The organism is Pseudomonas sp. KT_2_4 (genome assembly GCF_041410225.1).
Classification (GTDB): domain Bacteria; phylum Pseudomonadota; class Gammaproteobacteria; order Pseudomonadales; family Pseudomonadaceae; genus Aquipseudomonas; species Aquipseudomonas paracarnis.
The window spans coordinates 2455841-2915896 of record NZ_CP166962.1; the positions used below are offsets into that span (position 1 = coordinate 2455841).

At 59.8% G+C, this 460056-nt stretch carries 408 protein-coding genes, 8 tRNA genes, 3 rRNA genes, 1 other RNA gene and 8 pseudogenes (2 of these 428 only partly in view); 181 read left to right on the forward strand and 247 right to left on the reverse strand.

Annotated elements, in window-relative coordinates:
* A protein-coding gene (locus AB9N64_RS11335) for an NAD(P)-dependent oxidoreductase (RefSeq protein ID WP_106110980.1) crosses the window boundary here: on the reverse strand, nucleotides 1-161 show its 5' portion. It extends 838 nt beyond the left edge of the window; the window shows 161 of its 999 coding nt (coding positions 1-161); the start codon lies at nucleotides 159-161; its stop codon lies off the left edge, out of view.
* Between the two features lie 52 nt (nucleotides 162-213).
* Nucleotides 214-1107: a LysR family transcriptional regulator ArgP gene (locus tag AB9N64_RS11340; RefSeq protein WP_003193773.1), complete on the reverse strand. Its 894-nt coding sequence runs from the start codon at nucleotides 1105-1107 to the stop codon at nucleotides 214-216.
* Between the two features lie 97 nt (nucleotides 1108-1204).
* Between AB9N64_RS11340 and AB9N64_RS11345 the strand changes: the two genes are divergently transcribed.
* The 7 genes from AB9N64_RS11345 (at nucleotide 1205) to AB9N64_RS11375 (ending at nucleotide 8783) form a co-directional block, all read left to right on the forward strand.
* Nucleotides 1205-1606 (forward strand): ACT domain-containing protein, encoded by a 402-nt coding sequence (locus tag AB9N64_RS11345; protein ID WP_014719670.1) that lies wholly within the window; start codon nucleotides 1205-1207, stop codon nucleotides 1604-1606.
* 5 nt (nucleotides 1607-1611) lie between these two features.
* Nucleotides 1612-2211: a LysE/ArgO family amino acid transporter gene (locus AB9N64_RS11350; RefSeq protein WP_014719671.1), complete on the forward strand. Its 600-nt coding sequence runs from the start codon at nucleotides 1612-1614 to the stop codon at nucleotides 2209-2211.
* 178 nt (nucleotides 2212-2389) lie between these two features.
* On the forward strand, nucleotides 2390-2986 hold the full coding sequence (locus AB9N64_RS11355) for a superoxide dismutase (RefSeq protein WP_014719672.1): 597 nt from the start codon (nucleotides 2390-2392) through the stop codon (nucleotides 2984-2986).
* Between the two features lie 152 nt (nucleotides 2987-3138).
* A complete protein-coding gene (locus AB9N64_RS11360) occupies nucleotides 3139-3327 on the forward strand; it encodes a hypothetical protein (RefSeq protein WP_019819367.1) in 189 nt (62 codons plus the stop codon).
* Nucleotides 3328-3510: 183 nt separating this feature from the next.
* Nucleotides 3511-5562 carry a bifunctional diguanylate cyclase/phosphodiesterase gene (locus AB9N64_RS11365; RefSeq protein ID WP_014719673.1) on the forward strand — a complete coding sequence of 684 codons (2052 nt, stop codon included), beginning with the start codon at nucleotides 3511-3513 and terminating at the stop codon, nucleotides 5560-5562.
* Between the two features lie 126 nt (nucleotides 5563-5688).
* A complete protein-coding gene (locus tag AB9N64_RS11370) occupies nucleotides 5689-7026 on the forward strand; it encodes an imelysin family protein (protein WP_014719674.1) in 1338 nt (445 codons plus the stop codon).
* 302 nt (nucleotides 7027-7328) lie between these two features.
* Nucleotides 7329-8783, forward strand: coding sequence for a TrkH family potassium uptake protein (locus AB9N64_RS11375; RefSeq protein WP_003193780.1), 1455 nt, complete (start codon nucleotides 7329-7331; stop codon nucleotides 8781-8783).
* Here AB9N64_RS11375 and AB9N64_RS11380 read toward each other — a convergent pair.
* A complete protein-coding gene (locus AB9N64_RS11380; protein WP_014719675.1) occupies nucleotides 8740-9798 on the reverse strand; it encodes an AraC family transcriptional regulator in 1059 nt (352 codons plus the stop codon). The genes AB9N64_RS11375 and AB9N64_RS11380 overlap by 44 nt on opposite strands.
* 160 nt (nucleotides 9799-9958) lie before the next feature.
* Between AB9N64_RS11380 and AB9N64_RS11385 the strand changes: the two genes are divergently transcribed.
* Nucleotides 9959-10270 (forward strand): DUF962 domain-containing protein, encoded by a 312-nt coding sequence (locus AB9N64_RS11385; RefSeq protein WP_014719676.1) that lies wholly within the window; start codon nucleotides 9959-9961, stop codon nucleotides 10268-10270.
* A 10-nt stretch (nucleotides 10271-10280) separates the two neighbouring features.
* Here AB9N64_RS11385 and AB9N64_RS11390 read toward each other — a convergent pair whose 3' ends face one another.
* Nucleotides 10281-10619, reverse strand: a complete 339-nt coding sequence (locus AB9N64_RS11390) for a hypothetical protein (RefSeq protein WP_019819373.1) — start codon at nucleotides 10617-10619, stop codon at nucleotides 10281-10283.
* 14 nt (nucleotides 10620-10633) lie between these two features.
* Here AB9N64_RS11390 and AB9N64_RS11395 point away from each other — a divergent pair, with 14 nt between their 5' ends.
* Nucleotides 10634-10816: a hypothetical protein gene (locus AB9N64_RS11395; RefSeq protein WP_014719677.1), complete on the forward strand. Its 183-nt coding sequence runs from the start codon at nucleotides 10634-10636 to the stop codon at nucleotides 10814-10816.
* Between the two features lie 103 nt (nucleotides 10817-10919).
* Nucleotides 10920-12116 (forward strand): MFS transporter, encoded by a 1197-nt coding sequence (locus AB9N64_RS11400; RefSeq protein ID WP_014719678.1) that lies wholly within the window; start codon nucleotides 10920-10922, stop codon nucleotides 12114-12116.
* Here the strand turns inward: AB9N64_RS11400 and arfB are convergent.
* Together arfB and AB9N64_RS11410 are read right to left on the reverse strand one after the other, a co-directional pair.
* The gene (gene arfB, locus AB9N64_RS11405; protein WP_003193787.1) at nucleotides 12113-12526 is read right to left on the reverse strand and encodes an alternative ribosome rescue aminoacyl-tRNA hydrolase ArfB; all 414 of its coding nucleotides are present in this window, start codon (nucleotides 12524-12526) and stop codon (nucleotides 12113-12115) included. The two genes, AB9N64_RS11400 and arfB, sit on opposite strands and share 4 nt — an antisense overlap.
* Nucleotides 12527-12633: 107 nt before the next feature.
* A complete protein-coding gene (locus AB9N64_RS11410) occupies nucleotides 12634-14052 on the reverse strand; it encodes an amino acid permease (protein WP_014719679.1) in 1419 nt (472 codons plus the stop codon).
* Nucleotides 14053-14699: 647 nt separating this feature from the next.
* Between AB9N64_RS11410 and AB9N64_RS11415 the strand changes: the two genes are divergently transcribed.
* Both AB9N64_RS11415 and AB9N64_RS11420 read left to right on the forward strand, forming a co-directional pair.
* On the forward strand, nucleotides 14700-14837 hold the full coding sequence (locus AB9N64_RS11415) for a hypothetical protein (RefSeq protein WP_003175756.1): 138 nt from the start codon (nucleotides 14700-14702) through the stop codon (nucleotides 14835-14837).
* 73 nt (nucleotides 14838-14910) lie between these two features.
* Entirely contained in the window at nucleotides 14911-15870 is a 960-nt protein-coding gene (locus AB9N64_RS11420) for a hypothetical protein (RefSeq protein WP_014719680.1), read from the forward strand.
* A gap of 193 nt (nucleotides 15871-16063) precedes the next feature.
* Here the strand turns inward: AB9N64_RS11420 and rluB are convergent, their stop codons facing one another.
* The 6 genes from rluB to AB9N64_RS11450 all read right to left on the reverse strand — a co-directional run bounded on the left by rluB (nucleotide 16064) and on the right by AB9N64_RS11450 (nucleotide 20993).
* A complete protein-coding gene (gene rluB, locus AB9N64_RS11425; protein ID WP_014719681.1) occupies nucleotides 16064-17272 on the reverse strand; it encodes a 23S rRNA pseudouridine(2605) synthase RluB in 1209 nt (402 codons plus the stop codon).
* Nucleotides 17273-17416: 144 nt separating this feature from the next.
* Nucleotides 17417-17608: a DUF1289 domain-containing protein gene (locus tag AB9N64_RS11430; protein WP_014719682.1), complete on the reverse strand. Its 192-nt coding sequence runs from the start codon at nucleotides 17606-17608 to the stop codon at nucleotides 17417-17419.
* 126 nt (nucleotides 17609-17734) lie between these two features.
* Complete coding sequence (scpB, locus tag AB9N64_RS11435; RefSeq protein WP_014719683.1) at nucleotides 17735-18655, reverse strand: SMC-Scp complex subunit ScpB; 921 nt, start codon at nucleotides 18653-18655, stop codon at nucleotides 17735-17737.
* A 12-nt stretch (nucleotides 18656-18667) separates the two neighbouring features.
* Nucleotides 18668-19366, reverse strand: coding sequence for a ScpA family protein (locus AB9N64_RS11440; RefSeq protein WP_164365898.1), 699 nt, complete (start codon nucleotides 19364-19366; stop codon nucleotides 18668-18670).
* Between the two features lie 120 nt (nucleotides 19367-19486).
* Nucleotides 19487-20116, reverse strand: a complete 630-nt coding sequence (locus AB9N64_RS11445) for an L-threonylcarbamoyladenylate synthase (RefSeq protein WP_003193796.1) — start codon at nucleotides 20114-20116, stop codon at nucleotides 19487-19489.
* A gap of 13 nt (nucleotides 20117-20129) precedes the next feature.
* Nucleotides 20130-20993, reverse strand: a complete 864-nt coding sequence (locus AB9N64_RS11450) for a PHP domain-containing protein (RefSeq protein ID WP_003193798.1) — start codon at nucleotides 20991-20993, stop codon at nucleotides 20130-20132.
* An 87-nt stretch (nucleotides 20994-21080) separates the two neighbouring features.
* On the opposite strand from AB9N64_RS11450, the gene AB9N64_RS11455 reads away from it, so the two are divergent.
* The 6 genes from AB9N64_RS11455 (at nucleotide 21081) to AB9N64_RS11480 (ending at nucleotide 26264) form a co-directional block, all read left to right on the forward strand.
* Nucleotides 21081-21677 (forward strand): septation protein A, encoded by a 597-nt coding sequence (locus AB9N64_RS11455; protein ID WP_014719685.1) that lies wholly within the window; start codon nucleotides 21081-21083, stop codon nucleotides 21675-21677.
* 1 nt (nucleotide 21678) lies between these two features.
* The gene (locus AB9N64_RS11460) at nucleotides 21679-21978 is read left to right on the forward strand and encodes a YciI family protein (protein WP_014719686.1); all 300 of its coding nucleotides are present in this window, start codon (nucleotides 21679-21681) and stop codon (nucleotides 21976-21978) included.
* Nucleotides 21979-22078: 100 nt separating this feature from the next.
* Complete coding sequence (locus AB9N64_RS11465; protein ID WP_014719687.1) at nucleotides 22079-22756, forward strand: response regulator transcription factor; 678 nt, start codon at nucleotides 22079-22081, stop codon at nucleotides 22754-22756.
* A gap of 251 nt (nucleotides 22757-23007) precedes the next feature.
* A complete protein-coding gene (locus AB9N64_RS11470) occupies nucleotides 23008-23466 on the forward strand; it encodes an LTXXQ domain protein (RefSeq protein ID WP_014719688.1) in 459 nt (152 codons plus the stop codon).
* Between the two features lie 64 nt (nucleotides 23467-23530).
* Nucleotides 23531-24877: a HAMP domain-containing sensor histidine kinase gene (locus tag AB9N64_RS11475; protein ID WP_122301454.1), complete on the forward strand. Its 1347-nt coding sequence runs from the start codon at nucleotides 23531-23533 to the stop codon at nucleotides 24875-24877.
* A gap of 37 nt (nucleotides 24878-24914) precedes the next feature.
* Nucleotides 24915-26264, forward strand: a complete 1350-nt coding sequence (locus tag AB9N64_RS11480; RefSeq protein WP_371360264.1) for a CoA transferase — start codon at nucleotides 24915-24917, stop codon at nucleotides 26262-26264.
* Between the two features lie 88 nt (nucleotides 26265-26352).
* Here AB9N64_RS11480 and AB9N64_RS11485 read toward each other — a convergent pair whose 3' ends face one another.
* Both AB9N64_RS11485 and arcD (AB9N64_RS11490) read right to left on the reverse strand, forming a co-directional pair.
* A complete protein-coding gene (locus tag AB9N64_RS11485; RefSeq protein ID WP_032902759.1) occupies nucleotides 26353-27216 on the reverse strand; it encodes a DNA-3-methyladenine glycosylase in 864 nt (287 codons plus the stop codon).
* Nucleotides 27213-28640, reverse strand: coding sequence for an arginine-ornithine antiporter (gene arcD / locus AB9N64_RS11490; protein WP_019819391.1), 1428 nt, complete (start codon nucleotides 28638-28640; stop codon nucleotides 27213-27215). The genes AB9N64_RS11485 and arcD (AB9N64_RS11490) overlap by 4 nt, the downstream gene beginning before the upstream one ends.
* A gap of 397 nt (nucleotides 28641-29037) precedes the next feature.
* On the opposite strand from arcD (AB9N64_RS11490), the gene arcD (AB9N64_RS11495) reads away from it, so the two are divergent.
* The 12 genes from arcD (AB9N64_RS11495) (at nucleotide 29038) to AB9N64_RS11550 (ending at nucleotide 43434) form a co-directional block, all read left to right on the forward strand.
* Nucleotides 29038-30465 carry an arginine-ornithine antiporter gene (arcD, locus tag AB9N64_RS11495; protein WP_014719693.1) on the forward strand — a complete coding sequence of 476 codons (1428 nt, stop codon included), beginning with the start codon at nucleotides 29038-29040 and terminating at the stop codon, nucleotides 30463-30465.
* 24 nt (nucleotides 30466-30489) lie between these two features.
* Complete coding sequence (gene arcA / locus AB9N64_RS11500; protein WP_014719694.1) at nucleotides 30490-31746, forward strand: arginine deiminase; 1257 nt, start codon at nucleotides 30490-30492, stop codon at nucleotides 31744-31746.
* A 12-nt stretch (nucleotides 31747-31758) separates the two neighbouring features.
* Entirely contained in the window at nucleotides 31759-32769 is a 1011-nt protein-coding gene (locus tag AB9N64_RS11505) for an ornithine carbamoyltransferase (protein WP_014719695.1), read from the forward strand.
* A 136-nt stretch (nucleotides 32770-32905) separates the two neighbouring features.
* Complete coding sequence (gene arcC, locus AB9N64_RS11510; protein WP_014719696.1) at nucleotides 32906-33835, forward strand: carbamate kinase; 930 nt, start codon at nucleotides 32906-32908, stop codon at nucleotides 33833-33835.
* Nucleotides 33836-33853: 18 nt separating this feature from the next.
* Nucleotides 33854-34216: a DUF5064 family protein gene (locus AB9N64_RS11515; RefSeq protein ID WP_060766532.1), complete on the forward strand. Its 363-nt coding sequence runs from the start codon at nucleotides 33854-33856 to the stop codon at nucleotides 34214-34216.
* Nucleotides 34217-34389: 173 nt separating this feature from the next.
* Nucleotides 34390-35898, forward strand: coding sequence for a sigma-54-dependent transcriptional regulator (locus AB9N64_RS11520; protein ID WP_003193823.1), 1509 nt, complete (start codon nucleotides 34390-34392; stop codon nucleotides 35896-35898).
* 406 nt (nucleotides 35899-36304) lie between these two features.
* The gene (gcvH, locus tag AB9N64_RS11525) at nucleotides 36305-36688 is read left to right on the forward strand and encodes a glycine cleavage system protein GcvH (RefSeq protein ID WP_014719698.1); all 384 of its coding nucleotides are present in this window, start codon (nucleotides 36305-36307) and stop codon (nucleotides 36686-36688) included.
* Nucleotides 36689-36698: 10 nt separating this feature from the next.
* Nucleotides 36699-39536: an aminomethyl-transferring glycine dehydrogenase gene (gene gcvP / locus AB9N64_RS11530; RefSeq protein ID WP_020303146.1), complete on the forward strand. Its 2838-nt coding sequence runs from the start codon at nucleotides 36699-36701 to the stop codon at nucleotides 39534-39536.
* Nucleotides 39537-39696: 160 nt separating this feature from the next.
* Entirely contained in the window at nucleotides 39697-41073 is a 1377-nt protein-coding gene (locus tag AB9N64_RS11535) for an L-serine ammonia-lyase (protein ID WP_014719700.1), read from the forward strand.
* A 39-nt stretch (nucleotides 41074-41112) separates the two neighbouring features.
* Nucleotides 41113-42237, forward strand: a complete 1125-nt coding sequence (gene gcvT, locus AB9N64_RS11540) for a glycine cleavage system aminomethyltransferase GcvT (RefSeq protein ID WP_038451322.1) — start codon at nucleotides 41113-41115, stop codon at nucleotides 42235-42237.
* A gap of 392 nt (nucleotides 42238-42629) precedes the next feature.
* Complete coding sequence (locus tag AB9N64_RS11545; protein ID WP_014719702.1) at nucleotides 42630-42851, forward strand: cold-shock protein; 222 nt, start codon at nucleotides 42630-42632, stop codon at nucleotides 42849-42851.
* 94 nt (nucleotides 42852-42945) lie between these two features.
* Nucleotides 42946-43434 carry an RDD family protein gene (locus tag AB9N64_RS11550; RefSeq protein WP_014719703.1) on the forward strand — a complete coding sequence of 163 codons (489 nt, stop codon included), beginning with the start codon at nucleotides 42946-42948 and terminating at the stop codon, nucleotides 43432-43434.
* A gap of 66 nt (nucleotides 43435-43500) precedes the next feature.
* On the opposite strand, the gene nadA is transcribed toward AB9N64_RS11550, so the two are convergent.
* A complete protein-coding gene (nadA, locus tag AB9N64_RS11555) occupies nucleotides 43501-44559 on the reverse strand; it encodes a quinolinate synthase NadA (protein ID WP_003193840.1) in 1059 nt (352 codons plus the stop codon).
* Nucleotides 44560-45076: 517 nt separating this feature from the next.
* Here nadA and AB9N64_RS11560 point away from each other — a divergent pair.
* The 4 genes and pseudogenes from AB9N64_RS11560 to AB9N64_RS11575 form a co-directional block, all read left to right on the forward strand.
* Nucleotides 45077-46747: a ShlB/FhaC/HecB family hemolysin secretion/activation protein gene (locus tag AB9N64_RS11560; protein ID WP_256671311.1), complete on the forward strand. Its 1671-nt coding sequence runs from the start codon at nucleotides 45077-45079 to the stop codon at nucleotides 46745-46747.
* Between the two features lie 106 nt (nucleotides 46748-46853).
* Nucleotides 46854-51809 (forward strand): hemagglutinin repeat-containing protein, encoded by a 4956-nt coding sequence (locus tag AB9N64_RS11565; protein WP_371360269.1) that lies wholly within the window; start codon nucleotides 46854-46856, stop codon nucleotides 51807-51809.
* A gap of 482 nt (nucleotides 51810-52291) precedes the next feature.
* Nucleotides 52292-54715: a hypothetical protein gene (locus tag AB9N64_RS11570; protein WP_060766529.1), complete on the forward strand. Its 2424-nt coding sequence runs from the start codon at nucleotides 52292-52294 to the stop codon at nucleotides 54713-54715.
* Nucleotides 54716-54761: 46 nt separating this feature from the next.
* Nucleotides 54762-54848: pseudogene (locus tag AB9N64_RS11575) on the forward strand (outer membrane lipoprotein carrier protein LolA); the annotation flags it as partial.
* 36 nt (nucleotides 54849-54884) lie between these two features.
* Here AB9N64_RS11575 and AB9N64_RS11580 read toward each other — a convergent pair.
* The 23 genes from AB9N64_RS11580 to AB9N64_RS11690 all read right to left on the reverse strand — a co-directional run bounded on the left by AB9N64_RS11580 (nucleotide 54885) and on the right by AB9N64_RS11690 (nucleotide 76013).
* Complete coding sequence (locus AB9N64_RS11580; RefSeq protein ID WP_102666483.1) at nucleotides 54885-55346, reverse strand: SRPBCC family protein; 462 nt, start codon at nucleotides 55344-55346, stop codon at nucleotides 54885-54887.
* Nucleotides 55347-55432: 86 nt separating this feature from the next.
* On the reverse strand, nucleotides 55433-56980 hold the full coding sequence (locus AB9N64_RS11585; protein WP_339231590.1) for an MDR family MFS transporter: 1548 nt from the start codon (nucleotides 56978-56980) through the stop codon (nucleotides 55433-55435).
* Nucleotides 56973-58145 (reverse strand): HlyD family secretion protein, encoded by a 1173-nt coding sequence (locus AB9N64_RS11590; protein WP_073845694.1) that lies wholly within the window; start codon nucleotides 58143-58145, stop codon nucleotides 56973-56975. The genes AB9N64_RS11585 and AB9N64_RS11590 overlap by 8 nt, the downstream gene beginning before the upstream one ends.
* Complete coding sequence (locus tag AB9N64_RS11595; protein WP_371360272.1) at nucleotides 58142-59644, reverse strand: efflux transporter outer membrane subunit; 1503 nt, start codon at nucleotides 59642-59644, stop codon at nucleotides 58142-58144. Before AB9N64_RS11595 ends, AB9N64_RS11590 begins: the two co-directional genes overlap by 4 nt.
* A 210-nt stretch (nucleotides 59645-59854) precedes the next feature.
* Nucleotides 59855-60595: a helix-turn-helix domain-containing protein gene (locus AB9N64_RS11600; protein ID WP_014719710.1), complete on the reverse strand. Its 741-nt coding sequence runs from the start codon at nucleotides 60593-60595 to the stop codon at nucleotides 59855-59857.
* Nucleotide 60596: 1 nt separating this feature from the next.
* Nucleotides 60597-62291: a 2-isopropylmalate synthase gene (gene leuA, locus AB9N64_RS11605; protein WP_371360274.1), complete on the reverse strand. Its 1695-nt coding sequence runs from the start codon at nucleotides 62289-62291 to the stop codon at nucleotides 60597-60599.
* A gap of 583 nt (nucleotides 62292-62874) precedes the next feature.
* Nucleotides 62875-62950 (reverse strand) — tRNA-Lys (locus AB9N64_RS11610).
* Between the two features lie 123 nt (nucleotides 62951-63073).
* The gene (queE, locus tag AB9N64_RS11615) at nucleotides 63074-63721 is read right to left on the reverse strand and encodes a 7-carboxy-7-deazaguanine synthase QueE (RefSeq protein ID WP_020302705.1); all 648 of its coding nucleotides are present in this window, start codon (nucleotides 63719-63721) and stop codon (nucleotides 63074-63076) included.
* A 164-nt stretch (nucleotides 63722-63885) separates the two neighbouring features.
* Nucleotides 63886-64716 carry a tol-pal system protein YbgF gene (ybgF, locus tag AB9N64_RS11620; RefSeq protein ID WP_014719713.1) on the reverse strand — a complete coding sequence of 277 codons (831 nt, stop codon included), beginning with the start codon at nucleotides 64714-64716 and terminating at the stop codon, nucleotides 63886-63888.
* Nucleotides 64717-64722: 6 nt separating this feature from the next.
* Nucleotides 64723-65223, reverse strand: a complete 501-nt coding sequence (pal, locus tag AB9N64_RS11625) for a peptidoglycan-associated lipoprotein Pal (protein WP_003193861.1) — start codon at nucleotides 65221-65223, stop codon at nucleotides 64723-64725.
* A gap of 55 nt (nucleotides 65224-65278) precedes the next feature.
* Nucleotides 65279-66559: a Tol-Pal system beta propeller repeat protein TolB gene (gene tolB / locus AB9N64_RS11630; protein ID WP_032874245.1), complete on the reverse strand. Its 1281-nt coding sequence runs from the start codon at nucleotides 66557-66559 to the stop codon at nucleotides 65279-65281.
* 17 nt (nucleotides 66560-66576) lie between these two features.
* Nucleotides 66577-67650: a cell envelope integrity protein TolA gene (gene tolA / locus AB9N64_RS11635; protein ID WP_003193863.1), complete on the reverse strand. Its 1074-nt coding sequence runs from the start codon at nucleotides 67648-67650 to the stop codon at nucleotides 66577-66579.
* Nucleotides 67650-68102 carry a protein TolR gene (gene tolR / locus AB9N64_RS11640; RefSeq protein WP_161793227.1) on the reverse strand — a complete coding sequence of 151 codons (453 nt, stop codon included), beginning with the start codon at nucleotides 68100-68102 and terminating at the stop codon, nucleotides 67650-67652. Before tolR ends, tolA begins: the two co-directional genes overlap by 1 nt.
* Nucleotides 68103-68125: 23 nt before the next feature.
* Complete coding sequence (tolQ, locus tag AB9N64_RS11645) at nucleotides 68126-68821, reverse strand: protein TolQ (RefSeq protein WP_003193865.1); 696 nt, start codon at nucleotides 68819-68821, stop codon at nucleotides 68126-68128.
* A 1-nt stretch (nucleotide 68822) separates the two neighbouring features.
* Nucleotides 68823-69278 carry a tol-pal system-associated acyl-CoA thioesterase gene (ybgC, locus tag AB9N64_RS11650; RefSeq protein ID WP_014719714.1) on the reverse strand — a complete coding sequence of 152 codons (456 nt, stop codon included), beginning with the start codon at nucleotides 69276-69278 and terminating at the stop codon, nucleotides 68823-68825.
* A gap of 139 nt (nucleotides 69279-69417) precedes the next feature.
* Entirely contained in the window at nucleotides 69418-70476 is a 1059-nt protein-coding gene (gene ruvB / locus AB9N64_RS11655; RefSeq protein ID WP_003193867.1) for a Holliday junction branch migration DNA helicase RuvB, read from the reverse strand.
* Nucleotides 70477-71088 carry a Holliday junction branch migration protein RuvA gene (gene ruvA / locus AB9N64_RS11660; protein WP_003193868.1) on the reverse strand — a complete coding sequence of 204 codons (612 nt, stop codon included), beginning with the start codon at nucleotides 71086-71088 and terminating at the stop codon, nucleotides 70477-70479.
* A 70-nt stretch (nucleotides 71089-71158) separates the two neighbouring features.
* Nucleotides 71159-71683: a crossover junction endodeoxyribonuclease RuvC gene (gene ruvC / locus AB9N64_RS11665; protein ID WP_019821257.1), complete on the reverse strand. Its 525-nt coding sequence runs from the start codon at nucleotides 71681-71683 to the stop codon at nucleotides 71159-71161.
* Between the two features lie 171 nt (nucleotides 71684-71854).
* Nucleotides 71855-72601 (reverse strand): YebC/PmpR family DNA-binding transcriptional regulator, encoded by a 747-nt coding sequence (locus tag AB9N64_RS11670; RefSeq protein ID WP_003193870.1) that lies wholly within the window; start codon nucleotides 72599-72601, stop codon nucleotides 71855-71857.
* A gap of 135 nt (nucleotides 72602-72736) precedes the next feature.
* Nucleotides 72737-74512 (reverse strand): aspartate--tRNA ligase, encoded by a 1776-nt coding sequence (gene aspS / locus AB9N64_RS11675; RefSeq protein WP_014719716.1) that lies wholly within the window; start codon nucleotides 74510-74512, stop codon nucleotides 72737-72739.
* Between the two features lie 108 nt (nucleotides 74513-74620).
* A complete protein-coding gene (locus AB9N64_RS11680) occupies nucleotides 74621-74842 on the reverse strand; it encodes an FmdB family zinc ribbon protein (protein WP_003193872.1) in 222 nt (73 codons plus the stop codon).
* Between the two features lie 162 nt (nucleotides 74843-75004).
* The gene (locus AB9N64_RS11685) at nucleotides 75005-75358 is read right to left on the reverse strand and encodes a ribbon-helix-helix domain-containing protein (protein ID WP_019821251.1); all 354 of its coding nucleotides are present in this window, start codon (nucleotides 75356-75358) and stop codon (nucleotides 75005-75007) included.
* A 181-nt stretch (nucleotides 75359-75539) separates the two neighbouring features.
* Entirely contained in the window at nucleotides 75540-76013 is a 474-nt protein-coding gene (locus AB9N64_RS11690; RefSeq protein ID WP_003193874.1) for a Dps family protein, read from the reverse strand.
* Between the two features lie 427 nt (nucleotides 76014-76440).
* Between AB9N64_RS11690 and AB9N64_RS11695 the strand changes: the two genes are divergently transcribed.
* Complete coding sequence (locus tag AB9N64_RS11695; RefSeq protein WP_003193875.1) at nucleotides 76441-77043, forward strand: cold-shock protein; 603 nt, start codon at nucleotides 76441-76443, stop codon at nucleotides 77041-77043.
* A 73-nt stretch (nucleotides 77044-77116) separates the two neighbouring features.
* On the opposite strand, the gene AB9N64_RS11700 is transcribed toward AB9N64_RS11695, so the two are convergent.
* Nucleotides 77117-77323, reverse strand: coding sequence for a SlyX family protein (locus tag AB9N64_RS11700; RefSeq protein ID WP_005790924.1), 207 nt, complete (start codon nucleotides 77321-77323; stop codon nucleotides 77117-77119).
* 3 nt (nucleotides 77324-77326) lie between these two features.
* A complete protein-coding gene (locus AB9N64_RS11705; RefSeq protein WP_020302709.1) occupies nucleotides 77327-77752 on the reverse strand; it encodes an HIT domain-containing protein in 426 nt (141 codons plus the stop codon).
* 740 nt (nucleotides 77753-78492) lie between these two features.
* Here AB9N64_RS11705 and AB9N64_RS11710 point away from each other — a divergent pair.
* The gene (locus tag AB9N64_RS11710) at nucleotides 78493-79791 is read left to right on the forward strand and encodes an OprD family porin (RefSeq protein WP_014719719.1); all 1299 of its coding nucleotides are present in this window, start codon (nucleotides 78493-78495) and stop codon (nucleotides 79789-79791) included.
* Nucleotides 79792-79974: 183 nt separating this feature from the next.
* Here the strand turns inward: AB9N64_RS11710 and AB9N64_RS11715 are convergent, their stop codons facing one another.
* Both AB9N64_RS11715 and AB9N64_RS11720 read right to left on the reverse strand, forming a co-directional pair.
* A complete protein-coding gene (locus AB9N64_RS11715) occupies nucleotides 79975-80817 on the reverse strand; it encodes a mechanosensitive ion channel family protein (RefSeq protein ID WP_014719720.1) in 843 nt (280 codons plus the stop codon).
* A 136-nt stretch (nucleotides 80818-80953) separates the two neighbouring features.
* Nucleotides 80954-81439 (reverse strand): YajQ family cyclic di-GMP-binding protein, encoded by a 486-nt coding sequence (locus tag AB9N64_RS11720; RefSeq protein ID WP_003193880.1) that lies wholly within the window; start codon nucleotides 81437-81439, stop codon nucleotides 80954-80956.
* 123 nt (nucleotides 81440-81562) lie between these two features.
* On the opposite strand from AB9N64_RS11720, the gene AB9N64_RS11725 reads away from it, so the two are divergent.
* Genes AB9N64_RS11725 through AB9N64_RS11735 form a run of 3 tightly spaced genes read left to right on the forward strand, consistent with a single transcriptional unit; the run spans nucleotide 81563 to nucleotide 85144 of the window.
* Nucleotides 81563-82480, forward strand: coding sequence for a putative 2-dehydropantoate 2-reductase (locus AB9N64_RS11725; RefSeq protein WP_003193881.1), 918 nt, complete (start codon nucleotides 81563-81565; stop codon nucleotides 82478-82480).
* A 46-nt stretch (nucleotides 82481-82526) separates the two neighbouring features.
* Nucleotides 82527-84563, forward strand: coding sequence for an ATP-binding protein (locus tag AB9N64_RS11730; RefSeq protein WP_003193882.1), 2037 nt, complete (start codon nucleotides 82527-82529; stop codon nucleotides 84561-84563).
* A 2-nt stretch (nucleotides 84564-84565) separates the two neighbouring features.
* Complete coding sequence (locus AB9N64_RS11735; RefSeq protein WP_032895497.1) at nucleotides 84566-85144, forward strand: cob(I)yrinic acid a,c-diamide adenosyltransferase; 579 nt, start codon at nucleotides 84566-84568, stop codon at nucleotides 85142-85144.
* Nucleotides 85145-85284: 140 nt separating this feature from the next.
* Here the strand turns inward: AB9N64_RS11735 and AB9N64_RS11740 are convergent, their stop codons facing one another.
* The 3 genes from AB9N64_RS11740 to secA form a co-directional block, all read right to left on the reverse strand.
* Nucleotides 85285-86229, reverse strand: a complete 945-nt coding sequence (locus AB9N64_RS11740; protein WP_371360282.1) for a Nudix family hydrolase — start codon at nucleotides 86227-86229, stop codon at nucleotides 85285-85287.
* Nucleotides 86230-86248: 19 nt separating this feature from the next.
* Nucleotides 86249-87466, reverse strand: a complete 1218-nt coding sequence (gene argJ / locus AB9N64_RS11745; RefSeq protein ID WP_014719725.1) for a bifunctional glutamate N-acetyltransferase/amino-acid acetyltransferase ArgJ — start codon at nucleotides 87464-87466, stop codon at nucleotides 86249-86251.
* A 124-nt stretch (nucleotides 87467-87590) separates the two neighbouring features.
* The gene (gene secA, locus AB9N64_RS11750; protein ID WP_014719726.1) at nucleotides 87591-90326 is read right to left on the reverse strand and encodes a preprotein translocase subunit SecA; all 2736 of its coding nucleotides are present in this window, start codon (nucleotides 90324-90326) and stop codon (nucleotides 87591-87593) included.
* Nucleotides 90327-90632: 306 nt separating this feature from the next.
* Between secA and AB9N64_RS11755 the strand changes: the two genes are divergently transcribed.
* Nucleotides 90633-91088 carry a DUF721 domain-containing protein gene (locus AB9N64_RS11755; RefSeq protein WP_014719727.1) on the forward strand — a complete coding sequence of 152 codons (456 nt, stop codon included), beginning with the start codon at nucleotides 90633-90635 and terminating at the stop codon, nucleotides 91086-91088.
* A 4-nt stretch (nucleotides 91089-91092) separates the two neighbouring features.
* Here AB9N64_RS11755 and AB9N64_RS11760 read toward each other — a convergent pair whose 3' ends face one another.
* Entirely contained in the window at nucleotides 91093-92571 is a 1479-nt protein-coding gene (locus AB9N64_RS11760; RefSeq protein ID WP_014719728.1) for a helicase HerA-like domain-containing protein, read from the reverse strand.
* A 349-nt stretch (nucleotides 92572-92920) separates the two neighbouring features.
* Between AB9N64_RS11760 and AB9N64_RS11765 the strand changes: the two are divergent.
* The 5 genes and pseudogenes from AB9N64_RS11765 to AB9N64_RS11785 all read left to right on the forward strand — a co-directional run.
* Nucleotides 92921-93760: pseudogene (locus tag AB9N64_RS11765) on the forward strand (cache and HAMP domain-containing protein); the annotation flags it as partial.
* Nucleotides 93761-93901: 141 nt separating this feature from the next.
* Complete coding sequence (locus AB9N64_RS11770) at nucleotides 93902-94666, forward strand: methyl-accepting chemotaxis protein (RefSeq protein WP_370694806.1); 765 nt, start codon at nucleotides 93902-93904, stop codon at nucleotides 94664-94666.
* A 227-nt stretch (nucleotides 94667-94893) separates the two neighbouring features.
* A complete protein-coding gene (locus AB9N64_RS11775) occupies nucleotides 94894-96015 on the forward strand; it encodes a glycosyltransferase family 1 protein (RefSeq protein ID WP_014719730.1) in 1122 nt (373 codons plus the stop codon).
* A complete protein-coding gene (locus AB9N64_RS11780; protein ID WP_289328968.1) occupies nucleotides 96008-96760 on the forward strand; it encodes a polysaccharide deacetylase family protein in 753 nt (250 codons plus the stop codon). The genes AB9N64_RS11775 and AB9N64_RS11780 overlap by 8 nt, the downstream gene beginning before the upstream one ends.
* Nucleotides 96748-97857: a lysylphosphatidylglycerol synthase transmembrane domain-containing protein gene (locus AB9N64_RS11785; protein ID WP_019821239.1), complete on the forward strand. Its 1110-nt coding sequence runs from the start codon at nucleotides 96748-96750 to the stop codon at nucleotides 97855-97857. The genes AB9N64_RS11780 and AB9N64_RS11785 overlap by 13 nt, the downstream gene beginning before the upstream one ends.
* A gap of 123 nt (nucleotides 97858-97980) precedes the next feature.
* Here the strand turns inward: AB9N64_RS11785 and purU are convergent, their stop codons facing one another.
* A complete protein-coding gene (gene purU / locus AB9N64_RS11790; RefSeq protein WP_019821236.1) occupies nucleotides 97981-98829 on the reverse strand; it encodes a formyltetrahydrofolate deformylase in 849 nt (282 codons plus the stop codon).
* A 351-nt stretch (nucleotides 98830-99180) separates the two neighbouring features.
* On the opposite strand from purU, the gene mvaT reads away from it, so the two are divergent.
* Nucleotides 99181-99555 (forward strand): histone-like nucleoid-structuring protein MvaT, encoded by a 375-nt coding sequence (gene mvaT, locus AB9N64_RS11795; RefSeq protein ID WP_019821235.1) that lies wholly within the window; start codon nucleotides 99181-99183, stop codon nucleotides 99553-99555.
* A 90-nt stretch (nucleotides 99556-99645) separates the two neighbouring features.
* Here mvaT and sbcB read toward each other — a convergent pair whose 3' ends face one another.
* On the reverse strand, nucleotides 99646-101073 hold the full coding sequence (gene sbcB / locus AB9N64_RS11800; RefSeq protein ID WP_019821233.1) for an exodeoxyribonuclease I: 1428 nt from the start codon (nucleotides 101071-101073) through the stop codon (nucleotides 99646-99648).
* Nucleotides 101074-101240: 167 nt separating this feature from the next.
* On the opposite strand from sbcB, the gene AB9N64_RS11805 reads away from it, so the two are divergent.
* Genes AB9N64_RS11805 through AB9N64_RS11830 form a run of 6 tightly spaced genes read left to right on the forward strand, consistent with a single transcriptional unit; the run spans nucleotide 101241 to nucleotide 107911 of the window.
* On the forward strand, nucleotides 101241-101933 hold the full coding sequence (locus AB9N64_RS11805) for an RDD family protein (RefSeq protein ID WP_014719736.1): 693 nt from the start codon (nucleotides 101241-101243) through the stop codon (nucleotides 101931-101933).
* Nucleotides 101930-102910 carry a stage II sporulation protein M gene (locus tag AB9N64_RS11810; RefSeq protein WP_371360287.1) on the forward strand — a complete coding sequence of 327 codons (981 nt, stop codon included), beginning with the start codon at nucleotides 101930-101932 and terminating at the stop codon, nucleotides 102908-102910. The genes AB9N64_RS11805 and AB9N64_RS11810 overlap by 4 nt, the downstream gene beginning before the upstream one ends.
* Nucleotides 102897-104426 carry a DUF4129 domain-containing protein gene (locus AB9N64_RS11815; RefSeq protein WP_019821229.1) on the forward strand — a complete coding sequence of 510 codons (1530 nt, stop codon included), beginning with the start codon at nucleotides 102897-102899 and terminating at the stop codon, nucleotides 104424-104426. The genes AB9N64_RS11810 and AB9N64_RS11815 overlap by 14 nt, the downstream gene beginning before the upstream one ends.
* Nucleotides 104423-105580: a DUF4350 domain-containing protein gene (locus AB9N64_RS11820; RefSeq protein ID WP_371360289.1), complete on the forward strand. Its 1158-nt coding sequence runs from the start codon at nucleotides 104423-104425 to the stop codon at nucleotides 105578-105580. The genes AB9N64_RS11815 and AB9N64_RS11820 overlap by 4 nt, the downstream gene beginning before the upstream one ends.
* Nucleotides 105577-106572: a MoxR family ATPase gene (locus AB9N64_RS11825; protein ID WP_019821227.1), complete on the forward strand. Its 996-nt coding sequence runs from the start codon at nucleotides 105577-105579 to the stop codon at nucleotides 106570-106572. The genes AB9N64_RS11820 and AB9N64_RS11825 overlap by 4 nt, the downstream gene beginning before the upstream one ends.
* A 7-nt stretch (nucleotides 106573-106579) precedes the next feature.
* On the forward strand, nucleotides 106580-107911 hold the full coding sequence (locus tag AB9N64_RS11830; RefSeq protein ID WP_371360291.1) for a DUF58 domain-containing protein: 1332 nt from the start codon (nucleotides 106580-106582) through the stop codon (nucleotides 107909-107911).
* Nucleotides 107912-107963: 52 nt separating this feature from the next.
* Here the strand turns inward: AB9N64_RS11830 and AB9N64_RS11835 are convergent, their stop codons facing one another.
* Both AB9N64_RS11835 and AB9N64_RS11840 read right to left on the reverse strand, forming a co-directional pair.
* On the reverse strand, nucleotides 107964-108323 hold the full coding sequence (locus AB9N64_RS11835) for a PilZ domain-containing protein (RefSeq protein ID WP_019821226.1): 360 nt from the start codon (nucleotides 108321-108323) through the stop codon (nucleotides 107964-107966).
* Nucleotides 108324-108545: 222 nt separating this feature from the next.
* A complete protein-coding gene (locus tag AB9N64_RS11840; RefSeq protein ID WP_003193903.1) occupies nucleotides 108546-108920 on the reverse strand; it encodes a tol-pal system YbgF family protein in 375 nt (124 codons plus the stop codon).
* A gap of 173 nt (nucleotides 108921-109093) precedes the next feature.
* Here AB9N64_RS11840 and pyk point away from each other — a divergent pair, with 173 nt between their 5' ends.
* Nucleotides 109094-110545, forward strand: a complete 1452-nt coding sequence (pyk, locus tag AB9N64_RS11845) for a pyruvate kinase (protein WP_003193904.1) — start codon at nucleotides 109094-109096, stop codon at nucleotides 110543-110545.
* A 211-nt stretch (nucleotides 110546-110756) separates the two neighbouring features.
* On the opposite strand, the gene AB9N64_RS11850 is transcribed toward pyk, so the two are convergent.
* Nucleotides 110757-111698 (reverse strand): iron-sulfur-binding ferredoxin reductase, encoded by a 942-nt coding sequence (locus AB9N64_RS11850; protein ID WP_371360294.1) that lies wholly within the window; start codon nucleotides 111696-111698, stop codon nucleotides 110757-110759.
* Nucleotides 111699-111914: 216 nt separating this feature from the next.
* Between AB9N64_RS11850 and AB9N64_RS11855 the strand changes: the two genes are divergently transcribed.
* From AB9N64_RS11855 to AB9N64_RS11875, 5 genes are all read left to right on the forward strand, one after another.
* Nucleotides 111915-113438: a fumarate hydratase gene (locus AB9N64_RS11855; protein ID WP_003193907.1), complete on the forward strand. Its 1524-nt coding sequence runs from the start codon at nucleotides 111915-111917 to the stop codon at nucleotides 113436-113438.
* 665 nt (nucleotides 113439-114103) lie between these two features.
* Nucleotides 114104-115870: an ATP-binding protein gene (locus AB9N64_RS11860; protein ID WP_371360296.1), complete on the forward strand. Its 1767-nt coding sequence runs from the start codon at nucleotides 114104-114106 to the stop codon at nucleotides 115868-115870.
* A complete protein-coding gene (locus AB9N64_RS11865; protein WP_003193910.1) occupies nucleotides 115864-117189 on the forward strand; it encodes a sigma-54 dependent transcriptional regulator in 1326 nt (441 codons plus the stop codon). The genes AB9N64_RS11860 and AB9N64_RS11865 overlap by 7 nt, the downstream gene beginning before the upstream one ends.
* 269 nt (nucleotides 117190-117458) lie before the next feature.
* A complete protein-coding gene (locus tag AB9N64_RS11870; RefSeq protein WP_371360298.1) occupies nucleotides 117459-118778 on the forward strand; it encodes an MFS transporter in 1320 nt (439 codons plus the stop codon).
* Between the two features lie 135 nt (nucleotides 118779-118913).
* Nucleotides 118914-119546, forward strand: coding sequence for a flavin reductase family protein (locus tag AB9N64_RS11875; protein WP_038451372.1), 633 nt, complete (start codon nucleotides 118914-118916; stop codon nucleotides 119544-119546).
* A gap of 125 nt (nucleotides 119547-119671) precedes the next feature.
* Here AB9N64_RS11875 and AB9N64_RS11880 read toward each other — a convergent pair whose 3' ends face one another.
* Nucleotides 119672-119917, reverse strand: coding sequence for a hypothetical protein (locus AB9N64_RS11880; RefSeq protein WP_019817340.1), 246 nt, complete (start codon nucleotides 119915-119917; stop codon nucleotides 119672-119674).
* Nucleotides 119918-119958: 41 nt separating this feature from the next.
* On the reverse strand, nucleotides 119959-120300 hold the full coding sequence (locus tag AB9N64_RS11885; RefSeq protein WP_003193915.1) for an antibiotic biosynthesis monooxygenase family protein: 342 nt from the start codon (nucleotides 120298-120300) through the stop codon (nucleotides 119959-119961).
* A gap of 327 nt (nucleotides 120301-120627) precedes the next feature.
* Between AB9N64_RS11885 and AB9N64_RS11890 the strand changes: the two genes are divergently transcribed.
* Entirely contained in the window at nucleotides 120628-121557 is a 930-nt protein-coding gene (locus AB9N64_RS11890) for an AraC family transcriptional regulator (protein WP_003193916.1), read from the forward strand.
* Between the two features lie 123 nt (nucleotides 121558-121680).
* Here AB9N64_RS11890 and AB9N64_RS11895 read toward each other — a convergent pair whose 3' ends face one another.
* The 4 genes from AB9N64_RS11895 to edd all read right to left on the reverse strand — a co-directional run bounded on the left by AB9N64_RS11895 (nucleotide 121681) and on the right by edd (nucleotide 126792).
* Nucleotides 121681-123150: an ATP-binding protein gene (locus AB9N64_RS11895; protein WP_371360301.1), complete on the reverse strand. Its 1470-nt coding sequence runs from the start codon at nucleotides 123148-123150 to the stop codon at nucleotides 121681-121683.
* Nucleotides 123140-123874 carry a response regulator gene (locus AB9N64_RS11900; protein WP_003193918.1) on the reverse strand — a complete coding sequence of 245 codons (735 nt, stop codon included), beginning with the start codon at nucleotides 123872-123874 and terminating at the stop codon, nucleotides 123140-123142. The genes AB9N64_RS11895 and AB9N64_RS11900 overlap by 11 nt, the downstream gene beginning before the upstream one ends.
* A gap of 138 nt (nucleotides 123875-124012) precedes the next feature.
* Nucleotides 124013-124969 (reverse strand): glucokinase, encoded by a 957-nt coding sequence (locus tag AB9N64_RS11905; RefSeq protein WP_014719751.1) that lies wholly within the window; start codon nucleotides 124967-124969, stop codon nucleotides 124013-124015.
* Nucleotides 124966-126792 carry a phosphogluconate dehydratase gene (gene edd, locus AB9N64_RS11910; protein ID WP_014719752.1) on the reverse strand — a complete coding sequence of 609 codons (1827 nt, stop codon included), beginning with the start codon at nucleotides 126790-126792 and terminating at the stop codon, nucleotides 124966-124968. The genes AB9N64_RS11905 and edd overlap by 4 nt, the downstream gene beginning before the upstream one ends.
* Before the next feature lie 221 nt (nucleotides 126793-127013).
* Here edd and gap point away from each other — a divergent pair, with 221 nt between their 5' ends.
* From gap to AB9N64_RS11950, 8 genes and pseudogenes are all read left to right on the forward strand, one after another.
* Nucleotides 127014-128015 carry a type I glyceraldehyde-3-phosphate dehydrogenase gene (gene gap / locus AB9N64_RS11915; RefSeq protein ID WP_137270780.1) on the forward strand — a complete coding sequence of 334 codons (1002 nt, stop codon included), beginning with the start codon at nucleotides 127014-127016 and terminating at the stop codon, nucleotides 128013-128015.
* 195 nt (nucleotides 128016-128210) lie between these two features.
* Nucleotides 128211-128729, forward strand: coding sequence for an RNA polymerase sigma factor (locus AB9N64_RS11920; RefSeq protein WP_003193922.1), 519 nt, complete (start codon nucleotides 128211-128213; stop codon nucleotides 128727-128729).
* 74 nt (nucleotides 128730-128803) lie between these two features.
* On the forward strand, nucleotides 128804-129772 hold the full coding sequence (locus AB9N64_RS11925) for a FecR domain-containing protein (protein WP_038451381.1): 969 nt from the start codon (nucleotides 128804-128806) through the stop codon (nucleotides 129770-129772).
* Between the two features lie 115 nt (nucleotides 129773-129887).
* Nucleotides 129888-132452 (forward strand): TonB-dependent receptor, encoded by a 2565-nt coding sequence (locus AB9N64_RS11930; RefSeq protein ID WP_038451383.1) that lies wholly within the window; start codon nucleotides 129888-129890, stop codon nucleotides 132450-132452.
* 137 nt (nucleotides 132453-132589) lie between these two features.
* Nucleotides 132590-133198: a biliverdin-producing heme oxygenase gene (locus AB9N64_RS11935; RefSeq protein ID WP_014719756.1), complete on the forward strand. Its 609-nt coding sequence runs from the start codon at nucleotides 132590-132592 to the stop codon at nucleotides 133196-133198.
* Nucleotides 133199-133367: 169 nt separating this feature from the next.
* On the forward strand, nucleotides 133368-133769 hold the full coding sequence (locus tag AB9N64_RS11940) for a YbaN family protein (RefSeq protein ID WP_014719757.1): 402 nt from the start codon (nucleotides 133368-133370) through the stop codon (nucleotides 133767-133769).
* A gap of 279 nt (nucleotides 133770-134048) precedes the next feature.
* Nucleotides 134049-135140, forward strand: a pseudogene (locus AB9N64_RS11945) (cache domain-containing protein); the annotation flags it as partial.
* Between the two features lie 381 nt (nucleotides 135141-135521).
* Nucleotides 135522-136046: pseudogene (locus tag AB9N64_RS11950) on the forward strand (methyl-accepting chemotaxis protein); the annotation flags it as partial.
* Between the two features lie 135 nt (nucleotides 136047-136181).
* On the opposite strand, the gene AB9N64_RS11955 reads toward AB9N64_RS11950, so the two are convergent.
* Nucleotides 136182-136745, reverse strand: coding sequence for an NAD(P)H nitroreductase (locus AB9N64_RS11955; RefSeq protein ID WP_038451385.1), 564 nt, complete (start codon nucleotides 136743-136745; stop codon nucleotides 136182-136184).
* Between the two features lie 140 nt (nucleotides 136746-136885).
* On the opposite strand from AB9N64_RS11955, the gene AB9N64_RS11960 reads away from it, so the two are divergent.
* Genes AB9N64_RS11960 through AB9N64_RS11970 form a run of 3 tightly spaced genes read left to right on the forward strand, consistent with a single transcriptional unit; the run spans nucleotide 136886 to nucleotide 140521 of the window.
* Nucleotides 136886-138325, forward strand: coding sequence for a di-heme oxidoredictase family protein (locus tag AB9N64_RS11960; protein ID WP_014719760.1), 1440 nt, complete (start codon nucleotides 136886-136888; stop codon nucleotides 138323-138325).
* 31 nt (nucleotides 138326-138356) lie between these two features.
* Nucleotides 138357-139421, forward strand: a complete 1065-nt coding sequence (locus tag AB9N64_RS11965; RefSeq protein WP_014719761.1) for an imelysin family protein — start codon at nucleotides 138357-138359, stop codon at nucleotides 139419-139421.
* A 2-nt stretch (nucleotides 139422-139423) separates the two neighbouring features.
* On the forward strand, nucleotides 139424-140521 hold the full coding sequence (locus tag AB9N64_RS11970; RefSeq protein WP_014719762.1) for a DUF1513 domain-containing protein: 1098 nt from the start codon (nucleotides 139424-139426) through the stop codon (nucleotides 140519-140521).
* Nucleotides 140522-140732: 211 nt separating this feature from the next.
* Here AB9N64_RS11970 and AB9N64_RS11975 read toward each other — a convergent pair whose 3' ends face one another.
* From AB9N64_RS11975 to colR, 5 genes are all read right to left on the reverse strand, one after another.
* Nucleotides 140733-140960, reverse strand: coding sequence for a hypothetical protein (locus AB9N64_RS11975; protein WP_003193932.1), 228 nt, complete (start codon nucleotides 140958-140960; stop codon nucleotides 140733-140735).
* Nucleotides 140957-141676 carry a lipopolysaccharide kinase InaA family protein gene (locus tag AB9N64_RS11980; protein WP_014719763.1) on the reverse strand — a complete coding sequence of 240 codons (720 nt, stop codon included), beginning with the start codon at nucleotides 141674-141676 and terminating at the stop codon, nucleotides 140957-140959. Before AB9N64_RS11980 ends, AB9N64_RS11975 begins: the two co-directional genes overlap by 4 nt.
* Before the next feature lie 4 nt (nucleotides 141677-141680).
* On the reverse strand, nucleotides 141681-142361 hold the full coding sequence (locus tag AB9N64_RS11985) for a class I SAM-dependent methyltransferase (protein WP_371360306.1): 681 nt from the start codon (nucleotides 142359-142361) through the stop codon (nucleotides 141681-141683).
* Between the two features lie 188 nt (nucleotides 142362-142549).
* Nucleotides 142550-143830 carry a sensor histidine kinase gene (locus AB9N64_RS11990; protein WP_371360308.1) on the reverse strand — a complete coding sequence of 427 codons (1281 nt, stop codon included), beginning with the start codon at nucleotides 143828-143830 and terminating at the stop codon, nucleotides 142550-142552.
* Nucleotides 143820-144503: a two-component system response regulator ColR gene (colR, locus tag AB9N64_RS11995; protein WP_003193936.1), complete on the reverse strand. Its 684-nt coding sequence runs from the start codon at nucleotides 144501-144503 to the stop codon at nucleotides 143820-143822. Before colR ends, AB9N64_RS11990 begins: the two co-directional genes overlap by 11 nt.
* 201 nt (nucleotides 144504-144704) lie before the next feature.
* Between colR and AB9N64_RS12000 the strand changes: the two genes are divergently transcribed.
* Nucleotides 144705-146654, forward strand: coding sequence for an LTA synthase family protein (locus AB9N64_RS12000; RefSeq protein WP_371360310.1), 1950 nt, complete (start codon nucleotides 144705-144707; stop codon nucleotides 146652-146654).
* A gap of 50 nt (nucleotides 146655-146704) precedes the next feature.
* Nucleotides 146705-147430: a phosphatase PAP2 family protein gene (locus AB9N64_RS12005; protein ID WP_014719766.1), complete on the forward strand. Its 726-nt coding sequence runs from the start codon at nucleotides 146705-146707 to the stop codon at nucleotides 147428-147430.
* A gap of 403 nt (nucleotides 147431-147833) precedes the next feature.
* Here the strand turns inward: AB9N64_RS12005 and groL are convergent, their stop codons facing one another.
* The 5 genes from groL to AB9N64_RS12030 all read right to left on the reverse strand — a co-directional run bounded on the left by groL (nucleotide 147834) and on the right by AB9N64_RS12030 (nucleotide 152456).
* Entirely contained in the window at nucleotides 147834-149480 is a 1647-nt protein-coding gene (gene groL, locus AB9N64_RS12010; protein WP_014719767.1) for a chaperonin GroEL, read from the reverse strand.
* A gap of 50 nt (nucleotides 149481-149530) precedes the next feature.
* The gene (locus AB9N64_RS12015) at nucleotides 149531-149824 is read right to left on the reverse strand and encodes a co-chaperone GroES (protein ID WP_003193940.1); all 294 of its coding nucleotides are present in this window, start codon (nucleotides 149822-149824) and stop codon (nucleotides 149531-149533) included.
* Nucleotides 149825-150071: 247 nt separating this feature from the next.
* Nucleotides 150072-150548, reverse strand: coding sequence for an FxsA family protein (locus AB9N64_RS12020; RefSeq protein ID WP_003193941.1), 477 nt, complete (start codon nucleotides 150546-150548; stop codon nucleotides 150072-150074).
* A 66-nt stretch (nucleotides 150549-150614) separates the two neighbouring features.
* On the reverse strand, nucleotides 150615-151346 hold the full coding sequence (locus tag AB9N64_RS12025; RefSeq protein WP_014719768.1) for a HugZ family protein: 732 nt from the start codon (nucleotides 151344-151346) through the stop codon (nucleotides 150615-150617).
* Between the two features lie 102 nt (nucleotides 151347-151448).
* Nucleotides 151449-152456, reverse strand: a complete 1008-nt coding sequence (locus tag AB9N64_RS12030) for a DUF481 domain-containing protein (RefSeq protein WP_014719769.1) — start codon at nucleotides 152454-152456, stop codon at nucleotides 151449-151451.
* Between the two features lie 193 nt (nucleotides 152457-152649).
* Between AB9N64_RS12030 and AB9N64_RS12035 the strand changes: the two genes are divergently transcribed.
* The 4 genes from AB9N64_RS12035 (at nucleotide 152650) to AB9N64_RS12050 (ending at nucleotide 157427) form a co-directional block, all read left to right on the forward strand.
* Nucleotides 152650-152964 (forward strand): MGMT family protein, encoded by a 315-nt coding sequence (locus tag AB9N64_RS12035; protein WP_054897670.1) that lies wholly within the window; start codon nucleotides 152650-152652, stop codon nucleotides 152962-152964.
* Between the two features lie 43 nt (nucleotides 152965-153007).
* Complete coding sequence (locus AB9N64_RS12040; RefSeq protein ID WP_014719771.1) at nucleotides 153008-154540, forward strand: AmpG family muropeptide MFS transporter; 1533 nt, start codon at nucleotides 153008-153010, stop codon at nucleotides 154538-154540.
* A gap of 197 nt (nucleotides 154541-154737) precedes the next feature.
* Complete coding sequence (locus tag AB9N64_RS12045) at nucleotides 154738-156453, forward strand: proline--tRNA ligase (protein WP_371360314.1); 1716 nt, start codon at nucleotides 154738-154740, stop codon at nucleotides 156451-156453.
* Nucleotides 156454-156473: 20 nt separating this feature from the next.
* Complete coding sequence (locus AB9N64_RS12050) at nucleotides 156474-157427, forward strand: hypothetical protein (protein ID WP_032902715.1); 954 nt, start codon at nucleotides 156474-156476, stop codon at nucleotides 157425-157427.
* Nucleotides 157428-157556: 129 nt separating this feature from the next.
* Here AB9N64_RS12050 and dinB read toward each other — a convergent pair whose 3' ends face one another.
* Nucleotides 157557-158615, reverse strand: coding sequence for a DNA polymerase IV (gene dinB / locus AB9N64_RS12055; protein WP_014719774.1), 1059 nt, complete (start codon nucleotides 158613-158615; stop codon nucleotides 157557-157559).
* A 278-nt stretch (nucleotides 158616-158893) separates the two neighbouring features.
* Between dinB and AB9N64_RS12060 the strand changes: the two genes are divergently transcribed.
* The 4 genes from AB9N64_RS12060 to AB9N64_RS12075 all read left to right on the forward strand — a co-directional run bounded on the left by AB9N64_RS12060 (nucleotide 158894) and on the right by AB9N64_RS12075 (nucleotide 163416).
* Nucleotides 158894-158970, forward strand: a tRNA-Met gene (locus tag AB9N64_RS12060).
* A 166-nt stretch (nucleotides 158971-159136) separates the two neighbouring features.
* Nucleotides 159137-159213, forward strand: a tRNA-Met gene (locus AB9N64_RS12065).
* Nucleotides 159214-159493: 280 nt separating this feature from the next.
* Nucleotides 159494-162136: a bifunctional lysylphosphatidylglycerol flippase/synthetase MprF gene (mprF, locus tag AB9N64_RS12070; protein ID WP_014719775.1), complete on the forward strand. Its 2643-nt coding sequence runs from the start codon at nucleotides 159494-159496 to the stop codon at nucleotides 162134-162136.
* Nucleotides 162136-163416, forward strand: coding sequence for a virulence factor family protein (locus AB9N64_RS12075; protein WP_014719776.1), 1281 nt, complete (start codon nucleotides 162136-162138; stop codon nucleotides 163414-163416). Before mprF ends, AB9N64_RS12075 begins: the two co-directional genes overlap by 1 nt.
* Before the next feature lie 135 nt (nucleotides 163417-163551).
* Here AB9N64_RS12075 and recJ read toward each other — a convergent pair whose 3' ends face one another.
* Nucleotides 163552-165261 (reverse strand): single-stranded-DNA-specific exonuclease RecJ, encoded by a 1710-nt coding sequence (recJ, locus tag AB9N64_RS12080; RefSeq protein ID WP_014719777.1) that lies wholly within the window; start codon nucleotides 165259-165261, stop codon nucleotides 163552-163554.
* Nucleotides 165262-165418: 157 nt separating this feature from the next.
* Complete coding sequence (locus AB9N64_RS12085; RefSeq protein WP_003193952.1) at nucleotides 165419-165961, reverse strand: YaeQ family protein; 543 nt, start codon at nucleotides 165959-165961, stop codon at nucleotides 165419-165421.
* A 137-nt stretch (nucleotides 165962-166098) separates the two neighbouring features.
* Here AB9N64_RS12085 and AB9N64_RS12090 point away from each other — a divergent pair, with 137 nt between their 5' ends.
* Nucleotides 166099-167298 carry a CaiB/BaiF CoA-transferase family protein gene (locus tag AB9N64_RS12090; RefSeq protein ID WP_122300950.1) on the forward strand — a complete coding sequence of 400 codons (1200 nt, stop codon included), beginning with the start codon at nucleotides 166099-166101 and terminating at the stop codon, nucleotides 167296-167298.
* A 172-nt stretch (nucleotides 167299-167470) separates the two neighbouring features.
* On the opposite strand, the gene AB9N64_RS12095 is transcribed toward AB9N64_RS12090, so the two are convergent.
* Nucleotides 167471-167755, reverse strand: a complete 285-nt coding sequence (locus AB9N64_RS12095) for a DUF3509 domain-containing protein (protein WP_020301357.1) — start codon at nucleotides 167753-167755, stop codon at nucleotides 167471-167473.
* Between the two features lie 207 nt (nucleotides 167756-167962).
* Between AB9N64_RS12095 and AB9N64_RS12100 the strand changes: the two genes are divergently transcribed.
* Entirely contained in the window at nucleotides 167963-168625 is a 663-nt protein-coding gene (locus AB9N64_RS12100; RefSeq protein ID WP_003193955.1) for a response regulator transcription factor, read from the forward strand.
* Here the strand turns inward: AB9N64_RS12100 and AB9N64_RS12105 are convergent.
* The 6 genes from AB9N64_RS12105 to xerD all read right to left on the reverse strand — a co-directional run bounded on the left by AB9N64_RS12105 (nucleotide 168594) and on the right by xerD (nucleotide 178638).
* Nucleotides 168594-169838, reverse strand: a complete 1245-nt coding sequence (locus tag AB9N64_RS12105; protein WP_020301358.1) for an EAL domain-containing protein — start codon at nucleotides 169836-169838, stop codon at nucleotides 168594-168596. The two genes, AB9N64_RS12100 and AB9N64_RS12105, sit on opposite strands and share 32 nt — an antisense overlap.
* A gap of 276 nt (nucleotides 169839-170114) precedes the next feature.
* Nucleotides 170115-173687, reverse strand: coding sequence for a transporter substrate-binding domain-containing protein (locus AB9N64_RS12110; protein WP_371360389.1), 3573 nt, complete (start codon nucleotides 173685-173687; stop codon nucleotides 170115-170117).
* A 264-nt stretch (nucleotides 173688-173951) separates the two neighbouring features.
* A complete protein-coding gene (gene thrC, locus AB9N64_RS12115) occupies nucleotides 173952-175361 on the reverse strand; it encodes a threonine synthase (RefSeq protein WP_014719782.1) in 1410 nt (469 codons plus the stop codon).
* A gap of 67 nt (nucleotides 175362-175428) precedes the next feature.
* Nucleotides 175429-176733, reverse strand: a complete 1305-nt coding sequence (locus AB9N64_RS12120) for a homoserine dehydrogenase (protein WP_005791086.1) — start codon at nucleotides 176731-176733, stop codon at nucleotides 175429-175431.
* Nucleotides 176734-176861: 128 nt separating this feature from the next.
* Nucleotides 176862-177593: a thioredoxin fold domain-containing protein gene (locus AB9N64_RS12125; RefSeq protein ID WP_005791088.1), complete on the reverse strand. Its 732-nt coding sequence runs from the start codon at nucleotides 177591-177593 to the stop codon at nucleotides 176862-176864.
* Between the two features lie 148 nt (nucleotides 177594-177741).
* Complete coding sequence (gene xerD, locus AB9N64_RS12130; protein WP_020301360.1) at nucleotides 177742-178638, reverse strand: site-specific tyrosine recombinase XerD; 897 nt, start codon at nucleotides 178636-178638, stop codon at nucleotides 177742-177744.
* A gap of 107 nt (nucleotides 178639-178745) precedes the next feature.
* Between xerD and AB9N64_RS12135 the strand changes: the two genes are divergently transcribed.
* The gene (locus AB9N64_RS12135; RefSeq protein ID WP_014719784.1) at nucleotides 178746-180554 is read left to right on the forward strand and encodes a sodium:proton antiporter; all 1809 of its coding nucleotides are present in this window, start codon (nucleotides 178746-178748) and stop codon (nucleotides 180552-180554) included.
* Here AB9N64_RS12135 and AB9N64_RS12140 read toward each other — a convergent pair whose 3' ends face one another.
* The 6 genes from AB9N64_RS12140 to ffh all read right to left on the reverse strand — a co-directional run bounded on the left by AB9N64_RS12140 (nucleotide 180555) and on the right by ffh (nucleotide 184623).
* On the reverse strand, nucleotides 180555-180968 hold the full coding sequence (locus tag AB9N64_RS12140; RefSeq protein ID WP_003193963.1) for an acyl-CoA thioesterase: 414 nt from the start codon (nucleotides 180966-180968) through the stop codon (nucleotides 180555-180557).
* Between the two features lie 82 nt (nucleotides 180969-181050).
* Nucleotides 181051-181401 carry a 50S ribosomal protein L19 gene (rplS, locus tag AB9N64_RS12145; RefSeq protein WP_003175895.1) on the reverse strand — a complete coding sequence of 117 codons (351 nt, stop codon included), beginning with the start codon at nucleotides 181399-181401 and terminating at the stop codon, nucleotides 181051-181053.
* Nucleotides 181402-181446: 45 nt separating this feature from the next.
* Nucleotides 181447-182220: a tRNA (guanosine(37)-N1)-methyltransferase TrmD gene (trmD, locus tag AB9N64_RS12150; RefSeq protein ID WP_153475158.1), complete on the reverse strand. Its 774-nt coding sequence runs from the start codon at nucleotides 182218-182220 to the stop codon at nucleotides 181447-181449.
* Nucleotides 182202-182738: a ribosome maturation factor RimM gene (gene rimM, locus AB9N64_RS12155; RefSeq protein ID WP_003175898.1), complete on the reverse strand. Its 537-nt coding sequence runs from the start codon at nucleotides 182736-182738 to the stop codon at nucleotides 182202-182204. The genes trmD and rimM overlap by 19 nt, the downstream gene beginning before the upstream one ends.
* Nucleotides 182739-182743: 5 nt before the next feature.
* Nucleotides 182744-182995, reverse strand: coding sequence for a 30S ribosomal protein S16 (gene rpsP / locus AB9N64_RS12160; RefSeq protein ID WP_003175899.1), 252 nt, complete (start codon nucleotides 182993-182995; stop codon nucleotides 182744-182746).
* Between the two features lie 251 nt (nucleotides 182996-183246).
* Nucleotides 183247-184623, reverse strand: coding sequence for a signal recognition particle protein (gene ffh, locus AB9N64_RS12165; protein WP_003193965.1), 1377 nt, complete (start codon nucleotides 184621-184623; stop codon nucleotides 183247-183249).
* A gap of 232 nt (nucleotides 184624-184855) precedes the next feature.
* Here ffh and AB9N64_RS12170 point away from each other — a divergent pair, with 232 nt between their 5' ends.
* From AB9N64_RS12170 to AB9N64_RS12180, 3 genes are all read left to right on the forward strand, one after another.
* Nucleotides 184856-185668, forward strand: a complete 813-nt coding sequence (locus tag AB9N64_RS12170) for an inner membrane protein YpjD (protein ID WP_003193966.1) — start codon at nucleotides 184856-184858, stop codon at nucleotides 185666-185668.
* A 12-nt stretch (nucleotides 185669-185680) separates the two neighbouring features.
* Nucleotides 185681-186919: a transporter associated domain-containing protein gene (locus AB9N64_RS12175; RefSeq protein WP_371360322.1), complete on the forward strand. Its 1239-nt coding sequence runs from the start codon at nucleotides 185681-185683 to the stop codon at nucleotides 186917-186919.
* Nucleotides 186920-187284: 365 nt separating this feature from the next.
* Nucleotides 187285-188595 (forward strand): MFS transporter, encoded by a 1311-nt coding sequence (locus AB9N64_RS12180; RefSeq protein WP_003193968.1) that lies wholly within the window; start codon nucleotides 187285-187287, stop codon nucleotides 188593-188595.
* A 121-nt stretch (nucleotides 188596-188716) separates the two neighbouring features.
* On the opposite strand, the gene purT is transcribed toward AB9N64_RS12180, so the two are convergent.
* The 5 genes from purT to AB9N64_RS12205 all read right to left on the reverse strand — a co-directional run bounded on the left by purT (nucleotide 188717) and on the right by AB9N64_RS12205 (nucleotide 191956).
* A complete protein-coding gene (gene purT / locus AB9N64_RS12185) occupies nucleotides 188717-189898 on the reverse strand; it encodes a formate-dependent phosphoribosylglycinamide formyltransferase (RefSeq protein WP_014719785.1) in 1182 nt (393 codons plus the stop codon).
* A 70-nt stretch (nucleotides 189899-189968) separates the two neighbouring features.
* Complete coding sequence (locus AB9N64_RS12190; RefSeq protein ID WP_014719786.1) at nucleotides 189969-190436, reverse strand: preQ0 transporter; 468 nt, start codon at nucleotides 190434-190436, stop codon at nucleotides 189969-189971.
* A gap of 148 nt (nucleotides 190437-190584) precedes the next feature.
* On the reverse strand, nucleotides 190585-190800 hold the full coding sequence (locus tag AB9N64_RS12195; RefSeq protein ID WP_014719787.1) for a DUF1289 domain-containing protein: 216 nt from the start codon (nucleotides 190798-190800) through the stop codon (nucleotides 190585-190587).
* Nucleotides 190797-191318 carry a gamma carbonic anhydrase family protein gene (locus tag AB9N64_RS12200; protein WP_014719788.1) on the reverse strand — a complete coding sequence of 174 codons (522 nt, stop codon included), beginning with the start codon at nucleotides 191316-191318 and terminating at the stop codon, nucleotides 190797-190799. The genes AB9N64_RS12195 and AB9N64_RS12200 overlap by 4 nt, the downstream gene beginning before the upstream one ends.
* A gap of 35 nt (nucleotides 191319-191353) precedes the next feature.
* On the reverse strand, nucleotides 191354-191956 hold the full coding sequence (locus AB9N64_RS12205) for a CoA pyrophosphatase (protein ID WP_017736785.1): 603 nt from the start codon (nucleotides 191954-191956) through the stop codon (nucleotides 191354-191356).
* A 147-nt stretch (nucleotides 191957-192103) separates the two neighbouring features.
* Here AB9N64_RS12205 and AB9N64_RS12210 point away from each other — a divergent pair, with 147 nt between their 5' ends.
* The 7 genes from AB9N64_RS12210 (at nucleotide 192104) to nagE (ending at nucleotide 200598) form a co-directional block, all read left to right on the forward strand.
* The gene (locus tag AB9N64_RS12210) at nucleotides 192104-192652 is read left to right on the forward strand and encodes an NUDIX hydrolase (RefSeq protein ID WP_003193976.1); all 549 of its coding nucleotides are present in this window, start codon (nucleotides 192104-192106) and stop codon (nucleotides 192650-192652) included.
* Between the two features lie 36 nt (nucleotides 192653-192688).
* Nucleotides 192689-193192: a murein L,D-transpeptidase family protein gene (locus AB9N64_RS12215; RefSeq protein WP_014719790.1), complete on the forward strand. Its 504-nt coding sequence runs from the start codon at nucleotides 192689-192691 to the stop codon at nucleotides 193190-193192.
* 262 nt (nucleotides 193193-193454) lie between these two features.
* Nucleotides 193455-194213, forward strand: a complete 759-nt coding sequence (locus tag AB9N64_RS12220; protein ID WP_003193978.1) for a GntR family transcriptional regulator — start codon at nucleotides 193455-193457, stop codon at nucleotides 194211-194213.
* Nucleotides 194214-194223: 10 nt separating this feature from the next.
* Entirely contained in the window at nucleotides 194224-195330 is a 1107-nt protein-coding gene (gene nagA / locus AB9N64_RS12225; RefSeq protein ID WP_014719791.1) for an N-acetylglucosamine-6-phosphate deacetylase, read from the forward strand.
* Nucleotides 195311-196333: an SIS domain-containing protein gene (locus AB9N64_RS12230; protein ID WP_014719792.1), complete on the forward strand. Its 1023-nt coding sequence runs from the start codon at nucleotides 195311-195313 to the stop codon at nucleotides 196331-196333. Before nagA ends, AB9N64_RS12230 begins: the two co-directional genes overlap by 20 nt.
* 30 nt (nucleotides 196334-196363) lie before the next feature.
* Nucleotides 196364-198874 carry a phosphoenolpyruvate--protein phosphotransferase gene (gene ptsP, locus AB9N64_RS12235; protein WP_371360390.1) on the forward strand — a complete coding sequence of 837 codons (2511 nt, stop codon included), beginning with the start codon at nucleotides 196364-196366 and terminating at the stop codon, nucleotides 198872-198874.
* Between the two features lie 26 nt (nucleotides 198875-198900).
* Nucleotides 198901-200598: an N-acetylglucosamine-specific PTS transporter subunit IIBC gene (gene nagE / locus AB9N64_RS12240; protein WP_014719794.1), complete on the forward strand. Its 1698-nt coding sequence runs from the start codon at nucleotides 198901-198903 to the stop codon at nucleotides 200596-200598.
* Between the two features lie 115 nt (nucleotides 200599-200713).
* Here nagE and AB9N64_RS12245 read toward each other — a convergent pair whose 3' ends face one another.
* The 5 genes from AB9N64_RS12245 to purL all read right to left on the reverse strand — a co-directional run bounded on the left by AB9N64_RS12245 (nucleotide 200714) and on the right by purL (nucleotide 206233).
* Nucleotides 200714-200908, reverse strand: coding sequence for a DUF6124 family protein (locus AB9N64_RS12245; protein ID WP_235986465.1), 195 nt, complete (start codon nucleotides 200906-200908; stop codon nucleotides 200714-200716).
* Nucleotides 200909-200994: 86 nt separating this feature from the next.
* Nucleotides 200995-201189: a DUF6124 family protein gene (locus AB9N64_RS12250; protein WP_371360391.1), complete on the reverse strand. Its 195-nt coding sequence runs from the start codon at nucleotides 201187-201189 to the stop codon at nucleotides 200995-200997.
* An 86-nt stretch (nucleotides 201190-201275) separates the two neighbouring features.
* Nucleotides 201276-201545 carry a DUF6124 family protein gene (locus AB9N64_RS12255; protein ID WP_014719795.1) on the reverse strand — a complete coding sequence of 90 codons (270 nt, stop codon included), beginning with the start codon at nucleotides 201543-201545 and terminating at the stop codon, nucleotides 201276-201278.
* A 475-nt stretch (nucleotides 201546-202020) separates the two neighbouring features.
* Nucleotides 202021-202332: an NIF3 1 gene (locus tag AB9N64_RS12260; RefSeq protein ID WP_014719796.1), complete on the reverse strand. Its 312-nt coding sequence runs from the start codon at nucleotides 202330-202332 to the stop codon at nucleotides 202021-202023.
* Nucleotides 202333-202336: 4 nt separating this feature from the next.
* On the reverse strand, nucleotides 202337-206233 hold the full coding sequence (gene purL / locus AB9N64_RS12265; RefSeq protein WP_371360324.1) for a phosphoribosylformylglycinamidine synthase: 3897 nt from the start codon (nucleotides 206231-206233) through the stop codon (nucleotides 202337-202339).
* Between the two features lie 286 nt (nucleotides 206234-206519).
* Between purL and mltF the strand changes: the two genes are divergently transcribed.
* Nucleotides 206520-207980 carry a membrane-bound lytic murein transglycosylase MltF gene (mltF, locus tag AB9N64_RS12270; protein ID WP_014719798.1) on the forward strand — a complete coding sequence of 487 codons (1461 nt, stop codon included), beginning with the start codon at nucleotides 206520-206522 and terminating at the stop codon, nucleotides 207978-207980.
* A gap of 136 nt (nucleotides 207981-208116) precedes the next feature.
* On the opposite strand, the gene AB9N64_RS12275 is transcribed toward mltF, so the two are convergent.
* The 5 genes from AB9N64_RS12275 to treP all read right to left on the reverse strand — a co-directional run bounded on the left by AB9N64_RS12275 (nucleotide 208117) and on the right by treP (nucleotide 215700).
* Complete coding sequence (locus AB9N64_RS12275; RefSeq protein WP_103452547.1) at nucleotides 208117-208395, reverse strand: PTS transporter subunit EIIB; 279 nt, start codon at nucleotides 208393-208395, stop codon at nucleotides 208117-208119.
* Nucleotides 208396-208397: 2 nt separating this feature from the next.
* Nucleotides 208398-210932: a phosphoenolpyruvate--protein phosphotransferase gene (gene ptsP / locus AB9N64_RS12280; RefSeq protein ID WP_236466183.1), complete on the reverse strand. Its 2535-nt coding sequence runs from the start codon at nucleotides 210930-210932 to the stop codon at nucleotides 208398-208400.
* Nucleotides 210933-211103: 171 nt separating this feature from the next.
* The gene (locus tag AB9N64_RS12285; protein WP_014719801.1) at nucleotides 211104-212324 is read right to left on the reverse strand and encodes a carbohydrate porin; all 1221 of its coding nucleotides are present in this window, start codon (nucleotides 212322-212324) and stop codon (nucleotides 211104-211106) included.
* Nucleotides 212325-212488: 164 nt separating this feature from the next.
* Nucleotides 212489-214135: an alpha,alpha-phosphotrehalase gene (treC, locus tag AB9N64_RS12290; RefSeq protein ID WP_122300889.1), complete on the reverse strand. Its 1647-nt coding sequence runs from the start codon at nucleotides 214133-214135 to the stop codon at nucleotides 212489-212491.
* A 122-nt stretch (nucleotides 214136-214257) separates the two neighbouring features.
* Complete coding sequence (gene treP, locus AB9N64_RS12295) at nucleotides 214258-215700, reverse strand: PTS system trehalose-specific EIIBC component (RefSeq protein ID WP_014719803.1); 1443 nt, start codon at nucleotides 215698-215700, stop codon at nucleotides 214258-214260.
* Between the two features lie 254 nt (nucleotides 215701-215954).
* On the opposite strand from treP, the gene treR reads away from it, so the two are divergent.
* On the forward strand, nucleotides 215955-216659 hold the full coding sequence (treR, locus tag AB9N64_RS12300; protein WP_102665952.1) for a trehalose operon repressor: 705 nt from the start codon (nucleotides 215955-215957) through the stop codon (nucleotides 216657-216659).
* Between the two features lie 129 nt (nucleotides 216660-216788).
* Entirely contained in the window at nucleotides 216789-217100 is a 312-nt protein-coding gene (locus tag AB9N64_RS12305; RefSeq protein ID WP_014719805.1) for a hypothetical protein, read from the forward strand.
* 141 nt (nucleotides 217101-217241) lie between these two features.
* Here the strand turns inward: AB9N64_RS12305 and guaA are convergent, their stop codons facing one another.
* From guaA to AB9N64_RS12325, 4 genes are all read right to left on the reverse strand, one after another.
* Complete coding sequence (gene guaA / locus AB9N64_RS12310) at nucleotides 217242-218819, reverse strand: glutamine-hydrolyzing GMP synthase (protein ID WP_003193997.1); 1578 nt, start codon at nucleotides 218817-218819, stop codon at nucleotides 217242-217244.
* Nucleotides 218820-218899: 80 nt separating this feature from the next.
* Complete coding sequence (gene guaB / locus AB9N64_RS12315) at nucleotides 218900-220369, reverse strand: IMP dehydrogenase (RefSeq protein WP_014719807.1); 1470 nt, start codon at nucleotides 220367-220369, stop codon at nucleotides 218900-218902.
* Nucleotides 220370-220473: 104 nt separating this feature from the next.
* Nucleotides 220474-221022, reverse strand: coding sequence for a hypothetical protein (locus tag AB9N64_RS12320; RefSeq protein WP_005791157.1), 549 nt, complete (start codon nucleotides 221020-221022; stop codon nucleotides 220474-220476).
* Between the two features lie 137 nt (nucleotides 221023-221159).
* On the reverse strand, nucleotides 221160-221927 hold the full coding sequence (locus tag AB9N64_RS12325; RefSeq protein ID WP_201914328.1) for a sulfite exporter TauE/SafE family protein: 768 nt from the start codon (nucleotides 221925-221927) through the stop codon (nucleotides 221160-221162).
* Nucleotides 221928-222026: 99 nt separating this feature from the next.
* On the opposite strand from AB9N64_RS12325, the gene AB9N64_RS12330 reads away from it, so the two are divergent.
* From AB9N64_RS12330 to leuA (AB9N64_RS12345), 4 genes are all read left to right on the forward strand, one after another.
* On the forward strand, nucleotides 222027-222917 hold the full coding sequence (locus AB9N64_RS12330) for a LysR family transcriptional regulator (RefSeq protein WP_137270791.1): 891 nt from the start codon (nucleotides 222027-222029) through the stop codon (nucleotides 222915-222917).
* A 10-nt stretch (nucleotides 222918-222927) separates the two neighbouring features.
* A complete protein-coding gene (xseA, locus tag AB9N64_RS12335) occupies nucleotides 222928-224307 on the forward strand; it encodes an exodeoxyribonuclease VII large subunit (RefSeq protein ID WP_201914327.1) in 1380 nt (459 codons plus the stop codon).
* 3 nt (nucleotides 224308-224310) lie between these two features.
* Complete coding sequence (locus AB9N64_RS12340) at nucleotides 224311-225132, forward strand: M23 family metallopeptidase (RefSeq protein WP_014719811.1); 822 nt, start codon at nucleotides 224311-224313, stop codon at nucleotides 225130-225132.
* A gap of 425 nt (nucleotides 225133-225557) precedes the next feature.
* Nucleotides 225558-227237 (forward strand): 2-isopropylmalate synthase, encoded by a 1680-nt coding sequence (leuA, locus tag AB9N64_RS12345; protein WP_014719812.1) that lies wholly within the window; start codon nucleotides 225558-225560, stop codon nucleotides 227235-227237.
* Between the two features lie 167 nt (nucleotides 227238-227404).
* On the opposite strand, the gene AB9N64_RS12350 is transcribed toward leuA (AB9N64_RS12345), so the two are convergent.
* The 21 genes from AB9N64_RS12350 to trmJ form a co-directional block, all read right to left on the reverse strand.
* Nucleotides 227405-228196 (reverse strand): amidohydrolase, encoded by a 792-nt coding sequence (locus AB9N64_RS12350; RefSeq protein WP_038451430.1) that lies wholly within the window; start codon nucleotides 228194-228196, stop codon nucleotides 227405-227407.
* Nucleotides 228184-229332 (reverse strand): pyridoxal phosphate-dependent aminotransferase, encoded by a 1149-nt coding sequence (locus AB9N64_RS12355; RefSeq protein ID WP_019817224.1) that lies wholly within the window; start codon nucleotides 229330-229332, stop codon nucleotides 228184-228186. Before AB9N64_RS12355 ends, AB9N64_RS12350 begins: the two co-directional genes overlap by 13 nt.
* Before the next feature lie 134 nt (nucleotides 229333-229466).
* Complete coding sequence (gene der, locus AB9N64_RS12360) at nucleotides 229467-230936, reverse strand: ribosome biogenesis GTPase Der (RefSeq protein ID WP_005791167.1); 1470 nt, start codon at nucleotides 230934-230936, stop codon at nucleotides 229467-229469.
* Nucleotides 230937-231075: 139 nt separating this feature from the next.
* The gene (gene bamB / locus AB9N64_RS12365; RefSeq protein WP_014719815.1) at nucleotides 231076-232227 is read right to left on the reverse strand and encodes an outer membrane protein assembly factor BamB; all 1152 of its coding nucleotides are present in this window, start codon (nucleotides 232225-232227) and stop codon (nucleotides 231076-231078) included.
* A complete protein-coding gene (locus AB9N64_RS12370; RefSeq protein ID WP_014719816.1) occupies nucleotides 232220-232861 on the reverse strand; it encodes a YfgM family protein in 642 nt (213 codons plus the stop codon). The genes bamB and AB9N64_RS12370 overlap by 8 nt, the downstream gene beginning before the upstream one ends.
* Before the next feature lie 41 nt (nucleotides 232862-232902).
* Nucleotides 232903-234192 (reverse strand): histidine--tRNA ligase, encoded by a 1290-nt coding sequence (hisS, locus tag AB9N64_RS12375; protein WP_019817223.1) that lies wholly within the window; start codon nucleotides 234190-234192, stop codon nucleotides 232903-232905.
* 23 nt (nucleotides 234193-234215) lie between these two features.
* On the reverse strand, nucleotides 234216-235325 hold the full coding sequence (gene ispG, locus AB9N64_RS12380; protein ID WP_003175952.1) for a flavodoxin-dependent (E)-4-hydroxy-3-methylbut-2-enyl-diphosphate synthase: 1110 nt from the start codon (nucleotides 235323-235325) through the stop codon (nucleotides 234216-234218).
* A 2-nt stretch (nucleotides 235326-235327) separates the two neighbouring features.
* Complete coding sequence (locus tag AB9N64_RS12385) at nucleotides 235328-236308, reverse strand: RodZ domain-containing protein (RefSeq protein ID WP_339231661.1); 981 nt, start codon at nucleotides 236306-236308, stop codon at nucleotides 235328-235330.
* Nucleotides 236308-237066, reverse strand: coding sequence for a type IV pilus biogenesis/stability protein PilW (gene pilW / locus AB9N64_RS12390; RefSeq protein WP_014719819.1), 759 nt, complete (start codon nucleotides 237064-237066; stop codon nucleotides 236308-236310). The genes AB9N64_RS12385 and pilW overlap by 1 nt, the downstream gene beginning before the upstream one ends.
* Before the next feature lie 10 nt (nucleotides 237067-237076).
* Complete coding sequence (gene rlmN / locus AB9N64_RS12395) at nucleotides 237077-238225, reverse strand: 23S rRNA (adenine(2503)-C(2))-methyltransferase RlmN (protein ID WP_003194014.1); 1149 nt, start codon at nucleotides 238223-238225, stop codon at nucleotides 237077-237079.
* A 29-nt stretch (nucleotides 238226-238254) separates the two neighbouring features.
* The gene (ndk, locus tag AB9N64_RS12400; RefSeq protein ID WP_003175956.1) at nucleotides 238255-238680 is read right to left on the reverse strand and encodes a nucleoside-diphosphate kinase; all 426 of its coding nucleotides are present in this window, start codon (nucleotides 238678-238680) and stop codon (nucleotides 238255-238257) included.
* Nucleotides 238681-238772: 92 nt separating this feature from the next.
* Nucleotides 238773-238973 (reverse strand): Fe-S cluster assembly protein IscX, encoded by a 201-nt coding sequence (iscX, locus tag AB9N64_RS12405; protein ID WP_014719820.1) that lies wholly within the window; start codon nucleotides 238971-238973, stop codon nucleotides 238773-238775.
* Between the two features lie 14 nt (nucleotides 238974-238987).
* The gene (gene fdx / locus AB9N64_RS12410) at nucleotides 238988-239329 is read right to left on the reverse strand and encodes an ISC system 2Fe-2S type ferredoxin (RefSeq protein ID WP_005791182.1); all 342 of its coding nucleotides are present in this window, start codon (nucleotides 239327-239329) and stop codon (nucleotides 238988-238990) included.
* A gap of 3 nt (nucleotides 239330-239332) precedes the next feature.
* Nucleotides 239333-241195 (reverse strand): Fe-S protein assembly chaperone HscA, encoded by a 1863-nt coding sequence (hscA, locus tag AB9N64_RS12415; RefSeq protein WP_014719821.1) that lies wholly within the window; start codon nucleotides 241193-241195, stop codon nucleotides 239333-239335.
* A gap of 51 nt (nucleotides 241196-241246) precedes the next feature.
* Nucleotides 241247-241768, reverse strand: coding sequence for a co-chaperone HscB (gene hscB / locus AB9N64_RS12420; protein ID WP_014719822.1), 522 nt, complete (start codon nucleotides 241766-241768; stop codon nucleotides 241247-241249).
* Nucleotides 241769-241776: 8 nt separating this feature from the next.
* On the reverse strand, nucleotides 241777-242100 hold the full coding sequence (gene iscA, locus AB9N64_RS12425) for an iron-sulfur cluster assembly protein IscA (RefSeq protein ID WP_003209680.1): 324 nt from the start codon (nucleotides 242098-242100) through the stop codon (nucleotides 241777-241779).
* A gap of 28 nt (nucleotides 242101-242128) precedes the next feature.
* Nucleotides 242129-242515, reverse strand: coding sequence for a Fe-S cluster assembly scaffold IscU (gene iscU / locus AB9N64_RS12430; RefSeq protein WP_003175965.1), 387 nt, complete (start codon nucleotides 242513-242515; stop codon nucleotides 242129-242131).
* Between the two features lie 99 nt (nucleotides 242516-242614).
* On the reverse strand, nucleotides 242615-243829 hold the full coding sequence (locus tag AB9N64_RS12435) for an IscS subfamily cysteine desulfurase (RefSeq protein ID WP_003194019.1): 1215 nt from the start codon (nucleotides 243827-243829) through the stop codon (nucleotides 242615-242617).
* Nucleotides 243830-243879: 50 nt separating this feature from the next.
* Complete coding sequence (gene iscR / locus AB9N64_RS12440; RefSeq protein WP_003194020.1) at nucleotides 243880-244371, reverse strand: Fe-S cluster assembly transcriptional regulator IscR; 492 nt, start codon at nucleotides 244369-244371, stop codon at nucleotides 243880-243882.
* 287 nt (nucleotides 244372-244658) lie between these two features.
* Complete coding sequence (gene cysE, locus AB9N64_RS12445; protein WP_371360325.1) at nucleotides 244659-245444, reverse strand: serine O-acetyltransferase; 786 nt, start codon at nucleotides 245442-245444, stop codon at nucleotides 244659-244661.
* Nucleotides 245445-245446: 2 nt separating this feature from the next.
* Complete coding sequence (trmJ, locus tag AB9N64_RS12450; protein ID WP_014719824.1) at nucleotides 245447-246217, reverse strand: tRNA (cytosine(32)/uridine(32)-2'-O)-methyltransferase TrmJ; 771 nt, start codon at nucleotides 246215-246217, stop codon at nucleotides 245447-245449.
* Between the two features lie 145 nt (nucleotides 246218-246362).
* On the opposite strand from trmJ, the gene suhB reads away from it, so the two are divergent.
* Nucleotides 246363-247178 (forward strand): inositol-phosphate phosphatase, encoded by an 816-nt coding sequence (gene suhB / locus AB9N64_RS12455; RefSeq protein ID WP_005791195.1) that lies wholly within the window; start codon nucleotides 246363-246365, stop codon nucleotides 247176-247178.
* 205 nt (nucleotides 247179-247383) lie between these two features.
* On the opposite strand, the gene AB9N64_RS12460 is transcribed toward suhB, so the two are convergent.
* The 6 genes from AB9N64_RS12460 to queA all read right to left on the reverse strand — a co-directional run bounded on the left by AB9N64_RS12460 (nucleotide 247384) and on the right by queA (nucleotide 253457).
* The gene (locus tag AB9N64_RS12460) at nucleotides 247384-247926 is read right to left on the reverse strand and encodes a glycine zipper 2TM domain-containing protein (protein WP_003194023.1); all 543 of its coding nucleotides are present in this window, start codon (nucleotides 247924-247926) and stop codon (nucleotides 247384-247386) included.
* A gap of 123 nt (nucleotides 247927-248049) precedes the next feature.
* Nucleotides 248050-248964 (reverse strand): protein translocase subunit SecF, encoded by a 915-nt coding sequence (secF, locus tag AB9N64_RS12465; protein ID WP_014719825.1) that lies wholly within the window; start codon nucleotides 248962-248964, stop codon nucleotides 248050-248052.
* Nucleotides 248965-248973: 9 nt separating this feature from the next.
* Nucleotides 248974-250842, reverse strand: coding sequence for a protein translocase subunit SecD (gene secD / locus AB9N64_RS12470; protein WP_014719826.1), 1869 nt, complete (start codon nucleotides 250840-250842; stop codon nucleotides 248974-248976).
* A gap of 62 nt (nucleotides 250843-250904) precedes the next feature.
* Complete coding sequence (yajC, locus tag AB9N64_RS12475; protein WP_003175975.1) at nucleotides 250905-251243, reverse strand: preprotein translocase subunit YajC; 339 nt, start codon at nucleotides 251241-251243, stop codon at nucleotides 250905-250907.
* A 43-nt stretch (nucleotides 251244-251286) separates the two neighbouring features.
* Nucleotides 251287-252402: a tRNA guanosine(34) transglycosylase Tgt gene (gene tgt / locus AB9N64_RS12480; protein ID WP_161937012.1), complete on the reverse strand. Its 1116-nt coding sequence runs from the start codon at nucleotides 252400-252402 to the stop codon at nucleotides 251287-251289.
* Between the two features lie 5 nt (nucleotides 252403-252407).
* On the reverse strand, nucleotides 252408-253457 hold the full coding sequence (gene queA, locus AB9N64_RS12485; protein WP_102665956.1) for a tRNA preQ1(34) S-adenosylmethionine ribosyltransferase-isomerase QueA: 1050 nt from the start codon (nucleotides 253455-253457) through the stop codon (nucleotides 252408-252410).
* 108 nt (nucleotides 253458-253565) lie between these two features.
* Here queA and AB9N64_RS12490 point away from each other — a divergent pair.
* A tRNA-Leu gene (locus AB9N64_RS12490) sits at nucleotides 253566-253650 on the forward strand.
* Between the two features lie 83 nt (nucleotides 253651-253733).
* The gene (locus AB9N64_RS12495) at nucleotides 253734-254063 is read left to right on the forward strand and encodes a hypothetical protein (RefSeq protein ID WP_371360326.1); all 330 of its coding nucleotides are present in this window, start codon (nucleotides 253734-253736) and stop codon (nucleotides 254061-254063) included.
* Here AB9N64_RS12495 and AB9N64_RS12500 read toward each other — a convergent pair.
* Genes AB9N64_RS12500 through AB9N64_RS12510 form a run of 3 tightly spaced genes read right to left on the reverse strand, consistent with a single transcriptional unit; the run spans nucleotide 254034 to nucleotide 255504 of the window.
* Nucleotides 254034-254672 (reverse strand): LysE/ArgO family amino acid transporter, encoded by a 639-nt coding sequence (locus AB9N64_RS12500; protein ID WP_020302002.1) that lies wholly within the window; start codon nucleotides 254670-254672, stop codon nucleotides 254034-254036. The genes AB9N64_RS12495 and AB9N64_RS12500 overlap by 30 nt on opposite strands.
* Nucleotides 254673-254698: 26 nt before the next feature.
* Nucleotides 254699-255187, reverse strand: a complete 489-nt coding sequence (locus tag AB9N64_RS12505; RefSeq protein WP_371360327.1) for a 2OG-Fe(II) oxygenase family protein — start codon at nucleotides 255185-255187, stop codon at nucleotides 254699-254701.
* Nucleotides 255184-255504 carry a hypothetical protein gene (locus AB9N64_RS12510; RefSeq protein ID WP_259639139.1) on the reverse strand — a complete coding sequence of 107 codons (321 nt, stop codon included), beginning with the start codon at nucleotides 255502-255504 and terminating at the stop codon, nucleotides 255184-255186. Before AB9N64_RS12510 ends, AB9N64_RS12505 begins: the two co-directional genes overlap by 4 nt.
* Before the next feature lie 225 nt (nucleotides 255505-255729).
* Between AB9N64_RS12510 and AB9N64_RS12515 the strand changes: the two genes are divergently transcribed.
* Nucleotides 255730-256422, forward strand: a complete 693-nt coding sequence (locus AB9N64_RS12515; RefSeq protein WP_020302004.1) for an NBR1-Ig-like domain-containing protein — start codon at nucleotides 255730-255732, stop codon at nucleotides 256420-256422.
* An 8-nt stretch (nucleotides 256423-256430) separates the two neighbouring features.
* On the opposite strand, the gene AB9N64_RS12520 is transcribed toward AB9N64_RS12515, so the two are convergent.
* The gene (locus AB9N64_RS12520; protein ID WP_072435030.1) at nucleotides 256431-257066 is read right to left on the reverse strand and encodes a LysE family translocator; all 636 of its coding nucleotides are present in this window, start codon (nucleotides 257064-257066) and stop codon (nucleotides 256431-256433) included.
* 156 nt (nucleotides 257067-257222) lie between these two features.
* Here AB9N64_RS12520 and AB9N64_RS12525 point away from each other — a divergent pair, with 156 nt between their 5' ends.
* Complete coding sequence (locus AB9N64_RS12525; protein ID WP_014719840.1) at nucleotides 257223-257594, forward strand: PH domain-containing protein; 372 nt, start codon at nucleotides 257223-257225, stop codon at nucleotides 257592-257594.
* Nucleotides 257595-257674: 80 nt separating this feature from the next.
* Here AB9N64_RS12525 and AB9N64_RS12530 read toward each other — a convergent pair whose 3' ends face one another.
* Together AB9N64_RS12530 and AB9N64_RS12535 are read right to left on the reverse strand one after the other, a co-directional pair.
* Nucleotides 257675-258250, reverse strand: a complete 576-nt coding sequence (locus tag AB9N64_RS12530; protein ID WP_038451456.1) for a PIN domain-containing protein — start codon at nucleotides 258248-258250, stop codon at nucleotides 257675-257677.
* Complete coding sequence (locus tag AB9N64_RS12535) at nucleotides 258247-258717, reverse strand: helix-turn-helix domain-containing protein (protein WP_014719842.1); 471 nt, start codon at nucleotides 258715-258717, stop codon at nucleotides 258247-258249. Before AB9N64_RS12535 ends, AB9N64_RS12530 begins: the two co-directional genes overlap by 4 nt.
* A 194-nt stretch (nucleotides 258718-258911) precedes the next feature.
* On the opposite strand from AB9N64_RS12535, the gene AB9N64_RS12540 reads away from it, so the two are divergent.
* From AB9N64_RS12540 to AB9N64_RS12550, 3 genes are read left to right on the forward strand one after another with little or no spacing between them, the layout of a single operon-like run.
* Nucleotides 258912-260066 (forward strand): S-type pyocin domain-containing protein, encoded by a 1155-nt coding sequence (locus AB9N64_RS12540; protein ID WP_032872684.1) that lies wholly within the window; start codon nucleotides 258912-258914, stop codon nucleotides 260064-260066.
* Nucleotides 260067-260073: 7 nt separating this feature from the next.
* Nucleotides 260074-260331, forward strand: coding sequence for a colicin E3-like toxin immunity protein (locus tag AB9N64_RS12545; protein WP_122300883.1), 258 nt, complete (start codon nucleotides 260074-260076; stop codon nucleotides 260329-260331).
* A gap of 58 nt (nucleotides 260332-260389) precedes the next feature.
* On the forward strand, nucleotides 260390-260674 hold the full coding sequence (locus tag AB9N64_RS12550; protein WP_014719845.1) for a barstar family protein: 285 nt from the start codon (nucleotides 260390-260392) through the stop codon (nucleotides 260672-260674).
* A 20-nt stretch (nucleotides 260675-260694) separates the two neighbouring features.
* Here AB9N64_RS12550 and AB9N64_RS12555 read toward each other — a convergent pair whose 3' ends face one another.
* Entirely contained in the window at nucleotides 260695-261069 is a 375-nt protein-coding gene (locus AB9N64_RS12555) for a cytochrome c family protein (RefSeq protein ID WP_122300882.1), read from the reverse strand.
* Between the two features lie 30 nt (nucleotides 261070-261099).
* On the reverse strand, nucleotides 261100-261531 hold the full coding sequence (locus tag AB9N64_RS12560) for a VOC family protein (protein WP_020302009.1): 432 nt from the start codon (nucleotides 261529-261531) through the stop codon (nucleotides 261100-261102).
* A gap of 164 nt (nucleotides 261532-261695) precedes the next feature.
* Here AB9N64_RS12560 and AB9N64_RS12565 point away from each other — a divergent pair, with 164 nt between their 5' ends.
* The 9 genes from AB9N64_RS12565 (at nucleotide 261696) to AB9N64_RS12605 (ending at nucleotide 271435) form a co-directional block, all read left to right on the forward strand.
* Nucleotides 261696-262058: a response regulator gene (locus AB9N64_RS12565; RefSeq protein WP_003194033.1), complete on the forward strand. Its 363-nt coding sequence runs from the start codon at nucleotides 261696-261698 to the stop codon at nucleotides 262056-262058.
* Nucleotides 262059-262270: 212 nt separating this feature from the next.
* Nucleotides 262271-262885 (forward strand): biliverdin-producing heme oxygenase, encoded by a 615-nt coding sequence (locus AB9N64_RS12570; RefSeq protein WP_003194034.1) that lies wholly within the window; start codon nucleotides 262271-262273, stop codon nucleotides 262883-262885.
* Complete coding sequence (locus AB9N64_RS12575) at nucleotides 262882-265110, forward strand: ATP-binding protein (protein WP_014719849.1); 2229 nt, start codon at nucleotides 262882-262884, stop codon at nucleotides 265108-265110. Before AB9N64_RS12570 ends, AB9N64_RS12575 begins: the two co-directional genes overlap by 4 nt.
* 442 nt (nucleotides 265111-265552) lie before the next feature.
* A complete protein-coding gene (locus AB9N64_RS12580) occupies nucleotides 265553-267454 on the forward strand; it encodes an alkaline phosphatase D family protein (RefSeq protein ID WP_371360328.1) in 1902 nt (633 codons plus the stop codon).
* Nucleotides 267455-267592: 138 nt separating this feature from the next.
* Entirely contained in the window at nucleotides 267593-268606 is a 1014-nt protein-coding gene (locus AB9N64_RS12585) for a sensor domain-containing diguanylate cyclase (RefSeq protein WP_137270799.1), read from the forward strand.
* Nucleotides 268607-268716: 110 nt separating this feature from the next.
* The gene (locus AB9N64_RS12590) at nucleotides 268717-269970 is read left to right on the forward strand and encodes an aspartate aminotransferase family protein (RefSeq protein ID WP_371360329.1); all 1254 of its coding nucleotides are present in this window, start codon (nucleotides 268717-268719) and stop codon (nucleotides 269968-269970) included.
* A gap of 144 nt (nucleotides 269971-270114) precedes the next feature.
* Nucleotides 270115-270369, forward strand: a complete 255-nt coding sequence (locus tag AB9N64_RS12595) for a type II toxin-antitoxin system Phd/YefM family antitoxin (RefSeq protein WP_003194039.1) — start codon at nucleotides 270115-270117, stop codon at nucleotides 270367-270369.
* Nucleotides 270366-270620 (forward strand): Txe/YoeB family addiction module toxin, encoded by a 255-nt coding sequence (locus AB9N64_RS12600; protein ID WP_014719853.1) that lies wholly within the window; start codon nucleotides 270366-270368, stop codon nucleotides 270618-270620. Before AB9N64_RS12595 ends, AB9N64_RS12600 begins: the two co-directional genes overlap by 4 nt.
* A gap of 98 nt (nucleotides 270621-270718) precedes the next feature.
* A complete protein-coding gene (locus AB9N64_RS12605) occupies nucleotides 270719-271435 on the forward strand; it encodes a hypothetical protein (protein WP_014719854.1) in 717 nt (238 codons plus the stop codon).
* A 10-nt stretch (nucleotides 271436-271445) separates the two neighbouring features.
* On the opposite strand, the gene AB9N64_RS12610 is transcribed toward AB9N64_RS12605, so the two are convergent.
* The 7 genes from AB9N64_RS12610 to AB9N64_RS12640 form a co-directional block, all read right to left on the reverse strand.
* Nucleotides 271446-272567 (reverse strand): aminotransferase class V-fold PLP-dependent enzyme, encoded by a 1122-nt coding sequence (locus AB9N64_RS12610; protein WP_014719855.1) that lies wholly within the window; start codon nucleotides 272565-272567, stop codon nucleotides 271446-271448.
* 1 nt (nucleotide 272568) lies between these two features.
* Nucleotides 272569-273771: an MFS transporter gene (locus AB9N64_RS12615; RefSeq protein ID WP_019817486.1), complete on the reverse strand. Its 1203-nt coding sequence runs from the start codon at nucleotides 273769-273771 to the stop codon at nucleotides 272569-272571.
* The gene (locus AB9N64_RS12620) at nucleotides 273771-275021 is read right to left on the reverse strand and encodes an ATP-grasp domain-containing protein (RefSeq protein ID WP_014719857.1); all 1251 of its coding nucleotides are present in this window, start codon (nucleotides 275019-275021) and stop codon (nucleotides 273771-273773) included. The genes AB9N64_RS12615 and AB9N64_RS12620 overlap by 1 nt, the downstream gene beginning before the upstream one ends.
* Before the next feature lie 14 nt (nucleotides 275022-275035).
* A complete protein-coding gene (locus AB9N64_RS12625) occupies nucleotides 275036-276007 on the reverse strand; it encodes a proline dehydrogenase family protein (RefSeq protein ID WP_371360330.1) in 972 nt (323 codons plus the stop codon).
* Between the two features lie 4 nt (nucleotides 276008-276011).
* Entirely contained in the window at nucleotides 276012-277076 is a 1065-nt protein-coding gene (locus tag AB9N64_RS12630; protein ID WP_014719859.1) for a fatty acid desaturase family protein, read from the reverse strand.
* Between the two features lie 249 nt (nucleotides 277077-277325).
* Nucleotides 277326-278042: a LuxR family transcriptional regulator gene (locus AB9N64_RS12635; protein ID WP_014719860.1), complete on the reverse strand. Its 717-nt coding sequence runs from the start codon at nucleotides 278040-278042 to the stop codon at nucleotides 277326-277328.
* 197 nt (nucleotides 278043-278239) lie between these two features.
* Complete coding sequence (locus AB9N64_RS12640; RefSeq protein ID WP_060768061.1) at nucleotides 278240-279325, reverse strand: pyridoxal phosphate-dependent aminotransferase; 1086 nt, start codon at nucleotides 279323-279325, stop codon at nucleotides 278240-278242.
* A gap of 211 nt (nucleotides 279326-279536) precedes the next feature.
* On the opposite strand from AB9N64_RS12640, the gene AB9N64_RS12645 reads away from it, so the two are divergent.
* Together AB9N64_RS12645 and AB9N64_RS12650 are read left to right on the forward strand one after the other, a co-directional pair.
* Complete coding sequence (locus AB9N64_RS12645) at nucleotides 279537-280142, forward strand: helix-turn-helix transcriptional regulator (protein WP_003194047.1); 606 nt, start codon at nucleotides 279537-279539, stop codon at nucleotides 280140-280142.
* Nucleotides 280129-280992, forward strand: coding sequence for a queuosine precursor transporter (locus AB9N64_RS12650; protein ID WP_014719862.1), 864 nt, complete (start codon nucleotides 280129-280131; stop codon nucleotides 280990-280992). Before AB9N64_RS12645 ends, AB9N64_RS12650 begins: the two co-directional genes overlap by 14 nt.
* Nucleotides 280993-281099: 107 nt before the next feature.
* On the opposite strand, the gene queC is transcribed toward AB9N64_RS12650, so the two are convergent.
* The 7 genes from queC to AB9N64_RS12685 form a co-directional block, all read right to left on the reverse strand.
* On the reverse strand, nucleotides 281100-281798 hold the full coding sequence (queC, locus tag AB9N64_RS12655) for a 7-cyano-7-deazaguanine synthase QueC (protein WP_014719863.1): 699 nt from the start codon (nucleotides 281796-281798) through the stop codon (nucleotides 281100-281102).
* A 153-nt stretch (nucleotides 281799-281951) separates the two neighbouring features.
* Nucleotides 281952-282839: a heme o synthase gene (cyoE, locus tag AB9N64_RS12660; RefSeq protein WP_019817484.1), complete on the reverse strand. Its 888-nt coding sequence runs from the start codon at nucleotides 282837-282839 to the stop codon at nucleotides 281952-281954.
* An 11-nt stretch (nucleotides 282840-282850) separates the two neighbouring features.
* Nucleotides 282851-283186 carry a cytochrome o ubiquinol oxidase subunit IV gene (cyoD, locus tag AB9N64_RS12665; protein ID WP_003194051.1) on the reverse strand — a complete coding sequence of 112 codons (336 nt, stop codon included), beginning with the start codon at nucleotides 283184-283186 and terminating at the stop codon, nucleotides 282851-282853.
* Entirely contained in the window at nucleotides 283186-283812 is a 627-nt protein-coding gene (locus AB9N64_RS12670) for a cytochrome o ubiquinol oxidase subunit III (protein ID WP_003194052.1), read from the reverse strand. The genes cyoD and AB9N64_RS12670 overlap by 1 nt, the downstream gene beginning before the upstream one ends.
* Nucleotides 283813-283815: 3 nt before the next feature.
* Nucleotides 283816-285834 (reverse strand): cytochrome o ubiquinol oxidase subunit I, encoded by a 2019-nt coding sequence (cyoB, locus tag AB9N64_RS12675; protein ID WP_003194053.1) that lies wholly within the window; start codon nucleotides 285832-285834, stop codon nucleotides 283816-283818.
* A gap of 3 nt (nucleotides 285835-285837) precedes the next feature.
* A complete protein-coding gene (gene cyoA / locus AB9N64_RS12680) occupies nucleotides 285838-286779 on the reverse strand; it encodes a ubiquinol oxidase subunit II (protein ID WP_003194054.1) in 942 nt (313 codons plus the stop codon).
* A gap of 794 nt (nucleotides 286780-287573) precedes the next feature.
* A complete protein-coding gene (locus tag AB9N64_RS12685) occupies nucleotides 287574-288080 on the reverse strand; it encodes a disulfide bond formation protein B (protein WP_014719865.1) in 507 nt (168 codons plus the stop codon).
* Between the two features lie 357 nt (nucleotides 288081-288437).
* Here AB9N64_RS12685 and AB9N64_RS12690 point away from each other — a divergent pair, with 357 nt between their 5' ends.
* The gene (locus tag AB9N64_RS12690) at nucleotides 288438-289379 is read left to right on the forward strand and encodes a transposase (protein WP_172832683.1); all 942 of its coding nucleotides are present in this window, start codon (nucleotides 288438-288440) and stop codon (nucleotides 289377-289379) included.
* 100 nt (nucleotides 289380-289479) lie between these two features.
* On the opposite strand, the gene hmpA is transcribed toward AB9N64_RS12690, so the two are convergent.
* On the reverse strand, nucleotides 289480-290661 hold the full coding sequence (gene hmpA / locus AB9N64_RS12695; RefSeq protein ID WP_014719866.1) for an NO-inducible flavohemoprotein: 1182 nt from the start codon (nucleotides 290659-290661) through the stop codon (nucleotides 289480-289482).
* Between the two features lie 147 nt (nucleotides 290662-290808).
* Here hmpA and norR point away from each other — a divergent pair, with 147 nt between their 5' ends.
* Nucleotides 290809-292356: a nitric oxide reductase transcriptional regulator NorR gene (norR, locus tag AB9N64_RS12700; RefSeq protein ID WP_032902541.1), complete on the forward strand. Its 1548-nt coding sequence runs from the start codon at nucleotides 290809-290811 to the stop codon at nucleotides 292354-292356.
* A 63-nt stretch (nucleotides 292357-292419) separates the two neighbouring features.
* Here the strand turns inward: norR and AB9N64_RS12705 are convergent, their stop codons facing one another.
* Nucleotides 292420-293358 carry a DMT family transporter gene (locus tag AB9N64_RS12705; protein WP_058410980.1) on the reverse strand — a complete coding sequence of 313 codons (939 nt, stop codon included), beginning with the start codon at nucleotides 293356-293358 and terminating at the stop codon, nucleotides 292420-292422.
* Nucleotides 293359-293494: 136 nt separating this feature from the next.
* On the opposite strand from AB9N64_RS12705, the gene AB9N64_RS12710 reads away from it, so the two are divergent.
* Entirely contained in the window at nucleotides 293495-294370 is an 876-nt protein-coding gene (locus AB9N64_RS12710) for a helix-turn-helix domain-containing protein (protein WP_060768063.1), read from the forward strand.
* Here AB9N64_RS12710 and AB9N64_RS12715 read toward each other — a convergent pair.
* From AB9N64_RS12715 to AB9N64_RS12745, 7 genes and pseudogenes are all read right to left on the reverse strand, one after another.
* Nucleotides 294367-296862 (reverse strand): LuxR C-terminal-related transcriptional regulator, encoded by a 2496-nt coding sequence (locus AB9N64_RS12715; RefSeq protein ID WP_371360331.1) that lies wholly within the window; start codon nucleotides 296860-296862, stop codon nucleotides 294367-294369. The two genes, AB9N64_RS12710 and AB9N64_RS12715, sit on opposite strands and share 4 nt — an antisense overlap.
* Nucleotides 296863-297092: 230 nt before the next feature.
* Nucleotides 297093-298451 carry a DUF1329 domain-containing protein gene (locus tag AB9N64_RS12720; protein WP_371360332.1) on the reverse strand — a complete coding sequence of 453 codons (1359 nt, stop codon included), beginning with the start codon at nucleotides 298449-298451 and terminating at the stop codon, nucleotides 297093-297095.
* Between the two features lie 27 nt (nucleotides 298452-298478).
* Nucleotides 298479-300269: a DUF1302 domain-containing protein gene (locus tag AB9N64_RS12725; protein WP_014719872.1), complete on the reverse strand. Its 1791-nt coding sequence runs from the start codon at nucleotides 300267-300269 to the stop codon at nucleotides 298479-298481.
* A 481-nt stretch (nucleotides 300270-300750) separates the two neighbouring features.
* Nucleotides 300751-301663 (reverse strand): annotated as a pseudogene (locus AB9N64_RS12730) (SDR family oxidoreductase).
* 117 nt (nucleotides 301664-301780) lie between these two features.
* The gene (locus tag AB9N64_RS12735; protein WP_032902535.1) at nucleotides 301781-302683 is read right to left on the reverse strand and encodes an alpha/beta fold hydrolase; all 903 of its coding nucleotides are present in this window, start codon (nucleotides 302681-302683) and stop codon (nucleotides 301781-301783) included.
* The gene (locus tag AB9N64_RS12740) at nucleotides 302683-303465 is read right to left on the reverse strand and encodes a class II aldolase/adducin family protein (RefSeq protein ID WP_371360333.1); all 783 of its coding nucleotides are present in this window, start codon (nucleotides 303463-303465) and stop codon (nucleotides 302683-302685) included. The genes AB9N64_RS12735 and AB9N64_RS12740 overlap by 1 nt, the downstream gene beginning before the upstream one ends.
* 175 nt (nucleotides 303466-303640) lie before the next feature.
* Nucleotides 303641-304096 (reverse strand): flavodoxin, encoded by a 456-nt coding sequence (locus AB9N64_RS12745; protein ID WP_014719876.1) that lies wholly within the window; start codon nucleotides 304094-304096, stop codon nucleotides 303641-303643.
* Nucleotides 304097-304225: 129 nt separating this feature from the next.
* Between AB9N64_RS12745 and AB9N64_RS12750 the strand changes: the two genes are divergently transcribed.
* Both AB9N64_RS12750 and AB9N64_RS12755 read left to right on the forward strand, forming a co-directional pair.
* Entirely contained in the window at nucleotides 304226-304693 is a 468-nt protein-coding gene (locus AB9N64_RS12750) for a PAS domain-containing protein (RefSeq protein ID WP_020302025.1), read from the forward strand.
* Between the two features lie 58 nt (nucleotides 304694-304751).
* Nucleotides 304752-305357: a hypothetical protein gene (locus AB9N64_RS12755; RefSeq protein WP_020302026.1), complete on the forward strand. Its 606-nt coding sequence runs from the start codon at nucleotides 304752-304754 to the stop codon at nucleotides 305355-305357.
* Here the strand turns inward: AB9N64_RS12755 and AB9N64_RS12760 are convergent.
* Nucleotides 305348-306310, reverse strand: a complete 963-nt coding sequence (locus AB9N64_RS12760; RefSeq protein WP_371360334.1) for a MerR family transcriptional regulator — start codon at nucleotides 306308-306310, stop codon at nucleotides 305348-305350. The two genes, AB9N64_RS12755 and AB9N64_RS12760, sit on opposite strands and share 10 nt — an antisense overlap.
* A gap of 213 nt (nucleotides 306311-306523) precedes the next feature.
* Between AB9N64_RS12760 and AB9N64_RS12765 the strand changes: the two genes are divergently transcribed.
* The 6 genes from AB9N64_RS12765 to AB9N64_RS12790 are packed head-to-tail and all read left to right on the forward strand — an operon-like array spanning nucleotide 306524 to nucleotide 309447.
* Complete coding sequence (locus AB9N64_RS12765; protein WP_014719880.1) at nucleotides 306524-307081, forward strand: antibiotic biosynthesis monooxygenase; 558 nt, start codon at nucleotides 306524-306526, stop codon at nucleotides 307079-307081.
* Between the two features lie 57 nt (nucleotides 307082-307138).
* Entirely contained in the window at nucleotides 307139-307849 is a 711-nt protein-coding gene (gene folM, locus AB9N64_RS12770) for a dihydromonapterin reductase (protein ID WP_014719881.1), read from the forward strand.
* A 20-nt stretch (nucleotides 307850-307869) separates the two neighbouring features.
* The gene (gene folE / locus AB9N64_RS12775; RefSeq protein ID WP_003194072.1) at nucleotides 307870-308430 is read left to right on the forward strand and encodes a GTP cyclohydrolase I FolE; all 561 of its coding nucleotides are present in this window, start codon (nucleotides 307870-307872) and stop codon (nucleotides 308428-308430) included.
* 2 nt (nucleotides 308431-308432) lie between these two features.
* On the forward strand, nucleotides 308433-308804 hold the full coding sequence (gene folX / locus AB9N64_RS12780) for a dihydroneopterin triphosphate 2'-epimerase (protein ID WP_003194073.1): 372 nt from the start codon (nucleotides 308433-308435) through the stop codon (nucleotides 308802-308804).
* Between the two features lie 15 nt (nucleotides 308805-308819).
* Nucleotides 308820-309116 (forward strand): DUF1244 domain-containing protein, encoded by a 297-nt coding sequence (locus AB9N64_RS12785; RefSeq protein ID WP_014719882.1) that lies wholly within the window; start codon nucleotides 308820-308822, stop codon nucleotides 309114-309116.
* On the forward strand, nucleotides 309109-309447 hold the full coding sequence (locus AB9N64_RS12790; RefSeq protein ID WP_014719883.1) for a HopJ type III effector protein: 339 nt from the start codon (nucleotides 309109-309111) through the stop codon (nucleotides 309445-309447). The genes AB9N64_RS12785 and AB9N64_RS12790 overlap by 8 nt, the downstream gene beginning before the upstream one ends.
* A gap of 170 nt (nucleotides 309448-309617) precedes the next feature.
* On the opposite strand, the gene trxB is transcribed toward AB9N64_RS12790, so the two are convergent.
* Nucleotides 309618-310580 carry a thioredoxin-disulfide reductase gene (trxB, locus tag AB9N64_RS12795; protein WP_003194076.1) on the reverse strand — a complete coding sequence of 321 codons (963 nt, stop codon included), beginning with the start codon at nucleotides 310578-310580 and terminating at the stop codon, nucleotides 309618-309620.
* Nucleotides 310581-310872: 292 nt separating this feature from the next.
* Here trxB and cysZ point away from each other — a divergent pair, with 292 nt between their 5' ends.
* Both cysZ and AB9N64_RS12805 read left to right on the forward strand, forming a co-directional pair.
* On the forward strand, nucleotides 310873-311637 hold the full coding sequence (cysZ, locus tag AB9N64_RS12800; protein WP_019817478.1) for a sulfate transporter CysZ: 765 nt from the start codon (nucleotides 310873-310875) through the stop codon (nucleotides 311635-311637).
* A 54-nt stretch (nucleotides 311638-311691) separates the two neighbouring features.
* Nucleotides 311692-312870, forward strand: a complete 1179-nt coding sequence (locus AB9N64_RS12805) for a glycosyltransferase family 1 protein (protein ID WP_019817477.1) — start codon at nucleotides 311692-311694, stop codon at nucleotides 312868-312870.
* Between the two features lie 380 nt (nucleotides 312871-313250).
* Here AB9N64_RS12805 and AB9N64_RS12810 read toward each other — a convergent pair whose 3' ends face one another.
* The 7 genes from AB9N64_RS12810 to rplU all read right to left on the reverse strand — a co-directional run bounded on the left by AB9N64_RS12810 (nucleotide 313251) and on the right by rplU (nucleotide 318787).
* A complete protein-coding gene (locus tag AB9N64_RS12810) occupies nucleotides 313251-314354 on the reverse strand; it encodes an NADH:flavin oxidoreductase (protein ID WP_371360335.1) in 1104 nt (367 codons plus the stop codon).
* 116 nt (nucleotides 314355-314470) lie between these two features.
* Nucleotides 314471-314953, reverse strand: coding sequence for a glutathione peroxidase (locus AB9N64_RS12815; RefSeq protein ID WP_371360336.1), 483 nt, complete (start codon nucleotides 314951-314953; stop codon nucleotides 314471-314473).
* Nucleotides 314954-315055: 102 nt separating this feature from the next.
* Nucleotides 315056-315520 (reverse strand): CreA family protein, encoded by a 465-nt coding sequence (locus AB9N64_RS12820; RefSeq protein WP_371360337.1) that lies wholly within the window; start codon nucleotides 315518-315520, stop codon nucleotides 315056-315058.
* A 16-nt stretch (nucleotides 315521-315536) separates the two neighbouring features.
* Nucleotides 315537-316655 carry a glutamate 5-kinase gene (gene proB / locus AB9N64_RS12825; protein WP_019817476.1) on the reverse strand — a complete coding sequence of 373 codons (1119 nt, stop codon included), beginning with the start codon at nucleotides 316653-316655 and terminating at the stop codon, nucleotides 315537-315539.
* Between the two features lie 109 nt (nucleotides 316656-316764).
* Entirely contained in the window at nucleotides 316765-317988 is a 1224-nt protein-coding gene (gene cgtA, locus AB9N64_RS12830; RefSeq protein ID WP_371360338.1) for an Obg family GTPase CgtA, read from the reverse strand.
* Nucleotides 317989-318180: 192 nt separating this feature from the next.
* A complete protein-coding gene (gene rpmA / locus AB9N64_RS12835; RefSeq protein ID WP_003176049.1) occupies nucleotides 318181-318438 on the reverse strand; it encodes a 50S ribosomal protein L27 in 258 nt (85 codons plus the stop codon).
* A 34-nt stretch (nucleotides 318439-318472) separates the two neighbouring features.
* On the reverse strand, nucleotides 318473-318787 hold the full coding sequence (gene rplU / locus AB9N64_RS12840; protein ID WP_007950961.1) for a 50S ribosomal protein L21: 315 nt from the start codon (nucleotides 318785-318787) through the stop codon (nucleotides 318473-318475).
* A gap of 239 nt (nucleotides 318788-319026) precedes the next feature.
* On the opposite strand from rplU, the gene AB9N64_RS12845 reads away from it, so the two are divergent.
* The 3 genes from AB9N64_RS12845 (at nucleotide 319027) to AB9N64_RS12855 (ending at nucleotide 320925) form a co-directional block, all read left to right on the forward strand.
* Nucleotides 319027-319995, forward strand: a complete 969-nt coding sequence (locus AB9N64_RS12845) for a polyprenyl synthetase family protein (RefSeq protein WP_014719891.1) — start codon at nucleotides 319027-319029, stop codon at nucleotides 319993-319995.
* Between the two features lie 170 nt (nucleotides 319996-320165).
* Nucleotides 320166-320507, forward strand: a complete 342-nt coding sequence (locus tag AB9N64_RS12850; RefSeq protein ID WP_014719892.1) for a zinc ribbon domain-containing protein YjdM — start codon at nucleotides 320166-320168, stop codon at nucleotides 320505-320507.
* A gap of 160 nt (nucleotides 320508-320667) precedes the next feature.
* Nucleotides 320668-320925: a hypothetical protein gene (locus tag AB9N64_RS12855; protein WP_005791321.1), complete on the forward strand. Its 258-nt coding sequence runs from the start codon at nucleotides 320668-320670 to the stop codon at nucleotides 320923-320925.
* 60 nt (nucleotides 320926-320985) lie between these two features.
* Here the strand turns inward: AB9N64_RS12855 and AB9N64_RS12860 are convergent, their stop codons facing one another.
* Nucleotides 320986-321603, reverse strand: coding sequence for an FKBP-type peptidyl-prolyl cis-trans isomerase (locus AB9N64_RS12860; protein ID WP_130175432.1), 618 nt, complete (start codon nucleotides 321601-321603; stop codon nucleotides 320986-320988).
* Nucleotides 321604-321995: 392 nt separating this feature from the next.
* Here AB9N64_RS12860 and AB9N64_RS12865 point away from each other — a divergent pair.
* A pseudogene (locus tag AB9N64_RS12865) lies at nucleotides 321996-322877 on the forward strand (methyl-accepting chemotaxis protein); the annotation flags it as partial.
* A gap of 198 nt (nucleotides 322878-323075) precedes the next feature.
* Entirely contained in the window at nucleotides 323076-323780 is a 705-nt protein-coding gene (locus tag AB9N64_RS12870) for a methyl-accepting chemotaxis protein (RefSeq protein WP_370874670.1), read from the forward strand.
* Nucleotides 323781-324422: 642 nt separating this feature from the next.
* Here the strand turns inward: AB9N64_RS12870 and AB9N64_RS12875 are convergent.
* The 4 genes from AB9N64_RS12875 to AB9N64_RS12890 are packed head-to-tail and all read right to left on the reverse strand — an operon-like array spanning nucleotide 324423 to nucleotide 328575.
* Nucleotides 324423-324791 carry a glyoxalase superfamily protein gene (locus AB9N64_RS12875; protein WP_130175433.1) on the reverse strand — a complete coding sequence of 123 codons (369 nt, stop codon included), beginning with the start codon at nucleotides 324789-324791 and terminating at the stop codon, nucleotides 324423-324425.
* Between the two features lie 29 nt (nucleotides 324792-324820).
* Nucleotides 324821-326284 (reverse strand): amidohydrolase family protein, encoded by a 1464-nt coding sequence (locus AB9N64_RS12880; protein ID WP_166405879.1) that lies wholly within the window; start codon nucleotides 326282-326284, stop codon nucleotides 324821-324823.
* Between the two features lies 1 nt (nucleotide 326285).
* On the reverse strand, nucleotides 326286-327146 hold the full coding sequence (locus AB9N64_RS12885) for a MurR/RpiR family transcriptional regulator (protein ID WP_014719896.1): 861 nt from the start codon (nucleotides 327144-327146) through the stop codon (nucleotides 326286-326288).
* A 25-nt stretch (nucleotides 327147-327171) separates the two neighbouring features.
* A complete protein-coding gene (locus AB9N64_RS12890) occupies nucleotides 327172-328575 on the reverse strand; it encodes a gluconate:H+ symporter (RefSeq protein ID WP_020302507.1) in 1404 nt (467 codons plus the stop codon).
* A 189-nt stretch (nucleotides 328576-328764) separates the two neighbouring features.
* Here AB9N64_RS12890 and AB9N64_RS12895 point away from each other — a divergent pair, with 189 nt between their 5' ends.
* Nucleotides 328765-329139 (forward strand): lysozyme inhibitor LprI family protein, encoded by a 375-nt coding sequence (locus tag AB9N64_RS12895; protein WP_032902520.1) that lies wholly within the window; start codon nucleotides 328765-328767, stop codon nucleotides 329137-329139.
* Nucleotides 329140-329168: 29 nt separating this feature from the next.
* On the opposite strand, the gene AB9N64_RS12900 is transcribed toward AB9N64_RS12895, so the two are convergent.
* From AB9N64_RS12900 to AB9N64_RS12915, 4 genes are all read right to left on the reverse strand, one after another.
* Nucleotides 329169-330614 carry a SulP family inorganic anion transporter gene (locus AB9N64_RS12900; RefSeq protein ID WP_371360339.1) on the reverse strand — a complete coding sequence of 482 codons (1446 nt, stop codon included), beginning with the start codon at nucleotides 330612-330614 and terminating at the stop codon, nucleotides 329169-329171.
* 199 nt (nucleotides 330615-330813) lie between these two features.
* On the reverse strand, nucleotides 330814-331707 hold the full coding sequence (locus AB9N64_RS12905; protein WP_102665970.1) for an NAD-dependent epimerase/dehydratase family protein: 894 nt from the start codon (nucleotides 331705-331707) through the stop codon (nucleotides 330814-330816).
* Between the two features lie 103 nt (nucleotides 331708-331810).
* A complete protein-coding gene (locus AB9N64_RS12910) occupies nucleotides 331811-332707 on the reverse strand; it encodes a LysR substrate-binding domain-containing protein (protein WP_371360340.1) in 897 nt (298 codons plus the stop codon).
* 41 nt (nucleotides 332708-332748) lie between these two features.
* A complete protein-coding gene (locus tag AB9N64_RS12915; RefSeq protein ID WP_371360341.1) occupies nucleotides 332749-333513 on the reverse strand; it encodes a sulfite exporter TauE/SafE family protein in 765 nt (254 codons plus the stop codon).
* A 185-nt stretch (nucleotides 333514-333698) separates the two neighbouring features.
* On the opposite strand from AB9N64_RS12915, the gene AB9N64_RS12920 reads away from it, so the two are divergent.
* Complete coding sequence (locus AB9N64_RS12920) at nucleotides 333699-334589, forward strand: LysR substrate-binding domain-containing protein (protein ID WP_133634292.1); 891 nt, start codon at nucleotides 333699-333701, stop codon at nucleotides 334587-334589.
* Here AB9N64_RS12920 and AB9N64_RS12925 read toward each other — a convergent pair.
* Entirely contained in the window at nucleotides 334535-335941 is a 1407-nt protein-coding gene (locus AB9N64_RS12925) for an amino acid permease (RefSeq protein ID WP_014719903.1), read from the reverse strand. The genes AB9N64_RS12920 and AB9N64_RS12925 overlap by 55 nt on opposite strands.
* 132 nt (nucleotides 335942-336073) lie before the next feature.
* On the reverse strand, nucleotides 336074-337324 hold the full coding sequence (kynU, locus tag AB9N64_RS12930) for a kynureninase (RefSeq protein WP_020302513.1): 1251 nt from the start codon (nucleotides 337322-337324) through the stop codon (nucleotides 336074-336076).
* A 144-nt stretch (nucleotides 337325-337468) separates the two neighbouring features.
* Here kynU and AB9N64_RS12935 point away from each other — a divergent pair, with 144 nt between their 5' ends.
* On the forward strand, nucleotides 337469-337942 hold the full coding sequence (locus AB9N64_RS12935) for an Lrp/AsnC family transcriptional regulator (protein ID WP_003176072.1): 474 nt from the start codon (nucleotides 337469-337471) through the stop codon (nucleotides 337940-337942).
* Between the two features lie 106 nt (nucleotides 337943-338048).
* Here AB9N64_RS12935 and catA read toward each other — a convergent pair whose 3' ends face one another.
* The 3 genes from catA to AB9N64_RS12950 are packed head-to-tail and all read right to left on the reverse strand — an operon-like array spanning nucleotide 338049 to nucleotide 340448.
* Complete coding sequence (catA, locus tag AB9N64_RS12940; RefSeq protein WP_020302514.1) at nucleotides 338049-338978, reverse strand: catechol 1,2-dioxygenase; 930 nt, start codon at nucleotides 338976-338978, stop codon at nucleotides 338049-338051.
* A 39-nt stretch (nucleotides 338979-339017) separates the two neighbouring features.
* Nucleotides 339018-339308, reverse strand: a complete 291-nt coding sequence (gene catC / locus AB9N64_RS12945; RefSeq protein WP_014719906.1) for a muconolactone Delta-isomerase — start codon at nucleotides 339306-339308, stop codon at nucleotides 339018-339020.
* A gap of 12 nt (nucleotides 339309-339320) precedes the next feature.
* Nucleotides 339321-340448, reverse strand: coding sequence for a muconate cycloisomerase family protein (locus AB9N64_RS12950; RefSeq protein WP_137271371.1), 1128 nt, complete (start codon nucleotides 340446-340448; stop codon nucleotides 339321-339323).
* 114 nt (nucleotides 340449-340562) lie between these two features.
* Between AB9N64_RS12950 and AB9N64_RS12955 the strand changes: the two genes are divergently transcribed.
* A complete protein-coding gene (locus AB9N64_RS12955) occupies nucleotides 340563-341438 on the forward strand; it encodes a LysR family transcriptional regulator (RefSeq protein ID WP_198833724.1) in 876 nt (291 codons plus the stop codon).
* Between the two features lie 133 nt (nucleotides 341439-341571).
* Here the strand turns inward: AB9N64_RS12955 and AB9N64_RS12960 are convergent, their stop codons facing one another.
* Nucleotides 341572-342564 (reverse strand): AraC family transcriptional regulator, encoded by a 993-nt coding sequence (locus AB9N64_RS12960; protein WP_014719909.1) that lies wholly within the window; start codon nucleotides 342562-342564, stop codon nucleotides 341572-341574.
* Nucleotides 342565-342875: 311 nt separating this feature from the next.
* Between AB9N64_RS12960 and antA the strand changes: the two genes are divergently transcribed.
* The 4 genes from antA to AB9N64_RS12980 all read left to right on the forward strand — a co-directional run bounded on the left by antA (nucleotide 342876) and on the right by AB9N64_RS12980 (nucleotide 347313).
* Nucleotides 342876-344267 carry an anthranilate 1,2-dioxygenase large subunit gene (gene antA / locus AB9N64_RS12965; RefSeq protein WP_060768077.1) on the forward strand — a complete coding sequence of 464 codons (1392 nt, stop codon included), beginning with the start codon at nucleotides 342876-342878 and terminating at the stop codon, nucleotides 344265-344267.
* Nucleotides 344267-344758, forward strand: a complete 492-nt coding sequence (antB, locus tag AB9N64_RS12970) for an anthranilate 1,2-dioxygenase small subunit (protein ID WP_014719911.1) — start codon at nucleotides 344267-344269, stop codon at nucleotides 344756-344758. Before antA ends, antB begins: the two co-directional genes overlap by 1 nt.
* 75 nt (nucleotides 344759-344833) lie before the next feature.
* Nucleotides 344834-345841, forward strand: coding sequence for an anthranilate 1,2-dioxygenase electron transfer component AntC (gene antC / locus AB9N64_RS12975; RefSeq protein ID WP_014719912.1), 1008 nt, complete (start codon nucleotides 344834-344836; stop codon nucleotides 345839-345841).
* A gap of 71 nt (nucleotides 345842-345912) precedes the next feature.
* Nucleotides 345913-347313 (forward strand): amino acid permease, encoded by a 1401-nt coding sequence (locus AB9N64_RS12980; RefSeq protein ID WP_044274391.1) that lies wholly within the window; start codon nucleotides 345913-345915, stop codon nucleotides 347311-347313.
* A 160-nt stretch (nucleotides 347314-347473) separates the two neighbouring features.
* On the opposite strand, the gene kynA is transcribed toward AB9N64_RS12980, so the two are convergent.
* Nucleotides 347474-348331 carry a tryptophan 2,3-dioxygenase gene (kynA, locus tag AB9N64_RS12985; RefSeq protein WP_014719914.1) on the reverse strand — a complete coding sequence of 286 codons (858 nt, stop codon included), beginning with the start codon at nucleotides 348329-348331 and terminating at the stop codon, nucleotides 347474-347476.
* Nucleotides 348328-348978, reverse strand: coding sequence for an arylformamidase (kynB, locus tag AB9N64_RS12990; RefSeq protein ID WP_054896995.1), 651 nt, complete (start codon nucleotides 348976-348978; stop codon nucleotides 348328-348330). The genes kynA and kynB overlap by 4 nt, the downstream gene beginning before the upstream one ends.
* Before the next feature lie 364 nt (nucleotides 348979-349342).
* On the opposite strand from kynB, the gene AB9N64_RS12995 reads away from it, so the two are divergent.
* Nucleotides 349343-349687, forward strand: a complete 345-nt coding sequence (locus AB9N64_RS12995; protein ID WP_003230905.1) for a cupin domain-containing protein — start codon at nucleotides 349343-349345, stop codon at nucleotides 349685-349687.
* A gap of 47 nt (nucleotides 349688-349734) precedes the next feature.
* Here AB9N64_RS12995 and mmsB read toward each other — a convergent pair whose 3' ends face one another.
* Complete coding sequence (mmsB, locus tag AB9N64_RS13000; RefSeq protein WP_020302522.1) at nucleotides 349735-350622, reverse strand: 3-hydroxyisobutyrate dehydrogenase; 888 nt, start codon at nucleotides 350620-350622, stop codon at nucleotides 349735-349737.
* Nucleotides 350623-350637: 15 nt separating this feature from the next.
* Complete coding sequence (locus AB9N64_RS13005; protein WP_014719917.1) at nucleotides 350638-352155, reverse strand: CoA-acylating methylmalonate-semialdehyde dehydrogenase; 1518 nt, start codon at nucleotides 352153-352155, stop codon at nucleotides 350638-350640.
* Nucleotides 352156-352288: 133 nt separating this feature from the next.
* Between AB9N64_RS13005 and AB9N64_RS13010 the strand changes: the two genes are divergently transcribed.
* The gene (locus AB9N64_RS13010) at nucleotides 352289-353236 is read left to right on the forward strand and encodes a LysR family transcriptional regulator (protein WP_014719918.1); all 948 of its coding nucleotides are present in this window, start codon (nucleotides 352289-352291) and stop codon (nucleotides 353234-353236) included.
* 330 nt (nucleotides 353237-353566) lie between these two features.
* Nucleotides 353567-353857, forward strand: a complete 291-nt coding sequence (locus AB9N64_RS13015) for a DUF3077 domain-containing protein (protein ID WP_371360342.1) — start codon at nucleotides 353567-353569, stop codon at nucleotides 353855-353857.
* A gap of 45 nt (nucleotides 353858-353902) precedes the next feature.
* Here AB9N64_RS13015 and AB9N64_RS13020 read toward each other — a convergent pair whose 3' ends face one another.
* Genes AB9N64_RS13020 through AB9N64_RS13030 form a run of 3 tightly spaced genes read right to left on the reverse strand, consistent with a single transcriptional unit; the run spans nucleotide 353903 to nucleotide 356699 of the window.
* A complete protein-coding gene (locus tag AB9N64_RS13020) occupies nucleotides 353903-354850 on the reverse strand; it encodes a LysR substrate-binding domain-containing protein (RefSeq protein ID WP_371360343.1) in 948 nt (315 codons plus the stop codon).
* Nucleotides 354850-355698 (reverse strand): EamA family transporter, encoded by an 849-nt coding sequence (locus AB9N64_RS13025; RefSeq protein WP_133634278.1) that lies wholly within the window; start codon nucleotides 355696-355698, stop codon nucleotides 354850-354852. Before AB9N64_RS13025 ends, AB9N64_RS13020 begins: the two co-directional genes overlap by 1 nt.
* A gap of 53 nt (nucleotides 355699-355751) precedes the next feature.
* Entirely contained in the window at nucleotides 355752-356699 is a 948-nt protein-coding gene (locus tag AB9N64_RS13030; protein ID WP_371360344.1) for a TauD/TfdA family dioxygenase, read from the reverse strand.
* Nucleotides 356700-356847: 148 nt separating this feature from the next.
* On the opposite strand from AB9N64_RS13030, the pseudogene AB9N64_RS13035 reads away from it, so the two are divergent.
* Nucleotides 356848-356943: pseudogene (locus AB9N64_RS13035) on the forward strand (DUF3077 domain-containing protein); the annotation flags it as partial.
* A 155-nt stretch (nucleotides 356944-357098) separates the two neighbouring features.
* Here AB9N64_RS13035 and AB9N64_RS13040 read toward each other — a convergent pair.
* The 20 genes and pseudogenes from AB9N64_RS13040 to mrcB all read right to left on the reverse strand — a co-directional run bounded on the left by AB9N64_RS13040 (nucleotide 357099) and on the right by mrcB (nucleotide 384425).
* The gene (locus AB9N64_RS13040; RefSeq protein WP_014719919.1) at nucleotides 357099-357587 is read right to left on the reverse strand and encodes an OmpA family protein; all 489 of its coding nucleotides are present in this window, start codon (nucleotides 357585-357587) and stop codon (nucleotides 357099-357101) included.
* Between the two features lie 5 nt (nucleotides 357588-357592).
* Nucleotides 357593-358855 carry a diguanylate cyclase domain-containing protein gene (locus AB9N64_RS13045; protein WP_020302524.1) on the reverse strand — a complete coding sequence of 421 codons (1263 nt, stop codon included), beginning with the start codon at nucleotides 358853-358855 and terminating at the stop codon, nucleotides 357593-357595.
* The gene (locus AB9N64_RS13050) at nucleotides 358852-359418 is read right to left on the reverse strand and encodes a YfiR family protein (RefSeq protein ID WP_014719921.1); all 567 of its coding nucleotides are present in this window, start codon (nucleotides 359416-359418) and stop codon (nucleotides 358852-358854) included. The genes AB9N64_RS13045 and AB9N64_RS13050 overlap by 4 nt, the downstream gene beginning before the upstream one ends.
* Before the next feature lie 132 nt (nucleotides 359419-359550).
* Nucleotides 359551-361630: pseudogene (recD, locus tag AB9N64_RS13055) on the reverse strand (exodeoxyribonuclease V subunit alpha).
* Nucleotides 361627-365298 (reverse strand): exodeoxyribonuclease V subunit beta, encoded by a 3672-nt coding sequence (gene recB / locus AB9N64_RS13060; RefSeq protein WP_122301556.1) that lies wholly within the window; start codon nucleotides 365296-365298, stop codon nucleotides 361627-361629. The pseudogene recD and the gene recB overlap by 4 nt, the downstream one beginning before the upstream one ends.
* On the reverse strand, nucleotides 365295-368747 hold the full coding sequence (gene recC, locus AB9N64_RS13065) for an exodeoxyribonuclease V subunit gamma (protein WP_371360345.1): 3453 nt from the start codon (nucleotides 368745-368747) through the stop codon (nucleotides 365295-365297). The genes recB and recC overlap by 4 nt, the downstream gene beginning before the upstream one ends.
* A 159-nt stretch (nucleotides 368748-368906) precedes the next feature.
* A 5S ribosomal RNA gene (rrf, locus tag AB9N64_RS13070) occupies nucleotides 368907-369022 on the reverse strand.
* Between the two features lie 156 nt (nucleotides 369023-369178).
* Nucleotides 369179-372070, reverse strand: a 23S ribosomal RNA gene (locus tag AB9N64_RS13075).
* A gap of 247 nt (nucleotides 372071-372317) precedes the next feature.
* Nucleotides 372318-372393 (reverse strand) — tRNA-Ala (locus AB9N64_RS13080).
* A gap of 30 nt (nucleotides 372394-372423) precedes the next feature.
* Nucleotides 372424-372500 (reverse strand) — tRNA-Ile (locus AB9N64_RS13085).
* An 81-nt stretch (nucleotides 372501-372581) separates the two neighbouring features.
* Nucleotides 372582-374118, reverse strand: a 16S ribosomal RNA gene (locus AB9N64_RS13090).
* The 16S, 23S and 5S rRNA genes sit together here with 2 tRNA genes alongside, the layout of an rRNA operon.
* Before the next feature lie 488 nt (nucleotides 374119-374606).
* Nucleotides 374607-375227: a protein-methionine-sulfoxide reductase heme-binding subunit MsrQ gene (gene msrQ / locus AB9N64_RS13095; protein ID WP_020301783.1), complete on the reverse strand. Its 621-nt coding sequence runs from the start codon at nucleotides 375225-375227 to the stop codon at nucleotides 374607-374609.
* On the reverse strand, nucleotides 375227-376240 hold the full coding sequence (msrP, locus tag AB9N64_RS13100; protein ID WP_014719926.1) for a protein-methionine-sulfoxide reductase catalytic subunit MsrP: 1014 nt from the start codon (nucleotides 376238-376240) through the stop codon (nucleotides 375227-375229). The genes msrQ and msrP overlap by 1 nt, the downstream gene beginning before the upstream one ends.
* A 63-nt stretch (nucleotides 376241-376303) precedes the next feature.
* Nucleotides 376304-377161 (reverse strand): CDP-diacylglycerol--serine O-phosphatidyltransferase, encoded by an 858-nt coding sequence (gene pssA, locus AB9N64_RS13105; protein ID WP_014719927.1) that lies wholly within the window; start codon nucleotides 377159-377161, stop codon nucleotides 376304-376306.
* A gap of 144 nt (nucleotides 377162-377305) precedes the next feature.
* Entirely contained in the window at nucleotides 377306-378322 is a 1017-nt protein-coding gene (gene ilvC, locus AB9N64_RS13110) for a ketol-acid reductoisomerase (protein WP_003194132.1), read from the reverse strand.
* A gap of 47 nt (nucleotides 378323-378369) precedes the next feature.
* Nucleotides 378370-378861 (reverse strand): acetolactate synthase small subunit, encoded by a 492-nt coding sequence (gene ilvN, locus AB9N64_RS13115; protein WP_003176102.1) that lies wholly within the window; start codon nucleotides 378859-378861, stop codon nucleotides 378370-378372.
* Nucleotides 378862-378863: 2 nt separating this feature from the next.
* The gene (locus AB9N64_RS13120) at nucleotides 378864-380588 is read right to left on the reverse strand and encodes an acetolactate synthase 3 large subunit (RefSeq protein ID WP_014719928.1); all 1725 of its coding nucleotides are present in this window, start codon (nucleotides 380586-380588) and stop codon (nucleotides 378864-378866) included.
* A gap of 432 nt (nucleotides 380589-381020) precedes the next feature.
* Nucleotides 381021-381350 carry a YqcC family protein gene (locus AB9N64_RS13125; RefSeq protein ID WP_014719929.1) on the reverse strand — a complete coding sequence of 110 codons (330 nt, stop codon included), beginning with the start codon at nucleotides 381348-381350 and terminating at the stop codon, nucleotides 381021-381023.
* Nucleotides 381350-382084, reverse strand: coding sequence for a M48 family metallopeptidase (locus tag AB9N64_RS13130; RefSeq protein ID WP_032902681.1), 735 nt, complete (start codon nucleotides 382082-382084; stop codon nucleotides 381350-381352). The genes AB9N64_RS13125 and AB9N64_RS13130 overlap by 1 nt, the downstream gene beginning before the upstream one ends.
* Nucleotides 382085-382100: 16 nt before the next feature.
* Complete coding sequence (gene mrcB / locus AB9N64_RS13135; protein ID WP_014719931.1) at nucleotides 382101-384425, reverse strand: penicillin-binding protein 1B; 2325 nt, start codon at nucleotides 384423-384425, stop codon at nucleotides 382101-382103.
* 118 nt (nucleotides 384426-384543) lie between these two features.
* On the opposite strand from mrcB, the gene AB9N64_RS13140 reads away from it, so the two are divergent.
* From AB9N64_RS13140 to AB9N64_RS13150, 3 genes are all read left to right on the forward strand, one after another.
* Nucleotides 384544-386100: a bifunctional aminoglycoside phosphotransferase/ATP-binding protein gene (locus AB9N64_RS13140; protein ID WP_014719932.1), complete on the forward strand. Its 1557-nt coding sequence runs from the start codon at nucleotides 384544-384546 to the stop codon at nucleotides 386098-386100.
* Nucleotides 386101-386192: 92 nt separating this feature from the next.
* Nucleotides 386193-386537, forward strand: coding sequence for a pentapeptide repeat-containing protein (locus AB9N64_RS13145; RefSeq protein WP_014719933.1), 345 nt, complete (start codon nucleotides 386193-386195; stop codon nucleotides 386535-386537).
* A gap of 204 nt (nucleotides 386538-386741) precedes the next feature.
* Nucleotides 386742-387014, forward strand: a complete 273-nt coding sequence (locus AB9N64_RS13150) for a TfoX/Sxy family protein (RefSeq protein WP_019817941.1) — start codon at nucleotides 386742-386744, stop codon at nucleotides 387012-387014.
* A 243-nt stretch (nucleotides 387015-387257) separates the two neighbouring features.
* On the opposite strand, the gene AB9N64_RS13155 is transcribed toward AB9N64_RS13150, so the two are convergent.
* The 3 genes from AB9N64_RS13155 to AB9N64_RS13165 are packed head-to-tail and all read right to left on the reverse strand — an operon-like array spanning nucleotide 387258 to nucleotide 389937.
* Nucleotides 387258-388025, reverse strand: a complete 768-nt coding sequence (locus AB9N64_RS13155; protein ID WP_073454195.1) for a heme ABC transporter ATP-binding protein — start codon at nucleotides 388023-388025, stop codon at nucleotides 387258-387260.
* Nucleotides 388025-389062, reverse strand: a complete 1038-nt coding sequence (locus AB9N64_RS13160) for an iron ABC transporter permease (protein WP_054898032.1) — start codon at nucleotides 389060-389062, stop codon at nucleotides 388025-388027. The genes AB9N64_RS13155 and AB9N64_RS13160 overlap by 1 nt, the downstream gene beginning before the upstream one ends.
* Nucleotides 389059-389937, reverse strand: a complete 879-nt coding sequence (locus AB9N64_RS13165; RefSeq protein WP_014719937.1) for a hemin ABC transporter substrate-binding protein — start codon at nucleotides 389935-389937, stop codon at nucleotides 389059-389061. Before AB9N64_RS13165 ends, AB9N64_RS13160 begins: the two co-directional genes overlap by 4 nt.
* 156 nt (nucleotides 389938-390093) lie before the next feature.
* Between AB9N64_RS13165 and AB9N64_RS13170 the strand changes: the two genes are divergently transcribed.
* A complete protein-coding gene (locus AB9N64_RS13170; RefSeq protein ID WP_014719938.1) occupies nucleotides 390094-390411 on the forward strand; it encodes a Rieske (2Fe-2S) protein in 318 nt (105 codons plus the stop codon).
* Here the strand turns inward: AB9N64_RS13170 and sfsA are convergent.
* Both sfsA and AB9N64_RS13180 read right to left on the reverse strand, forming a co-directional pair.
* Nucleotides 390408-391121: a DNA/RNA nuclease SfsA gene (sfsA, locus tag AB9N64_RS13175; protein ID WP_014719939.1), complete on the reverse strand. Its 714-nt coding sequence runs from the start codon at nucleotides 391119-391121 to the stop codon at nucleotides 390408-390410. The two genes, AB9N64_RS13170 and sfsA, sit on opposite strands and share 4 nt — an antisense overlap.
* A complete protein-coding gene (locus AB9N64_RS13180; RefSeq protein ID WP_014719940.1) occupies nucleotides 391121-392293 on the reverse strand; it encodes a pyridoxal phosphate-dependent aminotransferase in 1173 nt (390 codons plus the stop codon). The genes sfsA and AB9N64_RS13180 overlap by 1 nt, the downstream gene beginning before the upstream one ends.
* A 320-nt stretch (nucleotides 392294-392613) precedes the next feature.
* Between AB9N64_RS13180 and dksA the strand changes: the two genes are divergently transcribed.
* From dksA to AB9N64_RS13245, 13 genes are all read left to right on the forward strand, one after another.
* Nucleotides 392614-393057, forward strand: a complete 444-nt coding sequence (dksA, locus tag AB9N64_RS13185) for an RNA polymerase-binding protein DksA (RefSeq protein WP_003194150.1) — start codon at nucleotides 392614-392616, stop codon at nucleotides 393055-393057.
* A gap of 83 nt (nucleotides 393058-393140) precedes the next feature.
* Complete coding sequence (gene gluQRS, locus AB9N64_RS13190; protein ID WP_122300259.1) at nucleotides 393141-394028, forward strand: tRNA glutamyl-Q(34) synthetase GluQRS; 888 nt, start codon at nucleotides 393141-393143, stop codon at nucleotides 394026-394028.
* 62 nt (nucleotides 394029-394090) lie between these two features.
* Nucleotides 394091-394267, forward strand: a complete 177-nt coding sequence (locus AB9N64_RS13195) for a hypothetical protein (protein ID WP_003176118.1) — start codon at nucleotides 394091-394093, stop codon at nucleotides 394265-394267.
* Nucleotides 394251-397205: a sensor histidine kinase gene (locus AB9N64_RS13200; RefSeq protein WP_003194154.1), complete on the forward strand. Its 2955-nt coding sequence runs from the start codon at nucleotides 394251-394253 to the stop codon at nucleotides 397203-397205. The genes AB9N64_RS13195 and AB9N64_RS13200 overlap by 17 nt, the downstream gene beginning before the upstream one ends.
* 22 nt (nucleotides 397206-397227) lie before the next feature.
* Complete coding sequence (locus AB9N64_RS13205; RefSeq protein WP_014719942.1) at nucleotides 397228-398664, forward strand: sigma-54 dependent transcriptional regulator; 1437 nt, start codon at nucleotides 397228-397230, stop codon at nucleotides 398662-398664.
* A gap of 697 nt (nucleotides 398665-399361) precedes the next feature.
* A complete protein-coding gene (locus AB9N64_RS13210; protein WP_003194157.1) occupies nucleotides 399362-400765 on the forward strand; it encodes a polynucleotide adenylyltransferase PcnB in 1404 nt (467 codons plus the stop codon).
* Nucleotides 400766-400767: 2 nt separating this feature from the next.
* Nucleotides 400768-401253, forward strand: coding sequence for a 2-amino-4-hydroxy-6-hydroxymethyldihydropteridine diphosphokinase (gene folK / locus AB9N64_RS13215; protein WP_032902683.1), 486 nt, complete (start codon nucleotides 400768-400770; stop codon nucleotides 401251-401253).
* Between the two features lie 364 nt (nucleotides 401254-401617).
* Nucleotides 401618-402418, forward strand: a complete 801-nt coding sequence (gene panB / locus AB9N64_RS13220; RefSeq protein ID WP_014719944.1) for a 3-methyl-2-oxobutanoate hydroxymethyltransferase — start codon at nucleotides 401618-401620, stop codon at nucleotides 402416-402418.
* Complete coding sequence (panC, locus tag AB9N64_RS13225; RefSeq protein WP_014719945.1) at nucleotides 402415-403266, forward strand: pantoate--beta-alanine ligase; 852 nt, start codon at nucleotides 402415-402417, stop codon at nucleotides 403264-403266. The genes panB and panC overlap by 4 nt, the downstream gene beginning before the upstream one ends.
* Before the next feature lie 223 nt (nucleotides 403267-403489).
* Nucleotides 403490-405154, forward strand: coding sequence for a glucose-6-phosphate isomerase (gene pgi, locus AB9N64_RS13230; RefSeq protein ID WP_003194166.1), 1665 nt, complete (start codon nucleotides 403490-403492; stop codon nucleotides 405152-405154).
* A 105-nt stretch (nucleotides 405155-405259) separates the two neighbouring features.
* Nucleotides 405260-407197: an acetate--CoA ligase gene (gene acs, locus AB9N64_RS13235; RefSeq protein WP_038451495.1), complete on the forward strand. Its 1938-nt coding sequence runs from the start codon at nucleotides 405260-405262 to the stop codon at nucleotides 407195-407197.
* Nucleotides 407198-407289: 92 nt separating this feature from the next.
* Nucleotides 407290-408306 carry a class I SAM-dependent rRNA methyltransferase gene (locus AB9N64_RS13240; protein ID WP_198833218.1) on the forward strand — a complete coding sequence of 339 codons (1017 nt, stop codon included), beginning with the start codon at nucleotides 407290-407292 and terminating at the stop codon, nucleotides 408304-408306.
* An 88-nt stretch (nucleotides 408307-408394) separates the two neighbouring features.
* Nucleotides 408395-411316 carry a DUF748 domain-containing protein gene (locus AB9N64_RS13245; RefSeq protein WP_371360346.1) on the forward strand — a complete coding sequence of 974 codons (2922 nt, stop codon included), beginning with the start codon at nucleotides 408395-408397 and terminating at the stop codon, nucleotides 411314-411316.
* Nucleotides 411317-411600: 284 nt separating this feature from the next.
* Here the strand turns inward: AB9N64_RS13245 and AB9N64_RS13250 are convergent, their stop codons facing one another.
* The 16 genes from AB9N64_RS13250 to rlmE all read right to left on the reverse strand — a co-directional run bounded on the left by AB9N64_RS13250 (nucleotide 411601) and on the right by rlmE (nucleotide 427816).
* A complete protein-coding gene (locus AB9N64_RS13250; RefSeq protein ID WP_371360347.1) occupies nucleotides 411601-412221 on the reverse strand; it encodes a BON domain-containing protein in 621 nt (206 codons plus the stop codon).
* Between the two features lie 294 nt (nucleotides 412222-412515).
* Nucleotides 412516-414621: a polyribonucleotide nucleotidyltransferase gene (gene pnp, locus AB9N64_RS13255; protein ID WP_003194180.1), complete on the reverse strand. Its 2106-nt coding sequence runs from the start codon at nucleotides 414619-414621 to the stop codon at nucleotides 412516-412518.
* Nucleotides 414622-414816: 195 nt separating this feature from the next.
* Nucleotides 414817-415086 carry a 30S ribosomal protein S15 gene (gene rpsO / locus AB9N64_RS13260; protein ID WP_003177875.1) on the reverse strand — a complete coding sequence of 90 codons (270 nt, stop codon included), beginning with the start codon at nucleotides 415084-415086 and terminating at the stop codon, nucleotides 414817-414819.
* 115 nt (nucleotides 415087-415201) lie between these two features.
* Nucleotides 415202-416119, reverse strand: coding sequence for a tRNA pseudouridine(55) synthase TruB (gene truB, locus AB9N64_RS13265; RefSeq protein ID WP_014719950.1), 918 nt, complete (start codon nucleotides 416117-416119; stop codon nucleotides 415202-415204).
* A 3-nt stretch (nucleotides 416120-416122) separates the two neighbouring features.
* Nucleotides 416123-416518, reverse strand: a complete 396-nt coding sequence (rbfA, locus tag AB9N64_RS13270; protein WP_003176137.1) for a 30S ribosome-binding factor RbfA — start codon at nucleotides 416516-416518, stop codon at nucleotides 416123-416125.
* A gap of 159 nt (nucleotides 416519-416677) precedes the next feature.
* On the reverse strand, nucleotides 416678-419194 hold the full coding sequence (infB, locus tag AB9N64_RS13275; RefSeq protein ID WP_003194185.1) for a translation initiation factor IF-2: 2517 nt from the start codon (nucleotides 419192-419194) through the stop codon (nucleotides 416678-416680).
* A gap of 27 nt (nucleotides 419195-419221) precedes the next feature.
* Nucleotides 419222-420703, reverse strand: a complete 1482-nt coding sequence (gene nusA / locus AB9N64_RS13280; protein WP_003194187.1) for a transcription termination factor NusA — start codon at nucleotides 420701-420703, stop codon at nucleotides 419222-419224.
* A 47-nt stretch (nucleotides 420704-420750) separates the two neighbouring features.
* On the reverse strand, nucleotides 420751-421209 hold the full coding sequence (gene rimP / locus AB9N64_RS13285) for a ribosome maturation factor RimP (RefSeq protein ID WP_032873230.1): 459 nt from the start codon (nucleotides 421207-421209) through the stop codon (nucleotides 420751-420753).
* Between the two features lie 140 nt (nucleotides 421210-421349).
* Nucleotides 421350-421426, reverse strand: a tRNA-Met gene (locus tag AB9N64_RS13290).
* A gap of 96 nt (nucleotides 421427-421522) precedes the next feature.
* Nucleotides 421523-421608 (reverse strand) — tRNA-Leu (locus tag AB9N64_RS13295).
* 22 nt (nucleotides 421609-421630) lie between these two features.
* Nucleotides 421631-422014, reverse strand: a complete 384-nt coding sequence (gene secG / locus AB9N64_RS13300; RefSeq protein WP_003194191.1) for a preprotein translocase subunit SecG — start codon at nucleotides 422012-422014, stop codon at nucleotides 421631-421633.
* Between the two features lie 4 nt (nucleotides 422015-422018).
* Nucleotides 422019-422774: a triose-phosphate isomerase gene (gene tpiA / locus AB9N64_RS13305; RefSeq protein ID WP_003194193.1), complete on the reverse strand. Its 756-nt coding sequence runs from the start codon at nucleotides 422772-422774 to the stop codon at nucleotides 422019-422021.
* 66 nt (nucleotides 422775-422840) lie between these two features.
* A complete protein-coding gene (gene glmM, locus AB9N64_RS13310; protein WP_003194195.1) occupies nucleotides 422841-424178 on the reverse strand; it encodes a phosphoglucosamine mutase in 1338 nt (445 codons plus the stop codon).
* Between the two features lie 16 nt (nucleotides 424179-424194).
* Entirely contained in the window at nucleotides 424195-425046 is an 852-nt protein-coding gene (gene folP, locus AB9N64_RS13315; protein ID WP_014719952.1) for a dihydropteroate synthase, read from the reverse strand.
* Nucleotides 425047-425054: 8 nt separating this feature from the next.
* A complete protein-coding gene (gene ftsH / locus AB9N64_RS13320; protein WP_019817951.1) occupies nucleotides 425055-426965 on the reverse strand; it encodes an ATP-dependent zinc metalloprotease FtsH in 1911 nt (636 codons plus the stop codon).
* Nucleotides 426966-427165: 200 nt separating this feature from the next.
* Complete coding sequence (rlmE, locus tag AB9N64_RS13325) at nucleotides 427166-427816, reverse strand: 23S rRNA (uridine(2552)-2'-O)-methyltransferase RlmE (protein ID WP_014719954.1); 651 nt, start codon at nucleotides 427814-427816, stop codon at nucleotides 427166-427168.
* A gap of 107 nt (nucleotides 427817-427923) precedes the next feature.
* Here rlmE and AB9N64_RS13330 point away from each other — a divergent pair, with 107 nt between their 5' ends.
* A complete protein-coding gene (locus AB9N64_RS13330; protein ID WP_003176146.1) occupies nucleotides 427924-428232 on the forward strand; it encodes a YhbY family RNA-binding protein in 309 nt (102 codons plus the stop codon).
* Between the two features lie 9 nt (nucleotides 428233-428241).
* Here the strand turns inward: AB9N64_RS13330 and AB9N64_RS13335 are convergent, their stop codons facing one another.
* From AB9N64_RS13335 to grpE, 8 genes are all read right to left on the reverse strand, one after another.
* A complete protein-coding gene (locus AB9N64_RS13335; protein ID WP_014719955.1) occupies nucleotides 428242-428646 on the reverse strand; it encodes a hypothetical protein in 405 nt (134 codons plus the stop codon).
* Between the two features lie 28 nt (nucleotides 428647-428674).
* Entirely contained in the window at nucleotides 428675-429151 is a 477-nt protein-coding gene (gene greA, locus AB9N64_RS13340; RefSeq protein WP_032873232.1) for a transcription elongation factor GreA, read from the reverse strand.
* A 2-nt stretch (nucleotides 429152-429153) separates the two neighbouring features.
* Nucleotides 429154-432375: a carbamoyl-phosphate synthase large subunit gene (gene carB / locus AB9N64_RS13345; protein WP_003194205.1), complete on the reverse strand. Its 3222-nt coding sequence runs from the start codon at nucleotides 432373-432375 to the stop codon at nucleotides 429154-429156.
* Nucleotides 432376-432480: 105 nt separating this feature from the next.
* Nucleotides 432481-433617 (reverse strand): glutamine-hydrolyzing carbamoyl-phosphate synthase small subunit, encoded by a 1137-nt coding sequence (gene carA / locus AB9N64_RS13350; RefSeq protein ID WP_003194208.1) that lies wholly within the window; start codon nucleotides 433615-433617, stop codon nucleotides 432481-432483.
* Between the two features lie 259 nt (nucleotides 433618-433876).
* Nucleotides 433877-434683, reverse strand: coding sequence for a 4-hydroxy-tetrahydrodipicolinate reductase (dapB, locus tag AB9N64_RS13355; protein WP_014719957.1), 807 nt, complete (start codon nucleotides 434681-434683; stop codon nucleotides 433877-433879).
* A gap of 10 nt (nucleotides 434684-434693) precedes the next feature.
* Nucleotides 434694-435818, reverse strand: a complete 1125-nt coding sequence (gene dnaJ / locus AB9N64_RS13360; RefSeq protein ID WP_014719958.1) for a molecular chaperone DnaJ — start codon at nucleotides 435816-435818, stop codon at nucleotides 434694-434696.
* Nucleotides 435819-436134: 316 nt separating this feature from the next.
* Complete coding sequence (dnaK, locus tag AB9N64_RS13365) at nucleotides 436135-438051, reverse strand: molecular chaperone DnaK (protein WP_014719959.1); 1917 nt, start codon at nucleotides 438049-438051, stop codon at nucleotides 436135-436137.
* 102 nt (nucleotides 438052-438153) lie between these two features.
* Nucleotides 438154-438714 carry a nucleotide exchange factor GrpE gene (grpE, locus tag AB9N64_RS13370; RefSeq protein WP_003194215.1) on the reverse strand — a complete coding sequence of 187 codons (561 nt, stop codon included), beginning with the start codon at nucleotides 438712-438714 and terminating at the stop codon, nucleotides 438154-438156.
* Nucleotides 438715-438968: 254 nt separating this feature from the next.
* Here grpE and recN point away from each other — a divergent pair, with 254 nt between their 5' ends.
* Nucleotides 438969-440642 (forward strand): DNA repair protein RecN, encoded by a 1674-nt coding sequence (recN, locus tag AB9N64_RS13375; protein ID WP_003194217.1) that lies wholly within the window; start codon nucleotides 438969-438971, stop codon nucleotides 440640-440642.
* 85 nt (nucleotides 440643-440727) lie between these two features.
* Here the strand turns inward: recN and fur are convergent, their stop codons facing one another.
* Nucleotides 440728-441132, reverse strand: a complete 405-nt coding sequence (gene fur, locus AB9N64_RS13380) for a ferric iron uptake transcriptional regulator (RefSeq protein ID WP_003194220.1) — start codon at nucleotides 441130-441132, stop codon at nucleotides 440728-440730.
* Between the two features lie 98 nt (nucleotides 441133-441230).
* Here fur and AB9N64_RS13385 point away from each other — a divergent pair, with 98 nt between their 5' ends.
* Nucleotides 441231-441758, forward strand: a complete 528-nt coding sequence (locus tag AB9N64_RS13385; RefSeq protein WP_014719960.1) for an outer membrane protein assembly factor BamE — start codon at nucleotides 441231-441233, stop codon at nucleotides 441756-441758.
* 304 nt (nucleotides 441759-442062) lie between these two features.
* Here AB9N64_RS13385 and AB9N64_RS13390 read toward each other — a convergent pair whose 3' ends face one another.
* Nucleotides 442063-442365, reverse strand: a complete 303-nt coding sequence (locus AB9N64_RS13390; RefSeq protein ID WP_014719961.1) for an RnfH family protein — start codon at nucleotides 442363-442365, stop codon at nucleotides 442063-442065.
* Complete coding sequence (locus tag AB9N64_RS13395) at nucleotides 442358-442792, reverse strand: type II toxin-antitoxin system RatA family toxin (RefSeq protein ID WP_003194226.1); 435 nt, start codon at nucleotides 442790-442792, stop codon at nucleotides 442358-442360. The genes AB9N64_RS13390 and AB9N64_RS13395 overlap by 8 nt, the downstream gene beginning before the upstream one ends.
* Before the next feature lie 167 nt (nucleotides 442793-442959).
* Here AB9N64_RS13395 and smpB point away from each other — a divergent pair, with 167 nt between their 5' ends.
* Nucleotides 442960-443442 carry an SsrA-binding protein SmpB gene (smpB, locus tag AB9N64_RS13400; protein WP_014719962.1) on the forward strand — a complete coding sequence of 161 codons (483 nt, stop codon included), beginning with the start codon at nucleotides 442960-442962 and terminating at the stop codon, nucleotides 443440-443442.
* Between the two features lie 27 nt (nucleotides 443443-443469).
* Here smpB and AB9N64_RS13405 read toward each other — a convergent pair whose 3' ends face one another.
* Complete coding sequence (locus AB9N64_RS13405) at nucleotides 443470-444237, reverse strand: FCD domain-containing protein (protein WP_014719963.1); 768 nt, start codon at nucleotides 444235-444237, stop codon at nucleotides 443470-443472.
* A gap of 251 nt (nucleotides 444238-444488) precedes the next feature.
* On the opposite strand from AB9N64_RS13405, the gene AB9N64_RS13410 reads away from it, so the two are divergent.
* The 11 genes from AB9N64_RS13410 (at nucleotide 444489) to AB9N64_RS13460 (ending at nucleotide 458166) form a co-directional block, all read left to right on the forward strand.
* Nucleotides 444489-446183: a lactate permease LctP family transporter gene (locus AB9N64_RS13410; RefSeq protein ID WP_371360348.1), complete on the forward strand. Its 1695-nt coding sequence runs from the start codon at nucleotides 444489-444491 to the stop codon at nucleotides 446181-446183.
* A gap of 70 nt (nucleotides 446184-446253) precedes the next feature.
* Entirely contained in the window at nucleotides 446254-449064 is a 2811-nt protein-coding gene (locus AB9N64_RS13415) for an FAD-binding and (Fe-S)-binding domain-containing protein (RefSeq protein ID WP_371360349.1), read from the forward strand.
* 136 nt (nucleotides 449065-449200) lie between these two features.
* The gene (locus AB9N64_RS13420; RefSeq protein WP_003194233.1) at nucleotides 449201-449479 is read left to right on the forward strand and encodes a hypothetical protein; all 279 of its coding nucleotides are present in this window, start codon (nucleotides 449201-449203) and stop codon (nucleotides 449477-449479) included.
* A gap of 94 nt (nucleotides 449480-449573) precedes the next feature.
* Nucleotides 449574-449970, forward strand: a transfer-messenger RNA (tmRNA) gene (gene ssrA, locus AB9N64_RS13425).
* 186 nt (nucleotides 449971-450156) lie between these two features.
* Nucleotides 450157-451413 carry an integrase domain-containing protein gene (locus AB9N64_RS13430; protein WP_371360350.1) on the forward strand — a complete coding sequence of 419 codons (1257 nt, stop codon included), beginning with the start codon at nucleotides 450157-450159 and terminating at the stop codon, nucleotides 451411-451413.
* A 239-nt stretch (nucleotides 451414-451652) separates the two neighbouring features.
* Nucleotides 451653-453479: an ATP-dependent endonuclease gene (locus AB9N64_RS13435; RefSeq protein WP_371360351.1), complete on the forward strand. Its 1827-nt coding sequence runs from the start codon at nucleotides 451653-451655 to the stop codon at nucleotides 453477-453479.
* Nucleotides 453480-454664: 1185 nt separating this feature from the next.
* On the forward strand, nucleotides 454665-456065 hold the full coding sequence (locus AB9N64_RS13440; protein WP_371360352.1) for a YfjI family protein: 1401 nt from the start codon (nucleotides 454665-454667) through the stop codon (nucleotides 456063-456065).
* Nucleotides 456049-456408 carry a hypothetical protein gene (locus AB9N64_RS13445; protein ID WP_371360353.1) on the forward strand — a complete coding sequence of 120 codons (360 nt, stop codon included), beginning with the start codon at nucleotides 456049-456051 and terminating at the stop codon, nucleotides 456406-456408. The genes AB9N64_RS13440 and AB9N64_RS13445 overlap by 17 nt, the downstream gene beginning before the upstream one ends.
* On the forward strand, nucleotides 456386-457366 hold the full coding sequence (locus tag AB9N64_RS13450; protein WP_371360354.1) for an integrase domain-containing protein: 981 nt from the start codon (nucleotides 456386-456388) through the stop codon (nucleotides 457364-457366). The genes AB9N64_RS13445 and AB9N64_RS13450 overlap by 23 nt, the downstream gene beginning before the upstream one ends.
* A complete protein-coding gene (locus AB9N64_RS13455) occupies nucleotides 457363-457641 on the forward strand; it encodes a hypothetical protein (RefSeq protein WP_371360355.1) in 279 nt (92 codons plus the stop codon). Before AB9N64_RS13450 ends, AB9N64_RS13455 begins: the two co-directional genes overlap by 4 nt.
* A gap of 222 nt (nucleotides 457642-457863) precedes the next feature.
* Nucleotides 457864-458166, forward strand: a complete 303-nt coding sequence (locus AB9N64_RS13460; protein WP_371360356.1) for a hypothetical protein — start codon at nucleotides 457864-457866, stop codon at nucleotides 458164-458166.
* Nucleotides 458167-458168: 2 nt separating this feature from the next.
* On the opposite strand, the gene AB9N64_RS13465 is transcribed toward AB9N64_RS13460, so the two are convergent.
* Nucleotides 458169-458900, reverse strand: a complete 732-nt coding sequence (locus AB9N64_RS13465) for a hypothetical protein (RefSeq protein ID WP_371360357.1) — start codon at nucleotides 458898-458900, stop codon at nucleotides 458169-458171.
* A gap of 5 nt (nucleotides 458901-458905) precedes the next feature.
* Nucleotides 458906-460056: the 3' portion of a BREX-3 system phosphatase PglZ gene (gene pglZ, locus AB9N64_RS13470; RefSeq protein ID WP_371360358.1), read on the reverse strand. The gene runs 856 nt beyond the window's last position; 1151 of the gene's 2007 nt are visible here — the last part of the coding sequence; its start codon lies beyond the right edge, outside the window; it ends in the stop codon at nucleotides 458906-458908.

The following is a 460056-nucleotide window of genomic DNA, read 5'->3' on the forward strand; positions in this document are numbered from 1 at the left end:
TCATTCAAGTCACCCTGGATAAACTCGGCACCGCGCCGTACCAGGTGCTCCACACCCTCGGCGCGCCGCCCGTTGACCCGCACGTCCAGGCCTTGTTCAAGGGCGAAGCGCGCAAAGCGCCCGCCAATGAAGCCGCTTGCGCCGGTGACCAGAATTTTCATGTCGTACTCCGTGTTCTTTCGTTTTTCATCGCTCTTGCCTTGACGCGCGCCATCACTCCAACGGCACCAACCAATGACCACACACATCGGCCAGATGGTCAGTCAACAAGCCCAACAGTTGCCCGCCACTGCGCCAATGATGCCAGTACAGCGGCACATCGATGGGCTTATCTGGCAATAACTCGACCAGCACGCCGGTTTCCAACTGGTCACGCACTTGCAATTCAGGCACCAGGCCCCAGCCCAGGCCGGCTTCTGTCAGGCGGATAAAGCCTTCGGATGACGGGCATAGATGGTGTTCGAAACCACCGTCCACGCCCAGGGACGCCAGGTAGCGGTGCTGCAGGAAATCATCCGGGCCGAACACCAGCGCAGGCGTGCGCGCCAATTGGTCAGCCCGCACGCCCCCAGGAAAATGCCGCGCCAGAAAGGCCGGGCTGGCCAGGGCCCGATAACGCATGGCGCCCAGCAACAGGCTGCGGGCACCGGCCACGGGACGCTCGCTGGCGCAAATGCAGGCCGCCACTTCACCGGCGCGCATGCGCTTGAGGCCCACGGTCTGGTCTTCGACCACCAGGTCCAGCAGCAAATGCTGTTCGGCGCAGAAGTCGCTGACCGCCTCGGCCCACCAAGTGGCGAGGCTGTCGGCATTCAGGGCAATGCGCAGACGCTCGGGCATGCCCTCCTCGTCCAGGGCCGGCACCTGGCTTTGCAGGTCACGCTCCAGCAAGCGCACCTGTTGCACATGGTTGAGCAAGCGCCGGCCGATATCGGTGGGCGTCGGCGGCGAGGCGCGTATCAACACCGGCTGGCCAATGCGCGCTTCCAATAGCTTGATGCGTTGAGAGATGGCTGACTGCGACAGCCCCAGCACCTGGGCACCGCGCTCAAAGCCGGCTTGTTCCACCACCGCCGCCAGGGCAGAAAGCAATTTATAGTCGAACATCAGTTTCTCTAATGAGCGATCAGCAATATTGGTTTTTCTTATACAGGCTCTCCCGTAAAAATGACCAGCATTGCTTCCCCACTTAAGGAAACCTCACATGGCTGGCGAAACCGCCCTGACCACTTTATTGCGCAGCATGAGCCCGCAGTTGAATGACGGCGACTATGTGTTCTGCACCCTTCCCGACAACCGTATCCCTGCGGGCTGCGAGGTCATCGGCAGTTTTCGTGAACAGGAAGGGCTGACGGTGATTGTCGAACGACAACAGGCCGAACAGGCTGGGTTGAGCTTCGACTATCTCGCCGCCTGGATCACCCTGAATGTGCATTCCGCCCTTGAAGCCGTGGGCCTGACCGCCGCCTTCGCCAGCGCGCTGGGCCAAGCCGGTATCAGTTGCAACGTGATCGCCGGCTACTACCACGACCACCTGTTCGTCGGCCGCGCCGATGCCCAGCGGGCCATGGACGTATTACGGCAATTGGCAGCGAACGCGGAGTAAACCCTATGTGGCAAAGCTATGTGAACGGATTGCTGGTCGCTCTCGGCCTGATCATGGCGATCGGCACCCAAAATGCCTTTGTATTGGCACAAAGCCTGCGCCGCGAACATCATTTACCGGTGGCGGCGCTGTGCATCGTGTGCGATGCGATTTTAGTAGCCGCCGGGGTATTCGGGCTGGCCACCGTGCTGGCGCAAAGCCCGATACTGCTGGCGGTGGCACGCTGGGGCGGCGCAGCGTTCTTGCTTTGGTACGGCGCATGCGCGCTACGCAGGGCCTGCTCGAAACAGAGCCTGGACCAAAGCGACAGCCTCAAGACACGCTCAATGCGCGCCGTGCTGCTGAGCGCCTTGGCGGTCACCTTGCTCAACCCCCATGTCTACCTGGACACCGTCCTGCTGATCGGCTCCCTGGGCGCGCAACAAACCGAACCGGGTGCTTATGTAGCCGGAGCAGCCAGTGCCTCGTTCCTGTGGTTCTCCACCCTGGCGCTGGGCGCGGCATGGCTGGCACCCTGGTTGGCACGCCCGGCCACCTGGCGCCTGCTGGACCTGCTGGTCGCGGTAATGATGTTCTGGGTGGCCTATCAACTGATCAGCGCCTGAGCAATATTCCAAAACGCTCTGGAACCTCTATCCCACACAGTTGTTGCGTGGTTATGCCGCACCCCCGGTGCTATGATCGGACCCCTGCGCCGCAAAGAGTACAAACTCCCCGGCGCATGTTTGGCCGCCCGTGATCGGCCTTGCGCTCACCGCAACTGACCTGATTAGGAGAATCATCATGGCTTTCGAATTGCCGCCGCTGCCCTACGCACACGATGCCCTGCAGCCGCACATCTCCAAGGAAACCTTGGAGTACCACCACGACAAGCACCACAACACCTATGTCGTGAACCTGAACAACCTGGTGCCTGGCACCGAGTTCGAAGGCAAGACCCTGGAAGAGATCGTCAAGTCTTCCTCGGGCGGTATCTTCAACAACGCCGCTCAGGTCTGGAACCACACCTTCTACTGGAACTGCCTGGCGCCAAACGCCGGCGGTCAACCAACCGGCGCGCTGGCTGAAGCCATCAACGCTGCGTTCGGTTCGTTCGACAAGTTCAAAGAAGAGTTCACCAAGACTTCGGTTGGCACCTTCGGTTCCGGTTGGGGCTGGCTGGTGAAAAAGGCTGACGGTTCCCTGGCCCTGGCCAGCACCATCGGCGCCGGCAACCCGCTGACCAACGGCGACACCCCGCTGCTGACCTGCGACGTGTGGGAACACGCCTACTACATCGACTACCGCAACGTGCGTCCAAAGTATGTGGAAGCGTTCTGGAACCTGGTCAACTGGAAGTTCGTGGCTGAGCAGTTCGAAGGCAAGGCCTTCACTGCCTAAGCGATGCTTGCAGTAGGAAAAGCCCGGCGATTGCCGGGCTTTTTTTTGGGCGACGAGTGTGGATCGGCCGAAAAAATGGAACTCATTGAGACGAACCGGCCACGTAGTCGAAGAGAGGAATACACCTCTCGTCCAACGCAGGAGAGTCAACTATGGAACCAGTTTCGATGATGGCCGCCGCCGGCGCCGCCGCCTCGGTGGCACTGCCCATTGCAGGAAAAGCGGCCGAGATGGGAATGGATCTACTCAAGGACGTGATGGACCGTGTCACGGACGGAGCCCAAGGCGGCCAACTGGGCGCGGATCCACAGTCATCTGCCCCACCACAGATTAATTTTTAATCAAACAACCACTTGCCCCCGCAAGGCAACATTCACGGCGGATTCCATCCGCCGTTTTCCTGCCCACCGTCGCTGCAAAGCGCCACCCCCCTTCCCACAGTAATGTCCCTTTGACTGCCCTCCCCAGATTGCCAATACTCATGGCATATTGACGGCCACCCGCATGAGACAAGGAATGCCCCTTTGAAGCTGGAACTCAAGAACAGCTTGTCGGTGAAGTTGCTACGGGTTGTGCTGCTGTCGGCCTTGATCGTGGGTGTGGCGCTGAGCGTGGCGCAGATCGTTTTTGATGCCTACAAGACACGCCAGGCCGTGGCGGGCGATGCCCAGCGCATCCTCGACATGTTTCGCGACCCCTCGACCCAGGCCGTGTACAGCCTGGATCGCGAGATGGGCATGCAGGTGATCGAAGGTCTGTTCCAGGACGATGCTGTGCGCATGGCCTCTATCGGCCATCCCAACGAGACCATGTTGGCGGAAAAAAGCCGCCCTTTACAGCGGTCCCCCAGCCGCTGGCTGACCGACCTGATTCTTGGCCAGGAACGATCCTTTACTACCGCGTTAGTCGGCAAGGGCCCCTACAGCGAATATTACGGCGACCTGAGCATCACCCTCGACACCGCCACCTATGGCAGAAGTTTCCTGGTCAGCTCGGTCATCATCTTTATCTCGGGCGTATTGCGCGCCCTGGTCATGGGGCTGGTGCTGTACCTGGTGTATCACTGGATGCTGACCAAACCGCTGTCGCGGATGCTCCAACACCTGACCTCGATCAACCCGGACCGCCCCAGCGAGCACAAGATCCCTCAGCTCAAGGGTCATGAACGCAACGAACTGGGACAGTGGATAAACACCGCCAACCAATTGCTCGAATCCATTGAGCGCAATACCCACCTGCGGCACGAGGCCGAGTCCAGCCTGTTGCGCATGGCCCAGTACGACTTCCTGACCGGCCTGCCGAACCGCCAGAAGTTGCAGGCGCAACTGGACAAGATCCTAACGGACGCTGGCCGCCGGCAACGCCGTGTCGCGGTGTTATGCGTGGGGCTGGATGACTTCAAGAGCGTCAACGAGCAATTCACCTACCAGGCCGGCGACAAACTCTTGCTGGCCCTGGCCGACCGCCTGCGCGCCCATAGTGGCCGCCTGGGCACGCTCGCCCGCCTGGGCGGCGACCAGTTCGCCCTGGTGCAAGCCGATATCGACCAGCCCTACGAGGCCGCCGAACTGGCACAAAGCATCCTCGATGACCTGGAGGCTGAATTCGCCCTCGACCACGACCTGATCCGCCTGCGCGCCACCATCGGCATCACGCTGTTTCCGGAAGATGGCGACAGCACCGAGAAGTTGCTGCAAAAAGCCGAGCAGACCATGACCCTGGCCAAGAGCCGCTCGCGCAACCGCTATCAGTTTTATATCGCCAGCGTCGACAGCGAAATGCGCCGGCGCCGTGAACTGGAGAAAGACCTGCGCGATGCCCTGAGCCGCGAGCAGTTCCACCTGGTGTACCAACCGCAAATCAGCTATCGCGACCATCAGGTGGTCGGCGTGGAGGCCCTGCTGCGCTGGCAACACCCGGAACATGGGCTGGTACCGCCGGACTTGTTTATCCCGCTGGCGGAACAGAACGGCACCATCATTCCCATTGGCGAATGGGTGCTGGACCAAGCGTGCCGGCAATTGCGCGAATGGCATGACCAGGGTTTCACGGCGCTGCGCATGGCCGTCAACCTGTCCACGGTGCAACTGCACCACACCGAGTTGCCAAGGGTGGTCAACAACCTGATGCAGATCTATCGCCTACCGCCACGCAGCCTGGAGCTGGAAGTCACCGAGACCGGCCTGATGGAAGACATTAGCACCGCCGCTCAGCATCTGCTGAGCCTGCGTCGCTCCGGGGCGCTGATCGCCATTGATGACTTCGGCACCGGCTATTCCTCCCTGAGTTACCTCAAAAGCCTGCCACTGGACAAGATCAAGATCGACAAGAGCTTCGTCCAGGACCTGCAGGACGACGACGATGACGCAACCATCGTGCGCGCCATTATCCAATTGGGTAAAAGCCTGGGCATGCAGGTGATTGCCGAAGGGGTGGAGACCGCCGAACAGGAGGCCTACATCATCTCCGAGGGGTGCCATGAAGGGCAGGGTTATCACTACAGCAAACCGCTGCAGGCCCGGGAGTTGACGGCTTATCTGAAGCAGTCCGAACGTAATAACGCCGTGAGTCTTTGAATTTACACTTCGATACTCAATATTTCCCGCGTATAAGCCTTTACACAAAATGCAAATCTTTCGCATTATGTCGCAGCGTTTGCGCTCCCCGCGCGCCCTTTCAACAACCGAAGCAGGATGTTCGCCATGATTCGTATGCCCCTGGCCACCGCCAGTCTGCTGGCCATTGCCATTTCTCTCGCCGGTTGCGGCGAAGGTAAAGACAAGGCCGCCGCGCCCCAGGCACCCGCTGCCGCCAGCACTACCGCACCGGCGGCTGCCCCGGCAGGCCAGGTCGACGAAGCAGCCGCCAAGGCCGTGGTCGCGCACTACGCAGACATGGTGTTTGCGGTGTACAGCGATGCCGAATCCACCGCAAAAACCCTGCAGACCGCAATCGATACTTTCCTCGCCAACCCGAACGACGAAACCCTGAAAGCGGCCCGTACCGCCTGGATCGCCGCACGCGTACCCTACCTGCAGAGCGAAGTATTCCGCTTCGGCAACACCATCATCGACGACTGGGAAGGCCAAGTGAACGCCTGGCCTCTGGACGAAGGCCTGATCGACTACGTCGACAAGTCCTACGAGCACGCGCTGGGCAACCCAGGTGCCAACGCCAATATCATCGCCAACAACGAGATTCAGGTGGGCGAAGACAAGGTCGACGTCAAGGAGATCACCCCGGAAAAACTCGCCAGCCTCAATGAGCTGGGCGGTTCCGAAGCGAACGTCGCCACCGGCTACCACGCCATCGAATTCCTGCTGTGGGGCCAGGACCTCAACGGCACCGGCCCAGGCGCGGGCAACCGCCCGGCGTCGGACTACATGACCGGTGACGGTGCAACCGGCGGTCACAATGAGCGTCGCCGCACTTACCTGCGTGCTGTCACCCAACTGCTGGTCAGCGACCTGCAGGAAATGGTCGACAACTGGAAGCCCAACGTCGAAGACAACTACCGCGCCACCCTGGAGTCGGAACCGGGCACCGACGGTTTGCGTAAAATGCTGTTCGGCATGGGCAGCCTGTCCCTGGGCGAACTCGCCGGGGAGCGCATGAAAGTGTCCCTGGAAGCCAACTCGCCGGAAGACGAGCAGGACTGCTTCAGCGACAACACCCATTACTCGCATTTCTACGACGCCAAGGGCATCCGTAACGTCTACCTGGGCGAATACACCCGTGTTGACGGCACCAAGCTGACCGGCGCCAGCCTGTCGTCTCTGGTGGCCAAGGTCGACCCGGCAGCCGACGCAGCCCTCAAGGCTGACCTGGCAGCCACCGAAGCGAAGATCCAGGTGATGGTTGACCACGCCAACAACGGCGAGCACTACGACCAGTTGATCGCCGCTGACAATGAAAAGGGCAACCAGATCGTGCGTGACTCGATTGCCGCCCTGGTCAAGCAGACCGGTTCGATCGAAGCCGCTGCTGGCAAGCTGGGTATCAGTGACCTGAACCCGGACAGCGCTGATCACGAGTTCTGATCAAGCGCAATTGAAGAGGCGACCTGCGGGTCGCCTTTTTCATGCGCGCAATAACTGCCGCGTCTATCCCTGTAGGCGCTGGCTTGCCTGCGATGGCGGTGGTTCAGTCGACTAATCTATAACTGACACACCGCCATCGCAGGCAAGCCAGCTCCCACATTGGATTGCGGGGCGTCAGGTGAATATACGCCGGCTGGCAGGCCAGCTCCCACAGGGGTTCTCCATCAACCCGCAGCCCTCGGTTTACAAGACCTGCACCGCGGGTAGAATGGCGCCTCTGCCCAATCACCCGAGCGAACTTCATGGCGTTGCCGACCCTGCGCATCATCGGTTTCATCATCGGCATCTTCCTGATCACCCTTGCGGTCGCCATGGTAATCCCGATGGCGACCCTGGTGATCTTCGAACGCACCAGCGACCTGCCCTCGTTCCTGTGGGCCAGCCTGATCACCTTTATCGCCGGGTTGGCGTTGGTCATTCCTGGCCGCCCCGAGCACGTGCACCTGCGCCCCAGGGACATGTACCTGCTGACGGTCAGCAGTTGGGTGGTGGTGTGCATCTTCGCCGCCCTGCCCTTTTTGCTGACCCAGCACATCAGCTACACCGACTCGTTCTTTGAAAGCATGTCCGGCATCACCGCCACCGGCTCCACCGTGTTGAGCGGCCTGGACAGCATGTCGCCGGGCATTTTGATGTGGCGTTCGTTGCTGCACTGGCTTGGCGGTATCGGCTTTATCGGCATGGCGGTGGCGATCCTCCCGCTGCTGCGCATTGGTGGCATGCGCCTGTTCCAGACCGAATCCTCGGACCGCTCTGAAAAGGTCATGCCTCGCTCACACATGGTGGCGCGCTTGATCGTGGCCGCCTATGTGGGCATCACCATCTTCGGCAGCCTGGCCTTCTGGTGGGCCGGGATGGGCGTGTTCGATGCGATCAACCATGCAATGTCGGCGATCTCCACCGGTGGGTTTTCCACCTCGGACGAGTCCCTGGCCCATTGGAAACAACCGGCGGTGCACTGGGTCGCGGTGGTGGTGATGATCCTTGGCAGCTTGCCGTTCGCCCTGTACGTGGCCACTTTGCGCGGTAACCGTCGAGCGCTGATCAAGGACCAGCAAGTGCAAGGCTTGCTCGGCCTGTTGCTGGTGACCTGGCTGGTACTCGGCACCTGGTACTGGTGGACCACCAACCTGCATTGGCTCGATGCCTTGCGCCATGTGGCGCTGAACGTGACGTCTGTGGTGACCACCACCGGCTTTGCACTGGGGGACTACAGCCTGTGGGGCAACTTCTCACTGATGCTGTTTTTCTACCTGGGCTTTATCGGCGGCTGCTCGGGCTCCACCGCAGGCGGTATCAAGATCTTCCGTTTCCAGGTGGCCTACATCCTGCTCAAAGCCAACTTGAATCAGTTGATCCATCCCCGCGCGGTGATCAAGCAGAAGTACAACGGCCATCGCCTCGATGAGGAGATCGTGCGCTCGATTCTGACTTTTTCGTTTTTCTTCGCCATCACCATCTGCATGATCGCCCTGGCGCTGTCACTGCTGGGCGTGGACTGGATGACCGCATTGACCGGCGCCGCCAGTACCGTTTCCGGCGTGGGCCCCGGCCTGGGCGAAACCATCGGCCCGGCCGGCAACTTCGCCACCCTGCCGGATGCCGCCAAGTGGATCCTGTCCCTGGGCATGTTGCTGGGGCGCCTGGAGATCATCACCGTGTTTGTGTTGTGCATTCCGGCGTTCTGGCGTCACTGACCGACGACATTTGCTGCAAGCGCGCCCGGTATTCACCGGGCGTGGCATCGAACCAACGGCGAAACGCGCGGAAAAAGTTACTCGGGTCGGCAAACCCCAGCAGGTAGGCGATTTCCAGCAAGGTCATGTTGGGTTGCGCCAGGTACTGCTCGGCCAGTTCGCGCCGGGTGTCATCGAGCAAGGCCTGGAAGCTGGTGCCCTCCTCCTGCAAACGCCGCTGCAAGGTGCGTTGGGACAGGTGCAGCGTCTGGGCCACCGCTTCGCGCTTGGGCTCGCCCTGAGGCAACAGGCGGCACAGCACCTGACGCGCCTTATGGGTCACGCGGCTTTCGGAAAAACGCGCCAGGTATTCACCGGCAAAGCGATCGTGCAACAGCGCCATGGCTTCGTTGGCCGTGGGCAGCGGCGCCTCCATGTCAGCCTGCTCGAAAATCAGCGCGTCATAGGGTGCATTGAATTGCAAAGGCGCATGGAAGGCGCGTTGGTAGGGCGCCAGGTCCGCTGGCTGTTCGCCCTGCAGCAGCACTTTGCGGGGCTGCAGGGTGCGCCCGGTGAGCCAGCCACACAGGGCCAGGGCGCTGGCCAGCGAGGCTTCGGCGCTTTGACGGGTGGGCGGCAGGTGATCGCCATGCACCGTCAGAATCAACGCATAGCCTTCGGGTAACAGTCGAAAACTCAAATCAGCGCTTTCGGCGATGATGCGCTGGTAGCGCACCAATCGCATAAAGCCTTCGGCCAGGGTGTTGCTGGACATCAACGCATAACCGGCAACGTGAAACGAGGCCGGGCGCACCACCTTGCCCATGTTCAGGCCAATCGCCGGGTTACCCGACACCTCTACCGCGCGTTGCCACAGGCGGGTCATGGCGTCTTGCGGGAAGCGCGCATCGGGATCACTGAGGGCCGCATAATCCAGGCCCAGTTGCTTGAACAAGGCACGGCAATCCAGGCCATCCATTTCCAGCGCCTTGACGATGCCCATCGCCCAGCTTGCAGAAGTTGTTCGTTCGCTCATGGCGTCTTCTTATAGAAAGCAGGCTCAAACGGCAGCCAGGAAGCCAAGGATACTAAAGTGGCATCTATTGTCACTGGCTGTTACCACTGATCACTCTAGACTCAAATAAGCTCCCCGCCGCACACCCGTTGGCGGCACAACAACCAGAGGGCCGGTGACCGTGGAAAACATCAAGAAATACAACAGTTTTGCCGAGTTCTACCCGTACTACTTGGCCGAGCATGGCAACAGCACCTGCCGACGCCTGCACTTTATCGGCACCACCCTGGTGATCGGCATTCTTGCGTACGCCATCGGCAGAGGTTCATGGGTCCTGCTGCTGGCCTTGCCGCTCGCGGGCTACAGCTTTGCCTGGATTGGTCACTTCTTCTTCGAAAAGAACCGTCCCGCCACCTTTCAACACCCGTTCTACAGCTTGCTGGGAGATTTTGTGATGTACCGCGACATGATTCTGGGCAAGGTGCCGTTCTAGAGGTGTGACCTCATGTCACTTGCGTCTGAACCATTAAAAATTGTGCATACGTCGAGATAAAAGTCTTTTTGTCATTTACGGTGCTGTATCCTGCCAAGGCTTTTTGAGAGCGCGGAATCACCTGCGATTGAAAAAACAGACCTTGCGAGGAGCGACCACGATGCACGAGATACCTAATCTCCCCTTCCCAAGCCTGCACCCAACTGAGCAGCCAACACCGCAGCAGGCCAGCGACAAGCAGCCTGAGGCCAAAGAAGCAAAACCAGTCGAGCGCGAAAGCCGGGACTGACGCCGTACCAGACCGTGTGGAAAGCGCGCCTTTGAGCGCTTTCCACACTGCCTGAATCATCCGAGACCTTCACTATGACCACCTCCCCTTCCGACACGCCGGACGCCGCTGTACTCGACGCTGCCTTGCAGATGGTCGAAGTCTGGAACCGCCTCAGTGCCGACAAGCAAGCAGCACTGCTCAAGCGCTTTGGCACCCAGGAAAACGCTTTGGCTGCCCTGGTGACCACTCAATTGCTGGCCCCCACCCAAGCTTGATCGGCTTTAGAGCTGACGTTTTACATTTTTGCCGCCCTGCCCGGCCTGCGCGCCGGTATCATTAGCAGCCTATCTTTACCTGCTGCGACAGTGGATCTCTCCCATGCCAGATACCCAGCGCCCCATGGCGGTCACGCTGCAAGTTGTTTCCATCGTGCTGTTTACCTTCATCGGCTATTTGAATATCGGCATCCCCCTGGCCGTATTGCCGGGCTATGTCCATAGCCAGCTGGGCTATGGCGCCGTCATTGCCGGGCTGGTGATCAGCGTGCAATACCTGGCAACCCTGCTGAGCCGCCCCTATGCCGGCAAGATCATCGACAACCTGGGCAGCAAGCGCGCCGTGGTGATCGGCCTGGTGGGCTGCGGCTTGAGTGGCGTGTTCATGTTGTTTGCGGCGTGGTTTTCCAGCCTGCCGGCTCTGAGCCTCGGCTGCCTGCTGGTCGGTCGGCTAGTGCTGGGCAGCGCTGAAAGCCTGGTGGGTTCGGGGGCGATTGGCTGGGGCATTGGCCGTGTCGGCGCCGCGAACACGGCCAAGGTTATTTCCTGGAACGGCATCGCCAGCTACGGCGCGCTGGCGGTCGGCGCGCCGTTGGGGGTGCTGCTGGTCAGCCAGTTGGGGCTGTGGAGCATGGGCGTCAGCATCATTCTGTTGGCCGTACTGGGTGTGGTGTTGGCCTGGAAAAAACAAGCCGCGCCGATTGTGCCCGGCATCCGTTTGCCGTTCATGAATGTACTGGGCCGCGTGCTCCCCCATGGTTGCGCGCTGGCATTGGGCTCTATCGGCTTTGGCACCATCGCCACCTTTATCACGTTGTATTACAGCACCCAGCACTGGGATAACGCGGTGTGGGCCTTGAGCCTGTTCGGTGCCAGTTTTATCGGCGCGCGCTTGCTGTTTGGCAATTTGATCAACCGCATTGGTGGTTTTCGCGTCGCAATCGCCTGCCTGTCGGTGGAAGTACTGGGCCTGCTGTTGCTGTGGCTGGCGCCGGATGCCCAACTGGCGTTGGCGGGTGCGGCGTTGAGCGGTTTCGGTTTTTCCCTGGTGTTCCCGGCGTTGGGAGTGGAGGCCGTCAACCTGGTGCCGGCCTCCAGCCGTGGCTCGGCGGTGGGCGCCTATTCGCTGTTTATCGACTTGTCCCTGGGCATCACCGGGCCGCTGGCGGGCGCCGTGGCGGCCGGGTTTGGCTTTGCCTCGATCTTCCTGTTCGCCGCCCTCGCCGCTTTCGCCGGTTTGCTGCTGAGCGTCTACCTGTACCGCCAGGCGCCCAAGGCCCGCGAAACACGCGACGCCTAGAAGTCGACCTTGCCGCGCCCGGCCTTGATGCTGCCGCGCTTGGTCTTGGACTCCAGGCGGCGTTTCTTCGAGCCCAGGGTAGGCTTGGTCGGACGGCGTTTTTTCTCGACCTTGGTGGCGCTCTGGATCAACTCCACCAGGCGCTCCAGCGCATCGGCGCGGTTCTGCTCCTGGGTGCGATATTGCTGGGCCTTGAGCACCAGCACGCCTTCGCTGGTGATCCGGCTGTCACGCAGTGCCAGCAAGCGTTCCTTGTAGAACTCCGGCAACGAAGACGCCGGAATATCAAACCGCAGGTGCACCGCACTCGACACTTTATTGACGTTCTGCCCACCGGCACCCTGGGCGCGAATGGCGGTCAGCTCAATCTCGGCATCGGGCAGCTGTACGTTGTTGGAAATCACCAGCATGTAACACGGTCCTCCGGAAGAAGCCCTAGGATACGCGAATGCACCTTGGCCATCCCCTCAAACAACAAACCCGGCACAAGGCCGGGTCTGCTTAACAACATTGACGCTTACTTCACCGCGGGGACCGCCATATCCATGGACTGCTGCGCCCGCTTGTTCTTGACCCAGTAACAAACACCCATGAACGCCACCCACACCGGGATCGCGTACACCGAGCGGTCAATGCCCGGAATCATCAGCATGGTGCCCAGAATAAACACCACAAAGGCCACGCAGATGATGTTGCCATACGGGTACCACAACGCCTTGAACAGCGGCACCTGGCCAATGCGGTTCATGTGCTGGCGGAACTTGAAGTGGGAGAAGCTGATCATCGCCCAGTTGATCACCAACGTGGCCACCACCAGCGACATCAGCAGTTCCAGCGCGTCATGGGGCATCAGGTAGTTCATCAGCACCGCCACCAGAGTGATCGCCGCCGAGGCCAGGATCGAACGCACCGGCACGCCGCGCTTGTCGATTTTCGCCAGGGCCTTGGGCGCGTCGCCCTGCTCGGCCATACCCAAGAGCATGCGGCTGTTGCAGTAGGTGCCGCTGTTGTACACCGACAGCGCGGCCGTCAGCACCACAAAGTTGAGGATATGCGCGGCGGTGTTACTGCCCAGCATCGAGAACACCTGCACGAACGGGCTGCCGCTGTAGGCATCGCCGGAGGCGTTGAGGGTCGCCAGCAGGCTGTCCCACGGGGTGAGCGACAGCAGCACCACCAGGGCACCGATGTAGAAAATCAGGATGCGGTAGATCACCTGATTGATCGCCTTGGGGATCACGGTGCGTGGTTGATCGGCTTCAGCGGCGGTAAAACCGAGCATTTCCAAGCCGCCGAAGGAGAACATGATGATCGCCATGGCCATCACCAAACCGCCGACGCCATGGGGGAAGAAACCACCATGCTCCCACAGGTTGCTGACCGAGGCTTGCGGGCCGCCGCTGCCGCTGACCAGCAGGTAGCTGCCCAGGGCAATCATGCCGACGATCGCCACCACCTTGATGATGGCGAACCAGAACTCGGCTTCACCGAAGACTTTGACGTTGGCCAGGTTAATCGCGTTGATCAGCACGAAAAACGCCGCAGCAGAGACCCAGGTCGGGATCTCCGGCCACCAGTAGTGCACGTACTTGCCGACGGCCGTCAACTCCGACATACCCACCAGAATGTACAGAATCCAGCAGTTCCAGCCCGAGAGGAAGCCGGCGAAACCGCCCCAGTACTTGTGGGCAAAGTGGCTGAAGGAGCCGGCGACCGGCTCCTCGACAATCATTTCGCCAAGCTGGCGCATGATCATGAAGGCGATAAAGCCGCAGATGGCATAGCCCAGGATCATCGAAGGGCCGGCGGATTTGAGCACCCCGGCCGAGCCCAGGAACAGGCCGGTGCCGATGGCGCCACCGAGGGCGATCAACTGGATATGCCGGTTTTTCAGGCCGCGTTTCAGCTCGCCTGAAGAAGAATGGGGTCCACTCATGAAAAGGGTCTCACGCAAGGTTTGAAGAGTTGAATGCAGGTTGCTGCCTTGAATTACCGACTCAAGCAGCGCCGCTCAAACCCCAGCGCAGGCACCAGGAGTACAGCGTCTTTCTAATGGTCATGCGTCACCTGTTTGTTTTTATCTGTGACGAAATCGAACCCGTCCGGCTCGTGGCCAGGCGGAGTGATCAGGGGGATCAAACCCTGAGGTCTTGGCCTTTTGCGTGGATACGCAAGGGGGGTCACAGTAAAACGCGGCGCATTGTACACCGCTCGACAGCTTCGGCACGCACCGGGAAAGTGCACGGGCGATTCTGTCAGCTAATGCTTACATCGGCGCGCCCCCCAACAAAGCCAGGGCAGTTGCGTAAATCTATCGTTACACCCCGGAAAATCCGCGTTACAGCCAGACTTTGGCAACCCTCAACGGAATTCTGTCGGTAAGCAATGCCTGAAGAATCGCTTCAGCCAATTCACTGTTTTGCCTGAATAAAAAAATCTGCTGAAAAACAGAAGAAAAAATCCAAATGAAACCGTGTCAATAAATTTTTTGCATTTCGAAACACTCTCTTCTAGGTTCTTTGCACTTGCCCGCGAAGCCCGTGGGCAAGCCGTTCTCAAACAACGTCCTCTAGGAGATACACCATGCAAGCACTGGAAAACGACCTGGAAACCGAACTGCAACTCGACGATTGGTTTGAAGCGCCGACCCATGAGGCCGCCGTTGAAATGATGCAAGCCGATGCCGTTGTGCCTTTTGGCACCGCGATGTGGCCTTTCTAATACCCGGCAGGCATCCGGCAGGCGCTGTGCACGGCGCCTGCCCCCTTACCCAAGGCACAGAAGGACACCCGTCATGGACAAGGCCCGCGCCGTCGAACATTTTCTCTACTACCTGGCACACCACCCCGCCCTCAACGGCCTGAACCGCCCCACCGTGTTGCTGGGCCACACCGAGCGCTATGACGCCATCGCCCAGGCGATTACCCACGGCAGCGCCGCCCGCTTCAACTTTCAACTGCAACGCCTGGACCTGGCGCCCAGCGACACCCTGTCCCAGGCCATTCAAAGCTGCGACCTGTACCTGTTTCTCTATGATTCCTCCACGCTGCCCAACCCACGCGCCGAAGGCCCGGACTTTATCCGTGCCCTGCAAGGCGTGATGGCCGAGCACTGGAAAAAATCCCTGCTGTTCAAGGATTACGGCGACTATTTCTACGACACCTTCAGCGTCGAGCCCCAACGCATCGCCGACCTCAACGCCACACTGATCCGGCGCATGGCCCAGGCCAACGTGCTGAGCTTTACCGACAAACACGGTTCGCGCCTGGAAGCGCCGATGAGCAGCATCAAGAAGTGGACCAATATCAACGGCGTCGGCAACCACGACCTGGCGCCCGGCGAAATCGCCACCCACAGCGAAGCCATCAACGGCCAGGTGCGGTTTGTCGGCACCTTCCTCAGTACCATCCCCTTTGCACGCAAATACGGCGTGCTGCAATTGCCGCTGGAGCTATGGATCGAGAACTCCACCGTTTGCAGCGTGGCCAGCGAAGTGCCAGGGCTGGCAGATGACTTCAACAAGTACCTGAATGCCAACCCGTCCAACCGTCGTGTGGAGGAGTTGGGGATTGGCACCAATGAAGGGGTCAAGGACCTGTATGCGCGCAATGCCGGGTTTGAAGAGCGTCACTGCGGGTTGCACTTGGGCTTGGGTGGCGGGCAGAAAGGCAGTCATCACCTGGACCTGATCTTTGCCAGTGGGGTGCTGGCGCTGGATGACAAGCCGGTGTTTGATGGCGCCTTTGCCTTTTAAAAGATCATAGACGTGTAGAGATCCCGGTGGGAGCTGGCTTGCCTGCGATAGCGGTGTGTCAGTCACCTTTTTACTCACTGACCCACCGCTATCGCGGGCAAGCCCGGCTCCCACAGTTGATTGCATTTCAAATGTAGATCGCAAAAAAAAACGCCAACCCTAGGGTTGGCGTTTTTATGCGGCGCTTAACGTATCACTGCGGCTTCTTGCGACCAAAACCAGGACGCTGGCCGGAACCGGCCGGTGCGCCACGGCGCTTGCCCGAAGGCTCGTCCGCGACCAGTTTCGGGCCAGGGCGCTTGTTCGCCGCTGGCTTGGCTGGACGCTTGGTGCTGGCGTTGTCGGCCGGGCGATCCGCTTCACCACGGTTGCTACGACCACCCGCCGGAGCAGGACGCGGCGTACGTGGCGCACGCTCGCCTTCCTGACGCGATGGCGTGGTGGGGCGGCGTTCACCTTCAATGTGCGGCTGACGCGAGATACGACCGCCGGTGGCCGGTGCATCCAGCGCAGGGCGCAGGGTGCGGGCAACACGTTCGGTACGTGGCACTGGGCGCGACGATTTGCGCTGCATACGCTCAAGCTTGTCTTTGCTCTTGGCGTTCATCTGCGGCATGGCAACCGGCGTCAGGCCCACTTCGGCGCTGAGGATATCGACCTCGTACTGGCTCATTTCGCGCCAGCGGCCCATCGGCAGGTCGGAGTTCAGGAACACCGGACCGAAACGCACACGCTTGAGGCGGCTGACCACCAGGCCCTGGGACTCCCACAGGCGACGCACTTCACGGTTACGGCCTTCCATCACCACGCAGTGGTACCAGTGGTTGAAACCTTCGCCACCCGGCGCCTGCTTGATGTCGGTGAACTTGGCCGGGCCGTCTTCAAGCACCACGCCCGCCTTGAGGCGTTCGATCATCTCGTCATCGACTTCACCACGTACACGCACGGCGTATTCACGGTCCATCTCGTAGGACGGGTGCATCAGGCGGTTGGCCAACTCACCGTCAGTGGTGAACATCAGCAAGCCGGTGGTGTTGATGTCCAGGCGGCCGATGTTGATCCAGCGGCCTTCTTTAGGCTTGGGCATCTTGTCGAACACGGTCGGACGGCCTTCCGGGTCGTCACGGGTGCAGATCTCGCCGTCGGGCTTGTTGTACATGATCACGCGGCGCACCGATTCGGCGGCCTCTTCACGCTTGATGACCTTGCCATCAATGGTGATTGCATCGTGCAGGTCGACGCGCTGGCCGAGGGTAGCCTCGACGCCGTTGACCTTGATGCGCTTCTGGGTGATCCAGGCTTCGACGTCGCGGCGAGAGCCCACGCCGATACGCGCCAGCACTTTTTGCAGCTTTTCGCCTGCTGGGCCGATTTCCTGGTCTTTCTGGTCTTGGTCATTCATCGTAAGCACCTCCCGGTGGGTCGATTCAGGCATGGCCTGAGGGGTATTGAAAGCGGGGCCTAGGCCGAATAGGTCGGCAAGGGGTCGCGAATCATACGCGCATGGCGCGTGTTGCGCATCACAGACTAGCCGATAACGCCCAAGTCATTTGCTTTTCCGCCGACCGGTGGCGCCCAGAGCCAGCAAACGCAGCTGGGCTTCGGCCAATACCGTGCGCTTGTCGGCTTTATCGAGTTTCTTCCAGGCACGGATTTCACGCTTGCTGCGGCCACAGCCGACGCAGATGTCGTCGCTGAATTTGCAGATGCTGATGCACGGGTCTTTCAGGGCACTCATGGTCGATCCTCTGTGGGAGCTGGCTTGCCTGCGATGGCATCACCTCCTTGCATCTGAGAGACCGAGGCGTCTGCATCGCAGGCAAGCCAGCTCCCACATGGGTTGCACGGTGAGAGTCAGAACGGGTCAGTCTTCGAGTTGGCGGCGTTCGTTTTCGATGGCCTCGGCCAGCGCCCGGGCTTCGTCTTCTTCGTCACTCAGGGGCGGCTGTTCGAGGGCGGCGACGGCGGCCAGGAGCTTTTCCCGGGCCTGGGCCACGCCAAGCACATCGTCTTGGGCTTCGACCTCAGGCTCGGATTCAACGTTCACCTGGGTTTCTGGCTCCGCCGCACCATCACGCAGCAAATCGTCGAAGTCGGTCTTGATCCCCTGCTCCATGTCGTCCAGCTCCAGCAACAACGTATGGAAACTGGTTTCGTCCTTGGGCTCCTCCGGCTCGGCGCTGGCATCGGCCAGTTCCTGCAGGCTTTGCGGCACCGGCGCGTCGTCGAAATCGAGCACTGGCTCGGCCTCCATTTCGCGCAGTTCGGCCAGCGGCGGCAGGTCGTCGAGGTTCTTCAGGTTGAAATGATCGAGGAACACCTTGGTGGTGGCGAACATCGCCGGTTTGCCGGGCACGTCACGGTAGCCAACGATGCGAATCCACTCGCGCTCCAGCAGGGTCTTGACGATATGGCTGTTGACCGCCACACCACGCACGTCTTCGATCTCGCCCCGAGTGATGGGCTGGCGATAGGCGATCAGCGCCATGGTCTCCAGCATCGCCCTCGAGTAGCGCTGCGGGCGCTCTTCCCACAAACGCCCGACCCACGGTGAAAACTTCTCACGGATCTGCAGGCGATAACCCGACGCCACTTCGCGCAACTCAAAGGCACGGCCCTCACAGGACTTGCGCAGGATCTCCAAGGCTTTCTTGAACACCGGCGGCTCCGGGCGTTCGGCTTCTTCAAAGAGTTCGAACAGGCGCTCCAAAGATTGCGGTTTGCCCGAGGCCAGGAGAAAGGCCTCCAGCAAAGGGGCCAGTTCGCGGGGTTCAGTCAGATTCATCGATTCAGCTCGTTATTCGGCTCGCGCCCGCACGTGGATAGCCGCAAAAGGCTCATTCTGCACCAGCTCGACCAAGGATTCCTTGACCAGCTCAAGGATCGCCATAAAGGTCACCACCACGCCCAGGCGCCCTTCCTCGGCGGTGAACAACTCGACAAAGGGCACAAAACCACCGCCCTTGAGACGTTCCAGCACATCGCTCATGCGCTCGCGGGTGGACAGCGCTTCACGGCTGACCTGGTGGCTCTCGAACATATCGCCACGGCGCAGTACTTCGGCCATGGACATCAGCAATTCTTCCAGACTCACGTCCGGCAGCAACTTGCGCGCGCGCGCCTCGGGAGCGTCGAGCTTGGGCACCACCACATCACGGCCCACACGGCTCAGACCGTCGATGCCTTCGGCGGCAGCCTTGAAGCGTTCGTACTCCTGCAGGCGGCGGATCAGCTCGGCGCGCGGGTCATCCTCTTCGGCTTCTACCGTCTCCGAGCGCGGCAACAGCATGCGCGACTTGATCTCGGCGAGCATGGCGGCCATCACCAGGTACTCGGCGGCCAATTCCAGGCGCACCGACTGCATCAGTTCGACATAGCCCATGTACTGGCGGGTGATTTCTGCCACCGGAATATCGAGGATGTTGATGTTCTGCTTGCGGATCAGGTAAAGCAGCAAGTCCAGGGGGCCTTCGAAGGCTTCAAGGAACACCTCCAGGGCGTCCGGCGGGATGTACAGGTCCAGGGGCATTTCCATGACCGCCTGGCCATACACCATGGCAAACGGCAGTTCTTGCTGGGCGCCAGCCTGGGGATCAGCGGCTTCCACGGCTGACATTCAGGCCTCGACCATGAACGGAGCCGGGTCGCCACAACCCACACGCACCACTTCTGGTTCGCCATCGGCCAGGTTGATCACCGTGGAGGCCTTGTTGCCGCCGTAGCCGCCGTCGATGATCAGGTCGACGTGCTTTTCCAGCAAACGGCGCATTTCGTAAGGGTCGTACAACGGCTCGGTTTCGCCGGGCAGGATCAACGACACGCTCATCAGCGGTTCGCCCAACTCGGCCAGCAGCGCCAGGGCAATCGGGTGTTCCGGCACGCGCAGGCCGATGGTGCGTTTTTTCGGGTGCAATAACAGGCGCGGCACTTCGCGAGTGGCGTTGAGAATGAACGTGTAAGGCCCCGGCGTGTGGGCCTTGAGCAGGCGGAAGGTACCGGTGTCGACCTTGGCGAACAGGCCGAGCTGGGACAAGTCGCTGCAGATCAGCGCAAAGTTGTGCTTGTCGTCCAGCTGGCGCAAGCGTCTTACCCGCTCGACCGCGCCCTTGTCGCCGATCTGGCAGCCAATGGCGTAGGACGAATCAGTCGGGTAGATCACCACGCCACCGGCGCGGATGATCTCTACGGCCTGCTTGATCAGGCGCGCCTGAGGGTTTTCCGGATGAATCTGGAAGAATTGACTCACGTGCTCTACCTGTTCAGACGGTGGCAATAATGGGGTCATGCTTGAATCGCCCCCACAACAGCGGCAGATCTTCCGGGACCTGACGATACTCGCCAATCTCGGACCAGCCGCCTGGGCCATGAAAATCACTGCCGGCACTGACCAGCAGACCAAATTCGCGGGCAAGGATCGCCAGGCTGCCGACCTGTTCTGCCGGTTGATGCCCGTTGACCACCTCGATGGCGTGGCCACCCGCACCAATATAGTCGCTGATCAGCTTGCGGCGCTTGCTGCGGGTGAAATCGTAATGCCAGGGATGCGCCAGGCTGACCCAGGCCCCGGAGGCCCGCAGGGTCTGGACGGTGTCTTCCAGGGTCGGCCAATGCAGCTTCACATCGCCCAACTTGCCGGCGCCCAGCCATTTGCGAAAGGCCTCGGCGCGATCCTTGACATAGCCTTCGCGCACCATCCAGTCGGCAAAATGCGGACGGGCCGGTGCGTTGCCGCTGTCGCCCAGCTCTTGCTGGATGGCGCGGGCGCCGTCGAGGGCGCCAGGCATACCTTTAAGGCTCAGTTTGCGGCTTATTTCTTCGGACCGCAGCCAGCGGCCATCGTGCAATTGGGCAATCGCCGCCACCAAGGGCGGGGCCTTTTGATCAAAACCGTAGCCCAGCACATGGATGGTGGCGCCGCCCCAGGTGCAGGACAATTCCACGCCGTTGACCAGCTGCATGCCCAGGGAATGCGCGGCCTGGCGGGCTTCATCGAGGCCTTCGAGGGTGTCGTGGTCGGTCAATGCCAAAACTCGCACGCCTTTTTCAAACGCACGCGCAACCAATACCGCGGGCGCCAGGGCGCCGTCGGAGGCCGTGCTGTGGCAGTGCAAATCAACATTCACGGGAGTGTGTAACCTCAAGTCAGCTGGCGCTATCGCAACCAAGGATGTTTGTTATTATGCCGTCACATCCAGCTTCTGGCTCTTACTGTGAAACAATTCATCGACTTCATCCCGCTGTTGCTGTTTTTCATCGTTACCAAACTCGACCCCAGGGTCATCGAAATCGCCGGCCACGAGCTATCGTTCGGAGGCATCTACAGTGCCACTGCCGTACTGATCATCAGCTCCATCGTAGTGTACGGCGCCATCTTCATCTCCCAGCGCAAGTTGGAAAAAAGCCAATGGCTGACCCTTATCGCCTGCCTGGTATTCGGTGGCCTGACCCTGGCCTTCCACAGCGAAACCTTCCTTAAATGGAAAGCCCCGGTGGTGAACTGGCTGTTCGCCCTGGTGTTCATCGGCAGCCACTTCATTGGTGACCGCCTGCTGATCAAGCGAATCATGGGCCATGCGCTGACCTTGCCGGAGCCGGTGTGGGTGCGCCTGAACGTGGCCTGGATCGTGTTTTTCCTGTTCTGCGGTGCCGCCAACCTGTTCGTGGCCTTCACGTTCCAGGACTACTGGGTCGACTTCAAAGTGTTCGGCAGCCTGGGCATGACCGTATTGTTCCTGATCGGCCAGGGCATCTACCTGTCGCGCCACCTGCATGACACCGCGTCTACCACGCCGAAAACCGAGGACTGACATGCTCTACGCCATCATTGCCACCGATATTGCCAACTCCCTGGAAAAACGCTTGAGCGTACGCCCGGCCCACGTCGAGCGCCTTAAACAGCTGCAAGCCGAAGGCCGCATCGTACTGGCCGGCCCGCACCCGGCGGTCGACAGCAATGACCCGGGCGACGCCGGCTTCACCGGCAGCCTGATCGTGGCCGAGTTTGCCTCCCTGGCCGACGCCGAGGCCTGGGCCAAGGCAGACCCTTACGTTGCAGCTGGCGTTTATGCCGATGTGGTGATCAAGCCGTTCAAGCAAGTCCTGCCTTGAACCCGGATGCGTCGAACCTAATCGTTTCGGCGCACTCCTAATGGCTCACGGCGTCACCGGTGGGGTCGTCGCCGTCGACAATGGCTAAATCGAGTGAGTCATGAGCGAGCTGTTACTGATAGATGATGACCAGGAGCTCTGTGAGCTGCTGACCAGTTGGTTGAGCCAGGAAGGCTTCCAGGTGCGCGCCTGCCACAACGGCCTGAGCGCCCGCAAAGCCTTGGCCGAAGCCGCCCCGGCGGCGGTGGTGCTCGATGTGATGCTGCCCGACGGCAGCGGCCTGGAGTTGCTCAAGCAACTGCGCAACGACCACCCGGAGTTGCCGGTGCTGATGCTCTCGGCGCGGGGCGAGCCTCTGGACCGCATCCTCGGCCTGGAACTGGGCGCCGACGACTACCTGGCCAAACCTTGCGATCCGCGCGAACTGACGGCGCGCCTGCGCGCCGTGTTACGACGCAGCCACCCGGCCGCGGTATCGACCCAGCTGGAACTGGGCGACTTGTGCTTCAGCCCGGTGCGCGGGGTGGTCAGCATTGATGAGCAGGAATTCACCCTGACCGTCTCCGAAAGCCGCCTGCTTGAAGCCTTGCTGCGTCAACCCGGCGAGCCCCTGGACAAACAGGAACTGGCGCAGATCGCCCTGGGCCGCAAGTTGACCCTCTACGATCGCAGCCTGGACATGCACGTCAGCAACCTGCGCAAGAAGATCGGCCCACACCCGGATGGCCGGCCACGGATCGTGGCGTTGCGTAGCCGTGGTTACTACTACAGCCTCTAAACATCACGCTTAACCCTGTGGGAGCTGGCTTGCCTGCGATAGCGGTGTGTCAGTCCACCGTTATGCTAACTGGCCCACCGCTATCGCAGGCAAGCCAGCTCCCACCATTGATTTCATCACCTTCAAGGGTTTTGTCAGCTCCTGTCAAACCTGTCTTTACCGAAGCTTTACCCTCCCCTGACCGCCGCTGACCTTGCGCTGCGTAACCTACTCACATCCGGACTCACCGGAATAGAGACAGGAGAATCACCATGCGCAAGACCCTTATCGCTTTGATGCTCGCCGCTGCACTGCCTACCGTCGCCATGGCCATGCCTGAAGGCCCGGGCCCGATGGGCGGCCACGAAGGCCACATGATGGGTGGCCCAGGCCACGGTGAACACGGTCCGCGTGGTAAAGGTGGCCCGTTCAGCCAGTTGGACTTGAGCAAGGAACAGCGTGAGCAGATCCGCAAGCTGATGGGTGAGCAATGGCACGCTCGCAAAGACCTGACCCAAAAGTACCTGGACAAACTGCCGGCCGCTGACCAGAAGGCGATGCAGGACGAAATCGCCGCCGGCAAGCAGAAAACCCAGGCCGATATCCGCGCCGTGCTCAAGCCCGACCAACAGAAGAAGTACGACGAGATCGTCAAGAAGCAAGCCGAGCGCCGCGCCGAATGGAAAGAGTTCCAGGCCTGGAAAGCCCAGCAAGCGCAAAAAGCGCAATAATGGCCTAGCTTCACCCCAGCCCAGTGGTTCGCGCCGCTGGGCTTTTCCTGTTTGAGGGTTTCCTGTGCGTTCATTGTTCTGGCGTATCCTGGCGAGTTTCTGGCTGGCCATCGCCCTGGTAGGCGGGTTGTCGATTTTGCTTGGGCATATGCTCAACCAGGACGCCTGGATTCTGAGCCGCCACCCTGGCCTCAACAACCTGGCCCAAGAGTGGACGCAACTCTATGAAGCCCAGGGCGAAGACGCCGCCCAGGACTTGCTGCAACAGCGCAAACGCCAGTACCACATTGATGTGCAAGTGCTGAACGAGAGTGGCGAGCCGGTGGTGCGGGGCACCTTCCCGCGCCGCGCCGCCGCCTTCGAAGCCCGGCAGAACGACAGCCAGGACGGCCACCTGCCGTGGCGACGCCTGACCGCCGAGTACACCAGCGACAAAACCGGCGACACCTACCTGCTGATCTACCGCATTCCCCACCCGGAGCTGGAAGCCTGGCACCGCAGCAGCCTGCTGTGGCCGCTCAGTGCCCTGGCGATTACCCTGGTGGTGCTGACCCTGTTCAGCCTTCTGGTGACGTTGTCCATTACTCGCCCGCTCAGTCGTTTGCGCGGCGCGGTGCATGATCTGGGGCAAACCACCTATCAACAAAACAGCCTGGCGCAACTGGCCAACCGGCGCGACGAATTCGGTGTCTTGGCTAACGACTTCAACCGCATGGGCGCGCGCCTGCAAAGCCTGATCGGCAGCCAGCGCCAGTTGCTGCGCGACGTCTCCCACGAACTGCGCTCGCCGTTGGCGCGCTTGCGTATCGCCCTGGCCCTGGCCGAACGCGCCAGCCCCGAAGAGCGGGAAAAACTCTGGCCGCGCCTGACCCGCGAATGCGATCGCCTGGAAGCCTTGATCAGCGAGATCCTGGTGTTGGCACGGGTCGACGCCGACAACGCCAGCGCCGAAGACATCGACCTCACCCCGTTGCTTAAAACCCTGCAAAAGGACGCCCAACTCAGTGCCCCCGAGCAAGTGGTGCAACTGACGACTGCCAATGATTTGCAGCTTAAAGGCTGGCCGACCATGATCGAACGCGCCGTGGACAACCTGCTGCGCAATGCCCAGCGCTTCAACCCGGTGGGCGAATCGATTGAATTGCAGGCCCAGCATCAAGGCGGGCGCATTCTGATCAGCGTACGCGACCACGGCCCCGGCGTTGAAGCCGAGCACCTGAGCCAATTGGGCGAGCCGTTCTATCGGGCGCCGGGCCAGACCGCCCAAGGTCATGGCCTGGGCCTGGCCATCGCCCGTCGCGCCGCCGAGCGCCATGGCGGCAACCTGATCCTGGCCAACCATCCCGATGGCGGCTTTATCGCCAGCATCGAACTGCCCTTGATCCCTGGGGTTGCCACACCAGTGGGATGATCTTCTATAGTGGCCCTTCTCTTACGGAGGGCCTTTGATGACTGACCTGCTGACTCCCATCCAAGCCGCACTCGCGTTACCGCACGCCCCACTGCCCCAGACCCAGGCCGGTGCCTTGCCCTCGACCTTTGCCGTGACTGACCTGGCGGCCGCCAGCATCGGCGCCGCGGGCCAGGCTATCGCCCAGTTGATTGAGCAACAAACCGGGCGTCTGCCCAGCGTCAGCGTGGATCGGCGCCTGGCCTCGTTGTGGTTCTCTTCGTCGATTCGCCCCGTGGGGTGGCAAGTGCCGCCTTTGTGGGACCCGGTAGCGGGTGATTACGCCAGCGTCGATGGCTGGATCCGCCTGCACACCAACGCGCCCCATCATCGTGCGGCGGCCGAGCGGGTATTGGGGCCTGCCGCTGATCGCGCCGCCATGGCGAGTAGAGTCGCGACCTGGAAAGCCGCCGAACTGGAACAGGCGGTTGTCGATGCGGGCGGTTGTGCCGCGCAAATGCGTAGCTGGCAAGCCTGGCAGCAGCATCCCCAAGGCTTGGCGGTAAACGCCGAAGCGTTGATCCAGCGCCAGGTCTTCGAACCCGGCATCGACAAACCCTGGCTAGGCTCAGCCGCTCGCCCACTGGCCGGCATCAAGGTGCTGGATTTGACCCGGGTGCTGGCCGGCCCGGTGGCCAGTCGTTTCCTCGCAGGCTTAGGCGCCGACGTACTGCGCATCGACTCGCCCACCTGGAACGAACCTGGCGTCGTCCCGGAAATGACCCTGGGTAAACGCTGCGCCCGCCTTGATCTAAAGCGCCACGACGACCGGCAGGTGTTTGAAACGTTGCTCAAGGACGCCGACATTCTGTTCCACGGTTACCGCGCCGATGCCCTGGAGCAACTGGGTTATACCCTTGGCGAACGTCAGCACATCGCCCCCGGCCTAATCGACGTCAGCCTCAACGCCTACGGCTGGAGCGGCCCATGGCGTAATCGGCGTGGCTTTGACAGCCTGGTGCAGATGAGCAGCGGGATTGCCGAGGCCGGCATGGCCTGGAAACAGACGGATAAACCGCTGCCGCTACCGGTGCAGGCGCTGGATCACGCCACCGGCTATTTGATGGCCGCCAGCGCGATCCGGGCTTTGGCCGAGCGCCTGGACTCCGGACGCGGCGGTTCGGCGCGCTTGTCGTTGGCGCGCACGGCGAAGTTGCTGGTGGCCGCCGGGCAAGTGTCACAGCAAGCGGCATTGCGTGAGGAAGACATCAATGACCAGGGCCTGGTCGTGGAGCAGACAGCCTGTGGCCAGGCCCACCGGCTACTGGCGCCGCTGAGCATCAGTGGCACGCCGTTGCAGTGGGATTTGCCGGCGGTGGAGTTAGGGTCACACCGACCTCAGTGGTGACCTGGGCACCGCTATCGCAGGCAAGCCAGCTCCCACAGGATCAGTGTGGGAGCCGGGCTTGCCCGCGATGGGGCCATCACCGTCGCTATCAATCCCCGCGGTTCAACGACGTCCACAAATGCTGCGCCGCATACGCCCTCAACGGCCGCCACGCCTCGGCCCGCGCCAATAACTGCCGCGCCGACACCGGCCCACCTTCCAAGGCTGCCAAAGCATTGATCAGCCCGATATCCCCCGACGCAAATGCATCCACCTCGCGCAACTGGCGCATGGCGATGTACTGCGCGGTCCACTCTCCAATCCCCGGCAACGCAACCAGCCGTGCAACGCCGTCCTGGAGGCTGGCCTTGGGTTCGAAAAGCTGAGGATCATCCAACAGCGCCTGGGCCACACCGGACAACGTACGACCCCGCGCCTTGGGCATGCCCAGGGTGGCCAGGTCTGCCGCCGCCAGCACTTCTGGTGTCGGGAACAGGTGGGTGATACCGGCGTGCGGGGATGCCAGCGCCAGGCCATACTGAGCCACCAGCTTGCTCGCCAGGCGAATCGCCGCCACCACGGTTATCTGCTGGCCCAGCACTGCACGAATCGCCAGTTCCAACCCGTCCCAGGTGCCTGGCAACCGCAGGCCAGGGCGGGCCGCAGCCAGTTGCGCCATCAGGGGATCTTGCGACAATTGCGCGTTGATCACCTCAGGCACCGCATCCAGATCAAACATCCTGCGCAAGCGCCGCTCGATCTCAGGCATCGCTGCAGGCTCGGGAAAGTCGACCGTCACCTCCAGCCAATCCCCCACGCCCGGTTCGACGCTGACCCAGCCATGTCGGCCCGCCACACTGATACTGCGCCGATATACGCCGGCGACCACGGTTTCCAACCCGGTAATCGCCCGCGCCGATAGGAACCCCAGCATCGCCGCCCAGTCGTAGGGCGGTTGATACGCCAATCTCACAGTGACAATACCCCGCTATACAGCCCATACGCGGCTAACCCGGCGCCCGCGATCACGCCGCTGAAAATGCCTTTTTCCACGGCGGTAAACAAGGGTAGGCCCTGCTCGCGCTTGGCCAGGGCAAACAGGATCACACCCGGGGCGTACAGCAACGCCGACAGCAGCAAATACTTCAAGCCCCCCGCATACAGCAGCCAAATCGCGTAGCCGAGGGCAACCAGCCCCACCAGCAGATCTTTCATGCGCCGGCGCTGCCAGCCTGCATAGGTTTCGCCGCGCGCGCTCAACAGCACCGCATAGGCCGCCGACCACAAATAAGGCACCAGGATCATTGAGGAAGCCAGATAGATCAGGGTGGTGTAGGTGCTGGCGGAAAACAGCGTGATCACCAGGAATGCCTGGATCATCACGTTGGTCAGCCATAAGGCATTGACCGGCACCTGATTGGCGTTTTCCTTCTTCAGGAACGCCGGCATGGTCTTGTCCTGGGCGGTGGCATAGAGGATTTCCGCGCACAGCAGCGCCCAGGAGAGCAACGCGCCGAGCAGCGAAACCGCCAGGCCGATACTGATCAATACCGCGCCCCAAGGCCCGACGATATGCTCCAACACACCGGCCAGGGACGGGTTCTGCAATTGCGCCAGCTCCGGCTGGCTCATGATGCCCAGGGACAACACATTCACCAGCACCAGCAAGGCCAGCACGCCCACGAAACCAATCACCGTGGCGCGCCCCACGTCCGAGCGTTTCTGCGCCCGCGCCGAATACACACTGGCGCCTTCGATCCCGATAAATACAAACACCGTGACCAGCATCATGTGGCGCACCTGCTCGACCACGCTGCCCATCTGCGGGTTACCCATTCCCCAGATATCGCGGGTGAAAATATCCGCCTTGAATGCAACGGCGGCGATCACGATAAACATCAGCAGCGGCACGATCTTCGCCACCGTCGTCACCTGATTGATGAACGCTGCCTCTTTGATCCCGCGCATCACCAGAAAATGTACGGCCCACAGCAACAGCGACGCGCAGCCGATGGCAAGCGGCGTATTGCCCTGGCCGAACGCCGGAAAAAAGTAGCCGAGGGTGCTGAATAGCAAGACGAAATAACCGACATTGCCCATCCACGCACTGATCCAGTAACCCCAGGCGGATGAAAAGCCCATGTAGTCGCCAAAACCCGCCTTGGCGTAGGCATACACCCCGGAGTCCAGTTCGGGCTTACGGTTCGCCAACGTCTGGAACACAAAGGCCAGGGTCAGCATGCCGATGGCGGTGATCGCCCAGCCGATCAATATGGCGCCCACTTCGGCACGGGCGGCCATGTTCTGCGGCAATGAAAAGATGCCGCCGCCAATCATCGAGCCCACCACCAGGGCGATCAGGGCACTGAGCCGGAGTTTCTGGGCGGGTTGGGTCATGCAGCTTCCTCGAAATAAACGGTTGGGCGACAACTGCGCACACAAGTAATTCAGATTAATGACGTTGTCATAACATAAGGATATGTAAAGGTAGGAAGTTTAGGCTTATTTAGAATTTAAATACGTCAATTATGAAGCGATAGTCAAACAACGTACAAAAAATTTGCACATTCGCAAATACGAACTAGCGTCAACACCCATGCCCTCGACCAAATGATTAACCACAAAGCAAAGAGCGCTCTATCAAGCGCCTTTGCGGGACTTGTTCGTCCGCAAAAACCTCACCCTAAGTCGTTAATTCACAATGGAATGTGCCAATGAAGTGATCTGAGTCAGCTGTTTGATTAGCGCACGGAATTATTCTGTGGTCTCTCTTCTCCTGCATTGGAGTCATGCAATGTCTGAAACTCCCGGAAAACTTCGACTAGGCGCCCTGGTCGCACTTGTCGTAGGCTCGATGATTGGCGGCGGTATCTTTTCATTGCCACAAAACATGGCCGCCAGCGCCGATGTCGGTGCGGTGTTGATCGGCTGGGTGATTACCGCCATCGGCATGTTGACCCTCGCCTTCGTGTTCCAGACCCTCGCCAACCGCAAGCCTGACCTCGACGGCGGGGTCTACGCCTACGCCAAGGCCGGTTTCGGCGACTACATGGGCTTTTCATCCGCCTGGGGCTACTGGATCAGCGCCTGGCTGGGCAACGTCGGCTACTTCGTGTTGCTGTTCAGCACCTTGGGCTATTTCTTCCCGGTCTTTGGCGAGGGCAATACCCCGACGGCGGTGATCGCTGCGTCAGTGCTGTTATGGGCCGTGCATTTCCTGGTGCTGCGCGGGATCAAGGAAGCGGCGTTCATCAACCTGGTGACCACCGTCGCCAAGGTGGTGCCGCTGCTGCTGTTCGTGCTCATCGCCCTGTTCGCGTTCAAGCTGGACATCTTCACCGCTGACATCTGGGGCGTGAAAAACCCGGACCTGGGCAGTGTGATGAACCAGGTGCGCAACATGATGCTGGTCACCGTGTGGGTGTTTATCGGCATCGAAGGCGCGAGCATCTTCTCGTCCCGTGCCGAGAAACGCAGTGACGTGGGCAAGGCCACCGTGATCGGCTTTATCACTGTGCTGCTGTTCCTGATGCTGGTGAACGTGCTGTCCCTGGGGATCATGACCCAGCCGGAACTGGCCAAACTGCAAAACCCGTCGATGGCCGCCGTGCTGGAGCATGTGGTGGGCCACTGGGGCGCGGTGCTGATCAGCGTGGGCTTGATCATCTCCCTGCTCGGCGCGCTGCTGTCCTGGGTGCTGCTGTGTGCGGAGATCATGTTCGCCGCCGCCAAGGACCACACCATGCCGGAGTTCCTGCGCAAGGAAAACGCCAACCATGTGCCGGTCAACGCCCTGTGGCTGACCAACGCAATGGTGCAGATATTCCTGGTGATCACGCTGTTTTCCGCCAGCACCTACCTGTCACTGATCTACCTCGCCACCTCGATGATCCTGGTGCCTTACCTGTGGTCGGCGGCCTACGCCCTGCTGCTGGCGGTGCGCGGCGAGACCTACGAGAACGCCCTCAAAGAGCGCAGAAAGGACCTGTTCATCGGCGCTATCGCCCTGATCTATGCGATCTGGCTGCTCTACGCCGGCGGCACCAAGTACCTGCTGCTCTCCGCCCTGCTCTATGCCCCTGGCGCGATCCTGTTCGCCAAAGCCAAGCGTGAACTGGGCAAACCGATTTTCACCCCCGTCGAGAAGCTGATTTTCGCCGCAGTGGTCATTGGCGCCCTGGTGGCGGCCTATGGGCTCTACGACGGCTTCCTGACCCTGTAATTGTTGTTCACTGGAGGATCTGTAATGACCACGGAAAAAGTGAAGTACGGCGTACATTCCGAAGCCGGCAAACTGCGCAAAGTCATGGTGTGCTCCCCAGGTTTGGCCCACCAGCGGCTGACCCCCAACAACTGCGACGAGCTGCTGTTCGATGACGTGCTGTGGGTGGCCCAGGCCAAGCGCGACCACTTCGACTTCGTGACCAAGATGCGCGAGCGGGACATTGATGTGCTGGAAATGCACAACCTGCTCACCGACATCGTCGCCAACCCCGAAGCGCTGGACTGGATTCTGGAACGCAAGATCACCGCCAACACCGTAGGCCTGGGCCTGGTCGATGAAGTCGGTTCGTGGCTGCGCAGCCTGGAGCCGCGCAAAATCAGCGAGTACCTGATTGGCGGCGTATCGGCCGACGACCTGCCGAGCAGCTTCGGTGGCAAGACCATCGAGATGTTCCGCGATTTTCTCGGCCACGCCAGTTTCATCTTGCCGCCGCTGCCCAATACCCAGTTCACCCGCGACACCACTTGCTGGATCTACGGCGGCGTGACGCTCAACCCGATGTACTGGCCGGCGCGCCGCCAGGAAACCCTGCTGACCAGCGCCATCTATAAATTCCACCCTGAGTTCACCAACGCGGACTTCCAGATCTGGTACGGCGACCCCGACCAGGAACATGGCGCCGCGACGCTGGAAGGCGGCGACGTGATGCCGATTGGCAACGGCGTGGTGTTGATCGGCATGGGTGAGCGTTCGTCCCACCAGGCCATTGGCCAACTGGCGCGCAACCTGTTCCAGAACAAAGCCGTGGAGCGCGTCATCGTGGCCGGCCTGCCTAAATCCCGCGCCGCGATGCACCTGGACACCGTGTTCAGCTTCTGCGACCGCGACCTGGTCACCGTCTTCCCCGAAGTGGTCAACCAGATCGTGCCTTTCACCCTGCGCCCTGACGAGAGCAAGCCCCACGGCATCGACATTCAGCGCGAGAAAACCAACTTCCTCGAAACCGTGGCCGCAGCGCTCAACCTCAAGGCCCTGCGCGTGGTCGAGACCGGCGGCAACAGCTTCGCCGCCGAACGCGAGCAATGGGATGACGGCAACAACGTGGTGGCCGTGGAACCGGGCGTGGTGATTGGCTACGACCGCAACACCTACACCAACACCCTGCTGCGCAAGGCCGGTGTGGAAGTGATCACCATCAGCGCCGGTGAACTCGGCCGAGGCCGTGGCGGCGGCCACTGCATGACCTGCCCGATCATCCGCGACCCTATCGACTATTAAGGAGATTTCATCATGGCTTTCAATATGCGCAACCGCAGCCTGCTGTCGCTGATGCACCACACCACTCGCGAGCTGCATTACCTGCTGGACCTGTCCCGCGACCTCAAACGCGCCAAATACACCGGCACCGAGCGCCCGCACTTGCAGGGCAAGAACATCGCACTGATCTTCGAAAAAACCTCCACCCGCACTCGCTGTGCCTTCGAAGTCGCGGCCCATGACCAGGGCGCCCACGTCACCTATATCGACCCGGTGTCGTCGCAGATCGGCCACAAAGAAAGCATGAAAGACACCGCCCGCGTACTGGGCCGGATGTTCGATGCCATTGAATACCGTGGCTTTGAGCAGGAAATCGTCGAAGAGCTGGCCAAGTTCGCCGGTGTGCCGGTGTTCAACGGCCTCACCGCCGAATTCCACCCGACCCAGATGATCGCCGACACCCTGACCATGCGTGAACACAGCGACAAGCCGCTGCATGACATCAGCTACGCTTACCTCGGGGACGCCCGCTACAACATGGGCAACTCGCTGCTGATGATCGGCGCCAAGCTGGGCATGGACGTGCGCATCGGCGCGCCCAAAGCGCTGTGGCCCCATGAAGATTTCATCAAGCAATGCCAGGCCTTTGCCGAGGAAAGCGGCGCACGCATCACCATCACCGAAGACCCGAAAGAAGCCGTGAAAGGTGTGGATTTCATCCACACCGATATCTGGGTGTCCATGGGCGAACCAGTGGAAGCGTGGGACGAGCGCATCGAGCAACTGCTGCCGTACCAGGTCAACGCCAAGATGATGAAAGCCTCGGGCAACCCTCGGGTGAAATTCATGCATTGCCTGCCGGCGTTCCACAACAGTGAAACCAAGGTCGGCAAGGACATTGCGGCGCGCTATCCGCACTTGGCCAATGGCGTGGAAGTGACCGAAGAGGTGTTCGAGTCGCCGGCCAATATCGCCTTCGAGCAGGCGGAAAACCGCATGCATACCATCAAGGCGATTCTGGTGTCGGCGTTGGCGGATATCTAACCCCACTCTGATCGTTCCCACGCTCCGCGTGGGAATGCAGCCAGTGGCGCTCTGCGCCACAAGAGCGGACGCAGAGCGTCCGGTGAGGCATTCCCACGCAGAGCGTGGGAACGATCATTCTAGAAGGACATTCTGTATGCGCATCGTCGTAGCCCTGGGCGGCAACGCCCTCCTGCGTCGTGGTGAACCCATGACCGCAGACAACCAACGCGCCAACATCCGTATCGCCACCGAACAGATCGCCAAGATCCACCCCGGCAACGAGTTGGTGATCGCCCACGGCAATGGCCCGCAAGTGGGCCTGCTGTCATTGCAGGCGGCGGCCTACACCAGCGTCTCGCCTTACCCGCTGGACGTGCTGGGCGCTGAGACAGAGGGCATGATCGGCTACATCATTGAACAGGAACTGGGCAACCTGCTGGACTTTGAAGTGCCGTTCGCCACCCTGCTCACCCAGGTCGAAGTGGACGCCAAGGACCCGGCCTTCCAGAACCCTACCAAGCCCATCGGCCCGGTGTATGCCAAAGCCGAAGCCGAGAAACTCGCCGCCGAGAAAGGTTGGGCCATCGCGCCCGATGGCGACAAATACCGCCGCGTGGTCGCCAGCCCGCGCCCCAAACGCATCTTTGAAATTCGCCCGATCAAATGGCTGCTGGAGAAAAAAGCCATCGTGATCTGCGCCGGTGGCGGCGGCATCCCGACGATGTATGGCGAAGACGGCAAGCTGCGCGGCATTGAAGCCGTGATCGACAAAGACCTGTGTTCCTCCTTGCTGGCCACGCAACTGGAGGCCGATTTGCTGGTGATCGCCACCGACGTCAACGCCGCCTTTATCGACTTCGGCAAGCCCACCCAGAAGGCCATCGGCCAGGCCCACCCCGACGACATGGAAAAACTCGGCTTCGCCGCCGGCTCCATGGGGCCCAAGGTCCAAGCCGCCTGCGAGTTCGCCCGCCAGACTGGCAAAACTGCGGTGATCGGTTCACTCTCGGACATCGAAGCCATCGTCCAGGGCAGCGCCGGCACGCGCATCAGCACGGCCAAACCTGGCATCACCTACCTGTGAAGTTGAGGAGAAACGCCTATGGCTATCTTTGAACCCGGCCACCTGCATATCGAGCGACACGCGCTGAACGAGCATGACTACAGCTATAACCTGTGCATCGACTATGAAGTCAGCCAGGACCCAAAGGAAGGCAAGGGAATGCTCTTCAAACTGCACGGTTCGGTGCAGGGCAAGGACCTCCAGGAAGAGTTCTTCCTGCCCAAGGATCAGGCGTACGACTTTGCCCGGCACGCGATGAACATCGCGCAGAAATACGGCATGCCGAAGATGGCCGTGTTGAATGGGTCGATGCACAAGCAGTACGACCTGATGTTTGAAGATGTGCGGCATCAACTGGATGTGAAATCCGGCGACCCGGTCAAACCCGAACACCTGGAATAACCTGCCCCCCAATCGAATGTGGGCGCTGGCTTGCCTGCGATAGCGACCTGTCAGACGATATTTTCGGTAACTGACCCACCGCCATCGCAGGCAAGCCAGCTCCCACATTTTGATCTCCACCGGCTCCAAGGCATACTGGCCACCCTCAGCACTCCAGAATCAAGATCCGCCCCATGCGTATCCACGTCAGCTTCATCGACCGCGTCGGCATCACCCAGGAAGTCCTGGCCTTGCTCGGTGGGCGCAATCTCAATCTGGATGCGGTGGAAATGGTGCCGCCCAATGTCTATATCGATGCGCCGACCCTCAGCGCCGAGGTGCTTGAAGAGCTGCGCGATGCGTTGTTCAGCGTGCACGGCGTGCAGGCGGTAAAGGTCGTCGACATCCTTCCGGGCCAGCGTCGCCACTTGCAACTCGACGCCCTGCTGGCGGCCATGACCGACCCGGTGCTGGCCCTGGACAGTGCAGGCAAGATCCTGCTGGCCAATCCGGCGCTGATCGCCTTGTACGGGCGTGAACCGGCCGGTGAGAGCATCGCCGAGCTGTTCGATGATCCGGCCTTGCTGGAAACCTTGCTGGACCAGGGCTTTCGCTTACCGTTGCGCGAGATCAGCGTCAACGGCCAGACCCTGCTGCTGGGCGCCACGCCGATCACCGACGCTGGCGCCCTGCTTACCCTCTACCAGCCCAACCGCATCGGCGAACAACTGTCGGCGCTGCATCATGACCATGCCGAAGGGTTTGATGCGCTGCTGGGCGAGTCCCCGGCGATCCGCACGCTCAAGGCTCGGGCGCAACGGGTGGCGGCGCTGGATGCACCGCTGCTGATCCAGGGCGAAACCGGCACCGGCAAAGAGCTGGTGGCCCGCGCCTGCCACGCCATCAGTGCGCGTCACAGTGCGCCGTTTCTGGCACTGAACTGCGCGGCGTTGCCGGAAAACCTCGCCGAAAGTGAATTGTTCGGCTATGCGCCGGGCGCCTTTACCGGCGCGCAACGCGGTGGTAAACCGGGGCTGATGGAGTTGGCCAACCAGGGCACGGTGTTTCTCGATGAGATCGGTGAAATGTCGCCGTACCTGCAAGCCAAACTGCTGCGCTTTCTCAACGACGGCAGCTTTCGCCGCGTGGGTGGCGACCGCGAAGTAAAGGTCAATGTGCGCATCCTCAGCGCCACCCACCGCGACCTGGAAAAGATGGTCAGCGAAGGCACCTTTCGCGAAGATCTGTTTTACCGCCTCAACGTGCTCAACGTCGCCGTGCCGCCTTTGCGTGAACGCGGCCAGGACATCCTGCTGCTGGCGCGCTACTTCATGCAGCAAGCCTGCGCGCAGATCCAGCGCCCGGTCTGCCGCCTGGCGCCGGGTACCTATCCAGCCCTGCTGGGCAACCACTGGCCGGGCAACGTGCGGCAGTTGCAAAACGTGATCTTCCGCGCTGCCGCCATCTGCGAAAGCAGCCTGGTGGACATCGGCGACCTGGACATCGCCGGCACCTCCGTGGCTCGCCAGAGCGATGGTGAAGTCGACAGCCTGGAACAGGCCGTGGAAGATTTCGAGCGGAGCCTGCTGGAAAGCCTCTACAGCCGCTACCCCTCGACCCGCCAACTGGCCAGCCGGCTGCAAACCTCCCACACGGCTATCGCCCATCGCCTGCGCAAATACGGCATTCCCAACAAACCCTGACGGAATAAACGCGGTTCAACTGTAGGAGCTGGCTTGCCTGCGATAGCGTTGGGTCATCCAACGCCTTAGTGACGGGTAGACCGCTATCGCAGGCAAGCCAGCTCCCATAGAGACCGCATTACAGATTTGGTCTGAGAACGACATTCCGTGTACTGAAAGCGCTACAGCGTAACGATATCGCTACAACCCTGTTTTTTGCGCGCCATGCAAGGCTTTGATCCACATAGGCTTTTTTTCACGCACTCGACTGTAGCGAAAACGCTACAGCACATTCGATTAAGCCTCTGGCGGAATTTATTAACTCTTTGATCTATAACGACTTAATAACGTTGGCCGCGATATTGCTAAGCAACTCCTCATTATTCCAATCCCGTCCACCAGACGATTCTGGCCCTGAGGAGTTTCCATGAGCGAGTTGCGTTTCACTGAAGATCACGAATGGCTGCGCGCCGAAGCCGATGGCAGCGTCACCGTGGGTATCACCGCTTTTGCGCAGAACGCGCTGGGTGATGTGGTTTTCGTGCAACTGCCAGAGTTGCAGGCTTATACCAAGGGCGCCGAAGCCTCCACCGTGGAGTCGGTCAAGGCCGCCAGTGGTGTGTACATGCCGTTGGACGGTGAAGTCCTCGAAGTCAACGACAAGCTCGATGGCAGCCCGGAACTGGTCAACGAAGACCCGATGGGCGAAGGCTGGTTCTTCCGCTTTAAACCCGCCGATGCCGATGCAGTGGCTAAGCTGTTGGATCAGGATGCGTACGACCGTCTGATCAAAGCCAACGCTGAAGCTTGAGGAGCGCGCCATGACCGTTAATCTGACCACCGCCAACGAATTCATCGCCCGCCACATCGGCCCGCGCCAGGAAGACGAGCAGCAAATGCTCGCCAGCCTGGGGTTTGATTCCCTCGAAGCCCTGAGCGCCAGCGTGATCCCGGAAAGCATCAAGGGCACCAGCGTGCTCGGCCTGGAAGACGGCCTGAGCGAAGCCCAGGCCCTGGCCAAGATCAAGGCCATCGCCAGCCAGAACCAACTGTTCAAGACCTACATCGGCCAGGGCTATTACAACTGCCACACGCCGTCGCCGATCCTGCGCAACCTGCTGGAAAACCCGGCCTGGTACACCGCCTACACGCCGTATCAACCCGAGATTTCCCAAGGCCGCCTGGAAGCCCTGCTGAATTTCCAGACCCTGATCAGCGACCTCACCGGCCTGCCGATTGCCAACGCCTCCCTGCTTGACGAAGCCACCGCCGCTGCTGAAGCCATGACCTTCTGCAAGCGCCTGAGCAAGAACAAAGGCAGCCACGCGTTCTTCGCGTCGGTGCACAGCCACCCGCAAACCCTCGACGTATTGCGCACCCGTGCTGAACCTTTGGGCATCGATGTGGTGGTCGGCGATGAGCGTGAACTGACCGACGTCAGCGCGTTCTTCGGTGCCCTGCTGCAATACCCGGCCAGTAACGGCGATGTATTCGATTACCGCGAGCTGACCGAGCGCTTCCACGCCGCCAACGCCCTGGTCGCCGTAGCCGCCGACCTGATGGCCCTGACCCTGCTGACGCCGCCGGGTGAATTCGGCGCCGACGTCGCCATTGGCAGCGCACAGCGCTTTGGCGTGCCACTGGGCTTCGGTGGCCCGCACGCGGCGTACTTCTCCACCAAGGATGCGTTCAAGCGCGATATGCCAGGCCGTCTGGTCGGTGTTTCCGTCGACCGCTTCGGCAAGCCGGCCCTGCGCCTGGCCATGCAGACCCGCGAGCAACATATCCGCCGCGAGAAAGCCACCAGCAACATCTGCACTGCCCAAGTGCTGCTGGCCAACATCGCCAGCATGTACGCCGTGTACCACGGCCCCAAAGGCCTGACCCAGATCGCCCAGCGCATTCACCAGCTGACCGCGATCCTGGCCAAGGGCTTGACGGCCCTGGGCCAGAACGTCGAGCAGGCACACTTCTTCGACACCCTGACCCTCAATACCGGCGCCCACACCGCCGCCCTGCACGACAAGGCCCGCGCCCAGCGCATCAACCTGCGCGTGGTGGATGGCGAGCGCGTTGGCCTGTCGGTCGACGAAACCACCACCCAGGCCGATATCGAGGCCTTGTGGGCCATCTTCGCGGACGGCAAAACCCTGCCAGCCTTTGCCGCCACCGACAGCACCCTGCCGAGCGCGTTGCTGCGCCAGTCGCCGATCCTCAGCCACCCGGTGTTCAACCGTTATCACTCGGAAACCGAGCTGATGCGCTACCTGCGCAAGCTGGCCGACAAGGACCTGGCCCTGGACCGCACCATGATCCCGCTGGGTTCGTGCACCATGAAGCTCAACGCCGCCAGCGAAATGATCCCGGTGACCTGGGCCGAATTCGGTGCCCTGCACCCATTCGCCCCCGCCGCGCAAAGCGCCGGCTACCAGCAACTGACCAGCGAACTGGAAGCCATGCTATGTGCAGCGACCGGTTACGACGCGATCTCCCTGCAACCCAACGCCGGTTCCCAGGGTGAGTACGCCGGCCTCCTGGCCATCCGCGCCTATCACCAGAGCCGTGGCGAAGCACGTCGCGACATCTGCCTGATCCCGTCGTCAGCCCACGGCACCAACCCTGCCACCGCCAACATGGCCGGCATGCGCGTGGTGGTCACCGCTTGCGACGCGCGCGGCAACGTCGACATCGAAGACCTGCGCGCCAAGGCCATCGAGCACCGCGAGCACCTCGCTGCGCTGATGATCACTTATCCGTCCACCCACGGCGTGTTCGAGGAAGGTATCCGCGAAATTTGCGGGATCATTCACGACAACGGCGGCCAGGTGTACATCGACGGCGCCAACATGAACGCGATGGTCGGCCTGTGCGCACCGGGCAAGTTCGGCGGCGACGTGTCCCACCTGAACCTGCACAAGACCTTCTGCATTCCCCACGGCGGTGGCGGCCCAGGCGTTGGCCCGATTGGCGTCAAGTCGCACCTCACGCCATTCCTGCCCGGCCACGCAGCCATGGAACGCAAGGAAGGCGCGGTGTGCGCTGCGCCGTTCGGCAGCGCGAGCATTCTGCCGATCACCTGGATGTACATCAGCATGATGGGCGGCGCCGGCCTCAAGCGTGCGTCGCAGTTGGCGATCCTGAATGCCAACTACATTTCCCGTCGCCTGGAAGAGCACTACCCGGTGCTGTACACCGGCAGCAATGGCCTGGTGGCCCACGAATGCATCCTGGACCTGCGCCCGTTGAAAGACAGCAGCGGCATCAGCGTGGACGACGTGGCCAAGCGCCTGATCGATTTTGGTTTCCATGCGCCGACCATGTCGTTCCCAGTGGCCGGCACCTTGATGATCGAGCCGACCGAAAGTGAATCCAAGGAAGAGCTGGACCGCTTCTGCGACGCCATGATCGCCATCCGCGAAGAAATTCGCGCGGTGGAAAACGGCACATTGGACAAAGACGACAACCCACTCAAAAACGCGCCGCACACCGCCGCTGAACTGGTGGGCGAATGGAGCCACCCATACAGCCGTGAACAAGCGGTGTACCCGGTGGCTTCATTGATCGAAGGCAAGTACTGGCCGCCGGTTGGCCGGGTTGACAACGTGTTTGGCGATCGCAACCTGGTGTGTGCGTGCCCTTCTATCGAGAGCTACGCCTGATCTGACGGGAGATACGCGGCCAGTGTGGGAGCTGGCTTGCCTGCGATAGCGGTGTATCAGCCGACAGTGATGTTGTCTGACCCACCGCTATCGCGGGCAAGCCCGGCTCCCACATTGATCGAGTCCAGCCCAGAAAATAATAAGAAACCGGAGAACAACCATGTCCCTTAGCGTGTTCGACCTGTTCAAAATTGGCATTGGCCCCTCCAGTTCCCACACCGTAGGCCCGATGCGTGCCGCCGCTCGATTTGTCGAGGGGCTCAAGCGTGACAACCTGCTGAGCACCACCACCGGCATCAAGGTGGAACTTTATGGATCGCTGGGCGCCACCGGCAAAGGCCACGGCAGCGACAAGGCTGTGTTGCTGGGCCTGGAAGGCGAACATCCGGACACCGTGAATACCGAAACCGTGGCTGCACGCCTGGCGCAGATGCGCAGTGACGGGCGCCTCAACCTGCTCGGCGAACACAGCATTGCGTTCAACGAGAAAGAACACCTGGCGATGATTCGCAAGCCCCTTGCCTATCACCCCAACGGCATGATCTTTCGTGCCTTTGACGCCGCCGGCATTCAGACCCGTAGCCGCGAGTACTACTCGGTCGGTGGCGGTTTCGTGGTGGATGAAGACGCGGCGGGCGCCGACCGTATCGTCGAAGACGCCACACCCCTGACCTTCCCGTTCAAACACGCCAAGGACTTGCTCGGCCATTGCGCCACCTATGGCCTGTCTATCAGCCAGGTGATGCTGACCAATGAAAGTGCCTGGCGCCCGGAAGCCGAAACCCGCAGCGGGTTGTTGAAGATCTGGCAAGTCATGCAGGACTGCGTCGATGCCGGCTGTCGCAACGAAGGTATCTTGCCCGGAGGCTTGAAGGTCAAGCGCCGGGCGGCGGCCTTGCATCGGCAGTTGTGCAAGAACCCGGAGTCGGCGCTGCGCGACCCGCTGTCGGTGCTCGATTGGGTCAACCTGTATGCGCTGGCAGTCAACGAAGAAAACGCCAATGGCGGGCGCGTGGTCACTGCGCCCACCAATGGCGCGGCTGGGATCATTCCCGCCGTGCTGCACTACTACATGCGCTTCATCCCCGGCGCGAACGAAGACGGTGTGGTGCGCTTTTTGCTCACCGCGGCCGCCATCGGCATTTTGTACAAGGAAAATGCTTCGATCTCAGGCGCCGAAGTCGGTTGCCAGGGCGAAGTCGGCGTGGCCTGTTCCATGGCCGCAGGCGCACTCTGTGAAGTGCTGGGCGGCAGCGTGTCCCAAGTGGAAAACGCCGCCGAGATAGGCATGGAACACAACCTCGGCCTGACCTGCGACCCCATTGGCGGGCTGGTGCAGGTGCCGTGCATCGAGCGCAATGCCATGGGCTCGGTGAAGGCGATCAATGCGGTGCGCATGGCCCTGCGTGGCGACGGCCAGCACTTTGTGTCCCTCGACAAGGTCATCCGCACCATGCGCCAGACCGGCGCCGACATGAAAAGCAAATACAAGGAAACCGCCCGTGGCGGTTTGGCGGTCAACATTATCGAGTGCTGACGCCCACAAGCGCGTCGGCACGTTTTTCAGGAGCTGAATATGTCCACCGAAACCCTGTTGAAAACTCCTCTGCACGCCTTGCACCTCGAACTCGGCGCGCGCATGGTGCCCTTCGCCGGCTACGACATGCCGGTGCAGTATCCATTGGGCGTGATGAAAGAACACTTGCATACCCGTGAACAGGCCGGGCTGTTCGATGTTTCCCACATGGGCCAGATTCGTCTCACTGGCGCGAATGCCGCCAAGGCCCTGGAAACCCTGGTGCCCGTCGATATCATCGACCTGCCGGTGGGCATGCAGCGCTATGCGATGTTTACCAACGAGCAAGGCGGCATCCTCGACGACCTGATGGTCGCCAACCTGGGCAACGACGAATTGTTCCTGGTGGTCAACGCCGCCTGCAAGGACCAGGACCTGGCACACCTGCGCACACATATCGGCGACCAATGCACCATCGAACCGCTGTTCGAAGAACGCGCCCTGCTCGCCCTGCAAGGCCCGGCGGCAGTGAAAGTATTGGCGCGCCTGGCCCCTGAAGTTACCCAGATGACCTTCATGCAATTTGCCACCCTGCGTTTGCTGGGCGTGGAGTGCTACGTCAGCCGCTCCGGCTACACCGGTGAAGACGGCTTTGAAATCTCCGTGCCGGCGGCCAATGCCGAGAGCCTGGCCCGCAGCCTGCTGGCCGAAACCGAAGTGCAGGCCATCGGCCTGGGCGCCCGCGATTCGCTACGCCTGGAAGCCGGCCTGTGCCTGTACGGCCATGACATGAACACCGACACCACGCCAATCGAAGCCAGCCTGTTGTGGGCGATTTCCAAGGCTCGGCGTGCCGATGGCGCACGGGCCGGCGGCTTCCCTGGCGCCGACCGCATCTTCACCCAACAGCAAACCGGGGTGGCGCGCAAACGCGTAGGCCTGCTGCCGCAGGAGCGTACCCCGGTGCGTGAAGGCGCTGAAATTGTCGATGCACAGGGTACGGTAATCGGCAGCGTGTGCAGCGGAGGCTTTGGCCCAACCTTGGGCGGCCCGCTGGCGATGGGTTACCTGGACAGCGCATTTGTCGCATTGGATACCGAAGTTAGCGCTATGGTACGTGGGAAAAAGGTGCCACTGCGTGTAAGTAAAATGCCATTCGTTCCGCAACGTTACTACCGTGGCTGATTGACTGTTTCTATAAGTAACGCGGTTGCGTTAATGTGCACTGAACTGTAACGCAACCGCCATAAAACAGTGCATTCACGATAGGCTTTTTATAGCTGACGCCCTATAACAAGTGAATAACTCTATCGAATAAGCCGGTATCAGAACATTCAACAAAGTGTCATGAGACCCAATAAAACAAGGGCCTGCACAAGGGCTTGTTTTTTTCATATTAGTTGGCGTAGAGTTTGCCCACTGTGTTTGCATGGGTCGCTTGGAACCTGGACCTGGGCAGTAGCTCAAGTAGTTTGCTACAACCCGTTCGACGTCTCTTACTTTCCTGCAACCCAGCCCAGTACTCTTTCGTGTGAAAGGGGCTGTCATTAATTTTTAGCGTCAAAGGAAAGAAGAAAATGTCGGATAAAGGTGGACGTCAGAGCGGTACCGTCAAGTGGTTCAACGACGAGAAAGGGTTTGGTTTTATCACTCCTGAAAGCGGCCCGGATCTGTTCGTGCATTTCCGCGCTATCCAGGGCAACGGTTTCAAGAGCCTGAAGGAAGGCCAGAAGGTCACCTTCGTTTCAGTACAAGGCCAAAAAGGCCTGCAGGCTGACGAAGTACAAGCAGAAGGCTGATCCTTGCTGCGACAAAAAGCCCCTGATATGACATCAGGGGCTTTTTTATGGGCGCCATTGCGTAAACTGCGTGCTTTCTCCAGAGAGCCCTGCCATGTCCAAACCCCTGTTGAGCCCCCAGGGCGAATTCCCCGCCGTTGGCCTGGGCCGTCGCCTGGCAGCGATGTTCTACGATTTCCTGCTGTGCACCGCCCTGCTGATCGTCACCGCGTTTATCTACAAGCTGGTGTGGATCGCCTTCGTGGGCGAAGCGAAGATGCGCACGCTCACCGAGTCCGGCGCGCTGGACGGTGACCCGTTGCTGTCGACTCTGCTGCTGTTCGTGCTGTTCGGGTTCTTCGCCAAGTTCTGGACCCATTCGGGGCAAACCCTGGGCATGCAGGTGTGGGGCGTGCGCGTGCAAAACGCCGATGGGTCGCGGATCAGCCTGTGGCAGGCACTGTTGCGTTTTGTGGTGTCGATTGCGTCATGGCTGTGCGTGGGGTTGGGGTTTATCTGGTCGTTGTTCGATAAACACAAACGCAGCTGGCATGACATCTATTCGGATACGCAGTTGGTGCGGATCCCGAAGCCAAAGAAGTAACTCAAGCGCATCACAGATCAACTGTGGGAGCTGGCTCCCACATTTTGATTTGTCTCAGCCTGAGGATCAGGCGTTGCCGGCCAGTTTCAACCGTGCTGCCTGGGTAAAGTCGAGCATGCGCTTGAGCGGCCGTACGGCCTGCGGAATCACCGCCGGTTCCACGAAGATCTCATTACTGCCCTCGCGCAGGCATTGCAACGTGCGCTCCAGCGTATTCATCGCCATCCACGGGCAGTGCGCGCAACTGCGGCAGGCTGCACCGTTACCGGCGGTAGGCGCTTCGACGAAGACTTTGTCCGGGCACAGCTGCTGCATCTTGTAGAAGATGCCGCGGTCGGTGGCGACGATAAAGGTTTTGTTCGGCAAGCGTTGCGCTGCGGCGATCAGCTGGCTGGTGGAACCCACCGCGTCCGCCAGTTCGATCACCGAAGTCGGTGACTCCGGGTGCACCAGGATCGCTGCATCCGGGTAGAGCGCCTTCATGTCTTCGAGCTGCTTGGACTTGAACTCTTCGTGGACGATGCAGGCACCGTCCCACAGCAGCATGTCGGCACCGGTCTGGCGCTGGATGTAGGTGCCCAGGTGTTTGTCAGGGCCCCAGATAATGGTCTCGCCGTTGTCCATCAGGCTTTCGACGATTTCCAGCGCGCAGCTGGAGGTCACCACCCAATCCGCCCGGGCTTTGACCGCCGCCGAGGTGTTGGCGTACACCACCACGGTGCGCTCGGGGTGTTGATCGCAGAACGCGGAAAACTCATCCACCGGGCAACCCAGGTCCAGGGAGCAGGTGGCTTCCAGGGTCGGCATCAGGATGCGTTTTTCAGGCGTGAGGATCTTGGCGGTCTCCCCCATGAAACGCACGCCAGCCACCAGTACGGTCTTGGCAGGGTGGGCGGCACCGAAGCGCGCCATCTCCAGGGAGTCGGAAACACAGCCACCGGTTTCTTCGGCCAGGGCCTGAATCACCGGGTCGCAATAAAAGTGGGCAACCAACACCGCGTCCTGAGCCTTGAGCTCGGCGGCAATGGCGGTTCGCAGGCTCGCCTCTTCAGCAGCGCTGAGCACCTTGGGCTGCTTGGCGTCGAGGTGGGCTTGAACCAGTAGGCGTTCGGAAATGTGCGTCATGTTCGCAAGACCTGCAGGCGCAGTAGCGCGAAAGTCGAGTGTACCACCGGCTCCGGAGCCCTTCGGGCGCCGCCGGACGAAGTGTTTTTGTTCATCAAGCACGGGTAAAGCTTAAAGCTGCGCAAGGCTACAGAATATCCAATGGATTCAAAAGCCTAATCTAGTGACCCGGCCAAGTGCCCGATCCCTGGCCGCGACACGCCGATTAGGCGATGCCTGCACAACAATCAAAACCGACCCTTTCCCTCCCACACGCCTGAAAAATCAGGAATATCAGGCCCCCACACCCTGTCGCGCCCTAATTTTGTGCATTTAAGCACTGAATTACGCGATTTTTCTTACGTCTTGTGTAATAAATCCTACAGCGATGTAACAAACCGTCGACCACTCACTCAAGTAGGGCAACTACCGCTGAGTTCAACGCTGGCTCAGACGGTATGGATCGTGTGTATTTCTACGTTAAGGATGTCGAGTGCCAAATCAGCTCTCAACCGGACACTTGTGTTGTATCCGTAATCTGGGCATCGCCCTGCTCTGCCTGTGGGCGCTGCCCGTGGCTGGCGCCGAGGTGCCGCAGCCAGGCCAGGAAGCCCTGCGCTTGCAGCAACAACAGCAACGCGACCTGCAGCAATTACACCTGGAGCAGCGCCAACGCCAGATGCAACGCGGCAGCTTCGGTACACCAGCGGCCATACCCGCCTTGCCCACGGACATCGCCAGGGATGAACACTGCTGGCCCTTGAGCGGTACGCGCCTGGCCGGGGTCACGCTGTTCAGCCGTGCCGAGTTGGACAAACACATCGAGCCCTACGTGGCGCCTTGCATGGGCGTCACCCAGATCAACCGCCTGCTGGCCGAGATCACCCGGCTGTATGTCGAGGCCGGTTATATCGCCAGCCGCCCCTACCTGATCAGTGCACCCACCGCCGGGCAGCCGCTGGATATTCACGTCGAAGAAGGCTACCTGGAGACCATCGAGCTGGCCGACCAGAGCCTGCCGGTGTCATTGGGCGGGGCATTCCCCGGCATGCTCGGCAAACCACTGAACCTGCGAGACCTGGAACAGGGCCTGGACCAGCTCAACCGCCTGCGCTCGGTCGACCTCACCGCCGACATCGCCCCAGGCAGCACAGCGGGCGCCTCGCGCATCATCCTGCGCACGCGCAGCAGCGCCTCGCGCTGGGCCCTGGGCCTGGGGGTGGATAACCTCGGCAGCGCCGGCACCGGGCGGGATCGCAATGCAATCAACTTGAGCCTGGACAGCCCGCTGCAAATCAACGACTCGCTCAACCTGAGCTTCAGCGACACGCTCAACCATGGGCCGCGCTACAGCCGCAGCCACAGCCTGTTCTACTCGATCCCCTACGGTTACTGGACCTACAGCCTGTTCGCCAGCCATGCCGAATACCGCTCGCCGTTCAAGCTCAGCCGCGCCACGTTCTACAACAGTGGCCGCACCGATCAAGTCAGCTTGCGCAGCGACCGTGTGCTGTGGCGCGACCAGGGCCACCAACTGAGCGCCAATCTGCAACTGGCCTACAAAGACGTCGATAGTTACCTACAGAAGGTACACCTGGACATCCAGAGCCCGACGCTGACCGTGGCCGAAGCGGGCCTGAACCTGTTCTGGCTCAACAGTGCGGTGTGGAACCTGGACGTCAACTACGCCCAGGGCCTGACCTGGTTCGGCGCCGATCGCGATGCCAGCCAAGTGCAGAAAAACCAGCCCAAGGCGCAGTTTCAAAAGTACCGCGCCAACCTCACCCAATGGCGCAACGGCCAATGGGCAGCGCAGCCGTGGCAGTGGCAAAGCCAGTTATCGGTGCAGTACAGCCCGGATGCATTGCCCGCCATCGAACAACTGCTGATCACCGACGACTCGGCCGTGCGCGGCTACCGCGAAAACAGTACTTCCGGTGCCATTGGCACGGTATGGCGCAACACTTTGCGCCTGCCGCTCAACACTGACTTGCCGGTGAAGCTCACCCCGCGCCTGGGCCTGGACAACGGCTGGGTCAAGCACGAACACGGTGCCCGGAGCCAACGCCTGAGCGGCGCCAGCGCGGGGCTCAACCTGAGCTGGAAGAACGTGCAGCTCGACGTCGACTACCAACGCAACCTCAACACCCCTACAGGTTTTCGCCAGGAGCCGGAGGTCTGGCTGACGCGCCTTAGCGTGCAGATATGAGCTCACACCCGTTTTTTGCCTGAGTCACCGCCGTACCTGGCCACTCCAGCAGCGTTGCAACGAACAACGCGCGTCGTGGATCAGCCAACACAGAGCGAGATTATTTATGCCGACTACTCCACACAGCTTCCACCTTTCACCCCAGGGCAAACTGCGCTGGGCCATCGCCAGCCTGTTCCTGCTGCCGCAACTCGCGCTCGCCGCAGGCTTGACCGTCGTCGAAGGCCCTGGCGGCACGCCGCAACTGCAAAACCAGGGCGGTGTACCCATCGTCAACATCGTCGCGCCGAACGCCGGTGGCCTGTCCCATAACCAGTTTTTGGACTACAACGTCGACCGCCAGGGCCTGGTGTTGAACAACGCCTTGCAGGCTGGCCAGTCCCAACTCGCCGGGCAGTTGGCAGCCAACCCGCAGTTCCAGGGCCAGGCGGCGAGCGTGATCCTCAATGAAGTGATCAGCCGCAACGCCTCGACCCTCAACGGCGCCCAGGAGATTTTTGGCCAGGCAGCCGATTACGTGCTGGCCAACCCTAACGGCATTTCGGTGAATGGCGGCAGTTTCATCAACACGCCCAATGCCAACCTGGTGGTCGGCCGCCCTGAACTCAACGACGGCAAGCTGCAAGCCTTGAGCACCCGCGATGCCAACGGCCAACTGACAGTGCAAGGCCAGGGCCTGCACAACCGCGAGGGCTCTATCAACCTGATCGCGCCGCGCATCGACAGCGAAGGTCGCCTCAGCGCCCGCGATCAATTGAACCTCACGGTGGGCCGTAATCAGGTCGATTTCGCCAGCGGGCAAGTGCGCCAGGTCGACCCGGCCAGCAAGACCCAGGACCAACGCATCGACGCACGCCTGTTCGGCGCCATGCAGGCCGGGCGCATCAACATCATCAGCACCGCCGAGGGCGCCGGTGTGCGTGTGGGCGGTGTGCAGGTGCAAGGCACTGACGGGGTGAAGATCAGTTCGGCCGGCGACCTCGACATCAGCGGCCAAGTGCATGCCGACAGCCTCGACGCCACCCGCGCTGGCGTGCACAGCCGCCAGGGCGATGTCGATTTGCACAGTACCAAGGACTTGAACCTGGCCGCCACCGACGTCAGCGGGCGCAACGTCAAACTCGACGCCAGCCGCAACCTGACCCTCAGCAGCCTGGAAAGCCGCAAGCTCCAGGAAAAGCGTGAGCAGTGGAACAACAGCAACTTCTTGTTCACCTACGAAACCTACGACCGCACCACCACCGACAAAGACTCGCGCCAGCACGGCAACAAGGTCGTGGCGCAACAGGACGCGGCGCTGTCTTCCGGCGCCAACACCGAGATCAAAGCCAGCCATGTGGAAGCGGGCAACACTCTGCGCGTCGACAGCGGTGCCGACCTGCACGTTAACGCCGCCACCGAAACCCATGAAAGCCGCGACCAGGGCAACCATCGCAAACACCTGTGGAAAGCCAACTGGGATAAATCCAGCAGCGAACAACGCAGCATCACCAGCAGCCTCAAGGCCGGAAAGACACTGGAGCTGACCAGCCAACAGAAGCTGCAAGTGCAAGGCGCCGAGCTGAAAACCCCCGGCGATATTCAACTGGCCGCCCGGCACGTGGAAATCACCAGCGCCAGCCGTACCCAGAGCAGCCGCGACAACGCCTACTCCGGCGACCTCACCGGTGGCAGCTTCTTCGGCAAGCAAGGCGACGGTGACCAGGGCAAGACGTCGAACACCGGCAGCAAGGTAAACGCCGACGGCAAGCTGATCGTCAAGGCCGACGACGTGCGCATCAGCGGTAGCCAGGCCCGTGGCGGCAAGCAGGCCAATGTCATCAGCGACAAAGGTTCGCTGGTGATCGACGGCGTGCAGGACAGCTCCCACGACAACCGCTACAACAATGACAGCAAATTCTTCGGCCTCTCCAAGGATGAAAGCCGCAAGAACCTCAAGGACAGCACCGTGGTTGCCAGCGACCTGCGCTCGGACAGCAACCTCAAGCTGCAAAGTGCCAAGGACATCACCGTCAGTGGCTCCCAGGTAGCCGCCGCGGGTGAACTGCAAGCGGATGCCAAGGGCGATATCAAGGTCGTTGCCGCCGAGAACACCACCCACGACACCACTCGCACCCATAGCCGTGGCTTCGATGGCTACGCCAAGGAAACCGAGGGCGTCAGCCGCCAGTACCGTGCGGGGTTGAGCTATGAAGACCAGCAGCAAACCCGCAAGACCGACACCACCCAGCAGCAGGGTTCCAGCCTCAAGGGCGGCAGTGTCGTAGTAAAGGCCGGTGGCGATGTGAGCATCCAGGGTTCGGACCTCAAGGCAACCGCAGGCGATGCCACCCTGAGCGGCAACAACGTCGAGCTGTTGGCCGCCCACGACAAGCGCACCGAAGCCGTCGACACCACCACCACCGGCGGCAGTTTCTACTACACCGGCGGCATTGATCGGGCGGGCAGTGGCGCTCAGTTCAGCCACCAAAGCAGCCAAGACACCACTGAAAAAACCACCGCGCAAACCAGCACCGTGGCCGCGACCGGCAAGCTGACCATCAACGCTGGCAACACCTTCACCAGCGAGGGTGCACAGGCCAAGGCCGGCGCCGAACTGCAGGTCAACGCGGGTCAGATCGACAACCAGGCTGCCCATTCCACCGAGACCAGCACCCACAAGGAAAACGGCTGGACCGCCGATGTTGGCGCCAATGTGGAATACAAAGGCATTACCCGCCCGATCGAAAAAGCCGTCGAGGGCGTGGCCCAGGCCAAGTTCCATCAGCCCGGTTTGCTGGACGCGTTCGAGCAACCCAATGTCGGCCTGGATGTGGAAGTCGGGCACACGAACAAAACCGGCACAACGCAAGACAGCACCGCCGTGGTCAGCCAGTTCAGTGGCGCCGCGGTGCAGGTCAATGCAGCCGGCACGTTGCAGGACGAGGGCACCCAGTACCGCGCCACCGAGGGCGGGCTGAACATCAAGGCCGGCGAGCACCTGGCCACGGCAGCGGCCAACACCCACAGCAGCAGCGAGCAAAGCGTGGACGCCAAGGCTGGCGTGCGGGTCTATACCACCACCGGCGAAGACGTGAATGTGCGCGGCAGCGGCCTGGGCGGCAGCAGCGATGTGCGCGAATCCACCAGCACGGCGGTGCTCGGCAGCTATGTGGCCAGCCAAGGCGTGAGCATCGAGGCCAAGGGCGATGCCCGTTATGAAGGCAGCCAGTTCGACGGCGGCCAGGCCGGGGTTAACCTCAAGACCGGCGGTGAGCTGGCGCTCAACCAGGCCACCAACACCCAGAGCAAAAACAGCAGCACGCTGCGCGGCAACGGCTCACTGACGGTGGGCACCGCGCCCGGTGCGAATGGCAGCAACATCAACCTCGGTGCCGGCGTGCAGTTGGATAACAAGCGCCTGGACATCCAGAACAGCCAGGCACAGGTCGCGACCATTCAAGGCAGCGGCCCCGTTCAGTTCAGCAGCGGCGCAGACATGACCCTGCAAGGCACGCAGATCGGCAGCACGGGCGCAAAGGCTGGCGATATCAGCCTCAATGCCGGCGGCAAGCTGGACCTGCAAGCCGCCACCGACAGCCACGTCAGCAACGGCAGCAACCTGGGCGGCGGTCTGACCCTCGGTGCCGGCAAGACCAGCAGCGCCGAAAGCAGCAGCAAGACCGGCAGCCTCAGCGCCAATTTCAATATTGGTAAAGTGGCGGAGAACGACAAGAGCGCGGTCGTCGGGCAATTGCACAGCAGCGGCAAGGTCAGCCTCGCCAGTGCCGCTGAGGCAACCGATGCCATCCACTTGCAGGGCACTCAGGTCAGCGCAGCCAGCGTTAGCCTGGATGCGCAAAACGGCGGCATCCTGCAAGAGTCCGCACAATCGACCCAGGCCCATAACAGCTGGGGCGTGACCCTGGGCGCAGGCGCCAGCATCGGCAAAACCACCTTGGCCGACGCCGGTGAACATGAGACACCCAAGACCCAGCGCGGCATCAATGCGCGGGCCAAGGTCGATGTGGATCACTTGCAAGGCACCACGCAGCACAACAGCGTGATCACGGCGGGTGACGTCACCCTCAACAGTGGCGGCGATACCCATCTGGCCGGAGCGCGTATCGACGCCGACAAGGTGCACGGCACGGTGGGCGGCGACCTCGTCGTCGAAAGCCGCAAGGACCACGTCAACAGCACCCAGGTGAATGTTGACGCCAGGCTGGATGTCGAGAAGAACCAGCCGGGGGTGGTGGATAAGCTGGCCAAAACCAGCGGCCCCCTGAAGGACAAGGTACAAGCCAAGGCTGAAGGTGCGTTCGACAAGCATCGCGACAAGCTGGAGAACGTCGTCGACAAAGGCACCGGGCACCTGGCTTCGGCCAAGGACAGCGTGGTCAACAGCGTGGTCAATGCCAAGGAACGCCTGGGCGAAAAACTTACCCGCAGTGGCAGATACGACGTGAACCCGCAACCCCGTGGCGCCTTCGGTACTCGCGTGGACAAGGCCAAGGCTTACCTGGCAGACAAGACCGACGCCCTGGGCACACGCCTGTCTGGCTTCAAGGATAAGGTCTGGCCAAAAACCAGCGACAGCTACACCGTCAGTGGCAAAGACACCACCGGCAGCAAGGTGGCCAACACCGCCGAAAGCGTGTTGTTCGGCGACAAGAGCGGCAACACCAGCTACACCCCGACCCTGTATCTGGATGTCAGCCATGTGGTCAAGGACAGCGTCACCCAGGCGTCAGGCATTCGCGCAGGCCACGGCGTCAACCTGCTGGTGAAGGGTGATACCCAGCTCACGGGCGCGCGGATCAGTGCGCCCAATGGCAAGGTTGAGCTGGGTGGCTCCAAGGTGACTGCAACCACACTGGCCGGCAGCGACTACCGTGCCGATGTCGGGCTGAACGTTTCGAAGTCACCGGTCAACCTGGCCCTGGGCGCCAAGGACGAACTGACCCAGAAACACGACGACGCCACGCGCAAGGACCAAGCCTTAAATCTGGGCCCGCTGCGAGCGGGTGGGCACAGTGAGAGCCAGGCCTTGCAGGCGGGGATTGATCAGGCCATCAACTAAAGGGTAAAGCCACCCCACTGTAGGAGCGAGCTTGCTCGCGAAGAACGTTAACGATGACGCTGGCATGCTTGGAGTACACGGCGCCCTCAGGTTTTTCGCGAGCAAGCTCGCTCCACAGGCACATTCTCAGCGTGCCAGCCGGCGCGCTCAGTTGTACGCTTTTTCTCGGGTCGCTGTAGGTTGGTCCTTATGATCGCGTTCTTACAAACAAAGCACACCCAGAAAGTGGAACCTTTCACAGACCTCAACCACCCAACAAAAAACTAACCTCATGCGGATATTTTCAAACAAGAGAAAATAAGCTCGACAGACGGACGCACCAGAAAATTCAGCGCTTCCCTTTGGCGTCTATAACCATAAACAGAGGTTAAACAGTGAGCCCGTTAAAAGGGTATGGCATGTTAGTGCAGTGCACACACGCCCGCCGAACGACTGCGTTTAAAGCTATATCGTTGATCTCATATAAATAAAGTGACCCAGCAATGAATATATTCTCGCCCGTGCCACAGCCACTCAGCAACTATCCCCATACAACAAATGCTGAACACCGTCGCTCCACTCGGGCAATTGACGATGCACCGCCAGTCAAAAATACACTTCCGGACGCGCCGAGCGCCTCGGAAGATAAAAAGCTGGGGCTGGGACAAAAACCGATCCCTGCGCCCGCCCCCGACCATGAGTTAGATTTCGCCAAGGGAGTCATTTATGGCTCTGTCAGCGTTTCCCCTCCCACAGCAAGTTATACGCACCAGGAACAGCTACAGAGGATTGACGCTTACGCCGACCGTGTTGTCACGCAAATCAAGAAAATAGAAGAAAGCGGTGAAGAAAACGAAAGTAATATCAGGTTCCAGAAAACTCGCCCGTTCCTGGAGCCTGCCGGTTATTTCAGCGGCGGGTTATTGGCTGCCGGGTTCGACCCGCATGAAAAAATCACTGTAACCTTCAAAAGTTACGTTGGAAAATGGAAGCCGGAAGTCGAGACCAACACCGATACACGCACCTATTTTGCATGGGAAATTGCAGCCGGTGCTCTTAAGCACGATAAACCACCGGGAGGTGGCCTGCTCAACTTCCAGACCATGGAAATCAAGCCGCAAGACCGGAGCAAGATCAACGATCTGGAAGCGCTGGGTGCGAAGCTACAAAATCATTGGCAAGATGATGTCGCCTCCACCATGAGCGACGAGACGGGCGAATTGGCGAAGCACTCGGGAAAAGCCGATGCTTATGTTGTGCTGGGAACTTTGCAAGGCCTGCGTAACGACAAAGATGCGTATAAAATGCTATCGCCTGAAGGCCGATCAGCCGTTGAACGCACGCTAGACAATAAGGGAAATGTCGTCATACCCAACATATACGGTTATCCACTGGCCGGGTATGCGTTTATTCCTTATGTCAACTATCACGGCAATTATGACACCCGCCCCAATCAAGGCCTGATGCTCGACTTGAAGAACGGCACAGTCAGCGAAATACGCGGAGACGATGATTTTGCTCGTTGGGCCAAAGACAACCGTGATGCCTTAAAAGCCAGCTTTAACGCCGAAGACAGACAAGGCGGAAAGGATGCTCATTGGCCATCAGCGAGCAGTGTGCTCGAAAATTTGATTGAGGGTAATCATGCGCACTATCCGGGACGCAAAAATCTACTCAGCGACAAACAGATTCCGGTTAGAGAGTTATTTAATTACACTCAATCGCGAAAGAAAACCTACCATTTAAAATTTGGAGATCTGAACTCTGGCATTGCCAGCAATTATCAAAAGATCAACGCCAACAATGCCGTGTGGGCCGATCAAACAGAGGTATTTGGTTCCTCGAAGCAAACGTGGAAGGAAGCCAAAGAATTATGGGGGCGCACCTTCGGCTATGTGCCCATCCTTGGAAACGCGGGCAATATTGTCTTCGGTACCCATGATTCCATTTATGGTATGACCGCCGACGATCGTGTTGGCGGCACAGCGGCTGCAGTGATATCGGGCTTGCAGCTGGCGCACGAACTCGCACCATTTGGAGCTGAGGCTGGGTTGGGCGAAGCACCCTCCGCATCGACTATCGCTGGCAGCGAACATTACGGCTGGAAATACAATGAGCAAAGCAACCGTTTTGATTTCGTGAGGAAAGTAAACGCCGCGAATGACAGCGACGTGTCCTCCGTCGCCAATACCGCACCAAGCGAACCGGATACACCACACGTCAGTGAAGGTGTCCCTCCGACAATCGAAATACCAAACAGTAAGCGCTCACTTCTGACATCCGTAGAGAACTTACCGACCGGCGAAGCGCTTTTTTCCACTGTGGATAAAAACGTAGTACTAAGTGGAGAGCTTAACGAGCTAAATTCCCTTGACGAAAAACTTTATACATTTACCGACTTCAACAAAAACGGCCGTCAAGAACGACTCAACATCCTGGTGCACGGAAGCGTCGACCCGGCTACTGGCATCTCGAAAGTTTCATACAACGGAAAACTCAATACGCCACAAGAGTTACTTCAGACACTTCATGACTCGGGCATTTACCCGGAAACGTTTGACAACGTAAGACTACTGTCATGTGACTCTGCAAGTGGTGGAGATGCGTCCTTCGCGGCGGAGTTTCAGAAGCTCATAGGGCGCCCTGTCAAGGGCTATAGCGGCACCCTCACCGCCAACCTAGTACCGGAAGATATAAATGCTGCGATTGTAAAAGTAGAAAATATCTATCTGGACACCCTGAAAAAAAATCAGAACACTCCACTGACTGACGCTGATAAGGCATTGGCCAGATCCGAAGCGGAAAAATACGTCTCCCGAGAAATGGCAAAAAACAGAAACTTCAAACCGGCAAAGAAAAACCCCCATTGGAATCCGTTTAAATGGTGGGCTTTTACTTATAAACCCGAGACCTTTCCAAAACCATAAACGGTGGGCACTGTCGGGGAAGGCCCACCCCACTGTAGGAGCGAGCTTGCTCGCGAAAGACGTTAACGATGACGCTGGCATGTTGAGAGTACGCGGCGCCCTCAGGTTTTTCGCGAGCAAGCTCGCTCCTAGCTAGGCACATTCTCAGCGTGCCAGCCTGCGCGTCATGTCAGTTGAAGAGTGCCTGTACGTTCTTCATCGCGTCATCGGCAAAGCCTTGCAGGAAGGCTTCGAACGCCGGTACGTCTTCCTTGCCGCCCGTGTAGGGCTGACCAATGATGGTCCAGGTCGCCAGGCTCTGGTTCGGGCCTTGTGGCACCACCTCCATCAGCGCCCACAGGTTGCCGATGTTCAGCGAGGTGTAAATCAGCGACCAGGTCATGGTCATGGCTTGGTCGTCATGGCTGTTGAGTTGCTCGATCACCACATTGCCGTCCTTGAACAGCTTTTTGCGTACCGAACGCACGCCCTCGCCCGTCATCTCGATATGAGACAAGGCCGGAATAAACTTCGCGAAACCGGCGAAATCTCCGACCACACTCCACACACTGCGAGCATCGCCCTTCACGCTGACGCTGGCGACGACAGGGTTGCCCACCGGGTTTCGAACCAGGGTATCGGGTTGTTGCATGAGAGAGCTCCTTTTTTCCGAAGGGCGGATAGTGGGCGCCTACCAAATGCAGTGGGCTGTACAAGTTCAACACCTGCTTGGCGTGGTTATCCGCTCTTGGCTGACTGCCGTAATGCCAAGGCTGCTACCCCGCACACGATCAACGCAATACAGGACACATAAAACGCATCGCTGTAGGCCATCAGGTACGCCTCACGACGCACGGTGTGGATCAAGCCCTCAAGGACCTGCTGTTGAGCGGGTAATAGCTGGTTGAAGATAAAAGCCTCGCTGTCAGCCATGCTGGCGCGCAGGCGCTCCTGAAAGGACGGGGAAAACAGCGTGATCGACTCCCCTACCCGCTCAGAGTGAAAGCGCTCGCGCATGGCCACGATCTGCGTCAGGCCCGCGGTACCCACGGCACCACCCAGGTTGCGCAGCATGGAGAACAAGGCCGAGGCGGAGCCGGCTTCATCTTTGGCCAGGCCAGACACCGCGAGCACGGAAAGCGCCACCATGATCAGCGGCTGCCCGATGCCCCGTACCACGGTGGACGGAATAATCACGTTGGCGGCGCTGTCCACGTCCAGGTGCGCGCCGAGGTAGCACCCCAGGGCCATGATGAAAAAGCCACTGGCGACCATCAGTTTCGGGTTGAGCCACTGCATCAGGCGTGGCATGAACGGCGCCAGTACCAGTTGCACCATGCCGTAGGCGATCAGGCTGATGCCAATCTCCCGGGCGTTGTAGCCCTGCAGTTGGGACAGGTAATTGGGCACCAGGAACACCAGGCCGAAAGTCGCCCCGCCAAAGATGAACATCGCTGCGCTGGCCACGCCGAAGTTGTAGCTCTTGAGCAGGCGCAGGTTGATGAAGGAGCGACTGCCATACAACTGCGACAGCACGAAGTACACCAGGGCCACGCCGGCCACCAGTGACATCCACACAATGAAATCGGAGCCAAACCAGTCCTTGCGGCCACCTTCTTCCAGCACGATCTGCAAGCCACCCAGGCCGACGATCATGGCGATGATCCCGCCCCAATCGCCGCGTTTGAGCAGGCTCAACTGCATGGGCTTGGCATCGATCGACCATGCCACCGCCAACAGCAAGAGAATGCCGGGGGCCAGTTGCAGGTAAAAGATCCAGCGCCAGGAATAGGCATCGGTCAGCCAGCCACCAATGGACGGCCCGGCGGCCTGGGCGACGCTGTTGGACAGCGCGAACAAGGCCATGCCCATCGCGATCTTGCTGGGCGGCAGTTCAGTGATGATCAGCTGGAATGACAAGGGAATCAGCACTGCGCCGGCGGCGCCCTGGATCACCCGAATGATGATCATCACTTGCAGGTTGGGTGCCCAGGAGCAGGCAATGGACGCCACCAAAAACACAAACGAGCCCACGAGCATCACACGCCGCAGAGAGAACACCTGCACCAACCAGGCGGTCAGCGGGATCATGACGATTTCCGCGACCAGGTAGGCGGTGGAAATCCACGAGCCTTCTTCGAACGTCGCCCCCAGGGAGCCTTCGATCTCCGGCAGCGCGGCGCTGGTCACGTGCACGTTCATGCCGGCCATGAAACAACCGAACAGCCCACCGATCACGGCCACCCAGGCGCGAAAGGAGACGCTCTTTTCAGCCGATTCAGTCATGTGCAGCGCCCTGCTTATCTGGGCGGGTGTCCACCGTGGTGATGACCGACATGCCCGGCAGGATAGGTCCGCCTTCGTCATGCTCATCAATGACGATTTTCACTGGAAAGCGTTGCACGATCTTGGTGAAGTTGCCGGTGGCGTTATCCGACGGCAACAGTGCGAACACCGCCCCGGAGCCTGGCGAGAAGCTCACCACATGGCCTTTGAGCTTGCGTCCCGAATAACTGTCGACGCTGATATCCACCGGTTGGCCGGCACGCATATCGCGCAATTGGGTTTCTTTGTAGTTGGCCACGACGTAAGCCTGTTGCAAGGGCACCACCGCCAGCAGCGGCAACCCTGGCGCGACGTATTGGCGGGTACGCACTTTGCGCTGCCCCACCACACCGTCAATGGGTGAGCGGATCAAGGTGTCTTCCAGGGCATGCGTCGCCAGGTTCAACTGCGCCTCAGCCTGGCTGCGCCGGGCTATCTGTTGCTGGAGCGAGGCCTGGGCCAGTTGGCGGCGGGTGACGGCCACGGTCAAGCGGGTTTCCTGTTGCAGCTGCATCGCTTTGGCAATTTCCACCGCAGCGTTGGCCTGGGTGTAACTGGCGGCGGCCGTTTCCAGACGCTGTGCGCTGGCGGCGTGTTCGCGCACCAAACCTTCGTAGCGACGCTGGTCGAGACTTGCGCGGCGCAATTCAGCGGCCACACTGCGGGCGTGAGCCTCAGCCTGGGCAACGCCGGCCTTTTGCTGGGCGATCAGGCTGTCAGTGACTTTCAAGTTGGCCTCTTGCGCCGCCACCGAGGCCTGGGTCTCGGCCAGTTCTGCGCGGGCTTGTGCCAAACGGGCCTGGTAGTCACGGTCCTCGATGCGCACCAGCACATCCCCCGCCTTGACCGGCTGATCGTCCTCTACCATCACCTCGGCCACGTAGCCTGAGACCTTCGGGCTGATGGGAATCCAGTCGGCCCGCACATACGCATCATCGGTCTGCTCCAGGTAGCGGCCGACGGTCATCCAATACACGCCGAACACCACCGCCGCGATCAACAGCGCGGCGCCGCCCAGCAGGATCAGGTTCCTTTTTCGCCGTTGCTTACGCGCATGCATGAGTTGCTCGAGCACATTCTCCTGCTCGTCCTGGACTGCAGTTTTTTCATCAACGGCGATATTCATGGCTGGGTACCGGAAGAAGGGATGGACGCATGGGTGGGCGCAGCGGCCGGGGTTTCGACGGCGCCGGACTGCCAACCGCCGCCAAGGGCACGGAACAGGCCGATCTGGCGTTGCAGTAACTGGCCATCGGCGTCGGCGCGCGTGGCCTGCAAGCGGATCAGTTCTCGCTCACTGTCCAGCACGTCGAGAAAGTTGATAGAACCTGCGTCATAGTTGAATTGGGCCAACTTGTAGGCTTGGCGGCTGCTGTCCAGCGCCCGGCTCAAGGCCGCGTGGCGCTGCCGCTCGCCGTCGTACAACGCCAGGGCCTGGCGCACCTCCTTGAGGGCCTTGAGGACGCTGGCCTCGAACTGTGCGACCTCCACCTGCTCGAGTGCCCGTGCCTGCTTGACTCGCGCGCGGTTGGCCTGCCAATTAGGGAACTGCCAGGTAATCAGCGGGCCGATGCCGAACATCACCGCACGGCTGTCCCCCAGCTCATGAGGTTTGTTGGCCGAGGAGGACACTGAAGCACCGAACGTCACCTTGGGGTACAGGTCGGCCTGGACAATATCCACTTGCAGCGTGGCCGCCTGCAACGCGCGCTCGGCCTGCCGGACGTCAGGGCGGCGTGCCAATAATTGCCAGCCATCGCCCACCGGTAACTCGGCATTGAGTTGTGGCACCACTTCACACGTTGCGGCGCCAGAGCCTTGTTCAAGATCAGCGACGCCCGTCAGCATGGCCAATTCGTAGAGCGCGGCTTGTCGACGCGCCTCCAACATCGGCAGCAGCGCCTGGGTTTCGCCTTGCAGGGCTTGCATGCGGCTGTATTCAAGGTCTGTCACCACACCGGCCTGGCGCTGGCGATCGGTCAACGCCAGGCTATGCGCGACCACGTCCAACGAATGGCGCTGGACCTTGGCACGCGCGCCCAGGGCGCAGGCATTCACATAGGCGCGAGTGGTTTGCGCCACGACCGTGATGCGCAGCAAGTCTTCGGCATCCTGCGCCGCTGCGGTTTGCACGTGGGCACGTTCAATGGTGCGCTGAACCTGGCCCCACACATCCACTTGATAAGCCAGCTCGAAGCCTGGGTTGAATGCCCACTCTGACGGCGCATGGCTATCGGTGGCCTTGGCCAGCGTCTGGTCATCGGCCGTCTTGCCATAAGCGGCCCCCAGCGACGCCTGGGTGGACGGCCAGCGCTCGGCATCGGCCTGCTGGATCCCGGCCAGCATCGCCTGCACATGGGCCTGGGCCGCCGCCAGGTCGCGGTTGTGCAGCAGGGCCTTTTGCACCAGCGCGTCGAGTTGCGGATCGTTGTACAACTGCCACCAGCGCTCAGGTAACGCTTGGGCCGAGACACCTTGGGGCAGGTGACTCAGGGCATTGATGCGTTCCGGATGTGGCTGTGCCGGTGTATGGGCGACCCAGGACGAACAACCCGCCAATAACGCCACCGCCATGCCAAGCAGCGAAAGACGGCAATGCCGTGGGAAAAGAGAAGGCGAACCCATCGAAGAAATCCAGAATGCCAAGTAGAGACGCAGGGTAAGAGAGCAACGGGTTGCGCATCTCCCGAGTTCCAGACAACCATCGTTTCGATTGGGACAATGTGCCGGCGCGCCCTCTGCGCCGCAGGCTCCATACACCAGGCACAGGTAAACATGGCCCTGCCTGGAGGCGGGGCCATGTTGAAAAGGAGGTGGTGCTATCGCCAGGTAGATTCAGACCAAGCGACAGTTACTCGGGGTGTAGCCCATGGTGCGTTTGAACATCGCGGTAAATGCACTCGGACTCTGGTAACCGTGCTCCAATGCCACTTCCAGGATGGAAGCACCACTGGCCAGCCGCTGCATGCTGAGCAGCAGCCGCGTGCGCTTGCGCCACTCGCCGTAACTCATGCCCAACTCTTTCTGGAACAGCCGAGCCAGGGTGCGTGAACTCATATTGAGCTGCACCGCCCAACTCTCCAGTTTCGACTCCTGAGAAGGGTTGTCGATAAAGTCCGCACACAGTGACTTGAGCCTCGGCTCGTCCGGTATCGGCACGTGAGCCAGCACCCTTTGCGCACGGTCAAGTTCCGAGAAAATCAGCTCCACAATCTGCACATGACGCAACGACGCCGCCTGGCTGTCAGGCTCATCGCCCGCAGCCACAATCAGCTCGCGCAACAAGGGTGAAACCCTGATGACCTCGCATTCCTCCGTCAAACGACGGTGCGCTCCCGGCGAGATCAACAAAGTGCGCATGCGCACTTCGCCGGTCATGCGGATCTGATGCTCCAAACCTGAAGGCACCCACAGCGCATGCCCGGAAGGTACCACCCAGGTGGTCTCCTCCACCGACACAAGCATCACACCGTTGATGGCGTAGACCAGTTGGCCTTCGTCATGTCGATGCGAGGCCACGATGTCACCGTGGCCATAATTACCGGCAAGTGCCGCCAATGCGGTATGCGCGTTCATCTCAGGACGGCACCGCAGCATTCACCAGGCTGAGCAAGCCCAGGCGCGATGCACGATTGACCGCACTGGTGACCGCTTTGAGGGAAGCGAGAAGGCTACTGCCATCACGAGCGGCGCCGAACAGCAACTGGTTGCCCACGCGAATTTCCACATAGGCCAACGCCTCAGCCTGGGCACCGTCACGGGTGGCATGTTCGTGGTAATCGGCGATATCAAAATGAATGCCACGTTGGGCAAACGCATCGACCAGCGCCGCAAGCGGGCCGTTGCCCTCGCCACTCAAGTCGATGCGCTGTGTGCCTTGTTCAAGGGTGGCCTCCAGGTAAGTCACATCGCCCTCGCTCACCAGTTTGGGGGCTCGTAACGCGTAAGGCTTGCCCTGCTCCAGGTAATGCCGGGTGAAGCAGGCAAGGATCATCTCGCCACTGATTTCCTGGCCGGAGCCATCCGCTTCCTGTTGTACCAGGCTGCTGAACTCCATCTGCAAGCGACGCGGCATCACAATGCCGTGCTGCTCCAACAGATAGGCCACGCCCCCCTTGCCCGACTGGCTGTTTACGCGAATTACCGCTTCATAGCTACGGCCCATATCGGCAGGATCGATAGGCAGGTACGGTACTTCCCACATGCCCTGTGGATTGGCCTGGCGCGCCGCAAAGCCTTTCTTGATCGCGTCCTGGTGCGAGCCGGAGAATGCGGTAAACACCAACTCACCGGCGTAAGGGTGACGAGGATGGGTCGGCAACTGATTGCAGAATTCCACCTCACGCTGGACGTGCAGGATGTCGGAGAAATCCAACTGCGGATCGATGCCGCTGGTGTAGAGGTTCATCGCCAACGTGAGGATATCTACGTTGCCAGTGCGCTCACCGTTACCGAACAACGTGCCCTCGACACGCTCGGCACCAGCCAGGCACGCCTGCTCCGCGGTGGAGACCCCAGTGCCCCGATCATTGTGCGGATGCACGCTGATGACCACACTGTCCCGGCGACTGAAGTGCCGGCAGAACCATTCGATCTGGTCGGCGAAGACATTGGCGGTAGACACCTCCACAGTGGTAGGCAGATTCAGGATCATCTTGTTACTCGGGGTCGGGCCGAACGTATCTGTCACCGCTTCACACACCTGCAGTGCAAAATCCAGCTCGGTGAAGCAAAAGGTTTCCGGGGAATACTGGAACGTCCACTGCGTATCGGGGTTTGCGTCCATGTGCTGCTTGATCTCCCGAGTTGCCTGGGTAGCAATCTCGATGCAGCCCGCCTTGTCCACATTGAAGACAACGTCCCGGAACACCGGCGCCGTCGCATTGTAAACATGCACGATGGCGCGAGGCGCGCCCTTCAACGCCTCAAACGTGCGCTCGATGAGGTGGCTGCGCGCCTGGGTCATGACCTGAATCGTCACATCATCAGGAATCGCACCGCTTTCAATCAGCTCACGGACATAGTCAAAGTCGGTCTGCGAAGCGGCAGGAAAGCCCACCTCGATCTGCTTGAAACCGACCTTCACCAGCAAATCGAAGAAACGCCGCTTGCGCTCGGCATTCATCGGCTCGATCAACGCCTGGTTGCCATCGCGCATATCCACACTGCACCAGGTAGGAGCGGCAACCTGGACAGTACTGGGCCATGTGCGATCCGGCAGGTTGACCATGGTGAAGTGGCGATATTTGCGGGAAGGGTCCTTGAGCATCATGGCGTTTCTCCTTTTTCAGCAGTTTGTTTGTGTCAGACACACCGTCGGCGATGCCGACTGATTGGATCCAATACTAAACGAACATAGTTTGATACAAATTGCGTTGTTGAGTTTGTGGAATAAGAAAAACCAAAAAAAACCCAAGCAGACTGAAAAAACCAAAAAAAATTGCGCAAAGGCATGAAAGTCAACAATCGAAGACTTAAAAGCACGAGTTACCGGCAAGGAGCCAGGGAAAACATTTCTGACGGCAAAAAAAAACCGAGAGCCTTACTGGTGTGAGGCTCTCGGGATTTCTAAACACACGTGATTTGATACCTGTGGGTTACGCACAGGACGGGACAGGTCACCGTGAATCAAGGTCGGTCCTTTTTATTTTTCTTTATTCATATCAGCCGATTAGCTGAGCCCTTTTCTATAGTTCGCTCTTTCAAAGTACTGACAGGACTTTTTTTTTGGACGAGAGCGGGAATCTGAGCAAGGGACGGCTCACCGTCCAGTCGGTGATGCCAAATAACAGGCAAAAAAAAACCCGGAAATCCTCACTTGCGTGGGCCTTCCGGATTTTCTAAACCGCCAAAAATGGTGGGTCGTGTGGGATTCGAACCTACGACCAATTGGTTAAAAGCCAACTGCTCTACCAACTGAGCTAACGACCCGCTGTGTGGTGGCGCGTATAATACTGATTTCTAAGGATTATTCAACACCTTATTTGAAATAAATCAGAAAAAACGCATTTGAACGGTAATTCGGTGGGTAGAACGCCTCTCGCAGCCGCCTGATCAGCGCCCTGGCTCGTCGTTCCACAGGTACTTGTGCAGCTGCAATTGCAGGCGCACCGGCAGGTTGTCCGCCACTACCCAGTCGGCCAGCTCCCGGGCGTTCAGGTCGTGATGGCTGGGCGAGAACAGCACCTCGCCCGCACGACGCTCCAGGCCATACTGGATCAGCTTGGAGGTGGCCCAGTCGTAATCGTCGCGAGAACAGATGACGAACTTGACCTGATCGTTGGCCGTCAGCAAGTCGATGTTCTCGTAGCGGTTGCGGTGGGCTTCCTTAGAGTCCGGGGTCTTGAGGTCGACTACTCGGCTGACACGCGGGTCGACCGCAGAGATGTCCAGGGCGCCGCTGGTTTCCAGTGAGACCTCGTAACCCGCGTCACACAGCCGCTTGAGCAATGGGATGGCATTGGGTTGCGCCAATGGCTCACCGCCCGTCACGCAGACGTAGCGCGGCCGGTAGCCGGCAACCTGTTCCAGGATGTCGTCGAGGGTGCGCACGGTACCGCCGCTGAAGGCGTAGGCGCTGTCGCAGTATTGGCAACGCAATGGGCAGCCGGTGAGCCGTACGAATACGGTGGGAAGGCCAGCAGTGCGCGTTTCACCCTGCAACGAGTAAAAGACTTCGGTAATACGTAATGTGTCTTGCATAGTCGCCACGGGCGTAACAGCTAAACAGGCTGTCCGCCTCCGTCAGGCACTTCAAGGGATTGCGCCAACGCGTCAACCCCAGGAAGCGTGTTTCATAAAAGGGCGTGGATTCTAACGAAAAAACCCGCGACAAGCGCGGGTTTCTTCTGAACGGGCTGCATTGCTTACAAGCGTTGCAGGTCCCGCTGGGCCAACTGCGCCGCGGAGGTACCCGGATACTGGGCAACCACCTGCTGCAGAATGCCTTTGACCTTGTCGGTGTGACCCAGGCGGCGTTCTACGTCAGCGAGTTTGTACAGCGAATCCGGCACCTTGGCGTGCTTGGGGTACAGCTGGCTGACCTTGGCAAAAGCCTGGCCCGCGCCCTGCAAATCACCCTTTGCCAGGTTGACCTCACCCAACCAGTACTGGGCATTGCCCGCGTACTGGCTGTTGGGGTACTTGCGCAGGAAAGCGGTGAAGGCCTGACTGGCCTTATCGAAATCCTTGGCCTTGATCAGGTCGAAGGCTGCATCGTAATACAGTTTTTCCTTCGCCGGATCACCCGGTTCACTGCTGGCGGCAGGGGCAGCCGCGGCGGCCCCTGCTGCTGCGCCACCGGCAGCGGCGCTTGGCGCGCCACCGGCAGCAGAATTATCAGGAGTAGCGGCAGGTGCAACACCGGCTCCAATACGACGATCAAGATCCTGGTAACGCTCCAGGCCTTCTTGCTTGAGCTGGTTCACCTGGTTCTGCAGCACTTCAATGGCGCCTTGTTGCTGGGCCAATTGATCCTGCATGCGTTGCAGCTGGTTGAACAGCTCGCCCTGTGCCGAGGGAGCGGACGTAGCCGCTCCCCCCGCATAGGCGCCGTTCGTGCCATAACCTGCTGGCGGATAACTGCTCCCGCTATTGTTATAGCCTGAGTTGCTATCCGTTACAGGAACCGCAGCCCACACCGCAAGCGGTGCGAAGCTGAGAGCCAATACAGTCAGAGCACGACGGCACGTTCGCATGACGAATTACTTACGCAGTTCGACGCGACGGTTCTGAGCCCACGACTGTTCGTCGTTGCCAGTTGCAACTGGACGCTCTTTACCGTAGGAAACCAGTTCCAGTTGGCCTGGAGCAACACCTTGCAGTACCAGGTAGCGCTGAACGGCTTTCGCACGACGCTCGCCCAGTGCCATGTTGTACTCACGAGTACCACGGGCGTCAGTGTTACCTTCCAGAACAACGCGAGCGCCGTTAGCTTTCAGGTCCTTGGCGTGAACGTCCAGAGCGCGCATGGCTTCTGGCTTCAGGTCCGAACTGTCGTATTCGAAGTAGAAAGTGGTGATTGCGCGCAGAGCAGCTTCTTCGCTCAGGGAGCCGTCGACCGCACCAGTGTTGGCGCCGTAACCAGCGTTTGGATCAACAGCTGCGCCTTCACCGGCATTGTCGCCGCCTTTAGAGGAGCAACCAACGGCTACGGACAGAGCCAGAGCCAGAGCAGCAAACTTACCAAACTTCAGCATTTCCATCGTGAAACTCCTAATGAACCCCAGTGTGTTAAGTACTTCTTTTTGTAGCGCCGCGTCAGTTCAGGTAAGGGGACCAGGATGGTTCTCTGACTTCGCCTTGTGCGGTAGGAAGTGGGAGCCTTACGCGTCCATTGATGGACACGAGCATCAAGACTCCCCGGCCCTGCTGGCGGGTGGCGTAGATTACCATGGTGCCGTTGGGCGCAACAGTGGCTGACTCATCAAGGTTGGTATCTGTAAGGATTTTTACGGTTCCGCGCTGCAAATCCTGGGCCGCAACCCGGAAATTAGTGAAACCATCCTGACGGTGAATCATCACCAACGTCTTTTCATCGGCCGAAAGCTTGGGGTTGGCGTTGTAGTTACCAATAAAGGTCACACGTTCCGCACCGCCGCCGTTCACATTTGCCTTGTAGACCTGAGGCTTGCCGCCACGGTCGGAGGTGAAGTAGATGGTCGAACCATCCTTACCCCAGAACGGTTCGGTGTTGATGCCCGGGCCGCTGGTCACACGCGAGAGTTGACGCGAGGCCATGTTCATCACGTAGATATCCGGGTTACCGTCCTTGGACAGCACGAAAGCCAGGCGCGAACCATCCGGCGACCAGGCTGGCGCACCGTTGAGGCCTTCGAAGTTGGTGATCTGCTCACGACGGCCAGTATCGATGTGCTGCACGAAGATGCGCGGACGACGCTGTTCGAACGATACGTAGGCAATACGCTTGCCATCCGGCGCGAAGCGCGGCGACAGGATTGGCTCACGGGACTGCAGCAAGGTCACTGCACGTGCACCGTCATAGTCCGAGCGCTGCAGGGTGTAGCGGGTGTTGTCTACCGAGAAGCGCTCAGCGGTGACGTACAACAGGCGCGTCGAGAACGCCCCTTTGATACCGGTGAGTTTCTCAAACGACTGGTCCGAGATGTAGTGGGCCATGTCGCGCAGTTGCTCGGCGGTACCCGATACGCTGCCGGTCAACACCTGCTGCTCGGTGGCCACGTTGAACAACGTGTACTGGATCTGCAGGCGACCGCCGGCCGGCGTGATGCTGCCGACCATCAGGTACTGGGCACCGACGGCCTTCCAGTCACGGAAGATGACTTCGCTGGCCTGGGTTGGCTGGCTGATCATGTTGCCTTTTGGAATCGGCGCGTAGTAACCGGAGTTACGCAGGTCGTCGCTGACGATCTGGGCCATGTCGTCCGGCAGCACGCTGCCGCCCTGCCAACCGAACGGAACTACCGCAATCGGTGTGGCCCGATCACTGCCGCTGGTAACCAGGATGTTCTTTTCATCCGCCGCCGCTATCCCTGCCATACAGCAAATAACGACAAGCATTCCTCGAAGAAGGTTTCTCACAAGGCTAGATCCTCAGGTGTGAATGTCATCTTGAATGAACGATAGGGAGCGAAGTCACTTGGTTTCATTCCCTGCATCTCGGTCAACCGGCCAATATTCTTGACCGCGGCAACCGCCGAACTGTCGAACGAACCGTCACCACTGGACTTGGCCACGCTGACCGAAGTCACCGTACCGTCCGGCAACATGCCGATCTGCAGCACTACTGTCATGCCTTTACGTGCCGAAGGTGGACGTGTCCAGCCTTCCGCTGCCCGCGCCCGAATCAGGTCGTCGAAACTGCCCGCGACTTCATCACCACGCTCATCGGCCAAGGCTTGCTGACGCTGCGGCGTGTCGGAAAGCAAATCTGCCAGGGCCTGGGCCTTTTTCTCTTCGGCGGATTTGCGTGCTGCTTCCTGGGCCTTTTTCTTGGAGGCGTCGGCGGCAGCTTTCTTCTTCGCTTCGTCGGCGACTTTCTTCTTCGCCTCGTCTGCTTCAGCTTTTTTCTTGGCGTCTTCGGCGGCTTTCTTCTTCGCGTCTTCGACTATCTTTTTCTTGGCTTCTTCAGCGGCCTTTTTCTTGGCCTCTTCTTCGGCAGCCTTCTTGGCTTCTTCTTCCGATTTCTTCTTGGCTATATCAGCCAATTGTTTCTCTTCGGCCTTTTTGGCTTCGGCAGCTTTCTCGGCTTTCTTGGCTTCATCAGCCTTTTTCGCCTCGTCGGCCTTCTTGGCTTCGTCAGCCTTTTTCGATTCCTCGGCCTTTTGAGCCGCCTCTTCTTTCTTTTGTTCCGCAGCAGCCTTCACCGCTTCCTGCTCGACCTTCTTCTGTTCCATCTGCTCGACTTCAGTCTGGCGCGCAGCCGACTTCTGGGCCTCACCCGCAATCTTCTGATTGGTCTGGGTGGTGGCCTGACTTTTCGATTTCAGCTGATACAGGGTCGCCTGCACGATCGGCTTGGCTGGCGGCAGGTCCGGAGTCATGGCAAAGCTGACAAACAGCATGCCGAACACCAGGACGTGCAGGGCTATTGCCCACACGCCAGGCCAGAAGTAGCTTTCCGAGGCGGACGGCTCTCGCTGTTGCTGCATCAGGGCGCCTCGGTAATCAAGCCAACGTTACCGACGCCGGCCTTCTGCAGCCCGCCCATGGCGCCCATGACGGAGCCGTAGTCGACCGATTTGTCACCCCGGATAAACACCTGGGTGTGCTTGCCGCCTTCGTTGCCGGAGCGAATGATCTTGGTCACAGCATCGGTCATGGCCGGCAACGTCAGGGCCTTGTCCTGCTGCTTTTGCGTGTCGACTTCGCTGCCAAGGTTCCAGTAATAGGTCTTGTCAGCCTTGATCGAAATGGTCAGGACCTGAGTGTTGTTGTCCTGCGGCAAGGCTTCACTGGAAACCTTGGGCAGATCAACCTTCACGCCCTGGTTGAGCATCGGCGCGGTCACCATGAAGATCACCAGCAGCACCAGCATCACGTCGATGTAAGGCACTACGTTCATCTCGGCGACCGGCTTGCGCTTTTTGCGAGCTCGAGCGATTAAAGCCATTGGGAATTACCTGCTTATTCTTCGCTGGTGTGCACTTTACGGTGCAGGATCGCCTGGAATTCATCGGCGAAGGTGTAGTAACGGCCGATCAAGGTTTCGCTGGTTGCGGCGAAACGGTTGTAGGCGATTACTGCGGGGATAGCGGCGAACAGGCCGATCGCGGTGGCGATCAGGGCTTCGGCAATACCCGGGGCCACGGTGGCCAGTGTGGCTTGCTGCGCCTGGGCCAGGCCGCGGAAGGAGTTCATGATCCCCCACACGGTACCGAACAGGCCGATATACGGGCTGACGGAACCCACGGTGGCGAGGAACGGCAGGCCCTGCTCAAGTTTCTCTTCTTCGCGGGAGATGGCCACGCGCATGGCACGGGCCACACCTTCCATCACCGCTTCAGGATCGACACCCGGCTGCTGGCGCAGGCGCGAGAACTCCTTGAAGCCGGCACGGAAGATCTGCTCGACGCCCGAATCCGGGTCCGGGTTGCTGCCGGCCTGGCGGTACAGTTTGGACAGGTCGATACCCGACCAGAAGCGCTCTTCAAAGCTCTCCAGGGCACGTCGACCGGCGCGCAACATGTTGCTGCGCTGAAAAATCATGACCCAAGAGGTAACCGATGCGGCTACCAGTGTCAGCATGACCAGTTGAACCACGACACTGGCATTGCTGACCAGGCTCCACATGGAGGAATGGTCGACGACGGTAGGTTCCACGCTAAATCTCCTGCTTTGATTGTTGACCCGCGCCGCTCACGGCGGCAAAGGCCGCGCGTAGAGTTTCGGGAATGGCCCGAGGTTTCAAGCTGTTGGTGCGCACACACGCCACCAGGAACTGCCCCTCACAGAGCAGCGTTGCATCCGTGGCCCGCCTGACCTGCTGTTTGAAACGCAGGCTGGCACGGTTCAATTCGATGACTTCAGCGCTGACCAGCAACTCATCGTCCAGTCGCGCCGGCGCGTAATACCGCGCCTCGCTGGAATGCACGACGAATAACAGGTCCTCGCCTACAAGCTCGGACTGGGCAAAACCCAACTCCCGCAGCCGCTCGGTTCGAGCCCGTTCCATGAATTTCAGGTAATTGACGTAATAAACGATGCCGCCGGCATCGGTGTCCTCGTAATAAACGCGACAGCGATGTGCGAACGACTGATCCCCGTTTTGCGCGCGCATACTCTAGTGCTTACTCCTCAGGTTGCCAATTGGCTGGGCAACTGTTTTTTCATTCCTGAACGCTTTTGCAGTGAATCAAATGACGACGCCAGACACTGGGACAGCACAAAGCTCAGATAAATCGTCCGGCGTAAGCTTTTTAATCGTCTACCGCATCGAGGAATTCGTCTACCACGGGCATCTCTCCCAATCGTGACGGAATGTTTAGCCCAAAGTGCAGGTAAGCATGACGCGTCACCACCCTGCCCCGCGGGGTTCGCATGATGTAGCCCTGCTGAATCAGGTACGGTTCCAGCACATCCTCAATGGTATGGCGCTCTTCGCTGATGGCTGCGGCCAGGCTGTCCACGCCCACCGGGCCACCGTCGAATTTCTCGATCATGGTCAAAAGTAGGCGTCGATCCTGGTGATCAAAACCATGTTCGTCCACATCCAGCAGGTTCAAGGCAAGGTCCGCCACGGCCTTGGTGATGTGGCCCTTGGCACGCACCTCGGCAAAGTCTCGCACGCGGCGCAGCAAACGGTTGGCAATTCGTGGCGTACCGCGAGCGCGTCGAGCGATTTCAAAGGCGCCTTCCGGGTCCAGGGGCAAGCCGAGGATACTCGCCGACCGGCTGACAATGGTCGCCAGATCGGCGGTGCTATAGAACTCTAGACGTTGAACAATGCCGAAACGGTCTCGCAGCGGGTTGGTCAGCATGCCCGCACGGGTGGTCGCGCCCACCAGGGTGAATGGCGGCAGGTCGAGCTTGATCGAGCGGGCCGCAGGGCCTTCACCGATCATGATGTCAAGCTGGAAGTCTTCCATCGCCGGGTACAGCACTTCCTCGACAATCGGTGATAACCGATGGATCTCGTCGATAAACAGTACGTCATGGGGTTCAAGATTGGTCAGCAGCGCCGCCAGGTCTCCAGGACGCTCCAGCACGGGGCCGGAGGTGGACTTGATCGACACGCCCATTTCCTGGGCGATGATATTGGCCAGGGTGGTCTTGCCCAACCCGGGCGGGCCGAAGATCAAGGTGTGGTCCAGGGACTCACTGCGCCCGCGCGCGGCCTGGATAAACAACTCCATCTGTTCGCGCACGGTGGGCTGGCCGATGTATTCGGCCAGGCTCAGCGGGCGGATGGCCCGGTCCTGGACTTCTTCACGGTCACGCGGGCCGGTGGCCGCGATCAGACGATCGGCTTCAATCACTTAAATCATTCCCTTCAGGGCACGGCGAATCATGTCTTCAGCGCTCAGGTTCTTGTCCTTGATGGCCGATACGGCCTTGCTGGCTTCCTGAGGCTTGTAGCCCAGGGAGATCAGCGCATTGACCGCATCGCTTTCGGCGCTGGCGACCTGGGCCGCCGGCATATCCGGCTGGTTCGGTACCAGGGCGAACATGCTCGGTACCACCTCCCAGGCTTTGAAGCGGTCCTTGAGCTCGACCAGCAAGCGCTCGGCAGTTTTCTTGCCGACGCCCGGCACCTTGGTCAGGGCCGAGGTATCCTGGGCCGATACAGCACGCACCAACTCATCCACTTCCAGGCTCGACATCAAGGCCAGGGCCAATTTGGGCCCCACGCCATTGAGACGAATCAGCTCGCGGAAGAAATCGCGGTCGCGCTTGCCGATGAAACCATAGAGTAGTTGCGCGTCTTCGCGCACCACTAAATGCGTGTGCAAGGTTATCGGCTCGCCGACCGACGGCAGGCGATACAAGGTGGTCATGGGCACTTCCAGCTCATAACCCAACCCATTCACATCCAGAATCAGGTGCGGCGGCTGTTTCTCAGCCAGGGTGCCGCGCAAGCGTCCAATCACGGTTCAGATCCTTAAAGCTGGGGGGTCAGATCGGAGCCTGACCGCAAAAATAACGATTGCGCTGATGCTATCAGAGACGCAGGCGCCCGCCACGACTACGTGCTGCGCCCAAGCCGTGAGGCAACAGGCTGGAGCGGGTATGGGCATGGCAAATGGCGATGGCCAGGGCATCCGAGGCGTCGATCTGTGGCTTTGACGTGAGCTTGAGCATGTGCATGACCATCATCTGCACCTGCTCCTTGTTGGCACCACCGGTACCGACCACGGCCTGCTTGACCTGGGTCGCGGTGTATTCAGCGATCTCCATGCCCTCCTCGGCACCCGCCACGATGGCGGCGCCACGGGCTTGGCCAAGCTTCAACGCCGAGTCGGCATTCTTGGCCATGAAGACTTTTTCGATGCCCATGGTGACCGGGCCGTAGGTCTGGATGACTTCACGCACGCCGCGATAGACGATCTGCAGCCGCTCGGCCAATTCCCCTGCGCCAGTGCGGATGCAGCCCGAGGCGACGTACACACAGCCACGTGGGGTCTGCTGCACCACGCCAAATCCGGTGATGCGCGAACCGGGGTCGATACCTAGGATTAAAGTCATAACGCCTGCGGGTTGGATTTACAAAGGTATGTGCCAGGCACACATTTGTGTAACAGCATAGAACCCCTGTGGGAGCTGGCTTGCCTGCGATGCGTGCACCTCGGTGCTTCTGTCAAGTCGAGGTGATGCTATCGCAGGCAAGCCAGCTCCCACAGTGGCTATTCATCGTTCTTAAGTGAGCTGTTCGGCCACAGACTCAGGGATGTCGGCATTCGAATACACATTCTGCACATCATCCAGGTCTTCAAGCATGTCCAGCAGCTTCAGCACCTTCTGCGCACCGTCCAGGTCCAGTTCGGCACTGGTGGTCGGCAGCATCACGATTTCTGCGTCGGTGCCGTTGAAACCAGCGGCTTCCAGGGCGTTGCGCACGGCGTAGAAGCTGGCGAACGAGGTAAACACGTCGATGGAGCCGTCTTCGTTGGTCACGACGTCATCGGCATCCGCTTCCATTGCGGCTTCCATCAGCGCGTCTTCATCGGTGCCCGGTGCGAAGGTGATCTGCCCCTTGCGCTCGAACAGGTAGGCCACCGAACCATCCGTGCCGAGGTTGCCGCCGCACTTGCTGAACGCATGACGTACGGCTGCCGCGGTACGGTTGCGGTTGTCGGTCATGCATTCGACCATCACCGCCACGCCGCCCGGGCCGTAGCCTTCATAGGTCAGCTCGACCATATCGTCGGTGTCGGCCGCACCAGCACCACGGGCCACGGCGCGGTCGATGATGTCGCGGCTCATGTTGGCGCCCAGCGCCTTGTCCAGCGCCAGGCGCAGACGCGGGTTAGAGCCCGGGTCACCGCCACCCTGGCGGGCCGCGACGGTCAGTTCGCGAATCCACTTGGTGAAGATCTTGCCCTTCTTGGCATCCTGACGCTCTTTGCGGTGCTTGATGTTCGCCCACTTGGAATGGCCAGCCATAACACAACTCCGAATTCTCTAGAAACCTTATCAATCCCGCCCCAGGCGAGATTTCCCTCTTTTAAACGCAAAGGCGCATCCGAAGATGCGCCTTTTTGACTGCGTACAACCTTATCGCGCTTTCACGCTGCAGCCTTACTCAGCCTTCGGCGTCTCGCGCAGGCGGATGTGCAGCTCGCGCAAGGCCTTGGCATCCACCACACCCGGCGCCTGGGTCATGACGTCCGCAGCGCTCTGGGTTTTCGGGAAGGCGATCACTTCACGGATCGACTGGGCGCCGGTCATCAGCATCACCAGACGGTCCAGGCCGAACGCCAGGCCACCGTGCGGCGGCGCGCCGTATTTCAGGGCGTCGAGCAGGAAGCCGAATTTCTCTTCCTGTTCCGCTTCGTTGATGCCCAGCAGGCGGAAGACCGCTTGCTGCATCTCTTTGCGGTGGATACGGATCGAACCGCCACCCAGTTCAGTACCGTTCAACACCATGTCGTAGGCACGGGACAGCGCGCCTGCAGGGTTGGCTTCCAGCTCTTGAGGGGAGCACTTCGGTGCGGTGAACGGGTGGTGCAAGGCGCTGAAGCTGCCGTCGTCGTTCTCTTCGAACATCGGGAAGTCCACAACCCACATCGGCGCCCACTCGCAGGTCAGCAGGTTCAGGTCGTGGCCGAGTTTGATACGCAGCGCGCCCAGGGCCTCGCTGACGATCTTGGCCTTGTCGGCGCCGAAGAACACGATGTCGCCGTCAACCGCACCGACGCGATCAAGGATCGTGTTCAGGTTGGCTTCAGGGATGTTTTTCACGATCGGCGATTGCAGGCCGTCGACGCCGTTGGCGCGCTCGTTGACCTTGATGTACGCCAGGCCCTTGGCACCGTAGATGCCGACGAACTTGGTGTAGTCGTCGATCTGCTTGCGCGGCATGCTCGCGCCGCCAGGCACACGCAGGGCGGCGATGCGGCATTTAGGATCGTTGGCCGGGCCGCTGAACACCTTGAAGTCGACGTCCTTGAGCTGGTCGGCCACGTCCACCAGTTCCAGCGGGTTACGCAGGTCTGGCTTGTCGGAACCGTAGCGGCGCATGGCTTCTTCGAAAGTCATGTGCGGGAATTCGCCGAACTCCAGGCCCAGCACTTCCTTGAACAGGTTGCGGATCATCTGCTCGGTCAGGCCCATGATCTCTTTTTCATCGAGGAAGCTGGTCTCGATGTCGATCTGGGTGAATTCCGGCTGGCGGTCAGCGCGCAGGTCTTCGTCACGGAAGCACTTGGCGATCTGGTAGTAGCGGTCGAAACCGGCCACCATCAGCAGTTGCTTGAACAGCTGCGGCGATTGCGGCAAGGCGAAGAAGCTGCCGGCATGGGTACGGCTCGGTACCAGGTAGTCACGCGCGCCTTCCGGGGTGGCCCGGGTGAGGATCGGCGTTTCGACGTCCAGGAAGCCGTTTTCATCCAGGAAGCGGCGGATGCTGGTGGTCATGCGCGAACGCAGGCGCAGCTTCTCGGCCATTTCCGGACGACGCAAGTCCAGGAAGCGGTAGCGCAGGCGGGTTTCTTCGCCCACATCGGAGTATTCGTTGAGTGGGAACGGTGGGGTTTCCGACTCGTTCAGCACTTCCAGCTCATAGCCCAGTACTTCGATGCCGCCGGACGCCATGTTCTTGTTCACGGCACCGGCCGGACGCAGGCGTACCTTGCCGGTGATCTTGACGACATATTCGCTGCGCACGCGGTCGGCGGCTGCAAAACTCTCGGCGCGGTCCGGGTCGAACACCACCTGGGCCAGACCATCACGGTCACGGATATCGAGGAAGATCACCCCGCCGTGGTCGCGGCGACGGTGAACCCATCCGCAAAGGGTGATTTCCTGACCTTCCAGGGTCTCGTTCAGTTGGCCGCAATAGTGGCTGCGCATCATGGTCGTGGTTTCACTTCTCGTAATTCGAAATTCGGTGGCAGGCCCGCCTCGTCACCGTACATTAAAGCAGGGGACGGATAATGCAGGAGCCTGCGCGTAGAGTTCAACTCAGTCTGCTTTGTCGCCGCCCGCCAGGTTCTTCTTGGCGCCGGTCTTGAAATCGGTCTCGTACCAGCCACTGCCGCTCAGACGGAAGCCCGGCATGGACAACATCTTCTTCAACTCAGGTGCCTGGCAGGCAGGGCAATCGACCAGCGGCGCGGCGCTGATCTTCTGAATGGCTTCCAACTGATGACCACAGGAAGCGCATTGATAGTCGTACATGGGCATGGAGATGTCTCGGCGATCAGATCGTTACAGCGCCACGCCCTGCCCTGTGCTTAAAGCCCGGCATGCGCAGCAAAGCGCGGGATTATATCTGGTAAATCAACACAGCGCAGCCGGCTTTGTGCCCAGGGCCCGGCCCGCCGGGATGACGGACCGACCACCGGACTACTGCGCGAGCGTGTCCGCGGACGTGAGGGCGTCCCGGCCTTTGAGCACATGGACCACGCACACCACCCTCACCAGCCCACTGAAGTTCTTCACGCCTCCGTAACGCAAATGCACTTCCCGATCGACGTAGGACAACAATGCACTGACCGAACAGGTATTGAGCCTGGCGATTTCCGTCAGGATGTTCCAATAGATCTGTTCAAGCCGCAGGCAGGTAGAAAACCCATTGAGCCTGACCGACCGGGACAGCGGCTTGGCCAGCCCCATATCAAAACCCTTGGCAAAAGGGTCGACCTTTATCTTGTGAAAACCACAGGTTTCCATCACTCCCTTACCCACTCCACGTGACATACAGCTGACACTCCATTGCCAAACAACAGCCAACAGGTTTCTCCCATTGGACGATGGGCCTATAAAACAGCAGCCAGCACAGAGCAGCCAGAAGACGGGGAGTTGTTAGTCGTAGGACAACGCCAGGAAGCGCAGGGAAACCAGCAGGCGGCGCCCAAAAGGCGCCGCCAGGGTTCGACGATTACTGGTTTTCAAGCAGGGAGCGCAGCATCCACGCGGTTTTCTCGTGAACCTGCATACGCTGGGTCAAGAGGTCCGCCGTCGGCTCATCACTGACTTTGTCGAGCAATGGGAAGATGCCCCGCGCGGTACGCGTGACTGCTTCCTGGCCGGCGACCAACTGCTTGATCATCTCTTCGGCGCTCGGCACACCCTCTTCTTCCTTGATGGAAGACAGGCGGGCGTAAATCGAATAGGCACCCGGCGCCGGGAAGCCCAGGGCACGGATACGCTCAGCAATGGAGTCCACTGCCAGCGCCAGCTCGTTGTACTGCTCTTCGAACATCAGGTGCAGTGTACGAAACATGGGGCCTGTGACGTTCCAATGGAAATTGTGGGTCTTCAGATACAGAACATAGGTATCGGAGAGCAGGCGGGAAAGTCCGTCGACGATGGATTTACGGTCTTCTTCACTGATACCAATATCGATTGCCATGTGTTTCCCCTTCAATTGACGAGCATTCATTGATCAGGTGCAGCTCCACTCTAGCAAGAGAGTGCGCCACGTGCAGCCCGACACACTCGGACGGCATGCGGCAAATCGCCCCGCACCGCCTGCGAGATCTGAGTTGGCAAGCCTGTTTACCTGTAGGAAGGGTCTTGGCTGCCACTGAAAAAATCCCGCACCTGTCTAGGACAAGCGTTTGACGCAGAAATGCCGTGACCGTGGCAACACCCCGAAATGCTTGATTTGAGTAGGCACAGCCTTTGCTGTTAAATAGACGCGGTGTGGCTGCCGTTTATTCCTGCGGCACGTCACATAGGCTGATACCCGCGCACGTGCTCAACGCCTCCCATTGTTCAGAAGCGAACCGTGCCAGTCAGCTCTTCCTTGTGATCCGTCTTAACGTGAGTTAACCAAAATGTTGAAAATCGTCCACCTGCTAACGGGCGTTGCAGCGTTGCTGCTGTCCTTTATTCCGAGCCTGCAGCCTGAAAGCCTGCCCTACCTGGAACAACACGACGCCCTGTACCTGGCCTTGTTCGGCCTTCTTAACCTGACGCTCGCACCGGTAATCCCTTACTGGAACAAAGGCACGCGTCATCAACTGCAAAACCTGGTCAGTGCGCTGCTGGTGCTGACTGTTGTCGTACAAACCCTTACCCTCCTGGCGCCCATGCCTGAAGTCGGGGGCCATCCGGCCATCCTGCTCAGCCTGGTGATTGCTGTGGTCGCCATCGTTCTTCACCTGGCCATCAGCTTCTACCGCTCGTCTCCAGCGGCCGCGTCGCAAAACTATGACATGACTAACCGGGATACCGGGACCGTCAAGTGGTTCAACACCTCCAAGGGCTTCGGCTTCATTTCCCGCGATTCGGGCGACGATATCTTCGTCCACTTCCGAGCCATTCGTGGCGAAGGCCATCGCGTACTGGTCGAAGGCCAGCGCGTGGAATTCTCGGTGATGAACCGTGACAAGGGCCTGCAAGCCGAAGACGTCATCGCTGCCCTGCCGCGTCGCTGATTCCCCAGCTTTCGCAGCAAAAAAAACCGCGATCCAGCCTTGGCTGGGTCGCGGTTTTTTATTGCGTGCGCAGTCAATAGTGGGGCGGCGGCGCTTCTTCTTCGGATGACTCGAATTGCCCGCCCATTTCTTCCTGGCGCTTGAGCAGTGCAGTCATCTGCAATTGCAGGCGTTCGACGGCCCGCTGCTGGGTGACCAGAATGTCATTGAGGGTTTCAATGGTGTCGTCCTGGAAGGCCAGGCGGCTTTCCAGGTCGGTGACGCGTTCTTGCAGGTCCATGGTTCAGTCCTGGGTAAAGATGAAGTCGGCAGGCAATAGCTCACGCAATCGGCTGCGAATCGCGGCCACCTGCTCTTCGGTATAGGGCTGGGCCGGGTGCTTGCCCCACACGGGGGCTGGCCAGGCGGCGTCGTCGCGCTTGCGCACAATCACATGCACATGCAACTGGCTGACCACGTTACCCAACGCGCCGATGTTCATTTTGTCGGCCGCCAAGCCCTCGTTGAGCAACTGCGCCAAGGCTGTCGTTTCTTGCCACAAGGTTTGTTGATCGGCGACATCCAGTTGAAACACTTCGCTGATACCGTCGATGCGTGGCACCAGAATGAACCAGGGGTAATTGGCGTCATTGGACAGCAGCAGGCGACAGAGCGGGAAGTCCCCAATGGCCAAGGTATCTTGTTGCAGGCGTTGATCTAAGGCGAACACGTGGCACTCCGTTCGGCAGGTCGGTAACAGGTGCCCAGCATACCTTCGAATGCCCAAGGCTTCACGGGCAATGCTGGCGGCCTTGAGGCAGCCGGGCAAAAAAATGCACCCTTTAGAGGCAGTAACTCAAGAGAGCAACGCTAGGCCGGGCCTCAACGGGATGCACCAAAATGACCCACCTGTGCCTCAAAGGGATCCGCCGATTACCCACTGATAAGGGTCAACCGGTAACGTTTTACCCAGGTACAGCATTCAGGTACCACCGAACCGGGGTAACACCCTGGCGTCAAGCCCAACCCAAATGGCGTAAACCCCCCGTGCTTATGCGGTTTTTACAGGTTCATCACACTTTTCACGAAAAAATGACATTCGGTCAGCGGTTTGAGCACGCTTGTTGCATTCACCTCCATATCGTCGGCAACGGCACCCGTCTGGACACAGGTGTTTCGCGATAAAAACAGTGGCGTTTCAATGTGTATCAGGGAAGTGTTCAAACTTTGAAAGAAGTCTGAAAACAGCATTGAAGTTGTCAGCCTGGATACATTTTGGGCTGTGAATTTGCGACATGGATCTAGCGATTTACGACAGCCTCGTAAAGAAGCTGAAAGGATAGTTGAGTAAGTATCGTCAATAGGGTCTGCGTGAGCTAACTTTGCGCCGACACAAAAAGAAAGAGCCGCCCAGATAAAAATACAGGTGGGACGGCAGTACTCTTCCTAAAACCAAAGGAGCAAATCACGATGCGCGTGATGAAGTGGAGCATGATCGCCCTGGCTGTTTCAGCAGGCACCTCGCAGTTCGCAATGGCGTCCGCCCAGGACGATTCCAAGGGCTTTGTTGAAGACAGCACGTTCAGCATCAATACTCGCGCGCTGTACTTCAGCCGTGACTTTCGAAATGAGCCAGGGGGCGGTTACAGCACCGTCAACGGCAAGCGTAAAAGCCGTGCTGAAGAAACCGGCCTGGGCTTCAATGCCCTCTACGAGTCTGGCTTCACCCAGGGCACCATTGGTGTCGGTGTCGACGTGATCGGCCTGATGGGCGTCAAGCTCGACAGCGGCAAGGGCCGCGCCGGCACCGGCCTGTTCCCAACCGGTTCCGATGGTCGCTCGCAAGACGACTACTCCAAAGGCGGCGGCGCGGTGAAGTTCCGCATCTCCAACACAGTGCTGAAAATCGGTGACCAATACACCACAGCCCCAGTGTTTGCCTCCGACGACAGCCGCCTGCTGCCTGAGCTGCCGCAAGGTATCTCCATCACCAGCAACGAAATCAAGGGCCTGAAGCTTGAAGGCGGTCACTTCACTTCCAGCGTCGCGCAGAACCAGACCTACCACGACAGCCTGGGCCTGACCAAAACCGACTTTGTCGGCGGTGTGTATGCCTTCACTCCAGAAGTCACCGGCAGCCTGTACTACGCGAAAACCGAAGATTACTTCCGCAAGTACTACAGCAACCTGAACTGGACCCACGCCCTGAGCGATGATCAGTCGTTCGCCCTGGACTTCAACATCTACGACACCAAGAGCGACGGCGCCGGCCTGCAACGCGCAGAGAAAGATGGCGTGACCAAGCTCGACAACCGCGCCTTCAGCTTGCAGGGTGCGTACACCATCGGTGCTCACACCTTCACCCTGGCAGCCCAGAAAGTCACCGGTGACGGCGACTACGGTTACGGCGTAGACGGCGGCGGCACTGTGTTCCTGGCCAACTCCATCGCCCGTTCCGACTTCAACGCCGAAGGCGAAAAGTCCTACCAGGCGCGTTATGACATCAACATGGCGACCTTTGGCATTCCGGGCCTGAGCTTCATGACCCGTTACGTCACCGGTAGCGGCGCCAACACCGGCACCACCTCGAACGGCAAAGAGTGGGAACGCGACATCGAAGCCAAGTACGTGATCCAGAGCGGCCCGGCGAAAAACCTGAGCCTGCGCCTGCGTCAAGCGACTTACCGTTCCGGTGATGGCGTGTACTACGGTTCGCCGTCGATCGACGAGCTGCGTCTGATCGCCAACTACCCGCTGAACATCTTGTAATTGCCGGTTCAATTACAACGATGACTTGAGGCCTCGGCCTTAAACAAAAAGCCGCTCCTCTGTTTAAACAGGGAGCGGCTTTTTTATTGCAGTTTTACTTCAACCAACAAAACAACTAGCAAGCTAAGTAACTAGTTTTTTCAAAGCTGACCTTTCGGCCAACTTCGATAGCATCGCGCCAAGTTACTTCGGCGCACTTTCCTGCATCACCCGAATAACCCGTTGCGGAAACGGAATATCAATCCCGGCCGCTTTCAAACGGTCACGCGCCAGTTCATTGAGCATAAACATCACGTCCCAATAATCCGGAGTGTTGGTCCAGCAACGCAGGGAGACGGTGATGGAACTGTCGCCCAAGGTCGACACCACCGCCACGGCGGCAGGGTCCTTCAGTACACGCGGGTCTTCGGCCAGAGCCAGCAATACTTCACGGGCCTTTTGCAGGTCCGCCTCATAGTCCACACCCACGTCAAACACGACCTTGCGGGTCGGCTGGCGGTTGGTGTTGGTGATAAGGCCGTTGGACAGGCTGCCGTTGGGAATGATCACCGTCTTGTTGTCGCCGGTACGCAGCACCGTGTGGAAGATCTGGATGCTGTCGACGGTACCCGAGGTACCCTGGGCTTCGATCCAGTCACCGATACGGAACGGGCGGAACAACAGAATCAACACGCCGCCGGCAAAGTTCGCCAGGCTGCCTTGCAAGGCCAGGCCGATAGCCAGGGTAGCGGCACCGATCGCCGCAACGAACGAGGTGGTTGCCACACCGATCATCGAGGCCACGTTGACCACCAGCATGACTTTGAGCGCGATGTTCGCAAGGCTGGTGATGAAGTGTTGCAGTGCCAAGTCTGCGTTACGCATGGCCAGCAGACGGCCCACGCGGTGAGTCAAGACGTTGATCAGCCACCAGCCGATGGCCAGGGTGACCAACGCCAGCAATACGCGGCTGCCGTATTCCATGATCATGGGGAGCCAAGACTGGGAGGTCTTGATCAGGTGATCCATTTCAGCGTTCAAATCCATCTACTTTCTCCTGTTGTGCGGCGATAAGGCTGTATTGACTGCCTGAAAACGCAATTGAGCCCCGAAGGGCTCAATTGTAGGCACTGATGCTGGGGCGTGGGACGTCAAAAGTGCCCACAGGTTCCCCAAAGTGCCATCAGTCGCGGAAGTTATTGAACTGCAGCGGCATGTCGAAAGTCTTGGCGCGCAGAGCTGCGATAGCCTCTTGCAGGTCATCACGCTTCTTGCCGGTGACGCGAACCTGCTCGCCCTGGATGGCGGCCTGGACTTTGAGCTTGGCGTCCTTGATATGCGCCACGATCTTCTTGGCCAGCTCTTTGTCGATGCCTTCCTTGAGCACGGCTTCCTGCTTCATCAGCTTGCCGGAGGCGTAGGCATCTTTGACTTCCAGACATTGCACGTCGATCTTGCGCTTGACCAGGGCCAGCTTGAGGATCTCGATCATCGCTTCCAGCTGGAAATCGGCTTCAGCGGTCAGGTTGACGGTCAGTTCCTTTTCCTTGAATTCGAAGCTGCCCTTGCCTTTCAAATCATAGCGACGGTCCAGTTCCTTGACGGCGTTCTCGACGGCGTTGGTGACTTCGTGTTTGTCCAGTTCAGATACCACGTCGAACGAAGGCATGTGATTTCTCCAATATAAGGGGCGGGCTCAGTAGAGATGGAGCGCGCCCGAGCTAAAATGCCGGGGCATTATAGCGGTTCTTTCGCGCCGTTCACCGCTGGCGAGCTTATGGAGTACACACTGATGTCGACCCCCTGGCATATTCTTGGCGCCGGCAGCCTGGGCACCCTCTGGGCCGCACGGCTGGCGCGCGCGGGCGTGCCCGTCAGGCTGATCCTGCGCAATGAGGCGCGCCTGGCCGACTATCGAGCCGGCCAGGGGCTGACCCTGGTCGAGCAGGGTGTAGAACAGACTTACCCGGTAGTCGGTGAAACGTCTGACAGCCCAGAGCTGATTCATCGCCTGCTCGTCGCGTGCAAAGCCTACGATGCCCAAAGCGCCATTGCCCAGTTGCAACCTCGACTGGCGCCCGACGCCGAACTGATCCTGCTGCAAAACGGCCTCGGCAGCCAGGACGCAGTGGCCGCACAAGTGCCGTCGGCCCGTTGTATCTTTGCCTCGAGCACCGAAGGCGCGTTTCGCGAAGGCGACTGGCGGGTGGTATTTGCCGGCCATGGCTACACCTGGCTGGGGGATGCGAGCCACCCCACGCCGCCGCTGTGGCTGGACGACCTGCAAGCAGCCGGCATTCCCCACGATTGGGCCAGCGATATTCTCACGCGCCTGTGGCGCAAGCTGGCGCTCAATTGCGCTATCAATCCCCTGACGGTGCTTTACCAGTGCCGCAACGGCGGCTTGCAAGCCCACGCGTGTGAAGTGGCGACCTTGTGCGCTGAACTGGCCGAGCTGCTCGAATGCTGCGGCCAGCCCGCCGCCGCACAAGACCTGCACAGCGAAGTGCAGCGGGTGATCCAGGCCACTGCGGCCAATTATTCGTCCATGTACCAGGACGTGGCCAACGCACGGCGTACCGAGATCAGCTACCTGCTGGGCTATGCCTGCCAGGCGGCCGCCCGCCATCAATTGGTGTTGCCGCATCTGCAACAGTTGCAAGCGCGCCTGGTCGAGCATTTGCGCGCACGCGGATTGGCCAGCGACTGAGGCACGCGCTACCCTGCCTACCTGTCTATCACCTGGGAACCCCCTGATGCCACTGCGCCAGCGTCTTGAAAATCTACCGGTAGGGCAGAAACTGCTGGCCGCCCTGCTGGTGTTATTGACCACCGTATTACTGGTGGCCAATCTGACGTTTATTAGCGCTGCCTACTGGATCTCCCAGGAAAGCATGGCCCCCCAGGCCTTGCAGTCCATTGGTCGACTGGTGTCCAACCCCGCGCTCGCCGCCGAGGCCCTTGAGTCTCCGACCAAGGCCGAGGCGCTGCTCAATGAGCTGACCAGCTATTCACCGTTGCGCGCCGCCGCCCTGTACGACGGCGAAGGCAACCGCCTGGCGCAGATGCAGCACGGCGACCGCCTGCACCTGCCGGACCACTACCGGCATATCGAAGCCTGGCGCCTCACCGAATTTCGCAGCAACCAGGTCATCACCCTACCCCGCGGCAACCAGCCTTCAGGGCATTTGTTGCTAGTGGCCAGCAGTGAGTTGCCGGTGGCGTTCTATACCGGCACACTGACCGCGAGCCTGGGTATCCTGATTTTCAGCGTGTTGTTGTGGCTGGTCATCGCCCGGCAGATCAAACGCCTGATCACCCGACCGATTCATGAGCTTGAAGAGCTGTCCCGCCAGGTGACCCGCGAGGAAAACTACGCGTTACGCGCCGGGCGTGGCAACCGTGACGAAATCGGCAGCCTGGCTGAAGCCTTCAACACCATGTTGTCGCGCATCGAAGCCCGTGAGCAGCAACTTAAACGTGCGCGCGACGATTCCCAGGCTGCGTATGACCAGGCCCAGGGTTTGGCCGAAGAAACCCGGCATACCAACCGCAAGCTGGAACTGGAAGTCCAGGTGCGCAGCAAGATCGAGAAAAAGCTCACGGGCTTCCAGAACTACCTGAACAGCATCATCGACTCGATGCCCTCGGCGCTGATCGCCCTGGATGAACAACTTTACGTCACCCAGTGGAACCAGGAAGCCACCGCCCTATCCGGTACGCGCCTGGACGAAGCCCTGAACCAACCGGTATTCCTGGCCTTCCAGCCGCTCAAGCCGTACCTGCCGCAGATCAAGGCCACCGTGGAGCAACACACGGTGGAGCGGATCGAGCGAGTCACCTGGATCAAGGACGACGAGCCCAAGCATTATGCGCTGACGTTTTACCCGTTGATGGGCGGCGCCGGGCGCGGTGTGGTGATCCGAATCGACGACATCACCCAGCGCCTGTCCCTGGAAGAAATGATGGTGCAATCGGAAAAAATGCTCTCCGTGGGCGGCCTGGCGGCGGGTATGGCCCATGAGATCAACAACCCGCTGGGCGCGATCCTGCATAACGTGCAGAACATTCGCCGGCGCCTGTCGCCCGAGCTGCCCAAGAACCTGGAGCTTGCCGAGCAGGTGGGCATCGAGCTGGAGACGGTCAACCGTTACCTGCAAGGCCGCGAAGTCCCGCAACTGCTCGACGGCATTCAGCAGGCCGGCGCACGTGCCGCGAAAATCGTCACCCACATGCTCAGCTTCAGCCGCCGCAGCAATCGCCAGATGGCACCCTGCGATTTGCCGGCGCTGATTGACCAGGCCGTGGAAATCGCCGGCAACGACTTCGACCTGACCATCGGTTTCGATTTCAAGGGCCAGGCGATCATCCGCCAGTTCGATCCGCAACTGGGCCCGGTACCCGGCACCGCCAACGAGCTGGAGCAAGTGCTGCTCAACCTGTTGAAGAACGCTGCCCAGGCCATTCACCTGCGGGAAGACGACAGCGAACCTGGGCGCATTATTCTGCGCACCCGCCTCAACCCGCCGTGGGCCGAAATCCAGGTGGAAGACAACGGCATCGGCATGAGCGAAAACGTGCGCAAACGTACGTTCGAACCCTTCTTTACTACCAAGGAAATCGGCCAGGGCACCGGGCTAGGCCTGTCGGTGTCGTATTTCATCATCACCAACAACCACAAGGGCCAGATGGAAGTGCATTCCACCCTGGGCCAGGGCACCTGCTTTACCTTGCGCCTGCCTCTGGCCGGCAGCCAATTGCCCCCCACTGAATTTACCCAACTGGAGCACTGACCATGGGCTTTCGCCTGTCGAAGATCTACACCCGTACCGGCGACAAAGGCGAAACCGGCCTCGGCGACGGCCGCCGCGTGCCCAAGGACCATCCACGCGTGGAAGCGATTGGCGAGGTGGATACGCTGAACAGCCAGTTGGGCCTGCTGCTGGCCAACCTTGAAGAACAAAGCGGCAAGCATCCGGCGTTGAAGGATGTGATTGAAGTGCTCACCCCTTGCCAGCACCGTCTGTTTGACTTGGGCGGTGAGCTGGCCATGCCGGTGTACAAGGCGCTGAATGCGGCGGAAGTGGATCGACTGGAAGCAGCGATTGATCGTTGGAATGAAGAGGTTGGACCGCTGGAGAACTTCATTCTGCCCGGCGGCTCAGCCTTGATCGCCCAGGCCCATGTGTGCCGCAGCCTGGCGCGCAGCGCCGAGCGCCGCTGTCAGCACCTCAATGCCGTGGAGCCGTTGGAGGGTGTGGGGCTGGCGTATATCAATCGGTTGTCGGATTTGCTGTTTGTTGCGGCCAGGGTGATTGCCAAACGCCAAGGTGTTGCGGAAGTGTTGTGGCAGGCGGCGGCCAAGCCACACTGAGCAGATCGTTCCCACGCTTTGCGTGGGAATGCATCAACGGACGCTCCGCGTCCCAAAGCGTGACGCAGAGCGTCGCAGGAGGCATTCCCACGCAGAGCGTGGGAACGATCAGCACGATCAGCAGAGCGTGGGAACGCTCATCACACCTGCGGCCAGAACGCCCGAATACCTGCCACTCCTTGCGCACCAGCCTCCCAAGCTTGCTCCCGCTGCGCCGGCCCAACCCCGCCCAACAGAAACACCGGCTTGCTGAACCCGGCGATCAACTCAGCCGCCTGTTCCCAACCCAACGGCTGCGCATCCGGATGGGTCTGAGTCGGTTGCACCGGCGACAGGGTGACAAAATCCACGTCCATCAACTCTGCCAGCGCCAGTTCTTCCGCGTTGTGGCAAGACGCCGCCAACCAGCGGTCTTTGGGCAGCGGTCGGCCCTTGCTCGCGTATTTGCGCAACTGCGCCGAGGTCATATGCCATCCCGCAGCAGGGAAATCCCCCAGCCACTCGAACGGCCCCTTGAGCATCAGTTGCGCCTTGCCGGCGCACAGGCCCACCGCATCTACCGCCAGGTCGCGGTATTTGGGGTCGTAACCGTTAGGAGCACGCAGTTGAACCAGCTTGATGCCACCGGCAATAGCCTTCTGGATACCGCGCAACAGCGTCGGGGTCTCCAGCTCGCCAGGGGTGATCAAGTACTCGGCGGGCAAGCGTGCCGCGGCGACAATCGGCGCATTCGCCGCCGGGAATTCATAGTTGACCAGGTCCCGCGGTGCCACCCACGCCAACGGCTGCCCTTCAGCGCCATGGGGCTCGCCGGTAAAAGCCGAGACTTCCCAGACATCCAGCAATACCTGCTTGTCCGGATAGTCATGTTGCACCTTGATCAGCGGCCGCGCCGTGGTGACCTGAATGCCCAGCTCTTCCTGCAATTCACGGGACAAGGCCGTGACAACCGACTCATCAGCCTCCACCTTGCCGCCGGGAAATTCCCAGAGGCCGCCTTGATGCTGAGTATCGGCACGGCGCGCCAGCAGGATCCTGCCATCGACACCGCGGATCACCGCTGCAGCTACATGTACTCGTTTCACCGCCAGTTTCCTCTTGGTATCAGGTACGGTATTCCGCGTTGATCTTCACGTACTCGTGGGACAGGTCGGTGGTCCAGATGGTTTCGCTGCAGTCACCACGACCCAGTTCGATACGGATGGTGATTTCTTCCTGCTGCATCACCGCCGAGCCCTGGGCTTCGGTGTAGGTTTCGGCGCGGGCGCCACGGCTGGCGATGCACACGTCACCCAGGAACACGTCGATTTTGCTCACGTCCAGGTCCGGCACGCCGGCACGGCCGACAGCCGCGAGGATACGGCCCCAGTTCGGGTCCGAAGCAAACAGCGCGGTCTTGATCAGCGGCGAGTGCGCCACGGTGTAGCCCACATCCAGGCATTCCTGATGGTTGCCGCCGCCGTTGACTTCAACCGTGACGAACTTGGTCGCGCCCTCGCCGTCACGCACGATGGCCTGGGCCACGTCCATGCACACTTCGAACACCGCCTGTTTCAACGCCGCAAACAACGGGCCTTCGGTGGAGGTGATTTCCGGCAGGTTGGCCTGGCCGGTGGCGATCAGCATGCAGCAGTCGTTGGTGGAGGTGTCACCGTCGATGGTGATGCGATTGAACGACTTGTTGGCGCCGTCCAGCATCAGGCGTTGCAGCACATCACGGGAAACTTTGGCGTCGGTGGCGATATAGCCGAGCATGGTGGCCATGTTCGGGCGGATCATGCCTGCGCCTTTGCTGATACCGGTGACGGTGATGGTCACGCCCTCATACACGAACTGGCGGCTCGCGCCTTTGGGCAAGGTGTCGGTGGTCATGATGCCAGTGGCCGCAGCCGCCCAGTTATCCACAGACAGATCATCGAGCGCGGCTTGCAGGGCGCCTTCGATTTTTTCCACCGGCAGCGGCTCACCGATCACACCGGTGGAGTACGGCAACACCTGGCTGGCATCGACGCCGGTCAACTGGGCCAGCTTGGCGCAGGTGCGCGCCGCCGCCACCAGGCCGGGCTCGCCGGTGCCCGCGTTGGCGTTGCCGGTATTGGTCAGCAGGTAGCGAATCGACCCGGCCACGCGCTGCTTGGCCAGAATCACCGGCGCGGCGCAGAAGGCGTTGAGGGTGAACACGCCCGCTACGGTCGAGCCTTCAGCACAGCGCATCACCACCACATCCTTGCGCCCCGGGCGCTTGATGCCGGCCGAAGCGATACCAAGTTCAAAACCGGCAACCGGGTGCAACGTGGGCAAAGGACCAAGACCAACAGCCATGAATGCGCTCCTTAAAAATAGGTGATGTCTGTGCCGTCGCTATCGACGGTGGGAATTAATGGCAAAACGCCGCGACGGCAAAGGCCGGTCGCGGCGCGGGGTGTTGCAGCGTCAGGCGAAAATCTTATTCGATCTGGCCGTGGCAGTGTTTGAATTTCTTGCCCGAACCGCAGTAGCACAGCTCGTTGCGGCCCAGCTTCTGGTCATTGCGAACCGGGGTCTGGGCCAGGGCCACATCGACCTCTTCACCCAATGCTTCAGGCTCATCCAGGCCCGGCGCTTCGTCGTGCTGGAACTGCATGCGCGCCGCCAGTGCTTCGGCTTCCTGACGCAGGCGTGCTTCTTCCTCGATCGGGTCTTCGCGACGCACCTGAACGTGGGACAGCACGCGGATCGAATCGCGCTTGATCGAATCCAGCAATTCGGAGAACAGCGTGAACGACTCGCGCTTGTACTCCTGCTTCGGGTTCTTCTGGGCGTAGCCACGCAGGTGGATACCGTGACGCAGGTGGTCCATGGTCGACAGGTGGTCTTTCCACAGGTCATCCAGCACGCGCAATACGATCTGTTTTTCGAAGGTGCGCAGTGCTTCGGCACTCGCTTGCTCTTCTTTCTCGTTGTACGCCGCCAGCAGCTCGGCCATCAGTTTTTCGCGCAGGGTTTCTTCGTACAGGTGATCGTCTTCGTCCAGCCATTGCTGAACCGGCAAGTCCACACCGAAGTCGCTCTTCAATGCCGCTTCTAGGCCGGCAACATCCCACTGCTCAGGCAGGGACTGTGGCGGGATGTGGGCGCTGACAGTGGCGTTGAGCACGTCCTGACGGAAATCAGCGATGGTCTCGCCAATATTGTCGGCGGCCAGCAACGTGTTACGCATGTGATAAATCACTTTACGCTGTTCGTTGTTGACGTCGTCGAACTCAAGCAGTTGCTTACGAATGTCGAAGTTACGGCCTTCTACTTTGCGCTGGGCCTTCTCGATGGCGTTGGTCACCATGCGGTGCTCGATCGCCTCACCGGACTGCATGCCCAGGGCTTTCATGAAGTTCTTCACCCGGTCCGACGCGAAGATACGCATCAGGCTGTCTTCCAGCGACAGGTAGAAACGGCTGGAACCGGCGTCACCCTGGCGACCGGCACGGCCACGCAGTTGGTTGTCGATACGGCGCGATTCGTGACGCTCGGACGCGATCACCTGCAAGCCACCGGATTCCAGCACAGCCTGGTGACGCTTCTGCCAGTCGGCCTTGATCTGGGCGATCTGCTCAGGCGTCGGGTTGTCGAGCGAGGCCACTTCCACTTCCCAGTTGCCGCCCAGCAGGATGTCGGTACCACGACCGGCCATGTTGGTGGCGATGGTCAATGCGCCTGGGCGACCGGCCTGGGCGATGATCTCGGCTTCTTTTTCGTGGAACTTGGCGTTCAGTACCTTGTGCTCGATACCTTCCTTGTTGAGCAGGTTGGACACGTGCTCGGAGGTCTCGATGGTGGCGGTACCCACCAGGATCGGACGGCCCTTGGCCATGCCATCCTTGATGTCATTGATGATCGCCGCGTATTTCTCTTCGGCGGTCAGGAACACCAGGTCGTTGTAGTCTTTACGCGCCAACGGCTTGTTCGGCGGGATGACCATCACGGCCAGGTTGTAGATCTGGTGGAATTCGAACGCTTCGGTGTCGGCCGTACCGGTCATGCCGGACAGCTTGTTGTACAGACGGAAGTAGTTCTGGAAAGTGGTGGACGCCAACGTCTGGCTTTCGGCCTGGATGTTGAGGTGTTCCTTGGCTTCGATGGCCTGGTGCAGGCCTTCGGACAAACGACGACCGGGCATGGTACGACCGGTGTGCTCGTCAACCAGTACCACCTGGCCGTCCTGCACGATGTACTCGACGTTGCGGTGGAACAGCTTGTGGGCGCGCAGGCCAGCGTACACGTGGGTCAACAGGCCCAGGTTGTGCGCCGAGTACAGGCTTTCACCTTCGGCCAATTCGCCGATCTGGGTCAGCATCTCTTCGACAAACTGGTGACCGGCTTCGTTGAGTTCGACCTGGCGGGTCTTCTCGTCGATGGTGAAGTGACCTTCTTTGGTCACCACGCCTTCCACCTCCTCGATGTGCTGCTCAAGACGCGGGATCAACTTGTTGATCTCGGTGTACAGGCGCGAGCTGTCTTCGGCCTGGCCGGAGATGATCAGCGGGGTACGGGCTTCGTCGATGAGGATGGAGTCGACTTCGTCGATCACGGCAAAGTTGAGTTCACGCTGGAATTTTTCATCCATGCTGAACGCCATGTTGTCGCGCAGGTAGTCGAAACCGAATTCGTTGTTGGTACCGTAGGTGATGTCGCAGGCGTACGCGGCGCGCTTCTCTTCCGGCGGCTGGAACGGCGTTACCACGCCGACGGTCAGGCCGAGGAATTCATACAGCGGGCGCATCCAGTTGGCGTCCCGGCGAGCCAGGTAGTCGTTCACCGTCACAACGTGCACGCCCTTGCCGGACAGTGCGTTGAGGTAAACGCCCAGGGTTGCCACCAGGGTCTTGCCTTCACCGGTGCGCATTTCGGCAATCATGCCTTCATGCAAGGTCATGCCGCCGATCAACTGGACGTCGAAGTGGCGCATGCCCATGACGCGCTTACCGGCTTCACGGGCGACCGCAAAGGCTTCGGGCAGCAGCTTGTCGAGGGTTTCACCTTTGGCTATGCGGGCCTTGAACTCTTGGGTCTTGGCGCGCAATTGCTCGTCCGACAGAGCAACCATCTGCTCTTCGAAGGCATTGACCAGCTGCACCGTCTTGAGCATGCGTTTGACTTCGCGCTCATTCTTGCTTCCAAAAAGTTTCTTTAACAAAGGCGCAAACATATCGGCAGGTTCTTCCACACATAGGGATGGAGGGCGCACCGTGAGTGGCCCGAGCAGCCCTCACGGCCGCATTGCGAACGCGCATTCTACCCGGAATCGTGGGTGAGGAAAGTGGCGTTGTTCCCCGAGGCAGGCACGGCGCTGTGAGAGGGCCTGTTTAAAATAAGGGCTTTTGCGCGAACTTCAACCCATGGAGCGCAGAAGTTACTTATTGATTTCATGGGCAAAGCCCAGCCGAGGCACGGCCGCGGGGTGTACCGGCGCTTTCTGTTAAGATAACCGCTCTGTTACCTAAGGTGTCTAAACATGGCATTTCGCCCTCTTACAGCCCGCGCGCCCGGCGTGTTGCTTCGCGAAGCCAAGCCGTTGAAAGCCATCTTTGGCCATGCCAAACGCCTGGGCCATTTGCAACGCCTGCTGGAAAGCCAGCTGCAACCTGCCGCACGTGAGCACTGTCATGTGGCGTCCTGGCGAGAAGGCAATCTGCTATTAATTGTCACCGATGGTCATTGGGCCACGCGCTTGCGTTATCAGCAAAAACGCTTGCAGCGCCAGTTGATGGCGTTTGAAGAATTCGCCGGCTTGACGCGCATTCAGTTCAAGGTACAGCCACCCACCGTGCCGCAAGGCGCAGTGGGGCATACCATGGACCTGTCGGAAACGGCCGCCGAAACCCTTCAGGCCACCGCCGAAGGGATCAACGACCCGGGCTTGCGCGCCGCCCTGGAACGGCTGGCCGCCCATGCCCGGCCCAAAGCCTGAAACGTTATTTGCGTTTGCTGCCGCCCAATAACGAACCCAGCAGACCACGCACCAACTGGCGCCCCATCTGATTGGCGGCCTGCTGCATGGCTGACTTCAACGCCTTGCCCGCCGTGGTCCCCAGGAAGGCACCGGCCCTGTCGGTAAAGCTCGGCTCTTCGGCGGCCGGAGCAGCCTGCTCGGCAGGCCCAAGCTCCTTGCGGGCCATCAGCACTTCATAGGCAGACTCACGATCCACCGGCTTGTCATAGCGCCCCAACAGCGGCGAACTGGCAACCAACGCTTTACGTTCGGCTTCGGTGAGCGGCCCGATCCGCGATTGCGGAGGAGCAACCAGTACGCGCTGGACGACTTCCGGCGTGCCCTTTTCCTGCAAGGTTCCCACCAAGGCCTCACCAGTGCCCAACTCTGTAAGCACCGACAAGGTATCGAATGTCGGGTTGGGACGAAAACCGTCCGCCACCGCTCGCAGGGACTTCTGTTCTTTGGCAGTGAACGCGCGCAAACCGTGCTGGATGCGCAGGCCCAGTTGCGCCAGCACCGTATCCGGCAAGTCGCCCGGCGATTGGGTGACGAAATACACGCCGACGCCTTTGGAACGGATCAGGCGCACTACCTGCTCCAGGCGCTCCTGCAAGGCTTTTGGCGTATCGGCGAACAACAAGTGCGCCTCGTCGAAAAACAACGCCAGCAACGGTTTGTCGGCATCGCCGCGTTCCGGCAATTGTTCGAACAACTCTGCCAGCAGCCACAACAGGAAGGTCGCGTAGACCTTCGGCGCTTCATGCACCAAGCGGCTGGCGTCCAGCAGGTGGATGCGCCCACGCCCATCACTGGCGGGCTGCAAAATATCCTCCAATTGCAGGGCCGGCTCGCCAAACAGGGCTTCGGCGCCCTGCTGCTCCAGCACTGCCAGACGCCGCAACAAGGCCTGGCTGGAACCGGTGGTCATCAAGGCGGCGTCTTCGCCCAGTAGTTCCGGGTGATAGCGCAGGTGATTGAGCAGTGCCTTGAGGTCCTTGAGGTCCAGCAGCAACAGGCCTTCGCGGTCGGCCACTTTGAACGCCGCATAGAGCGCCGATTGCTGGCTGTCGGTGAGCTCCAACAGGCTGCCGAGCAAGAGCGGGCCCATTTCACTGATGGTGGTGCGCAACGGATGACCGGATTGGCCGTGGATATCCCACAGGGTTACCGGGTACGCCTGGGCCGTGTAATTAAGGAAGGGCATACCGGCGATGCGCTCGGCCACTTTGCCCTGGGGGTTGGCGGCGGCGCCCAGGCCGCAGAGGTCGCCTTTGATGTCGGCAGCGAACACCGCCACACCCGCATCACTGAAGGCTTCCGCCAAGCGCTGCAAGGTGACGGTCTTGCCGGTGCCCGTGGCGCCAGCGATCAACCCATGACGGTTGGCCAGGCGCATGGACTGGGCGATGGGCAGGCCGTCAAGGCCAGCACCGATAAGCAGTTGTGTGGAGTCAGGCATTTCGTCACCTATGGTTAATCTTTAGTGCCGCGAGGTCGATATAGACGGATGTAAGCCCGACAAAGACTAAAAAACGGTCAGATAATTCCGATATGGACCAACGGAGCTATCACCAGAAATACCACACCTTTTTTGACGCTGCCATTTTGCGCCTCCCGCATAGGATGCGCCTCGGATATTAAGACCTTAGCGGACCCTTCAAGCCATGAACAAAAATCTGCGCTTCAGCCACAAGATCCTGCTTGCAGCCTCCCTTATCGTCATCGCCGCTTTCGCGTTGTTTACCCTCTACAACGACTACCTGCAGCGCAACGCGATTCGTGACGACCTCAATAACTACCTGCATGAGATGGGCGACGTCACCGCCAGCAACATCCAGACCTGGCTCACCGGGCGTATCGCCCTGGTGGAAAACGCCGCACAGAACATCGCCATCAACCCTGAACAAAGCGTGGTCGCCAGCCTGCTGGAACAGAAAGCGCTGACCTCGTCATTCATGGCCACCTACGTCGGTGACAGCCAGGGCACCTTCACCATTCGTCCTGACACCAAGATGCCCGACGGCTTCGATCCGCGTGTTCGCCCCTGGTACAAGGGCGCCCAGGCCAGCAACGGTTCAACCCTGACCGAACCCTATATCGACGCGGCGACCGGGCAACTGATCATTTCTGTCGCCACGCCCAGCGCCAAGGGTGGCCAGAGCATCGGCGTAGTCGGCGGCGACCTGAGCCTGCAGACCCTGGTGGACAACATCGGCGCGCTGGATTTTGGCGGCATGGGTTATGCGTTCCTGGTCAGCGCCGACGGCAAAGTGCTGGTGCACCCGGATAAAGCCCTGGTGATGAAGACCCTGGCGGACGTTTATCCAAAAGACACGCCGAAGATCAGCGGCGATTTCAGCGAAGTGCAAGCCAACGGCAAGACCAATATCGTGACGTTTACACCGATCAAGGGCCTGCCCTCGGTAAACTGGTACCTGGGCGTTTCGGTGGATAAAGACAAGTCTTTCGCCATGCTCAGTGAGTTTCGCACCTCGGCGGTGATCGCAACGATCATCGCGGTGGTGATCATCATCGCCCTGCTCGGCATGCTCATCCGCGTCTTGCTGCAACCTTTGCACCTGATGACCCGAGCCATGCAGGACATTGCCGACGGTGAAGGCGACCTGACCCGCCGCCTGACCATCCAGAACAATGATGAATTCGGCACCCTGGGCAATGCTTTCAACCGCTTCGTCGAGCGCATTCATACCTCGATTCGCGAAGTGTCTTCAGCCACCGAGCACGTCAATGAAGTGGCCCTGCGGGTGGTCAGCGCCTCCAACTCGTCGATGGTCAACTCCGACGAACAGGCCAACCGCACCAACAGTGTCGCTGCCGCCATCAATCAACTGGGGGCTGCAGCCCAGGAGATCGCACGCAACGCCGCCCAAGCCTCCAGTCAGGCCAGCGATGCCAGGCACTTGGCCGAAGACGGCCAGCAGGTGGTTGAACGCAATATCAAGGCGATGACGCAGTTATCCAGCATGATCAGCACCTCAAGCACCAATATCGAAGCACTTAACAGCAAAACGGTGAATATCGGCCAGATTCTTGAGGTGATCACCAGCATTTCCCAGCAAACTAATCTGCTGGCGCTCAATGCGGCGATCGAAGCGGCGCGCGCCGGGGAAGCCGGGCGTGGCTTTGCGGTCGTGGCCGATGAAGTGCGCAACCTCGCTCATCGCACTCAGGAGTCGGCGCAACAGGTGCAGACGATGATCGAAGAGCTACAGGTGGGTGCCCGGGACTCGGTGACTACCATGAGCGAAAGCCAACGCCACAGCCTGGACAGCGTGGAAATCGCCAACCTGGCCGGCGAGCGCCTGAACAGCGTGACCCAGCGCATTGGCGAGATCGACGGTATGAACCAGTCGGTCGCCACCGCCACTGAAGAACAGACCTCGGTGGTGGAGTCGATCAATATGGACATCACCGAGATCAACACCCTCAACCAGGAAGGGGTGGAAAACCTGCAATCGACCTTGCGCGCCTGCTCGGACCTGGAACAACAGGCCTCGCGTTTGAAGCAATTGGTGGGCAGCTTCCGGATCTGAGGGGCAATACCGACCATTACAGCGAACGCAATGCGAACTAATGTGGGAGCGGGCTTGCTCGCGAAAGCAGTCTATCAGTTGAAGATGTACTGACTGATTCACCGCTTTCGCGAGCAAGCCCGCTCCCACAGGGGACCTGCGTTTAACCGACCGGCATAACACACCAATCCCAATCGAACATCTATCCTTACCTCAGGTCCATCTAGGGAGAGCAATGGATCGGAGGGATGTTCATCGTGCATATCGCTGACATAACCATGTTCTACGCCCCGGCCAGCGGTGGCGTACGCACTTACCTTGACGCCAAGCACCGGCGTCTGGCGCTCAAGCCGGGCATTCGCCACAGCCTGTTGATACCCGGTGCACACTTGAGCGAGCAGGACGGCATCTTCAAAGTACCGGCGCCCGCCCTGCCCTTCGGCAAAGGCTATCGCTTCCCCCTTCGTTTGGCGCCTTGGCGAAATGTCCTGCACGATTTACAGCCTGACCTGATCGAAGTTGGCGACCCTTACCTGACCGCCTGGGCCGCACTGGATGCCCGACGCCAATTGGATGTGCCGGTCATCGGCTTTTACCACTCCGACCTGCCACTGCTGGTGAGCAATCGCATGGGGCCTTGGTTTACCCCCAATGTTGAAGCCTATGTGCGCAAACTCTATGGGAATTTCGACCGAGTGCTCGCCCCCAGCCAGGTAATGGCCGACAAGCTCACCGGGCTTGGCGTCAGAAATGTCTTCGTGCAACCCCTGGGTGTAGACCTGCAAACCTTCACCCCTGAGGTACGTGACCCCGGCCTGCGCGCCGAACTGGGGATTGGCGAAGACACTCGACTACTGATCTTCGCCGGGCGCGGCTCCAAGGAGAAAAACCTGCCGGTGCTGCTCAACTGCATGAAACGCCTGGGGGAAGGCTACCACTTGCTGTTGGTGGGCTCCGGCATGCCGGCCAGCGTGCCAGACAATGTCACCGTGATTGACGGATTCCGGCCCGCCCAACATGTCGCTCGGCTGATGGCCAGCGCCGACGCCTTACTGCATGGTGGCGACCAGGAGACCTTCGGCCTGGTGATCCTGGAAGCCATGGCCTGCGGTATTCCAGTGGTCGCCGTGGCGGCCGGGGCCTTTACCGAGATTATCGACGAGCGTTGTGGCGTGCTGTGTGCGCCAAACAACCCCAAGGCCATGGCCGATGCGGTGCGCGAGTTGTTCAGTACCGACAGCCGACGCCTGGGTGCTCAGGCTCGGCGCCATGTCGAGCAGCATTATGCGTGGGACACAGTAGTCGACAGCCTGCTGGGGCATTACTGCGCCGTGCTGGGCAGCCATGAACCGATGCTCGCCCATGGCTGAGCGCGCGCTGATGCTGGTACTGCACGACGTGGCACCGCACACCTGGGCCGACTACCGGCCCTTCGTCGAGGCCGTCGATGCACTGGGCGACGTGCCCATCACTTGGCTGGTGGTGCCGGACTTCCATCACCATGACGACCTAGCCGCCCACCGCGATTTTCGGCGCCTGCTCGATAGCCGTGTCGCCAAGGGCGATGAACTCACCTTGCATGGTTATTACCATTGCGACGACCAACCTCGGCCGCGTACGCCAAAAGAATGGTTTATGCGACGCATCTATACCCACGAAGGCGAGTTTTACCAGCTGTCCGAAGCCGAGGCGTTGCGGCGGTTGACCGCCGGCATTGAGGTATTCCAGCGCAATGGCTGGCCGCTGCATGGCTTTGTTGCGCCAGCCTGGTTGATGAGCGATGGCACCCGGCAGGCATTGCGCCAGTTGCCGCTGAGCTACACCAGCGACCCACAACATTTTTATCGCCTACCGGACTTCACGCCTATCAACGCCCCTGGCCTGGTGTGGAGCGCCCGCAGTGCATGGCGCCGGGGATTGTCCAAAATCCTCACTGATCGCCGCGAACAGCAATGGCAGGCCGCCCCGCTGATCCGACTGGGTGTGCATCCGGTGGACATGCGCCACAGGTTTTCCCGCGATTATTGGCTAGACACCCTGCAACGCCTGCTCAACGCGGGGCGCGTCCCCCAAACCAAGGCCGCCTGGCTGGCGACGCAGCCATGGGCCGACTGATCTGGTTAGTGTTGGCGCTCTTGGTGGCGCTGGTGATTCCATTGTGGCTGGGCGGCGGCGAAAGCATTGCGCGCCTGCGCCAGTTTCCGTTGCCCCAGTTACTGGGGATGTTCGCCATGATCATCGGCTGCTGGCTGATCAACAGCCTGCGCATCCGCCTGTTGCTTGGCGAGCATCGCGGCCAGTTAGGGCCGCTCAAAAGCCTTGGCGTGGTGATATCCACTGAATTCGCCATGTGTGCAACTCCCGGCGGCAGCGGCGGGCCGTTGACCCTGATGGCCCTGCTGGCGCGCAATGGTATCCGCCCCGCCCATGGCAGCGCGGTGTTCGCCATGGACCAATTGAGCGACCTGGTGTTTTTTCTCTGCGCACTGGTGGGGATCTTGCTGTATGCGCTGTTCCATAGCCTCAGCCCGCGTCTGGAGTGGTTGCTGGGGCTTAGCGCCGTGTCGATGGTGGGTGGGGTAATCAGTGGCTGGGCCGTGGTGCATGTTCACCGGCGGCTGATTCGCCTGGCGGGTTTGGCACTCAAGGCCATGAAGGTCAGTGCTACCACCCGCCGACGCTGGGCACGCCGGTTGCTGCGTTTTCTTGCGGCGTTCAGCGCCACCCTGAAACTACCCCGGAGCACCTTGCTTGGGGTCTTTGCGCTGACCAGCCTGCATTGGCTGCTGCGTTACAGCGTGCTGTACCTGGCGCTGCGCGGGTTGGGGGGCGAGGTACAGTGGGCCTGGAGCTTTCTGATCCAGATGTTATCCCTGACTGCGGGGCAGTTCAGCCTGGCGCCTGGTGGGGCCGGCGCTGCGGAATTGACGTCAGCGGCACTGCTGGCGCCCATGGTGGGCACATCCACAGCGGCTGCGGCAATTCTGATCTGGCGCGCGGTGACCTACTACTTCTATTTGCTGGCCGGTGCGCCAGTGTTTCTATTGATGGTCGGCAAACCGCTGCTCAAGCGTCTTTTTCAGGGGCGGCAGGCGGCTGGTCGTGCGCCTGTGTCTGCTCCCATAAACGCGCCGCGCCTGGAAAATCAGTACCATCCTCGGCATCCAGCGCGTCCGGGTCGTAACGGCTCAAACAGCCCTCGCCCAAGGTAGCAGGCGCCCGTGAGGTGGCTTTATCCAGCGGATCGCTCATGGGAATCTCCAGAAGCAGAAATAAAAAAGGGCCTGGAGAGTTTTACCTCCAGGCCCCGGTGTCTTTCAATCACAATCGCCGGGTCAGAAGACCACGGTCTTGTTGCCGTGCACCAACACGCGATCTTCCAAGTGATAGCGCAGGCCACGGGCCAGCACCATCTTCTCGACGTCACGGCCGAAGCGCACCATGTCTTCAATGCTGTCGCTGTGGCTGACGCGCACCACGTCCTGCTCGATGATCGGGCCGGCGTCCAGCTCTTCGGTCACGTAGTGGCAGGTTGCACCAATCAGCTTCACGCCACGCAGGGAAGCCTGGTGATACGGCTTGGCACCGACAAAGGACGGCAAGAAGCTGTGGTGAATGTTGATCACCTTGCCAGCGTATTCGCGGCACAGTTCCGGTGGCAGGATTTGCATGTAGCGCGCCAGCACCACCACATCCGCGTCATGCTGCTTGACCAGTCGCGATACCTCGGCAAATGCCGGTTCCTTGTCCTGTGGGTTGACCGGCACATGGTAATAAGGGATGCCATGCCATTCGACCATGCTGCGCAGGTCGTCGTGGTTGGAGATCACGCAAGCAATCTCGCAATCGAGTTCGTCGCTGTGCCAGCGGTGCAGCAGGTCTGCCAGGCAGTGGGATTCGCGGCTGGCCATCAGCACCACGCGTTTCTTCTGCTCTGTATCGGTGATGTGCCAGGTCATCGAAAACTCTTCGGCAATCGGCGCAAACGCCTCGCGGAATGCTTCCAGGCCAAAGGGCAGCGTATCGGCACGGATTTCGTGACGCATGAAAAACCAACCACTGAGATCGTCCGAGTGATGGCTCGCCTCGGTGATCCAGCCATTATGGGAAGCCAGAAAGTTACTGACCTTGGCAACGATGCCAACCCGGTCCGGGCAAGCAATCACCAGCCGAAAAGTGCGCATTAGGGGGAAACTCCAGAACTTCACAAAGGCCGCTATTCTAGCGATTACGCAGAAAAACTGCAGTATTCCCTTGCACCTTATCTTGAGGCATGGCCGTGGTAACACCCCTTAATCGTGTAAGGTTTTACCACCGCTATATGACGGTACAACGGCATGCTGAGGTCAGTAGCAAAAAATTAACGCGATTATCTTTGCGCTTAACGCTGACTAATTAACTCATCGGCCAGGTTTTCTCACACACATTCAATGTCATTCACCTGAATAACGTCTTAAATGTTTACTTGATGAAATTGCCTGACTATTATTAGGCCACTCACCCTGTCAATCAGCGTTCTACATAAGGTAGTCCACATGTCACTGATCAACGAATACCGCGCCACCGAAGAAGCTATCAAAGAGCTGCAAGCCCGTTTGAAGAACCTGTCCGAAGACGACAAGCTGAAAACCGAGCTGGAATTCGAAGGCAAATTGCGCACCCTGATGGGTGAATACTCCAAATCCCTGCGTGACATCATCGCGCTGCTGGATCCAGAGTCGAAAGTTAAAGCACCGCGCGGCGCTGTGAAAACTACCGGCACCAAGCGTGCTCGCAAGGTCAAGCAATACAAAAACCCACACAACGGCGAAGTGATTGAAACCAAAGGTGGCAACCACAAAACTCTGAAAGAGTGGAAAGCCAAGTGGGGCGGTGACGTAGTTGAAGGTTGGGCAACCCTGCTGGGCTAAGCCCGGTCGGACGTTCACCCGATACGTCACACATGAAAAACGCCAGCTTGCTGGCGTTTTTTATTGTCTGAATATTCTGTAGTTATGCGCTTACAGACTCAAGCGCGCCGCTAATGAATCCACATAGTCCTGCCATTGCGCCAGCACCTGGCACTGAAACGATGTAGCACTAACCGCCAACTCCTCACGCGCCTGCTTAAATGCCAACAGGGTATTCGGCGCCCCCCACTGCGCCTCCGACAAACGTTGCTGACAGAAAAGTTTCCAGCGTTGTTGCTCGTCATTGTTCAAGGTTTCAGGAAAGTTACGCGCCCGGTAGCGAAATAATAATTCCGGCAAACGATGATCATCGAACGGCCACTGCTGACGGGCTAATTGCGCGGGCTCTGCCATGCGAACTTGCTCACATAAACGGCGGTCACGATCACCAATAAAACCCTCGTAGAGCTGCTGCTCCGGGTCCGCGTTCGACGCAAAGTCTTCCTCGGCATAAATGGCCGCTAACTTGTCCCGCCAAACTTCCTGTGCGTCAGTTAGTCGCAGCGCCCGCGCGAGGCAAGCCTCCTTATCCAGTTGCAGGCGCTCAAGATCTTGCGGGCGCAGCACCTTCAACGGCGCAACCACCGGGCAGCGGTTGATATGCAGTAGCTTGAGCGGAACCGGCAGCTCACCTTCGGCCAGCTCATCGCGGCGCGTGTAAAGACGCTGGCGCAGGGTCGCCGCATCCAGGTCCAACAGCCCTTGCGGATCGAGCCCCAGGTCACAGACGATCAAGGCATTGCGATTGCGTGGGTGCCAGGCCAGGGGCAAGACCACGCCCAGGTAATGGCGTTCGGCGGAGAAACGCCCGGAGATATGCACCATCGGTTGCAGCAACCGCACCTGATCCATGACCCGTTGTTTACTGCGCAGTTGAAACAACCATTCATATAACTTCGGTTGTTTCTCCCGGACCAACCGCGCCAGGGCGATGGTTGCACGCACATCCGACAACGCGTCATGGGCCTGGCCGTGGTCTATGCCGTTGGCCTCTGTCAAGCGTTCGAGCTTGAGGGTCACGCGCCCTTCCTGCTCGGGCCAGTTGATGCCCTCCGGCCGCAGGGCGTAGGCGGTGCGCATCACATCGATCAAGTCCCAGCGACTGTTGCCGCCCTGCCACTCGCGCGCATAGGGGTCGAAAAAATTGCGGTACAGACTGTAGCGCGTCATTTCATCGTCGAATCGCAGGGTGTTGTAGCCGGCGCCGCAGGTACCTGGCGCGGCCAATTCGGCGTGCACCCGAGTCATGAAATCGGCTTCGGCAAGGCCCTTCTCAGCGAGGATACTCGGCGTAATACCCGTGATCGCACACGCTGCCGGATGAGGCAGGATATCGTCGCTGGGCTGGCAATAAAGGTTGATCGGCGCACCGACCTCATTGAGCTCAAGGTCGGTGCGGATACCGGCTACCTGGAGCGGGCGATCGTTGCGCGGGTTGATGCCGGTGGTTTCATAGTCGTACCAGAAAATCGAGGTCACGGGCTATTCCTGTGCTGAAGACCGACAAAGTCTAGGCGCTGCAAGGCGTCCGGGGCCAGCGATACCTTACTGTATAAATATCCAGAAAAACCTCGGGTGGTTGCTTCCATCCTCGACACTGCTAGCATCCGTGTCTCTCAAGTCGCCTCGCAGTGCCAAGGATCGCAATGCCATCAACCCCTCTGGATACCCACTATCAGATAGAAACGCCCGAGGGCATCGACCTGCCCCTGCGCCCTGCTGGCCTGCCCTCCCGGGCATTGGCGTTTGCATTCGACCTGGGCGTGCGCGGGATCATCATGGGTATCCTGCTGGTGCCGCTGGCGCTGCTCGGCAATGTGGGGATCGGGCTGGGTTCGCTGCTGCTGTTCCTGGTGAGCTGGTGGTACATGGTGTTGTTCGAAGTGCTCAACCAGGGCTGCTCGCCAGGCAAGCAGGTCATGGGCCTGCGCGTGGTACAGGATGACGGCACGCCCATTGGCTGGTCGGCATCGCTGATCCGCAACCTGCTGCGTTTTGTCGACATGCTGCCCTTCGGTTATTTCCTGGGCGCGATCAGTTGCCTGCAACATCCGCACTTCAAGCGGCTCGGCGACCTGGCCGCCGGTACGCTGGTGGTCTACCGGGAATTGCCGCTGGTACGCCCAAGCATCCCTCAAGCGCCCGCCCTGCGCTTACCCTTCGCACTGGAGTTGAGCGAACAGCGGGCCATCCTCGGTTTCGCCGAACGCCAGGCCGAACTCTCGGCCGAACGGGTGCATGAACTGGCCGCCATCCTCGCAGAGCCCCTGCAGGTGTCTGCGCCGCGCGCCGTGGAGCAACTCAACGGGGTAGCCCGTGGTTTGTTGGGGCCGACATGAAGCAGAGCCTTTTTGAAAGCCGCCACCAGCGCCAATGGCATACCTTCGCCGAGCAGTTGACACAACTGGAGCAAGGTAAAGCCAAGGCCGCCGATGTTGCCGACTTCCCGCATCAATATCGACGCCTGTGCCAACATCTGGCCCTGGCTCAGCAACGCGGCTATAGCAGTTACCTGGTCGACACGTTGCAACAACTGGCACTGCGCGGCCATCAACAACTGTATCGCCATCGCAGCCAACTGACGGCAAACATACTGGCGTTTCTTCTCGCCGACTTCCCGCGCCTGGTACGCGAACAATGGCGCTTCGTGCTGATCGCTGGCCTGCTATTCTTTGGCAGCCTGGTGGGGATAGCCCTGCTGGTGTACCTGTTCCCCGATCTTATCTACAGCATCATCAGCCCCCAGCAGGTGGCCGACATGCAGGGCATGTACAACCCCGACGCCAGCCGTCTGGGCCGTGCTGCCGAACGGGCCGCCAGCGAAGACTGGATGATGTTTGGCTATTACGTGATGCACAACATCGGCATCGCCTTCCAGACCTTTGCCGCCGGCCTGTTGTTCGGCCTGGGCAGTGTGTTCTTCCTGATTTTCAACGGCCTGGTCATAGGTGCAGTCTCCGGGCACCTTACCGACATTGGCTATGGCCAGACCTTCTGGTCGTTTGTCATTGGTCACGGCGCATTCGAGTTGAGCGCCATCACGCTGGCCGGTGCCGCAGGTTTGCAACTGGGCTGGTCACTGGTTGCCCCCGGGCGCTTGGCACGCAGCGAGGCCCTGCGCCTGGCCGCCAGCAAAAGCGTACGGATGCTTTGCGGTGTCATGGTGTTCCTGTTGATCGCAGCCTTTATCGAAGCCTACTGGTCCTCAACCACTCGCATTGAGCCCTGGATCAAATACGCAGTAGGCGCCGCGCTCTGGCTGCTGGTGGCCGCTTACCTGTCCCTGGCCGGGCGGAGTCGCCATGCGCCTGACTGACGCCAGCGTGGTGATTCGCCCGCGTACTTCCTGGGAAGCCATGGACCTGGGCGTACTGATGGCCAGGGAACACCGTGTCCTGCTGATGGGCAGTTGGGCGCTGGTAAGCTTGCCGGTATTCAGCCTGTTGACGGTGCTGCTCTGGAATTACCCGTCTTTGGTCATGTTCCTGTTCTGGTGGCTCAAGCCGGCCTTCGACCGCTTGCCGCTGTACATTCTGTCCAAGGCCCTGTTTGGTGAGCCCCCCAGCCTCAAACAGGCCGTTCGCCAGTGGCCGCAATTGCTCAAGGGGCAACTGTTCGCAAGCCTGACGTGGCGGCGGCTGAGCATGAGCCGCAGCTTCACCCTGCCCGTCAGCCAACTGGAAGGCCTGGACGGTGACGCACGTCAACGACGCCTTGGAGTGTTGCTGCAACGTAACGCTGGCGCCGCACGCTGGCTGACGACCATCGGTGTGCACATGGAAATCGGCCTCTGGTTTGGCGGCATGACCCTGTTCTATCTCTTCATCCCGCAACAGGTTGAACTGGACTGGGACTGGCAACGGCTAATATTCGCGTCAGCCTCGGACGTGCTTTGGCTTGAGCACCTGAGCAATGCCTTCTATGCCCTGGTCCTGGTGTTCTGGGAACCCATCTACGTCGCCTGTGGCTTCAGCCTGTACCTCAACCGCCGCACAGTGCTGGAGGCCTGGGACCTGGAACTGGTATTCCGTCGGCTGCGCCAGCGCCTGAGCAATGTTGCACCGCTGCTGTTGCTGGTGGTTGGCCTGGCGTTGCTACACATCAGCCCACCGACCATGGCAGATGAAACCACAGCCCATAAGCCACTTAGCACCCAGGCCGCCAGCCAATCCATCCAGGCGTTGCTGGAAAAGCCACCTTTCAAGAACCCGGAAACCGTCACACGCTATCGGTTTGGCGAAGAAAAAGCGCCGGTTAAAAACAAGGCCACGGGCGACGGCAAATTACCTGGCTGGCTCCAGGCACTGCTCGACAACCTTAACAGCGACACCTTCAAATACGTCGCCAAAACTTTGGAAATACTGCTCTGGAGCCTTCTGATTGGCGGCCTGGCCCTGGTGTGCTGGCGTTACCGTGAATGGTTGCGCACGTTCGTCAGCCGCCTTGGGCCTACTCGCACGGCCGCTCCCTCGCCCGTTCCCGCTCAGTTGTTCGGGCTGGAACTGGGCACCGAGACATTGCCCGAAGACATCGCCAGTACCGCCGAACAACTATGGCCCACCCACCCACGGGAAGCCCTTGGCCTGCTGTATCGCGGGTTGCTCAGCCGGCTGTTGCACGAGTTCGACCTGCCACTGACAAGCGCCGATACCGAGGGGCAGGTACTGGAGCGTGTTCATCATTTGCAACAACCGCAGTTACTGGCGTTCAGCGACGAACTGACACGCCACTGGCAAAACCTGGCCTATGGTCACCGTCTGCCGCCTTCTTCAGCCCAACAAAAACTGTGCAGCGACTGGCGTGCTCTTTTCAGTGACGGAGCGGGCCAATGAATCGCGCGCTATTGTGGACAGCGCTGTTGTTGGCGTGCCTGGTGGGTGCGGGCGGCTTATATGCCTGGCACAAGGCAATTCCCTACGAGGAAGTGGTTGACCGGGGCCCGTCGCCAGAGGCTCGCGCCAATCCCTATCTGGCCGCCGAGCACTTTCTACGCCAGCACGGCTTGGTCGTGGCACACGCCAAGGGCCTTGAACGACTCGCCGAACTGCCCGCCAAAGGCCATAGCCTGTTGTTGCTGGGAGAGCGCAGCAACATGACCCCACGCCAGGTCGACCAACTGCTGGGCTGGGCAAAAGCCGGTGGCCACCTGCTCTTGGTCGCCGAGGCATTATGGGATGAAGAAGCCGACACAAGCGGTGACCTGCTGCTTGATCGCCTCACTATCCGCCAAACCTTGAGCGACACCTTCGACGAACCCGTGCCACCGCGTAAAAAAACCAAACCGGATCTGACCAAGCTCTATGTCGACAACGAAACCGCACCGGCGTACTTTAGTTTTGACACTTACTTCAACCTCACCGACCCCAAGCACCTGGCGCAGTTTTCCGCCAACAGCGCCCAGTCCAGCCACCTGATGCAACTCGACCTGGGGCAAGGTCGCGTCACGGTGATCACCGACAGCGACCTATGGAAAACCACAGATATCGGCAACCATGATAACGCCTGGTTGCTGTGGTACCTGAACCAGGGCACTGACGTCACCCTGCTGTTCAACAGCGACACAGACGATCTGTTTACTCTGTTGCTCCGTTATTTCCCCCAGGCCCTCGTCGCCCTGGTTGCGCTGCTTGCTTTGGGGCTGTGGCAGGCAGGCATGCGCCAGGGCCCGATCCAGACACCGGCGCCCAAGGCACGTCGCCAGCTGCAGGAACACTTGCAGGCCAGCGCGGACTTCCTATTGCGCCGCAGCGGCCCGGGCACGTTGTTGCAAGCCTTGCGACACGACATCCTGCGCGCAGCCCGGCGACGCCATCCAGGGTTCGAACACCTCGATGCGTCAGAGCAACGCCAAGTGCTGGAACACCTTACGCGACAACCCCCTCACATCATCAGCCAGGCGCTTGAGCCCGTTGCGCTGAAGCGGCTTTCCAGCGCCGACTTCAGCCGTCAGGTGGCGCACCTGCAAACCCTCAGGAATGCCTTATGAGCGACTCTCCACTGGCCACCGCCCTGACCGCCGAAAACCTTCAGCAGGCCAGCCAGCAGGCCCAGGCGCTGCGCGTGGAATTGCGCAAGGCCGTGATTGGCCAGGACCTTGTGATTGACGACGTGCTCACCGCCCTGATCGCAGGCGGCCACGTACTGCTTGAAGGCGTGCCTGGCCTGGGCAAGACCTTGCTGGTACGGGCCCTGGCCCGCTGCTTTGGCGGTGATTTCGCCCGCATCCAGTTCACCCCGGACCTAATGCCCAGCGATGTCACCGGCCACGCCGTTTACGACCTGCAGACCGAACAGTTCAAACTGCGCAAGGGGCCGTTGTTCACCCACCTGTTGCTGGCCGACGAGATCAACCGTGCACCCGCCAAGACCCAGGCAGCGCTGCTGGAGGCCATGCAGGAACGCCAAGTGACCCTGGAGGGCGAGGCGTTGCCCATCGGCCAGCCCTTCATGGTCCTGGCAACCCAGAATCCTATCGAACAGGAAGGCACCTACCCACTGCCCGAGGCCGAACTGGACCGCTTCATGCTCAAGGTGCGAATGGACTACCCGGATGCTCTACAAGAGCTGGATATGGTCCGCGAAGTGACGCGCTCGTCCAAGGCCGACATGCTGGAGGTACAGCCGTTGCGTACTGTGCTGCAAGCCGAGGACGTAGTAACGATGCAGCAAATTGCCAGTGACCTACCACTGGATGAACAGGTGCTCGACTATGCCGTGCGCCTGGCCCGTGCCACGCGCAGTTGGCCGGGGCTGGCCATCGGTGCCGGCCCCAGGGCCTCCATCGCTCTGGTACGCGGTGCCCGTGCCCGTGCGCTGTTGCGCGGTGGCGAATTCGTCACCCCCGATGACATCAAGGGCTGCGCCCTGGCGGTACTGCGTCACCGGGTACGCATCGCACCAGAGCTGGACATCGACGGCTTGGAGGTCGACCAGGTGCTCCAGCAGTTACTCGACCAGATTGCGGCACCAAGGCAATGACGCGGCCATGAAACCGACCCGTCTGCTCCTGACCTGGCTGAGCGCCCTGCTCGGACTGAGCGCCCTGTTAGGTGCCTCGGCAGCGTTGCAGTTCAAAGTGCCCGCCACCTTGCATTCGGTAGCCTGGGGCCTGCTGCTGGCCCTGTTGCTGCTGGCGATGCTGGATGCCGCACGCTTGCGTCGCCGCCCCTCGGTCCGCGTATACAGGACACTGCCCGGCAGCCTGGCGCTGGGGCGCTGGGAAGAAATACGCCTGTGCCTGGAGCACGACTACCCGCAACCACTGACCGTGCAGGTGTTCGATCACGTGCCCGATGGCCTGGGTGTGGAGAACCTGCCTCAATTCATTCAACTACGCCCCGGTGAACGTGCTGAGCTGGGCTATCGCGTGCGCCCCTTGCGGCGCGGGCACTTCCATTTCAGTCGCTGCGAGCTGCTGCTGCCCAGCCCATTGGGGCTGTGGTCGGCACGACGATGGGTCGACACCCGCGATTCCACCCGTGTTTACCCGGATTTCGCGCGCTTATACGGTGCGCAGTTACGGGGTGTGGATAACTGGCTGAGCCAACTGGGCGTGCGCCAACATCAGCGGCGAGGGTTGGGCCTGGAATTTCACCAACTGCGCGAGTTTCGTGAAGGTGACAGCCTGCGTCAGATCGACTGGAAAGCCACCGCCCGCCAACGAACGCCCATTGCCCGGGAATACCAGGACGAACGCGACCAGCAAATCGTGTTCATGCTCGATTGCGGCCAGCACATGCGCAGCCAGGATGACGAACTTTCCCATTTTGATCACGCGCTCAATGCCTGCCTGCTGCTGAGCTATGTCGCCTTGCGACAGGGCGATGCGGTAGGGCTGTGCACGTTCGCCAGCGACCAGCCGCGCTACCTGAAGCCGGTCAAGGGCAGTGGCCAATTGAACCTGTTGCTCAATGCGGTCTATGACCTACAGACCACGCGAAAAACCGCCGACTACCAGGCGGCCGCCAGCCAGTTGTTGGCACGTCAAAAACGCCGGGCGCTGGTGATCATCGTCACCAACCTGCGGGATGAGGAGGATGAAGCGCTGATGGCTGCCGTCCAGCGTATCGGCAGGCATCACCGGGTACTGGTGGCCAGCCTGAGGGAAGAGGTCCTCGACCAGCTACGTCAGACGCCTGTGCAGACATTGCCCGAAGCCCTGGCTTACAGCGGCACGATCGATTACCTCAACACCCGCAACCAACGCCATGATCGTTTGAGTGCCCATGGGCTGTCGGTGCTCGATACCTTGCCATCGGCGCTGGGTGCCGGGCTGGTCACACGCTATCTGGAGTGGAAAAAGGCCGGGGTATTCTGAGGATGACTGCGCAGGGGTATGGCCAGGAAACGGCCACGACCCCACGCATAATTCAGACAGAGGCCTGCAAAGGATAAAAGCTGAAGTACTGCAACAGCGCGTTGATCAGGTGCCGGTATTCCTCGGGCGCCTCAAGCACGCTGAACCCCGAGTCGTAATGCTGCGGGGTGACATCCTCGTGGCTCCACAAGCAGGTTGCCGTGAGGTCAATCGCCTTGAACTCGCCTTGCGCCACCGGCACTTTCAAGCGCAGCTCGAAATCCACCTCGGTCATCATGGGTAACGAGCTGATCAGCATCAGACCGTTTTCAGACACATTTCCAAGATAGCCGATTGGCTTGTCGGTAATACGATTGAACACCTGCAGAAAATACGGCAGTTGATGCCGCTCGATCCGTCGTTCGGTAAACATGGTGAAGTCGCCATCCAATAGCCAAAAATCTGGCCGTGCCAGTGATTCGGAACAAGCAATCGCTCGCTCTCCCTGGATCTCGGTGTGACAAAACCTACCGCTTGTCACCAAACAACTGCCGAATCCGGGCCTTGCATCCGTTCGAATGGGAAACTGCACAAACAGACATTCAAAGATTAGCCCAAGACTGGCGACAGGCCAGCTATAAAATGACAAATACCATTACAACGACGCAGGCCTTGGTTTTGCCAGGCCTGCAGCCGGCAGATGCCCCAGTTGCTGCAAGGTATCGAGCCGCGCGCGGGCTCGATAGGCGTACTCGCTAGACGGGTAGTGGCCGATGATGAACTGATAGGTCTGCGCGGCATCGACAAACAGTTTCTGGCGTTCCAGGCACTGCCCGCGCAACATCGAAACCTCCGGTTGCACGTAGCGGCGGGTACGGCTCTCGCGATCGACCTGGGACAACTCCAGGGTGACACGCTGGCAATCACCGACCCCATAGGCGCGGTAAGCGTTGTTCAAATGGTGGTCCATCGACCAGCGGGTACAGCCGACAACACTGACGGCCAGGGCAGCAACGAGCAAAATTCGCATGGGGTTCTCCTGTCTTGTGCAGTGTATCGACCCCTGGTCGAAAATCTTCAAGGCGTTTACCCATTCAACCGCAGCCAAAACAAGCCAATCGTCGATAAGTAGTGCAAACGAACAATGACTACAACGAAAGAGCATAGTAGCCTTCCCCAGCGCTTGAACTCAGGAGTCCGTGCATGTCCGTCCGTCGTACCAAAATCGTCGCCACCCTTGGCCCGGCCAGTAACTCGCCGGAAGTCCTCGAACAGCTGATTCTGGCTGGTTTGGACGTCGCCCGTCTGAACTTCTCCCACGGCACCCCGGACGAGCACAAGGCTCGTGCCAAGCTGGTGCGTGACCTGGCCGCCAAGCATGGCCGCTTCGTTGCACTCTTGGGCGACCTGCAAGGCCCGAAAATCCGTATCGCCAAATTTACCAACAAGCGGATCGAGCTGAAGATCGGTGACAAATTCACCTTCTCCACCAGCCACCCGCTGACCGAAGGCACCCAGGACGTGGTGGGCATCGACTACCCGGACCTGGTCAAGGACTGCGGCGTCGGTGACGAGCTGCTGCTGGACGACGGCCGTGTGGTCATGCGCGTCGACACCGCCACGCCGACCGAACTCAATTGCACCGTGATCATCGGCGGCCCGCTGTCCGACCACAAAGGCATCAACCGTCGCGGTGGTGGCCTGACGGCGCCGGCCCTGACTGAAAAAGACAAGGCTGACATCAAGCTCGCCGCCGAAATGGAAGTGGACTACCTCGCCGTGTCCTTCCCGCGCGACGCCGCCGACATGGAATACGCCCGTAAGCTGCGCGACGAAGCCGGCGGTACCGCCTGGCTGGTAGCGAAGATCGAACGTGCTGAAGCCGTGGCCGACGATGAAACCCTCGACGGCCTGATCAAGGCTTCCGATGCCGTGATGGTTGCCCGTGGCGACCTGGGCGTGGAAATCGGTGACGCCGAGCTGATCGGTATCCAGAAGAAGATCATCCTGCACGCACGCCGTCATAACAAAGCGGTGATCGTTGCGACCCAGATGATGGAGTCGATGATCCAGAACCCGATGCCGACCCGTGCCGAAGTGTCCGACGTGGCCAACGCCGTGCTCGACTACACCGACGCCGTGATGCTCTCTGCTGAAAGTGCCGCCGGCCCGTACCCGCTGGAAGCCGTGCAGGCCATGGCGCGTATCTGCGTCGGTGCCGAAAAGCACCCGACCAGCAAGACCTCCAGCCACCGCATCGGCAAGGTTTTCGAAAGCTGTGACCAGAGCATCGCCCTGGCTGCCATGTACACCGCCAACCATTTCCCGGGCGTGAAAGCGATCATCGCTTTGACCGAAAGTGGCTACACGCCGTTGATCATGTCGCGCATCCGTTCCTCGGTGCCTATCTACGCTTTCACCCCACACCGCGAAGCCCAGGCCCGCGCGGCCATGTTCCGTGGCGTGTACACCATCCCGTTCGACCCGGCGTCGCTGGCACCGAACGAAGTCAGCCAGAAGGCGATCGACGAGTTGGTCAAACGCGGCGTCGTGGAGAAAGGCGACTGGGTCATCCTGACCAAGGGCGACAGCTACCACACCACCGGTGGCACCAATGGCATGAAGATCCTGCATGTGGGCGACCCGCAGGTCTGAGTGACAAGCTGAAAAACAAAAGCCCCGCCCTGTGAATGGCGGGGCTTTTTGCATTTCAGTGCAGGCCACTGTGTTGAATTTCAGCGCCTCATCGCAGGCAAGCCAGCTCCCACAATAGTCAGACAACTCGGTCTACTGTGGGAGCTGGCTTGCCTGCGATGGCGTCATCGGCTCCGGACGATAAGCTCCGATACCGACTTGACCAGGCTTTTCATAACGTAAAAGGGCGAGCCAGGAACACATCCGCCAGCAATTGATTACGCGGCAGGCCCGCCAGGAACAAGCGCTTGGAAAAGGCCTCGACGCTGGCAGGGTGCCCACAAAGCAAGGCCAGGGTGTGCCGGGAAACCAGCCGCAGTTGCGCCAATGCCGGCTGCAACTGCGCCGCGGTCCATAGCTCCACGGTGAGGTGCCCATGTTGCGCGGCAAGCGCTGCCAGGGGTTCAGCCAGATAATGAGCCTCGGCCTCATGGGCCAGGTGAATCACGCGAATCTCGCCTTGATGATCCTGGCGCAGTGCCTCGCGCAACACGCCCCACAAGGGGCCCAGGCCAGTACCGGAGGCCAGCAGCCACAAGGGTCGTGATTGCCAGTCAGGATCATAGTGCAGCGCTCCACCCCGCAGTTCGCCCAGGCATACAGGATCACCGACCTTCAACTGTCGCGCGGCATCGCTGAAGGCTCCGAGTTGACGGCAGTCGATATGGAACTCCAGATACGGCTCCTCCTGGGGCAAACTCGCCAGGGAATAAGGGCGTGCCACCTGCCCTGCCCACAGCACCAAATGCTGCCCGGCCCTGTACCGCAGGGCACGTTCTGGTTGCAGGCGCAGGCGCAGTACCGTCGAACTCAGCCAATCGGCGCCCACCACCTGGGCGGGCAAGCCATCGCGCTGGGGATCAAACGCGTCGACCTTCAGGTCCGCAATGACCCGGCACTGGCACGCCAGGCGCCAACCTTGCTGGCGCTGCGTCGGGCTCAGGGCTTCGGGCTGCTGGTCGTCAACCTCACCCTCGCAACGCACCAGGCACGCATGGCAACTGCCGGCCCGGCAACTGAAGGGCACGGCCACACCGGCCTGATTCAAGGCATCCAGCAGGTTGCTGCCGGGGGTGACCGACCAGTGGCGTTCGCCGACATACAGTTCAGGCATATAAAGACTCGATCATAAGGAGCGCGCACAGGGAATCATGCCTGCGACAGTTTGACCATAGTCGGGTGTATCGGCCACCGTGCCGGGTTATACTGCCGCGCCTTTTTAGCGTCGCGCCTGCACCATTCTGGCGTGCCTTGGAAAGATGGCTTCAGCCGACCGATGCAACACTGAGGCCATCTTTATTGAATGTTCCCTTATAGAGGAGCGCGACTCATGACCGTGATCAAGCAAGACGACCTGATTCAGAGCGTTGCCGACGCCCTGCAATTCATTTCCTACTACCACCCCGTTGATTTCATCCAGGCCATGCACGAAGCCTACCTGCGCGAAGAATCGCCGGCAGCCCGTGACTCCATCGCCCAGATCCTGATCAACTCGCGCATGTGTGCCACCGGCCATCGCCCGATCTGCCAGGACACCGGTATTGTCACCGTGTTCGTGCGCGTGGGTATGGACGTGCGCTGGGACGGCGCAACCATGGGCCTGGACGACATGATCAACGAAGGCGTGCGTCGCGCCTACAACCTGCCAGAAAACGTCCTGCGCGCCTCGATCCTCGCCGACCCGGCCGGCGCCCGCAAGAACACCAAGGACAACACCCCTGCGGTCATCCACTATTCCATCGTCCCGGGTAACACCGTGGAAGTGGACGTGGCGGCCAAGGGTGGCGGCTCCGAGAACAAGTCGAAAATGGCCATGCTCAACCCGTCCGACTCGATCGTCGACTGGGTGCTCAAGACTGTTCCGACCATGGGCGCCGGCTGGTGCCCACCGGGCATGCTCGGCATTGGCATCGGCGGTACCGCCGAGAAAGCCGCGGTAATGGCCAAGGAAGTGTTGATGGAGTCCATCGACATCCACGAGCTGAAAAAGCGCGGCCCGCAAAACCGTATCGAAGAAATGCGCCTGGAGCTGTTCGAGAAGGTCAACCAACTGGGCATCGGCGCCCAGGGCCTGGGTGGCCTGACCACCGTGCTCGACGTGAAGATCATGGACTACCCGACCCACGCCGCGTCCCTGCCGGTGTGCATGATCCCCAACTGCGCCGCCACCCGTCACGCGCACTTCGTGCTCGACGGCTCGGGCCCGGCGTCACTGGAAGCGCCACCGTTGGACGCCTACCCGGAAATCGTCTGGGAAGCCGGCCCATCGGCTCGCCGCGTCAACCTCGACACCCTGACCCCGGAAGAAGTGCAGAGCTGGAAGCCGGGCGAAACCGTCCTGCTCAACGGCAAGATGCTTACCGGTCGCGATGCGGCGCACAAGCGCATGGTCGAGATGCTGAACAAGGGCGAAACCTTGCCGGTGGACCTCAAGGGCCGCTTTATCTACTACGTCGGCCCGGTTGATCCGGTGCGCGAAGAAGTGGTTGGCCCAGCGGGCCCGACCACTGCAACGCGGATGGACAAGTTCACCCGCCAGATCCTGGAGCAAACCGGCCTGCTGGGCATGATCGGCAAATCCGAGCGCGGCCCTACCGCCATCGAAGCGATCAAGGATCACAAGGCCGTGTACCTGATGGCCGTGGGCGGCGCCGCTTATTTGGTGGCCCAAGCCATCAAGAAGTCGCGCGTGGTTGCCTTCGCCGAACTGGGTATGGAAGCCATCTACGAGTTCGACGTCAAAGACATGCCGGTCACCGTTGCAGTAGACAGCAAAGGTGAATCCGTCCACATCACCGGTCCTGCCATCTGGCAGAAAAAGATCAGTGACAGCCTGGCGGTAGAAGTGCAGTAAGCACCTCATCCAAAAGAATAAAGGCGACTGCGGCCCCACGGCCCAGTCGCCTTTTTTATGCCTGGAGCAAGGGACTGCTCCTGATCTTGCTCTTGATCTGCTTTTGATCTTGATCTCAGGCGCCCCGTTAAACCACGCTGGCCGAACGCAGGCTTGAATTCGTGGGTAACCCGGCAGGACGCCGGGTTAGCCGCCCCGCGCCATGGATGGCGCGTGGCGGCGGCCCACGGATTCAAGCCTGCGTTCGGGCACACCGAGCCTAGGCGAGGTGCCGAGTGGTGGGGCAAGAGCGTTTTGCTTACTTTGGCCTGGGCCGGCATCCCGGCTTTTGCAAAGTGAGCCGCCGTCAGGGCGGAACCCTAAGTGGCCGTTACCTAACTAACGGATATCTGATCCCACATCCCGGTCGGCTGTCAGGCCGCCTTCGCGAGCAAGCCCGCTCCCACATTGCGATCGTGGGGTGTCAGGTAGATAGCCGTCGGCTGGCAAGCCGTCATCGCAGGCAAGCCAGCTCCCACAGTTGGATCGTGGGGTGTCAGGTAGATAGATGTCGGCTGTCAGGCCGTCATCGCAGGCAAGCCAGCTCCCCCACAAGCTCCTTGGTCACAAGATATGAGCTGCCCATGCTATGGTGCTCGCCCCTTACCGTGCCTGTTCATCATCGTATGATCGTGATCCCTCGCCCCCTGCGCCTGACCTTCTATTCTCTGTTGATCATCGCCGGTGCGGTGCTGGCTGCCGCCTTGGCCACGCGCCATGCCGAACGCCAGGCCTTGGTGGACGACGCCGCCCGTGCCAATCAGCAGCTCGCGCTGTATGCCAACTCGCTGCACACCCTGATCGAACGCTACCGTGCCCTGCCCGCCGTGCTGGCGCTGGATTCGGAGATGATCAGCGCCTTGAAGGGCCCGCTGGACGCCACCACGCAAGACCGGCTCAACCGCAAGCTGGAGCGCATCAACGGCGCTGCGCAGTCTTCGACCCTGGAACTGATGGACCGCACCGGCCTGGCCGTGGCCGCCAGCAACTGGAACCTGCCCAGCAGTTATGTCGGCCACAACTACGCGTTCAGGCCGTATTTCAGCCAGACCTTGAGCCACGGCACCGGGCGCTTTTATGCAGTGGGCGTGACCACGGGTATTCCGGGCTACTTTCTTTCCAGTGCGGTCGTGGATGAGCACGAGCAGTTCCTCGGCGCCATGGTGGTCAAGCTGGAGTTCCCCGAGCTGGAGCGCGAGTGGGCCCAGGGCAATGACCTGCTGTTGGTCAGCGATGCGCGGGGCATCGTGTTTATCGCCAACCAGCCGGGCTGGCGTTATCGCAACCTGCGGCCGTTGTCCGAAAATGACCTGGCTGAACTCAAGGCCACCCGCCAATACGACAAGAAGCAACTGCAGCCGCTGGACACCCAGCCCCTGCAACGCTTTGACGAAAACAGCCACTTGATCCGCGTCAACGGCCCCGACGGCAACGCCAATTACATCTGGGAGTCGCTGCCGCTCAAGCGCGAAGGTTGGACCCTGCACCTGTTGCGCAAACCCCAGTTTGCCTTTGAAGACCAACGTAACGCGGGCCTTGCCGCTGCGGGTTCGTGGCTGGCATTGGTGTTCTTGGTGCTGTTCCTCAGCCAGCGCTGGCGCCTGGCCCGCTTGCGCCAGCGCAGCCGTGAAGAACTGGAGCAATTGGTCGAAGAACGCACCCAGGCGCTGCGCACCGCCCAGGATGGCCTGGTGCAGTCGGCCAAGCTGGCGGCATTGGGGCAAATGTCGGCCGCCCTCGCCCATGAAATCAACCAGCCGCTGACCGCCCAGCGCATGCAACTGGCGACGCTGCGGCTGCTGCTCGACCATGGTCGCGTGGACGATGCCTACAAGGCGCTCACGCCATTGGATGACATGCTCACGCGCATGGCCGCGCTCACCGGCCACCTCAAGACGTTCGCGCGCAAGAGCCCCAGTGGCCTGCGCGAAAAGCTGGACCTGGCGACGGTGGTCGACCAATCCTTGCAACTGCTCGACGCGCGCCTGCGTGACGAAGCCATCGGTGTGGTGCTGGACCTCACCCGCCCGGCCTGGGTACGTGGCGACGCGATCCGCCTGGAACAGGTGCTGATCAACCTGTTGCGCAACGCCCTCGACGCCATGGCCGACAAACCGCGCAAGCGCCTGGAAATCCGCCTGCACGCCGATCAGCAGCTGTGGCAGTTGAGCGTCTGCGACAGCGGCGGCGGGATTGCCGAAGAACATTTGAGCAGCGTGTTCGACCCGTTTTTCACCACCAAACCGGTGGGCGACGGGCTCGGTTTGGGACTCGCGGTGTCCTACGCTATCGTGCATGAACTGGGCGGACGCCTGAGTGCCGCCAACCGTGGCGATGGCGCGACTTTCACCTTGACCCTGCCTATCGCCCTGGAGACGCCAGACCTATGTTGAACGCGGTGATTGTGGTCGATGACGAAGCCAGTATTCGCACGGCCGTCGAGCAATGGCTGAGCCTGTCGGGGTTTGACGTGCAGCTGTTCAGCCGCGCCGAAGAGTGCCTGGCGCAACTGCCCAAGGACTTTGCCGGGGTGATTCTGAGCGACGTGCGCATGCCAGGGCTCAGCGGCCTTGAACTGTTGGCCGAGGTGCAGCGCCGCGATGCCGATTTGCCGGTGATTTTGCTCACCGGCCATGGCGACGTGCCAATGGCCGTCGAAGCCATGCGCGACGGGGCCTACGACTTCCTGGAAAAACCCTTCAGCCCCGACGCCTTGCTCAACAGCCTGCGCCGGGCGTTGGACAAGCGTGGCCTGATCCTGGAAAACCGCCGCCTGCATCAACAGGCCGATCATCGCGCGCAGTTGGAGTCCAGCCTGCTGGGTGTGTCCAAGGGCCTTCAAAGCTTGCGCCGCCAAGTGCTGGACCTGGCGAGTTTGCCGGTCAATGTGCTGATTCGCGGTGAAACCGGCAGCGGCAAGGAGTTGGTCGCCCGCTGCCTGCACGACTTCGGCCCACGCGCAAAGAAGCCGTTCGTGGCCCTCAATTGCGCGGCAATCCCCGAGCAGTTGTTCGAAGCCGAACTCTTCGGACATGAAAGCGGCGCCTTCACCGGCGCCCAGGGCAAACGCATCGGCAAACTGGAATATGCCCACGGCGGCACCTTGTTCCTGGATGAAATCGAAAGCATGCCCCTGGCCCAGCAAGTGAAATTGCTGCGCGTATTGCAGGAACAGAAGCTGGAGCGGCTGGGCTCCAACCAGAGTATCCAAGTGGACCTGCGCATCATCGCTGCCACCAAGCCCGACCTGCTGGAAGAGGCCCGTGCCGGGCGTTTTCGCGAAGACCTGGCCTATCGGCTCAACGTCGCGCAACTGCGCCTGCCGCCCTTGCGTGAACGTCGCGAAGATATTCCGCTGTTGTACGAGCATTTTGCGCAAAGCGCCGCCGAGCGTCTGGGCCGCCAGGTCGAGCCCTTGAGTGGGCCACAGCTGGGGCGCCTGCTCAGCCATGACTGGCCGGGCAATGTGCGCGAACTGGCCAACGTCGCCGAGCGCCAGGTGTTGGGGCTGGACGAGCCGGAACCGCAAGGGATCGAGGCGGGCCAGTCGTTAGCGGCGCAGCAGGAGGCGTTCGAGGCACACTGCCTGAAGGCCGCGTTGACGCGTCACAAGGGCGATATCAAGGCGGTGCTGGCCGAGTTGCAACTGCCGCGCCGTACCTTCAATGAGAAGATGCAGCGGCATGGGTTGGTAAGGGAGATGTTTGTGTAGCGATATTTGGATCACCATCGCGGGCAAGCCCGCTCCCACATTTTGGTCTGTGAACACAGCAGGTGTGGGAGCTGGCTTGCCTGCGATGGCGTCGGCAGCCATAAGCGGATTTCCGCTCATCACCCAAAAACCATCAGCGACTTTCCGCTCAATAAAATCCCGCAACCCTTCTATTGCGGGCCTTCCTCTACCTGGCACAGCTCCTGCTATAGCCCCAACAGGCTGCGCACGCGCCGCTCCATAAAAACAACTAGATGAAGGATCCTTCAATGGATAACTCCAACACCGTGCCTCTGGGATCGATGGCCGCAAAAGCGCAGGAGCGCACCACCTCCAGCCGCATCAAGTCGATCTTCAGCGGATCGGTCGGCAACATGGTCGAATGGTACGACTGGTACGTCTACGCCGCCTTCTCGCTGTACTTCGCCAAAGCCTTCTTCCCCAAAGGCGACACCACTGCCCAACTGCTCAACACCGCCGCGATCTTCGCCGTGGGCTTCCTGATGCGCCCGATCGGTGGCTGGCTGATGGGCCTCTACGCCGACAAAGTCGGGCGTAAAAAAGCCTTGATGGCCTCGGTGTACCTGATGTGCTTCGGCTCGCTGCTGATTGCCCTGAGCCCAGGCTATGAAATCATTGGTATCGGTGCGCCGATCCTGCTGGTGTTTGCCCGCCTGCTGCAGGGCCTGTCGGTCGGCGGCGAATACGGCACCTCTGCCACCTATCTCAGTGAGATGGCCACCAAGGAACGTCGCGGGTTCTACTCAAGCTTCCAGTACGTGACCCTGATCTCCGGCCAGCTCATCGCGCTGGCGGTGCTGATCGTGCTGCAACAGGTGCTGACTACCGAACAACTGTACGCCTGGGGCTGGCGCATCCCGTTCGCCATCGGCGCCCTGTGCGCAGTGGTCGCGCTGTACCTGCGTCGCGGCATGGAAGAAACCGAGTCGTTCACCAAGAAAGAAAAAGCCAAGGAAAGCGCAATGCGCACCTTGATGCGTCACCCCAAGGAACTGATGACCGTGGTCGGCCTGACCATGGGCGGCACCCTGGCGTTCTACACCTACACCACCTACATGCAGAAATACCTGGTGAACACGGTCGGCATGAGCATCTCCGACTCCACCACCATCTCGGCGGCGACGCTGTTTCTGTTCATGTGCCTGCAACCGATCATCGGCGGGCTGTCGGATAAAATCGGCCGCCGCCCGATCCTGATCGCCTTCGGCGTGCTTGGCACCCTGTTCACCGTGCCGATCCTCACCACCCTGCACACCATCCAGAGCTGGTGGGGCGCGTTCTTCCTGATCATGGCGGCGCTGATCATCGTCAGCGGCTACACCTCGATCAACGCCGTGGTGAAGGCCGAGCTGTTCCCGACCGAAATCCGCGCACTGGGCGTAGGCCTGCCGTATGCCCTGACCGTGTCGATCTTCGGCGGTACCGCTGAATACATCGCGCTGTGGTTCAAGAGCATCGGTATGGAAACGGGCTACTACTGGTACGTGACCGCGTGTATCGCCGTGTCGTTGATGGTCTACGTGACCATGAAAGACACGCGTAAACACTCACGCATCACCACCGACTAAAAAATGTGGGAGCGGGCTTGCCCGCGATAGCGGAGGATCAGTCAAAGTTGTATCAACTGACCCACCGCATTCGCGAGCAAGCCCGCTCCCACATTCGTTATGATGCGTGCCCCAGAATTCCATATGGAGCAGGTGATGTCCGACGATATCCACTTTTACGAACCCGCCAACGGCCACGGCCTGCCCCATGACCCGTTCAACGCCATCGTCGGCCCACGCCCGATTGGCTGGATCTCCTCGCACGACCGCGAAGGCCGCCTGAACCTGGCGCCCTACAGTTTCTTCAACGCATTCAACTACATTCCGCCGATCATTGGGTTTTCCAGTGTCGGGCGTAAAGACAGCCTGAACAATATCGAACAGACCGGCGAATTCGTCTGGAACCTGGCCACCCGCCCGCTGGCCGAGCAGATGAACCAGAGTTGCGCGGCCGTATCGCCCGAGGTGAATGAATTCGAACTCTCCGGCTTGACGCCGGTGGCTTCGAAAATCGTTGGCGTACCACGGGTGGGCGAGAGCCCGGTGTCGTTCGAGTGCAAGGTGACGCAGATCATCCAGCTGCAACGTGCCGACCAACAGTTGGTGCCGAGCTGGCTGGTGCTGGGCGAGGTGGTTGCGGTGCACATCGCCAAATGGTTGCTCAAGGACGGGATCTACGACACCGCTGCCGCCGAGCCGATTTTACGCGGGGGTGGCCCGGCGGATTATTTCCAGCTGGGGCCAGAAGCGCTGTTCAAGATGTACCGCCCAGGCGCCACCAAACCCTGACTGCAATGCAATCAAAACTGTGGGAGCTGGCTTGCCTGCGATAGCGGTGGGTCAGTTAACCCAAGAGTGACTGATACACCGCTATCGCAGGCAAGCCAGCTCCCACATTGGTTAGGTGTGCTGCCTCAGCGTTCAGCAGTCGCCCAGGTCAGTTGGCCTTCTGCATCCACATCGACCAGATGCTCGAGTTGCAACGTCGCCGCATCATCGGCATCGGACGCTGTCTTGAACGTCTGCCCATCAAGGATCTTGTGAAACCTGGGTGCGCCCATGCCATCCAGTGCCTTGACGGCGACGGCGGCGCTGTAGCCACCTTCGCCCGGTACTACGGCGGAAACGGCTTCGTGGTGGGCAAATTGTTTACGTGCCATGTTGCAAGTCCTGGCCAATGGAAAGTCGGCCATTCTAACCGTTAACCGGCCAGTTGCAGGTACTCGCCGTAGGCCTGTGCCGCCGATGCGTCGGTGAAGGTCTGGAAGTCCATGCTGCGCACGACCATGTCGTTCAGAAGCTCAGTGAAGATCATCAGGGCCGGAGAGTTGAAGTAGGCGCTCATGGCCTGCTCGCTGCTCCAGAATCCGGATACCAGCCATACATCGGGGTCGACCTGGGAGTGCTGCAACGAGAATTGCAGGCAACCCTGGGCCTGGCGACCCGGTTCGATCAAACTGCTCAAGCGTGCACCGAGTTCGGTGCTGCACCCGCTACGGGCGCGGATAAAGGCCATATGGCTCGCGGGAATGGGGGTGGACATGTTCGACTCTCCCGTTGAGAAGTGATGCTCGGCAAGCACAATGAGGGCGTGTTGCCACAGGATCAAAGATAACGGCGCGGCGGTAAGCGCGGTTAGTCAATTCCTGCAGGCTTATTGCACAATCCTGCGAGAAGCGTAGGGAGGACGTTCGGTCTCAGAATTTATTCCAGGCCCAGGCCCCATGTTTCAGGCAGATGACAGGCTGCGTACTTGCCTGATTCACGCGATCTCGCAGGATCAGGCAAGGATGCTGCAGAATCGACGTAACACTTTTTGAAAAGCCGCCGCTAAGCTGAGCCCATCAAAGCAGCGTGTAGAGGACGCCCCATGCCGTCGCCCGAATCCAAGCCCGTTCCCCTCGATGCCGAGATGGAGAAACAACGCGCCGAGCTGGCCAGTATCGTGCACCGCCATACCTGGGAGGACGGCTCCTACGGCACGGCGATCACCTCGCTGTACCTGAACCGCCACAACGCGCCCCGGGATTTCATGCCGGTGCTGGTGGAACCCGCGCTGTGCATCCTAGCCAGTGGCAGTAAGGAAGTGCGCCTGGCCGACGAGATCTTTGCCTACGACCCGCTCAACTACCTGGTGTTCTCGGTGGCGATGCCGGTGGCCGGCCGCATTATTGACGCCACCGCCGAGGACCCGAACCTCTCGGTGCGTATCAATATCGACCCGGCGCAGCTCACCGCGCTGATCGCAGAGGCCGGGCCGATGGGCGTGCCCTCGCGCCCGACCTCACGAGGCATGTACGTCGACCGCATCGATCACGCACTGCTCGACGCGGTGCTGCGCCTGACCCGCTTGCTGGACACGCCTAAAGACATCGCGATGCTCGCGCCCTTGATCAACCGTGAAATTCTCTACCGCTTGCTGCGTGGCCCGCAGGGTTATCGCCTGTATGAAATCGCTGTGGCTAACAGCCAGAGCCATCGGGTGAGCCAGGCGATCACCTGGCTGAACGGCAACTATGAACAGCCGCTGCGTATCGACGACCTAGCCAAGGAAGTGAACCTGAGCGTCTCGACCTTGCACCATCGCTTCAAAGCGATCACGGCCATGAGCCCGCTGCAATACCAGAAGCAACTGCGCTTGCAGGAAGCCCGGCGGCTGATGATTGCCGAAGGGCTGGAGGCCTCGGCGGCGGGCTATCGGGTGGGGTATGAAAGCCCGTCCCAGTTCAGCCGGGAGTACAGCCGGTTGTTCGGTGCGCCGCCGCTGCGCGACCTGGCCCGGTTGCGCCAGAGCATCTGATGTACGCAGAGCAACATGTGGGAGCTGGCTTGCCTGCGATGGCGGTGTGTCAGTCACTAATGAGTCAACTGAACCACCGCTATCGCAGGCAAGCCAGCTCCCACATTTGATCTCAGGTATTTGTTAGTCCAAGGTTCTTGGTAGTTGCAGGGTGACGCGCAGGCCGCCTTCGCGCAGGTTCTGCAAACTCACTTCGCCCCCATGGCTATGGGCAATATTGCGCGCAATGCCCAACCCCAGCCCGTAACCCTGCTGCTGGCCGGCCAGTCGAAAGTGCGGTTCAAATACCTGTTCCAGCCGCTGCTGCGGCACACCAGGCCCCTCGTCATCCACATGCAGAATGAACTGCGCGCCATCGTCCTCGATATGCAAATGCGCGTTCTGCCCGTACTTCAGCGCGTTGTCGATCAGGTTGCCGATGCAACGCTTGAGCGCCAGCGGCTTGCCTGGGTAGGCTGACAGCGCCGCGCCATCGAGGGTCACTCGGCCATTGCCATGGGGGGCCAGGTATGGCTCCACCAGGCATTCGAGGACGTGGTTGAGGTCCACCGGCTGGATATTTTCGTGGATGTCGGTGTCTTTCACGCATTGCAACGCACCCTTGACCAGCAATTCCAGTTCATCCAGGTCACGGCCGAATTTGTTTTGCAGGTTCTCGTCCTCCAGCAATTCCACGCGCAGGCGCAGGCGGGTGATGGGTGTGCGCAGGTCATGGGAAATCGCGCTGAACAACTGGCTGCGCTCGGTCAGGTAACGGCTGATGCGTTCACGCATGGCATTGAACGCACGGCCCACTTCCACCACTTCACTGCCGCCGCCTTCAGCCACCGGCTCCACATCGGCGCCCAGGGACATGTCCCGCGCCGCTCGCGCCAGGCGTTTGAGCGGTCGGCTTTGCCAGTGCACCAGCAGGCCGATGAACAGCAGCAGAAAACCGCTGGTGAGCACGATGAACCACACCTGCTGGGACGGCAGGCCTTGCTCTTCCAGGCTGGTGTAGGGCTCGGGCAATAGCGAGGCGATGTACAGCCATTCACCGGGTGCCAGTTGGATCTGGGTGACCAGCACCGGCGGGTTCACCGGCTCCAGGGTCAACGCGTAATGGGCCCAGGAGCGTGGCAGTTCGTCGAGCTTCAGGCCGGCATTGAAGATGCGCAGGTCTTCGGCGCTGACGAACTCCACCGAGATATGCACGTTGGCACCCAGGGTCTGGCGCAGCACTTCATCCACTGCCACCAGCACCGCCTGCTTGCGTGGGGTTTCGGGCAATAGCTGCATGTCCAGCGGGCGATCATTGAGGGTCACCACAAAACGCGTGCCGCCCATGCTGCGCAATTGGTCCAGCACCAACGGGCGATAGGCCACCGGCAGCGACCGGAAGTAACTCACGCTGGCAGTCATTGAATGCGCCAGGCTGCGGGCGCTGGTGACCAAGCCCTCAAGCTGGGTGGCGCGCAATTGCGACACCCAGATCACGCTGGACAGCGCCTGGGCGAACAGCACCGCCAGTAAGGTCAGCAGTAACATGCGCCCCAGCAGCGAGCGGGGTACCGGGAAGCGGCGACGGCGTTCGTTCAGCGCTTCAGTGGGCATTGCCGGCAACCACGCTGGCTGCCAGTTGATAGCCGCTGCCGCGCACGGTGCGGATCAGCCGCGGAGGTTTCTCGGTGTCGCGCAGGCGCTGGCGCAAGCGGCTGACGGCCATGTCGACGATACGGTCCAAGGGCATGAGGTCGCGGCCACGGGTGGCGTTGCCGATGGTGTCGCGGTCGAGGATCTGTTGCGGGTGGTCGAGAAACAACTTGAGCAAGGCGAAGTCGGCACCGGAGAGGATCACCTCTTCACCATCCACATGAAACAAGCGGTGGCTGATCATATCCAGGCGCCATTCATCGAACACCCACACATCACCGCCGCTGCTGCGCTCCTGGCCGAATTGGCAGCGGCGCAGCAGTGCCTTGATACGCGCCTGCAACTCGCGGGGGCTGAACGGCTTGCCGATATAGTCATCGGCGCCCAGCTCCAGGCCGATCACGCGGTCGGCTTCGTCGGAACTGGCGGTGAGCATGATGATCGGCACCTGCGCCTGGCGCGGGTGCTGGCGGATCCAGCGGCACAGGCTGAAGCCGTCTTCGTCTGGCAACATGACATCGAGGATGACCAGGTCGCACGGCGCCTCGTTCATTGCCTGGCGGAACCCCGCACCGTCGGACACGCCACGGACCTGGAAGCCGGCGCGACTGAGGTAGGTTTGCAGCAATTCGCGGATTTCCTGGTCGTCGTCGACGAGGAGAATGGATTTACTGATTACGCTCACGGGGGCCTCCTTGTTGTTATGGCCTGGCTTAAATCATCGGGTGCGCTTTAGGCCGTCATCGCAGGCAAGCCAGCTCCCACACTTGGAATGCATTCCAGACTGTGGGAGCTGGCTTGCCTGCGATGGCGCCATTATGACCTATGCAAAAGCTTGCTCAAGCGCCACACCCGCCCCAGTCAGCCCGGAATACGGCGCCGTCACCAACCACACTGGAATACCTTTGAAGTAGTCGCTCATGCAGCCTTTATCCGCGAAGCTTTTAGCGAAACCACTGGCGATAAAGAAGTCGGCAAACCTCGGTATCACCCCACCCACGATGTACACGCCACCGCGTCCACCGGTGGTCAAGACGTTATTGCCCGCCACCCGGCCCAGCCAGATGCTGAACTGGTCCAATACTTCCATCGCCACCGGATCGCCGGCCAGGCCCGCCGCCGTGATGGCTTCGGGGGTGTCGAGCACCGGCTCGTGCCCATCCACCGCACAAATCGCCCGGTACAGCCGTGGCAGGCCGCCACCGCTTAACGCGGTTTCGGCGCTGACATGCCCGATCTCGCTGTAGATGTGTTGCCACAGCTGGGTTTCCCGTGGGCTGCTCAGGGGCAGGTCGACATGCCCACCCTCCCCCGGCAATGCTGCCCAACGGCCTGCGCCGAGGTCCAGCAAGGTGCCGACACCAAGACCCGTACCTGGGCCGATCACCACGGCCGGGCGCAAGGGCTCCGGCGTGCCTTCGCAGACCACGCGGAATTCGTCGGGCTTGAGCCGGGTCATGCCCAGGGCCATGGCCGAGAAGTCGTTGACCAGCAACAGTTCATCCACCTGCAGGGCCTGGCAAAACGCGGTTTTGCTCAGGCGCCAGTGGTTGTTGGTGAACTTGAATTCATCGCCGCTCACCGGCCCGGCCACCGACAGGCACACCGCACCGATGTCCCCGATTTCCAGGCCTTCCTCTTTGAGATAGACCTTGATCGCCTCTTCAGGGCTGCCGTGATCCGCCGTGGCATGCACGCGGATCGAATGCAGTTCCTGATCCCGCCATAACGCAAAACGGGCGTTAGTCCCCCCGATGTCACCGACCAGCGCAAGCTTCACTTAAGCGTCTCCAAGGCAGAGGTAAAGGCGCTGGCGCCCTGCTCTGCGGAGCTTGCGGCCAAGCGCATGAATGCAAACAGCTCGCGACCGGCTCCCACGTTATTGCCCAACAGGCCCGTGGCAGGCGTGCGCGCTGCAAATACTTCGGCGTCCACCTTAAGCTCCAGGGTGCCGGTAACGCCATCCACACGGATGATATCGCCATCCTGGACCCGCGCCAGCGGCCCGCCGCTCTGGGCTTCGGGGTTGACGTGGATCGCGGCAGGGATCTTACCCGACGCGCCGGACATTCGCCCATCTGTCACCAGCGCCACCTTGAAACCACGGTCCTGCAACACGCCCAGGAACGGGGTCATCTTGTGCAGTTCCGGCATGCCGTTGGAGCGCGGCCCCTGGAAGCGCATCACCGCGACAAAGTCTTTTTCCAACAGGCCAGCCTTGAAGGCATCGGCCAGGTCCTGCTGGTCCTGGAACACCACCGCGGGCGCTTCGACAACCTGATGCTCCGGCGCTACCGCCGAAACCTTCATCACGCCACGGCCAAGGTTGCCTTCCATCACGCGCAAGCCGCCTTCCGGCGAGAACGCACGGGCCACGGGGCGCAGGATGGTTTCGTCGAGGCTTTCGATCGGCCCGTCGCGCCAGACCAGTTCGCCATCCACCAGGAAAGGTTCCTGGATATAGCGGCTCAGGCCCTTGCCGGCCACGGTGTTGACGTCTTCGTGGAGCAGGCCGGCTTCCAGCAGTTCGCGGATCAGGAACGACATACCGCCCGCCGCCTGGAAGTGGTTGATGTCAGCCTTGCCATTTGGATACACGTGGGACAGGGTCGGCACCACCTCGGAGAGGTCGGCCATGTCCTGCCAGGTCAGGATGATGCCTGCCGACATGGCAATGGCCGGCATGTGCAGGGTGTGGTTGGTGGAGCCGCCAGTGGCGTTGAGCGCAACGATGGAGTTGACGATGGACTTCTCGTCGACAATCTCGCCAATCGGCGTGAAGTTGCCATTGGCCTTGGTCAAACGCGTGACCTGGTGCGCAGCTTCACGGGTCAACGCATCCCGCAGGGGCGTGTACGGGTTGACGAACGAAGCGCCAGGCAAGTGCAGGCCCATGACTTCCATCAGCAACTGGTTGGTGTTGGCGGTGCCGTAGAAAGTGCAGGTGCCGGGGCTGTGGTAGGACTTCATCTCCGATTCCAGCAGTTCTTCGCGGCTGGCCTTGCCTTCGGCATAGCGCTGGCGCACATCGGCCTTCTGCTTGTTGGAGATACCCGAGGGCATCGGCCCGCCTGGCACGAAAATCATCGGCAGGTGGCCGTAGCGCAGCGCGCCCATCATCAGGCCAGGAACAATCTTGTCGCAGATGCCCAGCATCAGCGCGGCGTCGAACATGTTGTGGGACAGCGCTACCGCCGTGGACATGGCAATGACTTCACGGCTGAGCAGGCTCAGTTCCATGCCCGGCTCGCCCTGGGTCACGCCGTCGCACATGGCGGGGGTGCCGCCGGCGAACTGACCGACCGAGCCGACTTCGCGCAGAGCCTTTTTGATCTGTTCGGGGAAATGCTCGTAGGGCTGATGCGCCGAGAGCATGTCGTTATAAGAAGAAACAATTGCCACGTTGGCGGCATTCATCATGCGCAGGCTGTTTTTGTCTTCGGTGCCGCAACCGGCCACGCCGTGGGCGAAGTTGGCGCATTGCAGCTTGCCGCGCATCGGACCGTCGCTGGCTGCGCCGCGAATGAGCGCAAGGTAAGCCTCGCGGGTGGCGCGGCTGCGGGCGATAAGCCGTTCGGTGACCTCAAGAACGCGGGGATGCATGTATAGAACTCCAGGCTAACGGATGTGGCGACCTGAGAGTCTATGCTGATCAAACGCCCACGGCTCATGGGATGGCAGGGGGTCGTTTGGATCATCGGACCAGTTGATTCAGGTCACTCGTTGTAGATTGAACAAAATATTGCCACTAAAAAGGCTTGTTTTCTATTTTTATGCGAATAATCTTGTAATTCTTACAACAAATCGACGACAGGCACTTTCCGATGACTCTTCGAATCGCAATCAATGGTTTTGGCCGTATCGGCCGTAATGTCCTGCGCGCACTGTATACCCAAGGCTATCGCCAGGATCTGCAGATCGTCGCCATCAACGATTTGGGCGACAGTTCGATCAATGCCCATCTGCTCAAGTACGACACCGTACACGGCACTTTCGACGCAGAGGTTGCCCACGATCAGGAAAGCCTGACCGTCAATGGTGACCGGATTGCCGTGAGTGCCATTCGCAACCCCGCCGACCTGCCGTGGGCTGCGCACAAGATTGACGTGGTGTTCGAATGCACCGGCCTGTTCACCGACCGTGACAAAGCTGCCGCGCATCTTAGCGCTGGCGCGCGCAAGGTGATCATCTCCGCCCCGGCCAAAGGCGCGGACGCGACTGTGGTCTACGGGGTAAACCATGACATTTTGCGTCAATCCCACCAGATCATTTCCAACGCATCGTGCACCACCAACTGCCTGGCGCCGGTGGCCCAGGTGCTGCACCGCGAGCTGGGTATCGAAAGCGGGCTGATGACCACCATTCACGCCTACACCAACGACCAGAACCTCACCGACGTGTACCACACCGACCCGTACCGCGCGCGTTCGGCCACCCAGAACATGATCCCGAGCAAGACCGGCGCCGCTGAAGCGGTGGGCCTGGTGCTGCCGGAACTGGCAGGCAAGCTGACCGGCATGGCGGTGCGTGTACCGGTGATCAACGTGTCGCTGGTGGACCTCACCGTGCAGTTGAAGAAAGAAGCCACGGCCGATGAAGTCAACGCCCTGCTTAAACACGCCAGCCAGCATTCGAAGATCCTCGGCTACAACACCCTGCCGCTGGTTTCCAGCGACTTCAACCATAACCCGCTGTCGTCGATCTTCGACGCTAATCACACCAAGGTCAGCGGCAAATTGCTCAAAGTGCTCGCGTGGTATGACAACGAGTGGGGCTTCTCCAACCGTATGCTGGATAACTGCCTGGCGTTGTGTAACGCCGAGTAACTCCACAAGATCGACCAGATCGTTCCCACGCTCTGCGTGGGAATGCCACCCTGGACGCTCCGTTGTGACGCGGAGCGTCACAGGATGTGTTCCCACGCAGAGCATGGGAACGAGCGGCAATCCACAGAAATAGCCACTTGCCATTTCAGTTGATGATAAGCATTATCATTAACTGCAAATCGGTCTGGTATCACTGTGAGCCAATCTCGCTTCAACCACGTCTTCCTCACCCAACGGGTGATCCTGCTACGAACTCTGCAACGCATGGTGCATAACCACAGCACTGCCGAGGACCTGTTGCAGGAAACCTACCTGCGCGTGACTCGGGCCCTGAGCGAGCGGCCAATCGACCACCTTGAACCCTTTGTCTACCAGACAGCCCGCAACCTGGCGCTGGATCACTTGCGTTCGCGCAGGATTCAGGCGCGTACCCTGCAGGAGGATGTCCCGCTGGATGTCCTGCAAAGCGTCGCCGCGCCGGCCAGCACGCCGGAGGAAGCTACCCAGGCAGAGCAGCTGCTGGAGCACCTGAGTGTCAGCCTCGGCCAGTTGAGCGCCCGCCAGCAGCGGATTTTCATCCTCAGCCGCCTGCACGGTTGCAGCTACCAAGAGATTGCCGATCAATTGGGCGTGTCCTTGAGCACGGTGCAAAAGGAACTCAAATTGATCATGGCTATCTGTGTGGGTGTGGCCGAACGGCTGGATCAGCCTTAAGCTTCACCCGACAGAGGTGTCGATCCAAGCTGTAGGAAAAATGAATAAAACGTGGCGAAGACCCGAGGAACACCGTGACGGACCCGAATAAACTGCGCCCCCATGCGTTGGCTCATGAGGTGTTGCAAGACGCGGCCATGGACCAAGCCCTCGATTGGCTGATCGCCTTGCAGTGCCCGCAACCTGGGCAGCAGGCCGCGTTCGACGCCTGGCTGGCCCAGGACCCGGCGCATGTCCACGCCTTCAGCAAGGCCCAGGCCGCCTGGGGTGACGCGCCGGTACACAGCGCCGCCGTGGCCCTCGCCGCACCGCGCAAGCCCAGCGGCTGGCGCCGGATCAGACCGCACTGGAAACCCCTGACCACCGCCGCCGTGTTACTGGTCGGCCTGTTCAGTTTCAGCAACCTGCCGGTGCGTTTGCAGGCCGACCATCTGACGGTGGTGGGCGAGCGCCAGCGCCTGCAACTGGACGATGGCTCCAAGGTGCTGCTGAACACCAATTCGGCGTTTTCCAGCACCATCAAGGACCACCAGCGCATTGCCCGCCTCTACCAGGGCGAAGCGTACTTTGAAATAGCACCCACCCGTGGCCTGCCGCTGGAGATCGACGCGGGCCCGGTGCGCGCCAGCGTGCGCGACACCGCCTTTGCCGTGCGCTACCTCAATGGCGAAGCCCAGGTTCAAGTGCAGCGCGGCGATGTCGACCTGAGCAACACGTTCGACGATGCCCGCGTGCGCCTGAGCGCCGGTGAAAGCATCCGCATCGGCCCCAAGGGTTTCGGCCAACCGGCCAAGCTCGACCCCAGCAAGGATCTGGCCTGGGTGCAGGGCCGGCTGGTATTCGAAAACTGCCCGCTGAGCGAAGTGCTGGCTGAGCTGCGCCGCTATTACCCCGGCTGGATCGTCAACAACAACGAGCAGTTGGCCAGCGTCGCCGTCACCGGCAACTACCGCCTCGACCAGCCCCTGGACGTGGTGCGCTCTCTGGCTCACATCACCTCGGCCAAGCTGTCGGAGTACCCGGCGCTGGTGATCCTGAACTAAATGAGAATTATTTTTACTCGATGTTAACCGGCGATACGTCTCGTTATAGCCAATGCAACTGATTCCTATTTGGTTCGGTTCGCAACTATAAGATTCGTATCCCGGAGCGCTCTCGATGTCCTCTCGTTTCAACCGCCGGTCTGCTTCGCCCGTTTTGTCCTTGCTGACCGCCGCGATCCTGCTGGCTGGTGCGCCCGTCATGAGCGCCACCGCAGCGGAACCTGCCGCTCGCAGCCACGCCAACTACACGTTCAGCATCGAACAGCAGCCACTGGTGTCGGCACTCAACGCCTTCACCGCAGTGACCGGCTGGCAAGTCGGCCTGCCGGCCGAACTGGGCCAGGGCGTGTCGTCCCCTGGCGTGCGCGGCCCGCTGCCAGCGGAAAAAGCCCTCGAGCGGCTGTTGGTGGGGACCAACCTGAGCTATCGCAAACTGGGCACCAATAACATCGTGCTGGAAAAACGTAGCGCCGGCAGCGCCCTCGCCCTGCAACAGGTGACCATCAGCGCCACCCGCAATGAACAGGATGTGAACAGTGTACCGAGCACCGTCAGCGTGCACGACCGCGCAGAACTGGACCGCCAGCACGTCAACAACATCCGTGAACTGGTGCGCTACGAACCCGGCGTCTCCGTAGGCGGCGCCGGTACGCGCTCGGGTAACGGGGGCTACAACATTCGCGGTATCGACGGCGACCGCGTCCTCACCCAGGTGGATGGCGTCGAAGTGCCGGACAATTTCTTCAACGGCCCTTACGCCAAGACCCGCCGCAATTACGTCGACCCGGAAATCGTCAAGCGCGTGGAGATCCTGCGCGGCCCGGCCTCGGCCCTGTACGGCAGCAGCGCCATCGGCGGCGCGGTGAGTTATTTCACCCTCGACCCGGATGACATCATCAAGCCAGGCCAGGACGTCGGTGCCCGCCTGAAGACCGGCTACAGCTCCGCCGACGAGAGCTGGCTGACCTCCGGCACCTTCGCCGGGCGTGTGCAAGACTTCGACGGTTTGCTGCACCTGAGCCAGCGCAATGGCCACGAAACCGAATCCTACGATGGCAACAACGCCACCGGCCTGGCCCGTACCGGCGCCAACCCGGAAGATGCGCGCACCACCAACGTGCTGGCCAAGCTGGGCTGGAACTATGGCGATGACAACCGCCTGGGCCTGACCTACGAGAAGTTCAAGGATGACCGCGACGTCAATCTGAAAAACGCAGTGGGCGGCCCGTTCATCGGTGGTCGGGGCATGAACCTGTACCGCGACCGTCGCGGTAACGACACCATTACCCGCGAGCGCTTCGGCCTGGAAAACACCTTCGCCCTGGAGTCGCCGATTGCCGACCGCATCAAGACCAGCCTCAACTACCAGATCGCCAAGACCGACCAGACCACCGCCGAAATCTACCAGGCCGGCCGTCGCGTCTTGCGTACCCGCGACACCCTTTACGAAGAAAAACAGTGGGTCTTCGACGCGCAACTGGACAAAGCATTCAGCCTCGGCGAAACCGACCACCAAGTGACCTACGGCACCACCCTCAAGCAGCAGAAAGTCACCGGCTCACGCGAAGGCTCGGCCTCGTGCCTGGCCATTGGCGCCGGCTGCACCGCCATCGGCGCGCCCAGCCCGTCACCCGGCGACAGCGTGAAGAAGGCCAGCGACTTCCCCGACCCGACCATCAATACCTACTCGCTGTTCGCCCAGGACCAGATCACTTGGGACAAATGGACCTTCCTGCCCGCCGTGCGTTATGACTACACCCGGCTCAAGCCCAAGCTGACCCAGGAGTTCCTCAGCACCGTCAACCCCACCGGTGAATATGCGGTTGATGGCAAAGACAAGACCTGGAACCGCGTCACGCCCAAGTTTGGCCTTACCTATGCCCTGACCGACAACTACACCTGGTTCGGCCAATACGCCGAGGGCTTCCGCACGCCGTCCGCCAAGGCCCTGTACGGTCGCTTCGAAAACCTCGATATCGGCTACACCGTCGCCCCCAACCCCGACCTCAAGCCGGAAACCAGCAAAGGCATCGAAACCGGGATTCGTGGCAAATTCGACGAAGGCTCCTTCGATATTGCGGTGTACTACAACAAGTACCGTGACTTTATCGACGAAGACAGCGCCGTGGTCGGCGGCACCGTGGAGCAGTTCCAGGCCGTCAACATCAAGCGCGCCACCATCAAGGGCGTGGAAGCCAAGGGCCGCCTGAACCTGGATACTTTCGGCGCGCCGAAGGGCCTGTATACCCAAGGCTCGGTTGCCTACACCTATGGTCGCAACGACGACAATGGCGAACCGCTGAACAGCGTCAACCCGCTCAAGGGCGTGTTTGGCCTGGGCTACGACCAGGACAACTACGGTGGCCTGGTGAGCTGGACCGTGGTGAAAAAACAGAACCGCGTCGACAGCACCACCTTCCACGCGCCCGACGGCGGCACCGACGGCCCGTTCAAGACCCCGGGCTTCGGCATCCTCGACCTGACCGCTTACTACAAGGTGAGCAAAGACGTGACCGTCAACGGCGGCCTCTACAACCTCACCGACAAGAAGTACTGGAACTGGGATGACGTGCGCAGCTACGACAGCGTCGGCGAAGCCGGTGTGACCGGCCCGGCCAACCTCGACCGCCTGACCCAGCCCGGTCGCAACTTTGCGATCAACGTGATCTGGGACATCTGACCCATCCGCCTCACCTCGCCGCCCTTGCAGCCGCGGCGAGGTGAGGATTTTTTACTGTGCCGCGTCTTCTTGTTCGTCTAGTTGATAACAGCTCTCTTCAGGGCGCCCAGGCGCTTCTCTTCTCAAGGACTTTTTTCATGACCGCTTCTTCCACCGCAGAACGCCCAAGCCTGCGCTCCCAACGCCTGAACCAGATCACCAACGCGCCGCACACCAAGCTCGACGCCTTGGTGAAAGCTCACGCGCCGTTCGAAACCCAAGCCAACTTCGCCCGTTTCGTGGTGGCCCAGTACCTGTTCCAATCGGAACTGGTGGCCTTGTACAACGATGCCGAGTTGAACCAGATCATCCCTGACCTGGCCGCCCGCTGCCGCGCCGAAGCGGCCAAGCTCGACCTGGCAGACCTGGACACCGAAATCCCGGCCCCGGTTGCCGGTGCGGTGAATAACCCCAGCAAAGCCGAAGCTTTGGGCTGGCTGTTCGTCTCCGAAGGCTCCAAGCTGGGCGCTGCGTTCCTGATCAAGCGCGCCGTGGGCCTGGGCCTGAGCGAAACCTTCGGTGCCCGCCACCTGGGCGAGCCGGCCGGTGGTCGCGCCGAAGGCTGGAAAAGCTTCACCCGCACCCTCGACGGCCTGGCATTCAGTGCCGAAGAAGAAGCTGCCGTGGAAAAAGGCGCGATTGATGCGTTTGTGCGCTTCACCGTGTTGCTGGAACAGGCGTACGCTAGCGCCCCAGAACTGGCGTAAGTGTTCTGGTAATCAGCGGTTCAATGTGGGAGCTGGCTTGCCTGCGATGGCGGTGGGTCAGCTCCAGATATTTAACCTGATACACCGCCATCGCAGGCAAGCCAGCTCCCACACTTGGGTGCATTTCATGGCTGATAATGTGTAAACCTTCCCACCAGAAAACTGCAGCATGACCGGCAAACCCCAATCCTCCTCCAAAATCGCCCAAGTCCTCTTTGGCCTGCTGGCCTACGTGAGCCTGGGGATCGGCTTGGTGGCGATTGTGATACCGGGGTTGCCCACCACCGAATTCATCTTGCTCGCCGCCTGGGCCGCCACCAAAAGCTCGCCGCGTCTCAGCGCCTGGCTGGAAAACCATCGCCTGTTCGGGCCGATCCTGTCCAACTGGCGCAATGGCAAGATCATCGCCCGCCGCGCCAAGGTCAGCGCCACCGTGAGCATGTTGCTGTGCGCCGTGCTGATGCTGGTGATGCTCGATCACGGCTGGCCGGTGTACCTGGCGATTGCCGGGATGAGCCTGGGCAACCTGTGGATCTGGTCCCGCCCCGAGCAGCTCGCACGCCCCGTATAACGGCCGGTGTAGGCATTTTCCTACCGCTCATCGCCTATTGCTCATGAATTGATTTGTGACGCCGATGTTTCAGGTACGGCGCCGAATGGACTTGGCTCTTCTGCGTGCATTCCAACAAGTCCATTCGTGAGTGAACCTATGTTCGACACCCTCTCCATCCGCTTGAAAATCGTGTTGCTGTCCGGCCTGTGCCTGCTGGGTGTGATTGCACTGGTGGTCGGCATCAATATCTACAACACCAACCAGAACGATCGGTTGGTCAGTGATTCAAGCTCACGAATGCTCACCGCCAGCGTTGAGCAGTTGCTGCAATCCAAAGCGGCCGAACAGGCCGGCCACTTGCAGCAGACCTTCGGCGAAAACCTGCTGGTGGTCACCGCCCTGGCCGACCAGATCAAAGACCTGCGTCAGTTGGGCACCCAACGCGCCCTTGAAGCCGGGGCCCTGCGTGAAGAGCTCAACCGCAGCGTCAAAACCGCGTTCGAGCGCAACACCAAAGTGCTGGGCATCTGGTTGTCGTTCGAACCCAACGGGCTGGATGGTAAAGACAGCGAATTCATCGACGACAAGGCACGCGTCTCCAATGAAAAAGGCCGGTTTTCCAGCTACTGGAGTCGTGCTGGCGGCGAAGGCCAGAACACCATCATGGTCGAAGATGACCTGACCAAGACCACCCTCAACCTCAGCGGCACGCCTTACAACATCTGGTACACCTGCCCACGGGACACGCGCAGCACTTGCCTGCTGGACCCGTACGAAGACACGGTGGCCGGCAAACCGGTACTGATGACCACCATTTCCCTGCCGCTGATCGTCGACGGCAAAGTCATCGGCGTCGTCGGCGTGGACATCGCCCTCACCGCCCTGCAAGCGACCACCGATGCTGCGCAGAAAGACCTGTTCAACGGTGCCGCCCACCTGGAGATTCTGTCCAGCACCGGCCTGATCGCCGCCTACAGTGGTGAACCGGCCAAAGTCGGCAAGAACCTGATCGACAGCATCGGCGCCGAAGGCAAGGAGATCGTGCAACTGCTGGCCAATGACCGTCCGGTGATCCGTGAGCAGGACGACACCATTCGTGCCGTGTACCCGCTCAAGCCGATTGCCGGTGCCAAATCCTGGGGCGTGGTGATCAAGCTGCCCAAAGCGGTGATGCTGGCCGACAACGAAAAACTGCAAGCCGTACTCGACGAGGCCCAGGCAACAGGCACGCTAAAAGCCCTGCTGGTGGCCGCCGCCGCTGGCCTGCTGGGCTTGCTGTTGATCTGGCTGACCGCTACTGGCGTGACCCGCCCTATCAATAGCGTGGCCGCCATGCTCAAGGACATCGCCAGCGGTGACGGCGACCTCACCCAGCGCCTGGCCTACGCCAAGAAGGACGAACTGGGCGAGCTGGTGAACTGGTTCAACCGCTTCCTCGACAAGCTGCAGCCGACCATTGCGCAGATCAAGCAAAGCATCACCGAAGCTCGTGGGACGGCCGATCAGTCGTCCGCCATTGCGCGCCAGACCAGCGAAGGCATGCAGGTGCAGTTCCGTGAAATCGACCAGGTCGCCACCGCGTCGAACGAAATGAGCGCCACCGCCCACGACGTGGCCAACAGCGCCTCCAATGCCGCCAGCGCGGCACGCGGCGCCGACCAGTCGGCTCGCGAAGGCATGTCGATCATCGAGCAGAGCACCCGCGATATCACCACCCTGGCCGACGAAGTCAGCAAAGCCGTGGGCGAAGTCGAAGCCCTGGCGGTCAACAGCGAGCAAATCGGTTCAGTGCTGGAGGTGATCCGCAGCATTGCCGAACAGACCAACCTGCTGGCGTTGAATGCGGCGATTGAAGCGGCACGCGCCGGGGAAAGCGGACGGGGCTTTGCGGTGGTGGCCGACGAGGTGCGCAACCTGGCCAAACGCACCCAGGACTCTGTGGAAGAAATCCGCCTGGTGATCGAGCGTATCCAGAGCGGCACCCGTGGCGTAGTGGCGACCATGCACTCCAGCCAGCATCAGGCGCAGAGCAATGCCGGGCAGATCCATCAAGCCGTGCAAGCCCTGGGCAAGATCAGCGACGCGGTCACCGTGATCAGCGACATGAACCTGCAAATCGCCAGCGCGGCCGAACAGCAGAGCGCGGTGGCCGAAGAGGTCAACCGCAACGTCTCGGCGATTCGCACCGTGACCGAAACCCTCACGGGCCAGGCCACCGAGTCGGCGGCGATCAGCAGCCAGCTCAATGCGCTGGCCAGCCAGCAGATGAAGTTGATGGATCAGTTCAGGGTCTGACTCGGTTCTGAAAACACTAAACATCTGGGTGGGAGCCGGGCTCGCCCGCGATGCAGACAACTCGGTGTATCTGTGAAACCGAGTCGATGCCATCGCAGGCAAGCCAGCTCTCACATAGAGCAGAACAGCGGTGAATTACCGGCCGGGCCAGGCCTGGACGAACGGCGTCAGGTCTTCCTTCGGCGCCGTACGCGGTGGGTTCTGCGGTGTGCCCAGGTAGAGAAAGCCAATCACTTCTTCATTCGCCGCCAACCCCAGGCCTTTGGCGACATGGGCCGAGTAGGACAATTCGCCAGTACGCCACACCGCGCCAATACCCTGGGCATACGCCGCCAGCAGAATGCCGTGGGCCGCACAGGCGGCGGCCAGCAATTGCTCGGACTTGGGCACTTTGAAATGCTCTTGCACACGTGCAATCACCACCACCACCAGCGGCGCACGCAGCGGGCCGTTCTGGGCTTTATCGATGGCGGCTTGCGGTGCGTCGGCGTCTTGCAGGCGGGCGGCTTCGGCCAACAGCGTGCCCATCTGTTCACGGGCTGCGCCTTCGACGGTGAGGAAACGCCACGGGCGCAGTTGACCGTGATCGGGCGCGCGCATGGCGGCGGCGAACAGCAGGTCGCGCTGCTCCTGGGTCGGTGCCGGGTCGAGCAAACGGGGCACGGAAACACGGTTGAGCAAAGCGTCGAGAGCCTGCATTGGCCACCTCCATAAAAAAATGTGCAGCCATTCTAGCGGGAAAGAATCGGGATGCCACCAAACGATAATTGCTCTTATTCAATCTGCCCTGCCCTGTTAGACTTTGCGCCTTAATTTTCTGCCCTCGTCCAGGAATCTCGATGTTCCGTGCGCTTTTGTACCTGCCTGCAGCGTTGATGGCTTTAAGCCTGACTGCTTGCGATGACGCCCCTCGCTTCACGAAAGCAGAGCCGGGTGAATCGCGGGCCGGTGGCGCGGCGACGGTAAACAAGCGCGACCAGAACGCCTTTTCCCTGCCCTCGGCCAACCTCGCGCCCACGCGGCGCCTGGACTTCAGCGTCGGCAACAGTTTCTTTCGCAACCCCTGGGTGATTGCGCCGTCCACCACCACGGCGCGCGATGGCCTGGGCCCACTGTTCAATACCAACGCCTGCCAGAACTGCCATATCAAGGATGGCCGTGGCCACCCGCCGCTGCCCGACGCGCCCAATGCCGTGTCGATGCTGGTGCGCCTGTCCATCCATCCCTCTATTACAGAGCAGCCAGCCTACGCCAAGCTCATCGAACAGATCGGCGTGGTACCCGAGCCGGTCTACGGCGGGCAACTCCAGGACATGGCCGTACCTGGCGTTGCGCCGGAAGGCAAGGTGCGGGTCGACTACACACCGGTCAACGTCAGATTCAAGGACGGTACGGTGGTCGAGTTGCGCAAGCCCGACCTGCAGATCACCCAACTCGGCTACGGCCCGATGCACCCCGACACACGCTTCTCGGCGCGTATCGCCCCGCCGATGATCGGCCTGGGCCTGCTCGAAGCGATCAGCGATGCCGATATCCTGCGCAACACCGACCCCAAGACCGCCGACAAAGAGGCCATCGTGGGCCGCGCCAATTGGGTCTGGGATGACGCTCAGGCCAAAACTGTCCTCGGGCGTTTTGGCTGGAAAGCCGGGCAGCCCAACCTCAATCAACAAAACGTTCACGCGTTTTCTGGTGATATGGGCCTCACCACGTCCCTGAGACCCTTCGATGACTGCACCGACGCCCAAGTGGCCTGCAAACAGGCGCCCAACGGCAATGGCCCGCAGGGTGAACCGGAAGTCAGCGATAACATCCTGCGCCTGGTGCTGTTCTACACCCGCAACCTCGCGGTGCCCGCACGTCGGGACGTTGATACGCCGCAAGTGCTGGCCGGCAAGAACCTGTTCTACCAGGCCGGTTGCCAAGGCTGTCACAAGCCCAGCTTCACCACCGCCGCCAATGCCGCCGAACCTGAACTGGCCAACCAGGTGATTCGCCCCTACAGCGACCTGCTGCTGCACGATATGGGCGAAGGCCTGGCCGACAACCGTAGCGAATTCAAAGCCACTGGCCGCGACTGGCGCACCCCGCCGCTGTGGGGCATTGGCCTGACGCAAACCGTGAGTGGTCACACCCAGTTCCTGCATGACGGCCGCGCCCGCAACCTGCTTGAAGCCGTGCTGTGGCATGGCGGTGAAGCCCAAGCGGCGCAGCAACATGTGTTGTCGTTCAATGCCGAGCAGCGTGCCGCGTTGCTGGCGTTCCTGAATTCTTTATAAGCTTTGCCCCACTTACAGAAGGGAGCTCGACATGTTTCGTCCCAAGTTGTTATTCACCAGCCTCGCCGCCCTGGCCTTGGGCGCCTGCTCGCCCCAAGACCCGCAAGCAGTGACCTCGGCAGCCATCGCCAAGCAAGTGATCCTGCCGACCTACAGCCGTTGGGTTGAGGCCGACCGTCAGTTGGCCGTCAGCGCCCTGGCCTACTGCCAAGGCAAGGAAAGCCTGGACACCGCCCGCGCTGACTTCCTGCACGCACAAAAAGCCTGGGCCGAGCTGCAACCGCTGTTGATCGGCCCGCTGGCCGAAGGCAACCGGGCGTGGCAGGTGCAGTTCTGGCCAGACAAGAAGAACCTGGTCGGCCGCCAGGTCGAGCAACTGGTCAGTGCCCAGCCGCAGATCGACGCCGCGGCCCTGGCGAAATCCAGCGTGGTAGTGCAGGGCCTGTCGGCCTACGAATACATCCTCTACGACGCCAAGCCCGACGTCGCCGACGAAGCCCAGAAAGCCCGCTATTGCCCGTTACTGATGGCCATCGGCGAGCGCCAGAAAGTCCTGGCCGAAGAGATCCTGGCCAGCTGGAACAGCACCGACGGCATGCTCGCGCAGATGACCAAGTTTCCGAACCAGCGCTACGCTGATTCCCACGAAGCCATCGCCGACCTGCTGCGCGTGCAAGTGACCGCCCTGGACACCCTGAAGAAAAAACTCGGCACCCCAATGGGCCGCCAGACCAAGGGCATCCCGCAACCGTTCCAGGCCGATGCCTGGCGCAGCCAGTCGTCCCTGCAGAGCCTGGAAGCCAGCCTCGCCGCAGCGCAGACCGTGTGGGTGGGCGTCGATAACAAAGGAATGCGTGGCCTGCTGCCGGCGGACCAGAAGCCCCTGGCCGAGAAAATCGACGCCGCCTACGCAGCGTCGCTGAAACTGTTCGCCAGCAACCAGCGCACCCTCAACGAACTGTTGAATGACGACGCCGGGCGCCAGCAACTCAACGACATCTACGACAGCCTCAACGTAGTCCATCGCCTGCATGAAGGTGAACTGGCCAAGGCGCTGGGCGTACAACTGGGCTTTAACGCCAACGACGGTGACTGATGATGCTCAGGCGACAGGCTTTGGCGGTGGGCAGCGTGCTGCTCAGCGCTATCACCTTGGGTGGCTGGACGCTGTTCAAGCACAAAGACAAAGGCCCGCTGCTGCTGTCGGCGCGCGATGATGCCGATGGCAAGCACTACGCTGTCGGCTATCGCCTGGACGGCAAGCCGGTATTTGCCACCCAGGTCGGCCAGCGCTGCCATGACATCATCAACCACCCAACGTTGCCGATTGCGCTGTTCGTCGCCCGTCGCCCAGGCACCGAGAGCTACCTGATCGACCTGCGCGATGGCAGGCTGCTGCAAACCCTCACCTCCAACGCCAACCGCCATTTCTATGGGCATGCGGTGATCCACAAGAGCGGCGACTGGCTGTACGCCACCGAGAACGACACTTCCGACCCTGGTCGCGGCCTGTTGGGTGTGTATAAGTTTGAAGGTGAGCGGCTGGTGCACAGCGGCGAGATCTCTACCCACGGCATCGGCCCGCATCAAGTCTCGTGGATGCCCGACGGCGAGACGCTGATCGTGGCCAACGGTGGCATTCGCACCGAAGCCGAAAGCCGGGTAGAGATGAACCTCAATGCCATGGAGCCGAGCCTGGTGCTGATGCGGCGCGACGGCAGCCTGATCAGCAAGGAAACCCTGGCCCAGCAGATGAACAGCGTGCGGCACATGGGCATCGCCAGCGATGGCACCATCCTCACGGGGCAACAGTTCATGGGCCCGTCCCAGGAGCGTTCCGAGTTGCTGGCGATCAAGCGCCCGGGGCAGCCGTTCGTGGCGTTCCCAGTGGCGGATGAACAGTTGCAGGCGATGGGGCATTACACCGCCAGCGTGGCGGTGCACAGCGAACTGCGCCTGGTGGCGTTGACGGCACCTCGTGGCAATCGCTTTTTTATCTGGGACATGGACACCGCCGAACTGCGCCTGGATGGGCCCTTGCCGGACTGTGCGGGGGTGGGTGCGGTGGCGGATGGGTTTGTCGTGACATCAGGACAGGGGCGGTGCCGCTTCTATGATTGCCGCCAGGAAAAGTTACTGGCAACACCACTGGAGTTACCGGCGGGGTTCTGGGATAACCACCTGCACTTGGTCTAAAGACCGACGACATCAAAATGTGGGAGCGGGCTTGATCGTTCCCACGCTCTGCGTGGGAATGCAACCCGTGACGCTCTGCGTCACTGGCGCTAACGGACGAGACGCAGAGCGTCTCAAGAGGCATTCCCACGCAGAGCGTGGGAATGATCATGCCTGGCGCACCATAAAAAAAGGGCCTCGCATGGCAAGGCCCTTTTCGGGGTCAATCGTTTCAACTTTGCGGCCTCATCGCTTGAGACATGCCGAACATGAATAACAGCAATTCATGGTCGGGCTTGGCCGCCACACTCGTCTTGGCAATGCGTGGCAGCAGGCATTGCCCGCCACCGTCTACCGCACTCAACACTTGTGTACGAGGTTGTTCCCATACCGCCAGGGCCAGGGCTGCAACACCCAATGCCCCGACCAGAAACAAACCTCGTGCGATTTCTAGCTTCATCTGGTTAAACCCTTGATAGCGCTGCCAAACGCCGTCTCGTAAAAGTAGCTGAGTTTTTTCCAGTCGGTATCATTCCACGACGAATGGCGACGCAATTGCAGCATGTCGTGGGACGCGGCCCGATAAGCGGTCAGGCGCTGGCGGCATTTCTCAAAGTCCAGCAGGGCCACTTCCACCGTCGCCGCATCAGGCTCACCGGTCACCCGCACGAAAATGTGCTTGATATACAGGCAACCGTGTTGCCAGCGGCCTTTGTGCATACGGGCCAAGGTGCCGGCCAACTCTTGCAGCAGGCGCTCGTGGACCGCCTCGCCATACTGTTCGCGGCCACCGGCGGCGTACCAGTTTTCAATCTCGTCGAAACCGTCCAGAGACGCGGTGACCAACAAGGCTTTCCACTGGTGCTCTGGGTCGCGACGTGCTTCGCAAAACACCAGTTCCGGCACACGCACATCCAGCAAACGCAGGCCTTTGAGGGCATCACGCTCACGCAGCACGGTCGGACGCCCAAAGGGGTGCAGCCAGCTGCGGTAAATGTGGCCGGTCTGGCGCTTGCAATAGAGCAAACGGCCATTAGGGCTCATCACCCGTTGCACGCCACTTTCACCACCACGTCGGCGGTTGGGTTCTTCAACCCACTCACCCTGTTGACGCCAGAAAAAATCAAATCGTTCTTCGGGAGCTACATGACTGCCTACTACGCACTCAACTGCCATCCTGTTACCTCTTGCGCAATACATACACTCGCCACATGGCGTAGAGCGGTATGAAGTCCAGGGATTCCTGAACACGGAAACCGGCCTGCTCGAATTCTGCCTCGACAGTAGCAGCCGGTAACACAAACCGGTTTTGGTAACCTTCTTGCTCACCTTTTTTGCGACGACGCACTTCGCTGCGCTTGCGCTTCCAGGCCTTGAAATTACCGTCTACCCACAGCGAAATAATCACGCTGTCGCGGGTAACACGTTGAAACTCGCGCAATATTGTCAGCCTGTGCTCTGGCTCACCGATGTGGTGCATCAAGCGCATGCAGAAAATACTGTCGACGGAGTTATCTGGCAAATCGATATCAAAGGCAGACGTCTGCAAAGGGCGTACCCGTTTCACCACATCTGCCGGTTGGGCAGCGGTGGCGATCTTCAACATCGACGCCGAATTGTCAGCTCCGATAATCACACGGTTGGGTTTTTCGGCCAGCAACGGCCAGAAACGTCCAGCGCCACACGGCAGGTCCAACACCAGCCCCGGCTCGCCGGCCATGGCCAGCGCACCGCGCGCCAACTGCTCGTCGCGCTTTTGGGACAACCGGCGAGCCAGATTGTCCTGATGCTTGAGCAAATATTTCTGGGCGTGTTGATCGTCGTACTTGTCAGAAAATTCCAGCTTGATCGGGGAAGGCATCTTACGTCTCCAGTAACTGATGCCTACGACCTTAAGCAGCGAACTGTGATCAACAGGTCAACTCGTTGTGAAAATCTTGTCCTGTCCAATTGCATACATTTCAAGACTTTACAGAAACATTCAGTAGCACCGGGCCATCTTCGCCGAAAAGCGGGCAGTCTGCATCAGCAAAACGACAGACTGAAGGGTCAGGTTTTGACTGGGCTGAGCTCCACGTGAAAACGGCAGCCATTAGGCTCCATGGTGCTCAGGCTCACGCTCCAACCCTGGCTTTCGCAGATCCGCTGCACCAGTGACAGGCCGAGGCCAAGGCCCTCGCCACGCTTCTCGCTACCGCGCACGAACGGCTCGAACATCGCTTCGCGCTTCTCTTCGGGGATCCCGACACCGGAGTCCTCCACCGTGAAACCACTGGGCTCCAGGGTCAGGCGGATAAACCCGTGCTCGGTGTAATGCAGTGCGTTGCGCAGCAGGTTGCCCATCACCGCGTGCAAGAAGGTGGTGTTGTAGCGGCTGTCCAGGGGGTTACCCGGCAGGTAGATCAACGCCAGGCCTTTTTTCTCGATGGGCTCGCGCCAGATACCGAGCAGGTCTTCGGCCACCTGGGTGAGGTTGCCTTGGGGTGAACTGGCAGCGTCGTCGTGTTTGGCGCGGGCCAGCATCAGGAAGGTTTGCACCAGCTCGCGCATTTCTTCACAGGCACGGGCTATGCGCTCTACCTGGTTGCGACCACGTTGATCGATGGCCGGGTTTTCGCGCAACAGTTCGCAGGAGCTGGCCAGGACCATCAAGGGCGTGCGCAACTCATGGCTCACATCGCTGGTAAACAATTGCTCACGTGACAGCGCCTGGCGTAAACGCCCCAAGGTGGCGTCGAACGCCACCGCCAGTTCGCCCACTTCATCGGCGGCGTAATCCGGCGCCAGCGGCGGTGCCAGGCCCAACAGTTGGTCACGATGACGGACCTGGCGGGCCAGGCGTACCACCGGCGCCATCACCTTGCGGGCCAGCACCCAGCCGAGGAACGCCGCCAGCGCCAGGCTGAGTACGAACCCCACCAGCACCACCGCAAACAGCACGCGCTCACGCTCTTCGAAATCGCTCTGGTCTTGCAGCAACACATAACGTCGGCCATCGACCACTTCAACCATGGCGTGGTACGACAGCGCCTCGCGAAACACCTCATGAAACCCCGGGTCCAGATGGCGCAGGTCCTTGGGCAGTTCAAAATCGCCACGCCCGCCGCTGAAATAGAACAGCTGGTCCGGCTCCGGCCGATGGTTCCAGTCTTCGACGCTGTCCATCAACAGCAGGCGTTGCAAGTCGCCGCCCAAGCCCGCCGAGATCAACTTCTCTTCCACCAGGTGCACGGTCGCAATGATGCCGATGGCGAAGGCCCCCGCCACCAACGCACTCATCAAGGCGAAGGCGATGATGATCCGTTGGGCAAGGCTTTGCTTAAACTCCATCACGACCCTCGGCCAGGCGATAACCCACACCATGCACCGTTTGCAGCAATGGCTTGGCGAAGGGTTTGTCGATCACTTGGCGCAATTGGTGAACATGGCTGCGCAGGCTGTCGCTGTCCGGGCAGTCGTCTCCCCACAGGGCTTCTTCGAGAACTTCCCGACGCAGAACGTGCGGGCTTTTCTGCATCAGCACGGCGAGCAGTTTCAGACCCACGGGGTTGAGCTTGAGCAGGCGCCCTTCGCGGGTGACTTCCAGCGTATCGAGGTCGTAGTTCAGGTCACCCACTTGCAGGGCACGACGCCCGCCGCCCTGGGCACGGCGCAACACCGCTTCGATACGCGCAGCCAGTTCCGACAAGGCGAAGGGTTTGAGCAGGTAGTCATCGGCGCCAGACTTGAAGCCCTGCAGCCGGTCGTCCAGTTGGTCGCGAGCGGTAAGCATGATTACCGGAGTGTCACGGCGCGCGTCTTCGCGCAGGCGCTTGCACAGGGTGTAGCCATCGATGCCGGGCAACATGATGTCGAGCACGATCAGGTCGTAATGCTCGGTGGCCGCCAGGTGCAGGCCCGACAAACCGTCCTGCGCACAGTCCACTGTGTAGCCTTTGAGCCCCAGGTAATCGGCCAGGTTGGCGAGGATATCGCGGTTGTCTTCAACCAATAGAATTCGCATGGGCAGTGTCTCCGTACGCGGTAACGGCCGTGTTGGCTCGCGCAGCTTAAGGCCAAGCGGGGCTCAGGGATAGAGCGCAGAGCCCCGCTGATAAAGGTTTTCAACTGTTTGCAGAGCCGAACAAGTTTTTCACTATAGCTTCACAAACTGACTACAGCCTCAGGAAGAAGATCGCCCCCCATTGATCTAAGGAACATAGACATGGTTTTTTTCAAAACTGCACCAATGCGCTATTTGTTGTTGATTACCGGTACCTGGTTACTGGTTTTCCTGCTTACGCGCAGTGTGCTGCTCATCACTCACCTGGATGAAGTCGGCGGCAACCTGCTGCCGGTGTTTGGCGTAGGTGTGCTCTACGACCTGGCCTTCCTCGCCTACGCAGCCTTGCCGCTTGGCCTGTATTTGCTGCTCTTCCCGCCAGCCCTGTGGCGCCGCCGTGGCCATCGCTGGTTCCTGCAAGCGGTGCTGACTGTCAGCCTGTTCGCCATGCTGTTCACCTCGGTGGCCGAATGGTTGTTCTGGGATGAGTTTGGCGTGCGCTTCAACTTTATCGCTGTCGATTACCTGGTGTACTCCGATGAGGTACTGAACAACCTGCTGGAGTCTTACCCGATCGGCAAGCTGCTGAGCCTGCTGGCGATGCTTGCACTGATTCTGAGCGTGGCTCTGCGCAAGCCCTTCAATGCCGCGATGGCAGCGCCCGTGCCTGCGCTGCGTGGCCGTTTGGTCAACGCCCTGGGCCTGCTGGTGCTCGCCGGCCTCAGCCTGCAACTGGTCAGCCAGGACAGCCCACGCACCCAAGGCGGTAACGCGTACAACAACGAATTGGCCAGCAACGGGCCTTATCAGTTCTTCGCCGCCTTCCGTAACAACGAACTGGATTACACCCAGTTCTACAAAAGCCTGCCGACCGACGTCGTCGCCAAGCAGTTGCGCGCCGAACTGAGTGAGCCCAACGCCCGCTTTATCGACCCGGACCCGCTGGATATTCGCCGTGCCATCACCAACCCCGGCACACTGCGCAAGCCCAACATCGTACTGGTGACCATCGAGAGCTTCAGCGCCAAGTACATGGGCAGCAATGGCGATGCGCGCAACCTCACGCCCAATCTGGATGCATTGCGCCAACAGAGCCTGTACTTCAATAACTTCTACGCCACCGGTACGCGCACCGACCGAGGCCTGGAAGCCATTACCCTGGCAGTCCCGCCGACGCCGGGACGTTCGATCGTCAAGCGCATCGGCCGCGAAAGCGGGTTCGCCAGCCTGGGGCAACAGCTCTCGGCCATCGGTTATGACAGCGTATTTGTCTACGGCGGGCGCGGTTACTTCGACAATATGAACGCGTTCTTCAGCGGCAACGGTTATCGGGTCGTGGACCAGAGCAGCGTGCCAGAGTCGGAGATCTCGTTCAAAAACGCCTGGGGCATGGCCGACGAAGACCTGTTCAAACAGACCTTGAAACTGGCCGACGCCGATTACGCCAAGCAGCAGCCGTTCTTGCTGCAACTGATGACCACCTCCAACCATCGCCCTTATACCTACCCGGACGGGCGTATCGATATCAAGTCCGGCAAGGGCCGCGACGGCGCGGTGAAATACACCGACTACGCCATCGGCCAGTTCCTTGAGGCAGCGCGCCAGAAGCCGTGGTTCGATAACACGATCTTCGTGTTCGTCGCCGACCACACCGCCGGCAGCGCGGGCAAGGAAGACCTGCCGATCACCAACTACCAGATTCCGCTGTTTATCTACGCGCCCAAGCTGATCGACGCACGGGAATCCGCTCAACTGTCCAGCCAGATCGACCTGGCGCCGACCTTGCTGGGCCTGCTCAACCTGAGCTACGAATCGACATTCTTTGGCCGCAACCTGCTGCAGGACAACCCATTGCCTGCACGGGTGGTGGTGGGCAATTACCAGCACCTGGGTCTGTTTGATGGCAAGGACTTGGCAATCCTCAGCCCGCGCCAAGGCTTGCGTCGCCACGACCAGGCCCTGGGCGAGAGCCAGGAGCTGCGCGTCGGTAGCGATGACCCCTTGATCCAACGGGCGATCACCTACTACCAGGCCGCCAGTTACGACTACAAACAGCAACTGCTGAGCTGGAAAGCGCCCAAGGAAGAAGCTCCAGTCTTAAGCAAACGCTAATCAAAAAGCCCCGTGCAGGTGAGCGCGGGGCTTTTTTACCAAGGTTCGAGATGAAATCCCCCTCCTCTTTACCGGTTTCCAAACCGCTTGATTTTTGGCTGTGCCTGGGCCTGCCTGCCAGCGCTGCAGTAGCCTTGCTGTTGCTTGAACTGACGTCACTGGACATGGACCTGGCCAGACTTTTCTACAGCGCAGAGGCTGGCGGCTTCATTGGCCGCTATAGCTTCTTCCTTGAAGACATCCTGCATGACCGTGCCAAGCAACTGGTGATCCTGTTTTCGGTGCTGGCGATTCTGGGCCTGGTCGGCAGCTTCATCCTGCAGCGACTCAAGCCGTACCGCCGTGAACTGGTGTGCCTGGTGCTGTCGCTGGGAATGGCGACGGCGTTCGTGTCGCCATTGAAAACCATCACCGCCGTGCAATGCCCTTGGAGCCTCAAGGAGTTCGGCGGCCAGGAAACCTACAGCGAACTGCTCAGCCCGCGCCCGCCGACCGATAAACCCGGCCGCTGCTGGCCCGGCGGGCATGCCGCCACCGGGTTTGCCTTGTTCGCCTGGTTCTTCGCGCTGCGGGATCGACGGCCACGGCTGGCGCGCTACGCGTTCATCTTTGCTGTCGGCCTGGGCAGCGTGTTTTCAGTCAGCCGTATGCTGCAAGGGGCGCATTTCTTTTCCCACAATGTGTGGACAGCGATCTTTTGCTGGCTGATCTGCCTGGGGCTGTATTGCTTGTTGCTGTACCGGCCTTCACGGCAAGCCGTAATGCCGGTCAGTTAAGCGAATGCAACGAAGATCAAATGTGGGAGCTGGCTTGCCTGCGATTGGCCATAAGTATCGACACAACTTTGCAGCGGTCGACGGCAACTACAACCTCGATAACCACGCTGGTCGAACGCAGGCTTGAACTCCTGGTAACCCGGCAGGATGCCGGGTTAGCCGCCGTCAGGGCGGCCCCTAGATGGCCGTTGCCTGACTAACGGATATGAACGCGCTCTGATCCAACATTCCTGCAGGCTGGCAGGCCGTCTTCGCAGGCAAGCCAGCTCCCACATTTTGACCGCCGTGCATCAGTTAGATAAGCGTGGCTGTCAGGCCGCCGTCGGGTGGGTACAGCCGTGCATAAAAAAGCCCCGCCTGCATCACTGCAGGCGGGGCTTTTTATAGCGCCGGGTAGGCTGGCTTACATCATGCCGCCCATGCCACCCATGCCGCCCATGTCTGGCATACCGCCGCCAGCCGAGCCTTCTTTCTTCGGTGCTTCAGCGATCGCAGCTTCGGTGGTCAGGATCAGACCGCCGATGGAGGATGCTGCTTGCAGCGCGGAACGAGTCACCTTGGTTGGATCCAGGATGCCCATTTCGATCATGTCGCCGTACACGCCAGTCGCAGCGTTGTAACCGTAGTTACCTTTGCCGTTCTTGACTTCGTTGACCACAACGCTTGGCTCGTCGCCGGAGTTGGCAGCGATCTGGCGCAGCGGTGCTTCAACGGCACGACGCAGTACAGCGATACCGACGTTCTGGTCAGCGTTGTCGCCGGTCAGCTCAGTCAGGGCTTCCAGAGCACGGATCAGCGCAACGCCACCGCCAGGTACCACGCCTTCTTCAACGGCTGCACGGGTTGCGTGCAGGGCGTCTTCAACGCGGGCCTTCTTCTCTTTCATTTCAACTTCGGAGCCAGCGCCAACCTTGATCACTGCAACGCCGCCAGACAGCTTGGCCAGGCGCTCTTGCAGTTTTTCACGGTCGTAGTCCGAGGAAGTCTCGGCAACCTGTGCACGGATCTGAGCGATACGGGACTCGATGTCGCCTTCAACGCCAGCACCGTCAACGATGATGGTGTTTTCCTTGGACAGGGTCACGCGCTTGGCGCTACCCAGGTTTTCCAGGGTGGCGCTTTCCAGGCTCAGGCCGATCTCTTCGGAGATAACGGTACCGCCGGTCAGAACGGCGATGTCCTGCAGCATGGCCTTGCGACGGTCGCCGAAGCCTGGCGCCTTGACGGCTGCAACCTTGACGATGCCACGCATGTTGTTCACAACCAGAGTCGCCAGGGCTTCGCCTTCAACGTCTTCAGCCACGATCAGCAGTGGGCGGCCGGCTTTGGCAACGGCTTCCAGCACTGGCAGCATTTCGCGGATGTTGGAGATCTTTTTGTCGACCAGCAGGATCAGCGGGCTGTCCAGCTCGGCAACCATGGTGTCCGGCTTGTTGACGAAGTACGGGGACAGGTAGCCACGGTCGAACTGCATGCCTTCTACAACCGACAGTTCGTTTTCCAGGCCCGAGCCTTCTTCAACGGTGATCACGCCTTCTTTACCGACTTTTTCCATGGCTTCGGCAATGATGTCGCCGATGGAGCTGTCGGAGTTGGCGGAGATGGTGCCTACCTGAGCGATGGCCTTGGTGTCGGCGCATGGCTTGGACAGGTTCTTCAGCTCTTTGACGATGGCGATGGTCGCCTTGTCGATACCGCGCTTGAGGTCCATCGGGTTCATGCCGGCAGCAACGGCCTTCAGGCCTTCGTTGACGATCGACTGAGCCAGTACGGTTGCGGTGGTAGTACCGTCACCTGCGTCATCGTTGGCACGGGAGGCAACGTCTTTGACCAGCTGCGCGCCCATGTTTTCGAAACGGTCTTCCAGTTCGATTTCTTTGGCGACGGAAACGCCGTCCTTGGTGATGGTCGGAGCGCCGAAGCTCTTCTCGATGATCACGTTACGGCCTTTCGGGCCCAAGGTCGCTTTTACTGCGTCAGCCAGTACGTTGACGCCAGTGAGCATTTTCTTGCGGGCGGAGTCGCCGAATTTAACTTCTTTAGCAGCCATGATCGATATTCCTTAAATACTTTGTAGTAACGGGAAAATGAGCGAGGAAATCAGTCTTCCAGAACGGCGAGAATTTCGTTCTCAGCCATTACCAGCAGGTCTTCGCCGTCTACTTTCACAGTGTTGCTGCCGGAGTAAGGGCCGAAAACAACCTTGTCACCCACTTTCACGGCCAGTGCGCGTACATCACCGTTCTCCAGGGTTTTGCCTGGGCCAGCAGCGACGATCACACCGTGGTTGGCTTTTTCAGCAGCCGAACCTGGCAGAACGATCCCGCCAGCGGTTTTCTTTTCTTCTTCGCTGCGACGGATTACGACGCGGTCGTGCAGAGGACGAAGCTTCATTGTCGATCTCTCCTAATTGTGTTTTTCATCGGCCGGTATCAATTCCGGCGGGTTAAATTCCGGCGGTGCCGGTCGCGGCTCGCGGGGCGAGACGCGGAAGTCTGTCTGATGTCACCACCAGAAACCTTGCGGTGACCGTTACATAAGGGCGCCCAGGCTTATTACAAGGGGCCGAGGATGAAATTTTTTGTGTCGGCTCAAGGGTAAATGCAACACGGCACCCGAAGGTGCCGTGCCAGTGAAGCGGTTACTTAGGGTCGCGGTGTTCGAACTCGCCTTCGATCACATCACCTTCACGCCCCAGGGGTTGGCGTGGAGCCGGGCCACCACGGGGTTGCAGGTCGTCAGCGAACGCACGCTGGCGCATCGCGGCCTCTTCAGCACGCTGGCGCATTTTGCCGGCCAGCAGCTTGCGGGTGAACGGCAGCAACAGCACCAGGCCGAGCACGTCGCTGATAAAGCCCGGCAGGATCAGCAGGCCACCGGCCAGGGCCATCATCAGGCCCTCAAGCATGGTCTGGGCCGGCAGTTCGCCGCGGTTCAGGCTTTCACGGGCACGCAGCGCGGTGGCCAGGCCGGCGACACGCAGCACCAGGACGCCGAGCATGGAGCCTACGATGATCAGCAACAGCGCCGGGAAGAAACCGATCGCACCGCTGACTTTAACGAATACGAACAGCTCCAACACCGGAAACAGCAGAAAGAGCAATAAAAAAGGGCGCATCAAATGGTTCCTCAACGCAAGAATGCCTTGCCAGTTCACCTTAGATGACGTCGCCGTTGTGTGAATTCAAGCAGTAGCCGCGGTTTTTTTCGGCCAGACTTCAGCGTGCGCCAATGAAACCAGGGCTTCACGCACTTGTGTCGGCGTATTGCAGGGCTCGGCAAACCCTAGCCAATGTAACGATTGGCCAATGCGCAGGTGCATGCCTTCGCTGTCGATGCCGGCCAACTGTGCAGGCTCGGTGGTCGGCAAGCCGCCCAGCTCGACGTAATGGGCGATGGCCTTGGTGTGATCGCTGTTCATGTGCTCGATCATGCTGCGCTCGGCCTTGCCCGCAAACGGGTTGGCCAAGGTTAACTGGTCGACCCAATGGATCGCGCCAAACCCACCGATGTAACGGTGACGGACGGGGTTGAGCACCCAGAAATCGAAATCGTGGGCCTTGTGGTAGTTGGCCGAATCAGGGAAGTAGCGGTAGTAGCGCTCGGCCGCAGCTTCGATGGCGGCGGGGTCTTCCAGCTTCTCGGCTTCGGCCAGGTAGGTCAGGCGCCCCACGGCTTGCACATCATCGGCCTCGCGCTCACCCACCAACAGCGAACACTTGGGATCTTTTTGCAGGTTGTGGGTGTGCTGGGCAATGCGGCTGATCAGGATCAGCGGGCGGCCCTGCTCGTCCAGGCAGTAGGGCACCACCGAGCCAAAGGGAAAGCCGGGCATGGCTTTGGACTGTGTGGCGAGCGCCCCACGGTATTCCTTGAGCAACAGCTCTCGGGCGTTCTTGGCAACCTGCGTGCTCAATAGATGACTCCTCGGGTGTTCCGCCGCCCATGGCATATGGGAATGGATCTCAACACAAGGTAATCAATATCTGCGCAGGTTGCCAGAGTGGCCGACGCCGGTTTACCAGGCCACGCCGAAGCCTGCGGTGTAACGGGTCTTGCTCAAGCTGCTATCGGAGTCGCCGCTGATGACGTCACGCTCGGCCTTGAGATTGAGGGACGCCCATTCGGTGACTTTGTAGCGCAGGCCCATCTCGGCATCCAGGGAGTAATCGGCCGGGCCGTCCAGAGGCTTGCCCAATTCGCCGTTGGTGAAGAACTCCACGGTCTTGCCCACCAGGTAGCGGTTGTAGTTCCACTTCATGGCCAGAGAGTAGAAGTTGTCCTTGCCGCCGTCGGCATATTCGTAATCGGTACGGTTGACCAGCGATCCGAGGGAGAACGCGCCCAACTCATCGTCCCAGAACTGGTAGCCCGGGCCGGTACCCACGGTGCGCTGGCGCGCCAGGTCTTCGACCTTGTCGCGCTTGTAGGTCAGGCGCCCCTGCCAGAACCAGTGCTCGGTGATAAAACGGTCCAGGTCGTATTCCAGGGCCCAGTTGTCGGTGGTGGTGACGTCGTCCTGGAACTCGCGGTTGTATTCGCCCTTGCCCGTATGACGCCACTGGCCGTGACGGGCCGAGGTCTTGAAGTCGATGTCGTAGTCGTTGGTGTCTTTGTCCGCACGTTTGTAGTCCAGCGCCAGGTCGACATTACCCTTCCACACCAGGTCTTCGATCACGGGCTTGGGCTTCATGATCTGTTGGATACTTGCCAGTTCCACCGTCTTGGGCGCCTCGCCATTGGCCAGCACCACCTTGCCGTCATCCGATGCCTGCAAGGACTTGGCCTTTTCACCGCTGTAGGCGTCCTGCTTGACCAGCAGCTCCTGGTCACTTTCCAGGGTTTTGACCTGCTTCCAGTCCACCGGAATGGAGCCTGCGTAGGTGGTTTGGATCAGCAACTTGCCACCGTCGAAGACTTTTATCTTGCCAGTGAGCCGGTCACCGTTTTTCAACCAGACGGTATCGGCGAGCAAGGGCGTGGAAGCACTGAAAACAGCAAGGCACAACAGGGTTCTGGACAACATAAGCAGGTACGGGGCTCAGGATAGGCGAAAAAAGGGGCGTTATAGTGTTACATGGCTAGAACTGACTCAAGGATTTATATTGAGTTCAATACTCATCGTCATGTTTACAGACGTTTCTGACAAAACAACGACGATCTCAACGGATATCTCCACAGTGATCCCACCTGCAGATGCACCACAAAGCCCCGCCGAGATGCGCCGCACCGCCTTGTACCTGACGTTATCGCAGGTGCCCGAAGGCTGCGTGGTGAGTTATGGCGAGCTGGCCCACCTGGCGGGCCTGGGGCGTGCTGCCCGCTGGGTCGGGCGCACCCTGAGCCAGTTGCCGCAAGACACGCGGTTGCCCTGGCATCGGGTGCTGGCTGCCGGTGGTCGGATAAGTTTGCCGGTGGGCAGTGCCTCGGGTGACGAACAACGTGCGCGTTTACGTAGCGAAGGCGTCACCATCCTGAACAATCGTGTTGATATTCAGCGTCATGGCTGGCGCCCGGTAGAGCACAGCGGTTAGAGTGCGCGCTTTGTTTCCGCAAATCTGAGGCAGACTCCAGCCCATGCCCCGTAAAACCTGGCGCGCCGCGCTCGCCGCCTATGCCAGCCCTTCGACGTTAGTGCTGTTGTTGCTCGGTTTCGCCGCCGGCATGCCTTACATGTTGGTGTTTTCGACGCTTTCGGTGTGGCTGCGTGAAGCCGGTGTGGCTCGCGAGACCATTGGCTATGCGAGCCTGATCGGCCTGGCCTACGCCTTTAAATGGGTCTGGTCGCCGCTGCTCGACCAATGGCGCCTGCCGTTGCTTGGCAAACTGGGGCGTCGTCGCTCCTGGCTGGTGCTGGCCCAATCGCTGGTGATCCTCGGATTGATCGGCATGGGTTTTTGTGACCCGCAAAAACACTTGTCCTGGTTGATCGCCATCGCGGTGATTGTCGCCTTCGCGTCGGCCACCCAAGATATCGCCGTGGATGCCTACCGCCTGGAAATCGCCGACGACAGCCGTCAGGCCGCCCTGGCGGCAAGCTACATGTCCGGCTATCGCATTGCCGCCCTGCTGGCCACGGCCGGTGCGCTGTTCTTTGCCGAAGGCTTTGGCTCCACCGGCTTCAACTATAAACACTCGGCCTGGACCGGCACCTATGTGCTGTTCGGCGTGTTGATGGTGCCGGCGTTGCTCACCACCTTCCTCATGCGTGAACCTGATGTGCCACTGCGCACTCAGTTGCAGGCCGGCCGCTACAGTTTCATGCACCAGTTGGTGTCGGTGTTTGTGCTGATCGTGCTGTTGGTCTCAGTGCCGGCGATGTTCACCCAGTTGTACAACACCGACTTCGCCAGCGTGCTGTTCCAGGGCGTGAGTTTGTGGGAACTGCTGATGGAAGACCGCGCGTTCCTGCGCGCCATCCTCTATATCATCCTCACTACCCTGTGCCTTTCAGCCATGGGCCGCCGGGGCCTGGCGCCCGTGCTCACGCCGGTCAATGACTTTATCCTGCGCTACCGTTGGCAGGCGCTGCTGCTGCTCGGGCTGATTGCCACCTATCGCATGTCCGACACGGTGATGGGCGTCATGGCCAACGTGTTCTATATCGACCAGGGTTTCACCAAGGACCAGATCGCCGGAGTGAGCAAGATCTTCGGCCTGATCATGACCCTGCTCGGCGCCGGCATGGGCGGCCTGTTGATCGTGCGGTTCGGCATATTGCCGATCCTGTTCATCGGCGGCGTGGCCTCGGCCGGTACCAACCTGCTGTTCGTGATGCTCGCCGACATGGGCCCCGACCTGCAGATGTTGATCGTGACCATCTCCCTGGACAACTTCAGTTCGGGCATGGCCACCTCAGCATTCGTGGCTTACCTGTCGAGCCTCACCAACCTCAAGTTCTCCGCCACCCAATATGCGCTGCTCAGTTCGATCATGCTGTTGCTGCCACGTTTGATCGGCGGCTATTCAGGCGTGATGGTGGAGAAGTTCGGTTACCACAACTTCTTTATGATCACCTGCCTGTTGGGCGTGCCGACGCTGCTCCTGATTGCGTTGCATTGGTTCCAGGAGAACCGCCGCGCCCGGCTGAATCCCCCGCCGGAAGACTGACACGACTCAGTCAATGTGGGAGCTGGCTTGCCTGCGATAGCGGTGGTGAACCCAGCGCCGCTATCGCAGGCAAGCCAGCTCCCACACAAGCGACCGTTACGACAGATACGCCCCGCCACCTCACGCCTGTACTCCGGCGACAAGCGCCCGTACAATCCCAAGTCATTTCAAGTCCAAGCAACCGACAACGGCCTACCATGCGTACCAGTCAATATTTGCTCGCCACACAGAAAGAAACGCCTTCCGACGCGGTTGTAATCAGCCATCAGCTGATGCTGCGCGCCGGCATGATCCGCAAACTGGCCTCGGGCCTGTACACCTGGTTGCCCATGGGCTTGAAGGTGATGCGCAAGGTCGAAGCCATCGTTCGTGAAGAAATGAACGCTGCCGGCTCTCTGGAAGTGTTGATGCCGAGCACCCAACCGGCTGAGTTGTGGCAGGAATCCGGGCGCTGGGAAGAGTACGGCCCTGAGTTGCTGCGCTTCAAAGACCGTCATGGCCGCGATTTCTGCGCCGGCCCGACGCACGAAGAAGTCATCACCGACCTGATGCGCAACGAGTTGAGCAGCTATAAGCAGTTGCCGCTCAACCTGTATCAGATCCAGACCAAGTTCCGTGATGAGATCCGCCCACGCTTCGGCTTGATGCGTGGCCGCGAATTCATCATGAAGGACGCCTATTCGTTCCACGCCGACCAGGCTTCCCTGCAAGCGACCTACGACCGCATGCACCAGGCCTACTGCAACGTGTTCACGCGCCTGGGCCTGAAGTTCCGCCCGGTTGAAGCGGACAACGGCTCCATCGGCGGTGCCGGCTCCCACGAATTCCACGTGCTGGCCGAGTCTGGCGAAGACGATATCGTGTTCAGCAACGGTTCCGACTACGCGGCGAACATCGAGAAGGCCGAAGCCATACCACGTGAAACCTCGCGCCCTGCTCCCACCGAGGAGCTGCGCCTGGTCGACACGCCAGACACCAAGACCATCGCGGCCCTGGTGGAGAAATTCAATCTGCCGATTGAAAAGACCATCAAGACCCTGATCGTGCGCGCCGAAGAAGAAGGCAAGCTGATCGCCCTGGTGATCCGTGGTGACCACGAGCTCAACGAAATCAAGGCCGCTAACCAGCCTGGCGTAGCCAGCCCGCTGGTCATGGCCACCGATGCCGAACTGCGCGACGCCATTGGCGCCGGTGCCGGTTCCCTCGGCCCGCTGAACCTGCCACTGCCGATCATCATCGACCGTTCCGTTGAGCTGATGAGCGACTTCGGTATCGGCGCCAACATCGACGACAAGCACTACTTCGGCGTGAACTGGGAGCGTGACCTGCCGGTTCCGACCGTGGCCGACCTGCGCAACGTCGTGGCCGGCGACCCGAGCCCGGATGGCAAGGGCACCCTGGAGATCAAGCGCGGCATCGAAGTCGGGCACATCTTCCAGCTGGGCAACAAGTACAGCAAGGCGATGAAGTGCGAAGTACTGGGTGAGAACGGCAAGCCGATCACCCTGGACATGGGCTGCTACGGCATTGGCGTATCCCGCGTGGTGGCCGCTGCCATCGAGCAGAACAACGACGAGAAAGGCATCATCTGGAGTGACGCGCTGGCGCCGTTCCAGGTGGCCCTGGTGCCATTGCGCTATGAAACCGAGCAAGTACGCGAAGCCACCGACAAACTGTACACGGAACTCACCGCCGCCGGTTTTGAAGTGCTGCTCGATGATCGGGACAAGAAAACCAGCCCGGGCATCAAGTTCGCCGACATGGAACTGATTGGCATCCCGCACCGGATCGTGGTCAGTGACCGCGGCCTGGCGGATGGCAATCTGGAATACAAGAGCCGGACCGAAGCCGAAGCCCAACCGTTGCCGGTGGCTGAGGTGCTGTCTTTCCTCCAGGCGCGTATTCGTCGCTGAAAACCAGATCAAGAGAAGTCATGTTCAAGCGAAACACCAGAGCCCTGGGGGGCGCCGCCTTGTGCGGCGCCCTGCTGGTCAGCGGCTGCGCCAATCAGATGTCGCAACGCAGTGAACACGAGGAGCGGGTCGAGCGTAAGTTGCTCGACCACAGCCTGCAGATCGATGTAGGCGAGCCTAAAGTGCTGGAGCTGCCGCAACGCCGGGTTCGCATTCATGAGCAGAAGACCTTCGAGGTCACCGAATTCGAAGTCACCCGTCGTTACGACCGCTACACACCCTACCAGCCCTGGCGCAAACTCTATGAGATGCCCCTGGGTGCCGTGGCGCTGGTGGCGGGCGTGGGTGCTAACGTGGTGAATATCTTCGCCCTCGGCAACCTGCCCACGAGTGTGACCCATGACTGGTTGAGCTATGGCGTGGACGGCATCAACCCGTTCATGAACGTGCAATCCCACGGCCGTGCGCAACAGAACCTGGCGGCCATCGATGAAGTCCAGCGTGACAAGCGCCTGGAGTATTCGAGCCTGCCCTGGAGCGAGCGCCCGGTGCAAGTCACCGCCGGCAAGCAGACCCACGAGCTGACCACCGACCGTAACGGCATACTGCGCCTTAACCTGTTGGACAGCCCCTTTGCCGAGCAGGACCTGAACCGCGTCACCACGCTGAAAATCACTGTGGCGGATGGCCAGGACGACGTGCATACCGACTCGACCCTGGCGGTCAGCAACACGCTGCGCAGCAAGCTGCTCGAAGCCCATGCCCTGATCTATGACGACCTGGAAGATGACGAAGTGAACCAGTGGGTACACCGGGTCAAACGCTTGTCGGAGCTGGGCCTGGAAGAAGAAGCCAGCGAGCTGGAACAAAGCCTGATTGAACTGACGCGCAATGATCCGGAGTTGCAGCAGGAGTTTGTGCAGGCGTTGACCAAGGATGGGGGGCGGTTAGTCGCCGATCCTGGCGCACGCTGATCGTGCAATACCTGTGAAGATCAAACTGTGGGAGCTGGCTTGCCTGCGATAGCGGTGTATCAGTTAAAGCATTCTTGACTGACACACGGCTATCGCAAGCAAGCCAGCTCCCACATTTGTTTCGGGTTTTTACCAGGAAAACTCGAGCTGTTCGTTGCCGCCGCTCAGGTCCAGCAACCGTACGCCTATCCCCAGCAACCGCACCGGCTTGCCCCCGCGATTGAACGCCTGGGTCATCAACTGTTCATAACTCTCCAGATCCCGTCCTGCCCCGGCCTGCTCCAGCGTCGTCTGGGTAAAGTCATGAAACTTCACTTTCACGAACGGCTTGCCCGCCCGGTAGCTACTGTCGATACGCGCCATGCGCCCGGCCAGGGTCTCCATCAGCTCCGGCAGTTTCGCCAGGCAGCTTGAAAGATCCGGCAAGTCCACATCGTAGGTGTTTTCCACGCTAATCGATTGCCGACGGCTGTCGTTTTGCACCACACGGTCATCAATTCCACGGGCCAGGCTCCAGAGGCGCTCGCCAAAACTGCCGAATTCGCGCACCAGCGCCAGTTTGTTCCAGTCGCGCAATTGCAGGCAGTCTTCGATGCCTAGGCGCGCCAGCTTGTCAGCGGTGACCTTGCCCACGCCATGCAGCTTGCTGACACGCAACTGCGAGACAAAGTCTTCAACCTGATCCGGCGTGATCACAAACAGGCCGTTGGGCTTTTTCCAGTCGCTGGCGATCTTGGCCAAAAACTTGTTGGGCGCCACGCCGGCAGACACAGTGATATGCAACTGGTTGGAGACCCGGCGCCGAATGTCCTGGGCAATACGCGTGGCGCTGCCGCCAAAATGCGGGCTGTCAGACACATCAAGGTAAGCCTCATCCAGCGACAACGGCTCGATCAAGTCGGTGTAGTCGCGGAAGATCAGTTGGATTTCTTTCGACGCTTCTTTATAGGCATCCATGCGCGGCTTAACAATGGTCAAGTCCGGGCAGAGCTTCAAGGCATGACGTGACGACATCGCCGAACGCACCCCATACGCTCGCGCCTCGTAGTTGCAGGTAGCGATCACCCCCCGCCGGTCCGCCGAACCGCCCACCGCCAAGGGCTTTTGCGCCAGGCTCGGGTCGTCACGCATCTCGATGGCGGCGTAGAAGCAATCACAGTCAACGTGGATGATTTTGCGCTGCGTCATATAAACGGGGTGTGAACCAACGGGTGGCCAGTATCGCATTCACACCTGTATATAGCACCAGTAGTTTGATTCTTCCTTCCAAGTGGTAGGAAGTTTCCTTGAGGAATTTATTTTTTCAATCGAATTCGGGCTTCCGATAGAGCTGAAAGCCTTGGCCTGACTGGCCCAGAGCACTTCACGCCCCCTCTTTGGAGAGCTAACCGATTGAACCACAAGCGCTTTTGTTTGATTCACAGGTTGACACACTCGCGTTCCTCTGTAGAATGCCGACACACAGACGCGGGATGGAGCAGTCTGGTAGCTCGTCGGGCTCATAACCCGAAGGTCGTCGGTTCAAATCCGGCTCCCGCAACCAAACATCAAAAAAGGCTACTCGAAAGAGTGGCCTTTTTTGTGCGCGCTTGTTTTTGCCTGCACAATGCAGCCAACACCTTGATTTCAGAATAATTAGCGCTTATTTCAGCGATCAGCTCATTAACGGTTGACACCCTGCCGCTGGGCTGTAGAATGCCGCCCACAGACGCGGGATGGAGCAGTCTGGTAGCTCGTCGGGCTCATAACCCGAAGGTCGTCGGTTCAAATCCGGCTCCCGCAACCAAACATCAAAAAAGGCTACTCGAAAGAGTGGCCTTTTTTGTATCTGACGAAAAAGTTCTTCTGAAACAATGACATGGCATCTTTCATGAAACCGTAGACGGTTTGCAGAGTCCATCTCATTGCACGCTATGCTCAATGCTCAAGCGCTACCCCTCTACGACCAATGGCCGCAGTCGCCGCGCCCGGTGATCCGCGTTAATATTTGTAATTATTTTGTCCATAGGGATTGGTAACTTGGCTGGATACCTCCATCCTGTCGCGCACAATCCACGAGGTGATTGATGCGCGCCAACTCGTCTGAACCACAAGACACCGTTACAGCAGAACAACCGATCACTCCCACCCGTTTGCGGTGGCTGGACCTGTTGAGCAAATACCGCCAGCCCATCGGCCTGGCCGTGACGCTTCTGCTGTTTGCAATCGCCCTGATCGCCTGCCGGCACCTGCTGCTGGAGCTGGACCTCTACGCCCTGCACGATTCGATCCTGGAAGTGCCCAAGCCGGCCCTATTGGGGGCCTTTGCGGCGGCGGTCGCCGGTTTTGTAATCCTGCTCGGCTATGAGTTCTCCGGCGCGCGTTATGCCGGCGTGCAATTGCCCGCCAAGACCCTGGCCCTGGGTGGTTTCACCGCCTTTGCTATCGGCAACGCCATTGGCTTGTCGATGCTCTCGGGGGGTTCGGTGCGTTACCGTTTATATGCACGCCATGGCATCGGCGCCTCGGAAGTGGCGCACATGACCGTATTTGCCAGCCTGGCCCTGGGCTGTGCCCTGCCGCCGCTGGCCGCGCTGGCCACGTTGAGCAACTTGCCGGCCGCCTCCACTTACCTGCATTTATCGCAAAGCCTGCTCGGCGGCATTGCCGGCGCCGTGCTGCTGTTGTCGGCCCTGCTGTGCATCGGCATCTATCGCCGCCGCCTGCCGGAACAGCCCTACCCCGACAACCTGCTGGTCAAGGCCGGGCGCCGTACCCTGCGCCTGCCTGGCCGACGCCTGACTTTCCTGCAACTGATCATCACCGCACTGGACGTCGCCGCAGCCGCCACCGTGCTGTATCTGCTGTTGCCGGAAGCGCCGCCCTTCGGCCCGTTCCTGTTGGTGTACCTGCTGGCCCTGGCCGCCGGTGTGCTCAGCCATGTGCCGGGCGGGGTGGGGGTATTCGAAGCGATCCTGCTGGCGGCCTTTGCCGACAAACTTGGTGCCGCGCCCCTGGCTGCTGCCTTGCTGCTGTACCGCATGATCTACGTGGTGCTGCCGCTGCTGATCGCCTGTGTATTCCTGCTGGTCAACGAGGCCCAGCGCCTGTTCCAGACCCAGCAAAGTCTGCGGGTAGCGTCGGGGCTGGCAGCGCCAGTATTGGCCGTCCTGGTTTTTTTGTCCGGCGTGGTCCTGCTGTTTTCCGGCGCCACGCCAGAGATCGACTCACGCCTGGAAAACATCGGTTTCCTGATTCCCCATCGTCTGATTGACGCGTCGCACTTCGGTGCCAGCCTGATCGGTGTGTTGTGCCTGTTGCTCGCCCAGGGCCTGCGCCGGCGGTTGTCGGCCGCCTGGATGCTGACCATGGTGTTGCTGCTGGTTGGCGCCCTGCTTTCGCTGCTTAAAGGCTTCGACTGGGAAGAAGCCAGCCTGATGACCATGACCGCAGTGCTGCTGGCCATCTTCCGGCGCTCGTTCTACCGCGCCAGTCGCCTGACCGAGTTGCCGTTTTCGCCGCTGTACCTAGTGGCCAGTGTCTGTGTGCTCGGCGCTTCGATCTGGCTGTTGCTGTTTGCCTACCAGGACGTGCCCTACAGCCACCAACTCTGGTGGCAGTTCACCCTCGACGCCAACGCCCCACGTGGTTTGCGTTCGCTGCTCGGCGCCGCCGTGTTGCTGGTGATCGTGTCGCTGACCTGGCTGCTGCGCACGGCACGCCCGGTCATCCACCTGCCGACCCCGGAAGAGCTGGAGCGTGCCAGCAAGATTCTGATGGCCTCGTCCCAACCCGACGGCGGCCTGGCGCTCACCGGCGACAAGGCGCTGCTGTTTCACCCTAACGATGAAGCCTTCCTGATGTATGCCCGTCGCGGGCGTAGCCTGGTGGCCTTGTACGACCCGATCGGCCCGACCCAACCGCGCGCCGAGATGATCTGGCAGTTCCGCGACCTGTGCGACATCCACCACGCCCGTCCGGTGTTCTATCAGGTACGCGCCGAGAACCTGCCGTATTACATGGACATCGGCCTCACCGCGATCAAACTGGGTGAAGAAGCCCGCGTCGACCTGAAACGCTTTGACCTGGAAGCCAAGGGCAAGGAAATGAAGGATTTGCGCTACACCTGGAACCGTGGCACCCGGGACGGCCTGTCCCTGGAAATCTGCGAACCGGGCAAGGCGCCGATGGATGAATTAAAAGTCATCTCCGACGCCTGGCTTACAGGTAAGAATGTGCGGGAAAAGGGCTTCTCCCTGGGCCGTTTCAGCGATGACTACCTCAAGCACTTTCGTATCGCGATCATTCGCTTCGAAGGGCGCCCGGTGGCCTTCGCCAATCTGCTCGAAACCTATAATCATGACCTGGCCAGCCTCGACCTGATGCGTGCCCACCCGGACGCGCCCAAGTTGACCATGGAGTTCATGATGGTGGGCCTGATTCAACACTATAAGAGCCACGACTACGCGCGCTTCAGCCTCGGCATGGTGCCGTTGTCGGGCTTGCAACCGCGCCGTGGCGCACCGCTGACCCAGCGCCTGGGCTCGATGGTGTTCCGCCGTGGCGAGCAACTGTATAACTTCCAAGGTTTGCGCCGCTTCAAAGACAAGTTCCAGCCCGACTGGGAACCCCGTTACATGGCCGTGCCCGCAGGACTGGATCCGCTGGTGGCATTGGCCGATACCGCCGCCCTGATTGCGGGCGGCTTGACTGGATTGGTGAAACGCTGATGATTCGACGCTCCTGGCGGTATGTATTGGCTTTAGTGGTGCTGCTTGCGCTGATCGCGGCGGGTGGCTTCTGGTACTGGAACCGCCCCGCCCCGCAACCGACCCTGGAGCACTTGCCCCAGGCCGACGGTTCGGTAATGACCCGCGTAACCCCGGCCAGCAACGCAAAAGCCCGCGTGGCCGTGGCGGTGATGGCCGACGAAACCCTGACCGACAGCCAACTGATTGCCCTGAGCCAGGGCGGTGCTGCGCAACTGGTTCAGGTGGTGCTGCCCAAGGATGACTGCGCACTGCAGGAAAAAGCCCTGCAAGGCGCCCTGGCCCAGCTCAAAGGCCCGGCAACCCTGGTCAGCGGCATCGGCCCTGGCGCCGCACTCGCCTGGCGCTGGCTGGCCACCCAGAACGACGACAAGGCCAACGCCATCTCCGTGGGCTTCGCCCTGAAACAGGAAGGCTGCAACGACCCGCTGCCGAAAACCGCCGCCCATGGCAGCTGGCTGGTGGCGTGGAACGATAACCCCGACGATGAAAGCGCCAGTTTCGTACGTGACACACCGCGCGCTACTACCAGCATCAGCGACTACGACATTCATTACCCACAGGTGCTGAATAACGAACTGCGCAAGCAACTGGTCGGTTCGGACAACGGCGGCCTGGCGATTCCGGTGGTAGAAGTGCCTGCCGGCCAAGCCAAGGACACCGTGACCCTATTCCTCTCCGGTGACGGCGGCTGGCGCGACCTGGACCGCGACGTGGCGGGCGAGATGGCGAAGATCGGCTACCCGGTGGTGGGCATCGACACCCTGCGCTACTACTGGCAGCACAAGACGCCGGAGCAAAGCGCCAAGGACCTCACCGAGCTGATGCAACACTACCGGCAAAAGTGGGGCACCAAGCGCTTCGTGCTGACCGGTTACTCGTTCGGCGCCGACGTATTGCCGGCCATCTACAACCGTATGCCAGAGAACGAACAGCAACGGGTGGACGCGATCATCCTGCTGGCCTTCGCCCGTACCGGCAGCTTTGAAATCGAAGTGGAAGGCTGGCTGGGCAACGCCGGCAAAGAAGCCGCCACCGGCCCGGAAATGGCCAAGCTGCCGCCTGAGAAAGTCGTGTGCATCTACGGCGCCGAAGAAGTCGACGAGAGTGGCTGCACCGACAAGACCGCCGTGGGCGAAGCCATGAAGCTGCCGGGCGGGCATCACTTCGATGAGAACTACCCGGCGCTGGCCAAGCGGTTGGTGGATATTATCGTCAAGCATCAGGCCAAAGCCGAATAACTCCAGCTTAACCTAAGACCCAATGTGGGAGCGGGCTTGCCCGCGATAGCGCTGGCTCAGTCACAGTAGCGTTGACTGACACTCCGTCATCGCGGGCAAGCCCGCTCCCACAGTGGTACGTGGTGTTGATGAAAACTAGCGCGGTTCGATGTGCGCAATCATCAGTTGCACCGTCTCATTGCCACGAAATTCATTCACATCCAGCTTGTAGGCCAATTCCACCCAACGCACCGTCGGGTTTGGCCACACTTCGCGGTCCACACCAAAGGCGATGCCATCGAGCTTCACCGACCCGCACTCGCTCTTGAGCACCACTTTCAAATGCCGCTCGCCCACCACCCGCTGCTCCACCAACTGGAATACCCCGTGAAACAACGGCTCGGGAAAGTGCTGCCCCCACGGGCCGGCATGGCGCAGGGCGCGGGCCAGTTCCAGGTGAAATTCTTCCACCGCCAGGGTGCCGTCTGAAAGCAGGCGGCCGGTGAGGTCTTCTTCGCGCAGTTGCCGGCGCACTTCGGCATCGAAGGCTTGCGCAAACAACGGGAAGTTGGCCTCGGGCAAGGTCAGCCCCGCCGCCATGGCGTGGCCGCCGTACTTGGTGATCAGGTTGGGGTGCTGGCTGGCGACGACCGCCAGCGCATCGCGGATATGAAAGCCTTGCACCGAGCGTCCAGAGCCCTTGAGCAGGCCATCACCGGCATCGGCGAAGGCGATGGTCGGGCGGAAATAACGCTCCTTCATGCGTGACGCGAGGATCCCGATCACCCCTTGGTGCCACTCCGGGTCAAACAGGCACAGACCGTACGGCATCGACTCCACCGGCAGGTCCTTGAGCTGGGCCAGGGCCTCGCGTTGCATGCCTTGCTCGATGGATTTACGGTCCTGGTTCATGCCGTCCAGTTGCGCGGCCATTTCCCGTGCGGCGGCGAAGTCCGTGGTAAGCAAGCATTCAATGCCCAGGCTCATGTCATCCAGGCGTCCGGCCGCGTTCAGACGCGGGCCGAGGATGAAACCCAGGTCGGTGGAGGTGATACGCGCATGATCACGCTTGGCCACTTCCAGGATCGCCTTGATCCCCGGCCGCGCCCGACCGGCCCGAATACGCTCCAGCCCCTGGTGCACGAGGATGCGGTTGTTGGCGTCCAGCGGCACCACGTCAGCGACGCTGCCCAGGGCCACCAGATCAAGCAGTTCACCGATGTTCGGCTGGGGCTTGTTGTCATACCAACCCAGGCTGCGCAACCGTGCACGCAGGGCCATCAATACATAGAAGATCACGCCGACGCCGGCCAGGGCCTTGCTGGGAAATGTGCAGCCCGGCTGGTTAGGATTGACGATGGCGTCAGCGGCCGGCAGTTCATCGCCGGGCAAGTGGTGGTCGGTCACCAGCACCTGCAACCCCGCCGCTTTCGCCGCCGCCACGCCTTCGACGCTGGAGATACCGTTGTCCACGGTGATCAGCAACTGCGGCTCGCGCTCCAGCGCCACCGCGACGATTTCCGGGGTCAGGCCGTAGCCGTATTCGAAGCGGTTGGGCACCAGGTAATCGACATGGGCCGCGCCAAGCAAACGCAGGCCCAGGGTGCCCACGGTACTCGCCGTGGCGCCATCGGCGTCGAAGTCACCGACGATCAGGATGCGCTGGCGTTGCTCCAGGGCCGTCACCAGCAAGTCCACCGCCGCATCGATGCCCTTGAGCTGCTGATAGGGAATCAACCGCGCCAGGCTCTTGTCCAGCTCGGCCTCCGACTGCACCCCGCGTGCGGCGTAAAGGCGGGTCAACAGCGGCGGCAGTTCACCGAGAAAAGGCAGGACGGCGGGCAATGGGCGGGGATCGATACGCATGGGGTGACGGGAGCTTCTCTTCTAATACATCGGTTAAACACAGAGAGTGAACGCAGCAGAGATCAAGTGTGGGAGCTGGCTTGCCTGCGATGCATACGACTCGGTACATCAGACACACCGAGTGGATGCCCTCGCAGGCAAGCCAGCTCCCACCTTTTCAACCGCGCTCGCCGACCAGCCATTGCAGTTGCACTTCATGCTGGCCACGGTCATCGGTCACAAAGATCGTGCCTTCGCTGATCATCACGTCCCACTTGATCACCCGCGGCATGTCCTTGGCCAGGGTCTCCAAGACTTCCTGGGGCACGGCAGCGATGTGCACGTTTTTCAGGTTGTTGGCCACCGGCACCACCTTGCCTTCCCACACGCGCAGGCTGCCATAGGCCAGCAGGCTGGTGCGTTCGGTGCGACGCGAGCACCAGGTCAGGCGGTCGGCATCTGGCTGGCCGACTTCGATCCAGTGCAAAACCCGATCATCCAGGCTTTTTTCCCACAGGGCCGGTTCGTCTACATCCGACAGGCCACGCCCGAACGCCAACTGCTCGTTGTACCAGAGGGCGTAGGCCAGCAGGCGCACGGTCATGCGCTCTTCGGTTTCCGAAGGGTGGCGGGCGATGGTCTGTTTGACGCTCTCGTACACCGAGCGGTCGAGGTCGGTGAGGTTGAGTTCGAATTTGTAGGTCGTGGACGGCTGGGCCATGAACGGGCTTCTAAAGACAAGGAAAGGCGGCCAGTCTAACCGATGGCGAGGGCATTGAACGAATACTGCGCTGCATCCGCGCGGCTCGCCTATGTTAAAAAGCAGGACATCATCGTCCCGCGCTCGTAAGGATCCCCATGTCGCTCACTGCCAAACCACTTGCCGGCCTGAAAGTCATCGAACTGGGCACTTTGATCGCCGGCCCGTTTGCCTCACGCATTTGCGCTGAATTCGGCGCCGAGGTGATCAAGGTCGAATCCCCGGACGGCGGCGACCCGCTGCGCAAATGGCGCAAGCTGTATGAAGGCACCTCGCTGTGGTGGTTCGTGCAGGCCCGTAACAAGCAGTCGCTGACCCTCAACCTCAAGCACCCTGAAGGCCTGGCGATCCTCAAGCAACTGTTGGCCGACGCCGACATCCTGATCGAAAACTTCCGCCCAGGCGTGCTGGAGAAACTCGGCCTGAGCTGGGAAACCCTGCACGCCCTCAACCCCAAGCTGGTGATGGTACGCCTCTCGGGCTTCGGCCAGACGGGGCCGATGAAGGACCAGCCGGGGTTTGGCGCGGTGGGCGAGTCCATGGGCGGCTTGCGCTATATCACCGGCTTCGAGGACCGCCCGCCGGTGCGCACCGGGATTTCCATCGGCGACTCGATTGCCGCGTTGTGGGCAGTGATCGGCGCGCTGATGGCGCTGCGTCATCGCGAAGTCAACGGCGGCTTGGGCCAGATGGTGGATGTGGCGCTGTATGAAGCCATCTTCGCCATGATGGAAAGCATGATCCCCGAGTTCGATGTGTTCGGGTTTATCCGTGAGCGCACCGGCAACATCATGCCCGGTATCACCCCGTCCTCGATCCACACCACCGCAGACGGCAAGCATGTGCAGATCGGCGCCAATGGCGATGCAATCTTCAAGCGCTTCATGCGGGTGATCGGCCGTGACGACTTGGCGGACGACCCTGCACTGGCCAGCAATGACGGGCGTGACGCTCGCCGCGATGAGCTGTACGGCGTGATTGATCGCTGGGTCAATTCGCTGTCTCTCGACCAGGTGATTGAGCATCTGAACAAAGCCGAGGTGCCCGCCAGCCGCATCTACAGCGCCGAAGACATGCTGGGCGACCCGCAATTCCTGGCCCGGGAAATGTTCCTCAAGGCGCAGTTGCCGGGCGGCAAGGACTTCAAGATGCCCGGCATCGTGCCCAAGCTCTCGGACACACCGGGCAGCTGCGAATGGGTCGGCCCGCAACTGGGTGAACACAACAGCCTGGTGCTCAATGCCTTGGGCTACGACGCGGCGGCTATCACTCGCCTGCGCGAGGATGGCGCGATCTGACAAATCCCAGGCAAAAAGAAACCCCGAGCAGTGGGGAGACAACTCGGGGTTAAACGTGGTCTACAAAAAGACCCGCACAGCAAGCGACAAACACCGGAGCACAATGCCTGCTCTTGCTGTTACAAACTCTGACTGACCACCTTGTAGGAAGGTTCCGAAGAAAAATAATGTTTCATGCCAGTGCGCCGCCACGGGTTTGGGAGGCGTTGCGCAAGGCAGCGATGACTGAAGGTTCCAGGCGCCCTTCGGCGATTTTCAGGTCGCGGAGCAGGCAATCCACCACATCCACCAGCGCGCGCTTGTCGCTCAATTGCGCACGATCGACTTCACGTTCAACCACGATGGCGCCACCGGGGTTCTTCACGGTTACCAGGCAGTCGTCGCGCATACCGGCAGAGGTCAGCGTAACCTGATAAGGGCTCAGTGCTTGGCTGAGCAATAGGTTGATACTTTCCATCTCGATCACCACTCAATCATTCGAAAAAGGTTCGAAAAACAAAAATGTCACGAAGAGGCTGACATTCAAGTGACCCGTGCTCAAAGCAGAAAGTTCTACCTTTTGTGTAATCCACTGCTTGAGGAAAACGAGCATGCACGGAAAAGATGACAGAGAAAAAACAACGGCGCACAGGCTAGAATCCCTGGATTGTCCCGGGAGCCTGCCTTGAGAGCTGCGTCTGAACCGCCCTTGCGTATCGTGATTGCCGACGATCACCCGATTTTCCTGATTGGCCTGCGCGCCGTGCTCGAGCGTGACACGCACATCAGCATCGTCGGCGAGGCCAATTCCCCCCAGGCCCTCAGTGCGTTGTTGCAACACTGTGCCTGCGATGTGGTGGTGACCGACTTCATGATGCCCGTCGAGCCCCAAGCCGACGGGTTGCGCTTGATCGAGCAACTGCGCCGGCACTATCCGCACCTGCCCATTGTGGTGGTGACCATGCTCAACAATGCCGGGTTGTTTCATTCCATCCTGGCGTTGGGCGTGATGGGCTTGCTGAGCAAGGCCAGCCTGGCCGATGAGCTGCCCCAGGCGATCCGCCAGGTTCGCCAGCAACGTACCTATGTGGCCCAGACCATCCGCCAGGCGCTGAGCCTGGCCGGGGAAGTCGGCGCTGATCGCCTGCACTCCCAGGAGCACCTGTCACCCCGGGAACTGGAGGTGATTCGCCTGTTGGCCAGTGGCATGACGGTGGGCGAGATCGCCGCGCACCTGCACCGCAGCAAGCAGACCGTCAGCGCGCAAAAAGTCAGCGCCATGCGCAAGCTGGGGCTGGTCAACGATGCCGCCCTGTTTATTTACGTGCAGGAACACGGGCTGGCCTAGCCTGGAACGCGATCCATTGCTTGAGCGTCTCGGCCTCCATCGGCCGGGCGATAAAGCAACCTTGCAGCCACGCCGCGCCCAGTTCGCCCACGGCGTGATAATCGGCGGCGGTTTCCACGCCGGTGACCACCACGGCGACATCCAGGCGCGCCGCCATGCTCATGGCGCCCGCCACCACAGCGGCCTTGCGATCATCATTGGCCATCCCACAGGCAAACGCCGGGGGAATTTTCAGCTCGGTAAAAGGCAGTTCCAGCAAATGCTGCAGGCTGGTGCCGCCCATGCCGAAGTCGCCGATGGACAACTGGCAACCCAACATGCGCAAGCGCAGCAACCCAGTGACATGGGCGCTGTCGGTTTTCAGCGTCGAGGTTTCCACCAACTCCAGGGTCAGGCTATGGGCGGGCACACCATGAAGTTGCAGCAAACCTTGCAGCACCTGGGGGAAGTGCTCGCGCTCCAGCATACGCCCGGGAATGTTCACAGCTACCGGCAGCACTCGGCCGCTTTCGCCCATCACCTGGTTCGCCAGGGCAAGCGCCTGCTCCAGCACATGCCAGGTAAACGCCTCTTCCATGCCGGCAAACTCCAGCACTGGCAGGAACTCGTCAGGCAGCAATAGCTCACCGTCCTGCAACTGCCAACGCGCCAGCGCCTCCACCCCTTGCAACACACCGGCCTGACTGACGATGGGCTGGTACCAGACCCTGCCACAGGCTGCGATAGTCGCCTGGCTGACATCCGCCGAGGGCGGCAGTTGTTCCTGCTCGCTCAAGCTCAGCAGTTGACGGACGCGCTCCCAGGACAGCACCGCTGGCCCTGGACGCAAGTGCTCCTGACAATCGCTCAATACTTGCCCGATCAGCTTGGCCGAGGCCGGCTTGGGCAAGCACGCCAAGACCTTGAGCCCCAATTGGCGGGCCATGTTCGCCACGCCTTCCAGCACGTCGGGCTCGGCGTTGCTGAGCAGGATCAACACCTGGGCCAGGCGGCGTTCGGCCAACTCACGGATCAACGCCAGGCCATCGCCCTGCTCCAGGTACAGATCGCAGATGGCGATATCCACCGGGCCTTTGCTGTCCAGGGACTGGCGGGCAATTTCGACCGTTTCCGCGGCCCGCACATTGAACACACCGTTAGCATTGAGCATCTGGTGCAGGGCCATCAGTTGAAACGGGTTGTCTTCGAGGATCAGGACGTTCAGGGATCGCATGGGTAAGGGTGTCGGTACAGAGAAAGTCCTGCACAGTAGCCATACGCTACGCCGTATCCCATAGGACGTGTCCTAAAAGCTTCTTTAAATGTGGGAGGGGCAAGCCTTGTCGGTCAAGCGCAGACCTCCTGTGGGAGCTGGCTTGCCTGCGAAGGCGGTGTGTCAGTCGCTACATCTGTTACTGCACTACCGCTATCGCCGGCAAGCCAGCTCCCACATTTGATCTTCGTTGCCTTGAGCATTGCGTTCGCTTGGCTGATCGGCATACGGGCTGGGTTACGCATCCAGATAAGGTTGCAGGTCGCGACGAAACGCCTTGAGCACCTCGGACAAGCGCAACCAGGGTTCTTCAAGCTCGGCGCCGCGCTGTTCACGGGCGCATTGCTCAAGGGCGACACAGGCCTTGGCCAGTGGCAGTGCGTCCACCAGCGAGCAAATGCCCTTGAGCCGGTGCAGCGATGCATTCAAGCGTGCCACGTCGCGCTCGGCCAGGGCACCCGCCAACACCTCGTGTTCGTGGTCCAGGCTCTTGGCCAGTTCCTGCAACATGCTTTGCAGCACCGGGCCATCGGCCTGGGTCATGGTGCGCAGGGCCTCGATATCGAACGAACGCTGGGGTGCCAGGCGTGCCAGCACTTGGGTCCAGTGTTCCAAGGTCACCGGCTTGACCAGCAGTTCATCCATACCGGCGTCCTCGCAGCGGCGTTGTTCATCTTTCATGGCGTTCGCGGTGCAACCCACCAGCGCGCTACGAGGCCGTTGCTCCTCGGCTTCGAGGCGCCGTATCGCCGCACTCAAGGCATAACCGGACATGCCGGGCATCTGGCAATCGGTGACCAACACGTCAAAACGTTGCTCACGCCAGCGTTGCAACGCGGCCTCGGCCGACTCCAGGGCGACCACTTGATGACCGAGGAACTGCAACTGCTGCGCCAGCACCAGGCGGTTGGCCGCTAAATCATCCACCACCAGTATCGACAGGCTGCGCCCCGTCGGTGACAACGTCACGGTGGGCGTTGCCGGCACATCATCGGTGCTGACCCGGTCCAGGCGCAGGTCAATGCACACTACCGTCCCCTCGCCCACCACGCTGTCGAGGTGAATGCAGCCGCCCATCAACTCCACCAGTTGCTTGCAGATACTCAGGCCCAGCCCGGTGCCACCGTGTTGCGCAGCGGTCAGGGCGCTCACTTGGGTAAACGGCTTGAACACCCGCGGCTGTTGCTCGGCGCTGATGCCCGGGCCACTGTCCTTGACGCACAGGTGCAGGTATTCGGTATCGGTCTCATCCCGTTGGCAGGTCACGCCGAGGTGAACCCCGCCCCGCTCGGTAAATTTGAGCGCATTGCCCAACAGGTTGTGCATCACCTGGCGTAACCGCAGCGGGTCGAACCAGTAATAACCCTGAGCAGCCGGATCAAACGCCAGGGTCAGATGCAGGCCCTTCTTTTGCGCCGTGGCTTCGAACAGGCTCTGGATACCCTCGAAAAAGCGCTTCAACTCAGTGGTCTGTGGCGCCAGTTGCAGGTGGCCGGCTTCGATCTTGGCCAAGTCCAGGCTGTCGCCCATCAGCGCAATCAGCTCGCGCGCCGAACGATGGGCCACCTGCAGCGCCTCGGAAACCGGCTGGCCGCTTGCCAGACAACGCTCTTGCTCCAGTTCGAGCAAGCCAATGATGGCAGTCATGGGTGTGCGAATCTCGTGGCTCAAGGCCGAGAGAAATGCACTTTTGGCGTAATTCGCTTCGTCGGCGGCCTGGCGAGCGTCCATCAACTGGCGCTCCAGGTCTTTGCGTTCGTTGATATCGATCCAACCGCCCAACAATCCCTGCAGACGGCCCTGGGCATCAAAAAAAGGCACGGTCCACTGGTAGACGTGATAACTGCCGCCGTTGAGCTCCAATTGCCGGTCGACAAATAACGGCTGCTGCGTGGCCAATTGCTCCATGTGGCCTTCGTGCAGCCGCGCCGCTGTGGCGTCGGGCACGACCTTGCTCTCCATCAGCGTCAGGCCCTGGATCAGCTCCAGCCGGGTCGCCAATTGCTGTTCATAACTTTTATTGCAGGTCACCAGGCGCCCGTCCAGGTCGCGGACGAACAGCGGGTTGGGCATGCCGTCGAGCAGTGCGCGCTTGAACGCCAACTGGTCGTTGAGCCGTTGCTCGGCCTCCAGCCGTTGGCGAATCTGGCGCTTGAGCCGGCTGTTCCACACCAGCGACACCAATACAAACAGCAGCGCCGTGGCCACCGTCCAATAGGCCCATGGCGGTACGCGTTGCCAGGCCGGCAGCGGAATCGCCACGGCACCGATCCAACGCAAGCGCAAGGCACTCAACTCAGCCACCGGCAGCGCCTCCAGGGCCTTGTTCAGAATGCTCAGCAGCTCAGGCTGGTCCTTGCGCACCGACAGGCAGTTGGACGACCACTTGCCATCGACACTGCGTCCGATACGCAGGCCATCTTCCGGGTAACTCTGCACTTCCACTTCAGTTTGAATGGTAGCGGCCGCCTCGCCCCGTCGTACCAGCTCACGGGCCTGGTTGTAATTGTCTACCAGGCGCAAGGTGATGTTCGGATGCGCATGGCGAATCTGGCTCTCCAAGACGTGGCGCGCCGGCAATGCCAGCACCTTGCCGTCCAACTGGTTCAAGCCCGTCAGGGGCGAGGCATCGGCACGTTCGATAAACACCCAACCGGACCCGCCAAAACCATGACTGAAGTTGAGCAACGCACTGCGCTCCTGATTCACAGCCAGGGTCGTGTTCATCTGTGCCCGGCCGGTTTCCAGCCATTCCAGGGTTTGCGCAGTAGAACCCACCTCTTCATAGACGAACTGCAAACCGGTCATGCGCGAGATGCGATTCAACAGGTCGACATTCAGGCCAACCCACTGGCCGTCCTTGTCCCTGAAAATGTAAGGCGACATCTGCTGGGCCACCACCACGACATGGGGATGCTCACGCACCCAGGCCTGTTCCGACGCCGACAACGCAACGCGCTCACCACTGATACCGACGCCGAGCCCGGTGGTCCAGCGCGCAAGAATTTCGCGCTGCACCGACTCGTCGAGGCTTGCCAGCGCGCGATTCATCATGGCCCCCAACAACGGATCTGCCTGGCGGGTGGCGAAGGCAAAACCGATGGACGCCAGCCGGCTCTGCTCCTTGATCTGCAACCCCAGGTAAGGCCGCAGCGATTTATAGGCGCGCACAATCACTTCGTTGCCGATAAACGCATCGACGTCACCTTGCTTCAAGGCTTCGAGGCCGCTGTAGAGGTTGGGGGCGAGCATGATGTGGCTGTCGGGATACGCCGCGTGCACCTTCTGCACGTTGGCGTAGCCGTCGAGCAACACCAGCTTCTTGCCGGCCAGATCGTCGCCTTGGGTATCGTCGCGACGCAGCACCACCACCGAGCGGTCGGGCATGTAGTCCGGGGTGAATTGCAGGCCAGGTACGTCACGCTCGTAACCATTGGCACTGGTGAGAATGTCGATGGTGCCGTTGCGCAGCGCTTCGACCGCCTGGGCGCGCTCGGAGAAGCCCAGCACTTGCATGGGCACACCCAGCCGCGCGCCAACCAGGCTCAAATAATCGGCGCTGATGCCCTGGTAGCGATTGCGGTCGCGGGTGATATCGATCGGCTGGTAGTCATCTATCGAGATGCCCACTTTGAGTGTCCGATGCGCCGCCAACCACTGCTGCTCCGTTGGCGCCAGCGGCATAGGTTCAAGCGGGATAAACGCCGGGACCAGTTTGAACGGCAGGCTGACGGCGGCCAGGCTCATGGGCACCTGGATGAGCCACAACAGGCACACCAGCTTCAACGTCCATTGGATCAACACCTGCACCGGTTGGGTTTCCTTGATTGGGCGACTGGGCAAGTATGGCTCGCCAGAATGAAAAAGCCCGTCACGAGGACGGGCTTGGCCGACTGCAAAAAGCTGAATGCATACCTGTAGCAGCCTGATATCCGCCTCATGGTCAGCGGGTGAGTTAGCTGAATGTGGGAGCCGGGCTTGCCCGCGATGCAGACGCCTGGGTATTCAGTCGTACCGAGGCGCCTGCATCGCAGGCAAGCCAGCTCCCACACAAACCCGCTACCCCATTCTTGATTAGAGCGGTTTGCCCCGATTGCCATGCTGGCTGACAAACGCCTGCACTGTCTTCAGGTCATTGGCCAATACGGTGCAGCGCTCTTCGCGCTCGAACAGGTCGGTCAAATGCTCCGGCAACTCCAGGGCCTTGCCAATGCCGGCTTTCTCGACCGCTTCCGGGAACTTGACCGGGTGCGCGGTACCGAGGATCACCATTGGAATATCCAGGCTGCGGCGGCATTCGCGGGCGGCTTTCACGCCGATAGCCGTGTGCGGGTCGAGCACTTCGCCGGTCTCGGCATAGACCTGCGCGATGGTTTCGCAGGTCTGTGCATCGTCCACGGCCAGGGAATCGAACAGCTTGCGGGTTTCGGTCCAGCGCTCTTGCTCGACGCTGAAACCGCCACCTTGCTTGAAGCTGTTCATCAACTCGGCCAGGGCTGCGCCGTTGCGACCGTGCATGTCGAACAGCAAGCGTTCGAAGTTCGACGAGACCATGATGTCCATGGACGGCGACAGCGTGGCGTGCAGGGTTTCCTTCACATACTGGTTGCCGCTCATGAAGCGATGCAGGATGTCGTTGCGGTTGGTGGCGACGATCAACTGGTTGATCGGCAGGCCCATGTTGCGTGCCAGGTAACCGGCGAAGATGTCGCCGAAGTTGCCGGTCGGCACCGAGAACGACACCGAACGCGCCGGGCCGCCCAACTGCAGCGATGCATGGAAGTAGTAGACGATCTGGGCCATGATCCGCGCCCAGTTGATCGAGTTCACCGCCACCAGACGCGTGCCCTTGAGGAAGCTCTGGTCAGCGAAGCTGTTCTTGACCATTTCCTGGCAGTCGTCGAAGTTGCCTTCGATGGCGATGTTGTGAATGTTCTCACCGAAGATGGTGGTCATCTGCCGACGTTGCACCTCCGACACGCGCTTGTGCGGGTGCAGGATGAAGATATCGACGTTTTCGCAGTGCTTGCACCCTTCGATGGCCGCCGAGCCGGTGTCGCCGGAGGTGGCGCCGATGATCACCACGCGCTCGCCGCGCTTTTCCAGCACGTAGTCGAGCAGGCGACCGAGCAGTTGCAGGGCGAAGTCCTTGAATGCCAGGGTCGGGCCGTGGAACAGCTCCAGTACCCACTCGTTGCCGTTCAACTGGCGCAGAGGTGCGATGGCGCTATGGGCAAACACGCCGTACGTCTCTTCCAGGATCTTTTTAAAATCCGCATCCGGAATGCTGCCGGTGACGAACGGGCGCATCACTCGGAAAGCCAGCTCGTGATACGGCAGGCCGGCCCAGGAGGCGATTTCTTCCTGGGTGAAGCGTGGCAGGTTTTCCGGCACATACAGGCCGCCGTCGGTGGCAAGGCCTGCCAGCAGAACGTCTTCGAAATTCAGGGCCGGTGCCTGGCCGCGGGTGCTGATGTAACGCATGACTGGCTCCTCTAAAACATTCTCGAACAGGGGCCGCCGAATGGACGGGGCCCCTGGAACAAATCGGTTAGTTCAAGTGTTCGACGCGAATCCGCACCACCGGGCCGACCACGCCTTGCAAGGCTTCCAGGGCATGGATGGCATCGTTGATGTGCTGTTCGAGCACGCGGTGGGTCAGCAGGATCATCGGCACCTGGCCGTTTTGTTCCTCGACTTCCTTCTGCATGATCGATTCGATGTTGATACCGCGCTCCGACAGGATGCTGGCCACCTGGGCCAGCACGCCTGGATGGTCCTGGGCCTGGATGCGCAGGTAGTAGGCACTTTCGCAGGCTTCGATCGGCAGGATCGGGTGGGCCGACAGCGAGTCCGGCTGGAAGGCCAGGTGCGGCACACGGTTTTCCGGGTCGCTGGTCATGGCGCGAACCACGTCCACCAGGTCGGCGATCACAGACGAAGCGGTCGGCTCCATGCCGGCACCGGCGCCGTAGAACAGGGTGGAACCGGCGGCGTCACCGTTGACCATCACCGCGTTCATCACGCCATTGACGTTGGCGATCAGGCGGTCGGCCGGGATCAGCGTCGGGTGCACCCGCAATTCGATACCGGCCGGGGTGCTGCGCGCTACGCCCAGGTGCTTGATGCGGTAGCCCAGGGCTTCGGCGTAGTTCACGTCGGCGGTGGTCAGCTTGGTGATGCCTTCGGTGTAGGCCTTGTCGAATTGCAGCGGGATACCAAAAGCGATGGACGCCAGGATGGTCAGCTTGTGGGCCGCGTCGATGCCTTCCACGTCGAAGGTCGGGTCGGCTTCGGCGTAACCCAGGGCCTGGGCTTCGGCCAGCACGTCTTCGAAGGTACGGCCCTTCTCGCGCATTTCGGTGAGGATGAAGTTACCGGTGCCGTTGATGATGCCGGCCACCCAGTTGATGCGGTTGGCGGACAGGCCTTCGCGGATTGCCTTGATCACCGGGATACCACCGGCCACCGCGGCTTCGAACGCCACGATCACGCCTTTCTCGCGGGCCTTGGCGAAGATCTCGTTGCCGTGCACGGCGATCAGCGCCTTGTTGGCGGTGACCACGTGCTTGCCGTGCTCAATGGCCTTGAGCACCAACTCGCGGGCCACGGTGTAGCCGCCAACCAGTTCGATGACGATATCGATCTCAGGGTTGGTGGCCACGGCGAACACATCGTTGGTAATCGCAATACCGGTCGTTTCGAACTGAGGCTTTGGCGAACGCGTGGCAATCTGCGCCACTTCAATCCCGCGACCTGCGCGGCGGGAAATTTCTTCAGCGTTACGCTGAAGTACGTTGAAGGTACCGCCACCGACGGTCCCTAACCCACAGATGCCTACTTTGACCGGTTTCACTGAAGAACTCCCCATGAAACGGCCGACGCTAGGTCGGCCGTGAAAACAGCCGCACAACTGCGGCTCTCAATTAATGACTCGCCGACGGTTCGGCGGGCCATGATCGTCAAAGGCTCAACGATAAATGCTTACTTGGCACCCAGTGCCAGTTTGGCAACTTGCGGCGCCGGCTGGTAGCCCGGAATCACCTGGCCGTCGGCCAAAACGATGGCCGGTGTACCGTTCACACCAATGGACTGGCCCAGGGCGAACTGCTTGGAAACCGGGTTGGCGCATTTGGCCGATTTGATTTCCTTGCCGTCGACCATCTTGTCCATGGCCGCTTTCTTGTCGGCCGAGCACCACACCGCCTGCAACTGCTCGTCACCCGGCGAACCCAGGCCCTGGCGCGGGAACGCGACGTAGCGCACTTCCACGCCCAGCTTGTTCAGTGCCGGGATTTCAGCGTGCAGCTTGTGGCAGTACGGGCAGGTGGTGTCGGTGAACACGGTGATGTGGGTCTTGGTCTCGCCGATGGCCGGGTACACCACGGTTTCAGCCACCGGGATACCGTTGATCAGCTTGGACACACCCAGGCGCTCGGCCTTCTCGGTCAGGTTGACCGGCTTGCCATCCTTGAGCTGGAACAGGTAGCCCTGGACGATGTACTGGCCATCGGCGCTGGCGTACAGCACACGGCTGCCCTTGAGCTTGACTTCATACAGGCCGGCCATGGGGCTGGCGCTGATGCTTTCGATCGGGGTGTCGAGCGCCAGGTTGGCCAGACTCTTGCGAATGGTTTGCTCGGCCGCATCATCGGCGACCGCAAAGGTGGAAACCAACGCAATGGCTGCGGCGGCAATAATCTGGGTCAAGCGCATGGGAACTCCTGAAGGCAGAGGCAGGGACGGGAGCAGAATACTGATCTGGACCACAATGGATGCCGTCCCCTTTGCGAACCGGCAAAGCCTACCACAGTTGGGCGGGAGGGCAGACCGCGACAGGTAAAATGGGCCATTTCTGACGGTTTTATCCGCGCGGGTGATGCTTGGCGTGCATATCCTGCAAACGTGCGCGCGCCACATGGGTGTAGATCTGGGTTGTGGATAAGTCGCTGTGGCCGAGCAGCATCTGTACCACGCGCAAATCCGCGCCGTGGTTGAGCAAGTGGGTGGCGAAGGCATGGCGCAAGGTGTGGGGTGACAGCGCCTTGCCGATCCCGGCCACTTTGGCCTGGTGCTTGATGCGGTGCCAGAAGGTCTGGCGGGTCATCTGCTCGCCGCGCTGGCTGGGGAACAGCACGTCGCTGGGGCGCCCACCCAGCAGTTCGTGGCGCGCATCGCGCATGTAGCGCTCGACCCACACAATCGCCTCCTCGCCCATGGGCACCAGCCGCTCCTTGCTGCCCTTGCCCATCACGCGCAACACGCCCTGGCGCAGGTTGACCTGCTCCAGCGTCAGGCTGATCAGTTCGGTGACGCGCAGGCCGCAGGCATACAGCACCTCAAGCATCGCGCGGTCGCGCTGGCCGATGGCCTCGCTCAGGTCTGGGGCCGCGAGCAGGGCATCGACGTCGGCTTCCGACAAGGATTTTGGCAACGGCCTGCCGAGTTGCGGCATGTCGATTTGTAGGGTCGGGTCGACGGCAATGAGTTTTTCCCGCAGCAGGTAGCGATAAAAGCCACGCACGCCGGAGAGGAATCGCGCAGTGGAGCGCGGTTTGTAGTTCTGCTCCAGGCGCCAGGCCAGGTGATCGAGGATCAACTCGCGCCCGGCATTGATCAGTTCGAGGTTTTTCTCCTGCAGCCAGCCGTTGAACAGCGCCAGGTCGCTGCGGTACGCCTGGCGTGTGTTGTCCGACAGGCCTTTTTCCAACCAGAGGGCGTCGAGGAAGCGGTCGATCAGGGGATGGTCAATGGCAGGCATGGGCACTCAAGCGACTTAGCACAAGGCAATACGCGTATTATTTAAGGAACTGTGACAAGAGCCATTAGTCTTTCATAGCCCGCTATTTCAAGGAACAGGAAGCTTTAATGAACGAACAACAGATTTTGTTGGCTTTTGGCGGCATTGGCGTGGCCGCACTCGGCTGCCAGTGGCTGGCCTGGCGCCTGAAACTGCCAGCGATTCTGTTTCTTCTGCTGAGCGGGATTCTGGCAGGGCCGATACTCGGATGGCTCGACCCGCAGGAAATGTTCGGCCCTCTGTTGATGCCATTGGTGTCATTGGCAGTGGCGCTGATCCTGTTTGAAGGCAGCCTGACCCTGCACCTGTCGGAGTGGAAGGAAATCGGCAGCGTGGTGCATCGCTTGGTCACGGTTGGCGCCCTGTCAACCTGGGCAGTGATCACCCTGGCCACCCACTGGCTGCTGGGTTTTGACTGGATGCTGGCGCTGCTGTTCGGCACGCTGACTCTGGTGACCGGGCCAACCGTGATCGTGCCCATGCTGCGCGTGGTACGCCCCAAAGCCTCCATCGCCAATATCCTGCGCTGGGAAGGCATCGTCATCGACCCGATTGGCGCGCTGCTGGCGGTAGTGGTGTATAGCTTCATCATCGCCAGCGCATCGGGCGACGGTTTGAGCCACAGCCTGCTGACCTTCGGCGGCGTCATCCTCTGCGGCAGCCTGTTCGGCATCGCCGGTGGCTGGGTACTGGGGCAGATCATGCGCCGCCAGTGGTTGCCGGAATACCTGCATAACCTGGCGACACTGGCGGGCGTGCTGGGTATCTTCATCGCTTCCAACCAGGTGATGCATGAGTCCGGCCTGCTGGCGGTCACGCTGATGGGCATGTGGATGGCGAACATGAAAGGCGTGGATGTACGGCACATCCTGCACTTCAAGGAAAACCTCAGCGTGTTGCTGATTTCCGGGCTGTTTATCCTGCTGGCGGCACGCCTGGACCTGAACGCCATGATCGCCCTGGGGCCGTTCGTGTTGATCCTGCTGTTGATCATCCAATTCATTGCACGCCCGTTGAACGTGGCGCTTTCGACCTTTGGCTCGGGGTTGAACTGGCGCGAGCGCGCACTGCTGGCCTGGATCGCCCCACGGGGCATTGTGGCGGCGGCGGTGTCAGCGATCTTTGCGATCCGCCTGGATGAGGCTGGCCACGAAGGCGCGTTGTTGCTGGTGCCGCTGACCTTCGCGGTGATCATCGGCACCGTGGTGCTGCAAAGCGCCACGGCACGCCCCTTGGCCCGCCTGCTCAAAGTCGCTGAGCCGGCGCCTAGCGGCTTTTTGATCGTGGGTGCGAACGGCCCGGCGCGAGCACTCGGCAAGGCGTTGCAGCAATTGGGCAGCCGCGTGTTGCTGACGGATTCCAGCTGGGAAAACATCCGCGCCAGTCGTATGGAAGGCTTGCCTACGTACTTCGGCAACCCGGCCTCCCAGCATGCCGAATCCCATCTGGACCTGGTCGGCCTGGGGCACCTGCTCGCCCTCTCGCCTTCTGGCGAACTGAATGCCTTGGCCACCATGCGTTTTCGCCATGACTTCGGCCATCGCCTGTTCGCCCTGGCCAGCAGCCAGGAAAACCGTCGCACCGACAAGCACAAGGCCAGTCATGAACACCGCGGACACTTGCTGGGCAGCCAACCCTTGAGCTACACCAAATTGGCCAGCCTGCTGGGCCAAGGCGCCGAGTTGTACAGCACCAGCCTCACCGACGGCTTTGGCTGGGAGCAGTACCAGGCGTTGCACGGCGAGCGCGCCACCTTGCTGTTTGCCAGGGACACCAGCGGCTGGGTGCACGTGGTCTCGCCCGAGAGCAATTTGAAGCCCGTAGCGGGCTGGACCTTGCTGGCGGTCATTCAACCGCAGGCCAGCACCGCCGAGTAATCAGTCAACAAAGCCAGGCAGTACCGGGACAGGGCGTTTATCTGCGTCAATCGCGACAAAGCTGAATACGCCCTGGATCGCCTTTTCACGGCCATCAGCGCTCATGCTCTCGACGAACACTTCAACCTCGACCTTGAGGCTGGTGTTGCCGACCTTGATCACCCGACCGATCAGCTCAACGATAGAGCCAGCCGGGATCGCGTGGTTGAAGTCGATACGGTCGGTGGAGACCGTCACCAAAGGTAAGCGACAGAAACGCGTGGCGGTGATGAACGACACTTCGTCCATCCATGCCAGGGCAGTGCCGCCGAACAGGGTGTTGTGATGGTTGGTGGTGGGCGGGAACACGGCCTTGGTCACGTGGGTGACGGACAGGTCGGTGCGGCGCTGGATTTCTTCGAGGCGGGTGGTCATGGGTCAATACCGGCATATAGGCAAATTTCAGGCACAAAAAAGCAGCCCGTAGGCTGCTTTTTTCTGCATCGGGAAGCTGGACTTAAGCCAGTTTTTCCTTGATGCGAGCTGCTTTACCGGACAGGTCACGCAGGTAGTACAGCTTGGCTTTACGTACGTCACCGCGACGCTTGACGGCCATGCTGTCGATTTGCGGGCTATAGGTCTGGAAAGTACGCTCTACGCCAACACCGTTGGAGATTTTACGAACAGTGAAAGCACTGTTCACACCACGGTTACGCTTGGCGATTACCACGCCTTCGAACGCTTGCAGACGCGAACGGTCGCCTTCCTTCACTTTCACCTGAACGACAATGGTGTCGCCCGGGGCAAAGGTAGGGATCTCTTTGGTCATCTGCTCTGCTTCGAGTGCAAGGATGATTTTGTTAGTCATGCTGTGCTCCTAAGGTAAGTCAATGGACCTACCATCGATACGTTGTTAACTATCGTCCCGCGCGAGGATGTATTCCTCGAGCAGCTTCTTCTCTTCTCCAGAAAGCGAGCGGCTTTCCAGAAGATCGGCGCGTCGTTCATAGGTCCGACCAAGGGACTGCTGTAAACGCCAACGCCGGATGTGTGCGTGATTGCCACTTAGCAATACGTCGGGAACACGCTGATCCACATACACCTCCGGACGGGTGTAGTGCGGGCAATCCAGCAAACCATCCGTGAAGGAATCTTCCTCCGCGGAGTCCGCATGCCCTAAAGCTCCGGGCAGCAGTCGTGTAACCGCATCTATCAGGACCATCGCTGGCAGCTCGCCGCCAGACAGGACATAGTCCCCAATCGACCACTCTTCATCGACATGAGCTTCAATAAAACGCTCGTCAATGCCTTCATAGCGACCGGCAATCAGGATCAAACTTTCCTCATTCGCCAGTTCGCGTACCGCCGCCTGTTTCAGCTGACGGCCTTGAGGGGACAGGTAAATTACCTTCGCCTTCTCCCCGGCGGCTGCCTTGGCCTGAACCAACGCATCTTCCAGGGGCTTGATCTTCATCACCATGCCCGGGCCACCGCCAAATGGGCGATCGTCCACAGTGTGATGTCGATCCGTCGTGTAGTCTCGCGGGTTCCAACAGGTGAGCTGCAACAGCCCCTGTTTCACCGCCCGACTGGTGATGCCGTACTCGCTGATGGCGGAAAACATCTCGGGAAACAAACTGATCACTTCAATGCGCAAATTAGCCACGCTTAGAAGTCCGCGTCCCATTCCACCTTCATCTCGCCCGCTGCCAGGTCGACGGCCAACACGCATTGCTCGGTATAGGGCAACAGGCGTTCACGGTCATCCAGGCTGCCAGCGCAAGGCTTGACCACCATTACATCATTGGCGCCGGTTTCCAGAAGATGATCGATTTTCCCCAGCAATTGCCCGAGTTGATCAATAACCTTCAGACCTTCGAGCTGGTACCAGTAGTACTCGCCGTCGGTCAATTCAGGGAACAGGTTGCGCGGCACGCAGATCTCATAACCGGCCAGAAGACGAGCTTCTTCACGATCATCAAGACCCTTGAGCTTTGCGACCAGGAACTTGTCGCTCCCGCGTCCACTGACCAGCTCAACCTGCTTCACACTCCCTTCGCGCTTGAGCGTCCAGGTTTTGTACTGCAACAGGTTTTCAGTCGGATCAGTAAAGGAATACACCTTCACTTCGCCGCGAACGCCATGAACAGAGTAAATCTTGCCGATAACGATCAAATCATCAGCAACAGCTGGCGTCGCGTTCATATTGCTCAGGCTGCGGCCTTAGCCGAGTCCTTCAACAGTTTTGCAACGCGCTCGGATGGCTGTGCGCCAACGCTCAGCCAGTAGGCTACGCGCTCTTGGTTCACGGACAGACGAACTTCTTGACCACGAGCAACAGGGTTGAAGAAACCAACCTGTTCCTTGTGCGAACCGTCACGCGGGTTGCGGCTGTCGGTTACGGTCAAGTGGTAAAACGGGCGCTTTTTGGAGCCGCCAAGGGCAAGACGGATTGTTAGCATGTGAACATCGTTCCTGTAGTCGGTGCTGCAAATCTAAATGCACAGCGGGCATAGGTGCCCGAAAGGCCGCATATTCTAAGGAATATCCGGACTTTTGCAAATGTCTTTTTCTGGCGCCTATCAGCGTGCCATTCAGATCTGCTATAGAGCCGTCGGTTAAAACGGCGAGTCAGCGCCCGCCAACGGCGGGTTTGCTGGAGATCCCACATCCCTGTGGGGCGGAGCGCAAGCAAGGCTTGCGCTCGAATACTTTACATTTTAGGCATGCCGCCGCCGGGCAACATACCGCCCATGCCGCGCATCATCTTGGCCATACCGCCCTTGGCGGAGAATTTCTTCATCATCTTCTGCATCTGCTTGTGCTGCTTGATCAAGCGACCGATGTCCTGCACCTGGGTGCCGGAACCCATGGCGATCCGGCGTTTGCGCGAACCGCTGATCAGCTCAGGGTCGCGGCGCTCGGCCGGGGTCATGGAGTTGATGATGGCTTCCATCTGCTTGAACTGTTTCTCTGCCGCGCCCTGGGCGTTGCCCATTTGCGCCAGGTTCACACCGCCGATGTTGGGCAGCTTGTCCATCAGGCCGCCGAGGCCGCCCATGTTCTTCATCTGTTGCAGCTGGTCGCGGAAGTCTTCGAGATCGAAGCCCTTGCCCTTCTTCAGCTTCTTGGCCAGTTTGTCGGCCTTGTCCTTGTCGAGCGTGGCTTCGGCCTGCTCGATCAGGCTGAGCACATCACCCATGCCGAGGATGCGCGAGGCGATACGCTCAGGGTGGAACGGCTCGAGCGCTTCGCTCTTCTCGCCCATACCGATGAACTTGATCGGCTTGCCAGTAATGGCACGTACCGACAGCGCGGCACCGCCACGGGCGTCGCCGTCGACCTTGGTGAGGATCACGCCGGTCAGCGGGAGTGCGTCACCAAAGGCCTTGGCGGTATTGGCCGCATCCTGGCCGGTCATGGCGTCGACCACGAACAGGGTCTCGACCGGGTTGATCGCGGCATGCAGCGCCTTGATCTCGCCCATCATCTCTTCGTCGATGTGCAGGCGACCGGCGGTATCGACGATGACCACGTCGATGAACTTGAGCTTGGCTTCTTTAATAGCCGCGTTGGCGATGTCGACCGGCTTCTGGCTGAGGTCGGACGGGAAGAAGGTCACGCCCACTTCGCCCGCGAGCATTTCCAACTGCTTGATGGCCGCCGGACGGTACACGTCGGCCGACACCACCATCACGGATTTCTTCTTGCGCTCTTTAAGGAAGCGCGCCAGTTTGCCGGCGGTGGTGGTTTTACCCGCACCTTGCAGACCCGCCATCAGCACGACGGCTGGCGGCACGGCGCTGAGGTTCAGGTCTTCGTTGGCCGCGCCCATCAGGCTTTCGAGCTCGGCCTGGACGATCTTCACAAAGGCCTGGCCCGGGGTCAGGCTGCGGGACACTTCGGTGCCGACCGCACGCTCCTTGACCGAGTTGACGAAGTCCTTCACCACCGGCAAAGCCACGTCGGCTTCCAGCAACGCCATGCGCACTTCACGCAGGGTGTCTTTAATATTGTCCTCGGTCAGCTTGGCCTTGCCGGTAACGTGGCGCAGCGTCTGCGAGAGACGGTCAGTCAAGTTTTCAAACATGCGCGATCCTTTCAGGCCCTATTCATCGAAATGCAGGTAGACCGAGGTAATGGCGGCCCAGGCTGGGGGAAATCGCTATTAAAAACAGCGTTCGCCGAGCCTGCGGCGTGGGCAGGTCGCGGATTATAGCGAAGACTGCGCCCATGCACACCCGCTGTCTGGCCCGGGAGTCTTTCGTGCAACGCAGGTGTGTGCCAAACTCAACGCCTTTCGGGCTTGCCTACCAGGATTTATGCTCCCCTTGTCACCCAGTTTGCTACCCAGCCTCGCCGCCGCCATTTTGTATGCCGCTGCGACCCTCTATCAGGGCACTCGTCTGGCCCAAGGCGCCAAAGCGGACAAACGTCTGCTCGTCGGCCTTGGCGTGCTGGCCCTGCTAGCCCATGCCGCCAGCCTGTTCACCCACCTGATGACCCCGGTCGGCCTGGGCCTGGACTTTTTCAGCGCCGCCAGCCTGATCGCCGCGGCCGTCATCGCGCTGACGCTGCTGGCCTGCTACCGGATTCCGGTGGAGAACCTGCTGGTGCTGCTATTCCCCCTGGGAATGCTCACGGTGCTGCTGGCGCAGTTCACCCCCACCGGCACCGTACAGGTGATCGACGAGGAGCCGGGCATCCTCGCTCACATCCTGCTGTCTATCCTCGCCTACGGCATGTTCACCATCGCGGTGTTCCAGGCCCTGCTCCTGCTGCTGCAGGATCACCAGCTCAAGCACAAGCACCCGTCGGGGCTGATCAAGAACTTCCCGCCCCTGCAAACCATGGAAAGCCTGCTGTTCGGGTTCCTTTGGGCCGGCTGGACCCTGCTGTCACTGTCGCTGATCTCCGGCTGGCTGTTCGTCGAGAACCTGTTTGCCCAGCACCTGGTCCATAAAACCTTGCTGGCGTGCCTGGCGTGGGTCGTGTTCAGCGTGCTGCTGTGGGGGCGCAACCGCCTCGGCTGGCGCGGGCACAAGGCCATCCGCTGGACCCTGGCCGGTTTCTGCCTGTTGATGCTGGCCTATTTCGGCAGCAAGCTGGTTCGCGAATACATCCTGCATATCTGACGGGCAGTGATCATGGACAACTTGCCCTTAGGGCCGATGCTCGCCGTAATTGCCCTGCTGATCTTGTGGGCGGCGCTGTTTACTGCCATAGAAGCTGCGCAACAACACCTGCTGGCCCTGCGCTCTGGCACCCGCCAGGGCGACAAGGCGGCCGCCCGCCTGAGCTTCCCGCGCCATAGCCTGATCCTGTGCAACAGCCTGTGTCGCGCCGCCGTGGTGATTCTTTGCACCCTGCTGGCAATCTATGCCTGGGCAGAAAACGGGCCCTGGCTAGGCTGGCTGATTTCCTGCGCAGCGCTGCTGGTGCTGGCCGACTACCTGCCCCGCGCCCTGGCCACCCGTCACCCTCAGGCAGTGCTGGGCTTTGGCAATACATTGCTGGGCGTGCCGCTGAAAATCCTCTACCCCCTGGCCTGGCTGCTCAATGGCATCAGCCTGCTGTTATTGCGCCCGTTTGCACGCAAATCCGGCGTGGCGAAAAACAGCGACGAGCCCCTGCCCGACCATGATGACAACCCAGAGCCCGATACCGACGCCGACCGCACTCCCGGCCTGCCCGGTATCCATGCCCTGGACAACATCACGGTCAACGACATCCTGGTGCCGCGCAGTGAAGTGGACGGCATCAACCTCGATGAGCCAATAGAAAACATCATCGAACAGTTGCGCACCTCGCCGCGCACACGCCTGCCGGTGTTCCACAGCGACATCAACCAGGTGCAGGCCGTGCTCAACACCCGGCAGGTCCAACACCTGCTGCCTGACGCCAGCCTGACCAAAGAGGCCCTGCTCGCTGCCTGCCACGAGCCTTACTTCGTGCCGGAAAGCACGCCGTTGCAGCTGCAACTGCTGAACTTCCACAAACAACAGCGGCGCCTGGGCATGGTAGTGGACGAGTACGGTGAAGTGCTGGGCATCGTCACCCTGGAAGATATTCTGGAAGAGATCGTCGGCGAATTCGAAAGCGATCAGGCGGTGGATAACCCGCATATCGAAGCCCAGCCCGATGGCCGCTACATCATCGACGGCGCCGCTTCGATCCGCGAACTGAACAAAAGCCTGGGCTGGCACCTGCCCAGCGACGGTCCCAAGACCCTCAACGGCCTGGTGACCGAAGCGCTGGAAACCATCCCCGATTGCGCGGTGTGCCTGAAAGTCGGCCGCTATCGCCTGGAAATCCTCGAGACCGAGGACAACCGGGTGAGCAAAGTATTGATCTGGCATACCAGCCACGTGCCAGTGGCCGCCTGACCTCAGCAGGCTCAACCCGGTCAATGTGGGAGCTGGCTTGCCTGCGATGCAGGCGACTCGGTCCTTCAGTTGAACCGAGGGGATGCTATCGCAGGCAAGCCAGCTCCCATATTGATCCAGTTCCAGGCCATAGATCCTCACCAGCCCCTTGTTGGATCCTTAGCCCCCTTCCTATAATCCCTGCGGCTTACCCAAGCCCCGCCCGACCGCGTGCTACCCGCACTCAGCGTGTCCTGGCACCGCCTTACCATGTCCGACCGGCGTTTGCTCCCATCCCGAGCCGCTCCGCGCATAGCCCTGATCCATGGGTGTTCGACCAATAATAATCCGCGTCCAAACGCGCAATAACCGTCAGGGATAACGTTATGAGCACCACCTACCAAGAGGCCGCGAGCGCCGCACCTGCCAACTCGACCGCCCGCGTCGCCACGGCGAGCATCGTCGGCACCGCCATTGAGTTCTACGATTTCTACATCTACGCCACGGCTGCCGCTCTGGTGATCGGCCCGGTGTTTTTCCCACAGACCTCCGGCACCGCACAGATGCTGGCGTCGTTTCTGACCTTCGGCATCGCCTTTATCGCCCGGCCACTGGGGTCGGCGTTGTTCGGTCACTTCGGCGACCGCATCGGCCGTAAATCAACCCTTGTGGCTTCGCTGCTGCTGATGGGGGTGTGCACCACCTTGATCGGCTTGTTGCCGGGCTACGACAGCATCGGCGCCTGGGCCCCGATTCTCTTGTGTGTTTTGCGCTTCGGCCAAGGCCTCGGCCTGGGTGGAGAATGGGGCGGCGCGGCCTTGCTGGCGACCGAGAATGCCCCCAAGGGCAAGCGCGCCTGGTTCGGCATGTTTCCCCAACTGGGCCCGTCGATAGGCTTCCTGGCGGCCAACGGTTTGTTCCTGATTTTGGCCATGAGCCTGAATGACGAGCAATTTCGCAGCTGGGGCTGGCGCATTCCGTTCATCCTCAGCGCCGCGCTGGTGATGGTGGGCCTGTATGCGCGCCTCAAACTGCATGAGACGCCGGTGTTCGCCAATGCAGTGGCCAAGGAAAAACCCGTGAAAGTGCCGCTGGTGGAACTGTTCAGCCAGCATTGGCTGCCGGTACTGCTGGGCGCCGCGTCGATGGTGGTGTGCTATGCGCTGTTCTACATCACCACGGCGTTTTCGTTGAGCTACGGCGTTTCCACCTTGGGCTACAGCCGTGAAACCTTCCTCGGCCTGCTGTGCTTTGCGGTGCTGTTCATGGGGCTGGCAACGCCATTGGCCGCCTTGGCCAGTGATCGCTACGGGCGCAAGCCGGTGCTGATTGTCGGCGCGGTCCTGGCAATTCTGTCGGGCTTTACCATGGAGCCGCTGCTGACCCATGGCTCGACCTGGGCGGTGGCGCTGTTTTTGGCCCTGGAGCTGTTTTTGATGGGCGTGACCTTCGCACCGATGGGCGCGCTGCTGCCAGAACTGTTCCCGACCCGCGTGCGTTATACCGGCGCATCGGCGGCGTATAACCTGGGTGGAATCGTGGGGGCGTCGGCGGCGCCGTTCTTCGCGACCAAGCTGGTGGCGATGGGTGGGCTGAGTTATGTCGGTGGGTATGTGTCGGCGGCAGCGTTGCTGAGTTTGATTGCAGTGCTGTGCCTGAAAGAGACGCGGGATAATGATTTGAACAAGGTCGCCTGACCCCATGCTCGTTCCCAAGCTCTGCGTGGGAATGCAGTTAGGGACGCTTTGCGTCCCCAAGCGCGACGCAGAGCGTCACAAGAGGCATTCCCACGCAAAGCGTGGGAACGAGCGTGGAGGCTTAGAGCTCTACAACAACAGCCTTGGAAGCACGGGTCGCCTTGGCACGAGCCGCTTCAATCGACTCGTCCCGCGCCAGTGCCACGCCCATACGGCGCTGACCATTCACTTCAGGTTTGCCAAACAGACGCAACGCTGTATCCGGCTCGCTCAGCGCGGCGCCGAGGTTGGCGAATGCGGTCTGGGTGGACTGCCCTTCCACCAGGATCACCGCAGACGCCGAAGGCCCGAACTGACGGATCAACGGGATCGGCAGGCCGAGGATGGCGCGCGCGTGCAAGGCAAACTGCGACAGGTCCTGAGAAATCAGGGTCACCAGGCCAGTGTCATGGGGGCGCGGCGACACTTCGCTGAACCACACCTGATCGCCTTTGATGAACAACTCCACACCAAACAGACCACGACCGCCCAAGGCTTCGGTCACGGCTTTGGCTACGCGCTCTGACTCTGCCAGGGCAATGGGGCTCATGGCCTGCGGCTGCCAGGACTCCTGATAGTCGCCCTTCTCCTGGCGATGCCCTACCGGCGCGCAGAAGGTGGTACCGCCGATGTGGCGCACGGTCAGCAGGGTGATTTCGTAGTCGAAGTCGATAAAACCTTCGATGATCACCCGGCCCTTGCCGGCACGCCCGCCCTCTTGGGCGTAGTCCCAGGCTTTCTGCACGTCATCAGTGCTGCGCAACAGGCTCTGGCCCTTGCCCGACGAACTCATCACCGGCTTGACCACGCACGGAAAACCCAGGTCCTGGACGGCCTTGCTGTAGTCTTCGAAGGTGTCGGCGAAGTGGTACGGCGAGGTCGGCAGGTCCAGTTCTTCGGCGGCCAGGCGACGGATGCCTTCACGGTTCATGGTCAACGACGTGGCGCGGGCGGTCGGAATGACGGTAAAGCCTTCGGCCTCCAGTTCCACCAGGGTCGCGGTGGCGATGGCTTCGATTTCCGGCACGATAAAGTGCGGTTTCTCCGCCTCGATCACCGCACGCAATGCGGCCCCGTCAAGCATGTTGATCACATGGCTACGGTGCGCCACCTGCATGGCCGGCGCGTTGGCGTAGCGATCCACGGCAATCACTTCAACGCCCAGGCGTTGCAGTTCGATTACCACTTCCTTGCCCAGCTCACCGCAGCCACACAGCAAAACGCGGGTCGCGGTTGGCGACAATGGAGTTCCGATTCGGGTCATCTCAGGTCCTCAGGGGAGCGGATCATGGGGGAGAAAGGCCGGCATTTTACATGAACTGTAAAAATTGGCCTCAGTTGGCGACAGCCCGCCGGCGGATGCGCCAGGCCATGATCAGCCAGACCACGGTGACACCGGCGAACTTGGACACCAACGCCGTGCCCGCCACCGCCGGCGTCAGTGCGCCGATCAGGCCGAAAAAGATAAAGGTATCGAGGGGAATGCTCAGCGCCGAACTTATCCACAGGCGGTCATGCAGCGGGCGCTTGGTGATGCTGAACACCAGCCAGTCGATGCATTCGGACACCGCAAACGCCGTGGCACTGGCCAGGGCGATGGACGGGTCGGAGGTGATATAGGACAGCACCAGTGCCGCCAGCATGGCGATGATTGCGCCATGGCCGAAGCGGGTTTGCACCATGTCGCGCAGGATAAATACCAGGCCGCCCCAGGCGGACCAGATGATGTCCAGGTGTGGGGCGGTGGAGAAGGCGAAGTTGATCAGCACGACGCTGCTGATGTAGGCGATCAGGAAAAACATGGAGGATGGACCTGTGGGCAATGCCGCACAGGGTACACAATTACAAGGATGTCGTCTGGCAGGGCCTCATCGCAGGCAAGCCAGCTCCCACATGTGAGGGTATTCACACATCAAGGGTGGGAGCTGGCTTGCCTGCGATGGCGGCCTGTCAGGCGCCAGATTTTCCAGGGGTCATCCACACCATCCCACTCGCCACCGCCCGCTCATGGCACAACCCCAGCACCACCCGGCGCTCGGCGTTGTCCATGCGGCTCCAACGCGTGATTTCATCCACATTGCGCTGGCAGCCGGTGCAGATATCGTCATCATTCAGTGCGCAAATGCTGACGCAGGGCGAGGCGACCGGTCGCTCAATCGTGCTCATTCCTGCTCGACCAGGTCACGGGCATAACGCTGCGAGTTATGCACATAGTGCGCAGCGCTGGCTTCGAGCATCCGCTTCTGCGCCTCGGTCAGTTCACGCACCACTTTTCCCGGTGACCCCATGACCAGCGAGCCATCGGGGATTTCCTTGCCTTCACCGATCAGCGAGTTGGCGCCGATGATGCAGTGCTTGCCGATCTTGGCGCCATTGAGGATCACTGCGTTGATACCGATCAAGCTGTAGTCGTCAACGGTACAGCCGTGCAGCATGGCGTTATGGCCGATGGTCACGCCGGTGCCGAGGGTCAGCGGGTAACCCATGTCGGTGTGCATCACGCTGCCGTCCTGCACGTTGCTGTTCTTGCCGATCAGGATCAGCTCGTTATCGCCACGCAACACCGCGTTGAACCAGACGTTGGCGCCCTCCTCCAGCTTGACCTTGCCTACCAGCGTGGCATTGGGTGCGACCCAACTGTTGGGATGCGTCTCGACGCGGGCGTCGCCCAGGCGGTATTTCATGGTTTTCCCTCACGGCTTGCCATTCATGCGATGGCTTAGATATTGATAAAACTTTTGGGCGGCTGGTGCAGGCTGATCTTGGCATCGTCATAGAGCAGGTTGATCAGCTCGACGATCATGATCGCCGTCAGCCCCCAGATCTTGTATTCGCCGAACCTGTAACTTGGCACATACCAACTGCGGCCCTGGTAATCGATGCGGTGGGTATGTTCGCGCGGGTCCTGGCGAAAGAACTCCAGCGGCACGCTGAAAACAGCGGCAATTTCAGCGTCGTTGGCCAGGTATTCAACGTAATCGGGGATCACGCCCACATACGGCGTTACGCGGATGCCGTGCAGGGAAATCAGCGGGCTCAACGGGCCGATGACTTCAACCAGCCCCGGCGGCAGGCCGATTTCTTCTTCGGCTTCGCGCAAGGCGGTAAAGATCAGGTCCGGGTCTTCGGGGTCGCGGCGCCCGCCGGGAAAGGCCACTTCGCCACCGTGGGTCGACAGGCCGCTGGCGCGCAGGGTCAGGATCAGCTCGGGTTCGTCACTGCGGGTAATCGGCACCAGCACCGCAGCCTCGGGGAAACGCCCGTCGGTTTCCAGAGTGTGGGGGGTGTGGTTGCTTACCCGGCGAAGTAGCTCGTCCAGCATGAGTCATCTCGGTCTGTTGGCTACTTTGCATCATGCACCAAAGCGTGCGAGCGCCCAACCCCAAAACCGCAGCGCTGTCGCGAAACGACAACTTGCAGGAACGCCCGGCACCGAGCCAAGATGTGCCCATTGTCCAGGAACCCCAGCATGAATTTCTGCAGCCAGTGCGGCAAACCGGTAACCCAACGCATTCCCGAAGGCGACGCACGCCTGCGCTATGTATGCGACCACTGCTCGACCATTCATTACCAGAACCCCAATATCGTCGCCGGTACCGTGCCGGTATGGGGCGACCAAGTGCTGCTGTGCCGCCGCGCCATTGAGCCACGCCTGGGTTACTGGACCCTGCCCGCAGGCTTTATGGAAAATGGCGAGACCGTCGAACAGGCCGCCATGCGTGAAACCCTGGAAGAAGCCTGCGCCCGGGTGCGCAACCTGAGCATCTATACCCTGATCAACGTGCCGCACATCAGCCAGGTGCATATCTTCTACCGCGCCGAACTGATCGACCTGGACTTCGCCGCTGGCCAGGAGAGCCTGGAAGTGAGGCTGTTCGACGAAGCCGACATCCCTTGGTCCGAGCTGGCTTTCCGCACGGTCGGGCGTACCTTAGAATGCTTCTTCGCTGACCGTCGCCAACAGGCGTACCCGGTACGTAGCGAATCTGTGCCACCGCTGTCCAAGCCCGCCCAATAACAAGCCGGCCAATGTCGCCAAAGGGATACCGTTTCAATGCGTTGGTTGCTTGCTCTGATCTGCCTGTCGTTCGCCACGCTGTCCCCGGCCTCCACGGTGCAAACCCTTGGCGGTAAAACGGTCGAGAAAGTCCTGGTACTCAAGTCCGCCCACCAGCTGCAGCTGATCAACGACGGCAAGCCGTTCAAGACCTATCGCATTTCCCTGGGCAAGAACCCCAAGGGCCACAAGCTGATCGAAGGCGACCGCCGCACACCCGAAGGCCTCTACTGGATCGACTGGCGCAAGACCAGCGACCGCTTCAACCTGGCCATGCACATTTCCTACCCGAACATCAGCGACGCCGCCCGCGCCCGCCGCGAAGGCGTGAAGCCGGGCAGCATGATCATGATCCACGGCACCCCCGACACCGAAGACTACCCGGAACAGTGGTTCCACACCCTGGACTGGACCGACGGCTGCATCGGCATGCGCAATGTGGATATGCGCGAAGTGTGGAATCTGGTCAAAGACGGCACCCTCATCGAGATTCGGCCGTAATCGCGTGCCGTTCGTAAAATAATTCGAAAATAATTCCTGCCCCAGGCAGCGCCTGCCGGTGAATACCAGTTCACCGCGCGGGACCCTGCACTTGTGCGCGCCACAAAGACCTCTCTAATACCACTTGACCCCAAGCCCCATTAAAGCGCCCTGAAACCGGGATTCGCACCGTTTTGGTAGCATTGACATGGTATTTAAGTGGTATTAGTTTTCGGCCATTACCGGGCGACAACACTCCAATAACGCATCGGAAACCTGACAGATGAACCCCATCCTGGCCCTGCGCCCCGACGATAAGCAATCCACGCCGCTGTACCTGCAACTGGCCCGCAGCCTTGAAGCAGCGATCCATGCCGGCCAGTGGAAATCCGAACAGGCCCTGCCTTCGGAACGCGCCCTCAGCGAGCAACTGAGCATCTCGCGGGTCACCGCCCGTAAAGCGCTGGAAGTGTTGTTGGCTCAAGGCCTGATCCGTCGCAGCCAAGGCTCCGGCACCTTCATCACGCCGCGCCTGGAACAACCCTTGTCACGCCTGTCGGGGTTCAGCGAAATGCTGCGGCTCAAGGGGTTTGTGCCCACGTCTCAGTGGTTGGAGCGCGACATCACCCCGCCGACCCATGAAGAACTGATCCGCCTGGGCCTGTCGCCCACCGACAAAGTGGCGCGCCTCAAGCGACTGCGCAAAGCCGATGACACGGTGATGGCGATTGAAATGACCGCCATGCCGGCCTCGGTGTTGCCCCATCCCCAGGCCATCGGCAATTCGTTGTACGAATACCTGGAAAGCATCGGCAAGCCCATCGTGCGCGCCTTGCAGCATATCCAGGCGATCAATGCCTCGGATGAGTTCGCCGCGCTGGTCGGCATCGCCCCCGGCACCGCCATGCTGCTGATGACCCGCGTGGGCTACACCGCCGATAACACGCCGATTGAAATCACCGACACCTACTGCCGCAACGATTACTACGACTTTGTCGCAGAACTGCGCCGCCATGATTATTCCGCCGAATTGCGAACTTAGAGAACTGCCCATGACTGAAGACAATATCCTCACGCCCAGCGGCTGGATGCGTGGTCGCCTGGTGCACGAGCACGGCAAGGTTGTCGCCATTGACGGCACGCCGTGCGACCCGGCCGACAACGACCTGCCCTACCTGCTGCCGGGCTTTATCGACCTGCATGTGCATGGCGGTGGCGGCGCGGACATCATGGAAGGTGCGGGCGCCTTCGAGACCATTACCCGTACCCACGTGCGTTTTGGCACCACCTCGCTGCTGGCCACCACCATGACGGCGCCGGTGGAAGAAATCTCCCGCGTGCTTGGTGAGCTCGGCACGTTCTGCGAACAGCGCCCAGCCGGCAGCGCTCGCGTACTCGGCGTGCACCTGGAAGGCCCCTACATCAATCCGGGCAAACTCGGCGCCCAACCCAACTTCGCCCACACCGCGTTGATGCAGGAAGTGGAAGCCTACCTGCGCCTGGCGCCGATCCGGGTGATCACCATCGCCCCGGAAATCGCCGGCCACGACGGCCTGATCCGCGCCCTCAGCGAACGCGGCGTGCGCATGCAGATCGGCCATACCCTGGGCAGCTATGAAGAAGGCGTTGCCGCCCTGGCCGCTGGCGCCACCAGTTTCACCCACTTGTACAACGCCATGAGCCCGCTGCATCACCGCGAACCCGGCATCGTCGGCGCCGCGCTGGCCCACGCCCAGTACGCCGAGCTGATCCCGGACTTGCTGCATGTGCACCCTGGCGCCATGCGCGTGGCGTTGCGCTCGATTCCCTGCCTGTATTGCGTCACCGACTCCACCGCCGCCGCCGGCATGCCCGACGGCGAGTACAAGCTGGGCAGCCACACCGTGACCAAATGCCTGGGCGGCGTGCGCCTGGCCGATGGCACCCTGGCCGGCAGCACCCTGACCATGGACCAGGCGCTGCGCAACCTGGTGAAAATCGGCCTGCCCATCAGTGAAGCCTCACAACGCCTGTCGCAATTTCCTGCGGACTACCTGGGCTTGCAAGAACGCGGCCGCCTGCAACCGGGCAGCTTTGCCGACTGCGTGCGCCTGGACCGCTCCCTGACACTCACCGACGTAATGGTCGAAGGAGACACCATTGACTTCAAAAATGCTTGAAGAGGCCCTGGCCTCCTGCGACGCCGTCGCGGCCCAACTGCAACGCCTGGACCCGATGCTGGAAGAAATCGCCGGCCGCCTGCGCCGCCAGCCACCACAGGTGGCGATGACCATCGCCCGCGGCAGCTCCGACCATGCCGCCAGCTACTTCGCCTACCTGGCCATGCAACACGTGGGCATTCCGGTGGCGTCGCTGCCAATGTCGGTGGTGACCCTGTTGCAGGCGCCGATGAAAGTCAGCGGCCAAGTGGCGTTTGGTTTCTCCCAATCTGGGCAGAGCCCGGACCTGGTCAACAGCCTGCGCCTGCTACGCAAGCGGGGTGCCTTGAGCATCTCGATGGTCAACGCCGAAGACTCACCGCTGGAAGCCGCGTGTGAATTTCATGTGCCGCTGTGCGCCGGGCCGGAACTCAGCGTGGCCGCCACCAAGAGCTTCATCGCCACCCTGAGCGCCAGTGCACAGTTGGTCGGCCACTGGAATCAAGAAGCCGACTTGCTGCAAGCCTGTCAGGCCTTGCCCGAGGGCCTGCGTGACGCCGCCAGACAGGATTGGCGCCTGGCCGTCGACGCCCTCAAAGGCAGCCAGCGCTTGATGGTGATCGGCCGTGGCGCCGGGTTTGCCATCGCCCAGGAAGCCGCGCTCAAGCTCAAGGAAACCTCGGCGATCCAGGCCGAAGCGTTCAGCAGCGCCGAAGTGCGCCACGGGCCGATGGCCTTGATCGACGAGAACTACCCTCTGCTGGTGTTCGCCCCACGCGGCGCCGAGCAGGCCGGCCTGCTGAGCCTGGCCGCCGACATGCGCCAACGCGGCGCCCGCGTGTTGCTGGCCGCGCCGGACGATATCGCCGAACGCGACCTGACGCTGAGCCGCGCCGAACACCCGAGCCTGGACCCGATCCTGGCGATCCAGAGCTTCTACGTGATGGCCGCCGGCCTGGCGCAGGCACGGGGCATGGACCCGGACCAACCGCGCCACCTGAGCAAAGTCACCCGCACGCACTAAAGCGGCGTTTTCCTGATGAGTACCGTGCCCATGCCCAACAACAATAATCCATTGACCCTTAGCGCCCCCTTGAGTGGGCCGGTGCTGGCCCTGAACCGCGTCCCCGACGAAGTGTTCGCCAGCGGCGCCATGGGCGACGGTATCGCTATCGACCCGCTGAACGACTGCCTGCAGGCGCCCTGTGACGGCGTGATCATCCACGTCGCCCGCACCGGGCACGCCCTGACCATCCGCGCTGATAACGGTGCCGAAGTACTGATGCATGTGGGCATCGACACCGTGGAACTCAATGGCGAAGGCTTTGCCTTGCTGGTGAAGGAAGGCGCACGGGTGAGCGAGGGTCAGCCGTTGGTGCAGTTTGATCTGGACCGCATTGCGCGCCAGTGCAAGAGCCTGGTGAGCTTGATCATCCTGACCAACAGTGAGCGCTTTGAGCTGCAACCGATTGCAGGCAAGACGGTGAAGGTCGGTGACGCGCTGATGCGGATTGCCGTGCGCACATCCGCACCGGTTAACACCGCTGTGGATAACTCGGACGCGCAAGTGAGCGCTACAGTGCGCATCACACACCGTGGCGGATTGCATGCACGCCCTGCTGCACTGATCCGCAAGACTGCTCAGGGTTTCAGCAGCCAGTCACAGCTGCACTTCGGTGATAAGACGGCGGCTTGCGACAGCTTGATCGGCCTGATGGGGCTGGGCATTGGTGAAGGTGACGAGGTACGGGTGAGCTGTCGCGGCAAGGATGGCGAGGCGGCGTTACAGGCATTGGTCGCCGCGCTGTCCGTGGCGATCCACGAGGAACACCACACGCCGGTCGCCGCCACACCACGCCGGGCGAATACCGAAGCCAATGTGCTGCAAGGCGTCTGCGCCGCTCCGGGCTTGGTATGTGGGCCGCTGTTCCGCCTGGCGGGCATCGAGTTGCCGGAAGACACCGACACCCATAACTTCGACGAACAACTGCAACGACTGGATGTGGCTCTTGAGCAAGTGCGTGGCGAAATCCGCAACACTCTGGAACTGGCCCGCCAACGCAAGAACGTCGAAGAAGAGGAGATCTTCGCCGCGCACCTCGCTCTGCTGGAAGACCCGACGTTACTCGACGCCGCCAGCGCAACCATCGAACAGGGCAGCGCCGCCACCCACGCCTGGCGGGATGCGATCCAGGCCCAGTGCGCCGTGCTGCTGGCATTGGGCAAGCCACTGTTTGCCGAGCGCGCCAACGACCTGCGCGACCTGCAACAACGGGTGCTAAGGGCGTTGCTGGGTGAAGCCTGGCATTTCGAATTGCCGGCGGGGGCGATTGTCAGTGCCCATGAGCTGACACCTTCGGACCTCCTGCAATTGAGCGCGCAACAGGCTGCGGGCATCTGCATGGCCGAAGGCGGTGCGACCTCCCATGTGGCGATTCTGGCCCGGGGCAAAGGCCTGCCATGTCTCGTCGCCCTGGGCAATGAAGTGCTCGACGTACCCCAAGGCCAACGGGTGGTGCTCGATGCCGCCAACGGCCGCCTGGAACTGGCCCCCAGCGAAGCGCGCCACGCCGAAGTTCACCAGATTCGCGAAACACAGAAGTTGCGACGCCAGCAGCAACAGGTCCAAGCCCGGCAATCGGCGAACACCACTGACGGCGTGACGGTTGAAGTCGCGGCGAATGTCGCCTCCAGCGCCGAAGCCCAAGTGGCGTTTAACAACGGCGCCGACGGCGTCGGCCTGCTGCGCACCGAATTCCTCTTCGTCGACCGTCGCACCGCGCCGGATGAGCAAGAACAGCGCCAGGCTTATCAGGCCGTGCTGGATGCCATGGGCGACAAGTCGGTGATCATCCGCACCATCGATGTGGGCGGCGACAAGCAGCTCGACTACCTGCCGCTGCCCGTCGAGGCCAACCCGGTACTGGGCCTGCGCGGTATTCGCATGGCTCAGGTACGCCCGGAACTGCTCGACCAGCAACTGCGCGCCCTGCTGCAAGTTACCCCGCTGGCGCGTTGCCGCATCCTGCTGCCGATGGTCAGCGAGGTGGATGAACTGCTGCAGATCCGCCAGCGCCTGGATGAACTGTGCGCGGAGTTGGAGCTGACGCAACGCCCCGAACTGGGCGTGATGATTGAAGTGCCCGCCGCCGCGCTGATGGCTGAACAGTTGGCTGAACACGCGGACTTTTTGTCCATCGGCACCAATGACCTGTCCCAGTACACCCTGGCCATGGACCGCGACCACGCAGGCTTGGCCGCCCGTGTTGACGCGCTGCACCCGGCGCTGCTGCGGCTGATCGCCCAGACCTGCGCCGGTGCGGCGAAACACGGCCGTTGGGTCGGCGTGTGCGGTGCCCTGGCGTCGGACCCGCTGGCCACGCCAGTACTGGTTGGCCTGGGAGTCACCGAGCTGTCGGTAAGCCCGCCGCAGATCGGCGAAATCAAGGACCGCGTCCGCCACCTGGACGCGGCGCAATGTCGGCAACGGAGCCTTGAGCTGCTCGACCTGAGCAGCGCCAAGGCCGTTCGCCAAGCCTGTCAACACCACTGGCCGCTGAGCTGAAAACAACAAGAATAGGGAGACACGCCATGTACCAACACTTTATCGAAGGCCTGCAACGCCTGGGCCGCGCACTGATGCTGCCGATTGCGATCCTGCCAATCGCCGGCTTGCTGCTGCGCCTGGGCGACACCGACTTGCTCAACATCGCGGTGATGCACGATGCCGGGCAGGCGATCTTCGCCAACCTGGCGCTGATCTTCGCCATCGGCATTGCCGTGGGTTTTGCTCGCGACAACAACGGCACCGCCGGCCTGGCCGGGGCGATTGGCTACCTGGTGATGATCTCCACACTCAAGGTGATGGACACGTCCATCAACATGGGCATGCTCGCCGGTATCGCCAGCGGCCTGATGGCGGGCGCGCTGTATAACCGCTTCAAAGACATCAAGCTGCCGGAGTACCTGGCGTTCTTTGGCGGACGACGCTTTGTACCGATTGTCACCGGCTTTTCGGCGGTGGGCCTGGGCGTAATCTTTGGCCTGATCTGGCCGCCGATCCAGCACGGCATCAACAGCTTCGGCGTATTGCTGATGGAAAGCGGCAGTCTGGGTGCGTTCGTATTCGGCGTATTCAACCGCCTGCTGATCGTCACTGGCTTGCACCACATCCTCAACAATATGGCGTGGTTCGTGTTCGGCACGTTTACCGACCCGACAACCGGCGCGGTGGTGACCGGCGACCTGACCCGCTACTTCGCCGGCGACCCGAAAGGCGGCCAGTTCATGACCGGTATGTTCCCGGTGATGCTGTTCGGCCTGCCGGCGGCGTGCCTGGCGATGTACCGCAACGCGTTGCCGGAGCGGCGCAAGGTCATGGGCGGGATCTTCCTCTCGATGGCGCTGACCTCGTTCCTGACCGGGGTGACCGAGCCGATTGAATTCGCCTTCATGTTCCTCGCACCGTTCCTCTACTTGCTGCATGCGCTGCTGACCGGCCTGTCGATGGCCGTGACCAATATGCTGAATATCCACCTCGGCTTTACCTTCTCCGGTGGTTTTATCGACATGGTGCTGGGCTGGGGCAAGTCCACCAATGGCTGGCTGGTGGTACCGGTGGGCCTGGCCTACTCGGTGATCTACTACACGGTGTTCAGCTACTGCATCCGCCGCTTCAACCTGAAGACACCGGGGCGTGAAGATATCCAGGTGGTGCAGGCCGAAGCGATGAGTGACAACCAGCGTGCGACGGCTTATATCCAGGCGTTGGGTGGTGCGCAGAACCTGCTCAGTGTCGGCGCTTGCACTACGCGCCTGCGCTTGGACATGGTGGATCGCAACAAGGCGGTGGATGCTGAACTGAAAGCGCTGGGTGCCATGGCTGTAGTGCGCCCGGGTAACGGCGGCAGTTTGCAGGTGGTGGTTGGGCCGATGGCCGATAGCATTGCTGATGAGATTCGCTTGGCGATGCCGGGGTTTGTTGCCGCAACGCCTGTAGCGGTTGCGCCTGTGGATAAGCCGGTGGCGGTGAATGTACACGAGGCCGAAAAGTGGCTGAATGCCCTGGGCGGCCGAGAGAATGTGCGCCAACTGGAAGCGGTAGCGATGACCCGGTTGCGGGTGGAGTTGGGGGATGATTCGGTGCTGTCTGAAGCGGACCTCACTGCGCTGGGTTGCAAGGGTGTGAGCCAGCTGGATAGCGGGGTTTGGCACTTGTTGATTGGTGACAAGGCTTTAGGTTTGGGTGAGGCTTTGGAGCGGTTGGTTACCCGCCCTATCAACGCCTGACCGATCGTTCCCACGCTCTGCGTGGGAATGCCGCCTCGGACGCTCTGCGTCCCGCCCTGCGCAAGGGTGACGCTGAGCGTCACAGGATGCATTCCCACGCGGAGCGTGGGAACGATCAGTTAGCCGTGGCTGCTGACACTTCGTGAAGATCCAGCACCCGATCCACCATCAACTGGATCCCTTCCACCATCCGATGAATCCCCAGCACTGCATCACGCAGGGAGCCGTCGACATCAAAAGCCAGTTGACCCGCCAGTGCCTGCACGGATGCCAAGTCTTGACCGATCGTTCCCACGCTCTGCGTGGGAATGCCGCCCCGGACGCTCTGCGTCCCGCCCTGCGCAAGGGTGACGCTGAGCGTCACAGGATGCATTCCCACGCGGAGCGTGGGAACGATCAGTTAGCCGTGGCTGCTGACACTTCGTGAAGATCCAGCACCCGATCCACCATCAACTGGATCCCTTCCTTCATCCGATGAATCCCCAGCACTGCATCACGCAAGGGGCCGTCGACATCAAAAGCCAGTTGACCCGCCAGTGCCTGCACGGATGCCAGGTCTTGACCGATCGTTCCCACGCTCTGCGTGGGAATGCCGCCTCGGACGCTCTGCGTCCCGCCCTGCGCAAGGGTGACGCTGAGCGTCACAGGATGCATTCCCACGCGGAGCGTGGGAACGATCAGTTAGCCGTGGCTGCTGACACTTCGTGAAGATCCAGCACCCGATCCACCATCAACTGGATCCCTTCCACCATCCGATGAATCCCCAGCACTGCATCACGCAGGGGGCCGTCGACATCAAAAGCCAGTTGACCCGCCAGTGACTGCACGGATGCCAGGTCTTGGGAGGCGTTGGCGAGCAGGGTTTCGCTGTTCAGGTTGGTTAGGATGGTGAAGATTTGGTCGGTGGGCTGGGAATCAGATGGGGGATTTGGGCTGTCTTTGATCATGGTAAACCTCTGGTGTGAAGTAAGAACTACCAGCATCACTTGCAGATGATGGGTGGCAGCTGTGTGCGGGCCTGCAAGACCGAGAATCACCAGCAAGTCTCGGTAGACCCGAAGGTCTCCCGCACACAGCCGCCATAAATGGCGACCATGAAAAAGCGCCGCAATTATAAAGGCGCTTGTGACTAACTGGTGAGGTTTCGGCGGGCTTGCAGTCCCGGTCGCTGAATTGGCAGCGACTGACGAAGGTTAGTGGTACCCGTTCCGAGGGACAACCTGAAAGGCTTGTCGGAAAGTTCTGAGGCGCCTGCACCGGCGCCATCGCAGGCAAGCCAGCTCCCACAGTGGGTTGATGCATGACAGGACAACACGATCAAACTGTGGGAGCCGGGCTTGCCCGCGATGAGGCCTTCACAGCCAACAAAAAACCCGCTGACCAAACTGGCCCAGCGGGTTTCTTGTTTATGCAGCCAGCCGATCAAAAATCCGCCAACTGCCACACCTCATACGCCGGTGTCTCATACGGGTGACTGAGTTTCAAAGCAGCCACGACAGCCGCAATCAACTCATCCGCCACCACCAGCTCAACCTTCCACTCTTCAACCACTTCAACCTGGCCGACCTGCCCGATAAACGGCTGGCTGCCGTCCAACGCGCGGAATTGGCCCTGGCCCAGCACTTGCCAGGCGCAGCTGTCGTAGTCGCCGATGCGCCCGCCGCCGGCTGCGAAGACGGCGGTTTTTACCGTCTCCACATGGCTGTCGGGTACGAAGAAGGCGAGCTTGTACACGGCCTTAGTTCACCCACACGCGAGCGTTGCGGAACATGCGCATCCAGGCGCCGTCTTCGTTCCACTCTTCCGGGCGCCACGAGTTTTGCACGGCGCGGAACACGCGCTCCGGGTGCGGCATCATGATGGTCACGCGGCCGTCGCGGCTGGTAAGGCCGGTGATCCCGCGCGGCGAGCCGTTCGGGTTGGCCGGGTAGCTCTCGGTGACCTTGCCGTGGTTGTCGACGAAACGCAGGGCCACGGTGCCGGACAGGTCGGCTTCAAGCAGCGCTTCTTCGCTGCTGAATTCGGCGTGGCCTTCACCGTGGGCGATGGCGATTGGCATACGCGAACCGGCCATGCCCTGCAGGAAGATCGAGTTGGACTCCTGCACCTGCACCATGGCGACACGGGCTTCGAACTGCTCGGAACGGTTACGCACAAAGTGCGGCCAGAACTCGCTGCCCGGGATCAGTTCGCTGAGGTTGGACATCATCTGGCAACCGTTGCACACACCCAGGGTGAAGCTGTCGTTGCGTTCGAAGAAGCCCTGGAACGCATCGCGGGCACGGCTGTTGAACAGGGCCGACTTGGCCCAGCCTTCACCGGCACCCAGCACGTCGCCGTAGGAGAAACCACCGCAGGCCACCAGGCCTTTGAACTTATTGAGGTCAACGCGACCAGCGAGGATATCGCTCATGTGCACGTCGATCGCATTGAAGCCGGCGCGGTCGAACGCCGCCGCCATTTCCACCTGACCGTTGACGCCTTGCTCACGCAGTACGGCAACCTGTGGGCGAATGCCCTTCTTGATGTAAGGCGCTGCGATGTCCTGGTTGACGTCGAAGCTGAGCATGGTGCTCAGGCCCGGGTTGTCTTCTTCCAGGATCACGTCGAATTCCTGCTCGGCGCAGTCGGCGTTGTCGCGCAGACGCTGGATCTGGTAGCTGGTCTCGGCCCACTGGCGTTGCAGCAAACGACGCTGACCGGTAAAGACCGTGTCGCCGTTGAAGGAGATATTGACTTCGCCGTTGTTGATCGGCTGGCCAATCACCGCCACGCACTCGGCCAGGCCAGCGGCGCTGAACTGCGCGAGCACGTCTGGGGTAGCGTCCTGGCGCACCTGGATCACCGCACCCAACTCTTCGTTGAACAGGATGCCGTTGATTTCGGCAGCATCCTCGGCAACGCTGTCGAGCACGATGTTCAAGCCGCAGTGACCGGCGAAGGCCATTTCGACAACGCTGGTCAGCAAACCACCGTCGGAACGGTCGTGGTAAGCCAACAGGTGGCCGTCGGCGTTCAGGCCCTGGATCACGGCGAAGAAGGCCTTGAGGTCTTCGGCGTCGTCGACGTCCGGGGCCTGCTTGCCGAGCTTGCCGTGGGTTTGCGCCAGGATCGAGGCGCCCATGCGGTTCTGGCCACGGCCCAGGTCGATCAGGATCAGGTCGGTGGTGCCCTTGTCCATGCGCAGTTGCGGGGTCAGGGTCTGGCGGATGTCGGTGACCGGCGCGAAACCGGTAACGATCAACGACAGCGGCGACGTGACGCTCTTGTCGGTGCCGTCTTCGTTCCAACGGGTGGCCATGGACATGGAGTCCTTGCCCACCGGAATGGTGATACCCAGTTCCGGGCACAGCTCCATGCCGACGGCTTTAACCGTGTCGTACAGGCGCGCATCTTCACCCGGGTGGCCGGCAGCGGACATCCAGTTGGCCGACAGTTTGATGTCGGACAGCTTGCCGATACGCGAGGCAGCGATGTTGGTGAGGGTTTCACCAATGGCCATGCGGCCCGACGCCGGAGCGTCCAGCAGGGCCAGCGGCGTGCGCTCGCCCATGGCCATGGCTTCACCGGTGTACACGTCGAAGCTGGTGGCGGTGACGGCAACGTCGGCCACCGGCACCTGCCATGGGCCGACCATTTGGTCACGGGCAACCAGGCCGGTGATGGTGCGGTCGCCGATGGTGATCAGGAAGCTTTTGCTCGCCACGGCCGGATGGTGCAGCACGCGTTCGATGCTGTTGGCCAGGTCCAGCGTGCTTGGGTCGAAATCATCGCCCAGTTCAGCTTCACGGTTGGCCGAACGGTGCATGCGCGGGGCCTTGCCCAGCAGCACTTCCAACGGCATGTCCACGGGGCTGTTGCCGAAGTGGCTGTCGGTGACGGTCAGTTGCGGCTCGGCAGTGGCTTCGCCGACCACGGCAAACGGGCAACGCTCGCGTTCGCAGATGGCCTGGAAGCGTGCGAAGTCTTCAGGACCGACGGCCAGTACGTAGCGTTCCTGGGATTCGTTACTCCAGATTTCGTGCGGGGCCATGCCCGGCTCGTCGTTTGGAATGTTGCGCAGCTCGAAACGGCCACCACGGTCGCCATCGTTGACCAGTTCCGGGAAGGCGTTGGACAAACCGCCAGCGCCGACGTCGTGGATGAAGCTGATCGGGTTCTTGTCACCCAACTGCCAGCAACGGTCGATGACTTCCTGGCAACGGCGTTCCATCTCAGGGTTTTCGCGCTGTACGGAAGCAAAGTCCAGATCTGCCGAGCTGGTGCCGGTGGCCATGGAAGAGGCCGCACCGCCGCCCAGGCCGATCAGCATCGCCGGGCCGCCGAGCACGATCAGCTTGGAGCCGACCAGAATCTCGCCTTTCTTGACGTGTTCTTCACGGATGTTGCCCATGCCGCCGGCCAACATGATCGGCTTGTGGTAGCCGCGCACTTCATCGCCACGCGGGGTGGTGATGGACTGCTCGAAGGTCCGGAAGTAACCGGTGAGCGCCGGGCGCCCGAATTCGTTGTTGAACGCGGCGCCGCCCAGCGGGCCTTCGATCATGATGTCCAGCGCCGTGACGATGCGCTCAGGCTTGCCGTACGGCACTTCCCACGGCTGTTCAAAGCCCGGGATCTGCAGGTTGGACACGGTGAAACCGGTGAGGCCCGCCTTGGGCTTGGCACCACGGCCGGTGGCGCCTTCGTCACGGATTTCGCCGCCCGAACCGGTGGCTGCGCCCGGGAACGGGGCAATCGCGGTCGGGTGGTTGTGGGTTTCAACCTTCATCAGGATGTGCACCGGCTCCTGCACCGCGCCGTACTGGCGGGTTTCCGGATCCGGGAAGAAGCGACCGGCGACGGAGCCGACGATGACCGAGGCGTTGTCCTTATAAGCCGACAGAACGCCTTCGCTGTGCATCACGTAGGTATTCTTGATCATGCCGAACAGGCTTTTTTCCTGGCTTTGGCCGTCGATGTCCCAACTGGCGTTGAAGATCTTGTGACGGCAGTGCTCGGAGTTGGCCTGGGCGAACATCATCAGTTCGATGTCGTGGGGGTTGCGCTTCAAGCCGGTGAAGGCGTTGACCAGATAGTCGATCTCGTCTTCGGCCAGGGCCAGGCCCAGTTCGGTGTTGGCCTTCTCGAGGGCGGCGCGGCCACCGCCGAGCACGTCAATCGCGGTGAGCGGCTTGGGTTCGGCATGGCTGAACAGGCCGGCAGCCTGTTCCAGCTGGCTGACGATGATCTGGGTCATGCGGTCATGCAGGCTGCTGGCGATCAGCTCGGCCTCGGCGTCGCTGAACTGCCCGGCGACGTAGAAGGCGATCCCACGCTCCAGGCGCTGGATTTTGTCCAGGCCGCAGTTGCGGGCGATGTCGCTGGCCTTGCTCGACCAGGGCGAGATGGTGCCGAACCGTGGCAGAACCAGGAACAAGCGGCCAGTCGGCTCTTGAACGGGAACGCTTGGGCCGTACTTCAGAAGGCGTGCCAGCACTTGCTGTTCGTCGGCGGTCAAGACGCCGGTTACGTCGGCGAAGTGAGCAAATTCAGCGTACAGGCCTGTAACAGCTGGAACCTTCTGGCTCAGTTGCTCAAGGAGTTTGCTGTGGCGAAAGGCAGAAAGGGCAGGAGCGCCGCGCAGGATCAACATCTTCGGGACAGCCTCGGGAAGGGGTGTGCTTTGAGGCCGTGCATTCTAGCGTAAACCTTCGCCAACGGCACCCGAAACGCTACCGGTGGCCGCCGCCGAACGTCAGTTGGCACGCTTTGCCTGCGATCACGGCGTGATGCAGGGCATTGGGCGCAGTTATTTTAACCGTCACAATCACTCGCCAAGCCCCGTTTCTGCGGGCTGCAGCACAGTTTTACGCTGGCTAGCAGACAAGTGCGCCGCTGTCGAGATATGGCGCCGTGAGCCGTTTGCGTATACTGCGCAGATGTTCTTCCCAACTGTTTCGCGCCTGCGATGCGTCAAATGGCTCATCGCCACCTTGCTCTTCCTGATGCTCAGTGCCTGTGTTGATAAACCCAGCACACTGGAGCGAATCAAGGAGGATGGCGTATTGCGGGTGGTCACTCGCAACAGTCCCGCTACGTATTTCCAGGATCGCAACGGTGAGACCGGCTTCGAATACGAACTGGTCAAGCGCTTTGCCGACGACCTGGGGGTGAAGTTGGAAATCGAGACGGCCGACAACCTCGACGACCTGTTCAGCCGGCTGGGCAAACCCAATGGCCCGGTACTCGCCGCCGCCGGCCTGGTGAGCAGCGACCAGCGCCAGCAGCAGGTGCGCTTCTCCCACCCGTACCTTGAAGTCACCCCACAGATTATCTACCGCAACGGCCAATCGCGTCCCACCAATGCCGCCGACCTGGTGGGCAAGAAGATCATGGTGCTCAAGGGCAGCACCCACGCTGAACAACTGGCGGCGCTGAAAAAACAGAACCCGGCGATTGAATACGAAGAATCCGATGCCGTTGAGGTGGTGGATTTGCTGCGCATGGTCGACGAAGGGCAAATCGACCTGACCCTGGTGGACTCCAACGAAGTGGCCATGAACCAGGTGTACTTCCCCAACGTGCGCGTGGCCTTCGACCTCGGCAATGCCAGCAATCAAAGCTGGGCCGTGGCAGCAGGCGACGACAACAGCCTGCTCAACGAGATCAACAGTTACCTGGACAAGGTCGAGAAGAATGGCACCTTGCAACGCCTGAAGGACCGCTACTACGGGCACGTCGATGTACTCGGCTATGTCGGCGCCTATACCTTTGCCCAGCACCTGCAACAACGCCTGCCCAAGTATGAGAAACACTTTCGTGCGTATGCCAAGGCCGAGAAAGTCGATTGGCGGCTGCTGGCAGCCATTGGTTATCAGGAATCGCTGTGGCAACCCACGGTCACCTCCAAGACCGGCGTGCGCGGCCTGATGATGCTGACCCAGAACACCGCGCAAGCCATGGGCGTGTCCAACCGCCTGGACCCCAAGCAGAGCATCATGGGCGGCGCCAAGTACCTGGCCAGAATCAAGGATGAGCTGGACGACAAGATCGCCGAGCCCGACCGCACCTGGTTCGCCCTCGCCGCCTACAACGTAGGCACCGGCCACCTGGACGACGCGCGCCTCCTGGCGAAGAAAGAAGGCCTGAACCCGAACAAGTGGCTGGACGTGAAGAAGATGCTGCCACGCCTGTCGCAGAAGCAGTGGTACAGCAAGACCCGCTACGGCTACGCCCGCGGCGGCGAGCCGGTGCATTTTGTGGCGAACATCCGGCGTTACTACGACATCCTCACCTGGGTGACCCAGCCGCAGCTGGAAGGTAACCAGGTGGTGGAAGGCAACCTGCATGTGCCGGGCGTGGACAAGACCAAGCCACCGCAAGACACCCCGCAACTCTGATCACGACAGCCCGCACACAGCAAATCTCTGTGGGAGCCGGGCTTGCCCGCGATGGCGGCCTGACAGTCAAGGTATTCGGCGCCTGACACACCGCTATCGCGGGCAAGCCCGGCTCCCACATTTGATCATCGTCGCCTTATAAGCTGGTGAGCAGGTGGAGCACGCCGCCCGGCAGTACCATCACGGCGGGTATACCCGCGGCCTTCAACGCCGACTCATCCAAACGCCCCGCCTCGCGCAATTGCACGCGCACCCGCGTGAGTGCCACGCGCTGCTGTGACGTCACGTTCCCCTCCCCGCCCAATGCACTCACCACATCGGCCGACAACAGGCTCGGCGGCGTCGGCGTGACCGTCTCGGCCACCAAGTCAGGCGTCAGGGCTTTCCAGAACGCCCGCTGCAATTTCTCGAACATGCTCAGTGCTCCATGACAGGTGAGGTTTCAACGGTGGCCGCGTGGTACAGGCGCAGGGCCTCGCGCACTTGGTCGGCTTCTTCCAGGCCCAGCACTTGGCGGGCAATGATCTGGCAGTCGTGCAGGTCCAACTCGCGCACGGTGGCCTTGATGGTGGGAATCAGCGGCACGCTGACCGACAGCTCATCCACGCCCAGGCCGATCAACACCGGCACCGCCAGGGTTTCGGATGCCAGCGCACCACATACGCCCACCCACTTGCCGTGGGCATGGGCCGCCTTAACGGTCATGTCGATCAGCCGCAGCACCGCCGGATGAAAACTGTCGGCCTGGCTGGCCAGGCGCGGGTGATCGCGGTCCATGGCCAGGGTGTATTGGGTGAGGTCGTTGGTGCCGATGGAGAAGAAATCCACATGGGGCGCAAACACATCCGCCATCAACGCCGCACTCGGCACTTCGATCATGATGCCCAGCTTGGGGAGTTCACTCAGGCCAAGCGTCTGCGCTTCCTCTTCGAGCATTTTGCGCGCCAGATGCAGCTCCGACAGCAGGCTGACCATTGGCAACATGATATGCAGCCGCGCCAAGCCTGCACTGACAAGAATCGCACGCAACTGTTCACGCAACAGTTCGGGACGTTCCAGGCACAGGCGGATCCCGCGCAGGCCAAGGAATGGGTTGGTCTCGCTTTCCATCGGTACATAGGCCAAGGGTTTATCGCCGCCCACATCCAGGGTACGCACCACCAGATTGCGCTCGGTGCCGAGGGCGCGGGCGATGGCGCTGTAGGTGTCGGCCTGCTCCTCTGCGCTCGGGGCACGGTTGCGTTCCAGGTAGAGGAACTCCGAACGCAGCAGCCCCACGCCTTCAGCGCCCAGGGTCAGTGACTGTTCCACTTCCTGCAATGAGGCGACGTTGGCTGTGACCTCGATGTGGTGACCGTCGCGGGTGACCGCCGCCTGTGAGGCCTGTGCCACTTCACGCTGCAGCCGTAGCTTTTGCTGTTGACGAACCGCCTGCAGTTGCTCGATTTCAGCCAGATTCGGCTCCAGCTGCAGCTCGCCTTTATCGGCATTGAGCAGTACCCGCTTGCCGTTGGCCAAGGCCAATACTTGACTGGGTACACCGCAAAGGGATGGCAGGCCGAGGGCCCGGGCGAGGATGGCCACGTGGCTGGTAGCCCCACCGGCGACCGTGACGAAGCCCAGCACTTTGCTGGTATCCAGGCCGGCGGTTTGTGAGGGGGTCAGTTGTTCGGCGACCAGAATGGCGCACTCCGGCAGCTCCATGGAACGCTCCGGCACCCCCAGGATCAACTTGAGCACGCGCTGGCCGACGTCGGCCAAATCCGCCGCACGCTCAGCCAGCAGCGTTTTACCCAAGCCTTCGAAGAGCCTGGCGGTCGCCACCGTGGCCGTATTCCAGGCAAAGGCCGCGCTCTTGCCTTCGGCCAGCAGGCTATGAGCTTGTTCAAGCAGGGTCGGGTCTTCGAGCAGTTCCTGGTGGGCGCGGAAAATCTCGGCCTGGGCGCTGCCGGCCGCCTTGGCCTGCAACGCTTGCAGCGCCTCGTTTGCCGCCCGCAGGCCACGGGCCAATGCGGTACGTTCGAAGGTTTCTCCCGCACCGGCTTCGGGAATGTCGAGCGTCGGTTCAGCCACCTGGACCACCTGGCCGAACGCCGAGCCCGGCGACGCACAGACGCCTCGCAACACGGACGCCGAAGACGCCGACGCAGCGGGCTTGCTGATTTTCTCGACGGCTACCGGCAGCGTCTCGCCACAGCCGTCGAGCAACAACGCCACCAGCGCCTGGATCGCCGCCTCGGCATCTTCCCCCGCCGCGCTCACTTGCACGCTGTCGCCCTGGGAGGTCTGCAGCGCCATGATCGCCACAAGCGACTTGGCATTCGCGCTCAGGGTTTGCTTGTGCAGAAATATGCTTGAACTGAACCCCTTCGCCGCCTGAGCAAACACCGCCGCAGGGCGGGCGTGCAAGCCGCTGGCGTTGGGCAGGGTTACTGGCGTGGAGAACAGCGCATTGCCCTCCTCCTCGTCCACCTCTGCGGGTATCTGCCCCGGTGAGACCTGCAACAGTGGCTGGCCGGACTCGACCAGCGCCTGACCGGCCACCAACGGCACAAACGGCTCGCCGCTTACAATGAGCATCAACGTCAGCAGGCTACGTGCATTGAGCGCCACATAGTCGGCATCGAATTCGATCAGCGGCTGCCCGGCCTCCACCCGCTGGCCCTCCTCGACCAGCCGGGTGAAGCCCTGGCCCGCCAGGTTCACCGTGTCCAGGCCAATATGCAGCAATATCTGCACACCGTTATCGGCGGTGACGCTGACGGCGTGGCCGCTGTCCTGAATGTTGCTGACCACCCCGGCCAACGGCGCGCAGAGGGTCTGCGAAGTGGGGTCGATGCACAGGCCATCGCCAATCACGCGGCCGGAAAATACCGGGTCGGGGACCTGATCCAGCGCCAGCAAAACCCCGGACAAGGGTGCCAGCAGTTCCAGGGGTTGAGATGTGGTCATGACTTCACCTGTTTGTGTTGTTCTTTAAAAATCATTGAGTCGATGCAAGGTTGAGGATGACGAAGATCAAAGGTGGGAGCGGGCTTGCTCGCGAAAGCGGTGTATCAGGCGACACATTCATTGACTGACCTACTGCATTCGCGAGCAAGCCCGCTCCCACACAAGCGCGGATTACTTCCACCAATATTCGACCTGCACACCGACGTTCGACCCATGCCGCGCCGTGCCATAGGCGCCGGTGTCGGACAAAGCCGAGCCCGCCGCCAGCTCATTGGCCGCACGCTTGGCCGCTTTATTCCAGGACGCATAGGTGTAATACAGCCGTACTTCCGGCCGCGCCCAGAACTCAGGGCCTTTGGGCGACCAGGTCGGGGCGAAGGTAAATTTGCTCAATTTGCGCGTACCGCCGGTGGCCTCGACCTGATCGTGCCCCAGCTCAGTGACCAGTTTGAATTGCTCGCTGAGCGCATACGCCGGGCGTACACCCAGGGACATCCAGTTCTGATCCTGACGCCCAGGGCGCACATCTTTCTGGTACACCGCCTCGACTTGCCCGCCGAAACGCGGAGTCACTTGCCAATCAAAGAACTCCACGGCGCGGTAACTTTTGCTGCTTTTGTCCAACGTGGTATTGCCGGTGTAACCCAGGCCGGTGCCAGGGCCTTCGCCGTACTGCAGGGCAAACTTGTTCTTGCCTCCCAGGAAAGCCGCTTGTACATGCTGCGCCGTCAGCGCCCAGCCACTGTTGGTGTCACGCCCACCGGCCTTGGCGATGTAGCTCAAGCCAAGTTCCAGTTCGCCACCGGGGTTGGTCTTGAAACCTGCGACGTTGAAGTCGTGACGGGTGGCGTATTCCTTCTGGTACAGGTTGTCCTTGCGCGACAGGGCGTAGCTGTATTTCAAGCCGCCGATCAACACGTCCTCGATCCCACCGCCGGTGGCGCTCTGGTTCCAGTAGTAGAAGTCGGAAATATGGATGTCGTTACGTTTGTAGTAACGCCGCCCGGCCCACAGCGAACCGCCATTGAGACTGGGCAGGTTGGACCATTGCGCATACATCTGCGGCATGCGCGCCGAGCCGTTGTTTTCACCCTGGAACTTCAGGGCGCGGTCGTACCGGTTGTAGAGGGACGCCATGGCATCGACGCTGAACACAGAACCGTCGTCGAGGGTCAGCAAATCCTGACGCAGTTCCAGCTCGGCGTACTGCTCGCATTCGTTACCCAGGCGGTATTTGGTTTGCGCACCCGGCAGTTGGAAACATTGCTGCTTGCCGCTGCCCGTTGACGTGCCCACGCCGCTGCGCAAATACCCGGCAAACTCCAGGGCTTGCGCGCCAACAGGCACCGTGAGGCAGGAGGCAATAAGGCCCAGCTTTATTGTTGTTTTCATGAAACGCTCCTTTTATTTTTATTGTTTTTATTACTGTCTTGCATGACGCGATCCCTGTAGGAGCGAGCTTGCTCGCGAAAAACTTCCTGCCTCCACGCAACACCTGGAGGGGCGCGTTTTCGTTGACGATCTTCGCGAGCAAGCTCGCTCCTGCAGGGGGTGTTTCAATCAGTCAGGTGCAGCACGAAGGATTCATAAGGACGTAACAGCACAGTGCTAGTGCGCAGGGGGCAGTCGGGGTAGTTGCTGATCAACAGGCGTTGCTCGCTCTCGGCGTTGATCACGCCTTCTGGCAGCTGGATCTTGCATGGCGATCCATAGAAGTTGTTGAGTACCAACAGGCGCTCGCCGTGGCCTTCACGCAGGTACGCCCAGACCTGGAGATGGTCTTGCAGCATCGGGCGGTAAACGCCTTGCTGTATCAGCGGTTCGCGACGGCGCAGATCGATCAGCCTGCGGTAGTGATGCAGCACCGAATCCGTGTCATCCACCTGGCTTGCGACGTTGATCTGCGCAGCATTCGCGGGAATGCCGATCCAGGGTTCACCGCGGCTGAACCCCGCGTTCGCTTCGGTGCTCCACTGCATGGGCGTACGCCCGTTATCGCGGGACTTCTGCATGATCGCCGCCATGCTCGAGGCTTCGGACTCTCCCGCGTCGCGCTTGAGGCGGAAGATGTTCAGGGTTTCCACATCGCGGTATTGCGAGATGCTGTCGAAGCCTGGATTGGTCATACCCAACTCTTCGCCCTGATACACATACGGCGTGCCCTGCAGAAAGTGCAGCGCCGTGGCGAGCATCTTGGCCGAGACCACGCGGTATTGTCCGTCGTCACCAAAGCGCGAGACCACCCGTGGCTGATCGTGGTTGCACCAGAACAACGCGTTCCAGCCGCCGCCGGCCTGCATGCCCATCTGCCAGTCGGAGAAAATCTGCTTGAGTTGCAGGAAGTCGAAGTCAGCCTTCACCCACTTTTGCAGGTTGGGGTAATCGACTTTCAGGTGGTGGAAGTTGAAGGTCATCGACAGTTCTTTAGACGCTGGATTCGAGTAGCGAATGCAGTGTTCCAGGCGGGTGGATGACATCTCGCCCACGTTGATAAGGTCATGGCCTTCAAAGACTTCACGGTGCATTTGCTGCAAGTATTGGTGCACGTTCGGGCCGTCGGTGTAGAAGCGGCGGCCGTCGCTGTTGTCCTCGGGGAAGTCGGCGGGCTTGGAGATCAGGTTGATCACATCCAGGCGGAAGCCGCCCACGCCTTTGTCGCGCCAGAAGCGCATCATCTTGAACACTTCGGCGCGCACCTGGGGGTTGTCCCAATTGAGGTCGGCCTGTGTATGGTCGAACAGATGCAGGTAGTACTGGCCAGTCTGCGCTTCGTATTCCCAGGCCGAGCCGCCGAACTTGGATTCCCAGTTGTTCGGCTGGTCGCGCCAGATGTAGAAGTCACGATAGGGATTGTCGAGGCTGCTGCGCGCCTGCTGGAACCATTCGTGTTCGATGGAGGTGTGGTTGACCACGATATCGAGCATCAGCTTGATACCACGCTTGGCGGCTTCGCTGATCAGCAGGTCGCAGTCGGCCATAGTGCCGTAGCTGGGGTCGATGGCGTAGTAGTCGCTGATGTCGTAGCCGTTGTCGCGCTGGGGCGAGCGCAGGAACGGGGTAACCCACAGGCAATCCACGCCCAGCCATTTGAGGTAGTCGAGTTTGTCCACGATGCCCAACAGGTCACCGGTGGCGTTACCCGCGTGGCTGTGGAAGCTTTTGGGGTAGATCTGGTAGATCACCGAGTGTTGCCAGGTTTGCATGGTGGGTTCCTTCAGTAGAGTTGGGTGCTGGCCCTTCTGGCCTCATCGCAGGCAAGCCAGCTCCCACACTTGAATGTGTTCACACATCACTGTGGGAGCTGGCTTGCCTGCGATAGCGATCTTCAGGCGACCCGGTAACCAGGCCGAACGATCTTCATGCTCAACATGCACGTCAGCGCAAACGGCACGACCATCGCCACGACCATGCCGATCACGAACATCGGAATCGCGCTCGGCACGATCGAGATAAACCCGGGCAACCCACCGACGCCGATGGCCGAGGCCTGCACCTTGTTCAACGACAGAAAAATGCTGCCCAGCGCCGAGCCCAGCAGCGCGGCATAGAACGGAAATTTGAAGCGCAGGTTCACGCCGAACATCGCCGGCTCCGTGATGCCGAAGTAAGCGGAAATCGCCGAGGTCGAGGCCATGCTTTTGTCCCGCGCGTTGCGGGTCATGTAGAACACCCCGAGGGCGGCGCTGCCCTGGGCCAGGTTGGACATGACGATCATCGGCCAGATAAAGGTGCCGCCCTGAGTGGAGATCAACTGCAGGTCGACGGCGAGGAACATGTGGTGCATGCCGGTGATCACCAGCGGCGCATAGAGCAGGCCGAAAATCGCGCCGCCGATCATCGGGGCGATCTCGAACAGGGTCACCAAACCTTCGGTGATCAGGATGCCAAGGTGACGGGTCACCGGGCCGATAATCGCCAGGGCCAGCACGCCGGTGACGACGATAGTGGTGATCGGCACCACCAGCAGTTGAATGGCATTCGGCACCCGCGCCCGCAGCCACTTTTCGATCACGCTCATGACAAAGGCCGCCATCAGGATCGGCAGGATCTGCCCCTGGTAACCGACTTTCTCGATCTGGAACCAGCCGAAGATATCGAAGTACGGCAGGCTCTGGCCGTCGAGGCCGGCAACCGCCTTGCCGTAGTTCCAGGCGTTGAGCAGGTCCGGGTGCACCAGCATCAGGCCCAGCACGATGCCGAGGATTTCACTGCCGCCGAACCGCTTGGCCGCCGACCAGCCCACCAGTGCCGGCAGGAACACGAAGGAGGTGTTGGCCATCAGGTTGATCAGGCTCCACAGACCATCCAGGTTCGGGTAGGCCTCCAGCAGCGTCTTGCCTTCGATGAACATGCCCTTGGCGCCCATCAGGTTGTTCACGCCCATCAACAGGCCGGCAATGATCAGCGCGGGCAGGATCGGCATGAACACATCGGAGAACACCCGCACCAGACGCTGCATGGGGTTGGTCTTGTCGCCGCCGGCTTTCTTGACGTCGGCAATGGTCGACGCGGCCAGGCCGGTCAGCTCGCGCAGGGCGGCGTAGACCTTTTCCACTTCGCCGGGGCCGATCACCACCTGGAACAGGCCACCGGTAAAGAACGAGCCCTTGACCAGATCGACCTGGTTCAGGGCACTGCTGTTGACCAGGCTGGGGTCCTTGAGCGCCAGGCGCAGGCGGGTCACGCAATGGGCGGCCTGCTCAAGGTTTTCGCGGCCCCCGAGGTTGTCGAGAATCTCGCGGGCAATCGTTGAATAGTCGTGGCTCATGCTCGTTTTCCACTGTGATTGTTTTTATGGGTGGCAGTCGTTGGCAGCACGCCGAGGAGGGAAAAGTACTCGTCTGTACGAGTTAAATCAACAACTCGTCTGTACGAGTTACACTTTTGTTTATGCCTGCGAGCTTTCTGTCAGATTTTTCCCCGGCTCGCACCGCTGTCCAATGGACAAACCCCACCTCTGCCACTATGGTTCCTGCCTTGAACGCGCAGTCCACCTTCATAACGCCGGGCAAGAGCCATCCCATGAGCAAATACAACCAGATCTATACGGATCTGCTTGCCAGCATCACCACCGAGCGCCTGCAACGCGGTACGCGCCTTCCCTCCGAAACCGAACTGATGGACGCCTACCAGGCCAGCCGTGGCACCGTACGGCGCGCCATCGAGCAGTTGCAGGAACGTGGCTTTGCGCAAAAGATCCACGGCAAGGGCACCTTTGTGTTATCGCCCAACCCGATCGAGTTCCAACTGGGCGGCATCGTCAGCTTCCACGAAACCCACGCTGACCTGGGCGATGACGTACGTACTGACGTCGTCGAGTTCACCCAATTCCCGCTGGAAGGTTCTCTGCTACAACACATCGAAGCCGAGCCGGGCACACTGATCACCCGCATCAAACGGGTACGCCGTATCGGCGGCAAGCGGGTGATTCTCGACATCAACCACTTCGTCGCCGACCTGCTCCCCGGCCTGGACCGCTCGATTGCCGAGCAGTCCATCTACGCGTTTATAGAGCAAACGCTGGAGCTGCAGATCAGCTATGCACAGCGCACCATCGAAGCCCTGCCGCGCAGCAAGGACGACCAGGCGCATCTGGATCTGGAGGGGCAAAGCCATGTGATTGTGGTGAGTAACCAGACGTTCTTGCAGGATGGAAGGCAGTTCGAGTACACCGAGTCGCGGCATACGTTGGATAAGTTTTATTTTTCGGATATAGCGCGGCGGTAAGCGTAAGCCGTGAAACCCACTGACACCACGAAAAATACCCTTCACGAAAAACCTTCTTCGTAGTGACTGCATTAACTGTTGCGCAGACGCCGTACACATTATTCGAGTCAAACCAAGGGAGAGAATACGATGTTCAGGAAGAGCCTGGTGTCGAGTATGTACGCGTTGCTATTGATCGGCTGCACCGGCAGAGGCTTTCAACCACCGCCGCCGGAATTTACCAATTGGAAGAAGATCGGGGTGTCTGAAGAGGACGTCAAACACGCCATGACCGCATGCGGCTATACCAACCTGATAGGGACGGGCGACAGAACCCCGATTGACCAGGTGCTCACGCGGTTTTATTGCATGAAAGACGCAGGTTTCAAGCGCACAGATAACATCGACCTTTGCAAGGAAGGCCGCATCGGCGAATCACCCGTTTGCGAAGGCCGCCGGTAATCCGTCAGCGAAAAGACACAAGGTACTTGGCGATGCACAAGGCTGCCAGAATTTGCCAGACCCAAAAAGCCAAAAGCCCGCAATTACGCGGGCTCCAGGGTATTTCTTTCTAGTGGGGGCCCGGCAATGCCGGACGTCCCATCACTCCCACTCAATCGTCGCCGGCGGCTTGCTCGACACGTCATACGTCACGCGGGAGATACCTTCGATCTCATTGATGATACGGCCGCTGACCGTCTCCAGCAGTTCGTAAGGCAGGTGTGCCCAACGCGCTGTCATGAAGTCGATGGTCTCTACGGCGCGCAGCGCAACAACCCATGCGTAACGACGACCATCGCCGACAACGCCCACCGATTTCACCGGCTGGAACACCACGAACGCCTGGCTAACCTTGTGGTACCAGTCGGCCTTGCGCAGTTCTTCGATGAAGATGTGGTCGGCACGACGCAGCAGGTCGGCGTATTCCTTTTTCACTTCACCGAGGATACGCACGCCCAGGCCCGGGCCTGGGAATGGGTGGCGGTAGACCATGTCGTACGGCAGGCCCAGTTCCAGGCCCAGACGGCGGACTTCGTCCTTGAACAGTTCGCGCAGCGGTTCTACCAGCTTGAGGTTCATTTCCTCAGGCAGGCCACCCACGTTGTGGTGGGACTTGATCACGTGGGCCTTGCCGCTCTTGGCGCCGGCCGACTCGATCACGTCGGGGTAGATGGTGCCCTGGGCGAGGTACTTGATGTTGTCCAGTTTGGTGGACTCGGCATCGAATACGTCGATGAAGGTACGACCGATGATCTTGCGCTTCTTCTCCGGGTCGGACTCGCCGGCCAGGTTGTTGAGGAACTGGTCCTCAGCGTTGGCGCGGATCACCTTGACGCCCATGTTCTCGGCGAACATGGCCATCACTTGCTCACCTTCGTGCAGGCGCAGCAGGCCGTTGTCGACAAACACGCAGGTCAGTTGGTCGCCGATGGCCTTGTGCAGCAGTGCCGCTACAACCGAGGAGTCAACGCCGCCGGACAGGCCAAGCAATACGTTGTCAGTGCCGACCTGGGCGCGCACTTGGGCGATGGCATCTTCAGCAATTTTCGACGGGGTCCACAGGGCTTCACACTCGCAGATGTCGAGGATGAAACGCGACAGGATGCGCCCGCCTTGCTTGGTGTGGGTCACTTCCGGGTGGAATTGCACGCCGTAGTAGCGACGCTCGTCGCTGAACATGCCGGCAATCGGGCAGCTCGGGGTGCTTGCCAGGATGTGGAAGTCTTCCGGCATTTTGGTGACCTTGTCACCGTGGCTCATCCACACGTCGAGGCCGAACAGGCCGTCGGCGTCGATGTGGTCTTCGATGCCGTCCAGCAGGCGGCTCTTGCCGACCACGTCTACACGGGCATAACCGAATTCACGCAACTCGGAACCTTCAACCTTGCCGCCCAGTTGCTCGGCCATGGTCTGCATGCCGTAGCAGATGCCGAACACCGGCACACCCAGGTCGAATACCGCCTGCGGGCAGCGCGGGCTGTTGGCTTCGTGAACGGACTCGGGGCCACCGGCGAGAATTACGCCTTTGGGTGCGAATTCGCGGATCGCTTCATCGTCCATGTCGAACGGGTGCAGTTCGCAGTACACGCCGATTTCACGCACGCGGCGGGCGATCAGTTGGGTGTACTGGGAACCGAAGTCGAGGATCAGGATGCGGTGGGCGTGAATGTCGAGGGCCATGAAGTCAGTCTCGTCTAATGAATCAGAAACAACTCGGGGCTGAAGAACAGCCCCGGTTACTTAACATTTTGCTGGAAGGCTCAACCTACACGGTAGTTTGGCGCTTCCTTGGTGATCTGCACGTCGTGGACATGGGATTCAGCCATGCCGGCGCCGGTGATCCGCACGAACTCTGGCTTGGTGCGCATTTCTTCGATGTCGGCACTGCCGGTGTAGCCCATCGAGGAACGCAGGCCGCCCATCAGTTGATGGATGATCGCGCTCAGGGTGCCTTTGTACGGCACACGGCCTTCGATGCCTTCCGGTACGAGCTTCTCGGCGCCTGCCGAGGAGTCCTGGAAGTAACGGTCGGAAGAGCCTTGCGCCTGGGACATGGCGCCCAGCGAACCCATGCCACGGTAAGCCTTGTACGAACGACCCTGGAACAGTTCGATCTCGCCCGGCGCTTCTTCGGTACCTGCGAACATCGAGCCCATCATCACGCAGGAGGCACCGGCGACGATGGCCTTGGACAGGTCACCGGAGAACCGGATGCCACCGTCGGCGATCAACGGTACGCCCGTGCCTTCAAGGGCGGCGGCGACGTTAGCGATGGCGCTGATCTGCGGCACGCCCACACCGGCGACGATACGCGTGGTGCAGATGGAGCCTGGGCCGATACCGACCTTGACTGCGTCGGCGCCCGCTTCGGCCAGGGCCTTGGCGGCAGCGCCGGTGGCGATGTTGCCGCCGATCACCTGCACGTCAGGGAAGTTCTGCTTGACCCAACGCACGCGGTCAATCACGCCTTTGGAGTGGCCGTGGGCGGTGTCGACCACTACCACGTCAACACCGGCGGCGACCAGGGCCGAGACCCGATCACCAGTGTCTTTACCGGTACCGACGGCAGCGCCAACACGCAGACGACCTTGGTCATCCTTGCTGGCCAGCGGGTAAGCCTTGGCTTTTTCGATGTCGTTGACGGTCATCATGCCTTTGAGGGCGAATTTGTCGTCGACGATCAGCACGCGCTCGATGCGGTGCTTGTGCAGCAGTTCGCGCACATCGTTCTTGTCGGCGCCTTCCTTGACGGTGACGAGGCGCTCTTTAGGCGTCATCACTTCACGGACGGTGACTTCAAGGCGGTTCTCGAAACGCACGTCACGGGAAGTGACGATGCCGACCAGGTCGCCATCGTGCAGCACCGGGACGCCGGAGATGTTGTGCATACGCGTGAGTTCGAACAGGTCACGCACGGTGGCGTCAGCTTCGATGGTGATCGGATCTTTCACCACGCCGGCTTCGTAACGCTTGACCTTGCGCACTTCGGCAGCTTGCTGCTCGATGGTCATGTTCTTGTGGATGATGCCGATGCCGCCTTCCTGAGCCATGGCAATGGCCAGACGGGCTTCGGTGACGGTGTCCATGGCAGCGGAAACCAGGGGAATATTCAGCTCGATGCCACGGGTTAGGCGGGTCTTGAGACTGACTTCGTTAGGAAGCACCTCGGAATAACCGGGCACTAGGAGAATGTCGTCGAATGTCAGAGCTTCTTGGCTGATACGCAGCATCGCGGGGGCTCCCGAGCGGGAAAATGGAAGCGCGCCATTATATACATGCACCCTGCCCGGCTCAATGTAAAACTCTGACAAACTTGGTAATACTGATAGATGGATTAAAGCTCGACTTTGACCCAGCTCATTTTCTGGTCCAACCAATCGGCAAATTCGTCGATAAAGCTCTGCTTGAACCCCGCCTCCGCCCAGTTGTTGAAGATGAACCCCAGGTTGGAAAACCCGCATTCCTGCAGGAACAGAAAACCGTTGATGTCATCTTCATGCCCACACAGCGGGCAGGTGAAGTTGTCGGTGTGGCCAGGCATCCAGTCTTCCAGGCTTTCGAACAGCGCCTCACCAACTTCCTTCAGGCATTCCGGGCAACCGGCTTCTTCAAGAAACCCCTTGGCCGGGGTATAGATGCAACGCTTGTAGATGATCTCCAGGCCATTGACCGGCTCGTTGAACGGCAGCGCCTCGGGGTGCAGCACCACGGCGCGGGCGCCATCGGCCAGGGCGTAGCCCATGCGGTTGCCGGTACGCCCGCAAGTGGTGAGTTCTTCCTTGATGATGTTCTTGCGCACCAGCCAGCGCACAATCGCCCGGGCGCGGGGTTCGTGGACGGGCAAGGTGGAGATTTTCGGGACAAGGATGCTTTGGGAGTTCATGGGAGTCCTGCGGTGTGGCTATTGGCGCCATCGCGGGCAAGCCCGGCTCCCACATTGGAATGCGATCAACTGTGGGAGCCGGGCTTGCCCGCGATGACGCCCGGGAGGACGGCAGCTTAATCCCTGAAAAAATGAGGTCAAGTACTCAAATACCGCCCGATCAACGCAATACCACTGGCCAATACCAACCAGGTCACCAACCGCACGAACGCCTCACGGGACAGCCGCATCGTCAGCCTGCGCCCACACCACAGCCCCAGGGCCATCGCCGGCAACAGGCAAACCGCCAACATCAATAACGGCAAATCTGCATACACCCCGGCAATCAGGAACAAACTCAAACGCACGACCGTGCTGCAACTGATCAGCGCGCTTTGCGTCGCCCGCGCCTCGTCTTTGGGTAAACGGCTGTTAAGGTAAATCGCATATAAAAAGCCGCCACTACCAAATAGCGCCCCAAACAGGCCACCCACAGTGCCCATGGGAATCGACCAGCCCGCCGCCAATTGAGTCGGCCGTGCTTTCACCGCCAGGCTGTAAATCGCGTAGGCACTGATAAACAGCCCCATCAACAACAGCAACAAGTCCGAATGCAAGTTGAGCAAAAACCCCACGCCCAGGCTGCAGCCGATGGCCATGCAGGGCAGCAACCGCAACAGTTCCGGCTTGTTCACATCGTGCCGCGCTTGCAGCAGGCCGCCAAACGCCGCGACAAAATCCAGCAGCACCAGCAACGGGATGATCTTCGACAGCGGCATGAATAGAATCAGGATTGGCCCGGCGACCAAGGCCGTCCCGAACCCGGCAATGCCAAACACCACATAGGCCAGCACCACGCCCAGGCCGATCACCAGCCAATCCACAGCCCCGACCGACCACTGACTCATCAACTCAACCAGGCTCATGGGTTATTCCTTGTTGGACATGGCCTTCACTTTAGCCATTGTCTACTGTTGCGACTAATATCTTCAAAGCCAGCCACTCATCTCAAAAAGGCATGACTCGTGATCTCCACGCGGCAACTGCGTTACTTCGTCGAAATCGCCGAGAGCGGCAGCTTCAGTGCCGCGGCCGAACGCCTGTTTGTGGCGCAGTCGGCCTTGAGCCGGCAGATCAAGGAACTGGAAAATCAACTTCAAACCCCATTGTTCGAACGCACCGCACGCCAACCGCGGCTCACAGCGGCCGGTGAAGCGTTCTACCCACGGGCGCGCAATTTGTTGAGTGAGTTGCTCAAGGCCAGCGAAGTGGCGACCCTCGTAGGCAATGGCCAGCTTGGAACGCTGCGCCTGAGTCACTCGAGCACCGTGCCGATGAGCGGCGCGTTATTGCACGGCATCAGCAACTGGCTAGAGGGCTGTCCGGGCGTGTCGGTGGATATTGCCAAGCTCTCCTCCGAAGCTCAGTTGGAGGATATCGCCGAGGGTCGCCTGGACGTCGGCCTGCTACGCTTGCCCGTACTGCGCCAGCGCGACGGCGTGCGTGTGCTGCCGTTGTACACGGAGCCGTTGGTGCTGGCGGTGCCGCCGAATCATCCGTTGGCACGCAGCGACGCGCCGGTGGAGTTGGCACAGCTAAAGGACCAAGCGTTTATCTCGATCCCCCATCCCCAACGCGGCGGGCTGAGTTATCTGTCGGCCGAATTGTGCATGCGTGCAGGTTTTTTCCCCAAGGCCGCACGGGTGATGTCGCGCAAGAGCACGCAGTTGCAATTGATCCAGGCCGGTTTCGGTATTGCCTTGTTACCAAAATCCATGCAGGACATCGCCCCCGCCAACCTGCACTTTTTACCCCTGGCCGACCCGGACTGCCACAGCACCGTGGCCCTGGCCTGCGCGCAAGTGCAGAGCCCGCTGGTGGAGCAATTCTGTCAAACCCTGCACGAATGCCTATAAACTGCCGCCCATGATTAAAGATCCTTTTGCCCGTTTGGGCCTGGACCGCGAAGTCCTGACTGTCAGCCAGCTCAACGGCCGTGCGCGGGTGTTGCTGGAAGACGTGTTCACCAATATCTGGGTGGAAGGCGAGATCTCCAACCTCGCTCGCCCAGCCTCCGGCCATGTGTATTTCACGCTCAAGGACAGCGGGGCCCAAGTGCGTTGTGCGCTGTTTCGCAACAACGCTGCACGCGTACGCCAGGCGTTGAGGGACGGGCTGGCGGTGAAGGTGCGCGGCAAGGTCTCGTTGTTCGAGGGCCGTGGTGATTACCAACTGATCCTCGATACCGTGGAGCCAGCCGGTGACGGTGCGCTGCGCCTGGCCTTTGATGCACTGAAGGAAAAGCTGAGCGCCGAAGGCCTGTTCAGTGCCGAACGCAAGGTGGCGCTGCCGGTGCATCCTCGGCGCATCGGCATTATCAGCTCGCCCACCGGCGCGGTGATTCGCGACATTATCAGCGTGTTCCGCCGCCGCGCGCCGAACATTGAACTGACCCTGATCCCTACCGCCGTGCAAGGCCGCGAAGCAATCCCGCAGATCGTGCGGGCGCTGAAACTCGCCGACGCTCGTGGTTTCGACGCGCTGATCCTGGCCCGTGGCGGTGGCTCCCTTGAAGACTTGTGGTGCTTCAACGAAGAGGCGGTGGCCCGTGCAGTTGATGCCTGTGTTACCCCTATCGTCAGCGCCGTTGGTCATGAAACCGATGTGTCCATCAGCGACTTCGTGGCGGACGTCCGCGCCCCTACTCCCTCCGCCGCCGCCGAGTTGTTGGCTCCCGACGCCAGCCATCTGGTGCGCCAGGTAGAAAACCTGCAGCGCCGCCTGGTGATGCTGATACGCAACCGCCTGAGCCACAGCCGCCTGCGCCTGGAAGGCATGGCCCGGCGCCTGCGTCATCCGGGCGAGCGCTTGCGCCAGCAGGCCCAGCGCCTGGATGACCTGGACATGCGCTTGCGCCGTGCCTTTGAGCGCAGCCTCAATACCCGTCGCGAGCGCTTGATCCGCCTGGAGACCCGCCTCGCCGGCCAGCACCCGGGCCGTCAACTGGCACTCTTGCGCCAGCGCCTGGACAGCCTCGCCGAACGCCTGCCCCGCGCCATGCGCGAAGGTCTCAAGGCTCGGCGTCTGCAACTGCAGAGCCAAGTGCAGACATTGCAGGTGGTCAGCCCGCTGGCGACCCTGGGCCGCGGCTACAGCATCCTGTTGGACGAGCGCGGCCAGGCGATTCGCAATGCCGCGCAAACCCACACCGGCCAGCGCCTCACCGCGCGCCTGGGTGAAGGCCAATTGCAAGTGCGGGTGGAAGACAACCACCTGACACCCGTCACCCTTTCATTATTGGATTGATCGATGCCACGCCTACTGAGCCTGTTGATGCTGTTGTGCCTCACGTTTAATGCCCACGCCGACAGCTACATCACGCGAACCCTGAACAAACCGGTGCCTGGCGGCGTGGCCGTCGTCGAGCTGGGCCCTTCGGCCACGGCGCCGAAAGCCACTTACCAGGGCAAGCCGGTGCTGGTGGTCAAGGAGCAGGACAACTGGCTGGCCATTGTCGGCATCCCGTTGACGGTCAAGCCCGGCAACGAGCGCATCAGCAGCGGTGGGCGCAACCTGCCGTTTATCGTCGGCTACAAGAAGTATCCGGAACAGCGCATCACTTTGAAGAACAAGAGCCAGGTCAACCCTGACCCGGCCCAGCTCAAGCGCATCGAAGGCGAACTGGCTGTGCAGCTCAAGGCTTACCGCAGTTTCAGCCCGAACCTGCCGAGCAACCTGGTGCTGGATAAACCGGTGAGCGGGCCGCTGTCGAGCAAGTTCGGCGTGCGACGCTTCTTCAACGGCGAAGAGCGCAACCCGCACTCGGGCCTGGACTTCGCCGTGCCGGCCGGTACGCCGATCAAGACGCCCGCCAACGGCAAGGTCATTCTGGTGGGCAATTACTTCTTCAATGGCAACACGGTGTTCGTCGACCATGGCCAGGGTTTTATCAGCATGTTCTGCCATATGTCCAAAATCGACGTGAAGGTGGGCCAGCAACTGGTGCGCGGCGCGGTGGTGGGCAAGGTGGGTGCGACTGGCCGGGCGACTGGCCCGCACATGCACTGGAACGTCAGCCTGAACGATGCACGTGTAGATCCAGCGATCTTTATCGGCGCGTTCCAACCCTGATATCAAATGTGAAACTACGGGCCTCATCGCGGGCAAGCCCGGCTCCTACATTGGAAGGCTGCCCAGTGTGGGAGCTGGCTTTCCTGCGATGGTGCAAGCCGTCGCCTCAATTGCGCACCTGACAAACCCACAGCAACAAAAACACACACCACTCGAAATTACGGCAATAAAATCTCGATTTTCGAGACATCAAAAGAACTTATCTCAATTTTTCTCGACTGCTTGCCATCTTTCACCCCGGCGGTTAGGGTTGAGCTTATGAAAACCTCTCACACCCTCATTCAGCTCCGCCAGCACCGCAGCCTGTGCCTTGTCAGCGCACGACTGCCAGGCTGAATCGATCTGCCTCGTCCTAAAGTTTTATCCCCAATAACAGTTCTACGGCAGGCCGCCTTTTTTCGGCCCCTACAACCAAGGATTTTCCGATGAGCATGCTCAAAGACCCGTCTTCGAAATACCGCGCGTTCCCGACCATCGACATCCCGGACCGTACCTGGCCGTCGAAGACCATCACCCAAGCGCCGATCTGGTGCAGCTCCGACCTGCGTGATGGCAACCAGTCGCTGATCGAGCCGATGGACGCGGTGAAAAAGCTGCGCTTCTGGAAGACCCTGGTGGCCGTTGGCGTAAAGGAAATCGAAGCCTCGTTCCCTGCCGCGTCGCAAACCGACTTCGACTTCGTGCGCACCCTGATCGAAGACAACCACATCCCCGAGGACACCACCATCCAAGTGCTGACCCAGGGTCGTGAAGACTTGATCGCACGCACCTTCGAATCTCTGCGCGGCGCGAAGAAAGCCATTGTGCACTTGTACAATGCCACCTCGCCGTCGTTCCGCCGCATCGTGTTCAACCAGGACAAGGACGGCATCAAGGCCATCGCGGTCAACGCCGCCAAGCTGTTCGTCAAATACGCCGCCCAGCAGCCGGAAACCCAGTGGACCTTCGAATATTCCCCAGAGACCTTCAGCGCCACTGAGCTGGAGTTCGCCAAGGAAGTCTGCGACGCGGTGATCGAGGTGTGGAACCCCACGCCTGAGCACAAGATGATCCTCAACCTGCCCGCCACGGTTGAATGCGCCACGCCGAACATCTATGCCGACCAGATCGAGTGGTTCGGTCGCCATATCAACCGTCGTGACAGCGTGATCATCAGCCTGCACACCCACAACGACCGTGGCACTGGCGTGGCGGCCACCGAGTTGGGCCTGATGGCCGGCGCTGATCGTGTGGAAGGCTGCCTGTTTGGCAACGGCGAGCGTACTGGTAACGTCGATTTGGTCACCGTGGCGCTGAACATGTACACCCAGGGCCTGGACCCGCAGTTGGACTTTTCTGACATTGACGGCGTACGTAAAGTGGTCGAGGAATGCAACCAGATCCAGGTGCACCCACGTCACCCGTATGTCGGCGATCTGGTACATACCGCGTTCTCCGGCTCGCACCAGGACGCGATCCGCAAAGGCTTCTCCCAGCAGAAAGACGATGCGCTGTGGGAAGTGCCGTACTTGCCAATCGACCCTGCGGACATTGGCCGCAGCTACGAGGCCGTGATCCGTGTGAACAGCCAGTCAGGCAAGGGCGGCATCGCCTACCTGCTGGAGCAGGAATACGACATCAGTTTGCCGCGTCGCATGCAGATCGAGTTCAGCCAGGTGGTACAGGCCGAAACCGATCGCGTGGGCCTGGAGATGACCGCGCCACAGATCTACGCCTTGCTGCAGCGTGAGTACTTGCAAGCCAACACGCCGTACGCGCTGGTCAGCCACCGCCTGCAGGAAGAGAACGGCAACAGCTTTGTCGAGGTGGAAGTCTCCGGCAAAGGCCAGGGCGAAACCAACTTGCACTGGAAAGGCAAAGGCAACGGCGCGCTGGAAGCCTTGGTGGCCGGCTTGCCGATTGGCGTTGAAATCATGGACTACAACGAGCATGCGATTGGTGCGGGTACCAATGCCAAGGCGGCGGCTTACATTGAACTGCGCGTGAACGGCGAACGCCCGGTGCATGGGGTGGGGATCGATGAAAACATCACTACCGCCAGCTTCAAGGCGCTGTTCAGTGCGCTGAACCGCTCGTTGAGCCAGTTGGAAGCCAAAGCGGCGTAAGCATTGCCGTAATGCAAAAGGCCCCTGGGTGAGAATCCAGGGGCCTGATCGTTCCCACGCTCTGCGTGGGAATGCAGCCCTGGACGCTCTGCGTCCGCCCTTAGAAGCGGTACGCAGAGCGTCCCAAGAGGCGTTCCCACGCAGAGCGTGGGAACAATCTCAGAGCCTCAGACAAACTGAAAGCTATCGGCATCCAGATTCGCCGGGAATCGTGTACGGTAAGCCGCCAGCTCCGTCGCATCCAGGATCACCTGGAACACCCCATCCGCCTCCCCTGCACTCAGCAAAGTCTCACCCTGGAAATCCAACACCTGGCTATCGCCGGTGTAGGCAAACCCCTTGCCGTCGGTGCCCACCCGGTTCACCGCCGCCACGTAACACAGGTTCTCAATGGCCCGTGCCGGCAACAGCCGATTCCAATGCTGACGCCGAGCGCCCGGCCAGTTGGCGGTGTACAGCAGCAGGTCCGTATCCTGGGCGTCGCGGCTCCACACCGGGAAGCGCAGGTCATAACAGATCAGCGGGCGAATGCGCCAACCCTTCAGCTCGAACTGCACCTGGCGTTCACCTGGGGTGTAATGGTCATGTTCACCGGCCATGCGGAACAGGTGGCGCTTGTCGTAATGCAAGACCTCACCATCCGGCCGCGCCCACAGCAGACGGTTGCGGTGGCTGCCATCGGCGGCCTGGATGATCACGCTGCCGGTAATCACGGCCTGATACTTTGCCGCCTGGGCCTGGAGCCAATGATGGGTGGGGCCGCTTTCCGGCTCGGCGAGGGCTTCTGATTCCATGGAAAAACCGGTGGTGAACATCTCTGGCAACACAATCAAGTCGGCGCCTTTGGCCTGCTCCAGCAGCAACTCGAAGTGTTCGAAGTTGGCTTGGCGGTCATGCCAGGCCAGGCTCGTCTGCACCAGGGCAATGTTCAGATTGGGCAGTGCACTCAGATCGCGCATAGTTTTTCCGCCGCTTGTCGCAACGTCTCCTCGCGTTTGGCAAAGCACAGGCGCACCAGGCGCTGGCCTTGGGGTGGGTGCTGGTAGAACACCGAAACCGGAATGGTCGCCACGCCATGTTCGCGGGTCATCCACAGGGACATGGCGACGTCATCCAGGTCTGGGCGAATCTGCGAGTAATCCACCAGTTGGAAGTAAGTGCCGGTCACCCGGGTAAAGCTCAAGCGCGATGGCGCCAGCAGGTCGCAGAACAGGTCACGTTTGGCCTGGTAAAAAGCCGGCAGTTCGTCGACATGCTCCGGATGTTCGGCCATGAAGTCTGCCAAAGCGTACTGCAAAGGGGTCACGCCGCAAAAGTTGACATATTGATGCACCTTGCGCAGTTCAGCTGTCAGGGCCGGCGGTGCGACCACGTAACCGGTTTTCCAGCCGGTCACGTGATAGGTCTTGCCGAAGGAGCTGACCACAAAGGCGCGCTGATACAGTTCCTGATGGGCCAATATGCTGACGTGGGGCACACCGTCGAATACCAGGTGTTCGTAGACCTCATCGCTGACCAGATAAATATCACGGTCGCGGATCAGTTCGGCCAACTGGTCCAGCTCGGCGCGGCTGATCAGCGCGCCGGTGGGGTTATGTGGCGAGTTGATGATGATCATGCGCGTGCGCGGTGAGAGCGCGGCCTTGATCTTGTCAAAGTCGAGGGCGAAGCCTTGCAGGCTCAATTGCACATGCACGCAGCGACCACCGGCCAGCTCGACCGACGGCTCGTAGCTGTCGTAGCTGGGGTCGAACACGATGACTTCATCGCCGTTGCGGATGACCGCCTGGATCGCGCAAAAGATCGCCTCGGTGGCGCCTGGGGTGATGGTCACTTCGCTGTCGACATCCACTGTGACGCCATAACTGCGGGCGATCTTGGCCGCCACTTGCTGACGCAACACGGGCAGGCCGGTCATCGGTGCGTATTGGTTATGGCCGAGGGCGATATGCTTGCCCACGGCATCGAGTAAACCTTGCGGGCCATTGAAATCGGGGAAGCCCTGGGACAGGTTGAGCGCGCCGGTTTCAGCGGCGAGTTGCGACATGGTGGTGAAAATGGTCGTGCCGACATTCGGCAGCTTGCTGGTGATCATCGGAAGCCCCTGCAGGTGAGCCACAAGTTTTAAGCTGCCCACTGCATCGGGTCAAGGCACAAACGGTCGCGCATAAAAAAGGGCTCCAAAGGAGCCCTCTCTTGCAGCGTGTCGCTTACAACGCAAAGCTGCCGTTATTTCTTGTCACGGCGCTTCTTGTCGGCTTTCTTGTGGTGAGTCATCAAACGACGCTTCTTGTTCACCTGACGGTCGGTCAGTGTGTTCTTGTTGCCTTCGTATGGGTTCTCTCCACCCTTGAACTCGATACGGATCGGCGTACCGACCAGTTTCAAGACACGGCGGTAGGTGTTTTCCAGGTAACGCACGTAGGACTTGGGCACCTTCTCGATCTGGTTACCGTGGATCACGATAATCGGCGGGTTGGCACCACCCAAGTGGGCGTAACGCAGTTTGATCCGGCGGTTGTTGACCATCGGCGGCGCGTGCTCGCCCACCGCGTCTTCCAGGATCTGGGTCAGGCGGTTGGTCGGCCAGCGGGTAACCGCGGACTTGAACGAGTTCTGTACGGACGCGTAGAGGTTGCCCACGCCGGTGCCGTGCAGTGCCGAGATAAAGTGGATATCGGCGAACTCGACGAAGAACAACCGACGCTGCAGCTCGATTTTGACGAAATCGCGCTCGCTCGGCGTCATGCCGTCCCACTTGTTGATCGCGATCACAAGGGCGCGACCGGCTTCCAGGGCAAAGCCCAGCAAGTTGAGGTCGTGGTCCACCACGCCTTCGCGGGCGTCCATTACGAAGATCACCACGTTGGCGTCTTTGATCGCTTGCAGGGTTTTGACCACGGAGAACTTTTCAACTTCTTCGTGGATCTTGCCGCGCTTGCGCACACCGGCGGTGTCGATCAGCGTGTACTTCTCGTCGTTACGCTCAAACGGGATGTAAATACTGTCGCGCGTGGTGCCGGGTTGGTCATAGACGATAACGCGGTCTTCACCGAGCATACGGTTGACCAGGGTCGACTTGCCGACGTTCGGGCGGCCGATGATAGCGATCTTGATACCGTCTTTTTCGCTCGGGCCAGGAATGCGCTTGGCTTCCTCACCTTCAGCGACGATCTCTTCCTCGCCCTCTTCTTCCTCGACGTCATCCTTGGGGAAGTCGCGCAGGGCGATTTCCAGCATCTGGGTGATGCCGCGACCGTGGGCACCGGCGACCGGGATCGCATCGCCCAGGCCCATCGGGCTGAATTCGGCACGGGCTGCCTCAGGATCGATGTTGTCGATCTTGTTGGCGACCAGATAGGAGCGCTTGTTGCGCTTGCGCAGGTGCTCGCCAATCATCTGGTCGGCAGCGGTATAGCCCGCGCGGGCGTCCACCAGGAACAACACGACATCGGCTTCTTCAATGGCCAGCAGTGACTGCTCGGCCATTTTTTCGTCCATGCCATGCTCGTCACCGGAGATACCACCGGTGTCGACAATAATGTAGGAGCGCCCTTGCCACTTTGCCTCACCGTATTGGCGATCACGGGTCAGACCGGACAAGTCGCCGACAATGGCGTCGCGAGTCCTGGTCAGGCGGTTGAACAGGGTGGACTTGCCGACGTTAGGTCGGCCCACCAGGGCGATTACGGGAACCATGCGGCTCTCCACTTCGTTATTTCAGAAAATACAAAAGCCGCTGCAGGGCAGCGGCTGGTGCTCGGGGCAGCATCGTCAGATGCCGCATGCCCCGCCGAAGCAGGGCCGCCTGGGGGTTACCCCAAGCATAGTCAAACCTTTACTTGATGGTCAGGGCTTCCAGCTTGCCGCCGTTGCCATACACATAAAGCATGTTACCCACCACCAGCGGACGCGCACGCAGGCCGTCGCTGTCGATACGCTGGCGACCGACAAAACGACCGTCCACCTGGCTCAGCAGGTGCAGGTAGCCTTCGAAGTCACCCACCGCGACGTAGCTGGAAAAGACTTCCGGTGCCGACAATTGACGGCGAGCCAGGGAGTCATTGCTCCACAGTGCAGTGGTGGAACGCTCATCCACACTTTCAACGGTGCCGGATGCAAGGCTCACATAGACGCTGCCAAACCCTTGGGCGACACCCGCATAGCTGGAAGCATCACGCTGCCAGTTGATGCGACCGCTTTGCAGGTCCAACGCGGCAACACGACCCTGGTAGGTGGCGACGTAGAGGGTTTCACCCGACAGCAGCAAGCCGCCGTCGATGTCGACCACGCGATCCAGTTCGGAACGACCTTGCGGGATGGCCACACGGGTTTCCCAGGCCGGCACGCCGTTCTGGGTATTCAGGGCAACCACTTTACCGGTCGACAGGCCAGCAACGGCCAGGTTGTTGGTCACAATCGGACCACTGGTACCGCGCAGGGTCAACACCGCTGGGGTGCTGTCGTACAACCAGCGTTGGTCGCCGGTGGAGGCATCCAGGCCGATCACGCGGTCATCCTGGGTTTGCACCACGACGATATCGCCGTTGGTCGCCGGTGCCGAGAGCACTTCACTGGTCACGCGAGCGCGCCATTTCTCTTCACCGGTGCTGGAGTCCAGCGCGACCACGTCACCCTTGAGGGTACCGATCAGCACCATGCCGTAGCCGACGCCCACACCGCCGGAAACCGGCAGTTCGAGGTCTTTCTTCCACTTGACGTCGCCGCTCATGCGATCCATGGCAACCACGACACCAGTGGAATCAGTAGCCACGATGTTGTCGCCGTCAATCGCCGGCTGCAACAGGTTGTAGAGGTCGCCCTGCCCATCACCAATGGATTGGCTCCATTGTTTTTGCAGGACCACTTCTTCCTTGAAGCTGGTCAGCTCGGCAGGAGGCAGTTCTTTTTTGCTGTTGCTGCTGCAACCCGCGGCCAAAACGGCCAGAGCCAGCAATGCTGCATGTTTCCAACGGATCACGTCACGCATCCCCTTTGGCCAAGTCGTCGAGCTTGATTTGTAAGCCACCGACCGCCGCTTCATCAGACAGCGCCGCCTTGGCTTTTTGGTACGCAGCATGGGCTTCGTCGGTACGACCCAATTGGACCAACAGGTCGCCCTTGAGCTCTTCGCGAGTGGCCACGAATGCCTTGTCAGCATCGCCGTCGAGCAGTTTGAGTGCTTCGTCAGCCTTGTTCTGTGCCGCCAATACCTGTGCCAGGCGCTGACGTGCGATTTCACCCAGGGTCGGGTTGGTCGGCTTGTCGGCAATGGCCTTCAGCTCGGTGACGGCGTCATCCAGCTTGCCGGTATCGACCGCGACTTTCGCGACGAACAGGCTGCCGTACTGGGCGTAGGTGCTACCGCCGAATTCGTTCTTCAGCTTGCCGGCCAGATCCGCCACCTGCGCAGGGTCAGGCTTGCCGTCCGGGGTCAGGGTAGTTTCCAGCAGTTGCTGATAAACGATCGAGGCACCTTGGGACTGGTTGGCCTGATACTTGGTCCAGGCTTGCCAGCCGAACACCACCACTAGCGCCAGCAGGCCGCCTGTGACCAGGGGCTTGCCGTTACGCTGCCACCAGTCCTTGAACTCGGCCAGTTGCTCATCATCAGTACTCGACACCCCAATACTCCTTAATCGCTAAATTCGGCTGTTCGACAGCTTCAACCCTGCACGATGCAGGTGGCCAAGTGCGCAGCGAGCGCATCAAAGGCAATGTTCTGTTGTTCACCCTGGCCACGCAGGGGTTTGAAACCTATCACTTGCTGGGCCAGCTCGTCATCGCCGAGGATCAGTGCGTAAAGCGCACCGCTCTTGTCGGCCTTCTTGAACTGGCTCTTGAAGCTACCAGCGCCGGCATTGATCTGCAGGCGCAGGTTGGGCAGTTGGTCACGTACTTTTTCGCTCAAAGCCAGGGCCGCCAGTTCGGCAGCCTCGCCGAAAGCGCACAGGTACACGTCCACCTGACGGGAAATCTCTTCCGGAACCTGCTCCAAGGTTTCCAGCAGCAGGATCAGCCGCTCGATGCCCATGGCAAAGCCTACGCCGGGGGTCGGCTTGCCGCCCATTTGCTCGACCAGGCCGTCGTAGCGACCACCGGCACACACGGTGCCCTGGGCGCCGAGCTTGTCGGTGACCCACTCGAACACGGTCTTGCTGTAGTAGTCGAGGCCACGCACCAGCTTGGGGTTGATCACGTAGGGAATACCGGCTGCATCCAGACGAGCCTTGAGGCCCTCGAAATGCACGCGGGACTCGTCGTCCAGGTAATCAGCCATTTTCGGCGCATCGACCAGCACGGCCTGGGTGTCGGCGTTCTTGGTATCCAGCACGCGCAACGGGTTGGTCTTCAGACGGCGTTGGCTGTCTTCGTCCAGCTTGTCCAGGTGGGCCGACAGATATTCGACCAGGGCTTCGCGATAGCGACCCCGGGACTCGCTGGTGCCCAGGCTGTTGAGTTCAAGCTTGACCGCATCGCGGATGCCCAGTTGGCCCCATAGGCGCCAGGTCAGCACGATCAGCTCGGCGTCGATGTCCGGGCCGTCCAGGTTGAAAACTTCGCAACCGATCTGGTGGAACTGGCGGTAACGGCCTTTCTGCGGGCGCTCGTGGCGGAACATCGGGCCGATGTACCAGAGCTTCTGGGTCTGGCCACCACCGGTGATGCCATGTTCCAGTACGGCACGCACGCACGCGGCCGTGCCTTCCGGACGCAGGGTCAGGGAGTCGCCGTTGCGGTCTTCGAAGGTGTACATCTCTTTTTCGACGATGTCGGTCACTTCACCGATGGAGCGTTTGAACAGCTCGGTGAACTCGACGATCGGCATACGGATCTGCTTGTAACCGTAGTTATCCAGCAGGCGCGCGACAGTGCTCTCGAAGTAGCGCCACAGTGGCGTCTGCTCCGGCAGGATGTCGTTCATGCCACGAATGGCTTGCAGAGACTTGCTCACATCAGATCCTTAAATTCGTTCAATCAGCCGCGAGCGATCAGCGCTGCGTCAGCGGCGACCTTCTCGGCCGCTTTCTCGCGGATCAGCTTTTCCAGCTCGTCCACCAGATTGTCATTCGTTAGCTTCTGCGACGGCTTGCCGTCGATGTAAATCAGGTTTGGTGTACCACCGGTCAGGCCCACATGAGCCTCTTTGGCCTCGCCCGGCCCATTGACCACACAACCAATCACTGCGACATCCAGCGGCACCAGCAGGTCTTCGAGGCGCAACTCCAGGTCGTTCATGGTTTTCACCACGTCGAAGTTCTGCCGCGAGCAGCTCGGGCAGGCAATGAAGTTGATACCACGGGAACGCAAACGCAGGGATTTTAGAATGTCGTAACCGACCTTCACTTCCTCAACGGGGTCTGCCGCCAGGGAGATGCGGATAGTATCGCCAATCCCTTCGGCGAGCAGCATACCGAGACCCACCGCAGATTTCACTGTGCCTGAGCGCAAACCGCCAGCTTCGGTGATACCCAAGTGCAGCGGCTGCACGATTTCCTTGGCCAGCAGGCGATAGGCTTCTACCGCCATAAACACGTCGGAAGCTTTTACGCTGACCTTGAAGTCCTGGAAATTCAGACGTTCAAGGTGTTCAACGTGGCGCAGGGCCGACTCGACCAGCGCTGCCGGAGTGGGCTCGCCGTATTTCTTTTGCAGGTCTTTTTCCAGGGAGCCGGCGTTGACGCCGATGCGGATCGGAATACCGCGATCACGGGCAGCGTCCACCACAGCACGCACGCGGTCTTCACGCCCGATGTTGCCGGGGTTGATACGCAGACAGTCCACACCCAGTTCGGCCACGCGCAACGCGATCTTGTAGTCGAAGTGAATGTCGGCAACCAGCGGTACCTTGACCAACTGCTTGATACGACCAAAGGCCTCGGCTGCGTCCATGTCTGGTACGGAAACTCGCACGATGTCCACACCGGCCGCTTCCAGACGGTTGATCTGGGCCACGGTGGCCGCTACATCGTTGGTGTCGCTGTTGGTCATGCTCTGCACTGCGATAGGGGCATCGCCACCCACCGGCACCGAGCCGACCCATATCTTGCGAGATACGCGACGTTTGATTGGAGATTCGCCGTGCATGACTATTGTCCCAACTTGAGGCGAGCGGTCTCGCCACTGGTGAACGGCGCCACGTCTACAGGCTGGCCGTTGTAGGCCACTTGCGCGCCACGGGCGAAGCCCAGACGCAGCGTCAAAGGAGGCTTGCCGCCCTGGTCAAGCGTATCGCCCTTACGCTTCAAACCGCTGAACAGCACTTTGCCGTTGCCATCGGTAACTTGCGTCCAGCAGTCAGCGATGAAGGTAATTTGTACGCGCCCGTCACCGGCGATCAACGCCGGAGTGGTGGGAGGCGACATCGCCGGCGCTGCGGGTGCGGCTGGCGCAGGGGTCGCAGGTGCAGGAGCCGCCGGAGCCTGTGCCACGGGTGCTGCGGGAGCGGTCGGAACAGCCGGAGCCGGTACCGCAGCAGGGTCCACGCCAGCATCTGGCGTGGGCTGTTCGGCAGTGGCCGGCGCTTGCGGCGCGGCTTGCCCTTCTACCACGGCCTGGTCTTCCGGCTCGTCCAGCGGATGAATCTGGGTGGTGCCATCGGCGCTTTCGACTTCGACGTGCTCCATGGCGTTGCTGGTCAGGTCTTTGCTGCGCAGGGAGGCTTGGTCTTGCCACCAGACGAAACCGCCGCCGACCACGGCAACCAGCAACAACAGGCTGACAATCCGCAAAATCGTGTGGGAAACCCGCGTTGGCTCTTCGATGCGCCCAAGGCCATGGACATTACTGCCCTGTGCATCGGTACCGGTGAACTGGTCGAATTCCTGCACCAGTACGGCCTGGTCGATACCCAACAATTTGGCGTAGGCGCGGATATAGCCGCGGGCAAAGGTATGCCCAGGCAGCTTATCGAACGCGCCGGCTTCCAGGTTGGCCAGGGAGGTGCTGGTCAAATTGAGCTTGAGGGCCACTTCCGCCAGCGACCAACCATTGCTTTCGCGGGCCTGGCGCAAGGTTTCGCCTGGGTTGACGCGATTAGCTGCTACATCTTCCGGGTGCGCGGCTTTCATCATTGCTCCGACAGGTATTGCTGATATTCCGGCGTACCGGGATAGAGTCGTTCGAGTTGCTGGCCAAAACGTGCGGCCGTGTCGTGTTCTTCATGAACCGTCGCCAGGCGCACACCGAGCAATAGACTACGTGCATTTTGCCCGCTGAGCAGGCTAAAACGCTCGTAATAGTCACGTGCTGGCACATAATGCCTGTCTTCGTAAGACAACTCAGCCATTTCGAGCAATGCCCGTGGCTGGCGACTGTTCAGGTGCAGGGCTTTTTCCAACTGCTGGCGGGCGCTGTCGCGCTGGCCGAGGCGCATCGAGGTCACACCAAGGTTCTCGAACACCCGCGAACGCTGCGGGTAGAGAGTATCGGTGGCGGCTTGCTGGAAATAACGTGACGCCAGGTCATACCGTTTCTGCTCGAACAGGAAACTGCCGTAGTTATTCAGCAGCCGCGGATCGGCAGGGCGGGAGGCCAGGGCCTTGTGAAAATAGCGGTCGGCCAGCTCGGGCTCGGCCTGAGCCTGAAACACCAGGGCCAGCGCGGCATTGGCATCGGCATCATCAGCGTCCAGCTCAAGGGCCTTTTTCAACGGCACCTTGGCCTGCTCGCTCATGCCTTGGCGCAGGTACCCCAAACCCAGTTGCACATAGGCAACCCGCGCCTCATCACGGCCTTTATCAGTGCGCAACGGGCTGTCATGGCCCGATGAAACGCAACCGGCCACGAGGCCGGTAAACAGTAAAAGCAGCGCAAGGCGCAAGGGCATAGAGATCCTCTCAGATTCGATTCACAGCGATTTGCGGCAAATCTTCAGCGGCGTTAAGTTCGCGCACGGCGATATAACGTTCACTGCGGCGGGTGCGGTCCATCACCTGCCCTACCAATTGGCCACAGGCGGCATCGATGTCTTCACCACGAGTGGTTCGCACAGTGACGTTATAGCCGGCCTGGTGCAGTTGATCCTGGAAACGACGGATGGCGTTGTTGCTCGGCCGCTCGTAACCAGAATGAGGAAACGGGTTGAACGGGATCAAGTTGATCTTGCACGGGGTGTCCTTGAGCAATTCGATCATCTCGACCGCGTGCTCCAGCTTGTCGTTGACGTCCTTGAGCATGGTGTACTCAATGGTCAGCACACGCTTCTCACCCAGGGTCGCCATATAACGCTGGCACGATTCGAGCAGCATCTTAAGCGGATACTTCTTGTTGATCGGCACCAATTGGTTACGCAATGCGTCATTAGGTGCGTGCAGCGACAACGCGAGGGAGACGTCGATGTGCTTGGCCAGCTCATCGATCATCGGTACCACGCCGGAGGTCGACAGGGTCACGCGGCGCTTGGAGATGCCGTAGCCCAGGTCGTCCATCATCAAATGCATGGCCGCAATCACGTTGTCGAAATTCAGCAGCGGCTCACCCATGCCCATCATCACCACGTTGGTGATGGCACGGTCGACGGTCGCCGGGACGCTGCCAAAGGATTTGTTGGCAATCCACACTTGGCCGATGACTTCGGCGGCGGTGAGGTTGCTATTGAAGCCTTGCTTGCCGGTGGAGCAGAAACTGCAGTCCAGGGCACAGCCTGCCTGGGACGAAACGCACAAAGTGCCGCGCTTGCCCTGGGGAATGTACACGGTCTCGACACAGCTACCGGACGCCACGCGCACCACCCATTTACGGGTACCGTCGCTGGAAATGTCCTCGCTGACCACTTCGGGACCACGCACCTCGGCAATGGCCTTGAGCTTGTCGCGCAGGGCCTTGCTGACGTTCGTCATGGCGTCGAAATCGTCGACGCCAAAGTGGTGAATCCACTTCATTACCTGACCGGCACGGAAACGCTTCTCCCCGATTGAGTCGAAGAATTTCTCCATTTCCGGCTGAGTCAGACCCAGCAGGTTGGTTTTAACAGTCGATGTAGTCATGGATTCACCCTCACTCTTTAAGCCGATGCTTAGCGAGCGGTTACTTCAGTAGCAGCGAAAAAGTACGAGATTTCGCGAGCAGCGGCAGCTTCGGAGTCCGAGCCGTGTACAGCGTTGGCGTCGATGGACTCAGCGAAGTCAGCACGGATGGTGCCGGCAGCTGCTTCTTTAGGGTTGGTAGCGCCCATCAGCTCACGGTTCAGAGCGATAGCGTTTTCGCCTTCCAGAACCTGAACAACAACAGGACCGGAGATCATGAAGGCAACCAGGTCGCCGAAGAAGCCACGAGCGCTGTGCTCAGCGTAGAAGCCTTCAGCTTCAGCCTTGGACAGTTGCTTGAGTTTCGAAGCTACAACCTTCAGGCCGGCTTTTTCGAAACGAGTGGTGATCTCGCCGATGACGTTTTTTGCAACAGCGTCAGGCTTGATGATGGAGAAAGTACGTTGAACAGCCATGGTGTAACTCCAGAAACGGTAATTTACGAAAAATTAAACCCGCGAATTATACGCGGGTTATCGGGTATTGCCTAACTGCGTAAAAAGGCGGCTCAGTCTGCTTCTTCGATCCACAGGCCTTGAATCGCCTCAAGGACCTTTTCGCCACCCCGGTCAGGGATGTCGTCAAAATCCGGCAGTGCCATTACGAGGTCGCGCAGCTTGACGAAGTTCACGGTAAGAGGATTGACCTCAGGATGAGCTTGCGCAAGTTGTATAGCGATTTCTTGTACATCAACCCATTTCAGGCTCATGACATTTCCTTGAATCAATGCGGCGCTTCGGCTGCATGGTTGAGCGAATATTTCGGGATTTCGACGGTGAGGTCTTCAGTCCCCACTTTCGCCTGACAACTCAGGCGCGACGTCGGCTCCAGGCCCCACGCCCGATCAAGATAGTCTTCTTCCAGGTCGTCAGCCTCATTGAGGCTGTCGAAACCTTTACGAATGATGCAGTGACACGTGGTGCAGGCATTCACGCCGCCACAAGCACTTTCGATCTCGATGTGGTTGTCATGGGCGACGTCAAGCAGGGACTTGCCGGTCTCAGCCTCCACGACCATGCCGTCAGGGCAATGTTCGGCGTGCGGTAGAAAAGTGACCTGCGGCATCAGTTATTCCTCAATTTCATTCAGGTTGCGGCCCGCCAGCGCGGCTTTAACCGTCTGATCCATACGGCGGGCAGCAAAGGCATCAGTGACTTGCGACAGGCGCTTGGTCTGTTGCTCGATGGCGTAACCATCGTTGCCTTTCATCAGTTCGGCCAGTTCCTGCATTTGCAGGTCAATGACCATGCGCTCTTCGGCATCCAGCAAGCGCTCGCCGTCGGCTTCAAGGGCGCCCTGCACCGCTTCGAGCAGGCGCTGGGCATCCACTTGTTGCTCGCGCAATACGCGGGCGACCTTGTCGTCACCGGCATACTGGAATGAATCCTTGAGCATCTTGGCGATTTCGCCATCGGTGAGGCCGTAGGACGGCTTGACCTGGATGCTGGCTTCAACGCCAGACGCCAGTTCGCGCGCAGCGACACTGAGCAGGCCATCGGCATCGACCTGGAAGGTCACGCGAATTTTCGCCGCGCCCGCGACCATCGCCGGAATGCCACGCAATTCAAAGCGCGCCAGGGAACGGCAGTCGCTGATCAGCTCGCGCTCACCTTGCAGCACATGAATCATCATGGCTGTCTGACCGTCTTTGTAGGTGGTGAAGTCCTGGGCGCGCGCGACGGGGATGGTGGTGTTACGCGGAATCACCTTCTCCATCAGGCCGCCCATGGTTTCCAGGCCTAGCGACAGCGGAATCACGTCGAGCAACAGCAATTCGCCGCCATCACGCTTGTTACCAGCCAGGGTATCGGCCTGGATGGCAGCGCCGATGGCGACGACTTGATCCGGGTCGATTTCGGTCAGTGGTTGGCGCCCAAAGGCTTCGGCTACCGCTTCACGCACGCGCGGAACGCGGGTGGAACCGCCCACCATGACCACTGCGCCAACGTCCTCCAACTCGATACCGGAATCACGCACAGCACGACGGCAGGCCTTGAGGCTGCGGGCGACCATCGGCTCGATCAGCGCATCAAAGGCTTCGCGAGTCAGTGGGGCCGACCAATTACCGTAGCAAACGTCAACAGAAGCAGCGTCAGTCAGCGCCTCTTTGGCCGCGCAGGCAGTTTGCAGCAGGTTGCGCTGCGCGCCTGGGTCCAGATCAGCCGACAAGCCGGCACTGCTGATGATCCAGCCAGCAATGGCGTGATCAAAATCATCGCCACCCAGGGCGCTGTCGCCGCCGGTCGCGAGCACTTCGAACACACCGCCGGTCAGGCGCAGGATCGAAATATCGAAGGTACCGCCGCCCAGGTCATAAATAGCGACCAGGCCTTCAGCGTGCTGATCGAGGCCGTAGGCCACAGCTGCCGCAGTCGGCTCGTTGAGCAAGCGCAGCACGTTCAGGCCGGCAAGTTTCGCCGCGTCCTTGGTGGCTTGACGCTGGGCGTCATCGAAATACGCCGGAACGGTGATAACCGCCCCTACCAGCTCACCACCCAAGGTATTTTCCGCACGCTGGCGCAGCACCTTGAGAATATCGGCCGACACTTCGACCGGGCTCTTGGGCCCCTGGACGGTGTCGATGAACGGCATATGGGACTCGCCGCCGACAAAGCGGTACGGCAGTTGGTCACCCAATTGCTTGACGTCGGACAACCCACGACCCATCAAGCGCTTGACCGACAACACCGTGTTCAAGGGGTCTGCGGACGCGGCGAGCTTGGCCGACTCGCCCACTTCAGTGCGATCTGCGTGATAACGCACAGCGGACGGCAGGATCACCTGCCCATCGGCGTCAGGCAGTGGCTCGGACAGGCCGCTGCGCAAGGCAGCAACCAGGGAATTGGTGGTGCCCAGGTCAATCCCGACCGCCAGGCGACGCTGGTGCGGTTGAGGGCTTTGGCCGGGTTCGGCGATTTGCAGTAGAGCCATGGTAATCAGGTCTTATCTGTCTATCAGGCGTGCATCACGGGCAGCACTGGGTTAATCGTCGAGGCGCTCTTCTAGCTGGCGCACTTCGTAGGTGAGCTTGTCGAGAAACTGCATGCGCCGCATCAGGCGCTCGGCCTGTTCGCGTTGCGCCGCATCATCCCAACAGGCTGCGAAGCTTTCGTTGAGCTCATCCTGGGCGGTTTTCAGACGACGCTTGAAGACCGCGACACCCGCCACATCGGCTTCGTCCTGCAGTTCTTCGAGTTCTTCACGCCATTGCATCTGCTGCATCAGGAAGTCCGGATCATGCACGGTGACCTCCATCGGCAACTCACCTCCCTTCATCGCCAGCAAATAGCGCGCGCGTTTGGGGGGGCTTTTGAGCGTCTGATAGGCTTCGTTGAGGCTGGCCGATTGCTCAAGGGCCAAGCGCTGCTCACGCTCGGAAGCGTCAGCGAAGCGGTCCGGATGCACCCCACGCGCCAATTCACGGTAGCGCGTGGCGAGCTGCTCAAGGTCCAGCCGAAAGCTCGGCTGCAGCTCGAATAAAGCGAAATGACAAGGAGTACCCACGAGTAGCCTCAGATGTTGAAGCTTTCGCCGCAGCCACATTCACCGCGCACGTTAGGGTTGTTGAACTTGAAACCTTCGTTCAACCCTTCCTTGACGAAATCGAGTTCGGTGCCGTCCAGGTAGGTCAGGCTCTTGGGGTCGATGATCACTTTCTCGCCGTGACTTTCGAACACTTGATCCTCTTCAACCACCTCGTCGACAAACTCCAGCACGTAGGCAAGGCCGGAACAGCCCGTGGTGCGTACACCCAGACGAATCCCCTCACCTTTACCGCGCCCATTCAGGGAGCGGCGAATGTGCTGCGCAGCCGCTTCTGTCATGCTGATAGCCATCGTTGACTCCTTACTCGTCGCCAAATGCTTAGATCAAGCCTTTCTTCTGCTTGTAGTCGCGAACAGCTGCCTTGATGGCATCTTCAGCGAGTACGGAGCAGTGGATTTTCACTGGCGGCAACGCCAGTTCTTCGGCCAGCTGGGTGTTGCTGATGGTGACAGCCTCATCCAGGGTCTTGCCTTTCATCCATTCGGTCGCCAGGGAGCTGGAGGCGATGGCCGAACCGCAGCCGTAAGTCTTGAATTTGGCGTCTTCGATAACACCAGCATCATTGACCTTGATCTGCAGGCGCATTACATCGCCGCACGCCGGGGCGCCGACCATGCCGGTGCCGACATCTGGATCTTCCGCGTTCATCTTGCCGACGTTGCGCGGGTTTTCGTAGTGGTCGATGACCTTTTCGCTGTAAGCCATGGTACTGAATCCTCACTCATCAGGGCCGCTCTGGAACCCTGTAGAAACGCCTGCGTTTTCCGCCACGTTCCTACAGAGCTTGGGTGGCGGCTTCTATAGTTAGTGTGCCGCCCACTCGATCTTGGAAATATCGACACCGTCTTTGTACATGTCCCACAGTGGCGACAGAACGCGCAGCTTGTTGACGGCTTCGCAGACCTTCTGCGCGGCGTAGTCGACTTGCTCTTCGGTGGTGAAGCGGCCGAACGTAAAGCGGATCGAGCTGTGGGCCAGTTCGTCGTTGCGGCCCAGGGCGCGCAGTACGTACGAAGGCTCAAGGGACGCCGAGGTGCAGGCCGAACCGGACGATACCGCCAGGTCCTTGAGCGCCATGATCAGCGACTCGCCTTCGACGTAGTTGAAGCTCAAATTCAGGTTGTGCGGTACACGAGCGGTCATGCTGCCGTTGATGTACAGCTCTTCAAGGTTTTCGACCTGCTTGTAGAAGCGATCGCTCAGGGCCTTGATGCGCACGTTTTCGGCAGCCATGTCTTCCTTGGCCACACGGAAAGCTTCGCCCATGCCGACGATCTGGTGGGTCGCCAGGGTGCCCGAACGCATGCCGCGCTCGTGACCGCCGCCATGCATGGTGGCCTCGATACGTACGCGCGGCTTGCGGCTTACGTAGAGAGCACCGATGCCTTTAGGGCCGTAAGTCTTGTGGGCCGAGAACGACATCAGGTCGACTTTCAGCTTGGACAGGTCGATATCGACCTTGCCAGTGGACTGAGCAGCGTCGACGTGGAGCAACACGCCCTTGGAGCGAGTCAGCTCGCCGATGGCGGCGATGTCGTTGATAGTGCCGATTTCGTTGTTCACGTGGATCACCGAAACCAGGATGGTGTCTTCACGCATCGCGGCTTCGATCATGGCCGGGGTGACGATACCGTCGGTGGTTGGCTCAAGGTAGGTAACCTCGAAACCTTCACGCTCCAGTTGGCGCATGGTGTCCAGGACAGCCTTGTGCTCAATCTTGGTGGTGATCAGGTGCTTGCCTTTGGTCGCGTAGAAATGCGCCGCGCCCTTGATAGCCAGGTTGTCGGACTCGGTGGCACCAGAGGTCCAGACGATTTCGCGCGGGTCGGCATTGACCAGGTCAGCGACTTGGCGACGAGCGTTCTCGACCGCTTCCTCGGCTTTCCAGCCGAATACGTGGGAACGGGAGGCCGGGTTGCCGAAGTTTCCGTCGACCAGCAGGCATTCGCTCATTTTTTGCGCGACACGCGGATCAACCGGGGTGGTCGCTGAGTAATCAAGGTAAATCGGCAATTTCATGGACTTTCTCCTAAATCAGGCTGGCTGGCGTGCCGTTAGCTCTTCGGCTGTCACTCGACGGCGGACGCTTCAATCTTGTCCAGACGCGGCGCCTTGGTGTTGCAACGGCGCTGGTCCTGACGCTGGGCTACTTCTTGCACCTCACGGCGAGTCACAAGATCAGCCAAGCTGATACCACTCAAAAACTCATGGATCTGCAGGCTCAAGTCACACCACAAGTGGTGCGTCAGGCAGGTGTCACCGGCATGGCAGTCACCCAAACCCTGGCATTTGGTGGCATCGACGGATTCGTTGACCGCGTCGATCACCTGGGCCACCTGAATGCCCTGCATGTCGCGGGACAACTGATAGCCACCACCCGGACCGCGAACGCTGGAAACCAGATTGCTACGGCGCAATTTGGCGAACAACTGCTCGAGATAGGACAGGGAAATGCCTTGGCGCTCGGAGATATCGGCCAGGGACACCGGCCCAGTTTGCGCGTGCAAGGCCAAGTCGAGCATGGCGGTCACCGCGTATCGGCCTTTTGTAGTCAGTCTCATGGACAAGTACCAAGGTGTTTCAGAATGGGAGCAAGTATGCGATTCCCGAGTATTTAAGTCAACTATAAGACCTAGTACTTTAGTCAGGAATACCCGTAAAAAGGGCGCGCGAATCATAGCAGGATGGGGTGGGATCGAACAGCGCAACCAGGCCTGTTGCAAGACCACCGAGCCAATGGAGATCAAATGTGGGAGCTGGCTTGCCTGCGATTGCGGTGGGCCAGCAACCTATAAGCAAGCTGATAGACAGCTATCGCAGGCAAGCCAGCTCCCACAAGAGACCGCATTCAGCCTGCCTTGGTGGTAGCGGCCTCGTCCTTGATTTCAGCAAAATCTTCTTCACGCAGTTCAGGCAGGTCTTTGGCGCAGTACGGGCTGCCCAGCTCCTTCAGCGCCCCGCACATGCCCTCCAGTTTGCCATCCACCGCCTGCAGATGATCAAGCAATTGACCAATAGCACGAGCCACTGGATCGGGCATGTCTTCACTAACGCCATAGGCATCGAAACCAATCTTTTCGGCCATCGCCTTGCGCTTGGCCTCTTGCCCATCACCGTCTTGCGGCTTGACGATGATGCGGCCTGGAATACCCACAACCGTGGCACCCGGCGGCACAGCCTTGGTCACTACCGCGTTGGAGCCAACCTTCGCGCCGGCACCCACGGTAAACGGCCCGAGCACCTTGGCGCCCGCCCCTACTACCACCCCATCGCCCAGCGTTGGGTGACGCTTACCCTTATTCCAGGTGGTGCCGCCCAGGGTCACGCCTTGATAGAGGGTGACGTCATCGCCGATCTCGGCTGTCTCGCCAATCACGATGCCCATGCCGTGATCGATAAAGAACCGACGGCCCACCTTGGCACCCGGGTGGATCTCGATACCGGTTAACCAGCGCCCGAAGTTCGATACCAGCCGCGCCAGCCATTTCCAGCCCATGCCCCACAGGGCGCCGGACAGGCGGTGGATCCAGATCGCGTGCATGCCCGGGTAGCAGGTCAGCACTTCAAAGGCATTGCGCGCCGCCGGGTCACGGTGGAAAACACTCTGGATATCTTCTCGCAAACGCTCGAACATTTTTAATCCTTCCGCTTAAGAAGCTCACCACGGGCCGCTTTCTGGGTTTCCGTGAGGATGCCACGCAATATGTTCATTTCAGCCCGGCTCACCGAGCTGCGGCCGTACAAGCGGCGCAGGCGCGCCATCAAGTGCCGTGGCTTTTCAGGGTCGAGGAATTCGATGGCGACCAGGGTTTGCTCCAGGTGCTCATAGAACCGTTCCAGCTCGTCCATGGTGGCCAACTCACCACTTTTGGTCGATGCAACCTCTTCCTTTTCCACCTTGCTCGGCTGGCCGGCAGCGGCCAGCCAGGCCATGCGCACTTCATAAGTCAGCACCTGCACCGCAGCCCCGAGGTTCAGCGAGCTGAACTCAGGGTCTGAGGGAATATGCACGTGGTAATGACATCGCTGCAGCTCTTCGTTGGTCAGGCCGGAGTCTTCACGGCCGAATACCAAGGCGATTTCAGCACCGCCAGCAGCCTCTTCCACCACTTTGGTGCCGCATTCACGCGGATCCAGCAGCGGCCAAGGGATACGCCGGTCACGGGCGCTGGTGCCGAGCACCAGATTGCAGCCGACCAAGGCATCCTCCAAGGTGGCGACGACTTGGGCATTTTCAAGCAAGTCATTGGCGCCGGACGCACGGGCATCCGCCTCGTGGTGCGGGAATACCCGCGGTTCGACCAGCACCAGGCGCGTCAGCCCCATGTTTTTCATGGCTCGCGCCACCCCGCCGATGTTGCCGGGATGACTGGTATTGACCAAGACGACACGAATGTTTTGCAGCAAGGGAGGCGCTCTCGGACACGGGAAAGGGGAGCAAATCTTACAGAACCGCCTAAGGTTATGCCATGAAAGCGAACGTCGTCCTTCACCTGAGGAAAGTTTCTGCTAGAATGCTCGGCTTTCTTTAACAACCTTAGGTGACCTATCCATGCAGCCCATGCTGAATATCGCGCTGCGCGCCGCCCGCAGCGCCAGTGAATTGATCTTCCGCTCCATCGAGCGCCTGGATACCATCAAGGTCGACGAAAAAGACGCCAAGGATTATGTATCCGAGGTGGATCGCGCCGCCGAACAGAAAATCATCGACGCCCTGCGCAAGGCCTACCCTACCCACGGCATCCTCGGTGAAGAAACCGGCCTGCACAAAGGCAGTGGCGAAGGCGAAGACTACCTGTGGATCATCGACCCACTGGATGGCACCACCAACTTCCTGCGCGGCATCCCGCACTTTGCCGTGAGCATCGCCTGCAAATACCGTGGCCGCCTGGAACACGCCGTTGTGCTGGACCCGGTTCGCCAGGAAGAATTCACCGCCAGCCGTGGTCGTGGCGCCCAACTGAACGGTCGTCGCCTGCGTGTCAGCGGCCGCACTAGCCTGGAAGGCGCTCTGCTGGGTACCGGCTTCCCATTCCGTGACGACCAGATGGACAATCTGGAAAACTACCTGGGCATGTTCCGCGCCCTGGTTGGCCAGACCGCCGGCATCCGCCGCGCCGGTGCAGCCAGCCTGGACCTGGCGTATGTAGCCGCCGGTCGCTTTGATGCGTTCTGGGAGTCGGGCCTGTCCGAGTGGGACATGGCAGCAGGCGCCCTGCTGATTCAGGAAGCAGGCGGCCTGGTGAGCGACTTCACCGGTGGTCATGACTTCCTGGAGAAAGGCCACGTCGTGGCTGGCAACACCAAATGCTTCAAGGCAGTACTGACGGCGATCCAGCCGCACCTGCCGGCTTCGCTGAAGCGCTAAGCGAGCGAGCACAAAAAAAGCACCCCTCGGGGTGCTTTTTTTATGCCTGGGATTTAGCAAAAAACCAATTCCAACTGACTCAATACAAGCCAATGTGGGAGCTGGCTTGCCTGCGATAACAGCCTGCCAGCCAACTCACGGGTTACTGACCCACCGCCATCGCAGGCAAGCCAGCTCCCACACTTGAACCTTGCAAGGCTTGGGATTACTGCTGGTTCTGACCTAGGATCAAACGACCTTCCTTATCCACCGGAATCTGGCTGCCAGGGTCACGCTCCATACGCACGGTACCTTCCTTGCCATCCAGGTTGTAACGCACGTCATAACCGACCACCTTGTCGCTGATGTCGTTAACGGTGTTACAGCGAGTTTGTGTGGTGGTGTAGGTATCGCGGTTCTGCATGCCTTCCTGAACCTTGTTACCGGCATAACCGCCACCGACAGCACCGGCCACGGTGGCCAGCTTCTTACCGTTACCGCCACCAATCTGGTTGCCCAGCAGGCCACCCGCAAGGGCGCCCACCACGGTACCGGCGATTTGATGTTGGTCCTGCACCGGACGCTGTCGGGTCACGGTGACGTCCTTGCAGACCTCACGCGGGGTTTTGATCTGGGTTTTCACCGGCTGTACCGCCAGTACTTGCGCATACTCAGGGCCGCTTTTTACCAGGCTGTAGGTGGCAACAGCGCCTCCGGCAGTCACACCGACAGCACCCAATACCGCACCAACCAGCAACGACTTGTTCACATGAACCTCCTGACCATCACAAGCGGACCGAAAGATCCGCGCTATACCCAGCCTTGGAGCAAAAAAAAAGGCGCGAGTTCAATACTCGCGCCTTTCTTGTAACAGCGGATCAACAAACGCCCATCAAGGACGGTCGTCGACCTCCTTGTCGGTAGCGGCAGGAGGGATCAAGTCTTCGCTGTTGAGGTTCAGCCAGATCAGCACCACGTTGGCGATGTAGATCGACGAGTAAGTACCCGCCAGAACGCCGATAAACAGCGCCAGGGAGAAGCCCCACAGGTTATCGCCACCGAAGATCATCAGCGCAGCAATCGCCAGCAAGGTGGAGATCGACGTCGCCATGGTCCGCAGCAGGGTCTGCGTGGTGGAGATGTTGATGTTCTCGATCAACGTCGCCTTGCGCAGCACCCGGAAGTTCTCACGAACCCGGTCGAAGACCACGATGGTGTCGTTGAGCGAATAACCAATGATCGCCAGCACAGCTGCCAATACGGTCAGATCGAAGGTGATCTGGAAGTAGGCCAGGATACCCACGGTCACGATCACGTCGTGGATCAGCGACACAATGGCGCCGACACCGAACTTCCACTGAAAGCGGAATGCCAGGTAGATCATGATGCCGACCAGCGCCATCAGCATGCCGAGGCCGCCCTGATCGCGCAGTTCTTCACCCACTTGCGGGCCGACGAACTCGACGCGCTTGACCGACGCCGGGTTATCGCCGCCCACCTTCTGCAAGGCCTCGGCTACCTGGTGACCCAGTTGCGGGTCTTCGCCAGGCATGCGCACCAGCAGGTCGGTGGTGGCACCAAAGCTCTGCACCACGGCTTCGTGATAGCCGGCCTTGACCAGCTCGCTGCGCACCAGGGTAACGTCGGCCGGCTTCTCGTAGGTCAGCTCGATGAGCGTACCGCCGGTGAAGTCCAGGCCGTAGTTCAGGCCCTTATGGAACCAGCTGAACAACGCCAGAACGGTAAGGAGCACGGTGACGCCGAACGCAATATTGCGAACGCCCATGAAGTTGATTGTACGTAACATGGCAGCCCCTTAAATCCACAACTTCTTGAAGTCACGCCCGCCAAAGATCAGGTTGACCATTGCGCGGGTCACCATGATGGCCGTGAACATCGAGGTAAAGATCCCGAGGGACATGGTCACCGCAAAACCTTTCACCGGGCCTGTGCCCATGGCGAAGAGAATCCCGCCGACCAACAGTGTGGTCAGGTTGGAGTCGAGGATCGCGGTAAATGCCCGGCCGAAGCCTTCGTTGATTGCACGCTGCACGGTCATGCCGGCGGCGATCTCTTCACGAATCCGCGAGAAGATCAGCACGTTGGCGTCCACCGCCATACCCATGGTGAGTACGATACCGGCGATACCTGGCAGGGTCAGTGTGGCGCCCAGCAACGACATCAACGCCAGCAGCATCACCATGTTGCCCGCCAGGGCGACAGTGGCGATCACACCAAAGAAGCGGTAGATGGCGATGATGAACAGCGACACGAACAACATACCCCACAGCGCCGCATCGACACCTTTGGTGATGTTGTCGGCACCCAGGCTCGGGCCGATGGTACGCTCTTCAGCGAAGTACATCGGTGCAGCCAGGCCACCGGCACGCAGCAGCAACGCCAGCTCGGAAGACTCGCCCTGGCCGTTCAGGCCAGTGATACGGAACTGAGCACCCAGCGGCGACTGGATGGTCGCCAGGCTGATGATCTTCTTCTCTTCCTTGAAGGTCTGCACCGGCACGTCTTTCTCGACGCCATTGACCATTTGCTTGGTGTAGGTGGTCACCGGGCGCTGCTCGATGAAGATCACCGCCATGCTGCGACCAACGTTGCTGCGCGTGGCGCGGCTCATCAGTTCGCCACCATGACCATCCAGACGGATGTTCACTTCAGGCGTGCCGTGCTCGCCGAAACCGGCCTTGGCGTCGGTCACCTGGTCACCGGTGATGATCAAGCCACGCTCGATCAGCGCTGGAGGACGGTTGCCTTCACGGAATTCGAATTCTTCGGAAGTGGCACGCGTAGCGCCTGGGTCTGCCGCGAGACGGAACTCCAGGTTGGCGGTCTTGCCGAGGATACGCTTGGCTTCAGCGGTGTCCTGTACGCCTGGCAGCTCAACCACGATGCGGTTGGCGCCCTGGCGCTGCACGATCGGCTCGGCTACACCCAGCTCGTTGACGCGGTTACGGACCGTGGTCAGGTTCTGCTTGATGGAGTATTCGCGGATTTCAGCGATCTTGGCCGGGCTCATCGCCAGACGCAGTACCGCTTGGCCGTTCAGGTCGGCAGGCACGATGTCGAAGTCATTGAAGTTCTTGCGGATCAGCGCACGGGCCTGTTCGCGGGATGCTTCGTCAGCAAAGCCCAGCTGGATGGCGCCATTGAGCTGCGGCAGGCTGCGGTAGCGCAGCTTCTCTTTGCGCAGGAGGCTCTTCACGTCGCCTTCGTAGACCTTCAGACGTGCGTCCAGGGCCTTGTCCATGTCGACTTCCAGCAGGAAGTGCACACCGCCGGACAAGTCCAGACCCAGCTTCATCGGGTGCGCGCCAATGCTGCGCAGCCATTGTGGCGTGGTCTGGGCCAGGTTGAGCGCGACAACGTAGTCGTCACCCATGGCCTTGCGTACGACATCTTTGGCCGGCAATTGGTCTTCTTGCTTGGTCAGGCGCAACAAGCCGCCTTTGGATCCAGCCGCCAAGGTTGCCGCTTTAACCTGGATACCCGCGTCGGTGAGCGCTTTGCTCGCACGGTCCAGGTCAGCCTGATTGACCTGCAGCGAAGTGCTGGCGCCAGAGATCTGGATCGCCGGGTCATCAGGATAGAGATTGGGAGCGGAATAAATAAAACCGATCGCCAGCACCGCCAGGATCAGTACGTATTTCCACAGAGGGTATTTGTTCAGCATCACGCCGCCCGCTTATAACGCGGGGCGCCTTGCGCGCCCCGTCGATTGGTAAAGGTTGTTACTCAGATCGCTTTGAGCGTGCCTTTAGGCAGCGTGGCGGCGATGGCGCCCTTCTGGAACTTCATTTCCACGGTGTCGGAGACTTCCAGTACCACGAAAGCATCGGAGACCTTGGTGATCTTGCCGGCGATACCGCCAGTGGTCACGACTTCGTCGCCTTTTTGCAGGCTGCCCAGCAGGTTTTTCTGCTCTTTGGCGCGCTTGGCCTGTGGACGCCAGATCATCAGGTAGAAGATGACCAGGAAGCCGACCAGGAAAATCCACTCGAAACCACCGCCCATAGGGCCGGCAGCAGCAGGCGCAGCGGCGTCAGCCATGGCGTTAGAGATAAAAAAGCTCATTTAGCACTCCAGTTGCAAATAGTGAATCTTAGGGTCGGAAAACTCAGTCCAAGGGCGGCACAGGGAGGCCACGCTTGGCATAGAAGGCATCGACGAAGGCGGCCAATGTACCCTGTTGAATAGCCTCGCGCAAACCAGCCATCAGGACTTGGTAATGACGCAAATTGTGGATGGTATTCAACATGCTACCCAGCATTTCCCCGCACTTGTCCAGATGGTGCAGATAAGCACGGGAGAAGTTCTGGCAGGTGTAGCAGTCACAGGTAGGATCCAGCGGCGAATCATCATGGCGATGGAACGCGTTACGGATCTTCAGCACGCCTGTATCGATGAACAGATGCCCATTGCGGGCATTACGGGTTGGCATCACGCAATCGAACATGTCCACACCGCGGCGCACACCCTCTACGAGATCTTCCGGTTTGCCAACGCCCATAAGGTAACGAGGTTTGTCTGCGGGCATCAGGCCCGGCAGGTAATCCAGCACCTTGATCATTTCATGCTTGGGCTCGCCCACCGACAAACCGCCGATGGCCAGGCCGTCGAAGCCGATCTTGTCGAGGCCTTCCAGCGAGCGTTTGCGCAGGTTTTCATGCATGCCGCCCTGAACAATACCGAACAACGCCGCGGTGTTATCGCCATGGGCATTCTTCGAACGCTGGGCCCAACGCAGCGACAACTCCATGGAGATACGCGCCACGTCTTCATCGGCCGGGTACGGCGTGCACTCGTCGAAAATCATCACGATGTCCGAACCCAGATCGCGCTGTACCTGCATCGACTCTTCCGGGCCCATGAACACCTTGGCGCCGTCGACCGGCGAGGCAAAGGTCACGCCCTCTTCCTTGATCTTGCGCATGGCGCCCAAGCTGAACACCTGGAAACCACCGGAGTCGGTAAGGATCGGGCCTTGCCACTTCATGAAGTCATGCAGGTCGCCGTGCTTCTTGATCACTTCCGTGCCCGGGCGCAGCCACAGGTGGAAGGTATTGCCGAGGATAATCTCGGCACCGGTGGCGACGATGTCGCGGGGCAACATGCCTTTGACGGTGCCGTAGGTGCCGACCGGCATGAAGGCCGGGGTCTCCACAGTGCCACGCGGGAAGGTCAGGCGACCACGACGGGCTTTGCCGTCCGTAGCGAGCAATTCAAACGACATACGACTCATAAGTTGTCCTCAGGGCCGCGCGGCGCCGGGTTACGGGTGATAAACATCGCATCACCGTAGCTGAAAAAACGGTACTCGTTAGCGATGGCGGCCTGGTAGGCAGCCATGGTTTCCGGGTAACCGGCAAATGCCGACACCAGCATCAACAGCGTGGATTCGGGCAAATGGAAGTTGGTGACCAGGCAATCGACCACATGAAAGGGTCGCCCTGGAAAAATGAAAATATCGGTGTCGCCACTGAACGGCTTGAGCACGCCATCACGCGCTGCACTCTCCAGCGAACGCACACTGGTGGTGCCCACCGCAACCACTCGACCGCCACCCGCCTTGCACGCCGCCACCGCATCCACCACGTCCTGACTGACCTCCAGCCATTCGCTGTGCATATGGTGGTCTTCGATGTTATCCACACGCACCGGCTGAAACGTCCCGGCCCCCACGTGCAGGGTCACATAGGCGGTTTCGACGCCCTTGGCAGCAATCGCATCCAGCAGTGGCTGGTCGAAATGCAGCCCGGCAGTCGGTGCGGCGACGGCGCCGAGGCGCTGTGAGTACACGGTCTGATAGCGCTCGCGGTCCGCGTCTTCGTCGGGGCGGTCTATATAAGGAGGCAACGGCATATGGCCGACGCGCTCCAACAGCGGCAACACTTCTTCGGCAAACTTGAGCTCGAACAAGGCATCGTGGCGCGCCACCATCTCGGCTTCGCCACCGCCCTCGATCAAGATGCTCGACCCCGGTTTGGGCGACTTGCTGGAGCGCACATGGGCCAGCACGCGATGGCTGTCCAGCACCCGCTCCACCAGAATTTCCAGCTTGCCGCCGGAAGCCTTCTGGCCAAACAGCCGCGCCGGAATCACCCGGGTATTGTTGAAAACCATCAGATCGCCTGGGCGCAAATGCTCAAGCAAATCAGTGAATTGACGGTGTGCGAGGGCACCGCTGGGCCCGTCCAGGGTCAGCAGTCGACTGGCGCGACGCTCGGCCAAAGGGTGGCGAGCGATCAGCGAATCAGGGAGCTCAAAAGTAAAGTCAGCAACGCGCATGATGGGGTTCGTCTAGCAGGGCCGGGAAGTCTAGCGGAAATAGTGAAAATAGACCATGAAACGTGATTGACCAACGGTAATCTCATCTCTATACTTCGCCGCCATTGAGCCCTGATGGCGGAATTGGTAGACGCGGCGGATTCAAAATCCGTTTTCGAAAGGAGTGGGAGTTCGAGTCTCCCTCGGGGCACCATCTTAAAGAAAGACCTTGAAATTCAAGGTCTTTTTTTTCGCCTGCAAAAAAGTGCCAGGCGTGGCAGTGGAGGGAGCGGGACCATGGAGTTGACGCTTGAAGCGGTTGCGTTGTTCGCGTTGAAGCTGGTGCATGAGACTGACCACGGCAGCCCATTGCTGCGCGATGATCCCGTGATGGAGGGCTATGATCGCGAGGTGTTTGGGTTGTTGGTGCGCCAGGGAAACCTGGCCGAGATCCAGTTGAAGCTCGATGAGTGCATCACCCAGGCGTTGATTGCATTGGGTGGAGCGGACAGCGTTCTCGGGCGTGAATTGCAAAGGCTATCCACCGATGTGCAAAACATCGCTCGTCTTGATGAGTTGACCTGCCCGCTGACCGTACTACAGAGCTATCTGAAAGATGTGCAATGAATCGGTAATCAGGGTAACGGCCAGGTAAACCATCAACACCGCCACCCCTGCATCCAGCCAGCGCCAGACCGCAGGCTTGCGAAACAATACCGTCAATCGCTGACAGCACAGCGCCAACACCACGAACCACACGAGTGATGCCGTCATGGCGCCTGTCGCGAACAGCGCCTGTTGGCCCGCAGGTTTCGTGGCACCGATGGAACCAATCAACACCACGGTATCGAGCCAGGCGTAAGGGTTGGCAAAGCCGAGTATGACCGCCGAGCGCAACAGCCCTCTTTGCGAGTTGCCGCCTTGAGCGTCCGGCATGGACTGATCCCGGATGCAGGCCAACAGACGTTGGCCACCAAACCAAAGCAGATACGCAGCGCCGGACAACAGCAATAGTGCCATCACCTCAGGCCGGCTTCCCAACAACGAACCTAAACCCGTGACCCCGAAAGCGATCAGGAAAATATCGGCCATTACGCAAATAGCGACAACGCCCCAGATCGGCCCGCGACCGACACCTTGGCGGATCACCAAGGTGTCTTTCGGGCCAGGGGCGGCGAACAGTCCGATACCCAAGAGCAAACCTTCGATGTAAAGGGCATTGAAGTGAGGAAACATGGACTGTTCGAGCCCTCCAGGACTATTTAGCGCAGTTGAATCGGTTGATTACCGAAACCGGTATGACGAGCATTCACAGTACTGCCCAGGTCAATGGATTTCTGGCGGTAAAAGGTCGTCAGCAACTGATCCGGATTGGGATTTGCAAAGTAGATCAATGAGCTTCTGGCGACCGGTTTGCTGGGCGCAAGTACAGCATGGTAGGCGGCAGGCACGGCATGATCGGAGAGCTCTGTCAGCAAGGAACCCGCCAGCACCGCGACCTCGTTCTCCAGAAGGCGTACCGGCTCCAACGATCGTCCTTTCATCAAAACCATCCCTTCGCGGGTAGGCTTGATAAACGAAAGCATATGCCCGTCTTCATGAGGATCCTGGGCATATTGACGAGAATGGTCTTTCGCCTGTGGACCATAGACACATAACTGGATGTACGATGCCGCGCGAAAGGGGGCTAAGGGGGCAACGCCAAATTCCTCGCAAATGCCATCCATAACTCCCTGGGCCAACTCGCTCATCTGTCGTTCAAAACTGCCGACTGCGACAACGAAAGTACTTCGGGTGAATTCGAAAGCGGTTCTTTTTGAAGCGTGCGCGGGCCAGTAACAAAACCGCTCGCACAGGTCCGGGTGATCCTCGGCAAGGGAGTACTCGGCGCCAAAAGGGAAAAAACCATCCGTGTCCTGGGCAAAGGAAAACTCATCCTTGATGGCCGGGGAATGGCCGAATAGCCATCAATGATCTTTTTGTAGTCCTGCAACATCGCATCAGGAATTTGCAGGATGCCAAAGCCTGATCGGGCAATGGATTCACAGCACGCTTTCATTGGACTCATAGCTATATCCACAGATAGATGTAAAGGAATGCAACACACACAAGGTTCGCAAGCATGTGAGAAACCGCGACACTGGATATGCCAACCAAACCGGGACCTATCCATGTCTTTCACAACGTCGCCAGCAAGACCAAAGTCTGAATCGCTATGTAACCGTGACGGCGGGCAGGTTGTCCTTTTTGGCTTACAAGATGACGACTTCCACTGGAAACGGGTTTGCAAAATATGAGCATCAAAACTGGCGATACTCTTCGAGCGCTTGTTGTACGACGCAGCCGAGAACTGGGAAAACCCCTGACTAACCTGGCTAAGGAGGCTGGCATCTCCAGAACCTACCTTTATGCATTGGCGGACGGTGCTTCAAAAGATCCGTCCGTACGTACCCTGATCAAATTAGCCAAAGCGCTACGTGTCTCCCCGCTGCTGCTGTTTCGCTACTTTGCCGACCTGACCGGTGCTCCAACTGATGCTTACTCAATGGCTATCACCAACCGGGCCATTGGCTTGCACGACCCATCTGACATTGCCGTATTCAATGCAGACGTGACCACGCCTGACCAGACCGTAGTGCTGCCCGGTGAAACCTTTCAGAAAACCTGGGAGATCCAGAACCTCGGGATTCGCCCCTGGCGCGGCCGGCGATTGGTGAGAGTGGACGGTGAGTACGTGATCGCCCGTCGAACCGCTTCGGGGGAGCCATTGGAAGTGGTGATGGATAGCCATCTGCGAAGCCTGAATAACGATATTCCGATAGCAGATACTTTGCCCGGCCAGCCAGTGCATATCACCGTGGAGTTCGGAGCCCCGAGGGAGACCAGTACCGTCACCTCAATCTGGCGTATCGAAGATGAACATGGGCAGCCTTGCTACGGGCCAGCATTCATCCTGCATGTGATTGTCAACGTCATGGCGCGCTGAAAGCAGCCTTACTTGCGCCCCTCTACCGCCATCCGCACCGCCAAACCCATCAACACCGACCCCATCAGCCAGCGCTGCAGCACCTGCCAACCTGGCCGGGTGACAAAAAACACCGCGATGGAACCCGCCATGCAGGCAATCACCGCGTTGACGCTCACGCTGATAACAATCTGCAGGGAGCCCAGCGCCAGGGATTGCATCAGCACACTGCCATGACCATTAGGGTCGATGAACTGGGGCAGCAACGACAAATACATCACCGCCACTTTGGGATTGAGCAAGTTGGTGACCAAGCCCATGGTCACCAACTTGCGCGGGCTGTCCTTGGGCAAGTCGCGCACCTGGAATGGCGAGCGCCCACCCGGCTTGACCGCCTGCCAGGCCAGATACACCAGATACAACGCCCCGCCGAGCCGCAGCGCGTCGTAGGCAAACGGCACAGCCATCACCAACGCCGTGATACCCAGCGCCGCGCACACCATGTACACCACAAACCCCAGCGCCACCCCGCCCAGGGAAATCAACCCGGCCGTGCGCCCCTGGCAGATGGAGCGGGAAATCAGGTAGATCATGTTCGGCCCGGGAGTCAGTACCATGCCGAGTGAAATCAGGCCGTAGGCGAGCAAGCTGGACATATCAGGCATGGATTGGCTCCTGGTTTTTTAGGCTGCCAGCGTGAAATCCTTCGCCGACGCGGTCGTGTTGAGCGTCATGCTAGGGGCTTGCAGGCCAGGGCGTTAGATACAGATCCGCAGGCAAAACGTCATACACCGACGGCACCACTTACCCAGGACAGGCACATGATCGACTTCAACAACAAAGGTTTCTTCAAGCTCAAGCAAAACAACGAATACGCCGAACGCGTAGCGGCCCTGCTGCTGGACGGCGAAGAAGTGGTCGACGCCTACAAGGCCATGCGCGACGGCGTCGTGTTCACCACCAAACGCATCATCGCGGTGAACGTGCAGGGGATTACCGGCAGCAAGAAGGATTTCACCTCATTGCCGTACAAGAACATCGTGGCGTACTCGGTGGAAACGTCCGGGACGTTTGACTTGGATTCGGAGTTGGAGATTTATTTTTCGTCGTTGGGGAAGGTGAAATTCGAGTTCACTGGCAAGACCTCGATCGTGGAAATCTCCCGGCTGATTTCCAAGCATCTGCTGAGTTGATCCGCAGGCACCCAAAAGACCTTGGTGTTTCAAGGTCTTTTTTATTGCGGCTCAGCTGACGTACACCGGGCTCATCCTGCTCACAGCATCATTTCATAGGGTCCCATTGCCTTGCTAGTCTGCACCAAGCCCTGCCGCATCAACATCTCAAGATAACTTCCCGCCTCCATCGCGGGCTTCTTCAACGCCCTCCTCTGCTTCTGCGCCGCTCCCAACACTGCCGCCTGATCCAAATCCCAGAGATCCGAAATAAAGTCATCCGGATGCATCGGTTCAATGTCATAGGCAGCCAATATATGAGGTGGAAAGTCTTTCAAATTGAAGGTCACGATGACCTCAGCTTTACTCCGAATTGCCGCCGCCAACACATGCCGGTCATCCGGGTCTGGTAAATCCAAACTCGAACACAGATCCTCATATCCCGTCACCAACGCGTCAGGTATAGCAATGTCCATTAGCGCCGACGTGCAGTCCACCTGAGCCGCCGTAAGATCGGGTCGGTTCTTAAGTACGTTGCGCTTCCACTCATCCTGAATCTGGCCAGTCCATCGCGCTCGATACAAACCAGACAAACCAAGCCACATGAGTAAGTCCCTAAGTGCCGCAGGATAGAGAACACAAGCATCGTACACCGCAGTAAAGGGCGAACACCTCATCCGTCATACCCCATTCCCAACTCTTGGGCCTGTTGAACCAGCGCTTCCATTGCCTCTTGGCTTTGCTCGTCACGCCGTTGCTTGAACGCCATCAAATCCGAAAAACGGACTCGCCGATGTCGGCCCGTTTTTGTAAAGGGGATGGCGCCTTCCTCCAGCATCTTGACCAAATGCGGGCGTGACACATTAAGCAGGTCGGCCGCCTCCTGCGAGGTCAACTCGGCATGAACCGGCACTACCTTGACGGCATTGCCCAGCGCCAATTCGCCCAGAATATCGACCAGCAGACGCAGTGCGGAGGTTGGTAGGACAAGCCTGTGTGGCTTGTCTTCTTTGTCGAAGATATCGATGCGCTGGGTTTCAAATTTGGTCGACAATAGGGACGCTAATTCACGCTGACCTTGCACTGCCGCCTCGACTTCTTTTTCCAGCGGAAGGATCGTTTTGGGAAGATTGTTGATGGTCATGATGCAACTCCGGCCTTACGCAATTCAGTTGAGGTCAACGCTAAACGAAACAAACGAAAATCGCAATATTCGAAACAATGCTGGCGACTCACGTACCAGTCAACTTTTCCCACATCAACTGACAAATTGAGCTGATATCGGTTTCTGACTCCCCCTCATAGGCTCACTCCCTCGCACAAGGAAGTGAATCGGTCATGTCAGAACGCTTTTATCCACCCACCGAACAAGCGTTACTCAAGCGACGAATCCTCACCCGGCAACCGTCGCGTGTGCCGTATTCGCCTACTATCGATTTTTTCGAGCCGTCCCCTGCCCAGCCACCTACACCAGCCCAACCTCCAAGCTGCGTTTTCATAAAACCATGCCAACTGCCTGACGGTATCGCTCATTACTCGAGCCCCACCGGTTTTGTCCCACTGGAACTGATCAAGGAGTACGGCCATGTAAGTCTGTTGGGCGGGCGCGAAGTGGACGCCCGGGGCGCGGTTGCCTTGCGCAAGATCAGTGGCAGCGCACTGCCAGCCGGCTTAGGGCAGTTGGCATTGCGTTCAGCGTTTTTGGAGTCGGCGGCGACAGTCAGCGCATCCGTCGCTGGTAGCCTGTTGACAGGGTTGGTAGCGCTGGCTTGGCCGTCGGATCTAAATGATAGCGCGCTCTACAACGAGGAACAGTTGCGTTCGCTGCAACGAGCGCGTTCGCAAATGCGGCTGCATATCGAGCAACGCGACGACGGCACGCTTAAGGGGTATGGGTTTTACACAGGTAACAATGCCGATTGGCAGATGATTGACGTGGTGCAGTTTCAAAACCGCAGCGGCCAGTTAATAGCAGATTTGAATAATGGCGTAGAGCTGATCTGGACGCCCTCCGTTGATCCAAATGACACCTTAGGTGTTCCGGCATTGGAGGCTGCGCCGCAAGCACCCGTGATCTGGATCTACCCACCGACTGAGACGGCGGCGCAGATTCTGGTTAACCCTATTTACCCACCGGCCTATCGGGATTTTATTCTGGTGTTTCCGGCGGGGTCGGGGGTTCGGCCGCTGTATGTGGTGGTAGGTGCCAAGTCTGGGGATCACAAGTACCACAAAGCGCCTGACACTGAACAAATAACTGGCTTTGAAAAACTGATAAAAGCAAAACCCAAAACTCCCAGACAAGGAGGGGCCGGGCTGAGAGAACGCTGGATTGAGGAAAAAGGTCGGAAGATCTATGAATGGGACTCTCAGCACGGAGAGCTGGAGGTTTATCTAGCGAGTGATGGGAGCCATATAGGTGCGTTCAACCACATAAGCGGCGAGCAGCTAAAAGGGCCAATCAGAAAACGAAACATCAAAAAATATCTGTGAGGGCTACATGGGACTAAAAATAAGGTTGGAATGGTTCGACAGAACTACAGAGAGGCTAAACGGAACCGAGAGTTCAGCGGACTGCGGAGATGACTACTCAGTGATTTCCACACTCGGGTTGTTGAGCGCAGCGGACGTCAATAACGGCATGTTTGAATTGCGCAGGGAATGGCTATCAGTGATACAGCCGCACTTTTCTCACGAAATTGCTCTTTCAGAAAGTGACTACTTCATCGCATTTGATTACGAAGTTGCAAACGAGTAATGCAGACTCAAAGAATTCAGCCTGAGCTGTAGTAGATGAAAAAGCAAATGGTGCACAAGTGACCCGATCATCCATCATCAAAATAGACCTGACCCGCATTCAGAACCCCAAAGAGCTTCACGCCACGCTGGGCACTTCACTCAACTTCCCCACCTGGTATGGCCAGAACTGGGATGCTTTTTGGGACGCCATCACCGGCTTGGTAGAAATGCCCGAGACGCTTGAGTTTTCTGGTTGGGATATTTTTTCGGAGTGCCTACCTCACGATGCCAAGATGCTGCGGCAGTGCTTGGCTGAGCTCGCGACCCATTACCCGGACCTTGCGTCGCGGGTTCGCTACTGATGCCCGTCAGCCTGGGCGCCTCACTTGGGCTGGAATGTCGCTAAGTACGCCAGGATATTTTCAATCTTATCTTGGTCACTGATCCCCCAGAAGATCATCCGCGTGCCACTCACCACCGACTTCGGATCTTCAATGTAGGCCGCCAGTTTTTCCCGTGTCCACACCACGCCTGAGTTCTTCATCGCATCCGAATACTGATAGTCCGTGGTAGTACCGGCAGGCCGGCCAATGATGCCGTTCAGTTCCGGGCCAAAACCACCCCGCGCGCCTTCACCAATGCTATGGCAGCCACCGCAGGTCTTGGTGAAGAGTTTGCCGCCCGCGTCGGCGTCGCCCGCAGCGAACGCGGGTGCGGCGATAACGGTCAGGACGAGGGTCAATAACACATACTTCATTCACGTATCCCTATCGGCTGTTGCCGTGGATTATGCCTGTTCGACCGGCCTTTCTCCCAGCCGCTGCACCAGACGCACCAGATAACCGTCCGGGTCTTGCACGATGAACTGGCGCTGCCCGGCCTCCACGTCACCGGCTCGGTACCAGGCATCTTCAACATCGCGGAACAATGGCCAGCCAATGTGCGCCAACCGTTGCAGGATAGGCGTCACGGCGGGCACATCGATTTGCAGGTTGATGCCGCGCCCGAACGGTGGCTGCAACGGTGCGGTCAGCCACTGGCCGGCGTCGGGGTCGTATTGTTCGAGCATGATTTGCGCGCCGTGCAGGTCGAGGTAGGCAAAGCCTTCTTCAGCGCGCTGGTAGGCGATGGTGAAGCCTAACTGTTCTACCCAGAACGCCAGGCTGACACTGAGGCGAGTGACGATCAGTTCCGGCACGAGCGGGTTACGGTTAAACATGGCATTCCTTGGGACGGCGGGGTGGCGTTCACCTTAACGGATTGTCGTGCCCATGGCTCACAAGCAGTCAAACGACCACCCATCGATTAAAAAACATCCAATCGAACCTATCCGGCCACCTTCCACTCCACCTTACTGAACCCCCTGATGGTGGAGTAAGGATCATGGCTCAGCCATCGATTTTGGTATTGGAAGACGACGAGATCATTCGGGCGTTGATGGTAGATGTGCTGGAAGACTTTGGTGCGGTGGTGACATCGTTTGCATCGGCAGACGAAGGGATGATTTACCTGGAGCGCGGCGATGACCCGGTGGATTTGATTGTCAGTGATATTCAAATGCCCGGCTTGCTCAATGGTTATGACTTGAGCCGTGTGGTCGCCCACCGCTGGCCTGAAGTACAAGTAGTGCTGACCTCAGGTAATACGAAAATCGCCGCCGAGTTGGGCAGTTCCGTGCGGTTTCTGCCCAAGCCCTGGAGTACCGACCACTTGCTTGAGTGCGTGCAGACAGCATTGACGCACTAGGGCCTGCCCCTGCATTGATAGCAGCGCGATATCATTTCAACCGAACTTGAGGGCCAGTTCTGCGGTCATGTAAGGTGCAGGGAGCGACTTTTCTGATCCGCTGGTCAGCCTTTTCGCTTCTGCGTTCAGCTGACGACAATGAGTTGTGTAGAATCGTCGCCCATTTTCACGCGTCATTCATGGCCGACAGGCCCACAGTTCGAGCTCATTGAATGCATTCACAGGCCCATGACGTTAGTGCGCCCTCCTTGTTGGAAACGTTGCGCACGGGCACGGGCCTGCTGCATGTAGCGTTGGAACAGCGCCTGCCGTTTTTTTCCGAGCGCCTGGATGCCCAGTGGTATCGGCGCCTGCTGCAAGCGTACTACGGCTTTTATCAGCCGATGGAAGCGGCGCTGTATGACAGCGGTTTGATTCCCGATGGATATGAGCCTGTGTTGCGTGTGAAAACGCCAACACTGGTCCATGACCTGCACGCACTCGGCCTGACTGACCACGCCATCCATGCCCTGCCTCGCTGTACCCAACTCCCCGTATTAAACACGCCGGCTGCGTGTCTCGGCGCCCTGTATGTGCTGGAAGGCGCCACCCTGGGTGGCCAAGTGCTGCGCCGGGAAATGGCCCTGCGCCTGGATGTGAACGCCGACAACGGCGGTGCCTTTCTCAATGTATACGGCGCCGAGACCGGACGGCGCTGGAAAGATTTCCTCGATTATCTGAGCCGCCAGCCACTGGATACAGATGCCGCCGCGCGCGCGGTGATGGCGGCCCGTTCGACATTCAGCGGCTTTGAGCAATGGCTCGACAGCCAGGAGGTATTGCTATGAAACCCGAAGATTTTGAAGAGCTGCTTGCCAACTGCGCCGACGAACCCATTCGTTTTCCGGGGGCCATCCAGCCCCACGGCGTGCTGCTGACTTTGTCGGAACCTGGCCTGAACATTATTCAGGTAAGTGCCAACGTCGGTACGTTGTTCGGCCACGCCCCCGAGGCGCTGTTGGATCAACCGTTGCACAGATTGATTGGCGAGGAGTACGCCCAGGCCGTGCGAACCATGGCCGAGGACAGCGCATTCCTGGACTCGCCGCCCCTGCTGATCACCTTCAAGGGTGAGCAGTTCGAAGGCCTGTTGCATCGCCACCAGGGCGTGTTAGTGCTGGAATTCGAACCACGGCTCAAGGATTTCAAACCCCGAGCGCACAATGGCCGCACCAGCGATCTGGGCAAGATGCTGCACCGCCTGCAATCGGCAAAGACCTTGGAGGCGCTCTACGCCATCACCGTCAACGAAATCCAGGCCATGACCGGTTATGACCGGGTGCTCATCTATCGCTTCGAAGAGGAAGGCCATGGCCAGGTGATCGCGGAGGCCTCGGCGCCGTCAATGGAATTGTTCAACGGGCTGTTCTTCCCCGCGTCCGACATCCCCGAGCAGGCTCGGGAGCTGTATCGCACCAACTGGCTACGGATCATCCCGAATGCGTCCTACGAACCGGTACCGCTGGTGCCCAAATTGCGCCCGGACACCGGGCAGCCCCTGGACCTGAGCTTCGCCACCCTGCGCAGCGTGTCGCCGATTCACTGCCAGTACATGCAGAACATGGGCGTGTTGTCGTCCATGAGTATTTCGTTGATGAAGGGCGACAAACTCTGGGGCCTGATCAGCTGCGGCAACCGTGAGCCGCTGCTGGTACCTAATGACCTGCGCATGGCCTGCCAGACCATCGGCCAGGTGCTGTCATTGCAGATCAGTGCCATGGAGGCCCTGGAGCTGACCCGCCAGCGCGACGAGAAAGTCCAAGCGCTGGCGCTGCTGGACCTGGCGATGAAAGCCTCTGCCAATAACGTCTTCGACGGCCTGGCCCAACAAGGCCGAATGCTGATGGACCTGACCCTCTCCGGCGGCGTGGCGATCATCGAAGATAAACAACTGCACCGCTACGGCAATTGCCCGGAACCGGCGCAGATACGCGCGCTGCACAAGTGGTTGCAGGCCAACGGTGAACCGGTATTTTCCAGCCATAACCTGGCCTCGGTTTACCCGCCTGCCGCTGAGTTCCAGAGCGTGGCCAGCGGCGTGCTCGCCATGAGCTTGCCCAAGCCTGTGGATAACGGTGTGTTGTGGTTTCGCCCGGAAGTCAAAGAGAACATCCACTGGAGTGGCGACCCGCAGAAGCCGCTGAATCTGGAAACCTGCGACGCGGGCATGCGCCTTCGCCCACGCACCTCGTTTGAAATCTGGAAAGTGGAAATGGCCGGCATCTCCACCAAATGGAGCCATGGCGACCTGTTTGCCGCCAACGATTTGCGCCGCTCGGCCCTGGAGAACGACCTGTCCCGCCAAGTGCTGCGCGAGCAACAAGCGGTGCGTGCGCGGGACGAGCTGGTCGCGGTGGTTTCCCACGACCTGCGCAACCCCATGACCGTCATCTCCATGCTCTGCGGCATGATGCAAAAAGCCTTCAGCTCCGATGGTCCACACACCTCACGCCGTATCTCTTCCGCGATCGACACCATGCAACAGGCCGCCGGGCGCATGAATGTGTTGCTGGAAGATTTGCTCGACACCTCGAAGATCGAGGCCGGGCGCTATGTGGTCAAGCCGGTGGCGCTGGACGTCAGCCAGATCTTTGAAGAAGCGTATTCGTTGCTGGCCCCCCTGGCCTCGGAAAAAGGCATCGACCTGTCGTTCAATGTCGAGCCCGGCCTGCAGATCAAGGCCGACCCGGAGCGCTTGTTCCAGGTGCTGTCGAACCTGATCGGCAATGCGATCAAGTTCACCCCACGCCAAGGCAACATCGGCATCAGCGCCATGAGCAACGGTGAGGAGATTGTATTTTCGGTGCGAGACTCCGGTGAAGGCATTGCACCGGACGATTTGCCCCATGTGTTCGATCGCTATTGGACCCAGACTGAAAACAACCCCACCGGCAGCGGGTTGGGGCTGTATATCACCCAGGGGATTGTCCAGGCTCATGGTGGGCGCATCGAGGCCGAAAGTGAGTTGGGGTGCGGTAGTGAGTTCAGGTTTACGGTGCCAAAGCCTGCCTGAAACGCGCCCATTTTCTAAACCCAACATGCGGATACCTTTGGCCGGGAACGAACAACCCGGCCAATGCCACTGAAACGGTGCGCACTCAAAGGGAGTATTGGTGCGGCAACAGTCCTCCAATTGAGTAAGGGGTTTTACCGATGATCATTGGCAATTCGTTTGACAGCTTGAGCTATAACATCCAGCAAGGCATGAAAGATAACCAGCCTTCAGCCAATCCCGCCCTCACCTCTTCGCCGATTGGCAGCCCCCCACAGGGGCAGGACACGCGACCAAAACCCAAAGATTCGGGTATGACCTCTCTCGGAGGAGGCAAACTGCTTTAAACCGTTAGGAGTCACCGGCAACGAGTGCAACGCAACGCGCTGCACTTGCGTTAACAAAACACTGACATCCTCTGCGTTATCCTTTCCAGTCCCACTTGGTATGAGCTGCATTCTTCATGGGTCAACCTGAAATCCTGCCTGCCGTGATCGCCGGCCCCTTGCTAAGACGCCTGGAACCACAGCGCCTGGTTATCTGGTTGGTGGGCAGTCGTGCCCTGCCCCTGTGCTTGCGGCTGCAATTACCCTCGGGCGAGGCGCTGGATATCCCGCTCGATGCAACGCACTGCCAAGTCGTGCCCGTCGGCCGCCATGCCGTTATCCACCTGATCGACATAGCCCTGAGCCACGCCCTGCCACAGGATGAAATCATCGGTTACGACCTGTTGATCGACGGCCTCGGCATTGCACAATGGGCGCCGCACTTGCTGTATGGCGACGCGACTACGCCAAGCTTCGTGCTGCATAGCCGCATCCATCACTTGGTCCATGGCTCGTGCCGCAAACCCCACCATCGTGCCGACGAAGGCTTGCTGTGTGTCGACCGTCTGTTGGCGGACGCCCGCACACCGCTCGAACGCCCAGCCTTGCTGATGATGAATGGCGACCAGATCTACGCCGACGACGTCGCAGGGCCCATGCTGCGAGCCATTCACGGGCTGATTGCGCGCCTGGGCCTGTTCGATGAGTTTCTAGAGGGTGCGGTGGTGAGCGACAGCGCCAGCCTTTATGGGCATCGCGCCAGCTATTACCACCGGGCCGACCTGCTCCCTGCGCTGGACAGTAACGAGACCTTGCGCGAACGCTTTTTCGGCGGTGTGAAGAAACCCATCTTCACCAGCAGCACCGCCGACAATCACCTGGTGACCTTTGCCGAAGTGATCGCCATGTACCTGCTGGCCTGGTCGCCGGTACCCTGGACGCTGATCGCACCAGAACCGCCGCCGCTGAGTGCGCAAGAACAACAACGCTATGCCCGCGAACAGGTTCATATCGATCAGTTCCGCGAAGGCCTGCCTGGGGTAGCGCGGGTGTTCGCGCACCTGTCGACGCTGATGATGTTCGACGATCACGACATCACTGACGATTGGAACCTCAGCGCCCAGTGGGAAGAAACCGCCTACGGCCACCCCTTCTCCAAGCGCATCATCGGCAATGCCTTGCTGGCGTATCTGTTATGCCAGGGCTGGGGCAACCAGCCCCAGGTGTTTGGCGAACTGCTGGACCAGACCCAGGCACTGACCGGCCGGGTACAGGCCAATCATCTCGAGGCGACGGCGCAAGACGCGTTGCTGGAGGCCTTGCTGAAATTCCAGCAGTGGCACTACGTATTGCCCACCACCCCGGCGCTGGTGGTACTCGACACCCGCACCCGACGCTGGCGCAGCGAGTTCTCCCTCAAGCAACCTTCCGGCCTGCTGGACTGGGAAGCCTTGAGCGAACTGCAACAAGCGCTGCTGGACCATCCATCCGCCATCATCGTCTCGCCCGCGCCGGTCTTTGGCGTCAAGCTGATCGAGACGGTGCAAAAGGTCTTCAGCTGGTGCGGTTTTCCCCTGCTGGTGGACGCCGAGAACTGGATGGCCCACCGCGGCGCCGCCCAAGTGATTTTGAATATCTTCCGCCACTCACGCACGCCAGGTAACTACGTGATCCTTTCCGGTGACGTGCATTACTCGTTTGTCTACCAAGTGCTGATCCGCCACCGCAACGGCGGCCCCAAGATCTGGCAAATCACCAGCAGTGGCATCAAGAACGAGTTCCCGCCGCGCCTGCTGGAATGGTTCGATCGCCTCAACCGCTGGCTCTACTCCCCGCGCTCGCCCCTCAACTGGTTTACCCGCCGCCGCACCATGCAGGTGATGCCTTATATCCCAGAGCATGCCGAAGCGGGTGAGCGGTTGTGGAACTCGGCGGGCATTGGCCAGGTGTTTTTCAATGAGCAGGGCCAACCGCAGGCCATTTACCAGCACAACGCGGATGGAAGGCCTCGGACAAAGATGATGGCGCCAGAAAAATAGCGTTTCGCCACTCGTCATAAGCAGCACACCTGCCCTATTCAAAGCGCGCAAGCGCCGATGTACAGTAGCGCCAGCCACGGAGTATCGGCGTCAACCATGACTGGCCTTGGGCGCCAGCCCTCCGCAGGAAGCGCGCAGATGGACGATACATCCGGCAAAGAACCGCTACGCAATGAAGTGTCCGACCTTAACGTCGACCTGTTGCACGCCATCATGGAACTGGTCAGTGATGGCATCTGGGACTGGAACGCCAATACCGGCTTCGTCTACCGCAATCCCGGCTGGTACGAAATGCTTGGCTACTCCCACCACTCCCTGGAAAACAGCGTCTTCACCTGGGAGAACGTGATCCACCCCGAGGATTACCCTCGCGTGATGGCGGTGTTCGATGACTACATCAGCCAACGCGCCGCTCATTACCGGGCCGAATACCGTTGCCGAAAAGAAGACGGTACGTACCTCTGGATCGAGGACCGCGGCTACGTCATTGCCCGCAACCCCGACGGTTCCGTGGCGCGCATGGTCGGCGCACACCGCGATATTCATACGCGCAAATGCTCCATCGAACAGTTGCAAAAGCGCAACCAGTCCCTGGAAGCACTGGTTACGGAGCGCACCCTCGAGTTGTCGCGCGTCAACCAGCAACTGCAATTGCAACTGGACGAAAACCGCTCTTTGGCCGAGCGGGACGCCCTGACGCGCATCGCCAATCGGTACCGCCTGGAAAAGGTGCTGCTGGAGGAATGCGACCGCGCCGAGCGCTTCCGCCTGCCCTTGGCACTGGTGGCCATGGATGTCGATGACTTCAAGCCGATCAATGACCAATACGGCCACGGCGTCGGCGACCAGACGCTGATACGGGTAGTGGAACACCTGGAAGCCTGCGTACGTAAAAGCGACTTGCTGGCGCGTTGGGGCGGCGACGAGTTTATGGTGGTGCTGCCCAAAAGCAGCCTGGACACGGCCAAAGAGTTGGCCGAAAGGATTCGCCATAAAATCAAGGCGGCGGCCCCCTTGGGCGCGTTGAACGTTACCCTGAGCCTGGGCGTAGTAGAGCGGCGCATGGGGGAATCTCCGGCGGCGCTGATGGCGCGGGCCGATCAAGCCTTGTACCGATCCAAGGCGGCGGGCAAGGATGGGGTGTCGGAATAGGCCGCAGCTCCTTCCAAGGTGGAATGACCCGGCAACTTTATTTCGTTTGCGGCAAGGCCAGGCGCGCGGCTTAGATAGCGCTGCGCCCACCACTGCCGAGTCCCCGAGTCATGAGCTACGCTAGCATCAGCCAGTCGATTTCCATCGTTCACCCCATCAGCCTGAGCCACGGTAAAAACGCCGAAGTCTGGGACACGGCGGGCAAGCGTTACATCGACTTTGTCGGCGGTATCGGCGTACTCAACCTGGGCCATTGCCACCCGGCCGTGGTGGCGGCCATTTGCGAGCAAGCCACCCGGCTAACCCATTACGCGTTCAACGCCGCACCGCATACGCCCTACATCGAGTTGATGCAACGTCTCAGCGCCTTTATCCCGGTGGGATACCCCGTCAGCGGCATGCTCACCAATAGCGGTGCCGAGGCGGCGGAAAACGCCCTGAAGATCGCCCGTGGTGCCACCGGGCGCACGGCGGTGATCGCCTTTGACGGCGCCTTCCACGGGCGCACTCTGGCGACCCTCAACCTAAACGGCAAGGTCGCGCCCTACAAGCAGAAGGTCGGTGTACTGCCCGGCCCTGTGTATCACCTGCCCTACCCCAGTACCGATAACGGCGTGACCTGCGCCGAAGCGCTGAAGGCCATGGAGCGTCTGTTCAGCGTGGAGATCGACGTAACCGATGTGGCCTGCTTCATCATCGAGCCGGTACAGGGCGAAGGCGGTTTTCTCGCCCTGGACACTGAGTTCGCCCAGGCGCTGCGGCGCTTCTGCGACCAGCACAACATCCTGCTGATCATTGATGAAATCCAGTCGGGTTTTGGTCGCACCGGCCAGCGTTTCGCCTTCTCGCGCCTGGGCATCGAGCCGGACCTGCTGCTGCTCGGCAAAAGCATCGCCGGCGGCATGCCGCTGGGGGCGGTGGTCGGGCGCAAGGCGCTGATGGACAACCTGCCCAAAGGCGGCCTGGGCGGTACCTACTCGGGTAATCCCATCGCCTGTGCGGCGGCGCTGGCGACCCTTGAGGTGATGAGCGACACAAACCTGCACGCCTGGGGCGTCGCGCAGGCGGCCGCGATTGTGGGCCGCTATGAAGCCTGGCGCGCACAGCAACTGTCGCCCTACCTGGGCCGCCTCACCGGTGTCGGCGCGATGCGGGGCATTGAACTGGCCCATGCCGACGGCACACCCGCCCCCAAGCAACTGGCGCAACTGCTGGAGCTGGCGCGAGAGGCTGGCTTGTTGCTGATGCCCAGCGGCAAGTCGCGGCACATCGTGCGCTTGCTGGCCCCGCTGACCATTGAGCCTGAGGTGTTGGAGGAAGGTCTGGATATTCTCCAGGCGTGCCTCGAAGAACTGGACGAGTAACATGTATCAACAGGTTTGACGCTGCTCCACTCAGTCGTTGAGCTTGTTCGTGAAGTCCGGGCGAGGTGGATGACCGTTGATAAGATTCCCGTTGTGGATATGTACGTATTTCTGTACGTTAACCCCACCCAACAAGGAGTCCCCATGGAAACTATCAACTACACCAACGCCCGAGCCCATCTGTCCGAAACGATGGACCGCGTCAACGATGATCACGTCCCACTTCTACTGACTCGACAAAAAGGCGAGCCCGTGGTGATGATCTCGTTATCAGAGTTCAATGCTCTGGAAGAGACGGCTTACCTGCTGCGCTCGCCTAAAAATGCCGAACGTCTCATTAACTCAGTCAACAGCTTACGAGCAGGCAAAGCCAAGCCAAGGCGGTTGATTGAAGAATGAAAATACTCTTTACCCCTGAAGGCTGGGACGACTACCTCTGGTTTCAACAGAACGACAAAGCCGGGCTCAAGCGCATCAATCTCTTGATCAAGGCCATACAAAGAGACCCGTTCGGCGGCGTGGGGAAGCCTGAACCCCTCAAACATAACCTGAGTGGTTTCTGGTCTCGACGAATCACCGCGGAGCATCGTTTGGTTTATGGCATCGAGGATGATGAAGTACAAATATTGATGTGCCGCTACCACTACTGAAATTATTCTGACGCCCCAGCCACCTTGACCTGATCCCCCCACCCGCTGAAAATGCCCGACGTTTTTTGTCTCTCCGCATACTACGCAGTGAAATTTTAATGTCTGATTCCTACACCGAAAAATCCGCCGAAGAATCCGTAGTCGCCCTGCACGCCAAAGCCGAATACGAAAACGCCATCAATCTTTCACAGCATGTGCCAGCCGCCAAGATCATCAGCGAGATGGTGCTGGACGCGTTTCACACCTCCAAGGAAAGCGACCAGATCCGCGAGCTGCGCGTTGCCATCCGCCAGGCCCACGATGCCTTCGATGATGACAAAGCCTATGAGCTGATGGGCCAGCTCAAGCAATTGAAAGACGCCGAAGCCGCAGACAACGCCGCCCTGGAACACCTGAGCAGTCAGTTCTCGATCAGCCGCATCCTGTCCAGCTTCAAGGACGATCCCGAGTTCCAGGAACTGGTCTATGGCCTGGCCCTCAAGGTACTTAACCAGTCGCACCAGGCCATCAGCAACCCGAGCGCCGGCAAGGGCAAAGCTGCACGCGCCAAGAAAGACAGCGAAGTGTTTGTGATCAGCAAAGATGGCATCAGCGTCACCCTGCCGCTGCGCACGCCGCGCTCCAAGCTCAATGTGGACCGCGAAGCACTGGAGTTCCTGGGCTTCACCTTTGTAGGCGAAGGCAGCGAGGCGGAGCTTGCGAGCGAAACCTTCATCGACAACAGCGGCGCCGAGCAGCCGGTCACGCGCAAGAGCATCGTGACCGCGCTGCAACAGCAAAGCGCCTTTGACGGCTACGCCATCGCCGCCCAGTAAGTGCCCAACACTACAAACTTCGCAGGGTCAACAGAGCCTGCTCGACCTGGGCGAGAGTGATATGCCGGCCCACCGAGGCACGCACAAAGTGTGTGACGCCCAGGTCCTTAAGCAACAACGGAGTGTGAGCGGTGGTGCCTGCCCACAAGTTGAGCCCCAGCTCGCGGGCTTGGCCGACAAATGCCTTGGCCGGCAGGTTGTGCGGCACAAACGAGACAATTCCAGTCTGCTCGAACTGGTCGCACATTAGCGTCAACTGCGGCAGGCGCCGCAATTCCTTCGCCAGCAGCGCATAGGGCTCTGTACTCACCTGCCCGCCGCCGACCTGCACATACTCCTGCAGCGCCGTATGCATGCCCACCTGAGCCGAGAGGCTTTTTTCAGCAATTTCCAGCACCCGCGCACTGGCCACGTCCAGCCGGTTGACCTGGCCATCGGTGCTGGCGGCGTGCAAGTCGGCAAAATTGAGCTGCAATTGGCCAAGCAAGCGTGGCGACACGTAAGCAACCCCACTGCCACGGGGCCCGCAGAGAAACTTGCGGCCCGCACCTGTCAACAAATCACAATGGATATCCCGCACATCCAGCGGTAACTGCCCCAACGACTGGCAGGCATCCACCACATACAACGCATTCGCGTCCTTGAGCAACGCGCCCAGCGCTTCCACCGGATTGATCACCCCACAGCACGAAGGCAGGTGCGACACACTGACCAGGAACACATCATCGTCCAAATGACGCCGCACCCACTCCAGATCCAGCGGGCTGGTGGCCGTGGTGGGGATCACTTCGACGCGAATGTCACTCGATAACTTGAGGTAGTTGAAGAAGATCAGGTTGGCCGCGTACTCAGAAGTTGATACCCAGACCCGCTTGCCCCGGGGAAATTGCAGTTTGCCGAGGATGCTGGTCCAGGCTTCGGTGGCACTGCTGAAAAAACCAATCTGTGAAGGCTGAGCATTCAACAGACCGGCCATCACTCGGTACAAGTCGACGTTGAGCAACTCTTCATAGGCAAGCTCGGCTTCATAGCTGCCTATCTGCGCTTCAATGGAGGTAAAACGCTGTATAGCATTGAGCGTGGCCGACGACATCAGGCCCGCACCGGCGGTGTTCAAATGCACCCTATTCATTTCATGCTTCCTTGTTCCACAAAACAGCCGATCCTTTCATCACGCCCACTGCCACTGCGAACAACAGCAATACCGTACCCGCCAGCAGCCACGGCGAAGGCAGGGATGGCTGTGACATCAGCATGAACGCCAGCGGCGGTGTGATCATCACGCCGATATTCACCCCCGCCGAGTAATAGCCGAGGTTGCGGTCAACGGTGTGACGGCTGGAGATACTGCTGACGTAGTGGGTGATACCGGGGAACACAACCATCTCCCCCAGGCTCCAGAGCACGGTGGCGGCCAGCAACAATGCACCGATATGGCTGAAGCCCATCAGGAAAAACCCTACGCCGGCCATCAGGAAACCCGCCACCAGTGAGCGACTGCTCGACAGGTGCGACATGCGTTGGTTAATCGGTACTTCGAATAGAATCACCAGCAGTGCATTGATAAAAAAGATGATGCCGACGTAGTAGGCCGGCAACTCGGTGTAGTTGATGATGTAGGCCGACAGAAACGTTGGCGGCAGCGCATAGGCGATGTGCACCGGCAACGCTGCCAGCAGAATCACCAGCAAGCGCGAACGCTCGTGCATTGCGCTTTCCGGCAGCCCATTGCCTTTACTGGCAACGCCAGCCCCTTGTGTCACCGGCACCGTACGCCCAAACCACAGGCAGGCGATAAAGGCGACAAGGGACAACGCTGCGTTGAGGTAGAACACCGCATCGGCGTTACTCAGGAAAATCAGGCTGCCCAAGAGCGGCCCGATTGCCATGCCGATGTTGATCGCCAGGCGGTTGCAGGAGAACGCCACTTTGCGCGATTCGCTACTGCTGTGAGCCACTGTTTCGGAGAACGTGGCGGGGGTGAATGCTTCGTAGCAGCCCCCCCATAGAAACGACAGCACAAACAACACCACGGTGTTATCCACCGACGGAATGATCAGCAGCAGCACCGCATTGAGCAGTAACGAACCGAGGATCACCCGATTGGCAGAAAAACGCTTGATCACCCCGCCGATGATCAAGTCCACAAACAACGCACCCGCGCCATACACGCCCACCAGCAAACCTGCGGTGCCCGCCGATACGGCGTGCTGATGAATCAGGTACGCCGCATAGAAAGGGAACGCCATGGTGCCCATGCGGAACACCAAGGTGATCAGGAACAGCAACTGCAAGCGGGCATTGAGCCCACGTAAAGCGCGATAGGTGCCCATCATCAGCGGATCACATAGACGTGGTCTTTGTTCTGGCGAATCTGCTCGTAATCCTCGTCGATACTGCGCTGGCTCTCCGATACCAGAAACACCCGCAGAGGGCTGCTGAGCAGGTCCACGGTCTTTTTCATCAACTTGCCGGCCTTGTATTTGACGCTCAGCTTATGCACCGAGGGCAGCGCCTCGATCAGTTGGATAGCTGAGTCGTTGAAGCCAGTGACCTCACCTTGCAGCGTGGTATCGGTGTTGATGACACAGGCTTCCTTGAGCTTTTGATAGCGCTTGCCGGCATAGTTTGCCTTGAACGCCTCACCATCGCAGTACGCCAGATAGGTGAGCTGCGCCTGGTTGCCGCCCAGGCTGATGTCGTGGAATCGGGGCTCCATGTTGCCGTTCAAGCGAGCACCGACTTCTACCAGCGCAGGGCCGGCTTCAGTGAGGATCACTTCCGAATGGGCTGGGCCGTTATTGATACCCAACGCCTTGAGCGCCTGCACGATGTAATCGACCAGTACGTTGGCCTCGGCACTGTCCGGCGCAATCAGAACGTCACGGTCATAGATGTTCTTGCCGCCACTGATTTCACGCTTCACATAACGCCAGATCCCACAGACGTAGGCCTGCCCATCACGGCTGACGGTATCGACGATATACTCCGGGCCCTTGAGGTAGGACTGGCAAAGAATTTCGGTGTTGGCCAGGCCGAAGATATCCAGGTTGGATATGACTTCCTCACAGGCGCGCTTGACGTCCTCGACGTTGTGGCAGATCGAGACGCCGTCTGTCGAAGCCGAGCTCAGCGGTTTGATCACGCACGGAAACACATGGCCGGCCTCTACCCAAGCCAGCAGTTGCTGGGGGTCCGAGGATTTGATCTGGCGGGCGGTCAACAGGCCCGCGGCCGCGACTTTATTGATCATCTCAAACTTGTCGCGGCGCGCACGTGACCCCGCGCTGCCGTTGGAAGTGGACAACTGCAGTTGTTCGCTCAAGTAGTCGGCAAATGGCACGCCTGGCTCCTGGCCAGCAATGACGGCGACTACGTTGAATTCGCGCAGGCGTTGCACGATCTCTTCAGCGTTGTCGTTGAACGCCAAATTGTGTTCGAACTCCGACAGATTCGGCCCGAGCATGCTCGGCATCAACTCTGGGGTACTCTGTACATGGATCAGGCTGAAGCCCGCATCCCGAAAATATTGCGGCAGGAAATTACCGCTCGAGTAGACATCCACCAATGCGACGTACTGCTTCATAAGAATGTCCTTTTTCAGTAATGAGTGGCGGTTTCAGAGGCCCGTGGCGAAGCCACGTCATCCAGCGCCAGGAAAATGTTCTGCGGAAACTCAGCCACACGGTGCAACAGGTGCAGGTACCAATTGATGCCATACACCGCCGACACGCGGGTCTTGACCTGACCCTGGTTTTTCACCTTCTGAATCAATTCAGGGCGCACACCGTGAAGCATCTCCAGCTCGCCTCGGTCGGCGATGCGGCTGGTGAGGATTTCTTCAACCAGCTGTGGGTCCTGGGTCGCGAAAGCGAACGGGCCACGGCCGCCATTGATTCGGTCCAGCAACCCCAGGTAACGCTCGTTGAGCGCATTGCCACGCGGTAAAGCAATCGCGGCAGGCTCAGCATAGACGCCTTTGACCAAGCGTACTTTGCAGCCAGTTTCCAGGACCGCCCCGAGGTCATCCGGGGTTCGATTCAATTGCGCCTGCAAGGTGATACCCACGTTGGGAAAGCGCCCGCTCAGTTGCAGGAAGATATCGAGGATCGAATCCGTCCATTGAGAACGCTCCATACTGATGATCACACCGATATCCTTATCGGCTGCATGGGTGAGGATCTTCGAGCAGTTCTCAATCGCCAGTTCGCGGGAAATGATGGTGCCGACGTTGGACAGGTCGAACCCCAACTGCGGGGGTTCTTCAAGCTTGGGATGCTGTGCAATCAAGTCGATGAGTTTCAGGTACTCATCGGTAGCCGCGGTGACCTCGGCTAATGTCGTCGCTTCCTCGCCAACGAACTCGACACCGGTGCGATAGCCTTTCTCCAGCAGGGCCCCAAGCTTATCAAGCATCTCCAGGCGATCTTCGGAGATGATGTAACGAAGAGCGGCGGGCCGCAGGAAATCGCGCAGCGTCTCGCTCTGCAGGAACAAATCGCGATAGGTTTTGTTCGCCGCCAGTTTCTTCAGGGCCAGGGTTGCCAGCAGGCTGTTGTCGGTCGTGTTCATGGCATTAAACCCCGTAGGACTGGTTGAGCATACGACGTGCGAAACTCGAATCGTCGGTGTGGTTGGCAATCTTGTGAGCGCGGAACTTGGACGCGTAACTGAGCAACGTTTCCTTGTGGCGGCTCTGCCGATCACGGGTAAAGATCCCGGCCCACAGGTTGTCCCAGCGCGCGTACTCAGGGTGAGTCATCAGCAGCTTATGAGCCTTGCGCATATTCCAGTGGGGAATGGACGGATGTAGGTGGTGCACGAGGTGGTAATTGTCGTCGTGGCGACCGAAAAAGAAGTTCTCCAAAACATTGCCTTTACGGTTGCGGGTCAGCAACAACTTGTCGGTCTCAACCGCCGGCATCGGATAATGCTCGGCCAACTCGATGATCCAGCCTACGGCTACGGCGGTGGTAAACAGCGGCACCAGCCAGAACAACACCCATTCAGCGACCACCCCGAACCAGGCGACCACAGCAAAAATTACCGCCCAATAAGCCCACATCATCATGCGTTCCTTGCGGATGCGCGGGTCTTGCCCCTGGACACGGTCCTTGACCACATACTTGATGTACTGAAGGGTTCTGTAGCCGGATAGCGCCATCACGACGTTCTTCAAGAAGAACTCGCGCTCGCTTTGTTGAAGGTCATACAGGCCGCACTTGAGATGGAAATTGTAGTCAGGGTCTTTTTCTGGATGCCCCAAGTGCACGTGGTGGTTCTTGATGTGCGAAGTGCTGTAGGACTGGTACAAGTGGAAGACCAGATACCCAGAAAGAAACGTACCGGCAAACCAGTTGATCGCACGGTTTTTTGCCAACACCTTGTGGGTTGACTCATGTAGTACGTTAGTCAAAGCACGTTGGGTGGTGCCGATTAGAAACAGCGAAACCGGGTAGAACCAATAGCTGATGCCCAACGACAGGTAAATGGCAAACGCAATAATTGCATAGTCCTTACCCAGTGCGATGGCCCAGTGATAGTTATCTTTTTTACACAAGTGTTTAAGCATCCCGAATGTTTCCCGGGAAATACCGGCAGCGTATTCGCTAGCAGGTTCTTTGTTTTTATCGACCAGCATAATCACTCCATAATTAAGCGGCGCGCTGCAGCACTCGATCCGCGCAGGGCGAAGATGATTTTTTGAGTGCTGCGCCTATTGTTTTTTTTGCCTGAGCTAGACTCATCGGCTGCAAAAAAACTAAAGCACCGCTTAACAGTGAACAAGCTGCCCTTTTAGACAGGTAGCGCCAAATCACGCGCGCACGCGCGCGCTCGCCGATGAAAAATCATCGGCGAGCGCGGTATTTTTACGAGGGGGGCCTGCCGATCAGGCCTGTTCGCGGATGTAGCCCAGTTGCAAGGCTTTACGGATTGCGGACTTGCCGTTGGTGACATTCAACTTGCTGAAGATATTCTTCATATGAAACTTTACCGTACGCGGGCTCATGGAGACCAAGAGCGCTATTTCGTTATAGGTCTTGCCCAGGCTGGTCCAGGACAATACCTCTGTTTCGCGAGGCGTCAGCACGGTTTCGCGTACAACAGGGGCAGGCGAGGTTGCACCACTTTCCAGCGCCTCGTCGTAAACCGAGACCAGCAGCATCTGCAGTTCGCTTTTGTTGGCCAGCACTCTTTCGCGAAACTGTTGATGCTCTCCGAAACTGCACAGGTTGAGAATGGAATAAAAACCCTGGTTGCCATGCACAATAAAACTGGCGCCCTCGCCCACAGGCGCACACGGCCCCGGCACCGGCACCGCTTCTGCCGCAGGGGCCAGGATGTTTTCATCGCTCCAGAAAAACGGTTTTATGCGGCGCTTGGACAAGGACAACAAATGACCGCGTTGGTAAAAATCATCCGCCGCGTCACCGCGGTCCAGCGCATCGGGGTAATTGGTGATGATTTCCGCTTCGTCCAGCGTCGGCCCGCATTGATAAACCTCGAAATGCCCGAGGCCACGTCGACTCAGCTCGGCATCGAGCAATTGACGCACATCAGCGGGCTGAATGAGCGTGTTGTTATTGGCTTGACCATCGCTTCGCATGAATATCATCCCTGATGAGTGACAACGGGGTGAAGCTAGCGATCTGACGGAAGTGCTTCAATCCGGAAGCTTCTGATCAGAGCCGACCCACTCCGTAGGAAATTTCTCTAAACAGGGGAAAGAATGAAACACGCCTGACGGCCTTGTCCAGTGCTTCCGATGGCGAACCGACCGTGAGCAGCTATAGCGCCGCCTGATCAGACCACCTGCGTCGCAAAGGCCTCGCGAAAACGCTCCATCTCCCACGAGTTGCCCACCGTCACCCGCACCCAATGCGGCCAGTCCTTCCATACCCGCCCAACCAACACATTCTGCGCCGCCAACTGCTCAATCACCTGCTCTGCCGGCCGCTTCACGTCGATCATGAAGCAGTTGCTGTGGGAGATGGTGCAGCTAAAGCCCCGACCCTTGAGCCACGCGATTGTTTCATCGCGCAACCTGGCATTGAGCGCTTTGCGTTGGCCCACCAGTTGCGCGTCTTCCAGGCTGGCACGGGCGGCCAGCAAGCTGGCGCCGGCCGGGACGTTGTCGCCGCCAAACACCGCCAACCGCTCCAGCAACGCCGGGTGGCCGATCGCCAGGCCCAGGCGCGCACCGGCCATGCCGTAGATCTTGGAGAAGGTGCGCAGCACCAGCAGGTCGTCGTGGTCGTTGACCCAACTCACGCAACTGGGGGTATCGCAGAATTCGATATAAGCCTCGTCCACCACCAGCACGCTGCCCTTGGGTTTGTGCGCCAGGGCCCGCCGGATGGCATCGGTCGAGGTCAGGGTGCCGGTCGGGTTGTTGGGGTTACACAGGTACAACATGCCGGCCTGTGGGTCAGCCGCGAGCATGGCGGGCACATCATGGGCATGCTGGGCATCCAGGTTCACTTCATGCACCGGCGCCTTGATCGACTCGGCCGCCTGGCGCGGGACTTCGTAGGACGGCGTGGCCATCACCAGGCCGCGGGTCTGGCTGGCAAACGCCAGCACTGCGTAACGCAAGGCAGCCATCGAGCCGGCAAACACCCCGACGTTGTCTTCGGCTATACCCTGTTGTTGGGCGAACAGCGCGGCCAATGCGTACATATCGGGGTAAGGGTAACGTCCGGACGCTGCAATCGCGCGCTGCATTGCCTGGCGAGCCGCGTCTGAAGGGCCGTAGGGGCTTTCGTTGTAATTGAGCAGCACCTGGTCAGATTTTGTCGGCGCTGGGCTGGCGAGGGCCCATTTGAGCTGCCCCATCACAGGCAGGGCCGCGCCCAGCGCGAGAAGGGATCGACGACTGACACGCACCATGGTGACTACTCCTTGTAGAGGCGCGAGGGATTCGCGCAGGCCGTATAGAAGACTATGACGAGAAAGCCGTTGCCTGATTTACCACCAAGGCGTATCCCTGCACTCAGCACTTTATTGTTATAGCGGGCGCATGCAACACTTTCACTGCCGCGAACCTTCAAGAACGGGTTCTGCCGGCATGGACTGATGACTAAATGGAAGTGGTGAGCACTTGATACACAGACGGGAAAAAACCGAGCACTTGAAGAGCAACATCAAGTACTTGATCAAGAGTCGTGGCGAAACCCAGCTTTCGTTAAGCAGTGCCGCCGGCCTGACCAGGACCACCATCTACAACATCCTGGAAGGCAAGGTCGTTAACGTACAGCAGTCGACCATTCGCAAAATCTCGGACTTCTTCGGCGTCTCCTACGAAGAAATCGAGACCATCAGTTTTGAGGCCAAGGAAGTCATCGAGAGCAATGTTTCCCCACTGGGTAACAAGAACCCGGCGGCAGTGCCTGTGCTCAAGGAAAGCCTGCTCATGCAGAACCTGGGCAAGCGCATCGGTGAACTGGCCACGCTTCATCCGCTGACGTATTACTTCGGCAGCGCCTGCAACTTGATCGGCGTGCGCCTGGAGCACGGGATTCCGGGCCTCAATGAACCGGGGGACTTGCTGATCGTGCAGAAAGGCTCGTCGAGCGACGATAAAGAAAAGCTAGTGTACGACCGCGCCACCAAGAAGCTGTTCATCACCCTCGAACCCTGCGGGAACTCAGAGCGTTTGTGTGTCATCGGCGACATCCTTGAGGAGCGCTTCAATGACAACGTCTGAGGGCGCCGTGGAAAACAGCAAATACAAGTTACTGGGCTTTGAAAACGACAAACGCCTGGCGGTGATCATGGTGATCGCCACGGGCAAGGTCCTCAAGATCAAGCTGAGTGAAGTGCTCAGCAGTGAAATGATGGACAACTTCAACAAGATGGAAATCAAGAATCTGTACAAAAAATTCTACTCCCAAGGCGGGACACTGACCGCCTACGATATAAACGACCGCAATGAAAACTCCTGGATGATTTACATCATCCTGAACTTGCTGCTGTTCACCTTCTATATCTTCACCAGCATTGCCGCGACCAAACCGATTTACCTGGAGTCGTTGGGCATCATCGTCACGCCGGGCACGTTCCTGTACCCACTGACCTTCTTGATCGTGGACTTGCTCAACGAGAATTTTGGCTTGCGCCTGGCCAGGCGAGCCATTCTGTTTGCGTTTGCCAGCAACGCGATGATCATCATCCTGCTGTATGGCTCCACGTTCCTGCCGGGGCTACCGGGCTGGAAGCTGGATGGGCCTTATACCGACGTGATCCTGCAAGTGTCGTCGGTGCTGGTGGCCTCTTCGGTGTCGTTCCTGGTGTCGGAGAATATAAATTCCTATTTGCTGTGCAAGATCAAGGAGCTGACCAACTCCAGGTACCTATACCTGCGGATATTCCTCAGTACGTTCTTTGCAGTGATTATCGACAGCTTCCTGTTCTGCTTTATCGCCTTCTACGGGGCGATGCAGACCAGCGACATACTCAGCATGATCTATGTACAGATCGCGATCAAAGTCGGCTTTGCGTTCTTCAACATCCTGCCTGCCTACGGGGCACGTTCATTGTTCAAGCGCTATCAATAATCCTGTAAGAGCGAGCTTGCTCGCGAAGAACCCGAGCGCGCCGCGTTCAACCCGATGCGCTGCGTTATCGTTGACGTTCTTCGCGAGCAAGCTCGCTCCTACAAGGGTTATTTCAGCTGCAACTTGTGCTTGAGGCTCTGCATGACAGTTGTCTTGTTCTGCAGGTAGTCATTCAAGCCCCGAGCGCGCAGGTTGCACGCGTCACACTCGCCACAGCCGGTACCGATGATGCCGTTGTAGCAAGTCAGCGTCTGCTCGCGCACCAGCTCCAGTTGCCCGTGATAGTCGGCCAGGGCCCAGGTTTCGGCCTTGTTCAGCCACATCAACGGGGTGTCGAGGCGCACGTCGTATTCCATGCCCAGCTTGAGGGCCTGGTTGAGTGCTTTGACAAACTCATCCCGGCAATCGGGGTAGCCTGAGAAGTCGGTTTCGCACACACCGGTGATGACGGTCTCGGCCTTCACTTGATAGGCGTAGATCGCAGCCAGGGTCAGGAACAGGATGTTGCGCCCCGGCACAAAGGTACTCGGCAGGCTTTCACCCGAGCTGTTCACGGTCGGTACCGGGATGTTGTCGCGCGTCAGGCTGCTGATCGCCAGCTCATTGAGCAGGGACACATCCATCACTTTGTGCACAGTGGCCCCCAACTGCTTGGCCAGCTTCTGGGCCACTTCGATTTCTGCCACATGGCGCTGGCCGTAATCAAAGGTAATGCAGTGCACTTCGTCATACAGCGGCAGGGCCTGGATCAGACAGGTGGTCGAATCCTGCCCGCCACTGAAGACCATCACGGCTTTTTTACTCATTGCATTGCTTCCTGCATTTGTAGAATTGGGATGTAGGAGTGCGCTCGCTCGCGAAAAACGTCAACGATAACGCAGCGTATCCGGTTTAGCGCAGCGCTCAATAAAAAACCCCGCACGACTTTCGAAGGCGGGGCTTTTTTACTGCAAGACCACTCAGTGGGCGTAGGTCAGCAACAGCTCTTTCGGCACTTGGAAATCCAGGGACATCATCACGCTGAGCGCGGTGATGGTGAAAATCGAGAACACGAACAGCTTGCGCGCCCAGACGGTGTCATCCACCGCCTTGTAGCCGGTCCAGGCCATGTACAACCAGTACATGCCCATGGCGGCGGCGACGGCGAGGTAGCTCATGCCGGCGTAGCCACTGAAGGTCAACATCAAGGTCGCCACGAGGAAGGCCAGGATGTAGAGCAGAATATGTTTCTTGGCCACCTGGATGCCACGCTTGACCGGCAATACCGGAATCGACGCAGCCAGGTAGTCATTGAAGCGGAAAATCGCGATGGCGTAGGAGTGCGGCATCTGCCACAGGCTGAACATCACCAGCAGCACCAGCGCGGCCATGTCGAAGCTATTGGTCACAGCCACATAACCAATCACCGGCGGCATCGCCCCCGACAGACTGCCCACCAGCGTGCCGTGAACCGACTTGCGCTTGAGGTACAGGCTGTAGAGACCGACGTAGATGACAAAGCCAATCACGGCAAACAGCGCCGCCAATGGGTTGGCCACCTTGTACAACAGGGCCACACCGGCAACACCCAGGACGGTCGCAAAGATCAGTGCCAGCTTCAGGGAAATAAGCCCCTGGACCAGCACGCGATTCTTGGTGCGCTCCATCTTGATATCGATGTCACGGTCGATGCAGTTGTTGAATACGCAACCGGAAGCAACCACCAGGGACGTACCGATCATTGCTGCCAGGAAGATGGCCAGATCGACATGTCCCTTGGAGGCCAGGAAGAAACCGCCCGCCACAGAAAGCACGTTACCGAAAATGATCCCCGGTTTGGTGATTTGGATAAAGTGCTTAAGCGACATCGGGTCTTACCTCACTTCGCCATCATGTAGGTGTGGATGCTGAACATGATCCACAGCGACAGACCAACCAGCAGAACGATCACCAGGCCTGCGAACACAAACGCGATCACGTTCTCGCGCTGCTCTTTGGAGCGGTCCAGGTGCAGGAAGTACACCAGGTGAACCAGAACCTGAATCACCGCGAACGCCAGGACGATCATCAAGGTGATCGACTTCGGCAAGGTTGGGTACATCACCAGGCCGAACGGGATCAAAGTCAGGATGACCGACAGGATGAAGCCGATGGCGTACGACTTTACGCTGCCGTGGCTTGAATCGTGGCTGTCATGGGAGTGTGCATTAGCCATTACAGAGTCCCCATCAAGTAAACGACGGTGAATACGCAGATCCAGACCACGTCCAGGAAGTGCCAGAACAGGCTCAGGCAGCTCAGGCGGGTCTTGTTGGTGTTGGTCAGGCCGTGCTTATTGACCTGATACATCATCACCGCCATCCACAGCAGGCCAGCGGATACGTGCAGACCGTGGGTGCCGACCAGCGTGAAGAACGCCGACAGGAAGCCGGAACGGTGCGGGCCGTAGCCTTCGGAGATCAGCAGGTGGAACTCGTTGATCTCCATGCCGATAAAGCCCAGGCCGAACAGGAAGGTCAGGCCCAGCCAGCTCAGTACGCCCTTCTTGTTGCCCTTGTAGAAGGCCAACATGGCGAAGCCGTAGGTGATCGAACTGAACAACAGCAAGGCGGTTTCGCCGAGCACGTAAGGCAGTTCGAAGATGTCGTGGCCCGACGGGCCCCCCGCTACGTTGTTTACCAGTACCGCGTACACCGCGAAGATCGACGCAAACAAGATGCAGTCGGTCATCAGGTAGAGCCAGAAACCGTAGACGGTTATTGGCCCCGAGTCGTGGTGGTGGTCATCGTGCCCATGGTCATCGACATGGGCGTGTCCAGCATTGGTCACTAAGTTCGACATGGTTTAAGCCTGTTCCAACGAGGTTTCTACACGGTTGGCCGGGATCTTCTTCTCGGCTACCAGGCGAGCGTGCTGCTCGGCTTCGATGCGTTCGATCGTTTCGACCGGCACCATGTAGCCTTGATCATCACGGGCAGCGTGAATGATGAAGTAACCGATAGTGCCCACCAGGCTCGCGATTGCCAGCCACCAGATGTGCCAGATCATCGCGAAACCGAACACGGTCAACAGCGCACCCATCACCACGCCAGTGGCGGTGTTGTTTGGCATGTGGATCGGCTCGTAGTGCTTGGGCTTCTGGTACGCAGTACCGTCTTCCTTGGCTTCGGTGAACGCATCAATGGTGTTCGCAGTAGGGATCACGGCGAAGTTGTAGAACGGTGGTGGCGACGAGGTCGACCATTCCAGGGTGTGGCCGTTCCATGGGTCGCCGGATTCGCACATGTTCTGCTTGCGATCACGCACGCTGACATACAGCTGGATCAGCTGGCAGGCGATGCCCACAGCGATCATCACCGCACCGAACATGGCAACGTACAGGTACGGTACCCACTCAGGGTTGGTGGTGGCGTTCAGACGACGGGTCATGCCCATGAAGCCCAGTGCATAGAGCGGCATGAACGCGACGAAGAAGCCCGAGATCCAGAACCAGAACGCAGCCTTGCCCCAACCTTCGTGCAGCTTGAAGCCGAACGCTTTCGGGAAGTAGAAGCTGAAACCAGCGATGTAGCCGAATACCGCACCACCGATGATCACGTTGTGGAAGTGAGCGATCACGAACAGGCTGTTGTGCAGCACGAAGTCAGCACCCGGGATGGCCAGCAGTACGCCGGTCATGCCGCCGATGGCGAAGGTCACCATGAAGCCCAGGGTCCACAGAACCTGGCTGGTCATGCGCAGACGACCGTGGTAGATGGTGAACAGCCAGTTGAATAGCTTCACCCCCGTCGGGATGGAAATCAGCATCGTCGCCAGGCCGAAGAAGGCGTTGACGCTGGCCCCCGAACCCATGGTGAAGAAGTGGTGCAGCCATACCATGAAGCCCAGTACGGAGATTGCGCCCGAGGCGTAGACCATCGAGTGGTGACCGAACAGGCGCTTGCCGGTAAAGGTCGAGATCACTTCGGAGAAGATACCGAACGCCGGCAGGATCAGGATGTACACCTCAGGGTGACCCCATGCCCAGAACAGGTTCACGTACATCATTGGATTGCCACCAAGTTCATTGGTGAAAATGTGGAAATCCAGGTAACGGTCAAGCGACAGCAGCGCCATGGTAGCGGCCAGGATCGGGAACGAAGCCACGATCAGCACGTTTGCCCAGGTGCAGGTCCAGGTGAAGATCGGCATGTCCATCAGTTTCATGCCAGGGGCGCGCATTTTCAGGACGGTGGCCAGGAAGTTGACCCCCGTCAATGTCGTCCCGAGCCCTGATAACTGTAGCGCCCAGATGTAGTAGTCCACACCCACGCCCGGACTGTATTGCAAGCCCGACAATGGCGGATACGCAACCCAACCGGTCTTGGCGAATTCGCCGACGCCCAGGGAAACGTTGATCAGCACCACGCCGGACACCAGCAGCCAGAAGCTCAGGGAGTTCAGGAACGGGTAGGCAACGTCACGCGCACCAATCTGCAGCGGCAAGGCAAGGTTCATCAAGCCGGTGAAGAATGGCATCGCCATGAAGATGATCATGATCACACCGTGAGCGGTGAAGATCTGGTCATAGTGTTCAGGTGGCAGGTAGCCAGGCGAACCCTCGGTGGCCATGGCCAACTGGGTACGCATCATGATGGCGTCGGCAAAACCACGCAGCAGCATGACCATGGCAACGATGACGTACATGACGCCGATTTTCTTGTGGTCGACCGAGGTCAACCACTCGGTCCACAAGTAGGACCACTTCTTGAAATAGGTGATACCCGCAACCAGCGCCAAACCACCCAGCGCGATCATGGCGATAGTCACCATTACGATCGGCTCGTGGAATGGGACCGCGTCCCAACTTAATTTACCAAACATCGTTTACTCCTCTGCCCCAGCAGTTGAATGCGCGCCCGTATCAGAACCTTCAACCACGGCCACTTCTTTCTTCTCGTGCTTGACCGGCTTGCCTGGCTTCATACCTTCGTACTTGTCGACGATTTTCTGAAACAGGTCCGGCTCATACGCGGAGTACAAGGCGACAGGGTTGTTCTGGCTCGGTTTGGTCAGAGCATCGTATTCAGCTTGATCAAGCTGTTTAGGTGCGGCCTTGACTGCAGCTACCCAGGCGTCGAAATCTTCCTGGCTTGTCGAGATCGCTTTGAATTTCATGCCGGTGAAGCCAGCGCCGCTGTAGTTGGCGGAGATGCCTTCCATTTCAGCTTTCTGGTTGGCGATCAGGTGCAGGCGGGTCTGCATGCCTGCCATCGCGTAGATCTGGCCACCCAGTGCTGGGATGAAGAACGAGTTCATCACGGCGTCGGAGGTGATCCGGAAATTAAGCGGGGTGTGCTCCGGGAAGCGGATCTCGTTGACAGTGGCGATACCCAGGTCCGGGTAGATGAACAGCCACTTCCAATCCAGCGCGACCACTTGGATGTTCACAGGCTTGACGTCGGACTCCAGCGGACGGTACGGGTCCAGCGCGTGGGTCGACTTATAGGTGATGTAACCCAGGGCGATGATGATGAGGATCGGAACCAGCCACACCGCGATCTCGATCTTGGTGGAGTGCGACCACTTCGGCGCGTAGGTAGCGCTGGTGTTGGACGCGCGGTATTTCCAGGCGAAGGCGAAGGTCATCACGATCACAGGCACCACAACCAGCAGCATCAGCAGGGTAGCGGTGATGATCAGGTTTCGTTCATCCAGACCGACCTGTCCTTTTGGGTCGAGCAAGGTCCACTTGCAGCCTCCCAGCATTAACATCATGCCAAGCAGCGGCAAAAAGCCTAGTAATCGGGGGTACCTGTTTTTACTCATCTCACGACCTCTAAAGCAGCTTGCGCAATGCAGTTGGGTTTTGATCGCCAACACTTCACCCTGCCAAGGGTTGGCATTTCTCTTCGATTGAATAAGAGCCTGCCCGACACGTCATGACTGTACGTTTCACGGACCTGCAGTGAGTTCTTATTCGATTTCGTGGCTAAAGGCCTTGTTACAGACCAATTCCATTTGGTGCGGATAGTTGAAAGGCTGCCGGAACCTGGGGTCGCATTGAGCCTTCCATCTGCTCCTCGACCGCTCCAATGCTCAAATATTGAACAGCACCGGACATTCAGTGCGGGCGATTGTAGTTAGCTAGCGATGTATAAACCATGTCTTATAAAGAAATAATTTTTATCGATTCCAGCAACAATCCTTCACCAAAGTTGCAAAGATTCGCGATCTTATCGTGTTCGATTCTCAACAAAAACCACAAAAATTGCCGTGTTATTGGGCACAGTGCCACTTCCCTTACGGCTTGTAAGGGCATGCGGATGCCGTCCAAGTCCCCATAAAACAAGGCATTCATAGAGGCAGCAGGGGTTGGAGCCGCACACAAATCGGGCCACTGCACGAACCACGAACTGACAGCACAATTTGTGCGCCGGGTGCAAATTAAAGGGCCGATTTGGCGGGTCAGAAACGTCCTGCGACAGCGTCCGTGTGACAACATGTCGCACGCTGCGCGCACCTTCCGTTGCCCCTCGTCACGGTGCTTTCACAAATCCCTACAAACAAAAACGCTCCGGCCTTCATTCAGAAGGAACGGAGCGTTTGGCAACCGCAGTGACTCAGGCTTTGGGGTGACGGTTGCGATAGATGCACAGGGGCACCAGGATCGCCGTCAGCACGAAAGCCACCAGCGCCCATTGGGCCAGGGACAGGCCGAGGATCGGTGGGTAGGGGGTGCTGCAGAAGCCGTCGACCTGGAAGCCCAGGGGAAACACCTTGGCCAGGGGCAGGTCGTCGACGATCGGCTGCAACACATCGATGCCGCAGCTGACCTGGGGGAAAAACTGGGTGTACACATGGTGGCCGGCCGCAGCCACGCCACCCAAGGCGCTGAGCACCACCCACCCTTCAAAGAACGTCAGCGCGCCCTTGGTGCGCATGGCGGCGCCGATGAACGCGAAGAGCGCAATCAGCAGCAAGGCGTAGCGCTGCAGAATGCACAGCGGGCACGGCGCTTCGCCCAGCACCACTTGCATGTACAGCGCCCCGCCAATCAGCGCCAGGCAGATGATGCCCAGCAACACCAGAAAGCGCCGCTCCCTGCCTAAACGCATGTCGTCAATCATCCCCGTCTTTCCCTTTCTCTGATTATGGTTGTGCCTGATGGCAACGAGTTTACACACAGGCAGTGGTTAAAACAGAGGGGGGTTAACAGCGGATTAATCGTGGCAAATGTAATGATCGTGCGGCCGCCATCGCGGGCAAGCCCGGCTTGTATGCTAGGACTTGAAGGGAGGAGAAGGGACAAAGCCCGATTCTGACTGTTGACGCAGTACAGACCGTGGGAGATTTCGCCCCTCCTCCTTTCACCCAAGCGCCGATAAAGAATGCATCTGGCTATGACCGACGATAGGAACAAGCCTGCGCCTCTGGGTGAGCCCTTCAAGTGCTCAAAACCTTAGCCCGGAGGAAGCCCCATGGCAATGCCAGTTTCTGTCTCAAAGCCAATCGTAGGCGTCGATGTCGCTAAGAATGAACTGGTGATTTATCACGCTGAAGTCGATTTGTTAGAAACAATCCCAAACACCAAAGCCGCTATCAAAAAATGGCTGAAGGCCTTGTCCTGCAAAGTGGCCATCGCAATTGAAGCCACCAATATCTACCACTTGGAGTTTGCTGATCTAGCTCATGAAGCTGGTTGCGTGGTTTACATGGTTGGAGGTTATGAGCTCAAGCATTACCGCGAAAGCGTGAAGATCCGGGCCAAGACCGATGCTTTGGATGCCAAGTTGCTCGTCCGCTATTTGAGAAAGGAGGCAGACGAACTGCGTCCCTGGACACCTCCATCACCGCTGTATCGCCATCTTCTAAGCCTGTTTCGTCGGCGCGCAGCCTTGGTTCAGGCGCGCGTCAGCCTGACGCAAAGCTGGGCGAACGAGCCGCTTCTTAAGGCCTCGTTTGCCGAGCAGGTGAAGTCGATGCAGAGACTGGAAGGGTTAATCGAAAAAATGATCAGTGACTGCCTGAAAGAAGCAGGTTTACTGGGTCAGTTGAAGCGTTGCTTGAAAGTCGAAGGTATCGGTTTTTTGACTGGCGCGCGTTTGATTGCCACCTTCCAACGGGGAGAGTTCAGGAATTCGGACGCGTTTATCGCCTTTCTTGGTATGGATTTGCGCGTCAACAAGTCAGGACAGAAGGATGGTCGTCGTAGTTTAAGTAAGCGCGGCGACTCAGAAGCTCGGCGCCTGCTGCATAACGCAGCGATGGCGGCTAGCCGAACAGAGACATGGAAAGCGTTTTATCAAGCACAGAGGGCGCGAGGCTATAGCACCACACAGGCGTTGGTAATACTGGCCCGCAAGCTTGCTAGGGTGGTGTTCGCTCTGCTGAAAGGGCAAAGCGAATATCAGCCAAAAGTTGGTTGAGGGTTGCCCCTCAACCATAGAATCTCCCACATTGGAATGCAATCCTCTGTGGGAGCCGGGCTTGCCCGCGATGATGCCGATACGGTCAATTGGCCAAATTCTATTCCAACGCCGCCGCCGGGCCAAAGAACTCATAGCGCGCCTGCTTCTCCGGCACACCCAGCGCTTTGAGATGACGCTTGACCGCCGCCATGAAACCCTTGGGGCCCAAGAAGTAGGCATCAATATCACGCTGCTCAGGCAACCAGGCTGCCAGTTGCTCCTGGTTGAGCATCCCGACCTGGTCTGCCGCCGGGCTGATACCGTCATCCTCGGCATAGCAGTAGAAACGCTTGAGCTGCGGATGCTGGGCCGCCAGCGTGTCCACCCAATCACGGAACGCATGCACCCCGCCGTTACGGGCGCAATGGATGAAGTGCACCGGGCGTTCGGTTGCCAGGGCGGCTTCGAGCATCGGCAGTGTGGGCGTAATGCCTACCCCGCCGCTGATCAACACCAGCGGTTTATCACTGGCGGCCAGGGTGAACTCGCCCGACGGCGGGAACAGGTCAATGGTCGCGCCGACGTGCATCTGGTCGTGCAGGTAATTGGAGACCCGCCCGCCCACTTCGCGCTTGACGCTGATGCGGTACAGCCCGGTGTCGGTGAGGGCCGACAGGGAATAGTTGCGGCGCACTTCTTCGCCATCGAGCACCAGTTTCAGACCGATGTACTGGCCGGGGGCTGCGGCCAGGATCGGGCCGTTGTCCACCGGGGCGAAGTAGAAGGAGATGATCTCGTCGCTCTCCTCCACGCGCTTGACCAGCAGAAACGCCCGCGCACCCCGCCAGCCGCCGGGCGCCTGGGCTTTTTCGTCGTAGATGGCCGCTTCGGCGCCGATCAGAATGTCCGCCAACTGGCCGTAGGCCGCGCCCCAGGCACTCATGACCTCGGGGGTGGCAATCTCGCTGCCCAGCACTTCGGAAATAGCCCGCAGCAGGCAGGCCCCAACGATGGGGTAATGCTCCGGCAGAATCTGCAAGGCCACGTGCTTGTTGATGATCTTGGCCACCAGATCGCCCAGTTGGTCCAACTGGTCGATATGCCGCGCGTACATCAGCACGCCATTGGCCAGGGCGCGAGGCTGGTCACCACTGGCCTGGTGGGCCTGGTTGAACAGCGGACGGACTTCGGGATACTCGGACAGCATCATGCGGTAAAAATGGGTGATCAGTGCTTCACCGCCGCTTTCCAGCAGGGGCACAGTGGATTTAACAATGGCACGGTCTTGGGCACTCAGCATGGGAGACTCCTCGGTCTTTTTACTCATTACCCTTAGGTAGTCAGTATTCGTGCCAACTAATAAACCCATGTTTTTCAATAGTTTAAACATTATGTAGTCAGTATGACCTCCTACGCTTTATAGTCATATCGACTACAAGGAGTCATTATGACTGCAAAACCGCTGCTCACCGCCCTGCTGCCGCTGGTCGCCGATCTGTCCCGGGAACTGCCCGAAGGCGAGCGCTACCGCCGCCTGCTGCAAACCATGCGCGCCCTGTTGCCCTGCGATGCCGCCGCGCTGCTGCGGCTGGATGGCGAGTGGCTGGTGCCGCTGGCGGTGGATGGCTTGAGCCCTGACACATTGGGCCGACGTTTCAAGATCAGCGAACACCCGCGCTTTGAAATACTGCTGAGTAGCCCCGGCCCTACCCGCTTCGACAGCGACAGCCAATTGCCCGACCCCTATGACGGCCTGGTCGCCGGTTTACACGGCCACCTCGAAGTCCACGACTGCATGGGCTGCCCGCTGTTTATCGACGACCAGCCGTGGGGCCTGCTGACCCTTGACGCTCTCGACAACGAGCGCTTTGAACGGGTCGAACTGGACGCGCTGCAGGCCTTCGCCAGCCTCGCCGCGGCCACGGTCAATGTGGCTGAACGCATTGAGCGCCTGGCGCTGCGGGCCGAAGACGAGCACCAGCGCGCCGAAATCTATCGCCAGGCCAGCGGCCAGCAGCACAAGGAAATGATCGGCCAGAGCAAGGCGCATAAACGGCTGGTCGAGGAAATCAAGCTGGTAGGCGGCAGCGACCTGACCGTGCTGATCACCGGCGAAACCGGGGTCGGCAAGGAGCTGGTGGCCCAGGCGATCCATGCCGCGTCATCGCGTGCCGACAAGCCGATGATCAGCCTCAATTGCGCCGCACTGCCGGAAACCCTGGTAGAAAGCGAGCTGTTCGGCCATGTACGCGGCGCTTTCACCGGAGCGCTGAATGAGCGCCGAGGCAAGTTTGAACTGGCCAACGGCGGCACGTTGTTCCTGGACGAAGTCGGTGAACTGTCATTGAGCGTACAGGCCAAGCTGCTGCGCGTGCTGCAAAGCGGCCAGTTGCAGCGCCTGGGTTCGGACAAGGAACACCAGGTGGACGTGCGCCTGATTGCCGCCACCAACCGCGACCTTGCCGAAGAAGTGCGCAATGGCCGCTACCGTGCCGATTTTTACCACCGCCTGAGCGTGTACCCGCTGCAAGTGCCGGCACTGCGTGAACGCGGGCGTGATGTGCTGCTGTTGGCTGGCTTCTTCCTTGAACAGAACCGTTCGCGCATGGGCCTGGGCAGCCTGCGCCTGACCGGCGATGCCCAGGCGGCGTTGCTGGCCTACAACTGGCCCGGCAATGTGCGCGAGCTGGAGCACTTGATCGGCCGCAGCGCGTTGAAAGCCCTGGGCAACTGCCGCGAGCGCCCGAAAATTCTCAGCCTGAGCGCCCTGGACCTGGACTTGCCCGACGTGAGTACGGCGGTGGCAGAACAAGCACCGGCCCAAGCCCTGCCCATGGTCAGCGGCGACCTGCGCCAGGCCACCGAGCACTACCAGCGCCAACTCATCAGCGCCTGCCTGGAACGCCATCAGCGCAACTGGGCCAGCGCCGCCCGCGAACTGGGCCTGGACCGCGCCAACCTGGGGCGCATGGCCAAGCGGCTAGGCCTCAAATAAAGCAGGCACCTCCGTTGATCGTTCCCACGCTCCGCGTGGGAATGCCTCACCCGACGCTCCGCGTCATGGCCTCGAGAGCGGACGCGGAGCGTCCCCAGCGGTATTCCCACGCAGAGCGTGGGAACAATCGAGCGCACGGGGTTTACGAAACACCAGCACATTCCCCAGCATCACCAGCACCAGCCCCATCAACGCCGGCGCCGTCCACTGGTAGCCCTCGGCCACGGCCGACACATTCAGCGCCACCACCGGAAACAGCACCGTGCAATACGCCGCCTTCTCCGGGCCCATGCGGCCCACCAGGGTGAGGTAAGCGGTAAAACCAATCACCGAACCCGGGATCACCAGGTACCACAGCGCACCGATATACCGCGCACTCCAGTCCATCTCGAAGGGAATGCCACGCACCGCGCAATAGGTCGCCAGCATCGCCGCCCCATAGGCCATGCCCCAGGCATTGGTGGTCAACGGCTTGAGCCCAGCCTTCTGTTGCAGGCTGGACAACAGGTTGCCCGCCGAGAAGCACAGGGTGCCCAGCAGGGCCAAGCCCAGGCCCAACAGGGTTTGCGGGCTAGCGGTATGCCCAACCAGCTCAGGCCAGAATAAAAAGCCCAGCCCCAGCAACCCAAGCGCCCCGCCCATCAACACGTTACGCGCCACCCGCTGGCCGAAAAACACCCGGGCATTGAGCGCGTTCCACAAGGTCGCCGTGGAGAACACCACGGCCACCAGGCCACTGGGGATCCACTGGCTGGCAGTGAGAAAGCACATGAAGTTGACGCAGAACAGGCACAGCCCTTGGGCCAGGCAGATCAGGTGCCCGCGCCGGTTCATCACCTGCAACTTGCGGCTGAGCAGCAACAGCGCAAACAGCACCAGCGCCGCCAGGCCGAAGCGATAGACAATCGACACGGGAATCGCCACCACGCCCAGCTGCCACTTGAGCGCAATCCAGGTGGTGCCCCAAATCAGCACCGTGAGTAAATACAGGAAGAGGTTCATAGCAGGCTCCGTCGTTTGAGCCACAGTGTTGCCTTCAACCACCCTGAGGTTCTTGCACATTCTTGCGCTTTTGTCGGGCGATGGGCTCACAGCGCCCGCCGCCGGGAGTAGGATGCAAGACGTCGGAGAACACACCATGCCAGAGCTGGAATCGCTGCACGTCTTTCAATCCCTCAACCGCTCGCCTCACGCACGCTTGGAAGCCTGCGCCGAGCTCGGTGACGGTTTGTCTGCGGCCGTGTGGAGCAACCACCACGATGCCCAGGACTACCAGGCGCCCAGCCATCACACTTTGTCCTGTTATATCGGCGGCGGCACGGGCACCTTTCGCCGTGACCGGCCAGGCACCAAGGGCGGCCCCGACAAATTGTGCATACTGCCGGCCGAGCACCAGTCGGCGTGGGTGATCAATGGCGAGATACGCCTGGCCCATGTGTATTTCAGCCCGGAGCAATTTGCCCTCGGCTGCGTCACCTTGCTGGACCGCGAGCCGCGGGAGTTGCAGTTGCGTGAGACGACCTTCCTTGAGGACGCCCGTCAGGCCCGACGCTTTCACCAGTTGATTAGCCTCAACTGGCTCGAACCCGGCGAGCGCCTGCTGACCAGCAGCCTGGCCCATGAACTGCTCAGCCACACCCTGCTCAACCAGGTCGGCGTGCGCGACGGCCTGCGCCTCAAAGGCGGGTTGGCGGCGCACCAACGGCGGCGTTTGGTGGAGTACATCGACCACCATGTTGAAGATCCCATCAGCCTCGGCCAGTTGGCGTCGATGTGCGCGCTGTCGGAATACCATTTCGCCCGGATGTTCCGTCAGAGCTTCGGCGTGCCGCCCCATCAATACCTGCTGGCACGCCGCCTGGCACGCGCGCAAACTTTGCTGCGCAGCGGCTCGCTGCCCTTGGGTGAGGTCGCCTTGAGGTGCGGTTTTTCCAGCGCCAGCCATTTCAACCAACGCTTTCGCCAAGCCATGGGCGCCACCCCGGGTGAATATCGCCAGGCACTGCGCGCCTAGGCCATCAAGCCCAGCGTCTTGGCCTTGGCCACCGCCTGAGTGCGGCGCTCCACCCCGAGTTTGCTGTGGATGCGCCGTGCATGGGTCTTGACGGTGTGCAAGGAGATATACAGGCGGTCGGCGATTTCCAGATTGGAGTTGCCCAGGGCGATCAACTGCAACACTTCGAGTTCGCGCTGGCTCAGAGGGTTTTGCGTCGCACCGGCAGGCGTGACCTGAGGCTCCAGGCCCAGCTCACTCAATAGCCCGGGTGCACGCAAGCGCAGTTCGCGAATCGCCTGCTGTACCTGGCAACGAGCCGCCAGCGCCAGCCCGGCCTGCAATGCACGACGGGCCAACGCCGGGTCACCGAGTTGCCAGGTCACCTCACCCAACACCAGGTGCAGTTCGGTTTCCAGACACAGCATGCCGCGCTGCCGGGAGGTTTCGAGCAAGGCATTGAGCCGTGCGATAGGTTGCTCGGCACAGCCCAGCCTGACCTCGGCCAGCACCAGCAAATACTCCAGACGCGGGATCAGTTCCAGGGTCGCCGGCGGTGCCTGCTTGGCACTGGGCCCACGGAAATGGCGCAACACCCGGCGCACCGCTTGTACCGTCAATTCAGCCCGGCCCTGTTGTAGCCACAGGTGTCCGCTGACCAACAACAACACCGCGCGATACACCGTCTCCGGGACATGGCGCTGCTGCATCAGGCGCTCAGCGTCGCGCAATTGAATGAACGCCTGGGCGTAGTCGCCACGGTTGGCCGCCAACAGCGCCAGGCCGAGATAGCCATATAGCACGCGCTTGTCCTGGCTTTGCAGGCACATGCTCAAGCCGGTCTCGAAACACTCGGCGGCCAGGGTGTCTTGGCCCTGACGCAAGGCCAGATGCCCACATCGCAGGACAATACGCCCCACCAACGGCCCGGCGGTGAGCCGTTGCCCGGCCAACATCGCTTGCACCGTTTCCAACAGGCTTTGTGCCCGGTACGGCGCGCCACGCTGTTCCAACAACTGGGCGTGATCCAACTCCAGCAGGGCCTCCAATACCAGCGAACCGTGGGCCCGGGCCAGGCATAGCGCTTCACGGTTCAAGCGTTGGGCGGCCTCCAACTCACCGCGCAGCAAGGCTTGCTGGGTCAGGCCCGACAGGCACATCAGCCGTGATGTCCAGGCGCTGTCAGGCAGCGCTTGCAGGGCTTCGAGAAAGTGCTCACGGGAGCGCTCGGCATCACCGCTCAAATGCAGCAACCACCCCCACTGCGCCTGCCAACGCGCCAGCAGGTAGCGCTGCGCGGCGGCCGTCGGTTGCGGGGCGAACCGGGCCAGTTGGTCGATGCACAAGGCGGCCTGTTCGAAGCGCCCGGCAAACAACAACGCGGCCGTAAGCAGCCCCACCAACTGCGCCGAACCCAACATCAACTCATCGCCATGCTGTTCATGCAGGCGCAACAGCAGCAGGGCATTTTGCTGGCGAAACAGATCCTCAAAACTGAAATACTGCAACAGGCTCACCGCCACTTCGTATTCCTGCGCCAGCAACGCCTGCTCGAACGCGGCCTGCCAGTCACCCTCGGCGCTGAACCATTGGCACGCGCGTCGGTGCCAGGAGCGTTTGGCCGGCCAGGGCTCATCGCGCAGCAGTCGCGCCAACGGTGGGAAAACGTGGAGCCAGTCGCTCGTGTCTTCCCAGGGCTGGATAAACGCACCCAGTGCCTGCAACTCGCGCAAATGCTCAGCGCCGTCACCACCACCGAACAAGTACTCACACAGGTTCAGGTTGAAACGCGGCAGATGGGCCAACACCCGCCAGACCTCAGCCAATGGTGCCGACAAGGTGTTGAACAGCTCATGCTGCAGGTAATCGAGCAGGGTCTTGTCGGGGTGGCCGTCGCCCAACAAGGCGATACGCACACCGGCGCACCAACCGGCGCTGAACTGCATCAGGCTGTCGACGGTATGCCCCGGGGCGAGCAGTTGCTCGACTTCCTCAGCGCTGAAAAACAACTCGCTGCACTCCAGCAACTCATCGTCGAGCAACAGGCGTGGCCAATTGCACAACGGGCGCCGTCGCGCGCCCAGCCACCAGGTCAACTGCGGGCTGCCAGCGGCGAGCAAACGGTCCAGCAGCGCATCCAGCTCAGGCGCAGGTGAGCGACAGAAATCATCCAGAAACAACCACGTGGTGTGTGGCCAACGGCCCAAGTCGAGCAATAACGTGGCTTCATCCACAAACGGCAAGCCAAGCTGCTGCGCCAGCCGTGCGCAGAATTCCAAGGGGCTGAGCGCGGCACCGTTGAGTGGCATCCACACCACCTGACACCCCTTCGGCGCCTGCAACGCACACTCGGCGAGCAACGCGCTCTTGCCACTGCCACCCGGCGCGCACAGCAACCTTACCCGCGCCTGCGCCGTCAGCAGCGGCACAGTCAGCCGCGCACGCAACACATGGTGGGCGGACAGCCGTGGCATAAATCCAGAACGGTCCAGGCAGCGGGTCATGGCGGTCATTGCTGCATCCTGCTGTTTTTATTGTTGCGTCACCCTAGACCTGTGGTTGGCGGTTGTTGAAGAAGTATTCAGCGGGTTGATTGAAGACCATAAAAACCAAGGTATACGTCCTTCAGTGTGGGAGCTGGCTTGCCTGCGATGGCGGTGCAACAGCAATCGATGAGCGGCCTGGCCCACCGCTATCGCAGGCAAGCCAGCTCCCACATTTTCAACCTCATTTCAGTGTGGAATCAGCGAACGCCCGCCGACCTCAGTGCAGCCGGGGTGTAGTCCGCCGCCTTGGCTGCGAAACCGAACACGAAACTGCTTTTCTCCTCGTTCTTCATGCCCAGCGCGATGTAGCGTCCGGCAATCAGGTCGTACAGGGTTTCCACGGTGTAGGCCGGCACCTGGTGGTCGTAGTAGAACTGCGAATGGCCTTCGGCAACGCGCCATAGTTGGCCGCGACCGTCGTAATGGTCTACCAGCGCAACCTGCCAGCTGTCTTCATCGATATACATATGGCGCTTGGCGTAGATGTGCCGCTCGCTGGGCTTGATGGTGCCGACCACTTCCCACACGCGGTGCAACTCGTAACGGGTCAGGTCCTGGTTGATATGCCCGGCCTTGATGATGTCGTCGTACTTGAGGCTTGGCGAATCGAGCTTGTAGCTGTTGTAGGGAATGTACATCTCCTTCTTGCCCACCAGTTTCCAGTCATAACGGTCGGGCGCGCCGGAGAACATGTCGAAGTTGTCGGTGGTGCGCAGGCCGTCGGAGGCGGTGCCTGGGCCGTCGTAGGACACCTGCGGCGCGCGCCGCACCCGGCGCTGGCCGGCGTTGTAGATCCAGGCCAGGCGCGGTTCCTTCACCTGGTCGAGGGTTTCATGCACCAGCAGTACGTTGCCCGCCAGCCGCGCCGGGGCGGTGACCGATTGCTTGAAATAGCTGAGCACGTTGGCGGCCTTGGCCGGGTCGATATCCGGGATGGCTTGCGGCACCGCCACTTCTTCTTCGAAACGGATCGGCGTGTAGCTGCCATTGGTCTGTGGCGTGGCCTGGGTGATGATGCGCCGCAGGTTGCCGCCGTGGTAACGGGTGATGTGATTCCACAGCACCTCCACGCCATTCTTCGGGATAGGGAACGCGTAGTAACGGTTGCCGGTAAAATTCTCCAGGCCGTTGCCATCGTTGATCGCCTTCACATTCACGGCGCTGCGCTTGATCGACTCGTAAATGTCCGCCGGCAAGTTGACCGTGCGGTGGCTGGTGTACACCGGAATCTTGTAGGTCTCGGGGTAGCGCTTGAACATCGCCACCTGGCCGTCGGAGAGCTTGTCCTTGTACTTGTCCACCGTGGCAGCGGTGATCACGAACAGTGGTTTTTCACTGGCGAAGGGGTCGGCGAGAAACCCCTTGCTGTCCACCGCGCCTGCATTCTTGGGGATGCCGCCGGTCCAGGCCGGAATCGAGCCATCGGCGTTGCCGGCTTTTTCCGCGCCGACCGGGGTCAGGGAAGTGCCGAGCTTGGCTGCTTCTTCGGGCGATACCGCCGCCATTACGTTGGCGGCCAATACGCTCAGGGCCAACATTGCAATCATCTTACGCATAGGGTCTTGTCCTTCTTTTAAGCCAGATCAGAAGTTCACGCCGAAGCTGAGGGCGAGGAAGTCGCGGTCGGTCAGGGTGTTGTAGTCACCGCCAAAAAAGTCGGTGTAGCTCAGGCTTGCGGTGTAGGTGCTGCGATAGTCCGCATCCACGCCGACGCTGATGGCCTTGGCGCCTTTGTTGAACAGGCCGTTGGGGCCGTAGCCCGCCACGTCGTGGGACCAGGACAGGTTGGGCTTGAGGTTCACACCGGCAATGGCGTTGTTGTAGTCAAGGATCGCCCGCGCCCGGTAGCCCCACGAGGTGGAGGTGACAAAACCGTCGGTGTCACCTTGAAAACCGTAGGCGCCGTACACCGAGTCTCGGCCGTAACGCAGTTTGGTTTTGTCTTCCAGGCCGGCGACGTGCACCACCGCCGCTTCGCCCACCAGGGTCAGGCGCTCGGCGCCCAGTACCTGGTCGAAGAACTGGGTCATGGTGCTCTGGATCTGGGTGATTTCCTTGCGGCGATAGCCTTTGTTGTCATCGCCGAAATTGCTGCGGATGGGTGAGGCGAGTTGGCCCGCAATGGGATTGACCAGGGCCAGGGTCAGGTCAGTGGTGTTGAGCTGCACCGGCGCATTGGGCCGATAGCTGATTTCGCCGGTCCACGCCGTGCCCGTGGGCAAGGTGGTGGAGAAACTGGCGCCGAACAGGCGGATGTCTTCCGGGTAATCCAGGTAGTACTGGCCGCGGCCAAGCATGGTGCTTTGCGCCAAACCGCCCCCGGAACCGGGTGCTAGGGCGTTGGCGGTGTTGATGATGCGCCCGATTGTGGCCAGGTTGGTATTGGCGGTCAGGGTGCCGACGGTCGGTGTACGGCTGTGGTAGTTCATGAAATACAGGCCGTATTCAGTGTCATCGCCCAGCCAGCGCAGGGCCGCGCCGAACTGGCCGGAGTCACGCGCATCGCGGTCACCGGCACGCCGCACGATCACGCCTTCATTGGTCACGCCAAACCCTTGACCAAAGGCAGCGGCCACCGGTTGCAGCGGTCGGATCGCCGGGCTGCCCACGGTGTAGTTATTGGTGCAGCCGTCCGCCGCCACGTCCCCACCGAAGAAGGTGCCGCAGTTGTCGAGCACCGTCTGGTCCCATTCCAGTTGGTAGAAACCTTCCACTGTCAGTTGATTGGTCAGGCTCTGGGAGGCAAACAGCATGTTCACCGGGATCAAGCCTTCCTTGATCTCGGCACCGGGCCTGCGAAACGCCGACACGTCGATCGGGTTGATGCTGTTGATGGAGTTACCGATGAAGGTACTTTCGCCCCAACTGACCACCTGCTTGCCGGCGCGCACGGTGCCGGGCAGGTCGCCCAGGGAGTAGTTGTGGTAGACGAAGGCATCGAGGATCTGCGCACCGCTGGACTTGGCGCCTTCCTTGCGGTTGTGATCGCTGATGGGCTTGAACTCGCGGTCTTCGTCCTTGAGCTCGAAGTCGTACCAATACTTGCCACGCACGAATACCCCGGTGTCGCCGTACTTCAACTCAAGGTCGTGCAGGCCCTTGAAGATCTTGGAGAAGGTCTCGCCCTTCTTGAAGTTGAGGCGCCCGTCATCCCCGGTGGACGCCTGGCCCGTCCCGCCATTGACCGTGCCGACCAGGCTTTTATCGGCATCGCGCATGCCCCAACTGGCGCCGACCGACAGCGAGGAGTCGAATTGCCCTTCGATCTCGCCGATGTTGAACGAAACAGCCTGCGCCTGGGCACAGCAGCCCAGCGCAACCGCAGTGGCCAGCGCCTGTGGCGTGAAGATGGCGCGCATTATTGTTTTTGTCATGCGTCTTCCCCGGTGAGTGACAGAAGGCCCCACCCTACTGCCGCCCTTGAGGAGCGATAAGCGCACCAAGGAGGTATTCGTGTTGTCGCTCGAAAGGATGACGGGGTTCTCTGGCCGGGCGTTGGCTTGGTGACATGCATGCGATGGATGAAGGGTTATCAGAAGGATCGATGGCGCCCTGTAATTATTGCCGATCTGGTAATAGTCCTTGTCCTGATTCGCTATTACTCATTTTGTTACAACCGACTATTCTTGCCTGGCTTTCAGGGCAAACAGCCCGCTCCCGCATTGGGGAGAAAAGCTGATTTATAACGGATTGATCCCGTAATCAGTCTGTTCCCGGTGTTCACTGACGTTGATTTGTCGCTCCTTGATCCAACGTCTTACTTCGGCCGCTGCCTATGCAGCGGCCTTTTTTATGCCTGCAATAAAACGGGGCGTCATCGACGCCCCGTGGGATTCATTGATTTACCGGCAATGATCAGAGGCTGAACTTCTGCAAGTTGGCCATCATTTCCTTCAGTGCCTCGATATTGTCCTTGGGGTGCGCAGCCCCTTCGAAATCGCAGATCTGCTGCCAGTGCGCGGCCACATCCTGCGGCGAAAAAACCGGCCTCGGGATCAAAACCCACACCCAGGCTGCGCTCCCAACGGGTCTTGCCGATCCAGCCGCCCCCCACTTCAAACAAGCCTGCGGTTTCTTCACAGGCGTCACTGCCCAGGTACACCACCAGCGGGCTGACCAGTTCCGGCTTGAGGCGCTCGAACACCTGCGGCGGGATCAGCCCTTCGGTCATGCGTGTGCCACCGGTGGGGGCAATCGCGTTGACCAGAATGTTGTTCTTGCGCCCTTCCAGCGCCAGGGTGCGGGTCAAGCCATACAGGCCCAACTTGGCCATGCCGTAGTTGGACTGGCCGAAGTTGCCGTAAATGCCTGACGTCGACGCCGTGAAGATCACCCGGCCATAACCCTGCTCGCGCAAATGCGGCCAGGCGGCGCGGGTGACTTTGTAGGCGCCTTCGACATGCACCCGGTAAACCAGGTCCCAGTCGTTGTCGTCCATTTTGTGAAAGGTCTTGTCGCGCAGGATGCCGGCGTTGTTGACCACCACGTCGACCCGGCCGAAAACATCCAGGGCGTTCTGTACGATCTTGTCGCCGTCGGTGACGGAGTCATGGTTGGCCTCGGCAATACCGCCTGCCGCGCGGATCTGCGCCACCACCCGGTCGGCCGCCGAGGCGTTGGCGCCCTCGCCTTGGGTTGAGCCACCGAGGTCGTTGACCAGCACTTTGGCCCCGTGCTTGGCGAACAGCAGCGCATGGGCCTGGCCCAAGCCACCACCGGCGCCGGTGACGATCACGACCTTATCCTGGAACTGCACTGACTCACTCATACCGAACTCCGCTGGCGACAATGGGATAGGCAGAGTGTCACGCACGCAGCCTCTGGTCACAATAAAGACGGCCGGGGCTGAATGGTGCTTGATAAGGCAGCGGGATGATGCGCGGAATCAGGAATAGGCCGCGCGCGGTGAAGGCTGGCTGATGCGCTCACGAAACGCCTGGTAATGCTTGAGCACCTGGACCGGCGCCTCGATCTGCGGGTAGTGGCCGATATTGGCCAGCCTTATCGTGTCGGGCGCGGGCACCAGTTGGCGATAGCGCTCGACCATATGAGCCCCGGAAATCGGGTCTACTTCGCCGTCGATCACCCGCAGCGGCACTTCACCTCGCTGCATGGCCGTGAGCCAGCGCTCGCGCAGACGACGGCGCTGGGGGATGTAGGCGATGAGTTTGTGCAGGATACGCGGGCCGTCGTTGCAACTGATCAAACTCCAGAAATCATCCAGCACGCTTTCACTGGGCCGCGTCTGGGGGCCGAAGATCTGGTTGAAACTGCTGGCCAAGGCATTGCGCCCAAAGGCCCGACCGATCATCCAGCCCAACGGGCTGAGCAGCAGCTTTTGCACCAGCGCCGGCCGATGGGTTTCCGGAAACAGCCCGCCGTTGAGAAATACACAACTCGCCATCGGGAACCGGCCCTCGTAATGCCGAGCCAATAATTCCTGGGCGACACTGTCGCCGTAGTCATGAGCCAACACATGCACCGGCTGCTCTACGCGCAGGTGCTCAAGCAGCGCCTGTTGCAGATCGGCCTGTTCCAACAGGCAATAGTCGTGGTCCAAGGGTTTGGCCGAGTCGCCAAAGCCGAGCATGTCGCAGGCAATCACCAGATTGCGCTGGGCCAGGGGTTGCCACAGGTAGTGCCAGTCCCAACTGGCCGTGGGGAAACCATGAATCAGCAGCAACGGCTCGCCCTGCCCGGCCATCCAATACCGCACGGTGTGGCCACGAAAGACGAAGTCCTGGCCGCGCTTGCGCCAGGCTCTGAGCGGTATCTCGGCGAGTGGCATCAGCTTTTATACCCGGGGTCCTGGTGGTCCAATTTGCGTAGCAGCGCCGGCCAGGCCAGCGCACCACCCATACCTTGGGCGCTTTTTGTGACAGCTGCCACCATCGCCTTGGCACCGGCGAGAATCTGCGGCTCGATGGCGATCAACTCGGTGCCGCCGCTCTGGGCCAGCACCTGGATCTCGCAGGCGCGCTGGAAGGTGAACATCATCAGGAAGGTATCGGCGATGGTGCCGGCGCAGGTCAGCAGGCCGTGGTTATGCAGCATCAGGAAATTGTTCTGGCCCAAATCCGCTTGCAGGCGGGCCTTTTCCTCGTGATTGAGCGCCACGCCCTCATAGGCGTGATAGCCCAGGCTGGACAGTACAAACAGCGATTGCTGGCTGATGGGCAATACACCCTGCTTTTGCGCACACACCGCCACGCCCGCAGCAGTGTGAGTGTGCAGCACGCAGGTCACGTCGTGGCGTACTTCGTGGATGGCGCTGTGGATGGTGTAGCCCGCAGGGTTTATATCGTAGGGGCTCTCCATTTGCTTATTGCCGGCCTGGTCAACCTTGACCAGGCTCGACGCGGTGATCTCATGGAACATCAGCCCATAGGGGTTGATCAGGAAATCTTGAGTGCCCGGCACCTTGGCCGAAATATGCGTGAAGATCAGGTCATCCCAACCGTGCATGGCCACCAGGCGATAGCAGGCCGCAAGGTCCACGCGGGTTTGCCATTCGGCGGCGCTGACCTGGGCTTTGACGTTTTGTGGCGATGGAGCAGGGGCTAGGCTCATGGCAATGACCTCCTTGGCGCACTTCTTATGGTGTCTAAAGTGAGAGCCAGTCTAGTCAGACGCCGAGGCGCAAGGAGTTTCCTTGGCAGCCAGCTTGATGACTGAGCGAGTCAGTCAAGAGAATAGTACAAATACGTGTCAAACAAGCGCCGTCAATAACGGCGCTCCCTGGGGCTCAACCGCGCAGCGCGGTGATCAAATCGGCCAGCCAAGGCTCGGCGTCAGCTTCCGGGGTGACGCTTTCGCTGGCGTCCAGGCGCAGCATCGGCTGCACTTCGCGGATGCCCAGTTCGGCGAACAATTCGCGCATTTGTTCACCGCCGCCACAGAAAGTATCGCCATAGCTGGCGTCGCCCAGGCCGATGACCGCTCCCGGCAGGCCGCGCCAGGCGGCGGGCAGTTGGTCGCGGATGGTTGAGTACAGAGGCTGCAGATTGTCGGGCAACTCGCCCATGCCGGTGGTCGAGGTCACTGCCAGGAATGCATCGGGAGCAAAGGCCTGCACGTCTGCCAGCGTGGCACGTGCGTTGTGCCAGGCGTTGAAACCTGCGTCCTTGAGGATTTCTTCCGCGTGGCGAGCGACTTCTTCAGCCGTACCGTAGACCGAGCCGGAGAGGATGGCGACTTTCATCAATCTGATCCTGTGGTTGAGTGAAAGCGTGGGATATTAGCAGCCCGTGCCAATATTTCAGTGCGCACCGTGCAACATTCCAGACTTGCCATAAACTGGCAAGGTCAAAACCAGGCCATGGACCGCTCTATGATTAACGCCAAACTGTTGCAAATGGTCGTCAATGCGTCCAACGACGGAATCGTTGTTGCCGAGCGCGAAGGCAACGACAAACCGCTGATCTACGTCAACCCGGCCTTCGAACGGCTGACCGGCTATACCCTCGACGAGATCCTGTATCAGGACTGCCGCTTCCTGCAGTCGGGCGACCGCGACCAACCGGCCTTGATCGCCATCCGTGACGCGCTCGACAGCGGCGGCGCCTGCCGGGAGATCCTGCGCAACTTTCGCAAAGACGGCACGCCTTTCTGGAACGAACTGTCGCTTTCGACCGTGTACAACGAGGTCGACAAGCAAACGTATTTCGTCGGCGTGCAAAAAGACGTCACCACTCAAGTCAAGGCACAACAGCGTGTCGCCCAACTGGAAGCTCAGTTGGCCGAGCTCAAGAGCGAGCTCGCGGCACTCAAGGCGACGAGTGGATTTAACAAACTGTAAAAAACGCGGTCTTTAGAGCGATAATGGCTTTTTAACGCCTCAGCCTTGAGCCAGATCAATGCAACGCGACACGCTATTGACGCAGGACGAGCTGGATTTTATCCAGGACATGCAGCACAACCCGCAGCTCAACCTGCGGGATGCATGGTCGAGCCTGACGGTTAATGGCGGCGCACAGATTCGCGATTTGCTCACGCGGCTAGCGGCTCACGACCAGGTCACCATCCAGGCGCAGTTCGACAACCAGCAACTCACCTTCCCGTTGCACCTGGTGGAAGATGAGTTTCATGCCGTGCATTTGCGCCTGGGCGTACCGAGCATTTTTGAAGATGGGCCGATGATCCGCCCGTGGCGCCTGGCGCTTGAAACGCCGGTGGCGCTGGAAAACATCAAGGGCTACTCCAGCGCGCTGTGGGTGCACGAAGTGTCATTCAAAGGGGTGCTGGTAGAAGTGCGTGGCCGGGTCAAACCGCCAAAGACGTTTTCCCTGTGGTTCAGCCCTTCCGGCTACGAACGCATCGCCCTGCGCGGTACGCTGGAGCGGGAAACCGCCCGCGGCCTGTTCGCTTATCGCCTCAGCCAGAGCGATGCCGATGAGATCGAACGGTTACGCCAGTTCATCCTGCACCAGCATCGCCTGGTTCATCCTCACGTTCATGCCTGAGACTCCAGATGGCCGCTGAGCAGTTGCTGCAAGCGGCGCGGCATCAAGCGCCCGTCATTGCCCAGACAACCAATCGATGCCCCCTCCAGGCTGTGTTCTGCCAGCTCTGACGCCTCTCCAGCCAGCAGCAACGGGCAGTCGAGGGTGAAGGCCAGGCGATTGAGCCGCGACGCCAGCTCTGCGCCAGGGGCATGGTTGGAAAACAGCACCAGGGCTTGCGGCCGAGTGCGCTCACAGATCAGCGTCAACTCATCCAGTGGCTGGCCAACGCCCAGGACCTTGACCGCCAGTTTCTCGCTCGACATCAACAAGCCCGCCACCAGCAACTCCAGCTCACGGCACTCTCCGGCAATGGCTGACAGCAATACCCTGGGCGCTGGCGAGGCACAGGCCATTTGCAGGCACCCTGCGACACGCGAGCGCAGGAAATTATCGAAGAACAGCCACTCGCTGGCTTGGCCAAAGCGGCCTTGGTGACGTAACAACTGCTGCCACAGCGGGACCAAAATGTCTTGGAACACCACGGTTGTCGAATAGACGCTGAAGATCTGGCCGTACAACCGGTCGAGCTCACGATCATCAAAAGCACTGATGGCCTGCCGCAATTGCGCCTGCCATTGGCGCCACTCCAGTTCGGTATCGCTGCGTGACGCGGTAGCCGGTTCGTTGGGCTGTGGGTCGCGCGCCAAAAGCTTGCCGACTTTGCTCACCGCCACGCCACGTTCGATCCAGTCGAGGATGCGGTGCACGGTGTCGATATCGGTGCTTGAGTACAGCCTGTGCCCACTTTCGGTGCGTACAGGCTGGATCAAACCGTAGCGACGCTCCCACGCACGCAACGTCACCGGGTTTACACCTGTGAGTCTTGCCACTTCACGAATCGGAAACAGCCCCTCGCAGTCAGAGTGGCTGTCGGCTGTCGTTTCGCGAAGAGGCGCAGTGATTTCGGGCATCAGCGGTCAAAAAACTTGTATGAATTTGAACACCATTTAACGCCGATTGAACTGCATGATTCAAGATCTACGGCGATCCATCCGAAGTTTCTGGCGTATTTGGGCAAATCCGGAATAATCCTTGCCTGTTCTTTTGCGTCGCTGCACCACCCCGCAGCCTCGTTCGTGCACAGCCTACCCGGCTCGGCGCACTTGCTGATTTGGAGATATACGATGTCTACCTCACCCGTCACCTTGATGGTTGCGCGCCGCGTGGCCAAAGGTCGCTACGAAGAGCTGATGGCCTGGCTGCGTGAAGGCGAGCAATTGGCGACTGACTTCCCCGGTTACCTGGGTTCCGGCGTGCTGGCCCCGCCACCCCATGATGATGAGTTCCAGATCATCTTCCGCTTTGCCGATGAAAAAACCCTGCATGCCTGGGAATTCTCCGCGTCGCGCAGCGCGTGGCTGAGCCGAGGCAGCGAGCTGTTTGCCGACCCGTCGGAACACCGCGTCAGCGGTATCGATGGCTGGTTTGGCGCAGTGGGTGCCCGCCCGCCACGCTGGAAACAGGCGGTGGCCATCTGGTTGGCTTTTTTCCCGGTATCGCTGCTGTTCAACTTCGGCCTGGGCTCGCTGCTCAGCGAGTTAGACCTGTTCAGCCGCGTACTGGTCAGCACCGCTGCCCTGACCCCGTTGATGGTTTACCTCTTTATACCGCTGTCGACCCATCTGCTGGCGAACTGGCTGCACCCTTCGCCCCCTCGCAAGGTCACCGAAGCAGCCGCTTGAGTACAGGGAGGCCGGGGCGCTGGTATAGTTTGAGCCTGCCAGCGACTTGAGCCTCCCATGAATGCAACCAACGCTCCGATCCTGATCACCGGTGCCGGCCAGCGTGTCGGCCTGCATTGCGCCGAGCGCCTGTTGGATGAAGGCCAAGCCGTGATTTTCAGCTACCGCAGCGAACGCCCCGGCGTGCAGGCGCTGCGTGAGCGCGGTGCCATCGGCGTGTTTGCCGATTTCTCCAGCGAAGCCGGAGTGCTGGCTTTCATTGGCGCAGTGAAAACCCATACTCAAAGCCTGCGAGCAATCATCCACAACGCTTCAGCCTGGGTCGCCGAAACCCCGGGCGACGAAAGCCGTGCCTTTATCGACATGTTCAGCGTGCACATGCTTGCGCCGTACCTGATCAACCTGCATTGTTCACCTTTGCTGCAACGCTCGACACCCGCCGATATCGTGCATATCAGCGACGACGTGGTGCGCAAGGGCAGCCGGCAGCACATCGCCTATGGCGCCACCAAGGCCGGGCTGGACAGCCTCACGTTATCGTTTGCCGCACAGTTCGCGCCGCTGATCAAGGTCAACGGCATCGCACCGGCGATGGTGATGTTCAACGAAGGCGATGACGCGGCCTATCGCGCCAAGGTCCTGGCCAAGTCGGCCTTGGGCATCGAGCCCGGGCCCGAGGTGATCTACCAGAGCGTGCGTTACCTGCTGGACAACCCCTATGTCACCGGTACCACCCTGACCGTCAACGGTGGGCGGCATATCAAGTAAGCCGTTTTTGAGGATGTTGTATGACCTTATCCCTGCCCCACCACTACCGCGAAATCCTCAAGGGCCTGGGCGAAGACCCGCAGCGCGAGGGCCTGCTCGATACGCCCAAGCGTGCCGCCAAGGCCATGCAGTACCTGTGTCATGGCTATGAGCAGAACCTGGAAGAAATCGTCAACGGCGCACTGTTCGCGTCCGACAATGACGAGATGGTGATCCTCAAGGACATCGAGTTGTATTCGTTGTGCGAGCATCACCTGCTGCCCTTCATCGGCAAGGCCCATGTGGCCTATATTCCGACCGGCAAGGTGCTGGGCCTGTCAAAACTGGCGCGCATTGTCGACATGTTCGCCCGGCGCCTGCAGATCCAGGAAAACCTCACGCGGCAAATCGCCGACGCCATCCAGGACGTGACCCAGGCCGCCGGCGTGGCGGTGGTGATCGAAGCCAAGCACATGTGCATGATGATGCGCGGCGTGGAGAAACAGAATTCAACCATGAACACCTCGGTGATGCTCGGCGCCTTTCGCGAGTCGAACACCACCCGCATGGAGTTCCTGCAACTGATTGGACGGAGCAAGTAGCAATGCCACAACTTCAACCAGGCATGGCGCGTATCCGGGTCAAGGACCTGTGCCTGCGCACCTTTATCGGCATCAACGAGGACGAAATCCTCAACAAACAGGATGTGCTGATCAACCTGACCATCCTGTATGCCGCCCAGGAAGCCGTGCGTGACAACGACATCGACCACGCCCTGAACTACCGCACCATCACCAAGGCCATCATCGCTCACGTCGAAGGCAATCGCTTTGCCCTGCTGGAGCGCCTGACCCAGGAACTGCTGGACCTGGTGATGAGCAACGAATCGGTGCTGTACGCCGAAGTCGAAGTGGACAAGCCCCACGCGCTGCGCTTTGCCGAGTCGGTTTCGATCACTCTGGCCGCCAGCCGCTGATACTAAGTGAGCCCTATGAACGACCAACAACGCCTCGAACTCGAAGCCGCCGCCTTTCGCCGATTGGTGGCCCACCTGGACAGCCGCAAGGATGTGCAGAATATCGACCTGATGAACCTCGCCGGCTTCTGCCGCAACTGCCTGTCCAAGTGGTACAAGGCCGAGGCCGACGAACGCCAGATCGAGGTCAGCCTCGATGAGGCCCGTGAAGTGGTGTACGGCATGCCGTACGCCGAGTGGAAAGCCCAATACCAGCAAGAAGCCAACGCCGACCAACAGGCCGCGTTTGCCAAAGGAAAGCCTCATGACTGATTTGAACACCCTGCGCGCCAGCCTCAACAGTGGCGAACACCTCTTTGCCGACACCCTGGCGTTCGTCGCGGCCGGTTACAACTACCAGCCGCAAGCTTTCACCAACGGCGGTGTGGAAAACGCTGCCGGACAGAACGAAGGTTCGTGCAAGACCCTGGGTTTGGCGCTGCTGGAAGGGTTGAGTGATAAGGAAGCACTGCTAGCGTTTGGTGAGCATTATCGGTCGGTGGTGGCGACGCCTGAGGGCAGTGACCATGGCAATATCCGAGCGTTGATTGCCCATGGGCTGGCCGCAGTGAAGTTTGCTGAACAGCCTCTGACTCGCCGCTGATTTAATAATCAACCCCGCTCAATGTAGGAACCGGGCTTGCCCGCGAGGGCGGTGGTGACTATCACACCGCTATCGCAGGCAAGCCAGCTCCCACATTTGTTTTGCGGTGTCTCGGCTAGATCGCAGGCATAAAAAAACCGGCTTTCGCCGGTTTTTTCAATTTCACAGGTTTAGAACGAAGCGTCCTTCAAACCGTCGAGGTAACGCTCGGCATCCAGGGCCGCCATGCAACCGGCGCCGGCCGAGGTGATGGCCTGGCGGTAGACGTGGTCTGCCACGTCGCCGGCAGCGAAGATACCTTCGATGTTGGTCGCGGTCGCATTGCCTTCACGGCCACCTTGCACCACCAGGTACCCGTCTTTGGCTTCCAGCACGCCTTCGAACAGCGAGGTGTTCGGGGTGTGGCCGATGGCGATGAACACACCGTCGACTTTCAGCTCGTCGAAGCTGCCGTCGTTGTTTTTCAGACGGGCACCGGTCACACCCATGTTGTCGCCCAGGACTTCATCCAGGGTGGCGTTGAGCTTGAGGATGATCTTGCCTTCGGCGACACGGGCGTGCAGCTTGTCGATCAGGATCTTCTCGGCGCGGAAGGTCTCGCGGCGGTGAACCAGGGTCACGGTGCTGGCGATGTTGGCCAGGTACAGCGCCTCTTCCACAGCAGTGTTGCCACCGCCGACCACGGCAACCGGCTTGTTGCGGTAGAAGAAACCATCGCAAGTGGCGCAGGCCGAAACGCCCTTGCCCATGAACGCTTCTTCCGAAGGCAGGCCCAGGTAACGCGCACTGGCGCCGGTGGCGATGATCAGCGCGTCGCAGGTATACACACCGCTGTCACCGGTCAGGCTGTAAGGCTTTTTCGAGAAGTCGACCTTGTTGATATGGTCGAAGACAATCTCGGTTTCAAAGCGCTCGGCGTGCTCTTTCATCCGCTCCATCAGCACCGGGCCGGTCAAGCCGTGGACATCGCCAGGCCAGTTGTCGACTTCAGTAGTGGTGGTCAACTGACCGCCCGCCTGCATGCCGGTGATCAGCAGCGGCTTGAGATTGGCCCGGGCAGCGTAGACAGCGGCGCTGTAACCGGCAGGGCCGGAACCGAGAATAATCACTCGGGAATGACGGGTATCAGACATGACTCACTCCTACCGACCGCCCAGACCACAGGGCGGCGGGAATAAAAAAGGACCGCGAAGCACTTGGGGAAGGCTTTGACTCGCCAGGTCCTGAAAATAATGGGTGCAGCGTATCGAGGGGGCAAGATTAAGGAAATACGCATTAACAATCCAGCTCATAGGTGTTCTCTATGCGCGCAATTAAGTTAATCGACACCTTTGTAACCCTGGATGTCGCCTACCTGCCCGCGCTTTCACAACAGGTGCAAAGCCGGTAAGGTCGGCGCGTTCGCCATTTTGCTCGGAGTATTCCATGCCCGCCCCTGCTCTTTCCGGCCCGCAATACCTGCGTGAAGGCCTCAAACTGGTGTTGAGCCCTGGCCTGCGCCTGTTCGTGTTGCTGCCGTTGGCGATCAACCTGGTGCTGTTCGTCGGGTTGATCTATTTCGCCGGCCATCAGTTCAGCCTGTGGGTCGATAGCTTGATGCCGACGCTGCCCCACTGGCTAGGCTTTTTGAATTACCTGTTGTGGCCGCTGTTTGTTGTGCTGGTGGTGCTGATGGTGTTTTTCACGTTCACCATGCTCGCCAATATCATCGCCGCGCCGTTCAACGGGTTTCTCGCCGAGAAGGTCGAGGTCGTGGTACGTGGCACCGACGACTTCCCGCCGTTCAGTTGGGCCGAACTGGCCGCCATGGTCCCACGCACCCTGGCGCGGGAGATGCGCAAGCTGGGTTACTTCCTGCCACGTGCCATCGGCCTGTTTATCCTGTCGTTCATCCCGGTGGTCAACCTGATCGCGGCGCCGTTGTGGCTGCTGTTTGGCGTCTGGATGATGGCGATCCAGTACATCGACTACCCGGCCGATAACCATAAGCTGGGCTGGAACGAGATGCTCGCATGGCTGCGCCAGAAACGCTGGCAGAGCATGAGTTTTGGCGGCATTGTCTACCTGGTACTGCTGGTGCCGGTGGTCAACCTGTTGATGATGCCAGCGGCGGTGGCCGGCGCAACGTTGTTCTGGGTGCGTGAACAAGGCGCCGAGGCGATGGCGCAGCAAGCGGTGGCCAAGTCATAAATCCATCATCGCACTGACACAATGGCGACATGGCCCACGCCGACACTGTGGGTCATGACGACAGCCTCGCTTCACATCACCCTCATTACCGAAACCTTCCCGCCGGAAATCAACGGGGTGGCCAATACCCTTGGCCGCCTGTGCGAGGGTTTGCGCTCACGCGGCCATCAGGTCGAACTGGTGCGCCCACGTCAGAACACCGATAAGAGCCGATCAAGTGACGATCAACTGCTGCTGTGCCGCGGCTGGCCATTACCCGGTTACCCAGGGCTGCAATGGGGCCAATCGTCGATGCGAAAACTGCTCCGACGCTGGAGCCGGCAGCGCCCGGATGTGTTGTATATCGCCACGGAAGGGCCGCTGGGATTATCCGCTTTGCGGGCGGCTCGGCGGTTGGGAATCAGCGTCGTCAGCGGCTTTCATACCAACTTTCAGCAGTATTCGAACCAGTACGGCTTGAGCCTGCTCAGTCGCGTGGTCACCCATTACCTGCGCTGGTTTCACAACCGCTCGAGCCTGACCCTGGTACCGAGCGCCAGTCAGCGTCTGGAACTGGAGCGTCGGCATTTTGAGCGCTTGGGGATGTTGGCCAGAGGCGTCGACAGCCAACTGTTCCACCCCGCTAAACGCGACAGCACTCTGCGCGAACGCTGGGCATTGAATAATGAGCAAATCGCAGTACTGCATGTAGGACGACTGGCGCAGGAAAAGAACCTGGGACTGCTCAAGCGCTGTTTCGAGACCTTGCAAGACAGATACCCACTGCGTCAGATGAAACTGATCATCGTTGGTGATGGGCCGCAACGAGCCATGCTGGAGAAAGACCTTCCCGACGCCATTTTCTGCGGTGCCTTGCGCGGTGAAGAACTGGCTCGTCATTACGCATCCGGCGATGTGTTCCTGTTCCCCAGCCTGACCGAAACATTCGGTAATGTGGTTTTGGAGGCCATGGCTTCAGGACTGGGAGTTGTGGCCTACGACCAGGCAGCCGCCACCCAGCATATTCGTCATGGCTATAACGGGGTGCTGGCGATGCCGGGGGATGAAAATGCGTTTTGCGATGCCGCCAATTGGCTGCTGGAGGACGCAGAAGGTTTACGCCGTATGCGCCTCAATGCCCGTCAACACGCAAGCCGCCAAGGCTGGCCAGCGATTGTCGAGCAATTCGAGCATCAGTTACGTGGGGTGTGCGGGGAGAGTTTTGACCTTCCAACGCAACCTTACGTGCGCTGAACAATCGGTCAATGATCAAACGCATGGCCAGCCTGCTACCGGCCACTCAAGTTTTGCCTGGTATTTAAACCGGGAACCAACGGTTGCGTAACGCCAATCATAGAGACCTGCCGATCAAGCAGGCCCTTTGAATATGGAGATAATGAACAATGCCAATTTATGGAATGGGTGTACGCAATGGCGTCAACATGCCAACCGCGGAGTGGACACGCCAGCAACAATGGCTGGATCAATCCCGTGCAGAACCGCCAACCTACGGCCAGCCTGGGCACAAAGATGGGCTCAAGACTGATCATCACAAAGAGCTGAATAAGCGGCCAGAGTATTAATCACTAAAGCAACAGAACTCCCTGTGCCCAGATCACAGGGAGTCCGAGTCCTTACACTAAGGTCGTCAACGCCTCACGACTGAAGGGCAGGATGTCGCCTTCACGCCCTTCGCGCACCTTCACCGCCCAATCCGGGTCCACCAGCAATGCACGGCCCACTGCCACGAGGTCGAACTCATCGTTGTTCAGGCGCTCCAGCAGTTTCTCCAGGCTGGCAGGCTGGGCGACTTTGTCGGTGTTGACCATGAACTGCAGGAACTCGCCATCCAGGCCCACGCTGCCCACCGTGATGGTTGGCTTGCCGGTGAGCTGACGCGTCCAGCCGGCCAGGTTGAGGTCCGAGCCTTCAAATTCCGGCTCCCAGAAACGACGGGTGGAACAGTGGAAAATATCCACGCCAGCGTCAGACAATGGCTTGAGGAACTTACCCAACGCTTCAGGGCTTTGTACCAGGCGCGCGGTGTAGTCCTGCTGCTTCCACTGGGAGAAACGCAAGATGATCGGAAAATCCGGGCCGACAGCGGCGCGGGTCGCCTGGATCAGTTCGATGGCAAAGCGCGAGCGGTTGGCCAGGCTGCCACCGTATTCGTCGGTGCGCTGGTTGCTGCCTTCCCAGAAAAACTGGTCGACGAGGTAGCCGTGGGCACCGTGGATTTCCACGCCGTCCATGCCGATCGCCTGGGCATCCTTGGCCGCTTGGGCGAAGGCGTTGATCACCTGCGTGATGTCCTGTTTGGTCATGCCGTGCACAACGACATTGCCGTCCTTGAGCTTTTCCATCGGGCCATAAGCCGGCACGCTGGCGTCAGGTTCAGTGCCGATACGGCGCACACTGCCCACATGCCACAGTTGCGGGACAATCTTGCCGCCTTCGGCGTGGACTGCATCGACCACTTTCTTCCAGCCGGCCAAGGCGGCTTCACCGTAAAAATGCGGCACGTTGGGGTAGCCGTTGGAGGCTGGGTGCCCGACCACGGTGCCTTCAGTGATGATCAAGCCCACACCGGCAGCGGCACGGCGACGGTAGTACTCAATGACTTTCGAGTTGGGTACGCCACCTGGGGAGAACGAGCGGGTCATGGGCGCCATGACCACGCGGGTCGACAGTTGCAATGCACCGAGCTGGAAGGGTTTGAACAAGGCTTGGACGGGCATGGAGCGCTCCACGGCTGAGAAATTTATGACGTGGATAATATGGAGAGCAGAGCGTCTCTCAAAGTACTATTGATCTAAATGATTAAGGTATAGAAGTGCCCGAATACCTGTAGGCGTCAACTCAGGGCTTTTTCGATGGCCTGGATGATGGAGGGATCTTCTGGGGGCGTACGGGGCGAGAAACGCGCAAGTACCCGGCCATCCTTACCCAACAGGAACTTCTCGAAGTTCCAGGTGATATCCCCAGGAAACTCAGCGCCCTCGCCCGCCAGCAAGCGGTACAGCTGGTGCCGATCAGGGCCGTTGACCTCGATCTTGCTGCCCAGTGGAAAGGTCACGCCGTAGTTCAGGCTGCAGAACTGCTGGATCTCTTCCTCCGTGCCCGGTTCCTGGCCAGCAAACTGATTGCATGGCAAGCCGAGCACCGTGAACCCTTGGCCCTTGTACTGCTGGTAGAGGTTTTCCAACGCCGCATATTGCGGGGTCAAACCACATTTGGACGCCACATTCACCACCAGCACGACTTGGCCCTTGAAAGGCGCCAGCGGTAGCGCTTGTCCGTCCAAGGCTTTGAGTTTCAGATCGTGGAAAGCACTCATGACGAACTCCAGATATCCCATGTTCTTTGCATTGCAGCCCTTCGGAGCTTACAACCCGAAAGGCTGCAATCATAGACGCCGGTGACGAAACTCGCCTGCAGGTTACTGAGCGGTCGGCCAGGGCAAAATCGGGATCGCCGTCACCGCATTCTGCGGGCTGCCTTGGATCAAGCGGTCGCTGTAGACCAGATACACCAGGGTGTTGCGCTTCTTGTCGAGGAAACGCACCACCTGCATGGTCTTGAACACCAGCGAGGTGCGCTCCTTGAACACTTCGTCGCCGTCCTTGAGTTCACCCTTGAAGTGGATCGGGCCCACCTGGCGGCAAGCGATCGAGGCCTCGGCACGGTCTTCGGCCAGACCCAGCCCGCCCTTTACCCCGCCGGTCTTGGCGCGGGACAAGTAGCACGTCACGCCATCGACCTTGGGGTCGTCAAACGCTTCAACCACAATCCGGTCGTTGGGGCCGACGAACTTGAACACTGTCGACACCTGGCCGACTTCTTCGGCCGAAGCCAGCAGCGGCATGGCCAACAGCAGGCCGAGCAATCCCTTTATCACGCGCATCGTGTATTTCCTATGGTTAAACCAGGATCAGGTTGTCGCGGTGAACCAGTTCCGGTTCCGCCATATAACCCAAGAGTCCGACAATGGCGTCGGAGGATTGTCCAATAATCTTCTGTGCTTCCAGAGCGCTGTAGTTGGCCAGGCCGCGCGCGATCTCGCGACCGTCTGGCGCAACGCACACCACCATCTCGCCACGGCGGAAGCTGCCCTGTACCAACTTCACACCCACCGGCAGCAGGCTCTTGTTGCCCTGGGACAAGGCCGATACGGCTCCCGCGTCCAACACCAAGGTGCCACGGGTTTGCAGATGCCCGGCCAGCCACTGCTTGCGCGCGGCCAACATGCCGCGTTCCGGCGACAGCAGCGTACCAATGCGCTCACCGGCCTTGAGGCGATCCAGCACGCGCTCCAGGCGCCCGCCGACGATGATGGTGTGGGCACCGGAACGCGCGGCCAGGCGAGCGGCGCGCAGTTTGGTCTGCATGCCACCGCGGCCCAGGGCACCGCCGACACTGCCGGCGACCGCATCCAGCGCCGGGTCGTCGGCGCGGGCTTCATAGATAAGCTGGGCATCGGGGTTGTTACGCGGGTCGGCGTCGAACATGCCATCGCGGTCGGTGAGGATCACCAACAGGTCGGCCTCTACCAGGTTAGCCACCAGGGCGGCCAGGGTGTCGTTGTCACCGAAGCGGATTTCGTCGGTGACCACGGTGTCGTTCTCGTTGATGACCGGGATGACCTTGAGTTCCACCAGCGCGCGCAAGGTGCTGCGGGCGTTGAGGTAGCGCTTGCGGTCGGACAGGTCGTCGTGGGTCAGCAGCACCTGCGCCGTGTGGCGACCGTGCTCGGCAAAGCTGGACTCCCAGGCTTGCACCAGGCCCATCTGGCCGATGGCGGCAGCGGCTTGCAGTTCGTGCATCGCGCTGGGTCGCGCGGTCCAGCCGAGACGGCTCATCCCGGCGGCAACCGCTCCGGACGACACCAATACCAACTCAACGCCTGCCTCATGCAAGGCCACCATCTGCTCGACCCAGACGCTCATGGCTGCGCGGTCCAGACCCTTGCCATCCGCCGTCAACAGCGCACTGCCGATTTTCACGACCCAGCGCTGCGCACCTGTCACTTTGCTCCGCATCATCTTCAACCTTAGAGTGAGGGCCGCGCGACCCAGCGCTGCCCATAACGTTATACCCGGATACCAAAACGCCGCTCCAGGGAGCGGCGTTCAAGTTTATCGCAACGGATCAGTCACGCACGTAAATGATTTCCGGGCCATCTTCACCATCCACGTCTTCTTCGTCCCAATCATCGTCGCCGATGTCGTGGACTGACTTCACGCCGCTGCGGCGCAGGGCGCGCTGGTCGTCCAGGGCCTGCAACTGGGCACGGGCTTCGTCTTCGATCTGCTGGTCGAGTTCGGCGAGTTCGGCCTTGTACACCGGGTCGGCCGCCAGGCGGTCGGCACGGTCTTCCAGGTAACGCATGATGTCGCGGGTCAGGCGCTCGGTGCCTTCTTTGGCGATGGCCGAGATGACGTAGACCGGGCCTTCCCACTCCAGGCGATCAACGATCTCCTTGACGCGATCTTCGTGCTCTTCTTCAAGGATCTGGTCGCACTTGTTCAGTACCAACCAGCGATCGCGCTCGGCCAGGGCCGGGCTGAACTTGGTCAGTTCGCTGACGATGACTTCGGCGGCATCGGCGGCACTGGTGTCATCCAGCGGTGCCATGTCGACGAGGTGCAGCAGCAAACGGGTACGGGACAAGTGCTTGAGGAAGCGAATACCCAGGCCCGCGCCGTCGGAAGCGCCTTCGATCAAGCCAGGAATGTCGGCGACTACGAAGCTTTTCCAGCGGTCTACGCTGACCACGCCCAGGTTTGGCACCAGGGTCGTGAACGGGTAGTCGGCCACTTTCGGCTTGGCGGCCGATACCGAACGAATGAAGGTACTTTTACCCGCGTTCGGCAGGCCCAGCAGGCCCACGTCCGCCAGTACTTTCATTTCCAGCTTCAGGTCGCGCTGCTCGCCCGGCTTGCCCGGCGTGGTCTGGCGTGGTGCACGGTTGGTACTGGACTTGAATCGGGTGTTACCCAAACCGTGCCAGCCGCCCTGCACAACCATCAGTTTCTGGCCGGCCTTGGTCAGGTCGCCAATCACTTCCTGGGTCGCGGAGTCGATGATCGTGGTGCCGACCGGTACGCGCAGTACCAGGTCTTCACCTTTTTTACCGGTGCAGTCGGTGCTGCCGCCGTTGGAGCCACGCTCGGCATCGAAGTGCCGGGTGTAACGGTAGTCGACCAGGGTGTTGAGGTTTTCGTCGGCCATCATGTAGATGGAACCGCCGTCACCGCCGTCACCGCCGTTCGGGCCACCGTTTTCGATGAATTTTTCGCGACGGAAACTCATGCAACCGTTACCGCCGTCGCCTGCTTTTACTCGGATGGAAACTTCATCAACGAACTTCATAACAAAACGCCTCTCGCCGCATGGACGAGCTTAAGAAACCAAGACATAAGACTCTTGCAAAAATGAGCGCAGCGACCTCAATCAGCGACCGCAAACCAGCGCCTGAGCTCATCACAGACAGCTTTGCAAGAGACTCACTCCACAAACGAAAAAGCCCCGTCGCAAGACAGGGCTTTTCCAGCGATCTCGCAATTAAGCTGCGACAACGCTCACGTAACGGCGGTTGAACGCGCCCTTTACTTCGAACTTGATCACGCCTTCGATTTTAGCGAAGAGGGTGTGATCTTTACCCATGCCAACACCGTAACCGGCGTGGAATTGGGTGCCGCGCTGACGCACGATGATGTTGCCCGGAATGATTTTCTGGCCGCCATACATCTTCACGCCAAGGCGTTTGGCTTCTGAGTCGCGACCGTTACGGGTACTACCACCAGCTTTTTTGTGTGCCATGAGTCAATTCTCCTAGTGAGGAATTAGGCTGAAATTAAGCCTGAATACCGGTGATTTTGATCTCGGTGTACCACTGGCGGTGGCCCATACGCTTCATGTGGTGCTTACGACGACGGAACTTGATGATGCGGACTTTATCGTGACGACCTTGGGAGATCACTTCAGCCACAACGGTAGCGCCAGCAACAACTGGAGCGCCGATGTTCACGTCATCACCATTGGCGACCAACAGAACGCGATCAAAAGTAACGGATTCGCCAGTAGCGACTTCCAGTTTCTCGATCTTCAGGTATTCACCTGGGGCGACTTTGTATTGCTTGCCACCAGTAACAATTACTGCGTACGACATGGTATTTCTCCGATAATCCTGCTCACCCAGCGCTTTATAAGAAGAGGTATTGGCTGGCATGGCTGCATGGGATGGACGTCCCGAATGCAATTGCGTAAGGCAGGTGCTGCCCAGGAAGTTCAGGGTGCGCGATTGTACGCAAGCTATGGGAGGCTTGCAAGGGGCCGTCTATCGCGCCTTGACACCCGGGGGTCAGGGTCCTAGCATGCCGCGCAACCCTTCTGGAGCGACTGTCGCTGATGCAACCCCAAGCTTTCTACCGCGCGGTCGCGGACGATTTTAGCGCCGTCGACGGCATCATCAAACAGCAGCTGACGTCTAAAGTGCCGCTGGTCTCCAAAATTGGCGACTATATTACGTCGGCGGGCGGCAAACGCCTGCGTCCTTTATTAGTGTTGCTGTGCGGCAAGGCCCTGGGCCGCCAAGGCGATGACCTGCGCCTGCTGGCCGCCACGATCGAATTCCTGCACACCGCCACCTTGCTGCATGATGACGTGGTCGACATGTCCGGCATGCGCCGTGGTCGCGAGACTGCAAACGCGATGTGGGGCAATGCGCCCAGCGTGTTGGTGGGCGACTTCCTGTATTCGCGCTCGTTCGAAATGATGGTCGAGCTGGGCTCGATGCCGGTGATGAAGATTCTTTCACAGGCCACGCGCATCATCGCCGAAGGCGAAGTGTTGCAGCTGTCCAAGGTGCGCGACGCCAGCACCACCGAAGAAACCTATATGGAAGTAATTCGCGGCAAAACCGCGATGCTCTTCGAAGCCTCTACCCACAGTGCTGCCGCGCTGTGTGGCGCCACCGCCGAACAGGCCGAAGCCCTGCGTACCTTTGGTGATCATCTGGGCGTGGCGTTCCAACTGGTGGATGACCTGCTCGACTACAAGGGCGATGCCGAAACCCTGGGCAAGAACGTCGGTGACGACCTGGCCGAGGGCAAGCCGACCTTGCCGCTGATCTACACCATGCGCGAAGGCACGCCGGAACAGGCCGCCTTGGTGCGCAAGGCGATCCAGAAAGGCGGGATCGAAGACCTGGAAGCCATCCGTGCCGCTGTAGAAGCTTCGGGTTCCCTGGAGTACACCGCGCAACTGGCGCGTGACTACGTGGCGCGGGCGATCACATGCCTGCAAGCGCTGCCGGCCAGTGAATACCGGGATGCCCTGGTTGAGCTGAGTGAGTTTGCGGTCGCCCGTACTCACTGATTCCGCGCTGTTTAATGTGGGAGCTGGCTTGCCTGCGATGACTGGAGTGAACTCACTGCCGCTATCGCAGGCAAGCCAGCTCCCACATTAGGACGAGTCCAACCCCATCCGCGTTTAAAACCCTATATAATGTGCGACTTTTAGCCATCCCTGACTTTCTAGGAGCTTTAGTGAGCACGTTGCCTCCCTGCCCGAAATGCAATTCCGAATACACCTACGAAGACGGCGCCCAGCTGATCTGCCCGGAATGCGCCCATGAATGGTCCGCCACTGGCGAGGCCGAAGTGGCTGGTGATGAAACCGTGAAGAAAGACGCTGTGGGCAATGTCCTGCAGGACGGCGACACCATCACCGTGATCAAGGACCTCAAGGTCAAGGGCACTTCCCTGGTGGTCAAGGTCGGCACCAAGGTCAAGAACATCCGCCTGTGCGACGGCGACCACGATATCGACTGCAAGATCGACGGGATCGGCCCGATGAAACTCAAGTCCGAGTTCGTACGCAAAGTCTGATCCTGCTGCATTCCATCCCGCGCCCGCCGCGGGATGGCGTTTCGCCCTCTGCGTTGATCGAACGCAATACCCACACAGAAAAACCCAGAAACTGCCAATAGACGCTTGCTATTCTACGAATAAGAATTATTCTCATTGAAACCCATCAAGGAGAACGACCATGACTTATTTGATAGATGCCTGGCTGGATCGCCCCCACCCTTACCTGCGAATCCTGCATCGGGAAACCGGTGAAGTCTGTGCGGTGCTTGAGGAAGAAGCGCTGAACGAGCTACAGGACCAAGGCGATCTGGACGTGAATGGCCTGAGTTCCAGTGAGCCTGGGGTGCTGAAGGAGGTGGTAAGGAATCTGTTTCTGTTCTGCTATGCACGAGCGTTGCGCCCGGCGACCGACTTGAATGGCAAGTTCCATCCATGAAGAAACTGGCAAATGCCTGTTGGGGCGAACGCGTTCGTCCCAACAGGTAATCAGCAGGTCTTACAGAACGTCGAGCAGCTCGACGTCGAATACCAGAACGCTGTGCGGCGGGATGCTGCCAACGCCTTGAGCGCCGTAAGCCAGTTCGCTCGGCACGTACAGGCGCCATTTGCTGCCGGCATTCATCAGTTGCAGGGCTTCGGTCCAGCCGGCGATCACGCCACCCACCGGGAATTCCGCAGGTTGGCCGCGCTCGTAGGAGCTGTCGAACACAGTGCCGTCGATCAGGGTGCCGTGGTAGTGGGTGCGCACTTGGTCTTCACGGGTCGGCTTCGCGCCGGTACCGGCGGTCAGCACTTCAAATTGCAGGCCGGAAGCCAGGGTGGTGATGCCATCACGCTTGGCGTTTTCTGCCAGGAAAGCCAGGCCAGCGCCCGCAGCAGCTTCAGCCTTGGCAGCGGCTTCGGCTTGCATGATTTCGCGGATTACTTTGAAGCTGGCTGCCATTTGCTCTTGGTCAACGCGGCTTGGCTGGCCTGCAAACGCGTCGGTCAGACCGGCCAGGATTGCGTCCAGGCTCACGCCCGGTGGCGGGTTGTCGCGCAGTTGGTCGCCCAACTGACGGCCGATACCGTAGCTGACGCGGGTTTCGTCGGTGGACAGATTAACGTCGGACATGAAGAGGCTCCGCTGTAGGACACCACGGTTTTTCCCGCGCTGCCCAGAACTAAAAGGGCCCGCAGACTAGCACACAAGAGCGGCCCATGATCAGCCCCACCCCGGCATCGCATTAGCGTGCCGATGACCCTTCGTCGCCCGGCAATAAAAGTATTTCAGAATTGTCCCTTGCCGCCGATACAGCCCTACACATCTTGGCTGGCTCAAACAACAACACACCGTCCAGCAGACAGACATCACTCTTCAAGGAGCTTTCGATGAACAGCTGGTTCGGTAACATCAGCGTCAATCTCAAACTCGGCCTGGGCTTCGGCCTGGTGTTGGTCCTCACTTCAGTCCTGGCGCTCACGGGCTGGACCAGCCTCGGCGGCTTGATCGACCGTAGCAATTGGATGAGCGATATCACCCAGCTCAACGCCTCGCTGACCAAGCTGCGCATCGTGCGCTTGCAATACATGCTGGCCAATGGCGACGAAGCCGTGGCGCAGAACGTACAGACCAGCCTCGATGCCTTCGCCGCTCAGCAACAGAAGCTGCTGGATAGCTTCAAGAGCCCGGAAAACCTCAAGCTGCTCAATGACCAGAAAGCCGTCATTACCGCCTACCGCCAGTCCTTGAACAAAATGCGCGAGGCCTACCGCAATGGCAACGCTGCGCGCGACGTCATGGGCGCCAAGGCCGATATCGCCAACGCGCAAATCAATGCGCTGCAAACCAGTGTGCAACAGGCGCCGGATAGCCCGGAACGCTTCACGCAATTTCTGGCCGTGACCCAAGCCAAGAATGAGTTCCAGCAAGCTCGCTACGAAGTGCGCGGCTATACCAATAGTCCCAACGCAGAAACCGAAGCCCGCGCTGCGGCGCAACTGGAAAAAGCCGTCGCCGGTTTGAAGGACCTCAGCGCGGCGTTCGGTACCGGTCAGCAAAGCGCATTGTCGGCCCTGGAAACCGCCCTCGGTGCCTACCGCAGCGCCGTGCAGAGCTACAAGGCAGCCAACGCCAACATCGTCACCGCCCGCGCCGAAATGACCACCCAGGGCGCCGATATCGTGACCATCAGCGACAAGCTGTACGACATTCAACTGGAACGTCGCGACGCTGAAAGCACCCAGGCCCGCAGCCTGCAATTGATCAGCACCTTGCTGGCTTTGCTGGTTGGCGTAATTGCCGCCTGGGTCATCACCCGACAGATCACCCGCCCGATCCAGGACACCCTGGCGGTGGTAGAGCGCATCGCTTCGGGTGACTTGAGCCACAACATCCAGGTAACCCGCCGTGATGAGCTGGGCGTGCTGCAACAAGGCATCCAGCGCATGGGCACGACCCTGCGCGAGTTGATCAGCGGCATCCGCGATGGCGTGACCCAGATCGCCAGCGCCGCTGAAGAGCTATCGGCCGTAACCGAGCAAACCAGCGCCGGGGTAAACAGCCAGAAGATCGAGACCGATCAGGTCGCCACCGCCATGCATGAAATGACCGCCACCGTGCAGGAAGTTGCGCGCAATGCCGAGCAGGCGTCCCAAGCCGCCTCCGACGCCGACGGCCAGGCCCGCGAAGGCGACAAGGTGGTGGCCGAAGCCATCGCCCAGATCGAACGCCTGGCGGCCGAAGTGGCGCGCTCCACCGACGCCATGACGCACCTGCAACAAGAGAGCAACAAGATCGGCAGCGTGATGGACGTGATCAAGGCCGTGGCCGAACAGACCAACCTGCTGGCCCTGAACGCCGCGATTGAAGCCGCGCGTGCCGGTGAGGCCGGGCGTGGCTTCGCGGTGGTCGCCGACGAAGTACGCGGCCTGGCCCAGCGTACACAGAAATCCACCGAGGAAATCGAAGGCCTGGTTGCCGGCTTGCAGAACGGCACCCAACAAGTCGCCAGCGTGATGAACAACAGCCGCAGCCTGACCGACAGCAGCGTCGAACTGACGCGCAAGGCCGGGGTATCCCTGGAAAACATCACCCGCACCGTGTCGAATATCCAGTCGATGAACCAGCAGATTGCAGCGGCCGCCGAACAGCAAAGCGCCGTGGCGGAAGAGATCAGCCGCAGTATCGTGAATGTGCGGGATGTGTCCGAGCAGACCGCGACTGCCAGTGATGAGACGGCCAAGTCGAGTGTGGAACTGGCTCGATTGGGTAGCCAGTTACAGCAGATGGTCAGTCATTTCCGGGTTTAAAAAACCAAAAAAAGCCGCCTCAATTTAAGCCGAGGCGGCTCCACTTCTCAGACCTTATTGGTCATCAAAGCTGTCCCGCAGGAATGTCCACACGTGATAAACACGTAAAGCATTCACTACGAGGTTCCACGTACGTCGTGCAAACTTAGACATACTCGGCCCTCCTAGAGTTGGGCCTTACCTCCAGCGCACTTACCGGAACACGTGAGCCTTTGGACGCGGGTCAATGCGTCCTTTGAGGTGGCCGGGCTAGTAGGCCTTCCGCATCAATCCGGCACGGATTACTAGCCCGTGGCGGTCAGTCCAGAATTCGCGCGCGTACCCGGCCCCCCCAAAAGCGACAAACGCAGAACGGGGAAGATCCTAACCAACATTCCCGTCTAAGGTGTGTCTAACAGTGGTCAAATATCCAGTATCGCCGATAGATTCATTGCAAGCTTTTGCAGTCAAAATCAGGCAAGAGAAGATGCCTAAAGGATCCATGCCGGCCATCGTTCCGTCTTGCGTGACGACGTGACCGGCAGTTAGTATCCACCTGCGGGTCAATGCGTCCTTTGAGATAGCAAACCCCAGCCACTCACTGGGTTTGCAATAAAAAAACCGCCCTACTAAGGCGGTTTTTTTTTGCCTGCCATTTACCCTTCAGACCTCGCGGTCCTCGACAAACGCCAGCCGATTCCCAAACGGGTCACGGATACTCATCTCCCGCGAGCCCCAGGGCGTGTCCTCAACCCCAGGCTTGGCATATCGGTACTCTTTGCCCAGCAACTGCTGCTGATACGCATCGACCCCTTGGGCCTGAATTCGCACCGCCGCCCCCGGCGAAGCATCACCATGATGCTCGGACAAATGCAGCACGCACTCCCCCAGCGAGACCTGAAGGTACAACGGGAAATTCGCCTCGAAACGATGCTGCCAATCGACCTTGAACCCCAGGAAGTCGACGTAGAATTCCAAGGCTTTGACCTCGTCAAAAATCCGCAGAATGGGGACGACTTTTCCTAAGTGCATGGCGACAGCTCCGTATAAAAGAAGCCCCACTATAGAGCCGTAAACCCACCACGCAAATCCCCGCTACGCGCCAGGAACCGGCCTGCTCTCGCGCCGTTCGCCTGCCCATCGCGATAGCTCAATACGCCATTGACCCACACGCCATCAATCCCTTCAGCTGCGCGCTGCGGTGCGGTGAAATCCGCCACATCCCGCACCCGCAGGGGGTCGAACAACACCAGGTCAGCCCAGTAGCCTTCACGGATCTCGCCACGCTCGGCCAGCCCGAAGCGCGCCGCCGACAAGCCGGTCATCTTGTGCACCGCCGTGTGCAAAGGGAACAAGCCGACATCCCGACTGAAATGCCCGAGTACCCGTGGGAAGGCCCCCCACAAGCGGGGATGAGGAAACGGGTCTTCAGGCAAGCCGTCCGAGCCCACCATCGACAACGGATGCGCAAGGATGCGCCGAACGTCGGCCTCATCCATCCCGTAATACACCGCCCCTGCCGGCTGTAAACGGCGAGCGGCCTCCAACAGCGAAACGTTCCACTCGCCAGCGATGTCCTGCAAATCGCGCCCGCCCATGTGCGGGTGCGGTGTCGACCAGGTAATGGTGATGCGAAACGCGTCGGTCACTTGCTTGAGGTCCAGAGTCGAGGAGCTGGCTGCATAAGGATAGCAATCACAGCCCACCGGATGATCTTTGGCCGCCGCTTCCAAGGCCGCTAACAGCTGTGGGCTGCGCCCCCAATTACCGGCGCCGGCGCATTTAAGATGGGAAATGATCACCGGCACCCTCGCCTCTCGGCCGATCAAGAACGCTTCATCCATCGCCTCCAGTACCGGCTCGAACTCGCTGCGCAAATGCGTGGTGTACACCGCACCGTAGGCCGTCAGTTCTTCAACAAGCTGCAACACCTCATCAGTCTCGGCGTTGAATGCGCTGGCGTAGGCCAGGCCTGTGGATAACCCAAGGGCACCGGCCTCCAGGCTCTCTTGCAACTGCACGCGCATGGCCGCGATTTCATAGGGCGTGGCGGTGCGATGCAGGTCATCCATATGGTTGCTGCGCAGCGCCGTGTGGCCGATCAGGGCGGCAACGTTCACTGCCGGATCGGCGCCTTGCACTGCGTTGCGATAATCGCTGAACCGCGGATAACAGAACTGCTCACGCTTGCCCAATAAGTTCATTGGGTCCGGCGGGTCGCTGCGCAAACTCACCGGCGAGGCGCTGATGCCACAGTTGCCGACAATCACCGTGGTCACGCCTTGGCTGAGCTTGGGCAGCATCTGCGGCTGGCGGATCACCACCGTGTCATCGTGGGTGTGCACGTCGATAAAACCCGGCGCCAATACGCGGCCATGGGCGTCGATGACTTGCTCGGCCCGGGCTGTGGACAAGTCGCCGATCGTGCGGATGCGCCCTGCGTGCACGCCCACATCGGCGACATACCCTGGGGTGTTACTGCCATCGATGATCAGCGCCTGGCGAATCAGCGTGTCGTACGTCATATCAGTCTCCAAGCGGCAGGCTGTCAGGGCCGCCGCGGTAATCATCCAGGGCCAGCTTGATCCGGCGCAGGCGTTCCTGGTTGTCGTCCGGCAGGGCCAGCGCCAGCTCGGTGGCGAGCAGGTCGATGGCCAGCAGCATGCCGTAGCGGGCGGCGGTGGGTTTGTAGATAAAACTGGTTTCCGCCGGTTGCAGCGGCAGCAGGACATCCGCCAATTCGGCCAGGGGAGAGTCCGCGAGGGTGATGGCAATGATCCGTGCGTCGTAGTTGCGCGCCAGTTTCACCACATCCAGTAATTCAGGTGTGCGGCCGGTGAGGGAACAGACAATCAAGGCATGTTGCGGGCCCAGGGTCGCGGCCGTGACGCGCATCATCACCGGGTCATGGCAGGCCGCAATCGGGTAGCCCAGACGCACCAGGCGCACCTGCAATTCATCGCTGCACAGGCTGGAGGGGCCGCCCATGCCGAACGCATGAATCATCCGCGCCTTGCCCAGCAAACTGACCGCATCGACAAAGCTGTGCTGGTTAAAACCTGACAAATGCTGGCGCAGCGTCGCTTCGATATCGCCCAGAATTTGCCGATGAAAGGCCGACTGTTCCGGCAACCCCGCCGGGTCCAGGAAGCGGCTGCCCACACCACTGGCCTGGGCCAGTTGCAGGCGCAAATCGCGCAAGTCACGGCAGCCAACGCTGCGGGCAAAACGCGACAAGGTCGCGGTGCTGACCTCGGCCCGCTGGGACAACGCCTCCAGGCTGGCCGAGGCGGCAAAGCCCACATCTTCAAGCATCAACTTGGCGATACGCCCTTCGCCGGCGCTGAACGAGTCCTGGCGGGCGCGGATCTGGTAGAGGATGTCCATGCAGGCTCCGGTTATAGAATCAGGCTCATAACACCAGGGACAAGCCGTAGGTCAGACCGAAGGCGACCAGCGAAATCAGGGTCTCCAGTACGGTCCAGGTCTTGAAGGTCTGGATGACCGTCATATTGAAGTATTCCTTGATCAGCCAGAAGCCGCCGTCGTTAACGTGGGAAAAGATCACCGAGCCCGCACCAGTCGCCAGCACCAGCAATTCAGGGTGTGGATAACCCAGGCCCAAGGCGACCGGCGCGACCACCCCGGACGCGGTGGTCATGGCTACCGTGGCCGAGCCGGTGGCGACGCGCATCAACGCGGCGAACAGCCAGCCCATCACCAGCGGCGACAACTGGAACGCATGAGCCAGGCCAAGGATTTCATGAGTAACACCAGCGTCCACCAGGATGCGATTCAACCCACCGCCCGCGCCCACCAGCAAGGTAATGCTGGCGGTCGGCGCCAGGCATTCGTTGGTGAACTTGAGGATCGACTCGCGGTTGAAGCCCTGGGCCAGGCCCAAGGTCCAGAAACTCACCAGGGTCGCCACCAACAGGGCGATCACCGAGTTGCCGATAAACAACAGGAACTGGTTGAAACCGCTGCCCGGCGTAGAAATCACGTTGGCCCAGCCGCCGATCATCATCAACACCACCGGCAGCAGGATGGTGCCCATGGTCAGCGCAAAGCTGGGCAGGCGTGTACGCGGTTCACGCTCGATAAACTGGCGCTCCAGCGGGTTTTGCGCCGGCAACTGAATGTGCGGCACGATGAACTTGGCGTAGACGGGCCCGGCAATGATCGCCGTGGGGATGCCAATCAGGATCGCATACAGCACCGTTTGCCCGACCGAGGCGTTATAGGCCAGCACCGCCATCATTGCCGCCGGGTGCGGCGGCACCAACGCATGCACCACCGACAGGCCAGCGACCATCGGCAGCCCGACCATCAGGATCGACACGCCCACGCGCCGCGCCACGGTAAAGGCAATCGGCACCAGCAACACAAAGCCGACTTCGAAAAACAGCGGCAGCCCCACCAGGAACGCGATACACACCATCGCCCAGTGGGCATTGCGCTCACCGAAGCGGTTGATCAGCGTGCGCGCCACCTGCTCGGCGCCACCGGACTCGGCCATCATCTTGCCGAGCATGGTACCCAGCGCCACCACCAGGGCGATATGCCCCAGGGTCTTGCCGACACCCGCCTCGTACGAACCCATGATGGTGTCCGCTGGCATTCCGGCCATCAGCGCCAGGCCGATGGACACCAGGGTAATCACGATAAAGGGGTTGAGTCGGTAGCGTGCAATCAGCACGATCAATGCAATGATGGCGATGGCAGCGTATGCCAACAGCCCGAAGCCCGGTGATGCGGCCATGCGGTACTCCTCGGAAAGGGTCACGTCGAATTGGTTGTGAAACTCATAAATCATTCCCGAGGAGCATTTTCAATTTTTATGAAAGTAATTTTCGCCCACGGATAAGCGCTGTCGCTTGGGGATATGCCCGACGTGGGTGGATGAAAATTCGGAGGGTGTTCTTACATGAAGATCAGTGAAGGCGGAAACTCAAACGCCGCCCTTGAGTCATAGACTGCGCATCCATTGCCCAGGAACCCGCTCATGATTCGCACCACAATTGCCGCCAGCGTCCTGCTCTTGTGCAGCAGCGCTTATGCCGCCGACAACCCTGCCTTGAAAAAATGCATGGACAGCGCCAATACCACCGCCGACATGGTCAATTGCAACGCCAGGCAAACCAAGGTGCAGGACGACCGCCTGAACCGTGCCTACAAAACCGCCCTCGCCGCCCAGGAAGGCCCGCGCAAACAGCAACTGCAAGACGTGCAGCGCCTGTGGATCAAATACCGCGACGCCAATTGCGCCTACGCAGGCAGCGCCACCGGCGGCACGATTGATCAGGTAAACGGCTCAGGCTGCGTGCTGGACATGACCCAGACCCGCGCCCAGGAGCTGGAAGACCTGGTCGGGCCGTAATAACAACCTCGCTCCTACAGAAGAAGGCGTCAGTCGTGATGAACCTTGGCGCGCTTGAGCAGTTTTTTGCAGCGCTCGGATAAATGCAGTACCCGCAGGTGCTTGCCAGCCTTGGTGTAGCGCTCGCGCAGGGTCATCAGGGCGGCAATCGCCGAATAGTCGACAAAGCTCAGGTGACGGCAATCCAGCGTGACCTGAGCAGGGTCGTTGGCCGGATCGAACTGATTCAAAAACGGCGTGGTTGAGGCAAAGAACAACGTGCCGTGCAGCCGATAGAGCTTGCTGCCATCGGCCTCCAGGTGTTCATCGGCGTACAGTTCCCGCGCCTGCTGCCAGGCGAAGTTCAGCGCGGCGATGACGATACCGCACAGCACAGCGGTGGCCAGGTCAGTGAACACCGTAATGATCGTCACCGCCATGATCACCAGCACGTCGTTGAGCGGCACCTTGTTGATCACCCGCAGCGACGCCCAGGCGAAGGTCTGTTGCGACACCACAAACATCACCCCCACCAGCGCCGCCAGCGGAATACGCTCGATCAGCGGTGACAGAAACAGAATGAACAGCAGGATCATCACCCCGGCAAACACCCCGGAGAAACGCCCGCGCCCGCCGGAGCTGAGGTTGATCACGGTTTGCCCGATCATTGCGCAACCGCCCATGCCGCCGAACAGGCCCGAGACCATATTCGCCGCGCCCAGGGCCATGCTTTCACGGTCGGGGTAGCCACGGGTCTCGGTGATTTCGTCGGTGAGGTTGAGGGTCAGCAGGGTTTCCAGCAGGCCGACCATCGCCATCAGGAACGCGTAGGGCGCAATGATGCCGAGGGTGTCCAGGGTCCAGGGAATCTGCGGCAGGGCGAAGGTCGGCAAGCCACCGGCGATATGTGCCATATCGCCCAACGTGCGGGTCGGCAGGCCCAGCAGGTACACCGCCAGACCAACGCCAAGGATCGCCACCAATGCGGGCGGCACGGCGCGGGTCAGGCGTGGCAGCAGGTAGACAATCGCCATGGTCACCGCCACCAACCCCGCCATCACATACAGAGGCGTGCCGCTGAGCCACTGTTCGCCGCTCTTGAAATGCTCCAGTTGTGCCAGCGCAATAATGATCGCCAGGCCGTTGACGAAGCCGAGCATTACCGAATGCGGCACCATGCGCACCAGCTTGCCCAGGCGCAGCAGGCCGAAAGCGACCATGATCAACCCGCCCAACAATACCGTCGCCAGCAAATACTCCACACCGTGTTGCACCACCAGCGCGACGATCACCACCGCCATCGAACCGGCGGCGCCCGAGACCATGCCCGGCCGGCCGCCGAACAACGCGGTGAGGGTGCAAATGATGAAAGCACCGTAGAGGCCCATCAGCGGGTTGAGGTGGGCCACCAGGGCAAAGGCGATGCATTCGGGCAGCAAGGCGAAAGACGTGGTGAGGCCGGCCAGGGCGTCGGCGCGCAGACGGGTGAGGTTCATGGAGTACCAGGGAATTGCGGGGGATAAGGCGGGGAATGGTACGGAATTGCGTCGGGTGGGGCTAGTGAAGTGTCAGCTCCGAGGTACCGAGTCGCCTCTTTCGCAGGCAAGCCAGCTCCCACATTTGATAGGGGTCACACCTTAAAAATGTGGGAGCCGGGCTTGCCCGCGATGGCCACGCCGCGGTGCTAAGCGAACATCAAATCATCTCGTTGCGAATCCACTCCACCACCGACGTACGCTTCGGCGCCCAGCCCAACAGTTCACGAGCGTGTTTACCGCGCACGCGGCTGTTGGAGCCCAACCCGTAATTGGCCATTTCATACCCCCACTCGGCCTCAGCCTCGGCCAATGGCCAATCCTGTGGTTTGCCCAGGTTCAGCGCTTGGGCAATCGCCGTGGTCATGTCGATAAACGCCGCTTCGCTGCTTTCCACAAAGTAGAAAGTACCCGGGACGTTTTTGGTCAGCGCCAGCAGATACAGGGCGACCACGTCTTCAATATGCACGTTGGACCAGATGTTCTGCCCGCTGCCCACATGGCGCACTACCCCGCTTTTGCGCGCCTGCTTGAGCAAGCGCGGCAATTGCACGCTGTCACGCTTCACGCCCAGGCTGTGGCCGTAGATCAAGGTGTTGCAGATCACCGCCGAATTCACGCCGTCATTGGCCGCCGCGAGGATCAGGTTGTCGATGGCCACGCGGGCAGCCTTGTCGACGGTCGGCTCAGGCAGATTGCTTTCGAAGTAGATGACCTCACTGGCCTTGCCGCCCGACGCATCACCGACAATGCTCGACCCGCTGGTATGCAGGAACGGCTTGTTCGAGCCTTTCAAGGCGGCCAGCAAGGTTTCCACAGCGGCGCGATGGTCGCTGCTGGCAGCGTTGATCACCGCATCGGCCTTCTGTGCCTGCTCGGTCAATACGGCTGCGTCGTCGAGGGTGCCGATCACCGGCGTAATGCCCAGGGCGGTCATTTCGGCGGCTTGTTCGGCGCTGCGCACCAAGCCGGTGACGTCATGGCCAGCGTTGACCAGGCCGGTAGCGATGGAACCGCCGATAAACCCTGCTGCACCGGTAACGAATACATTCATGTAGGTTGCTCCTGACTGGGTAAGTGATGCGCCCAGTATCCAGCTCCCACTGCTGCCGAATAAGCCCGTGCGGCCCAATTCACTCTTGCGCTCAGGTCACGAATCAGCGCGCATACCGCGCCAGCTTGGCCTGAATAAAGTCCAGGAAGCACTGGATGCGTAGTGCCAATTGCGAGTTGCGATAGAACACCGCGTGGATCGGCTGGAGATAACCGCTGTTGGACGCCTCCAGCATGGGCACCAGGCGGCCGGCGTCGATGTCAGCGACGGTCATGAAATTCGACAGGCAACAAATGCCCTGCCCCTGCAGCGCCAACTGGCGCAGGGTTTCGCCACTGGATGCACTGACGCCGGGCTGAATCAGCCAGCGGTCACCTTCGCCGTGACGCAGCGGCCAGTGGTTGAGGGTCTCGGTGTGGGTGAAGCCCAGCAAGGTGTGATCAGCCAACTCGGCAACGGTCGTCGGCGTGCCGTACTGCTTGAGGTAGTCGGGGCTGGCCAGGACATGCAGCGGCGTGCTGCCCAGGAACCGCGCATGCAGGGTCGAGTCGGCAAGGGCGCCGATGCGAATGGCGATGTCGGTGCTTTGCTCCAGCAGGTCGATGATCAAATCATCGCTGTTGAGCTCCAACTGGATATCCGGGTAGAGGCTGCGAAATTCAGCGATGTACGGCACGATCCCATGCAGCATGAACGGCACGGCGGCGTTGATACGCAGGCGCCCGGCCGGCTTTTTCTGGCGCGAGGACAGGCGCTCTTCCAGCTCATCCATCTGCGCCAGGATCAGCTTGGCCTGCTCGAAGAAGTACTTGCCCTCCTCGGTCAAGTCCATGCGTCGCGTGGTGCGGTTGATCAGCGTGGTATCGAGCTTGGCTTCCAGGCGCGACAGCGTGCGGCTGACCGCAGACGGCGTTTGCCCGACCTTTTCGGCGGCGGCAGAAATCGAGCCGCATTCAATCACGCTGACGAAGATCTGTAGCTCATCGGAACGGGCTTTCACGGGCAGTCCTTCATTAACGGCTGAAAAATGCCCGCTCATTATTAACCAGCCAGCAACAAATGGCCTCCCAACAACGCCATGCCGGTAAAAAATCCACGTTTGAACCACACGGCACTGATACGCCGACGCACCACCTGGCCCAGCCACATCCCCAGCAAGGCCGGCACCAGCGCCAACACCGACGCCCCCATTTCACCCCCGCCCAGCACACCGCGCCAAGCCAGCCCGGCGGCAAGTGCCAACGTCGATACGGCGAACGACAGCCCCAGCGCCTGCACCAACTGGTCACGGCTCAAGCCCAGCGCCTGCAGGTACGGCACCGCAGGGATCACGAAGACACCGGTGGCCGAGGTAATGATGCCGGTGATCACCCCGCACATGGGGCCCAGCCAGCGCTCGGTTCGGGGCGCGACCTTGAAGGTCGGCAGGAATAACCCGCTCAGCGCATACACCAGTAAAGCCGCGCCCAGGGCACGCACCACCCAAGGTCCGCTACCCATGCCTAGCCACAAGGTGCCCAACCCGGTGCCGAGGAAAATCAGCAACAGCATCGGCCACAGGCGTTTGAGCAAGGCACCCAAGTGCCCGCCAAAGGACAGTTGCCACAGGTTGGTCACCGTCGAAGGAATGATCAGCAATACCGCAGCCTGCGCCGGCAGCATAGCCAGGCCAAGCATGCCCATGGCTACAGTGGGCAAGCCCAGGCCGATGACGCCCTTCACCGTACCGGCCAGCAGGAAGGTAGTGATGACCAGCGCTGTCAGTGCGGGACCGAGGTTTTGGTAGAAGGAGAGGAAGGTATTCATGCATCGATTGTGCAGGGCTGGAGAGTGGCTGAAAATTCGCCATATACTGAGGTAGCCTCTTGTTTTGCGTAAGGCTGACGACGCTATCGCAGGCAAGCCAGCTCCCACATTTGGAATTGTGAATACATTCAAGGGTGGGAGCTGGCTTGCCTGCGATGAGGCCCTTCCAGTCACTGGGAAACTTCATGCACTTTGACCTCATCGACCTGCGCCTCTACCTGCACATCCTGGACACCGGCAATATCACCGCTGGCGCGGCCCGCAGCCACCTGTCCCTGGCTGCCGCCAGCGCACGCATCCGAGCCATGGAGTCTTCACTGGGCATCGCGTTTCTCGAGCGCGGCCGCCGTGGCGTAACCCCCACACCCGCGGGCAAAGCCCTGGCCCGGCATGCTCGCCTGCTGTTGCAGCAGGCCGACCATCTGCAGCAAGACCTGGCCGAATACGCCAATGGCGTCAAAGGCCAGGTACGCCTGCTGTGCAACACCACCGCCCTCAGCGAATACCTGCCGGAGCTGCTCGCGCAGTTTTTGCGCGAGCATCCCAACCTCGATATCGACCTGCAAGAGTTGCCCAGCCTGCGCATCACCCACGCCTTGCGCCAGGGCACCGCCGACCTGGGGATTATTTCCGATGCGGTAGACACCCACGGCTTGCAGACCCTGGCGTTTCGCGACGACCCGCTGGTGCTGATCATGCCCCTGGACCACCCGTTGACCAACCCGAGTTTTATCGAGAGCCTGCAATACGACTACGTGGGCCTGGGGGCGAACAGCGCGTTGGCGGTTTACCTGGAAGAACAGGCACTGCACGCTGGCTTTCGCTTGCAGACGCGCATTCGCGCCGACGGTTTTGAGGGGTTGATTCGCATGGTCGTCGGCGGTGCGGGCCTGGGCATCGTGCCTCAGGCCGCCTTGGACCGCTGGCCGTCAGAACGCCGTTTCAAGGCCCACCTCCTGCAAGAGGAGTGGGCCTGCCGCACGTTGCTGTTATGCGCACGCTCGTTCGAGCAACTGCCGGGTTATGCCAGGGCTTTGTTCGACGCCTTGGCCCTGCCCTTGCGGAAGAACCCGTAATACACAGCCGACAGAATCAGCAGGAACGGCACGCCAAACACCAGTGTCATCTTGAAGGCGTCGGTGAAATAGGTGGTGATCATCACCGCCCCCATCAGCACCAACCCCAGCAACGTGCTGTAGGGAAACAGGCGCAACTGGAACGACAACTTCGCCCCGCCATGACGCTTGCGATAGCGGCGGAAAAACAGGTGAGTGAGGAAGATCATGAACCAGGTGAAGATTGCGCCGAACATCGAGATCGCCATCATCAGGGTGAACGAGCTTTCCGGGTACACCACGTTAAGCAACGTCGCCAGGGCAATGCCCGAGCTGGACAGCAGCAATGCGTTGAGCGGGATGCCGTTCTTGCTCAACGCGCCCATGGATTTGGGCGCAAAACCAGCGCGCGACAGGCTGAACATCATGCGCGTGGTGATGTAGAGCTGACTGTTCATGGCCGACAGCGCCGCGATCAGGATCACGAAATTCATCACCCCGGTGGCACCGGGAATGCCGATAGTCTGCATCACTGTGACAAACGGGCTCTGGGCCTGGCCGGCCTGGTTCCACGGTACGATGGCGAGCATCAGCGCCAGGGTCAGCAGATAGAACACCACCAGCCGCACGATGGTAGCGCGGAAGGCTTTCTTCACCGCCTGCTCCGGGTCGGCGGCTTCACCGGCGGCCACGGCGATCATCTCGACACTGAGGTAGCTGAAGATCGACACGATCACCGCGATCCACATGCCACTCAAGCCATGGGGGAAAAAGCCGTCGTGGGCCGTGTAGTTCTGCACGCCGTAGTCGGGGTTACCAGAGCCGAACACCACATACACCGCCAGTATGATGAAACCGACAATAGCGCTGATCTTGATCGTCGAGAACCAGTATTCGAAGTTGCCGAAGGTCTTCACGCTGATCGCGTTGAGCAGGATCAGCACACTGGAAAACGACACGATCCACACCCACTCCGGCACGTTGGCAAACCAGTACTTCATGTACATCGCCACCGCCGTGACCTCGGCCCCCACCGCCAGCACAATCGCCGCCCAGTAGGCATACCGCACCAGGAACCCGGCCAACGGGCTGATGTAGAACTCGGCATAGGCGCCAAAGGAGCCGGAGGTGGAATGGGCCACCGTCATCTCCGCCAGACAGCCCATCAGCAGCAAGGTAATCAACGCGCCGATGGCGTAGCTCACCAGCACGCTCGGCCCGGCATAACCGATGGCGTAGGCGCTGCCCATGAACAGCCCGGTGCCGATGGCGCCACCGATGGCGATCATGCTCATCTGGCCGGAAGTGAGCTGGCGCCTCAGGCCCAGTTCACGGTGGGTAATCTCTGCAAAGCCGTTGTCTGGCGTGGTCACGGGTGTGCCCCTTTATTATTGTGATGGTGGCTGACGCTGAACCTGTGGGAGCTGGCTTGCCTGCGATAACGGTAGTGAATACACCGACGCTATCGCAGGCAAGCCAGCTCCCACATTTGATCTGTGTTGCCCTTAAGTAACGCTGTTGCGGACTTTGAATTGCGGCTGGTCCCAGGTGGCGTTGTCGAGAATTTCACCGAGAGTTTCCACGGCGTCCCACACCTCGGTAAAGCTGGTGTACAGCGGCGTGAAACCAAAGCGCATGATCCGCGGTTCACGGTAATCGCCGATCACGCCTCGGGCGATCAAGGCCTGGATCACGGCGTAACCTTCGGGGTGTTCAAAGCTGACGTGGCTGCCGCGCCGGGCGTGTTCACGCGGGGTGATCAGCTCCAGGCCGTGGGGGGCGCAACGGCTTTCGACCAACGCAATGAACAGGTCAGTCAAGGCCAGGGACTTAGTCCGCAGGCGCGCCATGTCGGTCTGGGCAAAAATATCCAGGCCGCATTCCACCATGGCCAGCGAGGTAATCGGTTGGGTACCGCAGAGGTAGCGGGCAATGCCGGCGCTGGGGGCGTAGGTGGACTCCATGGCGAACTGGCGGGTATGCCCGAACCAACCCGACAACGGCTGGCGCACCACATCCACCAACGCCGGGTTGACCCACACAAACGCCTGGGAGCCCGGGCCGCCGTTGAGGTATTTGTAGGTGCAGCCAATCGCATAATCCGCGCCGGCATGGTGCAGATCGACAGGCACCGCGCCCGCCGAATGCGCCAGGTCCCAGATACTCAGCGCGCCGCACTCGTGGCTCAGCGCGGTCAGGGCCGCCATGTCGTACATATAGCCGGTCTTGTAGTTGACGTGGGTGAGCATCACCACCGCCACGTCCGCATCGATAGCCTGGGGAAGTTCCGCCGGGCTGTTCACCAGGCGCAGGGAATAGCCTTGTTGCAGCAATTCGGCCAAGCCTTCGGCGATGTACAAGTCGGTGGGAAAGTTGCTCGCTTCGCTGACGATGACCTTGCGCGCAGGTGTACGTTGGCGCTGCACACTCAAGGCGGCGCTGAGCACTTTGAACAGGTTGATCGAGGTGGTGTCGGTGATCACTACCTCGCCGTCACGCGCACCAATCAATGGCGCCAGGCGATTGCCCAGGCGCTGGGACAACTGCGCCCAGCCAGCGCTGTTCCAGCTACGAATCAAGCCGTTGCCCCACTCCTCGGCGATCACCTGTTGTGCGCGTTCCAGCGCCGCCACCGGGCGAGCGCCGAGGGAGTTGCCGTCGAGGTAGATCACGCCCTCGGGCAAGGCGAATTGGGCACGCAGGGGGGCCAAAGGGTCCTGTGCGTCGAGGGCTTGGCAATGGCTTCGAGTGGTCATGGGTCGTCCTGGTTTTTATAGGTGAGGATGGACCAAATAATGAACGAACTTTTAGAGAATTTTCGTGCAAAGTGGTGGGTAAACGGCTATTTAAGCTGTAGGAAATTCGAATTTAACCTCCAAATACGCGGATATCTTCCAAGCATGATTCTCGACGCCACCGACCTGCGCCTCCTGCATTTCCTGCAACAGGATGGCCGCATCAGCAACCAGGAATTGGCGGAAAAAGTCGCGCTGTCGCCGTCTGCATGCCTGCGCCGTTTGCGCCTGCTGGAGAGCGAGGGAATCATCAGCGGCTACCGCGCGGTATTGAACGCCGAGCAGTTGGGGATCGAGCTGGAAGCCATCGTGCACCTGTCGTTGCGCCAGGATGTGGAGGACTGGCATGAGACGTTCATCAAGAAGGTGCAAGGCTGGCCGGAGGTGGCGAGCGCCTATGTGATCACCGGCGCCAGCAACTATGTGCTGCGGGTGCAGGCGCGCAACCTCAAGCACTTTTCGGACTTTATCGTGAACCACCTGAACCGCACGGCGGGGGTGATGGATATCCGTTCGGAGATAGTGCTGCAGAAGATCAAGGACCGGGATGAGGTGTTGGACCTGGTCGTGCGCAAATAACACAAACACCCCAAAACCAATGTGGGAGCTGGCTTGCCTGCGATAGCGGTAGTGAATGTTCCACCGCTATCGCAGGCAAGCCAGCTCCCACAGTTGACCGAGTAGATCAGTCTTCCAGAGCACGCACTCGTTGCATGCGCTGCTGTTCTATTGGCGCATCCGCCACCTGCAACTCAAAGTCAAAATCAATCTGCGCAAACCGTCCTTGCACGCCAAATTCCCGCGCTAGTTGCGGATCGTCGCTGAAGCGGATCTCGGCAATCAGTTCATCGCGGGTGGCATAGGCGAAGTCATCGTGCAGGTACGGGTCATCCGACAGGTTGATCTGCGTGGTCAGGTGCCGGTGCCCAGGCGCCGAGATGAAGAAGTGGATATGCGCCGGCCGTTGCCCGTGGCGCCCCAATTGGTCGAGCAACTGTTGCGTCGGCCCGCTCGGCGGGCAACCGTAGCCCGAAGGTACGATGCTGCGAAAACGGTAGTTGCCCTGGGCGTCGGTCTCGATACGGCGACGCAGGTTGAATTCAGATTGATTCGGGTCGAACCACGAATAAGTGCCCCCGGTATTGGCCTGCCACACATCGACAATCGCCCCCGCCAATGGCTTGCCTGCGGTATCGCGCACTTGCCCGCGCATGAACAACGGCACCGCGTCGTCCTGACCATCATCCAGCCGTGCTTCGTATTGGGACAGCGGCGCGCCGGCCACATACAACGGGCCTTCGATGGTGCGCGGTGTACCGCCGGACTTGCCTGCCTGCTCATCGGCGGCGTCCATCAACAGGTCCAGATAATGCTCCAGGCCCAGGCCGGCAGCGAGCAGACCGGCCTCCTGGTTTTTGCCCAGTTCATTGAGGTAGTTGACCGCCTTCCAGAATTCTTCCGGGGTCACTTCCAGGTCTTCGATGATGTTCACGGTGTCGCGCAGGATCCGGTAAATCAGCGCCTTGGTACGTGGGTTGCCCGCGTCATTGAGGTTGCCGCTGGCTTCTTCGAGAAACTGTTGGGCGTGGGCAGTCTGGGACAGGCGGATGGACATGGTGCATTCCTCATCTTGTAGTTATAGGTGCAAGCCGGCTCAGCGGTCGTCCGCATGGATCGACGACGGATGGCGGCACAGCGCGTTCACTTCGATGGCCATGTAGGGGAACAACGGCAGTTGCATCAGCAGGTCGTGCAGGTCCTGGACGCTGTCGACATCGAACACGCTGTAGTTGGCGTAATGCCCGGCGATGCGCCACAGGTGGCGCCATTTGCCCTCTTGTTGCAGGCGCTGCGCCAAGGCTTTCTCCTCGGCCTTGAGGCTGGCGGCACGCTCGGGGTGCATATCGAGGGGCAGGTTCACGGTCATTTTTACGTGGAACAACATGGCAGAGGCCTCTTAGTGTTTGTCACGGCGAAAGAACGCCAGGCGCTCTTCATCGAGCGCCAGGCCCAGGCCCGGCGCGCTGGAAACGTGCAGCTGGAAATCGCGGTACACCGGTGGCTCGGTGAGGATGTCTTCGGTGAGCAACAGCGGGCCGAACAATTCGGTGCCCCACGCCAGGGTATTCAGCGTGAGAAAGGCATGGGCCGAAGCCAGGGTGCCAATGCCGCCTTCGAGCATGGTGCCGCCGTACAAGCCGATGCCGGCCGCTTCGGCAATCGCCGCCGTGCGCAATACAGCGCGAGGGCCACCGTTCTTGGCGATCTTGAGGGCGAACACCGTGGCCGCGCCTTCACGGGCCAGGTTAAAGGCGTCTTCTACACATTCGATAGATTCATCGGCCATGATCGGCACCGGGCTCGACAGGTTGAGCCGGGCCATGCCGCCACGGTTGTTGCGCGAGATCGGTTGTTCGATCAGATCGATACCGTGGTCGCCGAGCACCTTGCATGCCCGCAGGGCCACGGCTTCATCCCAGGCCTGGTTGACGTCGACGCGCACACTGGCGCGCTCGCCCAGGGCTTTCTTGATTGCGATCACATGGGCCAGGTCGCGGCTGACTTCACCGGCGCCAATCTTCAATTTGAAGAGGCGGTGACGGCGCAGGTCGAGCATTTTCTCGGCCTCGTTGATGTCCTGTTCGGTATTACCGCTGGCCAGGGTCCAGGCCACCGGCAACGCATCACGCACACGCCCGCCCAGCAGCTCGCTGACCGGCAGCCCGAGGCGTTTGCCGAGCGCGTCGAGCAAGGCGCTTTCGATACCGGACTTGGCAAAGGTGTTGCCGCGAATACTGCGTTCCAGGCGCAACATGGCCGCATTGACGTTGCTCGCGTCCTGACCGATCAATAGCGGCGCAAAGTGGCGGTCGATATTGATTTTGATGCTGTCGGGGCTTTCATTGCCGTAGCTCAGGCCGCCAATGGTGGTGGCTTCGCCGATGCCTTCAATGCCGTCGGCACAACGCAGGCGGATGATCACCAGGGTCTGGTTTTGCATGGTGTGCATCGCCAGCTTGTGCGGGCGAATGGTGGGCAGATCAACAATAAGCGTGTCGATCGATTCGATGGCGCAAATCGGCATGGCAATACCCGTTGGGTTCTTTATAGATTTGCGTCGATTCTGTGCCGCATTTTTTTGGGGTTCCAATATAGAATTGGTCTGGTGCGATACCCTCAAGGTATGAAAGGAGTCGATATGGAACTGCGTCACTTGCGCTATTTCCAGGTGCTGGGCGAAACCCTTAACTTCACCCGGGCTGCCGAACGCCTGCACATCGCCCAGCCGCCCTTGAGCCGGCAGATCCAGCAGTTGGAGGATGAACTGGGGGTGGTGCTGCTGGAGCGCAGTCGGCCTTTGCGCCTGACCGAAGCCGGGCGTTTTTTCTATGAGCACGCCAATGTACTGCTCGAACAACTGGACAAGGTCTGCGACACCACTCGGCGCATCGGCCAAGGCGAGAAAACCTGGCTGGGCATCGGCTTTGCGCCGTCGACCTTGTATGGCGTGCTGCCGGAGCTGATTCGGCGCCTGCGCACTCACGAGGCCCTGGAGCTGGAGCTGGGTTTGTCGGAGATGACCACCTTGCAGCAGGTCGAAGCGCTCAAGGCTGGCCGCATTGACGTGGGCTTCGGGCGTATTCGCATCGACGACCCGGCCATTGTCCAGCGCGTACTGGTGGAAGACCGCCTGGTGGCGGTGCTGCCCAGCGGTCACCCGTTGCTGGGCGCTCCGGCCACCCTCGCCCAATTGGCCGGCGAACCCTTCGTGCTCTACCCCGGCAACCCGCGCCCCAGCTATGCCGACCATGTGATCGCGCTGTTCGACGCCCATGGCTTGAGCGTGAAGGTGGCGCAGTGGACCAACGAATTGCAGACCGCTATCGGCCTGGTGGGCGCCGGTATGGGCGTGACGCTGGTGCCGGCGTCGGTGCAGGTGCTGCATCGGGCGGATATTGGCTATACGCCGGTGGTGGAGGCGACGGCGAGTTCGCCGATCATCCTCAGCCGGCGGGTGAATGACCGGTCGCCGGGGCTGACTCATTGCCTGCAACTGGTTGAGGAGTTGATCTGAGATCCTCCAGGCACCCCATACTCCATGTGGGAGCTGGCTTGCCTGCGATGGCGGCGGATCAGTTGGCATCGTGTTGATCGGCCGGCCGCTATCGCAGGCAAGCCAGCTCCCACCTGTTGATCCTCACCCGAGTTCAAGTAATGCGCAGGCGCTTGCGTTGCAATGTCTGGCTGGGCGACTCATCGAACAGCTTGCGGTATTCCGCCGAAAACCGCCCCAGGTGCGTAAACCCCCAGCCCAGGGCGATTTCAGAAATAGTGCGCATTGAGCCCTGCTCCAGTATTTCCTGGCGCACCGCCCCCAGCCGATGCTTCTTCAGATACGCCATGGGCGACAGTGCGAAGTACTTGCGAAACGCATCGAACAGTTTGAACCGCGACACGCCCGCCGCCGCTTCCAGGTCTTCCAGGTGCAGCACTTCACGGGCGTTGTCGTGGATGAATTGCCGCGCACGGATCAAGTAGTGCGGCAGTTTTACCCCCAACACCTCGCGCAACTCTTCAGAGTAGTTATTCGGTTGGGCCAGGATCAGCCCCTTGATCAGCGAGCTTTCCAGGTCACGGGTAAACGCCGCCTGCTCGTACAACTCGCTGCTGCATTCCAGTTCGGCGATGAAGTATCGCGCCATGCGCCACCACGAGGCCGGTGCTCCGTCCACAGCATCCATCACCGACTCAAACCGCAGCGGTGCATCGATGGGCCGTTGCAGCAAACCTTCCAGTGACTCGCTCATCGCCGCGCGGGTGATCACCACCTGCAACTTGCGGCAGTCACCGGAAATCGCCAGCACCTGATGCTCATTGGGTGAAATGATCACGCCCTGGTCGCGGTTGGAACTGAGGCGCTCACCGTTCTTGCTCAGCTCCTGCTCGCCCACCAGCGGCAGGCTCAAGCTGTAGCTGCGAAAGTGCTCGGCGTCTTCGATGTCGATGGTCACATCGGTACCGTATTCGATCACGCCCAGGGTGGTGGCGCGGGACTTGAACACGTTGGCGCTGTGGTGAAAGCGCAGGCGCTCGGGGGTGGCCGTCGCCAGGCGATGGGGCCCGCAGATGCCGGACATCCAGCTGCGCGCGCCTTCCAGGTCGAAGCGTTGAATATGAATATCGCGTGTCTGGCTACTCATCAGGGTGCACCCACGGCGGTTAGGCATTTGCGCGCTCTGGCGGCGCGTCGTTGAACCTCGACAGCAAGTTCCAGGCCACGCCAGCAGCGTGGCCACTGGGTGGATAGTAACGGTCGACTATGTGGATAAATCCCAGGGCTTTACGACCATCGCCCACCATCACAGTAGCGCATGCCGTCACCTGCGCGCACCGCCATGGGTATTTGCTGCCCAACTTTGCGGCCTGCGTTCCCCCATTAAGCGGATAGCCCGCCACCGCATCGCAGCCGCTTAATGGCTCACCGTTTAGCCATGATCAAAAGGTGCCTCCCATGAGTGGTGCAAGAACCGTCGAGCAGTGGAAATCCTTTATCGAAAGTTGCCTGGACTTTCGCCCGGCGGATGAAGTGTTCCGCATCGCCCGCGACATGTTCACCGAGCCCGAGCTGTTCGACCTGGAGATGGAACTGATCTTCGAGAAGAACTGGATCTACGCCTGCCACGAAAGCGAACTGGCCCATAACCACGACTTCGTGACGATGCGCGCCGGGCGCCAGCCGATGATCATCACCCGCGACGGCGAAGGCCGGCTCAACGCGCTGATCAACGCCTGCCAGCATCGCGGCACTACCCTCACCCGCGTGGGCAAGGGCAACCAGTCCACCTTCACCTGCCCGTTCCACGCCTGGTGCTACAAGAGCGATGGCCGACTGGTGAAGGTCAAGGCGCCGGGGGAATACCCGGAAGGTTTCGACAAGGCCACCCGCGGCCTGAAAAAAGCGCGCATCGACAGCTACAAGGGCTTTGTGTTTATCAGCCTGGACGTGAACGGCACTAACAGCCTGGAAGATTTCCTCGGCGACGCCAAAGTGTTCTTCGACATGATGGTGGCGCAATCGGCCACCGGTGAGCTGGAAGTGCTGCCGGGCAAGTCCGCCTACACCTACGACGGCAACTGGAAGCTGCAAAACGAAAACGGCCTGGACGGTTATCACGTCAGCACCGTGCACTACAACTACGTGGCCACCGTGCAGCATCGCCAGCAGGTCAACACCGAAAACGGCGCAGGTTCCAGCACGACGCTGGACTACAGCAAGCTCGGCGCCGGCGACGCGAATACCGATGACGGCTGGTTCGCCTTCAATAACGGCCACAGTGTGTTGTTCAGCGACATGCCCAACCCCAGCGTGCGCTCCGGCTACGCCACCATCATGCCGCGCCTGGTAGAAGAACACGGCCAGCAGAAGGCCGAGTGGATGATGCACCGCCTGCGCAACCTGAATATCTACCCCAGCCTGTTCTTTCTCGACCAGATCAGCTCGCAGTTGCGCATCATCCGCCCGGTGGCCTGGAACAAGACCGAGATCATCAGCCAGTGCCTGGGGGTCAAGGGTGAGTCCGACGCCGACCGCGAAAACCGGATTCGCCAGTTCGAGGACTTCTTCAACGTCTCGGGCATGGGCACGCCGGATGACCTGGTGGAGTTTCGCGAAGCCCAGCGCGGTTTCCAGGGCCGCCTGGAGCGCTGGAGCGATATCTCACGAGGCAGTCATCGCTGGGAGACTGGGCCGACGCCCAACAGCGAAGCCATTGGCATCCAACCAGCCATGACCGGCACCGAGTTCACCCACGAAGGTTTGTACGTCAACCAGCATCGCAACTGGCAGCAGTTCCTGCTCAAGGGCCTGGAGCGACAAGCGCTGACACTGCGGGAGGTGAAGTGATGAATGCGCAATTGCAGTACCAGATCGAGCAGTTCTTCTACCGCAAGTCCGAACTGTGCGACGCCCAGGACTGGGACGCCTACGTGCAGTTGTTCGACCCGCAGAGCGAATTCCACCTGCCGCAATGGGATTCCGAACACGTCTACACCCAAGACCCCAAGCGCGAGATGTCGTTGATCTACTACGCCAACCGCTCGGGCCTGGAGGACCGTGTGTTCCGCCTGCGCACCGGCAAAGCCGCCTCTGCCACGCCGATGCCGCGCACCTTGCACCTGATCAATAACGTACGCATTGCCGAGCAGGCCGACGACACGTTGGAGGTGCGTTTGAACTGGCACACGCTCTTCTATCGCCTCGCCACGTCCGAGCAGTTCTATGGGCATGCCACGTACCGCCTCAAGCCTGCGGGCGACAGCTGGCTGATCATGCGCAAGCACGCCTTGCTGCTCAACGACACCATCAATTCGGTGCTGGATTTCTATCACCTGTAATGGTGCCGCATCCCTTGTAGGAGCGAGCTCGCTCGCGCCTACAAGGGGTTCATACCTATCCACGGAGTCATGTGAATGAATCACAAAGTGGCCTTCAGCTTTGCCGATGGCAAGACCCTGTTCTTCCCGGTGGGCGCCCATGAAATCCTGTTGGACGCGGCCCTGCGCAACGGCATCAAGATCCCGCTCGATTGCCGCGAAGGTGTGTGCGGCACCTGCCAAGGGCGTTGCGAATCCGGTGAGTACACCCAGGACTACGTCGACGAGGAAGCGCTCTCCAGCCTCGACCTGCAACAGCGCAAGATGCTCAGTTGCCAGACTCGGGTGAAGTCCGACGCCACCTTTTATTTCGACTTTGATTCGAGCCTGTGCAACGCCCCCGGGCCCGTGCAGGTACGCGGCACGGTGAGCGCGGTGCAGCAGGTCTCGACCAGCACCGCCATCTTGCAGGTGCAACTGGACCAGCCACTGGATTTTTTGCCGGGCCAATATGCGCGTCTGTCAGTGCCCGGCACCGATAGCTGGCGCTCCTACTCCTTCGCCAACCGGCCGGGTAATCAGTTGCAGTTCCTGGTACGCCTGCTGCCCGACGGAGTCATGAGCAACTACCTGCGTGAACGCTGCCAGGTAGGTGATGAAATGCTGATGGAGGCGCCCTTGGGTGCGTTTTATCTGCGGCACGTCACCCAACCGCTGGTACTGGTGGCGGGCGGCACCGGGTTGTCGGCGTTGTTGGGCATGCTCGATGAGCTGGTCGTCAACGGCTGCACACAACCTGTGCACCTGTACTACGGCGTGCGCGGCGCCGAAGACTTATGTGAAGCGGCACGTATCCAAGCCTACGCGACGAAAATCCCGAACTTTCGCTACACCGAAGTGCTGAGCGACGCCTCAGCCGAGTGGACGGGCAAACGCGGCTACCTGACCGAACATTTCGACCTGGCCGAATTGCGGGACAGATCGGCGGATATGTACGTGTGCGGCCCCCCTCCAATGGTCGAATCCATCCAACAATGGCTGGCGGATCAGACACTTGATGGCGTTCAGTTGTATTACGAAAAGTTTACGCAGAGTAATATCTGACCCTCAGCAGTTCTGAGGGGCCGATGCGGCGTGCAATCACCCTTGAGAAAAACAAGTAGAAGGGAATTTTAATGGCGGATGACATGGTTAACCCGGTGGGCCTCAAGCGAGGCCTGAAGAACCGGCACATTCAGCTGATCGCCTTGGGAGGTGCGATTGGTACAGGCTTGTTCCTCGGCTCGGCCGGGGTACTCAAGTCGGCGGGGCCGTCGATGATCCTGGGTTATGCGGTAGCCGGGTTTATCGCGTTCCTGATCATGCGCCAGCTCGGCGAGATGATCGTCGAAGAGCCGGTGGCCGGGTCCTTCAGCCACTTCGCACATAAATACTGGGGCGGTTACGCGGGCTTCCTGGCGGGCTGGAACTATTGGGTGCTCTACGTGCTGGTGGGCATGGCCGAACTGACGGCCGTCGGCAAGTACATCCAGTTCTGGTGGCCGGAGATTCCAACCTGGGTCAGCGCGCTGGTGTTCTTCGTCGCGGTGAACCTGATCAACACTCTGAACGTGAAGTTCTTCGGTGAAGCCGAATTCTGGTTTGCGATCATCAAGGTGGTGGCGATTGTCGGCATGATCGTGCTCGGCTGCTACCTGCTGTTCAGCGGCACCGGCGGCCCGCAAGCCTCGGTCAGCAACCTGTGGAGCCACGGTGGGTTCTTCCCCAATGGCGGCATGGGGCTGTTGATGTCCATGGCCTTCATCATGTTCTCGTTCGGTGGCCTGGAACTGGTCGGCATCACCGCCGCCGAAGCCAGCGAACCACGCAAGGTGATCCCCAAAGCGATCAACCAGGTGGTGTACCGCATTCTAATTTTCTACGTCGGTGCGCTGACCGTGCTGTTGTCGCTGTACCCGTGGGATCAACTGCTGCAAACCCTCGGCGCGTCGGGCGATGCCTACAGCGGCAGCCCGTTTGTGCAGATCTTCTCGCTGATCGGCAACGACACCGCCGCCCACATCCTCAACTTCGTGGTGCTGACCGCGGCGTTGTCGGTGTACAACAGCGGCGTGTACTGCAACAGCCGCATGCTGTTCGGCCTGGCCGAACAAGGGGATGCGCCCAAGGCGCTGATGAAGCTCAACAAGCAAGGCGTGCCGCTACGGGCGTTGGCGATTTCGGCGTTGGTGACGATGCTGTGCGTGGTGGTCAACTACGTCGCGCCGCACAGTGCGCTGGAGTTGCTGTTTGCCCTGGTGGTCGCGTCGCTGATGATCAACTGGGCATTGATCAGCCTGACCCATATCAAGTTCCGCAAGGCCATGGGCGAGCAAGGCGTGACGCCGTCGTTCAAGACCTTCTGGTTCCCGTTCAGCAACTACCTGTGCCTGGCGTTCATGGTGATGATCATTGGCGTGATGCTGGCGATTCCGGGGATTCGCGAGTCGGTGTATGCGATGCCGGTGTGGGTAGGGATTATCTACATCGCCTATCGGTTTCGGATCAGAAACGGGAAGGTTGCCGTGGCGCAGTAACCCCTGTGGGAGCGGGCTTGCCCGCGATTGCGGCGTGTCAGCCAATGGATGAGCCGACTGATACACCGCCATCGCAGCGATGCGGCGACCCGACAAGCCAGCTCCCACAATTGACTGTATTTCACCTAGAAAAAAGCCCCGGTAATCCGGGGCTTTTTTATTAGAGCGTGGAACGTACTCGCCAGAGTTCAGGGAACAGTACCGTGTCGAGCATCTTGCGCAGGTACCCCACGCCTTCAGTACCACCAGTACCCGGCTGAAAGCCGATGATGCGCTCCACCGTGGTGACATGCCGGAAGCGCCATTGGCGGAACGAATCTTCCAGGTCGATAAACTTCTCGGCCAACTGATACAAATCCCAGTAACGGCTCGGGTCGCGATATACCTCGCGCCAGGCAGCTTCCACCGAGTCATCGTGCACCGTGGCGGCGGTCGGGTCGCGCTCGGCGCGTTTGGGATCAATCGCCAACCCCGCCTTGACCATCAGGTTTACGGCCTCGTCATACAACGACGGCGTGGCAATCGCCACCTGCAATTGCTGCAGCAACTCCGGGCGATGAGCATGGGGCCGCAGCAGCGCCGGGCTTTTGTTGCCGAGGATGAATTCGATCTCGCGGTACTGAAACGACTGGAACCCCGACGACTGCCCCAGGAACGGGCGAATCGCCTTGTATTCCGACGGGGTCATGGTCGCCAGCACCGCCCAGGCGTGCACCAGTTGATCGAAGATCCGCGACACCCGCGCCAGCATCTTGAACGCCGGTGGCAGCTCACCCAGGCGCACATGTTCCCTGGCAGCCTTGAGTTCGTGCAGCATCAATTTCATCCACAGCTCCGAGGTCTGGTGCTGGATGATGAAGAGCATTTCGTTGTGATCCGGCGACAGCGGGTGCTGGGCGCTGAGGACTTTGCCCAGGTCCAGGTAATCGCCATAGCTCATGGACTCGGAAAAATTCAGTTCGGCGTTATGCCATTCTTCCGGCGGTTGGTAATCAGCTGAGAAAGGACATTGGCTCATCGCGTGGGCTCCTTGAGCGGGCGGAGAATGGCGCGCACGGGGCTCGCGTCCAGGTTGGCGAAGCGCAGCGGCAGCGCGATCAGTTCATAGTCGCCCTCCGGTACGTCATCGAGCACGATGCCTTCGAGGATCGCCATGCCATGGCGCGCCACAGCGTTGTGCGAATCCATGGTCTTGGATTGCTGCGGGTCCAGGGACGGCGTATCGATACCGATCAGACGCACACCCAGGCCGGCGAGCAGCTCAATGGTTCGCGGAGCGATGGCAGTGAAATTCGAATCCCATTCAGTCAGTGGCGCTTGTGGATAAGTACGCAGCAGCACGCGCTCGGGCAGGTTATCCAAACGCCCTTGCAACTGATGGGGCTCAACCAACGCGCCGCTGCCCAGGCAATGCAATACCCGGCAAGGGCCCATGTACACATCCAGCGATACCTCGCCAATCGGCGCGCCATCAGCGCTGTAATGCAGCGGCGCATCCACATGGGCACCGGTGTGCGGCGACAGGGTGACGCGCCCCACATTTACCGGACACTCGGGGCCGAACTGCCACACGCGCTCCTCCTGGAACGGCGTATCGCCCGGCCAGGTCGGGGTGGCCGTGCTCAAGGGCGGGCTGATATCCCACCACGTTTTTATTGGGTTCATTGCAAGGCTCTCACTCGTTACTGAGGTGAATGATACGAGGGAGGGATGTGAATTTTCTTGCGAATTCTGGCGCGACACGGGAAATCTTTCGCAGTTACTGCGAGGAAACAGCGGTTTGATGCACAGATCTGTCGCTCAGATACACCAAGACCTCCTGTGGGAGCCGGGCTTGCCCGCGATAGCGGAGTGTCAGGCAATGGAGATGCTTGTTGTGCCAGCGTCATCGCGGGCAAGCCCGGCTCCCACAGGGGACTGCGGTGTTCAGGTGACTGCGCTTCTGGGCATCCCAATGTCGAGTTCAGACCACTGGCGCAACGCCCGAGGCCTTAGGGTTGAGCTTTCCCTTCCCTGCCTCGGAGTCATCATGTCCAAGCCCATCACCGTACTGCGCGACACCCACCCACTGCCGGTCCTGGATGCCTGCAAATGGGAAAAGCTCGAAGGCGACCCGCACACCGTCAACCTCAACGCCTACACCAGCGAAGACGGCAGCAAGATCATGGGCACCTGGATCTGCACGCCGGGCAAGTGGTACGTGGAATACGTGAAGTGGGAATACTGCCATTTCCAGGAAGGCTACTGCGTGATCACGCCTGAAGGCATGGAGCCGATCCACTTGCGGGCTGGGGATATCTTTGTGGTGGAACCGGGGATGAAAGGAACGTGGGAAGTGGTCGAGACGGTGCGTAAGTATTTTGTGTTTGCCTGACCCAGCAAAACCTGTGGCGAGGGAGCTTGCTCCCTCGCCACAGGTTTTTATTTGGGCTTGCGATAGCTGTTGATGATCGCCGAGAAGTCCTTGCCCCCTTCCCCACGCTGGCTCATCGATTGATACAGCTGCTGGGCCACTGCGCCGAGGATCACCGGCTGGTGCACCTGGCGTGCAGCTTCGGTGGCCAGGCCTAAATCCTTGAGCATCAGGTCGGCACCAAAACCACCGGTATAGCCACGCGATGATGGCGCGGTCTCGATCACGCCTGGCCAAGGATTGTAGGTATCGGAACTCCAGCAGCGCCCCGTGGAGCTGTTGATGATGCCGGCCAGCACTTGTGTATCAATGCCAAGTGCATCGCCCAGGGCCATGGCTTCACTGACGCCGACCATGCTGATACCCAGCAGCAGGTTGTTGCAGATCTTGGCGATTTGCCCCGTGCCGACATCACCACAGTGCACGATGTTGCGGCCCATCTGCGCCAGCACCGGTTGCAGGGTGGCGAACAATTCCGGGTTGGCTCCGACCATGAAGGTCAGCGTCCCCGCCTGGGCACCGCCGGTGCCACCGGAGACCGGCGCATCGGCCACGTCCACGCCTTGTTTGGCTGCCGCAGCCGCTACTTCACGGATGGTTTGCGGGTCAATGGTGCTGCAATCCACGGCGGGGATGCCTTTGCCGATGCCGGCGAGTACACCGTCTTCATTCAGCCACACGCTGCGCACGTGGGCGGCGGCCGGCAGCATGGTAATCACCAGTTCGGCGCCCTGGGCCGCATCACGCGGCGAGCTGCTGATGGTGCCGCCCAGTTCGGCGAGTTCCTTGAGTACCGCCTGGTTCAGGTCGAACAGGTTAAGCGCGTGCCCAGCCTTGATCAGGTTGCGGGCCATGGGCGCACCCATGTTGCCCAGGCCGATAAATGCAATCTTCATGATCGTCTCCCAGGTTCAGCGCAGGTTAATGGTAGTGTTGACGCCATCGTTGACCGTGTCATCGTCGAACCAGCGGCTGGTGACGGTTTTGGTCTGAGTGTAGAACTGCACCACTTGCTTGCCGTAAGGGCCCAGGTCGCCGAGCTTGGAACCGCGGGAGCCGGTGAAGCTGAAGAACGGCACTGGCACCGGGATGGGGATGTTGATGCCGACCTGGCCCACATCGATTTCGCTCTGGAATTTACGCGCCGCCGCACCGCTCTGGGTGAACAGACCTGTGCCGTTGCCGAACGGGTTGGCGTTGACCAGGGCGATGGCTTGATCGAGGGTGTCGACTTCCAGCACCACCAGCACCGGGCCGAAGATTTCCTCGGTGTAGATGCGCATGTCGGTGGTCACGCCCGAAAAAAGAGTCGGGCCGACAAAGTTACCTTGTTCGAAGCCCGGCACCTTGATATCGCGGCCATCCAGCTCCAGCTTGGCGCCTTCTTTCACGCCGCTTTCGATCAGTTCAAGGATGCGTGCCTTGGCGCGCTTGGAAATCACCGGGCCGACATCCGTGCCGGCTTCGCTGCCTGCATTGACCTTGAGCTTTTGTGCCAACGCCTTGAGATCTGGCAGCCACTGCTTGGCCGCACCCACCAGCACCACCACCGAGGTGGCCATGCAACGCTGGCCCGCCGCGCCGAAACCGGCGCCGACCAGGGCGTTGAGGGTGTGCTCGCGGTTGGCATCCGGCAGCACCACCGCATGGTTCTTGGCGCCCATCATCGATTGGACGCGTTTGCCGTGCTTGCCTGCCAGGTCATAGACATGGGTGCCGACGGCCGTCGAACCGACGAAGGACACCGCCTTGATGTCTTTGTGGGTGCACAGTGCATCCACCACGCTCTTGCCGCCATGCACCACGTTGAGCACGCCGGCCGGTACGCCGGCTTCCAGCGCCAGCTCCACCAGGAGCATGGTCGACAACGGGTCCTGCTCGGACGGCTTGAGTACAAAGGTGTTACCGCAGGCAATCGCCATCGGGAACATCCACAGCGGAATCATCGCCGGGAAGTTGAACGGGGTGATGCCGGCGCACACGCCGATAGGCTGGCGCAGGGTGTAGGTATCCACGCCGCCGGCCACGTTCTCGGCGAACTCGCCCATTTGCAGGGTGCCGATGGAACAGGCGTGTTCGACCACTTCCAGTCCACGGAAAATATCGCCCTCGGCATCGGCAATGGTTTTGCCCTGCTCGGCGCTGAGGACTACAGCAATGCGCTTGGAATGTTCGCGGATCAAGGCTTGCAGCTTGAGCATGATGCGCATGCGCGCGCCGATCGGTGTCAGCTTCCAGGTCTGGAAAGCGCGATGGGCAGCGTCAATGGCGGCGTTGACTTCATCGGCAGTGGCGAACGGGACTTTGGCCAGCACTTGCTGGGTGGCCGGGTTAACGATGTCTTGCCACTCGGTGGTTTTGGACTCGACCCACTCGCCGTTGATCAGCAACTTGACCTGTTGCACGGAAATATCGGCAGATGCGTTCATGTGGTCTCCAGAATCTTATCGTTATGCAGAGAACCAAGGCGTTGAATCGCCTTGAAGAATGAGGCGTTCGGACTGTTTTTGGAGTATAGATGTGCAAATCTCTAATAAGAACGCACATAAAATCCGGTCCAATATGCAAAAAAACATCACCTCCCTGGGCGCCCTGAACTGGGATGACCTGAAGTTTTTCCTCGAAGTGGCGCGCACCCGCAAGGCCAGCGTGGCCGCCAAGCGCCTGGCGGTGGACTACACCACCGTGTCGCGACGCATCAGTTCACTGGAAGTGTCCCTCGGCACGCTGCTGTTCGAAAAATCCCGGACCAACGGCTTCGTGCTCACCAGCGAAGGCCAGCGGTTGCTGGGTTATGCCGAATCCATCGAAAGCACACTGCACATGGCCTGCGAACAGGTGTCCGGGTCCGGCGTGGCACTGTCGGGCCATGTGCGCATGGGTTGCACCGAAGGCTTCGGCAGCTTCTTCGTCACCCCGCAACTGAGCCATTTCGTCGACACTTATCCCGCGATCTCGGTGGACATCCTGCCCCTGCCCCACTTCATCAGCCTGTCCAAGCGCGAAGCCGACATCGTCATCGCCCTGGAACGCCCGGAACACGGACCGTATGTGTGCTGCAAACTGTGCGACTACAAACTGCAGCTGTACGCCACCCAGGACTACCTCGACCAACACCCGCCGATTCGCACACCTGCGGACTTGGCCGAACATCCATTTATCAGCTACGTGGATGACCTGGCGTTCAGCTCGGAGCTGCTGTACCTGGCCAACGTCGTGCCCGGCGCCAGCGCGAGTTTGCGCAGCACCAGCGTGATCGCGCAGTACGTGGCGGCGCAGCAAGGCCGGTCGATGGCGATATTGCCGTGCTTTCTGGCAGCGCAGGACCCGCGGTTGTTGCCGGTGCTGGGGGAGCAGATCGCGATTACGCGACAGTTCTGGATGTATTGCCGGGAGGATTTGAGGAAGTTGAAGCGGATTACGTTGTTGTGGGATTACATCCGGGAAGTGACGGAGCAGAATCAGGGGTTGTTGATGGGGGAGACGCGGGAGATCAGGTTTGCGGATTAAAGCGCCATCAACGACGATTCGCTTTAAATTGCAGGACGTTTCCTAGAGAATCCCTGGCCTATTGCGCCATAGGATTTGAGTGTCTAGCCTCCTCGGGTCGCTGCAAAACAGCGGCTGGGTTTAGCGACCCGAGAAACGTAGGTTCAACGCCCTAAATCACCCTGGCTAGCCATTTTGCTCGCCTTATCGTGTTATGGCGGCTGTGCGCGGGAGACCTTCGGGTCTACCGGGTTCCTAGGTTACCGGTTCGCTAACCCGCGCACAGCTGCCACCTTTCCATGTTTAGCGACATGCCGTGGCGGTTTCTACTTATTAACCTAAGGAAAAACCATGTCCAAGATCGTTCCCGATCCACCGCTTTCCTCCATCATCACCCTCGGCTTAGTCACCTTCGGCGACTACGGCGAAAACCAAAAACCACTGCTCCGCGTTAATTCCGGCATGCCGATTGAGGAAGCATTGGAACACGCCTCCACCCTACTTTTTTACTCCAAGAAACTCGCGATGGAAGCCGCCATGGATGTGCGCGGTGAGCAATATGCATGGGCTGCGCATTATCTGTGTGAGATGGGCAAGGCCGTGGTGGATGACTTAACGCAGGCGATGACGCCGGGCCGTTAAGCGAATACCGTTTGAATGCGGGAGGAGCCTTGCTCCTTCCCACATTTAAACCGCGCCAGCCCCGGCAATTTGCGGATACCGAGCCTGAACTTCGCGCAGAAACTCACCCGCGCTGTTCTTGAGCCATTCAATCAGCCGAGCAATATCCGGCTCCGACTGACGCCCGTTTCGACAAATGACGTAGTAGGCCGCAGGGGACATCATCACAGGGCTATTCAACGCAACTAACGCACCGTCTTCCAGTTGGTCATACACCAACGCAGTCCTGCCCAGCGCAATCCCTCCGCCCTTCACCGCCAGGCTGATCGCCAAGCTCGAATCCGGAAATCTCGGCCCATGGTGATAAGGCGGCGCCGCCAGCCCCTGAAACGCAAACCAACTTTCCCATCCCGGACACACCTGATCGTCCACCCGATGAATCAGCGGATTGCGGGCGACATCCTCCAGCGCGATATCACCCTTCAACCGCAGAAACTCCGGCGAACAAACGGGGAACACCGCATCGCGCATCAGTAATTCGACATGATGATCCGGGTAGTCGCCGTACCCCATCACCACCGCGACATCATATTGATGAGCCTCCAGGCTGGCGCGGTTCATGTCGGCGCTGGTCAACACCAGATCTAGATTGAATGAGGCCTCAGTGTGAGAACCGTGCATCCTGGGGATCAGCCATGTCGAACAGAGAGAAGACGTGCATGAGAGGTACAGCGGTTGGGATTTACCGGGGTTGAGTGAATGCAGCACCCCATCCAGCGATTTGAAGAAACCATCGGTAACCGGCAACAAAGCCTGCCCTGCCACCGTCAGTTTGACGCCACGCGAGTGCCGCTCAAACAACGACACGCCCCACCACTCCTCCAAGCCCGCAATTTGATGGCTAATGGCACTGGAGGTGAGGTTAAGCTCAGACGCTGCACGCGCAAAGCTACCGGCTTGCGCAGCGCTGACGAACGCTTGAAGCATAGGAGTGGGTGGCGGACGCTGGGCCATCAGGTGCTCACTTTGATCAAGATGATCCCGCAAACAATGACGAACGCCGAAAGCATCCGTCGCCAACCGAACCGTTCATGAAAGAACAGCGCGGCAATAATGGCGCCGATAATAACACTGGTTTCCCGCAGAGCTGAGACCTTGGCCACCGCGTCCAGCGACAAGGCAAACAACACCAATCCGTAAGACGCCAGGTAAAAAACACCGCCTAATAGCCCAACTCGCCAGTGCCCACGTATCGCACGAGCCAAGGTTGAACGCTCTTTGGAAAACGCCAGCATCGGGATCGGGATACTTTGGAATACTGTCAGGTAAATAATGTACTGCAGCACCGTCTCACTGGCTCTTACACCTTTAGCATCCACCACCGTGTAAGACGCAATAAACGCACCGGCGCACACCGCCATCAGGATCGGCTTGAATATCTGCGCCGTCATCCTGCGCACAAAGGTCAAGCTGATAATCCCCACACAAATCAGCATCACTCCCGTCAACGCCTGGGAGGACAACTGTTCATGCAGCAGAAAGTAAGAAAACAGCACGACCAATACGGGCGGCACCCCACGCATCACCGGGTAAACCTGACCGAAGTCACCCGTTTCGTACGCTTTAATCAAAAATAGCCGGTAGACCGTATTGAGCACCACAGAGACGAGTATATAGCCCCATACCTCCAGGCTAGGCACACTGACAAACGGCAACGCCAGCAGGCATATCACTAGCGCGGTGCCGTCGACCATGGCCAAGGTCATGAAGCGACTGCTACCGGCGCGAACTACGGCATTCCAAGTGGCGTGCATAAAGGCAGAGACCAAGACCAACGTGATCGCAATATCGGAGGTGTCCATGGGGCTCGGCTTATGGCGGATATGGGAGGACTTACGTTATGAATACCGAAGCATCATTGTTTGCGTAACCACAGCCGTAGCATATAACGATTCAGATCACTCAAAGGCTCAGCATCATTGATCTCGGAACGAGGAGCGTTCATATCAATGAAGTTCGTACGCGTATGCAGAAACTTGTTATCGGCTGAAATAAGCACTTGCCCTGGCTCCAGCAGTACTCGATGCTGAACCGATGACTGATCGAGAACAGTATCCAGAAAGTCCAGTGCCTGGGTTTGAGCTGCTGTTAAAGGCACTCCTGCCTTAAGGTGAGCTGACTCAATGTAGACTCGAAAGTATCTGATCAGTGGAATACCTTCACTGGAAAAGTAGAGGATGGGGGCTTTAAACAGTTGCTCATCCTCTGACATGCCGCGATTCTCAAAAAAGAAGTCGCATTTGAGCTCTTCCAATACGTCTGGGAACGCCATCAACTCCGCGTATACCGCGCTTGCATCGATGAGAATGCTCTCACCTCCTAAAAGTGCTTTCTGTCCACAGGCCAGGATCAAGTAATCGATAGGCAGCGGGTCGCTCACACCATCGTTATGTATATAGGCGCCTTGACGGGTCTGATGGTATCTCGCACCTACCTCAATGCTTTTGCCACCTCGGTCATAAACCTCAATCACTTTATGACCAAGATGATTCTGTACCATTGGGACACCGAGTAAGGAACTGAATGTCCACACCAGAGATTTGAACGTTGAAAGTTTATCCACCTTAAAGCCATCGAGAATCAAGACATGACTTTCATGATCGATCATATTTCGTATTCTATTCAGCTCCTCTCTCAGCACGCTTGACTGTAAAGGATTAATGTAAGCGACCTTGGTATCGAATCTAACACCTTGACTTACAGTCTCGAATAACTCCCTTACCGTCAATAGCTCAGCAAATGCATCTTTTGAAAGCCTGACTTTAGATACTCCCTGGCGAAAATGACTGACATTCATATTCATCGCAATCCTGTACGGTAGTTACTCATAGCGTCCATTTAACTAAGCCCACCATTTGCGAAAAAGCGAAACTTCATCAGCCCAGCCATTAAAATTCGTCATGACAGGTTTTTCCTACAGAGAAAACTCCTAATGGTCGTTGGTAGGTTTTCGCGGCGACCAATACGCATGGGCCGCGCATTATCTGTATGAGAGGGGCAAAGCCGTGGTGGATGACTTGCCGCAGGCGATGACACCGAGCCGTTGAGCGAACAATCTCGCGAGCACACCGCAGAACAAATGTGGGAGGGGGCTTGCTCCCGATATAGGTGTGTCAGTCACCAGTTGTATTGGCTGACACACGGCTATCGGGGGCCTCCTCCCACAATAGATTGCGTTTCGGGTTGAGGCGGGCGAATTGCCTTAGTCCGCGATTACTACAATTGACACCCGGCGATTCTCGGTGCGGCCTGCTGTGGTCGTATTCGGCGCCACCGGCTCGCTGCTGCCCAGGCCGCGCAGTTGGATGTTTTCTTCTTTCATGCCCACGCGGGTCAGCACCTTGCCCACGCTTTTGGCGCGGCGCAGGGACAGTGCCACGTTGTAGGGTTCTTTGCCGGAGGCGTCGGTGTGGCCGTCGACACGCACACGCTCGATACCCGCGCCTACCAGGGCCTGGCCGATGCGTTCGACGATGTCGGTGCTGGGTTTGTTGAGGGTTTCGACGTCACTGCCAAACAGCACTTTGCCGGACAGGCCGAAGGCCCAGCCTTCATCGGTCAGCTCGAAGCCTTGTTGTTTGAGCACGGCGACTTGCGCCGGGGTCAGGCCTTTGGGTGGCGTCTGGCAGCCGCTGAGGGCCAGGAAAGCGACGAGTAAAGAAACAAATAAAATGCGTGTGTTAGCGAACAAGGGAATCAACTCCTGTGTTGAACGTTGACGACGGGATGCTCCGACTCCGCCGTTTGCTGGCCGCCCGAGGACAATCGTTTGGCCTGGTACATCGCCGCGTCGGCGGCGTTGAGCAAGGTGCCGGGAGTGGCGCCATGCTCGGGATAAATGGCAATACCGATGCTGAGGGAGGTCAACACCTGGGTATCACCTGGCAGGGGGATCGGCATGTCCATGCTGGCAATGATTTTGTCGGCGATGCGATGGGCGTCTTCGGCCTTGTGCAGGGGCGCCAGTAATACCGCGAATTCATCACCGCCCAGGCGCGCCACCAGGTCGTCCTCGCGCAGTTGCGCCCGCACGCGGTCGGCAACGGCCACCAGCACGGCATCGCCAGCGGCGTGACCGAAGCTGTCGTTGATGTCTTTGAAGCGGTCGCTGTCGAGGAACAACACCGCCACCCGCTCGTTGACCTTGGCGGCGCTGCGCAAGGCGCGGATCAGCCGGCCTTCGAAGAACGCGCGGTTGGGCAGGCCGGTGAGGCTGTCGTGGCTGGCCTGGTGGGCCAGGGTTTCGTTTTCGCTTTGCAGGTGGCTTTGCCAAGCCTCCATCTCACCGAGCAGGGCATTGAAGTCGCTGCCCAGGCTGTCGAGCTCGGCGATCTGCGCCGAGGGTACGCGGCGGTCGAAGTCTCGTTCGCTGCGGGCGGCGTGGGCGACGGCGGCCAGGCGTTGCAATGGCACGGTGATGCCATTCAATAGACGCCGCGACAGGTGCAATGCCACCCAGGCGCTGAGCGCTGTGCAGATCAAAATCCCGACCAGACCGCTGAGCAAAAAGCGCAACAGGCTGCCACCGTGGCCGACCAGGTGGATGCTGCCGACAGTTTGCCCCTGGCGCAGAATCGGCTGGCTGATGGGCTGTTCGAGCAGGGCGTGCGCTATTTGCAGCTCGACCCGTGACAACATGCCGGTTTCCGGGCGAACCCAGCGCGCCAGCAGCTTGCCGTTGATATCAAATACTTCTGCCTGGGCCACTTCTTCGGTGGAGGCAATCAGGCTCAGGGCTTCGGTGGCCGCCGCGCTATCGTTGAACACCACGGCCGCTTCCACGGTGTAGTTGATGGAGCGGGCGATCAGGTGCAGGTTGTGCTCGGCGTAAACCCGCAGGGCCAGCACGCCGAGCAGGGTCAGGGAAACACTGGCCAGGGTCACCGCTACCAGCGCCAGGATCATATGCCCGCGGGCAATCACCGAACGCAGGGTCGGCCGCACTTTATCGCGGCTCATGAGCCAGGCGCTCGACGGCGAGACAACTGCAACACACTGGGATGGATACGCACGCCGCTGCGGGCGACGGAATCCAGATTGACCTCGAATGACACCTGCTCATCGCTGACCCGCAGGCAGAACAGGCTGCCCACCGTGCATTGGTCGCCCCCTTCGCTGATGCTGAGCACAGGGTGGCCAATCAACGAAGTAAACAGGCGGTTGCGTTCGTCAGGCGTGATTTTGCCGATGTAGATGGCGTCGCAGGCATTGACGATATCCGGATGATCGACCAGCAGGCGCCGCACCCGCACCGGACGACCGGTGGCCTGGGTAGTGCCTTTGACCAGGTCATCGGTGTACTGAGTCGGCCCGACAATGCACAGCCGCAATTGCGCAGGCTCCACCGGCCACCGCGCGTAGCTGAGAATACCCAGCACGACCTGGGTGACCGCCTGGGCGCGCTGCTCGGCGAGGCTGGGCGTCTGCGCCCATACCTGCGGCGCGAGCAGGCACAGAACCGCCACCCGCAACATGCGTCTCCAGCTCAAACTGCGCTCTGTGGGCGAGACAGCCACGTTCATGCAGCACTTCTCTCAGGTATTTTCCAGGGTGATGCCGCAACGATAGCACAGCGGCGGGAACCCCCGCGCAGCACGGCTGGCACGGGGCCTACTATTTTTTCAGAAAAATCAGACATCTGAATCAGAAATATTTCATGACCTATCAGTCAGTTTTTCCGGTGCGGCGTCCAACTCCAGCATCAACCCGCTCAAACGCTTGACCTTGCGCCGTACCGCCTCTTCAAACACGCCACCCCGGGGCTCGATCAAGCTGAACCAGCGCTTGGCGCGGGTAATACCGGTATAGATCAATTCTTTGGTCAGCACCGGGTTCAAAGCATCCGGCAGGATCAGCGCCGTATGGATGAACTCCGAGCCCTGGGATTTGTGTACGGTCATCGCATACACGGTTTCGACATCATTCAAGCGGCTGGGCAGCACGAAACGTACGCCACCCTGGCCATCGTTACGTGGGAAGGCCACGCGTAGCACGTGGGGGCCGCCATCGCTTTCGGGCAGTTTCAGCGCGATGCCGATGTCCCCGTTCATCAGGCCCAAGCCATAGTCGTTACGGGTCATCAAGACCGGACGGCCCTCGTACCACTGCTCGTCGCCTTCGATCAGGCGGACTTTGCGCAGGGCCGCGGTGATGCGCTGGTTCAGCCCTTCAACCCCCCCAGGGCCCTTTGCGCACGGCACAGAGCAATTGGAACGCATCAAAGGCTTGCAACAATTGTTGCGCCCAATAGGTCCAGGCCGGGTCATCGCGCGGCGTATCCAGAGGTGGACGTGCCGATTGCAGCAGGTTCAGGTAGTAGCGATAACCCTGGGCGCCGTCGCCCTGCCCGTCCAGCACCAAGCGCTCAAGGCCGTGGTCATGCTCGCCCTTGAGGCTTAGGCAAAACAGGTCGTCATGACGGCGCGCGGCCAGCAACTGACGTGCCTCTTCGGCATTTTGCTGGTTGACCCAGCGCGCCAGCTGGCCGATGCCGCTGCCTTCGCCGAAACGACGCGAATAGCGCAGCATCACCACCTGCTGGGCCAGGGGATGACGGGCGTCGAGGTCTTCTTGCAGGCCGCTGGCACTGAGGTCTTCGCCGCTGACCGCTTGCAGCCATTGCAGAGTCTGCGGGCTGTACCAGCCGGCTTCGGCGTCACGGCACAAATCGCCGAGTACCGCACCGGCCTCCACCGACGCCAACTGGTCCTTGTCGCCCAGCAATACCAGACGCGCATGGGGCGGCAAGGCATCGAGCAGGTTGGCCATCATTTCCAGGTCAATCATCGAGGCTTCATCCACCACCAGCACGTCCAGCGGCAATGGATTACCCAAGTGATGCCGGAAGTGGCGGGTGCCCGGACGGCTGCCCAACAGGCGATGAACCGTGGTGACCTGGGTCGGGATTTTTTCCCGCACGTCGTCGGGCACTGTCAGTGACAGCACTTGCTGGCTGATGGATTCGGTCAGGCGCGCAGCGGCTTTACCGGTGGGCGCAGCCAGGCGAATACGCAACGGGCTGCCGGACTCCACAGCGGGTGCCTGCAACAACGCGAGCAGGCGCACCACGGTGGTGGTCTTGCCGGTGCCGGGGCCGCCGGTGACGATACTGAAGGCGCCGCGGGTTGCCAGGGCACAGGCAAGCTTTTGCCAGTCAATTACACCGTCGGGCGCCGGTTGGTCGAACAGGCGGTTGAGGCGTTGTGGCAAATCGGCAGCTGCGGGCTCCACGTTCGCAAGGCGCAGGCGCAGGGCGCGGTCGATACGTCGCTCGTAGGTCCAGTAGCGGCGCAGGTACAGGCGCTTGCCAGACAACACCAACGGACGACTCTGGGCCGCGTCGCTGCCATCGACCGCCAGCGCTACCAATGGGCTGCACGCCAGGGCATGGCACCAATGGGCACCGTCCAGGTCGTGCAGCAATTGCGACGGCAGCAGCATGGCGCCAGCGTGCAGGTCGCCTTCGGGCGGCAATGACAGGGCGAAGTCCGGCGCCTTGAGGGTTTCGAACAGGTCAAGGCAGACGTGACCATGGCCCAGTTGATGGCTGGTCAAGGCGGCCGCCAACAAGACCAAGGGGTCGGCCTGGGCGTCAAGCTCATGCAGGAAGCCGACGAAGGCTTTGTCCAGGGCCCGCAACCAGCCACGCTCGACCCAACGCTCAAGCAACTGCACCAGGTCGGTGGCGCGACTCAGCGGTGCCAGCTCCTCTAGCGGTAACGGCGACAGGCTCATAGCAACACTCCTTGTTCCCAGACGGGCTCGACCTTGGGCGGGATAGGCTTGCCCTGGAACAGCAGATCCAGACTTTCGATCAGCTCGCGGGGCGGCCGGGTAAAATACGCCCCCTGGCTCACCGACTGGGTGCCACGCAGAAACAGGTACAGGGCGCCGCCGACGTGCTGGTCGTAGTCATAATCAGGCAGGCGCGCCTTGAGCTGGCGGTGCAGGGCCAGCAGGTAAAGTACGTATTGCAGGTCGTACCGATGCTCAAGAATCGAGTGCTCCATGGCTTGCTGGGTGTAGGCCGAATCGTCGGGGCCGAGCCAATTGGATTTGTAGTCCGCCACGTAGTAGCGGCCATCGTGTTCGAACGTCAGGTCGATAAACCCCTTGAACATGCCGTTGAGCAGCACCGGCTCAGCGGCCACACGGGAAACACCGCCGTGGGTGTGCTGGCACACCAGTTTGTCGAGGGCCAGCACATCGACTGTGTGACTGGCGAACCAGAACTCCATTTCGATCTGGTACTGCTGAAGGCCGCTTAAGGTCACGTGGTCGTTGTACAGCGGCAACGGCGTTTGCAACAGATGACCCAGCCAGCCGCTGAGGGTGACTATCCAGCCTTCCCAGTTGCGGCGGTTACAACGTGCGCCCACGGCTTTTTCGATGGCCTCGGGCGTCACGTTGAAACCCTCTTCACCGGCCCACTCCAACAAGCCGTGGAGGAAGGTGCCTGGATTAGGACCGCGTGGGAAACGATGAATATCACCGCCGGACGCCACCACTTCCCGTGGCGCATCGGGGTCGAGGCGTTCGTCATCGAACAGTTTCTGGGCCTGGGGGCTTTCCGGTGCTTCAAGACTGGCGGCGCTCATGCTGTCGCCAATGCGCAAGGCACTGTAGGAAGCAATCCACCAGTTTTCCGTGGCCTTACGTTCAGGCAGCAATGGTGCGAGCAGGGTCGCTTGATTGCGCGGCGGGTGGAACAGGATGTCTTGGGCGTCCGGCACATGGTCATAACCGATGGCCGCGCAGCCTTGCTGCAAGTCCAGCAACCAGCGCGCCAGACCCGCTGATTCGCCCAACGACGCGCCAGCACCAAGCAAATAGCCCAACGCCGACAGGTGCAAGACCGAGCTGCTGTTATTGCCGCGCTTGAGGTCGGCGATGCCTAGCCAGCAGGCGTGTTTGGCGCGGGTCAAGGCCACATAGAACAAACGCAGGTCTTCGGCCAGGCGCTCATCGTCGGCTTGGGCGATCAGCTCGGCCGTGGGTCGCAGGCTGACGTGGGACTTGCCCTGTCCATCGTGGTAATGCAGCGGCAAGCGACTGCCGTCCACAGGCTTGGCCGAACAGATGAACGGCAAGAACACCAGGTCGTATTCCAGGCCCTTGGATTTGTGGATGGTCACCACTTTGACCAGTTGCTCGTCGCTTTCCAGGCGCAGGATCTGCTCTTCACCGGCCTGTCCCGACAGCGCCAGATGCTCGGCCAAATGACGGATCAACGCCTGCTCGCCATCCAGTTCCGAGGCGGCCTGTTGCAACAATTCACTGAGGTGCAACAGGTTGGTCAGCACCCGCTCGCCATCACTGCGGGCGATGAGGGTTTGCGGCAGCTTGAAGTCGTGGAGCAGGCGACGCAGCATCGGCAACACGCCTTGGGTACGCCAGATGGCACGGTAGCCACGGAACTGCATCACCCGTGATTCCCACGCCAGTTCGTCCTGATTCAGACGCTCCAGCTCCGACAGGGACAGGTTCAGGGTGACGCAGGCCAGGGCGGCACGCAGCGGGCGTTCGACATCGGGTTCGGCGCAAGCCTTCAACCAGGCCAACAGGTCATGGGCTTCCTGGGCGGCAAACACCGAGTCTTTATCCGACAGGTACACACTGCGCACGCCACGGCTGGCCAGTTCGGCACGCACGGCCTGGGCTTCCTTGCCATCGCGCACGAGGATGGCGATGTCTGACGGCAACACGCCCTTGAGGTTACCCTCTATTACAAAGCCCGCCGTGCCTTGCTGCCCACCGTTGAGCAGCGCAACGATTTGCGTGGCGCAGGCGGCGGCCAGGTGTTGACGGTAAACCACGTTGGAAATCGGCTGGTCGGTGGGCAGGTGCCAAAGGTTCATGGCCGGCATTGGTTGGCCGTCGACCTGCAGGTGTTCGCTGCGGCCTTGGGACAGCACCGGGTGAAACGGCACCGGGTTATCCCCATTGGGCTCACGGAACAGGAACGCACCACGACCGGTTTCCGCACGCTGGAACACGTGATTCACCGCCTCGACCATCGCATGGCTGGAGCGGAAGTTGGTGCCCAGGGTGTGATGACGGCCGGTGGTGGATTGCCGGGCGCGCAGGTAGGTGTAGATGTCGGCGCCGCGGAAGGCGTAGATCGCCTGCTTGGGGTCGCCGATCAGGAACAGGCCGCTGTCGAGGTGGTTTTCTTCGATGCGGTAGATGCTGTCGAAGATGCTGTATTGCACCGGGTCGGTGTCCTGGAATTCATCGATCAGGGCCACCGGGAATTGCTCGCGGATCACGCTGGCCAGGCGCTCGCCACCGTCTGCCTGGAGGGCGGCGTTGAGGCGGATCAGCATGTCGTCAAACCCCATCTCCGCGCGGCGACGTTTCTCTTCCTCGAAGCGTTTGCCGACCCAGCCGGCAGCGTGTTGCAGCACCGCCGCGTCGGGCGTTGGCAAGGCGTCGAGGCTGGCTTTGAGGCTGGCCATGGCCTCGATGCCAGGGTGCTGCGGCGGCTCGCCTTTCCACGCTTCGGCCATGCCGTCAGGCGTCAGGCGGGTGAAGCCGGTGCCGATGTCCAGTTGTTCCAGGGTTTCGTCAGCGGCCCAGGCGCTGATCTTTTCGAACCAGGGCTCGAAGTAGCGCGCTTGCATCTTGCGCCCATCGACCGCCTTGGCGGCCACGGCTTGCAGGCAGATATCCCGCAGCTCGGCGGCCCATTGTTGCCAGGGTGCCTTGAGAGCAACCAGCGCGGCACGACGTTCTTGCAGGCAGGCGGTGATCAGTTCGGCTGGCTCGCGGGTTTCGTCGGTGGGCCGCTCGCTGCCGAACAACGCACGCACCCGTGGCATCAGCGCCGCGGGACCGCCCCAATGGTTGCGCACCCAGTTGAGGGCATCGTCGTGCATTGGGTAGCAGAACAATCGCCAGTAGTCGCGCAGCACTTCGCCCAGCAGGTCGCTATGGTCAGTTTCCAGGGTCTGGGTGAACAGGCTGCCGCTGTCGAACGCATGTTCGCGCAGCATGCGCTGGCACCAACTGTGGATCGTCGAGACGGCGGCTTCATCCATCCATTGGGCGGCGATGTCCAGCCGATTGGCGCAGGCGGGCCATTGCTGCGGTTCATATTGCTCACGCAGGTCGGCAATCAGCGCATCAGGCTGCTCGATTTCGTCACGGAAAAAGCGCGCGGCTTCGGCCAGGCGGATGCGGATGCGTTCACGCAGCTCCTTGGTGGCGGCGTCGGTGAACGTCACCACGAGGATTTGCGGTGGCAGCAGTTCGCGGCCGAAACCGGACTCACCGCCGCCGTGGCCGAGCACCAGGCGCAGGTACAAGGCGGAGATGGTGAAGGTCTTGCCGGTGCCGGCACTGGCTTCAATCAACTGGCTGCCTTTGAGCGGGAACGCCAGGGCCAAGGGTTTGCCGATCATGCGTCAGCCTCCGTGCTGGAAAGCGATCGCCAGGGGGCGTTGATCAGCGGGCGATACAGGGTTTCGCACCAGCCTTCGAACTCTTCACTGGCGACCAGGGCCGCGTAGTCGGGAAATTGCCGCGTAAGGGCAGGCGTTTCGCGGCGTTCGCCGTCTGTGGTGATGCCATCGCCTTCATAGGCTTTGCTCGCTGCCGCTTGGGCCTTGGCGGGGTCAGTCTGGCCGAGCCAGGCGAACGCGGTTTTCACCGCGACCGGTAGCGGCGCGCTCATTCCCGTGTGCCAGGCCAACAGCAGGTTACCGAGGATGTCCTCGGCGCCGGCCTTGTCCAGTGGGGCCAACAACAAGGTGTCGTCACTGGCTACCAGGCCGGTGCTCAAGGGCAGGCCACAGGCGCAGGCCACCACGTGATTGGCCCAAGGGCGGATGAGGCGGTGCCACTTGCGTGTCTTGATCGAGCCAATACTGTTGGGGATGGTGGTGACGCTTAACAATCCGCCATCACTGCGTCGGTGCAGACCGCTGATCCAACCTTCCAGCTGGATACCTTGGTACGCAAAGCTGATCGGTTCAGCGCCAGTATGCGGGGTGGGCCACAGCGCTAGAAGGTGTTGATAGCGTTGCACCAGGTCCGGCAACGGCTCGATCAACTCGTTACGCAGGCATTCACCGAAACCGACCATCGGCAGCAGGCCGCTGCCTTGCAGGCGCAGGGCCTGGGCGTTGAGCGCCTGATCGAGTTGGTCGGGTTGGGTGAGTGCCGCGTTCAGCAGGCTGTCGCTTAAGCTGTAGCGTTGCAATGCGTCCAGCACGAAGGGTTCTTCATCAGCCAGGGGCACTTCAGCGGCTTCGAAGAATACTTTCAGGCGCTGGCTGAAGAAGTGTTTGACCGGATTGCGCAGGAAGTCCTGTAACTGGCCAAGGCTCAGGGGTTCTTCCTGTTGGTGAGGGGTCAAGCCTTGCTCTTGGGTGATGACCGCCGGTGCCTGATGCAGCAATTGCCATTCGCGGGCATAGCTGAACAGCGAATCGCCTTCGTGGAAGTAGCGTGCGCTGAAGGGTTGCAGCGGGTGCTCTTGGGTCATTGCGTCGAGCAGCGGCTGATCATTGTTGGCGTGCTGCCAGCCGCTGGCCAAGTGGTCGCGCAGTTGGCCGATCAGTACCGAGGCCGGGCGATCACTGTTGTCACGGATGCTGCGGCCTACCCAGCTGATATACAGCTGGTCACGGGCTGACAGCAGCGCTTCGAGCAGTAAGTAGCGGTCGTCTTCACGGCGAGAACGGTCGCCGGGGCGGTAATCGCTGCCCATCAGGTCAAAATCCAGGGGTGGCTGGGCCCGCGGGTAATCGCCGTCGTTCATGCCGAGCAGGCAGACCAGCTTGAACGGGATCGCACGCATGGGCATGAGCGTACAGAAATTGACCGCTCCCGCCAGGAAGCGCTGGGACAGGCGCCCCTGATCCAATCCGGCAAGCCATGCCTCACGTACTACCGTAAGGGGTAACTCGTCTTGCAAGCCGACGGATTCGCAGGTTTCCAGCCAGGTTTCTCTTAGCTGTTCGAGCTGGCCCAGCAGGTAGTCATCGTGCTCGCTGCTGGGCAGGAAAAACAGCTGCATCAACCGTTGTAGACGCTCGCCCCAGGCCTGTGGCGCGGCGGGTTCCGATAGCGCTTGATGGGCATCGTGCAAGGCGTCGAGCAAGCCGACCAGCGGGCCGATCAAGGCCGCATCGAGGCCACCGATTTCGTCATAAGGTTCAATACCGTCGCAGGCCGTGCCGGTGCCGACGGCATAGCCCAGCAGCATACGGCGCAGGCCGAATCGCCAGCTGTTCTGCTCCAGTTCCGCGGGCAGACCCAAACCGGCGCGTTGCTCGGCATTCAGGCCCCAGCGGATGCCGGCCCCTTCGATCCAGCGATGCAAGGTGGGCAGGTCACGCTCTTTGATGGCGAAGCGTTCGCGCAGGGCCGGGACGTCGAGCAGGTCGAGGATTTCGCTGACGGGGAAGCGGCTGTCGGGGAGTTTGAGCAGGTGCTCCACAGCAATCAACAGCGGGTCGCGGCCACGTTGACCTTGGTCTGTGAGGGTGAAGGGGATAAAGCGTGGGTCATGGCGTTCGAGCTGGCCGAAGACCGCGCGAATATGCGGTGCGTAGCTGTCGACGTCGGGGACCATGACGATGATATCCCGAGGGCGCAAGGTGGGGTCGGCGCTGAAGCGATGAAGTAATTGGTCGTGGAGGATTTCTACTTCGCGCTGGGCGCTGTGGGCGATATGGAAACGGATCGAAGTATCGCGTTGCAAGTCGACAGCGGGCCACCGTTCACGGGTTTCATTCAACGGGCGCAGTTCAAGGATATCGTCCTGGAGTTGGTTGAGCAGCGTGGTGGGTTCGCTGTCGCTGAACAGGTCGATACGACCGTCGCGAAATGCGGCGCGGTAGCTGTTGGGATCATCGTAGCTGTCCAGCAGACTGATGTAATCACGGCCCTGCTTGCCCCAGGCAGCGAGCAGCGGATGGGCGTGCTGGTGCAAAGTTTGTGGGTCGATAGTGACGGGCATGCCCGCTTTGCGCGCCTGGCGTTTGTATTCGTTACGCAGCAAGTCTTTGTCGGCGACGATGTCCGACCAATGATGGCGGCAGGGGTTATGCACGCAGAGCAGGACCTGGCTGAAACGGGCCAGACCCGCCAAGGCTTCCAGCGCCTGGGCCGGCAGCGATGAGATGCCGAAGACGATCACCCGGGGAGGCAAGCCGGGCGGTGCTTGTTCAAGGCTGTTGATGCGCTGGATGAAACGCTGATGTACACCGGCCCGACTTTCGGCCATGCCTGCTTCACCCACATCCAGGAGCAGCGCGCGCCACAGCTCGGCTTGCCAGCAGTTGGCTGGGTTGAGCGGTTTGGACTCACCTCGACCATTGCGCAGTTGGTGCCGACCTGCGGCCCAATCTTCCAACCAGTCGGCACGGTAGACTTGGTATTGGTCGAAGAGGTCAGCCAGGCGCTCGGCGAGTTGGTAGCGTTTGCGCAGGTCGGTGTCTTGCGTCAGGAAGCGTTGCAGAGGTTCGAAGTGCGGTTGGTCGATCAGCTCGGGTAACAGACGCATGAGGCGCCAGGTCAGCGGGGCTTTATCAAGCAGGGACTTGGGCGGGATTTCGTCGCGGCCCAGGACCATGCGATAGAGCTGCCACATAAAGCTGCCAGGCAGTTGTACGTCGATGGCTGCGGCAATGCCACAGCCGCCCATATCATCTTCTTGCGGATCTTCAGCCAAGGCCAGCTTCAGCCACTGGGCGATGCCGTTACTTTGTACCAGGGCGATTTCGTTTTCCAAAGGCGCCAGTGGGTAACGGCGCATCCAACTGACCACTAGGCTGCGCAGTTCGTCCAGGCGGTTGCCGTGAACCACCATGAATCCAGGGCTGAGGGACGTCGCGTCCGGCATAACGGCTTCCTTGGGAAAAGCAAAATCGAGGGGTGGACTTTAGCACTGTGGCGCACGGGGCGGGCACAGCCTGACAGGCGTGCGGGGACAAGGTGGACACTTTTCGAGCGCCCAAAACAAAACCCCAACTGCTTTCGCAATTGGGGTTTCGGAATTTAATCTTGACGATGACCTACTCTCACATGGGGAAACCCCACACTACCATCGGCGATGCATCGTTTCACTGCTGAGTTCGGGATGGGATCAGGTGGTTCCAATGCTCTATGGTCGTCAAGAAATTCGGGTACTGAGTCGTGGCCAGCTGGCCTCGCTTCAGCAAATTGGGTATGTGATAGATCGTGGTGTTTTGTGAGCGTCGAACTTTCGGTTCATTGCGTCTTCACACACCGCAATCTGGTCTCTCTCGAGTTCGCAAATTGCTTGGGTGTTATATGGTCAAGCCTCACGGGCAATTAGTATTGGTTAGCTCAACGCCTCACAGCGCTTACACACCCAACCTATCAACGTCGTAGTCTTCGACGGCCCTTCAGGGAACTCAAGGTTCCAGTGAGATCTCATCTTGAGGCTAGTTTCCCGCTTAGATGCTTTCAGCGGTTATCTATTCCGAACATAGCTACCCGGCAATGCCACTGGCGTGACAACCGGAACACCAGAGGTTCGTCCACTCCGGTCCTCTCGTACTAGGAGCAGCCCCTCTCAAATCTCAAACGTCCACGGCAGATAGGGACCGAACTGTCTCACGACGTTCTAAACCCAGCTCGCGTACCACTTTAAATGGCGAACAGCCATACCCTTGGGACCGGCTTCAGCCCCAGGATGTGATGAGCCGACATCGAGGTGCCAAACACCGCCGTCGATATGAACTCTTGGGCGGTATCAGCCTGTTATCCCCGGAGTACCTTTTATCCGTTGAGCGATGGCCCTTCCATACAGAACCACCGGATCACTAAGACCTACTTTCGTACCTGCTCGACGTGTCTGTCTCGCAGTCAAGCGCGCTTTTGCCTTTATACTCTACGACCGATTTCCGACCGGTCTGAGCGCACCTTCGTACTCCTCCGTTACTCTTTAGGAGGAGACCGCCCCAGTCAAACTACCCACCATACACTGTCCTCGATCCGGATAACGGACCTGAGTTAGAACCTCAAAGTTGCCAGGGTGGTATTTCAAGGATGGCTCCACGCAGACTGGCGTCCACGCTTCAAAGCCTCCCACCTATCCTACACAAGCAAATTCAAAGTCCAGTGCAAAGCTATAGTAAAGGTTCACGGGGTCTTTCCGTCTAGCCGCGGATACACTGCATCTTCACAGCGATTTCAATTTCACTGAGTCTCGGGTGGAGACAGCGCCGCCATCGTTACGCCATTCGTGCAGGTCGGAACTTACCCGACAAGGAATTTCGCTACCTTAGGACCGTTATAGTTACGGCCGCCGTTTACCGGGGCTTCGATCAAGAGCTTCGCGTTAGCTAACCCCATCAATTAACCTTCCGGCACCGGGCAGGCGTCACACCCTATACGTCCACTTTCGTGTTTGCAGAGTGCTGTGTTTTTAATAAACAGTCGCAGCGGCCTGGTATCTTCGACCGGCATGAGCTTACGGAGCAAGTCCTTCACCCTCACCGGCGCACCTTCTCCCGAAGTTACGGTGCCATTTTGCCTAGTTCCTTCACCCGAGTTCTCTCAAGCGCCTTGGTATTCTCTACCCAACCACCTGTGTCGGTTTGGGGTACGGTTCCTGGTTACCTGAAGCTTAGAAGCTTTTCTTGGAAGCATGGCATCAACCACTTCGTTACCTAAAAGGTAACTCGTCATCAGCTCTCGGCCTTAGAATCCCGGATTTACCTAAGATTCCAGCCTACCACCTTAAACTTGGACAACCAACGCCAAGCTGGCCTAGCCTTCTCCGTCCCTCCATCGCAATAACCAGAAGTACAGGAATATTAACCTGTTTTCCATCGACTACGCTTTTCAGCCTCGCCTTAGGGACCGACTAACCCTGCGTCGATTAACGTTGCGCAGGAAACCTTGGTCTTTCGGCGTGGGTGTTTTTCACACCCATTATCGTTACTCATGTCAGCATTCGCACTTCTGATACCTCCAGCAAGCTTCTCAACTCACCTTCACAGGCTTACAGAACGCTCCTCTACCGCATCACTTACGTGATACCCGTAGCTTCGGTGTATGGTTTGAGCCCCGTTACATCTTCCGCGCAGGCCGACTCGACTAGTGAGCTATTACGCTTTCTTTAAAGGGTGGCTGCTTCTAAGCCAACCTCCTAGCTGTCTAAGCCTTCCCACATCGTTTCCCACTTAACCATAACTTTGGGACCTTAGCTGACGGTCTGGGTTGTTTCCCTTTTCACGACGGACGTTAGCACCCGCCGTGTGTCTCCCATGCTCGGCACTTGTAGGTATTCGGAGTTTGCATCGGTTTGGTAAGTCGGGATGACCCCCTAGCCGAAACAGTGCTCTACCCCCTACAGTGATACATGAGGCGCTACCTAAATAGCTTTCGAGGAGAACCAGCTATCTCCGAGCTTGATTAGCCTTTCACTCCGATCCACAGGTCATCCGCTAACTTTTCAACGGTAGTCGGTTCGGTCCTCCAGTTAGTGTTACCCAACCTTCAACCTGCCCATGGATAGATCGCCCGGTTTCGGGTCTATTCCCAGCGACTAGACGCCCTATTAAGACTCGCTTTCGCTACGCCTCCCCTATTCGGTTAAGCTCGCCACTGAAAATAAGTCGCTGACCCATTATACAAAAGGTACGCAGTCACCCAACAAAGTGGGCTCCCACTGCTTGTACGCATACGGTTTCAGGATCTATTTCACTCCCCTCTCCGGGGTTCTTTTCGCCTTTCCCTCACGGTACTAGTTCACTATCGGTCAGTCAGTAGTATTTAGCCTTGGAGGATGGTCCCCCCATATTCAGACAAAGTTTCTCGTGCTCCGTCCTACTCGATTTCATGACTAAGAGATTTTCGCGTACAGGGCTATCACCCACTATGGCCGCACTTTCCAGAGCGTTCCGCTAATCTCAAAGCCACTTAAGGGCTAGTCCCCGTTCGCTCGCCACTACTAAGGGAATCTCGGTTGATTTCTTTTCCTCAGGGTACTTAGATGTTTCAGTTCCCCTGGTTCGCTTCTTGCACCTATGTATTCAGTACAAGATAACCATCTTATGATGGCTGGGTTCCCCCATTCAGACATCTCCGGATCAAAGTCTGTTTGCCGACTCCCCGAAGCTTTTCGCAGGCTACCACGTCTTTCATCGCCTCTGACTGCCAAGGCATCCACCGTATGCGCTTCTTCACTTGACCATATAACCCCAAGCAATCTGGTTATACTGTGAAGACGACATTCGCCGAAAATTCGAATTTCTCAATTAAGAGAACTCACAAATTTTACCTTAGCCTGATCCGTTACCAGTGAAAGTAACGTTCAGTCTATCTTTCTATCACATACCCAAATTTTTAAAGAACGAACTAGTCAAAGACTAGAAATCAACATTCACCATCACAACGATGGAATGCTCATTTCTAAGCTTTATACAAACAGAAGCAGTAGTGGTGGAGCCAAACGGGATCGAACCGTTGACCTCCTGCGTGCAAGGCAGGCGCTCTCCCAGCTGAGCTATGGCCCCGTATTTCTACAGGCGTTTCCCACACAAAATTGGTGGGTCTGGGCAGATTCGAACTGCCGACCTCACCCTTATCAGGGGTGCGCTCTAACCAACTGAGCTACAGACCCAATTTCGGGCTGCTTCTTTCGTCTTCTTCAATGAATCAAGCAATTCGTGTGGGAACTTATGGAGCAGCTGATGTCGTCGATTAAGGAGGTGATCCAGCCGCAGGTTCCCCTACGGCTACCTTGTTACGACTTCACCCCAGTCATGAATCACACCGTGGTAACCGTCCTCCCGAAGGTTAGACTAGCTACTTCTGGTGCAACCCACTCCCATGGTGTGACGGGCGGTGTGTACAAGGCCCGGGAACGTATTCACCGCGACATTCTGATTCGCGATTACTAGCGATTCCGACTTCACGCAGTCGAGTTGCAGACTGCGATCCGGACTACGATCGGTTTTATGGGATTAGCTCCACCTCGCGGCTTGGCAACCCTCTGTACCGACCATTGTAGCACGTGTGTAGCCCAGGCCGTAAGGGCCATGATGACTTGACGTCATCCCCACCTTCCTCCGGTTTGTCACCGGCAGTCTCCTTAGAGTGCCCACCATAACGTGCTGGTAACTAAGGACAAGGGTTGCGCTCGTTACGGGACTTAACCCAACATCTCACGACACGAGCTGACGACAGCCATGCAGCACCTGTCTCAATGTTCCCGAAGGCACCAATCTATCTCTAGAAAGTTCATTGGATGTCAAGGCCTGGTAAGGTTCTTCGCGTTGCTTCGAATTAAACCACATGCTCCACCGCTTGTGCGGGCCCCCGTCAATTCATTTGAGTTTTAACCTTGCGGCCGTACTCCCCAGGCGGTCAACTTAATGCGTTAGCTGCGCCACTAAAAGCTCAAGGCTTCCAACGGCTAGTTGACATCGTTTACGGCGTGGACTACCAGGGTATCTAATCCTGTTTGCTCCCCACGCTTTCGCACCTCAGTGTCAGTATTAGTCCAGGTGGTCGCCTTCGCCACTGGTGTTCCTTCCTATATCTACGCATTTCACCGCTACACAGGAAATTCCACCACCCTCTACCATACTCTAGTCAGTCAGTTTTGAATGCAGTTCCCAGGTTGAGCCCGGGGATTTCACATCCAACTTAACAAACCACCTACGCGCGCTTTACGCCCAGTAATTCCGATTAACGCTTGCACCCTCTGTATTACCGCGGCTGCTGGCACAGAGTTAGCCGGTGCTTATTCTGTCGGTAACGTCAAAATTGCAGAGTATTAATCTACAACCCTTCCTCCCAACTTAAAGTGCTTTACAATCCGAAGACCTTCTTCACACACGCGGCATGGCTGGATCAGGCTTTCGCCCATTGTCCAATATTCCCCACTGCTGCCTCCCGTAGGAGTCTGGACCGTGTCTCAGTTCCAGTGTGACTGATCATCCTCTCAGACCAGTTACGGATCGTCGCCTTGGTGAGCCATTACCTCACCAACTAGCTAATCCGACCTAGGCTCATCTGATAGCGCAAGGCCCGAAGGTCCCCTGCTTTCTCCCGTAGGACGTATGCGGTATTAGCGTCCGTTTCCGAACGTTATCCCCCACTACCAGGCAGATTCCTAGGCATTACTCACCCGTCCGCCGCTCTCAAGAGAAGCAAGCTTCTCTCTACCGCTCGACTTGCATGTGTTAGGCCTGCCGCCAGCGTTCAATCTGAGCCATGATCAAACTCTTCAGTTCAAACATCTTTGGGTTTTTAAGAAACCCTAAACTTGGCTCAGCAATCGTTGGTTACATCTTTGATTTCTCGCGGAGTAACTTGTGATGCTGATAATCTTGTTGACTATCAGTCTGACTCCACAAGCACCCACACGAATTGCTTGATTCAGTTGTTAAAGAGCGGTTGGTTAAGATCTTTCGTCTCAACCGAGGCGCGCATTCTACAGCAGCCTCATTTGCTGTCAAGTGGTTATTTTCAGAAGCTTTCGAAGATTTCTTCAACAACTTCAACCACTTGCGCTTGCGATCTCTCGTAAGCGGGAGGCGAATTCTACAGCGTTACACGCTGCTGTCAACACCTCTTTTTCAACTTCCTTTTGGCTTCGATGAACTGAAGCAACTTGCTGTCGAGAACTGCGTAACTCATTGTTTACCAAGGAGTTTTACGTTTCGACTGCGCCGGAAGTGGGGCGAATTATAGGCTTCCAGAATCTGCCGTCAAGGCTTAATTACGCTTTTGTGGCAGAAGGCGCTTTTTTAGCAATAAGGCGAGGGATTCGACGCATTACCGGCGGCACCCGCATCAACAGAAGTAGCGCACCTATAGACGCGTAGATGGCCCACTCCTTCAGGTCCGCCCGCACTATCCATAGCATGTGCAGCAAACCGAGCCCAAGAATCACATAGACCAGACGATGCAGTTTCTTCCATCGACTCCCCAACCGACGCTGGCTATAGCGGTTCGACGTGACGGCCAAGATAAGGAGAGCAACAAAACCCAGCGCCCCCACAATGATGTAGGGCCGCTTGCTCAACTCTACGCCGAGCTGCGACCAATCCAGCCCCAGGACAAACACACAATAGGCCGCCAGGTGCAGCACAACATAAGCAAAGCACCACAGCCCCAACTGTCGCCGCACCGCTATCCATCCCGCCCAACCGCTCAATTTCTGCAGCGGCGTCATAGCAAGCGTGATCAGCAATAAAATGAGCGTCCCCAAACCCAGGCGATCAACGAGCACCTTGCCTGGATCAGGCCCCAGCGCAGAACTCCACGCTTCATACAGCCAGAGCAATGGCCACACTGCTGCGGCTACAAACACGCCGATGCGCCAGATGGGGTAGCGCATCAGTAGTTCTTCCGCAGATCGAGGCCTGTATATAAAGAAGCGACCTCATCCGAATAGCCATTGAACATCTGCGTCTGGCGCACATTCGGACTGAACAGGCCGCTCGGCAGGCGGCGCTCCCGCGCCTGGGTCCAGCGCGGATGATCGACCGTAGGATTCACATTCGCATAAAACCCATACTCATCGGCAGCAATACTTTGCCAGGTCGTTTTCGGCTGCTCACTGACCAGACTGATACGTACGATGGACTTCACACTCTTGAAGCCATACTTCCACGGCACCACCAAGCGCAACGGCGCGCCGTTCTGGTTAGGCAACTCCCGCCCATACATGCCCACAGCGAGGATCGCCAAAGGATTCATCGCCTCATCCAGGCGCAGCCCTTCCACATAAGGCCAGTCGATCAAGCCGAAACTTGAGCGTTGCCCAGGCATGCTCTTGGGATCCTGGAGGGTTTCAAAACGGATGTACTTGGCTTTGGAGGTTGGCTCGACCTGCTTGAGCAACGCCGAGATGGGAAAGCCTATCCACGGAATCACCATGGACCATGCCTCGACGCAACGCAGACGGTAGATGCGCTCTTCCAGCGCATAGGGTTTCATGAAGTCCTCCAGGGCATAGCGCCCAGGTTTTGCGACTTCACCATCAATCACCACACTCCAGGGCTGCGTCTTGAGCGAGCCCGCATTCGTTGCCGGGTCGCCCTTGCCTGTCCCGAACTCATAGAAGTTGTTGTAGTGAGTTGCATCCTTGAATGGCGTGATGGCCTCATCTTTGACCGTCACCGATTGCCACTTCGTGTTCGGAAGTTTTTCCGTAAACCAGTTGGGCGCGCTGCCCGGCTCGACGTCGGCATACCGCGAAGCATCGCTCGCACTGGCCCAACGCGGCAAGCTGCTGGCGGCAATACCAGCAAGCGCACCACCGAGCAGGCTGCGGCGAGAGAGATAGAAGGATTCAGGCGTGACGTCCGATTCGTGACAATCGGACGCTTTGGGTAATTTGATTAACATGGTAACTCCGCAGCGTTGGAGAACTGATGCACCAATAGACTGCGGAGTATGGGGGAAATTACATTAAGACAATGTTTTGTCCCGACGCAGACGCAACAAGTACTGAATCGGACCCGAAGCGGCGTAGGCCAGGAACGCCAGCAGCAGGATACGCGGTGGATCACTGAACACGACCGCGAACACCAGCACCACCACAAGGATGGCCACGAAAGGCACGCGCCCTTTGAGGTCAAATTCCTTGAAGCTGTTGTACTTGATGTTGCTGACCATCAGCATGCCGGCCGCTGCCACCATCAGGGCAACCAGGAACGACATCTTCGATCCCTGAATCCCGTAATCACTGAACGCCCAGACAATCCCCGCGACAACACCCGCCGCTGCCGGGCTGGCAAGGCCGATGAAGTAGCGCTTGTCGGCAGTCCCCACCTGGGTGTTGAAGCGCGCCAGGCGCAAAGCGGCACCCGCGACATAGATGAAGGCAACCATCCAGCCAACCTTGCCCATGTCACCCAATGCCCAGGCAAATGCCAGCAATGCGGGGGCAACACCGAAGGCGACCATGTCCGACAGCGAGTCGTACTCGGCGCCAAAAGCGCTTTGAGTATTGGTCATGCGCGCCACGCGACCATCCAGGCCGTCGAGCACCATGGCCACGAAAATTGCGATAGCAGCAAAGCCAAAGTATTTGCTGGCACTCGCCGCATCACCCGCCGCCAGCGCGCTCTGGGCACTCATGGAGTTGATGATGGAGTAGAAGCCGGCGAACAGGTTCGCCGTGGTGAATAGGTTGGGCAGCAGATAGATGCCACGATGCCGGACCTTGCGGCCTTCGGCGTCATGCCCTTCTTCGACATGTTCATCGATCGGCAGCATGCTTTCGGCGTCGGAAGCCTGGTTTGGCTCTTCGGGACGTTCGCTCATGGACTTTACCTTGCAACGGTGTGAAAAAATTCGACAGATACTTGCAGCGAGTGTTCGCCTGCAAACGATGCAGCTTTATACCAGAACCAACCCCTCAAACGAAAAAACGCGGCCTAAGCCGCGTTTTCCCTTGATGCGTACGACTTAGTTCTTGGCTTTGTCGACGATCTTGTTGGCACCGATCCACGGCATCATGGAGCGCAGTTGCTCGCCGATGACTTCGATACCGTGAGCGGCGTTGTTACGACGCTTGGCGGTCATCGAAGGGTAGCCGGTAGCGCCTTCGCTGATGAACATTTTGGCGTATTCGCCGTCCTGAATACGTTTCAGGGCGTTGCGCATGGCCTGGCGGGACTCGGCGTTGATCACTTCAGGGCCGGTCACGTACTCGCCGTACTCGGCGTTGTTGGAGATCGAGTAGTTCATGTTGGCGATACCGCCTTCGTACATGAGGTCAACGATCAGCTTGAGTTCGTGCAGGCATTCGAAGTAGGCCATTTCCGGCGCGTAGCCAGCTTCAACCAGGGTTTCGAAACCGGCTTTTACCAGCTCAACGGTGCCGCCGCACAGAACGGCTTGCTCACCGAACAGGTCGGTTTCGGTCTCGTCCTTGAACGTGGTTTCGATGATGCCGGTACGACCGCCACCCACGCCAGCAGCGTAGGACAGTGCAACGTTCTTGGCATTGCCCGACGCATCCTGGTAGATCGCGATCAGGTCGGGGATACCGCCGCCTTTGACGAACTCGGAACGCACGGTGTGGCCCGGTGCTTTCGGCGCGATCATGATCACGTCGAGGTCAGCACGCGGCACAACCTGGTTGTAGTGAATCGCGAAGCCGTGGGAGAAGGCCAGGGTAGCGCCCTTCTTGATGTTCGGCTCGATTTCGTTCTTGTACAGCGAGGACTGGAACTCGTCCGGGGTCAGAATCATGACCAGGTCGGCAGCCGCCACAGCAGAAGCAACGTCGGTCACTTTCAGGCCATGGGCTTCAGCCTTGGCTACGGTGGCCGAACCTTTGCGCAGGCCAACGGTGACGTCAACGCCGGAGTCTTTCAGGTTGCACGCTTGGGCGTGGCCCTGGGAACCGTAGCCGATGATGGCGACTTTCTTGCCCTGGATGATCGACAGGTCACAATCTTTATCGTAATAAACTTTCATGAGGTTCCTCTATATATCCAGGCCGTGAGGCCATTCGCTAATTTGGGTTAGATGCTGAGTACTTTGTCGCCACGGGCAATCCCGGTGACACCACTGCGTACGGTTTCCAGAATCGAGGCCGTCCCGATCGACTGGATGAAGCTGTCCAGCTTGTCGCTTGTACCGGTCAGTTGAACGGTATAAACGCTGGCGCTCACATCGACGATCTGCCCGCGATAAATATCGGTAGTGCGCTTGATCTCGGCACGTTGGGCACCCGTGGCCTTGACCTTGACCAGCATCAGTTCGCGCTCGATGTGGGCGCTTTCCGACAGGTCGACCAGCTTGACCACTTCGATCAGCTTGTTGAGGTTCTTGGTGATCTGCTCGATCACCTCATCGTGGCCCACAGTAGTCAACGTCAGGCGCGACAGGGTCGGGTCTTCGGTCGGGGCCACGGTCAGGCTTTCAATGTTGTAGTTGCGTTGCGAAAACAGGCCGACAACACGGGACAAGGCGCCGGGTTCGTTCTCCAGAAGCAGGGAGATAATATGCCGCATGATTAAGTACGCTCCGTCTTGTTCAGCCACATGTCGCGCATAGAGCCGTCTTTGATTTGCATCGGATAGACGTGCTCGCTGGTATCGACCTGAATATCGATGAACACCAGACGGTCCTTCATGGCAAACGCTTCTTCCATCTTCGGCTTCAGATCTTTCAAATCAGTGATGCGAATGCCGACGTGGCCATAGGCTTCAACCAACTTGATGAAGTCCGGCAACGATTCCATGTAGGAATGGGAGTGACGGCTACCGTAGCTCATGTCCTGCCATTGACGAACCATGCCGAGCACGCCGTTGTTCAAGCAGACGATCTTCACCGGAAGACCGTATTGCAGGCACGTCGACAGTTCCTGGATGTTCATCTGGATGCTGCCTTCGCCGGTGACGCAGGCAACGTCGGCATCCGGGAAGCTCAGTTTCACACCCATGGCCGCAGGGAAACCAAAGCCCATCGTGCCCAGGCCACCGGAGTTGATCCAGCGGTTAGGCTTGTCGAACTTGTAGTACTGCGCCGCGAACATCTGGTGCTGGCCCACGTCGGAGGTCACAAAGGCGTCGCCCTTGGTCACTTCGCACAGGGTTTCGATCACGGTTTGTGGCTTGATGATGCTGCCGTCACCCTTGTCATAAGGGAACAGACCGCGATCACCGCGCCATTCGTCGATCTGCTTCCACCAGCTGGCAACGGATTCCTTGTTCGGCGTTTCGCCGATGTCCTTGAGCGCAGCGACCATTTCGGTCAATACGCTCTCTACAGGACCCACGATTGGCACATCGGCCTTGATGGTCTTGGAGATGGACGCAGGGTCGATGTCGATGTGGATGATCTTGGCATTCGGGCAGAATTTGCTCGCGCCGTTGATCACTCGGTCATCGAACCGCGCGCCCACGGCCAGGATCACATCGGCGTGGTGCATGGTGAGGTTGGCGGTGTAGCTGCCGTGCATACCGAGCATGCCGACGAACTGACGGTCCGAACCCGGGAATGCGCCGAGGCCCATCAAGGTGTTGGTCACCGGCAGGTTGAGCAACTTGGCCAGTTCGGTCAACGGAGCGGAACCGCCGCCCAGAATCACGCCACCGCCGGAGTACAACACGGGGCGCTTTGCCGCCAGGAGCATTTCTGCCGCCTTGCGGATTTGCCCCGAGTGCCCGCGGACGGCCGGGCTGTAGGAACGCAGCTTGGCTTTCTTGGGAAAAACGTATTCGAATTTTTCGGCCGGGTTGGTCATGTCTTTCGGGATATCGACCACTACAGGGCCCGGGCGACCGGACTGGGCGAGGTAGAACGCCTTTTTCATGACTTCCGGGATTTCCGACGCGTGCTTGATCATGAAGCTGTGTTTCACGATCGGGCGGGAAATACCGATCATGTCGGTTTCCTGGAATGCATCGGTGCCGACCATGGTGCTAGGCACCTGGCCAGAGATGATCACCATCGGGATGGAGTCCATATACGCAGTCGCGATGCCGGTAATGGCATTGGTTGCGCCTGGGCCGGACGTTACCAGTACCACGCCGGCTTTACCGGTGGCACGGGCGTAACCGTCAGCCATATGGGTCGCGGCCTGTTCGTGGCGAACCAGGATGTGGGTAACAGCCGGTTCCTTGAACAGTGCGTCGTAGACATGCAGCAGAGCACCACCTGGGTACCCGTAGATATAGTCGACGCCTTCGTCACGCAAAAAGCGGACGAGCATCTCACCGCCAGATAAAAGCTCCACGTTGTTCACCTCTAAAACGCCAGAATACCGTCCGTTAAAAAACCGACGGGTCTTAATAGGTTTACTTCTCAACAGAGCATGAGCGACGGTGGTCGCCGACTACGTCAGCACTGACTGAGCAAGTATTGGGATCGTCCCAAGTGTTGCGGGCTTTTCCCACCCAGCGCGAGGTAACGCGTTGCGGGTGTTACAGGTCGGCGCGGATGTGCGCCTCATGATCTGCTGAGCGGGCCTGCTTCTGGCAGTCCCGATACAGCGGACTTTGGATTCTTCTGTTTCACGCCCTTCAAGTCAAGCAATAATTGCGCTTTTTTCCAACTAAGCGCATGAGAACGCAGAAGAAAGGGCTTTGAGGAGGGATAAAACTCGCCTGAATGTCGTCAAGCGGTAGAAATGTGCGCAAGACTGCCGGAAAAACCGGCAGTCAGGCAATTAACGAGCGTCGACGATCAATTGATCGAACTTTTTAAGCGCGTTACGCAAGCCGAGGCTCTCCCGCGGCCGGTCGGCGTAGACCATCTCGGCCATTTCCAGGATCCCCGACGCATTCGGCAAGGGCAGGTCCTGTTCCAGGATCTGCTTCATACGCGCAAGGAAGATCCACTGCAGCCACTGGTGGAAGTCCAGGGTATCGACGGAAAAGGGCTCGACACTGCTGAGCGCTTCAGCACTGGGGGAGACTTCATCCCACCAGCCCTGAACGCGCAGTTCGCGCTCGATCAGCAATAACTGCTCGGCAATCGCGGGAAAACGCGCATCCATCAGAGGCTGACCTTGGCTTTTTGCCGTGCCTGCGCAGCACCCGCTGCATCGCCTTGGGCTGCACGCGCATCCCCGATCAAGGCCCACAGGCTGGCTTGCAGGTCTGGGCGCCCATTGGCCAGGCTCAGGCCACGGCGAGCGAACTGCTCCGCCTGGGGCGCATCGCCCTGGGCCATGCGCACCTGGGCCAGGCGATAGAGCACTTGTGGCTCACGCGGCGCCACGCGCTGGGCACGTTCAAGGCTCGACGAGGCGCCATTCAAATCGCCACCCGCCTGCTGCTGCTGTGCGGTTGTGAGCAACGCCAGCACCGGGCCATCGAGTTGTTCGTCAGCCGACAACCCGCCCGCGTTGGACGATGACGGAATACCGCTCGGCGTAGAAGGCATGTTGTAGGTGCCCTGGTTGACCGGCGCGGTTTGAATCGGCGTGGAGTTCACCGGCCCGGAAGTGCTCGGGCCTGGGGTCCATGGTTCGGCACTGATAGGCGCCGAGGTTGCAGCCCCACTGCCGGGCACCATCACTACGACGCCGGAATCCTGTGGAATTGCCTGGGTTGCAGCTTGGGCAGGCCGTTTGACCACGGTCTGACGGAAGCCACCATTGGCCGAAATGCGGTCGTTATTGGAGACGGACGTGCTTGAGTCCACCACAGGGATAGAGCCGCGCTGCACGCTGGAGCAACCGCCGAGCAAAGCCAGAGCCGTAATGGCTGGAATCCACAACTTGTTCACTTGAAACCCTCTTTGCTTAATTCATCCAGCCCTTGACCCAATCCATCACCGAATCCGCGTCAGCAGGGGCACTGCCACTGCACGCGGCGCCGGGTGGTGGTTCGCTGCCGCGAATATACGGCATCTGCACCGCGCCCGGACAGTTGGCATCGGAGCCTTGGCCGGTGTGCGGATCAATCCAGGCCTGCACGATATTGTCCGGCTGCGGCATGTTGAGCGGCAACGGGTCAGCCTTGCGCATGAAACTGGTCCATACCTGCAACGCGCCTGTCGCACCGGTGAACGGCGTCTTGCCATTGTCGTCGCGCCCCAGCCATACCACGGCCAGTACATCCTGGCCGAAACCCGCGAACCAGCTGTCGCGGGAGTCGTTACTGGTACCGGTCTTGCCCGCCAGGGTCAGGTTCGACGGCAGCACGCTATAGACCGAACGCCCTGTACCCTCGCGCATCACACGCTGCATGGCGTTCTGGATCAGGTAGATGGAGCCCGCGTCGAAGCGCTGCTGAATCTGGAACGGGTAGCGCTTGAGCGGTTCGCCATCGGCGGTCAGCACACTGCGAATACCGCGCATCGGCGTATTGAAGCCACCATTGGCCAGGGTCTGGTACATGGTGGTCACTTCCATCGGCGTCATGGCCGCAGCGCCCAGAAGCATGGACGGGAACGCCGGAAACTCACGTTCGATCCCCAGTCGCGCCAGGGTCTTCAGCACATTCGGCACACCGACTTCAAGCCCCAGGCGCGAGGTCGAGATGTTGTAGGAATGCGCCAATCCTTGATACAGGAACACCGTGCCATGAGAGCGGCGGTCGAAGTTCTTGGGCGTCCATACTTGGCCATCCGCACCTTTGATCGACAGCGGGTCATCGGACAGCCAACTGGTCAGCGTGTACTTGCTGGGTTTTTCCAGTGCCGTGAGATAGACCGCGGGCTTGACCAGCGAGCCAATCGGCCGCACGGCATCCAGTGCGCGGTTGAAGCCTGCAAAACTGGCCTGGCGGCTGCCGATCATGGCCTGAACCTCGCCGGTTTCCGGGTTGGTCACGACCATGGCGGCTTCGACTTCATCCGAGCCTTTACGGCCAGTCAGGCGCTTGAAGGTGTCGTTGACCGATGCTTCGGCCTTCATCTGCAGGATGGGGTCGAAGCTGGTGAAGATCCGCAGCCCCTCTTCGGTCAAGTCTTCGTCGCGGTAGTCTTCGCGCAGTTGGCGCTTGACCAGGTCGATAAAGCCAGGGAATGAGCTATCCGCCAGCTTGCCGCGGGTTGTCACACCCAGTGGCATTTTTTTCGCAGCGGCCACTTGTTCAGCGGTGGCCACACCCTGCTGCTCCAGTACATCGAGCACCAGGTTGCGACGTTCAAGCGCACGCTCCGGGTTGCGGCGCGGGTTGTAATAGGACGGCCCCTTGACCATCCCCACCAGCAACGCAACCTGATGCAATTTCAATTCGGACAACGGCTGCCCGAAGAAGAACTGGCTGGCCAGGCCAAAACCGTGCACGGCGCGCTGGCCATCCTGCCCGACGAATACCTCGTTGAGGTAAGCCTCGAGGATTTCCTGCTTGCTGTAATGCAGCTCCAGCAACATCGCCATCATGGCTTCGGTGAGTTTACGGGTCAGGCTGCGCTCGTTGGTCAGGTAGAAGTTCTTGACCAGTTGCTGCGTCAGCGTACTGCCGCCCTGAGTCATCTTGCCGCCGGAAGTGTTGACCCAGATAGCGCGGGCAATCGACTTCGGAGAAACACCCCAGTGGCTATAGAAATCGCGGTCTTCGACAGCGACCAGGGTTTCCAGCAGATACGGTGGTACCTGATCGAGCTTGATCAGGATGCGATCTTCAAGGTTCTTCGGGTAAATACCGCCGATCAGCAACGGTTCGAGACGCACCACCGGCAGCTTGGAGCCATTGAGCGAGGACAGCTCAGCCACATAATCGCCAGAGAAACGCACGCGCACCGGCTGGGCCTTTTCCAGGCCTTCGTAGAACTGGAAGCCACGGGTGTTCAGGTCGACGGTATTACCGCTGACCGCCGCAGCGCCAGGGCCATTGCTCACGGGTTCGCGGCGGTAGCCCAGCGCATCGAGCTCGGTAAGGAAGTCTTCCTTGCTCAGCTTCTGGCCAGAGAACAGCTCCAGCGGGCGTGCATACACCTTGGCCGGAATCGTCCAGCGCTTGCCGGAGAATTTTTCCTGCACCACGGCATCGAGGTACACCGCAAGGCCGGCGACCGCCACAAGGCCCACCAGGCCAAGCTTGATCACCCAGCCCAGCCAAGGGCGCGGGCCGCGGGAAGGAGGTTTTTTACGGGAACGGGGAGATCGGGTTCGAGTCATGGCGGCGGATTATACGCACTTTATTGATGATCAACATGAGCCGGACAGCGGTTTGCACGACTGGCATCAGCAGCCATAATGCCCCCCATGATTTTCCCCCGACTTTGAAGGATCGCCCGTGAGCCAGACCCTGATCGCTGCCCTGCAAAACCCGGCCTTGTACCCTCATCCGGTTGACGCGTTTCAAGTCATCGAGACCCATATTTCCTGGGTGATACTGACGGGCCCCTATGCATATAAGCTGAAGAAACCGATGAACTTCGGCTTCCTGGACTTCACCAATCTGGACGACCGCGGGCATTTCTGCCGCGAGGAACTGCGCCTCAACCAGCGCCTGACCGAAGACTTGTATCTTGAAGTGTTGCCGATTACCGGCACTGCCGAGGCGCCGCAACTGGGTGGCGACGGCCCGGCCATCGAGTACGCGCTGAAAATGCGCCAGTTCCCGCAAAGCCAGATGCTCAGCACCCTGCAAGCCAACGGCGAACTGACCAGCGCGCACATCGATGAGATGGCCAAGCAGATTGCGCAATTCCACCTCAGCGCCCCCAAAGTCCCGCAAGATCACCCCGCCGGCACGCCGGAAGAGGTGATGGCTCCGGTACGCCAGAACTTCGACCAAATCCGCCCATTCCTCAGCGACAAGGCCGACCTGACTCAGCTGGAGGCTCTGCAAGCCTGGGCTGAAAGCAGCTTCGAACGCCTCAAGCCTCTGCTTGCGCAGCGCAAGCTCGACGGTTATACCCGTGAATGCCACGGCGATATCCACCTGGGCAACGCCACGCTGATCGATGGCCGCGTGGTGATCTTCGACTGCATTGAGTTCAACGAGCCTTTCCGCTTTACCGACGTGTACGCCGACACCGCTTTTTTGGCGATGGACCTGGAAGATCGCGGCCTGAAATGCCTGGCACGGCGCTTCATAAGCCAGTACCTGGAGCTGACCGGCGACTACCAGGGCCTGGAGCTTCTGAACTTCTATAAAGCCTACCGTGCATTGGTACGCGCCAAGGTTGCGCTGTTCAGCATGCCCAGCGAAGCCAACCCGGTGCAACGCGCTACCACCCTGCGCCAGTACCGCAACTACGCCAACCTGGCGGAAAGCTACAGCACTATCCCTTCGCGCTTCCTGGCAATCACCCATGGCGTTTCAGCCGTGGGCAAGAGCCACGTGGCCATGCGCCTGGTCGAAGCCCTGGGCGCGGTACGCCTGCGTTCGGACGTAGAGCGCAAGCGCCTGTTTGGCGAACAACAGGTAGAGAACACCCTGCAGGCCGGTATCTACAATCAGGACGCCAGCGCTGCCACCTACGCACGCCTGAACGAGATTGCCGACACCGTGCTGCGCGCCGGCTACCCGGTGGTGCTGGACGCCACGTTCTTGAAACGCGCGCAGCGTGACGCCGCCGCCCAGGTTGCCGAAGCCACTGGCGCGCCGTTCCTGATCCTCGACTGCAACGCCCCGCAAGCCGTTATCACCAGTTGGCTGGCACAACGCCAGGCGGATAAAAACGATCCGTCTGACGCCACACTGGCCGTTATCGAAGAGCAACAAGCCAGTCGTGACCCGCTGACTACCGAGGAGCTGCTGCTCAGCAAGCGTGTGGAGACCAATGAAAGCGGGACGCTCGACGCGTTGGTCGGGCATATCCGTCAACACCTGCCGGGCCTGTAAGAAATATTTCTTGGTCGCGTCGTCGTCTTCGGCGCGCGACCCAGCGATAGTGGCACTATACTGGCTCCATAACGCCAGCCAGAGTCGCGATCATGAGTCAGCCAAAGCTTCTTGATACCCCGCTCTACGCCCTCCTGCACAAGGACGACATCCGCGGCTTCAACCAGGAGCGCCCTGAAAATGGCCCCATCGACATGCGCGGTGGCGACTTTCGAGGGCTGGACCTGCGCGACCTGAACGCCACCGGTATTGACTTCACCGACGCCTATTTTCGCTCTGCCGACCTGCGCGGCCTGGACTTGCGTGGCTGCTCACTGGAAGGCGCCAGCCTGGCCCATGCGCAGATATCGGGGGCTTATTTCCCGCCCGAACTCACGGCTGACGAAATACTCATGTCGGTCAATTTCGGTACTCGCCTGCGCTACCGCACCAAGTAACGCCACACACCGAGTTCCTGCCACATCCCCTGCCTGCCGGGCACTTTGCGCCTGCCTGCGAGTAAGCGCCGTCGCGCCATCCTTATAATCTTTTCAGCCCTTTCTGACCAAAGAACCACGCTTTTCCTACTCAACGCTACACTCATTTTCAGGCTGCCTGGTCACGACACCCACCGCACCATTCGGCCAACGCAAGGAGGCTTGATGAACGATGAGCTGCAACACCTGAAAAACCTTGGCAAGACGTCAGCGCAGTGGCTGCATGCGGTGGGCATCCACAGCGCGTCCGACTTGCGTCGCCTGGGGGCGGTCGACGCTTACCGAGCCGTGCGCACGCGCGGGTTTCGAGCGTCGAAGGTTCTGCTGTATGCCATTGAAGGGGCATTGATGGATGTGCACTGGAACGACATACCCACCGAGCGCAAGGAGGCCTTGAACCGTCAGCTTGAAGCGATCTCAGCGCATCAGAAGAACTAGAGTGGCACTCAAACCCAGCGTTTACGGGCATTACAAACGAGCGTTTGAGAAAAATGGATGAAGCAGAAAAACAGATGTTGACTCTCAAATGAGAATCGTTATGATTATCACAACTGGTCGCGAGATCAGCCGATAACTGAAAGACCATTGGTTCGGACTCTCAGATTATCTCCTCATCAGGCTAATCACGGTTATTTGACCCGGCTCTTGCCGGGTCTTTTTTTGCCCGCGAATTAACCGGCCTCAGCGCGCAATGATCAACGGATGCCCACGCTCCGGATGCGGCTGTACCAATACATCCAGACCGAATACAGCCTTGAGCGGCTCTGGTTGCAGGACGTTAGAGGGCGTATCCAGCGCGCGGGGGCGGCCGTTTTCCAGCAACAGGATCCGGTCGCAGTAACGCGCCGCCAGGTTCAAGTCATGCAGGATGACCAGCACCGCAGCGCCTCTGTCGGCAAAATGTCGAATAGCTTGCAAGGTGGTGTGTTGGTGCAGAGGGTCGAGCATCGATGTGGGCTCATCCAGCAACAACGTCTGCCCTGCCTCACCCGGCCATAACTGCGCCAATACCCGTGCTAGGTGCACACGCTGCCGCTCGCCGCCCGACAAGGCCAGGTAACTGCGCCCACTGAGGTGGCCTACATCAGCAGCCTGCAGCGCGGCGTTGATGATTTCGTCGTCGCGCACTCGCCCGGTCTGATGAGGCAAGCGGCCCATGCCCACCACCTCTTCGACACGAAAGGCAAAGTCCAGGGTGGAGGATTGTGGCAGCACCGCCAGGCGCTGGGCACGTTGCACACCTGTCATGTGCTTGAGCGCCTGCTGATCCAGCCACACCTTGCCCTGATCCGGCTGCAACTCCCCGCACAGCGCTCCAAGCAAGGTACTTTTACCGGCGCCATTGGGGCCCAGAACGCCCAGCACTTCGCCCGGCAATAGGTCCAAGGTGATATCGGCGAGCACGGTCTTACCACCGCGCCGGATCTGCAACGCTTCTACCCGCAACATCAGGCGCGCCCTCGTAACAATAAATAGAGGAAAAACGGCGCACCGATAAACGCGGTGACAATACCGATCGGCAGCTCCGCCGGCGCCAACGCCAGGCGCGCTACCAGGTCCGCAAACAACAGCAGGCTCGCACCCGCCAACACCGAGGCCGGTAACAACACCCGATGATCCGGCCCAGCCAGCAGCCGCACCAGATGTGGCACCACCAACCCGACAAAACCAATCATGCCCGCCGCTGCTACTGCGGCGCCAACGCCCAGGGCCGTGCAGAACACCAACTCGCGCTTGAGCCCCTCGACATCAATACCCAGATGGTTGGCCTCGGACTCACCCAGCAACAGCGCGTTCAGCGCCTTGGCCCGGCGCGGCAACCATAGCGCCACGCCCGCACTCACCAGCAACAAGGGCCACAACCGCGAATAACTTGCACCATTGAGGCTGCCCAGGTTCCAGAACGTGAGGGTGCGCAAGGTGGCATCGTCCGCCAGATAGGTAAACAGGCCTACGGTGGAACTGGCCAGGGCCGTCAGCGCGATACCGGCAAGCAACATCGTCGCGACATTGGTCTGGCCATTGCGACGCCCCAGGCGATAGACCAGTGCCGTGACGCCCAGGCCACCGAGGAAGGCGCACAGCGACAACAGGTATGGCCCGAAAGCATCCGGCAGCCCGCCAAATAGCGAGCCACCGACAATCGCCACCGCCGCTCCCAGCGCCGCCCCGCTGGACACGCCGACCAAGCCAGGATCGGCCAGCGGGTTGCGGAACAACCCCTGCATCGCCACGCCCGACAATGCCAGCACACCGCCGACCGCCAGCCCCAACAGGGTCCGCGGCAGGCGAATCTGCCCCAGGATCAACTCGGCCTGCTCCAACCCCTGGGCCTCTATCGGTACGCCCATCAGTTTTAGCGCAGCCCTGAGCGTGTCCACTAACGGCAGGCTGACCGGCCCCAGTGCCAATGAAAGCCAGATCGCCAATACACACAGCAGCGACAGCCCAATAAACAGCGTTTTTGGCTTAACCAGAGTGGTCATGGAGCAGGCTTAGGCTGGGACGGATAAAAACCGGCAGACAGTTTCTCCAGGCTTTGCGGCAATCGGGGCCCAAGGCCACCTACCAGCAAGGTCGGATCCAGCTCAAAGACGCGGCCGTTCTTGGCTGCCGGCGTCGAGGCAAGGATCGGATTTTCCTTGAACAAGGCAGCACGTGCCGCGTCACCGGTCAGGGCGCGATCGGCAAACACCAGCACCTCAGGGCTCAACCCCGCCAGCGACTCGACGGAAAACGGTTTATAGCCGGTGTGCGTGGCCAGATTACGCCCTCCAGCCTGCTGCAACATCCAATCAGCGGCCGTGTCCTTGCCCGCGATCAGCGGCTTGCCACCGGCATGGCCGAGCAGCAACAGCACGCCTGGAGCTTTTTGCGTGGCCTGGGCCTTGACCACCCAATTTTTTTGCTGTGCCAGCGCCTGCTCATACCCGGCAAACAGGGCATCAGCCTGGGCCTCACTGCCGAGCAGTTTCCCCAAGTGTTCGAGGTTGCCTTTGAGCGTGGGCAAATCCGGCTGGGCCGAGAACATATCCACCTGCACCCCGGCACTGCGAATCTGTGCCAGCACCGGCGGTGGTCCCATTTCCTCCGTGCCCACAAGGATTTGCGGGCGCAGGCTGAGAATGCCTTCGGCTGACAACTGTCGCTGATAACCAATGCTTGGCAAGGCCTTGAGCGAGGCGGGATGCTGACTGGTGGTATCCACTCCCACCAACTTCGATTCACCGCCCAGAGCCGTCACCCACTCCGACAGCGCCCCGCCAGCACTGACCCAGCGTTGCGGCAGTTCAGAGGCGTGCACCCCAGGGTTGACCAGCAGTGAAGCAACAAGCGCAATAGCGCTGGTACTCAGGCGCATAACAGGGTTTCCTTCCTAGGGCAGGGCCACTCAAGCACTCATTGATGTGACAGATAACCCCTGCCAGGCATCGTATTGAGCACCCAGTCAGCTGACGGGCGAAGCAGGCATTTGATAATTGTTTGCATTTGAACGTCAAGGCACTTAAGGATTGAAATGAAGTTTCTCTGCGCCTCAGGCGACCTCACCCCCAACAGCAGCCGCGGTTTTGATATCGATGGCCACAGGCTGTTGGCGGTGCGTCGGGACGGCACTGCGTACTTCTATCTCAACCGCTGCCCCCATCGTGGGATCCCACTGGAATGGCAACCTGATCGCTTCCTCGACGACAGCGCCAGCCTGATCCAATGCGCCACCCATGGCGCGTTGTTCCTGATTGAAAGCGGCGAGTGCATCGCCGGGCCCTGCGCAGGCCAACACCTCACTGCCCTGCCCGGTCGCGAAGACGAACAGGGATTGTGGGTCGATCTCTAGTCGCCCAGCAGCACCTTCAACCGACGCTCGACGTAAATCTCCTGCGGCGTGACCCGTACGCCGTAGGCGAGCACCTCCACACCTGCAGCCTTGGCCTCACGTAGCGCCGCCGCATAACCGGCGTCGATTTCCACAGCCGGGCGCACCGCGTCGATCCCCGACAGGTTCACGCAATACAACTGCACCGCCCGTATACCGTCGCGCGCCAGGTGGGCCAGCTCACGCAAGTGCTTGGCACCGCGCTGCGTCACCGCATCGGGGAAAGCCGCCACTGAGCTGCCATCAAAGCCCAGGGTGACGCTTTTGACCTCGACAAACGCAGCACCCTGGGGGTAATCCAGGCGAAAGTCGATGCGGCTTTTCTCCTGGCCATAAGGCACCTCACGCTTCAACGCGGTAAAGCCGTTGAGTTCAGTGATCACACCGGCCAGCAGGGCTTCTTCCACCAATTGATTGGCACGCGCGGTGTTGACGCACGCCAGCCGGCCCTGGGGCGTTTCGGCAATTTCCCACGTGCCCGGCAGCTTGCGCTTGGGATCCGTAGAACGGCTGAACCAGACCTGGCCACCTTCGACCATGCAGTTGAGCATCGATCCGGTGTTAGGGCAGTGAATGGTGAGCAACTCGCCGGTAACGGTTTCGATATCGGTGAGAAAGCGCTTGTAGCGGCGGATCAGCCGCCCTTCTTCAAGAGGAGGATTAAAACGCATCAGCCTTGCCAACTCCGCAAACCACGGGCAATCCGCTCCACCGCTTCTTGCAGCCGATCAAGGTTTTGCGTGTAGGCAAAACGCACATGGTGCCCCGCCTGGTAGCGACCGAAATCCAACCCGGGCGTAAAGGCCACATGTTCGGTTTCGAGGAAATGCCGGCAAAACGCGAAGGCATCGCCGCCGAACGCGCTGATATCGGCATACAGATAAAAAGCACCTTCGGGCTCCACGGCGATACCGAACCCCAGCTCACGCAGGGCCGGCAGCAGGAAGTCACGGCGGCGGCCAAATTCGGCACGGCGCTGCTCCAGAATCTCCAGGGTTTGCGGGGTGAAACAGGCTAACGCGGCATGCTGAGCCATGCTTGGCGCACTGATGTAGAGGTTCTGCGCCAATTTCTCCAGTTCACCCACCGCTTCAGGGGGCGCCACCAGCCAACCGAGGCGCCAGCCGGTCATGCCGAAATACTTCGAAAAACTATTCAGAACAAAGGCGTCATCATCGACTTCCAGCACGCTGGCCGCGTCGGTGCCGTAGGTGAGGCCGTGATAAATCTCGTCGACCACCAAATGACCGTTGCGCGCCTTGATGGCGCCCGACAGCCCAGCCAGCTCGTCCCGGGTGAGGATCGTGCCGGTGGGGTTGGCGGGCGATGCCACCAGTGCGCCGACACTGTCCTGGTCCCAATGCCTGGCCACCAGATCGGCGGTCAACTGGTAGCGTACGTCTGGGCCGACCGGCACCAACTGCGCCGCGCCTTCCACAAGGCGCAGGAAGTGTCGGTTGCAGGGGTAGCCTGGGTCCGCCAGCAGCCAATGTTTACCCGGATCCACCAGCAAACTGCTGGCCAGCAACAATGCGCCGGAGCCACCGGGGGTGATCAGAATGCGTTGCGGGTCGATGCTCAAACCGTAGCGTTGCTGGTAGAAACCACTGATGGCTTCGCGCAATTCGGGCAAGCCGCGGGCGGCGGTGTAGCGCGTCTTACCGTTTGCCAACGCGGCTTGGCCGGCCTGGATGATCGGCTCGGCGGTGGTGAAATCCGGCTCGCCGATTTCCAGGTGGATCACGTCGTGACCGGCGGCCTGCAGCTCATTGGCACGCGCCAGTAACGCCATGACATGAAAGGGTTCGATGGCGCGACTACGCGCACTGTAGGGCTGAGCCATTAGCCTTCCTTAGACGGTGAGGACAAAATCTGGATTCTACCGAACCCTCACGGTAAAACATGCTCTATTGCCTGATTGGGGCTGCAAGTGCACCCTGCGCACGCTCGTAAAACAGCTAAAATCAATATTCGAGGCGATACATACCCAGTCATGGCGGGCTGCTGCGGTTTGCAACCCCTTTGCCCTGGGCCTCGACAACCGGGAGTAGCGCACCCTGAATCTATCTGGTAAGTTCGCCCGCTTGCAGCCGCAGGGCCGGCAGGTGTCGGTGACGTTGCAATCCTGCGCAATGGATTAGAAGAGTGAGAGGCGGTCTATTCATGTCCACCCAAGCAAAGCAACAGCAGACTCAAGGCCTCGGCGGCTTCGAACCCTATGTCGAAAAAAAGGGCGAGGAGTACATGGGCGAGCCCATGCGCGAGCACTTCACCAAGATCCTCAACAAGTGGAAACAGGACTTGATGCAGGAAGTCGACCGTACGGTTGACCATATGAAGGATGAAGCGGCCAACTTCCCTGACCCGGCCGATCGTGCCAGCCAGGAAGAAGAGTTCGCCCTCGAACTGCGCGCCCGCGATCGCGAGCGCAAGTTGATCAAGAAGATCGACAAGACCCTGCAACTGATCAAAGACGAAGAATACGGCTGGTGCGAATCCTGCGGCGTCGAAATCGGTATTCGCCGACTGGAAGCCCGCCCAACCGCAGACCTGTGCGTAGACTGCAAGACCTTGGCTGAAATCAAGGAAAAACAGGTCGGCAAGTAACGTTGCCGAGTTGAACGAATGGAGCGTGCGAACGCTCCATTTTTGTTTCTGGCGTTTATCGGTTATGCAGTAGTATCCGGGCCATGACAGCCTCTACCTATATTGGGCGTTTCGCCCCCACACCCAGCGGCCATTTGCACTTCGGCTCCCTGGTTGCCGCCCTTGCCTCCTACCTCGATGCGCGCGCCCACCAGGGCCGTTGGTTGATGCGCATGGAAGACCTTGACCCTCCGCGTGAAGAGCCCGGCGCCCAGGCGGCGATTCTGCATGCGCTGGAAAGCTACGGCTTTGAATGGGATGGCGCACTGGTTCGCCAGAGCGAGCGGCATGATGCCTACGCCAAAGTACTGAACGATATGTTCAACCACGGCCTGGCCTACGCCTGCACCTGCTCGCGCAAGCAGTTGGAGCCCTACAACGGGGTTTACCCAGGCTTGTGCCGCAATGCCGGCCACGACCAGCAAGACGCCGCCATCCGCCTGCGCGTGCCCGAGCTGGAATACCACTTTACCGACCGTGTGCAGGGCGAGTTCCGGCAGCATCTGGGCCGCGATGCCGGCGACTTCATCATCCGTCGCCGCGACGGCCTCTACGCCTACCAACTGGCGGTGGTGCTCGACGACGCCTGGCAAGGGATAACCGATATCGTGCGCGGCGCCGACCTGCTCGACTCCACACCGCGCCAGCTGTACCTGCAAGAGCTGCTTGGCCTGCGCCAGCCACGTTACTTGCATGTACCGCTGATCGTGCAGCCAGACGGCAACAAGCTGGGCAAGTCCTACCGCTCTGCACCGTTGACAGCCGACCAGGCCACGCCTTTGCTGCTCAGAGCACTGCGCGCCCTTGGCCAACAGCCCGACGCGCAACTGCTGTACGCCAGCCCACGAGAACTGCTGGATTGGGGCATTGCACACTGGGACGCCACCCGCATCCCGCGCACGCTGACCCTGGCCGAAGCGCAATTGAGTTGAAGGCGCTTGCAGGTTGCCAGCCATCCGTTAACATCGCGGCAGATTTTTAATCAGAGGCCAACATGTACATCTATCGTTTGGTCCTGCTGCTGGTCGTCGGGATCTACCTGTTCTCCCCCGCCATCATGGATTGGTGGATCGACGCCACGGGCGCCTGGTATCGCCCTTATCTGCTATGGCTGATCCTGATCGTCGTGACCTTCATCCTGCAGAGCCAAAAAGATGCCGATGAGCTTTAGTCTCACCCAGATGCTGCTGATCAGCGCCGCCTACCTGGCTGCGTTATTCGGCGTGGCCTGGATCAGTGAGCGCGGAATGATTCCGCGGGCGATCATTCGCCATCCGTTGACCTACACCTTGTCCCTGGGCGTCTACGCCAGTGCCTGGGCGTTCTACGGCACGGTGGGGCTGGCCTATCAGTACGGCTACGGCTTTCTCTCCAGTTACCTGGGGGTGTCCGGCGCGTTCCTGCTGGCGCCGGTGCTGCTGTACCCGATCCTGAAAATCACCCGGACGTACCAGCTGTCTTCCCTGGCGGACCTGTTTGCCTTTCGCTTTCGCAGCACCTGGGCCGGCGCGCTGACCACCATCTTCATGTTGATCGGCGTGCTGCCGTTGCTGGCCCTGCAGATCCAGGCGGTGGCCGACTCCATCAGCATCCTGACCCGAGAGCCCGTGCAACATCGGGTTGCCCTGGCGTTTTGCGCGCTGATCACCTTGTTCACCATCTTCTTTGGCTCTCGCCATATCGCCACCCGCGAGAAACACCAGGGCCTGGTGTTCGCGATTGCCTTTGAGTCGGTCATCAAGCTGATCGCCATCGGCGGCGTTGGCCTTTATGCGCTTTACGGCGTGTTCGACGGGCCGCAACAGCTGGAGCTGTGGCTGCTGCAAAACCAGACTGCCCTCGCCGCCTTGCATACGCCGTTGCAGGAAGGCCCATGGCGTACGCTGCTGCTGGTGTTCTTCGCCTCGGCGATCGTGATGCCGCACATGTACCACATGACCTTCACCGAGAACCTCAACCCGCGCTCGCTGGTCAGCGCCAGCTGGGGCTTGCCGCTGTTCCTGTTGCTGATGAGCCTGGCGGTGCCGCTGATCCTGTGGGCTGGCCTGAAACTGGGGGCCACCACCAACCCCGAGTATTTCACCCTGGGCATCGGTATTGCTGCCAACAGCCCGGCCCTGGCGCTACTGGCGTATGTCGGGGGGTTATCGGCCGCCAGCGGGTTGATCATCGTCACCACCCTGGCACTCTCGGGCATGGCGCTCAACCACTTGGTACTGCCGCTGTACCAGCCGCCGGCCGAGGGCAATATCTACCGTTGGTTGAAATGGACCCGACGCGCGCTAATCGTCGCGATCATCATGGCCGGTTACGCGTTTTATCTGCTGCTGGGCGCCGGGCAAGACCTGGCCAACCTCGGCATCGTCGCGTTTGTCGCCACCTTGCAATTTCTGCCGGGCGTGTTGTCGGTGCTGTACTGGCCGACTGCCAATCGCCGTGGCTTTATTGCAGGGCTGCTGGCCGGGATCCTGGTGTGGACCGTGACCATGCTGCTACCGCTGGTCGGCAATCTGCAGGGCTTCTATATCCCGTTGCTGAACATGATTTACGTGCTGGACGACACCAGTTGGCACATGGCGGCCATCGCCTCGCTGGCCGCCAACGTACTGATGTTCACCCTGATCTCGCTGTTCACTAACGCCAGCGCCGAAGAAACCAGCGCCGCAGAAGCCTGTGCGGTAGACAACGTACGCCGCCCGCAACGCCGCGAACTGCATGCGGCATCGCCCCAAGAGTTCGCCACGCAACTGGCCAAGCCCCTGGGCGCCAAGGCCGCACAAAAGGAAGTCGAACAGGCGCTGCGCGACCTCTACCTGCCATTTGACGAGCGCCGCCCCTATGCCCTGCGCCGCCTGCGTGACCGTATCGAAGCCAACCTGTCCGGTTTGATGGGGCCGAGCGTGTCCCAGGACATGGTGGAAACCTTCTTGCCCTACAAGGCCGGTGGCGAAAACTACGTCACCGAAGACATCCACTTCATCGAAAGCCGGCTGGAGGACTACCACTCGCGCCTCACAGGCCTGGCCGCCGAACTCGACGCCCTGCGCCGTTACCACCGCCAGACCCTGCAGGAACTGCCGATGGGCGTGTGTTCCCTGGCCAAGGACCAGGAAATCCTGATGTGGAACAAAGCCATGGAAGAACTCACCGGCATCGCCGCCCAGCGGGTGGTGGGTTCGCGCCTCAATACACTGGGCGATCCCTGGAAAGAGCTGCTGCAGGGTTTCATCAACCTGCCGGACGAGCACTTGCACAAACAGCACTTGGCCCTCGACGGCCAGACCCGCTGGCTCAACTTGCACAAAGCGGCCATCGACGAACCTCTGGCGCCGGGTAACAGCGGCCTGGTGCTGCTGGTAGAAGATTTGACCGATACACAGATGCTCGAAGACAAGCTGGTGCACTCCGAACGCCTGGCCAGCATTGGGCGCCTGGCGGCCGGCGTGGCTCATGAAATCGGTAACCCGATCACCGGTATCGCCTGCCTGGCGCAAAACCTGCGGGAAGAGCGCGAAGAAGACGGGGAAATCACCGAAATCAGCGGGCAGATCCTTGAACAGACCAAGCGGGTTTCACGCATCGTCCAGTCGCTGATGAGCTTTGCCCACTCCGGCGCCCATCAGAATCAGGACGAAGCGGTGTGCCTGGCCGAAGTCGCGCAGGATGCCATTGGGCTGTTGGCCTTGAACCGGCGCAATTTCGAAGTACAGTTCTTTAACCTGTGCGATCCGGACCATTGGGTCGATGGCGACTCACAACGCCTGGCCCAGGTGCTGATCAACCTGCTGTCCAACGCCCGCGACGCGTCTCCGGCCGGCAGTGCTGTACGCGTCAAGAGCGAGGCTTTCGAGCACACGGTCGACCTGATCGTGGAAGACGAAGGCAGCGGCATTCCACAGAACATCATGGACCGATTGTTCGAACCCTTCTTCACCACCAAGGACCCCGGTGAAGGTACCGGTCTGGGCCTTGCACTGGTCTATTCCATCGTTGAAGAGCATTATGGACAAATCACCATCGACAGCCCGGCTGACACACAAAGCCAACGCGGCACCCGTATCCGGGTGACCTTGCCGCGTCATGTCGAAGCGACGTCCGCTGTGAACTGAGACCGTCGAGAGAATTGAATCAATGCCGCACATTTTGATCGTCGAAGACGAAACCATTATCCGCTCTGCCTTGCGTCGCCTGCTTGAACGTAATCAGTACCAGGTCAGCGAAGCCGGCTCGGTGCAGGAAGCCCAAGAGCGATTCAGCATTCCCACGTTCGACCTGATTGTCAGTGACCTGCGCCTGCCAGGCGCCCCGGGCACCGAGCTGATCAAGCTGGGCCAGGGCACCCCGGTGCTGATCATGACCAGCTACGCCAGCCTGCGCTCGGCGGTGGACTCGATGAAGATGGGCGCGGTGGACTACATCGCCAAGCCTTTCGACCACGACGAGATGCTCCAGGCCGTGGCCCGCATCCTGCGTGACCGTGTGTCGGCCAGCAGTGCGCCTGCCGAGCCACGCCCCACCGGCAAGACCAGCGGCGCCGAAAAACCAGGTGCCAACAACAGCAATGGCGAGATCGGCATCATCGGCTCCTGCCCTCCGATGCAGGACTTGTACAGCAAGATCCGCAAGGTGGCGCCGACTGACTCCAATGTGTTGATCCAGGGCGAGTCGGGCACCGGCAAAGAGCTGGTGGCCCGCGCCCTGCACAACCTGTCCAAGCGCGCCAAGGCGCCGATGATCTCGGTGAACTGCGCGGCGATCCCCGAATCCCTGATCGAGTCCGAGCTGTTCGGCCACGAGAAAGGTGCGTTCACTGGCGCCAGCGCCGGGCGTGCGGGCCTGGTGGAGGCCGCGGACGGCGGCACCTTGTTCCTTGATGAAATTGGCGAGCTGCCCCTGGAAGCCCAAGCGCGTTTGCTGCGCGTGCTGCAGGAAGGCGAAATTCGTCGCGTGGGTTCGGTGCAATCGCAGAAGGTCGATGTTCGATTGATCGCGGCGACACACCGAGACCTGAAGAGCCTGGCCAAGATCGGCCAGTTCCGTGAGGACTTGTATTACCGCCTGCATGTCATCGCGCTCAAATTGCCGGCCCTACGCGAGCGCGGCGCCGACGTCAACGAAATCGCCAACGCGTTCCTGTTGCGTCAAGGCGCACGCATTGACCGCACCGACCTGAAGTTTGCCGCGGACGCCGAGCAGGCGATCCGTCACTACTCGTGGCCTGGGAACGTGCGTGAGCTGGAGAACGCCGTCGAGCGCGCCGTGATTCTGTCGGAGAGCCCGGAGATTTCTGCCGAGTTGCTGGGCATCGACATTGAGCTCAGCGACCTGGATGACGACGACTTCATCGGCCTGGCCCCGCAGCAGGGCGGCGGTAGCAATACCAGCCATGAGCCGACGGAAGATTTGTCACTGGAAGACTACTTCCAGCACTTCGTGCTCGAGCATCAGGACCATATGACCGAGACCGAACTGGCCCGCAAACTGGGTGTAAGTCGCAAGTGTTTGTGGGAACGGCGTCAGCGCCTGGGCATTCCACGGCGCAAGACCGGGGTGGCCAGCGAAAGCTGAGAGCGCAGCCCCACAGGTAACACCTGTTGATGTGAAAAAACTGTTACCGCTGACTTTTCACGTAACAAAAGCCGGGGCTTACGGTAACGAAGCCCCGGCTTTTTTTTGGCCCTCAATCTGGCGAAACCAGCCCAAACCCCCGGTTTTGCTGGACGGCGCAAAAGTTGGCACGCACCCTGCTATATGCTTAGTACAAAAACAATAACAAGCTTTGTACAAGACAATAAAAATAAGACGAATCGACTCACGCATAACAAAAACAACACGGCGGAGGCGCAGCTAACTGATTCTTTTGGAGAGGCGTTGCATTTGGGGCTTGCCCCGCAACCAGGCCGAGAACAACAAAAACTGCCCTAAGGCAGAGCCTGAACTGGTTGGATCGTAGATCAGCAACACAGCGACCAAAGCAATCCGTTTGCTCTTGACTCCCGATTGGGAGTGTCATGAAGGTGAAACTTCGTGGCGAGGGCGATCAACAAAAACAAGAAGCCCGACATCAATAATAAAAATAGAGCACGCAACTACTTCTGGGGGAGCTTCGGCTCCCCTTGTAGTTTCCGGGATTTGACCTGCAAACGCTTATGGCGCAATGCCTTTAGCTTGTTCCTACACCATCCCCTGACTAAATGCTAGAATCCCCGCCCATCATGCGGTCATTCTTCGTTATGGCCGAACATTCCTTCAAACAGTGCATCCCATGCTGAAGAAGTTGTTCCAGTCATTCCGTTCTCCCTTGCGTCGAACGCAACACAAACGCAGCACGCCTGAAGTGCTCAATAGCAGCCAGCATTCGCTGCAGCGCGCTCAATTCAGCCGTTATGCAGTGAACATCGTCGAACGTTTGCAGAACGCCGGCTACCAGGCCTACCTGGTGGGTGGCTGCGTACGCGACATGTTGCTCAACATCACGCCCAAGGATTTCGACGTCGCCACCAGTGCCACGCCTGAACAAGTGCGCGCCGAGTTTCGTAATGCACGAATCATCGGCCGGCGCTTCAAGCTGGTGCATATCCACTTTGGTCGCGAAATCATCGAGGTCGCAACGTTCCGCGCCGGTCACCCGCAAAACGATGAAGAGGAGGACACCAACCAGTCTTCCCGCAACGAGAGCGGGCGCATCCTGCGCGATAACGTCTATGGCACCCTGGAAGAGGACGCGCAACGTCGCGACTTCACCATCAACGCCTTGTATTACGACCCGGTCAGCGAGCGCATCCTCGATTACGCCAACGGCGTACACGACATTCGCAACAACCTGATCCGGCTGATCGGCGACCCGACGCAGCGCTACCAGGAAGACCCGGTGCGCATGCTGCGTGCCGTGCGATTCGCCGCCAAGCTCAACTTTGGCATCGAAAAACACACCGCCGCACCGATTCGCGAACTGGCGCCGATGCTGCGGGAAATCCCCTCGGCACGCCTGTTTGAGGAAGTGCTCAAGCTGTTCCTTTCGGGCTACGCCGCCGACACCTTTGAAATGCTGGTGGACCTGCAGTTGTTCGACCCCCTGTTCCCGGCCAGCGCCGAGGCCTTGGAGTACAACCCGACGTACACCCACACCTTGATCAGCGAAGCCTTGATCAACACCGACCTGCGCATCAAGCAAAACAAACCGGTGACCCCGGCGTTCCTGTTTGCCGCCTTGTTGTGGCCGGCCCTGCCCAAACGCGTACTGCGCCTGCAGGACCGTGGCATGCCGCCGATCCCGGCCATGCAGGAAGCGGCTCACGAGCTGATCGCCGAACAGTGCCAACGCATCGCCATCCCCAAACGTTTCACCATGCCGATCCGCGAAATCTGGGACATGCAGGAGCGCCTGCCACGCCGCAGCGGCAAGCGCGCCGATCTGTTGCTGGACAACCCGCGCTTCCGTGCCGGCTACGACTTCCTGCTGCTACGCGAAAGCGCGGGCGAGCAGACCGATGGCCTGGGCGAATGGTGGACCGATTATCAGGACGCCAATGACAGCCAGCGCCGCGAAATGATTCGTGAACTGGGCAGCAAAGGTGATAGCGCCGGCGAAGGCCCGAAAAAGCGTCGCCGCAGCGGCACCAAGCGTAAACGCAGCAGTGCCGATGCCTCGGGCGCTGCGGGCGAATAAACGTGGAACGTATCTACATCGGCATGGGCAGCAACCTGGCTGCCCCGGAGCAACAATTGCGCAGCGCGATCGAGGCGCTGGCGCAATTGCCTGGCACTCAGCTCGCCGGTGTGTCCGCCTTCTATCAAAGCGATTCACTGCTGCCCGGCCAGCCGCCCTACACCAACGCCGTTGCGGCGCTGGACAGTCACCTGGCGCCATTGGACCTGCTCGATGCGCTGCAAGCCATCGAAAACGATCAGGGCCGCGAACGCCTGGAACGCTGGGGCCCGCGCACCTTGGACCTGGATATCCTGCTGTTCGGTGATCGCCTGATCGATGAGCCGCGCCTCAAGGTGCCGCACTACCAGATGCATCTGCGCGCGTTTGTACTGTATCCGTTGGCTGAGTTGGCGCCAGCCGACCTGCAGCTGCCTGACGGCCAGCGTTTAAGCGACCTGCTCACCGCCTGCCCGTTCGTCGGCCTGGAACGCCTCCCTCAAGAATGACCCGGTCAATGTGGGAGCTGACTTGCCTGCGATGCAAGCGACACGGTGTATCAGCCACACCGAGGTGATGCCATCGCAGGCAAGCCAGCTCCCACATTGGATATTCAGTGCGCCCCAAGCCTGTGCCCATCTTGCTGAATCGCGTCAGTAACAGCGGTAACACCGCCATCGTAACAATGCGGTAACACATCCAATTGACTTCCCGTGTCCTCCTCACGACTATAGGCGTCCCGCTGCCGCCAACCCGGCGCGACAGGGCGCAATCCAGGCCTTATAAGCACTGCTTTCAAGACAGTGCGCCTGTATAAACGAAGACTCACGCGCGTTACTCGCTGTTTCCAAGCGCCTGAACGAGGACCCTTTCATGCCAGACATTACCCTGACCACCTTGCAGAGCCTCAAGCTCAAAGGTGAAAAAATCACCATGCTGACCTGCTATGACGCCACCTTCGCGCACGCCAGCTGCCAGGCTGGCGTCGAAGTGCTGCTGGTGGGCGACTCCCTGGGCATGGTTCTTCAAGGGAATGACAGCACGCTGCCCGTGACCACCGATGAGCTCGCCTACCACACCGCCAGCGTCAAGCGTGGCAATGATGGCGCCTTGATCATCGCGGACCTGCCGTTCATGGGTTACGCCACCCTTGAGCAAACCTTCCTGAACGCCGGCAAGCTGATGCAGGCGGGCGCGCATATGATCAAAGTCGAAGGTGCCGTGTGGCTGGCCGAGTCGATCCGGTTGCTGGCCGAGCGCGGCGTGCCAGTGTGCGCGCACATGGGCCTGACACCGCAGTCGGTCAATATCCTCGGTGGTTACAAGGTCCAGGGCCGCAATGAAGCCCAGGCCCGCCAGATGCGCGCCGATGCTATTGCACTGGAACAAGCCGGTGCTGCGATGATTCTGCTGGAGTGCGTGCCGAGCGAACTGGCCGCCGAAATCACCCAGGCCGTCAAAGTGCCCGTGATCGGGATTGGCGCAGGTTCCGCCACCGATGGCCAAGTGCTGGTATTGCACGACATGCTCGGCCTGTCGATCACCGGCCACGTACCGAAGTTCGTGAAGAACTTCATGGCCGGCCAGGACAGCATCCACGCGGCCCTGAGCGCCTACGTCAGCGAAGTCAAGAATGTAACTTTCCCAGGTATTGAACACGGGTTCTCGGCATGAACACCGTTAAAACCGTCCGCGAACTGCGGGCTGCCGTAACCCACGCCCGCAGCGCCGGCAAACGCATCGGCTTTGTGCCCACCATGGGTAACCTGCACAGCGGCCACGCCACCCTGGTGACCAAGGCCGCGCAGCAAGCGGATTTCGTAGTGGCGAGCATTTTCGTCAACCCGCTGCAATTCGGCGCGGGCGAAGACCTGGACAAATACCCGCGCACGTTGGCCGCCGATCAGGAAAAACTCCTGCAGGCGGGCTGCAACCTGCTGTTTGCGCCCACGGTCGAGGAAATGTACCCCGATGGCATGAACGGCCAGACCCGAGTCAGCGTGCCACAGCTGTCCGAAGGCTTGTGCGGCGCCAGCCGCCCAGGGCACTTCGAAGGCGTGGCCACGGTGGTCAGCAAGCTGTTCAACATGGTCCAGCCGGACATGGCCGTATTCGGCCAGAAGGACTACCAGCAGTTGGCGGTGATCCGCGCCATGGTCCGCGACCTGAACATGCCGATCCAGATCATCGGCGAGCCTACCGTGCGCGCCGAGGACGGCCTCGCGCTGTCATCACGCAACGGTTACCTCACCGAGGAGCAACGTGCGGTCGCACCAGTGCTGTACCGCGCGCTCAGCCAGATCGCCACGGCCATCCAGGGCGGCGATCATGATTTTGCCAGGCTTCGCGCCGAGCACATTCAGCAGATTGAAGCCGCAGGGCTGCGCATGGACTACCTGGAAGTGCGCCAAGGCGTACATCTGCGCCCGGCCACGGCTGAAGATCGTGATGTGGTGATTCTGGTCGCCGCCTATCTGGGGGCAACACGCCTCATCGATAACCTGCACCTGAACCTCGCCTGACCCCCGCTTTACCTCAACCTGTTGCCCCGACGGCTGTGCCGGTATAAAAAAGTACCGGCCACAGCGCAGACAAAGCCAAGACATATCCACACGCTAGGTTTAATGTAACTGCCCTGCGCTATGGTTAGCGCTGTCTGGAACCCAATCCTTGTTATAAGACTGGATGTTCCGGGCTTTGAAGTGTCCTAAAGGCAGTCCCCGTAATAAAAGGAAACCCGCAGCGATGGCGTACTACCGCACCCCTCATGACGTTACCGCGCTGCCCGCCTGGCAAGCGCTTGTTCAACATCGCCAAGCCATGCAGGATTTCAGCATGCGCGAGGCGTTCAATGCCGATCCTCAGCGTTTTTCCCAGTTCACCTTGAGCAGCTGCGGACTTTTCCTCGATTACTCGAAAAACCTGATCACCAGCGAAACCCGCGACCTGTTGGTGGGCCTGGCCAAGGAAGTCAATCTCAAGGCGGCGATCGACGCGCAGTACGCTGGCGAACCGGTCAACTCCTCTGAGGGCCGCCCTGCCCTGCACACCGCCCTGCGCCGCCCGGTGGGCGATAAGCTGTCGGTCAACGGCGTGAACATCATGCCGGACGTGCACAAGGTGCTGAATCAGATCACTGACCTGGTCGGCCGTATCCACGACGGCCTGTGGCGTGGCTACACCGAGAAGCCGATCACCGACGTGGTGAACATCGGCATCGGTGGCTCGTTCCTCGGCCCGGAATTGGTCTCGGAGGCCTTGCTGTCCTACGCCCATAAAGGTGTGCGTTGCCACTACCTGGCGAACATCGACGGCAGCGAGTTCCACGAACTGACCATGAAGCTGCGCGCCGAGACCACGCTGTTTATCGTCTCGTCCAAATCCTTCAACACCCTGGAAACCCTGAAAAACGCCCAGGCCGCCCGCGCCTGGTACCTGGCCCAGGGAGGCTCGGAAGCCGAACTGTATCGCCACTTCATCGCCGTCTCGAGCAACAATGCCGCAGCCGTGGCCTTCGGTATCCGCGAAGAAAACATCTTCCCCATGTGGGACTGGGTCGGTGGGCGCTACTCGCTGTGGTCTGCCATCGGCTTGCCAATTGCCCTGGCTATCGGCATGTCCAACTTCAAGGAACTGCTGTCGGGTGCCTACACCATGGACCAGCACTTCCTGAACGCGCCGTTCGAAGCCAACATGCCCGTGCTGCTGGGCTTGCTGGGGGTGTGGTACGGCAACTTCTGGGGTGCGCAGAGCCATGCGATCCTGCCGTACGACCATTACCTGCGTAACATCACCAAGCATTTGCAGCAGTTGGACATGGAATCCAATGGCAAGAGCGTGCGCCAGGACGGTACGCCAGTGTCCACCGATACCGGCCCGGTGATCTGGGGCGGCGTAGGCTGCAACGGCCAGCACGCTTACCACCAGTTGCTGCACCAAGGGACTCAATTGATCCCGGCCGACTTCATCGTGCCGATCGTCAGTTTCAACCCTGTGTCCGACCACCATCAGTGGCTGTACGCCAACTGCCTGTCCCAGAGCCAGGCGCTGATGCTCGGTAAGACCCGCAGCGAGGCCGAAGCCGAGCTGCGTGAGAAGGGCTTGCCGGAAGCCGAAGTACAGAAGCTGGCACCGCACAAGGTGATCCCGGGCAACCGTCCGAGCAACACCCTGGTGGTCGAGCGCATCAGCCCACGCCGCCTGGGTGCGCTGGTGGCGATGTATGAGCACAAGGTGTTCGTGCAGAGCGTGGTGTGGGGCATCAATGCCTTCGACCAATGGGGCGTTGAACTGGGCAAGGAGCTGGGCAAAGGCGTGTACAACCGCCTGACCGGCGCCGAAGAAACCTTGGCCGAAGATGCTTCGACCCAGGGCCTGATCAACTACTTCCGGGGTCGCCACCGCGGCTGAAGCCGTTCATTCAAGGCCAACGTCCGTTTGGACGTTGGCCTTGAACCCTCCCGCCCCAGGGTGCATCTTTATGACTTGTCGCAAAAACAAGAATAAGGAGCGCTCATGTTCGATATCAGCACCTTTCCCACCGCCGATGCCGTCCGCCGGGCTGCGCAGCTCAGTCAAGAGGACTACCAGCGCCTCTATCGCCAATCCATCGACCAGCCAGACACCTTCTGGGCCGAACAGGCCAAGGGCTTTCTCGACTGGATAAAACCCTGGCACAGCGTCCAGCAGTCAGACATCCACACCGGTGCCGCCCAATGGTTTGCCGGTGGCCAGTTGAACGTCAGCTACAACTGCATCGACCGCCATCTGGCGCAACGCGCCGATCAGCCGGCTTTCATCTGGGAAGGCGATGACCCGTCAACATCCTGCACGATTACTTACCGTCAACTGCACCAAAACGTCAGCCGCCTGGCCAATGTGTTGAAAAGCCGTGGCGTGAACAAAGGTGATCGCGTGTGCATCTATATGCCGATGATCCCCGAGGCGGCGTACGCCATGCTGGCCTGCACGCGAATTGGCGCAGTGCACTCGGTGGTGTTTGGTGGTTTCTCTCCTGACGCCCTGCGCGACCGCATCCTCGACGCCGATTGCCGCACCGTGATCACCGCCGACGAAGGCATACGCGGTGGCAAGCCCGTGGCGCTGAAACAGAACGTCGACAAGGCCCTGGCCAGTTGCCCGAATGTCAGCACGGTACTGGTGGTGGAGCGCACCGGGGCGGGCGTGAATTGGCACGAGGGCCGCGACCTCAAATACCAAGCCGCCCTGGACGCCGCCAGCGACAACTGCCCACCCGAGCCGATGGACGCCGAAGACCCGCTGTTTATCCTGTATACCTCCGGCAGCACCGGCAAACCCAAAGGCGTGTTGCACACCACCGCTGGCTACCTGCTGCAAGCGGCGATGACCTTCAAGTACGTGCTCGATTACCAAGAAGGCGAAGTGTTCTGGTGCACCGCCGACGTGGGCTGGGTCACCGGCCACAGCTATATCGTTTATGGCCCGCTGGCCAATGGCGCCACCTCGCTGATGTTCGAAGGCGTGCCGAGTTATCCGGACAGTTCGCGCTTCTGGCAGGTCATCGATAAACACAAGGTGAATATCTTCTACACAGCGCCCACCGCCCTGCGCGCCCTGATGCGCGAAGGCCACGGCCCGCTGCAGAGTACATCGCGCGCCAGCCTGCGCCTGCTGGGCAGCGTAGGTGAGCCGATCAACCCGGAAGCCTGGGACTGGTATTTCAACGCCGTCGGCGAACAGCGCTGCCCGATTGTTGATACCTGGTGGCAGACCGAAACCGGCGGCATCATGCTCAGCCCGCTGGTCAGCGCCCAGCGCATCAAACCGGGCTGCGCGACACAGCCCATGTTCGGCGTACAACCGGTGTTGCTTGATGAACAAGGCAAGGAAATCAGCGGCGCCGGCAGCGGTGTACTCGCCATCAAATCAAGCTGGCCGGGGCAGATTCGCAGCGTCTACGGCGACCCGCAGCGCATGATCGACACCTACTTCAAGCCCTACCCCGGCTACTACTTCACCGGGGATGGCGCACGGCGCGATGAAGACGGCGACTACTGGATCACCGGGCGGATCGACGATGTGATCAACGTGTCCGGCCATCGCATCGGCACCGCAGAGGTGGAAAGTGCGCTGGTGCTGCATGATCAGGTCGCCGAAGCCGCCGTGGTGGGCTACCCCCACGACGTCAAAGGCCAGGGCATCTACGCCTTTGTCACCCCCATGAATGGCGTCGAACCCAGCGACGCGTTGAAAAAGCACCTGCTGGAGTTGGTCAGCAAGGAGATTGGCAGCTTCGCCAAACCGGAATTGATCCAATGGGCCCCTGCCCTGCCGAAAACCCGCTCCGGCAAGATCATGCGACGCATCTTGCGCAAGATCGCCTGTAACGAACTGGACAGCCTGGGCGACACTTCGACCCTGGCCGACCCCAGCGTGGTGGACGGTTTGATCGACAAACGCCTCAACCGATAGCGCCAGGATTATCCCCGGCCTGTGCAGGCCGGGGTTAGCTGTTAAACTTCGCGCCCCCTTTTTCTTATTCATCTACCAGCAAGGCGCGCTCCATGACTCCCTTGAATCAGGCGCTGCGCGCCGCCCTCGATCACCGCCAAGACCTGATCAACACGCTGCACGCCCAGGGTACGGACTGCTATCGGCTTTTTCACGGCAGCCAGGAAGGCGCCGGGGGCTTGACCATCGACCGCTACGGCCCGCAATTGCTGGTACAAAGCTTCCACCAGTCCCTGGAAACCGCAGACCTGCTGGACTTACACCAACTGATCAACCAATACATGGGCCTGGAATTGTTGCTGGTGTACAACGACCGTGCCCGCGGCAACTCGCGCATCGACCGCGAAGACACGGTGTACCGCGCCGAGCCTGGCGCATTGGAAGACCTGGTCGGCCACGAGTGGGGCCTCAATTACCGTGTGCGTGGGCGCCACGCCGGGCAAGACCCGCTGCTGTTCCTCGACCTGCGCAACACCCGGGGCTGGGTCAAGGACCACAGCGCCGGCAAAAGCGTGCTGAACCTGTTCGCCTACACCTGTGGGGTAGGTTTGAGCGCAGCGGCGGGGGGCGCACGGGAAGTGTGCAACCTGGATTTTGCCGAGGGCAACCTGGCGGTGGGGCGTGAAAACGGCCAGCTCAACCCGCAGTTGCCTAGCATGGAGTTTGTACAGTCCGATTACTTCCCGGCGATTCGCCAACTGGCGGGCCTGCCGATCACCCAGCGTCGCGGGCAGAAGCTGCCGAGCTATCCGCGCCTGGAACAGCGCCAGTACGACCTGGTACTGCTCGATCCTCCCGCCTGGGCCAAGAGCGCTTTCGGCACCGTCGATTTGTTGCGCGACTATCAAAGCCTGCTCAAACCCGCACTGCTGGCCACCGCCGATAATGGCGTACTGATTTGCTGCAACAACCTGGCAAAAGTCAGCATGGAGGACTGGCGTGAGCAGGTGCTGCGCTGCGCGGAAAAAGCCGGGCGCCCGGTACGCGAGTGGCACGTGATGACACCTGGGGCCGACTTTCCTTCCAGGGATCAACAGCCCCCGTTGAAGACCCTGATCCTGCATTTGTAGGAAGTTTCCCAGCGCCCACGGTTCTTCGGAACCGAATTCCCGTGCCATACTCCAAGGCACTCTCGTTCGACATAGATGGCGTTCACCCATGCCCAAAGGATTGATCCGCGCCGTAGGCGCCTTGTTGACCGCCCTTGCTTTGTACAGCTTGCTGGGCTTTCTGATATTACCCGGCATCGCCCTTCGCATTGCCAACCAACAGTTGGCCAATTACGCCACGGTGCCGTCGCGAATCGAGCGCATCGAGCTCAACCCCTTCAGCCTGGAACTGACGCTGTGGGGCCTGAAGATCGGTGAGCCAGGCAAAGAGCAAGTAGGTTTCGAACGCCTCTACGCCAACCTGCAGATCGACAGCCTCTGGACCCGCGCCCTGCACCTGGCTGATGTGCAACTGGACAAGCCCAAGACCGAACTGCTGTTCGACAAGTCCGGCCAACTGAACCTGGCGCAGTTGTTCAAACTGCCGCCGAGCGAGCCAACCCCGGCCGATCCTGATGCCAAGCCGTTCCCACTGCGTATCGACAGCATCAAGCTGGCCGGTGGTAACCTGCATTTCCAGGACCTGCGCCCCAGCGAGCCCATCGAATTCCTCTACGACGAACTCGACTTCGAGCTGAAAAACCTTAGCACTTTGCCCGACGACAATGCCGACATGACCCTGGTCGCCGCCGGCCCCGAAGGTGGGCAAATCGACTGGAAAGGCAACTTCAGTCTGGTACCGATCACCTCCGAAGGCACCTTGAAGGTGACCGACGGCAAAATGAAAGCCTGGTGGCCGTATGTACGTGACGCCCTGCCACTGGTGCTGGAAGACGGGGTGCTCAACTTCAGCACTGACTACAAATTCAGCCTGGCCAAAGAAACCGAGCTGAACCTGACCAACACCGCCGCCAGCATCGCCCCCTTTGCTATAAAGGCCCCCGATGGCCGGCCACTGGCACGCCTGGAACGCCTGGACGTCAGCGAAACCACGGTAGACCTGGCCAAGCAGCAGGTCATTATCGGCAAGATCCGCAGCAACAAGCTGGAAACCTGGGCCGCCCGTGAGGCCGATGGTCAATTGGACTGGCAGAAGCTGTTCGCCAGCCAACCGAGCAAACCGGCCAAGGCACCGGAACCAACCACTGCCGACGCGCCGTCGGCGCAACCGGCGGCCCCGAGCAAACCGTGGCAAGTGCTGCTCAAGGATGTGCAACTGCGTAACTATCAGGTGCACCTGGCCGACCGCCAGGCTAAACCTGCGGTCGCGCTGGAACTGGGCCCGTTGAATGTCGACGTACAGAACTTCGACAGCCTCAACCAGAGCCCCTTCGCCTTGAAGGTCGACACCGGCCTGGGTAAGCAAGGCAAGATCCAGGCAACCGGCGAGGTTAACCTCAACCCGGTCAGTGCCAAGCTGAAAGTGAACACCCAGGACATCGACCTGCGGGTCGCCCAGGCCTATATCAGCCCGTTTATTCGCCTGGAATTGCGCAGCGGCATGCTCGGCAGCAACCTGGACGTAAACCTCAAAAGCACCGAGCCACTGGCCCTCCAGGTCACCGGCCGCGCCCAGGTTGACCAGTTGCATACCCTGGACACCCTGAAGACCCGCGACTTCCTCAAGTGGCAGCGCCTGGTGCTAGAGGGCGTGAACTACCAGCACGGCCAAAGCCTGTCGATCGACAAGGTCAACCTGTTGCAGCCGTATGCGCGCTTCATGATCAACGAAGATCGCACCACCAACATCGACGACCTGCTGATTCCGCAGCCGGCCGACAGTGGCAGCAAGTCGGCCGCCAAACCTTCCGCCAGTAACGACAAACCCCTGGGCATTCATATCGGGCAGATCGCGATCAACGACGGTTCGGCCAACTTTGCTGACTTTAGCCTCACGCCCAACTTTGCCACCGCGATTCAACAGCTCAACGGCCAGATTGGCACCATCGACAGTCGCCAGGCCAAACCGGCCAGCGTCGATATCAAGGGCAAGGTGGACCGTTACGCGCCAGTGACGATCAAAGGCAGCGTGAACCCGTTTGACCCGATGGCCGCGCTGGACATCGCCACCAGCTTCAAGCGTGTCGAGCTGACCAACCTGACACCTTACTCAGGTAAATTCGCAGGCTTCCGCATCCGCAAGGGTCGCCTGAATCTCGATCTGCACTACGTGATCACCAAAGGCCAGTTGAAGGCTGAAAACAAAGTGGTGGTCGAGCAACTGCAGTTGGGTGAAAAAGTCGACAGCTCCGATGCCGTGGACTTACCGATTCGCCTGGCTGTCGCCCTGCTCAAGGACTCCGACGGCAAGATCTCCATCGAACTGCCAGTAAGCGGCGACCTGAACAACCCGCAATTCAGCGTGATGCCGATTGTGTGGCAGACCCTGCGCAACCTCGTGGTACGCGCGGCAACCGCGCCCTTCAAGTTCATTGGCGGGCTGGTCACCGGTGGTGGCTCTGAAGACCTGGGCAATGTGTCGTTCGCCGCAGGCTCCAGTGAGCTGAACAAAGACGCCGAAGGCGCTCTGAACACCCTGGCCAAGGCGCTGAAAGAACGCCCTGCCCTGCGCCTGGAAATTGAAGGCACCGCCGCTGCCAGCAGCGACGGGCCGTTCCTGGCCGCACAGCGACTGGAGCGTGAATACCAATATAACTACTACAAGATCCTCCAGCGCCGTGGCGACAAGGTCCCGGCCCAAGCCTCCCTGCTTGAAGTGCCAGAGAAGGAAAAAGCACCATTGCTGGAAGGCATCTACCGCACCCGCCTCAAACAGCAACCCCCGGCCGAATGGAAAGACCTGGGCAGCGATGAGCGCTCGGCGAAGCTCAAGGACGGTGTGATCAAGTTCTGGAGTGGCAGTGACGTGCTACTGCGCCAGTTGGGGCAGGACCGAGCCAGCACGATCAAGGATTACCTGGTAGACAAGGGCCAGTTGGAAGATGACCGCGTGTACTTCATCGATGCGCAGCTGGGGCAGGCCGAGAAGGATGGCCGGGTGATCACTCCAATGCATCTGGATGCTGAGTAACTTCTAAGCACTACCCATCCTAATGTGGGAGCTGGCTTGCCTGCGATAGCATCACCTCGGTGCAACTGAATGACCGAGGTGCCAGCATCGCAGGCAAGCCAGCTCCCACATTTTTTTGACCTGATCATTCTGTTTCAGCCTGAAATAGAACAGGCCCCGACACAAGTGCCGGGGCCTGTAATGACCACATCCGTGTGGTCGGTCGCATGAACTCCAGAGGTGCGTCAGGTGGATATCTAACTCACCCTAAGCCGCCGCTATTCAGTCCAGACGAAACGTCAACGTTACTCTGCTTTCAGGCCATCGGCCGAGACAGCTTTAACGCCTTTGATCTTCTTGGTAATCGCTACAGCCGTTTCTTTCTGCGAAGCGGTCACAGCGGTAGGCGACGACAGGGATACAACACCTTTGTTGGTTTCAACCTTGATGTCGGTGCCAGGAATGCCTTTTTCAGTGACCAGGTCAGCCTTCACTTTGGTAGTGATCCAGGTATCGCTGGTAGTCTCTTTAGCGTCGTGGGCAGCGCCTTTGGTTTTGTCGATGCCGTCAGCTTTGGTAGCACCGCCAGCCAGCAGGCCGTCAGCAGAAACCGCAGTCACACCTTTGATTTTCTTGGTGATGGCTACAGCAGTAGCTTTCTGCGAATCCGAGACTGCTACGTCGGAGGACAGGGAAACCACACCTTTGTTGGTCTCAACCTTGATGTCCGAACCTGGAATGCCTTTTTCGGTCAGCAGGTCAGCTTTGACTTTAGTGGTGATCCAAGTATCCGAAACGCCTTCCTTAGCCTTGGTCGCTTCACCGGCCGCCAAAGTCATAGGGGCTTGGGAAGTCTGAGCAAAGGCTACGTTAGCACCCATGGCCAGGGTCAGAGCGGTAGCAGTAGCGAGAGCGAACTTCTTCATACGAGTAACTCCTGTTTTATTAAAAGTCTGCAGGCGTAAACCTTCATGCTGCAGCGCTACCAGGGATATTGCAGGCAGTGTGCCAACTCGCTGAACAGATTAAATCCCTTATTAAACAATGACTTATGAAAAGCACAAATTTTCGAAATCGTGCAACTTGCATGAAGCTCATCGTGCCTGCATGCAAGTTGCGGCTTTTGGGCGGCGCTAAACAGCTGATTCTGCTTCATTTTCTCGCGCCCATAAAAAAAGGACTCCGAGGAGTCCTTTTTTCAGCGTGAAGCCTGCGGGTGATTAAACGCCCGAAGCCTTGGCTGCTGCTACGTCCTTGATGGACAGCTTGATACGGCCGCGGTTGTCCACGTCCAGTACCAGCACTTCCACTTCCTGGCCTTCTTTCAGAATGTCGGTCACTTTCTCAACGCGAGCATCGCTCAGCATGGAGATGTGAACCAGACCGTCTTTGCCCGGGAGGATGTTGACGAACGCGCCGAAGTCGACGATGCGCTCAACCTTGCCGACGTAGATCTTGCCGATCTCGGCCTCAGCAGTGATACCCAGTACGCGCTGGCGTGCTGCTTCAGCCGCTTCCTTGGTTTCGCCGAAGATCTTGATCGAACCGTCGTCTTCGATGTCGATCGAAGCCTTGGTTTCTTCACAGATCGCACGGATGGTCGCGCCGCCTTTACCGATGACATCACGGATTTTGTCGGTGTCGATTTTCATCGCGATCATGGTCGGAGCATTTTCCGACAGTTCAGTGCGGGACTGACCAATGATCTGGTTCATCTGGCCGAGGATGTTCAGGCGCGCTTCCAGGGCTTGGCCCAGGGCGATTTCCATGATTTCTTCGGTGATGCCCTTGATCTTGATGTCCATCTGCAGCGCGGTCACACCTTTGGCGGTACCGGCTACTTTGAAGTCCATGTCGCCCAGGTGGTCTTCGTCACCCAGGATGTCGGTCAGGATGGCGAACTTCTCGCCTTCTTTAACCAGGCCCATGGCGATACCGGCAACCGGTGCCTTCATTGGCACACCGGCGTCCATCAGCGCCAGGGAAGCACCGCAGACCGAAGCCATGGAGCTGGAACCGTTGGACTCGGTGATTTCCGATACAACACGGATGGTGTACGGGAACACGTCAGCGGCAGGCAGCATGGCCTGAACCGAACGACGAGCCAGACGGCCGTGACCGATTTCACGACGACCCGCGCCGCCCATACGACCACACTCGCCCACCGAGAACGGAGGGAAGTTGTAGTGCAGCATGAAGGGGTCTTTTTTCTCGCCTTCCAGGGTGTCCAGCAGTTGTGCGTCGCGGGCAGTACCCAGGGTCGCAACGACCAGGGCCTGGGTTTCGCCACGGGTGAACAGCGCCGAACCGTGAGTCTTCGGCAGTACGCCGACTTCGATGTTCAGCGGACGCACGGTGCGGGTGTCGCGACCGTCGATACGTGGCTTGCCGTTAACGATGTTTTCGCGAACGGTGCGGTATTCGATCTCACCGAAAGCAGCTTTGACTTCGCTGGAGGAAGGCTGGCCTTCTTCGCCGGACAGCTTGGCGACGACCTGGTCCTTCAGCTCACCCAGGCGAGCGTAGCGGTCGGCCTTGACGGTGATGGTGTAGGCGTCGGAGATGGCAGCGCCGAACTCGGAGCGGATAGCGCCCAGCAGTTCGGTGGCTTCCGGGGCAGCAGCCCAGGTCCAGGTCGGCTTGGCAGCTTCGGCAGCCAGTTCTTTAACCGCGTTGATCACAACCTGGAACTCGTCGTGAGCAAACAGTACGGCACCCAGCATCTGGTCTTCGGTCAGCTCTTTGGCTTCCGATTCAACCATCAATACGGCTTCGGACGTACCGGCAACGACCATGTCCAGGCTCGAGGCTTTCTGTTGCTCGTAAGTCGGGTTCAGCAGGTAGCCGGTGCTTTCGTGGAACGCAACGCGGGCAGCGCCGATCGGGCCATCGAAAGGAATACCGGAGATGGCCAGGGCAGCCGAGGTACCGATCATCGCAGCGATGTCCGGATCGGTCTTCTTGCTGGTGGAAACGACGGTGCAGACAACCTGCACTTCGTTCATGAAGCCTTCTGGGAACAGCGGACGGATCGGACGGTCGATCAGTCGGGAAGTCAGGGTTTCTTTCTCGGAAGGACGGCCTTCGCGCTTGAAGAAACCGCCAGGGATCTTACCGGCAGCGTAAGTCTTTTCCTGGTAGTGAACGGACAGAGGGAAGAAGCCCTTGCTCGGGTCAGCGGTCTTGGCGCCAACAACGGTCACCAGTACGGTCACGTCGTCGTCAACGGTAACCAGCACTGCGCCGGAGGCTTGACGGGCGATACGGCCTGTCTCGAGGGTAACGGTCGACTGACCGAACTGGAATTTTTTGATAACCGGGTTCACGGTGTCCTACCTTCTTTGTGGCTCTTGGGGGAACTTGTCTTCTTGCGAAATTCTTGGGCAATGCCGGGAATCGGCCCGACGCTCGTCCAGGGTAAAACGTGTATCCAGATAAAACTTGAGGCTGGGAGCCTACCACGGGCCACCGGGAATCCCGATGACACGCGGCAGACAACCAACCTCTAGCGCAATCGCTTATTAGCGACGCAGACCCAGGCGACCGATCAGAGTCTGATAACGACCCAGATCCTTGCCTTTCAGGTAGTCCAGCAGCTTACGGCGCTGGTTTACCATGCGGATCAGACCACGACGGGAGTGGTGGTCTTTACCGTTGGCCTTGAAGTGACCTTGCAGTTTGTTGATGTTGTGGGTCAGCAGTGCAACTTGCACTTCTGGCGAACCAGTGTCACCAACAGCTTGCTGATAGTCAGCTACGATTTGTGCTTTTTCTTGAACGTCGAGAGCCATGAGGCAATCCTTTTTTCAGGAAACCACCCAAAGGGCAGTTTCAACAGGCCAGGGACAAATCCCTGTATCTAAAAATGAGTGTTGACCATGCCTGTTAACAGCCACACTCGTTCGGTCATTCTGACCGAATCAGCCGACGCGGCGCGATGCGCCCGTCTTCGCTCACTTCACCGATACCGATAAAGCGACCGTTATGATCCTGTACTCGCACCATGCCGAACTTCGGGGCATCCGGGGCGCGTACCGGCTGGCCGTTGAGCCAGTAGAACGCGCTGTGCTCCGAGAAGTGCAGCAGCGGCCAATCGAGCAAACCGCTGTCCGATGGCATGAGGAAGCGATCAACCGCTTCATTGCCGCCCTCGGCGTGTACCGCTTCCAACTCTTCCAGCGTGACCGTCTGGGCCAGGCTGAAAGGCCCGGCCTGGGTGCGTCGCAGTTCTGCAACGTACGCGCCGCAACCGAGCTTTTCACCAATATCTTCCACCAGGGTACGGATATAGGTGCCTTTGCTGCAGTCCACGGCCAAACGGGCAGTGTCGCCTTCACAAGCGAGCAATTCCAAGCGCGCAATAGTAACAGAACGCGGTTCGCGCTCCACTACTTCGCCCGCACGTGCCAGCTTGTAAAGTGGCTGGCCATCGCGCTTGAGTGCCGAGTACATCGGCGGTATCTGACTGATTTGCCCACGAAAAGCGGGTAAGGCAGCTTCGATATCCGCACGACCAACGGTCACGTCGCGAACCTGCAAAACATCACCTTCGGCATCCGCCGTGGTGGTGGTCTTGCCCAGTTGCATCAGGGTTTCGTAACCCTTGTCGGAATCAAGCAGGTATTGCGAAAACTTGGTGGCCTCGCCAAAGCACAACGGCAATACACCGGTGGCCAATGGATCAAGGCTGCCGGTATGCCCGGCCTTCTCGGCGTTGAGCAGCCAGCGAACCTTCTGCAACGCGGCATTGGAGGTAAAGCCAATGGGTTTGTCGAGCAGAATGATGCCACTGACGTTGCGACGAATACGTTTGACCTGAGCCACCGCTTACTCCTTGGCGTCTTCAGGTGTGGACGGATGCTGGCTGTCTTCAGCCACGGCGCGCTCGATCAGGGCCGACAGGTGCGCGCCACGCACGACGCTTTCGTCGTAGTGGAAGTGCAACTGTGGAACGCTGCGCAGCTTCATTTCACGGGCCAACTGCATACGCAGGAAACCTGCAGCAGAGTTGAGCACCTTGATGCTTTGCGCAATTTCTTCGCTGTTGTCCTGCCCCATTACGGTGATGAAGATCTTGGCGTGACCCACGTCACGGCTCACTTCAACAGCGGTAATGGTGACCAGGCCAACGCGTGGGTCTTTGACTTCGCGGCGGATCAGTTGGGCCAGCTCACGCTGCATCTGATCGCCGATACGCTGGGTACGGCTGTATTCTTTTGCCATGTCTTGTTACCTGTTACTGCCACACGGTGAAACCCGTGGGGTCTGAAAGCGGCAAACGCCCGGCCTGACAAAAGCCAGACCGGGCGTTGCGTTTAGAGTCCTGACGCTACACGGGGCATCTGCATGCCCATACGCTGCGCGGCTCCTGAAGTGCGCGAGTTAGAGGCTGCGAGCAACCTGAACCTTCTCGAAGACTTCGATCTTGTCGCCAACCTTGACGTCGTTGTAGCTCTTGACGCCGATACCGCATTCCATGCCGGCACGTACTTCGGCAGCGTCATCCTTGAAGCGGCGCAGGGATTCCAGCTCGCCTTCGAAGATAACGATGTCTTCACGCAGTACACGGATTGGACGGTTACGGTACACAGTGCCTTCAACCACCATACAGCCGGCAATCGCGCCGAATTTCGGCGAGCGGAACACGTCACGCACCTCGGCGATACCCAGGATGTTCTCCCGGACGTCACTGCCAAGCATGCCGGTAAGGGCCTTCTTGACGTCTTCGATGATGTCGTAGATGACGTTGTAGTAACGCATGTCCAGGCCTTCCTGCTCGACGATCTTGCGAGCGCCAGCATCGGCACGCACGTTGAAGCCGAACAGTACAGCGTTGGAAGCCAGTGCCAGGTTGGCGTCGGATTCGGTGATACCACCGACACCGCCACCGACAACGCGCACTTGCACTTCGTCGTTACCCAGGCCGTTCAAGGCGCCGTTCAACGCTTCGAGGGAACCACGAACGTCAGACTTGAGGACGATGTTAAGCGTCTTCTTCTCTTCCTGGCCCATGTTCTCGAAGATGTTTTCCAGCTTGCCGGCGTGAGCACGGGCCAGCTTGACCTCGCGGAACTTGCCTTGACGGAACAGAGCCACTTCACGGGCTTTCTTCTCATCAGCCACTACGCTCATCTCGTCGCCAGCGTCCGGCGTACCGTCCAGGCCGAGAATCTCGACTGGGATAGCAGGGCCTGCTTCCTTGATTGGCTTGCCGTTCTCGTCGAGCATGGCACGTACACGGCCGTAGTTCGAACCGACCAGTACCATGTCGCCTTGGCGCAGGGTACCGTCTTGGACCAGCACGGTGGCAACCGGGCCACGGCCCTTGTCGAGACGGGACTCCACCACGACGCCACGGCCAGGAGCCGATGGAGTAGCGGTCAGTTCCAGGACTTCGGCTTGCAACAGGACCGCTTCGAGCAGTTCGTCAACGCCGGTACCCATTTTCGCCGAGACCGATACGAATGGCGTCTCGCCACCCCATTCCTCGGACGTCACGCCGTGAACCGACAGTTCGCTACGGATGCGATCGAGATCGGCGCCCGGCTTGTCGATTTTGTTCACGGCAACGACCAGAGGAACACCGGCAGCCTTGGCGTGCTGGACGGCTTCAATGGTCTGCGGCATTACGCCGTCGTCCGCTGCAACCACCAGGATCACGATGTCGGTCGCCTTGGCACCACGGGCACGCATTGCGGTAAACGCGGCGTGACCTGGGGTGTCGAGGAAGGTGACCATGCCGCGTTCGGTTTCAACGTGGTATGCACCGATGTGCTGGGTAATACCACCGGCTTCGCCTGCGGCAACCTTGGCACGACGGATGTAGTCGAGCAGGGAAGTCTTACCGTGGTCAACGTGGCCCATTACGGTCACGACCGGCGCACGGGAAACCGCTTCACCTTCAAACTTCAGGGACTCGGCCAGGGAATCTTCCAGGGCGGTGTCGCTGACCAGGGTCACTTTGTGGCCCAGCTCTTCAGCAACCAACTGGGCAGTTTCCTGGTCCAGTACCTGGTTGATGGTGGCCGGAGTGCCCAGCTTGAACATGAACTTGATGATTTCAGCAGCCTTGACCGACATCTGCTGGGCCAGATCGCCCACAGTGATGGTCTCGCCGATCTTCACTTCACGCACGACAGGGCCGGTTGGGCTCTGGAAACCGTGGGCGTTGCGCTTCTTCAGCTTGGCCTTGCCGCGACCACCACGACGGAAGCCATCGCTTTCTTCGTCGGTGGTACGTGGGGCAACGCGTGGCGCAGGCGCTTTCTCTTTGACCGAGGCGCGGTGCGGAGCGTTTTTACGCTCGCCATCGCCACCACCACCGCGACGATTGTTGTCGTCAGCACGTGGTTTGTCCGGACGACGAGGCTCGTCGCGCTTGCGGGCGTCTGCTGCAGGAGCAGGTGCGGCGGCAGCCGGGGCAGCCTCACGCACAGCTTCAACAGGGGCGGCGACCGCGTCAGTGGCAGCAGGTTGCGCAGCAGCAGGCTGGCGACGCGCTTCTTCTTCGGCGCGACGCTTGGCTTCTTCTTCAGCCTTCTGACGTGCAGCATTTTCTACTGCGCGACGTTCTTCCAGCTCGCGTTTGCGCTCGGCTTCGATTTCTTCCGGGCTGCGCTGTACGAAGACTTTCTTCTTGCGTACTTCAACGCTGATGCTCTTGCTACCTGCAACCCGCAGGGTGCTGGTGGTTTTGCGCTGCAATGTAATCTTGCGCGGTTCTTCCACTTTCGCCTTGTGGCTGCTCTTCAAGTGAGTCAGCAAAGACTGCTTCTCACTATCGCTCACACCTTCATCGGCGGCGGTGTGCGGCAGACCTGCCTCACGCATCTGCTGCAACAGGCGCTCTACCGGTGTTTTGACCTCATCGGCCAGTTGTTTCACCGTGACTTGCGTCATGCACTTCTCTCCTCAGGCCGCGCCTAATTACTCGAACCAATGGGCTCGGGCGGCCATGATCAACTTGCCGGCACGATCTTCGTCAATGCCGTCGATGTCGAGCAGATCGTCAATAGACTGCTCGGCCAGGTCTTCGCGGGTAATTACGCCGCGCACCGCCAGTTCCATCGCCAAATCCTTGTCCATACCCTCAAGCGAGAGCAGGTCTTCGGCCGGATGGGCGTCTGCCAGCTTTTCCTCAGTAGCGATGGCTTTAGTCAACAAACGATCCTTGGCCCGAGCGCGGAGCTCGTTGACGATATCCTCGTCAAAGCCGTCGATGTTGAGCATTTCTTCCAACGGTACGTAGGCAATCTCTTCCAGGCTGGTGAAGCCTTCATCTACCAGCACCTGTGCCAGTTCTTCATCGACTTCCAACTCTTCGATGAAGTTGCGCAGGATGTCACCGGTTTCAGCTTGCTGCTTAGCCTGGATGTCCGATTCGGTCATCACGTTCAGGGTCCAGCCGGTCAGTTGGCTGGCCAGACGCACGTTCTGACCACCACGACCAATGGCCTGAGCCAGATTGTCTGCGCCAACGGCGATGTCCATTGCATGGGCATCTTCGTCAACGATAATTGCCGCCACTTCAGCTGGCGACATGGCGTTGATCACGAACTGCGCCGGGTTATCGTCCCACAGGACGATGTCCACACGCTCACCGCCCAATTCTCCCGACACTGCCTGGACGCGCGAACCGCGCATACCGATGCAAGCGCCTTGCGGGTCGATGCGTTTGTCCTTGGAGCGGACCGCGATCTTGGCACGCGAACCCGGGTCACGGGACGCAGCCATCACTTCGATCAGGCCTTCGGCGATTTCCGGCACTTCGATACGGAACAGCTCGATCAGCATTTCCGGCGCGGTACGCGACAGGATCAACTGCGGGCCGCGGTTCTCGGTGCGGATTTCCTTGAGCAGCGCACGCAGACGCACGCCGACACGGAAGGTTTCGCGAGAGATGATGTCTTCGCGGGCCAGCAACGCTTCGGCGTTGTTGCCCAGGTCGACGATCACGTTGTCGCGGGTAACTTTTTTCACGGTGCCAGAGATGATTTCACCCAGGCGTTCGCGATAGGCGTCAACGACTTGAGCGCGCTCGGCTTCGCGAACCTTCTGCACAATGACCTGCTTGGCGGTCTGTGCAGCAATACGGCCGAATTCGATCGACTCGATCTTTTCTTCGACAACATCGCCAACCTGAGCGCCCGGATGCGTTTGCGCAACCTTGCTTGGCCAGGTTTCGATGGCCGGATCATCAAGATCGTCCTCTTCGACCACCGTCCAGCGACGGAAAGTCTCATAGGCACCGGTGTGGCGGTTGATTTCCACACGCAGATCTACTTCGTCTTCAAAACGTTTCTTGGTAGCAGTGGCCAGGGCCAGCTCCAACGCTTCAAAAATCACGCTTGCCGGTACACCCTTTTCATTGGATACCGACTCAACAACCAGCAGTACTTCTTTGCTCATCGTACGCCTCGCCTTTCGCAAGCCATTGGATCCGCGGGATCCGCGTCTCAGTCAAAACTGGGAATAATGTTGGCCTTGTCGATCATATCGATCGGCAACAGGAACTCGTGGTCTTCTACCTGCACCACGACATCCTGCTCTTCTACACCGCGCAGAAGGCCCTGAAAGTTGCGTCGCCCTTCAAAGGGGGAGCGCAGCTTGATCTTCACTTGTTCACCGGCATATTTAGCAAACTGCTCGATAGTGAACAGTGGGCGTTCCATGCCTGGCGAGGAAACTTCAAGGGTGTATTCAACGGAGATTGGATCTTCAACATCCAGCACACCGCTGATCTGACGGCTGACAATGGCACAATCGTCCACCAGCACACCGCCCTCTTTATCGATATAAACGCGCAACATTGAGTGGCGACCTTGAGCCGAAAACTCAATACCCCAGCATTCATAGCCTAGGGCCACGACCACCGGGGCCAACAAGGCCTGCAACTCTTCTAGCTTGCTCGACACCTGAACCCCCTCGTGCATGTATGTGCATGCTGTGCAAAATAAAAAAATGGGCGAAACGCCCATCCTTGAAACGCCGTCGAACAGCGGCGTTGAAAGTGTCCAGCTAACAAAAAGCCCCTTAAAAGGGGCTCCGCTAAAACTGGTTGCGGGGGCCGGATTTGAACCGACGACCTTCGGGTTATGAGCCCGACGAGCTACCAGACTGCTCCACCCCGCGACAAAGCTGGGGCGGAAGTATACGACCGATCCCTTACAGGGTCAATGTAACCTTCCACCTACAAGAAAGCCCGCAACAGCGGGCTCTCCTGATAATTGGTACCGAGAAGGGGACTCGAACCCCTACACCCTATGGGCACAACCACCTCAAGGTTGCGTGTCTACCAATTCCACCACCTCGGCAATACAGCGCTTACAACCCTTCTTACTTCTGCTCTTGAGCTGGAGGTACGTCAGTCGCTGGAGTAGCCGACTTTTGCTCTTGAAGCACCGGGACATCATCAGAAGCCGGTTTTGCTTTTGGAACTTCCAACACTGCTGGGTTTGGCAAACCTACTTGAGTCAGCACATGAGCTTTCTCTTTAGCAAAGTAACCTAACCCTAAGCTGGTTATGAAGAAACCTGCGGCAAGTATAGCAGTAAACTTACTAAGAAAGGTAGAGGAACCTTGGCTTCCGAACACAGTATTTGAAGCACCTGCACCGAAAGACGCACCAGCATCCGCACCTTTACCCTGTTGCAACAAAACCAGAGCAACTACGCTCAGGGCAGCCAACAGATGAAAAACGACTACGACTGTTTCCAGCATTTTTTCAGTTTCCCGCGGCGCGACAGATCGCACCGAACTCATCTGCATTCAGGGAAGCTCCACCAATGAGCCCCCCATCGATATCCGGCATGCCGAACAGTTCGACCGCATTGGCCGCCTTCACGCTGCCGCCGTATAGAAGCCGCACACCTTGTGCGACTTCAGAATTCTCTGCCGCCAACTGCGCGCGGATGGCTGCGTGCACATCCTGCGCCTGTTGCGGTGTAGCAGTCAGCCCGGTGCCAATGGCCCAGACCGGCTCGTAAGCAATAACTGCCTTTGCAAATGCACCAACACCCAGCTCCTCGATGATGCTGCCCAGTTGACGCGAGACAACTTCAAGAGTCTTGCCCGATTCGCGCTGCTCAAGGGTCTCCCCTATGCACAACACCGGAATCAAGCCACAAGCCTGTGCTGCGGCGAACTTGCGGTTGAGCGTCCCATCCCGCTCGCCCATCATCTGGCGACGCTCGGAGTGCCCGACAAGCACATAGGAACAACCCGCATCAACCAGCTGACTCGGCGAAATCTCGCCGGTCAACGCACCTTGCATCGGCTCTACCGCAGAGTTCTGCGCGCCGACCTGAATCGACTTGCCCTTCAAGCCATCAACCACTTGGTTGATATGCAAGCAAGGCGGGAACACCGCGACGTCAACACCGCTAGGCAAGGCCAAGTGACGAAGGCCGTTGATCAGCTCAGCGACACTGGCGCGGGTACCGTGCATCTTCCAGTTACCAGCTACCATAGTGCGACGCATGCTGTACCCCGTCGGTCAAAGTGGGCGCAGATGTTACCCAACCACATCATCACTGGCAAGCCGAATTCAGGCGCAAACTTCAGTTACCAGTTTTGCCAGGTCTTCGGCATGGCCGCGAACCTGTGTTTCGTCCTCGCCTTCGACCATCACACGCACCAGCGGCTCTGTGCCGGACTTGCGCAGCAACACACGCCCGCGCCCCGCCATTGCCTGGGTCACGCGCTCGCAAGCCTCTTTGACAGCAGGGTGCTCGATGGGGTTTTCGCCACCGGCAAAACGCACATTGAGCAGCACTTGCGGGCACTTGCGCAGGGCTTGACGCGCCTGGGCCAGGCTCTCCTCGCGGCGACGCAGGGCCAACAGCACCTGTAGCGCGGCGATGATCGCGTCACCCGTGGTGGTGTGCTGGAAGCAGACCACGTGCCCGGAGTTCTCGCCGCCGACCAACCAGTTACGCTCCAGCAGTTCGGCGATCACGTAGCGGTCACCGACATTGGCGCGAATAAAGGGAATCCCCAGTTCTGCCAACGCCAATTCCAGCCCGAGATTACTCATCAGAGTGCCGACCACGCCACCTTGCAGCTTGTTACGCTCATGCAGGTCACGGGCAATGATGAACAACAGGTCATCACCATCCACGATCGTGCCAGTGTGATCCACCATCAGCACGCGGTCGCCATCGCCATCAAAAGCGATGCCCAGGTCCGCATGCTCAGCCAGCACAGCAGCCTGCAGCTGCTCCATGTGGGTGGAACCGCAGTTGTCGTTGATGTTCAAGCCGTTGGGCTGAGCCGACAGCACGGTAACCTGTGCACCCAGTTCCTTGAAGACGCTCGGCGCCACCTTGTAGGTCGCCCCATGGGCGCAATCGACAACAATCTTCAAGCCTGCAAAATTGGTGCTGCTCGGGACGCTGCTTTTACAGAATTCGATATAGCGGCCTGACGCGTCGTTAATGCGCGACACCTTGCCCAGCTTGCTGGACTCGACCACCGTCATCGGCGCATCCAGCAGCTCTTCGATCATCAACTCGATCTCGTCAGGCAACTTGGTGCCCTGCCCCGAGAAAAACTTGATGCCGTTGTCATCATGAGGATTGTGGGAGGCGCTGATCACAATACCGGCTTCAGCGTGGAAGGTACGCGTCAGGTAAGCGATTGCCGGCGTGGGCATAGGCCCCAACAACATCACATCGGCCCCGGCGGCGGACAATCCGGCCTCCAGCGCAGACTCAAACATGTAGCCCGAAATACGGGTGTCCTTGCCCACCAGGATGCGACACGCGCCCATGCTGCGGAACGCCATGCCTGCCGCCCAACCCAGTTTGAGCATGAAATCAGGGGTGATCGGGAATTCGCCGACCCGACCACGAATGCCGTCGGTGCCAAAATATTTTTTAGTCATAAGTACTCCATCATTCTTATTCGGCTGATTCTACAGCAGCGAGCATGCGCACCACATCGACCGTTTCGGCGACATCATGCACACGCAAAATACGTGCGCCCTTGGTCACGGCAAGCGCCGCAAGCGCCAGGCCGCCATACAGGCGTTCGCCGACGGGGCGATTCAAGGCGAGCCCTATCATGCTCTTGCGCGAAACGCCGACCAACAGCGGGCGACCAAGGGCGTGCAGCGCTTCCATGTGTTTGAACAGGCTTAGATTGTGCTGCAGGGTCTTGGCAAAGCCAAACCCCGGATCGAGGATGATCTGTTCGGGCGCAATACCCACAGCCACACACTGGGCAACCCTCTCAGCAAGAAACCCACCCACCTCGCCGACCAGATCGTCGTAATGCGGATTGTCCTGCATGTTGCCGGGCTCACCCAACATATGCATCAGGCAGACAGGCAAGCCGGTTGCAGCGGCCGCATCAAGGGCGCCGTCGCGCTGCAAGGAACGCACATCGTTGATCAACCCAGCCCCCAGACGCGCGGTTTCGCGCATCACTGCCGGGGTGGAGGTGTCTACCGAGATGATGACATCCAGCTCGCGGGCAATACGCTCAACTACCGGCGCCACCCGCTCCAGCTCCTCCAATGGAGAAACAACGCGGGCGCCGGGGCGGGTCGATTCCCCACCCACATCAATCAGCGTCGCACCGGCAGCCACCATCGCCTCGGCATGGCGCAACGCGGCGTCCAACTGACTGAAGCGGCCACCATCGGAAAAGGAGTCAGGGGTTACATTGAGGATGCCCATGACATGCGTCCGGGCCAAATCAAGAACCCGGTTGCCGCAAGGCAACCGGGTAGAGGACAAAGCAGAAGTCATTTCAAACCTTAGTGATCAGCTGCCGGGCCGCCGATAGGCGTTTCAGGGCGCTCATTCTGCACCACAGGCGGAGTGCCCGAAGTACCCGAACCACCTTCCCAGTCGCGCGGCTCACGCGGCGTGCGGCCCGACATGATGTCGTCGATCTGGTCGGCATCGATGGTTTCGTACTTCATCAACGCATCAGCCATGGCGTCCAGCTTGTCACGGTTGTCAGTGAGGATCTGCTTGGCCGTGCCGTAGCACTGGTCAATGATGCTGCGAACCTCGGAGTCGATCAGCTTGGCTGTCTCACCCGAGAAGCTGGCGCTTTGCCCACCGCCGCCACGGCCCAGGAACACTTCGCCTTCTTCTTCGGCGTACATCAATGGGCCGAGTTTTTCCGACAAGCCCCACTTGGTCACCATGTTTCGCGCAATCTGGCTGGCACGCATGATGTCGTTGGAGGCGCCAGTGGTCACACCGTCGAAGCCAAGGGTCATTTCCTCAGCAATACGGCCACCATACAGCGAGCAGATCTGGCTGATCAGCGCACGCTTGGAGAGGCTGTAGCGATCTTCTTCCGGCAGGAACATGGTCACACCCAGTGCCCGACCACGAGGAATGATCGACACTTTGTAGACGGGGTCATGCTCAGGCACAACGCGACCTACAATGGCGTGACCTGCCTCGTGATAAGCGGTGTTCTGCTTCTCTTTCTCGGACATGACCATGGATTTGCGCTCGGCGCCCATCATGATCTTGTCTTTCGCCAATTCGAACTCTTTCATCTCAACGATGCGCTTGCCAGTACGGGCAGCGAACAGCGAAGCCTCGTTCACCAGGTTCGCCAGATCAGCACCGGAGAAACCGGGAGTACCACGGGCGATCACAGCCGGAGCCACGTCGTCACCCATTGGCACCTTGCGCATGTGTACTTTCAGGATCTGCTCACGACCACGAATGTCCGGCAGGCCGACCACAACCTGGCGGTCGAAACGGCCCGGACGCAGCAACGCAGGGTCGAGAACGTCGGGACGGTTGGTTGCGGCGATGACGATAATGCCGTCATTCATCTCGAAACCATCCATCTCTACCAGCAACTGGTTGAGGGTCTGCTCACGCTCATCGTGACCACCCCCCATGCCCGCGCCACGATGGCGACCGACGGCATCGATTTCGTCGATGAAGATGATGCATGGCGCGTGCTTCTTGGCCTGCTCGAACATATCGCGAACACGGCTGGCGCCGACGCCGACAAACATCTCGACGAAGTCAGAACCGGAAATCGTGAAGAAAGGCACCTTGGCTTCGCCGGCAATCGCCTTGGCCAGCAAGGTTTTACCGGTACCCGGAGGCCCCACCATCAGCACACCGCGAGGAATACGGCCACCCAGGCGCTGGAACTTGCCCGGATCACGCAGGAACTCGACCAACTCACCGACTTCTTCCTTGGCTTCGTCGCAACCTGCGACGTCAGCCAGGGTGGTCTTCACCTGGTCTTCGGAGAGCAGGCGCGCCTTGCTTTTGCCGAAGCTCATCGGCCCGCCCTTGCCTCCCGCACCGCCTTGCATCTGGCGCATGAAGAACATGAACACGGCGATAATCACCAGGATCGGGAAGCTGGCCACCAGGAGCTGGGTCCAGATGCTTTGCTGTTCAGGCTGCTTGCCTTCCACAACGACCTTGTTATCCACCAGGTCACCGATGAGACCGTTGTCCTGAATGGCAGGACGAATGGTCTTGAAGCTGTCGCCATCGTTGCGCTTACCGGTAATCACGTAGCCATCAACCGCTACGCGCTCGACCTTGCCATCCTTAACTTGCTGGATGAAGTCGGAATAGTTGAGGGTCTGCGGCTCGTTAGGGCTGGAGAAGTTGTTCATCACCGTCACCAGGACAGCCGCGATGATCAACCACAGGATCAGATTCTTTGCCATATCGTTCAATTAACTACCCTCTGAAGCAAGCTCCGCTACTGGCGCGCGCTTCGCATGATATTCACCGGCCTAACTTACTACATTACCTACAACTCTGGCAGGCGCCGTCTGTAACCCTTTGTGAAACTTTGACTACGCAATATTCGTAAAGCTTCGTGACGAAAGCGATATAAAAAAACCTATCGCCCTCCTCGAATTTCTCAAAAACGCTCTTCGCTCGCAGCGCCTTCGACACCGCGGAAGCCACGGCACAGCAGATACTGCTCCCTGGACCGGTCACGGGATGAGTCCGGCTTGCGTGTCTGTACCTTGTCGAACAACTTGCGAATGTTCTTGTGGTACTCGTCGAAACCTTCGCCCTGGAAGACCTTCACCAGGAAATCGCCACCCGGACGCAACACCCGACCTGCCAGATCCAGCGCCAGTTCACACAGGAACATGGCACGCGGCATATCAACAGCCGGTAATCCACTCATATTGGGGGCCATGTCGGAAATCACAAGGTCTACCTGCGAATTTCCCACAGCCTCCAGGATCTCGGCCAATACCTTGTCCTCGGTGAAATCGCCGTGAACAAAGGTCACGTCCGGGATGCTGTCCATCTCGAGGATGTCCGAAGCGATCAATCGACCTTGCCCACCAATCAGACGACTGGTCACCTGGGACCAGCCACCGGGGGCCGCGCCGAGATCGATAACGCTCATGCCTGGACGAATCAATTTGTCCTTGTCCTGGATCTCCAGCAACTTGTAGCTGGCCCGGGAACGGTAGCCGTCCTTTTGCGCCTTTTTGACGTAAGGATCATTGAAATGTTCTTGTAGCCACTTAAGGCTGGTTTTGGAACGGGCCACGGGCCACCTCGAAAAAATAAAACGGGTCGTGATTAACTGGGCGGTCCCGGACTCGCTCGGGTAAACTGGCCGCCGCTTTTTACAAGATCAGACGCAGGGGTCAGATTATGCCGCTCACTCAAGAGCAGAAGAAACAGTACAAATCCATTGGCCACCATCTGAAACCAGTTCTGATTGTGGCAGACAACGGTTTGACTGAGGGTGTGCTAGCCGAATTCGAGCGCGCACTGAACGATCACGAACTGATCAAGATCAAGGTCAACATCCTTGATCGCGAAGCGCGCCTGGCCGCCGTTGCAGAACTGTGCAAGGTCGGCAAAGCGGACCTGGTTCAGGTCATCGGCAAGATGGCGCTGCTGTATCGCAAGAACTTCAGCGTCAACAAGCAACTGTCGAACGTTCATCGCTTCAAATGATGAAAAGGGTCAAGGGCGTGCTTCGCGCGCCCCGCCACTCCATCCCGGCGCAGGTTGCATAACCAGCACCAGGCCAGAGAACCCTAGCACAAGATAGCTGAATAACTGCCAGCGCAACGCTTGCGGCAGCCACACATGCACCACGCAAAACATTGCGCATGCATACAGCGCCATCAACAGCAGTTGCCCGCGGATATCCCGCCACAAACTCTTCAGGCCTTCGGCCTTGATCAGCACCAACACCTGAAGCATCACGCACGTCGCCGCAAAACCCACCAGCAGCGCACTCAGCAATCCGTCGATCTCATCGATCAGCAGCGGCGCCAGGCCAATCAGGCCCAACGCCGGCAATACACCAATATGTAACAGCCATAGGCCGCCCACCCAAAGCATCTGAGAGAGCTGCCAAAGCATGGCGCCCGCACGCAGCGGGCGCCGTCTTTCAGATGTGACGAACTTCGACAATCTCGTACTCAATGACGCCGCTCGGCGTTTTCACGGCAACCACGTCGCCTTCTTCCTTGGCAATCAAGGCGCGAGCAATCGGCGAGCCGACAGAGATCTTGCCTTGCTTGAAGTCAGCCTCATCCTCACCCACGATCTGGTAAGTCACGCTTTCGTCGGTCTCGACGTTGGCGATTTCCACGGTCGTGCCGAAAATTACCTTGCCGGTATGCGGGATGGTGGTGACATCGATGATCACCGCATTCTGCATACGGCCTTCGATGTCACGAATCCGCGCCTCGACCATACCCTGCTGCTCGCGAGCAGCGTGGTATTCGGCGTTTTCCTTCAAGTCACCCAGCTCGCGGGCCGTACCGATGTCCTGGCTCAGCTTTGGACGTACGACCTTGGTCAGATGGGCGTGCTCCTCTTCCAGGGCGCGCGCGCCCTGAACGGTCATCGGGTATTTGGTTATGCTCATGCCTTCAATCCTGCGTGTAGATCCTGCAAGCGACGCACGGTCTTTTCCGGACCGAACTTCAGCGCTTCACAGATAGCTTCGCCAGCAGCAATGGTAGTGGTGCAGTAAATCTTGTGCTGCAAGGCATTACGACGAATGGAATAGGAGTCCGCGATCGACTGGCGACCTTCGGTGGTGTTGATGATCAGAGTGACTTCGTCATTCTTGATCATGTCGACCACATGCGGACGGCCTTCCGTCACCTTGTTCACGCGACGTACTTTCAGGCCGGCAGCTTCGATCAGCTTGGCGGTCCCGGCGGTAGCCACGACTTCAAAGCCCAAGTTGATCAGATCGCGGGCGACCCCTGCAACCAGTGGCTTGTCGTCATCACGTACGCTGATAAACGCAGTACCGCCGGTCGGCAGCACTTCGCTGGCACCCATCTGGGCCTTGGCGAATGCTTCACCGAAGGTATCGCCCACACCCATCACTTCACCGGTGGACTTCATCTCTGGGCCCAGGATCGGGTCCACACCAGGGAATTTGGCGAACGGGAACACCGCCTCTTTCACACTGTAGAAGTTCGGAATGATTTCCTTGGTAAAGCCGATTTCCTTCAGGGTCTTACCAGCCATCACACGCGCAGCGATCATGGCCAGGGACACACCGATGCACTTGGACACGAACGGTACGGTACGCGAGGCACGCGGGTTGACTTCGATGACGTAGATGTCTTCGCCTTGCAGCGCCAACTGTACGTTCATCAGGCCGACCACACCCAGTTCCAGGGCCATCTTCTTGACCTGTTCGCGCATCTCGTCCTGGATGTGCGCCGGCAGCGAGTACGGCGGCAGGGAGCACGCGGAGTCACCGGAGTGAACGCCGGCCTGCTCGATGTGCTGCATGATCGCGCCGATCACGACGTCAGTACCGTCGCAGACCGCGTCCACGTCCATTTCGATGGCGCAGTTGAGGAAGTGGTCCAGCAGCACCGGGCTGTCGTTGGAGACTTTCACCGCATCACGCAGGTAGCGCTTGAGTTCTTCTTCTTCGTAGACGATTTCCATCGCCCGGCCGCCCAGTACGTAGGACGGACGCACCACCAGCGGGTAGCCGATCTTGCTGGCCGCGCGAATGGCTTCGTCTTCGCTGCGCACGGTGGCGTTCGGCGGCTGACGCAGGTTCAGGCGCTCAACCATCTGCTGGAAACGCTCACGGTCTTCGGCACGGTCGATTGCATCCGGGCTGGTACCGATGATCGGCACGCCAGCGGCTTCGAGGGCACGCGCCAGTTTCAGCGGGGTCTGGCCGCCGTACTGGACGATCACGCCTTTAGGCTTCTCGACCCGACAGATTTCCAATACGTCTTCCAGCGTTACCGGCTCGAAGTACAGACGGTCGGACGTGTCGTAGTCAGTGGAAACCGTTTCCGGGTTGCAGTTGACCATGATGGTCTCGTACCCGTCTTCGCGCAGGGCGAGGGCGGCGTGTACGCAGCAGTAGTCGAACTCGATGCCCTGGCCGATACGGTTCGGACCGCCACCCAGGATGATGATCTTGTCGCGGCCCGTCGGCGCGGCTTCGCACTCTTCCTCATAGGTGGAGTACATGTAGGCCGTGTCGGTGGCGAATTCTGCGGCGCAGGTGTCAACGCGCTTGTAGACCGGGAAGATATCCAGCTTGTGGCGATGAGTACGCAGGTTCTTCTCGGTCACACCCAGCAGCTTGGCCAGACGCTGGTCGGAGAAGCCTTTGCGCTTGAGGCGGAACATCAGGTCGCGGTCGATAGACGACAGACCCAGCGTCTTGACCTTCTCTTCTTCCTTGATCAGATCTTCGATCTGCACCAGGAACCACGGGTCGATCATGTTCATGCCGAAGATATCTTCGACGCTCAGGCCGGCACGGAAGGCGTCAGCCACGTACCAGATACGCTCGGCGCCCGGCACGGTCAGCTCGCGCTTGAGGATGCTCATGCTTTCCGGGTTGCTCAGGTCGAGCTTCTCGTCCAGGCCGCAAACACCGACTTCCAGGCCGCGCAGCGCTTTCTGCAGGGACTCCTGGAACGTGCGGCCGATGGCCATGACTTCACCGACCGACTTCATCTGGGTGGTCAGGCGCGCATCCGCCTTGGCGAATTTCTCGAAGGCAAAGCGCGGCAGCTTGGTCACGACGTAGTCGATAGACGGTTCGAAAGACGCCGGCATAGCGCCGCCGGTGATTTCGTTTTGCAGCTCGTCCAAGGTGTAGCCGATAGCCAGCTTGGCAGCGATACGCGCAATCGGGAAACCGGTCGCTTTCGAGGCCAGCGCCGAAGAACGCGATACACGTGGGTTCATCTCGATCACGACCATGCGGCCGGTGTCCGGGCAGATGCCGAACTGGACGTTGGAACCGCCGGTTTCAACGCCGATCTCGCGCAGTACCGCCAAGGAGGCGTTACGCAGGATCTGGTATTCCTTGTCGGTCAGGGTCTGTGCTGGTGCCACGGTGATCGAGTCACCGGTGTGCACGCCCATCGGGTCGAAGTTTTCGATGGAGCAGACGATGATGCAGTTGTCCTTCTTATCGCGGACAACCTCCATCTCATATTCTTTCCAGCCGATCAGCGATTCGTCGATCAGCAGCTCTTTGGTCGGCGACAGGTCCAGGCCACGCGCGCAGATTTCTTCGAACTCTTCACGGTTGTAAGCAATACCACCGCCGGTGCCGCCCATGGTGAAGGACGGACGGATGATGCACGGGAAGCCCAGGGTCTCGAGGACCGCATTGGCCTCTTCCATGCTGTGGGCGATACCGGAGCGTGGGCACGCCAGGCCGATGGACTTCATGGCCTTGTCGAAACGCGAACGGTCTTCAGCCTTGTCGATGGTGTCGGCATTGGCACCGATCATCTCTACGCCGAACTTTTCCAGGACGCCTTCGCGCTCCAGGTCCAAGGCGCAGTTCAGAGCGGTCTGGCCACCCATGGTTGGCAGCAGCGCGTCCGGACGCTCTTTTTCGATGATCTTGGCAACGGTCTGCCACTTGATCGGCTCGATGTAGGTGGCGTCGGCCATGGCCGGGTCGGTCATGATGGTGGCCGGGTTGGAGTTCACCAGGATGACGCGGTAGCCCTCCTCGCGCAGGGCTTTACAGGCCTGCGCGCCGGAGTAGTCGAATTCGCAGGCCTGGCCGATCACGATCGGGCCAGCGCCGAGAATCAGGATGCTTTTTATGTCTGTACGTTTTGGCATGGGTTTGTCACTCAAATCCGCAGGTCAGTCGGCAAGCCGTCTTGAACAATCTTTGAAGAGCCTGCGGGGGCCACCGCAATCCGGGGCCGCCCGCAGGCCACTCAGTCAGCGTCGCTTGGCCATCTCATTGATGAAACGGTCGAACAGCGGCGCTACGTCGTTCGGGCCCGGGCTGGCTTCAGGGTGGCCCTGGAAGCTGAACGCGCTCTTGTCGGTGCGCTCGATGCCTTGCAGGGAGCCGTCGAACAGCGACTTGTGAATGGCGCGCACATTGCTCGGCAGGGAGGCTTCATCCACCGCAAAACCGTGGTTCTGGCTGGTGATCATCACAACGCCGGTGTCCAGGTCTTGTACCGGGTGGTTGGCACCGTGGTGGCCGTGGCCCATTTTCAGGGTCTTGGCGCCGGAGGCCAAAGCCAGCAACTGGTGGCCAAGGCAGATGCCGAACACCGGAATCTCGGTCTCCAGTACGTCCTTGATGGCCTGGATAGCGTAGTCGCATGGCTCAGGGTCACCCGGGCCGTTGGACAGGAACACACCGTCCGGCTGCATCGCGAGCACATCGCTGGCAGGGGTTTGCGCGGGCACCACGGTCACACGGCAACCGCGCTCGACCAACATGCGCAGGATGTTGTACTTGACGCCGTAGTCATAGGCGACCACGTGGTAAGGCAGATCGGCAGCCTCGATAGTCGCGTGGCTGTCGGTCTTCAGATCCCACACAGTGGAACGCCACTCGTACTTCTCTTTAACGCTGACGACTTTCGCCAGGTCCATGCCCTTCAGGCCGGGGAAACCTTGCGCCGCGGCAATCGCCGCCTCTTCGGAGATATTGTCACCGACCATGATGCAGCCGTTCTGCGAGCCTTTTTCACGCAGGATGCGCGTGAGGCGGCGCGTATCGATACCGGCGATCGCCACAACGTTGTTGGCTTTCAGGTAATCGGACAGCGACATCGTGTTACGCCAGTTGCTCGCAACCAGTGGCAGGTCACGAATCACCAGGCCCGCCGACCAGACACGATCAGACTCGACATCTTCCGGCGTAGTGCCGGTGTTGCCGATGTGCGGATAGGTCAGGGTAACGATCTGTTGGGCGTAGGAAGGATCGGTAAGGATTTCCTGATAGCCGGTCATGGCAGTGTTAAACACCACCTCTCCAACGGTCTGACCGTCGGCTCCAATGGCTTCGCCGCGAAAAATGCTGCCATCAGCAAGGGCGAGTATGGCTGGCTTAGTCAAGAAGACCTCCCGTAAATAAAGCCTGAAAGGGCGATCGCAGGTTGTAAAAAAGCGGAGTGACGTATGGACACGTCACCCCGCTTCTTCACTGAATTATTCTGCGCGCTTTTAGTGGACACACTAAAGCTGTAGCTTACAGAAAAAGGCTTTTTTGGTCCACCGCTAATGAGCCTTAAAGGCAGGGGAATGCGACAGGACGTCGCCTAGCGGGTAAAAACGGGGCCACAGGATAATCCTGAGCCCCCGTTTTAGCTACTGGTTAGTGCAAATCCAGCACGTCACGCATGTCGTACAGGCCCGGCTCGCGGCCGTCCAACCAAAGCGCAGCACGCACCGCGCCCTTGGCGAAAGTCATGCGGCTGGAGGCTTTGTGCGTGATCTCCAGGCGCTCGCCTTCGGTGGCGAACAGCACGGTGTGATCGCCAACCACATCACCGCCGCGCACGGTTGCAAAACCGATGGTGTCGCGTGCGCGCTCCCCTGTGTGGCCTTCACGCCCGTATACCGCCACTTTCGACAAATCGCGGCCCAGCGCATCGGCAATAGCTTCACCCATGCGCAACGCAGTGCCCGACGGGGCGTCGATCTTGTGACGGTGATGAGTCTCGATAATCTCGATATCAGCCTCATCACCCAGCACGCGCGCCGCCAGGTCCAGCAATTTCAGCGACAGGTTTACGCCCACGCTGAAATTGGCAGCGAAGACGATCGGAATATCCTTGCCCGCCTCCACCAGCAACTGTTTCTGCTCGGCGCTCAAACCGGTGGTACCGATCACCATAGCCTTGCCCGCCTTACGGCAGAAGGCCAGATTTTTCAGCATCACTTCCGGCAGGGTGAAGTCGATCAGCACGTCGAACTCGTCAGCCACCTGCTCAAGGTTGCCAGACAACGAAACACCGATGCGGCCCAATGAGGCCAACTCACCTGCGTCCGCGCCGATCAACGTACTGCCTGGGCGAACAATCGCCGCCGTCAGCCCGGAGGCCGGCGAGCGTTGCTGCACCGCCTCGACCAGCGTCTTGCCCATGCGCCCGGCAGCGCCCATTACGGCTATACGTCGCATATTCAGATCCTTACAGGTCGCCGAAGAAGCGTTTTACACCGTCGAAGAAGCCCGTAGTCTTCGGCGAGTGGGAGTCATCGCCTTCCAGCGAGCTGCGGAACTCTTCCAGCAGTTCACGCTGACGACGATTCAGGTTCACCGGGGTTTCCACCGCCACACGGCACATCAGGTCGCCAGCACCGCCACCGCGCACGGGCGCAACGCCTTTGCCACGAATGCGGAACTGCTTGCCGGTTTGAGTCCCCTCGGGAATCTTGAGCTTGACCCGACCATCCAGCGTCGGAATCTCCAGCTCGCCACCCAGGGCCGCATCAACAAAGCTGATCGGCACTTCGCAGAACAAGTGCTTGCCGTCACGCTGGAAGATCGAGTGCTCGCGCACATTGATCACCACGTACAGGTCGCCCGTAGGGCCACCCTGGGCACCCGCCTCGCCTTCGCCCGACAGTCGAATACGATCACCGGTATCCACACCCGCCGGCACTTTCACCGACAGCGTCTTGTACTCTTCGACGCGGCCTTCGCCGTGGCAGGAGTCGCACGGATCGGAAATGATCTTGCCCTGGCCATGGCAACGCGGGCAGGTTTGCTGCACCGAGAAGAAGCCCTGCTGCATGCGTACCTGCCCGATACCGCCGCAGGTCGGGCACGTGATCGGCGAGGAGCCTTTCTTCGCACCCGAGCCGTCGCACGGCTTGCAGTTGACCAGCGTCGGCACACGGATATTGACACTGGTGCCGCGCACGGCTTCTTCCAGGTTCAGCTCCAGGGTGTAACGCAGGTCGCTGCCGCGCTGAGGGCCGCCACGCTGACCGCCACGGCCGCCGCCGAAGAAGTCGCTGAATACGTCGCCGAAAATATCGGAGAAGTTCTGGCCACCAAAACCGGCACCGCCGCCGCCCATGCTCGGGTCGACGCCAGCATGGCCATACTGGTCGTAGGCCGCACGCTTATTGGGATCACACAGGCATTCGTAGGCCTCGTTGGCCTCTTTGAACATCTCTTCGGATTCTTTGTTATCCGGATTACGGTCCGGGTGGTGCTTCATCGCCAGGCGACGGTAGGCTTTTTTCAGCTCCGCCTCGCTGGCGCCACGCTCCACACCCAATACTTCGTAATAGTCACGCTTTGCCATAAGTCTTTGCACTCTTAAGGACGTTCGACCTGGCCCTCCTGAACCCTGCCAAACTCGTTGAGCCCCAATACAGGCCCGGACCCAACTCACGTCAATTCAACGATCCTGGTCATTACTGTTTTCAGCCAGGGAGCCGGCCAAAAACGCGGTGACTGTCATTCGGAAAGCAGGAGCATTCCCGTTCACACCGCCAGCATCCGAGCGTTGTCGCATGCTGTAAAAATTCGCATACCCCAGACACGCCAACGCGGGAGCAAGCTCCCGCGCGGCGACATCCTACCAGTCACCGCTTGTGCGCGGTCAACCGGGCGACAACTTACTTGTTGTCTTTAACTTCTTCGAACTCAGCATCGACAACATCGTCGTGCTTGGCTTCAGGCTCTGCTTGTTGCGCAGCGCCGTCAGCCGGCTGGCCTTGCTCGGCGTACATTTTCTGAGCAACTGGCGCGGAGACTTTCGACAGCTCCTCAACCTTGGCTTCGATGGCAGCCTTGTCGTCGCCTTTAATGGCGGCTTCCAGCGCAACCACTGCCGCTTCGATTGCGGTTTTCTCTTCGTCTGTCACTTTGTCGCCAGCATCAGCGATCATTTTGCGCGTCGAGTGAACCAGCGCGTCACCCTGGTTACGGGCGCCTGCCAACTCTTCGAACTTCTTGTCGGCTTCAGCATTGGTTTCAGCATCACGGATCATCTGTTGAATTTCTTCATCAGACAGGCCGGAGTTGGCCTTGATGGTGATCTTCTGCTCTTTGCCGGTGGCCTTGTCTTTCGCGCCGACGTGCAGGATGCCGTTGGCGTCGATGTCGAAGGTCACTTCGATTTGTGGCACGCCACGTGGTGCTGGTGGAATCTCAGCCAGGTCGAACTTGCCCAGGGACTTGTTCTGTGCAGCTTGCTTACGCTCGCCCTGCAGCACGTGGATAGTCACGGCGCCCTGGTTGTCATCGGCAGTCGAGAACACCTGAGATTTCTTGGTAGGAATCGTGGTGTTTTTCTCGATCAGCGCAGTCATCACGCCACCCATGGTTTCGATACCCAGGGTCAGCGGGCTTACGTCCAGCAGCAGCACGTCTTTCACATCACCGGCCAGTACCGCACCCTGGATGGCAGCACCCATGGCAACGGCTTCGTCCGGGTTCACGTCTTTACGGGCTTCTTTGCCGAAGAACTCGGTGACCAGCTTCTGAACCAGTGGCATACGGGTCTGACCGCCCACCAGGATCACGTCGTTGATCGAGCCAACGTCGATACCGGAGTCTTTCAGCGCGATGCGGCAAGGTTCGATGGTGCGCTGAACCAGGTCTTCAACCAATGCTTCGAGCTTGGAACGCGAGATCTTCACGTTCAAGTGCTTAGGACCGGTAGCGTCTGCAGTGATGTACGGCAGGTTCACGTCAGTCGACTGAGCGGAAGACAGCTCGATCTTGGCTTTTTCAGCGGCTTCTTTCAGGCGCTGCATGGCCAGCGGGTCACCCTTGAGGTTCATGCCGCTTTCTTTCTTGAATTCGTCAACGAGGTAGTCGATCAGACGAATGTCAAAGTCTTCACCACCCAGGAAGGTGTCACCGTTGGTGGCCAACACTTCGAACTGGTGCTCGCCGTCAACTTCTGCGATCTCGATCACGGAGACGTCGAACGTACCGCCACCCAGGTCGTAAACGATCACGGTGTGGTCGCCCTTGGCCTTGTCCATACCGTAAGCCAGCGCGGCTGCGGTTGGTTCGTTGATGATACGTTTTACATCCAGGCCCGCGATGCGGCCGGCGTCTTTGGTAGCCTGGCGCTGGCTGTCGTTGAAGTAGGCCGGAACGGTGATCACCGCTTCAGTCACTGCTTCACCGAGGTAGTCTTCGGCGGTCTTCTTCATCTTTTTCAAGATTTCAGCCGAGATTTGCGGCGGCGACATTTTCTGGCCGTTCACTTCAACCCAGGCGTCACCGTTGTCGGCCTTGGCGATTTTGTAAGGCACCATCTTGATGTCTTTCTGTACGACTTCTTCGTCGAACTTACGACCAATCAGACGCTTTACCGCGTACAGGGTGTTGTGCGGGTTGGTCACCGCCTGACGCTTGGCCGATTGACCGACGAGGATTTCACCGTCGTTGGCGTAAGCGATGATCGACGGAGTGGTACGTGCGCCTTCGGCGTTTTCAATAACTTTTGCAACGCCGTTTTCCAGCACGGAGACGCAGGAGTTGGTGGTCCCCAGGTCGATACCGATAATTTTGCCCATGATTTACTCTCCCGAAACTTGAATTTGGTTGCCGCAGCAGTTTTGGCTAACTGCGGTAGCACTTAAACGCTTGACTTATAAATGGGGGCCTTGCGGCGAATTTCAAGCCTGCTCATCAATAGAAGGTGCAACGGGTGCAGGAGCCTTGCTCACCACCACCATTGCCGGACGCATCAGGCGACCGTTGAGCTGGTAACCCTTCTGGAACACCTTGATCACGCTATTAGGTTCCAGGTCATGGCTTTCTTGCATGGCCATGGCTTGGTGATGTTCAGCATTGAACGGCTCGCCGGCTTGCGGATCGATAGCTTCCAACTGATAACGCTTCAGGGTGTCCTGGAACATTTTCAGGGTCAGCTCGATGCCTTCGCGCATTGGGCGGATGTTTTCATCGTCCGGGTTGGACAACTCAAGACCACGCTCCAGGCTGTCGATGATCGGCAGCAGGTCACCGGCGAATTTTTCCAGCGCGAACTTGTGAGCCTTCTCTACATCCTGCTCGGCACGGCGGCGGACGTTCTGCAGATCGGCGGCAACACGCAACGATTGATCCTGCGCAGCGGCCAATTGCTCTTCGAGCACTTGCACACGAGTCGCCAGTTCATCGCCGGCAGCCGAATTGGCGTCTGGAGTTTGCGTATCCTGCGTCTGTTCGTCAGCCATAGATTTCTCCTTTCAAAATCATGCGCGAACTCAACTCGCGCTTCTGCTCCGGTATATGGGGCCACAATTTTGAGGTTCAAGGGCGCAGGCGTTACCAAAAGTCTTTCGATTGACCTGGATCATTTCCTTCACGCTCATTCCACATCGCGCTAAAAAAATTAACGACTCAAGCAAATCGAGCTAAGTGCCAGGATTGTCAGGCCTGAACAAAACACTGTATAAATAACCAGACCTAAAGCCTGGGAGCGGCCGTCATGCTCGTGCACCTGTCTGTACATAACTACGCCATCGTTGAACATCTGGATCTTGAACTGGATCGCGGGATGAGCGTAATCACAGGCGAAACCGGCGCCGGCAAGTCGATCATGCTCGACGCCCTCGGCCTGACGCTTGGCGACCGCGCCGACAGTGGCGTGGTACGCCCTGGCTCCGACAAGGCCGACATACTGGCCACCTTCGACCTGGCGGACATCCCTGAAGCCGAGGCATGGCTGGCCGAGCGCGACCTTAATAATGAAGGCCCCTGCATTCTGCGCCGGGTGATCACCGCCGAGGGACGCTCGCGCGGCTATATCAACGGCACGCCTTGCCCACTGGGCGACTTGAAAGCCCTGGGCGAATTGCTGATCGATATCCACAGTCAGCACGAACACCAATCCCTGTTGAAAACCGATACCCACCGTCGCCTGCTCGATGAGTACGCCGGCGCCACCGATCTTTCCCGGCAAGTTCAACTGGCCGCCCAACGCTGGCGCCAGACACGCCAGGAACTGGAACGCCTCTCCAACTCCGGCGACGAACAACGCGCCCGCCACCAGTTGCTCAGCTATCAACTGGAAGAGCTCGAGAGTCTGGGCCTGGGTGAGACAGAGCTGGAGCAACTTGAGCAGGAACACAAGAACCTGACCAACGCCGAGACCCTGCTGGGTATCTGCCGCCAGGTCGTCGAGCAATGTAGTGAGAGCGACTCCGGCAATGTCCTTAATGCACTGACCGCCAGCCTCAACCGCCTGTCCAGCGTGAACAATGCTTCCGGCTCACTGAGCGAAGCGACCACCCTGTTGACCAGCGCGCAGATCCAGGTTGAAGAGGCCGTGGGCGAACTCAATCGTTTCCTGGACCATTTCGACGCCGACCCAGCTCGCCTGCAGGAAATAGAAGAACGCCTGGACACTATTTATACACTGGCTCGCAAGCATCGAATCCAGCCGACAGAAGTCGCAACCATGCAGCAGAAACTGCTGGATGAAATCGAAACACTCAACGCGAACGACGAATCCATTGAACGACTGGGCGAGGAGCTCGCTTCGTTTGCCCGTCATTATCAGGAAAAGGCCCGGGAGCTGAGCGCACTGCGCCAGCAGGCAGCTACTAGCCTGGCAAGCGCCGTTGAGCTGGAAATCCAACGCCTGGGCATGCCAGGCGGGCGCTTCACCATCGAGCTGCATCCCAACGCCAGTCAAGAATTGCAGCCCCATGGGCTGGAGCACGTCGAACTGCTGGTGAGTGCCAACCCCGGCCAACCGCTCAAGGCCCTGGCCAAAGTGGCCTCCGGCGGCGAACTCTCGCGGATCAGCCTGGCGATCCAAGTGATTACCGCCCAGACCTCACGGGTACCCACCCTGGTATTCGATGAAGTGGACGTGGGCATTGGCGGGCCGACCGCAGAAATTGTTGGCCAATTGCTGCGTCGCCTGGGGGATCGCGGCCAGGTGCTTACGGTGACCCACTTGCCGCAAGTGGCAGCCCAAGGGCATCAGCACCTGTTTGTGCATAAGGTGCGCGGCAGTGACGCGACACACACCGCCGTCTCCAAGCTGAACAAGTCGGAACGGGTGGAGGAAGTGGCGCGGATGCTCGGCGGTATCGACTTGACCAAGGAGTCCTTGGCTCACGCGAAAAAAATGGTGGTGGCCGCGAAGGCCTGAAGCGATATTTTCCACTCCATAGAAAGCACGAAGGCGACCCGAGGGTCGCCTTCAATCGTTTCGCAAAGCAAAACTGCGTCGATTTTTACTTTTTCTTACGGATGTACAACACGAGATTATGGTCGACCAAATCGAACCCATGCTCTTCAGCAATCTTGTGCTGCAGCGCTTCGATTTCAGGGCTGGTGAACTCGATAACCTCGTTGGTATCCAAGTCAACCATGTGGTCATGGTGACCACCGTCAGCCAATTCAAACACCGCATGACCGCCGTCGAAATTATGACGAACCACCAGCCCTGCGGCTTCAAACTGGGTCAGTACACGGTAGACCGTGGCCAGGCCGACGTCCTCGTTAGACTCCATCAGCGCCTTGTAAACATCTTCGGCACTCATGTGACGCTGCTCAGCAGAATCGAGCATTTGTAGAATCTTGACTCGTGGCAGAGTCACTTTGAGACCGGCTTTGCGTAGTTCGCTATTTTCAACCATGGTTAGCTTTCTCGCGGATGCTGCTTCGCAGCTTCTCTTAATACGGGTATGATCGGCGTTTACGTTGTCCCAGCCAAGATAGTGGAAGTCGCCCACCGATGCAAAACACCAAGCTCTTGCTAACCAGTTTCACCTTTGTGGGACTGCTCGCACTCGCCGGTTGTTCATTCCCCGGGGTTTACAAAATCGACATCCAGCAGGGCAATGTCGTCACGCAGGACATGATAGACCAGTTACGCCCGGGAATGACCCGACGGCAAGTACGGTTTATCATGGGTAATCCCCTGCTGACCGACACTTTCCATGCCGATCGCTGGGATTATCTCTACAGCCTGCAGCCTGGTGGCGGTGAACGCCAGCAGGAGCGCGTCAGTGTCATCTTCAATGGCAATGACCAGCTCGTGAGCCTGTCCGGCGACTTCATGCCCGGCGTAAGCCGCGATGAAGCCTTGCTGGGCAAGGACAGCGGCACCAACGTGACCGCACCTACGCAGGAAGCTGAAAAACCAAAATCCGAGGTACCGGCCAAGCCTGGTTCGTTGCTGGACACCATCCAGAAAGACATCGACAACGTGGAAACCGTGCCCGTCCCGACGCCTGAGCCTCTGGACACCAGCCCGCAATAATTTTGCGCTCGATAAAAAGCCCGGCATGCCGGGCTTTTTGTTGCCTGCCATTTACATAGGCATCTACATAACCTTGGTGCGACGCTGAACCTGTGGGAGCTGGCTTGCCTGTGAGCGATCTGACAGTCGACCAGGATTCTGGATCAGATCGAGTACATATCCGTTATCGGGACCGCCCCCCTTCCACATTTGGATCGTGGGCATCAGGTAGATATGCGCCGGCTATCAGGGCGTCATCGCAGGCAAGCCAGCTCCCACAGTTGGATCGCGGCGCTCCAGATAGCTAGGCTGCCATTTGGCAAGCTCAAGAATTCGTTTGCCTGGCCAATGCCGCCTTGGCTGCGCGCAACCTGCGTACCTCTTTAGGGTCGGCCAGCAAAGGCCGGTAGATCTCAATACGGTCGCCCGCTTGTACGCAACGCGCCCCGGCATCCACGACAACCTTGCCAAATATACCCAGCGGGCAATCAGCCAGATCAACGTCAGGAAAATGCGCCGCTATTCCCGACGCCCGCACCGCCTCGCGCAAACTAGTGCCTTCAGCCACCTTTACCCCCAGCAACACCTGGCGATCCTCAGCGGCGAACACCACCTCAATCTCAACCATGCAGTTGCTTGGCGCGCTGACAGAACGCGTCCACCAGGGTATTGGCTGCCTGATTGAACAAAGGCCCCAACGTCGCACGAACAATCGGCCCGGCATAATCAAACGAAAGATCCAGGCTGATCTTGCAGGCCTTGTCCGTCAGCGCCTTGAACACCCACACACCGTGCAGTTGGGTGAACGGCCCTTCCTGCAGGTTCATTTCGATGGACTGGCCCGGCACCAGCACATTACGCGTCACAAAATGCTGGCTGAGGCCGCCTTTGGCCACCCCCACACTGGCAACCATGTGCTCGTCACTGCTCTCCAGAACCTCGGCCGTCGAGCACCAAGGCAGAAACTCCGGGTAACGCGCCACGTCGTTGACCAGGTCATAGAGCGCCTGCGCCGGATAGGGCAACAGGGCCGAACGTTGAATATGCGTCGTCATGTGAGCGTTACTTCCACTGCTTAAGGCAAACATCGCGAAAGAACAGCCCAATCCGCGAGAGAAAAAAACCAAAGAACTGCCCGCATTGTCCGGGATTCGTCCAACTCGCTCAAGCACACAGGTTGACCGTAGCCGACACGCTCGCAACTCCCTATAATGCCGCCCCTATGGCTAAACAAAAGAAACACCCCACAGGGACCATCGCGCAAAATAAAAAAGCGCGACACGATTACTTCATCGAACATCGGTTCGAGGCTGGTCTGGTCCTGGCCGGCTGGGAAGTAAAAAGTCTGCGTGCCAGCAAACTGCAGCTGGTCGACAGTTATGTGCTGCTCAAGGATGGCGAGGCATGGCTGCTTGGCAGTCATATCACTCCGCTGACCACCGCGAGCACCCACGTGATTGCCGACCCGGTGCGTACGCGCAAGTTGTTGCTCAATGCCCGCGAGCTCGAAAAACTCGCCGCAGCCGTGCAGCAAAAAGGCTACGCGTGCGTCTGCTTGTCCTGGTACTGGAGCAAGCACCTGGTCAAATGCGAGATCGCATTGGGCAAGGGCAAGAAGGAATACGACAAGCGCGACACCGAACGCGAGCGCGATTCCAATCGCGAGCTGCATCGCGCCGTGCGCAACAAGGGCAAGGAAGAATAATCCTTGTGACGGTGTAGCCCAGGCGGGCTACATCCCTTTACGTCGCTCCGCCCGAGCCACACGCTGAACCTCCTGACGCACCTCCTCCAACACCTCCTGCACATACAACAGATGCCGTGTCGAGACTTCGCGCGCCTGCTCGGCCCGCCCCTCGATGATGGCCAGGTACAAGTCCCGATGCTGATTGATCAGCATGTCGCGGGTCTCGGTACGCTGCTGGTACATGCCACCAATATTCGTCACCACGTTACGCTTGAGCAGGTCGAACAGCCCGCGAATGGTGTGCAGCAACACGGCGTTATGACTGGCTTCGGCAATCGCCAAGTGAAACCTTGCATCCGCAGCACCCTCCTCCACTCGGCTCACTTCGTCGGCGCGCGCATAGCAATCCTGCAACGCTTCAAACGCTGCGGTCAGCCGTTCACGGTCAACCTCCGTGGCGCGTAACGCCGCGTAATAAGCACACGAAGCCTCAAGGGTCTGGCGAAACTCCAGCAGATCGCGCTGCGCTTCGGGATTGCTTTCCAACAAGTGCAACAGCGGATCGCTGAAGGTCGAACCCAGGGAGTCCACCACATAGTTGCCACCGCCCTGGCGACTGACCAGCAAGCCCTTGGCCGCCAGTTTCTGAATCGCCTCACGCAACGACGGGCGCGACACACCAAAGCGCTCGGCTAACGCGCGCTCGGCCGGCAAGCGCTCGCCCGACTTCAGCGTGCCCTCGAGAATCATCCCCTCAAGCTGCTCGACAATATCGTCAGACAAACGGCGCTGACGCACCTGATCAAACCCCATAACTCACTCTCCACCATCCCGACCACTCGCCGGGGCCCCTATTCTGGCCTATCGACGTGCCGGCAGCACCTATCAGAACGCCTTCAATTTCGCCGATCAGAACACCCCGCCTCCCGACCTACGACCAAAGTTTCGCAGGCGGCAAATTGACACACCCCTGCCCAGGCTCTTAATCTAGCCCACAGCGATTGTAAATTGGTATTACCAATTACCCAAGCTCACTAAACAACAACAATCAGGGGCCACCCCATATGCAAACCTGGCAACAGCTTTACAGCCCACTCGGCAGCCTCGGCCTGTCCGCACTGGCCGCCGTCATTCCTATCGTATTCTTCTTCCTGGCGCTGGCCGTGTTCCGCCTCAAAGGCCATGTGGCCGGCAGCATCACCCTGGCCCTGTCGATCCTGGTCGCCATTTTCGCCTTCCAGATGCCGGTAGACATGGCGCTGGCTGCAGCCGGTTATGGCTTTGCCTACGGCCTGTGGCCCATCGCCTGGATCATCGTCGCAGCGGTATTCCTGTACAAATTGACGGTCAAGAGCGGCCAGTTCGAAATCATCCGCAGCTCCGTTTTGTCGATCACCGACGACCAGCGCTTGCAGGTGTTGCTGATCGGTTTTTGCTTTGGTGCCTTCCTGGAAGGTGCGGCCGGTTTTGGCGCGCCCGTGGCGATCACCGCCGCGCTGCTGGTAGGCCTGGGTTTCAACCCGCTGTACGCCGCCGGCCTGTGCCTGATCGCCAATACCGCGCCTGTGGCCTTCGGCGCATTAGGCATTCCGATCATTGTCGCAGGCCAGGTCACCGGTATTGATGCGTTCAAGATTGGCGCCATGACCGGCCGCCAACTGCCGCTGCTGTCGTTGTTCGTGCCGTTCTGGCTGGTGTTCATGATGGACGGCCTGCGCGGCGTTCGCGAAACCTGGCCGGCAGCCTTGGTGGCGGGCTTGAGCTTTGCCGTCACCCAATATTTCACCTCGAACTTCATTGGCCCAGAGCTGCCGGACATCACCTCGGCACTCGCCAGCCTGATTGCCCTGACGCTGTTCCTGAAAGTCTGGCAACCCAAGCGCACCGCAGGCGCACAAATTGCCGGCGCCACCTCCAGCGTAGCGGTCACTTCCAGCGCCGGCGGCTTCGGCTTGCCACGCAACACCGTGGTTTCGCCCTACAGCCTGGGGCAAATTTTCAAGGCGTGGTCGCCGTTCCTGATCCTCACCGTACTGGTGACCGTCTGGACTCTCAAACCCTTCAAGGCACTGTTCGCCGCGGGCGGCTCGATGTACGGCTGGGTGTTCAATTTCGCGATCCCGCACCTGGATCAACTGGTGGTTAAAGTCGCGCCCATCGTGACCAACCCCACCGCCATCCCGGCCGTCTTCAAGCTGGACCCGATATCTGCCACCGGCACTGCGATCTTCTTCTCGGCACTGGTCTCCATGCTGGTGTTGAAAATCGACATCAAAACTGGTCTTACCACTTTAAAAGAAACCTTCTTTGAGCTGCGCTGGCCGATCCTGTCCATCGGCATGGTGCTGGCATTCGCCTTCGTCACCAACTACTCCGGCATGTCCTCGACCATGGCGCTGGTTCTGGCGGGCACCGGTGCAGCCTTCCCGTTCTTCTCGCCATTCCTTGGCTGGTTGGGAGTTTTCCTGACAGGCTCCGATACCTCATCCAACGCCCTGTTCAGCTCACTGCAAGCCACTACCGCGCACCAGATCGGCGTCAACGACACCCTGCTGGTAGCCGCGAACACCAGCGGTGGCGTGACCGGCAAAATGATCTCGCCGCAATCGATCGCCGTGGCCTGCGCCGCCACCGGCCTGGTGGGCAAGGAATCCGACCTGTTCCGCTTTACCCTCAAGCACAGCCTGTTTTTTGCCACCATCGTCGGGCTGATCACCTTGGCGCAGGCGTACTGGTTCACCGGTATGCTGGTGCACTGAGACCTGCACGTAATAGGGTAAGAATCGACGCCGGGGCACCCTTCCGGCGTCTGCTATTTCTGGAGGACCGATGAGCCTGCCTGCTGCTTTCCTGAGCGACGTCGCACAACTGATCCCGCAAGATCGTCGCTTCGACGATCCACTTTCCACCCTCGCCTTCGGCACCGACGCCAGCTTCTACCGACTGATCCCACAGCTGGTGATCCGTGTGGAGTCAGAAGACGAAGTGGTAACCCTGCTGCAACTGGCCCAGCGCGACCGCGTGCCGGTGACCTTCCGTGCCGCAGGCACCAGCCTCTCGGGCCAGGCCATCAGCGACTCGGTGCTGATCGTGCTGGGTGACAACTGGAATCACCGCGAAATTCGCGGGCAAGGCACCCAGATCCGCCTGCAACCCGGCGTGATCGGCGCCCAGGCCAACGCCTGGCTCGCACCGTTCGGGCGTAAGATCGGCCCGGACCCTGCGTCCATCAATGCTTGCAAGATCGGCGGTATCGTCGCCAACAACGCCAGTGGCATGTGCTGCGGCACGGCGCAAAACACCTACCACACCCTGGCGGGCATCCGTCTGGTGCTGGCCGATGGCAGCCGCCTGGACACCGAAGATGCCGCCAGCGTGCAAGCCTTCCGTCAGTCACATAGTGCACTGCTTGAACGCCTGGCCCTGCTGGGTCGCGAAACACGGGCAAATACTGAGCTGGCGGCAAAGATCCGCTACAAATACCGACTGAAGAACACCACCGGCCTGTCACTCAATGCCTTGGTGGATTTCGATGACCCGCTGGATATCCTCAGCCACCTGCTGGTCGGCTCCGAGGGCACCCTGGGGTTTATCAGTGCGGTCACCTACGACACCGTGATCGATCACCCCAACAAAGCCTCAGCGCTGATCGTCTTCCCGGATGTCGAAACCTGCTGCAACGCCGTCACCGTGCTGAAAACCCAGCCAGTCTCCGCCGTTGAACTGCTGGACCGACGCAGCATGCGCTCGGTGCAGGACAAACCGGGCATGCCTGCTTTCGTACAGCACCTATCGGAAAACGCCTGCGCACTGCTGATCGAATCCCGCGCCGCTTCGTCATCACTGCTGCACGAACAACTGACGCGCATCATGGCGTCCCTGGCGGCGTTTCCCGTGGAGAAACAAGTCGACTTCACCGAAGACCCATTGGAAAACGCCCGCCTGTGGGCGATCCGTAAGGACACCTTCCCCGCCGTAGGCGCCGTACGCAAAACCGGCACCACCGTGATCATCGAAGACGTGACCTTCCCGGTCGAACAACTGGCGATTGGCGTGAACCGCTTGATCGCACTGTTCGACAAACATCACTACGACGAAGCCATCCTTTTCGGACACGCCTTGGAAGGCAATCTGCACTTTGTGTTCACCCAAGGCTTCAACAGCAGCGAAGAAGTCGCACGCTATCAAGCGTTCATGGACGACGTCGCGCAACTGGTGGCCGTGGAGTTCGGTGGCTCGCTGAAGGCTGAACACGGCACCGGCCGCAATATGGCCCCTTTCGTCGAACTGGAATGGGGCAGCGACGCGTATCAACTGATGTGGCAACTCAAGCGCCTGCTCGACCCTAACGGCATCCTCAACCCGGATGTGGTGCTCAGCGAAGACCCGCAAATCCACCTCAAACACCTCAAGCCCCTGCCCGCCGCCGATGAGCTTGTGGATAAGTGCATCGAATGCGGGTTCTGCGAGCCGGTGTGCCCGTCAAAAGGCCTGACCCTGAGCCCGCGCCAGCGCATCGTGATCTGGCGCGACATCCAGGCCAAAAAACGCGCAGGCGTGGACACCACCGAACTGGAAGCGGCCTACCACTACCAGGGCATCGACACCTGCGCCGCCACCGGCTTATGCGCGCAACGTTGCCCTGTAGGCATCAATACCGGCGACCTGGTGAAAAAGCTGCGCAGCCGCGCAGCCGACCGTACGAAAACCGCCGACTGGCTCGCCAGCCATTTCGCCACCGCACTGCAAGGTGCGCGCTTTACCCTGCACGTCGCCAATGGCGCACGCATGCTGCTGGGCGCCCCACGGCTGGCCAAGCTCTCGAGCACACTGACCAAGCTGTCCAAAGGGCAAATTCCGCAGTGGACCAACGCCATGCCGCAGCCCGAAAAAGCCATCCGCTTCAGCCCGGCAGTGACGGACGCGCGCCCACGCGTGGTTTACCTGGCCGCCTGCGTCTCCCGCGCCATGGGCCCGGCAGTCGGCGATAAAGAGCAAATGTCGCTGTACGACAAAACCCGCCAGTTGCTGGAAAAAGCCGGCTACCAGGTAGTCTTCCCCGACAACCAGGACAGCCTCTGCTGCGGCCAACCCTTCGCCTCCAAAGGCTACGCCGAGCAGGCCGAACACAAGCGCCAGGAACTGATCGGCGCCCTGCTCCACGCCAGCCGCGGCGGCCTCGACCCGATCTACTGCGACACCAGCCCCTGCACCCTGCGCCTGGTGCAAGAATTGGGAGAAACGCGCCTGGACCTCTACGACCCCGTGCGCTTTATCCGCACCCACCTGATGGACCGCCTCGACTTCACACCCCAGGAAGCGCCCATCGCCGTGCACGTCACCTGCAGCACCCAACACCTGGGCGAGAGCCAGGCCCTGATCGAACTGGCACGACGCTGCGCAAAAACCGTGGTGATCCCAGAAGGCATTCATTGCTGCGGCTTTGCCGGCGACAAAGGCTTCACCACCCCGGAACTCAACGCCCACGCCCTGCGCTCACTCAAGGACGCCGTGCAACATTGCAGCGAAGGCATCTCCACCAGCCGCACCTGCGAGATCGGCCTGAGCCAGCATGGCGGCATCGACTACCACAGCCTGGTCTACCTGGTAGACCGCGTCACCCGCGCCCGCTCCCGCTGACCCGGCAAAAAAACCGAACCCTGGCGCACCGGCGCAGTCATCTGCATAGGCCTCGACAAACGAGGCCCATCAGTGATGTCGCTGGCAGCGGTTGCACGCCAGTAGCGTCGAGCCCTTTTGCGCAAGGAGACACCCTATGAAGCGTTCCGCTCTTGCTGGCTTGTTCATGACCGCTGCGATGCTCGCCTCCCCCGCTTTCGCCGCCAGTGACAAAGACCTGTGCCAGATCAACCTGGACAAAATCAACAACGGCAAAGCCCTGCTCGCCACCGACACCAGCGGTAAAAGTGGCGAAATAGACACCGCCGTCTCCCAGGCCAAGGCCGCCCACGCCGCAGGTGACGAGAAGAAGTGCATCGAAATCACCTCCAAGGCCCTGCAAGACCTGCAGAACAGCGAGAAAGGCGGCCAGTAAGCGAGAGGGCCAACCTTCGGGTTGGCCTTCGCTGACGTTTTGGCGTACACTGCACAGGCTTGTCACTCACTAAGAAACAACGAGTTACAAGCACGGGGCCGTTTAGGATTCGACGCCGGTCGCGAAACTTTAGGTGCATGCCGAGTTGGTAACAGAACTCGTAAATCCACTGTTGCAACTTCTTATAGTTGCCAATGACGAAAACTACGGCCAGGAATTCGCTCTCGCTGCGTAAGCAGCCTTAGCCCTGAGCTTCTGGTACCTTCGGGTCCAGCAATCACCAGGGGATGTCTGTAAACCCAAAGTGATTGTCATATAGAACAGAATCGCCGTGCAGTACGTTGTGGACGAAGCGGCTAAAACTTACACAACTCGCCCAAAGCACCCTGCCCTTCGGGTCGCTGAGGGTTAACTTAATAGAAACGGCTACGCATGTAGTACCGACAGCGGAGTACTGGCGGACGGGGGTTCAAATCCCCCCGGCTCCACCATTTCATCATCTAAAGACGTCCACGGACGTCTTTTTTGTGCCTGAAATCCAGTAAATACGGGGGTTTCAGGGATATTGGGGGCTTTCGAGGTTTTTTGAGTTCCAGCGTTTTTTGTATTCCAAATGGTATTCCAAGGCATCCGGTGCTATTTTTTGGAATACCAGAACGGTGTCAGAGGTAGCTCTCATGCCTGCTCCAGCCCTCCGTCTCTCCGACCGCCAGCTCAAGGCAGTCAAGGCGAAAGATAAAGATTACGTCCTCAGCGATGGTGATGGCCTCCAGCTCCGGGTCAGGAGCAACGGCTCAATGCTGTGGAACTTCAACTACCGCGATCCGGTAACCAAGAACCGTATCAATATGGGGCTCGGCACGTACCCAGAGCTCTCACTAGCGAACGCCAGGAAAAAAGTGGTGGAAGCGCGCGAACTGCTTGCACAAGGCATTGATCCCAAGGTGCAACGCAATGCACAGGACGAAGCCAAACGAGCGGAGACGGAACATACGTTCGAGAACGTGGCCACCGCCTGGTTTGAGCTGAAGAAGGACTCCGTCACGCCGGCGTACGCCGAAGACATTTGGCGATCGCTCACGCTGCATGTATTTCCAGACCTGAAAACAACGTCGCTCTCGAAAATTACCGCACCAATGGTCATCGAACTGCTTCGCCCAATCGAGGCCAAAGGCAGCCTCGAGACAGTGAAGCGATTGAGCCAACGGCTCAACGAGATCATGACCTACGGGGTAAACTCCGGGCTGATTTTCGCTAACCCTCTCAGTGGCATTCGGGCGGTATTCAAGAAGCCCAAAAAACAGAACATGGCCGCGCTACGACCCGATGAGCTTTCCGAGCTCATGATCGAAATTGCGAACGCCAGCATCAAGCGGATCACCCGCTGCCTGATCGAATGGCAACTGCACACCATGACCCGTCCTGCCGAAGCGGCGACCACCCGCTGGGCAGACATCGACTTCGACAAACGCATCTGGACCATCCCGCCGGAGCGTATGAAAAAGCGTCGTCCGCACACCATCCCGCTGACCGAACAGGCACTCGCGTTACTGGAGGCGCTCAAACCCCACAGCGGCCACAGGGAATACGTGTTCCCGGCAGATAGAAACCCGCGCACCCACGCCAATAGCCAGACCGCCAACATGGCGTTGAAACGCATGGGCTTCCAGGACCGCTTGGTCAGCCACGGCATGCGCTCCATGGCCAGCACCATCCTGAACGAGCATGGGTGGGATCCGGAGCTGATCGAAGTCGCGCTGGCGCATGTCGACAAGGACGAAGTCCGAAGCGCTTACAACCGAGCTGACTACATCGAGCGCCGGCGTCCGATGATGGCTTGGTGGAGTGAGCACATCCAGAATGCGGCCACGGGTAGTCTGCTGGCATCTGCGATCAATCAAACCAGAGACCGCAACGTCGTGCCGATACGCTGAGCATTCATCAATATTTAAAAGTGCCGAGCCCGACCAACGCGCTGGGAACGGAGCGGACTGGACACTCTCGACTGGGTCCACCAAAGCACCGTCCGAAGATGTCTAGAGAACGTGGAAAACCCAGAATTCAGTACTAGGCTTGCGGAACGTAAGGTTTTTTGCTTTCGCATCAACGTCGGAGCATTCAGTCGTACGCAGATTCATCACCTGCTATTAAACGTTAGACAAGGAAGCTGTACATGCGTTTACATGAAGTTGATATCAAAAATTTCCGCAAGCTCAAAGACTGTAAAATCAAATTTCGAGATACTACCTTTCTGATAGGGCCAAATAATGCCGGGAAATCCAGCGTATTTGCAGCGCTTGATTACCTACACAAAACTAGTGATGTGTCCCTCGACGATTATTCGAAAACGTTTATCCCTGAAACTGAAGACTATCGGCGGGAAACCGAAATTGAAATTGTAGCCGAGTATCGAAATCTTCCAGAGGATTCTGATGGGTGGCTTGGCTTCAAAGGGCGCGTCATCACCCACGAAGCTCCTTTGCCCGGAGAAACAAACAAGAAAATCATCTATAAGAAAAAGTGGAGCATCGAACACTCCAAGCCTAAAGTTTTCCTCATGGAATACCCCCGCACTGTCAATGTACGTTACGTCGACTGCAGAAAAGTAGAGGATCTTGTCGGAGAGGACTTTACTGATATTTTTCTTCGTGACCATTTTGGAGAGGCGAACTTAAGCAAGCTGCTAAGCCATGCAGCTGTTAAGAACCTCCTCACTGACTTACCTAGTTACTGGGACGCTGATACAGCTCAAGAACCTGTTTGGGTGGAAAACCCTGGAGGAATACCCGGCAATGTCTTATCAAAGCTTCCAAAAATTGTAATCATTCCAGCAGAGTCGTGCATCACCCAACTCACCCATCCTTCGGGAGCGCTTTTCAAGACGCTTGGAGAGCTGTTTGATACAGTGCGTCAGGGCTCTGAAAATTACAACCAAGCTCAAACCTTTTTGACCGAGTTAGCCAAGGAGTTAAACCCGAACGATAGCGATACTGATTTTGGTAGGCTTATCACTGACCTTAATACTATGACACATAGCCTTTTCCCTGAGTCATCCATCCATCTTAGCGCGTCTCTCGATCAGCCTGAAAAAGCTATAAAACCTCAATTCAATATTGAAATGAAAAGCAACGTACGAACCACTGTTGCGTACCAAGGACATGGAATGATACGCGCTACGGCGTTCCAACTGCTCAGATATGTGCAGGGTTTTGTAAATCGTCGAACTGATACTCCTAGAGCTACAATCTTCTGCTTTGAAGAGCCGGAAATATATCTGCACCCTGCTGCCGCCAACCAGATGCGAGATATACTTTATGAATTAGCCGGCCCCAACTTCCAGATAGTAGCCACAACCCACTCTCCCTTCATGATAAATCTGGGCTCAGAGAAAAGCATGAGCCTAACAAAATTCTCGTTTACCAATGACGAATTTACAACATGCAGCTCCTTCAATTTAGAGCAAGCATTCGAAGAATTGGCCGCTGATGAAAAACAAAACCTGAAGATGCTTTTAAAAACGGACGATTATATTTCTCGCATCTTCTTCACTAAGAAATGCATATTTGTCGAGGGTGATACGGAAGAGGTCATCGTAAGGGAAACAGTTAAAAGACTAGGGATGATTGACAAATCAAGATTCATAGGAAACTGTGAGGTCCTCCGCGCTCGTGGCAAGCCTGTTTTAATCTCCATAGCGAAGTATATGAATGCTCTAGGCATGAACTACATCATCATGCACGATCGGGATGCGGACACTCCCGGAGCGGTGATCATGAATGAACCCATTTTGGCTGCATGTGGAGCAGATCGGAGGATCATGTTAGAGGAATGCGTCGAGGATATATTGGGTTACGCTTCCCCGGCATCTGAAAAACCATTTAAGGCTTACAAACACATCCAAGAAAACTGGCCCGACGCATTTGCTGACTTGCCGGAGCGCTGGCGTAATATCTTTATCGACTTAGCTGCTCCACACCTGAATCACCTTCGCCAAATTTAAGCGTAAGATCAGACTGCTGCCAAATGTTTAGCAGCAGTCTGACCTTAATTAATAAACTTGGAAATTTTATTAGTGAGGTTGCCGTCGATACGGGATTGATGGACGGCATGAGATGACACCACCGGGTGTGGGAACCGTGCTTTAGGAATTACTTATTTCCAACCCGCACAAGCTCTTCAATCACCATAACCTGATTAGTATGGGGCAAAGATTCTCTTCCCTTGGCGACAGCGGCGACACAGGCGACAACCCGCGTAATCCGTGGTGTGCGGCATGGCGACAGAAGTGGCGACTGTCGCCAAACCTCCTGCATGCCTGCTCTCCTCCGGCCAAGCCCCTGAGCATGGGAAGGCTCGGCATTCCCATGCTCAGGGGCTCACATTTAAAATTCGACGAACGGCCAATCATCCATCCAACACCACCCACGACCAAAGCCTTCCAACACCGCTGGTTGACACAGTCGACTGAGCGCAATCCTGTTGACCCAACCATACGCGGACGATAGAAAGAAGCCTCAAAACACTGCCCTTGGCAGTTCCCAGGTGGCCCGAACCTTTGAGGCTACGCCACACCGTGGTGGTTCCCCCCCAAGTGCGATTAGCGTCCGGCGGCTCGCACGGTCACAGCGATGTGATGGATGCCACTTCTTCCAGTATGCCCACTGCGGCAACTCATCCCCCCTGGCTGCTCTGCAGCAACTTATCCGCTTGGCTATTTCTTGCGCCAACCTTTTGCCCGTCTCTTTGCCCCCTAAAGAGACGGGCTCATATCACACTGCTGCAGCCCTGCTCGCACGGGCCTTTGCGGCTTTCCCCCTAGTGACAATCGGCATGACAAACACCGAATGCTCACTCACCACAGCGATGCCGATGATGGTGCCGCAGCCCATGAAATGGACTGCACCTGACTGACAGTCAGGCATGCCCCGGTCATCACCTCGCTGCCTTCACCCGACTCAGGATCTCGCGGCACCGGTCTCGTCAGCCAGTGCAGCCTCCACCCGCCCACCGCTATCGGTGTACAGGAGGCCAGATCATGAGATGCCCAAGCTCCCGGTCGTAAGGAGCCGTCAGTCCCGCGTGAGTGGACAAACCTCACAGGTCGCAGGGGCCTTAATCCCTGATAACACTCAACAACCGTGGCGGGATGAGTGAGGACGAAGTCGATAATCTCAGGAGAATAGCGATGCAACTGTGCGAAGCGTTCGAGCCACCACAACCATTGCTGGAATACCAGCAGGCGCCACTGCCCTACCCGGTCGAAGCACTCGGGGATCTGTTGGGCCCTGCGGTCGAACAACTGGCCGAGGTGATCGGCGTGCCCAGCGCTATGGCTGCACAATCGGTGCTGGCCAGCGCGGCTCTGGTGAGCCAGGGCCATGCCAATGTCCAACTCGACGGCCGAACCTATCCGCTGTCCCTCTACCTACTGACGGTGGCGTCTTCGGGCGATCGCAAAAGCGCGGTGGATCACCTGGCACTGAAGGCGGCGCGCGACTGGGAACGACAGCAGTGGACCCTGTATGCGGAAAAGCTCAAAGCCTATCGCGCCGCTACCAGCATCATGGCCAAACCCGAAACCTCAAAGAAACCCTCGAAGGCGGAAGGCAGCGAAGTATCCGAGCCGGTACCGCCGAGACTGATCATTGCCGAGCCCACTATCGAGGCCCTGGTTAAAAGTCTGTGCCATGGTTTGCCCAGCATGGGCTTGTTCAATGATGAAGGTGGCCAGTTCTTGGGCGGCAGCACCATGAGCAAAGAGAACCTGCTCAAGGCGATCACCACCTTGTCGACACTGTGGGATGGCAGCCCGATCGACCGGGCGCGTTCCATGGCCGGAGAAAGCCTGCGCGCCTATGATCGCCGCCTCAGCCTGCATCTGATGCTGCAGCCCTACCTGGCCAACCAACTGTTCAAAGACCCGGTGATCAATGGCCAAGGCATCCTCGGCCGTTGTCTGATCAGTTGGCCTGAGCGCCTGGCCGGCCAGCGACTCTACAAGGCCATCGACCTGACCCGAGATGACAAAGTCCAGCGCTACCAACAGCGGATCACCGCCATGCTGCAAAAGCCCTGGTCGCTTCACCGGGATGGATCACTCAATCCCGCCACGCTGGAGCTGACTCCCCGTGCCCGTCGTGCCTGGATTGATATTCACGACACCATCGAGTGCCAGTCTGGCGAGTTCGGCGAGCTAGCCGGCGTCCAGCCTGTCGCGAGCAAGGCCGCGGCGAATGTACTGCGTATTTCGGGCGTGCTGGCCATGGTTGAAGAGGCCAGTGCGTTGGAGGAAGCACACATCCAGCGCGCCTCCACGCTGATGGATTACTACCTGGCCGAAATTCAGCGCCTGACCGAACAGGAGCCGGTCAATAGCCGACGCGAGGAAGCGGATCGACTGCTGCGCTGGTTAGCGCAGAAAGGTTGGACCCACTTCACCGTCCGCGACGTCAATCGCAACGGCCCTCGCTTTGCCCGCAAGAGCGCTGACCATACCGCCTCTTTATTGGTCGAGCTGATCACGCATCGCTGGCTGAACAGCCGCGATGGAAGAACCTTCGAGGTCCGCCATGTTTCGCCTCAATGACGCGGTGCGCCGCTACCAGGCGCAACATCAACCGCAGCCAGAATCGCGGTGTGTCGCCGCCTCTGTCTCCACCCTGTCGCCACGCGCCAGGCCAGAAACGACGCGGGTTGTCGCCACTGTCGCCGCAGTCGCCACCCCACCCCTGGACCCTGCCCTCCTCGCCCTGCTGATCGAGCAACTGCGTGAGGAAGGGGCACTGCTGCAACACCAAGAGAACGCCCTCCTGATCCGCCCGACACACTGGCGGCAGGTGGACAGGCTCAGCCCCCACTGGAAAGCCCTGCTGCTCTTTCTGCAAACAAACGAAAATGGTGGTGACTATGGCCTTGGTCGGTCGGCGTGATGGTCGCAACTTTGGCTATGGCCGCCAGCTGAGCTACGCCGGCCCACAAGCGCTAAAGGATTTGTTTGGCGGCGGCCACTTCGCCACGGTCAAAGCTCATAGCGATCGCTGGCAAGCATTCGTGCGTTGGTGTCGGTCAGAGGACGGTCCCGGTTACAACGATGCGCGCCAGATCGATCGACGGACGCTGCAAGACTACGCTGCTTACCTGCGCCAGCAGATCCAGCAAGGTGAACTCTGCATCGCGACCGCGCAGAACCGCCTGAGCAGCGTCAACCGTGCCCTCGCGGCGCTGCGCGGTGATCAGGACGTGAGGATCGCCAGCCCGAGTCAGGCGTTGGGACAACAGCGCTCGAGCGTACGCACCCGTGTGCCGGATGGCCAAGACCGCCAACAGGTGCGGCGAGTGATTGAGGTACTGAGCGAACAGCAACACGAGCGTGTGGCCGCGATTGTCTTGTTGGCCCGAACAACCGGTATGCGCCTGCGCGAAGCGATCCTGGCTGACCTGCCACGACTGCAACGCGAAGCCGAACACTTAGGCCGCATCAACATCCAGGACGGCACCAAAGGCGGCCGCTCAGGGGCGTCAGCGCCGCGATGGATCGAGGCCAATGAAGCGGTGAAAGCGGCCCTGCAGTTGGCTCGTCAGGCATCGCCAACCGGCAGCCGCAACTTGCTGGTCCGCGACGAAAGCTACGCCGCATTCCTGCAACAGACCGTGCTCCCTGCCCGCGAAACGCTGCATGAACACGGACTGAAGGGTTTTCATGAACTGCGCGCGGCCTACGCCTGCGAGCGTTACGAACAGCTCACTGGCCATGCGGCACCAGTCAATGGTGGCCACTGCTATCGCATTGACCGCGACCTCGATCAACAGGCGCGGCAACAGATCAGCCTTGAGCTCGGGCATAACCGGATCGATGTGGTTTCGGCCTACGTTGGAGGTCGATCATGACAAAACCGTTCGATATGGCGTTGTTTTTAGGGGGTGTACTGACAGGCTCGCAGGCCACGCAGGATCGGCACCTACGGCAAGCCCGAATCATGCAAGCGGCTATCCAACAGCGCTGGCAACGGGACAATCCCTGGACGTGGCAATTCAAGCACATACGCTGGTTTCTAACACACCATCTTAGAGACCACTCAGATGCCAGCCGCTATTACTATCGACTAACTGCGTCATTGGTCTGGAAGCGGCTGGGCGCCAGCGACACGCTGCCAACTCGCTAGGGTTGAGGTGACATGATGACCTTATTTGACATTGGGCAAGAACCAGATTGCGTATGGCCTAAAATCAAACGCGTACAAAAGCTCCCAGAAGAGTCTCGACACGTGGAGGATGATCTAGGGAGACCGCAGACATACGTCTCGTCCTTAAGAAAGTCAGTTGGTGCTCTTTTCGTGCCGCTCAGGCAGAATTCACCAATCAAAATTTTCTAATGTAAACTGGCGATGAAACTGCTCAACACCTACGACGACCGCGATGAAGCCGAAGATGCAGCCGAGAAGATAGCAGGTGATAAGCGCCTGGCCAGCGAACGTGATGCAACCGTGACGATCTACAATCTGTTCGGCATACCCAGTTGGGGCAATTTTCACCGCCTAGGTATGTACAACCTGGTTGAGCTGAAAAACCTATTGGAGCGCCGCGTAAACTGGCGCCCAAATGATCAATCTCGCCATGGAGAGATCGTCGGCACACTCAGAACTGTGTCGAAAAACTACGGAATAAAAATTCCGAATCATTGGCTGTGACATTAGAAATCAATTTTCTCCCGCAATGCAACGAACTGGTTACTCGGCCCTTCCGACCGAAGACTGAGGTCAACGCTGTTCGAAACCACATATCCTAAAGGCTGCGTCAGGGTGAATGGAAACAGCACAGGCAGAGTTTGCAAGCTAGATACCAAAGCCGGCTTACCGAGATAGCGAACACCCGCTTCGATGAGCCAAGCGGTAAATTCTTCATTTTGAATTTCGGTTGGAGCGAGACGTATGAGCCTCCGTGCCTTCTCCACACGCTCCAACACGCCCCAGTTCGCCACGGTTTGCAATACAGCTTGGGTTGCCCGCTTGGTGATTTCGCGATCACCGTACACTTCACTCATGCGGCGATGAATTTCCGAAACAGAGCAGTCACCCTGAAGCAATGTCAGCCTACCGACGACCTCTGCAATTTTGCCAAAGAATGGGTATGTGGCAATCGCAGCGCCCCAAGCAAAAACAAGCACAGCATTTGACTGATTGCTGTCCCTCACCAGGCAGCGCCCGCGATCGATGAACTCCCCCAGCTCAGGCCTAGGCTGCAGGCACAGCGCATTCAGCTTAGTTTGCGTTTTTGCGCGAGCCTCTTTGCCAAGGCAAGACGATTCGAGAAGCTCGCTCAGCATATCCAGAGGCGCGACACCGCTGCTTACTGTCAACGCAACGGCCACCCAATCGAGGTGGACAAATCTATCAAATCCGATTTTAGGGGCTGAGGAGCTCATTAAATTTAGATCCCATAACTAACTTTCACAAATGGCACAATCAACTCCTCGATCGATACTCCGCCGTGGACCACTACCTGCTCGCCTTCCGGCACAAAGGCGGTTCGCCCGGCGGCGAATAGAGGAATGAAGTTCGCGGGCAGTCCAGCTATCTCCAACCTGACGGTGCTGGGATATGCCGCAGCGGAATCGGCCAGTAAAGATTCACTCCGATAGATCCGCACGCGCTCGCCGCGTGTCTCTGCAATCACGCCCTGATTGGGCCGACCGACTCCGATAGCCTCAACGTTCCCGTGGTCTGCTGTGACGTAGACATGGTACCCCCTGTCCAGCAGCAACGAGAAAAGTCGATCAACAAAGCCCGTCACGAGCCAGTTGTCAATCCACATAGCTACGTCTTTCTTAGACCGCTCCTTGTGCAGCCGCTCATCAACCTCGTCAATGACTAGACCCACCACATTTGGACGCCTCTCGGTCAGATCTACTTCTAGCGCATCAAGTTGATCTATATGACGTAACGCCCGTCGATACATCACCTCACTAGAGCGGACGTCTTCGTTTTGCCAGAACATCTTCCATAACGATTCTTCCTTGTCCGTCCGGTCGATCGAGTCGTCGAATTCACGCGGCTTTAGGCCCGAGAACAGTGCCTGCCGCGACACCGATGTAACGGTGGGCAGCCATGCGAATACGGTTCCTTCGTCGAACGCGAAATATTTGGTTGTAGTAGCCAGGCTTTCTCGGATCTGTACCCATTGATCGAAGGCCAGCCCATCGAACACCAGCAAGGCCACCTTGGACTCACCTGCGGACCGTCGATGGCGTAAAAAGCGCGGTACGTGGTGCACCATCACCGGCCCCTTCGTGACGGGCTGCAGTATCAAGTCCGCATAATGCTTGGCTGTGACCCACGCTTGAAGTCGATCGTCCGATTGCGTCTGCAAGATCTTAATGCGATCGCGAATGGTAAGAAGATATCCGCTGCCAGGGGTACCTGGCAAAACGTGTGTGCGAGCCAGAATCTCGCCGTAGCGCTTAGCAAATTCACTCCAGTCCTTGTGGGACGCGGTTGCTGTGGGCAGTGCTTCGATCAGACTGTCGATGCTTTTGAGCACCAAAGCCTGTAGTGCCGTGTGGTCCTGGACAACGCCGGCGG

What these genes read in the sequence shown, in the direction of transcription:
- tgt (WP_161937012.1), bottom strand. Translation starts at nt 252,402, where the DNA reads ATGTCGTTTGAATTGCTCGCTACGGACGGCAAAGCCCGTCGTGGTCGC.
- AB9N64_RS11460 (WP_014719686.1), top strand. Translation starts at nt 21,679, where the DNA reads ATGCTCTACGCCATCATTGCCACCGATATTGCCAACTCCCTGGAAAAA.
- AB9N64_RS11680 (WP_003193872.1), bottom strand. Translation starts at nt 74,842, where the DNA reads ATGCCCATGTACGACTATCAATGCGCTTCCTGTGGTCATCAGTTGGAA.
- fur (WP_003194220.1), bottom strand. Translation starts at nt 441,132, where the DNA reads ATGGTTGAAAATAGCGAACTACGCAAAGCCGGTCTCAAAGTGACTCTG.
- AB9N64_RS11820 (WP_371360289.1), top strand. Translation starts at nt 104,423, where the DNA reads ATGAATCGCGCGCTATTGTGGACAGCGCTGTTGTTGGCGTGCCTGGTG.
- catC (WP_014719906.1), bottom strand. Translation starts at nt 339,308, where the DNA reads ATGTTGTTCCACGTAAAAATGACCGTGAACCTGCCCCTCGATATGCAC.
- AB9N64_RS12885 (WP_014719896.1), bottom strand. Translation starts at nt 327,146, where the DNA reads ATGGACATCCTCTACCAGATCCGCGCCCGCCAGGACTCGTTCAGCGCC.
- panB (WP_014719944.1), top strand. Translation starts at nt 401,618, where the DNA reads ATGCCAGACATTACCCTGACCACCTTGCAGAGCCTCAAGCTCAAAGGT.
- ybgC (WP_014719714.1), bottom strand. Translation starts at nt 69,278, where the DNA reads ATGCGCGCGCAAAACGGGGATCAGTCGTTCGCACATCGCTGTCGCGTT.
- AB9N64_RS12565 (WP_003194033.1), top strand. Translation starts at nt 261,696, where the DNA reads ATGGCTCAGCCATCGATTTTGGTATTGGAAGACGACGAGATCATTCGG.
- kynA (WP_014719914.1), bottom strand. Translation starts at nt 348,331, where the DNA reads ATGAGCCAATGTCCTTTCTCAGCTGATTACCAACCGCCGGAAGAATGG.
- AB9N64_RS12050 (WP_032902715.1), top strand. Translation starts at nt 156,474, where the DNA reads ATGTTCAAGCGAAACACCAGAGCCCTGGGGGGCGCCGCCTTGTGCGGC.
- mprF (WP_014719775.1), top strand. Translation starts at nt 159,494, where the DNA reads ATGCGCGCCAACTCGTCTGAACCACAAGACACCGTTACAGCAGAACAA.
- folX (WP_003194073.1), top strand. Translation starts at nt 308,433, where the DNA reads ATGCCACAACTTCAACCAGGCATGGCGCGTATCCGGGTCAAGGACCTG.
- AB9N64_RS11390 (WP_019819373.1), bottom strand. Translation starts at nt 10,619, where the DNA reads ATGATTCAGGCAGTGTGGAAAGCGCTCAAAGGCGCGCTTTCCACACGG.
- AB9N64_RS13450 (WP_371360354.1), top strand. Translation starts at nt 456,386, where the DNA reads ATGGCCTTGGTCGGTCGGCGTGATGGTCGCAACTTTGGCTATGGCCGC.
- AB9N64_RS12615 (WP_019817486.1), bottom strand. Translation starts at nt 273,771, where the DNA reads ATGATGGGCACCTATCGCGCTTTACGTGGGCTCAATGCCCGCTTGCAG.
- xerD (WP_020301360.1), bottom strand. Translation starts at nt 178,638, where the DNA reads ATGCCTGCCATTGACCATCCCCTGATCGACCGCTTCCTCGACGCCCTC.
- AB9N64_RS11810 (WP_371360287.1), top strand. Translation starts at nt 101,930, where the DNA reads ATGAAGCAGAGCCTTTTTGAAAGCCGCCACCAGCGCCAATGGCATACC.
- AB9N64_RS12325 (WP_201914328.1), bottom strand. Translation starts at nt 221,927, where the DNA reads ATGAGCCTGGTTGAGTTGATGAGTCAGTGGTCGGTCGGGGCTGTGGAT.
- rbfA (WP_003176137.1), bottom strand. Translation starts at nt 416,518, where the DNA reads ATGGCAAAAGAATACAGCCGTACCCAGCGTATCGGCGATCAGATGCAG.
- AB9N64_RS13165 (WP_014719937.1), bottom strand. Translation starts at nt 389,937, where the DNA reads ATGCGCCTGAGTACCAGCGCTATTGCGCTTGTTGCTTCACTGCTGGTC.
- AB9N64_RS13045 (WP_020302524.1), bottom strand. Translation starts at nt 358,855, where the DNA reads ATGAGCCGCGATAAAGTGCGGCCGACCCTGCGTTCGGTGATTGCCCGC.
- pyk (WP_003193904.1), top strand. Translation starts at nt 109,094, where the DNA reads ATGTCCGTCCGTCGTACCAAAATCGTCGCCACCCTTGGCCCGGCCAGT.
- AB9N64_RS12570 (WP_003194034.1), top strand. Translation starts at nt 262,271, where the DNA reads ATGCATTCACAGGCCCATGACGTTAGTGCGCCCTCCTTGTTGGAAACG.
- AB9N64_RS12950 (WP_137271371.1), bottom strand. Translation starts at nt 340,448, where the DNA reads ATGCCGATTTGCGCCATCGAATCGATCGACACGCTTATTGTTGATCTG.
- ndk (WP_003175956.1), bottom strand. Translation starts at nt 238,680, where the DNA reads ATGGCTGTTCAACGTACTTTCTCCATCATCAAGCCTGACGCTGTTGCA.
- AB9N64_RS13145 (WP_014719933.1), top strand. Translation starts at nt 386,193, where the DNA reads ATGAGTCAGCCAAAGCTTCTTGATACCCCGCTCTACGCCCTCCTGCAC.
- queC (WP_014719863.1), bottom strand. Translation starts at nt 281,798, where the DNA reads ATGAGTAAAAAAGCCGTGATGGTCTTCAGTGGCGGGCAGGATTCGACC.
- rluB (WP_014719681.1), bottom strand. Translation starts at nt 17,272, where the DNA reads ATGAATGACCAAGACCAGAAAGACCAGGAAATCGGCCCAGCAGGCGAA.
- AB9N64_RS12040 (WP_014719771.1), top strand. Translation starts at nt 153,008, where the DNA reads ATGCCCCGTAAAACCTGGCGCGCCGCGCTCGCCGCCTATGCCAGCCCT.
- AB9N64_RS13170 (WP_014719938.1), top strand. Translation starts at nt 390,094, where the DNA reads ATGAAGTTTCTCTGCGCCTCAGGCGACCTCACCCCCAACAGCAGCCGC.
- AB9N64_RS12045 (WP_371360314.1), top strand. Translation starts at nt 154,738, where the DNA reads ATGCGTACCAGTCAATATTTGCTCGCCACACAGAAAGAAACGCCTTCC.
- secA (WP_014719726.1), bottom strand. Translation starts at nt 90,326, where the DNA reads ATGTTTGCGCCTTTGTTAAAGAAACTTTTTGGAAGCAAGAATGAGCGC.
- AB9N64_RS12725 (WP_014719872.1), bottom strand. Translation starts at nt 300,269, where the DNA reads ATGACAAAAACAATAATGCGCGCCATCTTCACGCCACAGGCGCTGGCC.
- AB9N64_RS12340 (WP_014719811.1), top strand. Translation starts at nt 224,311, where the DNA reads ATGCCACGCCTACTGAGCCTGTTGATGCTGTTGTGCCTCACGTTTAAT.
- AB9N64_RS11400 (WP_014719678.1), top strand. Translation starts at nt 10,920, where the DNA reads ATGCCAGATACCCAGCGCCCCATGGCGGTCACGCTGCAAGTTGTTTCC.
- AB9N64_RS12820 (WP_371360337.1), bottom strand. Translation starts at nt 315,520, where the DNA reads ATGCGCGTGATAAAGGGATTGCTCGGCCTGCTGTTGGCCATGCCGCTG.
- sfsA (WP_014719939.1), bottom strand. Translation starts at nt 391,121, where the DNA reads ATGCGTTTTAATCCTCCTCTTGAAGAAGGGCGGCTGATCCGCCGCTAC.
- AB9N64_RS12640 (WP_060768061.1), bottom strand. Translation starts at nt 279,325, where the DNA reads ATGGTGCGTGTCAGTCGTCGATCCCTTCTCGCGCTGGGCGCGGCCCTG.
- AB9N64_RS11885 (WP_003193915.1), bottom strand. Translation starts at nt 120,300, where the DNA reads ATGTCCACCCCCATTCCCGCGAGCCATATGGCCTTTATCCGCGCCCGT.
- AB9N64_RS11340 (WP_003193773.1), bottom strand. Translation starts at nt 1,107, where the DNA reads ATGTTCGACTATAAATTGCTTTCTGCCCTGGCGGCGGTGGTGGAACAA.
- AB9N64_RS11815 (WP_019821229.1), top strand. Translation starts at nt 102,897, where the DNA reads ATGCGCCTGACTGACGCCAGCGTGGTGATTCGCCCGCGTACTTCCTGG.
- AB9N64_RS12815 (WP_371360336.1), bottom strand. Translation starts at nt 314,953, where the DNA reads ATGAGTGCTTTCCACGATCTGAAACTCAAAGCCTTGGACGGACAAGCG.
- AB9N64_RS11595 (WP_371360272.1), bottom strand. Translation starts at nt 59,644, where the DNA reads ATGGGTTCGCCTTCTCTTTTCCCACGGCATTGCCGTCTTTCGCTGCTT.
- AB9N64_RS12095 (WP_020301357.1), bottom strand. Translation starts at nt 167,755, where the DNA reads ATGGAAAGTATCAACCTATTGCTCAGCCAAGCACTGAGCCCTTATCAG.
- ilvN (WP_003176102.1), bottom strand. Translation starts at nt 378,861, where the DNA reads ATGCGGCATATTATCTCCCTGCTTCTGGAGAACGAACCCGGCGCCTTG.
- AB9N64_RS11865 (WP_003193910.1), top strand. Translation starts at nt 115,864, where the DNA reads ATGTTGAACGCGGTGATTGTGGTCGATGACGAAGCCAGTATTCGCACG.
- AB9N64_RS11825 (WP_019821227.1), top strand. Translation starts at nt 105,577, where the DNA reads ATGAGCGACTCTCCACTGGCCACCGCCCTGACCGCCGAAAACCTTCAG.
- AB9N64_RS11420 (WP_014719680.1), top strand. Translation starts at nt 14,911, where the DNA reads ATGGACAAGGCCCGCGCCGTCGAACATTTTCTCTACTACCTGGCACAC.
- dksA (WP_003194150.1), top strand. Translation starts at nt 392,614, where the DNA reads ATGTCCACCCAAGCAAAGCAACAGCAGACTCAAGGCCTCGGCGGCTTC.
- AB9N64_RS13410 (WP_371360348.1), top strand. Translation starts at nt 444,489, where the DNA reads ATGCAAACCTGGCAACAGCTTTACAGCCCACTCGGCAGCCTCGGCCTG.
- AB9N64_RS12705 (WP_058410980.1), bottom strand. Translation starts at nt 293,358, where the DNA reads ATGAACCTCTTCCTGTATTTACTCACGGTGCTGATTTGGGGCACCACC.
- AB9N64_RS11350 (WP_014719671.1), top strand. Translation starts at nt 1,612, where the DNA reads ATGTGGCAAAGCTATGTGAACGGATTGCTGGTCGCTCTCGGCCTGATC.
- leuA (WP_371360274.1), bottom strand. Translation starts at nt 62,291, where the DNA reads ATGATGCTCAAGGACCCTTCCCGCAAATATCGCCACTTCACCATGGTC.
- rpsO (WP_003177875.1), bottom strand. Translation starts at nt 415,086, where the DNA reads ATGGCTCTCGACGTTCAAGAAAAAGCACAAATCGTAGCTGACTATCAG.
- pgi (WP_003194166.1), top strand. Translation starts at nt 403,490, where the DNA reads ATGGCGTACTACCGCACCCCTCATGACGTTACCGCGCTGCCCGCCTGG.
- AB9N64_RS12760 (WP_371360334.1), bottom strand. Translation starts at nt 306,310, where the DNA reads ATGCCCGAAATCACTGCGCCTCTTCGCGAAACGACAGCCGACAGCCAC.
- AB9N64_RS11670 (WP_003193870.1), bottom strand. Translation starts at nt 72,601, where the DNA reads ATGGCTGGCCATTCCAAGTGGGCGAACATCAAGCACCGCAAAGAGCGT.
- AB9N64_RS12085 (WP_003193952.1), bottom strand. Translation starts at nt 165,961, where the DNA reads ATGGCCCAGCCGTCCACGACCTACAAATTCGAACTCAACCTCACCGAC.
- AB9N64_RS13020 (WP_371360343.1), bottom strand. Translation starts at nt 354,850, where the DNA reads ATGGCCCAGCGTCCGCCACCCACTCCTATGCTTCAAGCGTTCGTCAGC.
- mmsB (WP_020302522.1), bottom strand. Translation starts at nt 350,622, where the DNA reads ATGAAGATTGCATTTATCGGCCTGGGCAACATGGGTGCGCCCATGGCC.
- AB9N64_RS12015 (WP_003193940.1), bottom strand. Translation starts at nt 149,824, where the DNA reads ATGAAGCTTCGTCCTCTGCACGACCGCGTCGTAATCCGTCGCAGCGAA.
- AB9N64_RS11430 (WP_014719682.1), bottom strand. Translation starts at nt 17,608, where the DNA reads ATGAGTGCCCTGAAAGACCCGTGCATCAGCATCTGCAAATTCAGCGAC.
- AB9N64_RS11480 (WP_371360264.1), top strand. Translation starts at nt 24,915, where the DNA reads ATGACTGACCTGCTGACTCCCATCCAAGCCGCACTCGCGTTACCGCAC.
- AB9N64_RS11710 (WP_014719719.1), top strand. Translation starts at nt 78,493, where the DNA reads ATGCGCGTGATGAAGTGGAGCATGATCGCCCTGGCTGTTTCAGCAGGC.
- antC (WP_014719912.1), top strand. Translation starts at nt 344,834, where the DNA reads ATGAATCACAAAGTGGCCTTCAGCTTTGCCGATGGCAAGACCCTGTTC.
- AB9N64_RS11410 (WP_014719679.1), bottom strand. Translation starts at nt 14,052, where the DNA reads ATGAGTGGACCCCATTCTTCTTCAGGCGAGCTGAAACGCGGCCTGAAA.
- panC (WP_014719945.1), top strand. Translation starts at nt 402,415, where the DNA reads ATGAACACCGTTAAAACCGTCCGCGAACTGCGGGCTGCCGTAACCCAC.
- AB9N64_RS11785 (WP_019821239.1), top strand. Translation starts at nt 96,748, where the DNA reads ATGGGCCGACTGATCTGGTTAGTGTTGGCGCTCTTGGTGGCGCTGGTG.
- AB9N64_RS12635 (WP_014719860.1), bottom strand. Translation starts at nt 278,042, where the DNA reads ATGCGAAGCGATGGTCAAGCCAATAACAACACGCTCATTCAGCCCGCT.
- AB9N64_RS12650 (WP_014719862.1), top strand. Translation starts at nt 280,129, where the DNA reads ATGACAACGTCTGAGGGCGCCGTGGAAAACAGCAAATACAAGTTACTG.
- suhB (WP_005791195.1), top strand. Translation starts at nt 246,363, where the DNA reads ATGCAGCCCATGCTGAATATCGCGCTGCGCGCCGCCCGCAGCGCCAGT.
- AB9N64_RS13015 (WP_371360342.1), top strand. Translation starts at nt 353,567, where the DNA reads ATGTCCAAGATCGTTCCCGATCCACCGCTTTCCTCCATCATCACCCTC.
- AB9N64_RS12670 (WP_003194052.1), bottom strand. Translation starts at nt 283,812, where the DNA reads ATGTCGAACTTAGTGACCAATGCTGGACACGCCCATGTCGATGACCAT.
- ruvC (WP_019821257.1), bottom strand. Translation starts at nt 71,683, where the DNA reads ATGACTTTAATCCTAGGTATCGACCCCGGTTCGCGCATCACCGGATTT.
- AB9N64_RS12575 (WP_014719849.1), top strand. Translation starts at nt 262,882, where the DNA reads ATGAAACCCGAAGATTTTGAAGAGCTGCTTGCCAACTGCGCCGACGAA.
- AB9N64_RS11850 (WP_371360294.1), bottom strand. Translation starts at nt 111,698, where the DNA reads ATGCCTGAACTGTATGTCGGCGAACGCCACTGGTCGGTCACCCCCGGC.
- AB9N64_RS12005 (WP_014719766.1), top strand. Translation starts at nt 146,705, where the DNA reads ATGAAATCCCCCTCCTCTTTACCGGTTTCCAAACCGCTTGATTTTTGG.
- AB9N64_RS11780 (WP_289328968.1), top strand. Translation starts at nt 96,008, where the DNA reads ATGGCTGAGCGCGCGCTGATGCTGGTACTGCACGACGTGGCACCGCAC.
- scpB (WP_014719683.1), bottom strand. Translation starts at nt 18,655, where the DNA reads ATGAATCTGACTGAACCCCGCGAACTGGCCCCTTTGCTGGAGGCCTTT.
- AB9N64_RS12105 (WP_020301358.1), bottom strand. Translation starts at nt 169,838, where the DNA reads ATGCGATCCCTGAACGTCCTGATCCTCGAAGACAACCCGTTTCAACTG.
- AB9N64_RS12505 (WP_371360327.1), bottom strand. Translation starts at nt 255,187, where the DNA reads ATGAGCGAGTTGGCCCAGGGAGTTATGGATGGCATTTGCGAGGAATTT.
- AB9N64_RS12210 (WP_003193976.1), top strand. Translation starts at nt 192,104, where the DNA reads ATGAATTTCTGCAGCCAGTGCGGCAAACCGGTAACCCAACGCATTCCC.
- nagE (WP_014719794.1), top strand. Translation starts at nt 198,901, where the DNA reads ATGTACCAACACTTTATCGAAGGCCTGCAACGCCTGGGCCGCGCACTG.
- AB9N64_RS12545 (WP_122300883.1), top strand. Translation starts at nt 260,074, where the DNA reads ATGGGACTAAAAATAAGGTTGGAATGGTTCGACAGAACTACAGAGAGG.
- cyoA (WP_003194054.1), bottom strand. Translation starts at nt 286,779, where the DNA reads ATGAGTAAAAACAGGTACCCCCGATTACTAGGCTTTTTGCCGCTGCTT.
- colR (WP_003193936.1), bottom strand. Translation starts at nt 144,503, where the DNA reads ATGCGAATTCTATTGGTTGAAGACAACCGCGATATCCTCGCCAACCTG.
- guaA (WP_003193997.1), bottom strand. Translation starts at nt 218,819, where the DNA reads ATGGCCCTCGACATTCACGCCCACCGCATCCTGATCCTCGACTTCGGT.
- AB9N64_RS13455 (WP_371360355.1), top strand. Translation starts at nt 457,363, where the DNA reads ATGACAAAACCGTTCGATATGGCGTTGTTTTTAGGGGGTGTACTGACA.
- AB9N64_RS11985 (WP_371360306.1), bottom strand. Translation starts at nt 142,361, where the DNA reads ATGCCTTCCCCGATCAAGCTGGAATTTTCTGACAAGTACGACGATCAA.
- ispG (WP_003175952.1), bottom strand. Translation starts at nt 235,325, where the DNA reads ATGCACGGCGAATCTCCAATCAAACGTCGCGTATCTCGCAAGATATGG.
- AB9N64_RS13050 (WP_014719921.1), bottom strand. Translation starts at nt 359,418, where the DNA reads ATGAACGTGGCTGTCTCGCCCACAGAGCGCAGTTTGAGCTGGAGACGC.
- recC (WP_371360345.1), bottom strand. Translation starts at nt 368,747, where the DNA reads ATGCCGGACGCGACGTCCCTCAGCCCTGGATTCATGGTGGTTCACGGC.
- secG (WP_003194191.1), bottom strand. Translation starts at nt 422,014, where the DNA reads ATGCTGGAAACAGTCGTAGTCGTTTTTCATCTGTTGGCTGCCCTGAGC.
- AB9N64_RS12580 (WP_371360328.1), top strand. Translation starts at nt 265,553, where the DNA reads ATGGGTCAACCTGAAATCCTGCCTGCCGTGATCGCCGGCCCCTTGCTA.
- AB9N64_RS13250 (WP_371360347.1), bottom strand. Translation starts at nt 412,221, where the DNA reads ATGAAGAAGTTCGCTCTCGCTACTGCTACCGCTCTGACCCTGGCCATG.
- AB9N64_RS11880 (WP_019817340.1), bottom strand. Translation starts at nt 119,917, where the DNA reads ATGGCACGTAAACAATTTGCCCACCACGAAGCCGTTTCCGCCGTAGTA.
- AB9N64_RS13335 (WP_014719955.1), bottom strand. Translation starts at nt 428,646, where the DNA reads ATGCTTTGGCAGCTCTCTCAGATGCTTTGGGTGGGCGGCCTATGGCTG.
- AB9N64_RS12180 (WP_003193968.1), top strand. Translation starts at nt 187,285, where the DNA reads ATGAGCACCACCTACCAAGAGGCCGCGAGCGCCGCACCTGCCAACTCG.
- AB9N64_RS12540 (WP_032872684.1), top strand. Translation starts at nt 258,912, where the DNA reads ATGTCAGAACGCTTTTATCCACCCACCGAACAAGCGTTACTCAAGCGA.
- AB9N64_RS11355 (WP_014719672.1), top strand. Translation starts at nt 2,390, where the DNA reads ATGGCTTTCGAATTGCCGCCGCTGCCCTACGCACACGATGCCCTGCAG.
- kynB (WP_054896995.1), bottom strand. Translation starts at nt 348,978, where the DNA reads ATGAACCCAATAAAAACGTGGTGGGATATCAGCCCGCCCTTGAGCACG.
- gap (WP_137270780.1), top strand. Translation starts at nt 127,014, where the DNA reads ATGACTCTTCGAATCGCAATCAATGGTTTTGGCCGTATCGGCCGTAAT.
- cyoD (WP_003194051.1), bottom strand. Translation starts at nt 283,186, where the DNA reads ATGGCTAATGCACACTCCCATGACAGCCACGATTCAAGCCACGGCAGC.
- AB9N64_RS11470 (WP_014719688.1), top strand. Translation starts at nt 23,008, where the DNA reads ATGCGCAAGACCCTTATCGCTTTGATGCTCGCCGCTGCACTGCCTACC.
- treP (WP_014719803.1), bottom strand. Translation starts at nt 215,700, where the DNA reads ATGAGCCACGACTATTCAACGATTGCCCGCGAGATTCTCGACAACCTC.
- gcvP (WP_020303146.1), top strand. Translation starts at nt 36,699, where the DNA reads ATGACCGTTAATCTGACCACCGCCAACGAATTCATCGCCCGCCACATC.
- AB9N64_RS12275 (WP_103452547.1), bottom strand. Translation starts at nt 208,395, where the DNA reads ATGTTCGAGAAATTGCAGCGGGCGTTCTGGAAAGCCCTGACGCCTGAC.
- AB9N64_RS12035 (WP_054897670.1), top strand. Translation starts at nt 152,650, where the DNA reads ATGCGCCGCACCGCCTTGTACCTGACGTTATCGCAGGTGCCCGAAGGC.
- AB9N64_RS11520 (WP_003193823.1), top strand. Translation starts at nt 34,390, where the DNA reads ATGCGTATCCACGTCAGCTTCATCGACCGCGTCGGCATCACCCAGGAA.
- AB9N64_RS11860 (WP_371360296.1), top strand. Translation starts at nt 114,104, where the DNA reads ATGATCGTGATCCCTCGCCCCCTGCGCCTGACCTTCTATTCTCTGTTG.
- AB9N64_RS11375 (WP_003193780.1), top strand. Translation starts at nt 7,329, where the DNA reads ATGGCGTTGCCGACCCTGCGCATCATCGGTTTCATCATCGGCATCTTC.
- AB9N64_RS12435 (WP_003194019.1), bottom strand. Translation starts at nt 243,829, where the DNA reads ATGAAATTGCCGATTTACCTTGATTACTCAGCGACCACCCCGGTTGAT.
- AB9N64_RS12215 (WP_014719790.1), top strand. Translation starts at nt 192,689, where the DNA reads ATGCGTTGGTTGCTTGCTCTGATCTGCCTGTCGTTCGCCACGCTGTCC.
- AB9N64_RS11775 (WP_014719730.1), top strand. Translation starts at nt 94,894, where the DNA reads ATGTTCATCGTGCATATCGCTGACATAACCATGTTCTACGCCCCGGCC.
- AB9N64_RS11870 (WP_371360298.1), top strand. Translation starts at nt 117,459, where the DNA reads ATGGATAACTCCAACACCGTGCCTCTGGGATCGATGGCCGCAAAAGCG.
- AB9N64_RS13125 (WP_014719929.1), bottom strand. Translation starts at nt 381,350, where the DNA reads ATGGATGCGCGTTTTCCCGCGATTGCCGAGCAGTTATTGCTGATCGAG.
- yajC (WP_003175975.1), bottom strand. Translation starts at nt 251,243, where the DNA reads ATGAGCTTTTTTATCTCTAACGCCATGGCTGACGCCGCTGCGCCTGCT.
- AB9N64_RS11895 (WP_371360301.1), bottom strand. Translation starts at nt 123,150, where the DNA reads ATGCCCACTGAAGCGCTGAACGAACGCCGTCGCCGCTTCCCGGTACCC.
- AB9N64_RS12740 (WP_371360333.1), bottom strand. Translation starts at nt 303,465, where the DNA reads ATGAGCCTAGCCCCTGCTCCATCGCCACAAAACGTCAAAGCCCAGGTC.
- AB9N64_RS11545 (WP_014719702.1), top strand. Translation starts at nt 42,630, where the DNA reads ATGTCGGATAAAGGTGGACGTCAGAGCGGTACCGTCAAGTGGTTCAAC.
- AB9N64_RS12735 (WP_032902535.1), bottom strand. Translation starts at nt 302,683, where the DNA reads ATGCCACTCGCCGAGATACCGCTCAGAGCCTGGCGCAAGCGCGGCCAG.
- AB9N64_RS11465 (WP_014719687.1), top strand. Translation starts at nt 22,079, where the DNA reads ATGAGCGAGCTGTTACTGATAGATGATGACCAGGAGCTCTGTGAGCTG.
- iscR (WP_003194020.1), bottom strand. Translation starts at nt 244,371, where the DNA reads ATGAGACTGACTACAAAAGGCCGATACGCGGTGACCGCCATGCTCGAC.
- fdx (WP_005791182.1), bottom strand. Translation starts at nt 239,329, where the DNA reads ATGCCGCAGGTCACTTTTCTACCGCACGCCGAACATTGCCCTGACGGC.
- AB9N64_RS11590 (WP_073845694.1), bottom strand. Translation starts at nt 58,145, where the DNA reads ATGAATATCGCCGTTGATGAAAAAACTGCAGTCCAGGACGAGCAGGAG.
- dnaJ (WP_014719958.1), bottom strand. Translation starts at nt 435,818, where the DNA reads ATGGCAAAGCGTGACTATTACGAAGTATTGGGTGTGGAGCGTGGCGCC.
- tolB (WP_032874245.1), bottom strand. Translation starts at nt 66,559, where the DNA reads ATGCTTGTCGTTATTTGCTGTATGGCAGGGATAGCGGCGGCGGATGAA.
- AB9N64_RS11730 (WP_003193882.1), top strand. Translation starts at nt 82,527, where the DNA reads ATGCCACTGCGCCAGCGTCTTGAAAATCTACCGGTAGGGCAGAAACTG.
- AB9N64_RS12200 (WP_014719788.1), bottom strand. Translation starts at nt 191,318, where the DNA reads ATGAAATACCGCCTGGGCGACGCCCGCGTCGAGACGCATCCCAACAGT.
- AB9N64_RS11695 (WP_003193875.1), top strand. Translation starts at nt 76,441, where the DNA reads ATGTTGAAAATCGTCCACCTGCTAACGGGCGTTGCAGCGTTGCTGCTG.
- AB9N64_RS11770 (WP_370694806.1), top strand. Translation starts at nt 93,902, where the DNA reads ATGGTCAACTCCGACGAACAGGCCAACCGCACCAACAGTGTCGCTGCC.
- AB9N64_RS12810 (WP_371360335.1), bottom strand. Translation starts at nt 314,354, where the DNA reads ATGCCCGTCCAAGCCTTGTTCAAACCCTTCCAGCTCGGTGCATTGCAA.
- iscX (WP_014719820.1), bottom strand. Translation starts at nt 238,973, where the DNA reads ATGAGCCTGAAATGGGTTGATGTACAAGAAATCGCTATACAACTTGCG.
- queA (WP_102665956.1), bottom strand. Translation starts at nt 253,457, where the DNA reads ATGCGCGTTGCTGACTTTACTTTTGAGCTCCCTGATTCGCTGATCGCT.
- AB9N64_RS12620 (WP_014719857.1), bottom strand. Translation starts at nt 275,021, where the DNA reads ATGAAGCAGTACGTCGCATTGGTGGATGTCTACTCGAGCGGTAATTTC.
- rlmN (WP_003194014.1), bottom strand. Translation starts at nt 238,225, where the DNA reads ATGACTACATCGACTGTTAAAACCAACCTGCTGGGTCTGACTCAGCCG.
- AB9N64_RS12955 (WP_198833724.1), top strand. Translation starts at nt 340,563, where the DNA reads ATGGAACTGCGTCACTTGCGCTATTTCCAGGTGCTGGGCGAAACCCTT.
- folM (WP_014719881.1), top strand. Translation starts at nt 307,139, where the DNA reads ATGAATGCAACCAACGCTCCGATCCTGATCACCGGTGCCGGCCAGCGT.
- AB9N64_RS13420 (WP_003194233.1), top strand. Translation starts at nt 449,201, where the DNA reads ATGAAGCGTTCCGCTCTTGCTGGCTTGTTCATGACCGCTGCGATGCTC.
- AB9N64_RS11970 (WP_014719762.1), top strand. Translation starts at nt 139,424, where the DNA reads ATGCTCAGGCGACAGGCTTTGGCGGTGGGCAGCGTGCTGCTCAGCGCT.
- AB9N64_RS12255 (WP_014719795.1), bottom strand. Translation starts at nt 201,545, where the DNA reads ATGATCAAAGACAGCCCAAATCCCCCATCTGATTCCCAGCCCACCGAC.
- AB9N64_RS12870 (WP_370874670.1), top strand. Translation starts at nt 323,076, where the DNA reads ATGACCGCCACCGTGCAGGAAGTTGCGCGCAATGCCGAGCAGGCGTCC.
- AB9N64_RS12175 (WP_371360322.1), top strand. Translation starts at nt 185,681, where the DNA reads ATGGACAACTTGCCCTTAGGGCCGATGCTCGCCGTAATTGCCCTGCTG.
- AB9N64_RS13440 (WP_371360352.1), top strand. Translation starts at nt 454,665, where the DNA reads ATGCAACTGTGCGAAGCGTTCGAGCCACCACAACCATTGCTGGAATAC.
- proB (WP_019817476.1), bottom strand. Translation starts at nt 316,655, where the DNA reads ATGCGGAGCAAAGTGACAGGTGCGCAGCGCTGGGTCGTGAAAATCGGC.
- AB9N64_RS11550 (WP_014719703.1), top strand. Translation starts at nt 42,946, where the DNA reads ATGTCCAAACCCCTGTTGAGCCCCCAGGGCGAATTCCCCGCCGTTGGC.
- AB9N64_RS12355 (WP_019817224.1), bottom strand. Translation starts at nt 229,332, where the DNA reads ATGATCACCAGCAAGCTGCCGAATGTCGGCACGACCATTTTCACCACC.
- pilW (WP_014719819.1), bottom strand. Translation starts at nt 237,066, where the DNA reads ATGCCCTTGCGCCTTGCGCTGCTTTTACTGTTTACCGGCCTCGTGGCC.
- AB9N64_RS11360 (WP_019819367.1), top strand. Translation starts at nt 3,139, where the DNA reads ATGGAACCAGTTTCGATGATGGCCGCCGCCGGCGCCGCCGCCTCGGTG.
- AB9N64_RS11535 (WP_014719700.1), top strand. Translation starts at nt 39,697, where the DNA reads ATGTCCCTTAGCGTGTTCGACCTGTTCAAAATTGGCATTGGCCCCTCC.
- AB9N64_RS12980 (WP_044274391.1), top strand. Translation starts at nt 345,913, where the DNA reads ATGGCGGATGACATGGTTAACCCGGTGGGCCTCAAGCGAGGCCTGAAG.
- infB (WP_003194185.1), bottom strand. Translation starts at nt 419,194, where the DNA reads ATGACGCAAGTCACGGTGAAACAACTGGCCGATGAGGTCAAAACACCG.
- AB9N64_RS12515 (WP_020302004.1), top strand. Translation starts at nt 255,730, where the DNA reads ATGAGCATCAAAACTGGCGATACTCTTCGAGCGCTTGTTGTACGACGC.
- nagA (WP_014719791.1), top strand. Translation starts at nt 194,224, where the DNA reads ATGACTGAAGACAATATCCTCACGCCCAGCGGCTGGATGCGTGGTCGC.
- AB9N64_RS11600 (WP_014719710.1), bottom strand. Translation starts at nt 60,595, where the DNA reads ATGAACGCGCATACCGCATTGGCGGCACTTGCCGGTAATTATGGCCAC.
- AB9N64_RS12935 (WP_003176072.1), top strand. Translation starts at nt 337,469, where the DNA reads ATGATTCTCGACGCCACCGACCTGCGCCTCCTGCATTTCCTGCAACAG.
- AB9N64_RS11940 (WP_014719757.1), top strand. Translation starts at nt 133,368, where the DNA reads ATGACCGGCAAACCCCAATCCTCCTCCAAAATCGCCCAAGTCCTCTTT.
- ilvC (WP_003194132.1), bottom strand. Translation starts at nt 378,322, where the DNA reads ATGAAAGTTTATTACGATAAAGATTGTGACCTGTCGATCATCCAGGGC.
- catA (WP_020302514.1), bottom strand. Translation starts at nt 338,978, where the DNA reads ATGTCCATCCGCCTGTCCCAGACTGCCCACGCCCAACAGTTTCTCGAA.
- msrQ (WP_020301783.1), bottom strand. Translation starts at nt 375,227, where the DNA reads ATGCGCTACCCCATCTGGCGCATCGGCGTGTTTGTAGCCGCAGCAGTG.
- purU (WP_019821236.1), bottom strand. Translation starts at nt 98,829, where the DNA reads ATGCGCACTTTTCGGCTGGTGATTGCTTGCCCGGACCGGGTTGGCATC.
- arfB (WP_003193787.1), bottom strand. Translation starts at nt 12,526, where the DNA reads ATGCTGGTGATTTCCAACAACGTACAGCTGCCCGATGCCGAGATTGAG.
- AB9N64_RS13405 (WP_014719963.1), bottom strand. Translation starts at nt 444,237, where the DNA reads ATGGGGTTTGATCAGGTGCGTCAGCGCCGTTTGTCTGACGATATTGTC.
- AB9N64_RS11975 (WP_003193932.1), bottom strand. Translation starts at nt 140,960, where the DNA reads ATGAAGCTAGAAATCGCACGAGGTTTGTTTCTGGTCGGGGCATTGGGT.
- AB9N64_RS11345 (WP_014719670.1), top strand. Translation starts at nt 1,205, where the DNA reads ATGGCTGGCGAAACCGCCCTGACCACTTTATTGCGCAGCATGAGCCCG.
- AB9N64_RS13030 (WP_371360344.1), bottom strand. Translation starts at nt 356,699, where the DNA reads ATGAATATGAATGTCAGTCATTTTCGCCAGGGAGTATCTAAAGTCAGG.
- pal (WP_003193861.1), bottom strand. Translation starts at nt 65,223, where the DNA reads ATGGAAATGCTGAAGTTTGGTAAGTTTGCTGCTCTGGCTCTGGCTCTG.
- dapB (WP_014719957.1), bottom strand. Translation starts at nt 434,683, where the DNA reads ATGCGACGTATAGCCGTAATGGGCGCTGCCGGGCGCATGGGCAAGACG.
- AB9N64_RS12495 (WP_371360326.1), top strand. Translation starts at nt 253,734, where the DNA reads ATGGAGTTGACGCTTGAAGCGGTTGCGTTGTTCGCGTTGAAGCTGGTG.
- recB (WP_122301556.1), bottom strand. Translation starts at nt 365,298, where the DNA reads ATGATCGGCAAACCCTTGGCCCTGGCGTTCCCGCTCAAAGGCAGCCAG.
- AB9N64_RS12995 (WP_003230905.1), top strand. Translation starts at nt 349,343, where the DNA reads ATGTCCAAGCCCATCACCGTACTGCGCGACACCCACCCACTGCCGGTC.
- arcD (WP_014719693.1), top strand. Translation starts at nt 29,038, where the DNA reads ATGTCTGAAACTCCCGGAAAACTTCGACTAGGCGCCCTGGTCGCACTT.
- secD (WP_014719826.1), bottom strand. Translation starts at nt 250,842, where the DNA reads ATGCTGAACAAATACCCTCTGTGGAAATACGTACTGATCCTGGCGGTG.
- nadA (WP_003193840.1), bottom strand. Translation starts at nt 44,559, where the DNA reads ATGACGCACATTTCCGAACGCCTACTGGTTCAAGCCCACCTCGACGCC.
- AB9N64_RS12900 (WP_371360339.1), bottom strand. Translation starts at nt 330,614, where the DNA reads ATGAACCTCACCCGTCTGCGCGCCGACGCCCTGGCCGGCCTCACCACG.
- AB9N64_RS11380 (WP_014719675.1), bottom strand. Translation starts at nt 9,798, where the DNA reads ATGAGCGAACGAACAACTTCTGCAAGCTGGGCGATGGGCATCGTCAAG.
- AB9N64_RS12860 (WP_130175432.1), bottom strand. Translation starts at nt 321,603, where the DNA reads ATGTCCGACGTTAATCTGTCCACCGACGAAACCCGCGTCAGCTACGGT.
- bamB (WP_014719815.1), bottom strand. Translation starts at nt 232,227, where the DNA reads ATGCGTGACGTGATCCGTTGGAAACATGCAGCATTGCTGGCTCTGGCC.
- argJ (WP_014719725.1), bottom strand. Translation starts at nt 87,466, where the DNA reads ATGGCTGTTGGTCTTGGTCCTTTGCCCACGTTGCACCCGGTTGCCGGT.
- AB9N64_RS13160 (WP_054898032.1), bottom strand. Translation starts at nt 389,062, where the DNA reads ATGACCACTCTGGTTAAGCCAAAAACGCTGTTTATTGGGCTGTCGCTG.
- AB9N64_RS12715 (WP_371360331.1), bottom strand. Translation starts at nt 296,862, where the DNA reads ATGACCGCCATGACCCGCTGCCTGGACCGTTCTGGATTTATGCCACGG.
- AB9N64_RS13415 (WP_371360349.1), top strand. Translation starts at nt 446,254, where the DNA reads ATGAGCCTGCCTGCTGCTTTCCTGAGCGACGTCGCACAACTGATCCCG.
- arcD (WP_019819391.1), bottom strand. Translation starts at nt 28,640, where the DNA reads ATGACCCAACCCGCCCAGAAACTCCGGCTCAGTGCCCTGATCGCCCTG.
- AB9N64_RS12590 (WP_371360329.1), top strand. Translation starts at nt 268,717, where the DNA reads ATGAGCTACGCTAGCATCAGCCAGTCGATTTCCATCGTTCACCCCATC.
- AB9N64_RS11685 (WP_019821251.1), bottom strand. Translation starts at nt 75,358, where the DNA reads ATGTCACGTGGAGTGGGTAAGGGAGTGATGGAAACCTGTGGTTTTCAC.
- AB9N64_RS12960 (WP_014719909.1), bottom strand. Translation starts at nt 342,564, where the DNA reads ATGAGTAGCCAGACACGCGATATTCATATTCAACGCTTCGACCTGGAA.
- AB9N64_RS12285 (WP_014719801.1), bottom strand. Translation starts at nt 212,324, where the DNA reads ATGAAAACAACAATAAAGCTGGGCCTTATTGCCTCCTGCCTCACGGTG.
- mvaT (WP_019821235.1), top strand. Translation starts at nt 99,181, where the DNA reads ATGTCACTGATCAACGAATACCGCGCCACCGAAGAAGCTATCAAAGAG.
- AB9N64_RS13010 (WP_014719918.1), top strand. Translation starts at nt 352,289, where the DNA reads ATGCAAAAAAACATCACCTCCCTGGGCGCCCTGAACTGGGATGACCTG.
- AB9N64_RS12525 (WP_014719840.1), top strand. Translation starts at nt 257,223, where the DNA reads ATGATCGACTTCAACAACAAAGGTTTCTTCAAGCTCAAGCAAAACAAC.
- AB9N64_RS11735 (WP_032895497.1), top strand. Translation starts at nt 84,566, where the DNA reads ATGGGCTTTCGCCTGTCGAAGATCTACACCCGTACCGGCGACAAAGGC.
- AB9N64_RS12600 (WP_014719853.1), top strand. Translation starts at nt 270,366, where the DNA reads ATGAAAATACTCTTTACCCCTGAAGGCTGGGACGACTACCTCTGGTTT.
- AB9N64_RS12605 (WP_014719854.1), top strand. Translation starts at nt 270,719, where the DNA reads ATGTCTGATTCCTACACCGAAAAATCCGCCGAAGAATCCGTAGTCGCC.
- AB9N64_RS11840 (WP_003193903.1), bottom strand. Translation starts at nt 108,920, where the DNA reads ATGCGAATTTTGCTCGTTGCTGCCCTGGCCGTCAGTGTTGTCGGCTGT.
- arcA (WP_014719694.1), top strand. Translation starts at nt 30,490, where the DNA reads ATGACCACGGAAAAAGTGAAGTACGGCGTACATTCCGAAGCCGGCAAA.
- cgtA (WP_371360338.1), bottom strand. Translation starts at nt 317,988, where the DNA reads ATGAAGTTCGTTGATGAAGTTTCCATCCGAGTAAAAGCAGGCGACGGC.
- ptsP (WP_371360390.1), top strand. Translation starts at nt 196,364, where the DNA reads ATGCCCAACAACAATAATCCATTGACCCTTAGCGCCCCCTTGAGTGGG.
- iscU (WP_003175965.1), bottom strand. Translation starts at nt 242,515, where the DNA reads ATGGCTTACAGCGAAAAGGTCATCGACCACTACGAAAACCCGCGCAAC.
- guaB (WP_014719807.1), bottom strand. Translation starts at nt 220,369, where the DNA reads ATGCTGCGTATCAGCCAAGAAGCTCTGACATTCGACGACATTCTCCTA.
- AB9N64_RS12220 (WP_003193978.1), top strand. Translation starts at nt 193,455, where the DNA reads ATGAACCCCATCCTGGCCCTGCGCCCCGACGATAAGCAATCCACGCCG.
- treR (WP_102665952.1), top strand. Translation starts at nt 215,955, where the DNA reads ATGAGCAAATACAACCAGATCTATACGGATCTGCTTGCCAGCATCACC.
- xseA (WP_201914327.1), top strand. Translation starts at nt 222,928, where the DNA reads ATGATTAAAGATCCTTTTGCCCGTTTGGGCCTGGACCGCGAAGTCCTG.
- ybgF (WP_014719713.1), bottom strand. Translation starts at nt 64,716, where the DNA reads ATGCGAACGTGCCGTCGTGCTCTGACTGTATTGGCTCTCAGCTTCGCA.
- AB9N64_RS13390 (WP_014719961.1), bottom strand. Translation starts at nt 442,365, where the DNA reads ATGGTTGAGATTGAGGTGGTGTTCGCCGCTGAGGATCGCCAGGTGTTG.
- AB9N64_RS11725 (WP_003193881.1), top strand. Translation starts at nt 81,563, where the DNA reads ATGTCGACCCCCTGGCATATTCTTGGCGCCGGCAGCCTGGGCACCCTC.
- AB9N64_RS11965 (WP_014719761.1), top strand. Translation starts at nt 138,357, where the DNA reads ATGTTTCGTCCCAAGTTGTTATTCACCAGCCTCGCCGCCCTGGCCTTG.
- cyoE (WP_019817484.1), bottom strand. Translation starts at nt 282,839, where the DNA reads ATGTCGCTTAAGCACTTTATCCAAATCACCAAACCGGGGATCATTTTC.
- AB9N64_RS12500 (WP_020302002.1), bottom strand. Translation starts at nt 254,672, where the DNA reads ATGTTTCCTCACTTCAATGCCCTTTACATCGAAGGTTTGCTCTTGGGT.
- AB9N64_RS12560 (WP_020302009.1), bottom strand. Translation starts at nt 261,531, where the DNA reads ATGTTTAACCGTAACCCGCTCGTGCCGGAACTGATCGTCACTCGCCTC.
- AB9N64_RS12350 (WP_038451430.1), bottom strand. Translation starts at nt 228,196, where the DNA reads ATGCGCGATCTGAGTGCACTGCCCAATCTGAACATTGCCCTGGTGCAG.
- rpsP (WP_003175899.1), bottom strand. Translation starts at nt 182,995, where the DNA reads ATGCTAACAATCCGTCTTGCCCTTGGCGGCTCCAAAAAGCGCCCGTTT.
- AB9N64_RS12750 (WP_020302025.1), top strand. Translation starts at nt 304,226, where the DNA reads ATGATTAACGCCAAACTGTTGCAAATGGTCGTCAATGCGTCCAACGAC.
- AB9N64_RS12205 (WP_017736785.1), bottom strand. Translation starts at nt 191,956, where the DNA reads ATGCTGGACGAGCTACTTCGCCGGGTAAGCAACCACACCCCCCACACT.
- AB9N64_RS11720 (WP_003193880.1), bottom strand. Translation starts at nt 81,439, where the DNA reads ATGCCTTCGTTCGACGTGGTATCTGAACTGGACAAACACGAAGTCACC.
- AB9N64_RS12305 (WP_014719805.1), top strand. Translation starts at nt 216,789, where the DNA reads ATGTTCAGGAAGAGCCTGGTGTCGAGTATGTACGCGTTGCTATTGATC.
- AB9N64_RS12785 (WP_014719882.1), top strand. Translation starts at nt 308,820, where the DNA reads ATGAACGACCAACAACGCCTCGAACTCGAAGCCGCCGCCTTTCGCCGA.
- AB9N64_RS11700 (WP_005790924.1), bottom strand. Translation starts at nt 77,323, where the DNA reads ATGGACCTGCAAGAACGCGTCACCGACCTGGAAAGCCGCCTGGCCTTC.
- AB9N64_RS13385 (WP_014719960.1), top strand. Translation starts at nt 441,231, where the DNA reads ATGCAAAACACCAAGCTCTTGCTAACCAGTTTCACCTTTGTGGGACTG.
- AB9N64_RS13465 (WP_371360357.1), bottom strand. Translation starts at nt 458,900, where the DNA reads ATGAGCTCCTCAGCCCCTAAAATCGGATTTGATAGATTTGTCCACCTC.
- mrcB (WP_014719931.1), bottom strand. Translation starts at nt 384,425, where the DNA reads ATGACTCGAACCCGATCTCCCCGTTCCCGTAAAAAACCTCCTTCCCGC.
- AB9N64_RS11690 (WP_003193874.1), bottom strand. Translation starts at nt 76,013, where the DNA reads ATGGCAATCGATATTGGTATCAGTGAAGAAGACCGTAAATCCATCGTC.
- tolA (WP_003193863.1), bottom strand. Translation starts at nt 67,650, where the DNA reads ATGCAGCAACAGCGAGAGCCGTCCGCCTCGGAAAGCTACTTCTGGCCT.
- arcC (WP_014719696.1), top strand. Translation starts at nt 32,906, where the DNA reads ATGCGCATCGTCGTAGCCCTGGGCGGCAACGCCCTCCTGCGTCGTGGT.
- purT (WP_014719785.1), bottom strand. Translation starts at nt 189,898, where the DNA reads ATGACCCGAATCGGAACTCCATTGTCGCCAACCGCGACCCGCGTTTTG.
- AB9N64_RS11395 (WP_014719677.1), top strand. Translation starts at nt 10,634, where the DNA reads ATGACCACCTCCCCTTCCGACACGCCGGACGCCGCTGTACTCGACGCT.
- trxB (WP_003194076.1), bottom strand. Translation starts at nt 310,580, where the DNA reads ATGTCTGATACCCGTCATTCCCGAGTGATTATTCTCGGTTCCGGCCCT.
- AB9N64_RS12170 (WP_003193966.1), top strand. Translation starts at nt 184,856, where the DNA reads ATGCTCCCCTTGTCACCCAGTTTGCTACCCAGCCTCGCCGCCGCCATT.
- gcvH (WP_014719698.1), top strand. Translation starts at nt 36,305, where the DNA reads ATGAGCGAGTTGCGTTTCACTGAAGATCACGAATGGCTGCGCGCCGAA.
- AB9N64_RS11835 (WP_019821226.1), bottom strand. Translation starts at nt 108,323, where the DNA reads ATGTTTACCGAACGACGGATCGAGCGGCATCAACTGCCGTATTTTCTG.
- antB (WP_014719911.1), top strand. Translation starts at nt 344,267, where the DNA reads ATGAATGCGCAATTGCAGTACCAGATCGAGCAGTTCTTCTACCGCAAG.
- gluQRS (WP_122300259.1), top strand. Translation starts at nt 393,141, where the DNA reads ATGACAGCCTCTACCTATATTGGGCGTTTCGCCCCCACACCCAGCGGC.
- AB9N64_RS11980 (WP_014719763.1), bottom strand. Translation starts at nt 141,676, where the DNA reads ATGGCAGTTGAGTGCGTAGTAGGCAGTCATGTAGCTCCCGAAGAACGA.
- AB9N64_RS12880 (WP_166405879.1), bottom strand. Translation starts at nt 326,284, where the DNA reads ATGACGTACGACACGCTGATTCGCCAGGCGCTGATCATCGATGGCAGT.
- AB9N64_RS12685 (WP_014719865.1), bottom strand. Translation starts at nt 288,080, where the DNA reads ATGATTGACGACATGCGTTTAGGCAGGGAGCGGCGCTTTCTGGTGTTG.
- AB9N64_RS12190 (WP_014719786.1), bottom strand. Translation starts at nt 190,436, where the DNA reads ATGTTTTTCCTGATCGCCTACATCAGCAGCGTCGTGCTGATCAACTTC.
- AB9N64_RS13460 (WP_371360356.1), top strand. Translation starts at nt 457,864, where the DNA reads ATGAAACTGCTCAACACCTACGACGACCGCGATGAAGCCGAAGATGCA.
- AB9N64_RS13445 (WP_371360353.1), top strand. Translation starts at nt 456,049, where the DNA reads ATGTTTCGCCTCAATGACGCGGTGCGCCGCTACCAGGCGCAACATCAA.
- tpiA (WP_003194193.1), bottom strand. Translation starts at nt 422,774, where the DNA reads ATGCGTCGCACTATGGTAGCTGGTAACTGGAAGATGCACGGTACCCGC.
- folP (WP_014719952.1), bottom strand. Translation starts at nt 425,046, where the DNA reads ATGACTTCTGCTTTGTCCTCTACCCGGTTGCCTTGCGGCAACCGGGTT.
- smpB (WP_014719962.1), top strand. Translation starts at nt 442,960, where the DNA reads ATGGCTAAACAAAAGAAACACCCCACAGGGACCATCGCGCAAAATAAA.
- AB9N64_RS13025 (WP_133634278.1), bottom strand. Translation starts at nt 355,698, where the DNA reads ATGGACACCTCCGATATTGCGATCACGTTGGTCTTGGTCTCTGCCTTT.
- AB9N64_RS12140 (WP_003193963.1), bottom strand. Translation starts at nt 180,968, where the DNA reads ATGACCACCCGCCTCGAAGAAATCCAGCGCCGCACCGACCTGTCCGTC.
- AB9N64_RS11565 (WP_371360269.1), top strand. Translation starts at nt 46,854, where the DNA reads ATGCCGACTACTCCACACAGCTTCCACCTTTCACCCCAGGGCAAACTG.
- AB9N64_RS13395 (WP_003194226.1), bottom strand. Translation starts at nt 442,792, where the DNA reads ATGACGACGCATATTCAACGTTCGGCCCTGTTGCCCTATCCGGCGCAG.
- AB9N64_RS11505 (WP_014719695.1), top strand. Translation starts at nt 31,759, where the DNA reads ATGGCTTTCAATATGCGCAACCGCAGCCTGCTGTCGCTGATGCACCAC.
- AB9N64_RS12135 (WP_014719784.1), top strand. Translation starts at nt 178,746, where the DNA reads ATGAACGAACAACAGATTTTGTTGGCTTTTGGCGGCATTGGCGTGGCC.
- trmD (WP_153475158.1), bottom strand. Translation starts at nt 182,220, where the DNA reads ATGGGACGCGGACTTCTAAGCGTGGCTAATTTGCGCATTGAAGTGATC.
- AB9N64_RS12625 (WP_371360330.1), bottom strand. Translation starts at nt 276,007, where the DNA reads ATGAACACGACCGACAACAGCCTGCTGGCAACCCTGGCCCTGAAGAAA.
- cyoB (WP_003194053.1), bottom strand. Translation starts at nt 285,834, where the DNA reads ATGTTTGGTAAATTAAGTTGGGACGCGGTCCCATTCCACGAGCCGATC.
- AB9N64_RS11415 (WP_003175756.1), top strand. Translation starts at nt 14,700, where the DNA reads ATGCAAGCACTGGAAAACGACCTGGAAACCGAACTGCAACTCGACGAT.
- rplS (WP_003175895.1), bottom strand. Translation starts at nt 181,401, where the DNA reads ATGACTAACAAAATCATCCTTGCACTCGAAGCAGAGCAGATGACCAAA.
- dnaK (WP_014719959.1), bottom strand. Translation starts at nt 438,051, where the DNA reads ATGGGCAAAATTATCGGTATCGACCTGGGGACCACCAACTCCTGCGTC.
- AB9N64_RS12510 (WP_259639139.1), bottom strand. Translation starts at nt 255,504, where the DNA reads ATGAGTCCAATGAAAGCGTGCTGTGAATCCATTGCCCGATCAGGCTTT.
- AB9N64_RS13240 (WP_198833218.1), top strand. Translation starts at nt 407,290, where the DNA reads ATGACTCCCTTGAATCAGGCGCTGCGCGCCGCCCTCGATCACCGCCAA.
- glmM (WP_003194195.1), bottom strand. Translation starts at nt 424,178, where the DNA reads ATGACTAAAAAATATTTTGGCACCGACGGCATTCGTGGTCGGGTCGGC.
- AB9N64_RS12520 (WP_072435030.1), bottom strand. Translation starts at nt 257,066, where the DNA reads ATGCCTGATATGTCCAGCTTGCTCGCCTACGGCCTGATTTCACTCGGC.
- AB9N64_RS12765 (WP_014719880.1), top strand. Translation starts at nt 306,524, where the DNA reads ATGTCTACCTCACCCGTCACCTTGATGGTTGCGCGCCGCGTGGCCAAA.
- AB9N64_RS12075 (WP_014719776.1), top strand. Translation starts at nt 162,136, where the DNA reads ATGATTCGACGCTCCTGGCGGTATGTATTGGCTTTAGTGGTGCTGCTT.
- AB9N64_RS12745 (WP_014719876.1), bottom strand. Translation starts at nt 304,096, where the DNA reads ATGAAAGTCGCCATCCTCTCCGGCTCGGTCTACGGTACGGCTGAAGAA.
- cysE (WP_371360325.1), bottom strand. Translation starts at nt 245,444, where the DNA reads ATGTTCGAGCGTTTGCGAGAAGATATCCAGAGTGTTTTCCACCGTGAC.
- AB9N64_RS11755 (WP_014719727.1), top strand. Translation starts at nt 90,633, where the DNA reads ATGGCATTTCGCCCTCTTACAGCCCGCGCGCCCGGCGTGTTGCTTCGC.
- AB9N64_RS13195 (WP_003176118.1), top strand. Translation starts at nt 394,091, where the DNA reads ATGTACATCTATCGTTTGGTCCTGCTGCTGGTCGTCGGGATCTACCTG.
- AB9N64_RS13210 (WP_003194157.1), top strand. Translation starts at nt 399,362, where the DNA reads ATGCTGAAGAAGTTGTTCCAGTCATTCCGTTCTCCCTTGCGTCGAACG.
- rpmA (WP_003176049.1), bottom strand. Translation starts at nt 318,438, where the DNA reads ATGGCACACAAAAAAGCTGGTGGTAGTACCCGTAACGGTCGCGACTCA.
- norR (WP_032902541.1), top strand. Translation starts at nt 290,809, where the DNA reads ATGACTGCAAAACCGCTGCTCACCGCCCTGCTGCCGCTGGTCGCCGAT.
- pssA (WP_014719927.1), bottom strand. Translation starts at nt 377,161, where the DNA reads ATGAGCGAACGTCCCGAAGAGCCAAACCAGGCTTCCGACGCCGAAAGC.
- AB9N64_RS12320 (WP_005791157.1), bottom strand. Translation starts at nt 221,022, where the DNA reads ATGAACTCCCAAAGCATCCTTGTCCCGAAAATCTCCACCTTGCCCGTC.
- AB9N64_RS12755 (WP_020302026.1), top strand. Translation starts at nt 304,752, where the DNA reads ATGCAACGCGACACGCTATTGACGCAGGACGAGCTGGATTTTATCCAG.
- AB9N64_RS12920 (WP_133634292.1), top strand. Translation starts at nt 333,699, where the DNA reads ATGCACTTTGACCTCATCGACCTGCGCCTCTACCTGCACATCCTGGAC.
- thrC (WP_014719782.1), bottom strand. Translation starts at nt 175,361, where the DNA reads ATGCGTTACATCAGCACCCGCGGCCAGGCACCGGCCCTGAATTTCGAA.
- AB9N64_RS12585 (WP_137270799.1), top strand. Translation starts at nt 267,593, where the DNA reads ATGGACGATACATCCGGCAAAGAACCGCTACGCAATGAAGTGTCCGAC.
- treC (WP_122300889.1), bottom strand. Translation starts at nt 214,135, where the DNA reads ATGCAAACCTGGCAACACTCGGTGATCTACCAGATCTACCCCAAAAGC.
- AB9N64_RS12630 (WP_014719859.1), bottom strand. Translation starts at nt 277,076, where the DNA reads ATGCTGGTCGATAAAAACAAAGAACCTGCTAGCGAATACGCTGCCGGT.
- msrP (WP_014719926.1), bottom strand. Translation starts at nt 376,240, where the DNA reads ATGTTAATCAAATTACCCAAAGCGTCCGATTGTCACGAATCGGACGTC.
- AB9N64_RS13155 (WP_073454195.1), bottom strand. Translation starts at nt 388,025, where the DNA reads ATGTTGCGGGTAGAAGCGTTGCAGATCCGGCGCGGTGGTAAGACCGTG.
- AB9N64_RS12195 (WP_014719787.1), bottom strand. Translation starts at nt 190,800, where the DNA reads ATGAGCACGATTGAGCGACCGGTCGCCTCGCCCTGCGTCAGCATTTGC.
- gcvT (WP_038451322.1), top strand. Translation starts at nt 41,113, where the DNA reads ATGTCCACCGAAACCCTGTTGAAAACTCCTCTGCACGCCTTGCACCTC.
- aspS (WP_014719716.1), bottom strand. Translation starts at nt 74,512, where the DNA reads ATGATGCGCAGCCACTATTGCGGCCAACTGAACGAGACCCTGGAAGGT.
- iscA (WP_003209680.1), bottom strand. Translation starts at nt 242,100, where the DNA reads ATGGCTATCAGCATGACAGAAGCGGCTGCGCAGCACATTCGCCGCTCC.
- AB9N64_RS12610 (WP_014719855.1), bottom strand. Translation starts at nt 272,567, where the DNA reads ATGAATAGGGTGCATTTGAACACCGCCGGTGCGGGCCTGATGTCGTCG.
- secF (WP_014719825.1), bottom strand. Translation starts at nt 248,964, where the DNA reads ATGTTACGTACAATCAACTTCATGGGCGTTCGCAATATTGCGTTCGGC.
- rplU (WP_007950961.1), bottom strand. Translation starts at nt 318,787, where the DNA reads ATGTCGTACGCAGTAATTGTTACTGGTGGCAAGCAATACAAAGTCGCC.
- AB9N64_RS11580 (WP_102666483.1), bottom strand. Translation starts at nt 55,346, where the DNA reads ATGCAACAACCCGATACCCTGGTTCGAAACCCGGTGGGCAACCCTGTC.
- ptsP (WP_236466183.1), bottom strand. Translation starts at nt 210,932, where the DNA reads ATGACCACATCTCAACCCCTGGAACTGCTGGCACCCTTGTCCGGGGTT.
- AB9N64_RS12530 (WP_038451456.1), bottom strand. Translation starts at nt 258,250, where the DNA reads ATGAGGTGTTCGCCCTTTACTGCGGTGTACGATGCTTGTGTTCTCTAT.
- folE (WP_003194072.1), top strand. Translation starts at nt 307,870, where the DNA reads ATGACCTTATCCCTGCCCCACCACTACCGCGAAATCCTCAAGGGCCTG.
- hmpA (WP_014719866.1), bottom strand. Translation starts at nt 290,661, where the DNA reads ATGCTGAGTGCCCAAGACCGTGCCATTGTTAAATCCACTGTGCCCCTG.
- AB9N64_RS11830 (WP_371360291.1), top strand. Translation starts at nt 106,580, where the DNA reads ATGAAACCGACCCGTCTGCTCCTGACCTGGCTGAGCGCCCTGCTCGGA.
- AB9N64_RS11760 (WP_014719728.1), bottom strand. Translation starts at nt 92,571, where the DNA reads ATGCCTGACTCCACACAACTGCTTATCGGTGCTGGCCTTGACGGCCTG.
- recJ (WP_014719777.1), bottom strand. Translation starts at nt 165,261, where the DNA reads ATGCGTATCGATCCCCGCCCATTGCCCGCCGTCCTGCCTTTTCTCGGT.
- edd (WP_014719752.1), bottom strand. Translation starts at nt 126,792, where the DNA reads ATGCATCCCCGCGTTCTTGAGGTCACCGAACGGCTTATCGCCCGCAGC.
- grpE (WP_003194215.1), bottom strand. Translation starts at nt 438,714, where the DNA reads ATGGCTGACGAACAGACGCAGGATACGCAAACTCCAGACGCCAATTCG.
- AB9N64_RS12000 (WP_371360310.1), top strand. Translation starts at nt 144,705, where the DNA reads ATGGTTTTTTTCAAAACTGCACCAATGCGCTATTTGTTGTTGATTACC.
- AB9N64_RS12125 (WP_005791088.1), bottom strand. Translation starts at nt 177,593, where the DNA reads ATGCGCTTGACCCAGATTATTGCCGCCGCAGCCATTGCGTTGGTTTCC.
- der (WP_005791167.1), bottom strand. Translation starts at nt 230,936, where the DNA reads ATGGTTCCCGTAATCGCCCTGGTGGGCCGACCTAACGTCGGCAAGTCC.
- AB9N64_RS12855 (WP_005791321.1), top strand. Translation starts at nt 320,668, where the DNA reads ATGACTTATTTGATAGATGCCTGGCTGGATCGCCCCCACCCTTACCTG.
- AB9N64_RS12020 (WP_003193941.1), bottom strand. Translation starts at nt 150,548, where the DNA reads ATGCGCCCTTTTTTATTGCTCTTTCTGCTGTTTCCGGTGTTGGAGCTG.
- AB9N64_RS13150 (WP_019817941.1), top strand. Translation starts at nt 386,742, where the DNA reads ATGAACGATGAGCTGCAACACCTGAAAAACCTTGGCAAGACGTCAGCG.
- recN (WP_003194217.1), top strand. Translation starts at nt 438,969, where the DNA reads ATGCTCGTGCACCTGTCTGTACATAACTACGCCATCGTTGAACATCTG.
- AB9N64_RS11570 (WP_060766529.1), top strand. Translation starts at nt 52,292, where the DNA reads ATGAATATATTCTCGCCCGTGCCACAGCCACTCAGCAACTATCCCCAT.
- AB9N64_RS12690 (WP_172832683.1), top strand. Translation starts at nt 288,438, where the DNA reads ATGCCAGTTTCTGTCTCAAAGCCAATCGTAGGCGTCGATGTCGCTAAG.
- AB9N64_RS12790 (WP_014719883.1), top strand. Translation starts at nt 309,109, where the DNA reads ATGACTGATTTGAACACCCTGCGCGCCAGCCTCAACAGTGGCGAACAC.
- kynU (WP_020302513.1), bottom strand. Translation starts at nt 337,324, where the DNA reads ATGACCACTCGAAGCCATTGCCAAGCCCTCGACGCACAGGACCCTTTG.
- AB9N64_RS12555 (WP_122300882.1), bottom strand. Translation starts at nt 261,069, where the DNA reads ATGAAGTATGTGTTATTGACCCTCGTCCTGACCGTTATCGCCGCACCC.
- AB9N64_RS12890 (WP_020302507.1), bottom strand. Translation starts at nt 328,575, where the DNA reads ATGATTTATGAGTTTCACAACCAATTCGACGTGACCCTTTCCGAGGAG.
- antA (WP_060768077.1), top strand. Translation starts at nt 342,876, where the DNA reads ATGAGTGGTGCAAGAACCGTCGAGCAGTGGAAATCCTTTATCGAAAGT.
- rimM (WP_003175898.1), bottom strand. Translation starts at nt 182,738, where the DNA reads ATGAACGCGACGCCAGCTGTTGCTGATGATTTGATCGTTATCGGCAAG.
- AB9N64_RS11370 (WP_014719674.1), top strand. Translation starts at nt 5,689, where the DNA reads ATGATTCGTATGCCCCTGGCCACCGCCAGTCTGCTGGCCATTGCCATT.
- AB9N64_RS12805 (WP_019817477.1), top strand. Translation starts at nt 311,692, where the DNA reads ATGACGACAGCCTCGCTTCACATCACCCTCATTACCGAAACCTTCCCG.
- AB9N64_RS12595 (WP_003194039.1), top strand. Translation starts at nt 270,115, where the DNA reads ATGGAAACTATCAACTACACCAACGCCCGAGCCCATCTGTCCGAAACG.
- ffh (WP_003193965.1), bottom strand. Translation starts at nt 184,623, where the DNA reads ATGTTTGAAAACTTGACTGACCGTCTCTCGCAGACGCTGCGCCACGTT.
- AB9N64_RS12535 (WP_014719842.1), bottom strand. Translation starts at nt 258,717, where the DNA reads ATGACCATCAACAATCTTCCCAAAACGATCCTTCCGCTGGAAAAAGAA.
- AB9N64_RS13200 (WP_003194154.1), top strand. Translation starts at nt 394,251, where the DNA reads ATGCCGATGAGCTTTAGTCTCACCCAGATGCTGCTGATCAGCGCCGCC.
- AB9N64_RS11805 (WP_014719736.1), top strand. Translation starts at nt 101,241, where the DNA reads ATGCCATCAACCCCTCTGGATACCCACTATCAGATAGAAACGCCCGAG.
- cysZ (WP_019817478.1), top strand. Translation starts at nt 310,873, where the DNA reads ATGCCCGCCCCTGCTCTTTCCGGCCCGCAATACCTGCGTGAAGGCCTC.
- AB9N64_RS12875 (WP_130175433.1), bottom strand. Translation starts at nt 324,791, where the DNA reads ATGCACTTAGGAAAAGTCGTCCCCATTCTGCGGATTTTTGACGAGGTC.
- AB9N64_RS12720 (WP_371360332.1), bottom strand. Translation starts at nt 298,451, where the DNA reads ATGCGTAAGATGATTGCAATGTTGGCCCTGAGCGTATTGGCCGCCAAC.
- AB9N64_RS13435 (WP_371360351.1), top strand. Translation starts at nt 451,653, where the DNA reads ATGCGTTTACATGAAGTTGATATCAAAAATTTCCGCAAGCTCAAAGAC.
- purL (WP_371360324.1), bottom strand. Translation starts at nt 206,233, where the DNA reads ATGTTGATCCTGCGCGGCGCTCCTGCCCTTTCTGCCTTTCGCCACAGC.
- AB9N64_RS11875 (WP_038451372.1), top strand. Translation starts at nt 118,914, where the DNA reads ATGTCCGACGATATCCACTTTTACGAACCCGCCAACGGCCACGGCCTG.
- AB9N64_RS12895 (WP_032902520.1), top strand. Translation starts at nt 328,765, where the DNA reads ATGATTCGCACCACAATTGCCGCCAGCGTCCTGCTCTTGTGCAGCAGC.
- AB9N64_RS13330 (WP_003176146.1), top strand. Translation starts at nt 427,924, where the DNA reads ATGCCGCTCACTCAAGAGCAGAAGAAACAGTACAAATCCATTGGCCAC.
- ftsH (WP_019817951.1), bottom strand. Translation starts at nt 426,965, where the DNA reads ATGGCAAAGAATCTGATCCTGTGGTTGATCATCGCGGCTGTCCTGGTG.
- mltF (WP_014719798.1), top strand. Translation starts at nt 206,520, where the DNA reads ATGTTCTTCCCAACTGTTTCGCGCCTGCGATGCGTCAAATGGCTCATC.
- hscA (WP_014719821.1), bottom strand. Translation starts at nt 241,195, where the DNA reads ATGGCTCTACTGCAAATCGCCGAACCCGGCCAAAGCCCTCAACCGCAC.
- AB9N64_RS13430 (WP_371360350.1), top strand. Translation starts at nt 450,157, where the DNA reads ATGCCTGCTCCAGCCCTCCGTCTCTCCGACCGCCAGCTCAAGGCAGTC.
- AB9N64_RS13205 (WP_014719942.1), top strand. Translation starts at nt 397,228, where the DNA reads ATGCCGCACATTTTGATCGTCGAAGACGAAACCATTATCCGCTCTGCC.
- AB9N64_RS11930 (WP_038451383.1), top strand. Translation starts at nt 129,888, where the DNA reads ATGTCCTCTCGTTTCAACCGCCGGTCTGCTTCGCCCGTTTTGTCCTTG.
- queE (WP_020302705.1), bottom strand. Translation starts at nt 63,721, where the DNA reads ATGCAAGACACATTACGTATTACCGAAGTCTTTTACTCGTTGCAGGGT.
- nusA (WP_003194187.1), bottom strand. Translation starts at nt 420,703, where the DNA reads ATGAGCAAAGAAGTACTGCTGGTTGTTGAGTCGGTATCCAATGAAAAG.
- AB9N64_RS11890 (WP_003193916.1), top strand. Translation starts at nt 120,628, where the DNA reads ATGCCGTCGCCCGAATCCAAGCCCGTTCCCCTCGATGCCGAGATGGAG.
- leuA (WP_014719812.1), top strand. Translation starts at nt 225,558, where the DNA reads ATGAGCATGCTCAAAGACCCGTCTTCGAAATACCGCGCGTTCCCGACC.
- AB9N64_RS11960 (WP_014719760.1), top strand. Translation starts at nt 136,886, where the DNA reads ATGTTCCGTGCGCTTTTGTACCTGCCTGCAGCGTTGATGGCTTTAAGC.
- acs (WP_038451495.1), top strand. Translation starts at nt 405,260, where the DNA reads ATGTTCGATATCAGCACCTTTCCCACCGCCGATGCCGTCCGCCGGGCT.
- AB9N64_RS12385 (WP_339231661.1), bottom strand. Translation starts at nt 236,308, where the DNA reads ATGAAAGCCGCGCACCCGGAAGATGTAGCAGCTAATCGCGTCAACCCA.
- dinB (WP_014719774.1), bottom strand. Translation starts at nt 158,615, where the DNA reads ATGACGCAGCGCAAAATCATCCACGTTGACTGTGATTGCTTCTACGCC.
- AB9N64_RS12845 (WP_014719891.1), top strand. Translation starts at nt 319,027, where the DNA reads ATGCAACCCCAAGCTTTCTACCGCGCGGTCGCGGACGATTTTAGCGCC.
- carB (WP_003194205.1), bottom strand. Translation starts at nt 432,375, where the DNA reads ATGCCAAAACGTACAGACATAAAAAGCATCCTGATTCTCGGCGCTGGC.
- AB9N64_RS13005 (WP_014719917.1), bottom strand. Translation starts at nt 352,155, where the DNA reads ATGAACGCATCTGCCGATATTTCCGTGCAACAGGTCAAGTTGCTGATC.
- AB9N64_RS11990 (WP_371360308.1), bottom strand. Translation starts at nt 143,830, where the DNA reads ATGGAGTTTAAGCAAAGCCTTGCCCAACGGATCATCATCGCCTTCGCC.
- AB9N64_RS13180 (WP_014719940.1), bottom strand. Translation starts at nt 392,293, where the DNA reads ATGGCTCAGCCCTACAGTGCGCGTAGTCGCGCCATCGAACCCTTTCAT.
- AB9N64_RS12030 (WP_014719769.1), bottom strand. Translation starts at nt 152,456, where the DNA reads ATGTTGTCCAGAACCCTGTTGTGCCTTGCTGTTTTCAGTGCTTCCACG.
- AB9N64_RS12710 (WP_060768063.1), top strand. Translation starts at nt 293,495, where the DNA reads ATGCCAGAGCTGGAATCGCTGCACGTCTTTCAATCCCTCAACCGCTCG.
- AB9N64_RS11715 (WP_014719720.1), bottom strand. Translation starts at nt 80,817, where the DNA reads ATGGATTTGAACGCTGAAATGGATCACCTGATCAAGACCTCCCAGTCT.
- AB9N64_RS13245 (WP_371360346.1), top strand. Translation starts at nt 408,395, where the DNA reads ATGCCCAAAGGATTGATCCGCGCCGTAGGCGCCTTGTTGACCGCCCTT.
- AB9N64_RS11935 (WP_014719756.1), top strand. Translation starts at nt 132,590, where the DNA reads ATGACCGCTTCTTCCACCGCAGAACGCCCAAGCCTGCGCTCCCAACGC.
- AB9N64_RS12905 (WP_102665970.1), bottom strand. Translation starts at nt 331,707, where the DNA reads ATGAATGTATTCGTTACCGGTGCAGCAGGGTTTATCGGCGGTTCCATC.
- AB9N64_RS11585 (WP_339231590.1), bottom strand. Translation starts at nt 56,980, where the DNA reads ATGACTGAATCGGCTGAAAAGAGCGTCTCCTTTCGCGCCTGGGTGGCC.
- AB9N64_RS11855 (WP_003193907.1), top strand. Translation starts at nt 111,915, where the DNA reads ATGACCGTGATCAAGCAAGACGACCTGATTCAGAGCGTTGCCGACGCC.
- AB9N64_RS12090 (WP_122300950.1), top strand. Translation starts at nt 166,099, where the DNA reads ATGTCGCTCACTGCCAAACCACTTGCCGGCCTGAAAGTCATCGAACTG.
- AB9N64_RS12915 (WP_371360341.1), bottom strand. Translation starts at nt 333,513, where the DNA reads ATGAATACCTTCCTCTCCTTCTACCAAAACCTCGGTCCCGCACTGACA.
- AB9N64_RS11955 (WP_038451385.1), bottom strand. Translation starts at nt 136,745, where the DNA reads ATGCAGGCTCTCGACGCTTTGCTCAACCGTGTTTCCGTGCCCCGTTTG.
- groL (WP_014719767.1), bottom strand. Translation starts at nt 149,480, where the DNA reads ATGGCTGCTAAAGAAGTTAAATTCGGCGACTCCGCCCGCAAGAAAATG.
- AB9N64_RS11515 (WP_060766532.1), top strand. Translation starts at nt 33,854, where the DNA reads ATGGCTATCTTTGAACCCGGCCACCTGCATATCGAGCGACACGCGCTG.